General features: G+C 71.4%; 396 protein-coding genes, 1 tRNA gene, 1 other RNA gene, 1 pseudogene and 1 riboswitch (2 of these 400 cut by a window edge). Of the genes and pseudogenes, 162 read left to right on the forward strand and 237 right to left on the reverse strand.

Features of this window, described 5'->3' with window-relative positions; all coding sequences use genetic code 11:
• From ACFFR3_RS03070 to ACFFR3_RS03090, 5 genes are all read right to left on the reverse strand, one after another.
• Positions 1–1,086, reverse strand: partial view of a Gfo/Idh/MocA family protein gene (locus ACFFR3_RS03070; RefSeq protein ID WP_364365760.1) — the 5' portion only. Its footprint begins 195 nt before the window's first position; only the first 1,086 of its 1,281 coding nucleotides appear in the window; its start codon is at positions 1,084–1,086; its stop codon lies off the left edge, out of view.
• 8 nt (positions 1,087–1,094) lie between these two features.
• Complete coding sequence (locus ACFFR3_RS03075; RefSeq protein ID WP_364365757.1) at positions 1,095–2,378, reverse strand: ABC transporter substrate-binding protein; 1,284 nt, start codon at positions 2,376–2,378, stop codon at positions 1,095–1,097.
• 43 nt (positions 2,379–2,421) lie between these two features.
• Positions 2,422–3,288: a carbohydrate ABC transporter permease gene (locus ACFFR3_RS03080; protein WP_345397181.1), complete on the reverse strand. Its 867-nt coding sequence runs from the start codon at positions 3,286–3,288 to the stop codon at positions 2,422–2,424.
• Positions 3,272–4,234, reverse strand: coding sequence for a carbohydrate ABC transporter permease (locus tag ACFFR3_RS03085; RefSeq protein WP_364365753.1), 963 nt, complete (start codon positions 4,232–4,234; stop codon positions 3,272–3,274). Before ACFFR3_RS03085 ends, ACFFR3_RS03080 begins: the two co-directional genes overlap by 17 nt.
• 194 nt (positions 4,235–4,428) lie before the next feature.
• Positions 4,429–5,382 carry a LacI family DNA-binding transcriptional regulator gene (locus tag ACFFR3_RS03090; RefSeq protein ID WP_345397178.1) on the reverse strand — a complete coding sequence of 318 codons (954 nt, stop codon included), beginning with the start codon at positions 5,380–5,382 and terminating at the stop codon, positions 4,429–4,431.
• A 192-nt stretch (positions 5,383–5,574) separates the two neighbouring features.
• Between ACFFR3_RS03090 and ACFFR3_RS03095 the strand changes: the two genes are divergently transcribed.
• Genes ACFFR3_RS03095 through ACFFR3_RS03110 form a run of 4 tightly spaced genes read left to right on the forward strand, consistent with a single transcriptional unit; the run spans position 5,575 to position 10,314 of the window.
• Positions 5,575–6,465 (forward strand): NAD-dependent epimerase/dehydratase family protein, encoded by an 891-nt coding sequence (locus tag ACFFR3_RS03095; RefSeq protein WP_364365750.1) that lies wholly within the window; start codon positions 5,575–5,577, stop codon positions 6,463–6,465.
• The gene (locus tag ACFFR3_RS03100; protein ID WP_345397176.1) at positions 6,465–7,337 is read left to right on the forward strand and encodes a 5-dehydro-4-deoxyglucarate dehydratase; all 873 of its coding nucleotides are present in this window, start codon (positions 6,465–6,467) and stop codon (positions 7,335–7,337) included. The genes ACFFR3_RS03095 and ACFFR3_RS03100 overlap by 1 nt, the downstream gene beginning before the upstream one ends.
• Complete coding sequence (locus ACFFR3_RS03105; protein ID WP_345397174.1) at positions 7,334–8,386, forward strand: mandelate racemase/muconate lactonizing enzyme family protein; 1,053 nt, start codon at positions 7,334–7,336, stop codon at positions 8,384–8,386. Before ACFFR3_RS03100 ends, ACFFR3_RS03105 begins: the two co-directional genes overlap by 4 nt.
• A complete protein-coding gene (locus ACFFR3_RS03110) occupies positions 8,386–10,314 on the forward strand; it encodes a DUF6807 family protein (protein ID WP_364365744.1) in 1,929 nt (642 codons plus the stop codon). The genes ACFFR3_RS03105 and ACFFR3_RS03110 overlap by 1 nt, the downstream gene beginning before the upstream one ends.
• Before the next feature lie 182 nt (positions 10,315–10,496).
• On the opposite strand, the gene ACFFR3_RS03115 is transcribed toward ACFFR3_RS03110, so the two are convergent.
• Complete coding sequence (locus tag ACFFR3_RS03115) at positions 10,497–11,195, reverse strand: TetR family transcriptional regulator (protein WP_345397170.1); 699 nt, start codon at positions 11,193–11,195, stop codon at positions 10,497–10,499.
• Between the two features lie 107 nt (positions 11,196–11,302).
• Between ACFFR3_RS03115 and ACFFR3_RS03120 the strand changes: the two genes are divergently transcribed.
• The 5 genes from ACFFR3_RS03120 to ACFFR3_RS03140 all read left to right on the forward strand — a co-directional run bounded on the left by ACFFR3_RS03120 (position 11,303) and on the right by ACFFR3_RS03140 (position 18,346).
• Positions 11,303–12,928: an ABC transporter substrate-binding protein gene (locus ACFFR3_RS03120; RefSeq protein ID WP_345397167.1), complete on the forward strand. Its 1,626-nt coding sequence runs from the start codon at positions 11,303–11,305 to the stop codon at positions 12,926–12,928.
• Entirely contained in the window at positions 12,925–13,863 is a 939-nt protein-coding gene (locus ACFFR3_RS03125; RefSeq protein ID WP_345397164.1) for an ABC transporter permease, read from the forward strand. Before ACFFR3_RS03120 ends, ACFFR3_RS03125 begins: the two co-directional genes overlap by 4 nt.
• Positions 13,856–15,895: a dipeptide/oligopeptide/nickel ABC transporter permease/ATP-binding protein gene (locus ACFFR3_RS03130; RefSeq protein WP_379482550.1), complete on the forward strand. Its 2,040-nt coding sequence runs from the start codon at positions 13,856–13,858 to the stop codon at positions 15,893–15,895. The genes ACFFR3_RS03125 and ACFFR3_RS03130 overlap by 8 nt, the downstream gene beginning before the upstream one ends.
• A gap of 222 nt (positions 15,896–16,117) precedes the next feature.
• On the forward strand, positions 16,118–17,089 hold the full coding sequence (locus ACFFR3_RS03135; RefSeq protein WP_364555319.1) for an ABC transporter ATP-binding protein: 972 nt from the start codon (positions 16,118–16,120) through the stop codon (positions 17,087–17,089).
• A gap of 33 nt (positions 17,090–17,122) precedes the next feature.
• The gene (locus tag ACFFR3_RS03140; RefSeq protein ID WP_364365730.1) at positions 17,123–18,346 is read left to right on the forward strand and encodes an acyl-CoA dehydrogenase family protein; all 1,224 of its coding nucleotides are present in this window, start codon (positions 17,123–17,125) and stop codon (positions 18,344–18,346) included.
• Between the two features lie 10 nt (positions 18,347–18,356).
• Here ACFFR3_RS03140 and ACFFR3_RS03145 read toward each other — a convergent pair whose 3' ends face one another.
• The 6 genes from ACFFR3_RS03145 to ACFFR3_RS03170 all read right to left on the reverse strand — a co-directional run bounded on the left by ACFFR3_RS03145 (position 18,357) and on the right by ACFFR3_RS03170 (position 24,501).
• Positions 18,357–18,986, reverse strand: a complete 630-nt coding sequence (locus ACFFR3_RS03145) for a DUF6879 family protein (protein ID WP_345397155.1) — start codon at positions 18,984–18,986, stop codon at positions 18,357–18,359.
• A 459-nt stretch (positions 18,987–19,445) separates the two neighbouring features.
• A complete protein-coding gene (locus tag ACFFR3_RS03150; RefSeq protein WP_379482551.1) occupies positions 19,446–20,390 on the reverse strand; it encodes an alpha/beta fold hydrolase in 945 nt (314 codons plus the stop codon).
• Between the two features lie 377 nt (positions 20,391–20,767).
• Positions 20,768–21,739 (reverse strand): polyphosphate polymerase domain-containing protein, encoded by a 972-nt coding sequence (locus tag ACFFR3_RS03155; RefSeq protein ID WP_379482552.1) that lies wholly within the window; start codon positions 21,737–21,739, stop codon positions 20,768–20,770.
• Positions 21,739–22,284 carry a DUF4956 domain-containing protein gene (locus ACFFR3_RS03160; protein WP_345409576.1) on the reverse strand — a complete coding sequence of 182 codons (546 nt, stop codon included), beginning with the start codon at positions 22,282–22,284 and terminating at the stop codon, positions 21,739–21,741. Before ACFFR3_RS03160 ends, ACFFR3_RS03155 begins: the two co-directional genes overlap by 1 nt.
• A 148-nt stretch (positions 22,285–22,432) precedes the next feature.
• The gene (locus ACFFR3_RS03165; RefSeq protein ID WP_364365720.1) at positions 22,433–23,095 is read right to left on the reverse strand and encodes a response regulator transcription factor; all 663 of its coding nucleotides are present in this window, start codon (positions 23,093–23,095) and stop codon (positions 22,433–22,435) included.
• Positions 23,092–24,501: a sensor histidine kinase gene (locus tag ACFFR3_RS03170; protein WP_379482553.1), complete on the reverse strand. Its 1,410-nt coding sequence runs from the start codon at positions 24,499–24,501 to the stop codon at positions 23,092–23,094. The genes ACFFR3_RS03165 and ACFFR3_RS03170 overlap by 4 nt, the downstream gene beginning before the upstream one ends.
• Before the next feature lie 241 nt (positions 24,502–24,742).
• Between ACFFR3_RS03170 and ACFFR3_RS03175 the strand changes: the two genes are divergently transcribed.
• The 6 genes from ACFFR3_RS03175 to ACFFR3_RS03200 all read left to right on the forward strand — a co-directional run bounded on the left by ACFFR3_RS03175 (position 24,743) and on the right by ACFFR3_RS03200 (position 29,615).
• On the forward strand, positions 24,743–24,892 hold the full coding sequence (locus ACFFR3_RS03175) for a hypothetical protein (RefSeq protein WP_345397146.1): 150 nt from the start codon (positions 24,743–24,745) through the stop codon (positions 24,890–24,892).
• 256 nt (positions 24,893–25,148) lie between these two features.
• A complete protein-coding gene (locus tag ACFFR3_RS03180; RefSeq protein WP_364365714.1) occupies positions 25,149–25,814 on the forward strand; it encodes an ABC transporter permease in 666 nt (221 codons plus the stop codon).
• On the forward strand, positions 25,807–26,994 hold the full coding sequence (locus ACFFR3_RS03185; RefSeq protein ID WP_345397140.1) for an ABC transporter ATP-binding protein: 1,188 nt from the start codon (positions 25,807–25,809) through the stop codon (positions 26,992–26,994). Before ACFFR3_RS03180 ends, ACFFR3_RS03185 begins: the two co-directional genes overlap by 8 nt.
• Positions 26,991–27,767, forward strand: a complete 777-nt coding sequence (locus ACFFR3_RS03190) for an ABC transporter permease (protein WP_345397137.1) — start codon at positions 26,991–26,993, stop codon at positions 27,765–27,767. The genes ACFFR3_RS03185 and ACFFR3_RS03190 overlap by 4 nt, the downstream gene beginning before the upstream one ends.
• Positions 27,764–28,723: a glycine betaine ABC transporter substrate-binding protein gene (locus ACFFR3_RS03195; protein WP_345397134.1), complete on the forward strand. Its 960-nt coding sequence runs from the start codon at positions 27,764–27,766 to the stop codon at positions 28,721–28,723. Before ACFFR3_RS03190 ends, ACFFR3_RS03195 begins: the two co-directional genes overlap by 4 nt.
• Positions 28,724–28,763: 40 nt before the next feature.
• Complete coding sequence (locus tag ACFFR3_RS03200) at positions 28,764–29,615, forward strand: SDR family oxidoreductase (RefSeq protein ID WP_345397131.1); 852 nt, start codon at positions 28,764–28,766, stop codon at positions 29,613–29,615.
• A gap of 24 nt (positions 29,616–29,639) precedes the next feature.
• Here ACFFR3_RS03200 and thiC read toward each other — a convergent pair whose 3' ends face one another.
• Positions 29,640–31,184, reverse strand: coding sequence for a phosphomethylpyrimidine synthase ThiC (gene thiC / locus ACFFR3_RS03205; protein WP_379482554.1), 1,545 nt, complete (start codon positions 31,182–31,184; stop codon positions 29,640–29,642).
• A riboswitch (TPP riboswitch) is annotated at positions 31,177–31,289 on the reverse strand. Its footprint overlaps the gene before it by 8 nt.
• Positions 31,290–31,379: 90 nt before the next feature.
• Here thiC and ACFFR3_RS03210 point away from each other — a divergent pair.
• From ACFFR3_RS03210 to ACFFR3_RS03220, 3 genes are all read left to right on the forward strand, one after another.
• Entirely contained in the window at positions 31,380–31,730 is a 351-nt protein-coding gene (locus tag ACFFR3_RS03210; RefSeq protein ID WP_345397128.1) for a hypothetical protein, read from the forward strand.
• Between the two features lie 9 nt (positions 31,731–31,739).
• Positions 31,740–32,579, forward strand: coding sequence for a universal stress protein (locus ACFFR3_RS03215; RefSeq protein WP_345397126.1), 840 nt, complete (start codon positions 31,740–31,742; stop codon positions 32,577–32,579).
• 108 nt (positions 32,580–32,687) lie between these two features.
• Positions 32,688–33,743, forward strand: a complete 1,056-nt coding sequence (locus tag ACFFR3_RS03220) for a cellulose binding domain-containing protein (protein ID WP_345397124.1) — start codon at positions 32,688–32,690, stop codon at positions 33,741–33,743.
• Here ACFFR3_RS03220 and ACFFR3_RS03225 read toward each other — a convergent pair.
• From ACFFR3_RS03225 to ACFFR3_RS03235, 3 genes are read right to left on the reverse strand one after another with little or no spacing between them, the layout of a single operon-like run.
• Entirely contained in the window at positions 33,740–34,405 is a 666-nt protein-coding gene (locus ACFFR3_RS03225; RefSeq protein ID WP_345409575.1) for an AIM24 family protein, read from the reverse strand. The genes ACFFR3_RS03220 and ACFFR3_RS03225 overlap by 4 nt on opposite strands.
• Positions 34,406–34,409: 4 nt before the next feature.
• Complete coding sequence (locus ACFFR3_RS03230) at positions 34,410–35,654, reverse strand: FAD-dependent monooxygenase (protein WP_379482555.1); 1,245 nt, start codon at positions 35,652–35,654, stop codon at positions 34,410–34,412.
• Positions 35,651–37,045, reverse strand: a complete 1,395-nt coding sequence (locus ACFFR3_RS03235; RefSeq protein WP_345397121.1) for an MFS transporter — start codon at positions 37,043–37,045, stop codon at positions 35,651–35,653. The genes ACFFR3_RS03230 and ACFFR3_RS03235 overlap by 4 nt, the downstream gene beginning before the upstream one ends.
• Positions 37,046–37,140: 95 nt before the next feature.
• Between ACFFR3_RS03235 and ACFFR3_RS03240 the strand changes: the two genes are divergently transcribed.
• A complete protein-coding gene (locus ACFFR3_RS03240) occupies positions 37,141–37,773 on the forward strand; it encodes a TetR/AcrR family transcriptional regulator (RefSeq protein ID WP_364365693.1) in 633 nt (210 codons plus the stop codon).
• 90 nt (positions 37,774–37,863) lie between these two features.
• On the opposite strand, the gene ACFFR3_RS03245 is transcribed toward ACFFR3_RS03240, so the two are convergent.
• Complete coding sequence (locus tag ACFFR3_RS03245) at positions 37,864–38,592, reverse strand: phosphotransferase family protein (protein WP_345397115.1); 729 nt, start codon at positions 38,590–38,592, stop codon at positions 37,864–37,866.
• Positions 38,593–38,652: 60 nt separating this feature from the next.
• Here ACFFR3_RS03245 and ACFFR3_RS03250 point away from each other — a divergent pair, with 60 nt between their 5' ends.
• On the forward strand, positions 38,653–39,021 hold the full coding sequence (locus ACFFR3_RS03250; protein WP_379482556.1) for a hypothetical protein: 369 nt from the start codon (positions 38,653–38,655) through the stop codon (positions 39,019–39,021).
• Here ACFFR3_RS03250 and ACFFR3_RS03255 read toward each other — a convergent pair.
• From ACFFR3_RS03255 to ACFFR3_RS03275, 5 genes are all read right to left on the reverse strand, one after another.
• A complete protein-coding gene (locus ACFFR3_RS03255; RefSeq protein ID WP_345397112.1) occupies positions 39,008–39,289 on the reverse strand; it encodes a hypothetical protein in 282 nt (93 codons plus the stop codon). The genes ACFFR3_RS03250 and ACFFR3_RS03255 overlap by 14 nt on opposite strands.
• Positions 39,290–39,424: 135 nt before the next feature.
• On the reverse strand, positions 39,425–39,682 hold the full coding sequence (locus ACFFR3_RS03260; RefSeq protein ID WP_345397109.1) for a hypothetical protein: 258 nt from the start codon (positions 39,680–39,682) through the stop codon (positions 39,425–39,427).
• 176 nt (positions 39,683–39,858) lie between these two features.
• Positions 39,859–41,505, reverse strand: coding sequence for a DNA recombination protein RmuC (locus ACFFR3_RS03265; protein ID WP_345397106.1), 1,647 nt, complete (start codon positions 41,503–41,505; stop codon positions 39,859–39,861).
• 1 nt (position 41,506) lies between these two features.
• A complete protein-coding gene (locus ACFFR3_RS03270) occupies positions 41,507–41,659 on the reverse strand; it encodes a hypothetical protein (RefSeq protein WP_345397103.1) in 153 nt (50 codons plus the stop codon).
• A gap of 199 nt (positions 41,660–41,858) precedes the next feature.
• Positions 41,859–44,207, reverse strand: coding sequence for a family 20 glycosylhydrolase (locus tag ACFFR3_RS03275; RefSeq protein ID WP_379482557.1), 2,349 nt, complete (start codon positions 44,205–44,207; stop codon positions 41,859–41,861).
• A gap of 156 nt (positions 44,208–44,363) precedes the next feature.
• Between ACFFR3_RS03275 and ACFFR3_RS03280 the strand changes: the two genes are divergently transcribed.
• The 5 genes from ACFFR3_RS03280 to ACFFR3_RS03300 are packed head-to-tail and all read left to right on the forward strand — an operon-like array spanning position 44,364 to position 49,729.
• Positions 44,364–45,875: a sulfatase family protein gene (locus tag ACFFR3_RS03280; protein ID WP_379482558.1), complete on the forward strand. Its 1,512-nt coding sequence runs from the start codon at positions 44,364–44,366 to the stop codon at positions 45,873–45,875.
• A gap of 42 nt (positions 45,876–45,917) precedes the next feature.
• The gene (locus tag ACFFR3_RS03285) at positions 45,918–46,916 is read left to right on the forward strand and encodes an aliphatic sulfonate ABC transporter substrate-binding protein (protein WP_364365678.1); all 999 of its coding nucleotides are present in this window, start codon (positions 45,918–45,920) and stop codon (positions 46,914–46,916) included.
• A gap of 27 nt (positions 46,917–46,943) precedes the next feature.
• Positions 46,944–48,131, forward strand: coding sequence for an ROK family protein (locus ACFFR3_RS03290; RefSeq protein ID WP_345397091.1), 1,188 nt, complete (start codon positions 46,944–46,946; stop codon positions 48,129–48,131).
• Positions 48,132–48,185: 54 nt separating this feature from the next.
• Positions 48,186–48,962: an ABC transporter permease gene (locus ACFFR3_RS03295; RefSeq protein ID WP_364365674.1), complete on the forward strand. Its 777-nt coding sequence runs from the start codon at positions 48,186–48,188 to the stop codon at positions 48,960–48,962.
• Entirely contained in the window at positions 48,959–49,729 is a 771-nt protein-coding gene (locus ACFFR3_RS03300; protein WP_379482559.1) for an ABC transporter ATP-binding protein, read from the forward strand. The genes ACFFR3_RS03295 and ACFFR3_RS03300 overlap by 4 nt, the downstream gene beginning before the upstream one ends.
• 4 nt (positions 49,730–49,733) lie before the next feature.
• Here the strand turns inward: ACFFR3_RS03300 and ACFFR3_RS03305 are convergent, their stop codons facing one another.
• Genes ACFFR3_RS03305 through ACFFR3_RS03315 form a run of 3 tightly spaced genes read right to left on the reverse strand, consistent with a single transcriptional unit; the run spans position 49,734 to position 54,138 of the window.
• Positions 49,734–51,818, reverse strand: a complete 2,085-nt coding sequence (locus ACFFR3_RS03305; protein ID WP_379482560.1) for a hypothetical protein — start codon at positions 51,816–51,818, stop codon at positions 49,734–49,736.
• Entirely contained in the window at positions 51,818–52,774 is a 957-nt protein-coding gene (locus ACFFR3_RS03310) for a hypothetical protein (protein WP_379482561.1), read from the reverse strand. The genes ACFFR3_RS03305 and ACFFR3_RS03310 overlap by 1 nt, the downstream gene beginning before the upstream one ends.
• A 14-nt stretch (positions 52,775–52,788) precedes the next feature.
• Entirely contained in the window at positions 52,789–54,138 is a 1,350-nt protein-coding gene (locus ACFFR3_RS03315; protein ID WP_364365662.1) for a hypothetical protein, read from the reverse strand.
• 177 nt (positions 54,139–54,315) lie between these two features.
• Here ACFFR3_RS03315 and ACFFR3_RS03320 point away from each other — a divergent pair, with 177 nt between their 5' ends.
• On the forward strand, positions 54,316–55,605 hold the full coding sequence (locus ACFFR3_RS03320; protein ID WP_345397073.1) for a DUF4407 domain-containing protein: 1,290 nt from the start codon (positions 54,316–54,318) through the stop codon (positions 55,603–55,605).
• On the forward strand, positions 55,595–57,088 hold the full coding sequence (locus ACFFR3_RS03325) for a serine/threonine-protein kinase (protein WP_379482562.1): 1,494 nt from the start codon (positions 55,595–55,597) through the stop codon (positions 57,086–57,088). Before ACFFR3_RS03320 ends, ACFFR3_RS03325 begins: the two co-directional genes overlap by 11 nt.
• On the opposite strand, the gene ACFFR3_RS03330 is transcribed toward ACFFR3_RS03325, so the two are convergent.
• Positions 57,078–58,034, reverse strand: coding sequence for an NADP-dependent oxidoreductase (locus ACFFR3_RS03330; protein WP_379482563.1), 957 nt, complete (start codon positions 58,032–58,034; stop codon positions 57,078–57,080). The genes ACFFR3_RS03325 and ACFFR3_RS03330 overlap by 11 nt on opposite strands.
• Positions 58,035–58,104: 70 nt before the next feature.
• Between ACFFR3_RS03330 and ACFFR3_RS03335 the strand changes: the two genes are divergently transcribed.
• Positions 58,105–59,193, forward strand: coding sequence for a GlxA family transcriptional regulator (locus ACFFR3_RS03335; protein WP_379482564.1), 1,089 nt, complete (start codon positions 58,105–58,107; stop codon positions 59,191–59,193).
• Between the two features lie 9 nt (positions 59,194–59,202).
• On the opposite strand, the gene ACFFR3_RS03340 is transcribed toward ACFFR3_RS03335, so the two are convergent.
• The 5 genes and pseudogenes from ACFFR3_RS03340 to ACFFR3_RS03360 all read right to left on the reverse strand — a co-directional run.
• The gene (locus ACFFR3_RS03340; RefSeq protein ID WP_379482565.1) at positions 59,203–59,430 is read right to left on the reverse strand and encodes a hypothetical protein; all 228 of its coding nucleotides are present in this window, start codon (positions 59,428–59,430) and stop codon (positions 59,203–59,205) included.
• A 465-nt stretch (positions 59,431–59,895) separates the two neighbouring features.
• Positions 59,896–61,128: an NsdA family TPR-like regulatory protein gene (locus ACFFR3_RS03345; protein ID WP_379482566.1), complete on the reverse strand. Its 1,233-nt coding sequence runs from the start codon at positions 61,126–61,128 to the stop codon at positions 59,896–59,898.
• Positions 61,129–61,362: 234 nt separating this feature from the next.
• Complete coding sequence (locus ACFFR3_RS03350; RefSeq protein WP_379482567.1) at positions 61,363–62,601, reverse strand: helix-turn-helix transcriptional regulator; 1,239 nt, start codon at positions 62,599–62,601, stop codon at positions 61,363–61,365.
• A gap of 95 nt (positions 62,602–62,696) precedes the next feature.
• A complete protein-coding gene (locus ACFFR3_RS03355) occupies positions 62,697–63,809 on the reverse strand; it encodes a helix-turn-helix domain-containing protein (protein WP_379482568.1) in 1,113 nt (370 codons plus the stop codon).
• A gap of 55 nt (positions 63,810–63,864) precedes the next feature.
• Positions 63,865–64,149 (reverse strand): annotated as a pseudogene (locus tag ACFFR3_RS03360) (type II toxin-antitoxin system RelE/ParE family toxin); the annotation flags it as partial.
• Between the two features lie 479 nt (positions 64,150–64,628).
• On the opposite strand from ACFFR3_RS03360, the gene ACFFR3_RS03365 reads away from it, so the two are divergent.
• The 5 genes from ACFFR3_RS03365 to ACFFR3_RS03385 all read left to right on the forward strand — a co-directional run bounded on the left by ACFFR3_RS03365 (position 64,629) and on the right by ACFFR3_RS03385 (position 67,738).
• On the forward strand, positions 64,629–64,808 hold the full coding sequence (locus ACFFR3_RS03365) for a hypothetical protein (protein WP_345397055.1): 180 nt from the start codon (positions 64,629–64,631) through the stop codon (positions 64,806–64,808).
• On the forward strand, positions 64,805–65,134 hold the full coding sequence (locus ACFFR3_RS03370) for a hypothetical protein (RefSeq protein ID WP_345397053.1): 330 nt from the start codon (positions 64,805–64,807) through the stop codon (positions 65,132–65,134). The genes ACFFR3_RS03365 and ACFFR3_RS03370 overlap by 4 nt, the downstream gene beginning before the upstream one ends.
• Before the next feature lie 172 nt (positions 65,135–65,306).
• The gene (locus ACFFR3_RS03375) at positions 65,307–66,419 is read left to right on the forward strand and encodes a winged helix DNA-binding domain-containing protein (protein ID WP_379482569.1); all 1,113 of its coding nucleotides are present in this window, start codon (positions 65,307–65,309) and stop codon (positions 66,417–66,419) included.
• A gap of 49 nt (positions 66,420–66,468) precedes the next feature.
• Positions 66,469–66,861: a TraR/DksA family transcriptional regulator gene (locus ACFFR3_RS03380; protein ID WP_345397048.1), complete on the forward strand. Its 393-nt coding sequence runs from the start codon at positions 66,469–66,471 to the stop codon at positions 66,859–66,861.
• 490 nt (positions 66,862–67,351) lie between these two features.
• Positions 67,352–67,738 carry an alpha-amylase inhibitor gene (locus ACFFR3_RS03385; RefSeq protein WP_379482570.1) on the forward strand — a complete coding sequence of 129 codons (387 nt, stop codon included), beginning with the start codon at positions 67,352–67,354 and terminating at the stop codon, positions 67,736–67,738.
• Positions 67,739–67,902: 164 nt separating this feature from the next.
• Here the strand turns inward: ACFFR3_RS03385 and ACFFR3_RS03390 are convergent.
• Positions 67,903–67,977, reverse strand: a tRNA-Arg gene (locus ACFFR3_RS03390).
• Positions 67,978–68,093: 116 nt separating this feature from the next.
• Between ACFFR3_RS03390 and ACFFR3_RS03395 the strand changes: the two genes are divergently transcribed.
• The gene (locus tag ACFFR3_RS03395) at positions 68,094–68,486 is read left to right on the forward strand and encodes a response regulator transcription factor (protein ID WP_364365612.1); all 393 of its coding nucleotides are present in this window, start codon (positions 68,094–68,096) and stop codon (positions 68,484–68,486) included.
• Positions 68,487–68,538: 52 nt separating this feature from the next.
• Here ACFFR3_RS03395 and ACFFR3_RS03400 read toward each other — a convergent pair whose 3' ends face one another.
• Both ACFFR3_RS03400 and ACFFR3_RS03405 read right to left on the reverse strand, forming a co-directional pair.
• Complete coding sequence (locus ACFFR3_RS03400; protein ID WP_379482571.1) at positions 68,539–68,874, reverse strand: VOC family protein; 336 nt, start codon at positions 68,872–68,874, stop codon at positions 68,539–68,541.
• Positions 68,875–68,876: 2 nt separating this feature from the next.
• Positions 68,877–69,647, reverse strand: coding sequence for an oxidoreductase (locus ACFFR3_RS03405; RefSeq protein ID WP_345397039.1), 771 nt, complete (start codon positions 69,645–69,647; stop codon positions 68,877–68,879).
• An 83-nt stretch (positions 69,648–69,730) separates the two neighbouring features.
• On the opposite strand from ACFFR3_RS03405, the gene ACFFR3_RS03410 reads away from it, so the two are divergent.
• Positions 69,731–70,291, forward strand: coding sequence for a TetR/AcrR family transcriptional regulator (locus ACFFR3_RS03410; RefSeq protein WP_379482572.1), 561 nt, complete (start codon positions 69,731–69,733; stop codon positions 70,289–70,291).
• A 4-nt stretch (positions 70,292–70,295) separates the two neighbouring features.
• Here ACFFR3_RS03410 and sigJ read toward each other — a convergent pair whose 3' ends face one another.
• Positions 70,296–71,189 (reverse strand): RNA polymerase sigma factor SigJ, encoded by an 894-nt coding sequence (sigJ, locus tag ACFFR3_RS03415; RefSeq protein ID WP_379482573.1) that lies wholly within the window; start codon positions 71,187–71,189, stop codon positions 70,296–70,298.
• Between the two features lie 135 nt (positions 71,190–71,324).
• On the opposite strand from sigJ, the gene ACFFR3_RS03420 reads away from it, so the two are divergent.
• Genes ACFFR3_RS03420 through ACFFR3_RS03430 form a run of 3 tightly spaced genes read left to right on the forward strand, consistent with a single transcriptional unit; the run spans position 71,325 to position 73,204 of the window.
• The gene (locus ACFFR3_RS03420) at positions 71,325–71,801 is read left to right on the forward strand and encodes a carboxymuconolactone decarboxylase family protein (RefSeq protein WP_379482574.1); all 477 of its coding nucleotides are present in this window, start codon (positions 71,325–71,327) and stop codon (positions 71,799–71,801) included.
• 12 nt (positions 71,802–71,813) lie between these two features.
• The gene (locus tag ACFFR3_RS03425; RefSeq protein ID WP_345397027.1) at positions 71,814–72,275 is read left to right on the forward strand and encodes a hypothetical protein; all 462 of its coding nucleotides are present in this window, start codon (positions 71,814–71,816) and stop codon (positions 72,273–72,275) included.
• On the forward strand, positions 72,272–73,204 hold the full coding sequence (locus ACFFR3_RS03430; RefSeq protein ID WP_364365594.1) for an aminoglycoside phosphotransferase family protein: 933 nt from the start codon (positions 72,272–72,274) through the stop codon (positions 73,202–73,204). Before ACFFR3_RS03425 ends, ACFFR3_RS03430 begins: the two co-directional genes overlap by 4 nt.
• On the opposite strand, the gene ACFFR3_RS03435 is transcribed toward ACFFR3_RS03430, so the two are convergent.
• From ACFFR3_RS03435 to ACFFR3_RS03470, 8 genes are all read right to left on the reverse strand, one after another.
• A complete protein-coding gene (locus ACFFR3_RS03435; RefSeq protein ID WP_379482575.1) occupies positions 73,177–74,292 on the reverse strand; it encodes an inositol-3-phosphate synthase in 1,116 nt (371 codons plus the stop codon). The genes ACFFR3_RS03430 and ACFFR3_RS03435 overlap by 28 nt on opposite strands.
• 130 nt (positions 74,293–74,422) lie before the next feature.
• Positions 74,423–75,199: an AfsR/SARP family transcriptional regulator gene (locus ACFFR3_RS03440; protein WP_345397018.1), complete on the reverse strand. Its 777-nt coding sequence runs from the start codon at positions 75,197–75,199 to the stop codon at positions 74,423–74,425.
• A gap of 374 nt (positions 75,200–75,573) precedes the next feature.
• A complete protein-coding gene (locus ACFFR3_RS03445; protein ID WP_379482576.1) occupies positions 75,574–77,082 on the reverse strand; it encodes a condensation domain-containing protein in 1,509 nt (502 codons plus the stop codon).
• On the reverse strand, positions 77,079–83,654 hold the full coding sequence (locus tag ACFFR3_RS03450) for an SDR family NAD(P)-dependent oxidoreductase (protein ID WP_379482577.1): 6,576 nt from the start codon (positions 83,652–83,654) through the stop codon (positions 77,079–77,081). The genes ACFFR3_RS03445 and ACFFR3_RS03450 overlap by 4 nt, the downstream gene beginning before the upstream one ends.
• Before the next feature lie 65 nt (positions 83,655–83,719).
• Complete coding sequence (locus ACFFR3_RS03455) at positions 83,720–84,148, reverse strand: VOC family protein (RefSeq protein WP_345397003.1); 429 nt, start codon at positions 84,146–84,148, stop codon at positions 83,720–83,722.
• Entirely contained in the window at positions 84,145–84,384 is a 240-nt protein-coding gene (locus tag ACFFR3_RS03460) for an acyl carrier protein (RefSeq protein WP_345397000.1), read from the reverse strand. The genes ACFFR3_RS03455 and ACFFR3_RS03460 overlap by 4 nt, the downstream gene beginning before the upstream one ends.
• Entirely contained in the window at positions 84,377–86,242 is a 1,866-nt protein-coding gene (locus tag ACFFR3_RS03465) for an HAD-IIIC family phosphatase (RefSeq protein WP_345396997.1), read from the reverse strand. Before ACFFR3_RS03465 ends, ACFFR3_RS03460 begins: the two co-directional genes overlap by 8 nt.
• A 26-nt stretch (positions 86,243–86,268) precedes the next feature.
• Positions 86,269–87,282, reverse strand: a complete 1,014-nt coding sequence (locus ACFFR3_RS03470) for a 3-oxoacyl-[acyl-carrier-protein] synthase III C-terminal domain-containing protein (RefSeq protein WP_345396994.1) — start codon at positions 87,280–87,282, stop codon at positions 86,269–86,271.
• Between the two features lie 167 nt (positions 87,283–87,449).
• Here ACFFR3_RS03470 and ACFFR3_RS03475 point away from each other — a divergent pair, with 167 nt between their 5' ends.
• The gene (locus tag ACFFR3_RS03475) at positions 87,450–88,451 is read left to right on the forward strand and encodes a methyltransferase (RefSeq protein WP_345396991.1); all 1,002 of its coding nucleotides are present in this window, start codon (positions 87,450–87,452) and stop codon (positions 88,449–88,451) included.
• 43 nt (positions 88,452–88,494) lie between these two features.
• Here the strand turns inward: ACFFR3_RS03475 and ACFFR3_RS03480 are convergent, their stop codons facing one another.
• The 12 genes from ACFFR3_RS03480 to sbnA all read right to left on the reverse strand — a co-directional run bounded on the left by ACFFR3_RS03480 (position 88,495) and on the right by sbnA (position 113,343).
• A complete protein-coding gene (locus ACFFR3_RS03480) occupies positions 88,495–100,164 on the reverse strand; it encodes a non-ribosomal peptide synthetase (protein WP_379482578.1) in 11,670 nt (3,889 codons plus the stop codon).
• Positions 100,161–103,583: a non-ribosomal peptide synthetase gene (locus ACFFR3_RS03485; RefSeq protein WP_379482579.1), complete on the reverse strand. Its 3,423-nt coding sequence runs from the start codon at positions 103,581–103,583 to the stop codon at positions 100,161–100,163. Before ACFFR3_RS03485 ends, ACFFR3_RS03480 begins: the two co-directional genes overlap by 4 nt.
• A gap of 59 nt (positions 103,584–103,642) precedes the next feature.
• Positions 103,643–103,855 carry an MbtH family protein gene (locus tag ACFFR3_RS03490; protein WP_364365569.1) on the reverse strand — a complete coding sequence of 71 codons (213 nt, stop codon included), beginning with the start codon at positions 103,853–103,855 and terminating at the stop codon, positions 103,643–103,645.
• An 88-nt stretch (positions 103,856–103,943) separates the two neighbouring features.
• Entirely contained in the window at positions 103,944–104,588 is a 645-nt protein-coding gene (locus ACFFR3_RS03495; RefSeq protein WP_345396958.1) for a response regulator, read from the reverse strand.
• Positions 104,573–105,850, reverse strand: coding sequence for a sensor histidine kinase (locus tag ACFFR3_RS03500; protein WP_364365566.1), 1,278 nt, complete (start codon positions 105,848–105,850; stop codon positions 104,573–104,575). The genes ACFFR3_RS03495 and ACFFR3_RS03500 overlap by 16 nt, the downstream gene beginning before the upstream one ends.
• 115 nt (positions 105,851–105,965) lie before the next feature.
• Entirely contained in the window at positions 105,966–106,796 is an 831-nt protein-coding gene (locus ACFFR3_RS03505; RefSeq protein WP_345396949.1) for a hypothetical protein, read from the reverse strand.
• A gap of 45 nt (positions 106,797–106,841) precedes the next feature.
• A complete protein-coding gene (locus tag ACFFR3_RS03510; RefSeq protein WP_345396946.1) occupies positions 106,842–108,167 on the reverse strand; it encodes a hypothetical protein in 1,326 nt (441 codons plus the stop codon).
• On the reverse strand, positions 108,164–108,838 hold the full coding sequence (locus ACFFR3_RS03515) for a hypothetical protein (protein ID WP_364365562.1): 675 nt from the start codon (positions 108,836–108,838) through the stop codon (positions 108,164–108,166). Before ACFFR3_RS03515 ends, ACFFR3_RS03510 begins: the two co-directional genes overlap by 4 nt.
• An 86-nt stretch (positions 108,839–108,924) precedes the next feature.
• Positions 108,925–110,148, reverse strand: coding sequence for an FAD-dependent monooxygenase (locus tag ACFFR3_RS03520; protein ID WP_364365559.1), 1,224 nt, complete (start codon positions 110,146–110,148; stop codon positions 108,925–108,927).
• Complete coding sequence (locus ACFFR3_RS03525; RefSeq protein WP_345396934.1) at positions 110,148–111,377, reverse strand: MFS transporter; 1,230 nt, start codon at positions 111,375–111,377, stop codon at positions 110,148–110,150. The genes ACFFR3_RS03520 and ACFFR3_RS03525 overlap by 1 nt, the downstream gene beginning before the upstream one ends.
• Positions 111,374–112,294, reverse strand: coding sequence for an ornithine carbamoyltransferase (locus ACFFR3_RS03530; protein ID WP_364365553.1), 921 nt, complete (start codon positions 112,292–112,294; stop codon positions 111,374–111,376). The genes ACFFR3_RS03525 and ACFFR3_RS03530 overlap by 4 nt, the downstream gene beginning before the upstream one ends.
• Positions 112,282–113,343 (reverse strand): 2,3-diaminopropionate biosynthesis protein SbnA, encoded by a 1,062-nt coding sequence (gene sbnA, locus ACFFR3_RS03535; protein WP_379482580.1) that lies wholly within the window; start codon positions 113,341–113,343, stop codon positions 112,282–112,284. Before sbnA ends, ACFFR3_RS03530 begins: the two co-directional genes overlap by 13 nt.
• A gap of 416 nt (positions 113,344–113,759) precedes the next feature.
• Here sbnA and ACFFR3_RS03540 point away from each other — a divergent pair, with 416 nt between their 5' ends.
• Both ACFFR3_RS03540 and ACFFR3_RS03545 read left to right on the forward strand, forming a co-directional pair.
• On the forward strand, positions 113,760–114,503 hold the full coding sequence (locus tag ACFFR3_RS03540; protein ID WP_345396928.1) for an AfsR/SARP family transcriptional regulator: 744 nt from the start codon (positions 113,760–113,762) through the stop codon (positions 114,501–114,503).
• 30 nt (positions 114,504–114,533) lie between these two features.
• Entirely contained in the window at positions 114,534–116,120 is a 1,587-nt protein-coding gene (locus ACFFR3_RS03545) for an MBL fold metallo-hydrolase (RefSeq protein WP_345396925.1), read from the forward strand.
• 52 nt (positions 116,121–116,172) lie between these two features.
• Here ACFFR3_RS03545 and ACFFR3_RS03550 read toward each other — a convergent pair whose 3' ends face one another.
• Positions 116,173–118,332: an MMPL family transporter gene (locus ACFFR3_RS03550; protein WP_345396922.1), complete on the reverse strand. Its 2,160-nt coding sequence runs from the start codon at positions 118,330–118,332 to the stop codon at positions 116,173–116,175.
• Positions 118,333–118,444: 112 nt separating this feature from the next.
• On the opposite strand from ACFFR3_RS03550, the gene sbnB reads away from it, so the two are divergent.
• Positions 118,445–119,470 carry a 2,3-diaminopropionate biosynthesis protein SbnB gene (gene sbnB / locus ACFFR3_RS03555; RefSeq protein ID WP_379482581.1) on the forward strand — a complete coding sequence of 342 codons (1,026 nt, stop codon included), beginning with the start codon at positions 118,445–118,447 and terminating at the stop codon, positions 119,468–119,470.
• 115 nt (positions 119,471–119,585) lie between these two features.
• The gene (gene dnaE / locus ACFFR3_RS03560; protein WP_379482582.1) at positions 119,586–123,140 is read left to right on the forward strand and encodes a DNA polymerase III subunit alpha; all 3,555 of its coding nucleotides are present in this window, start codon (positions 119,586–119,588) and stop codon (positions 123,138–123,140) included.
• Between the two features lie 47 nt (positions 123,141–123,187).
• On the opposite strand, the gene ACFFR3_RS03565 is transcribed toward dnaE, so the two are convergent.
• The 4 genes from ACFFR3_RS03565 to ACFFR3_RS03580 form a co-directional block, all read right to left on the reverse strand.
• Positions 123,188–123,766, reverse strand: coding sequence for a hydrolase (locus ACFFR3_RS03565; protein ID WP_345396916.1), 579 nt, complete (start codon positions 123,764–123,766; stop codon positions 123,188–123,190).
• 5 nt (positions 123,767–123,771) lie between these two features.
• Complete coding sequence (locus ACFFR3_RS03570; protein ID WP_379482583.1) at positions 123,772–125,286, reverse strand: MFS transporter; 1,515 nt, start codon at positions 125,284–125,286, stop codon at positions 123,772–123,774.
• On the reverse strand, positions 125,283–125,723 hold the full coding sequence (locus tag ACFFR3_RS03575) for a MarR family winged helix-turn-helix transcriptional regulator (protein WP_345396904.1): 441 nt from the start codon (positions 125,721–125,723) through the stop codon (positions 125,283–125,285). Before ACFFR3_RS03575 ends, ACFFR3_RS03570 begins: the two co-directional genes overlap by 4 nt.
• 291 nt (positions 125,724–126,014) lie before the next feature.
• Positions 126,015–126,572 (reverse strand): NADPH-dependent FMN reductase, encoded by a 558-nt coding sequence (locus tag ACFFR3_RS03580; RefSeq protein WP_345396901.1) that lies wholly within the window; start codon positions 126,570–126,572, stop codon positions 126,015–126,017.
• A 123-nt stretch (positions 126,573–126,695) separates the two neighbouring features.
• On the opposite strand from ACFFR3_RS03580, the gene ACFFR3_RS03585 reads away from it, so the two are divergent.
• Positions 126,696–127,637: an AraC family transcriptional regulator gene (locus tag ACFFR3_RS03585; RefSeq protein ID WP_364365534.1), complete on the forward strand. Its 942-nt coding sequence runs from the start codon at positions 126,696–126,698 to the stop codon at positions 127,635–127,637.
• On the opposite strand, the gene ACFFR3_RS03590 is transcribed toward ACFFR3_RS03585, so the two are convergent.
• Positions 127,611–128,759 carry a DUF418 domain-containing protein gene (locus ACFFR3_RS03590; RefSeq protein ID WP_364365531.1) on the reverse strand — a complete coding sequence of 383 codons (1,149 nt, stop codon included), beginning with the start codon at positions 128,757–128,759 and terminating at the stop codon, positions 127,611–127,613. The two genes, ACFFR3_RS03585 and ACFFR3_RS03590, sit on opposite strands and share 27 nt — an antisense overlap.
• 138 nt (positions 128,760–128,897) lie before the next feature.
• On the opposite strand from ACFFR3_RS03590, the gene ACFFR3_RS03595 reads away from it, so the two are divergent.
• The 3 genes from ACFFR3_RS03595 (at position 128,898) to otnC (ending at position 131,977) form a co-directional block, all read left to right on the forward strand.
• Complete coding sequence (locus ACFFR3_RS03595) at positions 128,898–130,040, forward strand: hypothetical protein (protein ID WP_379482584.1); 1,143 nt, start codon at positions 128,898–128,900, stop codon at positions 130,038–130,040.
• Between the two features lie 87 nt (positions 130,041–130,127).
• Positions 130,128–131,360: a 3-oxo-tetronate kinase gene (gene otnK / locus ACFFR3_RS03600; RefSeq protein ID WP_364365526.1), complete on the forward strand. Its 1,233-nt coding sequence runs from the start codon at positions 130,128–130,130 to the stop codon at positions 131,358–131,360.
• Complete coding sequence (otnC, locus tag ACFFR3_RS03605) at positions 131,357–131,977, forward strand: 3-oxo-tetronate 4-phosphate decarboxylase (protein WP_364365524.1); 621 nt, start codon at positions 131,357–131,359, stop codon at positions 131,975–131,977. The genes otnK and otnC overlap by 4 nt, the downstream gene beginning before the upstream one ends.
• A gap of 4 nt (positions 131,978–131,981) precedes the next feature.
• On the opposite strand, the gene ACFFR3_RS03610 is transcribed toward otnC, so the two are convergent.
• Entirely contained in the window at positions 131,982–134,735 is a 2,754-nt protein-coding gene (locus ACFFR3_RS03610; protein ID WP_345396884.1) for a helix-turn-helix transcriptional regulator, read from the reverse strand.
• A 103-nt stretch (positions 134,736–134,838) separates the two neighbouring features.
• Between ACFFR3_RS03610 and ACFFR3_RS03615 the strand changes: the two genes are divergently transcribed.
• On the forward strand, positions 134,839–135,453 hold the full coding sequence (locus tag ACFFR3_RS03615; RefSeq protein ID WP_364365519.1) for a LysE family translocator: 615 nt from the start codon (positions 134,839–134,841) through the stop codon (positions 135,451–135,453).
• A gap of 5 nt (positions 135,454–135,458) precedes the next feature.
• Positions 135,459–136,010 carry a TetR/AcrR family transcriptional regulator gene (locus tag ACFFR3_RS03620; protein ID WP_379482585.1) on the forward strand — a complete coding sequence of 184 codons (552 nt, stop codon included), beginning with the start codon at positions 135,459–135,461 and terminating at the stop codon, positions 136,008–136,010.
• 98 nt (positions 136,011–136,108) lie between these two features.
• On the opposite strand, the gene ACFFR3_RS03625 is transcribed toward ACFFR3_RS03620, so the two are convergent.
• From ACFFR3_RS03625 to ACFFR3_RS03650, 6 genes are read right to left on the reverse strand one after another with little or no spacing between them, the layout of a single operon-like run.
• Positions 136,109–137,305: a hypothetical protein gene (locus tag ACFFR3_RS03625; RefSeq protein WP_345396872.1), complete on the reverse strand. Its 1,197-nt coding sequence runs from the start codon at positions 137,303–137,305 to the stop codon at positions 136,109–136,111.
• A gap of 9 nt (positions 137,306–137,314) precedes the next feature.
• Positions 137,315–137,695, reverse strand: a complete 381-nt coding sequence (locus ACFFR3_RS03630) for a RidA family protein (protein WP_364365512.1) — start codon at positions 137,693–137,695, stop codon at positions 137,315–137,317.
• 9 nt (positions 137,696–137,704) lie between these two features.
• On the reverse strand, positions 137,705–138,781 hold the full coding sequence (locus ACFFR3_RS03635) for an alanine racemase (RefSeq protein ID WP_379482586.1): 1,077 nt from the start codon (positions 138,779–138,781) through the stop codon (positions 137,705–137,707).
• 56 nt (positions 138,782–138,837) lie between these two features.
• Entirely contained in the window at positions 138,838–140,364 is a 1,527-nt protein-coding gene (locus ACFFR3_RS03640; protein ID WP_379482587.1) for an N-acyl-D-amino-acid deacylase family protein, read from the reverse strand.
• 8 nt (positions 140,365–140,372) lie between these two features.
• The gene (locus ACFFR3_RS03645; RefSeq protein ID WP_379482588.1) at positions 140,373–143,930 is read right to left on the reverse strand and encodes a DUF4153 domain-containing protein; all 3,558 of its coding nucleotides are present in this window, start codon (positions 143,928–143,930) and stop codon (positions 140,373–140,375) included.
• Positions 143,927–144,610: a response regulator transcription factor gene (locus ACFFR3_RS03650; RefSeq protein ID WP_364365500.1), complete on the reverse strand. Its 684-nt coding sequence runs from the start codon at positions 144,608–144,610 to the stop codon at positions 143,927–143,929. Before ACFFR3_RS03650 ends, ACFFR3_RS03645 begins: the two co-directional genes overlap by 4 nt.
• Before the next feature lie 72 nt (positions 144,611–144,682).
• On the opposite strand from ACFFR3_RS03650, the gene ACFFR3_RS03655 reads away from it, so the two are divergent.
• The 3 genes from ACFFR3_RS03655 (at position 144,683) to ACFFR3_RS03665 (ending at position 146,961) form a co-directional block, all read left to right on the forward strand.
• Positions 144,683–145,537, forward strand: coding sequence for an arylamine N-acetyltransferase family protein (locus ACFFR3_RS03655; RefSeq protein WP_379482589.1), 855 nt, complete (start codon positions 144,683–144,685; stop codon positions 145,535–145,537).
• Between the two features lie 39 nt (positions 145,538–145,576).
• A complete protein-coding gene (locus tag ACFFR3_RS03660) occupies positions 145,577–146,644 on the forward strand; it encodes a protein kinase domain-containing protein (protein WP_345396860.1) in 1,068 nt (355 codons plus the stop codon).
• 125 nt (positions 146,645–146,769) lie between these two features.
• Complete coding sequence (locus tag ACFFR3_RS03665; RefSeq protein ID WP_345396857.1) at positions 146,770–146,961, forward strand: tail-anchor membrane protein; 192 nt, start codon at positions 146,770–146,772, stop codon at positions 146,959–146,961.
• 38 nt (positions 146,962–146,999) lie between these two features.
• Here ACFFR3_RS03665 and ACFFR3_RS03670 read toward each other — a convergent pair whose 3' ends face one another.
• The gene (locus ACFFR3_RS03670) at positions 147,000–147,311 is read right to left on the reverse strand and encodes a DUF3817 domain-containing protein (RefSeq protein ID WP_345396855.1); all 312 of its coding nucleotides are present in this window, start codon (positions 147,309–147,311) and stop codon (positions 147,000–147,002) included.
• Between the two features lie 2 nt (positions 147,312–147,313).
• Positions 147,314–148,099, reverse strand: a complete 786-nt coding sequence (locus ACFFR3_RS03675) for an SURF1 family protein (protein ID WP_345396852.1) — start codon at positions 148,097–148,099, stop codon at positions 147,314–147,316.
• 105 nt (positions 148,100–148,204) lie between these two features.
• Between ACFFR3_RS03675 and ACFFR3_RS03680 the strand changes: the two genes are divergently transcribed.
• Both ACFFR3_RS03680 and ACFFR3_RS03685 read left to right on the forward strand, forming a co-directional pair.
• On the forward strand, positions 148,205–148,378 hold the full coding sequence (locus tag ACFFR3_RS03680; protein ID WP_345396849.1) for a hypothetical protein: 174 nt from the start codon (positions 148,205–148,207) through the stop codon (positions 148,376–148,378).
• Between the two features lie 141 nt (positions 148,379–148,519).
• Entirely contained in the window at positions 148,520–149,974 is a 1,455-nt protein-coding gene (locus ACFFR3_RS03685; protein WP_364365492.1) for a flavin-containing monooxygenase, read from the forward strand.
• 1 nt (position 149,975) lies between these two features.
• Here the strand turns inward: ACFFR3_RS03685 and ggt are convergent, their stop codons facing one another.
• A complete protein-coding gene (gene ggt, locus ACFFR3_RS03690; RefSeq protein ID WP_379482590.1) occupies positions 149,976–151,715 on the reverse strand; it encodes a gamma-glutamyltransferase in 1,740 nt (579 codons plus the stop codon).
• Positions 151,716–151,809: 94 nt separating this feature from the next.
• On the opposite strand from ggt, the gene ACFFR3_RS03695 reads away from it, so the two are divergent.
• Together ACFFR3_RS03695 and ACFFR3_RS03700 are read left to right on the forward strand one after the other, a co-directional pair.
• On the forward strand, positions 151,810–152,916 hold the full coding sequence (locus ACFFR3_RS03695; RefSeq protein ID WP_345396843.1) for a sensor histidine kinase: 1,107 nt from the start codon (positions 151,810–151,812) through the stop codon (positions 152,914–152,916).
• Positions 152,913–153,560 carry a response regulator gene (locus tag ACFFR3_RS03700; RefSeq protein ID WP_345396840.1) on the forward strand — a complete coding sequence of 216 codons (648 nt, stop codon included), beginning with the start codon at positions 152,913–152,915 and terminating at the stop codon, positions 153,558–153,560. Before ACFFR3_RS03695 ends, ACFFR3_RS03700 begins: the two co-directional genes overlap by 4 nt.
• On the opposite strand, the gene ACFFR3_RS03705 is transcribed toward ACFFR3_RS03700, so the two are convergent.
• The gene (locus ACFFR3_RS03705; protein ID WP_345396837.1) at positions 153,541–154,983 is read right to left on the reverse strand and encodes an FAD-dependent monooxygenase; all 1,443 of its coding nucleotides are present in this window, start codon (positions 154,981–154,983) and stop codon (positions 153,541–153,543) included. The two genes, ACFFR3_RS03700 and ACFFR3_RS03705, sit on opposite strands and share 20 nt — an antisense overlap.
• Before the next feature lie 51 nt (positions 154,984–155,034).
• On the opposite strand from ACFFR3_RS03705, the gene ACFFR3_RS03710 reads away from it, so the two are divergent.
• The 7 genes from ACFFR3_RS03710 to ACFFR3_RS03740 all read left to right on the forward strand — a co-directional run bounded on the left by ACFFR3_RS03710 (position 155,035) and on the right by ACFFR3_RS03740 (position 159,757).
• On the forward strand, positions 155,035–155,238 hold the full coding sequence (locus ACFFR3_RS03710; protein ID WP_379482591.1) for a hypothetical protein: 204 nt from the start codon (positions 155,035–155,037) through the stop codon (positions 155,236–155,238).
• A gap of 10 nt (positions 155,239–155,248) precedes the next feature.
• Entirely contained in the window at positions 155,249–155,704 is a 456-nt protein-coding gene (locus tag ACFFR3_RS03715) for a Clp protease N-terminal domain-containing protein (RefSeq protein ID WP_345396834.1), read from the forward strand.
• Between the two features lie 100 nt (positions 155,705–155,804).
• Positions 155,805–156,560 carry a class I SAM-dependent methyltransferase gene (locus ACFFR3_RS03720; RefSeq protein ID WP_345396831.1) on the forward strand — a complete coding sequence of 252 codons (756 nt, stop codon included), beginning with the start codon at positions 155,805–155,807 and terminating at the stop codon, positions 156,558–156,560.
• 144 nt (positions 156,561–156,704) lie between these two features.
• Entirely contained in the window at positions 156,705–156,992 is a 288-nt protein-coding gene (locus tag ACFFR3_RS03725; RefSeq protein WP_364555213.1) for an SHOCT domain-containing protein, read from the forward strand.
• Between the two features lie 90 nt (positions 156,993–157,082).
• The gene (locus ACFFR3_RS03730; protein WP_345396828.1) at positions 157,083–157,283 is read left to right on the forward strand and encodes a hypothetical protein; all 201 of its coding nucleotides are present in this window, start codon (positions 157,083–157,085) and stop codon (positions 157,281–157,283) included.
• 44 nt (positions 157,284–157,327) lie between these two features.
• A complete protein-coding gene (locus ACFFR3_RS03735; RefSeq protein ID WP_379482718.1) occupies positions 157,328–158,326 on the forward strand; it encodes a sulfite exporter TauE/SafE family protein in 999 nt (332 codons plus the stop codon).
• Between the two features lie 72 nt (positions 158,327–158,398).
• On the forward strand, positions 158,399–159,757 hold the full coding sequence (locus ACFFR3_RS03740) for a tetratricopeptide repeat protein (RefSeq protein WP_364365477.1): 1,359 nt from the start codon (positions 158,399–158,401) through the stop codon (positions 159,755–159,757).
• Between the two features lies 1 nt (position 159,758).
• Here ACFFR3_RS03740 and ald read toward each other — a convergent pair whose 3' ends face one another.
• Both ald and ACFFR3_RS03750 read right to left on the reverse strand, forming a co-directional pair.
• Positions 159,759–160,868 carry an alanine dehydrogenase gene (gene ald, locus ACFFR3_RS03745; protein WP_364365474.1) on the reverse strand — a complete coding sequence of 370 codons (1,110 nt, stop codon included), beginning with the start codon at positions 160,866–160,868 and terminating at the stop codon, positions 159,759–159,761.
• A gap of 52 nt (positions 160,869–160,920) precedes the next feature.
• Positions 160,921–162,303, reverse strand: coding sequence for an aspartate aminotransferase family protein (locus ACFFR3_RS03750; RefSeq protein ID WP_364365471.1), 1,383 nt, complete (start codon positions 162,301–162,303; stop codon positions 160,921–160,923).
• Positions 162,304–162,578: 275 nt separating this feature from the next.
• Here ACFFR3_RS03750 and ACFFR3_RS03755 point away from each other — a divergent pair, with 275 nt between their 5' ends.
• Positions 162,579–163,934, forward strand: coding sequence for a dipeptidase (locus ACFFR3_RS03755; RefSeq protein WP_345396816.1), 1,356 nt, complete (start codon positions 162,579–162,581; stop codon positions 163,932–163,934).
• Here ACFFR3_RS03755 and ACFFR3_RS03760 read toward each other — a convergent pair.
• Entirely contained in the window at positions 163,931–164,455 is a 525-nt protein-coding gene (locus ACFFR3_RS03760; protein ID WP_364365468.1) for a cysteine dioxygenase family protein, read from the reverse strand. The two genes, ACFFR3_RS03755 and ACFFR3_RS03760, sit on opposite strands and share 4 nt — an antisense overlap.
• A gap of 109 nt (positions 164,456–164,564) precedes the next feature.
• On the opposite strand from ACFFR3_RS03760, the gene ACFFR3_RS03765 reads away from it, so the two are divergent.
• The 3 genes from ACFFR3_RS03765 (at position 164,565) to ACFFR3_RS03775 (ending at position 172,729) form a co-directional block, all read left to right on the forward strand.
• Entirely contained in the window at positions 164,565–165,425 is an 861-nt protein-coding gene (locus ACFFR3_RS03765) for a LysR family transcriptional regulator (RefSeq protein WP_345396813.1), read from the forward strand.
• A 32-nt stretch (positions 165,426–165,457) separates the two neighbouring features.
• Positions 165,458–166,087 carry a LysE family translocator gene (locus ACFFR3_RS03770; protein ID WP_345396810.1) on the forward strand — a complete coding sequence of 210 codons (630 nt, stop codon included), beginning with the start codon at positions 165,458–165,460 and terminating at the stop codon, positions 166,085–166,087.
• A gap of 96 nt (positions 166,088–166,183) precedes the next feature.
• A complete protein-coding gene (locus ACFFR3_RS03775) occupies positions 166,184–172,729 on the forward strand; it encodes a hypothetical protein (RefSeq protein ID WP_379482592.1) in 6,546 nt (2,181 codons plus the stop codon).
• Positions 172,730–172,793: 64 nt separating this feature from the next.
• Here the strand turns inward: ACFFR3_RS03775 and ACFFR3_RS03780 are convergent, their stop codons facing one another.
• The 5 genes from ACFFR3_RS03780 to ACFFR3_RS03800 are packed head-to-tail and all read right to left on the reverse strand — an operon-like array spanning position 172,794 to position 178,977.
• Positions 172,794–174,374: an acyl-CoA synthetase gene (locus ACFFR3_RS03780; RefSeq protein WP_345396787.1), complete on the reverse strand. Its 1,581-nt coding sequence runs from the start codon at positions 174,372–174,374 to the stop codon at positions 172,794–172,796.
• The gene (locus tag ACFFR3_RS03785; RefSeq protein ID WP_345396784.1) at positions 174,374–175,519 is read right to left on the reverse strand and encodes a thiolase family protein; all 1,146 of its coding nucleotides are present in this window, start codon (positions 175,517–175,519) and stop codon (positions 174,374–174,376) included. The genes ACFFR3_RS03780 and ACFFR3_RS03785 overlap by 1 nt, the downstream gene beginning before the upstream one ends.
• On the reverse strand, positions 175,516–176,544 hold the full coding sequence (locus ACFFR3_RS03790) for a thiolase family protein (RefSeq protein ID WP_345409562.1): 1,029 nt from the start codon (positions 176,542–176,544) through the stop codon (positions 175,516–175,518). The genes ACFFR3_RS03785 and ACFFR3_RS03790 overlap by 4 nt, the downstream gene beginning before the upstream one ends.
• The gene (locus ACFFR3_RS03795; protein WP_364365452.1) at positions 176,541–177,440 is read right to left on the reverse strand and encodes a Zn-ribbon domain-containing OB-fold protein; all 900 of its coding nucleotides are present in this window, start codon (positions 177,438–177,440) and stop codon (positions 176,541–176,543) included. Before ACFFR3_RS03795 ends, ACFFR3_RS03790 begins: the two co-directional genes overlap by 4 nt.
• The gene (locus ACFFR3_RS03800; RefSeq protein WP_345396781.1) at positions 177,430–178,977 is read right to left on the reverse strand and encodes an acyl-CoA synthetase; all 1,548 of its coding nucleotides are present in this window, start codon (positions 178,975–178,977) and stop codon (positions 177,430–177,432) included. Before ACFFR3_RS03800 ends, ACFFR3_RS03795 begins: the two co-directional genes overlap by 11 nt.
• Before the next feature lie 116 nt (positions 178,978–179,093).
• Here ACFFR3_RS03800 and ACFFR3_RS03805 point away from each other — a divergent pair, with 116 nt between their 5' ends.
• Genes ACFFR3_RS03805 through ACFFR3_RS03815 form a run of 3 tightly spaced genes read left to right on the forward strand, consistent with a single transcriptional unit; the run spans position 179,094 to position 180,635 of the window.
• Complete coding sequence (locus ACFFR3_RS03805; protein ID WP_379482593.1) at positions 179,094–179,903, forward strand: crotonase/enoyl-CoA hydratase family protein; 810 nt, start codon at positions 179,094–179,096, stop codon at positions 179,901–179,903.
• A gap of 56 nt (positions 179,904–179,959) precedes the next feature.
• On the forward strand, positions 179,960–180,238 hold the full coding sequence (locus ACFFR3_RS03810) for a type II toxin-antitoxin system Phd/YefM family antitoxin (protein WP_345396775.1): 279 nt from the start codon (positions 179,960–179,962) through the stop codon (positions 180,236–180,238).
• A complete protein-coding gene (locus tag ACFFR3_RS03815; protein ID WP_379482594.1) occupies positions 180,231–180,635 on the forward strand; it encodes a type II toxin-antitoxin system VapC family toxin in 405 nt (134 codons plus the stop codon). The genes ACFFR3_RS03810 and ACFFR3_RS03815 overlap by 8 nt, the downstream gene beginning before the upstream one ends.
• 2 nt (positions 180,636–180,637) lie before the next feature.
• Here the strand turns inward: ACFFR3_RS03815 and ACFFR3_RS03820 are convergent, their stop codons facing one another.
• Positions 180,638–181,744 carry an NAD(P)H-dependent flavin oxidoreductase gene (locus tag ACFFR3_RS03820; protein WP_379482595.1) on the reverse strand — a complete coding sequence of 369 codons (1,107 nt, stop codon included), beginning with the start codon at positions 181,742–181,744 and terminating at the stop codon, positions 180,638–180,640.
• Positions 181,745–181,906: 162 nt separating this feature from the next.
• The gene (gene pgfA / locus ACFFR3_RS03825; protein WP_345396769.1) at positions 181,907–182,830 is read right to left on the reverse strand and encodes a cell envelope lipid trafficking protein PgfA; all 924 of its coding nucleotides are present in this window, start codon (positions 182,828–182,830) and stop codon (positions 181,907–181,909) included.
• 166 nt (positions 182,831–182,996) lie between these two features.
• Here pgfA and ACFFR3_RS03830 point away from each other — a divergent pair, with 166 nt between their 5' ends.
• Complete coding sequence (locus ACFFR3_RS03830) at positions 182,997–184,142, forward strand: acyltransferase family protein (protein ID WP_345396766.1); 1,146 nt, start codon at positions 182,997–182,999, stop codon at positions 184,140–184,142.
• On the opposite strand, the gene ACFFR3_RS03835 is transcribed toward ACFFR3_RS03830, so the two are convergent.
• From ACFFR3_RS03835 to ACFFR3_RS03855, 5 genes are all read right to left on the reverse strand, one after another.
• Positions 184,069–188,235 (reverse strand): alpha-(1->3)-arabinofuranosyltransferase domain-containing protein, encoded by a 4,167-nt coding sequence (locus ACFFR3_RS03835; protein ID WP_379482596.1) that lies wholly within the window; start codon positions 188,233–188,235, stop codon positions 184,069–184,071. The two genes, ACFFR3_RS03830 and ACFFR3_RS03835, sit on opposite strands and share 74 nt — an antisense overlap.
• Entirely contained in the window at positions 188,232–189,410 is a 1,179-nt protein-coding gene (locus tag ACFFR3_RS03840; protein WP_379482597.1) for a glycosyltransferase family 4 protein, read from the reverse strand. The genes ACFFR3_RS03835 and ACFFR3_RS03840 overlap by 4 nt, the downstream gene beginning before the upstream one ends.
• Positions 189,407–190,210 (reverse strand): glycosyltransferase, encoded by an 804-nt coding sequence (locus ACFFR3_RS03845; RefSeq protein ID WP_364365431.1) that lies wholly within the window; start codon positions 190,208–190,210, stop codon positions 189,407–189,409. The genes ACFFR3_RS03840 and ACFFR3_RS03845 overlap by 4 nt, the downstream gene beginning before the upstream one ends.
• Positions 190,211–190,221: 11 nt before the next feature.
• Positions 190,222–190,356, reverse strand: a complete 135-nt coding sequence (locus ACFFR3_RS03850; RefSeq protein WP_281394582.1) for a hypothetical protein — start codon at positions 190,354–190,356, stop codon at positions 190,222–190,224.
• A 121-nt stretch (positions 190,357–190,477) separates the two neighbouring features.
• The gene (locus ACFFR3_RS03855; RefSeq protein ID WP_364365428.1) at positions 190,478–192,013 is read right to left on the reverse strand and encodes an MmpA family trehalose lipid delivery protein; all 1,536 of its coding nucleotides are present in this window, start codon (positions 192,011–192,013) and stop codon (positions 190,478–190,480) included.
• A gap of 82 nt (positions 192,014–192,095) precedes the next feature.
• On the opposite strand from ACFFR3_RS03855, the gene ACFFR3_RS03860 reads away from it, so the two are divergent.
• Positions 192,096–193,910, forward strand: coding sequence for a glycosyltransferase family protein (locus ACFFR3_RS03860; protein ID WP_379482598.1), 1,815 nt, complete (start codon positions 192,096–192,098; stop codon positions 193,908–193,910).
• A gap of 16 nt (positions 193,911–193,926) precedes the next feature.
• Here ACFFR3_RS03860 and ACFFR3_RS03865 read toward each other — a convergent pair whose 3' ends face one another.
• Together ACFFR3_RS03865 and ACFFR3_RS03870 are read right to left on the reverse strand one after the other, a co-directional pair.
• Entirely contained in the window at positions 193,927–196,104 is a 2,178-nt protein-coding gene (locus ACFFR3_RS03865; RefSeq protein ID WP_379482599.1) for an acyl-CoA dehydrogenase family protein, read from the reverse strand.
• Between the two features lie 68 nt (positions 196,105–196,172).
• Complete coding sequence (locus ACFFR3_RS03870; protein WP_379482600.1) at positions 196,173–196,946, reverse strand: hypothetical protein; 774 nt, start codon at positions 196,944–196,946, stop codon at positions 196,173–196,175.
• 1,544 nt (positions 196,947–198,490) lie between these two features.
• On the opposite strand from ACFFR3_RS03870, the gene ACFFR3_RS03875 reads away from it, so the two are divergent.
• Together ACFFR3_RS03875 and ACFFR3_RS03880 are read left to right on the forward strand one after the other, a co-directional pair.
• Positions 198,491–199,921, forward strand: a complete 1,431-nt coding sequence (locus tag ACFFR3_RS03875) for an AMP-binding protein (protein ID WP_364365416.1) — start codon at positions 198,491–198,493, stop codon at positions 199,919–199,921.
• Between the two features lie 20 nt (positions 199,922–199,941).
• Entirely contained in the window at positions 199,942–201,015 is a 1,074-nt protein-coding gene (locus tag ACFFR3_RS03880; protein ID WP_364365413.1) for a S1C family serine protease, read from the forward strand.
• A gap of 249 nt (positions 201,016–201,264) precedes the next feature.
• Here ACFFR3_RS03880 and ACFFR3_RS03885 read toward each other — a convergent pair whose 3' ends face one another.
• The 5 genes from ACFFR3_RS03885 to ACFFR3_RS03905 form a co-directional block, all read right to left on the reverse strand.
• Positions 201,265–201,831 carry an OmpA family protein gene (locus ACFFR3_RS03885; protein ID WP_345396721.1) on the reverse strand — a complete coding sequence of 189 codons (567 nt, stop codon included), beginning with the start codon at positions 201,829–201,831 and terminating at the stop codon, positions 201,265–201,267.
• Complete coding sequence (locus ACFFR3_RS03890) at positions 201,815–202,438, reverse strand: hypothetical protein (protein WP_345396718.1); 624 nt, start codon at positions 202,436–202,438, stop codon at positions 201,815–201,817. The genes ACFFR3_RS03885 and ACFFR3_RS03890 overlap by 17 nt, the downstream gene beginning before the upstream one ends.
• Positions 202,439–202,513: 75 nt before the next feature.
• The gene (locus ACFFR3_RS03895; protein WP_379482601.1) at positions 202,514–205,330 is read right to left on the reverse strand and encodes an AfsR/SARP family transcriptional regulator; all 2,817 of its coding nucleotides are present in this window, start codon (positions 205,328–205,330) and stop codon (positions 202,514–202,516) included.
• On the reverse strand, positions 205,327–206,934 hold the full coding sequence (locus ACFFR3_RS03900) for a serine/threonine-protein kinase (RefSeq protein ID WP_379482602.1): 1,608 nt from the start codon (positions 206,932–206,934) through the stop codon (positions 205,327–205,329). The genes ACFFR3_RS03895 and ACFFR3_RS03900 overlap by 4 nt, the downstream gene beginning before the upstream one ends.
• 28 nt (positions 206,935–206,962) lie before the next feature.
• Positions 206,963–207,925, reverse strand: a complete 963-nt coding sequence (locus ACFFR3_RS03905) for a GlxA family transcriptional regulator (protein ID WP_364365400.1) — start codon at positions 207,923–207,925, stop codon at positions 206,963–206,965.
• Positions 207,926–208,023: 98 nt separating this feature from the next.
• On the opposite strand from ACFFR3_RS03905, the gene ACFFR3_RS03910 reads away from it, so the two are divergent.
• Positions 208,024–208,437, forward strand: coding sequence for a hypothetical protein (locus ACFFR3_RS03910; protein ID WP_345396706.1), 414 nt, complete (start codon positions 208,024–208,026; stop codon positions 208,435–208,437).
• Here ACFFR3_RS03910 and ACFFR3_RS03915 read toward each other — a convergent pair.
• The 9 genes from ACFFR3_RS03915 to ftsE form a co-directional block, all read right to left on the reverse strand.
• Positions 208,382–209,545, reverse strand: a complete 1,164-nt coding sequence (locus ACFFR3_RS03915) for an ARPP-2 domain-containing protein (protein WP_379482603.1) — start codon at positions 209,543–209,545, stop codon at positions 208,382–208,384. The genes ACFFR3_RS03910 and ACFFR3_RS03915 overlap by 56 nt on opposite strands.
• Positions 209,542–210,942: a hypothetical protein gene (locus tag ACFFR3_RS03920; RefSeq protein WP_345396701.1), complete on the reverse strand. Its 1,401-nt coding sequence runs from the start codon at positions 210,940–210,942 to the stop codon at positions 209,542–209,544. Before ACFFR3_RS03920 ends, ACFFR3_RS03915 begins: the two co-directional genes overlap by 4 nt.
• A 121-nt stretch (positions 210,943–211,063) precedes the next feature.
• Complete coding sequence (locus ACFFR3_RS03925) at positions 211,064–211,663, reverse strand: hypothetical protein (protein WP_345396698.1); 600 nt, start codon at positions 211,661–211,663, stop codon at positions 211,064–211,066.
• Entirely contained in the window at positions 211,660–212,544 is an 885-nt protein-coding gene (locus ACFFR3_RS03930; RefSeq protein WP_364365391.1) for a hypothetical protein, read from the reverse strand. The genes ACFFR3_RS03925 and ACFFR3_RS03930 overlap by 4 nt, the downstream gene beginning before the upstream one ends.
• Positions 212,545–212,697: 153 nt before the next feature.
• Positions 212,698–213,081, reverse strand: a transfer-messenger RNA (tmRNA) gene (gene ssrA, locus ACFFR3_RS03935).
• A gap of 423 nt (positions 213,082–213,504) precedes the next feature.
• Positions 213,505–215,370, reverse strand: a complete 1,866-nt coding sequence (locus ACFFR3_RS03940) for a penicillin-binding transpeptidase domain-containing protein (RefSeq protein WP_345396692.1) — start codon at positions 215,368–215,370, stop codon at positions 213,505–213,507.
• A gap of 28 nt (positions 215,371–215,398) precedes the next feature.
• Positions 215,399–215,866 (reverse strand): SsrA-binding protein SmpB, encoded by a 468-nt coding sequence (smpB, locus tag ACFFR3_RS03945; RefSeq protein ID WP_345396689.1) that lies wholly within the window; start codon positions 215,864–215,866, stop codon positions 215,399–215,401.
• A gap of 47 nt (positions 215,867–215,913) precedes the next feature.
• Positions 215,914–216,825 carry a permease-like cell division protein FtsX gene (gene ftsX / locus ACFFR3_RS03950; protein WP_345396686.1) on the reverse strand — a complete coding sequence of 304 codons (912 nt, stop codon included), beginning with the start codon at positions 216,823–216,825 and terminating at the stop codon, positions 215,914–215,916.
• A 20-nt stretch (positions 216,826–216,845) separates the two neighbouring features.
• Positions 216,846–217,535 carry a cell division ATP-binding protein FtsE gene (gene ftsE, locus ACFFR3_RS03955; protein WP_020541427.1) on the reverse strand — a complete coding sequence of 230 codons (690 nt, stop codon included), beginning with the start codon at positions 217,533–217,535 and terminating at the stop codon, positions 216,846–216,848.
• 202 nt (positions 217,536–217,737) lie between these two features.
• On the opposite strand from ftsE, the gene ACFFR3_RS03960 reads away from it, so the two are divergent.
• Positions 217,738–217,932, forward strand: a complete 195-nt coding sequence (locus ACFFR3_RS03960; RefSeq protein ID WP_364365386.1) for a hypothetical protein — start codon at positions 217,738–217,740, stop codon at positions 217,930–217,932.
• Here the strand turns inward: ACFFR3_RS03960 and prfB are convergent.
• Positions 217,915–219,033 (reverse strand): peptide chain release factor 2, encoded by a 1,119-nt coding sequence (gene prfB / locus ACFFR3_RS03965; RefSeq protein ID WP_345396680.1) that lies wholly within the window; start codon positions 219,031–219,033, stop codon positions 217,915–217,917. The genes ACFFR3_RS03960 and prfB overlap by 18 nt on opposite strands.
• A gap of 47 nt (positions 219,034–219,080) precedes the next feature.
• Between prfB and ACFFR3_RS03970 the strand changes: the two genes are divergently transcribed.
• Complete coding sequence (locus ACFFR3_RS03970; RefSeq protein WP_364365383.1) at positions 219,081–220,097, forward strand: DUF8094 domain-containing protein; 1,017 nt, start codon at positions 219,081–219,083, stop codon at positions 220,095–220,097.
• A gap of 35 nt (positions 220,098–220,132) precedes the next feature.
• On the opposite strand, the gene ACFFR3_RS03975 is transcribed toward ACFFR3_RS03970, so the two are convergent.
• From ACFFR3_RS03975 to ACFFR3_RS03990, 4 genes are all read right to left on the reverse strand, one after another.
• Complete coding sequence (locus ACFFR3_RS03975) at positions 220,133–225,007, reverse strand: NAD-glutamate dehydrogenase (protein WP_379482604.1); 4,875 nt, start codon at positions 225,005–225,007, stop codon at positions 220,133–220,135.
• 38 nt (positions 225,008–225,045) lie between these two features.
• A complete protein-coding gene (locus ACFFR3_RS03980; RefSeq protein ID WP_345396671.1) occupies positions 225,046–225,849 on the reverse strand; it encodes a tryptophan 2,3-dioxygenase in 804 nt (267 codons plus the stop codon).
• Between the two features lie 84 nt (positions 225,850–225,933).
• Entirely contained in the window at positions 225,934–226,137 is a 204-nt protein-coding gene (locus tag ACFFR3_RS03985) for a zf-HC2 domain-containing protein (RefSeq protein WP_345396668.1), read from the reverse strand.
• Positions 226,137–226,682, reverse strand: coding sequence for a sigma-70 family RNA polymerase sigma factor (locus ACFFR3_RS03990; protein WP_379482605.1), 546 nt, complete (start codon positions 226,680–226,682; stop codon positions 226,137–226,139). The genes ACFFR3_RS03985 and ACFFR3_RS03990 overlap by 1 nt, the downstream gene beginning before the upstream one ends.
• Before the next feature lie 117 nt (positions 226,683–226,799).
• On the opposite strand from ACFFR3_RS03990, the gene ACFFR3_RS03995 reads away from it, so the two are divergent.
• The 4 genes from ACFFR3_RS03995 to ACFFR3_RS04010 all read left to right on the forward strand — a co-directional run bounded on the left by ACFFR3_RS03995 (position 226,800) and on the right by ACFFR3_RS04010 (position 231,482).
• Complete coding sequence (locus ACFFR3_RS03995; protein WP_364365376.1) at positions 226,800–227,426, forward strand: DUF4142 domain-containing protein; 627 nt, start codon at positions 226,800–226,802, stop codon at positions 227,424–227,426.
• A gap of 15 nt (positions 227,427–227,441) precedes the next feature.
• Positions 227,442–228,923, forward strand: coding sequence for a DUF1996 domain-containing protein (locus tag ACFFR3_RS04000; protein WP_379482606.1), 1,482 nt, complete (start codon positions 227,442–227,444; stop codon positions 228,921–228,923).
• Positions 228,924–228,997: 74 nt separating this feature from the next.
• Positions 228,998–229,837, forward strand: a complete 840-nt coding sequence (locus ACFFR3_RS04005) for a ferric reductase-like transmembrane domain-containing protein (protein ID WP_364365370.1) — start codon at positions 228,998–229,000, stop codon at positions 229,835–229,837.
• 28 nt (positions 229,838–229,865) lie between these two features.
• Entirely contained in the window at positions 229,866–231,482 is a 1,617-nt protein-coding gene (locus ACFFR3_RS04010) for an NADH-ubiquinone oxidoreductase-F iron-sulfur binding region domain-containing protein (protein WP_379482607.1), read from the forward strand.
• A 163-nt stretch (positions 231,483–231,645) separates the two neighbouring features.
• Here ACFFR3_RS04010 and ACFFR3_RS04015 read toward each other — a convergent pair whose 3' ends face one another.
• Complete coding sequence (locus ACFFR3_RS04015) at positions 231,646–232,443, reverse strand: L,D-transpeptidase family protein (protein ID WP_345396652.1); 798 nt, start codon at positions 232,441–232,443, stop codon at positions 231,646–231,648.
• 141 nt (positions 232,444–232,584) lie between these two features.
• Between ACFFR3_RS04015 and ACFFR3_RS04020 the strand changes: the two genes are divergently transcribed.
• On the forward strand, positions 232,585–233,223 hold the full coding sequence (locus ACFFR3_RS04020; protein ID WP_345396649.1) for a GNAT family N-acetyltransferase: 639 nt from the start codon (positions 232,585–232,587) through the stop codon (positions 233,221–233,223).
• On the opposite strand, the gene ACFFR3_RS04025 is transcribed toward ACFFR3_RS04020, so the two are convergent.
• Genes ACFFR3_RS04025 through ACFFR3_RS04035 form a run of 3 tightly spaced genes read right to left on the reverse strand, consistent with a single transcriptional unit; the run spans position 233,210 to position 237,000 of the window.
• On the reverse strand, positions 233,210–235,171 hold the full coding sequence (locus ACFFR3_RS04025; protein ID WP_379482608.1) for an acetoacetate--CoA ligase: 1,962 nt from the start codon (positions 235,169–235,171) through the stop codon (positions 233,210–233,212). The genes ACFFR3_RS04020 and ACFFR3_RS04025 overlap by 14 nt on opposite strands.
• 57 nt (positions 235,172–235,228) lie before the next feature.
• Positions 235,229–236,086: a serine hydrolase gene (locus ACFFR3_RS04030; RefSeq protein ID WP_364365361.1), complete on the reverse strand. Its 858-nt coding sequence runs from the start codon at positions 236,084–236,086 to the stop codon at positions 235,229–235,231.
• Complete coding sequence (locus ACFFR3_RS04035; protein ID WP_345396640.1) at positions 236,083–237,000, reverse strand: LysR family transcriptional regulator; 918 nt, start codon at positions 236,998–237,000, stop codon at positions 236,083–236,085. Before ACFFR3_RS04035 ends, ACFFR3_RS04030 begins: the two co-directional genes overlap by 4 nt.
• Positions 237,001–237,147: 147 nt before the next feature.
• Here ACFFR3_RS04035 and ACFFR3_RS04040 point away from each other — a divergent pair, with 147 nt between their 5' ends.
• On the forward strand, positions 237,148–238,659 hold the full coding sequence (locus ACFFR3_RS04040; protein ID WP_379482609.1) for a penicillin-binding transpeptidase domain-containing protein: 1,512 nt from the start codon (positions 237,148–237,150) through the stop codon (positions 238,657–238,659).
• Between the two features lie 64 nt (positions 238,660–238,723).
• Here ACFFR3_RS04040 and ACFFR3_RS04045 read toward each other — a convergent pair whose 3' ends face one another.
• From ACFFR3_RS04045 to ACFFR3_RS04095, 11 genes are all read right to left on the reverse strand, one after another.
• A complete protein-coding gene (locus ACFFR3_RS04045; RefSeq protein ID WP_379482610.1) occupies positions 238,724–239,482 on the reverse strand; it encodes an HAD family hydrolase in 759 nt (252 codons plus the stop codon).
• Positions 239,483–239,625: 143 nt separating this feature from the next.
• Positions 239,626–240,252: an HAD family hydrolase gene (locus ACFFR3_RS04050; protein ID WP_379482611.1), complete on the reverse strand. Its 627-nt coding sequence runs from the start codon at positions 240,250–240,252 to the stop codon at positions 239,626–239,628.
• A gap of 223 nt (positions 240,253–240,475) precedes the next feature.
• On the reverse strand, positions 240,476–240,916 hold the full coding sequence (locus ACFFR3_RS04055; RefSeq protein ID WP_345396635.1) for a DUF2690 domain-containing protein: 441 nt from the start codon (positions 240,914–240,916) through the stop codon (positions 240,476–240,478).
• 103 nt (positions 240,917–241,019) lie between these two features.
• The gene (locus tag ACFFR3_RS04060) at positions 241,020–241,526 is read right to left on the reverse strand and encodes a DUF6912 family protein (protein ID WP_345396633.1); all 507 of its coding nucleotides are present in this window, start codon (positions 241,524–241,526) and stop codon (positions 241,020–241,022) included.
• Positions 241,527–241,615: 89 nt separating this feature from the next.
• Positions 241,616–242,260, reverse strand: coding sequence for an HAD family hydrolase (locus ACFFR3_RS04065; protein WP_345396630.1), 645 nt, complete (start codon positions 242,258–242,260; stop codon positions 241,616–241,618).
• 41 nt (positions 242,261–242,301) lie between these two features.
• The gene (gene nagZ, locus ACFFR3_RS04070; protein WP_379482612.1) at positions 242,302–243,597 is read right to left on the reverse strand and encodes a beta-N-acetylhexosaminidase; all 1,296 of its coding nucleotides are present in this window, start codon (positions 243,595–243,597) and stop codon (positions 242,302–242,304) included.
• Between the two features lie 58 nt (positions 243,598–243,655).
• Positions 243,656–245,323, reverse strand: coding sequence for a phosphoenolpyruvate--protein phosphotransferase (gene ptsP / locus ACFFR3_RS04075; RefSeq protein ID WP_364365344.1), 1,668 nt, complete (start codon positions 245,321–245,323; stop codon positions 243,656–243,658).
• On the reverse strand, positions 245,320–245,580 hold the full coding sequence (locus tag ACFFR3_RS04080; RefSeq protein ID WP_345396628.1) for an HPr family phosphocarrier protein: 261 nt from the start codon (positions 245,578–245,580) through the stop codon (positions 245,320–245,322). Before ACFFR3_RS04080 ends, ptsP begins: the two co-directional genes overlap by 4 nt.
• Before the next feature lie 183 nt (positions 245,581–245,763).
• Complete coding sequence (locus ACFFR3_RS04085; RefSeq protein WP_364365341.1) at positions 245,764–246,210, reverse strand: PTS sugar transporter subunit IIA; 447 nt, start codon at positions 246,208–246,210, stop codon at positions 245,764–245,766.
• 10 nt (positions 246,211–246,220) lie between these two features.
• Entirely contained in the window at positions 246,221–246,457 is a 237-nt protein-coding gene (locus ACFFR3_RS04090; protein WP_345396624.1) for a PTS sugar transporter subunit IIB, read from the reverse strand.
• A 38-nt stretch (positions 246,458–246,495) separates the two neighbouring features.
• Entirely contained in the window at positions 246,496–247,530 is a 1,035-nt protein-coding gene (locus tag ACFFR3_RS04095; protein ID WP_345396621.1) for an SIS domain-containing protein, read from the reverse strand.
• 127 nt (positions 247,531–247,657) lie between these two features.
• Between ACFFR3_RS04095 and ACFFR3_RS04100 the strand changes: the two genes are divergently transcribed.
• The 4 genes from ACFFR3_RS04100 (at position 247,658) to ACFFR3_RS04115 (ending at position 251,887) form a co-directional block, all read left to right on the forward strand.
• A complete protein-coding gene (locus tag ACFFR3_RS04100) occupies positions 247,658–248,398 on the forward strand; it encodes a GntR family transcriptional regulator (protein WP_345396618.1) in 741 nt (246 codons plus the stop codon).
• A gap of 70 nt (positions 248,399–248,468) precedes the next feature.
• Positions 248,469–249,782 carry a PTS transporter subunit EIIC gene (locus ACFFR3_RS04105; protein ID WP_345396615.1) on the forward strand — a complete coding sequence of 438 codons (1,314 nt, stop codon included), beginning with the start codon at positions 248,469–248,471 and terminating at the stop codon, positions 249,780–249,782.
• Positions 249,783–250,022: 240 nt separating this feature from the next.
• Positions 250,023–251,255 carry a PTS transporter subunit EIIC gene (locus tag ACFFR3_RS04110; RefSeq protein ID WP_345409551.1) on the forward strand — a complete coding sequence of 411 codons (1,233 nt, stop codon included), beginning with the start codon at positions 250,023–250,025 and terminating at the stop codon, positions 251,253–251,255.
• Between the two features lie 221 nt (positions 251,256–251,476).
• Positions 251,477–251,887 carry an Rv3235 family protein gene (locus ACFFR3_RS04115; protein ID WP_345396612.1) on the forward strand — a complete coding sequence of 137 codons (411 nt, stop codon included), beginning with the start codon at positions 251,477–251,479 and terminating at the stop codon, positions 251,885–251,887.
• A 152-nt stretch (positions 251,888–252,039) separates the two neighbouring features.
• On the opposite strand, the gene secA is transcribed toward ACFFR3_RS04115, so the two are convergent.
• On the reverse strand, positions 252,040–254,829 hold the full coding sequence (gene secA, locus ACFFR3_RS04120) for a preprotein translocase subunit SecA (protein ID WP_345396609.1): 2,790 nt from the start codon (positions 254,827–254,829) through the stop codon (positions 252,040–252,042).
• Between the two features lie 164 nt (positions 254,830–254,993).
• Between secA and ACFFR3_RS04125 the strand changes: the two genes are divergently transcribed.
• Positions 254,994–255,314 carry an HGxxPAAW family protein gene (locus ACFFR3_RS04125; RefSeq protein ID WP_364555145.1) on the forward strand — a complete coding sequence of 107 codons (321 nt, stop codon included), beginning with the start codon at positions 254,994–254,996 and terminating at the stop codon, positions 255,312–255,314.
• A 326-nt stretch (positions 255,315–255,640) separates the two neighbouring features.
• Positions 255,641–256,825 (forward strand): winged helix-turn-helix domain-containing protein, encoded by a 1,185-nt coding sequence (locus tag ACFFR3_RS04130; RefSeq protein ID WP_364365332.1) that lies wholly within the window; start codon positions 255,641–255,643, stop codon positions 256,823–256,825.
• 313 nt (positions 256,826–257,138) lie between these two features.
• Here ACFFR3_RS04130 and ACFFR3_RS04135 read toward each other — a convergent pair whose 3' ends face one another.
• From ACFFR3_RS04135 to mtrA, 6 genes are all read right to left on the reverse strand, one after another.
• Positions 257,139–257,837 (reverse strand): response regulator, encoded by a 699-nt coding sequence (locus ACFFR3_RS04135; protein WP_364365329.1) that lies wholly within the window; start codon positions 257,835–257,837, stop codon positions 257,139–257,141.
• Between the two features lie 172 nt (positions 257,838–258,009).
• Positions 258,010–258,678: a ribosome hibernation-promoting factor, HPF/YfiA family gene (gene hpf / locus ACFFR3_RS04140; protein WP_364365326.1), complete on the reverse strand. Its 669-nt coding sequence runs from the start codon at positions 258,676–258,678 to the stop codon at positions 258,010–258,012.
• A gap of 626 nt (positions 258,679–259,304) precedes the next feature.
• Positions 259,305–259,973, reverse strand: a complete 669-nt coding sequence (locus ACFFR3_RS04145) for a ComF family protein (RefSeq protein WP_345396601.1) — start codon at positions 259,971–259,973, stop codon at positions 259,305–259,307.
• 52 nt (positions 259,974–260,025) lie between these two features.
• Positions 260,026–261,762: an LpqB family beta-propeller domain-containing protein gene (locus ACFFR3_RS04150; RefSeq protein WP_364365320.1), complete on the reverse strand. Its 1,737-nt coding sequence runs from the start codon at positions 261,760–261,762 to the stop codon at positions 260,026–260,028.
• The gene (gene mtrB / locus ACFFR3_RS04155) at positions 261,749–263,494 is read right to left on the reverse strand and encodes an MtrAB system histidine kinase MtrB (RefSeq protein ID WP_364365317.1); all 1,746 of its coding nucleotides are present in this window, start codon (positions 263,492–263,494) and stop codon (positions 261,749–261,751) included. The genes ACFFR3_RS04150 and mtrB overlap by 14 nt, the downstream gene beginning before the upstream one ends.
• An 18-nt stretch (positions 263,495–263,512) precedes the next feature.
• Complete coding sequence (gene mtrA, locus ACFFR3_RS04160; RefSeq protein WP_043620615.1) at positions 263,513–264,190, reverse strand: MtrAB system response regulator MtrA; 678 nt, start codon at positions 264,188–264,190, stop codon at positions 263,513–263,515.
• A gap of 268 nt (positions 264,191–264,458) precedes the next feature.
• On the opposite strand from mtrA, the gene ACFFR3_RS04165 reads away from it, so the two are divergent.
• The 5 genes from ACFFR3_RS04165 to ACFFR3_RS04185 are packed head-to-tail and all read left to right on the forward strand — an operon-like array spanning position 264,459 to position 270,050.
• Complete coding sequence (locus ACFFR3_RS04165; RefSeq protein ID WP_364365314.1) at positions 264,459–265,751, forward strand: DUF7847 domain-containing protein; 1,293 nt, start codon at positions 264,459–264,461, stop codon at positions 265,749–265,751.
• A complete protein-coding gene (locus tag ACFFR3_RS04170; RefSeq protein WP_364365311.1) occupies positions 265,748–266,503 on the forward strand; it encodes a DUF4129 domain-containing protein in 756 nt (251 codons plus the stop codon). Before ACFFR3_RS04165 ends, ACFFR3_RS04170 begins: the two co-directional genes overlap by 4 nt.
• Positions 266,500–267,669: a DUF4350 domain-containing protein gene (locus ACFFR3_RS04175; protein ID WP_364365308.1), complete on the forward strand. Its 1,170-nt coding sequence runs from the start codon at positions 266,500–266,502 to the stop codon at positions 267,667–267,669. Before ACFFR3_RS04170 ends, ACFFR3_RS04175 begins: the two co-directional genes overlap by 4 nt.
• Positions 267,659–268,642 (forward strand): AAA family ATPase, encoded by a 984-nt coding sequence (locus ACFFR3_RS04180; RefSeq protein ID WP_345396589.1) that lies wholly within the window; start codon positions 267,659–267,661, stop codon positions 268,640–268,642. Before ACFFR3_RS04175 ends, ACFFR3_RS04180 begins: the two co-directional genes overlap by 11 nt.
• Positions 268,643–268,676: 34 nt before the next feature.
• Entirely contained in the window at positions 268,677–270,050 is a 1,374-nt protein-coding gene (locus ACFFR3_RS04185) for a DUF58 domain-containing protein (protein ID WP_364365302.1), read from the forward strand.
• 24 nt (positions 270,051–270,074) lie between these two features.
• On the opposite strand, the gene ACFFR3_RS04190 is transcribed toward ACFFR3_RS04185, so the two are convergent.
• On the reverse strand, positions 270,075–271,067 hold the full coding sequence (locus ACFFR3_RS04190) for a stage II sporulation protein M (RefSeq protein ID WP_379482613.1): 993 nt from the start codon (positions 271,065–271,067) through the stop codon (positions 270,075–270,077).
• Positions 271,068–271,118: 51 nt separating this feature from the next.
• Between ACFFR3_RS04190 and ACFFR3_RS04195 the strand changes: the two genes are divergently transcribed.
• Complete coding sequence (locus ACFFR3_RS04195) at positions 271,119–272,105, forward strand: RDD family protein (protein ID WP_379482614.1); 987 nt, start codon at positions 271,119–271,121, stop codon at positions 272,103–272,105.
• Between the two features lie 33 nt (positions 272,106–272,138).
• Here the strand turns inward: ACFFR3_RS04195 and ACFFR3_RS04200 are convergent, their stop codons facing one another.
• Complete coding sequence (locus ACFFR3_RS04200; RefSeq protein ID WP_345396583.1) at positions 272,139–273,566, reverse strand: LVIVD repeat-containing protein; 1,428 nt, start codon at positions 273,564–273,566, stop codon at positions 272,139–272,141.
• A gap of 94 nt (positions 273,567–273,660) precedes the next feature.
• Complete coding sequence (locus ACFFR3_RS04205) at positions 273,661–275,088, reverse strand: LVIVD repeat-containing protein (RefSeq protein WP_379482615.1); 1,428 nt, start codon at positions 275,086–275,088, stop codon at positions 273,661–273,663.
• Between the two features lie 140 nt (positions 275,089–275,228).
• Between ACFFR3_RS04205 and ACFFR3_RS04210 the strand changes: the two genes are divergently transcribed.
• Complete coding sequence (locus ACFFR3_RS04210; RefSeq protein WP_379482616.1) at positions 275,229–275,867, forward strand: DUF305 domain-containing protein; 639 nt, start codon at positions 275,229–275,231, stop codon at positions 275,865–275,867.
• A gap of 6 nt (positions 275,868–275,873) precedes the next feature.
• On the opposite strand, the gene ACFFR3_RS04215 is transcribed toward ACFFR3_RS04210, so the two are convergent.
• Positions 275,874–277,109: an adenosylhomocysteinase gene (locus ACFFR3_RS04215; protein WP_379482617.1), complete on the reverse strand. Its 1,236-nt coding sequence runs from the start codon at positions 277,107–277,109 to the stop codon at positions 275,874–275,876.
• Positions 277,110–277,186: 77 nt separating this feature from the next.
• A complete protein-coding gene (gene ahcY / locus ACFFR3_RS04220) occupies positions 277,187–278,614 on the reverse strand; it encodes an adenosylhomocysteinase (RefSeq protein ID WP_364365281.1) in 1,428 nt (475 codons plus the stop codon).
• 104 nt (positions 278,615–278,718) lie between these two features.
• Between ahcY and ACFFR3_RS04225 the strand changes: the two genes are divergently transcribed.
• A complete protein-coding gene (locus ACFFR3_RS04225) occupies positions 278,719–279,060 on the forward strand; it encodes a MerR family DNA-binding transcriptional regulator (protein WP_364365278.1) in 342 nt (113 codons plus the stop codon).
• A 7-nt stretch (positions 279,061–279,067) separates the two neighbouring features.
• Here the strand turns inward: ACFFR3_RS04225 and ACFFR3_RS04230 are convergent, their stop codons facing one another.
• From ACFFR3_RS04230 to ACFFR3_RS04250, 5 genes are read right to left on the reverse strand one after another with little or no spacing between them, the layout of a single operon-like run.
• Positions 279,068–280,003 carry a cation diffusion facilitator family transporter gene (locus ACFFR3_RS04230; protein WP_345396574.1) on the reverse strand — a complete coding sequence of 312 codons (936 nt, stop codon included), beginning with the start codon at positions 280,001–280,003 and terminating at the stop codon, positions 279,068–279,070.
• 47 nt (positions 280,004–280,050) lie between these two features.
• The gene (locus tag ACFFR3_RS04235) at positions 280,051–281,157 is read right to left on the reverse strand and encodes an SIS domain-containing protein (protein ID WP_364365275.1); all 1,107 of its coding nucleotides are present in this window, start codon (positions 281,155–281,157) and stop codon (positions 280,051–280,053) included.
• Complete coding sequence (locus ACFFR3_RS04240) at positions 281,154–281,321, reverse strand: Trm112 family protein (RefSeq protein WP_345396568.1); 168 nt, start codon at positions 281,319–281,321, stop codon at positions 281,154–281,156. The genes ACFFR3_RS04235 and ACFFR3_RS04240 overlap by 4 nt, the downstream gene beginning before the upstream one ends.
• Positions 281,318–282,673: a phosphomannomutase/phosphoglucomutase gene (locus ACFFR3_RS04245; RefSeq protein ID WP_364365272.1), complete on the reverse strand. Its 1,356-nt coding sequence runs from the start codon at positions 282,671–282,673 to the stop codon at positions 281,318–281,320. The genes ACFFR3_RS04240 and ACFFR3_RS04245 overlap by 4 nt, the downstream gene beginning before the upstream one ends.
• Before the next feature lie 44 nt (positions 282,674–282,717).
• A complete protein-coding gene (locus ACFFR3_RS04250) occupies positions 282,718–283,086 on the reverse strand; it encodes a DUF3499 domain-containing protein (RefSeq protein ID WP_106236645.1) in 369 nt (122 codons plus the stop codon).
• Between the two features lie 287 nt (positions 283,087–283,373).
• Here ACFFR3_RS04250 and ACFFR3_RS04255 point away from each other — a divergent pair, with 287 nt between their 5' ends.
• The gene (locus ACFFR3_RS04255; protein WP_364365269.1) at positions 283,374–283,814 is read left to right on the forward strand and encodes a metallopeptidase family protein; all 441 of its coding nucleotides are present in this window, start codon (positions 283,374–283,376) and stop codon (positions 283,812–283,814) included.
• A gap of 304 nt (positions 283,815–284,118) precedes the next feature.
• Here ACFFR3_RS04255 and ACFFR3_RS04260 read toward each other — a convergent pair whose 3' ends face one another.
• The 4 genes from ACFFR3_RS04260 to ACFFR3_RS04275 all read right to left on the reverse strand — a co-directional run bounded on the left by ACFFR3_RS04260 (position 284,119) and on the right by ACFFR3_RS04275 (position 290,905).
• Positions 284,119–285,423, reverse strand: coding sequence for a DUF5719 family protein (locus ACFFR3_RS04260; protein WP_379482618.1), 1,305 nt, complete (start codon positions 285,421–285,423; stop codon positions 284,119–284,121).
• Entirely contained in the window at positions 285,423–288,395 is a 2,973-nt protein-coding gene (locus tag ACFFR3_RS04265) for a glycosyltransferase family 2 protein (RefSeq protein ID WP_379482619.1), read from the reverse strand. Before ACFFR3_RS04265 ends, ACFFR3_RS04260 begins: the two co-directional genes overlap by 1 nt.
• A gap of 114 nt (positions 288,396–288,509) precedes the next feature.
• Positions 288,510–288,770 (reverse strand): WhiB family transcriptional regulator, encoded by a 261-nt coding sequence (locus ACFFR3_RS04270; protein ID WP_176903063.1) that lies wholly within the window; start codon positions 288,768–288,770, stop codon positions 288,510–288,512.
• A gap of 317 nt (positions 288,771–289,087) precedes the next feature.
• On the reverse strand, positions 289,088–290,905 hold the full coding sequence (locus ACFFR3_RS04275; protein WP_379482620.1) for a hypothetical protein: 1,818 nt from the start codon (positions 290,903–290,905) through the stop codon (positions 289,088–289,090).
• Positions 290,906–291,086: 181 nt separating this feature from the next.
• Here ACFFR3_RS04275 and cofD point away from each other — a divergent pair, with 181 nt between their 5' ends.
• Positions 291,087–292,025 carry a 2-phospho-L-lactate transferase gene (gene cofD, locus ACFFR3_RS04280; protein ID WP_345396545.1) on the forward strand — a complete coding sequence of 313 codons (939 nt, stop codon included), beginning with the start codon at positions 291,087–291,089 and terminating at the stop codon, positions 292,023–292,025.
• Positions 292,022–293,299, forward strand: coding sequence for a coenzyme F420-0:L-glutamate ligase (locus ACFFR3_RS04285; protein ID WP_379482621.1), 1,278 nt, complete (start codon positions 292,022–292,024; stop codon positions 293,297–293,299). The genes cofD and ACFFR3_RS04285 overlap by 4 nt, the downstream gene beginning before the upstream one ends.
• Before the next feature lie 3 nt (positions 293,300–293,302).
• Here ACFFR3_RS04285 and ACFFR3_RS04290 read toward each other — a convergent pair whose 3' ends face one another.
• The 7 genes from ACFFR3_RS04290 to ACFFR3_RS04320 all read right to left on the reverse strand — a co-directional run bounded on the left by ACFFR3_RS04290 (position 293,303) and on the right by ACFFR3_RS04320 (position 302,699).
• Positions 293,303–295,051, reverse strand: coding sequence for a substrate-binding and VWA domain-containing protein (locus ACFFR3_RS04290; RefSeq protein WP_379482622.1), 1,749 nt, complete (start codon positions 295,049–295,051; stop codon positions 293,303–293,305).
• Between the two features lie 82 nt (positions 295,052–295,133).
• A complete protein-coding gene (locus ACFFR3_RS04295) occupies positions 295,134–297,680 on the reverse strand; it encodes a bifunctional FO biosynthesis protein CofGH (RefSeq protein ID WP_364365248.1) in 2,547 nt (848 codons plus the stop codon).
• A 50-nt stretch (positions 297,681–297,730) separates the two neighbouring features.
• Positions 297,731–298,627: a DNA-3-methyladenine glycosylase family protein gene (locus tag ACFFR3_RS04300; protein WP_364365245.1), complete on the reverse strand. Its 897-nt coding sequence runs from the start codon at positions 298,625–298,627 to the stop codon at positions 297,731–297,733.
• Positions 298,628–298,647: 20 nt separating this feature from the next.
• Positions 298,648–299,727 (reverse strand): mannose-1-phosphate guanylyltransferase, encoded by a 1,080-nt coding sequence (manB, locus tag ACFFR3_RS04305; RefSeq protein WP_425569220.1) that lies wholly within the window; start codon positions 299,725–299,727, stop codon positions 298,648–298,650.
• Positions 299,728–299,759: 32 nt separating this feature from the next.
• Positions 299,760–300,875, reverse strand: coding sequence for a glycosyltransferase family 4 protein (locus ACFFR3_RS04310; RefSeq protein WP_379482623.1), 1,116 nt, complete (start codon positions 300,873–300,875; stop codon positions 299,760–299,762).
• A gap of 94 nt (positions 300,876–300,969) precedes the next feature.
• Complete coding sequence (locus ACFFR3_RS04315) at positions 300,970–301,875, reverse strand: lysylphosphatidylglycerol synthase domain-containing protein (RefSeq protein ID WP_379482624.1); 906 nt, start codon at positions 301,873–301,875, stop codon at positions 300,970–300,972.
• Positions 301,872–302,699 carry a class I SAM-dependent methyltransferase gene (locus ACFFR3_RS04320; protein WP_364365236.1) on the reverse strand — a complete coding sequence of 276 codons (828 nt, stop codon included), beginning with the start codon at positions 302,697–302,699 and terminating at the stop codon, positions 301,872–301,874. The genes ACFFR3_RS04315 and ACFFR3_RS04320 overlap by 4 nt, the downstream gene beginning before the upstream one ends.
• Positions 302,700–302,792: 93 nt before the next feature.
• On the opposite strand from ACFFR3_RS04320, the gene ACFFR3_RS04325 reads away from it, so the two are divergent.
• The 3 genes from ACFFR3_RS04325 to ACFFR3_RS04335 are packed head-to-tail and all read left to right on the forward strand — an operon-like array spanning position 302,793 to position 304,324.
• Entirely contained in the window at positions 302,793–303,005 is a 213-nt protein-coding gene (locus ACFFR3_RS04325) for an SPFH domain-containing protein (protein ID WP_345396524.1), read from the forward strand.
• Positions 302,999–303,355, forward strand: coding sequence for a hypothetical protein (locus tag ACFFR3_RS04330; protein ID WP_364365233.1), 357 nt, complete (start codon positions 302,999–303,001; stop codon positions 303,353–303,355). Before ACFFR3_RS04325 ends, ACFFR3_RS04330 begins: the two co-directional genes overlap by 7 nt.
• A 9-nt stretch (positions 303,356–303,364) precedes the next feature.
• Complete coding sequence (locus ACFFR3_RS04335; protein ID WP_364365231.1) at positions 303,365–304,324, forward strand: lysylphosphatidylglycerol synthase transmembrane domain-containing protein; 960 nt, start codon at positions 303,365–303,367, stop codon at positions 304,322–304,324.
• Here ACFFR3_RS04335 and ACFFR3_RS04340 read toward each other — a convergent pair.
• From ACFFR3_RS04340 to ACFFR3_RS04350, 3 genes are all read right to left on the reverse strand, one after another.
• Complete coding sequence (locus tag ACFFR3_RS04340; protein WP_364365228.1) at positions 304,225–305,286, reverse strand: glycosyltransferase family 4 protein; 1,062 nt, start codon at positions 305,284–305,286, stop codon at positions 304,225–304,227. The two genes, ACFFR3_RS04335 and ACFFR3_RS04340, sit on opposite strands and share 100 nt — an antisense overlap.
• Positions 305,287–305,289: 3 nt before the next feature.
• Entirely contained in the window at positions 305,290–306,219 is a 930-nt protein-coding gene (locus tag ACFFR3_RS04345) for a glycosyltransferase family 2 protein (RefSeq protein ID WP_364365225.1), read from the reverse strand.
• Positions 306,220–306,319: 100 nt separating this feature from the next.
• Positions 306,320–308,338, reverse strand: a complete 2,019-nt coding sequence (locus tag ACFFR3_RS04350) for a hypothetical protein (RefSeq protein ID WP_379482625.1) — start codon at positions 308,336–308,338, stop codon at positions 306,320–306,322.
• A 363-nt stretch (positions 308,339–308,701) separates the two neighbouring features.
• Here ACFFR3_RS04350 and ACFFR3_RS04355 point away from each other — a divergent pair, with 363 nt between their 5' ends.
• The 5 genes from ACFFR3_RS04355 to ACFFR3_RS04375 all read left to right on the forward strand — a co-directional run bounded on the left by ACFFR3_RS04355 (position 308,702) and on the right by ACFFR3_RS04375 (position 315,761).
• Positions 308,702–310,156 carry a glycosyltransferase family protein gene (locus ACFFR3_RS04355; protein ID WP_379482626.1) on the forward strand — a complete coding sequence of 485 codons (1,455 nt, stop codon included), beginning with the start codon at positions 308,702–308,704 and terminating at the stop codon, positions 310,154–310,156.
• 162 nt (positions 310,157–310,318) lie between these two features.
• Positions 310,319–311,977 carry an LCP family protein gene (locus tag ACFFR3_RS04360; RefSeq protein ID WP_345396504.1) on the forward strand — a complete coding sequence of 553 codons (1,659 nt, stop codon included), beginning with the start codon at positions 310,319–310,321 and terminating at the stop codon, positions 311,975–311,977.
• Between the two features lie 173 nt (positions 311,978–312,150).
• Complete coding sequence (locus ACFFR3_RS04365) at positions 312,151–313,938, forward strand: acyltransferase family protein (protein WP_379482627.1); 1,788 nt, start codon at positions 312,151–312,153, stop codon at positions 313,936–313,938.
• Positions 313,939–313,994: 56 nt separating this feature from the next.
• Positions 313,995–315,035 (forward strand): glycosyltransferase, encoded by a 1,041-nt coding sequence (locus ACFFR3_RS04370; protein ID WP_364365213.1) that lies wholly within the window; start codon positions 313,995–313,997, stop codon positions 315,033–315,035.
• Between the two features lie 12 nt (positions 315,036–315,047).
• Positions 315,048–315,761, forward strand: a complete 714-nt coding sequence (locus tag ACFFR3_RS04375) for an acetoacetate decarboxylase family protein (protein WP_364365210.1) — start codon at positions 315,048–315,050, stop codon at positions 315,759–315,761.
• A gap of 45 nt (positions 315,762–315,806) precedes the next feature.
• Here ACFFR3_RS04375 and ACFFR3_RS04380 read toward each other — a convergent pair whose 3' ends face one another.
• From ACFFR3_RS04380 to ACFFR3_RS04405, 6 genes are all read right to left on the reverse strand, one after another.
• Entirely contained in the window at positions 315,807–316,691 is an 885-nt protein-coding gene (locus tag ACFFR3_RS04380; RefSeq protein ID WP_345396489.1) for a glycosyltransferase family 2 protein, read from the reverse strand.
• 208 nt (positions 316,692–316,899) lie between these two features.
• On the reverse strand, positions 316,900–317,667 hold the full coding sequence (locus ACFFR3_RS04385) for a CDP-alcohol phosphatidyltransferase family protein (RefSeq protein ID WP_345396486.1): 768 nt from the start codon (positions 317,665–317,667) through the stop codon (positions 316,900–316,902).
• Positions 317,645–318,685: an iron-containing alcohol dehydrogenase family protein gene (locus tag ACFFR3_RS04390; RefSeq protein WP_345409547.1), complete on the reverse strand. Its 1,041-nt coding sequence runs from the start codon at positions 318,683–318,685 to the stop codon at positions 317,645–317,647. Before ACFFR3_RS04390 ends, ACFFR3_RS04385 begins: the two co-directional genes overlap by 23 nt.
• Positions 318,686–318,713: 28 nt before the next feature.
• Positions 318,714–319,448 (reverse strand): phosphocholine cytidylyltransferase family protein, encoded by a 735-nt coding sequence (locus ACFFR3_RS04395; protein ID WP_364365206.1) that lies wholly within the window; start codon positions 319,446–319,448, stop codon positions 318,714–318,716.
• Between the two features lie 76 nt (positions 319,449–319,524).
• On the reverse strand, positions 319,525–320,133 hold the full coding sequence (locus tag ACFFR3_RS04400) for a DUF5941 domain-containing protein (protein WP_364365203.1): 609 nt from the start codon (positions 320,131–320,133) through the stop codon (positions 319,525–319,527).
• 11 nt (positions 320,134–320,144) lie between these two features.
• Positions 320,145–321,563 carry a CDP-alcohol phosphatidyltransferase family protein gene (locus ACFFR3_RS04405; protein WP_364365200.1) on the reverse strand — a complete coding sequence of 473 codons (1,419 nt, stop codon included), beginning with the start codon at positions 321,561–321,563 and terminating at the stop codon, positions 320,145–320,147.
• A 111-nt stretch (positions 321,564–321,674) separates the two neighbouring features.
• Here ACFFR3_RS04405 and ACFFR3_RS04410 point away from each other — a divergent pair, with 111 nt between their 5' ends.
• Positions 321,675–322,958: an SDR family oxidoreductase gene (locus tag ACFFR3_RS04410; protein WP_345396468.1), complete on the forward strand. Its 1,284-nt coding sequence runs from the start codon at positions 321,675–321,677 to the stop codon at positions 322,956–322,958.
• 26 nt (positions 322,959–322,984) lie between these two features.
• The gene (locus ACFFR3_RS04415) at positions 322,985–324,721 is read left to right on the forward strand and encodes a CDP-glycerol glycerophosphotransferase family protein (RefSeq protein WP_379482628.1); all 1,737 of its coding nucleotides are present in this window, start codon (positions 322,985–322,987) and stop codon (positions 324,719–324,721) included.
• A gap of 326 nt (positions 324,722–325,047) precedes the next feature.
• Here ACFFR3_RS04415 and ACFFR3_RS04420 read toward each other — a convergent pair whose 3' ends face one another.
• On the reverse strand, positions 325,048–326,064 hold the full coding sequence (locus ACFFR3_RS04420; RefSeq protein WP_379482629.1) for a glycosyltransferase family 2 protein: 1,017 nt from the start codon (positions 326,062–326,064) through the stop codon (positions 325,048–325,050).
• A gap of 82 nt (positions 326,065–326,146) precedes the next feature.
• On the opposite strand from ACFFR3_RS04420, the gene ACFFR3_RS04425 reads away from it, so the two are divergent.
• The 5 genes from ACFFR3_RS04425 (at position 326,147) to ACFFR3_RS04445 (ending at position 329,880) form a co-directional block, all read left to right on the forward strand.
• A complete protein-coding gene (locus ACFFR3_RS04425; protein WP_379482630.1) occupies positions 326,147–327,586 on the forward strand; it encodes an LCP family protein in 1,440 nt (479 codons plus the stop codon).
• A gap of 34 nt (positions 327,587–327,620) precedes the next feature.
• Entirely contained in the window at positions 327,621–327,968 is a 348-nt protein-coding gene (locus ACFFR3_RS04430; RefSeq protein ID WP_364365186.1) for an STAS domain-containing protein, read from the forward strand.
• A 14-nt stretch (positions 327,969–327,982) separates the two neighbouring features.
• The gene (locus tag ACFFR3_RS04435) at positions 327,983–328,228 is read left to right on the forward strand and encodes a hypothetical protein (RefSeq protein WP_379482631.1); all 246 of its coding nucleotides are present in this window, start codon (positions 327,983–327,985) and stop codon (positions 328,226–328,228) included.
• Positions 328,225–329,061 carry an LLM class flavin-dependent oxidoreductase gene (locus ACFFR3_RS04440; protein ID WP_345396453.1) on the forward strand — a complete coding sequence of 279 codons (837 nt, stop codon included), beginning with the start codon at positions 328,225–328,227 and terminating at the stop codon, positions 329,059–329,061. Before ACFFR3_RS04435 ends, ACFFR3_RS04440 begins: the two co-directional genes overlap by 4 nt.
• A gap of 90 nt (positions 329,062–329,151) precedes the next feature.
• A complete protein-coding gene (locus ACFFR3_RS04445; protein ID WP_345396450.1) occupies positions 329,152–329,880 on the forward strand; it encodes a DUF4097 family beta strand repeat-containing protein in 729 nt (242 codons plus the stop codon).
• Between the two features lie 169 nt (positions 329,881–330,049).
• Here the strand turns inward: ACFFR3_RS04445 and ACFFR3_RS04450 are convergent, their stop codons facing one another.
• The 3 genes from ACFFR3_RS04450 to ACFFR3_RS04460 form a co-directional block, all read right to left on the reverse strand.
• Positions 330,050–330,871 (reverse strand): hypothetical protein, encoded by an 822-nt coding sequence (locus ACFFR3_RS04450; protein ID WP_364365168.1) that lies wholly within the window; start codon positions 330,869–330,871, stop codon positions 330,050–330,052.
• An 80-nt stretch (positions 330,872–330,951) separates the two neighbouring features.
• Positions 330,952–332,082, reverse strand: a complete 1,131-nt coding sequence (locus ACFFR3_RS04455; RefSeq protein ID WP_364365165.1) for a hypothetical protein — start codon at positions 332,080–332,082, stop codon at positions 330,952–330,954.
• Between the two features lie 251 nt (positions 332,083–332,333).
• A complete protein-coding gene (locus tag ACFFR3_RS04460; protein ID WP_345396441.1) occupies positions 332,334–333,140 on the reverse strand; it encodes a helix-turn-helix domain-containing protein in 807 nt (268 codons plus the stop codon).
• Between the two features lie 109 nt (positions 333,141–333,249).
• On the opposite strand from ACFFR3_RS04460, the gene ACFFR3_RS04465 reads away from it, so the two are divergent.
• Positions 333,250–334,068, forward strand: coding sequence for a hypothetical protein (locus tag ACFFR3_RS04465; RefSeq protein WP_345409545.1), 819 nt, complete (start codon positions 333,250–333,252; stop codon positions 334,066–334,068).
• Between the two features lie 54 nt (positions 334,069–334,122).
• Here the strand turns inward: ACFFR3_RS04465 and ACFFR3_RS04470 are convergent, their stop codons facing one another.
• Positions 334,123–334,614, reverse strand: coding sequence for a VOC family protein (locus tag ACFFR3_RS04470; RefSeq protein ID WP_364365159.1), 492 nt, complete (start codon positions 334,612–334,614; stop codon positions 334,123–334,125).
• A 10-nt stretch (positions 334,615–334,624) separates the two neighbouring features.
• Positions 334,625–335,104, reverse strand: a complete 480-nt coding sequence (locus ACFFR3_RS04475) for a hypothetical protein (protein ID WP_364365156.1) — start codon at positions 335,102–335,104, stop codon at positions 334,625–334,627.
• Positions 335,105–335,335: 231 nt separating this feature from the next.
• Here ACFFR3_RS04475 and ACFFR3_RS04480 point away from each other — a divergent pair, with 231 nt between their 5' ends.
• Positions 335,336–336,754, forward strand: a complete 1,419-nt coding sequence (locus ACFFR3_RS04480) for an ABC transporter permease family protein (RefSeq protein WP_364365153.1) — start codon at positions 335,336–335,338, stop codon at positions 336,752–336,754.
• Between the two features lie 220 nt (positions 336,755–336,974).
• On the opposite strand, the gene ACFFR3_RS04485 is transcribed toward ACFFR3_RS04480, so the two are convergent.
• Positions 336,975–337,430: a hypothetical protein gene (locus tag ACFFR3_RS04485; RefSeq protein WP_379482632.1), complete on the reverse strand. Its 456-nt coding sequence runs from the start codon at positions 337,428–337,430 to the stop codon at positions 336,975–336,977.
• Between the two features lie 316 nt (positions 337,431–337,746).
• Between ACFFR3_RS04485 and ACFFR3_RS04490 the strand changes: the two genes are divergently transcribed.
• The gene (locus tag ACFFR3_RS04490) at positions 337,747–338,940 is read left to right on the forward strand and encodes a M20 metallopeptidase family protein (protein WP_364365147.1); all 1,194 of its coding nucleotides are present in this window, start codon (positions 337,747–337,749) and stop codon (positions 338,938–338,940) included.
• On the opposite strand, the gene ACFFR3_RS04495 is transcribed toward ACFFR3_RS04490, so the two are convergent.
• Positions 338,897–340,816: a class I SAM-dependent methyltransferase gene (locus tag ACFFR3_RS04495; protein WP_364365144.1), complete on the reverse strand. Its 1,920-nt coding sequence runs from the start codon at positions 340,814–340,816 to the stop codon at positions 338,897–338,899. The genes ACFFR3_RS04490 and ACFFR3_RS04495 overlap by 44 nt on opposite strands.
• A 533-nt stretch (positions 340,817–341,349) precedes the next feature.
• Here ACFFR3_RS04495 and ACFFR3_RS04500 point away from each other — a divergent pair.
• Positions 341,350–342,462, forward strand: a complete 1,113-nt coding sequence (locus ACFFR3_RS04500) for a HEAT repeat domain-containing protein (RefSeq protein ID WP_379482633.1) — start codon at positions 341,350–341,352, stop codon at positions 342,460–342,462.
• A gap of 217 nt (positions 342,463–342,679) precedes the next feature.
• Here ACFFR3_RS04500 and ACFFR3_RS04505 read toward each other — a convergent pair whose 3' ends face one another.
• Positions 342,680–343,843, reverse strand: coding sequence for an acyl-CoA dehydrogenase family protein (locus tag ACFFR3_RS04505; RefSeq protein ID WP_345396417.1), 1,164 nt, complete (start codon positions 343,841–343,843; stop codon positions 342,680–342,682).
• 125 nt (positions 343,844–343,968) lie between these two features.
• Between ACFFR3_RS04505 and ACFFR3_RS04510 the strand changes: the two genes are divergently transcribed.
• On the forward strand, positions 343,969–345,282 hold the full coding sequence (locus ACFFR3_RS04510; protein ID WP_379482634.1) for a UDP-glucose dehydrogenase family protein: 1,314 nt from the start codon (positions 343,969–343,971) through the stop codon (positions 345,280–345,282).
• A gap of 21 nt (positions 345,283–345,303) precedes the next feature.
• Here ACFFR3_RS04510 and ACFFR3_RS04515 read toward each other — a convergent pair whose 3' ends face one another.
• From ACFFR3_RS04515 to ACFFR3_RS04525, 3 genes are all read right to left on the reverse strand, one after another.
• Positions 345,304–346,194, reverse strand: a complete 891-nt coding sequence (locus tag ACFFR3_RS04515; protein ID WP_379482635.1) for a GNAT family N-acetyltransferase — start codon at positions 346,192–346,194, stop codon at positions 345,304–345,306.
• 176 nt (positions 346,195–346,370) lie between these two features.
• Positions 346,371–346,847: a 5-(carboxyamino)imidazole ribonucleotide mutase gene (gene purE / locus ACFFR3_RS04520; RefSeq protein ID WP_345409543.1), complete on the reverse strand. Its 477-nt coding sequence runs from the start codon at positions 346,845–346,847 to the stop codon at positions 346,371–346,373.
• 71 nt (positions 346,848–346,918) lie between these two features.
• On the reverse strand, positions 346,919–348,067 hold the full coding sequence (locus ACFFR3_RS04525; protein WP_364365132.1) for a 5-(carboxyamino)imidazole ribonucleotide synthase: 1,149 nt from the start codon (positions 348,065–348,067) through the stop codon (positions 346,919–346,921).
• A gap of 303 nt (positions 348,068–348,370) precedes the next feature.
• Between ACFFR3_RS04525 and ACFFR3_RS04530 the strand changes: the two genes are divergently transcribed.
• A complete protein-coding gene (locus ACFFR3_RS04530; protein ID WP_345396408.1) occupies positions 348,371–348,853 on the forward strand; it encodes a GtrA family protein in 483 nt (160 codons plus the stop codon).
• On the opposite strand, the gene ACFFR3_RS04535 is transcribed toward ACFFR3_RS04530, so the two are convergent.
• The 8 genes from ACFFR3_RS04535 to ACFFR3_RS04570 form a co-directional block, all read right to left on the reverse strand.
• Positions 348,837–350,114, reverse strand: coding sequence for an ATP-binding protein (locus ACFFR3_RS04535; protein WP_379482636.1), 1,278 nt, complete (start codon positions 350,112–350,114; stop codon positions 348,837–348,839). The two genes, ACFFR3_RS04530 and ACFFR3_RS04535, sit on opposite strands and share 17 nt — an antisense overlap.
• 3 nt (positions 350,115–350,117) lie before the next feature.
• Positions 350,118–350,786 carry a response regulator transcription factor gene (locus ACFFR3_RS04540; RefSeq protein WP_012888073.1) on the reverse strand — a complete coding sequence of 223 codons (669 nt, stop codon included), beginning with the start codon at positions 350,784–350,786 and terminating at the stop codon, positions 350,118–350,120.
• A 328-nt stretch (positions 350,787–351,114) separates the two neighbouring features.
• Positions 351,115–351,600, reverse strand: coding sequence for a bacterioferritin (gene bfr, locus ACFFR3_RS04545; RefSeq protein ID WP_345396405.1), 486 nt, complete (start codon positions 351,598–351,600; stop codon positions 351,115–351,117).
• Positions 351,601–351,625: 25 nt separating this feature from the next.
• Positions 351,626–351,802 (reverse strand): (2Fe-2S)-binding protein, encoded by a 177-nt coding sequence (locus tag ACFFR3_RS04550; protein WP_345396402.1) that lies wholly within the window; start codon positions 351,800–351,802, stop codon positions 351,626–351,628.
• Positions 351,803–351,943: 141 nt separating this feature from the next.
• Positions 351,944–352,564 carry an MBL fold metallo-hydrolase gene (locus ACFFR3_RS04555; RefSeq protein ID WP_345396399.1) on the reverse strand — a complete coding sequence of 207 codons (621 nt, stop codon included), beginning with the start codon at positions 352,562–352,564 and terminating at the stop codon, positions 351,944–351,946.
• Positions 352,564–353,649: an S-(hydroxymethyl)mycothiol dehydrogenase gene (locus ACFFR3_RS04560; RefSeq protein WP_345396396.1), complete on the reverse strand. Its 1,086-nt coding sequence runs from the start codon at positions 353,647–353,649 to the stop codon at positions 352,564–352,566. Before ACFFR3_RS04560 ends, ACFFR3_RS04555 begins: the two co-directional genes overlap by 1 nt.
• 91 nt (positions 353,650–353,740) lie before the next feature.
• Positions 353,741–354,253, reverse strand: a complete 513-nt coding sequence (locus ACFFR3_RS04565) for a PH domain-containing protein (RefSeq protein WP_345396393.1) — start codon at positions 354,251–354,253, stop codon at positions 353,741–353,743.
• 59 nt (positions 354,254–354,312) lie between these two features.
• Positions 354,313–355,134 carry a biotin--[acetyl-CoA-carboxylase] ligase gene (locus ACFFR3_RS04570; protein WP_345396390.1) on the reverse strand — a complete coding sequence of 274 codons (822 nt, stop codon included), beginning with the start codon at positions 355,132–355,134 and terminating at the stop codon, positions 354,313–354,315.
• A 38-nt stretch (positions 355,135–355,172) separates the two neighbouring features.
• Here ACFFR3_RS04570 and fdhD point away from each other — a divergent pair, with 38 nt between their 5' ends.
• On the forward strand, positions 355,173–356,024 hold the full coding sequence (gene fdhD, locus ACFFR3_RS04575; protein WP_379482637.1) for a formate dehydrogenase accessory sulfurtransferase FdhD: 852 nt from the start codon (positions 355,173–355,175) through the stop codon (positions 356,022–356,024).
• Positions 356,025–356,076: 52 nt separating this feature from the next.
• Here fdhD and ACFFR3_RS04580 read toward each other — a convergent pair whose 3' ends face one another.
• The 3 genes from ACFFR3_RS04580 to ACFFR3_RS04590 all read right to left on the reverse strand — a co-directional run bounded on the left by ACFFR3_RS04580 (position 356,077) and on the right by ACFFR3_RS04590 (position 361,177).
• The gene (locus tag ACFFR3_RS04580) at positions 356,077–358,698 is read right to left on the reverse strand and encodes a phosphoenolpyruvate carboxylase (RefSeq protein WP_345396384.1); all 2,622 of its coding nucleotides are present in this window, start codon (positions 358,696–358,698) and stop codon (positions 356,077–356,079) included.
• Positions 358,699–358,766: 68 nt separating this feature from the next.
• A complete protein-coding gene (locus tag ACFFR3_RS04585) occupies positions 358,767–360,326 on the reverse strand; it encodes a hypothetical protein (protein WP_364365114.1) in 1,560 nt (519 codons plus the stop codon).
• Positions 360,323–361,177: an ABC transporter ATP-binding protein gene (locus tag ACFFR3_RS04590; protein ID WP_345396378.1), complete on the reverse strand. Its 855-nt coding sequence runs from the start codon at positions 361,175–361,177 to the stop codon at positions 360,323–360,325. Before ACFFR3_RS04590 ends, ACFFR3_RS04585 begins: the two co-directional genes overlap by 4 nt.
• Positions 361,178–361,213: 36 nt before the next feature.
• On the opposite strand from ACFFR3_RS04590, the gene ACFFR3_RS04595 reads away from it, so the two are divergent.
• The 6 genes from ACFFR3_RS04595 to ACFFR3_RS04620 all read left to right on the forward strand — a co-directional run bounded on the left by ACFFR3_RS04595 (position 361,214) and on the right by ACFFR3_RS04620 (position 367,127).
• On the forward strand, positions 361,214–362,800 hold the full coding sequence (locus ACFFR3_RS04595) for an acyl-CoA carboxylase subunit beta (protein ID WP_379482638.1): 1,587 nt from the start codon (positions 361,214–361,216) through the stop codon (positions 362,798–362,800).
• Positions 362,797–363,006 (forward strand): acyl-CoA carboxylase subunit epsilon, encoded by a 210-nt coding sequence (locus tag ACFFR3_RS04600; RefSeq protein ID WP_379482639.1) that lies wholly within the window; start codon positions 362,797–362,799, stop codon positions 363,004–363,006. The genes ACFFR3_RS04595 and ACFFR3_RS04600 overlap by 4 nt, the downstream gene beginning before the upstream one ends.
• A gap of 107 nt (positions 363,007–363,113) precedes the next feature.
• Positions 363,114–364,055: an NYN domain-containing protein gene (locus tag ACFFR3_RS04605; RefSeq protein ID WP_364365102.1), complete on the forward strand. Its 942-nt coding sequence runs from the start codon at positions 363,114–363,116 to the stop codon at positions 364,053–364,055.
• A gap of 147 nt (positions 364,056–364,202) precedes the next feature.
• Positions 364,203–365,660: an AlkA N-terminal domain-containing protein gene (locus tag ACFFR3_RS04610; protein ID WP_364365099.1), complete on the forward strand. Its 1,458-nt coding sequence runs from the start codon at positions 364,203–364,205 to the stop codon at positions 365,658–365,660.
• Complete coding sequence (locus ACFFR3_RS04615) at positions 365,657–366,169, forward strand: methylated-DNA--[protein]-cysteine S-methyltransferase (RefSeq protein WP_364365096.1); 513 nt, start codon at positions 365,657–365,659, stop codon at positions 366,167–366,169. Before ACFFR3_RS04610 ends, ACFFR3_RS04615 begins: the two co-directional genes overlap by 4 nt.
• Positions 366,170–366,200: 31 nt before the next feature.
• Positions 366,201–367,127, forward strand: coding sequence for a hypothetical protein (locus ACFFR3_RS04620; protein WP_379482640.1), 927 nt, complete (start codon positions 366,201–366,203; stop codon positions 367,125–367,127).
• A 418-nt stretch (positions 367,128–367,545) separates the two neighbouring features.
• Here the strand turns inward: ACFFR3_RS04620 and ACFFR3_RS04625 are convergent, their stop codons facing one another.
• From ACFFR3_RS04625 to ACFFR3_RS04680, 12 genes are all read right to left on the reverse strand, one after another.
• The gene (locus ACFFR3_RS04625) at positions 367,546–368,484 is read right to left on the reverse strand and encodes a hypothetical protein (protein WP_345396360.1); all 939 of its coding nucleotides are present in this window, start codon (positions 368,482–368,484) and stop codon (positions 367,546–367,548) included.
• Positions 368,481–369,131: a hypothetical protein gene (locus ACFFR3_RS04630; protein WP_364365087.1), complete on the reverse strand. Its 651-nt coding sequence runs from the start codon at positions 369,129–369,131 to the stop codon at positions 368,481–368,483. Before ACFFR3_RS04630 ends, ACFFR3_RS04625 begins: the two co-directional genes overlap by 4 nt.
• Complete coding sequence (locus ACFFR3_RS04635) at positions 369,128–371,863, reverse strand: BTAD domain-containing putative transcriptional regulator (RefSeq protein WP_379482641.1); 2,736 nt, start codon at positions 371,861–371,863, stop codon at positions 369,128–369,130. The genes ACFFR3_RS04630 and ACFFR3_RS04635 overlap by 4 nt, the downstream gene beginning before the upstream one ends.
• 69 nt (positions 371,864–371,932) lie before the next feature.
• Positions 371,933–372,349 carry a pilus assembly protein TadG-related protein gene (locus tag ACFFR3_RS04640; RefSeq protein ID WP_345396348.1) on the reverse strand — a complete coding sequence of 139 codons (417 nt, stop codon included), beginning with the start codon at positions 372,347–372,349 and terminating at the stop codon, positions 371,933–371,935.
• Positions 372,346–372,747, reverse strand: coding sequence for a TadE family protein (locus ACFFR3_RS04645; protein WP_345396345.1), 402 nt, complete (start codon positions 372,745–372,747; stop codon positions 372,346–372,348). Before ACFFR3_RS04645 ends, ACFFR3_RS04640 begins: the two co-directional genes overlap by 4 nt.
• Entirely contained in the window at positions 372,744–373,142 is a 399-nt protein-coding gene (locus ACFFR3_RS04650) for a TadE/TadG family type IV pilus assembly protein (protein WP_364365078.1), read from the reverse strand. Before ACFFR3_RS04650 ends, ACFFR3_RS04645 begins: the two co-directional genes overlap by 4 nt.
• Positions 373,143–373,171: 29 nt before the next feature.
• Positions 373,172–373,429, reverse strand: a complete 258-nt coding sequence (locus ACFFR3_RS04655) for a hypothetical protein (RefSeq protein WP_345396339.1) — start codon at positions 373,427–373,429, stop codon at positions 373,172–373,174.
• Complete coding sequence (locus ACFFR3_RS04660) at positions 373,429–374,349, reverse strand: type II secretion system F family protein (RefSeq protein ID WP_364365075.1); 921 nt, start codon at positions 374,347–374,349, stop codon at positions 373,429–373,431. Before ACFFR3_RS04660 ends, ACFFR3_RS04655 begins: the two co-directional genes overlap by 1 nt.
• Positions 374,342–375,244, reverse strand: a complete 903-nt coding sequence (locus ACFFR3_RS04665) for a type II secretion system F family protein (protein ID WP_364365856.1) — start codon at positions 375,242–375,244, stop codon at positions 374,342–374,344. The genes ACFFR3_RS04660 and ACFFR3_RS04665 overlap by 8 nt, the downstream gene beginning before the upstream one ends.
• A gap of 2 nt (positions 375,245–375,246) precedes the next feature.
• Complete coding sequence (locus tag ACFFR3_RS04670) at positions 375,247–376,542, reverse strand: TadA family conjugal transfer-associated ATPase (protein WP_364365072.1); 1,296 nt, start codon at positions 376,540–376,542, stop codon at positions 375,247–375,249.
• Positions 376,539–377,255: a hypothetical protein gene (locus ACFFR3_RS04675; protein WP_345396327.1), complete on the reverse strand. Its 717-nt coding sequence runs from the start codon at positions 377,253–377,255 to the stop codon at positions 376,539–376,541. The genes ACFFR3_RS04670 and ACFFR3_RS04675 overlap by 4 nt, the downstream gene beginning before the upstream one ends.
• 1 nt (position 377,256) lies before the next feature.
• Positions 377,257–377,922 carry a CpaB family protein gene (locus ACFFR3_RS04680; protein ID WP_379482642.1) on the reverse strand — a complete coding sequence of 222 codons (666 nt, stop codon included), beginning with the start codon at positions 377,920–377,922 and terminating at the stop codon, positions 377,257–377,259.
• A gap of 322 nt (positions 377,923–378,244) precedes the next feature.
• On the opposite strand from ACFFR3_RS04680, the gene ACFFR3_RS04685 reads away from it, so the two are divergent.
• The 3 genes from ACFFR3_RS04685 (at position 378,245) to eccB (ending at position 385,479) form a co-directional block, all read left to right on the forward strand.
• The gene (locus ACFFR3_RS04685) at positions 378,245–382,918 is read left to right on the forward strand and encodes an FtsK/SpoIIIE domain-containing protein (protein WP_379482643.1); all 4,674 of its coding nucleotides are present in this window, start codon (positions 378,245–378,247) and stop codon (positions 382,916–382,918) included.
• Positions 382,919–383,022: 104 nt separating this feature from the next.
• Positions 383,023–383,946, forward strand: coding sequence for a M23 family metallopeptidase (locus ACFFR3_RS04690; protein WP_364365061.1), 924 nt, complete (start codon positions 383,023–383,025; stop codon positions 383,944–383,946).
• 117 nt (positions 383,947–384,063) lie between these two features.
• Positions 384,064–385,479, forward strand: a complete 1,416-nt coding sequence (eccB, locus tag ACFFR3_RS04695; RefSeq protein ID WP_345396315.1) for a type VII secretion protein EccB — start codon at positions 384,064–384,066, stop codon at positions 385,477–385,479.
• A gap of 12 nt (positions 385,480–385,491) precedes the next feature.
• Here eccB and ACFFR3_RS04700 read toward each other — a convergent pair whose 3' ends face one another.
• On the reverse strand, positions 385,492–386,295 hold the full coding sequence (locus tag ACFFR3_RS04700) for a WXG100 family type VII secretion target (RefSeq protein ID WP_345396313.1): 804 nt from the start codon (positions 386,293–386,295) through the stop codon (positions 385,492–385,494).
• A 6-nt stretch (positions 386,296–386,301) separates the two neighbouring features.
• Positions 386,302–387,417, reverse strand: a complete 1,116-nt coding sequence (locus ACFFR3_RS04705) for a hypothetical protein (protein WP_379482644.1) — start codon at positions 387,415–387,417, stop codon at positions 386,302–386,304.
• A 180-nt stretch (positions 387,418–387,597) separates the two neighbouring features.
• Between ACFFR3_RS04705 and ACFFR3_RS04710 the strand changes: the two genes are divergently transcribed.
• The 6 genes from ACFFR3_RS04710 to ACFFR3_RS04735 are packed head-to-tail and all read left to right on the forward strand — an operon-like array spanning position 387,598 to position 391,999.
• A complete protein-coding gene (locus ACFFR3_RS04710; protein WP_345396307.1) occupies positions 387,598–387,936 on the forward strand; it encodes a WXG100 family type VII secretion target in 339 nt (112 codons plus the stop codon).
• A 19-nt stretch (positions 387,937–387,955) separates the two neighbouring features.
• Positions 387,956–388,267 carry a WXG100 family type VII secretion target gene (locus tag ACFFR3_RS04715; protein WP_345396304.1) on the forward strand — a complete coding sequence of 104 codons (312 nt, stop codon included), beginning with the start codon at positions 387,956–387,958 and terminating at the stop codon, positions 388,265–388,267.
• Positions 388,268–388,307: 40 nt separating this feature from the next.
• Positions 388,308–388,667: a hypothetical protein gene (locus ACFFR3_RS04720; RefSeq protein ID WP_345396301.1), complete on the forward strand. Its 360-nt coding sequence runs from the start codon at positions 388,308–388,310 to the stop codon at positions 388,665–388,667.
• On the forward strand, positions 388,667–390,145 hold the full coding sequence (locus ACFFR3_RS04725) for a WXG100 family type VII secretion target (RefSeq protein WP_379482645.1): 1,479 nt from the start codon (positions 388,667–388,669) through the stop codon (positions 390,143–390,145). The genes ACFFR3_RS04720 and ACFFR3_RS04725 overlap by 1 nt, the downstream gene beginning before the upstream one ends.
• Complete coding sequence (locus ACFFR3_RS04730) at positions 390,142–390,552, forward strand: hypothetical protein (protein ID WP_364365047.1); 411 nt, start codon at positions 390,142–390,144, stop codon at positions 390,550–390,552. Before ACFFR3_RS04725 ends, ACFFR3_RS04730 begins: the two co-directional genes overlap by 4 nt.
• 19 nt (positions 390,553–390,571) lie before the next feature.
• Positions 390,572–391,999, forward strand: a complete 1,428-nt coding sequence (locus tag ACFFR3_RS04735) for a hypothetical protein (protein ID WP_379482646.1) — start codon at positions 390,572–390,574, stop codon at positions 391,997–391,999.
• A gap of 30 nt (positions 392,000–392,029) precedes the next feature.
• Here ACFFR3_RS04735 and ACFFR3_RS04740 read toward each other — a convergent pair whose 3' ends face one another.
• Positions 392,030–392,473, reverse strand: a complete 444-nt coding sequence (locus ACFFR3_RS04740) for a YbaB/EbfC family nucleoid-associated protein (RefSeq protein WP_345396286.1) — start codon at positions 392,471–392,473, stop codon at positions 392,030–392,032.
• Between the two features lie 28 nt (positions 392,474–392,501).
• A complete protein-coding gene (eccD, locus tag ACFFR3_RS04745; protein ID WP_364365038.1) occupies positions 392,502–393,971 on the reverse strand; it encodes a type VII secretion integral membrane protein EccD in 1,470 nt (489 codons plus the stop codon).
• A 102-nt stretch (positions 393,972–394,073) separates the two neighbouring features.
• Between eccD and eccCa the strand changes: the two genes are divergently transcribed.
• From eccCa to ACFFR3_RS04760, 3 genes are read left to right on the forward strand one after another with little or no spacing between them, the layout of a single operon-like run.
• Positions 394,074–398,069, forward strand: a complete 3,996-nt coding sequence (eccCa, locus tag ACFFR3_RS04750) for a type VII secretion protein EccCa (RefSeq protein ID WP_345396280.1) — start codon at positions 394,074–394,076, stop codon at positions 398,067–398,069.
• Positions 398,056–398,388 (forward strand): hypothetical protein, encoded by a 333-nt coding sequence (locus ACFFR3_RS04755; protein ID WP_345396277.1) that lies wholly within the window; start codon positions 398,056–398,058, stop codon positions 398,386–398,388. The genes eccCa and ACFFR3_RS04755 overlap by 14 nt, the downstream gene beginning before the upstream one ends.
• Positions 398,385–399,473: a transglycosylase SLT domain-containing protein gene (locus ACFFR3_RS04760; protein ID WP_345396274.1), complete on the forward strand. Its 1,089-nt coding sequence runs from the start codon at positions 398,385–398,387 to the stop codon at positions 399,471–399,473. The genes ACFFR3_RS04755 and ACFFR3_RS04760 overlap by 4 nt, the downstream gene beginning before the upstream one ends.
• A gap of 57 nt (positions 399,474–399,530) precedes the next feature.
• On the opposite strand, the gene ACFFR3_RS04765 is transcribed toward ACFFR3_RS04760, so the two are convergent.
• From ACFFR3_RS04765 to ACFFR3_RS04775, 3 genes are all read right to left on the reverse strand, one after another.
• On the reverse strand, positions 399,531–402,182 hold the full coding sequence (locus ACFFR3_RS04765) for a serine/threonine protein kinase (protein WP_379482647.1): 2,652 nt from the start codon (positions 402,180–402,182) through the stop codon (positions 399,531–399,533).
• 136 nt (positions 402,183–402,318) lie between these two features.
• Positions 402,319–403,500 (reverse strand): S8 family serine peptidase, encoded by a 1,182-nt coding sequence (locus ACFFR3_RS04770; RefSeq protein WP_364365023.1) that lies wholly within the window; start codon positions 403,498–403,500, stop codon positions 402,319–402,321.
• A gap of 124 nt (positions 403,501–403,624) precedes the next feature.
• Entirely contained in the window at positions 403,625–403,897 is a 273-nt protein-coding gene (locus ACFFR3_RS04775; RefSeq protein WP_345396257.1) for a WXG100 family type VII secretion target, read from the reverse strand.
• A gap of 268 nt (positions 403,898–404,165) precedes the next feature.
• Between ACFFR3_RS04775 and ACFFR3_RS04780 the strand changes: the two genes are divergently transcribed.
• Positions 404,166–405,914, forward strand: coding sequence for an acetyl-CoA carboxylase biotin carboxylase subunit (locus ACFFR3_RS04780; RefSeq protein WP_379482648.1), 1,749 nt, complete (start codon positions 404,166–404,168; stop codon positions 405,912–405,914).
• A 167-nt stretch (positions 405,915–406,081) separates the two neighbouring features.
• The gene (locus tag ACFFR3_RS04785; protein WP_345396255.1) at positions 406,082–407,458 is read left to right on the forward strand and encodes a hypothetical protein; all 1,377 of its coding nucleotides are present in this window, start codon (positions 406,082–406,084) and stop codon (positions 407,456–407,458) included.
• A 161-nt stretch (positions 407,459–407,619) separates the two neighbouring features.
• Here the strand turns inward: ACFFR3_RS04785 and ACFFR3_RS04790 are convergent, their stop codons facing one another.
• Positions 407,620–408,030, reverse strand: a complete 411-nt coding sequence (locus ACFFR3_RS04790) for a VOC family protein (protein WP_345396253.1) — start codon at positions 408,028–408,030, stop codon at positions 407,620–407,622.
• A gap of 81 nt (positions 408,031–408,111) precedes the next feature.
• On the opposite strand from ACFFR3_RS04790, the gene ACFFR3_RS04795 reads away from it, so the two are divergent.
• The 7 genes from ACFFR3_RS04795 (at position 408,112) to ACFFR3_RS04825 (ending at position 412,204) form a co-directional block, all read left to right on the forward strand.
• Positions 408,112–408,633: a P-loop nucleotide/nucleoside kinase family protein gene (locus tag ACFFR3_RS04795; protein ID WP_345396251.1), complete on the forward strand. Its 522-nt coding sequence runs from the start codon at positions 408,112–408,114 to the stop codon at positions 408,631–408,633.
• Positions 408,634–408,712: 79 nt separating this feature from the next.
• Complete coding sequence (locus ACFFR3_RS04800) at positions 408,713–409,213, forward strand: SigE family RNA polymerase sigma factor (RefSeq protein WP_345396249.1); 501 nt, start codon at positions 408,713–408,715, stop codon at positions 409,211–409,213.
• The gene (locus ACFFR3_RS04805; RefSeq protein WP_379482649.1) at positions 409,210–409,965 is read left to right on the forward strand and encodes a hypothetical protein; all 756 of its coding nucleotides are present in this window, start codon (positions 409,210–409,212) and stop codon (positions 409,963–409,965) included. The genes ACFFR3_RS04800 and ACFFR3_RS04805 overlap by 4 nt, the downstream gene beginning before the upstream one ends.
• The gene (locus ACFFR3_RS04810; RefSeq protein WP_364365009.1) at positions 409,962–410,576 is read left to right on the forward strand and encodes a histidine phosphatase family protein; all 615 of its coding nucleotides are present in this window, start codon (positions 409,962–409,964) and stop codon (positions 410,574–410,576) included. The genes ACFFR3_RS04805 and ACFFR3_RS04810 overlap by 4 nt, the downstream gene beginning before the upstream one ends.
• Positions 410,564–411,103: a GNAT family N-acetyltransferase gene (locus ACFFR3_RS04815; protein WP_379482650.1), complete on the forward strand. Its 540-nt coding sequence runs from the start codon at positions 410,564–410,566 to the stop codon at positions 411,101–411,103. The genes ACFFR3_RS04810 and ACFFR3_RS04815 overlap by 13 nt, the downstream gene beginning before the upstream one ends.
• On the forward strand, positions 411,100–411,591 hold the full coding sequence (locus ACFFR3_RS04820; protein WP_345396236.1) for an NUDIX hydrolase: 492 nt from the start codon (positions 411,100–411,102) through the stop codon (positions 411,589–411,591). The genes ACFFR3_RS04815 and ACFFR3_RS04820 overlap by 4 nt, the downstream gene beginning before the upstream one ends.
• Before the next feature lie 43 nt (positions 411,592–411,634).
• Positions 411,635–412,204, forward strand: coding sequence for a putative glycolipid-binding domain-containing protein (locus tag ACFFR3_RS04825; RefSeq protein WP_364365000.1), 570 nt, complete (start codon positions 411,635–411,637; stop codon positions 412,202–412,204).
• 81 nt (positions 412,205–412,285) lie between these two features.
• Here ACFFR3_RS04825 and ACFFR3_RS04830 read toward each other — a convergent pair whose 3' ends face one another.
• The 3 genes from ACFFR3_RS04830 to ACFFR3_RS04840 form a co-directional block, all read right to left on the reverse strand.
• Positions 412,286–412,672: a hypothetical protein gene (locus ACFFR3_RS04830; RefSeq protein ID WP_379482651.1), complete on the reverse strand. Its 387-nt coding sequence runs from the start codon at positions 412,670–412,672 to the stop codon at positions 412,286–412,288.
• The gene (locus tag ACFFR3_RS04835) at positions 412,669–413,259 is read right to left on the reverse strand and encodes an RNA polymerase sigma factor (RefSeq protein WP_364555025.1); all 591 of its coding nucleotides are present in this window, start codon (positions 413,257–413,259) and stop codon (positions 412,669–412,671) included. The genes ACFFR3_RS04830 and ACFFR3_RS04835 overlap by 4 nt, the downstream gene beginning before the upstream one ends.
• Before the next feature lie 183 nt (positions 413,260–413,442).
• On the reverse strand, positions 413,443–413,661 hold the full coding sequence (locus ACFFR3_RS04840) for a hypothetical protein (RefSeq protein WP_379482652.1): 219 nt from the start codon (positions 413,659–413,661) through the stop codon (positions 413,443–413,445).
• 667 nt (positions 413,662–414,328) lie between these two features.
• On the opposite strand from ACFFR3_RS04840, the gene ACFFR3_RS04845 reads away from it, so the two are divergent.
• On the forward strand, positions 414,329–414,700 hold the full coding sequence (locus ACFFR3_RS04845) for a hypothetical protein (RefSeq protein WP_345396218.1): 372 nt from the start codon (positions 414,329–414,331) through the stop codon (positions 414,698–414,700).
• 6 nt (positions 414,701–414,706) lie between these two features.
• Here the strand turns inward: ACFFR3_RS04845 and ACFFR3_RS04850 are convergent, their stop codons facing one another.
• The 11 genes from ACFFR3_RS04850 to ACFFR3_RS04900 form a co-directional block, all read right to left on the reverse strand.
• Positions 414,707–414,997 (reverse strand): gas vesicle protein K, encoded by a 291-nt coding sequence (locus ACFFR3_RS04850; RefSeq protein ID WP_345396215.1) that lies wholly within the window; start codon positions 414,995–414,997, stop codon positions 414,707–414,709.
• Between the two features lies 1 nt (position 414,998).
• Positions 414,999–415,202, reverse strand: coding sequence for a gas vesicle protein (locus tag ACFFR3_RS04855; RefSeq protein WP_345396212.1), 204 nt, complete (start codon positions 415,200–415,202; stop codon positions 414,999–415,001).
• The gene (locus tag ACFFR3_RS04860; protein WP_379482653.1) at positions 415,199–416,059 is read right to left on the reverse strand and encodes a GvpL/GvpF family gas vesicle protein; all 861 of its coding nucleotides are present in this window, start codon (positions 416,057–416,059) and stop codon (positions 415,199–415,201) included. The genes ACFFR3_RS04855 and ACFFR3_RS04860 overlap by 4 nt, the downstream gene beginning before the upstream one ends.
• Complete coding sequence (locus ACFFR3_RS04865; RefSeq protein WP_345396206.1) at positions 416,052–416,378, reverse strand: gas vesicle protein; 327 nt, start codon at positions 416,376–416,378, stop codon at positions 416,052–416,054. Before ACFFR3_RS04865 ends, ACFFR3_RS04860 begins: the two co-directional genes overlap by 8 nt.
• The gene (gene gvpO / locus ACFFR3_RS04870) at positions 416,378–416,698 is read right to left on the reverse strand and encodes a gas vesicle protein GvpO (protein WP_345396203.1); all 321 of its coding nucleotides are present in this window, start codon (positions 416,696–416,698) and stop codon (positions 416,378–416,380) included. The genes ACFFR3_RS04865 and gvpO overlap by 1 nt, the downstream gene beginning before the upstream one ends.
• 7 nt (positions 416,699–416,705) lie before the next feature.
• Entirely contained in the window at positions 416,706–416,930 is a 225-nt protein-coding gene (locus ACFFR3_RS04875; protein WP_345396200.1) for a gas vesicle protein GvpG, read from the reverse strand.
• Between the two features lie 14 nt (positions 416,931–416,944).
• A complete protein-coding gene (locus ACFFR3_RS04880) occupies positions 416,945–417,739 on the reverse strand; it encodes a GvpL/GvpF family gas vesicle protein (protein WP_345409536.1) in 795 nt (264 codons plus the stop codon).
• A 17-nt stretch (positions 417,740–417,756) separates the two neighbouring features.
• The gene (gvpJ, locus tag ACFFR3_RS50220; RefSeq protein WP_446686036.1) at positions 417,757–418,185 is read right to left on the reverse strand and encodes a gas vesicle protein GvpJ; all 429 of its coding nucleotides are present in this window, start codon (positions 418,183–418,185) and stop codon (positions 417,757–417,759) included.
• A 144-nt stretch (positions 418,186–418,329) separates the two neighbouring features.
• Positions 418,330–419,334, reverse strand: coding sequence for a LacI family DNA-binding transcriptional regulator (locus tag ACFFR3_RS04890; protein WP_345396197.1), 1,005 nt, complete (start codon positions 419,332–419,334; stop codon positions 418,330–418,332).
• Positions 419,331–422,120: a glycoside hydrolase family 3 C-terminal domain-containing protein gene (locus ACFFR3_RS04895; protein ID WP_379482654.1), complete on the reverse strand. Its 2,790-nt coding sequence runs from the start codon at positions 422,118–422,120 to the stop codon at positions 419,331–419,333. Before ACFFR3_RS04895 ends, ACFFR3_RS04890 begins: the two co-directional genes overlap by 4 nt.
• 98 nt (positions 422,121–422,218) lie before the next feature.
• Positions 422,219–423,424 (reverse strand): ROK family protein, encoded by a 1,206-nt coding sequence (locus tag ACFFR3_RS04900; RefSeq protein WP_345396194.1) that lies wholly within the window; start codon positions 423,422–423,424, stop codon positions 422,219–422,221.
• A 275-nt stretch (positions 423,425–423,699) separates the two neighbouring features.
• On the opposite strand from ACFFR3_RS04900, the gene ACFFR3_RS04905 reads away from it, so the two are divergent.
• The 3 genes from ACFFR3_RS04905 to ACFFR3_RS04915 are packed head-to-tail and all read left to right on the forward strand — an operon-like array spanning position 423,700 to position 427,423.
• Positions 423,700–425,343 (forward strand): extracellular solute-binding protein, encoded by a 1,644-nt coding sequence (locus ACFFR3_RS04905; protein WP_345396191.1) that lies wholly within the window; start codon positions 423,700–423,702, stop codon positions 425,341–425,343.
• A 41-nt stretch (positions 425,344–425,384) separates the two neighbouring features.
• Positions 425,385–426,503, forward strand: a complete 1,119-nt coding sequence (locus ACFFR3_RS04910) for an ABC transporter permease (protein WP_379482655.1) — start codon at positions 425,385–425,387, stop codon at positions 426,501–426,503.
• Positions 426,500–427,423 (forward strand): carbohydrate ABC transporter permease, encoded by a 924-nt coding sequence (locus tag ACFFR3_RS04915; RefSeq protein WP_364364975.1) that lies wholly within the window; start codon positions 426,500–426,502, stop codon positions 427,421–427,423. Before ACFFR3_RS04910 ends, ACFFR3_RS04915 begins: the two co-directional genes overlap by 4 nt.
• A 9-nt stretch (positions 427,424–427,432) precedes the next feature.
• On the opposite strand, the gene ACFFR3_RS04920 is transcribed toward ACFFR3_RS04915, so the two are convergent.
• On the reverse strand, positions 427,433–427,612 hold the full coding sequence (locus ACFFR3_RS04920) for a hypothetical protein (RefSeq protein WP_345396182.1): 180 nt from the start codon (positions 427,610–427,612) through the stop codon (positions 427,433–427,435).
• A gap of 94 nt (positions 427,613–427,706) precedes the next feature.
• On the opposite strand from ACFFR3_RS04920, the gene ACFFR3_RS04925 reads away from it, so the two are divergent.
• Positions 427,707–428,153, forward strand: a complete 447-nt coding sequence (locus tag ACFFR3_RS04925; RefSeq protein ID WP_364364972.1) for a MarR family winged helix-turn-helix transcriptional regulator — start codon at positions 427,707–427,709, stop codon at positions 428,151–428,153.
• Between the two features lies 1 nt (position 428,154).
• Here the strand turns inward: ACFFR3_RS04925 and ACFFR3_RS04930 are convergent, their stop codons facing one another.
• From ACFFR3_RS04930 to ACFFR3_RS04975, 10 genes are all read right to left on the reverse strand, one after another.
• Positions 428,155–428,604, reverse strand: a complete 450-nt coding sequence (locus ACFFR3_RS04930) for a hypothetical protein (RefSeq protein WP_345396176.1) — start codon at positions 428,602–428,604, stop codon at positions 428,155–428,157.
• Between the two features lie 374 nt (positions 428,605–428,978).
• A complete protein-coding gene (locus ACFFR3_RS04935; RefSeq protein WP_379482656.1) occupies positions 428,979–431,621 on the reverse strand; it encodes a cellulose binding domain-containing protein in 2,643 nt (880 codons plus the stop codon).
• A 172-nt stretch (positions 431,622–431,793) separates the two neighbouring features.
• The gene (locus ACFFR3_RS04940) at positions 431,794–432,282 is read right to left on the reverse strand and encodes a DoxX family protein (RefSeq protein WP_345396174.1); all 489 of its coding nucleotides are present in this window, start codon (positions 432,280–432,282) and stop codon (positions 431,794–431,796) included.
• Positions 432,283–432,352: 70 nt separating this feature from the next.
• Positions 432,353–433,120 carry a hypothetical protein gene (locus tag ACFFR3_RS04945; RefSeq protein WP_345396171.1) on the reverse strand — a complete coding sequence of 256 codons (768 nt, stop codon included), beginning with the start codon at positions 433,118–433,120 and terminating at the stop codon, positions 432,353–432,355.
• Positions 433,121–433,165: 45 nt separating this feature from the next.
• Complete coding sequence (locus ACFFR3_RS04950; protein ID WP_379482657.1) at positions 433,166–436,048, reverse strand: glycoside hydrolase family 3 C-terminal domain-containing protein; 2,883 nt, start codon at positions 436,046–436,048, stop codon at positions 433,166–433,168.
• A gap of 13 nt (positions 436,049–436,061) precedes the next feature.
• The gene (locus ACFFR3_RS04955) at positions 436,062–436,883 is read right to left on the reverse strand and encodes a carbohydrate ABC transporter permease (protein WP_364364961.1); all 822 of its coding nucleotides are present in this window, start codon (positions 436,881–436,883) and stop codon (positions 436,062–436,064) included.
• Entirely contained in the window at positions 436,880–437,752 is an 873-nt protein-coding gene (locus tag ACFFR3_RS04960) for a carbohydrate ABC transporter permease (protein WP_364364958.1), read from the reverse strand. The genes ACFFR3_RS04955 and ACFFR3_RS04960 overlap by 4 nt, the downstream gene beginning before the upstream one ends.
• Positions 437,753–439,066: an ABC transporter substrate-binding protein gene (locus ACFFR3_RS04965; protein ID WP_345396155.1), complete on the reverse strand. Its 1,314-nt coding sequence runs from the start codon at positions 439,064–439,066 to the stop codon at positions 437,753–437,755.
• A 17-nt stretch (positions 439,067–439,083) separates the two neighbouring features.
• Positions 439,084–441,369, reverse strand: a complete 2,286-nt coding sequence (locus tag ACFFR3_RS04970; protein ID WP_379482658.1) for a TIM-barrel domain-containing protein — start codon at positions 441,367–441,369, stop codon at positions 439,084–439,086.
• A 152-nt stretch (positions 441,370–441,521) separates the two neighbouring features.
• A complete protein-coding gene (locus tag ACFFR3_RS04975) occupies positions 441,522–442,910 on the reverse strand; it encodes an NAD(P)H-quinone dehydrogenase (RefSeq protein ID WP_364364951.1) in 1,389 nt (462 codons plus the stop codon).
• 72 nt (positions 442,911–442,982) lie between these two features.
• Between ACFFR3_RS04975 and ACFFR3_RS04980 the strand changes: the two genes are divergently transcribed.
• Positions 442,983–443,435, forward strand: coding sequence for a gamma-glutamylcyclotransferase family protein (locus ACFFR3_RS04980; protein ID WP_345396149.1), 453 nt, complete (start codon positions 442,983–442,985; stop codon positions 443,433–443,435).
• Here ACFFR3_RS04980 and ACFFR3_RS04985 read toward each other — a convergent pair.
• Positions 443,432–444,736 carry an MFS transporter gene (locus tag ACFFR3_RS04985; protein WP_364364948.1) on the reverse strand — a complete coding sequence of 435 codons (1,305 nt, stop codon included), beginning with the start codon at positions 444,734–444,736 and terminating at the stop codon, positions 443,432–443,434. The genes ACFFR3_RS04980 and ACFFR3_RS04985 overlap by 4 nt on opposite strands.
• A 110-nt stretch (positions 444,737–444,846) precedes the next feature.
• On the opposite strand from ACFFR3_RS04985, the gene ACFFR3_RS04990 reads away from it, so the two are divergent.
• From ACFFR3_RS04990 to ACFFR3_RS05010, 5 genes are read left to right on the forward strand one after another with little or no spacing between them, the layout of a single operon-like run.
• Complete coding sequence (locus tag ACFFR3_RS04990) at positions 444,847–445,851, forward strand: Lrp/AsnC family transcriptional regulator (RefSeq protein ID WP_364364945.1); 1,005 nt, start codon at positions 444,847–444,849, stop codon at positions 445,849–445,851.
• Complete coding sequence (locus tag ACFFR3_RS04995) at positions 445,848–447,152, forward strand: M20/M25/M40 family metallo-hydrolase (protein ID WP_345396143.1); 1,305 nt, start codon at positions 445,848–445,850, stop codon at positions 447,150–447,152. The genes ACFFR3_RS04990 and ACFFR3_RS04995 overlap by 4 nt, the downstream gene beginning before the upstream one ends.
• 2 nt (positions 447,153–447,154) lie before the next feature.
• Complete coding sequence (locus tag ACFFR3_RS05000; RefSeq protein WP_345396140.1) at positions 447,155–447,970, forward strand: purine-nucleoside phosphorylase; 816 nt, start codon at positions 447,155–447,157, stop codon at positions 447,968–447,970.
• Positions 447,971–447,978: 8 nt separating this feature from the next.
• A complete protein-coding gene (locus ACFFR3_RS05005; RefSeq protein ID WP_379482719.1) occupies positions 447,979–449,610 on the forward strand; it encodes a phospho-sugar mutase in 1,632 nt (543 codons plus the stop codon).
• Positions 449,607–450,332: a hypothetical protein gene (locus ACFFR3_RS05010; protein ID WP_345396138.1), complete on the forward strand. Its 726-nt coding sequence runs from the start codon at positions 449,607–449,609 to the stop codon at positions 450,330–450,332. Before ACFFR3_RS05005 ends, ACFFR3_RS05010 begins: the two co-directional genes overlap by 4 nt.
• Here ACFFR3_RS05010 and ACFFR3_RS05015 read toward each other — a convergent pair.
• Complete coding sequence (locus ACFFR3_RS05015; protein ID WP_379482659.1) at positions 450,287–451,783, reverse strand: MFS transporter; 1,497 nt, start codon at positions 451,781–451,783, stop codon at positions 450,287–450,289. The two genes, ACFFR3_RS05010 and ACFFR3_RS05015, sit on opposite strands and share 46 nt — an antisense overlap.
• A 322-nt stretch (positions 451,784–452,105) precedes the next feature.
• Here ACFFR3_RS05015 and ACFFR3_RS05020 point away from each other — a divergent pair, with 322 nt between their 5' ends.
• Both ACFFR3_RS05020 and ACFFR3_RS05025 read left to right on the forward strand, forming a co-directional pair.
• On the forward strand, positions 452,106–452,546 hold the full coding sequence (locus ACFFR3_RS05020) for a VOC family protein (protein ID WP_020540396.1): 441 nt from the start codon (positions 452,106–452,108) through the stop codon (positions 452,544–452,546).
• A gap of 110 nt (positions 452,547–452,656) precedes the next feature.
• A complete protein-coding gene (locus tag ACFFR3_RS05025; protein ID WP_379482660.1) occupies positions 452,657–453,646 on the forward strand; it encodes a winged helix DNA-binding domain-containing protein in 990 nt (329 codons plus the stop codon).
• Here ACFFR3_RS05025 and ACFFR3_RS05030 read toward each other — a convergent pair.
• The 7 genes from ACFFR3_RS05030 to ACFFR3_RS05060 form a co-directional block, all read right to left on the reverse strand.
• The gene (locus ACFFR3_RS05030) at positions 453,633–453,833 is read right to left on the reverse strand and encodes a hypothetical protein (protein WP_345396128.1); all 201 of its coding nucleotides are present in this window, start codon (positions 453,831–453,833) and stop codon (positions 453,633–453,635) included. The genes ACFFR3_RS05025 and ACFFR3_RS05030 overlap by 14 nt on opposite strands.
• A 134-nt stretch (positions 453,834–453,967) precedes the next feature.
• Complete coding sequence (locus ACFFR3_RS05035) at positions 453,968–454,453, reverse strand: GyrI-like domain-containing protein (RefSeq protein WP_379482661.1); 486 nt, start codon at positions 454,451–454,453, stop codon at positions 453,968–453,970.
• A 59-nt stretch (positions 454,454–454,512) separates the two neighbouring features.
• Positions 454,513–455,121: a PH domain-containing protein gene (locus tag ACFFR3_RS05040; protein ID WP_345396124.1), complete on the reverse strand. Its 609-nt coding sequence runs from the start codon at positions 455,119–455,121 to the stop codon at positions 454,513–454,515.
• Positions 455,118–456,191 (reverse strand): adenosine deaminase, encoded by a 1,074-nt coding sequence (locus ACFFR3_RS05045; protein ID WP_345409532.1) that lies wholly within the window; start codon positions 456,189–456,191, stop codon positions 455,118–455,120. Before ACFFR3_RS05045 ends, ACFFR3_RS05040 begins: the two co-directional genes overlap by 4 nt.
• Before the next feature lie 72 nt (positions 456,192–456,263).
• The gene (locus ACFFR3_RS05050; RefSeq protein ID WP_364364927.1) at positions 456,264–456,614 is read right to left on the reverse strand and encodes a cupin domain-containing protein; all 351 of its coding nucleotides are present in this window, start codon (positions 456,612–456,614) and stop codon (positions 456,264–456,266) included.
• Positions 456,615–456,619: 5 nt separating this feature from the next.
• Positions 456,620–457,177, reverse strand: coding sequence for an AMIN-like domain-containing (lipo)protein (locus tag ACFFR3_RS05055; RefSeq protein WP_345396122.1), 558 nt, complete (start codon positions 457,175–457,177; stop codon positions 456,620–456,622).
• Positions 457,178–457,213: 36 nt separating this feature from the next.
• On the reverse strand, positions 457,214–460,054 hold the 3' end of the coding sequence (locus ACFFR3_RS05060) for a proline-rich domain-containing protein (RefSeq protein ID WP_379482662.1). 3,147 nt of this gene lie beyond the right edge of the window; 2,841 of the gene's 5,988 nt are visible here — the last part of the coding sequence; its start codon lies beyond the right edge, outside the window; it ends in the stop codon at positions 457,214–457,216.

Below are 460,054 nucleotides of genomic sequence, written 5' to 3' on the forward strand. Positions count from 1 at the left end.
GTTCTCGATCGGGATCTCCTCCGGCGGCCCCCAGTGCGGGCGCAGCAGCAGCCGCTCGGACGAGCCGGTGGCGTGCTCCTTGGAGGCGGCGCTCGGGTCGATGGCAGCGTGCACGGGCGTCCACTCCCGCTCCACCACGTCCAGCTCCAGCCGGCCCGCCGTGCCGTTGAAGGCCACCCGGTAGCCCTCCCACGGCGCGTGGGCGTGCAGCGAGTACGTCATGACGGCCCGGTTGGTGTAGCGGACCATGACCGACATGTTGTCGTCGATCGTGATGCCCTCGCCGAAGACGTCCTGGTCGCGCAGGTAGCCGTCCTCGTGCTCGGCGTCGAGGTAGAGCCGCTTGAGCCGCTCGTCGGCGGAGATGTCGAGCAGGAACGGGTCGCTGCCCAGCCCCGGCGCCCCGTGGGCGCGCTCGGGCCGCTCGCCGAGCCCGCGCTTCCCGGCGTTCTCGGCGCCGTAGAAACGCAGCCCGGTCTGCGCGAAGACCATCTCGGGCGCCGCGCCCAGCCACCAGTTGACCAGGTCGAAGTGGTGGGTGGACTTGTGCACCAGCAGGCCGCCCGAGTTGACCCTGTCGCGGTGCCAGCGGCGGAAGTAGTCGGCGCCGTGGATGGTGTCCAGCGTCCACTCGAAGTGCACCGACGTGACCTCGCCGATCGCGCCCCGCTGCAGCAGGCGGCGCACCGCGGAGTTGCGCGGCGAGTAGCGGTAGTTGAAGGTCACGATCAGCTTGCCGCTGCTGCGCTCGGCGGCCGCGGCGATGGCCGCGCAGCCGTCGGCGTCGATGGTGAGCGGCTTCTCCACGATGACGTCACGTCCCGCGTCGAGCGCCGCGCACACGTACGTCGCGTGCGCGGCGTCGACGGTGGTGACGATGACCGCGTCGGCGAGCTCTAGCACCTTGCCGAACTCATCGGGGGCGAAGCACGGCACCTGCTGACCGATCCGCTCGACGTAGTAGTCCATGCGGGTCCGGTTGGTGTCGCACAGGGCGACGATGGTGCCGGCGTCGCGCCACTCCCCGAGCAGCGCGTCGACGTACATCTGCGCGCGGTGCCCGAGCCCGACGAACGCGTACTTCATGACTCTCCTTAGCCGGCGATGGAGGCGTTGGCCTCCGTGATGAACTTCTGCGCGGCGTCATCGGGGGTCATGCGGCCGAACATGACCTCCTCCGAGTAGCGCGTCAGGATGTCCTCCATGGCGCTCGCGCCCTTCGGCGGAGCGGCGGGCGGGTCGGTCAGCTCGCCCTTGGCCTCGTCGAGGAAGGCCAGCGTCTTCTTGTCGGCGTCGGGCAGCTTGTCCTTGACCGCCGCCAGCACCTTCGAGCTGGCCGGCAGGCCGCGGTCGCTGAGGATGATCGCGCCGGCCTCGGGGTCGTTGACCATGAAGTCGATGAACTTGGCGGCCTCGGCGGCGTGCTCGGACTTGGAGGAGGCGGCGTAGAACATGGCGGGCTGCAGGAACATGCCGCCGGTCGTCGCGCCCTCCATCTTCGGCATCCGCAGCAGCTCCAGCTCCTGGCCGGACGCCTTCGCCGCCGCGCCGAGCTGGTTGCTCCACCACATGCCCATCGCGCCGGTGTTGGTGCCGAGCAGCGACTGGTCGATGCTGGTGGCGCCGATCTCGGAGCTCTTGGCCGCCTCGGGCGCGCCCTTAGTGGAGATCAGGTCCTGCATGATCTTCCACCAGTCCTTGATGGTCTGGGGCGACAGACCGAGCTTGTTGCCCTGGTAGAAGGGCTCACCCTTCTGCGCGGCGTAGATCTGCAGGTACGCGGGGTTCCAACTCAGCTGCGTACCGGTGATCTTGCCGCCGCTGCCCGAGGTGATCTTGGCGGACAGGTCGACGTAGTCCTGCCAGGTCCAGTTGGTGTCGTCGGGCATCTCGGCCTTGGCCTCCTTGACCAGGCCGGGGTTGACCAGGAGGGAGAAGGCGTTCACCCCGGTGGGGATGGCGAACTGCTTGCCGTCGATCGCGCCGGTGGCCAGCACCTTGCCGTCGATGTCGGCGGTGTTGACCTTGCTGGCGAGGTCGGCGAGCGTGCCGCGGTCGGCGTACTCGCGCAGGCCGCGGATCTCCAGGCTGATGACGTCGGGGGCGTCGCTGCCGGCGACCTTGGTGGACAGCGTCTCGTAGTAGGAGGCCCAGTCGGAGAACTCGCCCTCGACGTCAATGTTCGGGTTCTTGGCCTCGAACTTCTTGATCGCCTCTTCTGTCATCTTCTGCCGCGCGTCACTGCCCCAGTAGGAGAAGCGCAGCTTGACCTTGCCATCGGCGGCCTCGTCGCCGCTTCCGCTGCCGCAGGCCGCGGTGACCGCCAGCACAGCTGTGGCGAGCAGCGCCGCCGACCACATCTTCTTGCCAGAGCTCACGGCTCTACCTCCTATGGGTGTTCGCTGTCGGGGGGTGGAGGAACTACTTCAGTCCCGTGGTGGCGACACCACGGATCAGGTATTTCTGGCCTGCCAGGAAGAACCCGAAGATAGGACCGAGGGCGATGATCGACATGGCGAACATCGGGCCCCACGACGAGTCGCTACTGGCGTCCAGGAACGTGCGCAACGCTACCGGTACGGTGAAGTTGTCGGGGTTGTTGAGATACAAGAGTTGACTGAGGAAATCGTTCCATGTCCAGATGAAGGTGAAGATCGCCGTCGTGGCCAGCGCGGGCATGCAGAGCGGCATGACGACCCTGATGAAGATGCGCCAATAGCCGGCTCCGTCGATCTCCGCCGCCTCGTCCAGCTCCCTCGGCAGCGTGCGGATGAACTGCACCATCAGGAAGATGAAGAACGCGTCGGTGGCCAGCACCTTCGGCATGATCAGCGGCCAGATCGTGTTGATCATGTCGAGCTTCGAGAACATGATGTACTGCGGCACGATCGTCACGTGCGCCGGCAGCATGATCGTGCCCAGCATGAGCGCGAACCAGAGCTTCTTCAGCGGGAAGTTCAGCCGGGCGAAGGCGTAGGCGGCCAGCGAGCAGGCCACGAGGTTCGCCACCACCGACAGCACGGTGACCACCGCGGAGTTCCACAGGTAATAGCCGAAGGGGTGCTTGAGCGCGTACCAGCCCTCGGTGTAGTTCTCCAGCGTGACCGTGCTCGGCCACAGGCCGGGCTCCCGGAAGATCAGCTCCTCCGGCTTGAGCGAGCTGGAGATCATCCAGAACAGCGGATAGAGCATGATCAGGCCGAAGCCGATCAGCAGGATGTGCTTGACGACCGGCCCGCCGCGGAAGGGGCGGAACAGGACCGGGGTCGGCCTACTTGGTGTCGCCATAGAAGACCCAATACTTGGAAGCGAGGAAGTTCACCCCGGTCAGCCCGGCGATGATCAGCAGCAGGACCCAGGCCATCGCGGCGGCGTAGCCCATGTCGTAGTTCTTGAAGCCGTTGAGGTAGAGGTAGAGCGTGTAGAACAGGGTGGAGTCGGCGGGGCCGCCCCTGCCGCCGCTGACGATGAACGCCTGCGTGAACGACTGGAACGACTTGATGAGCTCCAGCACCAGGTTGAAGAAGATGATGGGCGTCAGCAGCGGCACCGTGATCGACCTGAACTGGCGCAGCGGCCCGGCGCCGTCCACGGCGGCGGCCTCGTAGTAGCTGCTCGGGATCTGCCGCAGACCGGCCAGGAAGATGATCATCGGGGCGCCGAAGGTCCACACGTGCAGGAGGATCAGCGTCGACAGCGCCGTGTCCGGGTCTCCCACCCAGCCGGGGCCCTCGATGCCGAAGATCGCGAGCACCGCGTTCACCAGGCCGTCGGCGCCGAACACCTTGCGCCACAGGATCGCGATCGCGACGCTGCCGCCGAGCAGCGAGGGCAGGTAGAAGATCGAGCGGTAGATCGACAGGCCGCGCAGGCCGCGGTCGAGCACGAGGGCCAGCGCGAGGGCGAAGGCCAGTTGCAGCGGGACCGAGACGACCACGTAGATGGTGGTCACCTTCAGTGAGTTCAGGAACCTCGGGTCCTGCGTGAACATCTTGGCGTAGTTGTCGAACCCGACCCACTTGGCCTCTTCGAGGAGGTTGTAGTCGGTGAACGACAGATACAGGGAGGCGAGGATCGGGCCGACCGTGATGACGAGCAGGCCGGCGAACCAGGGGGCCAGGAAGAGGTAGGCGGCCCGTGCCTCCCGACGGGACCGTTTCGTGGAGCGGTGTCCACCGCGAGGGGCATCAGGCGCCGCCCGCCGGGGTTTCACCGCCACCGAAACTTCAGTCATCACGGACCTTCCGGCGAGTAGTGAACGGATAGCGCTTTCCTATAGCTGGCAGGAAAGTTACGTCAACCCTTTGCAGGCGTTACATAGCCGTTACCGATATATCTTTTCGGCGTTTCTGCAGGTAGCACGCTTGTCCATCGCAGAAGTCTGACGAATTTCGTTACGGTTTAGTACAACCGTTTGCAGACCCCATGTCACCGGGGAGCCGCGGTGGAGTCCCTGATCACGAGCCGGGTCTCCAGCGAGGTCGTGGCGCTCACCTCCTGGATGAGCAGATCGACCGCGAGCCGCCCGGCCGCGGCCGTCGGCATGGCCACCGTGGTGAGCTTCGGCCGGTTGAGCCGCCCCGGCACGATATCGTCAATCCCCACCACGCTGACGTCCTGCGGCACGGACAGCCCGAGGTCGCCGAGGCCCTCGATGAGCCCGATGGCCACCAGGTCGTTGTAGGCCAGCACGCCGGTCACGCCCGAGTCGCGCACCCGCGCCGCCGCCGCGAACCCGCCGCGCTCGGTGGGCGCGTTGGGCCCGACGACGATCAGCTCGACGTCCGGCACCTGCTCGGCCGCCGTACGGATCTCCGCGCTCGTCCACGAACCCGCGGGGCCCGACACCAGCGCGATCCTGCGGTGCCCGAGCCCGGCGAGATGCTCGACCGCCAGCCTGGCGCCGTGGCCGACGTCCATGAGCACGGTGGCCGCGCCGCGCAGCCGCCGGTTGATCACCACGAACGGCACCCGCTCGGCCAAGCGTTCGAGCGCCTTGTTCGACGAGCGCGGGCTGCACAGCACCACGCCGTCCACCTGCTTGGAGAACGCCTGAACCAGCTCCTCCTCCACGGCCGGCTCCTCGTCGGTGTCGGCCACGAACAGGTGGTAGTCGCGCTGCCTGGCCGCCGCGTGCGCGGCCTTGATCAGCGGAGGGAAGAACGGGTTGGCGATGTCGGCCACGATCAGCCCGAGGTTGTGCGTACGCCCGGTCGTCAGCGCCCTGGCCGCCCGGTTGGGCCGGTAGCCCAGCTCCTCGGCCACCGTCAGCACCCTGGTGCGGGTGGCCGCGTTGACCATGTGCGGCGCGGAGAACGTCCGGGAGACCGTCGACACGTGGACGCCGGACGCCCGGGCCACATCGCGAATCGTCACTGTCACAGTCGCCCACCCTAACGCAACCGCTTGCAGGGCCCGCTAGACCGGTGAAAGCGCTTGCCACGCGGCTAGTACGGGAACGCCCGAAGGAATCCGCAGCTAGACGCCCGGTGACGAAATCCCCTCTTGACGCCTCACCCTTCCTGACACAAAGGTTTAGTGCAACTGTTTGCAGTCTTGAAGGAGCCCCACACGGTGAGCAGAGTCCTCGTCACCGGAAGCGCAGGACGCCTCGGCCGCAGCGTGGTCACCACGCTCGCGGCGGCCGGGCACGAGGTCATCGGGGTCGACAGGATCCCAGGGACACCAGAGGAGGCAGCCGCCACGTTACCGGCCGACCTCACCGACACGGGAGAGGCGTTCGAGGTGATGGCGCGGTTCCGTCCTGAGACGGTGATCCACCTGGCCGCCATCGCCACGCCGTTCAGCCATCCCGAGTCGGTGATCTTCAAGGTCAACACGCAGCTCGCGTTCAACGTGTGCGAGGCGTCGGTGGCCCTCGGCGTGGCCGGCGTGGTGGTGGCCAGCAGCCCCACCGTCATGGGGTACGGCGCCCCTGGCGGCTGGGCGCCCCGCTACCTCCCCATCGACGAGGAGCACCCGGTCCTGCCCTGGAACGCCTACAACCTGTCGAAGGTGACCGCCGAGCAGACGATGAAGGCGTTCGCGGCGGCCGGCACGACCAAGCTGGCCGCCGTGCGCCCGTGCTTTGTGATCCCGCCCGAGGAGTGGGCGGGAGCGCCCACGCAGTCCGGCCACACCGTACGCGAGCGGCTCGACCGGCCCGAGCTGGGCGGGGTGTCGCTGTTCAACTACATCGACTCCCGCGACGCCGCCGAGATGATCACCGTGCTCGCCGAGGCGCTGCCCGAGCTGCCGAACGGCGAGGTGTTCTTCGCCGGCGCCGCCGACGCGCTGGCCAGGAAGCCGCTGGCCGACCTGCTCCCCCAGGTGGTGCCCGGCACCGAGGGCTTCGCCGACGGGCTCACCGGCACCACCCCCGCCTTCTCGACCGCCAAGGCAGAGCGCCTGCTCGGCTGGCAGCCCAAGCGCAGCTGGCGTACCGAACTCAAGGATGAGACCTGATGAAACTCAGCGGTGTGCTGTTCTTCCCCGTGACCCCCTTCGACGCCGGCGGCGCGCTGGCCGAGGACGTGCTGGCCGAGCACGTGCGCAAGGGCATGGAGCACGGCCCCGGCGGCGTGTTCGCGGCCTGCGGCACCGGCGAGTTCTCCGCGCTGTCGGAGGACGAGCACGCCCGGGTGGTGCGGGTGAGCACCGAGGTCGTGGCGGGCCGCGCGCCGGTGTTCGCGGGCGCGGGCGGGCCGATCGGCGCGGCGCTGAACCAGGCGCGGGCCGCTCGTGACGCGGGCGCGGACGGGCTGCTGCTCATGCCGCCCTACCTGGCGCAGGGCCCGGGGCACGGCTTCGAGGCGTACGTGCGGGCCGTGGCCGAGGTGCTGCCGGTGATCATCTACCAGCGCGGCTCGGTCGTGCTCGAACCCGAGACCGTGGTCAGGCTGGCGGAGATCCCCGGCGTGATCGGGCTCAAGGACGGCGTCGGCGACATCGACCGCATGCAGCGCATCGTGCTCGCGGTCCGCGAGAGCCACCCCGGCTTCCTGTTCTTCAACGGGCTGCCGACGGCCGAGCTGACCATGCCCGCCTACCGGGGCATCGGCGTGCACCTGTACTCCAGCGCGGTGTTCGCGTTCGCGCCGGAGATCGCGCTGGCGTACCTGAACGGCGACGAGCGGCTGCTCACCGCGTTCTACGCGCCGCTCGTCCGGCTGCGCGGCAAGGTGCCCGGCTATCCCGTGTCGCTGGTCAAGGCCGGCGTACGGCTGCGCGGCCTCGACGTCGGCCGCGTACGCCCGCCGCTGGTCGACGTGACCGACGAGCACCTCGCCGAGCTGGCCGAGCTGATCAAGATCGGGCTGGACCGGGTGGCGTCATGACGATCGCGGAGCTGCGTACCGAGCTGCGCACGGCTCCCCTGCCCCGCCCCTGGGGCGCGGACGTGCCGTACAACCATGTGATCGTCACCCACGTGACGCTCAAGGACGGGCGCACCGGCACCGGGTTCTCATGGACGCCGCAGATCGGCGCGCACGCCGTCAAGGCGCTGCTCGACCACGACATCCGGGAGGCGCTGATCGGCGCGCCCGCCCACCCCGAGGTGGTGTGGGACCTGCTCTGGCGGCACCTGCGCGAGGCCGGGCCCGGCGGGATCACCACGATCGCGCTGGCCGGCGTGGACCTCGCGCTGTGGGACCTGCGCTGCGGCGACGCGGCGCTGCCCGACGTGCTCGGGCGGCGGCGCGACGAGGTGCCGGTCTACGGCAGCGGCGTCAACCTGCACTACCCGATGGAGGAGCTGGTCGAGCAGGCCAGGCGCTGGGTGGCGGCCGGCTTCCGCGGCGTCAAGATCAAGGTGGGCCGCCCCGACCTGGCCGAGGACGTCGCCAGGGTCGCCGCCGTCCGCGAGGTGATCGGCCCCGACCGGCTGCTGATGATCGACGCCAACCAGCGCTGGGACCTGCACAGGGCCCGGCGCGCGATGGCCGCGCTGCGCGAGTTCGGCCCGCACTGGATCGAGGAGCCGCTGCCCGCCGACGACGTGGCCGCCCACGTGGAGCTGCGCCGCTCGATCGACGTGCCGATCGCCGTCGGTGAGAACGTCTACACCACCTACGGCTTCCGCGACCTGCTGGCCGCCGGGGCGTGCGACGTGGTGCAGCCGAACGTGGTGCGGGTCGGCGGCATCACACCGTTCCTGCGGATCGCCGAGCTGGCGCGCACCTACGACGTGCCGGTCTATCCGCACCTGCTGAGCGAGGTGTCGGGGCAGCTCGCGCTCTCGCTGCCGCTGCCGGTCATGGTGGAGGACGTCGAGGACGCCTCCTTCGCCCGGCTCGGGCTGCTGGCGGAGCCGTACCCGGTGGCGGTGTCGGACGGCGTGCTGCGCGCCGGCGGGCACGCCGGGCTCGGGCTGAGGTGGTCGTGATGGCGCCGGCCAAGGTCGTCCTCGCGGGAGCCAACGGGCACGGCCGCCACCACCTCGGCATCCTGCGCGACCTGACCGCGCGCGGGCTGGTCGAGCTGGCGGGCGTGTGCGACCTGCGGCCCGCCGAGGTGGACTTCTGCACCCCACTCCAGTCGCCCGACCTGGGCGAGCTGATCGCCAAGACCGGCGCGGAGTTCACGATCATCTGCACGCCCATCAACACCCACGCCGACCTCGCGATCACGGCGCTGCGCGGCGGCTCGCACGTGCTGCTGGAGAAGCCGCCCGCGCCGAGCATCGAGGAGCAGCGCAGGATCGCCGAGGTCGTCGCCGAGACCGGGCTGGCCTGCCAGGTCGGCTTCCAGTCGCTCGGCTCGGCCGCCGTGCCCGCCCTGCGGCGGCTGATCGCGGGCGGCTCGCTCGGCCGGGTACGCGGCATCGGCGGGTCCGGCGCGTGGGAGCGGCCTTCCGCGTACTTCACCCGCGCCCCCTGGTCGGGGCGGCGCCGGCTGAACGGCGTGGACGTGATGGACGGCGCGCTGACCAACCCGTTCGCGCACGCCACCGCCACCGCGCTGGCCCTCGTGGACGCCCCCATCGCCGCGATCGAGACCGAGCTCTACCACGCCCACCCCATCGAGTCCGACGACACCTCCTGCGTACGGATCCGGCTGGAGGACGGGCTCGTGATCACCATCGCGGTCACGCTGTGCGCGCCCGAGTCGGTGCCACGGCACGAGCCTTACCTGGTGGTGCACGGTGACCGGGGGCGGGCGACGCTGACGTACACCAACGACCGGCTCAAGGTGGAGCTGGCCGACGGCTCGGTCACCACGACCGTGCACGGCCGCGCGGGGCTGCTGGAGAACCTCATCGACCACGTCCGCACCGGCGCCGAGCTGCTGGCGCCGCTGGCCGTGACCGAGCGGTTCACCCAGGTGGTGGACGCGATCAGGCTCTCGCCCGAGCCGGTGCCGATCCCCGAGCGGCACCAGCTCGTCCTCAGGGACGCCGACGGCGAGGTGGCCGGCCGGGTCCTGCCCGGCGTGGTCGAGCTGACCCGGCGCAGCGCCGACGAGCTGGCGCTCTACTCCGAGCTGGACGCGCCGTGGACGCGGGTGGCGCTGCTGGTGCCGGGCGCCGAGGTGGCCGCCTACGACTGGCGTCCCGACCTGCCCGCCACGGACTCGCCGCGCCCCTACCTGCACGACGTCCGTACGCTCGGCGGCGTGGAGGTCACCCAGGTCAGGCCCGACGACCACGTGCACCACCTGGGGGCCGGAGTCGCGATCTCCGACCTCGGCGGGGCCAACTTCTGGGGCGGGCGCACGTACGTCAGGGACCAGGGGCCGACCTGGCTGGACAATCACGGCACCCAGCGGCACCTGGCCTTCACCCGGCTCGACGACGGCGGCTTCACCGAGCTGCTGGAGTGGGCGGGGCCCGGCGGGCCGCTGGTCCGAGAGGAGCGCACGGTGGCCGCCCGGCCGCTGGGCGAGGCGTGGGCGCTGGACTTCGCGTTCACGCTCACCAACCTCACCGGGGCGCCGTTGACGATCGAGAGCTCGGCCACCAAGGGCCGGGCCGGCGCCGGGTACGGCGGCTTCTTCTGGCGGGCGCCCGGCACCTCCGTCGACCGGGTCACGCTGCCCGGCGACGAGCAGGCCGTGCACGGCAGCCGGCAGCCGTGGGTGGCCATGTCGGGCACCACGCCCGACGGACGCGGCTGGACGCTGGTCTTCGTGCAGGCCGACGGGGACCCGTGGTTCGTCCGGGTGGCGGATTATCCGGGGGTGGGTCAGGCGCTGGCCTGGGACACGCCGCTGACCTTCGAGCACACGCTGTCGCGGCGGGTGGTCACGGTCGTGGCGGACGGCCGGCTGACGGCGGGCGAGGCTGGGGAGCTGGCGTCCGCCGTCACCTTCTGACGACCACCTCAGGGCTCCGGCGGCACCTCGCCGGAGCCCTCCACCCGGCACCCCCGCCTCAGCGGCCGAGGCCGGCCGGCTCGGCTGCTTGGGGAGGTCGTCGGGGGTGATGTCGGGGAGCGGGTGGGCCCGCCTCAGCGGCCGAGGTCGGCCGGCTCGGCTGCCCCGGCTGCCCTGCCGCCTCAGCGAGGGCCGCCGCCTTGGGCGGCCCCCGCCTCATCCGGCTCCCCCGCCCCGCCTGACGGGGTTTTGCCGGAGGTGTGGCGAAGGAGGCGGAGGGCGCCGCGGGACAGGGCCGTCAGGATGTCGGCGGCCTCGTCGAGGTCGGGGTAGCGGCCCTCCAGATGGCCCATGGCCAGGGCGTTGGTGGCCGCGTTGATGCCCTCGGCGATCATCTCAAGCCGCCGCCTGTCGCGTTCGTCGTCGGCGGTGTAGCCGAGCGCGGCCAGGTCGGCGGCGTGATGGTCGCGGTAGGCGGCCGCCGTCTCGCGGGCGAAGTCGCGCAGCGATGACGAGGGGTCGTGGCGGGCCCGTAGCTGGATGCGCAGCAGCTCGGGATGGCGGCAGATGGCCTCGAGCGGGATGCGGAACGTCTCGCGGTGACGTTCGAGATCGCCGGGAGCCTCGCGGGCCCTGCGGCGGGCCTCGCGCATGGAGGCGCGCAACCGCTCGCCACCCTCTTCCGCCAGCACCCTGAGCAACTCCTGCATGTCCTTGAAGTGCACGTAGAAGCTGGACTGCGCGATGCCGGCGGCCTTGGCGACCTTGACCGTGGTCAGGCCCGCCTCGCCCTCCTCGTCGAGGATGGTCAAGGCGGCGCGGATGAGCTTGCGCCTGGTCAGGTCTTTGGCCTCGCTCCTGGTGAGCGGCGTGCTCGTCATCGATCCCCTCCCTCCAGTAACGATTGTCTCGCGGGTCTTGTGCGGAATTTCACCGATAGTACTATCGGTGAAATTGCTCTCGGGGGATCAGCCGGGAGGAGGCGTGGATGAGACGCTGGAGGACGCCGGCCGCACTGCTGCTGGCCGCGACGCTGCTCATGGCCTGCAGCGGGCAACGACCGGTCGCAGAAGGACCACCCGGAGGGGAGCCCGCCGCGACCGGGCCGACCCAGGGCGGACGCCTGGTCTACGCACTCAGCGCCGACGCCAACGGGTTCAACCCGGTCACCGACCAGTTCGCGGCGCAGAGCTACAGCATGGTCGGCACCATCATCGAGCCGCTGGTGAGCGTGGCCGAGGACGGCGACTGGAAGCCGTACCTGGCCGAGTCGGTCACGCCGAACAAGACGTACGACGAGTGGACGATCAAGGTGAGATCGGGCATCTCGTTCTCCGACGGCATGTCGCTGACCGGTGACATCGTCAAGGCCAACCTGGAGGCGCAGAAGGCGTCCCCGCTGACGGCCGCGGTGTTCGTGCCGATCACGTCGTTCGAGCTGGCCGACCCCATGACCGTCAAGGTCGTGCTGAACCAGCCCTGGGTGGCCTTCCCCTACTACCTGTCCACCCAGACCGGCATGATGGTCCCGCCCGCCTCGCTCAGCGACCCCAAGGCGGCCAGCCTCAAACCGGTGGGCACCGGGCCGTTCATCTTCAAGGAGTACGTCCCCGACAACCGCATGGTCGTCACCCGCAACCCCCGCTACTGGCGGCAGGGCCTGCCGTACCTCGACGAGATCGAGTTCCGCGTCCTGCCCGACACGCAGACCCGCGCCCAGACCCTCGAAGCGGGCGGCGTGGACGCCATGGGCACCTCACGCGACGAGGACCTCACCAAGTTCGGCGCCATGAAGGACACCTACACCGTGCACCGGGCGGAGGGCATGGCGGTGGCCGAGTACATGTTCCTGCTCAACACCGCCGTCGCGCCGCTCGACGACGTACGGGTGCGCAGGGCACTGGCCCACGCCACCGACCGCGAGACCGTCATCTCCACCCTGCGCGGCGGCCTGACCCAGCCCGCCGACGGCCCCTGGTCGAAGGACTCCAAGTGGTACACCGAGGGCGGCTACCCCGGCTACGACCCCGTCAAGGCCGCCGCCCTGGTCAAGGAGGTCGAGGCGGAGAAGGGCCCGATCCGCTTCGAGCTGATCTCCACCCCCGACCCCAACACCATGCAGGGCGTCGAGCTGGCCCAGGACATGTGGCGCAAGGCCGGCATCGACGTCACGATCAAGCAGGCCGACCAGGCCGACCTGATCAACCGCGCCATCACCGGCAACTTCGCGGCCACCGTCTGGACCCAGTTCTCCTCGCAGGACCCCGACGGCGAGTACATCTGGATGCACCAGGGCTACGCCAAGCCCGTCGGCGAGGTCTCGCTCAACATGACCAGGCTCAAGGACGACGAGCTGAGCGCCGCCTTCGACCGGGGCAGGGCCGTCGCCGACGAGGCCGTGCGCAAGCAGGCGTACGCCACCGTCCAGGAACGCCTGCGCGAGCTGGTGCCGTACGTGTTCATCGACCACCTCGACACCGGCGCCATCGTGGCGCGGAACAAGGTGCGCGGCATCGGCGAGCACCTGCTGCCCGACGGTGAGAAGGGCCTGCCGCTGACCGGCTCGCCCATCCCGTACCACCCGTTCGGCCAGCTCTGGGTCAGCGAGCGGTGATCGTCCTCCACCGGCTGGTCCGGCTCGCGGTGGTGCTGGTCGTGGTGACCTTCCTGTCGTTCGTGCTGCTCAACCTGCTGCCCGGCGACCCGGTCACGCAGATCCTGGGCCTGTCGGCGACCGAGGAGGCCCGCGCCCAGCTCCGCCAGGAGCTCGGGCTCGACCAGCCGCTGCTGGTGCGCTACGCCGACTGGCTGGGCGGGCTCGCCACCGGCGACTTCGGCACCTCGTACATCACCAGGATGCCCGTCGCCGCCGAGCTGGCCGAGCGGCTGCCCGTCACGCTGGAGCTGCTCGTCGCCGCGCAGCTCATCGCGCTCGGCCTCGCCATCCCCGTCGGCGTGGCCGCCGCCCGCCGCGCCGGCCGCGCCCTCGACCAGGCGCTCACCGCGCTCAGCTTCGCGCTGCTGTCCACGCCCGTGTTCGTGCTCGGGGTGCTGCTGATCCTGCTCTTCGCGGTCACCTGGCAGGTGCTGCCGGCGACCGGGTGGACGCCGATCTCGCTCGACCTCGGGTGGAACCTCACCTCCGTGATCCTGCCCGCGGTGACGCTCGGCTGCGGGCAGCTGGCCGTGTACGCGCGGCTGCTGCGTACGGACCTGATCGCCACCCTCCAGGAGGACTACATCACGCTCGCACGGGCCCGCGGCCTGTCGCCGCGGCGCATCCTGTGGCGGCACGCGCTGCGCCCCTCCGCGATCACCCTCATCACCGCCGTCGGGCTCAACCTGGGCGCGCTCATCGGCGGCACGGTGATCATCGAGACCCTGTTCGGTCTGCCCGGCGTCGGGCGGCTCATCGTCGACTCCATCTTTTCCCGCGACTACCTGACGGTTCAGGGAGGCGTCGTGCTGATCTCGGTCGGCTACGTGGTCGTCAACTTCGCGGTGGACCTGGTGTACGCCGCCGTCGACCCCAGGATCCGGCGTGCGTAGGCGGCTCGGTCGGGGGCTCGGTCGGGGGCTCGGTCGGGGGCTCGGTCGGGGGCTCGGTGGGCGGCTCGGGCCCGCCTTCTGGCTGGCGGCCTGCTGGATCGGGCTCGTGCTGCTCGCCGCCGTGCTCGCCGACCTGCTGCCGCTCGCCCGCTACGACGAGACGCTGGCCGGGCCGCCGCAGTCGGGGCCCAGCGCGGCGCACCCGTTCGGCACCGACGGGCTCGGCCGCGACGTGCTCAGCAGGGTCGTGTACGGCGCCCGCGTCTCGCTCGGCGTGGGCGTCGGCGCCGTTCTGCTCGGCCTCGGCATCGGCGCGCCGCTCGGCATCCTGGCCGGCTACCGCCGCAAGGCCGCCGACGCGGTCATCATGGCCGTCAACGACGTGGCGCAGGCGTTCCCCGCCCTGGTGTTCGCGCTGGCCGTGGTCGCCTTCGCCGGGGCGAGCCTGCGGAACGTGCTCATCGTGCTCGGCGTGCTGGGCATCCCCTCGTGGGTGCGGCTCATCAGGGGGGCCACGCTGACGTTCGCGGAGCGGGAGTTCGTGCTGGCCGCGCGCGTCCTCGGCACCCGCGACCGGCGCATCCTGTGGCGGGAGATCATACCAAACGTGGCCGTGCCCGCCGCCTCGTACGCGTTCATCGGCATGGCCGTGGTCGTCGTCGCCGAAGGCAGCCTCGCCTTCCTCGGCCTGTCCGTCCAGGCGCCCACGCCCACCTGGGGCGGGCTCATCAACGAGGGCCGCACGCTGATGGAGACCGCGCCGCACGTGGTGCTGGCTCCCTCGGTGGTGATGTTCCTGACCGTGCTCTCGTTCAACCTGGTCGGGGACCGGTTGCGGTCGCTGACGGACGTCCGCGAGAGCGGCCTGGAGCCGGTGCGCCAGGCTCCCGAGATCGCCGCCCCCGCCCCCATCGCTCCCGTGGGTGACGCGCTGCTCCAGGTCGAGGGGCTGCGCACCCACCTCGTCACCCCGCGCGGCCTCGTCAAGGCCGTGGACGGCGTCTCCTTCGCCCTCGACCGTGGCAGGACCCTCGCCATCGTCGGCGAATCGGGGTCGGGCAAGTCCATGCTGATCCGGTCCATCCTCGGCCTGCTGCCGGGCACCGCCGTACGCGGCGGCCACGTCCTGCTGTCCGGCGACGACCTCACCGCGTACGGGCCCGCCGAGATGCGCTCCGTGCTCGGGTTGCGGCTCGGCACCGTGTTCCAGGACCCCATGACCGCGCTCAACCCCGTCCGCACGATCGGCACCCAGGTCACCGAGCCGCTCCGGGTGCACCTGCGGATGAGCCGGCGCGAGGCCCGCGACGAGGCCGTCCGCCTGCTCGCCTCCGTCGGCATCCCCGACCCCGCCCGCATGCTGCGCCGCTACCCGCATCAGCTCTCGGGCGGGATGCGGCAGCGGGTCACGATCGCGATGGCGCTGTCGTGCCGGCCCGACGTGCTGTTCGCCGACGAGCCCACCACCGCGCTCGACGTCACCATCCAGGACCAGGTGCTGCGGCTGCTGCACCGGCTGCGCGAGGAGCGGGACATGGCGGTGGTGCTGGTCAGCCACGACCTGTCCGTCGTCGCCCAGTGGGCCGACGAGGTCATCGTCATGTACGCGGGGCGGGTCGTCGAGCGCGGGCCCGCCGCCGAGGTGTTCGCGCGGCCCCGCATGCCGTACACCGAAGCCCTCCTCCAGGCCGCGCCCCGCCTGACGGACCCCGTCCACCACCGCCTCCGCGTCATCCCCGGCCGCCCACCCGATCTGGTCGACCTGCCACAGGGCTGCGCCTTCCGCGCCCGCTGCCCGTACGCAACCCCCCGCTGCGCCGAGGACGCACCCCCACTCCTCACCGACCACCCCCACACCTACGCCTGCTGGCACCCCCGCCCCACCCAGAACCCCGCAACGACCACCGCGACCGGGGAAGGGGCCGCCGCCCCTTCCCCCTCCGAAAACGGTGAGCGGGCCGCAGCCGCCCCTCCCCCTACGAGGGTCGGCTCCCCCTCCTCCGCAGAAAGAGGTGAGCAAAGTGGCCGGTAGCGGAAACGCGCACCTCCGCCCCCGTAACGACGTGTTGCTCCCCCTCCCTCCGAAAAGAGGCGAGCCCCTGATGGCCGGTAGTGGAAGTGCGCATCTTCAGGCCCGTGTGTTGCTCCTCCTTCCTCCCGAAAAGAGGCGAGCCCCCGATGGCCGGTAGTGGAAGTGCGCATCTTCAGGCCCGTGTGTTGCTCCTCCTTCCTCCCGAAAAGAGGCGAGCCCCCGATGGCCGGTAGCGGAAACGCGCACCTCCGAGCCCGTGACGACGTGTTGTTGCGGGTGGAGGATTTGGTGGTGGAGTTTCCCGCCGGCCGAGGTCGCACTGTGCGCGCCGTCTCCGGGGTGAGCTTCGACCTGGCGCGCGGCGAGACCCTGGGCATCGTGGGCGAGTCGGGCTGCGGCAAGTCCAGCGCCGCCCGCGCGCTCGTCCAGCTCCCGCCGCCGCGCTCGGGCTCCGTACGGCTCGACGGGGTGGAGCTGACCGAGCTGCGCGGCGAGGCCCTGCGCAGGACCCGCAGGCGCCTCCAGATGATCTTCCAGGACCCGATCTCCTCGCTCAACCCGCGCCGCCGCGTCCGCGACATCGTCGGCGAGGGCCCCCGCGTCTGGAACCTGCCGGGCGACCGCGTGGACGAGGTGCTGGAAGCCGTCGGCCTGGACCCGGAGACGGCGGCGGTCCGCAGGCCGCACGAGTTCTCCGGCGGGCAGTGCCAGCGCGTCTCGATCGCCAGGGCGCTCGTCCTCGACCCCGAGGTGGTGATCTGCGACGAGCCGGTGTCGGCGCTCGACGTCTCCGTGCAGGCGCAGATCCTGGGACTCCTGGAGGATCTCAAGGAGCGTTTCCGGCTCACGCTCGTCTTCATCGCCCACGACCTGGCCGTGGTGAAGAACGTCAGCGACCGGATCCTGGTGATGTACCTGGGCAAGGTGTGCGAGCTGGCGCCCAGCGCCGACCTGATCGGCCGCCCGGCGCACCCGTACACGAAAGCCCTGATCGCCTCCATCCCGGGCGGCGGCCTCGACCTGCCGCCCGCCGACACGTTGATCAGCGGCGAGCCGCCGTCGCCGGTCAGCCCGCCGACGGGGTGCCGCTTCCGTACCCGCTGCCCGCGCGCGGCGGCGCGGTGCGCGCAGGAGGAGCCCCAGATCCGGCGGATCGGCGAGGACCACTGGCTGGCCTGCCACTTCCCCGACTGATCACCCACCGAGAACACTGAGAGGTACGACCGCATGGCCATCGACTTCACCCTCGCCCCCGAGCACGAGGAGATCCGCAAGCGGGTCCGCGCGTTCATCCAGGGCACGGTCATCCCCGCCATGGACGAGGTGCAGGAGGGGGACCGCGACGCGTACCTGCGCACGATCTTCCACCTGCGCTCGCTCGCCCAGGAGCAGGGGCTGTGGCTGCCGCACATGCCGAAGGAGTGGGGCGGCATGGGGCTCGGGCACGTCGAGCTGGCCATGGTGCAGTCGGAGGCGGCCAAGACCCGCATCGGCCCGTGGGTGCTCAACTGCCAGGCCCCCGACGAGGGCAACATGCACACGCTCCTGCACTGGGCGAACGACGAGCAGAAGGAGAAGTACCTCCGGCCGCTCCTGGAAGGCAGGCAGATGTCCTGCTTCGCCATGACCGAGCCTGAGGTGGCCGGTTCCGACCCGACGCTGATCCGTACGGAGGCCGTGCAGGACGGGGACGAATGGATCATTAACGGCCACAAGTGGTTCATCTCGAACGCGCGGCGGGCCAACTTCGCGATCCTCATCGCCCGTACCGAGAAGGACGTCCCGGAGGGGTCGCGGGGCGCCAACACCGCGTTCCTCATCGACCTGCCCAACCCGGGCTGGAACGACGTCCGCGAGGTGGAGACCATGCACGGCTCCACCGGCCACAGCGAGATCGTCATCAAGGACCTGCGCGTGCCGTCCAGCGCCATCCTCGGCGGGCGGGGCAACGGGCACCGGCTGGGGCAGTACCGGCTCGGGCCGGCCCGGCTGGCCCACTGCATGCGCTGGATCTCGCAGGCCGAGACGGCCCTCGACATGATGGTGGACCGCGCACTCAACCGCTACAGCCACGGCTCGCTGCTGGCCGAGAAGCAGGGCATCCAGTGGATGATCGCCGACTCGGCGATGGAGCTGTATCAGTGCAAGCTCATGGTCCTGCACGCCGCTTCGAAGATCGACAAGGGCGAGGACTTCCGTACGGAGGTCTCCATGGCCAAGCACTTCGTCGCCAACAGCCTCAACCGGATCATCGACCGCGCGATCCAGGTGCACGGCGCGCTCGGCTACTCCACGGACACGCCGCTTGCCCACATGTTCCAGCACGCCCGGTGGGCCCGCTTCGCCGACGGGGCCGACGAGATCCACCAGATGCGCATCGCCGAGCGCACCATCGCCGCCTACCAGGCCACCGGCTCCACCTCGGCCGCCACCGGAGACCTGCCGTTGTAGGGCCGCTCCTTCAGACGCTCACCCGGGGCGCCGGCAACGGCACGATCTCCCGGTCGTAATAGGCCCGGAAGTCCTCACCCGCCGCGAACAGCTTGTCCAGCTCGCCGTGGCAGGCCTCGATCACTTCCCGGTCGTCGATCCGCCGCGCCCCGCTGTGCGTCCCAGCCTCGTCGTACGTCACCTCGTACATCACCACGGTCCCCAGCACCACCAGCTCCGGCAGCCGCCGCCCGCCCTCCAGCTCGGCCACCTCGCCCGCGTCGAGCACCCGCACCTGCTCGACGGTCGCCACCCGCAGCGCCAGCACGTGCATCTCCCACTGCAGGTACGGCGTGACCGGCTGCTCCACGATCCTGATGCGGCGGCGCAGGAAGTTCTCGGCCGGGCGCTCGCACTCCCGCATCAACCCGCCCCGGCTGTCGAACACCCCGATGGGCTTGTCGTCGATGAGCTTGAGCGAACGATCCCAGTCGCCCTCCATCATCGCGACCCAGCTCGGCTCCCCGGCCTCCCTGAAGCTCTGAATGCGCTCCAGCTTCCAGAACACATCATCAATTTTCCGGAAATTAGGCCAGAAGTCGTCGAGATATTCATCCGCACTCAGCAAGACGCCCGGTATCTCATGAATGCGCTCAAGCATGAGAAATATCCCTTGTTACGCAAGCAGCCTGCCCACCGAACAACCAGACATCACGCCAGGACCCGGTCACCACTCTCGCAGGCATTCGCTCATATCCGCAGGTCAAGTCCCTGCCTATCACCACGAAGCCCCCTTGTCGAGCTTCCCCACCCACCCCCGGGCAAGTCCCGCCCCTGCCTCCAGGCGCTCCCCGACAACCCCCGCAGCCCTTCTCCAGGCGCACCCCGGCGATCCCCGCAGCCCTTCTTCTGGCGCACCCCGGCGATCCCGGCGGCCCCTTTCAGGCACACTTCCCAAGCCCAGCCGACCGCCTGCTATTACCACTAATCCACCGGAAAGCCGCATTTCCCCAAAAGTCCGGACCTGGGATTTGGCCGGGCATGGAAACTCGCCGGCCGCTGCCGGGCAGGTGCCCACCCCCGGCAGCGGCCGTGCTTCGATCCCCCCAGGCGCCACACCTCAGGCCAGGTCAGCGGCCGTGGCGGGCGCCTTGGCGGCGACGGTCTGGATGGCCTTGACGGCGACCTCGGGCTGGTCGACGTAGATGTAGTGCTCGCTCTTCTTGGCCACGGTCAGGCGGCTCTGCCGGGACAGGGCCAGCCACTTGCGCTGGCCGGCGGTCCACGCCCGCTCCAGCTTCGGCCCGTACGTCGGGAGCGCCGCGAGGTACGGCTTACCGTGCTTGATCACCTCGACCGGGATGTTCCCGGCGTAGCCCACCTTGCCGTCGGGGACGACCAGCATCTCGGGGTTCTGCCCCTGGAAGACCGCGAGGTTCTGCGCCCGCAGCTCGGCCGCCGGGCCCTTGGCCGACGCCGGGATCGCCTTCTTGACGTCGCGCAGCATGGTGGAGGGGGTGGCGTCCAGCAGCACCAGGCCCTTGACCCGGTCGCGGTGCTCGGGGGCGTAGCGAGCGGCGATGAGCCCGCCCAGCGAGTGTCCGGCCAGCACGACCGGCTGCCGGCCCGCGACCCGGTCGAGCACCCCGGTCAGGATCTTGCCCGTGCCGGCGAAGGTCTGCTTCCCGGACGGCTTGTCGCTCGCGCCCTCGCCGAGCCGGTCGTACGAGCAGACCCGGTTCTTCTTGCTCAGCGTCTTCTGCAGCTTGGCCAGCTTGTCCAGCCCGTCACCCATGCCCGCCAGCAGCACGATGACCGGCTTGCGCCCCTTGGCCGGCCGCCCCGAGCACGACACGTTCACCGACTTGCCCGCGACCTTGATCTTCTTGGTGCCGACGAACGGGTCCGCGACGCGCTTGCCCCCGGAGAACGGATCCCAGCTCGCCACGTTGGCGTTCGCGAACGGGTCCCACTCCTCGGCAGCGGCGGCCGGCCCCGCGGCGACCCCCATGCCGACGGCGGTGCACAGGGTGATCACAGCGGCTGCCTTGAACGTCCGGATCATGTCATCCTCCCAAGCGAGTCTCAGTCCGCCGACCTGACCGGCCGACGGTGCCGGCGGCCGCTTAGTCGGCTCGCCCCCGACACCCCAAACGCTATGGATCAGACCCCCTGCCGGTCGTCACCACACGGTGGACAACTGCGCGTAGCTCGCAAGGGGGACAAACCCCGACCACCCCAAGAAACCCGCCCCACGGACCACCCACCGCCTCCCGGCGGCCATCACCCAGACCCACCGGCGAATAACGCATCACCCGACCGCCTCAACACCGCTCGACACGTGGCTGCCCCCGACCGCCGCATCCCCCTTGGCACGTGGTCCGCCCCCGCCCCCACCGCCATAACCCCTCTGGCGGCTGACGTACCTCCCCGCCGCCACCGTCATGCGGCGGGGAGCAAGTAGCGGTGGAGGATGGGGTGCCAGCGGTTGGCGGGTTGGGCTCGGAGGGCGGCGACGGCCAGGCAGTATTTGCTCACGCTGACCGGGCGCACCCCGAGGCCGCGCAGCACCTTGTCGGCCAGCGCGCGGCCGTCCGCCGACTTCGACTCCAGCAGGACCATGTCGCCGCGAGCGGGGGCGCGGCGGTGGCCGTCACGGCACACCAGACCGGTGTCGCAGGTGAGGCGGGCGCCACCCGCCTGGTCGATGAGGGTGACCCGTCTGTAGTCGGTGGCCAGCACCGGTTGCAGCGGCTCGGGTGCGACGAGGTGCAGCTCTCTGAGTAGCGTGTCGCGGGCGAAGTCGAGCGCCTCCTCGGTGAGCGGCTGCCCGGGAGCGCCGTCGTACGGGATGCGGTGTTTGTCGGTGCTGCCCCTTGCGCCGCTCAGCTTGAGCTCCAGCCACTGGCCGCCACCGTCGAGGTAGGTCCTGGTGCGGAGCTTGAACCGGCGCCGGCGATCCTGCCGGTGGTGGTGATAGGTGAGCAGGTCGGGGGTGTCGTAGTAGGTGGAGGTGTAGCGGAACTGGCGGCGGCCGTCGATGCGCAGCACCTGGAACCGGTCGCCCAGCTCGGCGGCCAGGTGGGACATGGTGGCGGCCGGCACGATGTATTTGCGGTCGACCCGGCTCATGAGCTGGGGGACGTCGTCCAGCTCCATGCCCGGCAACCGGGCCGCGACCCCGGCGAGCAACGCGTCGGCGTAGGGCCGCCCGACGAACCCCTCCCCCCGACGTACGTGGACCTGCGTGTCGTCGGCGGACCGGCCGCGCTCGGACGCGGATGCGAGGCTCGCGAACGGCAGGCCCTGATCTCCGGGCGACAGGCCACGGGCCGCAGGTATGCGGCACCCGGTGGACGGCACGTTGGGGGTGGGACCGCAGACGGTGAGGGGCGCTCGGTGGATGGTCGGCATCAGCGGGCTCCTACGCGGACGGACGGGGCGGAGGTGAAGCGGACGTCGACCACCGTCACGTCGCGTACGTAGTCCACCTGCGTCACCTCCCACTGCAGCACCTTCGCCCGCAGCCGGCTCTCCAGGTCGGCACGGAGCAGGTCGGGGTCGGTGTGGACGACGTCGAGGGTGACGACCTGATGGCGGGTGCGGCCGAGGACCTGGGGGTGGTCGCCGACGTAGATGACGGCGAGGAGGACGGCGTTCAGCAGGAGGGCGGTCAACGGCCATGACGCTCCGGCGATGCCGTTGACCAGGCCCAGCACGATCGCGATGAAGTAGTAGGCGATCTCCTGCTGGGTGATCTCGCTCGACCGCAGGCGGATGATGGACAGCACCCCGAACAGGCCGAACCCGACGGCGATGTCGACCCGCTGGACCAGCAGCAGGGACACGACGGCGAAGATGCCCACATTGAGGGCGATGTAGGCGAACAGCAGGTCGCGGCGGTGGTGTCGGCGGTAGTAGAGCCCATAGGCGAGTACGAGGATCGCCACGAGGTCCATCGCCAGTCCGGCTGCCAAGGCTGCTCCTTTCGTTGGCTTCCTGGTGAACAGCTTGGTAGGCGGGGGTGAGGTGGAAGTGAGGCGATGATGAGGCGACTCTCATCCAGCCGTGCTGCGGTCAGGCGACTCTCATCCAGCTACGCTGCGGTCAGGCGACTCGCATGCGGTAGCCGGTGCCGCGGACCGTTTCGATGCGTTCGGGGCCGATCTTGCGGCGGAGGTAGCGGACGTAGACGTCCACGACATTGGAGCCGGGGTCGAAGTCGAAGCCCCACACGTGGCTCAGCAACTGCTCGCGGGTGAGGACCTGGTCGGGGTGGCGGCAGAAGATCTCGGCCAGCGCGAACTCGCGGGTGGACAGGTCGACCGCCCGATCCCCCACATACACCCGCCGCGTCCGCAGATCGAGCGACAAGTCCGACACCCGCAGCACGGTCACCTCAGGCGTACGGTCGGCGCGCAGCCGCAGCCGCACCCGGGCCAGCAGCTCCTCGAAGGCGAAGGGCTTGGCGATGTAGTCGTCGGCCCCGCCCTCCAGCCCGGCCACGGTGTCGCTGACGCTGTCGCGCGCGGTCAGGATGATCACGGGGATGGTGACCATGGCCTCGCGCAGGCGCCGCAGCACGGTGAACCCGTCGCTGCGCGGCAGCCCGATGTCGAGGATGAGCAGGTCGAACCCGCCGGCAGCGGCCAGATCGTACGCCGCCACCCCGTCGCCCACCACGGCCGTCACGAAGCCGTTGGCCCGCAACCCCTTCTCCACGAAGGCGGCGATCCTGGCTTCGTCCTCGGCGATCAAGATGCGGTTCACCCGAGCCTCCACAACTCCCACATCGGCAGGGACATGACAAAGCAGGCGCCACCGCCCGGGGCGTCGGTCACCCGGACGTGGCCGCCGTGGGCCTGGGCGATGGAGCGCACGATGGCGAGGCCCAGCCCGGCCCCGTCGTGCGCGCCGGTGCGGCCGGCCCCGCGGACGAACCGGCCGAAGATGCGCTCGCGCTCGGCGGTCGGGACGCCGGGCCCGCTGTCGCGTACCCACAGCTCGACGCGGCCGTCGCGGACGGCGGAGCCGACGGCGATGAGGTCGCCGTCGGCGGTGTGGCGCACGGCGTTGGCGACGAGCTGCATGAGCGCCTGGGTGAGCCGCTGCCGGTCGGCGGGCAGCTTGGCCTCGGCCACCTCGTCGACCCGCCACGTGCGGGCGCCGAGCGCGCGGGCCTTGGCGACCACGCTGACCGTGAGGTCGGCCAGCTCGACGTTGTCGAGCGCGAGGAAGCCGGGCTGCTCGGCCTTGGCGAGGGTGAGCAGGTCGTCGACGATGCGGTTCATGCGGTCGAGCTCGTCGGTGACGAGGGCGAGGGTCTCGGCGCGGTCGGCGGGGTCGTCGCCCATCAGCTCGAGGTGGCCGCGGATGACGGTGATGGGGGTGCGCAGCTCGTGGCCGGCGTCGTCCATGAAGTGCCGCTGGACCACGAACGCCTGCTCCAGCCGGTCGAGCATGTGGTTGAACGTCGCCGCGACCGCCGCCACGTCGTCGTCGCCGGGCACGTCGAGCCTGCGGGTCAGGTCGGTGGAGTCGCTGATCTGCTCGGCGGTCTGCCTGACCAGCCGGAGCGGCGCGAGCACCTGCCCGGCCACGAGCCAGCCGGCCGCCCCGGCCAGCGCCATCGCCGCGAGCGCGGACAGCCCGAGCACGCGTACGGCGTCGACGATCTCGTCGCGGTGCATGTCGTAGAAGATGGCCACGACGAAGTGCCCCTGACGGGCGTCGCCCGACACGGTGACCGGGATGACCGCGTATTGGACCGTTCCCCGGCTGGTCTCGACCTCGTCGCGCTCGACGCGCGTGGCCTCGGCCATGTCGGCGACCAGCTCCGCGTCGCCGTCGAGCGGGACCGGCGGCGGCACGGAGGTGGCGCGGTCGGCGCGGCCGTCGACGATGCTGAAGAACGTCTCCCAGCGGTCGGGCGCGTTGACCGCGAGGTAGCCGGTCAGCAGGTCGCCCACGTCGGTGACCTTGCGCCCGGTCTGCTGGTCGAGGGCGGTGGCGGCGTAGCGGCGCAGCTTGTCGACCTCGTTGCCGAGCTCGTGGGTCATGCGGTCGTCGAGCCGGGCGAGCAGGATGGTCCAGGTGGCGAAGATCGCGACGGAGAGTGCGAGGCCGACGACTGCGAGCATCCAGCCCACGATCCGGGCACGGGCGCTCACCCGCATGTGGCCTCCTCGTCAGTCGTCACCGGCATCATCACCGGCGTCGTCACCGTCGTCATCATCGCCCCCGTCGTCATCATCGGCGAAACCGCCGCCTCCGCGCCGCGGTGGAGGCGGCGCGACCGGCTCGGCTCTGGACCTGCGCTCGGCGGCGGCCCGCTCGCTCGCCCGCGGCTCCGCATCGGGCGTGCCGTCTCTCGCGGACGGAGGCTGAGCGGATGGAGGCTGAGCGGACGGAGAGGCGGTGGACGGGGAGGCCGTGGACGGCGAGGAGCCCGACGGCGAGGACGAGGAGGAAGGCGACGGCGACGGTGTCGAGGCCCGCGTCGACGAGGTCAGCGACCCCGAGGGCTCGGGCGTGACGACGATGGGCCCACCCAGGTCGGCCCCCTGATCGGCGGCCCGCACCAGCCCCACCGACATGAACCCCACCGCCGCGGCCCCCAGAACGAGGAGGATCACCGTGCCCCGATGTCTCATGCCCCCGACCCTGCCGCCCTTCGAGGAGACCACGCTGAGGCCCAGATGAGAAACCTCTCATCTAAAGCGGGAAAGCGCCGGGTCAAGACGCAACCCTCCCCGCCCCATTGTTGGGAACAAAGTGACAGATGGGGCGTTTGAGGCAGGACTTCCCGGTTACGGGGTAGGGGATGAGCTTGTGGGAGTACGTCGAAGACCGATGGGATCTCATCGTCTTCGAGACGTTGCAGCACGCCAGCATGGTCGCCCAGTGTGTCCTGGTGGCGGCCGTGCTCGGCGTGCTCATCGGCGTGGCCACCTACCGCCGCGCCAGACCGTCGGCCTTCGCGATAGCGGCGGCGGGGGTGCTGTTCACGGTGCCGTCGCTGGCCATGTTGGGCCTGCTGATCCCGCCGCTCGGCCTGGGCGTGGCCCCCGCCGTGACGGCGATCGTCCTGTACGCGCTGCTGCCCATCGTCCGTAACACCGTCGTCGGCCTGCAGGGCGTGGACCCCCTGCTGGTCGACGCCGCCCGCGGCATCGGGATGAGCCGCCGCAGGTCGCTGGCCAGGGTGGAGCTGCCGCTGGCCTGGCCGGTGATCCTGACCGGCATCCGGGTGGCCACGCAGCTCGCGATGGGCATCGGCGCGGTCGCCGCGTTCGTGTCGGGCCCGGGGCTCGGCGAGCAGATCTTCTCCGGCCTGGCCAGGCTCGGCGGCGCGAACGCGGTCAACGCCACGCTGACGGGCACGATCGGCGTGGCGATCCTGGCGCTGATCTTCGACGGCGTCTTCGTGCTCATCGGCCGGCTGACCACGCCGAGCCGGCGGCCCGCGACCGGAGGTGCCCGTGGCTGACCTGCGGCGGCCCGCGACGACCGGCGGAGTGCCGATCGAGCTGCGCAAGGTGACCAAGTCGTTCCCCGGCGGCGGCGAGCCCGCCGTCCAGGAGCTGGACCTCGACATCCAGGCGGGCGAGATCGTGGTCCTGCTGGGCCCGTCGGGCTGCGGCAAGACGACCACGATGCGCATGATCAACCGGCTGATCGAGCCCACCTCGGGCGACATCATCATCAACGGCCAGAACTCCCGCGAGATCGACCCCGACCGGCTGCGCCGCCACATCGGGTACGTGATCCAGCAGGCCGGCCTGTTCCCCCACATGACGGTGGCGGCGAACATCGCCCAGGTGCCGAAGATGCTCGGCTGGGACCGCGCGCGCATCGCCGAGCGCGTGGACGAGCTGCTCACGCTGGTGGGGCTGGAGCCCGAGACGTTCCGCGACAGCTATCCGCGCCGCCTGTCGGGCGGCCAGCAGCAGCGCGTGGGCGTGGCCAGGGCGCTGGCCGCCGACCCGCCGGTGCTGCTGATGGACGAGCCGTTCGGCGCGCTCGACCCCATCACCCGCGAACGCCTCCAGGACGAGCTGCTCCGCCTCCAGGACGACCTGGCCAAGACCATCGTCTTCGTCACGCACGACGTGGACGAGGCGCTCAAGATCGGCGACCACATCGCGATCATGCAGCGGCCCGGCCACATCGTGCAGTACGCCCGCCCCGCCGAGATCCTCACGAATCCGGCCAGCGACTACGTCGAGCAGTTCCTGGGCGCCGGCTCGTCGATGCGCCTGCTGCGGCTGACGAAGGTGGGCGACATCGAGCTGGACCAGGTGCCGTACTTCTCGGAGGACCGCGACTGCGCGGAGCTGCTGCGCGAGATCGAGCTCGACGGCCGCGGCTACGCGCTGATCACCGACGGGATGCGCCGCCCGCTGCGCTGGGTGAGCCAGGCCGACCTCGAAGGCCGCACCGGCCCGGTCGGTACGGCGGGCGACCCGGTCACCGGCACCATCCACCACCGCATGACCTTGCAGGACGCCCTGGAGGCGCTGCTCAACGCCGACACCGACGTGGTGCCGGTGGAGGGCAGACGGCGCTCGTACGCGGGGGCGCTGTCGCTGAGCACGGTGCAGAGCGCGATCCAGACGATCAAGGCGCGCGAACGCGAGCGCCGCCACCGCAGGAGCGGTGCCCGATGACGGTCGGAAGCGCCGCCGACAGGGAGGCGACCACTCCTGAGCCGCGCATCGGGCGGTCGTGGCACGCGATCCTGCCTCCGCTGTGCTACCTCGCCATAGCCGCCGCGATGATCATTTATACGCAGGTCGCGCCGCTGGACAGCATCGAGCGCGGCTCGCTCAACCTGACGTTCCTGATGCGCCGCACGTGGGAGCACATCCAGCTGGTGTTCTTCTCGACCGTGCTGGTGCTGCTGGTGGCGCTGCCGCTGGGCGTGCTGCTGACCAGGCGCGGGCTGCGCAGGGCCACGCCGGTGGTGCTGTCGCTGGTGAACCTGGGCCAGGCCACCCCGGCGGTGGGCCTGGTGGTGCTGCTCGCGGTGGTGTTCCAGATCGGGTTCTGGACGGCGGTGGCGGCGCTGTTCGCCTACAGCCTGCTGCCGACGCTGCGCAACACGATGGTGGGCCTGGAGCAGGTGGACCCGCGCCTGGTGGACGCGGGGCGCGGCATCGGCATGTCGGCGTCAGGGGTGCTGTTCAAGGTCGAGCTGCCGATGGCGGTGCCGGTGATCCTGTCGGGCATCCGTACGACGCTGGTGCTGAACGTGGGCACGGCGGGCATCGCGGCGTTCATCGGCTCGGGCGGCCTGGGCGACCTGATCACCGCGGGGGTGAGCACGCAGCGCAGCCTGATCCTGGTCACCGGCTGCGTGCTGATCGCGGTGCTGGCGCTGCTCATCGACTGGGCGGCGGGCCTGGCGCAGCGGCTGCTGTCGCCGAAGGGGCTCTCATGAGGGCGTTCCTGGCGGCCGTTGCGGTCATGGTCTGCGTCGTGGCCTGCGGGCTGCGGCCGGCGTCGTCGTTCGTGCCGCCGGTGGAGCCGGGCGGCATCCGCCCGGTGCCCGGGCTCGAAGGGCAGCGCGTACGGGTGACGTCCAAGGAGTTCACCGAGCAGCTCGTGCTCGGCAAGATCGCCGTGCTCGCCCTCACCGCGGCGGGCGCGGACGTGGAGGACAGGACGAACGTCCAGGGCAGCGTGAACGCCCGCGCCTCGCTCATCCGCGGCGGCACCGACCTGATGTGGGAGTACACCGGCACCGGCTGGATCACCTACCTGGGGCAGCAGAAGCCCGTCCAGGGCGCGGAGGCGCAGTACGAGGCCGTACGCGACCTCGACCTGCGCGAGAACGGCATCGTGTGGCTGCCGCCCGCCCCGCTGAACAACAGCTACGCCATCGGCGTCACGCGGGCGTCGGCCGAGAAGTGGGGCCTGTCGAAGATCTCCGACATCCCCGAGGTGCCGGTGGCGCAGCGCACGTTCTGCGTGGACCACGAGACGTTCGGCCGCGACGACGGCTTCCTCGGCATGCTCAAGGGCTACGGCCTGACGTACGGCGAGGAGGTGCCGAGGGCGAACGTGCGCAGGGTGTCGGTCGGCGTGCTCTACAACTCGGTGGCCAGCGGCCAGTGCACGCTCGGCATGATGACCACCACCGACGGCCGGGTCAAGGCGCTGGACCTGGTGCTGCTGGAGGACGACCGGCACTTCTTCCCGCAGTACAACGCGGCGGTGACGATGCGCAGGCAGCTCGCCGACGCGCACCCGGAGATCGCGAAGATCTTCGCGCCGATCAGCGCGAAGCTGACCGACGACGTCATGCGGGACCTGAACGCGCAGGTGGACGTGGACGGCGGCATGCCCGCGCTGGTGGCCCGCGACTGGCTCAGGTCGGAGGGGTTCGTCCGATGACGGGCGTTAGCCCCACCTGACCACGGGCAGCCCGCAAGGCATGTCGCACACACCACCACCGCAGAACCAGCCGTACCCGGGCAGCACCGGCGAGATGGCCCCTGAGCCGCGCGACGAGATGCGCGACTACGTCGGCCGCGACCTGCTCGCCGGCAAGAAGGCCCTGATCACGGGCGGCGACTCGGGCATCGGCCGGGCGGTCGCCGTGGCGTTCGCCAAGGAGGGCGCGGACGTCGCGATCGCGTACCTGAGCGAGCACGAGGACGCCGCGCACACCCGCAAGCTGGTCGAGGAGACCGGGCGGCGCTGCGTGACTCTGCCCGGCGACCTGGCCGACCGGGCGCACTGCGCGTCGGTCGTCGAGCAGGCCGTCTCCGAGCTGGGCGGCCTGGACGTGCTGGTCAACAACGTGGCCTACCAGCAGCCGGTGAGCGGCCTCGAGGAGCTGGACGACGAGCAGTGGGAGCACACGTTCGCCGTCAACATCCACAGCTACTTCCGCGTCATGAAGGCCGCGCTCCCGCACCTGCGCGAGGGCGCGGCCATCATCAACACCTCGTCGATCAACGGCCTGCGCGGCAACAAGTCGCTCATCGACTACGCCGCCACGAAGGGCGCGATCAACGCCTTCACCTACTCCATGGCCCAGAACCTGGTCGAGCGGGGCATCCGGGTCAACGCGGTGGCGCCTGGCCCGGTGTGGACGCCGCTCATCCCGGCCACGATGCCGGAGGAGAAGGTGGAGAAGTTCGGCCAGCAGGTGCCGATGGGGCGACCCGCCCATCCGGACGAGATCGCCCCCTCGTACGTGTTCTTCGCCTCCGACCGGCTGTCCTCGTACTACACGGGCGAGGTGCTGGCCCCGATCGGCGGCGAGACGCTCCCCGGCTAGCCGCGGCCTGGGCACTTGGTGGCGTCACTCCACGTAGATCGTGCCGCCGAGGCGACGGAACTCGGCGGCCTTCTCCTCGAAACCGGCCCGCCTGATGTCGTGGCTGATCCGCATCGAGCAGAACTTGGGGCCGCACATCGAGCAGAAGTGCGCGGTCTTGGCGGGCGCGGCGGGCAGCGTCTCGTCGTGGAAGGCGCGGGCCGTGTCGGGGTCGAGCGAGAGGTCGAACTGGTCCTCCCAGCGGAACTCGAAGCGCGCGTCGGACAGCGCGTCGTCCCACTCCTGCGCCTTCGGGTGCCCCTTGGCCAGGTCGGCGGCGTGCGCGGCGATCTTGTACGTGATCACGCCGGTCTTCACGTCGTCCTTGTCCGGCAGGCCGAGGTGCTCCTTGGGGGTGACGTAGCAGAGCATGGCGGTGCCGAACCAGCCGATCATGGCGGCCCCGATGCCCGAGGTGATGTGGTCGTAGCCGGGCGCGACGTCGGTGACGAGCGGGCCGAGGGTGTAGAAGGGGGCGTCGTCGCACAGCTCGCGCTGCAGGTCGACGTTCTCCTTGATCTTGTGCATGGGCACGTGTCCAGGGCCCTCGATCATGACCTGCACGTCGTGCTCGCGCGCGATCACGGTCAGCTCGCCCAGCGTGCGCAGCTCGGCGAACTGGGCCTCGTCGTTGGCGTCGGCGATCGAACCGGGCCGCAGGCCGTCGCCGAGCGAGAACGACACGTCGTAGCGGGCCAGGATCTCGCACATCTCGGCGAAGTTCTCGTACAGGAAGCTCTCGCGGTGGTGCGCGAGGCACCAGGCGGCCATGATCGAGCCGCCGCGCGAGACGATGCCGGTCTTGCGGCGCACGGTGAGCGGCACGTGCGCGAGCCGCACGCCCGCGTGCACGGTCACGTAGTCCACGCCCTGCTCGCACTGCTCGATCAGGGTGTCGCGGAAGACCTCCCACGACAGCTCATCCGGCCGGCCCTTGACCTTCTCCAGCGCCTGGTAGATCGGCACGGTGCCGACCGGGACCGGGGAGTTGCGCAGGATCCACTCGCGGGTCTCGTGGATGTCGTCGCCGGTGGACAGGTCCATGATCGTGTCGGCGCCCCAGCGGGTGGCCCAGGTCATCTTCTCGACCTCCTCCTCGATGGAGGAGGTGACCGCGGAGTTGCCGATGTTGGCGTTGATCTTCACGAGGAAGTTGCGGCCGATGATCATGGGCTCGGTCTCGGGGTGGTTGACGTTCGCGGGGATGATGGCCCGGCCGGCCGCGACCTCGTCCCGTACGAACTCCGGCGAGACGCCCTCGCGGACCGCGACGAACTCCATCTCCTTGGTCACCAGCCCGCGCCGCGCGCAGCCGACCTGGGTGACCGGGTGCCCGGCGGCCCGCCGCTCCTCGATCCACTCGGCCCGGCGGCGCGGCAGGCCCCGCCGCAGGTCGGGCTCGTAGGAGGGGTCGGTGTACGGGCCCGAGGTGTCGTACAGCGTCACCGCCGTGCCGTTCGACAGGTTCACCTGCCGCATCGGCACCCGCAGCTCGCCGCTGTAGATCTTGGAAAAGCGCGCGTCAGTCATCGCGCAAACTCCCTTCGCCGGCATTACCCGGAGCAGGTTCTGGCGGTCGGCGGCTGGCAGCCGTCCTCTCAGCCCGGTCTCCACCGGGCTCCCGCGTTGGACGGCGGTGATCGTACCCACGCGGGGCTGGATCCCAAACCAGGGCGAAAAGGTTTGGCGGGGCTTCTCAGCGGTACGGACCCCATCAGGGGAAACATGATGAGAATCGCCGCTGTCGCAGGACTACTCGTCGTGATGGCCGCATCCGGCGCCACCGCCGCCGCCGGGGACGGCATGCAACAGCACGAGGTCAGCCAGGAGCAGTTCGACACCCTGCTGGCCCAGTGCCGCTACTCCGATACCGGTAAGGCCAAGTGCCGCAAGAACGTCAGAGAGCTCTATCGCGTCGGCCGTACCGATCCGTCGCTCGACTGCCGTACCTACTCCGGCGTGACCGTCTGCGGCACGCTCAAGCTCAGCAAGGCGGAGCGCGCGTGCGTCCGCGACTCCGAGGCCGTGGGACTGTCGTTCCGCCGCGCCGAGGTGGAGTGCTACACCGCGTCCTGAGGAGCCGAGTTGATCATCGTAGGTGTGGACGGCTCCCGTGCCGGCCTGGAGGCGGCCGGCTGGGCCGCCACCGAGGCCGTGCTGCGCCAGGTTCCGCTGACCGTCGCGCACGTCGTGCCCAAGTGGGTGTGCGAGGAGGACCAGCCCGTCCGTTACGCCGAGGTGGCGCGGTGGATGCGCGAGGAAGCGCGCACCGTGCTCACCTCCGCCAAGGACCGCGCGCTGCGCGAGCGGCCCCAGGTGCGTGTGGAGACCGTCCTGCTCCCCGGCGATCCCCGCGCGGCCCTGCTCAAGGCCGCCGCCGACGCCGAGCTGCTGGTCGTCGGCAGCAGCGGCATCGGCGGCGTGCGCGGGCTGCTGGTCGGCTCGGTCGCGTACGGGGTCGTCGCGCACGCCGAGACGAACGTCGTCCTCGTCCGCGACCGCCCCGCCACGCCCGGCGAGGTGGTGGCGGGCACCGACCTGTCCGAGTGCGCCGAGCAGGCCCTGGAGTTCGCCTTCGCCGAGGCCGAGCTGCGCGGGGCGCGGCTGCGGGTGGTCCAGGCGTGGGCCTGGCCCCAGCCGGGCGGCTTCGGGCCGGCCGACCCCGAGAGCGAGCAGGGCCACCTGCGGGCGCTGCACGAGGCGCTGTCGCCGTACCGCGCCCGGCATCCCCGCGTCGAGGCCGTCGCCGAGATCGTGCACGGACATCCTGTGGACGTGCTGAAGGAGGCGGCGGCCGGGGCCGAGCTGCTGGTGGTGGGCTCGCGCGGGCGCGGACAGCTCGCCGGCATGCTCATCGGATCCATCAGCCAGGCCATGCTGCACCATGCGCCCTGCCCGCTGGCGGTGGTACGCGCCGCCGCCTGAAAGTTACATGCGTCCCCGCAGCTCATGCCCGCGGTCCTGACCTTCAGCTTCCCCGTTCCGCCTGCCGCTCCTTACGATCTGCGCAGGCTGACGACGGGAGATCGGACGATGCGCGCAATCGGCGCCGTGCTGGCGGGGATGGTGACCGTGATCGCGGCCGTGCTGTTCGCGACGACGCCGGCCGAGGCGGCGGCCGTACGCATCATGCCGCTCGGCGACTCGATCACCGGCTCCCCCGGCTGCTGGCGGGCGATGCTGTGGAACCGGCTGCAGAGCACCGGCCACACGAACATCGACTTCGTCGGCACGCTGCCGCCGCAGGGCTGCGGGGTGGCGCACGACGGCGACAACGAAGGCCACGGCGGCTATCTCGCCACCAACATCGCGAACCAGAACATGCTGCCCGGCTGGCTCGCGGCCACCCGGCCCGACGTCGTGCTCATGCACCTGGGCACCAACGACGTGTGGAGCAACATCGCGCCCGCGACGATCCTCGGCGCGTTCACCACGCTGGTGAACCAGATGCGGGCGAGCAACCCGAACATGCGGATCCTGGTCGCTGAGATCATCCCGATGAACCCGGCCACCTGCCCCGACTGCGGCCGGCGCACCGTGGCCCTCAACGACGCCATCCCCGCCTGGGCCGCCGCGACCTCCACCGGCCAGTCGCCGATCACCGTGGTCGACCAGTGGACGGGCTTCAACACCGCCACCGACACCTACGACGGCGTGCACCCGAACGCGGCCGGTGACCAGAAGATGTCCGACAAGTGGTACCCGGCCCTGGTCGAGGCGCTCGCGGGCACCCCGACCCCCACCGTCACGCCCACCGTCACACCCACCGTGACACCCACCGTGCCGGCCGGTGACTGCGCGGCCGCGTACAAGACGACCGGGCAGTGGCAGGGCGGCTTCCAGGGCGAGGTGACCGTCACCAACACCGGCGCCGCGCCGATGAGCGGCTGGACGGTGAGCTGGACGTACGCCGACGGTCAGCGCGTCACCCAGCTCTGGGGCGGCACACTGAGCGCGAACGGCTCGTCCGTGACCGTGCGGAACGCGGCATGGAACGGCTCGCTGGCGCCGGGGGCGTCCACCACGTTCGGCTTCCTCGGCTCGTCCACCGGGGCCGGCACCGCCCCGACGCCCACCTGCGCGATCTAGGACTGCGCCTTGATCACCGGGGCGCCCTCGCTGGCCTGCACCAGCACGAACCCCTGACCCCTGAACGCGAGCTGCATCGCCTCACCGCTCCCCCGGCCGATCAGCGCGCCCACCTTCATCGTCCGGTTGACCCCGACCTGCAGGGAGGTGCTCCAGCACACCGCCGACTGCCCGTCCGCGAACGTCGGCATGCGCGCCGCGTCGAGCAGCACCGGCGTGCCGTGGGTGGTCACCGCCACCCACCCCGTGCCGGTGATCGTCGTGTTGAACAGCCCGCCGGCCGCCATGCCCGCGCCCTGGACCCGCTTGATGTCCCAGGACAGCTGCGGCTGGAAGGCCAGCAGATTACGGCCGTTGACCGTGATGCCCTCGTTCTCCAGGTAGAACAGGTGGATGTCGTCGGCGTTGTCGGCGAGGTAGAGCAGGCCCTGGCCGCGTACGCGCATCAGCGCGGCGCCCTCGCCCGTGACTGCCTTCTTGAACAGCTTCCCGAGCCCGCCGCCCTCGTAGTCGAAGTCCATCTCCCCCTGGAAGGCGACCATCGACCCCTGCTTGGCCAGCACGTCGTCGGGGAGCTGGACGCGCAGCATCTTGCCGTTCTCCAGGGCGAACCCCGGCGGCAGCTGCTGGGAGCCGAGATTGCCGAACACCGAACTGCGCACGTCCTCATGACCTTTCGCCTGCGGGCACCGTATGGAAGGACCAACGCCCGCCGCCGTCCGCCGGTTCCCCCGCGACGCCGGGCAGGGTAAGCGCCGAGTGGGCCGGCCGCTCCATCGGGACGGGGTCGGCGGTGAGGTCGCGCAGCATCGCGTCGCGCCGGTCCATCGCCTCCTGCGTCGCGGGGAACATCACGCTGCCGCCGCCGTCCACGTGCGCCTGGTTGAGGGTGACGAACTCGCGGGTGTCCCGCTCGTACGCGGCGAACGCCTCCTCGTGCCCCGGGTGCACGGCCAGCGAACGGGCCAGCATGTACGCCCCGACCAGCGCGAGGCTGGTGCCCTGCCCGGTCAGGAACGACGGCGCGTACGCCGCGTCGCCCACCAGCGCCACCCGCCCGCTCGACCAGGCCGGCATGCGGATCTGGCTGACCGTGTCGAAGAACAGGTCGTCCGCCTCCCGCATGGCCGCCACCAGGTCGGGCACCCGCCAGCCCGCGTCCGCGAAGGTCGCGGCCACCAGGTCGCGCTGCGCGGCAGGGTCGCGGAAGGCGCCGAACGGCGGGTCCTCACGCGCGAAGTTGAGGAACCCGTGCACCTCGTCGCCGTCGCCCGCCGCGTAGAGCACGGCGGCCCGGCCCGGCGTGCTCCACAGCACCCCCTCGTGGGCGAGCCCGAGGATGTTCGGCATGGTGAAGCCGGCGAAGCAGTGGCCGAGGTAGTGGTGGAAGCGATCCTCGGGGCCGAACACGGACTCCCTGGTGCGCGAGTGCAGCCCGTCCGCGCCGATCACCACCTCGTACGTCCGCCGCCTGCCGCTCGCGAACGTGACGTCCACGCCCTGCCCGGTCTCGGTCATGGTCGCGATGGAGTCGCCGAACACGAACTCCACGTCGTCGCCGACGGCCGCGTGCAGCGCCTCGGCGAGGTCGCCGCGGCGTACCTCCAGGTCCTGGCCCGCCACGCTGCCGTCGATGAGCCGCGGATCGACCACCGCCACCTCGTCGCCCGCGACGTCGAGGAACGTGAACTTGTGCATGTCCACGTGCGCCGCGCGCAGCCGCGGCAGGATCCCCATGCGGCGCACCACCTCAAGCGCGGTGCCGCGCACGTCGATCGGGTAGCCGCCGCCGCGCAGCCCGCCGGCCTTCTCGACGAGGGTGACGGCGAAGCCGTAGCGGCCGAGCCAGTACGCGAGCGCCGGGCCCGCGATGCCGCCGCCGGAGATCAGTACTTCACGCTTCGATGTCATGCCTGGACTTCCTTTCGCCTGAACGTGTGAACGAGGAGGGACGTGGCGGTCACGACGCCGGCCAGGACGAACCCGAGCACGAAGCCCGACTCCCCCGGCACGCCGGAGACCGGGTCGGTGCCCGCGGTGAGCAGCACGGCGCTCGCCTGGATGCCGAGCGCCGATCCGACGACTCTGGCCACCAGGACGAGGCCGGTGGCGATGCCGGTGTCCGCCTGGGCGACGGCGCCGGTCGTACCGGTGAGCATGGCCGTGACGCAGAGGCCCGCGGCCAGCGCGATCACCGCCTTGCCGACGACGAGCTGCCAGAGCTCGGCGTGCGCGGCGGCGAGGACGAGCAGCGTGGCCGCCATGACGGCGATCCCGGCGACGGCCACGGGACGCGAGCCGTACCGCCGCACCGCGAACCCGGCGATCGGGCCGCTCGCCGCCGAGGTGATGAGGCTGGGCAGCAGGAGCAGGCCGGTCGCGGTGGCGCTGATGCCGAAGCCGTAACCGTCGCCCGACACCCCGAAGAGCTGCGGGACGAGGTACGTCGCGGACGCCGACCCCACGCAGACGACCAGCGTCATCACGCAGGAGGTCCACATGCCGGGCGCGGTCAGCATCGCGAGGTCCACCATCGGCGCCGCCGCCCTGCGCTCGACCAGCACGAACGCCGTCCCGAACCCGATCGTGACGATGACCACCGCGACGATGACGACCGGCCGGGCGCCGATCTCGGGCAGGATCGCCAGACCGGCCATCAGGGAGAGCATGGTGCCGCTCAGCAGGGCGAGGCCGGGCCAGTCGACGCCCGCGCCGGGCCGTCCGGCCGGGTCACGCGGCATCACCCTGGCCACGGTCACCGTGGCCGCGACGATCACCAGCGTCGGCAGCCCGAACATCGCATGCCGGGACAACCCCTCCGCCAGCGGCCCTGCGATGAGCGTCCCGACCATGCCGCCGCCGATGAACAGCCCCGTGACCAGCCCGATCGCCACCTGCGCGTCCCCCGGCGGCAGGTATTTGCGGACCAGGATGAACGACAGCGGCAGCACGCCCATCATGGCGCCCTGCAACACCTGCCCCACCAGCAACACCGGCAGGTTGGGCGCCAGCGCGGAGACCAGCCCGCCCGCGGCGACCACCGCCATCAGCCGCATCAGCACCAGCTTCGCGCCGTAGCGGTCGCCCAGCTTGCCGGCGACCGGGGTGACGAGCGCGCCGGCGATGAGCGTGGTGATGGGCAGCAGGGCCGCGACGGCGGGGCTGACGTCCAGCTCGCGCTGGAGGAGCGGGAGCGCCGGCGCCATCACCGACTCCAGCACGCTGGTGGCGACGGCCAGCGTGCCGAGCGCGGCCATCGCGGGTCTTCCGATGCGGATGGGCGGTGCCAAGGTCTGCGTCATGAACGTCCTTCCCCCGTGGATGTGCGGCACTACACTACAACGTGCAGTGTAGTCATTGCTACAACGGCCAGTGTAGTTCGGCTACGATCGGCACCATGCAGACCACGAAGACCCTGCGTGAGGGCTCCCCGCACAAGCGGGCCGCCATCCTCGCGGCGGCCAGGGAGCTGTTCCTCACCGACGGCTTCGACCGTTCCAGCATCGGGGCCATCGCCGCCAAGGCCGGCGTGTCCACGCGCACGGTCTACGACTACTTCGGCGACAAGCAGACCCTGTTGCGGGCCGTCGTCGAGGCCATCGGCCAGTCACTGGTGACCGCCGTCCAGCACACTCTCGACGCCACCCTCACCGGCCTCACCCGGCCGGACGAGCTGGAGGACGCGTTGGTGGCGTTCGCGATGCGGATAGCGACCGACATGCTCGACTCGGCCGAGTACGCCACCCTGCAACGCCTCGTCGTGACCGAGTCCGGCCACCTGCCCGACCGCGCCGACCAGCCCATCTCCTACGCCCCCGACGATGCGCTGGGCGAACGCCTCGCGGCTCTGGGTCGCGCCGGCCTCCTGTCCGTTCCCGACGCCCGGCTCGCCGCCGACCACTTCATCGCGCTGACCTTCGGAGTCGCGCTGAGCCGGCTGGGCTCGGCGAACGCGGCGGAGGACACCCGCGTCCGCCCCCTGATCGAGGAAGGCGTCCGCGCCTTCCTCCGCGCCTACCGCCCCACCTGAGGGCTCACCTGCGGGACCGTCCGCGCCGCAGAGGCACGGGCCCGCCCTCACCTGCGGGAGAGTGCTCGCCGCAGACGCACGGGTTTGCCCTCATTTGCGGGAATGCAGCACCGCGAGCTCTGGGGCGGGGTCGAAGCCGTGCTCGATCAGCCAGTGCACCGCCTGCAGGCTGCGCACCGACCACCACCCGCGGATCGCGTCGACATCGACGTCCACCCCATAACCGGCGATCACGTCGGCGAGCCGGTCCTCATGGTTGAGCGTCAGGATGGCGAGGTCGAACATCGCATCGCCCTGCCCCGCCTCGGACCAGTCGATCACGCCCGTGACCTCGTCACCCTCGACGAACACGTGGGAGAGCTGCAGATCACCGTGGACGAACACGGGCGTCCACGGCCGCAACGCGGCCTCGGCCACGCGGCGGTTCCGCGCGACCACGTCGGCACCGACCACCCCGTTCGCGACCAGCCACGCGCACTCGGCGTCGAGCTCCCGCACGACGTCGTCGAGGCTCCGCCCACCCCACGGCGGCAGCGGCGCCCCGTGCAGCTTCCGCACGGCGGCCCCCGCCGCGACCCAAGCCGCCGACGACGCCGTGGACGGCTCGCTGAGCCGGCCGAGCGCCTTTCCAGGAAGCGCGGCGAGCGCGAGCACCGGCGGCTTTCGCCAGAGAATCTCCGGAGTGGGAACGGGCGCCCAAGCCATCGCCGCGACCTCGGCCTCGGCCCGCTCCTGATCGGCATCGATCTTCAGGAACACGTCCCCGACGCGCAAGGTCGCCCGCTCCCGATGAGCGACGATGACCTCGATCCCGTTCACGCGAGCCATTATCACCACGAGATCGACGACACGTCGCCGGGTTTTCCGTAGGCTGAGCCGGTGTCCTGGACCCTCGAAACCCCCGACGGCACCTCGCTGAGAGTCAACGCGTGGAACTGGCGCCCGACCCTGGAACTGCTGGAAAGCGCCGGTGTGCTCGACGAGGAAACGGCCGGACTCCTGGGATACAACAGCGCCATGGACCTGACCGCCTACCAGGCCCACCAGATCGCCACGTTCCTGGACACGTACCTGGCAAGCCTCCCTGACGAAGCCCGCGTCATGCTGGACGGCTCCACCACCACGGAGCCCGACACGAACGAGTTCCACCGCGACGATCTCAGTCTGAACTACTCCGCCTCGACCGCCTGGCTACGGCGCTTCCGCGACTTCTGCCACACCGCAAAAACCGGCTTCACCGCCTCCTGACCCGAAGCGCGTCCGTCTCGGCGAAGAGATCGTCCATGGTGTCGAAGGAACGAGTCCGGCCCTCCCGGATGTCCGCATCGGCCTCGGCCTCAGCCACCTGCCATCCGGGAGTCCAGTACCAGGCCTCGTCCGCAGGGACGATGGCGGCGACACGGCGACCTTGATCGGTCAGGTACGCGATGGTGTGTCGCTGTGCCGCAGCGTTGATGACGTCGGGCAGATGGCCATCGGCCTCGTCCAGCGGCACCTCGAACGCGTCATCGCTCATGACGCGAGTGTAGGTCGTGGCTTGCACGGGGGTCACATGCCAGAGAGTAACGTATCATCTACGTCTAGTCATCATGCATCCATCCCACCTCGGCACCTTGTTCGAAACACCAAAACGCATGGGGATCCTGGCCGATCAGCCGATGAAGTGCTCGATGCCGATCCCTGCGGCCGCGAGGGCGGCGGAGGCGGAGGTGAGGGCGAGCACGACGAGGGCGCACCCGCTGGAGGATGAATTCGAGTTCATTTTGGCAGCGGTTTCGCGGTAGAGCTTTACCGCGGGGTCATTTTCGTCGTCGTAATCTCCGTCGTGATAGGCGACCATCTTCGCGGCGCACAAGGCGCATAGCCTGCCCTCCGACACCTCACCACCGCAACCGTTGCACTTCGCCATACCCTCAAGCCTCCGCGTGGTCTGCTCGTCGGTTGGTATCGATCCACGCGAACTTTACAGGGCGGACCGCGCCATTTGTCGTGCATTGTCAATTCGCATATAAGACACCCGCCATGTCCCGGCGCCGGCTCACAGGAACGTGGCACAGTTTCGCGAGCGGCGCCACGGCGGGACGCTCAACTTACGAGCCCGTCCGCTGCGTCCGGCGCCGGCGGGATGGCCCGGACGCCCGCCACCGCACCGGCCGATTCCCCGAGCTCGGGGGTGCCGAGCGGGCGCGTGCTCTGTTCGACTGCCTTGAGCTCGACCAGCCGGCCTTCCACGACCTTGAGTGTGTGGAATTTCCGCGCGGTCACCATGACCCTCCTTTCCATGGATCCGACCGTGTCGTTGTACGCCTTGACCGACCGGTCCAGGGATTTGCCCAAGCCGTTGAGGTGATCACCCATGGTCGAGAGCCGCTCGTACAATTCGCGGCCCAGCTCGTAGACCTGCTTGAGATTGTCCTGGAGCGCCGCCTGCGTCCACGCGAACGCCACGGTGCGGAGCAGGGCGATGAGTGAGGTCGGCGTCGCGATCAGGACGTTCTTGGCGCTCGCGTACTCGAGCAGCGTCGGCTCCTTCTCCAGCGCCGGCTGGAGGAAGGCGTCGCTGGGCACGAAGAGCACGACGAACTCCGGCGAAAGGACCTTCCGGAAATACTCCTTGCCTCCGAGCGCATCCACGTGCTGCCGCAACTGCCGGGCGTGATCGGCCCAGTGCTTGTCCGCCTCAGCGTCGTCCACGGCCTCGATCGCCGACATGAACGCGGCCATCGGCACCTTGGAGTCCACGACGACGTGCTTGCCCCCTGACAGGTGGATCAGCATGTCAGGCCGGAGTGCGCCCTCGCTGTCGGCGAAGTGGACCTGGGTGTCGAAGTCGCACCGCTCGACCAGACCCGCCTGTTCCACGGCCCTCTTGAGATGCATCTCGCCCCAGGACCCGCGGACCTGCGGCTTCTTGAGCGCCTCCACGAGCGCCCGGGTTTCCTTCCTGGTCCGCTGTCCTTCCTCGGTCAGGGTGAGCAGTTGCCGGTTGAGCGAGGCTTCGGCGGCGACCCGGCTCGTGGAGAACTCCTTGAGTTGCCGGTCCATCTCGGCCAGCTGTTCATGGACCGGCCTGCTGGCCGCGCTGAGGGTCGCCTCGGCCTTGGTGACCAGCTCGGCCTGAGACTGCTTCAGCATCTCCTTGGTCGCCGCGCGCAGCGTCTCCTCCAGGAGCCGGTTGTTGTCCAGGCGAGTCTGGTCGAGCTCCGCGCGGACCGCCTGCACCGTCGCAGCCTGCTCCAGCAGCGCCTGCTTCTGCATGGCCAACTCGGCGAGCTGCGTCTTCAGGTCGTGGACCTCCGAGCGCAGAACCGCTTCCTTCGCCCGCAGCTCGGTGATCGCGAGTTCGCCGCCGCGGAGCCGAGTGCCCGCTTCCGCTCCTCGCGCCTGCTCCGCCTGGAGTTCCGCTCGCAGACGCTCCGCATCGGCCGCCTTGCGCTGGAGGTTGTTCCGAGTCGCGTCCAGCTCGGCGGCGAGCCGGCCGAGTCGCTCGTCCAGCGTCCTGCGCTCGGTCAGCGCGGCGGTGTACGCCTGGTTGAAGTCGGCCAGTTGTCTCTGGAGCTTGTCCCGTTCGGCGCGCAGCGCGGCCGACTGCTCGGCCGCCTGGGTGCGCCGCTCCTCGGCGAGCCTCAACGCGAGGCGCTCGTCCGCCACGCGGCTACGGGCGATCAGATAGGTGATCGTGGCGGTGACCAGCATGAGCACGATCGCCAGTACGACATGGAACAAGGTCATCTCAGGCCACCCGCTTCCAGTCCTGGCACCCGCTGGTCTCGAAGAACTCGCCCTTCTTGAGCGCGGGCCCGGCAGACTGCCGGCCGGGCTCGCTGAACGGCTGCTGGTGTGTGGGCTGCGGGTGGGGAGCCGCGCCGAGGTGGTGCTTGGTCACATCACGTCCTCTCGTGGTCGGACTTCTGAGCCCAATGGGGTTGACGAGAGAACTGTGATCCGAGCGCCTTGCTGCCCGCTGAATTCAAGCCGATAAGCCCATTTATCGCCTTTTTCGTGGCCAGCATTGCGAGCGGCTTGCCGAACGAAGGGCCGGTGGCCGCCGCCAGTCCGGTGTTCGCCGGCTGGCGTCGCGAGAATCAGTCGCGCACGGTGACCGTCAAGGTGCTGGTCGCTTCGGAGCGGTCAGGGGCGCGGACCGTCAGGGTGCCGGCGTACGTTCCCGGTTCGCTGAACGATCTCGTGGACGTCACCGTGAAAACGCCGTTGAGGCGCATGTCCGGGATGCTGCCCTCCTGGTCCGTGGTCGGGGTCGGGTGCTCCTCGGTGCCGTCGTTCCACGTGATGACCGTGGAGAGGCCGGTTGTGGACTGGCCGGGGGCGGTGACGGTCCAGGTGGCGCCGGCGGGGTGGGCGACGCCCAGGGCCTCCAGGCGCCAGGGCACGTCGGCGGTGGGGAAGAAGTTGGTGCCCTGGACGGTCAGCCGGCCGCCCACCTTCGACAGCCGGTTCTTGAAGTCGTCGTAGTCGCGCTGGTCCTGCGGCGTCCAGCCGACCTCGGCGGTGGCGATGAGCCGGGGGTAGGAGTAGTACTCGGCCTGGCTGACGCGGCGGATGAACTCACCCCACAGCGCCGACTCCACCCCCAGCACGCTGCTCTCCTGGATGCCGGGGACGAAGCGTCCCGGATCCCAGTTGTAGTGGCGGTCGAGGCCGCAGACCCCGCCGCACGCCCAGGTGCCGCCCTCGGGCTGGCGCGGGTCCTGCTTCTGCGGCACGTACGCGTGCGGCGCCGGCGACAGCACGACCTTGGCGCCGCGACCGTTCACGGCGGCGGCCACGGCGGCGGTTGAGCCGTTCCAGAACTGCACCACGGCGTTGTCCTGGGGCAGGGCGGTGCCCGCGTACTCGTTCCAGCCGACGACGGTCTTACCGAGAGCGTTCACGTGAGCGGTGAAGGCGTCCACCATGCGCACGTAGTCGTCGTGGCCGGTGACGTGCGCCTCGTCGCCGCCGATGTGCAGGTACGGCCCCGGCGTCATGGCGGCGAGTTCGGCCAGCACGTGCTCGACGAACTCGTAGGTGACCGCGCTGTCCGCGTCGAAGGAGGAGTAGCCGACGGCGCCGGTGCCGTTGTGCGGGACGGTGGTCCCGCCCGGTGCGGGCTTGGGCTGCGCGCCCGGCGTGTTGAGCTGCGGTACGGAGTGCAGCGCCGAGTTGACGTGGCCGGGCATGTCGATCTCGGGGATCACGGTCATGCCGTTCTCCCCGGCATAGCGGACGATCTCCGCGTAGTCGGCCTTGGTGTAGTAACCGGTGACGCCGGGCTCGGTGCCCCGCTCGGTCATCGCGGTGCCGCCGCCGACCCGGGTGAGCAGGCCGTAGTCGATGCCGGACGGGTTCGTGGCGGGGTCGTCGATGACGATGCGCCAGCCCTGGTCATCGGTCAGGTGGAGGTGCAGCCGGTTGATCTTGAACTGGGCGGCGGCGTCGATGTACCGCTTGACCTCGTCCACCGGGTAGAAGCTGCGGGCGACGTCGAGCATCATGCCGCGATGCGCGAAGCGGGGGTAGTCGGTGATCTGCACGGCCGGTACCGTCCACGCGGCATCGACGACGCCGTCCGACTCGACCCACTGGGGGAAGAGCTGGCGGAGCGTCTGGACACCGTTCAGCGCTCCGTTCGAGGTGGCGGCCTTGAGGCGGATCACGGCGGCCGTCACCGACAGCGTGTAGCCCTCCTCCTCGTGGCCCTGAGGACCCTTGCCAGGACCGACCTCGATGACGATGGGCGCGGGGCCGCGGCCGTGGGCGGCGGTCTTCAGCGGCAGGCCGGTGGAGCGGCGCAGGAGCCCGGCGAGCCGGCCGGCCGGCGCCTGCGCGCCGTCGCCCTCGGCCAGGATGCGGGTGTTCTTGTGCAGGGTGAACGGCGCCGCGCCGGTCTCCGTGACGGACACCGGCCGCGGGATCAGCCCCAGCGTCGGCTCGGGCGCGGCGGGCGGCCCGTCCCAGATCTCGAACTCCGCGATGGAGTAGCCGTACGCGGCCCAGCGCTCGCGGCCCTGCATGCGCACGTACCCGACGGGCTCGTCGGAGCTCAGGGCGATGACGTCGGTACGCGGGCACGTGTCGCGTTGCAGTGAGGCGACGTCGGTCCAGGCGGCGCCGTCGACCGAGGTCTGCAGGACGAAGTCGCGGGCGCAGGCGTTCGGCCAGCGGAGGGTCACGTGGTCGACCTTGGACGGCCGGGCGAGCTGGACCTGCACCCAGTTGTCGTCCTCGTACATGGAGGACCAGCGGGTGGCGGTGTCGCCGTCGTTCACGTGAGCGGCCACGAAGTCGGCGCGGTCCAGTTCGACGCTGGAGGCGGTGGCCGTGCCGGTCAGGGCGAGGTTGACGGGCGGGTCGGCGGCGCCGGCGGCGGGGGCCGGGGCCAGGAACACGGTGGTGAGCGCGGCAGCCACGAAGGCCGTGAGGGGGCGGCGCATCGAACTCCTTTTCTAGGGGCGTCAGGCGCTCAGTTTGATCGAGGCGGCCGATTTAGGTCAATAGATGGGACTAAAAACCCCGCCCACACCCCTTGCCGAGGCAGCGAAGAGCCATTTAACGTAAAGGCTCTGGACTTAATGGCGATCGGAGTATGAGTGACCAGTCCACGCAACGTCCTGTTCCTGATGACCGACCAGCATCGGGTGGACACCCTCGGCTGCTACGGCAACCCGGTGATACGCACCCCAGCGCTGGACGGCCTGGCGGCGGAGGGCGCGCGCTTCGACCGGTTCTACACACCGACGGCCATCTGCACGCCGGCGCGGGCCTCGCTGTTCACCGGCCTCCACCCGTTCAGGCACGGCCTGCTCGTCAACCCCGAGCGCAACGGCGGCGGCCGCGACGAGGTCGCCGAGCACCACCCCGTGCTGTCCGCGCCACTTCAGGCGGCGGGCTACAACATGGGACATGTCGGCAAATGGCACATCGGCAGGGAACGTGGCCCCGAGCACTACGGCATCGACGGCGAGCACCTCCCCGGCGCCCTGAACCCCTTCCACCACCCCTCCTACCAGCAGTGGCTCAAGGAGCAGGGCCATCCGCCGTTCGCGGTGGAGCGCCCCGTCTTCGGCAAGGCCCCCAACGGCACCGGCCGCGGCCACCTCATCGCCGGCCGCCTCAGGCAGCCGCCGGAGGCCACGATCGAGACCTTCCTCGCCGACCGGACACTGGAGCTGCTGGACCGGTACGCCCGCGACTTCCACGACGACGGCCGCCCGTTCATGCTGTCCTGCCACTGGTACGGCCCCCACCTGCCGTACCTGATCCCCGATGAGTACTACGGCTTGTACGCCCCGGAGCAGGTCCCGCTGCCGGAGTCCATGGCCGAGACCTTCGACGGCAAACCGGAGGTGCAGCGCCGCTACTCGGAGTACTGGTCGGCCGACCACTTCGACGCGGACGCCTGGCGCCGGCTGATCGCCGCCTACTGGGGCTACGTGACCATGATCGACGTACAGATCGGGCGGCTGCTGTCCGCGCTGCGCGAGCTTGACCTGTGGGACGACACGGCGGTGATCTTCACGGCCGACCACGGCGAGTTCACCGGCGCCCACCGGCTCAACGACAAGGGCCCGGCGATGTACGAGGACATCTACCGCATCCCCGGCATCGTCCGGGTGCCGGGCGCACCACCGCGTACCGTGGACGCCTTCGCCACCCTCATCGACCTCAACCCCACGATCCTGGAGCTGGCGGGCCTGCCGCCCCAGGAGCCGTGCGACGGCACGAGCCTGCTGCCGCTGCTCTCCGGCGCCCCCTCCGAGGGCCGCGACGAGGGCCGCGACGAGGGCCGCGACGAGGTGGTCACCGAGTTCCACGGCCACCACTTCCCCTACTCCCAGCGCATGATCAGGGACCGCCGCCACAAGCTGGTGTTCAACCCGGAAGGCGTCCACGAGCTGTACGACCTGGACGGCGACCCGCACGAGCTGCGCAACCTCTACGCCGTGCCCGCCTACGCGGAGGTGCGCAGGGACCTGACCGTACGGCTCTACCGCGAGCTGCTGCGCCGCGGCGACCCCGCGTACACCTGGATGAGCTACATGGCCGACATCGGCGAAGGACGCGCTCCCGACGTGGACGGCGTCGCGGACGACGTGACCTGAAGGCCACCCGTCACCCCCTTCAGAACGAGAAAGGATCCGCCGATGAGGCGTCCTCGCATCCTGGCCACCGCCCTCGTGGCGCTGGCCGTCCTCCCGCTCGCCGCCGGGTGCGGCACCTCCGACGGCGACGGCGCCGGGGCGACGAAGGTGCGCTTCGGCTACATCGCCGACTTCGCCGGCGCGGCCGTGCTCGCCGCCGCCGACCAGCAGGACCTGTGGGCCAAGCACGGGCTGGAGCCCGAGCTGAAGGTGTTCACCAACGGCCCGGTGCAGATTCAGGCGCTGGGCGCGGGCGACATCGACTTCGGTTACATCGGCTCAGGCGCCACATGGCTGCCCGCGAGCGGCAAGGCCAAGATCATCGCGCCCAACATGCTGGGCCAGGCCGACCGCGTGATCACCCATCCCGGCACCGGCATCTCCTCCATCACCGACCTCAAGGGCAAGAAGGTGGGGGTGCCCGAGGGGACGTCCGGCGACATGATCCTGGAGCTGGCGCTGAAGGAGGCCGGCCTGTCCGGCAAGGACGTGCAGAAGGTCAACATGGACCCGAGCACGGTCGTCACGGCCTTCAGCGGCAAGCAGATCGACGCGGCGGCCATCTGGTACCCGCTGATCGACACCATCAAGAAGAACGTCCCCGACACGGTCGAGCTGACCAAGAGCGAGGACTACTACCCCAAGCTGAGCTTCCCCAGCTCGTTCGTGGCCCGCAACGAGCTGGTCGCGGAGGACCCCGAGACGGTCACCAAGGTGCTCAAGGTGCTGCAGGAGGGCAACGACTGGGTCGCCGCGCACCTCGGCGAGGCCGAGACGCTGACGGCGACGTTCCTGAAGGTGCCCGCCGAGCAGTTCAAGGGCGCCTCCGCCGTCACGAAGGTGGTGCCGACGAGCGAGCTGAAGCAGCTCGTCGCGGACGGCTCGGTGGCCGGCTGGTACAAGGGCCTGGCCGACCTGTTCGTCACCATGGGCAAGCTGCCCTCGTCCCCCGACCCCGCCACCTATCTGACGGCCGATCTGTACCAGGCGGCGGCCGGATGACCATCTTCGTCCCACCATCATGTAGCCATGTCGAGTCCGACTGACGCCCTGCAGCGGCTGCGCCGCGTGCACGAGGACGCCGTCCTGTCCACGTTGCGCGCCGCGGGCGCACTGAGCCGCGCTCAGCTCACCGAGCGCACCGGCCTGTCCCGTACGACCATGTTCGCGATCGTCTCCGGCCTCCTGGAGCGGAGCGTGCTGATCGAGACCGAGGGCTCGGCGGCCGAGCCGCGCGGGCGCGGCAGGCCGGCGGCCCTGGTCTCGCTCAACCCCGACGCGGGTCTGCTGCTGGGCCTGGACCTGGGACGCAACCGCGTACGCCTCGCCGTGGCCAACGCGGCGCACCAGGTGGTCGCCACCGCCTCCGCCGACCTGCCCGGCGACGCCGGCCCCGAGGAGGAGGCGGAGACCGCGGTCCGCCTGGTCCGCGAAGGCGCCGCCGAGCGCGGCCTGAGCCTGGGCGCCCTGGAGGCGATCGGGCTCGGCCTCGTCGGCGTGGTCGACGACCCGCCGCCGCAGGTGGCGGCCGTTCCCGCGCGCTACGAGCCGCTCGCCCGCAGGCTGGAGGACGAGTTCGGCGTACGGCTCGCGGTCGACAACAACGCTCGCCTCGCGGCGCTCGCCGAGGCGACCTGGGGCGTCGGCAGGTCGGTGCGCGACATGGTGTACGTACGCTGGTCGATCGGCATCGGCGGCGGCTTCATCACCGGCGGACGGCTGCTGCGCGGCGCGCACGGCGCCGGCGGCGAGGTCGGCCACGTCTCGCTCGACCCGGAAGGACCGCCCTGCCACTGCGGCTCGCGCGGCTGCCTGGAAGGGCGCGCCGGCGGGCGGGGCCTGCTGGAGGCGTGCGCCGCGCGCGGCCTCTCCCTGCCCGCCCTGGACGCGCTGGTCGCCGCGGCGCAGGACCGCGTACCCGTCGTGTGCGACGTCGTGGCCTCGGCCGCCGCCGACCTCGGGCGCGTGCTGGCGGGCACCGTCACCCAGCTCGACCCCGCGCTGGTCGTGATCGGAGGCGAGCTGGCCGGGCTGGGCAGCCTCGTCCTCGACCCGATCCGCGACGCCATCGCCCGGCAGGCGCTGCCGCGCTCGCCCCGCGAGATCGCCGTGGTGCCCGCCGACCTCGGGGTGAACGCGTCCGCGATGGGCGCGATCGCCCTCCTCCTGCACGAGGAGCCCTCGATCCCCGCCCACCTCCGCCCCGCCGTCCCCTAGCCGCCGAGAGGCCCGCCCCACCATGAACGGCCCGCGCCCATGACCGCGACGACCATGACCAAGCCCCCCGCATCCCCCAGACAACGCCCCAGCCGCACCGCCGTGCTCAACGTGACGGCCGTGATCGCCGGGCTCGGCATCTGGACCGCGCTGTCCCGCCTCGGCGTCCAGAGCCTGCCCGGCCCGGTCGAGGTGATCGGCCGCGGCGCCGAACTCGTCACCGACGGCACCCTCACCAGCGACGTCCTGGCCAGCCTGCGCCGCGTCTTCATCGGGTTCGCGCTGGGCACGGTCCTGGCGATCCCGATCGGCTTCCTCATGGGCTGGTACGCGACCGCCCGCGCCCTGATCGAGCCGTACGTCCAGTTCTTCAGGACGATCCCGCCCCTGGCGATCATCCCGCTGGCCATCCTGCTGATGGGCATCGGCGAGACGCCCAAGGTGTTCGTGATCTTCCTGGCCGCGTTCCTGTCCAGCGTCGTCTCCACCTTCCAGGGCGTGCTGGACGTGGACAAGACCCTCATCAACGCCGCCCGTGTGCTGGGCGCGTCCGACCGGACGATCTTCGTCAAGGTGGTGGTGCCCGCCTCGACGCCATTCATCATCGTCGGCATGCGCATCGGCCTCGGCGCCGCCTGGGGCACCCTGGTGGCGGCCGAGCTGATCGCCGCCCAGGAGGGGCTGGGCTACCGCATGCAGCAGGCCCAGCTCTACTACGACCTTCCCACGATCTTCGTCGGCCTGATCAGCATCGGAGTGCTCGGCCTGGTCATGGACCGGCTCCTCCTGCTGGCCGAGCGCCGGCTCACCGGATGGCAGGAGCGCCGATGACCCCCAAGATCTCGTTCAGGAACGTCTCGAAGACGTTCGCCCTCGCCAGCGGGGACTTCCTCGCCCTCGATCGCGTGGACCTCGACATCGCCGACCGCGAGTTCGTCACCGTCGTGGGCCCGTCAGGCTGCGGCAAGAGCACGCTGATGAGCATGGCCGCGGGCCTGCTGGAGCCGGGCACGGGCCAGATCCTGCTGGACGGCGCCCCGGTGACCGGCCCTGGCCCCGACCGCGGCGTGATCTTCCAGCAGTACGCGCTGTTCCCGTGGCTGACCGTGCGCAAGAACGTCGAGTTCGGGCTGAAGCTCCAGCCGATCCCCCCGGAGGAGCGCCGCCGGCGCGCCCAGCACGCGATCGACCTGGTCGGATTGACCGACTTCGCCGACGCCCTCCCCAAGACGCTGTCCGGCGGGATGAAACAGCGCTGCGCGATCGCCCGCGCGTACGCGGTCGGCCCGCAGGTCCTGCTCATGGACGAACCGTTCGGCGCACTGGACGCGCTCACCCGCGTGCAGCTGCAGGACCAGCTCCTGGACACGTGGAGCCGGGAACGGCGCACGGTCATGTTCATCACGCATGACGTGGACGAGGCCGTCTACCTGGCGAATCGCGTCGTGGTGATGGCCGCCCGCCCCGGCCGCATCCACCGGGTCGTGGACGTCGACCTGCCGTACCCGCGTACGGAGGAGGTGCGCCTGTCCCCGGAGTTCGGCCGCATCCGCAACGAGGTCTGGCACGCGGTCTACCACCAGCCGGCCGCTGCGTGACGTCTCAGGCCTGGCCTCCAGGGGAGCGCCGGACGAAGGGCAGGGCGCGGCGGGGGCCGGTCATCCGCTCCAGGCCCTGGCCGATGTCGGCGGCCGCCTTGTCGGTGAGGCCCGTGCCGAGCTGGTCGGCCGCACGCTGGGCGAGCCAGTAGAGCAGCTCCCGAGCCGTTCCCGGGCCGCTCTCCGCCATGATCGCGAGCAGTCCCTCCAGCCGGAGGGGGCGGCCGAGCCCGTTGAGCGCCGCATTGACCTCGTGCTCGGTGAGCGGGGTGGGGAAGCGCCGGCGGAGCCCCTCCCGGACCGACTGGATCGTGCCGATCGAGGAGGACGCCGTCTCCGGGAGCCGGCCGCCGAAGAGCCTGCGCGGGCTGCGCAGCGCGCGGACGAGCGCGGGGGCGGTCATCCTGGTGAGGCCGTCCTCGATGTCCCGTTTGATCGGGCCGTCCAGCCGCAGCTCGCGCAGCGCGTGCGCGGCCAGCCCGGACAGCAGGGCCGCACTCGTGCCCCAGCCGCTCTCCGCCATGATCGCGAGCAGGAACGCCTGCGGCGGAGCCCCGTCCAGGGCTTCGAGGATCTCCTTGACGTCACCGGGCAGGAGCAGGCGGCCCCGGCTGAGCCGCAGGATGCGGCGGTGACGCTCCAGGCTGTCGTCCTGGAAACAGTCGGAGATCGGCCTGACCAGGTAGCGGCGGCGGTGGAGCTGCTCGGCGACGTCCTTCCCGCCGCCGCGGCCCTCCAGCTCACGCAGGACACCGTCCAGTACGTGGCGCTCGCGGGAGCGCTCGATCAGGTTCAGCAGCTCCTCGACGGGCAGGCCCGACAGGATCCGCCGAACCATCCCGCCGTCGCCTGTGAGGAAGGCGATCCGCAGTTTGGCCAGGGGCTCGCAGCCGGCGGACACCGCCTTGAGCGCCTTGGCGAGCGGGCCGGGAAGGGCTCCGAGCGGGCTGAAGTCGCCGCGGAGGTCGTCGATGTCCTGAGGGCGGAGGACAGGGCCGTACAGGAGGCTCAGGAGGATGCGGAAGAAGGTCTCCGCGGCGGGAGAGCCGGTCAGCCCGTCGGGCAGCGGGGTCAGGTTCCGCTGGACGATGACGCGGTAGGCCCGGCGGTCGGCGTCGGTGACGCGGTCGAGAGCCTGCGACAGCCGGCCGTTGAGCTCGTGCAGCCGCGCCTCGTCGGCGCGGGCGAGACCGGCCAGCGACTCGGGGAGCAGCTGCCGCACGGAGGAGGCCAGCCTGATCGCGGCGTGCTCGCGTACGCGCATGAGGGCCTCGGCGCGGTCGGCCACGTTGTCGAGGTCGAGCGGGCGGTCGAGACCGGCCAGGCGGCTGATCAGACCGGTGAGACCGTCGGCGTCGTACTGTGCGAGCTCCTGCACGTAGTGGCGGGCCTCGGCGGGGAGATCGTGCGCGACATCTCGCTCCCATGGCAGCTCCCAGGCGCCGTGGGCGGGCGCGACCTCGGCGAAGGAGAGCCTGATGCGATGCCTGGAGGCGCTGTTGGTCCAGGTGGAGACGGCGAGCCGGCTGCGCATGCCGTACGGGAGGAGCGCCGCGACGCAGTCGAGGAAGTCGAGCCGCTGCTCCAGCGGGAGCTCGGCGCGGACCACGCAGACGGGCCGGCCGGTGAGCAGGAGCGCCGCCGCCCGGCGCGCGGTGGCGTTGGCCGCGGCGGCGAGCCTGGGCGGGTCGTAGTCGTGCAGGCTGAGCCGGAACGGGCTCTCGCCGGAGAAGTCCTTGCGCTGCAGCGCCTCGTACAGCGCGCGGTAGGAGAGCGGGATCTTCGCGACCTGTTCCCAGCGCAGGCAGATGTGCCAGGTCATCGTGTACGGCCGGTGGAAGCCGTCCTGGGACTCCGGCTTCGTCTGCAGCGACAGGCCGAGCCAGGACTCGCCGCCCCGGTCGAAGGGGCTGGCCGCCACCCGCGGCAGCGCCTTGGGCTCCACGGTGCCCGAGGCGAACGACTTGAGCCAGTCGGAGAACTCGGCCCTGCTCAGCGCTCCCGTACTGGACCCGATGACGTCGTAGTCGTCCAGGCTCTGTGGCGTCTTGCCGAGGACCGCCCAGTGGGCGGTCGGCCGTACCGCCATCACCCGCTCCTCATCGAACGTGAGCTCAACATGTCGCCGAGCCAGATCACCGGCTCCATGACGTTGATGGGACGGACGGCGCCGCGGATCATGAGGCCCTTCTGGGGATCGTCGATGACGTTGAGGAAGTCGTCGGGGTCGAACCGGCGGCGGCGCTCGTCGATGTACATCCCCACCGACGAGGTCACGAAGAACCGCACGCGGTCCTTGTGGAAGTACGTCTCGATCAGATCGACGATCATCTCCGCGTTGTGGCTGCGCCCGTGCCGGCAGAGCCGGTGGAAGAACTCCCTGGCCCGGTCCTCGTCCACGCGCGGGATGCGCAGATCGTCGTTGACGTCGGGCTCGGCGAGCTTCCACCGGTCGGCCAGCATCAGCACCCGCGGATCGTCATATTTCGTGATGCAGACCGCTATGTAGTGGGGTAGCTTGCCGTCGGCGAACTCGTCGCCCACCAGCATCTGCCCGGCGACCTCGTTCAGGGCCTGGTCGAGGTGCTTGAAGGCGTCGCCGACCCGGCTCTCCCTGTCGGGGTCGAACATGTAGATCAGCCCGCGGCTCCTGACCAGGCTGGCCACCAGGGCCTCCTTGTCGACGCTCGCCTGCTCTTCGGCGTACAGGCCGCCGCGCGGATCCAGGAAGTCGAGCCTGATCCGCGGCGCCCTGCCCGGCAGGGTCCGCCACGGCCGCCACCACTGCCGCCGGCTCTCGGCCGCGCCGATCAGCAGCCAGTTGTAGTACGTCAGGGACTCGGTCGAGTCGGGGAACATGCGATCGTCCAGCAGCCTGTTGCGGAGCCTGATCAGCTCGGCGCCCGACGCCTGGTTCTCGCCGACCAGCCTCCAGCTCGTCCCGGCCCTGTTCAGCGCGATGCTCAGGGCCGCGAGGAAGGCGGTCTTGCCGCTACCCGAGGCGCCCCACATCGCAATGTCGGGCGCGGGTTCTGCATCGGTCACGCGGGGTCCTCATTTCAGCTGACGAAGGGAAGGGTGAGCGAGCCCCCGGCGGACGTCAGGTCGAGGCGGGCGGCGAGCTCCTCGACGTCCACCGCGTCCACCTGGTACAGCGCCGCCGAGCCGAGCCGCTCCCAGGCCGGCGAGGCGGCGTCGCAGATCGCCGCGAACCTGGTGCCGTGGCGCCGCTCCAGCTCCTGCAGCAGCGCCTGCCAGTCGTGCCGGTGCGGGCAGGGCGGCACGCGGTCCCTGCCGACCCTGCGGGGGTGCGGCGGGCGCGCGCCGATCGTGAGCAGCGCGGTACGGGCGCGGTCCTGCGGCAGCAGGCCGCGCAGCTCGGCCAGGACGTCCTCCACCTGGGCGGCGTTCGGGTACGTCGGCGGAGTGGGACGCAGCGAGTCGAGCGCCAGCCTGGCCTGGGCCGCCGAGCCGGCCCAGAGGGCCACGCGGGGCGGGACGTGGGTGGGGTGGCGCTCGCCGAAGACGTGGGTGCCGTAGCTGATGACCGAGAACTGGGTGGGGCTGTCGGCCAGCAGGTCGATGAGGTAGGCGGGCCAGTGGCAGCGGGCCTCCAGCTCGTCTTGGGCGCCGGTGGTCTCGATCGCGCAGATCAGGTGGGCGGGGCGGGAGGAAGGGGGACGCAGCCGCGCGGGCAGCCCGGCGACCACCTCCGCCCAGGAACCGGTGTGCGGCCGCAGGTCCGCGACGCCGGGGAAGCCGACCCGGCCCGGGGCCTCCAGCACCGCCCTGAGGGTGTGCCGGCCAGGGGGCAGCGGCGCGTGGTCGACCGAGACCAGGCCCGAGGGTTCGAGCGGGCCCGACCATGCCGAGACCGCCAGGAGCATGCCGCCGGGGCCGGTGCAGGTCACGGCGACGTGGGCGTCCTGTCCCGGCAGCGTGCCCGCGGCGAAGAGCGGCTGCCCGGCCAGCTCCAGCCGCCCGTCCGCGGCCCGTTCCCTGACCACGACCAGGTCGTACGACTGCCGCAGCGGAGCCTGGGCGGCCAGGTCGCGCAGCAGGTCGGCCGCCTTGACCCCGAGCGGCCGCATGACCTGGGCGGCGGGGCACCACGCGGTGATCGCGCGCAGGCTCGCCTCCTGCTCGGGGCCGTCGGCGGCGGGCAGCACGACGACCGCGTCCCGGCCCTCCGGGGAGATCAGCTCGCGGGCGACGTCGCCCACCGCGTCCGCCACCTCGTCCCCGGTGGCGGTGAGGGTGGACCACTTGGCGGCGGCCCTGCGGACGACGTACGGGGTGCCGACCTCGTCCGCGCGGACCTCGAAGAACCTGATGCCGGCGATGTCGATCTCCACGACGGTGAGCTTCTCCGCGAACGACGCGATGAGGTCGTGAATGGACGCGCTCATAGGGCGGAAATGTGAAGTTTGAGGGAAATTGTCAATATTGCGCCCGTTCCTGGTTATTCGGATGTGGCCGTGCCCGGTCAAAGTGTCAGACGCGGTTGGTTACCCCGTCGTTGCCGATTGTTGATGCTAATAAGTACTCTGCCGAGAGGGTAGCGGCGGGACACGAGGGAGCGGCGTGTGATCGGTAGATGGTTGATCATCCTGTCCGGCGCCCGCCAGGACGTGCTGGAGAGATACGACGGCGAACGCGCCAGGTTCATCGGCCTCGGCGGGGCCATCCTCACGACCGCCTGCTTGGCCGCGCTGGCCATGACGTTCGCGCTGTCCTCGGCGCTCAAGGTCTTCCTGCCGCTCGCCATCGCCATCGGCCTGGTCTGGGGCGTGATCATCCTGGGCCTCGACCGCTGGCTCGCCACCTCGCTGCCGGTCAGGGGCCGGCGGCGGTTCTGGCTCGCGCTGCCCCGCGTCCTCCTGGCGCTCCTCCTCGGCGCGGTCATCTCCACGCCGCTCGTGCTGCAGATCTTCAAGCCGGAGATCGACGCCACCATCCTCGACATCAAGCAGGAGCGCCTCGACGCCTTCACCCGCGCCCAGCAGACCGGCGAGACGGGCAGGCGCGTCGCCACCCTGGAGACGACGGTGACGGAGCTCGAAGCCGTCATCGCTTCCCGCGGGGAGACGGCCCTCGACCCCGCCTCCGACCAGCGGATCCAGGAGCTGGAGAAATCCCGCAAAGAAGCGGTGAAACAGCGCGACACCTTCTACGACGAATGGCAGTGCCAGCTTTACGTGGGCCCGCCGAAATGCGCGAAGAAGGGCCCGGGGCCGCTGGCGCGGGCGGCCGAACGAGCCTACCGGCGCGCCGCCACCCGGGTCGGCGACATCGAGCGGCAGATCGAGCAGCGCCGCGAGCAGCTCGGCACCACCCAGGCCACCGGGCGGGCCAGGCGGTTGCAGGCGGCGGAGGAGGAGCTGCCGAAGGTGCGGGCCGAGCTGGATCGCCTGAACGCCCAGCAGGCCGAGCTCCGCGGCCAGTTCGTCGATGAGAACCTCGACTCCGACGGCCTGCTGCTCCGGCTGGAGGCGCTCGGCCGGGTCTCCCAGGACAACGCCTCGCTCACCATGGCGCGGCTGCTGCTCTTCCTGTTCATCCTGGTCATCGAGTGCCTGCCGGTGCTGGTCAAGCTGATGCAGCGGCCCGGGTCGTACGACAAGATCGAAGAGAAGCTGGACGCGAAGCGGCTGCGCGACGCGCTGGACGACATCCGCGACGAGCCTGCCGAGACCCGGCGTTACTCCTCCGCCACCTCCTCCTACGAGCCGACCGAACGCGACGACTCCGGCTCGTACCCCACGGAGAGCCACGGGACGCGCAGTTTCGAGGACGACGCGCTGCGCACCCTGCGCGACACCCGATCCGGCGGCGGGCGCTACGAGCACGCCGGGCGGCTGAACGATGATTGGTGACCGCGTCGCCGGCCGATTCGTCATCGAGGCGCCCCTGGGCAGGGGCGGCATGGGACGGGTCTGGCGGGCCAGGGACAGCGCGCTCGACCGTACGGTGGCGCTCAAACAGATCCGCCCCGACATGGGGCCGGCGCCCGAACTGGCGGCGCGCGCCAGGCGGGAGGCGCAGGCACTGGCCAGGGTCATCCATCCCGGCATCGTCAGGGTGCACGACATCCTGGACACCCAGGACGGGCCGTGGATCGTGATGGACCACGTACGCGGCGACCCGCTCGGCACGCTGATCGGCCGGGCGCCGCTGCCGGAGCTCGAAACGGCCAGGATCGGGGCCCGGGTGCTCGACGCGCTGACGGCGGCGCACGCCGTCGGGGTCTACCACCGCGATGTGAAGCCGGACAACATCCTCATCACCGCCCCCGGCGAGGTGGTGCTGGTGGACTTCGGCATCGCCGCCATCGAGGGCAGCTCCTCGCTCACCAGGCTCGGGCAGCTCGTCGGAACGCTCGACTTCATGGCGCCCGAGCGGCTGCACGGCGACCCTGCCGGAGAGGCGGCCGATCTGTGGTCGCTCGGCGCCACGCTCTACACGGCGCTGCAGGGTCGGCCGCCGTTCCGCAGGAGCAACGCCGAGGCGGTCAAGTTCGCGATACTCACCGCCGAGCCCGACCCCCTGCGCGAGCCCGGCAGGCTCGGCCCGACGATCAGCCGCCTGCTGGACAAGAAGCCGGGCACCCGGATGAAGGCCGCCGAACTGGCCCACGACCTCAACCGCCTCCTCCAACCGCCCCGCCCGCGGAAACCGCCCCGCTCTCAGGAACCGCCTCAGCCTCAGGAACCGCTCCGTCTTCAGCAACCGCCTCAGCCTCAGAAACCGCCCCGCCTTCAGCAACCGCCTCACCCGCAGAAACCGCCTCACCCTCGGAAACCGCCCGAAGGCGGAGCGATCAGGCGCGATCGAGAGGGTCCCGTCGTGCGGAAGGCCCGGCCGCCGATGGCGCACCAGGGGGAACACCTGCTCGCGCTCCCCGCCGCCGAGGCCGCGGCGATGCTCGGCGAACAGTGGCAGGACCTCACGGCCGACGCCGTGGAGGAGATGTGCCGGCAGGCCGCCAAGGGCGCCAAGATCCTGCAGATGCTGCTCCCCCGCCGCGCGTGCCGGCTCTTGGATCAGGTACGCGACCCCGCCCTGGTCGCGGACGTGGTGCTGGCCATGGACCCCCGCCACCGCGGGCGCATGCTCGGCGGCATGCACGACAGGAACTCCGCCGCCGCCATCGGCGCGATGGCCGCCGCCGATCCCCGCCAGACGGGCCTCGTGGTCGCCGCCATGCCGGAGGATCCGGCCGTACGCGCCCTGAACCGGCTCCTGCCCGCCACCATCGCGGACGCCCTCAGGCACTGTCCCCGCTCCACCCGCGACCACCTGCTCTCCCGCCTCCCCGACACCACCCGCGCCGCCGTCCGGAGCAGACTCACGAACTGACGGTGATCACCAGCTTGCCCGTGGTGCGGCCCGTCTCCCCCAGAGCGTGGGCCCGCGCGCCCTCGGCGAGGGGGAAGGTGGCGGAGACGTGGGCGCGGAGCCTGCCCCGGTCGGCCAGGTCGGCGATGGCGCGCATCCCGGCCTGGTCGTGCTCGACGATCAGCGTGACGGCGCGGACCTGCGCCTTCTCGGCCGCCGCCCGGGTGTCCTCGGCGCCCGGCACCAGGGAGACGAGGACACCGCCGGGGCGGAGCACGCTCACGGAGCGGGTGGCCGTCTCCCCGCCGAGGGTGTCGAGGACGACGTCGTAGCGCTCGCCGGTTTCAGCGAAGTCCTCGGAGCGGTGGTCGATGCAGGCGTCCGCGCCGAGCTCGCGCAGGAAGGCATGCTTGGGGGCGCTCGCCGTACCGGTGACGTGGGCTCCGCGTTCCTTGGCGATCTGTACGGCGAGGTGCCCGACACCGCCGGCCGCGGCGTGGATCAGCACCCGCTGCCCCTTCTCCAGCTTCGCCGTCTCTACCAGGGCCTGCCAGGCGGTGAGCGCGGCCAGCGGCAGAGCGGCCGCCTGGACGTGGTCGATCCCGGCGGGCTTGGGGACGAAGGCGCGGGCGGGGCCGGCCACGTACTCGGCGTGGGAGCCTGCTCCGTACGGGTAGGGCAGCATGCCGAACACCTCGTCACCCGGCTCGAAGAGGGTGACGCCGGGGCCGGTCGCCGTCACGGTGCCGGAGACGTCCCAGCCCAGGGTCAGCGGCGGGGGTGGCAGGAAGATGCTCGTGGCGCGGTGCTTGACGTCGGTGGGGTTGAGCCCGGCCGCGTGCACGGCGACGAGGATCTCCCCGAGTCCGGGCTCGGGGCGCGGCAGCTCGGTCAGTCGCAGCACGTCGGGGCCGCCGAGGGTCGTCTGGTGCAGGGCGAGCATCGTAGGGGTGTCCGTCGAAGTCATGCCCCGATCCTGGCCCCGCGGTCGGGGCCGGGGCGATGGCAAGAACGTCATCCTCCGATACATTCCTGCCATGCCCCTCGACCTTGCCGCCGGCCACGTTCCCCTGGGCCTTGCCGATCGGGCGGCCGAACTCGACCCGCCCCCACGGCCCGGCGCCCACAAGGTCGTCGTCCTCGCCCTCGACGGCGTCTACCCGTTCGAGCTGGGCATCCCGCACCGGGTCCTGGGCTCCGCCGACGGCCGCTACGAGGTGCTGTCCGCAAGCGTGGACGGAGGCCCGGTACGCACCGACGCGGACCTGACCATCACCCCCGGCCACGGCCCCGAAGTGCTGGCCGAGGCGGACACCGTGATCATCCCTCCGTACGGCATCACGCCGGCCTCCGCCGCTGTCCCCGACCCGCCGGCCCTGGCCGCCCTGTCCCGCGTGCGCCCCGGCACCCGCCTGGTCTCCATCTGCACCGGCGCCTTCCTGCTGGCCGCCGCCGGCCTCCTGGACGGACGCCGCGCCACCACCCACTGGGCGCTCACCGACATCTTCCAGGCCCTGTTCCCCCGGGTGGAGCTGGACGCCGGCGTGCTCTTCGTCGACCACGGCGACGTCCTGACCTCGGCGGGAGCGGCGAGCGGCGTCGACATCTGCCTCCACCTGGTACGCAAGGACCACGGCAGCGACGTCGCCAACCAGGTAGCCCGCCGCTGCGTCGTACCCCCGTACCGGGACGGCGGTCAGGCCCAATACATCGAACGCCCACTCCCGCCGGGCGGCGAAACCGGCACAGGCCCAACCCGCGACTGGGCCCTGCAACGCCTGAACCTGCCCCTGTCCTTGGAGGAGCTGGCCACCCACGCCGCCATGAGCCCCCGCACCTTCGCCCGCCGCTTCCAGCAGGAGACCGGCATGAGCCCCGGCCGCTGGCTCACCCAGCAACGCCTGAGACGAGCCCGCCACCTGCTGGAATCCACCGACCTGCCCGTGGAACGAATCGCCCACGAGGTCGGCTTCGCCACCGCCACGTCCCTACGCCGCCACCTGGCCGCAGAAACAGGCGTCGCCCCCTCGACCTACCGCCGCACCTTCCGGGCCTCGGATCCGACCGCGAGCGACGTCAGCGCACCAAGGCGGGTTTGTGAGCCGACACCACAAGCGGCCCTGTGACAGGGGCCGTCATAGCCACTTTTGTACGAAGTCATCGTCATAGTCGAGGTCGCCATTCATCATTTGTATTGCAGCACCCAGGTTCATGTTTGATTCCCTGTCCGGCATGGCGCAGTTAGCGCATATTGCTCCGCCATGTTCTTCGTCATAATCGCTCTCTCCGTCGAACGTCTCGTTGTACTCATCTCGAACGTCTGAGACATCGAATTCCGTTTTGCAGTTCGAACACTTCTGCATGCGCCAAGCCTAGTACGAAACCCACCGCTTGAGAGAGGCAGTAGAAAGTGGTTGGGCCAGAGGCGTCGGAAAGTATCGTGGAGCAACGTCGAGATCTTCCGGGTGGCGAGCGAGAGGGCTTCCGTCCTGAAGAGTCTCGACCCAATCGGGACACCGCCGCGCTCCGGCCCCCTACACTCTCAACTGCGAAGAGCCCGTCATGGTTCGAGTGGTAGCCGCTGCAGCTACAGCGCGTCTGCGATCGCGAACTGACCACGTCAGCGAAGACTGCCCCATGTTCCAGGCGGGTCGGCGCGGCAGCGAAAGCCAGGGTAACCGCCTGCATAATCTCTTGCGAATGCCCGCAGCAGAAGCGCGGGCCGGCGGCTGGACGCCATGCCCCGGATGCGTCGACAGCGGAGATATGTGAACACCCAAGCAGCCAAGCAGTTCGAGGCCCCTTCGCCACCCTGACCATCCAACTCCTCATCGAGCGCGGTCTATTACTTCCCGCACTTGTGGCACGTCCCGGTACGGCACGAGCCGGTCGAGGACGACACGCTGACGACGCGCTGTTCTGTCGCTGGCCACGTCCTTCGAAAGGTCGAACATCCGCCAGGCGGCACGAGCCGCTTCCTCTGGCTCGTTGGCATCTGCGAGCGCGACGACGAGCCACGACAGGTACAGGGCGAGCTCGCGGGCGTGAGTGGCGTCGTAACGGTCCAGTACGTCGGTGAGCAGCGGCACCGTGCGAAGCGGTCGGCGCAGTTCAGTGAAGGCACGTGCCTCCATGATCTGCAGCTCGCTCGCGTCCACCCAGTACAAGTACGCGGGCTCGTACTCGCCGCTGCGTTGTTCAAGGGCGGCCCTGGCCTCCTCCAGCGCTCGCATGGCAGGCTCGGCTTCCTCAACTTTGACATACGCCCAGGCGAGGCGGTCCCAGGCGAGGGCGCGCGCTCGCGCCGGCGCGTGCGGCCCGGCCGCGTCGAGTGCCGCGTGGGCGAGCGTCACCCCCTCTTGAGGATCGCCGAGATTGGCGGTTTGGTAGGCCAGGGAGCCGAGGAGATTCGATTCCAAGGTCTCGTCCCGGGCCTCTCGGGCGGCGCGGATACCGAGTAGGTAAACGTTGGCTGCTTGCTCGTGTCGTCCGGCGTCACTGGCGATCCATCCGCTGATCTGCGCGAGTTCCCCGATCACCGCGAGCAGGGCGCGGCTTGTGTGCTCGGTGCAGGTGGCTTCGCGGTACAGCCGTGTGACGGCGTCGAGTTCGCGGAACGCGGGCTGCAGGAGATCGCCGCCGGCCAGCACATCGTCAGCCAGGCGCAGACGATGGACTCTCGCGGACAGATCAGCGATGGTGCTCATCCCGATGCGCCGCCCAGCGCGAGTAGGGAGCGGGGTGAGGGCATCGCTGCCAGGCAACTTGGCGAAAACATCGTCAAGGGTCGGGCGGCAAGGAGCCTGCGGCATGTCGAACAATTCGCCTTCGCTGGTCCCGAATGCCCGGGTATACAGCAGGCGGTAGGGATCACGCGGCTGGTTGTGTCCGGCTTCGTACGCCTTGATTCGGCGGACGATCGTCTCCCGAGCGGGGAGACACTTGCGCGTCTCCTCGTCAGCGGCGGCGACGAGACGGCGGGCCATCTCTTTTTTGCTCCAGAACCGGTTGCGGCGCTCGGCGCGCAGCCGTACCGCCCATGCGGGGAGTTCGGTGACCATCGTGAGCACCTCGCTGTCAGACGTGGGGGGCGTCGTGGTCGTGCTACCGGGAACGGAGAGGCGCGGTCAGCCAGTCCCGGCTCGTGCCGGTTGTTACTACGTTTCGAGCGGATCCGGGCGTCGGTGCGTCCGTTGCAGGCGTCCAAGTGCACGACGGGATGAGCCTTGATGCCCTCGGCGAGGAGAAGTAGCGCAAGTCATAGGTGTCATAGGGAAGGATGATCTGCGGCTTCGTCATGAAGGCTGGGCGGCAGGCGCGCAGAGCTCGCGGTACGCCTCGCGCAACTCGGCAGTCTCTGGTGCCCGCATTGTTTCCATGCCTCCTACCACCTCGGCTGCCCGCCAGTAGTTGGAGGGAACGAGGAGTCCGCTGGTCATCGCGGTGAGAGCCAGGTGTCCCGCCTCGTCGGGTTGGTCGGCGGCCAGGAGCGCGAGAGCCAGGTCGAGCCGCGCGGCCACGGCCCTGCGTGGCCGGGGCGGGCCGTCGGTCGTCGACTCCAATCGGGCGAGCACTCCTCGGGAGTACGGCTCGGCCGATGGATCACCGAGCCAGCACAAGGTGGTCGCGATGTAGGCGTCGGACTTGGCGGGATCGTAGCGGTAGTGATGTTCGGGCCGGTCGGGGACATGCAGAGGCGCGACGAGCCGCATCACCCGGTTCAGCGTCTCGTGCGTCTCCCGGGCCTCGCCGAGGCGTGCCCAGGCCCGGCCCTCCTGCGCGGTCGCCTGGATATACGCCGAGCTTCCGCCGGGCGCGACTCGTTGCGCTGCCTGGGCAAGGGTGAGGGCCCGCCCGAAGTCGCCTTCGGTGAGGACCTGCCACGCCTCCGTCTCCAGACACCAGGCGGCGATCTCACGATGCTCTGTTTCCTTGGCGAGTTGGGCAGCTGTCCGAAGCCGCGCGGCGGCGGCCGGAAACCAGCGCAGGTCGATGAGACAGGTCGCGGCCAGAAGCGAGAGCCAGCCGCCGGCCACCAGGAGCCGCCGATGCTCGGTGAGCGTCTTCTTGGAGTCCAGCAGTTGGGACACGTAGTAGAGGTGACGGCGCACCCGAGTCAGCAACTCACGGGGCGGCGTTCCGGCGTAGGCCACGGCCAGGTCATCGACCGCCAGCTCCAGCCGTTCGAGTGTCTCCTGCCCGACCTCGGTTGCTGCGGCGCGACGAGCAAGTTCCAGAGCGTCCCACTCGTCGTCACCATCACACCCAAGGTTTCCAGGGCTGTGCTCGAACAGCTCGTCCTCGGTGAGGTCGAAGGCGCGGGCGTACAGGAGGCGGTAGGGGTCGTCGGGCTGGTTGTGTCCGGCTTCGTACGCTTTGATCCGGCGCACGATGCTCTCCCGGGAAGGGAGCCGGGCTCGTACGTCGTCGTCGGCGGCCTCGACCAGGCGTCGGGCCATGTCCTTCTGGCTCCAGAATCGGCTGCGGCGTTCGGCGCGCAGCCGTACGGCCCATGCGGGGAGTTCGGTGACCATTGTGAGCACCTCGCTGTCAGACGTGGGGGCGTCGTGGTCGTGGTATCGGGACCGAAGGGGCGCGGTCAGCCGGTCCCGGCTCGTGCCGGTGGTTACTACGTTTCGAGCAGATCCAGCTTGCGCTTGAGGTCGTTCCCGTTCCTGTAGGGCCATCGCCGGGGGTGTTCTCGTTGCAGGCGTCCAATGACTATCCCCGGAGCGATACCGATCTCCTCGGCGAAGGCTCGCACAGCCGCCTTTGATGTCAGCCCGGCCAGTCGGGAAGCATACTGAGGCGGTATGAGGGTGTCCGCCGAGAACCGGTCCGCTTCCAGCTCTTTCGGGTCTTCGATGTCGGTTCTCCCCGCGATCTCGATACGCATTTCGTCGTCACCGTTCAGAACATGGTGGATCTCGTGGAAGAAGCTGAACCAGAGCTGATCATCGGTGCGGTACCGCTGGCTGAGCTGGATTACGCGCTTGGTTCCGATCTTGCGCGTGACACCGCTCACGCGCGCACCCTTGACTTCCTCGATGAAGACGACGGCGACCCCGCTGGCAGAGCAGATTTTCTGCAGCCGCGGCCGGAACTCCTGGGCGGGCAGCACGGTAAGGGCCCGCAGTTCAGGGAGCGAGGCTCGAAGAGCGGTCGCGTCGAACGAGCCGCACAGCATCGCCTGCGCCTCGATCTCGCCGAGGCGCAGCCACGTGGCCAAGGGGCCGAGCTTCGAGTCCTGGACCTTCGACTTTCTGAACGCGTACGCCGCCGGTTGCTCGTACAGTTCTCGCCACACATCGACCGAGGCGACGGCGAAGAACGCGAGAAGCTGATCGATACGCGAAATCTTGTCGCTCGGCTCTTCGGGGAGGATCTTGCGCTTCACCAGCTCGGACACCGGAAGTTCCTTGAGCCATCCGGCGTGTTGCTCCAGGTTTCTGACGGAGCGCAGCCGTGCCATTGTGGACTGGTAGTCCGCCTCAAGCCGGTTCCAAAGCTTCGCCGGCGTCCCGACTACTCGTTCCAGCGATTCCGCCACCTCGGGGGTGAGGCGTACGAGTCCGTGAATCAACTGGTTGACATGCTTCGGAGACAAACCGACCCGCTCGGCCAGCTCACGCTGAGTCATCCCCTTCTCTTCGAGAAGCTCTCGCAGGGTCTCCCCCGGCGGCACCGCGTAGTCGAGATCTCCAGCCGCGTACAGCGTGCGCGTGGTTTTGGCCCTGGCCATTGCTCTCCCTCCTCACGGTGTTGTACCGCTTGTCGTTCAGCCCGCTGGTGCGGCGTCAGTGGTAGTCCACGATCTCGATGAGCACGACCGAAGTGATGGCCGTCCAATCGAGCGAGCCCTGATCGTCCGCGATCCACTCCTCAGGTTCGAAAATGAGCCGGTAGTTGGCGTCAATCCGGACAGACAGCTGGCCCTTACGGTCTCCTGCCAGCTCCTCACAACGGCCGCCGAGATGACGCACTTCATCGAGCGTCTCGGCTTGCTGAAAGTGCTGAATGCGCCTCGCCAAGGCGATGGCCCGGTTATGGCCGAAGTGTCGGCGCCGCTCCCTGTCGGACTCACACTTCTTCCTGAACTTCGCTCGTAGTACACCTCCAACCTACCCACGCCTCCCACCTGCGAGATTTACCTAGTAGGTAAAGATGGCATCACCGTACCGGAGGCACCATGGGTTTGCACACAGATAGTGTCTGAATGATTACTCTTGGCGAAGAATGAGAAGGAAGTCCTTGGCGGAGGCCGGTAGTGAGTGACTCGGCATTACGTCGCACAGTCGTACGGTCATCCCGGAAGTCCGGTCATCATCGTGAGCCCCTCGCCGTCAGACCTGGGGACGTTCTGACCGCCCTTGATATCCCCCGATCACACCTGTGATCGAAGGATTGCTCATTGTTGTAATCGGAGGTGACGCGATCGAAACCGGGGTCCGCAGGCGCTTGCACCGCCGTACGGACCCCTTGATCAGGATGGTGGTCCTGACCCATGACACACGATAGGGCTGTAACCGCCGCTGGTCCGGTGTTCGCCGGGTGGCGGATCATGCGCAGCGACGCCGGGCTGTTCTGGGCGACCCGCGAGCGACCGTTCCCCCGGGCCGTCGAGGACGCGGGCGCGCACCGCACGGTCGACGCCGACGATCTGGCAGGGTTGTGCCAGGTCATCGCGGAGCAGGAGGGCATCGCCGAGCAGAAGTGCCGGATCGTACGGACGACGCGGTGACCGCATCCGCCGTCGATCTCGCTCCACCTGACGCCTACACGGACGAGGACTGCCCGGGGATCTCGCCGCATCCGGCCGTGCCGCGCCCCGGGTGTACAGCGCTGCGGTGGATCGGGCAGGGCCTCGGGCCCGGCCGGGTCGTCGCGTACACCTGCTCATGCCAGATGACCGCCTATGGGCTGGTCTCCTGCGTCGGCATCTACCAGTTCCACCGCCGGACCCTTCCCCGCCTGGGCGTGCCGCCCGTGTCCTGGACGGCTGAGTGGTGGCGCCGTGGGGAGGCGCATGAGTGGTGGCGCCGCCTGCTCGCCGGCCAGGCCCGATGAGCCGCCCCGCCGACCGGACGTCGAGCCGGGCCGGCGGGGCCGCGGGCGGCCTGACGTACACCCAGGGGTTCAGGCCGCCCGCCTGTAAGACCCGCCCGCACACCGCCTTCCGGCTGAGACGGCAGGCGGTCACATCGGCGGGATTGTCGGTGGCGGAGGATACGGTTGACCGGTGGAACTCTCCCCCCAACAGGTGCTCGGCCTGCGGATGTCCAGCCTGCTGCTCCGAGTGGCGCCCGGCGATGCCAGGCGGGCGACGGGCGTGGCCGAGGTGGTGACCTGGCTCGGGGCGATGCAGGCGCAAGACCTGGCCAGCGGTTTGTGGTCGTTCGGCGTACGCCTGCCCGGACTCACCGCCGCCGATGTCACCGACGCGCTGGAGCGGCGTGAGGCGCTGCGCACCTGGCCGATGCGCGGCACCATCCATTTCGTCCCGTCCCGCGACGCCCGCTGGATGGTCGAACTCATGGGCGTCCGGGTGCTGAACGGCGCGGCGAAGCGACGGGAACAACTCGGCCTCTCGGAGGAGACCGCCGTTCAGGCCATGGAGGTGCTGGGCGCGGCCCTGGCTGGCGGCGGGCGGCTGACCCGGTCGGAGTGCCTGGCCGTGCTGTCCGACAAGGGCATCGACACCGGCGGCCAGCGCGGCTACCACCTGCTGTGGTACGCCAGCCAGCGCGGCCTGCTGTGCATCGCCCCCAACATCGGCAACGAGCAGAGCTTCGTCCTGCTCGACGAGTGGGTTCCCGACCCGCACCGGCCGGAGCGCGACGAGGCGCTGGGCACCATCGCCCTGCGCTACTTCCGCGGCCGTGGACCGACCACAAGGCAAGACTTCGCGGGCTGGACCGGCCTGACCGCGGCCGACGCCAAACGCGGCATCGCCGTAGCCGGCGACGCGCTGGCCCGGGTGACCGTCGGCGGGGTGGAGACCTACCTCGACGCCGCGCTCCTCGACACCACCCCTCTCCCGGCCGGCGACGACGAGCTGCTCGTGCTGCCCGGGTTCGACGAATACCTGCTGGGCTACAAGGACCGCTCGCTCATGGTCGCCGACGAGCACAAGGCGGCCATCATCCCCGGCGGCAACGGGATCTTCCAGTCCACCGTGGTACGCGCCGGCCGGGTCGTGGCCATCTGGAAACGCACTCTCACGAAGAACCAGGTACGGATCGCCGTGCACCCACTCACGCCGCTCCACGGAAGCGACCGGGCAGAGGTCGAGCGGGCGTTCGAGCGGTACGCGCAGTTTCTGGAACGCACCCCGGACGTGCGCTGGCCGTGACCCGCCGGCCGAGCTCCGACTAACCTGATGGGGAAGGTGAGGAGTCGTGATGACCGAACATCATCGGGACGCCGCGCTCTCCCCCTCCGAGCAGGCGACCATACGCGAACTACTCGACGCCGACCGCCGCAGAACCACGGACCGCATCGCCCTGCTGGGCCGCGACCGGGACGAGATCGTCACATCGTCGGCGCTGACGGCCTCCGACGACGAGCATGACCCCGAAGGCACGTCCACAGCGTTCGAGCGGGCCCACGTTCAGGCCCTTCTCGATCAGGCCCTGACACACCTCGCCGAACTGGACCTCGCTTCCGAGCGGCTACGCGACGGCACCTACGGGACCTGCGCGAGGTGCGGGCAACGCATCCCCATCGAGCGTCTGCAGATCCTTCCGGCCATCAAGACCTGCGTGAACTGCGCCTCCCGCCGCCGCTCCCGATGAACCCACAGGAGTCGACTCCGTGCTCGGCGATCTCGCCTACCGCGCTCGTCGAGGCGATCATCTTGAACGATCGCCCGCTCCTGCGCGTCTCCCACCGCGTCAACGGCCGCACCTACCTGCGCCGGATACTGCGCCACCGTCGCCGAGCTCGGCGAGCACGGCGTGGACCTCGCCGAACTCGTGGAACGCACGGAAGACAGGCCGCTTGACCATTTGTGGACCCCTGCCCGCCACTGTCGATCGAGCGGGCGGGGTACCGCATGCACCATGGTCCGGCTCGCCTCGGCAGCGAGACCTTCGACCGGGCCAGATCGGTGACGGGCATGCTCTCCAGCGGCATCGCTGAGCGAGCGCTCCGCCGGCGCGGTGACGACGAAGCAGACTGAGTGCCGGCCTTTCGCCGCCTCAACACATCCTCAACACGCCTTCAACATGGCGCGGCTCAGACTCGGCATGACGTTCGGCCCATACCTCGAATCTGGGAGTGACCATGCACATCGCTCGTGCGATCAAGGCTCCGCTGTCCGGCCTGGCCTGTGCGGCAACGCTCATGCTGGGTGTCGCCTCGTTCTCGACGCCTGCGAGCGCGACTGTTCAGGCGAGCGCCTCCATCACCACCACGCAGCCGACCGTTACCCGAGCGCAGGCTGCTTCGGCGTCCGTGGCCGCCTCCAGAGTCACGGCACCGGCTTGCATCGAGCGGGAAGTGAACAAGAAGCAGAAAATAGCCTGGATCACCAACACCTGCGGCAAGACGAGGAAGGTGAAGGTCGTCATTAACAATGGCCCCGACACCTACTGCCGCACCCTGAAGAACCACGAGAGGATCTACCACCGCTGGCCCTTCGGCAGCTATGACCGCACCGTGAACTGCTAGCCTCGGCCCCGGCCGCACCGAGCGCGTTCGCCGGGTGATCCGGGGGGTCGGCGATGGCCTCGTACGGGCTTCCTTCGACGCTGCGTGTCGCAGGACGGCGGAACCGTATTCCGCTGCCGCCATGAGAAAAGCCAGGTCAGACGGCGTCTGACCTGGCTGTCGATTGGTGCCCCCTGCAGGATTCGAACCTGCGCACCCGGCTCCGGAGGCCGGTGCTCTATCCCCTGAGCTAAGGGGGCTCAACAGGTGACAAGGCTACCAGTACCCGGGGACCACTACGCACCAGATAACACTCCATGAACGCATCCCGCGAAAACCACCCGTGACCGCCCAGCTACGGGTTAGCTTGGCGGCCGTGGGTGAGGCTCTTGGGAAAGTACTGGTCGTAGACGATGACGAGGTCATCAGGCAGCTGATCGCGGTCAACCTCGACCTGGAGGGGTTCGAGGTGGTGACCGCCACCGATGGGCAGGACTGCCTTGATCGGGTGCTGGATGTCATGCCGGATGTCATCACGCTCGATGTGATGATGCCGCGCCTGGACGGTTGGACCGCGGCGCAGCGGCTGCGGACGGATGACGCCACCCGGCATATCAAGGTGGTGCTCATCACGGCTCGGGCTCAGGATGATGACAAGGTGCGGGGTCGGGGGATCGGGGTGGATGCGTACCTGACGAAGCCGTTTGATCCGGCTGAGTTGATCCAGGTGGTGCGGGATCTGGCGGCTGGGGCGGCTAAGACGTTCTGAGCAAGGTGACCCCCAGTCCCCGAAGTCGCTTGGGTCGGGAAGGGGCGGCCTGTCAGCCCTCGCGTAGGCAGAAGGGGTGGCCGGAGGGGCTCTTATAGACGTTGGACGTCACGTGGTGGGCGCCGGCGTCGAGGGCCCGTTGGGTGACCCCAGCGAGGTCGTCCGTCCTGAGGTCCAGGTGCAGTTGCTGGGGGATCTCCGGGGTCGGCCAGGTCGGTGGTACGTGGTCGGGGGCCAGCTGGAGGACGATCACCGGGAAGCCCTCTGCCTGGAGGAAGTGGTGGGTGGGGGTGCGGGTGAGGGTGCCGCCCAGCAGGTGGTGCCAGAACGTGCTCTCCCCCTCCAGGTCCGCCGTGTCGATGAGGATCGAGGCCAGGGTGAAGGGCATGGTCACACCACCGGGATGATGCCGCCGTCGACGCGGAACTGGGCGCCCGTCAGCCATTTCGCGCGGCGGGAGGCGAGGAAGGCGATCAGTTCGGCGGCGTCCTCGGGGTCGCCGGGGTGGCCCATGGGGATGTTGAGGTGGTCGGCTATCTGTTGCTGCACCTGCTTCAAAGTGATGCCTTGCGTGTCGGCGATCTCCTGGTGGTGGGCGATGGCGCCTTCTGTGGCGATGAAGCCGGGCAGGACGCACACCACCCGTACGCCGCTCCGGCCCACCTCGGCGGCGAGGCCGCGGCTGTAGGCGTTGAGTGCGGCCTTCGCGGCCGCGTACGAGATGTCGCCGTTCTGGGGTGTGCGGCTGGCGATGGAGGAGACGTGCACCACCACGCCTGAGCCGCGTTCTGCCATGCCCTGGACGAGGGCGCGGTCGAGGCGGACGGCGCTGAGCAGGTTGATGTCCAGGTCCTTGCGCCAGTACTCGTCGGGGCGCTCCAACGTGGGCGTCAGCGGGGTGGTGGCGCCGGCGTTGTTCACCAGGACGTCCACGCCGCCCACGGTGTCGATGACCTGCCGGGCGAGGGCGGTCACGCCCTGTTCCGTGGCGAGGTCGGCGCGGATGAAGGTGGCGGGGAGGTCCTCGGTGGGTTCGGTGCGGGAGGCGGTGAGGACGGTCGCGCCCGCGGCGGCGAAGCGGCGGGCGGTGGCGGCGCCCAGGCCGCGGCTGCCGCCGGTGATCAGGACGCGCAGGCCGTTCAGGCCCTCGTCGACGGTCATGGGGTTGCTCCTCGGCTAAGGTGAATCCGACTCCGGTAACAGTACACAACAAGCGGAGTCCGATTCACCTTAGGGAGGTGCTGGTGACGTCCTCACGTCCGATGCGCGCGGATGCGCGGCGCAACCGCGAGGCGCTCCTGACCGCGGCGCGCGAGGCGTTCCTCGGCGGGGAGGCCGAGATCCAGGTCGAGGAGATCGCGCGGCGGGCCGGGGTGGCGGTCGGTACGCTCTACCGCCACTTCGAGACCCGCGAGGCCCTGGTGGAGGAGGTCTATCGCGACGAGGTCGCCAAGCTGTGCGGCGCGGCCGACGAGCACCTAGGCCGGTACGCCCCCGAGGAGGCCCTGCGGCGGTTCCTGCTGCTGCTCGTGGAGCACGCGGCGGTGAGCAAGGGCATGGCCGTGGCGCTGGAGAGCATCATGGCGACCGATTCGCCGGTCTTCGACGACGCTCGTACGCAGATGGCGCAGGCTCTCGATCGGCTGCTTGAGGCGGGGGTGGCGGCGGGGACGCTGCGTGAGGGGGTCGGCGGGCGTACGGTGCTGCGCGCGCTCGGCGCAGTCTGCGGGATGCGGGCCACAGCGGGGTGGAAGGACGAGGCCGTACGCATCACGACGATCTTCTTCGACGGCCTGCGCCGCTGACCCATCAGGGCGCGGGGGTCCAGGCGCGGAGTTTGTGGGGGTTGCGTACGGCCCAGATGTTCGTGATGCGGTCCCCCGCCACCTCGAACGCCATCACCGCCACCGTCCGGCCCTCCCGCTCGGTCACCAGCCCGGGCCGGCCGTTGACCATCCGTTCCGCCAGCGACAGCGCGGGGATCATCTCCGTGAGCTCCAGGGCGTAGCGGGCGATCGCGGCGGCGCCGCGGATCGGCTCGAGGACTGCGGGCACCAGGCCGCCGCCGTCGGCGGTGAGCGTGGCGGCGGGGTCGAGGATGCCGATGAGGGCGGCGATGTCCTGGGACTCCCAGGCCCGCTTGAAGGTCCGGACGACGCCGGCGCGCTGCGCGTTCGAGGTCTCGGGCGGCTGGGCGGCGGTGATGCGGCGGCGGGCGGAGGAGGCGAGCTGACGGCAGGCGGCGGGCGTGCGGCCGACGATCTCGGCCACCTCGGCGAAGGGGTAGCGGAAGACGTCGTGCAGGATGAACGCCACGCGCTCGGCCGGGGTCATCGACTCGACCACGACGAGGAAGGCCATGCTGAGCGACTCGTCGAGGGTGACGCGATCAGCCGGGTCGGCGGGGTCGGCGGTGATCCAGTCCGTACGTTCGGGCAGCGGCTCCGGGATCCACTCCCCCACGTAGCGCTCGCGCCTGGCCCTGGCCGAGCCGAGCAGGTCGAGGCAGATGCGGCCGGCGACCTTGGTGAGCCACGCGGCCGGCACCTCGATGGCCTGCCGTTCCTCGTCCGGCATGGCGTACCAGCGGGCGTAGGTCTCCTGGACGACGTCCTCGGCGTCGGCCAGGGAGCCGAGCAGGCGGTAGGCGAGGCTGATGAGCTGGCGTCGTTCGCCGATCAGGCTCGGGTCGGGCGTGGTCATGTCGTGGCCGGTCCCCTCGTGTGCCGCGGGTCTTCACCAAGGATGACGACGTAGGGGGCGGAGATGTGAGGCTCACATTTCGCCCGGCTGCGTCGTCGGAGTCCCGTACGAACATCCGAGGAGAGGAATGCTGTGATGTCCGAATCGCGACTGCCCGATCCCGCCCGGTTCATCCCCGAGGTGGGCGAGATCGCCGGCGCGATGGCGAAGGCCGTCATGAAAGGGACGATTCCCCAGACCACCGTGCACCTGGTGCAGCTGCGCGCCGGGCAACTGGTCGGCAACACGTACCACGCGGTGCGGCAGACCGGCGAGCTGCGGGCGGCCGGGGAGGCGGAGGAGCGGATCACGGCGGTGGCGTCGTGGCGGGACGCCCCCCATTTCACGGACGCGGAACGGGTCGCGCTGGAGCTGGTCGAGGCCGTGCTCACTCCGAACCCGTACGGGGAGCGCGTCCCCGACGAGCTGTTCGCCAGGGCGGCCGTCCACTACGACGAGAAGGCGCTGTGGACGCTGACCATGGCGATCGCCCAGATGTGCTTCTTCATCCCGGTCGCGCTCATCGCCAAGCCGGTGCCCGGCAAGCCACTGGGCCAGAACTACACCGGCTGATATAACCGCGTCATGCACTGCCTCCGGCCGGCCCTGGCGACGGCGCTGCTGCTGGCGACGGTCGCCTGCGCGAGCGAGCCGGCCGGATGCGCGTTCCGGGTGGTCAGGGGCGAGCCGCCGGAGTGGGCGCGGACCGGGTTCACGCCGGGGGCGCAGATCCATTACGCCACCAGCGGGCGGGGCGACATGCTCGCCCTGATCTTCGGCTATCCGCTGTTCAGCCCGCCCGCGCCGGACCGGAGCAACAAGATCCTGTGGCGGTCCCGGGTGCCGGTGGAGCCGGGGCCGCTGCGCATCGAAGCCCGGCTGAACGGCACCGGTGCGCCGGAGCGCGTCACCGTCGGCGAAGGGCCGGGGCCGTCGATCGTCGATCTGCCGCGCCCCGGCTGCTGGCGGCTGGAGCTGGCGTGGGGCTCGCACACGGACTCCATCGACCTGGAGTACGTCCGGCCGCGCGATAGTGTGCCCGGATGATCCGCATTCCAGAGGGGTTGGCGCAGGGCACCGTCGCGCGTGAGGGCGAGGCTGGGGCGGCGTGGATCGCCGAGCTGCCCGCGATCGTGACCGAGCTGACAAACCGGTGGGGGTGTGTGCCGGACGGTGAGGTGCTGCACGGCGGGGTCGGTGTGATCGTGCCTGTGCGGCGTCCCGGCGGCGGGGCCGCGGTGATGAAGGTGTCGTTCCCGCATCCGGGCAACGTGCACGAGCCGGACGCGTTCGCGGCGTGGGGCGGGCGGGGTGCGGTCATGCTGTACGAGCGGGCCGACGACCGCTACGCCATGCTGCTCGAACGTGCCGACACCAGGACCCTGGCGACGGCCGGGGACGTGGAGGAGATGGTGACGGTGGCGGGCGGGCTGAGCCGCCGCCTCGCCGTCCCCGCGCCGGAGCACCTGCCGCGCCTGCACGACCGGGCCGGCGCCTGGGAGGAGGAGCTGCGCAGGGACGCGGCCGAGCTGCCGCACACCATGCCGGCGTACGTGGTGGACGCCGCCGTGGCCACCGTCCGCGAGGTGGGGGTGGCGCAGCCCGGCATCCTCATCCACGGTGACCTGCATCCGGGCAACATCCTGCGGGCCGAGCGGGAGCCGTGGCTGGCCGTCGATCCCAAGGGCTACGCGGGCGACCCCGCCTATGACGTGGGGCCGCTGGTCAAGTCGCTGGTGCTGAAGCTGCTTGAGTCGGGCGACCTGGGCAAGGCGCTGCTGCGTACGCTGGACGTCTTCGCCGAGACGGCCGAGCTGGACCGCGAGCGGGTGCGGCGGTGGGCCCAGTTCCACGCGGTGCAGGGGGCGTTCCACGGGCGCAGGCACGGCTTCAGGGTGTCCAGGGCGGGCGAGGTGGACGACCTGGCGCCGCTCCTCGATCTGGCCGATCAGCTGGCGGCGCTGCTCACGGAGTGAGCCCAGGTCACCAGGGTGTCGTACTGGCGTTCCAGGCCGTGCTCGCGCGTCCCCAGCGGGTCCTTGAAGAAGAACGCCAGCTCCGCGAGCGGCCCGTGCAGACCGGCGCGGTGGGCGGCGGCGGTGAGGCGGGCGAGGTCGAGCACCAGCGGGGCGGCCAGCGCGGAGTCGCAGCCCTGCCAGGTGAACTGCAGGGTCATCCGCGCGCCGAGAAAGCCCTCGAACGTGACGTGGTCCCAGGCCGTCTTCCAGTCGCCGAGGTCGGGCACGTGGTGGATGTGCACGGCGTCGTGGACGTCCTCGCCGAGGGTCTCGGCGAGCATGCGGCGCTTGGAGCGGATCTTGCTGTCGGCGCGGTCGGGCTCGGCCAGGGTGGCGCCGTCGCCGCCGCCGAGCAGGTTGGTGCCCGACCAGGACAGCGGGCGCAGCGCCCGCCTGGCGAACATCGGCGCGAGCACCGACTTGACCAGGGTCTCGCCGGTCTTGCCGTCGTGGCCCGCGTACGGCACCCGCCGCTCCTCGGCGAGCTCGGCCAGGGCGGGCAGCCTGGCTCCCGTGGAGGGCGTGAAGTCGACGTAGGGGCAGCCGGCCGTGAACGCCGCCATGGCGTACAGCGAGCTGGGCGGCAGCTCGGCGGTGTCCGTGCCGAGCGCGTGCCGCAGCGCGTCGAGGGTGGTGTGCTGCGGCAGTTCGTACGGCAGCGGCGCCTCGGTCGAGGAGACGTTGACCACGACGACGGTGTCCAGGCCGTTCCTGTGGCGGAAGCCGGCCAGGTGGGCGGCCACCTGCTCGACGGCGGTGCGCTGGTCGGGCGCGGTGGCGAGCGGGCTGGGCCGGATCTCCTCCTCCGCCGCCCGCAGGTCGCGCTCGACGAGCGCGGGCAGCCCCGGGGGCACCACGCGGGCGTCGACGAGCTGTTCGGCGCGCTTGAGCAGCGGAGTGTCCACCAGCTCGTGCCCGCCGAACACCAGGTCGCCGAATTCCGTGAGGGGCACGGAGGCGAAGTCGGGCCGCGCGGTGACGCACCCCGTGGGCGCCACCAGACCCGCGCGCATGGCGGCGGCTCCCAGCGTCGCCGTCGTGCCCACCGACCCCCGTGCTCCTATGAGCCAGATCCCCGTCCGCACCGTCCGTCTCCCGTCCCCCGTGTGGCTTGGTCAGGGGGAACCTAGGCGGCGCGGCCATACCTCAGCTATATCTCCAGCGGCTCCGCCCCCGTCAGGCGGCGCCTCGCAAATTGAGCACGTCCGGGTGGTCGAGCCCGGAGTCTCCGGTCAGGATCGCCTGGTGCACGCGCCGCAGCTCCTCCCCCGGCGCGACGCCCAGGTGCTCGGCGAGGATCTCCCGTCCCTGCTGGTAGACCTGGAGCGCGTCGGCCGGCCGGCCGCAGCGGTAGAGCGCGATCATGAGCTGGGTCCTGAGCCCCTCCCTGAGCGCGTCCTCGCTCACGAGGCCGGTCAGCTCGGGTACGAGCTCCACGTGCATGCCCAGGGCCAGCCTGGCGTCGATGTGCCGCTCCAGCACCGTCCTGCGGCTCTCCTCCAGGCCGGGGAGCTCCGCAGCCGACAGTTGCCCGGTCACGTCGCAGAGGGCGGGGCCGCGCCACAGCGCGAGCGCCCTCCTGAGCGTGCTCTCCGCCTGGATGAATTCTCCGGCGCCGAGCTGGCGGGCGCCCTGGTCGGCCAGGGTCTGGAATTTTCGGTGGTCCACTTCCCATTGTCCGGTGACCAGCTGATAACCACTCCCTTCACGAGTGATTTCCAGGCTGCCTTTCCGCAGCCGGTGCCGGAGCCGCGACACGTACGTGCAGATCTGCGCGCCCGGTGTCGTGGGCGGCTGCTCACCCCACAACAGGTAGCTCATTCTCTGATCAGAAAGCGGCCTGCCCTCGGCGAACAGCAACGCAGCCAGCACGGTGCGTAGCTTGGCCCCGTCCAGCGGAACGGTACGCCTGCCACTCCAGGCCTCGACCGGCCCCAGGAGCCGGAACTCCATGTGGCACCCCCTTGTTTACCGGAATGCTCCAACACTCCAAGATTGCCATCTTCCGATAAGGAATGCTGTAATCGCGGACAACCTTTTACTTGACAGCTGAAAATCACGAAAAAAGGTCGCCATCACACGGAGCGACGGCTCGTCGGATAAGCGTGACCGGCATTCTTGAAATGTACCGGAATTATATTCCGGCAGGGGTGGTGAAACCGCAGGCCATCGGAGAATATGACGTTGACTCATCTCCGGCGATGGCCCGCGGCTTTCTGACAGGTGAAGTCAGGAGGGCGACGGTGGTGAAACCGCCACCCGAATTCGGGGGCATCGGCCTACGCCGGGGGTAGGTCTAGGCCCCCCTTCCGCGCGCCAGGGCCCGCTCAGCCGGCGCCCCACCCGAGCATGAGCCGCTGCTCCTCCTCGGTCAGCATGGGCAGCCGGGACAGCGGCGCGTCGGGGTCGGCGGCGGCCGCCGCCAGCAGCACCCGCAGGTTGCTCACCAGGCGTTCGACGGTCGCCCGGTCGAACAGGTCGGTGTCGTACGTCAGCGCGCCCGCGATCGTCCCGTCCGTCTCGTGCAGTTGGAGGTCGAGGTCGTAGCGGGAGGTCGGGTGCGACAGCGGATGCGGCGCCAGCACGAGGTCGCCGAGGTCGAGCACGAGCGCGTCCGCCGAGCGCAGCCCGAACAGCGACACCCCTTCCGGCCCGCGCGCCTGCCGGAACCTGACGCGGTGGGACTTCTGCATGCCGAAGCTGACCTCGCACAGCGGCGGGCGGCTCGGGTCACGCTCGGGGTTGAGCAGGTCCACCAGCACCGCGAACGGCAGGTCCTGGTGGTCGAGCGCGTCGAGCACGCCGTCGCGTACGCGCCGCACGAGCACGCGGAACGACGGCGGCCCCGCGAGGTCGGCGCGCAGCACCACCGAGTCCGCGAAGTAGCCGACGACCTGGCTGAAGGCGGCCTGCTCCCGGTGCGCGGTCGGGGTCGCCACCCGCAGGTCGGCCTGCCCGGTGTGCCGGTAGAGCAGGGTGTAGAAGCCGGCCAGCAGCACCACGAACAGCGTCGCCGCCTCGGCGTCGGCCAGACGGCGCAGCGCGGCCGACAACTCGGCGTCGAACGACATCGGGCACCGGTCGCCGCGCCGGCGGCGGACGCGGGGGCGCGGCCGGTCCGTACGCAGCCCCAGGTCGGGCAGCGGCCCGGCGAGCCTGCTACGCCAGTAGGCGGCCAGCCGCGCGCCCTCGGGACCGCCCAGCAGGGCCGCCTGCCGGCGGACGTAGTCGGTGTAGCGGGCCCCCACCTCCGGCAGGTCCGGCGGCTCGCCGCGCAGCCTGGCGGTGTAGAGCACGCCCAGCTCGTCCAGGCACTGGAAGGCCGACCAGGCGTCCAGGGCGATGTGGTGGCCGTTGAGCAGCAGGACCTGCCCGCCGTCGCCGCGCTCGTACAGGTGCCAGCGCAGCACCGGGCCCTCCGCCAGGTCGAACGGGCGCATCGCCTCGCGGGTGAGCAGCGCGGCGAAGGCGTCCTCGTCGAGGTCACGGGCGTCGTACGACTCCAGCCGCACCTGCCCGGCCGGCGGGTGCACGCGCTGGAACGGGATGCCCTCCAGCGCCACGTACGTCGTCCGCAGCATCGGGTGCCGGGCGGCCAGGTCGGCGAGCGCGCCATCGAAGGCCGCCCGGTCCAGCCGGGTCAGCACCCGCCACGCGGACGGGACGTTGTAGGCGGGATTGCCGGGATCGACGTGATGCATGAACCACATGGCCTGCTGGCCGTGCGAGAGCGGGAACAGCTCGTCGCCCTTCGCACGGCGCAGCAGCAGGTCGCGTACGAGCGCGCGTTTCTCCTCCGGCGCGAGCCGCTCGAGCAGGTCGGCGATGCCCGTCACGCGGTGCTCTCCCCACCGGCCAGCAACTGGCCGAGCACGGCGTCGAGGTCGCCGTCCGACAGCTCGTCGACCTGCTCGGGGCGCAGCTCCGGCACGGTCACCGGCTGGGCGGGGGTGCGTGCCTCGGCACGACCGGACTCGGCCGCCTGCGCCGGAGCGTGCGCCTCGGCGAGACCGGACTCGACGTATTTCGCGATCTCCACGATGGTCGCGCCGCCGAGCAACCGGGCCGTCGAGACGACCACGCCCGTGCTGGACTCGATGGCCTGGCGCAGCTCCATCGCCATGAGCGAGTCCACCCCCAGCGACGTGGCCGACGCCTCCGGGTCGAGCAGCGCGGGATCCGTCCTGGTGATCTTGGCGATCTGCCGGGTGACGTGCTCGACGAGCAGGCCGGCGCGGCGGTCCGGCGCGGCGGCGAGCAGCTCGTCCTTGAGCCCCTTGCCGTCGTGGCCGGCCCGGTCCGCGCCGGAGTCGTCGGGGACGGCCAGCAGGTCGCGCAACAGCGAGCCGCGCCCGGCCGAGGGCAGCAGCTCAGCCCAGCGGCCCGGCTCGAACCGGGTGATCGCCACCTGCGCGGGCCCGCCCGCCGCCAGCTCCCGCATGAGCGCGTCGAAGCCCTCGTCGGGGGTGCAGCTCGGCAGGCCGCGGTCCTCCAGCCGGCCGCCGCGGTCGGGGCGGGCCGCGAGCCCGATGTCCGACCAGGGGCCCCAGTTGATCGTGGTGGCGGGCATGCCGTGGGCGCGCCGGTGGTGGGCAAGCGCGTCCATGGCGGTGTTGCCCGCCGCGTAGTTGGCCTGGCCCGGGTTGCCGAGCAGGGCCGCGACGGAGGAGAACAGCACGAAGAAGTCGAGCGGCGCGCCGGCCGCGAGCCGGTGCAGGTTCCAGGAGCCGAGCGCCTTCGGGCCGAGCACGGTCGTGAAGTCCTCCCAGGTGAGCTGGGCCAGCGTGCGATCGGCCAGCACACCCGCCGCGTGCACGACGCCGCGCAGCGGGGGCGCGCCCGCCAGGGCCGAGGTGACGGCGCGGGCCAGGTCCGCGTGCCTGGCGACGTCGGCGCGTACCACGGTGACGGCGGTGCCGGCCGCGCGCAGCACGTCCAGCTCGGCGGCCGTCTCCGGGCTCGGCGCGCGCCTGCCGAGCAGGATCAGGTGTCCCGCGCCCTCGCGGGCCAGGGCGCGCGCGGTGCCGAGGCCGAGCGCGCCCAGGCCGCCGGTGACCAGGTAGCTGCCGTCCGCGCGGACCGGCAGGTCGCCCGACGGCTTCCGCTCCATGGACACCAGCACCTTGCCGACGTGCCTGGCCCTGGCGAGGCGGCGGAAGGCGGCGCCGGCCGCCCGTACGGGGTGCACCTCCCTGGGCAGCGGGCTCAGCCGGCCGTCCGCGAGGCGGCCCATCAGCTCCCGCAGCGCCGCGCCGACCTGCTCGGGCCGGTGCAGGAACAGCGCCTCGACGTCGAGCGAGCAGAACGACAGGCCCCTGCCGAAGTGCGCGAGCCCGACCTGGGTGTTCTCCTCGATGTCGCGCTTGCCCAGCTCCACGAACCGGCCGCCGGGGCGCAGCGCCGCCAGGCCCGCCTCGATGGCGTCGCCGGACAGCGAGTTCAGCACGATGTCCACGCCCTCGCCGCCGGTCAGCTCCCGCACCTGCGCGGCGAAGTCCACGGAACGGGAGTCCATGACGTGCTCGATGCCCAGCTCGTCGCGCAGGTAGGCGCGCTTCTCCTCGCTCCCGGCGGTGGCGAACACCTCGGCGCCGGCCGCGCGGGCGAGCTGCACGGCCGCGAGGCCCACGCCGCCGCTCGCCGAGTGGATCAGCACCCTGTCGCCCGCGCCCATGCCGGCCAGCCGTTCCAGCCCGAAGTACGCGGTCAGGAAGACGATCGGCGCGGTCACGGCGTCCTCGAAGCTCAGCGTGTCGGGCAGCGGCACGACCACGCGGGCGTCGGCGTGCACGTGGGAGGCCACGCAGCCGCGCGAGGAGTCGGTGATGGCGACCACCCGCTGCCCCACCGAGAGCCCTTCGACGCCCTGGCCGAGTGCCGTGACGCGGCCCGCGCACTCGATGCCGAGCGGCAGGGCGGCGGTCGTGGCGGCGGGCAGCACGCCCATGGCGCGCAGCACGTCCTTGAAGTTCAGCGCCGCGACCGCCACCCCGACCTCGACCTCGCCGGGCGCGGGCGGCTCCGCCTCCGCGGGGGTGAGGCGGAGCCGGTCCAGCGGGCCCGGCGCGGGCATCTCCAGCCGGAACCTGCCGCCGCCGCGCAGCAGCTCGGCGCCGCGCACGGTCTCGTCATCCTCCTGTACGGGGTACGGCAGGCGGCGCATCCTGGCCGCGTACCGCTCGCCGTGCCGCCAGGCCACCTGGTCCTCGTCCTCGGCCGCCAGCTCGTCGGCGAGCGCGCCGGGGCTGCCCTGTTCGAGGTCCACGAGGGTGCAGCGCAGCTCGGGGTGCTCGTGGGCGACGGTCCTGCCGAATCCCCACAGGGACGCCGGCACGATGTCGGGCAGCTCGCCCTGCCTGACGGCGGCGGCTCCCGTGGTGACGATCCACAGCCGGGTCGATGTGGCGGCCAGCGCCTGCACCAGGTGCAGCGCGCCGCCACAGGCCAGGGCGAGCGCCCCGGCCAGCACGTCCGCGTCCGACGTCGCCGCGTCCTGGGCGGTGGCCGCTCCCATGGAAGCGGCGCGGTCCTGCTCCCCCGTCCTCCCCGTGTCGCCGGGGAGCAGGGCCCAGGCGTGGATGACGCCGTCCAGGTCGTGGTCGGCGGCGACGTCGGTGAGCAGGCGGGCGAAGTCGGCGGGGGCGGCCGGGTCGATGACGTAGTGGTCGGGAGCCAGACGCTCGTACGTCTGGCCGGGGTGGACCCTGACGCAGGTGTGGCCGCGGGCGGTCAGCGTCTCGTGCAGCGTGCCGCCGGGGGCGTCGAGGAGCAGGAGGCGGCGGGTGGTCTCCTCGCGGGGCGGGGCGGGCAGCGGCTGCCAGGCGATCTCGTAGCGGGCCTCGGTCATCTTCTCCGTGGCGTCGTCCGTGCCGCCCAGGCGGCGCATCGCCAGGCCGTCCACCTCCAGGACGAGCGTGCCGTCCGGGTTCCACACCTTGAGGTCGGCGCGGCCGTCGGCGCCGAGGCTCGCGTGGGCGAGGCAACCGTCGGCGGGCGCGCCGTGCAGGCGCAGGCGCGTGAGGCTGACCGGCAGGTACGTGTCCGTGCCGTCCGGCAGCGTGGCGAGGACGGTCTGCAGGCAGGCGTCGAGGATCGCCGGGTGCACCACGTGCGGGTCTCCGGGGGCGGTCACCGTGCCGAAGCCGGACAGCTCCGCCCACGCCTCGCTGCCCGCGCGGTGCACGCGCTGGATCCGCTGGAACCTCGGCCCGTAGCGCAGGCCGCGCGCGGCGCACTCCCGGTAGAAGTCGTCCGCGCCGATGACCGCACAACCCTCGGGCACCGCCGGCGCCTGCGCGGCTTCTGTGGCCGGTTCCGTGGCTGGGGCTGGGCGGAGGCGGCCCTTCGCGTGCAGGGTCCAGGCGCCGTCGCCCTGGTCGCTGTAGATCTGGAAGGCGCGCTGCTCCCCCGTGCCGGCCAGCGCCAGCTGGACCTGGGTGGTGCGCTGGTCGGGCAGGGTCAGGGCGGCGGCGAAGATCAGGTCGGTCAGCTCCACCGGCTCGCCGCCCGAAGCCGCGAGGGCCATCTCCGCGTAGCCGGCCGCGGGGAAGACGGCCATGTCGTCCACGCGGTGCTCGGCCAGGTACGGCGTGGTGCGGACGTCCTGCCACGACTCCCAGAACTCGGTGCCGGGGTGCGCGGCGAGCTGCATGCGGGCGCCGAGGATCGGGTGGCCGGCCGTGCCGTGCCGGGGACGCCCTGCCGTGGCCGAGTCCTTCCACGGGAAGCTGGTGTGCTGCCACGGGTAGCGCGGCAGGTCCACGTGCGCGCCCCGGCCGGGGAAGAGGGCGGGCCAGTCGGGCTCGTGGCCCGCCACGTACAGGTGGGCGAGCGAGCCGAGCGCCACCTCCACGCCCTCGTCGCGCCGCATCGACGGCAGCAGGAGCAGGTCGGCCTCGATGCCGCGGCCGATCGCGCCGAGCACCACCGGGTGGGGGCTGATCTCCACGAACGTGTCGTGCCCCTCGGCCACCAGCCGCTCGACGGCCGGCCAGAACCGAACCGGCTCGCGCAGGTTCCGCACCCAGTAGGCGGCGTCCAGCCGCTCCGCCTCAGGGTCGGCGGTCGAGTGGAACGCGGTCCCACCCGTGACGGCCCCGCCGCCGACGCCGGTGATCTCCGTGCGCAGCAGGTCGCGCAGGGCGTCCATGTGGGGGCTGTGGGCGGCGACGTCGATGTCGATGCGGCGGCAGAACACCTCGCCGCCCTCCAGCTCGCCCACGATCTTGTCGATCGCGGCCCGGTCACCGGAGACGACCGTGGTGGACGGGCCGTTGAGCGCCGCCACCGAGACCTGCCCCGCGTACGGCTCCACCAGCGCGCGGGCCTCCTCGTGCGCCAAGCCCACCACGGCCATGCCGCCCCGGCCCGCCGTGGTCGCCATCAGCCGGCTTCTGGCGCAGATGACGCGGGCGCCGTCGTCCAGCGAGAGCCGGCCGGCCGCGCAGGCCGCCGCCAGCTCGCCCATGCTGTGCCCGATCACGGTGTCGGGCACGATGCCCCACGACCGCCAGAGCGCGGCCAGCGCCACCTGCACCGAGAACAGCACCGGCTGCACCACGTCGATCGGCAGCGCCGTCATCCGCTCCGGCGGGCCGGACAGCAGCTCCAGCACCGACCAGCCGCTCCACCGGCGCACGGCCGCGTCGCACCGCTCGATCTCGGCGCGGAAGACCGGCTCGGACGCGAGCAGCTCCGCGCCCATGCCGGGCCACTCGGAGCCCTGCCCGGGGAAGACGAACGCCACCTTGCCCGGCCGCGCGGGGACCCGGCCGGTGACCGTGCCCGCCTTGGCCCGGCCCTCCTTGAACGCGGCCAGCGCCTCGCGCAGCTCGGCGGCCGACCCGGCGTGCACGACCAGCCGGTGCGGCTCGTGGCTGCGGCGGGTGGCCGCCGCCCGGCACACGTCCGGCGCGGCGGGGCCGTCCGGCCTGGCCAGCAGCTCCTCGTACGCGCCCGCCGCGTCGGCCAGCGCCTGCTTGGACCGCGTGGACAGGGCGAGCAGCAGCCCGCGCGAGGTGACCGCCGACTCGGACGCGACCGCGGCGGAGGCCGCAGCAGGGGCCGTGGCGGAGGCGGCGGAGGGGGCCATGGCGGAAGCGGCGGGTTCGGGGGCGGGGGCGGCTTCCAGGACGACGTGGGCGTTCGTGCCGGTGATGCCGAACGAGCTGACCCCGACCGCGGCGGGCGCGTCCTCTGGCCACGGCTCCAGCTCCCGCTGCACCCGGACGGCGTGCCGGTCCCAGGCGAAGGCGGGGGTGGGCTCGGCGCAGTGCAGGGACGGCGGCAGCGTCCTGTGGTGCAGGCTGAGCGCGGCCTTGATGACGCCGGCGATGCCCGCGGTGCCCTCGGTGTGCCCGATGTTGGTCTTGACCGAGCCGACCTTCACCGGCCGGTCCGCCGGGCGGCCCGCCGCGAAGACCGCCGCGATGGCGGACAGCTCGACGGGGTCGCCGACGGCCGTGCCGGTGCCGTGCGCCTCCACGTAGTGGACCCGGTCGGGGGTCAGGCCGGCGTCGGCGTACGCGGCGCGCAGCACCTGCTCCTGCCCCGACTGGCTGGGCGTGCCGGCGGAGGCGCCGGTCTGGCCGTCGTTGTTGACCGCGCCGCCGCGTACCACGGCATAGACGCGGTCGCCGTCGGCCAGGGCCGCCGACAGGGGCTTGAGCACGACCACGCCGAACCCGTCGCTGCGCACGAACCCGTTGGCCGAGGCGTCGAACGCCTTGCAGCGCCCGTCGGGCGCCAGCATGTTGCCCCGCGAGAACGACACGCTGATGCCGGGGTCGAGCAGCACGTTCGCGCCGGCGGCCAGCGCCAGGTCGGCCTCGCCGCGCCGGATGCTCTGGCAGGCGAGGTGCAGCGCCACCAGCGAGGAGCAGCAGGCGGCGTCGATGACCATGCTGGGGCCCTGGAGGGCCAGCGCGTGTGACAGGCGGCCGGCGATGACGCTGCGGGCGGTGCCGCGCATCGAGTACAGGTCGTTGTCGTGGGAGTCGGCCGACTCCATGCACTCGTAGTCGCTGAAGTGCACGCCCGCGAAGACGCCCGTACGCGAGCCGGCCAGCAGGTGCGCGGGCAGCCCCGCGTCTTCGAGCGCCTCCCAGGCGACCTCCAGCAGGACGCGCTGCTGCGGGTCGGTACGCGCGGCCTCGCGCGGCGAGTGCCGGAAGAACTCGGCGTCGAACTCGTCCACGCCGTCGATGAAGCCGCCCAGCCGGTTGTTGATCCGGCCCGGCGTGGCGGGCGTCGGGTCGTAGTAGGCGCCGGCGTCCCATCGGTCGGCGGGCACCTCGCCGATGGCGTCGCGGCCGTCGCGGAGCAGCCGCCAGAATTCCTCCGGTCCGCGCCCGCCGGGAAGCCTGCAGCCGATTCCGATGATCGCGACGAATTCTTCGTTGGAACGCACCGGTGCCCCTTTTCCGTCGTTATCGAGGTCCGCTCGGCATTCTGTGCGGGCCCGCAATATGCCGCCTATACGCGCCGTTCCGCGCTTTCCTGGTACGCCACCAGCTCGACGAGGAACGCGGCGGGGCGGGGGACGTACATGAAGGCCACGGTCATTCCGGGGCGGGCGCCTCTGCACGGGGAGGCGTCCACCGGGGACAGCCCGCTCCCGCGCAGCCGGCTCAGCTCGGCCTCGACGTCGTCCACGACGAACGCGACGTGGTAGAGCCCTGGGCCCTGACCGGCGAGCCTGCCCTCGATCGCCGAGTTCGGGCGGGCGGGTGAGACCAGCTCGATGTCGGGTCCCTGGCCGGGCAGGCGCCAGAACTCACAGGTGACGCCGTAGTCGTCGGCGACGCCGCCGTCCACCGGGGACAGCCCGAGCGTCTCCAGGAACGCGCCGGTCCGCAGCGGTTCCGGGGTGGCCAGGCCGATGTGGTCGATGCCGAGGATCATGCGGCCGTCGTCCGGCCGACCAGCTCGGTGAGGTCGCCGACGGTCCGTACGGCGTGGAACTCGCGCAGGTCGAGCGTGACCCGCAGCCGGCTTTCGAGCTGGGCCAGCGCTTCGAGGGAGCTGATGCTGTCCCAGTCGCGCTCGGCCAGGACGTCCTCGTGGCGCAGCCGCCCGGCGTCCTCGCCGAGTATCTCGGCGAGGACCTCGGTCACGACCCTGCTGACCTGCTCACTCATGTCCGCTCCGCTCGCTCGTCGTGATCCAGCCGGGCAGATCCACCGTGCCGGTGGTCAGGTCGAGGACGAACGTGCCGTCCCCGTCGCCATCCCCGTCACCGTCCCCGTCGCCGTCCCCGTCCCTGGTGAAGCCGGCCTGCGTCCAGAAGGCGGCGGCGACCCGGTTGCGCTTCGTGGGGACGTACCGGCCGACCAGGGTCCGCGCGCCGCTCCCGGCGGCCTGCTCGGACAGCCAGGCGGCGATCGCCGTCTCGATGCCGCGTCCCAGCACCCGGCAGCTCAGCACCAGGTTGAGCACCCGCCACGTACGCGTGCCGCGCTCGGCCCACAGCGCGCCCACGATGCCGTCGGAGCCGAACCTGTCGGACACCGTCACGGTCGCCACCAGGTGGTCGGGGCGCGCGGCCAGCTCGGCCGTCTCGGCCTCGCCGAACCTGACGCCGGTGAGGTTGAACTGGTTCGTCCGCGCGGCGAGCTGCGCCGCCCGCGCCACCGTGTACGGCGTGACCGGCGCGATCTCCACCTCGATCTTCAGCGCCCGCAGGTAGTCGGCGGCCGCCTCGAACCCGTCGGAGAACTCGGCCCGCTCCGCCCGCGCCCGGTAGAGGTCGGCGCGCCGCAGGTCGGCGTCGGTGAGCGACAGCGCGTCGAACCAGCCGGTCCGCAGCAGCCTCCTGACCAGGTGGGCGGGGTCGCCGGCGGCCGAGACGACGCCGATCTCGGGAAAGCGGTCGGCCACCTCGGCGCGTTCGACCTCGGTGTCGTCCACGAAGACGAACGCGGACGGCGGCAGGCCGAGCGCGTCGGCCACCCTGCTCAGGTTCTCCGCCTTCGACGACCAGTTGACCGCCCGCGCCGCGAACGCGTCGGCGCGCAGCAGCATCTCGGGGTGCCCGCTCAGCGCCTCCTCGACGGGCTCGGCGTCGTTCTTGCTGGCCAGGACGAGGATGACGCCCTGCTCGCGCAGCCGCAGCACGGCCCGCTGGAACGCGCTGTAGCAGTTGCCCGGGTAGAGGCCGCCCAGCTGCACGCCGCCGGCGCCGGCCTCGCCGAGCACCCCGCCCCACAGCGTGCCGTCCAGGTCGAGGGCGAGCACCTTGCGCGACAGGCCGAGTCCGGCCTGGACGACGCGGCGCACCTCGCGGGCCAGCACCAGCAGCGCGCCGTCGGTGTAGGGCAGGTCGCCGTAGCGGTGCGTGCGGTCGTCGCGGGCCGCGTACGGCTCCTCGGCCAGCAGCCCGGCCAGGTCCACGACCTCGACGGCGGCGTGCTGCTCGGCGAGGGCGAGGAGGGCGGCGTTCAGCTCGTACCAGAGCTTCGTGACCTGGGTGCGGGCCTGCCGGCTCACCAGGCCGTCGCGCAGCTCGGCGGGCATGGGGACGGTGTGCAGGATCAGCGTGGGGCCGCCGGTGGGCAGGTTTCGGGTGAGTGCGGCCAGCCTGGCGCGTACGTGCTCCTCCAGGGCCGAGACGCCGGCGGCGGACCAGTCGCGGGGCAGGAAGAAGGACTCGTCCATGAGCGCGCTGACGAACCGCGGCGACGAGCGGGCGAACGACCCCGTGGCGAGCTCCCTGTCCAGCGAGCCGTGCTCCCCCACGGTCAGCTCGGGCAGCACGCCGGCGGCCACGAGCTGGGCCCGCAGGATCTGCTCGTACGGGCCGATCGTGGCCGTCGCCAGCACGGTCACCGGCACGACGGGCGCGTCCTCCGCGCTCGGCGGTGGCAGTGTCGCCAGCAGGCGTCCCGCGCGGCGGGCCAGCGCGGGGTCGGCCGTCTCCAGCAGCGCCAGGCGGGTGCGCGGCGGCGGCATGCGGCGCTCGGCGACGGCAGTCCGCAGCTCCTGCAGCAGTGCGTCCATGATCACCTTTCCCCCGAAACGTCCGGTCAGACCCTGATGAGGCTGCAGTACCAGCGCATGCCGATCGAGGTGCCGGTCAGCGCGGCGAGGTCGCCCGGCGTCAGCTCGGCCGCGTCCCAGCGCTGCCCCAGCGCGAGGAGCTGGTCGGCGGCGCCCATGTGCCCGTGCGCGGCGGCCAGGCCGGCGTTGGTGCGCTCGGGCGGGATGCCGAACGGGCGGGCGACGTCGGCGATGGCGTCCTCGCTCTCGTTCAGCGCGAAGACATGCGTCAGCTCGCCCGGGTCCACGCCGGCCCGCTCGCAGGCCCGCTCGATCACCTCGGCCGAGCGGGCGGCCAGCGCGTCCACGAAGGCGCGCAGCCGGCGCGGGCTCTTGTCGAAGTGGGCGTGCACCCGCTCGGTGCCGGCCGGGGCCGTGGCGGCCGACCAGCCGGGCGGCGGCACGGGGGCGAGCGCGCCGCCGTAGTCCGTGCGGAACCAGTCGCAGAACTCGGGGTCGGTGAACTGGTGGGTGGCCAGCCACCGGTTGCGGGGATGGCCGCGCCGCAGCACCGCCGCGACCGCCCCGTCGCTGTGCACGGCGGTGTTGACCGTCATCCGGTTGCGATGGAACTCGCTCACCCGGTTCACCGCGACGAACAGCACGGTCTCGATCTCCGGCTGGACGGCCAGCGTGCCCGCCACCGTGCCGAGGCCGGTCACGCCGCACGCGCAGCCCTCGGTGAGCAGCAGCGTCTGGACGCGGTCGATCTTCAGTTCCCTGGCCAGCGCCGCCGAGGAGTCCCAGTGCAGGTATTCGGGCAGCTCCGACACCGCCACCACCAGCAGGTCGAGGTCGGCGGGGGCGAGCCCGACCCGGTCGAGCGCCGCCCGGCCGGCCCGCGCGGCGAGCTCGGTGCCCGTGACGCCGTCCTCGGCCCGGTGGAAGGTGCGGTAACCCATGCGCAGAATGCGTTCGGGGTCGGGCACGTAGTCGGCGGCGACCTCCCGCACGTCCTCGTCCGCTCCGAACGCGTAACCGAAACCGGCGATCCCGAACATCTTCCTCCCGCGCGCTCGTGCCGTCGCCGCCGATTATGGAAAATGCGTCTATACATCTCCGATAAATCGGCGCCATACGCGGTCACCGCACCCTGACGATTTCCGGGAACGAAGTTAGGCTTTCCAGCCGGAATTGTTTTTTTCGACACCGGGAAACGGATGGCATCATGTTGCCGAGCGAGCTCGAACGCGCCGTATACGGGGTCGTCGCGACCCCGGCCCTCCACGTGGCCGACCGGCACGGCGTCTTCACCCACCTGATCCGCCACGGCGGCGCCACGGCCCCTGAGCTGGCCGCCGCCCTGGGCGTCGACGCCGACACCCTCGAACGGGTGCTGCTGGTCCTCGTGGCCTTCGGCGTCCTCGGCAAGACGCCGGACGAGCAGTACGTCGTGCCCGAGCCGATGCGGCCGTACCTCGACAGGGACGACCCGCGCTACCTCGGCGGGTTCGTGGAGCACCTGGCCACCGAGACCGTGGCGCGGATGGGGCGGCTCGACGCCTACCTGCGCGAGGGAAAGGCGGCGGTCGACCGGGACCTGCCGTCACCGTTCGAGACCCTCTACCGCGACGAGGCCGCCACCCGCGACTTCCTGCGGGCCATGTGGGACCTCAGCTACGCGCCCTCGCAGGAGATCGCCGCCCTGGCCGGGCTCGGTGACGTCACGCGGCTGGTGGACGTGGGCGGCGCGACGGGGCCGTTCGCCACGGCGGCGCTGCGGCACGCGCCCGCGCTGCACGCCGTGATCTTCGACCTGCCGCAGGTGGAGCCGTACCTGCGCGAATCGGCTCAGCGGCACGGTCTGATCGGGCGGCTGGCGTTCAAGGGGGGTGACTTCTTCGCCGACGAGCTGCCCCAGGGCGACTGCATCGCCTTCGGGTACGTGCTGTCGGACTGGACGGACGCGACGTGCGCGATGCTGCTGGAGAAGGCGTACCGGGCCTGCACGCCGCCGGGGCGGGTGCTCATCATGGAACGGCTCTTCGACGACGCCCGTACGGGGCCGCTGCCCACGTCCGTCATGAACCTGACCATGCACGTCGAGACCGAGGGCCGGCACCGCACCGCCGCCGAGTACTGCGCGCTGCTGGAGGCGGCCGGCTTCACGAACTGCGAGGTGCACAGGACCGGCGGCGAGAAGCACCTCGTCATCGGCCACCGCAAGTGACAGGAACGGCCGGCCCCTCGGGGCCGGCCGCTCCCGCCGGGGGCTACTCGGCGCCGAAGCGCTGAGTGCCCGACAGCTCGGTGATGAACGCCGCCACCCCGCGACCGCCGTCGCCGTTCGCCAGCAGGACGAAGCCGTCACCGCCGGTGACCCGGCACATCGTCATCGCCCAGTAGCCGGTGAACTCGCCGACCGCGCCGAAGTCCAGCTCCTTCTCCGACCGGTCCACCACCATGGACAGGCCGTAGAGGCTGCCCGGCGTGGCCGTGAGCATCTGCCCGGCCAGCTCCCGCGTGATCAGGGCAGGCTCGCCCAGGTACGCGCGCCGGATCTCCAGCTGCACCCGGGCCAGGTCCGCCGCCGTCGTCCACAGCCCGCCCGCGGCCGTCGCCGGGTGGATCAGGCCGAAGCCGTCGATCGGCGTGCCGAACGTGTCGTGGCCGTGCGCGATCGGGCGTCCTGAGCCGTGCGGGAAGCCGGCCTCGTAGCCGCTGCCCGTCATGCCCAGCGGGTCGAGCACCGTCTCCCGTGCCAGGGCCGGGAAGTCGGCGCCGGTGACGTCCGTCAGGAGCTGCTCCAGCACCAGGTAGTTGACCACGTTCTTCTCGAACGTCCCCACCGGGCGGTCCTGGCGGACCGCCGGGGTGCGCGCCGGCGCCCGGCCCAGCAGCGCGTCCAGCACCGTGGGGACCGGCTCGCCGTCGCGGTACGGCGGATACTCGGGGTCCCTGGCCAGGCCCGAGGTGTTGGCCAGCAGGTGCCGTACGGTGATCGGCGCGCCCTCCGCCCCCGGCACCCGCCAGGAGGTGAGGAGGTCGTTGACGTCGGCGTCCAGGTCCAGCCGGCCGCGCGCGGCCAGCGTGAGCGTGACCAGCGACGTCACCTGCTTGCTCACCGACGCCACCCGGAACACCGTGTCAGGCGTCACGGGGTCGCCGCGCCTGGCGTCGAGGCGGCCGTACGCGCTGATCCCGGCGATCCTGCCGTCCCTGATCACGGCCAGGCTGACACCGGGCACGTGGTGCCGCTCCATGGTCGGCACCGGCGACGGGATCGCCGCCCCGCCGAGCTCCGCGACGACCTGCTCGGCCAGGGAGCGGATCGTCGCCTCGTCGTGGAGCGCGTACGTCCACGTCAGCCGGGGGCCGGTGACGTCGATCTCCAGGACGTACTCGCGGGGGGCGAGCGGGTCGCGGACCGCCGTGATCCGCTCCGGGACGAAGGCGCCCGGTGTGCCCGGCTCGTACCCGAACCTGATCTGGGGTGCGGGCAGTGCGGCGAGCACGTCGGCGACGGGGCCAGCCTGGCGCAGCAGCTCGTACCCCAGGCCCTCGTCCGGGACGGCGGCGAGCTGGCCCGCCACCGAGGCGAGCACCGACGCGCGCTGCGGCGGCACCCACAGGCTCACCGGGAACCGGTGCGCGAACGGCCCGGCCGCGTCCTGCGGCGCGTGCCCCGCCCTGGTCTCCACGTCGAGCAGCACGCGGTCGCCGCCGCTCCAGCGGGCGAGCACGACCGCCAGCGCGGCCAGCACCTCCTCCCGCGACGGCACCGGCTCTGGCAGCGGCACGCTCAGCGACCGCGCGGTCCCCGTGCCGGACGGGTGGTCCAGCGGGATCGGGGGCGCGGGCGTCCTGGTGAGCCAGTGGTGGGCCTGGGCCATCAGGTCGTCAGGCTCCGGCAGCGCGGCGGCCCACCGCCGCAGCGTCCCGCCGTCCCCTTCCGGCAGCGCGCAGCCGCGGCAGGCGCTCTCCAGGTCACGCAGGAGGATGGGCAGGGAGGCGCGGTCGGCGGCGAGCTCGTGGACAGCGAGGATCAGCACCGGCCGGTCCGCTCCCGTCGTGGCGAGCACGGCGCTGAGCAGCGGCCCGTGCTCCGGGTCGAGCCGCTCGTACGCGGCCGCCGCCGCCTGGTCGTCGCCCTCGACCTGGCGGAACGACACCGGGATCGCGTGGTGGGCGGCGACGGCGTGCAGGGCGTCCGCCAGCGTCGCCGTGTCGATCTGCTCGGGGACGGGGACGCGGAGCTGCCAGTGGTCGTAGCGGTGCCCGCCCGGCCTGGACAGGACCCGGCGCTGTGCCGGTGTCAGGGCGGGTCCTGCCCCCGGCTCGCCGGCGCCGTCGAGGGCGGTGGCCAGCTCGGCGATGGAGCCGTGCTGGTAGAGCAGGCGCAGCGTCACCGGCAGGCCGGCCTCCCTGGCCTGGGTCATGGCCTTGAGTATCGTCAGCGAGTCGCCGCCGAGGTCGAAGAACCGGTCGTGCGCCCCCACCGGGTCCACGCCCAGCAGCCGCGACCAGATCCCGGCCAGCGTGCGCTCGGCCGGGGTGCGCGGCGCCACGAAGTCCCGCTCCGACGACCACAGGGCGGCCCGGTCGGGGGCGGGCAGCGCGCGCTGGTCGAGCTTGCCGTTGACGGTCAGCGGGACCGCCTCCAGCGGCACGAACGCGGCCGGCACCATGTAGTCGGGCAGCCGCTCCCCGCAGTACGCGGCCAGGTCGGCGGCCGGCGGCAGCTTCCCGCCGTCGGGCACGCAGTACGCCACCAGCCGCCGCGCGGGCCCGTCGCCGCGCGCCACGACCACGCTCTCCCGCACGGCGGGATGGGCGGCCAGCACGGCCTGGATCTCCCCTGGCTCGATGCGGTGCCCGCGTACCTTGACCTGGTCGTCCACCCGGCCGAGGAAGTGCAGCGCGCCGTCGGCCCTGCGGCGTACCAGGTCGCCGGTGCGGTAGCAGCGCGCGCCGGGCGGCCCGAACGGGTCGGGCACGAAGCGCTCCGCGGTCAGGCCGGGACGGCCGAGGTAGCCGCGGGCCACGCCGGCGCCGCCGACGTACAGCTCGCCAGGCGCCCCTTCCGGGACCTCGTGCCCGTACGGGTCCAGCACATACGTGCGGACGTCGTCGAGCGGCCGGCCGATCGGCACGCCGTCCACCGTGCCCAGGTCGGTGGCGGCGAGGGCCTGGTACGTGACGTGGATGGTGCACTCGGTCGGCCCGTACGCGTGCGCCAGGTCGCACCGGTCGAGCCCCCAGGCGTCGAGGTCGGACGGTTCGAGCCGGTCGCCGCCGAACACCACCTCGCGCAGCGACAGCCGCGCCAGCGTGGCCTCGTCGCCGTCCGCCGCCCCGATCATCGAGCGGAACGCCACCGGCGACAGCGACAGCGTCGTCACCCGCTCGGCGATGAGCAGGTCGAGCAGGTCGCGGGGCGAGCGGGCGGTCTCGGTCGGGACGATCACCAGCCGGCCGCCGTGCAGCAGCGCGCCCCACAGCTCCCACACCGACACGTCGAAGGCGTAGGAGTGCAGCAGCGCCCAGGTCCTGTCGGAGCCGAGGGCGACCTGACCCGACAGGGCCGCGTAGAGGCGCAGCACGTTGGCGTGGGTGACGGCGACGCCCTTGGGGCGGCCGGTCGAGCCCGAGGTGTAGCACACGTACGCCAGGTGGCCAGGCTCGGTCCCGCTCTCCGGGGGTGTCGCGGGGAGCGCGGCGATGCGGGCGGCATCGGTGTCGAGCAGCACCTGCTCGACGCCCTCGGCGGTCACCGACGGCGCGAGGCCGGCGGCGGTGACGGCCACGGCCGCCCCGGAGTCGGCCAGCATGAACCGCAGCCGGTCGGCCGGCGACGTGGGCGGCAGCGGCAGGTACGCGGCGCCGGCCTTGAGCACGGCCAGCAGCGTGACCACGAGGTCGGCGCCGGGTTCGAGACAGACCCCGACCAGCGTCTCCGGGCCCGCGCCCAGCTCACGCAGCCGGTGCGCGAGCCGGTTGGCCCGCACGTCCAGCTCCCCGTAGGTCAGCCGCCCGCCGGGGTCTCCACGGTGCACGACCGCGACGGCGTCCGGGGTCTCGTGGGCGCGCCGCTCGAACACCTCGTGCAGGCTGCGGGGCAGCGGGTGCTCGACCGCCGGGACGCTCTCGCGCGAGGTGCGCTCGGCCGGCGGCAGGCAGGTGGCGCGGGCGTCGCCGTCCGGGTCGGCCACCATGGCCTCCAGCACCGCGCGGTGCATCGCGGCCAGCCGGTCGGCGTTGCGCCGGCTCATGGCGTGCGTGTTGGAGCGCAGGATGAGGTACGTCGGCGTGGCCGGCACCCCGAGCGCGAACTCGGTCGGGTCCTCGCCCTCGGTGGCGGTGACGTCGATCAGGCCGGTGTCCACCTGGTCGAAGTCCTGGTAGCTGAACGCCGTGCCGATGAGCCTGCGCCCGTCGCCCAGCTCCCGCTGGATGACCGGCATGGGGAACCTGCGGTGCGGCCACAGGGCCAGCTCGCCGTCGAAGGTCCGCCGGATGAGGTCCAGCCAGGTCCTGGCACCCCTGTCGTACGCGAACGGCAGCGTGTTGAGGTGCATGCCGTAGACGCGCTCGCCGCCCTGGGCCTCCAGCCGCCCGTTGCACACCAGGCCGGTGACGAACTCGGGCTCCGAGGTGAGCATGCCGAGCACCTTGAGGTGGGCGGCGAGCAGCACGCTCTTCAGCGAGGCGCCGGCCTGGGCCGCCAGGGCGCGCAGGCGTTCCTCGAGGTCTGCGTACATGAGGACGACGTGGTAGTCCTCACGCGGCAGGTGCGGCTCGCCCCAGGCGGCGGGCAGCGCGAAGCCGGGCCTGCCGGTGACGACCTCGCGCCAGTAGGCGCGGTCATCGGCCGATTCGAGCGCGCGCAGCTCGGCGGCGATGAAGTCGGCGTAGCGGACGGACGGCGGCTCGACGCGGGGCGGCCCGGCGCCGTCCCTGAGCGCGCGGTAGTCGTCGAGCAGCTCCATGAGCAGGCCGTGGAAGCTCCAGCCCTCGCTGACGGCGTGCAGCACGGTGAACGACAGCCACCACGACGCGTCGTCCTTGAGCAGCGCGGTGATCCTGATCAGCGGCGCCCGTTCCAGGTCGAAGCGGTGGGCGCGCTCCTGGGCGCGGAAGTTCCGCATGGCCAGCTCGCGACCGCCGTCGTCGAGGCCGCGCAGGTCGAGCACGCGGACCGGGATCTCGGCGCTCTCGTGGACGAGCTGCATGGGCACGGAGTGCCCGGACAGCCGGATGGAGGTCCGCAGCGCCTCGTGGCGGGCGGCGGCGATCCCGGCGGCGGCGCGCAGCGCGTCGAGCGAGAACGGGCGCGGGTCGCGGACGAGGAACGACATGGTGTTGTGGTAGTAGCCGTGCTCCTGCCCGGCCAGCATCTCCACGATCATCCCGCGCTGCACCTCGGACAGCGGGTAGGCGTCGGTGATACCGCCGGGGAGCGTGGCCAGGTCCGCGGCGGGCACCAGCGCGAACGGCTCGACCGCGCGCCGCTCCTCGCCGGCCTTCTCGCGCCCGGCCAGCGTGGCGGCCAGCTCGGCGACCGTGCGGTGCTCGAAGACGTCCTGGACGGAGACGTCCAGGCCCTGCTCCTGCAGCGCGCCCACCACGGTGACGGCCCTGATGGAGTGGCCGCCGCGCTCGAAGAAGTTGTCGTGCACGCCGATGCGCTCGTGCCCGAGCACCGTCCGCCACACCTCGGCGATCAGCGTCTCCAGCTCGTTGCGCGGCTCCACGTGGGCGGAGCCGCTCTGGCCGCGCGGGTCGGGGTCGGGCAGCGCGGCCCTGTCCACCTTGCCGTTGGCGTTGAGCGGGATGCGGTCGAGCGGCACGAACAGCGCGGGCACCATGTAGTCGGGCAGCCGGGTGCCGCAGTGCGCGGCCAGCTCGGCGGCGGACGGCAGGGCGGCGTCGGCGGGCACGCAGTACGCGACCAGCGACCGGTCCCCCGCCTCGCCCGCGCGGACGACGACCACGGCGTCCCTGACGCCAGGATGGTCGAGCAGCACGACGCGGATCTCGCCCGGCTCGACCCGGTAGCCGCGCACCTTGACCTGGTCGTCCACCCGCCCGGCGAAGCAGACCGCGCCGTCGCCGCGCACCCAGGCCCGGTCGCCGGTGCGGTAGAGGCGGCCCCCTGGCGGCCCGAACGGGTCGGGCACGAACCTGTCGGCGGTCAGCCCAGGACGTCCCGCGTAGCCGCGGGCGACGCCGGTGCCGCCGACGTACAGCTCGCCGGTGACGCCGAAGGGCGCCGGCCGCATGTGCTCGTCGAGGACGTACATGGTCATGCCGGGCAGCGGGCGGCCGATGGGGACGATCTCGTCCCGCTCCCGCTTCATGATCGGGTAGGTGCAGGTGCCGACCGTCGCCTCGGTGGGCCCGTACTCGTTGACCAGGCCGCCGGGACCGAGCACGCGCAGCCAGTGCTGGGCGGTGCTGCCCGGCAGCGCCTCGCCCGCCACCACGATCATCTCGGCCAGCCTGGCCGCCTGGGCGCCCTTGAGCTGGCCGGCGAGCACGTCGAGGTGGCCGGGGGTGAGCTTGATGAAGCTGTAGGGGCCGTGCTCGGCCAGCTCGCGGCCGAGCCTGGACAGGTCGAGGTCGGCGGGCAGCAGCCGGACCGGCTGGCCGGTGGCGAGCGGCGCCCAGACGTTCGGGACGACGAGGTCGAAGGCCACCGAGGAGAACAGCGGCGCGCCCGTGGTGCCCTGCGCGGCCAGCTCCTCCGCCGCCCAGCGGACGTGGTTGGCCAGGCCGCGATGGGTGACGAGCACGCCCTTCGGCCGGCCGGTCGAGCCCGAGGTGAAGATGATCTGCGCGACGCCGTCCAGGTCCGTGCGGACGCCGGGCGAGGTGGCGGGCAGCCCGTCGAGGCTCGCGTCGGCGAGGTCCACGACCTCGACCCCGACCCCGACCCCGACCCCGGCCTCGACCTCGATCTCGGTGAACGCGTCGGGCGTGTCGGTGACGACCGCCCGCGCGCCGGCGTCGGCCAGCATCGTCGCCATGCGCCCCGCCGGGAACGACGGGTCGAGCGGCACGAACGCGGCGCCCGACTTCCACACCCCGATGAGGCTCGCGAGCAGGTCGGGGCCGCGGGCGGCGAGCACGCCGACCGCGCTCTCCGGCCCGGCGCCGAGCGCGCGCAGCCGGTGCGCGACGCGGCTGGCCCTGGCGTCCAGCTCGGCGTACGTCCACGAGCCGCCGTCGAAGGCCGCCGCCACCGCGCCCGGGTTGCGGGCCGCCTGCCGCTCGAACAGGTCGAGCACGCTCGCGTCCACGGGGCGGGTGCGGGTGACGTTCAGCTCGGTGACGAGCCGGTCGTACTCGCCGGGCGGCAGCAGCACCGCGTCGGCGTCCCCGTCCGGACCCTCGACGATGGACTCCAGCGCGGCCCGGTACATCGCGCCCAGCCGGTCCACCGCCTCCTCCGAGACGTGCTGCACGTTGGCGGTGACCATGAGATGGCCGGCCAGGATGTGCACGCCCAGGCCGAACTCCGTCGGGCTGTCGTCGATGACCGAGTCGCCGTCGAACAGGTCGGTGTCCACCTGGTGGAAGTCCAGGTAGACGAAGCGGGTGTCGATCAGCCGCTCGGGGCCCGCGTCGCGCTGGATCTCCGGCATGGGGAAGCGCTGGTGCGACCAGAGCTCGGTCTCCTGCTCGAACAGCCGGCGCGCCAGCTCGCCCCAGGTGCGGGCGCCCCGCTCGTACGGGAAGGGCAGCGTGTTGAGGTAGAGGCCGTGCACCCGGTCCGCGCCCGGCGCCTCCAGCCTGGCGTGGAAGACCAGGCCGGTGAAGAACGCGCGCTGGTCGGTGAGCGTGCTCATGACCTTCATGTGCGCGGCGAGCAGCATGCTCTTCAGCGGGACGCCCGCCGCGCTCGCCGCCGCCCGCAGCCCCTCCTCGTAGCCGGCCAGCGGGATGCGGATGCGGTACTCCCGCCTGGGCGCGTCCTGGCCCGCCCCGAGCCCGGCGGGCAGCGCGAACTTGGGGACGGAGGTGACGATCGAGCGCCAGTACGCCCGTTCCGCGTCGTCGGCGAGCACGGCCTGCTCGGCGGCGATGAAGTCGGCGTACCTGATGGCGGGCAGGTCGGCGAGCGTCGCCTCGGTCCCGTCACGCAGCGCGCGGTAGACGGTGAGGATCTCCATGAGCAGCGAGTGGTAGCTCCAGCCCTCCAGGACGGCGTGGCACTCGGTGATGGTGATCCACCAGCCCTCGGCGGCGCAGCGGTGCGCGGAGACCCGGATCAGCGGCGGTTTCGCCAGGTCGAACAGCCGGGTGCGCTCGTTGGTGACGAACGCGCGCACGGCCGCGCGCTGCCCGTCCAGGTCGAGGTCGCCGAGGTCGGCGACCGGCACGTTCACCTCGACGTCCTCCGGGCGGTGCACGAGCTGCATCGGCGCCGAGTAGCCGGTGAGCGCGAGCGACGTGCGCAGCGCCTCGTGCCGGCCGACGACCGTGCGGGTCGCCTCGCGCAGCAGGTCGGGCTCCAGGGGCCGGTCGTCGAGCACGCGGAAGGCGGTGGCGTTGAGGTAGAGGTTCAGGTCGCCGTCCGAGAGCATCTCGACGACCATGCCGGTCTGCAGCCGCGACATCGGGTACGCGTCCAGCACCCCGCCGGGGACCTTGGCCCGGTCCTGCTCCGTGAGCAGCGCGAACGGCCGCACCGGGGTCAGGCCGCCCGAACGGCTCTCCTCCTCACCGCCGCGCTCGTCCAGCCGGGCCGCCAGCGTGGCCACGGTCCGCGTCTCGAACAGATCGGCGACCCTGACGTCCAGGCCCGCGTCGCGCAGGCCGCCCGCCAGCACGACGGCCAGGATGGAGTCGCCGCCGAGCTCGAAGAAGTCGTCATGCACGCCGACGCGGCCGGTGGGCAGCGTCTCCGTCCACACGGTGGCGATGAGCTCCTCGATCGCCGTGCGCGGCGCCACGTACCCGGCTCCGGCGGGCAGCGCCGCGTCGCCCGGCGCGGGCAGGGCGCGGCGGTCCACCTTGCCCTGCGCGGTCAGCGGGATCTCGGCCACCGGCACGAACACGGCGGGCACCATGTAGTCGGGCAGCGACCCGGCCAGCGTCGCGCGCAGCTCACCGGGGTCGAAGGCGGCGGGGTCGGCCGGCACGACGTACGCGATGAGCCTGGCCGCGCCCGGCACGTCCTCGCGGGCCACGACCACGGCGTCGCGCAGCCGGTCGTCGGCCCGCAGCCGGGCCTGGATCTCGCCCGGCTCGACCCGGTAGCCGCGGATCTTCACCTGGTCGTCGATGCGGCCCAGGTATTCGAGGCCGCCGTCCGGCCGCCGCCGCGCGAGGTCGCCGCTGCGGTAGAGCCGCGAGCCCGGCGGGCCGTACGGGTCGGGCACGAACCGCTGCGCGGTCAGCCCGGGCCGGTCGAGGTAGCCGCGGCCGACGCCCGCGCCGCCCACGCAGATCTCGCCGGTCGCGCCGAGCGGCACGACGTTGCCGCGCTCGTCCAGCAGCACCACCCACAGGTCGTCGATGGGCCGCCCGACGGGGGACGCCTCGGCGGGTTCGAGGTCCCGTTCCGTCACCTCGTAGTGGGTGACGTGCACGGTCGTCTCGGTGATGCCGTACATGTTGACCAGGGCGGGCGCGGTGAGGCCGCGCCGGTCGGTCCACGGGCGCAGGTCGGGCATCTCCAGCCGCTCGCCGGCGAAGATCACCAGGCGCAGCGCGAGCCGGTCCACGCGGGGGTCGTCCTGCGCGGCCAGGCGCACCAGCCGGTAGAAGGCGCCAGGCGTCTGGTTCAGCACCGTCACCCGCTGCTCGACCAGCAGGTCCATCAGGTCGTCCGGCGATCTCGCCGTGTCGAACGGCACGATCACCAGCCGGCCGCCGTGCAGCAGCGCGCCCCACAGCTCCCACACCGACACGTCGAAGGCGTAGGAGTGGAACATCGGCCACACGTCGTCAGGGCCGAACCCGAACCGCTCGCGGGTGGCCGTCAGCAGGCGCAGCACGTTGGCGTGCGTCAGGCACATGCCCTTCGGCCGGCCCGTGGACCCCGAGGTGTAGATCACGTAGATGAGGTCGCCCGGGACGGAGGCGGGGCCGAGGTCGGTGTCCGGGTGGCTCTCGATGGCGGCGGCGTCCCGGTCGAGGACGATCACCTCGCCGCCGTGCACCCGCTCGACCAGCTCCAGGTGCTCCGAGCGGGTGACGACGACGGGCGCGCCCGCGTCCGACACCATGAACGCCAGCCGGTCCGCCGGGTACGCCGGATCCAGCGGCAGGTACGCCCCGCCCGCCTTCAGCACTGCCAGCAGCGTCACCACCAGCTCGGCGCTGCGGTCGAGGCAGACGCCCACGAGCGACCCCGCGCCGACGCCGGCGCCGCGCAGCCGGTGCGCCAGCCGGTTGGCCCGCGCGTTCAGCTCGGCGTAGGTCAGGTGACGGCCGCCGTCGGTGACCGCGACCGCGCCCGGCGTGGCCGCGACCTGCTCAAGGAACGCCTCGGGCAGCGTACGCGAGTCGGCGGGCCCAGGCCGCACGGGGCCGGTGGCGACCGCCAGCTCGTCAGGACCGAGCAGGTCCAGGCGGTCGACCGGGGTGTCGGGGGCGGCGGCGATGCCGGCCAGCAGGCGCACCAGGTTCGCGGCCGTGCGCTCGACCGTCTCCCGGTCGAACAGCGCGGTGGAGTACTCGACCTGCCCGATCAGCGACCCGTCGGGCGTCTCCTGGAGCTGGAGCGTGAGGTCGAACTTGGAGATCCGCCAGGGCGCCTCCAGCGACTCGGCCCGCACGCCCGGCAGGTCGAGCGCGGCGGCCTTGGGCTCGTGCATGGTGAACGCCACCCGGAACAGCGGCGTGCGCGAGCGGTCGCGGGCCGGCTCCAGCTCGTCCACCAGCCGGGAGAACGGCATGTCCTGGTGGTCGAGCGCGTCGAGCACCGCCGCCTGCGTGCCGGCCAGCAGGCCCGCGAACGTCTCGCCGGGCCGCCACCGGCCGCGCATGACGAGGCTGTTGATGCCGTAGCCGAACATGCCCTGCAGCTCGGGCCTGTTGCGGTCGGAGACCACGGTGCCGACGGTGACGTCGGTCCTGCCGGTGTAGCGGGCGAGCAGCGCCTGGAAGCCGGCCAGCAGGACGGTGAACAGCGTCGTCTCGCGGCCCCTGGCGATCTCGCGCAGCGCCGCGCCGAGCCTGGCGTCCACCTCGATGGGGACCGCCGCGCCGCGCCAGTCCCGTACGTCGGGGCGCGGCCGGTCGGCGGGCGGCTCGGTCGGGACGAGGTCGGCCAGCTGCTCGCGCCAGTAGCTCAAGGTGCCGTCGAAGGCGCCGTCGGCGGCCCTGGCCCGCTGGTGGGCGGCGTAGTCGGCGTACTGGAGCGGCGGCTGCGGCAGCGAGCCTGGAGCGCGGTAGAGGGCGCTCAGCTCCTCCTCGAACAGGCGCAGCGACCACTCGTCGCACGCGATGTGGTGGAAGACCACCACCAGCAGGCTCAGCTCGTCGCCGACGCGCACCAGGCGGACCCTGACCGGCCACTCCTCGGCCAGGTCCATGCCGCGGGCCACCTCGTCCTCGGCGATCCGCAGGGCACGTTCCTCGTCGCCGCCGCGCAGGTCGTCCACTTTGAAGGGGACCTCGCCCGGCGGGTCAACGAGCTGCACCGGCTCGGCCCCCGCCACCGCGTAGCGGGTGCGCAGGATCTCGTGCCGGGCGGCGATCTCGTCGATCGCGCGGCGCAGCGCCGCCACGTCCACCGGGCCGGTGAGCCGCAGGATCATGGGGACGAGGTATTCGGGGCTGTCCGGTTCGAGGCGGTTGAGGAACCACATCTGCTGCTGCCCGTACGACAGCGGCAGCGGCACCCCGCGGTCGGCCCGCGGGATCCGCGACCGGCCGCCGGCCCGGCGGCGCAGCAGGGCCTCCTCGCGCTCGATGTCGATCTGCGTCATGCCCGCTGCTCCTCTACTACCGTCGGTTGCTGGTCCGGTCCCGCGCCGGCGAGCGCGCGGACGGCCTCGGCCAGCCGCGCGACCGAGGGGCGCTCGAAGATCAGCCGGACCGGCAGGTCGAGATCGAAGTCCTCCTGCACGTGCGCCATCAGCGTGAGCGCCAGCCGGGACGTGCCGCCCAGGTGGAAGAAGTTCTGCATCACGCCGACCTCGCGGCCGAGCAGCTCCGAGCAGCGCTCGGCGAGCAGCCGCTCGATGGGGCCGCGCGGCGCGTCGGCGTGCGCGCCCAGCTCGCGCAGCGTCGCTCCGCCCGGTGCCGCCGCCAGCACGCGCAGGTAGTGCTCGGCCATCCTGGCGATCGTGGGCTCGTCGAACAGGGAGGTGGCGTACTCGATGATGCCCTTCACGCTCCCGTCGGGAGCCGTGTGCAGGAACAGGGTCAGGTCGGTCTTGGCGACCCCCCAGACGTCCCGGAGCGGGTCGAGGTCGCCGCCGCCCGAGACGGTGACGCCCTCCTCCATGAAGTTGAACATCACCTGGTAGAGCGGGGTCCGCGACAGGTCGCGCGCCGGGGCCAGCGCCTCCACGACCCGCTCGAACGGCACGTCGCGGTGAGCCAGCGCGCGCCTGTTGCGCTCCCACACGGCGTCCATCGCGGACGCGAAGCTCATCTCGGGCTCCAGCGCGCACCGCACGACGAGCGTGTTGTGGAACGGGCCCGCGACCCCGGCCAGCTCCGGCCTGGTCCTGCCCGCCGTGGGCACGCCGAGCGGCACGTCCCACTGGCCGCTCCAGCGGGCCAGCAGCGTGCAGAACGCCGTCAGGTACGCCGCCAGCGGGGTCGTGCCCCTGCGGCGGCTCAGCTCCGAGAGGCCGTCCGAGCAGGCGCGCGGCACCTCGAAGGTGAGCGTGGCGCCGCGCGGGTCGCGGACGGCCGGGCGCGGGTGGTCCGCGGGCAGGTCGAGCCTGGGCAGGCCGGCCAGCTCCTCCCGCCAGAAGGCGAGCTGCGGCTCCAGGAACGCCTCTGTCATGCGGTCGCGCTGCCAGACGGCGTAGTCGGCGTACTGGACGGGCAGCGGCGCCAGCCCGGGCTCCCGGCCGGCGGCGAGTGCGGCGCACAGCTCCCTGATCTCGGCGCCGAGCAGCACCGACGACTGTCCGTCCGAGGCGATGTGATGCACGGCCAGCGCCAGCACGTGGCCCCCGCTGCCCTGGTCCCCCAGCGATGCGGCCTCTCCGGCCGGGGCTGCGTCCTGGCCGCGGACCAGGAGGGCGCGCCAGACGGGGCCGCGGACCAGGTCGAAGCCCTCGCGGAAGGTGCCGGCGAGCAGCTCGGCCAGTGCGGCGGGGTCGTCCGGGCGGTCGGCCACGGGGAGGGTGACCGGGGCGGGGTCGTCGACGACCTGCCGGGGCTCGCCGCCCTCCATGCGGTAGCGGGTGCGCAGCACCTCGTGCCGGGCGACGAGCGCCGTCATGGCGCGTTCGACCGTCGCCGTGCCGAGGTCGGCGGGCAGCGGGACCAGCAGCGGCGTCACCCACTCAGGGTTGCCCGGGTCCATCCTGTCGAGGAACCAGAGCTGGTGCTGCTCGACGGAGAGCGGCAGCGGCCGGTCCCTGGGCGCGCGCGGCACCGTGGCGACCGGCTCGGCGGCCTCCTCGACGAGCCGCGCCTGCTCGGCCACCGTGCCGGCGGCGAACAGCCGGTGCACGGCCACCTCGCGGCCCACGGCGGCGCTCAGCCTGGCTGCCAGCCTGGCCAGCAGCAGCGAGGAGCCGCCGCGCTGGAAGAAGTCGTCGTCGGCGCGCACGCCGGTGACGCCGAGCAGGTCCTGCCAGACGCGGGCGACGGTCTGCTCGGCGTTCGTGAGCGGCCTGGCCGGGCCGTCGGACGTCGCGTCGAAGTCAGGCGCGGGCAACGCGGCCCTGTCCACCTTGCCGCTGGTCGTCAGCGGCAGCGCGGCGAGCGGCACGAACAGGGACGGCACCAGCGCGTCGGGCAGCCGGTCACGCAGGTACGCGCGCAGCGCGGCGGCCTGCGGCGGTTCGCCGTCCCGGCCCACGACGTACGCGACCAGCCTGGCCGCGCCGTCGGCCCCTGGACCGGCCGTCACGGCGGCCCCGCGCAGGCCGGGATGCGTCAGCAGGACCGACTCCACCTCGCCCGGCTCGATCCGCACGCCGTTGACCTTGACCTGCGCGTCGATGCGGCCGTCGTAGTCGAGCGTGCCGTCGGGCCGCCACCTGACCAGGTCGCCGGTGCGGTACATGCGGCTGCCGGGCGGGCCGTACGGGTCGGGCAGGAAGCGTTCGGCGGTCAGGGCGGGCCTGCCCAGGTAGCCGCGAGCCAGGCCGACGCCGCCCGCGTGCAGCTCGCCGGGGGCTCCGAGTGGCGCGAGCGCGCCGCCCTCGTCGAGCACGCGCAGCCTGATGCCGTCGATCGGCCGCCCGATCGGCACCCGGCCCGCGTTCTGCTCCGGGTCGGCCAGGTGGGCGGTCACGTCGATGGCGCACTCGGTGGGGCCGTAGGTGTTCCAGATCGTCACGGGGAGCCGCTTGCGTACGAGCTCGCACAGCTCGGCGTCCAGCGGCTCGCCGGCCGAGAAGAGCAGCCGCAGCGCCCCGCACTCCCGCCAGCCCGGCTCGTCCACCAGCAGCCGCAGCAGCGAGGGCACGACCTGGAGCACGGACACGTCGTACGCGGCGACCGCGCGCAGCAGCGCCGCCGGGTCGCGCTCGGCGCCGTGTGGGGCGAGCACCACGGCGCCGCCGCTGACGAGCGGCGCGAAGATCTCCCACCCGGCCGCGTCGAACGTCAGCGTCGTCTTCTGCAACACCCGGTCTGCTGGGCCGAGCCCGTGCTCCCGTACCGTCCACGTGACCCGGTTGGCGATGGCGCCGTGCCCGATCAGCACCCCCTTGGGCCGGCCGGTCGAGCCGGAGGTGTAGATCACGTAGGCGAGCCGGTCGGGGTCGGCGGCGACGTCCGGCGACGTGCCGGGCTCACCGTCGAAGGCGTCCATGGCGACCCGCACCGCACCGTCCGGCAGCACCAGGTCCCAGTCGGGGCCGGTGCCGGAAGCGGTGGTGGGGTCAGGGTCGGGGTCGGTGAGGACGAGCGGGGTGGCGGTGTCGGTCAGGATCCAGTGCGTGCGGTCGGCGGGGTGGCCGGGGTCGAGGGGGACGTACGCCGCCCCCGCCTTCCACACGCCGAGCAGGGCGGCCACCAGGCCGGCGCCGCGCCGCAGGCAGACGCCGACCGGCGTCTCCGGCCGCACGCCCCTGGCGAGCAGCCCGTTGGCGACCTGGTTGGCGCGGCGCTCCAGCGTCGCGTAGTCCAGCTCCCGCCCGCCGTCCACGACGGCCACGGCCCCGGGGGTCCGCGCCGCCTGGGCGGCGAACAGGCCGGGAAGCAGGCCCATAGACAGGCCCATAGACAGGCCCGGAGACAGGCCCGGAGACAGGCGCGGCTCGACGTCGCTCATTTCACCTCGGCCTCGTCCATGCGGGTACGCAGGCTGAGCGGGCGCATGTCGGTCCATACGCGCTCGATGTGGGCCAGGCACTCCTCGCGGGGCCCCCGCGTGCCTTCCTGACGCCACCCGGCGGGCACCTCACGGTCGGCCCACCAGATCGAGTACTGCTCCTCGTCGTTGACGACGACGAGGTAGGTGTCGTTCTGCTCGCCGGACACCGGCTCACCTCTTCCGATCGTGACGGATGTCAGCCCAATGGCGTCACGATCGGGTACGACCCAATATCTGCCCTATACGCGGTGCGGCTCAGGCGTTGAGGTAGGCGAGCACGGCCAGCACCCGGCGGTTGTCGTCCTCCGACACCGGCAGGTCCAGCTTGGCGAAGATGCTGGTGGTGTATTTGCTGATGGCCTTCTCGCTGATGAACAGCCGCTGCGCGATCGCGCTGTTGGAGCGGCCCTCGGCCATCAGGGAGAGGATCTCGCGCTCGCGGGCGGTCAGCCGGGCGACGGGCGTGTCGGCGCCCCTGCCGCCGAGCAGCTTGGCGACCACCTCGGGGTCGAGCGCGGTGCCGCCGGCGGCGACCCTGCGGATGGCCTCGACGAACTGGTCCTCGTCGAACACCTGGTCCTTGAGCAGGTAGCCGACGCCGCCCGCCTGGTCGGCGAGCAGTTCGCGGGCGTAGAGCTGCTCGACGTACTGGGACAGGACGAGCACGGGCAGGCCAGGCACCCGCCGCCTGGCCTCGATGGCGGCGCGCAGCCCTTCGTCGGTGAAGGTCGGCGGCAGCCGCACGTCGACGATGGCGACGTCGGGCCGCAGCTCGGTCAGCGCCCTGAGCGTGCCGGGGCCGTTGTCGACGACCTCGACGACGTCGAAGCCGTGGGCCGTCAGCAACCGGGTCAGGCCGTCGCGTAACAGGAACTGATCCTCGGCTACGACAACACGCACGGAACCTCCAGCACCACGATCGTGGGACCACCCGGGGGGCTGCTCACGACCACGATGCCGTCGAACGCCGACAGCCGTCTCTCCACCCCGCGCAGCCCCGACCCCGCCGAGGCGTCGGCCCCGCCGATGCCGTCATCGGTGATCTCGGCGCGCAACACGCCGCGGTCGTACCGTATCCGAACGGCGACCCGGCTCGCCACGGCATGTTTGATCACGTTGGTGAGCGCCTCGGAGACCGCGAAGTAGACGGCCGACTCGACCGGCGCGGGGGCGCGGCCGGGCAGCTCGACGTCGGTCTCGGCGCGCAGCGGCAGGTCCATGGCGAGCGCGCGCACGGCGTCGGCGAGCCCGCGGTCGGCCAGCACCGGCGGGTGGATGCCGCGGACGAGGTCGCGCAGCTCGGTGAGCGCCTTGCCGGAGCTTTCGCGGGTCTCCATCAGCAGCGCCTCGGCGGCCTCCGGGTCCTCGCGGATGAGCCGCTGGATCGCGGTCAGGTTCATGCCCAGGGCGAGCAGCCTGACCTGGACGCCGTCGTGCAGGTCGCGCTCGATGCGGCGCAGGTCGGCGGCGTTGAAGTCGACGGCCTCGCTGCGCGACTCGGTCACCGCGGCCAGCCGCCGCTCCAGCTGCCCGCGGGTGGGGCCGAGCAGCGCGGCGGTCAGGCGGGCGTGCGCGTCGAGCGTCCAGGGGGCCGCCCAGAGCCCGGCTCCGAGCACGGCCAGGCCGAGCGGGACGGCGAGGAACGCGCTCGGCACGTCGGCCACGGTCAGCAGCAGGAAGTGCGCGGGCCCGGCGCCGACCTGCTGGTCGATCAGGGGGTAGGTGATGGGCAGCAGGACGCCGTACAGGCCGTAGAGGACGAGCAGCGGCGACAGGGCGGCCAGGGGTACGCCGAGCAGCACGTTCAGCGGCAGCCACGCCAGGTCGCGCCACGTCGCCCGGTCGGTGACGATCCAGCCGAACAGCCTGACCTGGCGCAGCGGCCAGAACTCACCTGTCATGCCGGGACGCGGCAGGTACGGGCTCTCCACCGCGGCCCCGAGCCGCTCGCCCGCGGACCTGCGGAAGAACCCGGCGAGCGCGCGTACGGCGATCATGACGAGCGGGACGAGCAGCAGCCCGAGCCCGCCCGCCAGGATGGCGGCGAACGCGCCCACGCACAGGCCGGCCAGGATGAGCCCCGACAGTCCTGCCAGCGCGCGGACCCCGGCCCGCCGCACCTCGATCCACCGGTGACGTAACGCCTCCCGCACGGCGCTCACCCCGTTCCCGTGTGTTCCCGTGTCGCACGACGGCCGTCGCCGCCCTGACACCAGTCTGCGCGGCGAGGCCGCCGCGCACAGGCCGGGCAGACCCCTTTTCCCGGTGGGTCCAGTCCTACCGCACGGTCTTCCCGGTGAAGAGCTGCGCCTGCGTCTCCGCCGGGTTTCCGCCCGGGTTGTCCTCCGGGTACGGCTGCGACAGGAAGGCCCGGTCGAGCTCTCTCGGGCTCCGCCTGAGCCACTTGCGGCTCTGCTCGCGCACGACGTGGCGGGGCAGCGGCGGGTTCCACTCCTTCTGGGACGGCTTCGCGATCGACTGCAGCCCCCAGCCGAGCCCCACCATGGGGTCGATGATCTGCCACTTCCACGCGTCGATGCCGAGGAACGTCTGCGCCCGCAGGATCGCGTGCCAGATGTGGTAGCCGGCCGGCGCGGGCTGGCCGTTCATGGAGTGCACGCCCTCGATGCGCGGGTCGTACAGGACGCCCTGGCCGAAGTCGGCGAACGCGCTCGCCAGCCGGTCGCGGCTGTGCGGGTGGTGCAGCGGGTAGAAGCGGTCGAAGACTTCGAGCTGGATGCGGGAGACGACGCGCAGCGGCTCCTTGATGGGCTTGACGAGGTTGACGTAGCCGGCCGGGTACGACGGGGACTGCATGTCCTCCATCCACGCCAGCACCATGGCCAGCTCGGCGTCACCACCGTCGAAGTACGCCTTCACCGCCGCCCAGGCGTCCTTGAACTCCTGGCTGGCCTCGTGCCAGGTGGCCTGGTCGAAGGCGTACCAGAACTCGTTGGCCACCCGGTCGCCCTTCATGCCGGGGACCGGAGGCAGCCGGTGCCCGGGGGTGGCCGCAGCCTGCCCGGCGGTCGCCGCGCCGACCACGGTGGCCGCCGCCGCGCCCGCCGACACGCCCAGCATGCGCCGCCTGTCCATCATGCCTGCCATGGAGTTTCCTTTCGGTATGTCGGCCCGACGGGCCGTCCTGATCGCTCAGTTGAGCGGGGAGAAGACGGAGCGGGCCCTGACCCGCTCGTCGATCGGCGGCATCGCGAGCGGCACGGGATGCGGGAACAGCCGGCCCTCCGCGTCGAAGATCCGATCGTGGTAGAACCCCGACAGGTACGGCGCCCCCACCGTGCCGCCGGACCCCATCACGTCCTTGGGGAGATAGCGGTGCGCGAGCCCGAGGTGCAGCCGCCGCCACCGGAACAACGCCTCGTCGAGCTCCCGCGCGGCGGCGAACACCGGCCGCGTCTCGTCCGTCTCCTCCAGCCGCTGCAGCAGCGACCTGAGCGGCTGGAAGTGGCGGTTGAGGTAGAGCAGCAGGAAGGCGTTCTCCTCGATGCCGCCGAGCGCCTCGACCTTGCGGGGGTGCACGCCGAGCAGGTGGATCTGCAGCGTCTGTGCGGAGGCCATCTGGATGGCGCTGGCGTTCTCGGTGTCCTTGCGGAAGCCGAGGAAGCTCTCCACCGACATCGTGCGCCGCAGCACCAGCATGATGTCGATCTGCAGCAGGGCCAGCTCCGTCGCGAGCGCCAGGCAGCGCACCGCGGCGCCGTAGCCGCCGGACTCCAGCCAGGCGTTGGCGGCGACCGTACGCGCGAGGATGCCCGACGTGGCCGCCTCCGTGAGGTGGATGACGCGCAGGAAGACGTTCTCCTCGTGCTTGCTGCTCTGCGGCAGGTTGATGAGGTATTCGAGGATCCGCGCCCGGCCCGCCTCGCCCAGGTAGTCCTCCCAGCGCGGCGGCGGCGCGGGCCCGGGGTCGAGCAGCGCGGGCCACGGACGCATGGCCGCGCGCAGCGCCTCCAGCCGGCTCAGCCGCTCCTCCGACTCGCGTGGCGTGGGCAGGTCGAGCTGGCCCCACGTCTCCTCGCCGCGCACCGTGCGGCGCTCGTAGCCGAGCCAGGAGTCCACCAGGTACTTCAGCGCCTGGCGGCAGTGCCGCTCCACCACCGCGTCGCTGGCGTGCCTGCGGGTGCCGAGCGCGTGGTTGAGCAGTCTGACGTTGCTGTACGGCTGGTAGCGGGTGCCTCTGGGGCCCTCGGGCCCGCCGGGCTCGACGCCTTCGCCCGTCCGCGCGGCCAGCTTCCACTCGCTCTGCAGGGCCAGCTCGGCCAGCCTGAGCACGCGCAGCTCCCGGCGGTCCAGCGTGGCCGGCGAGCCGGTCAGCAGGGCGTGCAGGTCGACGTACAGGTCGGCCATCCGTCCGCGCAGCGCGGGGTCCAGGTGGCGGCGTCCCGCGACGCGGGCGGCCGTGACGTATTCGGCCACGTCGAAGTCGAGGACGGTCTTGACGATCGTGGAAGTCTTCACGAAGCCTCCGGAGCAGGAGAAGCGGGATGGGTGTCGCCGAGGTCGTGGAAGGCCTCGATGCGCTGCTCGCATTCGAGCGACACCAGCCGGGCCCCCTCGCGCAGCAGCCGCGCGGCCGTCCCCCCTGCGGGCGGCGGCCCCGCGGGGGCGCCGTTCGCGGGCGGGGCGGGCAGCGGTTTCGGGGTGGGCAGCTCGCCGCGGCCCAGCGCGCCGTTCAGCTGCGTCGCGGTCGCGGCGGCCCGCTCGATGACGTCCCGGCCGAACCCGGCCGTCTCGGTCGCCCCCACCGCGAGCACCTCGGCCACCTCCATCCAGTACGCCTCCGAGGCGGCGCCGTCCGGGCGGGCGGTGCGCCAGGTCGTCTCGGCGAGCCTGGCCAGCTCGGCCAGCTCGGGCACCAGGTGCGGCTGGTAGAAGGTGACCAGCCGCCCGACGCATCCGGCCGCGAGGAACATCTCGACCAGCTCGGCCGGCTCCCCTTTCGCCCCCACCGACACGAACACCGCCCCGATGTACGCCTCCTGCCACCGGGCGCAGTGCCCGGCCAGCGCGCGGGCGCCTGGGTCGGCCCGCACCAGGAAGCGCCGCTGGTGCGCGGCCGGCGGCTGCCCAGGCTCACCGTCACCGTTTCGTGCCGGCTGCGCTGACTGCGCTGGCTGCGGCTCTTCCACGTCTCCCGCCCTCCGACGGCCGATCCGTCAATCTCGCAGGAACGATAGGAAGGACCCCCATACCTGCCCTATACGCCCGGATCTCGTCAGGCTCCGGTCAGCGCGGCCTCGACGTCGTAGCTCTGGATCCAGCCGACGTCCTCGACCATCGAGCCGAGCCCGTCGCCGCGCGGCGCGGCGGGCCTGGGCAGCGGGGTCGAGCAGGGCACCCTGGCCGGCTCCGGCGCGTGCAGCCGCAGGGAGCCGCCGCCGCGCGAGCCGAGCTGCACCCGGGTGGTGTGCGGGCGGCGTACCTGCTCGTAGCGGCGCAGGGCCGCCTCGGGCCAGCCGGGGCCGCGCGGCTCCTGGCCGAGGCAGAGCGCGAGCGCGGCGGCGTCCTCGATGGCCTGGTTGGCGCCCTGGCCGTGGTGCGGCAGCATCGGATGGGCGGCGTCGCCGAGCAGCGTCGTACGCGCCGTGCTCCACCGCTCCAGGGGCGCCCTGTCGCGCAGCACCCACCGGCCCACCGCGTCGATCGCGCTCACGATGCGCCGCACGTCGGGCTCCCAGCCGGTCAGTGCCCGGGCCACGGCCCGCGCGTCGCCGTACGCGCTCCACGACTCGGCCTCGCCGTCGCCGTCCTCGGGCACGATCGAGACGAACGTGAGCAGCCGCCCGCCGGCCACGGGATAGCCGAGCAGCCGCGAGGACGGCCCGAGCCAGACGAACATGGTGTCGCGGGCCAGCCCGGGCAGCGCGTCGAACGGCACGACCCCGCGATAGGCGACGGAGCCCGACGAGACGGGCGTCTCGGGCCCGGCGACGGCGCGCCTGACCACCGAGTGCACGCCGTCCGCGCCGATGAGCACGTCCGCCTCGGCGGCCGGCCCCCGCTCGAAGCTCAGCCGCACGCCGTCCGCGTCCTCGGCGAAGCCGGTGCAGCGCCGCCCGAGGTGCAGGTGCCGCTCGGGGACCAGCCCCGCGAGCAGCCCGAGCAGGTCGGAGCGCTGGACGGTGTAGTAAGGGGCCCCGTGCTCGTCCGCCCACGCCGCCCCCATCGGCTGCCTGGCGAAGACCCGGCCGTCGTCGAAGCCGCGCACCTCCAGCGCGGCGGGCCGCACCGCGACCGCGTCCAGCCCGGCGGCCAGGCCGAGCCTGTGCAGGATGCGGCTGCCGTTGGAGCCCAGGTGCAGGCCCACGCCCGCCTCCCGCAGCGTGGTCGCCTGCTCGTAGACGTCCACGTCGAAGCCCTGCCGCAGGAGGGTCGCGGCGGCGGTGAGCCCGCCGATCCCGGCCCCCAGGACGGCTATGCGTGGTGTTCTTACCGACATCACTTTCCCCTTCTGTTCTGTGCGCGAGCCGTGGGCTCACCGCGTAGCGCAGGGCTCAGCGCGGCCACCGCTGCGAGCAGCGCCATGACCGCGCTCATGCCGAGCACGGTGCGCGTGGTCCCCGCCGCGTCCAGGAGCAGGCCGGCCGCCAGCGAGCCGGCGGCGGCCGGGCCCATCCCGACCAGCAGGGCGACGCTGGTCACCCGCCCGAGCAGCGCGTCGGGGGTGACCTGGACCAGCCGGACGTGAGCGGAGACGTTGATCGCGCCGCCCGCGTACCCGATGAGCGTGTAGAGCAGCGCGAGCACGGGCGGCGACGTGCTGACGGCGAGCGCGGCGATCACCAGGGACCACAGCGCGAAGGCGCCGATCACCAGCGGGCGCAGGCCCGCCCTGCGCGCCCACCAGCTCCCGGTGAGCGCGCCCGCCATGCCGCCGAGCCCGCTCAGCGCGGTGATCACGCCGACGAGCGCGACCGAGCCGTGCCCGCGCACCACGATCTCCATCAGCGCCAGCGTGACGGCCTGGAAGACGACGTTGGACGCCGACAGCAGCAGCACCAGCGTGCGCAGGAACGGCCGGGCGAACAGCCACGCGGCGCCGGCCCGCACCGCGCGCAGCGGCGGCTCGGCCGCCGGGCCGCGGCTCTCCTGAAGGTCCCTTCTGATCGTGAGCAGCAGCAGGAGCGAGGCCAGATGGGCGGCGGCGGCGACTAGGAACGGCAGCGTGCGCCCGGCCGCGAGCAGCACACTGCCGACGGGCTGGCCGAGCAGCGCGGCGCCGCGTGACCTGGCCTCGTTCCTGCCGAGCGCGACGGGCAGCTCGCCCGCGCTGACCACGTGACGCACCGCCGCCTGCTCGGCCAGCGCGTGGACGACGCAGAGCGCGCCGTGCAGGAAACCCGCCACGGCGAGGTGCGCCGTCCAGTACGCGCCCGCCAGCAGCGCCCCGCCGACCGAGCCGGTCACGAGCACGCAGCCCACGTCGCACCAGAGCATCAGCCGGCGCCGGTCGAGCCGGTCGACCAGCACCCCTGCGGGCAGCTGGACGACCAGGTTGGGCAGCAGCACGGCGGCCATCACCAGCCCGGCCACGCCGGGCGAGCCCGAGTGCCAGAGCGCCAGCAGCGGATACGTGATGGCGCCCACCCGCACCGCCAGGTGGTTCAGGCCCGCCCCGGCCCACAGCTTCAGGAAGTCGGGGTTGCGCACGCCGCCGCGGGCGCTCACCCCGCCCGACACCACTCCAGCACCGCCATCGCGCTGTGCAGCTTGCCCGCGGCCTGCTCGAAGGCGATGGAGGCGGGGCCGTCGAGCACCTCGGCGGTGACCTCCTCGCCGCGGTGCGCCGGCAGGTCGTGCATGAAGACCGCCTCCGGGTTGCCCTCCCACAGGCGTTCCGTCACCTGGAACGGCTGGAAGATCCGCCGCCAGTCGGGGTCGGGCTTGCTGGTCCCCGTCGTCTGCCAGCGCGTGGTGTAGACGACGTCGAAGCCCTTGGCGGTGCCCTCGTCCATGTCGTGCCGCTCGGTCACCGACGAGCCGGTGCGCCGCGCCCGCTCCGCCGCGCGGCCGAGCAGCTCCTCGGGCAGGCCGTAGCCGGGCGGGGTGCGGAACTCCAGCTCGACGTCAGAGAAGCGGGCCAGCGCGAGCGCCAGGGCGGTGGCGGTGTTGTTGCCCTCACCGACGTACAGCACGCGCAGGCCGTCCACGGCGCCGAAGCGGCGCTGCAACGTGACCAGGTCGGCCAGCGCCTGCGTGGGGTGCTCGTCGGAGCTCATCGCGTTGATCACCGACATGCGGTCCTGGTCGGCCCAGCCGCGCATCTCGGCCGGGTCGTCCGCCGTGCGCGCCACCAGGGCGTCCAGCATCAGGGCGAACACCTTGCCGGTGTCCTGCGTGGTCTCGCCGGTGTTGGTCTGCAGGTCGTCCGGCCCGTACGCGATGAGGTGCGCGCCGAGGCGCATGGCGCCGCTGGAGAACGCGGTCCTGGTCCTGGTGGAGGTGCGGCGGAAGTACACGCCGACCACCTGGCCCGCCAGCGGCCGGGCGGCGCCGTTGCGGCCGGTCGCGAAGCCGACGCCGCGCTCGACGATGTGCCGCAGCTGGTCGTCGGTGAGGTCGTCGATCGAGATCAGATGCCGCATGCGGCCTCCCCTCCTCCGGGGGCGACCGCGTCGTCCGCGCCGGGGGCCGCCCTGTCTGGGCTCTTCCACAGGTGGGCCACCTCGCCGAAGTGCTCGGTGACCCATGCGTCCGAATAGACGGTGTCCAGGTAGCGGTCGCCGCCGTCCGGGAAGATCAGCACGCAGTTGGCCCCGCGCGGCAGGTGCGGGCCGCGCTTCTCCAGCGCCGCGACCGTCGCCCCCGACGAGCCGCCGGCCAGGATCGCCTCCCGCAGGATCAGCCGCCGGCAGCCGACCACGCATTCGAGGTCGGAGACGTGCACGACCTCGTCGGCGAGCCGCCGGTCCAGCAGCGCGGGCGCGACGGATGCGCCGTGGCCCGAGATCAGCCGGGGCTCAGGCTCGCCGTCGAAGATGGCGCTGCCGACCGCGTCCACGCCGACGACGGTGGTGCCCAGCGCGTTGCCGCGGGCGTACTCGGCGCAGCCGCGCAGCGTGCCGAAGGTGCTGACCGAGCAGAACAGGTAGTCGACCCGCCCGTCCAGCGCGTCGGCGATCTCCCGCATGGTCGTCGCGTGGGCCTGCGGGTTGAGCGGGTTGGCGTACTGGTTGGGCCAGAAGGCGTGCTGCTCGGCGGCCATGATCTCGCGCACCCTGCGCAGCCGCGTGGGCAGGTACTCGCCGGTCTCGCGGTCGCGCTCGGTGACCACCTCGACGCACGCCTCGTACGCCTTGAGTATCTCGATGTTCTGCCGGGTCGTCTTCGGGTCGACCACGCACACGAAACGCAGGCCGAAATAGCGGCAGATCTGCGCCAGCCCGATGCCGAGATTTCCCGAACTGGATTCGACGACCACCGACCGGCCCGGCACGATTTCTCCGCTGTATATCTTCCCGACGACCATGTTGAGTGCGGTGCGGTCCTTGATGCTGCCGCCCGGATTGAACCGTTCGAGTTTGGCGAACAGGTTCACACCCGTGTCCGCGGACAATCGGTCCAGTCTGATCAGCGGCGTGTTCCCGATGGTTCCGAGTATTCCGTTCACCCCGCGGCTCTGCTCTCTCAGCACAATTCCATCGTGCCGGGGCGAGCTATACGCGGCTTATATATCCCGCGCCATCCCCGCGCCGAGCTGCGGTGACGCGTCGCCGGCGGATTCGGAAAGAATCGGATGTGATAAATGGCAGCGACATTATGTGACACGCCGCTATATGGCGTCTATATTTGCGGCGACCCTGGACAGGCCAGAGCCGCACACCTAGTCTCGGAAGCCATGGGCGGCGAACGGGGGCGACTGCCGGTGCCCGGGCGTCGCGCCGGTCAAAACAACCCGCGATCGCGGTCGTGCAGACCGTAACAGAGTCCGCGCGCAAGACCGGCGGCCGCCCGTACATCCACCCACGACAAGGGGGATCCATGTTCACGAATCGACGTGGGTTGCATGACATGGAAAATTCGCGACTGGAGTTCAGGGTTCTCGGTCCCGTGACCGCGTGGCAGGGGGATCGCGAGATCGCGCTGCAGGGGTCGAAGCAGCGCACGATGTTCGCGGCCCTGCTGTTCCAGCGGGGCCAGGTGGTGTCGGATCTGCGGCTCGGTGAGCTGCTGTGGGGTGACCGGCCGCCGGCCACCGCCAGCGCCCAGATCCATACCTACGCGTCGCGGCTGCGCAAGCAACTCGCGCCCGCCGTGACGATCCGGCGGCACCACCCCGGCTATCTGCTGCAGGTTTGTCACGGTCACCTCGATCTGGAGCTGTTCGAGTCCAGGGTCAGGTTCGGGCACAGCGCGCTGCGCCTGGGCGGCTACGAGGAGAGCGTCAACTGGTTCCGCTCGGCGTTACGCCTGTGGCATGGCCCTGCGCTGTCGAACGTCACGGAACACCTCATCCAGATCGAACGCCCGCGCCTCGAAGAGGCCCGCCTGACTGCGCTGTCTTCGCTCATCGACGCGGAGCTGGCGCTCGGCCGGCACGCCCGGCTGATCCCCGAACTCGTCGACCTGGTCATCCAGCACCCCCTGCAGGAACGCTTCCGCGCCCAGCTCATGATGGCCCTCGACCAGGAGGGCTGCCGCGAGGAGGCGCTGTCGGTCTATCAGGAGGGCCGGCGGCTGCTCGCCGAGGAGCTCGGCGTGGACCCGAGCCCCACCCTGCGCTCGGTCTACCAGGCGCTGCTGTCCGGGGAGAGCCCGAAGGTCGCCGTCCCCACCGGCGCGGAAGCCTCCTAACGGATCATCACACGTCACCCAGGAGCCGACATGGATCACGAATTACGCTATCTGCACGCCAACGCCATCATCGAACCGCTGGTGGACCGCTTCTACGCCTGGATGCACACGTTCACGCCGGTCCAGGCGTCGATGAACCTGGCCTTCCTCCAGGTGCCGCTGCTGGAGTCGTACCTGGAGTCGCCTCCCGCGCACGTCGCCGCCTGCGCCAACCCTGAGCTGCGCGGCGGCTACTTCGTCAACGTGCCGGAGAGCCGGGCGGACGAGGTGAAGGCGCTGGTCGCGGCGATCAGGTCGGAGCGCGCGGCGATGCTGGACTTCGCCGAGTCGATCGCGCAGGCCGAGCAGCTGCTGGAGGAGAACGCCACCGGCTTCGACCTCACCCCGCTCTACGCCAAGCTGCCGCCCGCCCTGTCGGGCCTGGTCGAGCTGGTCTACGACACCTACAACCAGCCGTCGCTGCGCTTCCTCGAGCCGCTGATCTACCACAGCCCGGCCTTCATCGAGGCGCGCCAGTCGGTGCAGCTGTCGCTGGAGACCGGGATCGAGCGGCCGTTCATCCTCAGCACGCCGCGCCTGCCGAACCCCGGCGTGGTGGACCTGCCGCTGCCCTTCCGGCACCGGGGCATCGACGCGCTGTTCGACGCCCGGCTGCGGCCCACCACGCTGGCCGCGCTGCGCGAGGCGCTGGAGATCTCCGACGACGAGACCGCCGCGGGCCTCGCCCGGCTGCTCGCGCCCGAGCCTCCCGGACGGCCGGAGCGGCACATCGAGTCGGGCGGGCGGGTCCGCTACTTCGGCCACGCCTGCCTGGTGCTGCAGTCGCCCGAGGCGGCGATCATCACCGACCCGTTCATCAGCGGCGACTCCACGGCGTCCGGCCGCTACACCTACGACGACCTGCCCGACCACATCGACCTCGCGCTGATCACGCACGGCCACCAGGACCACATCGTGCTGGAGTCGCTGCTGCAGCTGCGCGGCCGCATCGGCACGGTCGTGGTGCCGCGCTCCTCCGGCGGCAACCTGTCCGACCCGTCGCTCGCGCTCTACCTGCGGCAGCTCGGCATGGACGTCACCGAGGTCGACACCTTCGACGAGGTGGCCTTCCCCGGCGGCGAGGTGGTGGCCGCGCCGTTCCTCGGTGAGCACGCCAGCCTCGACATCCGCGCCAAGTCCACCTACTGGATCCGCCTGGCCGGCCGGTCCGTCTTCGTCGGGGCCGACTCCTCCGGCGTGGACCCGGCGCTCTACCGGCACGTCCGCTCCCACCTGGGGACGGCCGACATGGCCTTCCTCGGCATGGAGTGCGACGGCGCGCCGCTGACCTGGCTCTACCAGGCGCTGCTGACCCGGCCGGTGCCCAAGCGGATGAGCGACTCGCGCAAGCTCTCCGGCTCCGACGCCGCGCAGGCGGCCGACATCGTGACCGAGCTGGGCACCCGCGAGGCGTACATCTACGCCATGGGCGAGGAGAGCTGGCTGGGGCACGTCATGGCGACCAGCTACAACGAGAGCTCGTACCAGCTGCAGCAGATCGACGAGTTCCTGAGCTGGGCGAAGGCGCACGGCGTCACCGCCGAGCACCTGCTCGACCAGCGCGAATGGCGCTGGTGACCGGTGTGGTCCGCCGGCCGTCCGGCCGGCGGACCCCGCGTGTGCGGCCACCTCAGTCCCCTGTCCGCGCCGACTGACCGACCTCGATGAGCGGGCGCGGCGCGGGCTCCGCCTCCCGCAGCCCGAACCGGGCGTGCAGGCGGCGCAGCGGCGCCGGCGCCCACCAGTTGGCCCGGCCCATCAGCGTCATCACCGACGGCACCAGCAGGCACCTGACGAGGGTGGCGTCCACCAGCACGGCCACGAACAGCCCGATGCCGATCTGCTCGATGTCGCCCATCCTGGCCATGCCGAACGTGCCGAACACCACCAGCATCAGCAGCGCGGCCGAGGTGATGATCCGCCCGGTGTCGCGCACGCCGGCCCGGACCGCCGCGCGGGTGCCGAGACCCTCGTCCACGTGCTCCCTGATCCGGCCCAGCAGGAACACCTCGTAGTCGATCGAGAGACCGAACGCGAAGGCGAAGATGACCGCGAGAGCGAACGGATCCAGCCCTCCGACGGTCAGCGTGTCCAGCGCCCCGGACAGCCAGCCGTCCTGGAAGACCAGCACGAGCACCCCGAACGTGGCGCCTAGCGAGACCACCGCCATGGCGACCGCGGTCAGCGGCACCAGGATCGACCCGCTGAGCAGGAAGAGCAGCACCAGCATCGCGGCGGCGGTGACGCTCAGCGCCACCGGCATGCCGTCGCGCAGCAGCGCGTTGACGTCCACCAGCTCGGCGGCCTGGCCGGCGACCCAGATGCGGAAGTCGCCTGGCCGGTCCGCGCGGACCCGCTCGACCAGCTCGCGGGCCGGCGGCCCCTGGGTGTCGCCGCGCACGGCCAGCGCCACGGACGACAGTCCGGGGCCGTCGGGCCGCGCGGTCTCCACGCGGACGACCGCCGGATCGCCCTTCCAGCGCTCCGCCCACTGCTGCAGCCGCTCCGGCTCGGTCCGCGCCAGCACGAGCACGGCCGGCCGGTCGGTACGCCCGTATTTGGCCGCCAGCACGTTCGACACCTGCACCGACTCCAGGTCGGGCGGCAGGATCTTGGTGCCCGACAGGGCGAGCTTGGCGCTCAGCATCGGCGCCCCGAGCGCCACCAGCACGACCACGATGCCCACCGCGACCAGCACGGGGAAGCGCTGCACCCGGCTGATCAGCCGCTCGAAGAACCCGCCGACGCGGTCCTCGCCGCGCAGCGCCCGCCGCGAGGGGTGGATGCGCCCGCCGAACAGCCGCATCAGCGCGGCCACCATGGTCAGCGCGGTCAGCATGGCGACCAGCGAGACGGCGGCGCCGCCCGCGGCGACCGCGCGCAGGCCGACGGCGTTGAACGCCATGAGCCCGGTCAGCGCCGCCGCGACCGTCAGCGCGCTGAACATCACCGTGCGCCCGGCCGTGGCCCAGGTCCGCTCGACCGCCTTGGCGCGCTCCTCCAGGCTGATCCGCGTGCCCCCGGCCGCCGCGGCCCGCCGGTACGGGCGTACCAGCTCCTCGCGGTACCGGCCGACGAGCAGGAGGCCGTAGTCGATGCACAGGCCGAGCCCGAGCAGGGTGACCACGGTGGTGACGTTGCCGTCCAGCGGAATCACCTGCGAGATGGCCAGCAGCACCGCGAAGGCCGCGCCGACGCTGACGATGGTGGTGATCAGCGGCAGCCCGGCCGCGACCACCCCGCCGAAGACGATCACCAGGGCCACGAACGTCAGCGGCAGCGCCTTGAACTCGGCGTCCCGCATGTCGGTCTGCGCGGCCATCTTGGTCTGGTACCGCAGCCAGGCGTCACCGCCGATGCGCACCCGTGCTCCCGGCAGGCCGTCGCCGGCGCTCCTGAGGGCGTCGGCGACGCGTAGGGCGGTCGCCTCCTCCCCCGTTTTGGAGATCCCGGCGGCCAGCATGACGCCGCTGCCGTCGGAGGCGGTGCGCGGCTCGTCCACGCCGGTGACGCCCTCCAGGCCGCGGACGGCCTCGGCCGTACGGGCCAGCGCGGCCCTGGTCGCCTCCGCCTGCGGGTCCACACCCTCGACCAGCAGCACGACCTGCGAGCCGCCCTCGCCCAGCAGCTGCCTGGCCTGCAACGACTCGGGGACGTTCTGCTGCTGCACCGCGGACATCCCGCCGACGACCGACCCGGCCGCGGCGAAGCCCGCCACCATCAACAGGAGGGAGGCGATGACCACCTTCCAGCGGTGCTGGAAGCAGAACTTCCCTATCGATCTCGTCATGCACCCACGATGCCCGCGCCCGGCAGGGCCGTCAGTGGAGCGATGCCCTGACTTCCGGTGGGCCTAGACCTATTTCCCTCTCATGTCCCTCTCAAGAACAGGAGCCCCGCACATGGATGCGTCACCGTCCTTCGCCGTCATCCCGGGAGCGCAGGTGCACCGCGCGCTGTCGGGCGACGAGACCGTGGTGATCGACGTGGTGCGCCGCGCGTACGAGCTGCACGGCGCCGGCGCCACCGTCAACCCCGACTCCTTCTTCCTGCGCTTCCCCGACCGGCCCTCCTCGCGCATCATCGGCCTGCCCGCGTCGGTGGCGGGCGACGTCGGCGTGCACGGCATCAAGTGGATCTCCAGCTTCCCCGGCAACGTCGCCGCCGGGCTGCCCAGGGCGTCGGCGGTGCTGGTGCTCAACGACGCGGAGACCGGGTATCCGTTCGCCTGCCTGGAGAGCTCGATCATCAGCGCTTCGCGTACGGCGGCGTCGGCGGCCCTGGCGGCGGCCGAGCTGAGCGCGGCGCGGGGGCGGCTCCCTGCCCGGGTGGGGTTCGTGGGCACGGGGCTGATCGCCCGGTACATCCACACCTATCTGGTGGCGGGCGGGTTCTCCTTCGACGAGGTGGGCGTGCACGATCTGGTGGCGGGGCACGCGCGGGGGTTCTGCGACTATCTGGAGCGCGCCGGGGCCGGCAAGGTCCGGGTCTGCGACACGGCCGAGGAGCTGATCCGCTCGTACGACCTGGTCGTCTTCGCCACCGTCGCCGGCGAGCCGCACGTCACCGACCCCGCCTGGCTGGCGCACGACCCGCTGGTGCTGCACGTCTCGCTGCGCGACCTGTCGCCGGAGATCATCCTGTCGGCGTGGAACGTCGTGGACGACGTCGAGCACTGCATGAAGGCCGGCACCTCGCCGCACCTCGCCGAGCAGCTGACCGGGCACCGGGACTTCGTGGCGGGCACGCTGTACGACGTGCTCACCGGCGCGCTGCGGCCGCCCGCCGACCGGCCGGTGATCTTCTCGCCGTTCGGTCTGGGCGTGCTGGACCTGGCCGTCGCCAAGCACGTCTACGACACCGTCCGCGACGCGCGGGAGCTGGCCACCGTCCCCGATTTCTTCCACGAGCTGACGCGCTACGGCTGACCTCAGTCGTTCGGCTCACGGCCGTCGCCGGAGACCCCTCCGGCGCTCCGAGTGAGGGCTGGGACGGAATAGGCTCATGCGGTAAGTCTGGCCGGGGCGAAGGTTAGGGGACCGGGTGAGCAAGTCCTTCGTGCACCTGCACGTACACACCGAATACAGCATGCTCGACGGCGCGGCGAAGCTGAAGCCGCTGTTCAAGGAGGCCGAGCGGCTGGAGATGCCGGCGATCGCGATGAGCGACCACGGCAACATGTTCGGCGCGTACGAGTTCCAGAAGGTCGCCTCGGGCTCCCCGGTCAAGCCGATCATCGGCATCGAGGCGTACGTCGCGCCGGAGAACCGGTTCGTCAAGAAGCCGGTCTTCTGGGGGCAGCGGGCCGAGACCGGCGTGGCCGACGGCGAGGGCGGGAAAGACGTCTCGGGCGGCGGCCGGTTCACGCACATGACGATGTGGGCCAAGGACGCCGACGGGTTGCGCAATCTGTTCCGGTTGTCGTCGCTGGCGAGCTTCGAGGGCTACTACTCCAAGCCCCGCATGGACAAAGACCTCATCTCGCAGTACGCCTCGGGCATCGTCGCCACCACCGGCTGTCCGTCGGGCGCGGTGCAGACCCGCATCCGCCTCGGCCAATACGACGAGGCCGTGCGGGTGGCCGGCGAGTACCAGGAGATCTTCGGCAAGGAGAACTACTTCCTTGAGCTGATGGACCACGGCATCGACATCGAGCGCGAGGTGCGCCAGGACCTGCTGCGGCTGGCCAAGCAGCTCGACATCCCGTTGCTGGTCACCAACGACTCCCACTACGTCACCGAGGACCAGGCCGACGCGCACGACAGCCTCCTGTGCGTCGGCGTGGGCAAGAACAAGGACGACCCCAACCGCTTCCGCTTCAACGGCTCCGGCTACTACCTCAAGCCGGCCGAGGAGATGTACCGCCTGTTCCCCGAGCTGCCCGAGGCGTGCGACAACACGCTGCTGGTCGCGGAGATGATCGGCGACTACGGCGACGTGTTCGCCCACGTCGACCGCATGCCCGACTACCCCGACGTGCCCGAGGGCGAGACGCAGGAGTCGTGGCTGCGCAAGGAGGTCGAGCGCGGCCTGGAGGAGCGCTACGGCACGCCCGTCCCCGCCGAGGTGACGGAGCGCTACGAGACGGAGATGAAGGTCATCGGCCCGATGGGCTTCTCCTCCTACTTCCTCGTGGTGGCCGACATCTGCCGCTACGCGCGCGAGAACGGCATCCCGGTCGGCCCCGGCCGAGGCAGCGCCACCGGCTCGATCGTGGCCTACGCCACCCGCATCACCGAGCTCGACCCGCTGGAGCACGGCCTGCTGTTCGAGCGGTTCCTCAACCCCGAGCGCATCAACCCGCCCGACATCGACCTCGACTTCGACGACCGCCAGCGCGACCGCATGGTGGCCTACGTCACCCAGAAGTACGGCAGCGAGTACACCGCTCAGGTCAACACGTTCGGCACGATCAAGGCGAAGGCCGCCGTGAAGGACGCCAGCCGCATCCTCGGCTACCCCTTCGCCATGGGCGACAAGATCACCAAGGCGATGCCGCCGGACGTCATGGGCAAGGGCGTGCCGCTGGCCGACCTGTTCAACGACGAGCACCCCCGCTACGTCGAGGGCACCGAAATCCGCGCCCTCTACGACTCCGACCCCGACGTCCGCAAGGTGATCGACACCGGGCGCGGCATCGAGGGCCTGATCCGCGGCACCGGCGTGCACGCGGCGGCGGTCATCCTGTCCTCCACGCCGCTGCTCGACCTGATCCCCATGCACATGCGTGACAAGGACGGCGTCGTCATCACCGGGTTCGACTACCCGTCGTGTGAGGACATGGGCCTGGTCAAGATGGACTTCCTGGGTCTGCGGAACCTGGGCATCATCGACCACGCCATCAAGATCATCAAGCAGAACCGCGGCATCGAGCTCGACACGCTCACCATCCCGCTCGACGACGCCACCACCTACCAGCTCATGGCCAGGGGTGACACGCTGGGCGTGTTCCAGCTCGACGGCGGGCCCATGCGCTCGCTGCTCAAGCTCATGGAGCCGACCCGGTTCGAGGACATCGCGGCAGTCCTCGCCCTCTACCGGCCGGGCCCGATGGCGGCCAACGCCCACACCAACTACGCCCACCGCAAGAACGGCCGCCAGGACATCGAGCCGATCCACCCCGAGCTGAAAGAGGCGCTCGAGCCGATCCTCGGCCCCACCTTCCACCTGCTCGTCTACCAGGAGCAGATCATGGCGGTGGCCCGTGAGCTGGCCGGCTACTCGCTCGGCGGCGCCGACCTGCTGCGCCGCGCCATGGGTAAGAAGAAGCCCGAGATCCTGGCCAAGGAGTTCGAGAACTTCCAGGCCGGCATGCGCGGCAACGGCTACTCCGACGCGGCCATCCAGGCGCTCTGGGACGTCATGCTGCCGTTCTCCGGCTACGCCTTCAACAAGTCCCACACCGCCGGCTACGGCCTCGTCGCCTACTGGACGGCCTACCTCAAGGCCAACTACCCCGCCGAGTACATGGCCGCCCTGCTCACCTCCGTCGGCGACGACAAGGACAAGGCGGCCGTCTACCTCGCCGAGTGCCGCAAGATGGGCATCCAGGTGCTCCCGCCCGACGTCAACGACTCCCAGCTCGACTTCGTCGCCGTCGGTGACACGCAGGTCCGCTTCGGCATGGGCGCCGTACGCAACGTCGGCGAGAACGTCGTGGACGGCATCGTCAAGGCCCGCACCGAGAAGGGCCGCTTCACCGACTTCAACGACTTCCTCGCCAAGGTGCCGCTGACCGCCTGCAACAAGAGGGTCATCGAGTCGCTGATCAAGGCGGGCGGATACGACTCGCTCGACCACCCGCGCAAGGGCCTGCTGATGATCCACGAGCAGGCCGTCGAGTCCGTCATCGACATCAAGAAGAACGAGGCCCACGGCCAGGACTCCCTGTTCGGCGGCCTGGCCGACGACGGCGACGACGAGGTGTTCTCCATCGCGGTGCCCGAGGGCGAGTGGGACAAGAAGACCAAGCTCGACTTCGAACGCGAGATGCTCGGCCTCTACGTCTCCGACCATCCGCTGGCCGGCACCGAGCGCCTGCTCGCGCGCAACCGCGACACCACCATCGCCGACCTGCTCGACAGCGGCCGCGAGGACCGCGGCGACGTCCAGGTCGCGGGGCTCGTCACCAAGGTCGACCGGCGGGTCAACAAGGCCGGCAACACCTGGGCGATCATCACCGTCGAGGACATGGACGCCGCCGTCGAGTGCCTGTTCTTCCCGCGTAACTACGAGCTGTACGGGCCCGAGCTGCGGCCCGACATCGTGGTGTCCGTACGCGGCCAGATCAACAACCGCGACGGCGCGATCAGCATCTTCGCCCAGGACATGACGCTCATCGACGTCTCCGGCGTCAACAGCGAGAACGGCGCCCCGATCACCTTGCAGCTGCGCGAGGAACGCATCACGCCGAGCCTCCTCGACGAGCTCCGCCAGGTCCTGAAGACCCACCAGGGCCAGGTGCCGCTCCAGATCAACCTGCGCCGGCCGGCGGGCAAGACGATGGTGATGGCCCTGCCGGAGTGGCCGGTCAACGCCGCACCCAGCTTCGCCGCCGACATCAAGGCCCTCCTGGGCCCTGAGGCCATCTCCCTGTAGCGGGTTCTCGCCGCCGCCGCCCTCACGAAGGGCGGCGGCCCGGCTCTTCAGCCGGTCTTCGCCAGGAGGGCGAGGATGTCGGCCGTGGTGCCCGTCTCGCCCAGGCGGGGGAAGACGCGCTCCACGCTGTTGCGGTGGGCGTCGGCGTTCAGGTCGGTCATCGCGTCCACGGCCAGCGTGACGTGGTAGCCGTGCTCGTACGCCGCCCGCGCCGTCGACTCCACGCCGATGCTCGTGGCCACGCCCGTGAGCACGATCTGCGTCACGCCCCGGCGGCGGAGCTGCAGGTCGAGGTCGGTGCCGTAGAAGGCGCCCCAGTTCCGCTTGGTCACCACCACGTCATCAGGGCGGGTCAGCTCGGGGGCCAGCTCGTCCCAGCCCTCCGGTCGCGGGCCGGTGGCGCCGCCCGCCTCCGTACGGCCCGGGGCGGCGTCGGAGCCGTCGGCCGCGACGGACACGCGTACCAGGACGACCGGCAGCTTGTTCGCACGGAACGCCTCGGCCAGCTCGACCGTGCGCGCCAGCACGTCGGCCCCGCTGTACGGGGTGCCGGGCAGCGCGAGGACGCCCTGCTGCAGATCGATGACGACCAGCGCGGTACGCGGGTCGAGGGTGGTGACGGCCATGATGGTTACCTTTCCGCGGTGCCGACGCGGCGCAACGACCGGTCGGCGAGGGTGAGTGCGAGCAGCAGGACGGCGACCACCGCGAGCAGCACGCTCAGGCCGTGCAGCCCTGCGGTCGTGGCGCCGTCGCGAAAGAAGGTGGCGTTGGCGGCGGCGGCCAGCAGCGCGCCGATGTACATGAAGGTGCGCAGCAGCCCGGCGGACGAGCCCATGCGGTCGGGGTCGGCCTGGGCGTACAGCGCGTTCTGGTTGCCGAGGCCGATCAGGCCCTGGGAGATGCCGAGGACGCCGCCGATGAGCACGAGCAGCCAGACCGGGCTCGTGGCGTGCAGGCTCAGCATGGAGACGCAGCCCACCACCTGGACGGCGGCACCGATCACGAGCTTGCCGCGCACCCTCGCGTTCCTGCTGGCGATGGCGGTGGCGATGATCGCGGTCACCGACAGGGGCAGCAGGAGCAGGCCCGCCTGCGACGGGCTCAGCTCGCGGCTCTCCTCCAGCCACTGGCTGAAGCCGTAGAGGAAGGCGTAGCTGGTGGTGAAGGCCAGCACCTGGCGTCCGTACGTGGCCAGCAGCGCGGCGTTGCCCCGCAGCACCCGCAGGTCGATGAACGGCTCCGGGCGTCGCAGCTCCCACCAGGCGAACGCGGCGCCCAGCACGGCTCCGACCCCGACCAGGTAGAGGTGGCCGACGCCCGGCTCCATCAGGAACAGCATGAACGCGGTGAGCATGCCGGCGAACGTCAGCATCCCCGGCAGGTCCACGCCCCCGCCCGCCTGGGTGCGTACGGTGGAGCGGCGGGGCAGCCGCAGCGCGCCCAGGACCAGGCAGGCGAGGGCCAGCGGCACGTTGACGGCGAAGATGAGGTGCCAGCCGCCCAGCCCGATCAGCAGCCCGCCGAACGTCGGCCCGACGACCGCGATGACCTGGTTGGAGATGGACAGCAGCGCCAGCACGCCGCCGGGGTTGCGCATCCCGGTGCGCTCGGCCTCGCTGCGCAGCAGGAACATCGAGGCCGGGTACGCGGCACACGTGCCGAAGCCGAGCAGCACCCGGGAGACGATCAGCAGGCCGAGGTCGGGCGCGAACAACGCCATCGCCCCCGCGATGCCGACCAGCGCCGTGCCCAGCAGGTAGAGCAGGCGCGGGCCGTACATGTCCACCAGCCGCCCGATCACCGGCTGCCCGACGGCGGTGGCCAGGTAGAGCCCGGACACCAGCCACGCCGTCTCCGACGGCGGCGCCCCGAACGCCGCGCCGATCGGGATCAGCGCGACCGCGAGCATCGAGGAGTTGATCGGATTCAGGATCGACCCGAGGATCATCGGCGCGATGAGCCGCCGATCAAACCCCTGAGCATGGTCTTCGTCATCCCCGCCCGGCACCCCCGGCGACCGACGCCACGGCAGCACCCACCCGGCACCGCCGCCCGGCGACCTGCGCCACCGCACCCACCCGGCGCCCCCGCCCGGCGGCTCCTGGGGTCGGCGGCGGCGTAGCCAGTCGGTGGGGCGGGTCACGAGTGTGCGACCTCGTCCAGGAGGGCCATGGCTGTGATCACCGCGCGGATCTGCTCCTCGCTGCCCCGCTCGCGCAGGGTCGCGGCGAGCCAGGCCTGGCGGGCCTCGCGGTCGCCCTGGCGGCGGGCCGCGCCCTGCTCGGTCAGCGTGATGACCTGGCGGCGGCCGTCCTCGGGGTCGGGGTTGCGTTCGACCAGCCCGGCCTGCTCCAGCGAGACGACGACCTTGGCCATCGACTGCGGCCTGACGCGTTCCGCGGCGGCGAGTTCGCTGGCGGAGGCGGGGCCGTGCTTGCTGAGCCGGGTGAGCACGGACGCCTGCGCCGGGGACAGCCCGCCCTCCGACGGCAGGGACTCCAGCCTGCGGCGCAGCCGGCCCAGCACCACCCAGGTCTCGGTCGCGGCCCGCGTCGCCAGAAGTGCTTCGTCCTCATCCATCACCTTTTCACCCTAAAAAGGACAGCCTGAACTGTGCAACCCAGGGTGAACAGTTCAGGCTGTGCGATGCGTCTCAACCACAAAGACGGCCGCCGCTGAGGTGCGGGAGGTGACGTGTCGTGTGCCCGCCGGGCGAGACGTTGTCCCGCAGCTAGACCGCGCCCGGCCCGGCGGGGGCCACGGTGATCCTGTGGGCGGGCGCGGTCGCCCCGGCTCGTGAGGGCGCGGTCCCGTGCTCAGGATCGTGCTCTCGTAGAGGGGGCAACTGTCCGGAGAAATACCTCTTTTGGGTCATCCTCTCAGCGGCTGCAGCGCGGCTCCCCACTCCAGCAGCTGGTCGAGCATGGTGTTCAGCCGTTCCTCGTGCGCGGCGGCGGGCCTGAAGTCGGAGAAGTTCTCGAAGTCGGTGGCGACCGAGAGCGCGACGTGCATCTGCACGGTCGCCACCCGCACCGTGGACAGGATGTCCCGCAGGTGGCCGACGGACCGCACCCCACCGTCCACCCCATAGCTGACGAACCCGGCCGCCTTGTTCGCCCACTCCTCGTACAGGAAGTCGATCGCGTCCTTCAGCGCGCCGGGGATCGAGTGGTTGTACTCGGGCGTCACGAACACGAACGCGTCCAGCGGCGCCACGGCCGCCGCCCAGCTCTTGGTGTGGTCGTGGTGGTAGACCCCGGCGGCCGCGGGGGTCGGCTCGTCCAGGTGACGCAGGTCGTAGTCCTGCAGATCGAGCACCTGGTAGTCGGCGTCGCCGCGCTTGGCCGCCAGCTCGTGCACCCAGCGCGCCACCGCCTCGCCGTTGCGTCCGGGACGGGTGCTGCCCAAAATGATGCCCACCTTCGGCATGTCAACGATCCTTCCGAAACACGGTTTTCAGTCCGCTGACCACCGTAGGCACTGGGCCTGAGATGGTGAATGCGCTGGTGTCCACGTTTTATACGTCAGCGTCTACGCCCTTAGACTGCATGCATGGATCTCCTGAGCGACGTCGTCGCCCTCATGCGGACCGGCCGCCCGATCTCGGCCCGCATCTCCTGGCGCGCCCCCTGGAGCCACGCGTTCCCTTCGGCCCCCGGCTCGGCCAGCTTCCACATCGTGCTGCGCGGTTCCTGCTGGTTCGTCCCGAGCACGGGCGAGCCCGTCCCGCTCAGCGTCGGCGACGTGCTGTTCCTGCCGCACGGCGACGCGTACGGGCTGGCCGACGACCCGGACGAGCCCCTGCCGCCGCCCGTCGGCTGCAGCCATGACGATCCCGAGCTGTTCGCCTCGGCGGGCGTGGGCGGCTCGGGCGCCGAGACCGTCACCTTGACCTGCGGCTACCGGCTGCATCCCCGCGTGTCGCACCCCATCCTGCGTTCGCTGCCGCCCGTGATCCACCTGCCCGCGACCCTCGGCTGCCACCCCGAGCTGCGCGCGGCCGTCGAGCTGCTGGCCGGCGAGATCGACAACCCGCGCCCAGGCGCCGACACGATCGTGACCTCCCTGCTCGACGCCGTGCAGCTCTACGTCCTGCGCGCCTGGTTCAGCTCCGACGAGCTCTGCACGTGCGGAGGCTGGGCCGCCGCGCTCTCCGACCCGGCCATCGGGCCCGCGCTCGACGCCATGCACCGCGCCCCCGACCGCCGCTGGACCGTCGAGTCGCTCGGCGCCCAGGCGGGCCTGTCGCGGGCCGGCTTCGCCCGCCGCTTCACCGAGCTGGTGGGGACGCCGCCGCTGGCGTACCTGACGTCGTGGCGGCTCGCGACGGCGGCGCGGCTGCTGCTCGAGTCGGACGCGCCGGTCTCCGAGGTGGCCGAGCGGGTCGGTTACGGCTCGGAGTTCGCGTTCGGCAACGCCTTCAAGCGCGAGTACGGCGTCGCGCCAGGCAGGTTCCGCCGCCAGGCGCTAGCTCCAGGTGGTGACGCGGCGTAGGACGTACTCGACGGGGCCGTAGTGGTGGGTGCGCAGCCAGCGGGCGCTCGCCCAGAGCAGCACCGAGTACATCACCAGGGCGATGCCCATCACGGCGATCGGCGGCAGCGTGCCCGCGAGCGACAGGCCGTACCCGGTGAAGATCAGGCAGGCCAGCAGCGACTGGCCGACGTAGTTCGAGGCCGCCACGCGTCCGGCCGGCGCCAGCGCGCGGCCGACGGCGGGGAAGCGCCGCACGGTCCTGAGCAGGGTGGCGACGTACGCGGCGGCCAGCAGGATCGAGGTGAGGAAGTTCGTGGTGGTGCCCACCAGCTCCAGCGGGCCCGGCTCGTTCGCCGTCCAGGCGAGCAGCACGCCGCCAGGCAGGCCCACGCCGAAGCCCACGGCCTGGACGCGTGGCAGCAGGTGCCACCAGCGGTCGGTCTCCTCCAGCAGCCGCGCCTTGCCCGCCGCCAGGCCGAACAGGAACATCGCCATCGCCACCGGTCCCTGGAACGCCCAGATGAGCGCGACCAGCGCCGGATAGGTTTCGAGCTGCAGGGTCAGGAAGTCGAGCGGGCCGCCGGTGGCCAGCGCGAGCGCGCGCTCGGCCACCCCGGGGTCGGCCGCGGACGGCTCGCCGGCCGCGGGATCGACGGTGGACAGCGCCGCCAGCGCACCCATCAGCAGGGTGGGCACGCCTATGACGACCGATCCGATGATCACGGCCGTCCGCGGCTTGATGCCGCGCAGGGCCAGCAGGATCAGGCCGAGTACGGCGTACAGGGTGAGGATGTCGCCCACCCACAGCAGGATCCCGTGCAGCACGCCGATCACCAGCAGTGCTAGGCACCTGCGCACGGTCCGCGCCGTCACGCTCGCGCCCGCCCGCTCGGCCGCGCGCATCTGGAGCGTGAACGAGTACCCGAACAGGAACGAGAAGATGATGTAGAACTTCGTCAGCACCAGCGCGGTGATGGCCGAGGCCACCGGACCGTCGGGGATCGGCATGGTGCCTGACTGGGCGTAGCCGGGATCGGAGAAGTAGCCGATGTTGGCGACCAGGATGCCCGCGAGGGCGAACCCGCGTACGACGTCCACCTCATGGACTCGGCGGGTGGTCGGGGTGCTCACGTCCGTCATACCTGGCGACGCTAGATTTCGGCGTTCGCCCCTGGCATCCGACCTTGGTCGCCTGCCGCGCCGACCAAAGCATGCCGTGGCATCACAATTGGTGGGGTCTTTGGGGCAGAAGGTGAGGGGCTGCCCCACAATGGGGGGATGGCATACCCTCCGCAGCCGCAGCCCCCACAGCCTGGCCCGTGGGGCGGCGCGCCAGGCCAGGGCGCGCCGCAAGGGTACGGCCCCCCACAGCCCTACGGCCCACCCCACCCGAACCAGCCGGGCCAGCCGGGCCAGCCGGAGTACGGCCAGTCGCCCTACGGCCCCCCGCAGGGCCAGGGTCAGGGCCGGCCACCGCAGGACGGCCCCCAGCCGGGCCATGGCCGGCCCCAGCCTGATCACGGCCAGCCCGGCTACGGCCAGCAGGGCTACGGGCAGCAGGGCTACGGCCAGCAGCAGGGTTATGGGCAGCCCGGCCCGGGTGCCACGCAGCCCGGTCACAACCAGGGCGCCTACACCCAGCCCGCCTACCAGCAGCAGGGCTACGGCCAGCCGCCCTACGGCCAGGGCGGGCCTCCCTACGGCCCTCCAGCCGGTTCGAGCAGCGGCAAGGGCGTCCTCATCGCCGTCCTGAGCCTGGTCAGCCTCATCGTGCTGGCTCTGGCCGGCATCGGCACCTACCTCTACCTGAACCGCGACAACCCCGCCGACAAGGTGGCTCTGCCCACGACCTCGTCCACCCCGAAGCCCTCGAAGACCGAGGAGAAGACGCCCGGCCCGTCCCCGTCCCCCACCACGACCTCGTCCAAGAGGCAGGTCCAGCCCGGCTCCCCCATCACCGACGACGAGTTCGACGACTGGAACTTCGCGATGGGCACGGTCAAGTTCAGGGCGAACAAGGTCGCCGGCTGGACCTACGACACGTGCACCCCGGTGGACGGCAAGGGCGGCGTCCTGCGCAAGAACAAGTGCGAGCGCGCGGTCCAGCTCGCGTACTCGGCCTACAGCGGCCACCTCAAGGCGGTCCAGCTGATCATGGAGTTCCCCAGCGACCAGGCCGCGAAGACCACCGCCGACCGCCTGTCGAAGCTCTCGTCGGACGCGGTCACGTGGCGCCAGGACAAGGCGCACTCCGACTACGTGTACGGCAAGATCCTCTCGGGCGCGTCCAGGAAGTACGTGGTGGTGACCATCGTCACCGCCGACAAGACGGCCGGGGAGAAGGCGCCGGGCTTCCACGCGTACCTGCAGACCGACCACACGTCCTACTTCAGGATCCGTGACGCCACGATCACGAGCTGACGACTCCGCCCCGTCGTCATAGATCCACTTTCGCGCCGATAACGTCGGCTTCATGTTCGACCACCTCCCCCGCACCGAGGGGCGTCCATGATCGGCGCCATCGCCGACGACTTCACCGGCGCCACCGACGTGGCCGTGGCGATGCGCCGCCGTGGCCTGCGTACCGTCCTTTACTTCGGGCTGCCGCCCCAGGGCAGCGAGCCGCCCGAGCACGACGCCGTCGTGATCGCGCTGAAGACCCGTACGATCCCCAAGGCCGACGCGGTGGCGCGGTCGCTGCGCGCGCTGCGGTGGCTGCGGGCGCACGGCGCGGCGCGGCAGGTCTACTTCAAGTACTGCTCGACGTTCGACTCCACCCGCGACGGCAACATCGGGCCGGTGCTGGACGCGCTGGCCGACGCCATGGACGTGCCGCTGGTCGCGATGACGCCCAGCTCGCCCGAGCACGGCCGCACGCAGTACAACGGCTACCTGTTCGTCGGTGACGTGCTGCTGGGCGAGTCGCACATGCGCGACCATCCGCTCACGCCGATGACCGACTCGTACCTGCCGCGGCTGCTGGAGGCGCAGAGCGCGTACCGGTCGGGGGTGGTGACGCTCGGCCAGGTACGCGGCCACGCGGTCGAGCAGCGGCTGGCCGAGCTGCGCGAGCACGGCGTGCGCTACGTCTTCGTGGACGCCCTGGAGGACTCCGACCTGGAGGTGTCGGGGCGGGCGCTGGCGGGGGCGCGGCTGGTGGCGGGCGCGGCGGGCCTGGCCGGCGGGCTGGCGGCGGCGCACGCGCGGGCCGAGGGCGGCGAGCCGCCCGCGCCTGATCCTTTCGGGCCGGCCGCGGTGCTCGCCGGCAGTTGCTCGGCCCGTACGCTGGAGCAGGTCGCCGTCATGATCGAGGCGGGCAGGCCGGCGTACCGGCTGGACGCGCTGGCCGACCGCGACCCCGCCTCGCTGGCCCGCGGCGCCCTGGCCTGGTACGACCGGCTGCCGCCCGGCACGGGCGCGCCCCTCATCTACTCCTCGCTGGAGCCGGTGGCGCTGCGCCGCGTGCAGCAGGCGCTCGGCACGGAACGCTCGGCCGGCATCCTGGAGCAGGCGCTCGGCGCCGTCGCCCGCGGCCTGGTGGAGCGGGGTGTCACCCGGGTGATCTCGGCCGGGGGCGAGACCTCGGGCGCCGTGGTGAGCGCGCTCGGCGTGCCGGGCGGCGTGATCGGCGCGGAGGCGGCGCGCGGCGTGCCGTGGATCCACACCCCGAACGGTTTCTCGCTGCTGCTGAAGTCCGGCAACTTCGGCGAGCCCGGCCTGCTGCTGGAGGCGTCCCGATGACCTTCGAGAATGAACGCCTGAGCATCGTGGCCGCCGCCCGCTCGCTGTTCGCGCGCGGCCTGACCCACGGCAGCACCGGCAACCTGTCCGTACGCGTCGGCGACCGCGTCCTCGTCACCCCCACCGGCTCCAGCCTGGGCACGGTCGAGGCCGCCGACCTGTCGCTGATCGACCTGACCGGCGCGCACGTGGGCGGGCCGAAGCCGTCGAAGGAGGCGTTCCTGCACGCCGCGCTGCTGCGGGCCAGGCCGGACGCGCAGGCGGTGGTGCACACGCACTCCACGTACGCGGCCGCCGTGTCCTGCATGGACGGCCTCGACCGGGACGACGCGCTGCCGCCGCTGACCGCGTACTTCGCGATGCGGGTCGGCCGGCTGCCGCTGCTGCCCTACTACGCGCCGGGCGACGCGGCGCTGGGCCCGGCAGCGGAGGAGAAGGCGCGCACGCACCGGGCGCTGCTGCTGAGCAACCACGGCCCGATCGTCGCGGGCGCGAGCCTCGGCGCGGCCCTGGACGCCGTGGAGGAGCTGGAGGAGACCGCCAAGCTCTTCCTCCTCCTGCGCGGTGTGCCGACCCGCCCGCTCACCCCGGAGCAGCGCGCGGCACTGGGCGGGTGACCGTCTAGGGCAGCAGGCCGAGGCGGCGGGCGGTGGCGGCGGCCTGGGTGCGGGTGGAGACGCCGAGCTTGCCGAGGATGTTGGACACGTGGACGCTGACCGTCTTCTGGGCGATGAACAGCCGCTCGGCGATCTCCCTGTTGGTCAGCCCCTCGGCCACCAGCCGCAGCACCTCGGCCTCCCGGGCCGTCAGCTCACCCTGCGGGACGGAGGTCTGCCCGCCGGATGAGCCGAAGCGGGCGCGGCGCCCGAAGTCGAGCAGCGCGCTCTCCAGCGGCACGGCCCGCAGCTTGCCCGCCGCCTCCCTGGCCTGCTCCCACTCCGCCTGGGCCGCGTGGCGCTCGCCCGCCGCGAGCAGCGCCTCGGCCAGCCGCCAGCGGGCCCGCGCGGCCTCGTAGACGAAGCCGTAGCCGAACGCCTCGGTCACCCGCCGGCACAGCTCGACGTCGAGCCGGCCGTGCACGCGGTGCCACTCGGCCTCGACGCGCAGCGCCCACGCGCGACCCTCGGGCCCGAGGTGGCCGCCTGCGCCGGTGGGGCCTGACTCGACGGCCAGCCTGGCCTGGGCGCGCAGCTCGTCGGCGCCCTCGGTGGTGCCGAGCTCGGCCAGGGCCCACAGGCCGATGGCGGCCATGCGGACGTTGCCCGAATCGCCGGGCACCTGCGCCGCGAGAACCGCGCGTACGTGGTCGAGCGCCGTTGCGGGGTCGCCGTGCCACAGCGCGTGCTCGGCCGCGAGCCCCCGCGACATGTAGGAGGCGAGCGGGTCGGACCAGAACGGCCGCAGCCAGCTCAGCCGCGACTCGACCACGGGCAGGCCGCGTGCCACCTCGACGAACAGCGCGAACGACGACAGGATCGCCTCCGGCACCGTGCCCACCCTGGCGCCGAACCCGGCCGCCATCGTCTCCGCCGCGTCCCACTCGCCGGCGACGTAGTGGATGAGGAAGCGCAGGAACCGCAGGTCGGTGCCGTAGGTGCTCCACATGAGCCCGGCGTCGGAGGCCAGGCGGATGCCGTCGTCGGCCACCTCGGCGGCGTGTTCGAGCACGCCCTGCTCGTAGTGGATGCGGGCGTGGTGGAAGCGGGCCCGCAGGTCCATCGCGAGGTCGCCGGTGGGCCCTGCCATGGCCTTCTCGACCAGCTCGTGCGCGCGGTGCATGTCGCCGCGCAGCTCGACGGACGTGGCCAGCGTGAGCAGCGCCCCGACCTCGGCGTCTCTGGCGCCGGCCGTGCGGGCCAGCTCGAGCGCCTTCGTGGCCAGCTCTTCGACCTCCTGGTGGCGCGGGCCCCACAGCAGCGTGCGGGCGTGGGTGGCCATGGCGCGGGAGAGCGCCGCCGGCTCGTCCGCGCTCTCGACCGCGCGCTCGGCCACCTCGGCCGCGGCGGCCTCGTCGTCCGTCTCGTAGAGGTAGTAGGCGAGCCGCTCGCTCACCTCGGACGTCTGCGGCAGCACCCGGAGTTGCGCCACGGCGCGGTGCTTGTCGCCGCTGTCGGCGGCCATGACCGCGCTGCGGAAGGCCAGCTCGGCCCGGCTCGTCCCGGCCAGCCGCGCGGCGTCGTCGACCCGCTCCCACAGGGACAGCGCGCGGTCGTAGTGGCTGTGGGCCTCTGCGGGCGCGCCGACCCGCTCGGCCGCCCTGCCCGCCTCGATCGAGGCGGCGAACGCGCCCGCCAGGTCGTGGCTGGCCAGGTGGTGGTGGGCCAGCTCGGCCGGCGAGGTGAGCAGCCGGGCGAACGCGGCGTGCAGCCGGGTGCGCTCGCCCGGCAGCAGGTCGGTGTAGACGGCCTCCTGGAGCAGGGCGTGGCGGAAGGCGTAGCCGTGGCCGCGCACTTTGAGCAGGCCGCGCGAGACGATCTCCCTGACCGCCTCCTCGAACTCGGCGAGCGGCAGCCCCGACACCTCGCGCAGCAGGTCGTCCTCGACCCGGCGGCCGGCCACGGCGGCGGCCCGCAGCACCTGCTGCCCGGCCTCCGACAGCACCTCGACCCTGGACAGCAGCAGGCTGGCCAGCTCGTCGGGCAGGCTGTCGCCCTCGGCCATGGCGGCGTGGAGCTCCTCGGCGTAGAACGGGTTGCCGTCGGCGCGGGAGACGACGAGCCCGAGGCTCTGTGCGTCGATCTCGCCCAGCGTGGCGACGTAGTCGGCCATCTCGCCCGCGCCCAGCGGCCCCAGCTCCACGCTCGTCACCGTGGGCAGCCGCTTGAGCTCGGCGAGGACGGGCCTGAGCGGGTGGCGGCGGTGCAGGTCGTCGGTGCGGTAGGTGCCGACCACGCAGACCCGCTCGCTCTGCAGCATGCGGCTGAGGAAGACCAGCAGGTCACGGGTGGAGCGGTCGGCCCAGTGGAGGTCCTCGATGACGAACAGCACCGGCTGCACGTCGGCCAGCAGCCCGAGCAGCGAGCCGAACAGCCGCTGCTGGGTGAGCCCGGCGGACGGCGCGCTCTCCGTGCCGGGCAGCAGCTGGCCCAGCATGGGATGGGCGGCGGCGGCCTCGCGCACGGCGGGCTCGGCGCCGCGCAGCGCGTCGGCCAGCGGCAGGTAGGGCAGCGCGTCGCCCAGCTCGGCGCACTGGCCGACCAGGACGTTGAAGCCGCGCGTGCGGGCCTCGGCGGCCAGCTCGGCGGCGAGCCGGGTCTTGCCGATGCCGGCGTCTCCACCGACGAGCGCCACGCCGGCCACGCCATCGGCGGCGGAGCTCAGCGCCCGCAGGAGTCCGGCCAGCTCAGCAGAGCGCCCGACGAGTAGACCATTCACGTCTGCAAACTATGCCACGCTCGCCCGACAACAGATTGGTCCACGGAACCCCCACGGGATTGGCCCTCCTGGACGGACCAAACCCGGCCTAGATTGCTCTTCCGTGATAGCTCCCTCCACGTTCGCCATCTTCGTGACGGCCAGCCTCGCCCTGGTCCTCATCCCCGGCCCCAACCACCTCTACATCACCGCGCGCGGCCTCTCCCAAGGCCGGGCGGCCGGCCTGGCCAGCGCGTTCGGTGTGGAGGCCGGCACGCTCGTGCACATCGCGGCCGCCGCGCTGGGCCTGTCGTACGTCATCGCGCAGTCCGCCACGCTGTTCGCCGTCGTCAAGTGGGCCGGCGTCGCCTACCTCGTCTACCTGGGCATCCGCGCGTTCACCGCCAAGGACCAGCAGGCCGGCCCGCCTGAGCCGCAGCCGCTGCGCAAGGTGTTCCTCGAAGGCGTGCTGGTCAACGTGCTGAACCCGAAGGTGGCGCTGTTCTTCCTGGCGTTCCTGCCGCACTTCGTGGACCCGGACGCGGGCTCGCCCGCACTCCAGGTCGTGGTGTTCGGCCTCACGCTGCTGCTGCTCGGCCTGATCTCCGACCTCCTGTACGCCGTCACCGCCGGCGCCCTCGCCCGCCGCCTCACCCGCGCCGCCAAGACCCTGAAGTACGTCAGCGGCACCGTCTACCTGGGCCTGGGCGTCCTCACCGCGTTCGCGGCGAGAGAATGACCTCCATGGCGCCCAGGAAACAGCGGGAGATCTTCGACGCGACGCTGCGGCTGGTGGCCGAGCGGGGCTATGACGGGCTGACCGTCGAGGGGGTCGCCGAGCGGTCGGGGGTCAACAAGACCACGATCTACCGGTGGTGGCCGTCGAAGGCGGCGCTGCTGGGGGCGGCGCTGGTGGAGTCCGACGTGCTGGGCTTCACCGTGCCCGACACAGGGAGCCTGCGGGGTGACCTGGTCGCGCTGGTCGAGGGGGTGCGGCGGCTGCTGACCGAGCCGCCGGGCAGCGACATCGCGGTGGCCGCGCTGGCCGCCGCCGTACGCCATCCCGAGCTGGACGGGCGGCGGTTCTTCGCCGACCGGTTCGCCAGGGAGCGCGCGGTCTTCGAGCGGGCCGCGCGCAGGGGCGAGCTGCCCGGCTCCGCCGACCCGCTGCTCATCATGGACCTGCTGGCCGGGGCGGTGTGGATGCGGGCCGTCCTGCGCGGCATGAAGGTCGGCGACGACTTCGCCACCCAAGCCGTCGCCCTGGTGCTCGACGGCGTGCACCGGCCAGGCTGACCCCGCAACGCGCGCCGGTCAGGCCGACTCGCGGCGTGCGCCGGCGCGGACGCGCGTGACCCTCATGCCCCTGGGCCGGGCAGGCGACTGAGGCCCGGTCAGGGCGCTTCGGCCAGCGCGGACGGGATGCGGTCGAGCACCGGGTACGGCACCAGCCCGTACGCGTAGAAGTCGACCGCCATCGCCCCCGCCGCCTTGGCCCCGCGCGCCTTGGCCACCAGCCGGTCGGTGGAGTCGCTGTCGGGGTGACCGGGCCGCAGCACCGCACGCACCTCGCGGTCCTTGCCCACGGACCGCAGGTAGGCGCCGACGTCGTCGGCCACCCGCGCCGCGTCCCGCGCGTACGCCAGCACCCCGAACGCCGGCACGAGGTCGCCGAGCGCCACCAGGTCGACGCCGAACTGCCAGGCGTCGTGGGCGGCCAGGCCGGGGGTGGGCAGCCCGTCGGTGTATCCCTTGACCGCCCCCGTCGAGTCGATGAAGACCAGCTTCGAGCCCTCGCCGGCCACCGCCGACGCCACCTCGGAGACCAGCGTGGTGACGGTCTCGGAGCGGGCGCGGGCGTAGGCCACCACGTCGGGCCCCGCGTACGCGGTGAGCGCCGCCCTGGTGACCTCGCCCTGCGCGGGAGGGTCGCCGTCGAAGACGCCGCCCACGATGCGGGCGCACTCCTCCCGCGCCACCTCGGCGTCCACGCCCAGGTCGGTGGCCCGGCGCAGGCAGTAGTCGCAGAAGCAGAGCCCGAACAGGTAGGCGTCCATCGGCCCGAGCGGCACGAACGAGCGCTGCGGCTTGAGCGGCCTGAAGTGCAGCGACTCGGCCACCACGCTGTCGGCCCCGAGCCGCGCCACCGCCCTGGCCAGCGCCGCGGCGTAGTCGCGCACGTCGGGGTGCGCCGGGCACAGGTCGGTGAGCGAGCCGCGGTCGCCGAAGCAGTCGCGTACGGTCACGTCGGGATGGGCGGTGCCGAGGGTGGCGTTGCGCAGGAAGACCGTCCAGGCGTGCAGCTTCATCGACCGCTTCGCGCACGCCTCGGCCAGCCCGTCGAGCGCGTCGGTGTAGCCGGGCACGGGCCGCAGCCGCAGCCCGTCGAACAGCTCGGGCGGCGGCGTGAAGTGGGCGCCGTCGTGGCGCAGGGTCAGCCGGGACAGCCCGTGGGGGGTGACGTCGCGTGAGGCGTGGTGGACGGCGCCGACGGTGACGCCGGACACGCCGTAGCCGCTGAGCCTGTCGAGCACCCGCTCGACGCCCTCGCCGCGCAGGTCCTCGACGAAGACGTACACCGAACTGTCCACGGCCGCACCTCAGGCGCTCTTGTGCGCGACGAAGTCGATCTCGACCAGGATGTCCATCAGCTCGGAGCCCACCGTGGTGCGCACCGGGTAGGGCTGGTTGAAGTAGGACTTGTAGACCTCGTTGTAGGCGGCGAAGTCGCGCTTGACGTGCTGGAGGTGCACGGTGGCCTTGATGACGTCGTCGTAGCCGAGCCCGTGGGCGGCGAGGATGGCGCCGAGGTTGCGCATCACCTGGTGGGTCTGGGTGGCGACGTCGTCGCCGACGAGTTCGCCGGTGTGGGGGTCGAGCGGGCCCATGCCGGAGGTGAAGACGAAGTCGCCGACCACGAGCCCCTGGGAGTAGGCGCCGACCGGGGCAGCGCCCTCTGTGGTCCTGAGCTCCTTTTTCACGAGATCTCCCTAGAAGTTGGTGCGTATCGTGCCAACGACACGGTAATCCCGGTCCACCAGCGGCAGCACGCGCCACTTGTCGAAGGCGGTGCAGGGGTGGGAGATGCCGAAGGCCAGCAGGTCGCCCGGCTTGAGCCCGGCGGCGCGGACCACGGTGTGCTGGTCCTGCATCTTCATGATGGTGACGCCGCCGCGGCGCGGGATCGGCAGGCCCTCGTCGTAGGGGGCGTCGCGCTTGCCCATGCCGACGATGGCCAGGCCGGGCTCGGGAGTGGACAGCACGTGCGCCCACACCTCCAGCGCCGGGCGCAGCTCGCCGTCGATGCGGTTGAACGGGGTGCGCTCGCGGTAGAAGCCGTCGTCGTGGGTGACGTACGCGCCGCTGCGCAGCAGGATCCGCGCCTGGGTGGCGACCAGCTCGCGGCCGATCACGTCGAACCACTGGCTGCCGCCGACGGTCAGGATGGGACGCTTGAGCCGGACGTACTCGACGGCGTCCTGCAGCGCCGCCAGATATTTCCGGACGTCTTCCGCGCTCTTCAGCCCGCCCTCGTAGCCCGCCACCCCGGCCAGCTCCACGCCGGGGGTGCGCTGCGCGTACGCGGCCACCTCAAACAGCCGCTCCAGCGACCGGCAGCCGGCCCGGCCGCCCTCGTGACCCAGCTCGACCAGCACCCGGAAAGGCCGCCTCCCCGCGTGCCCGGCGAGCAGGTCGAGCCCCGCCTCGGAGTCGGCGAAGCTCAGCAGCTCGAACTCGGGGTCGCGGTCCAGCTCGGCCGCCGCCCAGGCGAGCCCCGCGGGATCGACCACCTGGTTGGCCACCATGACGCGGCCCACGCCGAAGCCCCTGACGGTCGCGGCCTGCCGCAGCGTCGCCACCGTGAGCCCCCACGCACCGGCGGACAGCTGCATCGCGGCGATCTCCGCCGACATGTGCGTCTTGGCGTGCGGCGCCAGCTCCAGGCCGTGATCGCGGGCGAAGGCCGCCATCGTGGCGACGTTGTGCTCCAGCGCGTCGCGGTGCACCACCATCGCGGGAAACTCGACGCCGCCGTCGAAGACCGACTGACCGAGGATCGCCGGCACCACACCCCCTTCGTCCGGGTCCGACCCTATCCCAACCAGGCTCTCCGGCCGCGCGCTCACGGGCGCAGCGCCCGGCCGGGGGTGGCCCCGGTCAGCTCGCCGCGCGCCAGCACGGGCACGCCCGAGACCAGCACGTCGTCCACACCCTCGGCGAGCGTGCGCGGCGCCGGGTAGGTGGCGAGGTCGGTCACCGTGGCCGGGTCGAACACCACGACGTCCGCCGCGCAGCCCTGCCGCAGCAAACCCCGGTCGAGCAGGCCGAAGCGGCGCGCCGGGTGGGCCGACAGGTGCGTCACCGCCTGCTCCCACGTCCAGTCGCCCAGCTCCCTGACGTGCCTGCCCAGGAACCTGGCGAACGCGCCGTGGCCGCGCGGATGCGGGTGGCCGCCCACGTAGATGCCGTCGGAGCCGCCGGTCTGCGAGGGGTGGCGGAGCATGCGGCGTACGGACTGCTCGCCCTGCGGCCCCTCGTCGGGGCGGGCCGTGACCACGCCCGCCTCCAGCCGCGTCTCCGTCAGCAGCCGCCGGCAGAACTCCGCGGGCGGGACCTCCGCCCGCTCGGCCGCCGCGACCATCGTCAGACCCTCGGCCCACTCCAGCCCCGGCGCGTGCGAGACGGTCAGGCGCGGCCAGACGGCGTCCAGCGTCGGCCACCAGTCGTCCAGCACGCCCGAGCCGATCATCTCCATCGCCGCTTCCGGCTCCGCGCCCGGCACCGACGGCGGCAGCACGACCATCGCCAGGATCGTGTTGCCGCGCAGGTAGGGGTAGGTGTCGAAGGTGAGGTCGACGCCCTTGCCGAGCGCCTGCTCGACCAGCGGCAGCAGCACGTCGGCGGGACCGTGCAGGTGGGAGACGTGGACCGCGGCCCCCGACAGCTCGGCGATCTCCATCACCTCCGTCATGCCCGTCTCGGCCCGCTGGCCGTAGGCGCGCATGTGGGTGACGTACGGGAGCCCGCCCAGCGGCGCGCACAGCGCGGCCAGCTCCGCCGCGTCGGCGTAGCGGCCCGGCAGGTATTCGAGGCCGCTGGACAGCCCCACCGCGCCCTCCGACAGGCCCTGCTCGACACGGCGCACCATCGCGTCGAGGTCGGCGGGCGCGGCCCTGTCGGGCGACGGGCCCATGACGTCGTAGCGGATCGTGCCGTGCGGCAGCAGGTACGCGGTGTTCAGCGCCACCGCCCCGTCATAGCCGTCGAGCAGCTCGCGCACGCTCAGCGGCCCGTCGGTCAGCGCCCCGTTGACCGCGGCGAAGTAACGCGAGGCGTAGGCCACCGTGGCCGCCGAGCCCGGCGCGAACGACAGCCCGTCCTGGCCCAGCACGAACGTCGTCACCCCCTGCCGCAACGCCGCCCGCTGCACCGCCGGATCGAACACGGCGGCGTCACCGTGGGCGTGGCAGTCGACGAACCCCGGCGCCACGAAGCGCCCGGTCGCGTCGATCACCGCGCCCGCCCCTGCCGGGTCGATCCTGCCGACCGTCGCGATGCGATCACCCGAGATCGCCACGTCCGCGCGGAACGGCGGGGCGCCCGTGCCGTCGAGCACCCGGCCGCCGCTGATCACTACGTCGAAGGTCACTCCAGGATTCAATCAGAGCCGCCGGCCCGCACCGCTCCGCAGTCCGGGTGGTGCAGCACAGGGCGCTCGGCCAGCAGCGCCCGCGCCTGGGAGCGGGCCAGGTTCCAGCCGTTCCACGGCTCGGGGTGATACAGGCCGTTGGCCTGGACGACGTCGTGCAGCACGCAGCTGCGCTGCGGCTCGGGCAGCCGGTCCAGCGCCGGCACCGCCTCCGCGCCCAGGTCGCCCAGGTAGTCGGAGTCGAGGTTGGTGACGCCGCGGATGTCGACCTGCGTACGCGCGACCTGGAGGTCGGGGTTCGCGAGCGAGAACAGGCCCAGGCTCAGGCCCGTGACCAGCACGATCGTCCGGGGCAGCCAGCCCGACCTGCGGCCCGCCAGCCGCGCCGCGCCCGCCACCAGCACCAGCGCGAACAGCGCGCCCAGCCAGTACACCGTCGCCTGCACCGACAGCCGCAGCCGGGACAGGCCGTACGCGTCGGTGTAGAGGTTCATCCGGTGCAGCGCCGAGGCCAGCACCACCATGGTCAGCCCGCACAGCACGCCGAGCAGCGCCGCCAGCAACCAGCGCTCGCGCCGGTCCACCTTCAGCAGGCCCGCCGCCACGGCCACGATGCCCAGCACGAACACGCTGACCACCACGAGCTGGAAGAAGCCCTGCCTGGCGTACTCGGCGTAGGTCAGGCCCGCCGTCCGCAGCACCAGCGTGTCGCCGCCGAACAGGACCCTGATCTGCACCGCCACGAACGCCGCGAACAGCAGGTTCACCGCCGTCAGCGGCACCAGCCAGATGCTCGTGCTGACCCGGAACTTGGTCCCCGGCCCCACCGGGTCCGCCACCGGCCGCAGCGCCACCAGCACGACCGCGGCCAGCAGCACGCCGAACAGCGCGAACAGGAAGATCCGCAGCGGGATCGTCTCCGCCCAGGCCGGGGTGGCGGTCAGGCGGTCCACGTACGAGGCGAACACCGCGTCGGCCGACGCGAACAGCAGCCCGAACACCAGCAGCAGCACCGCCGTGATGCCCAGCGCGGCCAGCATCGGCAGCACCCTGCGCCGCGCCGTGAGCCGTTTCATCGGCACCGCCAGGAACCACGGCACCGGGCCCAGCGCCAGCAGCACCGAGAAGCCGCCCCTGATCACGCCCAGCCAGCCCGCTCCCGCGCCCGACACGGCCAGCGCGCCCAGCCCCGCGCCCGCGATCAGGAGGAGCGCGACCAGCCAGTCCGCGTCGCGCACCGCCGCCATGGAGATCAGCCAGTACGCCGTCACGCCGAACGCCACCGTCCACGGCGTCATACGCCGCAGCACCGCCGGCAGCGCCGCCCCGCCCAGCACGACCGACACCAGCACCAGCCCCAGCCCCACCTGCGCCTCAGGCAGCGCCACCGCCGCGAACACCCCGGCCCCGGCCGCCGCCGGCACCATCCAGCCGGGCGGCTCAGGCAGCTCGGGCCGCGGGAACAGCGGCGGCGGCACGTACGGCGGCACATGAGGCGGCCCCCCGCCCTGCCCCACAAGCACCTGCCCCGCCACAACCTGCCCTTGCCCCAACTCCCGCGCACCCACCTGCCCCGCCACAACCTGCCCTTGCCCCAACTCCCGCCCGCCCACTTGCCCAGCAGCGGCCGCGTGTCCCGCCTCGGCGGACCCCTTGAGGCCCGCCTGCCCCACGCCGCCAGCCGCCCCCGCACCCTGCCCACTCCCCACGCCGGGTTGTGCCGCGTCCTTCTGGCCTCCCGCGCCGGGCTGGGTCGCGTCCTGCTCATCCCCCGCATCGGACCGGCTCGTCGCACCGGCCGTCGCGGCCGGCCGGCTCGCGGAGGCCGAGGGCTGTGGGGTGCTCTGGTGGTAGGCGACGTGACGCCGGTGATACTCCGCCACGGCCGCACGCCGCCCCGACCCAGCGCCCAGGGCCGCACCGACGGCGCCCAGCAGCGCAGTGCAGCCGATGAGCGTGACCAGCGCCGCCATGTCACCAATGGCCACACTGGCCAGCACGGCGGCGAACATCCCCACCATGAACCCGACCAGCACCCCGATGACCCCACCCGCGATCATCCGCACCAGCCCCCCGGCCCCACCCCCGAATCCCGCCGCCAGGGCCCCCGCCCCCGAGTACGGCCCACCGGCATCGCTGCCCGCCGCGACACCGGCCCCCTTCACAGGCACCGCCCCCTCGACATCAGCACGTGCGCCTTCCGCATGCGCTTCCCGCCCGCCCAAGCCCGCCTCAGCGCGAACAGCGGTGTCAGCGCGGTCTCCTGCCGCCGGCAGTCCCGCTCCGGCCGGGACCACGTCCTGCGCGGACTCGCTCACGGCCCCGCCCACATCGGGGGTCTGGGCACCGGTGCCGCCCGCATCGGGGGTCTGAGCACCGGTGCCGACGGCACGCACATCCGCCTCGCCGTCCCCAGCGGCCAGGCCATCGGCATGCGCGGCCGCTGCGTCGGCCGGCTGCGGATCGCTCATCAGCGGGCCTTCTCCGCCCCCGGTGGCCGGGAGCGCGGGGCCGGGCGCGGGTGCGACGCCTCGGGGGAGGTCGGGGGCGTCGGAAGGCAGGGGGGTGTGGGCCATCGTGGTTCTCCCTGGTAAGTCGACGACCATGCGGCAGCCCGCGCAGTCGTCGATGCGGATGGCGCCCCCGTGCAGCTCCACGATCTCCTTGACGATGGCCAGCCCCAGCCCCGCGCCTCCGGAGTCGGCGGCGCGGCCGGTGTCGAGGCGGGAGAAGCGTTCGAAGACGCGTGCACGGGCGGAGGCGGGGATGCCGGGCCCCTGGTCCTCGACGGTGAGCCGGACGCCGGGCCCGACGGCGGCCCCGCGTACGGTGACCGTGCCGCCGGGCGGGCTGTGCCGTACGGCGTTGTCGAGGAGGTTGGCCAGCACCTGCGCCAGCAGGTCGGGGTCGGCCCGCAGGACGAGGTCGTCAGGGACGGACGGCCGGATGGAGACGTCCTCGCGGGGCAGCGCCGCCTCGCGTACGGCCTGCTCGACGAGCGGCGCGAGCGCGACGGCCTCGGCCTCGATGAGGCGCACGCCGGAGTCGAGCCGCGACAGGTCGAGGAGCTGGGCGACGAGGCGGCCGAGCCGCTCGGTCTGGGCGAGCGCGGTGCGCATGGTGACGGGGTCGGCGGCGGAGACGCCGTCCACGACGTTCTCGAGCACGGCCCGCAGCCCGGTGATGGGCGTGCGCAGCTCGTGGCTGACGTTGGCGACCAGCTCGCGCCGCTGCCGGTCGACCTCGCCGAGGTCGGCGGCCATCGCGTTGAACGCGCGGGCCAGCTCGCCGACCTCGTCCCGTGAGGTGGCGCTGACGCGCAGGCTGTAGCCGCCCTTGGCGATGGTCTGGGCGGCGCGGGCCATCTGGCGCAGCGGTTTGGTCATGCCCATGGCGAGGACCTGCACCATGATGAGGGCGAGGACGACGGCGACGGCGATGCGCAGCTCGCGGGAGAGCCCGGAGTTGATGCCGACCTCGTTCACGACGAACGCGGTGCCGACGGCCAGCACGATCACGATGCCGAGCTTGACCTTGATGCGGCCGAGGAAGTCGAGGGGGTTCATCGGCCGACCAGGGCGTAGCCGACGCCGTGCACGGTGCGCACGACGTCGGAGCCGAGTTTGCGGCGCAGCGCGCGGACGTGGCTGTCCACGGTCCTGGTGGCGGCGGCCTCGGAAAAGCCCCAGACGTCCGACAGCAGCCGGTCGCGCTCGAAGACGTGCCCCGGCCGCTCGGCGAGGCGGCGCAGCAGGTCGAACTCGGTCCTGGTGAGCTGGGCCTCGGCGCCGCGCACGAAGACGCGGCGGGCGGCGGTGTCGATCTCGACCTCGCCGACCCTGATCACGGTGTCCTCGGCGGCGAGCTGGGCGGCGCGTTCGACGCGGCGCAGCAGGGCGTGGATGCGGGCGACGAGCTCGCGCATGCTGAACGGCTTGGCCAGGTAGTCGTCGGCGCCGACGCCGAGCCCGACGAGCACGTCGGTCTCCTCGCCGAGCGCGGTGAGCATCAGCACGGGCACGGGCCGCGCGGCCTGCATGCGGCGGCACACCTCCAGCCCGTCGAGGCCGGGCAACAGCCGGTCGAGGATGACCAGGTCGGGTTCCGCCCTGCCGTACTGGATGAGGGCGTCCTGCCCGTCGCCCGCCACCCTGACGTCGAACCCTTCGGCGGCCAGCCTGTTCCGTACGGCCAGCGCGATCGTCACGTCGTCCTCGACCACGAGGATGCGTCGCTGCTCTGCCACGTACGAAAGCCTAGAAGCGGGCTGTGCAGACGACACTGCCGAAGTCGTGCACAATCCGTGCAGAATTGCCGGATGGAAACCACTGCTTACCTCGCCCGTCTCGGCCTGCCCTCGTTGCTCGGCGCTCCCCCCACCCCGGAGGCGCTGCGGGCGTTGCACGCCGCGCACGTCGAGCGGGTGCCTTACGAGGCTTTGGAGATCTGGCTGGGCCGGTCCACGACGGTCGATCCCCTTGATTCGGCCGCGCGCATCATCAGGGGGCGCGGCGGCTACTGCTACCACTTGAACGGCGCGTTCTCGGCGCTGCTCGCGGCACTGGGTTACCGGGTGACGCGGCACGTCGGCGGGGTGCAGATGCGGAACTCCGAGCCGGGGATCACCGCCAACCATCTGGTGCTGACCGTGAGCGGCCTGCCCTCTGTGGACAATCCGGGCGGCGAGTGGCTGGTGGACGTGGGGTTGGGTGACGCTCTGCACGAGCCGCTGCCGCTCATCGAGGGCTCGTACAAGCAGGGGCCTTTCACGTACGGGCTGCGGCGTTCTGAGGTGGCGCCCGGCGGGTGGCGGCTGGACCACGACCCGAGTGGCTCGTTCCAGGGCATGGACTTGGCGCCGGAACCGGCGGAGATGTCGGCGTTCGCTGCGATGCACACGCATTTGACGACGTCACCGACGTCCGGGTTCGTGCGGGTCGCGGTGGTGCAGCGGCGCGACGCGTACGGAGTGGACTGTCTGCGCGGCCTGACCCTGACCCGCTACGGCAACACGTCGCTGTCGGTGACGCTCGACTCGGCGCGCGACTACTACGCGGCGCTGTCCGACATCTTCGGCCTGCCGCTCGACGACGTGAGCGCGCAGGAGAAGGACGCTCTGTGGAGCAAGGTGCACGCCGCGCAGGAGGCCTGGCTGTCGGCCGGCGCCTCGTGATGGCCGAGCCCAGCTCCTGGCGCTATCGTGCAGCTAGACATGCGTGAGACCAGGAAGCTGAACGGTCGCTACCGCCTGCTCAATCCGCTTGGCACGGGCTCCCTGCGCCTGGCCTTCGACGAGGCGGAGCACCGCGACGTCGCGGTCAGGCAGGTGCGGGTGCCGCCGGAGCTGCGTGAGGCCGCCCTGTTCGAGGCGCGCAGGGCGAGCGGGCTGCGGCACCCCTTCGTGGTGCGGGTGCTCGACGTGCTGATCGAGGACGGCGTGCCGTGGCTGGTCATGGAGTTCGTCTCCGGCACGTCGCTGGAGCAGGTCGTACGCTCCCGCCGCCCGCTCCCCGTCGCCCAGGCGGCCAGGGTGGGCGTGTGCCTGCTGTCGGCGCTGACCGCCGCCCACGCGGCCGGCATCGTGCACGGCCGGGTCGATCCCGGCAACGTGCTGCTCACCACGACGGGGCGGGCGGTGCTGAGCGGGTTCGGCTATCCCAGCCTGAGCATGCTGCCGTCGGCGGACCTGTGGTCGCTGGCGGCCACGCTGCACTTCGCGGTGGAGGGCCGCCCGCCCGGCCAGGTGCCGGCGGAGGGCGCCGACCCGTTCAGGTCGCTGCTGCGGGCCATGCTGCACCCGTCGGGGCCGCCGTCCATGGAGGTGGTGCGCGAGACGCTCGACCGGCTGGCGGTGGATCGCCCGCTGGACGTCGTGGTCGCCGCCTCGGGCCCGCTGCCGCCTGTCCAGGTGGCGGCGATCGGGCTCGACGTGCTCGACCGGCTGGCGGCGTGGGGCGAGTTCCACGGCGGGGTGCAGCCGGGCAACGTGCTGATCGACGCGTTCGGCCGGGCCAGGCTGATGCCGTTGCTGCGGGCGGGAACGCTCCCGGCGTACTCGGCTCCCGAGGGCGCGGCGACTCAGGCGGCGGATCTGTGGTCGCTCGGCGCGACGCTCTTCATGGCCGTCGAGGGCGCGCCGCCCGCGCCCGGCGCGGCGCTGACCCGGGCGGGACCGCTGGCTCCCGTGCTGTTCCGGCTGCTCGCCGGCAACCCGTTGGAACGTCCCACTGTGGACGAACTGCGCCGCGACCTGCGCGAGATCACCGGCGCGCGCCCGTGAGGCGCGTTGCGCAACGATTGCGATACATCGCGAACGGAACCATGTCGGCGGGTTCACACGTTGGACAGGCGACGCAGAATGTGGATGAGGCGGGGCGTGCGCTCCGCGTTGGAGGGTTGTGAGGGATGTCGCCATTCAAGAAATACGCGATCGGCGCGGGCGCCGCGATCCTGCTCTCGCTGTTCTTCCTTGACGGATGGCTGATGTGGCTGGTCATCCTCGGCGTGATCGGCCTGCCGGTGGTGGGCTACCTGATGCTCGACCCGTCGCAGCGCGAGCGCCTGAAGAGGTCACGCAGGCGCGGCATCGGCCGCTGAGAGTCACCCGCTGAGTCACCGCCGGGCGGCGGAGGCCGTCATGCCTCCGCCGCGGCCGGCGCGTTCAGCACGCGCTGGGTCACCCTTCGCTCCACGTAGAAGGACAGGAACGGCACCGTGCCGCCGAGCATGACGCCCAGCAGGTACGGCCACGACCAGCGGGCCTTCATGCCCAGGTTCATCGCGGCGATGAGGTAGATCATGTAGAGCCCGCCGTGAATGGGCGCGACGATCTTCGACATCGCCTCCTGGCCGAAGCCGTAGCGCAGGACCATGCCGACGCAGAGCACGAGCAGCATGACGCCGACGATGTAGGCGAGCACCCGGAAGGGTTTGAGAGCCGATTCCACCGTTAACCTTCCAGAACCATCTCAGGGGACGACGTGCCGCGGTCCCTGTCGCGCCGCACCGCGTCGCGCACGAAGTGGAACCACATGAAGACGGCGAATCCAGCGAAGATCCACCAGTTGGCGGCATAAGCCAGATTACGCCAGGTCAGCTCTCCTCCGACCACCGGCGGATCGACCTTGACCTGGGTGAGCGGGCCCGAGGGCGGCTGGGCCACGACGTAGCCGGTGCGGACCTGCTGGCCTGACCACAGGTTGACCAGCTCGCCCGTGGAGACCGTCTGCACCTGGCCCTGCGGCAGCCCTTCGGCCCGCCGCTGCACGCTGTCGGTGCCCTGCTGGGGGCGCAGCCGGCCGGACACCGTGACCCGGCCCTCCGGCACGGACGCGATCGCGGGGTCGCTGTCCTTCGCCACCCAGCCGCGTACGACGGGCATGAGCGTGCCGTCGTCGAGCCTGAGCGGCGTCAGCACCCAGTAGCCGTGGCCGCGCGAGACGTTGCCGCCCGGCGCGTCGACGTCGGCCCGCCGGTCGGCGACCAGGAGCTGCCTGCCGGCCTCGTAGACGCCCTCGGCGGTGACCTTGCGGCCCACCGACTCGCCGCTCATCTGGGCGCCCACCTGGGCGAGCGTGGCGACCGCGACGGGCGCGGGATCGATGGCGGACTGCGGTTCGCCGGAGTCCTGGAACACGCCGAGCTGCCAGCGCCCGAGCAGGATGAACGCGACGAGGACCCCGATGGTGAGCAGGTGCAACCCCAGGAGACGGGGCGACAGCAGGGTCCGCAGCATGCTTCAAAGCTATCTGCCGGGTGGGGCGGTCCCCTAATCAGCCTGGCCCAATGGATCCCACCAAAAGCCGCAAACGACGCAGGGGATCACGCTAGGCTGCTGCCCATGTCTGACCAGCACATCGATCCGGCGGGCAACACCCAGGCCTTCCGCGCGTTCGCGAACGCGCGCGAGCAGGAGGCCGCAGCCAAGCCGAAGAAGTCGCCGCTCGTCCCCATCATCGCGGTCGTCGCCGCCATCGTCGTCGTCGGCGTCGTCGCCTTCCTGCTGCTCCAGTAGTCAGCCGGCCGCATCACCCGCCGCGGAGGCCGTGGCGGGGATTCGTCGTTCCCGGACGTTCGGCCCATAGTCTGGACCCGGCCAGGACATCCTCTCTATGTTGGATGCACAGTCCAATAGGCGGACCCGCCGGGAGGGCCAGTGAGCGGACCAGGCATCGTCATCGTGGGTTCCGGCTTCGCCGGGATCTGCATGGCCATCAAGCTCAAAGAGGCCGGCTACCACGACTTCGTCATCCTGGAGAAGGCCGGCGAACCGGGCGGCACCTGGCGCGACAACACCTACCCCGGCTGCGCGTGCGACGTCCCTTCGCACATGTACTCCTACTCCTTCGCCCTCAATCCGGGCTGGTCGCGGATGTTCTCGCCGCAGGAGGAGATCCGCCGCTACCTGCGCGCCTGCGCCGCCGCGTACGGCGTCACCCCGCACATCCGCTACGGCCGGCGCGTCACCACCCTGGCGTACGACGACGCCACCCGCACCTGGACGGTCACCACGGAGGACGGCGAGACGCTGCGCCCGCACGCGGTCGTCTCCGCCATCGGCGCCCTCCACATCCCGAAATTTCCGGACATCCCCGGGCGCGCGTCCTTCACCGGCCCCGCCTTCCACTCCGCCCAGTGGGACCACTCGATCGACCTGACCGGCAAGCGCGTCGCCGTCATCGGCACCGGCGCCTCAGCCGTCCAGTTCATCCCCAAACTCGCCGGCGCCGCCCGCCACCTCACCGTCTTCCAGCGCACGGCCCCCTGGGTGCACCCCAAGCCGGACTTCGCCTTCCCGCCCACGGCGCGCCGCCTGCTGCGCCTGCCAGGAGCCGCCAGGGCCCTGCGGTACGCCATCTACTGGGCCCTGGAGACCAGGGCGCTCGGCTTCGCCGTGCATCCGCGCCTGATGAAGGCGCAGGAACGGCTCGCGCTGCGCCACCTGCGCGAGCAGGTCCCCGACCCCGGGCTGCGCCGCGCCCTGACCCCCGACTACGTCATCGGCTGCAAGCGCATCCTGCTCGCCGACGACTACTACCCGGCCCTGACCAGGCCGGACGTCTCCCTGGTCACCGACGCCATCACCGAGATCAGGCCGGGTTCGCTGGTGGACGCGGCCGGGGCCGAGCACCCGGCCGACGCGATCGTCTACGGCACCGGCTTCAAGGTCGTGGACGCGCTGACCGAGCAGCACATCACCGGCCGCGACGGGGTGAGCATCCAGGACGCGTGGAAGGACGGCGTCGAGGCGTACCTGGGCGTCGCCACCGCCGGGTTCCCCAACCTGTTCTTCCTGCTCGGCCCCAACACCGGGCTCGGACACAACTCGGTGGTCTTCATGATCGAGGCGCAGGTCCGCTACGTGCTGCAGTGCCTGCGCCTGCTCTCCCGCACCGGCGCCAGGGCCATCGAGGTGCGGCCCGAGGCGCAGCGCGCCTTCAACGAGCGGCTGCGCCGCCGGCTCGACCCCCTGGTCTGGAACGCCGGCGGCTGCCACTCCTGGTACCTGGACGTGCACGGGGTGAACCGGACGATCTGGCCGGGTTTCAGCTTCGAGTACTGGGCGCGTACGAAGCGGATGAAACCCGGCGCTTTCCAGCTCATCCCGTGACTCAGCGGCGCGTGGAGACCACCATCGCGCTGCCGCCGCCGCGCCTGGTCGGCTCGGCCACCGCCTGGACACGGCCCCTGCCGAGGAACTCGAGCGCCGTGGCGGCTCCGATCTCCGGGTTCGGCGCGAACGTGTGCCCCTGAGCCTCCAGCTCGGCCTGGTGCGCGGCCAGGAACGCGGGCTCGGCCTGCGTCTGCGCGGTGTTGCGCTGCGTGGCGCGCGGCGCGGCCAGCGCCTCGGGCAGGTTCATGCCGAAGTCGTAGCGGTTGAGCAGGATCTGCAGCACGGTCGTGATGATCGTGGAGCCGCCGGGCGAGCCGACCGCCAGCACCGGCCTGCCGTCGTCGAACACCAGCGTCGGCGCCATCGACGAGCGCGGCCGCTTGCCGGGGCCGGGCAGGTTGGGGTCGCCGGGTGCGGGGCCGAAGGTGAAGTCGGTCAGCTCGTTGTTGAGCAGCACGCCGCGGCCGGGCACCACGATGCCGTTGCCGCCGGTGGACTCGATGGTCAGGTTGTAGGCGAGCACGTTGCCCCAGCGGTCGGCCACCACGAGGTGGGTGGTCTCGGGGCCCTCCTTGGCGATCGGGGTCGCGGCGCCGGTCGGCTGCTCGCAGGCGCCGTAGCGGCCGTCGGGGTTGCCCGGCGCGGCCGGGTGGGCCATCGCGGTCTGGCCGATCAGGCAGGCACGCTCCTTGGCGAAGCCGTCCGACAGCAGCTCCTTGAGCGGGACGCGGGGGATGTCGCCGACGTACGCGCCGCGGTCGGCGAAGGCCAGCCGCGACGCCTCCAGGTATTCGTGCAGGCCGACCTGCGGCAGCGCCTCCAGGATGTTGAGCGCCTCGCCGACCGTGGAGCCGCCCGAGGACGGGGGCGCCATGCCGTACACGTCCAGGCCCTTGTACGAGACCTTCGTCGGCTCGCGCAGCGGAGCCCGGTAGGCGCGCAGGTCCGACAGCTCCATCAGGCCGGGCCTGACGTTACGGGTGGTGCCCGGCGTGACGGGCGGCTTCTTGACCGTGGCCACGATCTCCTGGCCCAGCCTGCCGCCGTACAGCCAGCCGGGGCCCCGCTTGCCCAGCTCCCGGTAGGTGGCGGCCAGCTCGGGATTCCTGAACACCGAGCCGACCGGCGGCGGGGCGCCGTTCGGCAGGTAGAGGCGGGCGGTGGAGGTGAAGTCCTTGAAGCGGTCGGCGTTGGCCGCCGTCTGGTCGTGGAAGGTCTGGTCGACCACGAAGCCCTTGGACGCCACCTCGATGGCCGGCTGCAGCGCCTGCTTGAGCGAGAGCGTCCCGAACTTCTTGAGTGCGACGTCCCAGTTGGCCACCGTGCCGGGCACGCCCGCCGACAGGCCGCTCGTGACGGCCTCGTCGAACGGGATGCCCTCCAGCGACCTGCTGGTCATGGCGCGCGGCGCGGTCTCCCGGCCGTCGATGGTGAAGACCTTACGTTTTTCGGCGTCGTAGTAGACCATGAAGCCGCCGCCGGCCAGGCCCGCCGAGTACGGCTCCGTGACGCCCAGCACGGCGCCCGCGGCGACCGCGGCGTCCACCGCGTTGCCGCCCTTCCTGAGCACGGAGATGGCGGCCTTGGTGGCGTCGAGGTCGACGGTCGCGACGGCGCCGCCGTACCCCTCGGCGACGGGCGCCTTCTGGGGCTGGTGGGGCTGCTGTTGAGCCGCCGCGGCGGGCGCGGACGCGAGGGAGAGGAGGACTGCTGCTGCGGAGAAGATCGCACGGCGCATGGTTCCCACGATGACCCAGCTACGCCCGTTGTGGTAGGGCCTGGTCACACATCAGGGTGATGCGCTGGTCAGAAGCTTGACTTAGCGTGGTCCCGTGCGTAGGAAGTCCGGCTTCGACCCCTATCTCGCCCTGATCGTGGCCGTGGCCCAGATGGTGATCGCCAGGGGCGCGTCCTGGGGGCAGGCCGGCTGGCGCGAGCCGCTCGACGGCCGCGCGTTCGCGCTGCTCGCGGTCGGTCCCGTCATGGTGCTGCTGCACCGCCGGTTCCCGCTGCTCACCACGATCGGCGCGCTGGCGGCGTGCGACGCGTTCCTCGTCGCCGGTTACGCCTACGGGCCGACCTTCATCAGCCCGTCCGTCCTGCTGTTCCTCCTCGTCGTACGGGGCCGGCGGACGATGGCCTGGAGCATGGCAGGGCTGACGCTGCTGTCCTTCATCGGCTACGCCTGGACGACCGGCACCAGGGACTTCTTCCACAGCGGCGCCATCATCACCGCGGTCATGCTGCTGATGGTCGTGGCCGAGCTGGTCAGGATCGTGAACGAGCGGCGGCTCGAACGCGAGCGCACCGCCGAGGAGGAGGCCAGGCGGCAGGCCAGCGAGGAGCGCCTGACCATGGCGCAGGAGCTGCACGACGTGCTCGCGCACAACATCTCGCTCATCCACGTCCAGGCCAGCACCGCGCTGCACCTCATCGACGCCAACCCCGAGCAGGCGAGGACCGCGCTGGCCACCATCAAGACGGCCTCCAAGGAGGTGCTCGGCGAGATGCGCTCAGTGCTGAACGTGCTGCGTGAGGGCGCGCCCCGCTCGCCCACCGCCGGGCTCGACCGGCTCGACGAGCTGGTCGAGCGCTCGGGGCAGCGGGTGACGCTCGAACGTGACGGCGCCAGGCCGCTGCCTCCGCAGGTGGAGCGGGCGGCGTACCGGATCGTGCAGGAGTCGCTCACCAACGCGGGCCGGCACGCGCCGGGCGCGGACGTGCGGGTGCGGCTCGAATACGGTCAGGACGAGCTGGTCATCCGGGTCACCGACACCGGCGCCACCAGCCCCGCCCCGCTGTCCGACGAGGGCAGCGGCAACGGCATCCCCGGCATGCGCGAGCGGGCCTCCGCGCTCGGCGGCACCCTCGTCGCCGGTCCCAGCGGAGCCGGGTTCCAGGTCGAGGCCCGGCTGCCCCTACCCGAGGAGAGTTCATGATCAAGGTGCTGCTGGCGGACGACCAGGCGCTGGTCCGCGCGGGTTTCAAGGCGCTGCTCGACGCCCAGCCCGACATGACCGTGGTGGCCGAGGCGTCCGACGGCGCGGAGGCCGTCAGCCTGGCCGCCGAGCACCGCCCCGACGTGGTGCTCATGGACATCCGCATGCCGGGCACCGACGGCCTGACCGCCACCCGCCGCATGCCGCAGGGGCCGCGCATCATCATCCTGACCACGTTCGAGCTGGACGAGTACGTCTTCGAGGCGCTGCGCGGCGGCGCGAGCGGCTTCCTGGTCAAGGACACCGAGCCCGCCGAGCTGATCCAGGCCGTGCGGGTGGTGGCGGCCGGCGAGGCGCTGCTGTCGCCCAGCGTGACCCGCCGGCTCATCGCCGAGTACGCCTCCCGCGCCAAGGAGCCGGTCGTCGCCGACGGCCTCGACCAGCTCACCGAGCGCGAACGCGAGGTGCTCGCCCTCGTCGGCACCGGCATGACGAACGACGAGATCGCGGCCAAGCTGTTCATGTCGCCCGCGACGGCCAAGACGCACGTGAGCCGGGCCATGATGAAGCTCCACGCCCGCGACCGGGCCCAGCTCGTCGTGATCGCCTACGAGTCCGGCCTGGTCAAACCCGGCTGGCTCTGACGGCGCCGGCCCCGAACCAGCGCTCGGCCGCCTCCTCGGCCCCGGCGGCGCCCGCCCAGGCCACGTAGCCGTCGGGGCGGATGAGCAGCGTGTCGGCGGGCGGGTCGTCGCAGGTCGCCTTGACGACGCGCACCCAGTCGTCGTCCACCGCAGCGCCGCCGCCCAGGTCGAGCAGCACCGGCCGAGCCTCGCGCATCAGCTCGGCCACCCGCGTGCCGCCGTGCAGCGCCAGGTCCGGCACGAACCGCCCCACCAGCGGATGTGCCTCCGGCGGGCCCGGGTAGCGGACGCCGGCGTCGTGGAGCAGGGTGGCCAGGTGGCGGGCCGGCGCCTCGAAGGCGAAGACCTCGGCGAGCAGCGCCCGCAGCGCCTCGCCCGCCTCGCCCTCCGCCCTGTCGACGGCGGCCTGCGCCCTGGTCTGCAGCAGCGTGCGCGCCCCTACCGCCGTGCGCTCGCTCTCGTACGTGTCCAGCACCTCCTCCATCACCCGCCCGCGCAGCCGGCCCGCCAGCTTCCAGGCGAGGTTCGCCGCGTCGGTCAGGCCGGCGTTGAGCGCCGAGCCGCCGGCGGGGAACAGGTGGGCCGCGTCGCCCGCCAGGAACACCCGGCCCGCCCGGTAGTGCTCGGCCAGCCTGGCCTGCGCGGCCGTGCGCGACAGCCAGATCGGCTCGCCCAGCGGCAGGTCGCGGCCGAGCACCCGGCGTACGGCGGCCTGGAAGTCGGCGAGGCTCACGGGGCCGTACCCGGATGCGCGGCCCTCCCGCACTCCCGCGATGAGCACGCCCTCGCGCAGCGAGGTGAACAGCACGCGGCCGTGCGGGCGGCGGTTCCAGCCCTGTTGCAGGCCCGCGGCCTCCAGCGCGGCGAACACCTCGGGGCCCGCCGTGAAGTGGCCGATCAGCAGGCTCTCGCCATCGGTGGTGCCGGGGAAGGCGATGCCGGCCTGGTCGCGGACGAGGCTGCCCGCGCCGTCGCAGCCGACCGCGTACCTCGCCGTGACCGGCCCTTGCGAGGTGTCGAGCGTCACCCCGTCGGCGTCCTGCGTGAGCGCGCGCACCTCGCAGCCGCGCCTGATCTCGGCGCCGAGCTCGCGCGCCCGCTCAGCGAGCAGCCGTTCGAGGTGCGGCTGCTGGATGAGCAGCAGCCGCAGCGGGATGTCGTCGATGCCGGCGAAGCGCAGCGGCACCTCGCCGAACGGGAATCCCGGCGCGCGCCCGGCGAACGGGCTGCCCGCGCTGAAGCGCTCCAGCAGCCCTCGGTGGTCGAGCAACTCGACGATCTGCCCGCCGAGGCCGTTGGCCTTGGGCAGCTCGCCGGGCTCGGCGCGTTTCTCCAGCACGATCGGGCGGGCGCCGGCCAGCCGCAGCTCGCACGCGAGCATCAGCCCAACAGGGCCCGCTCCTACGATCAGCACATCTTCCATGCTTGTCAGGCTAGGTTGACATATCTCCGGCTGTCAATCTAGCCTGACAGCGTGGACGTAACAGAGCTGTCCGAGCGGATCAGGGCCGATGACCCGGCCATGGGGCTGCGCGCGGTCGGGGCGCTGCACCGGCTGGCCGAGCAGGTCGAGGCGGTGTCCGTGGCCTTGGCCAGGGAGCAGGGCTGGACCTGGGAGCAGATCGGCGACGCGCTCGGCATGTCGCGGCAGTCCGTACACGCCAAATACGGCAAGTGAGGAGCTGACGATGTTCGGCAAGCAGAAAGGCGCGGTGACGGTCATCGTCAAGGCCGCGTTCGAGGAGGCGCGGCTGCGCGGCGACCGGCGGCTCGGCACCGAGCACCTGCTGCTCGGCCTGCTCCACCACGAGCAGTCCGCGCGGGCGCTCGGCGTCGACCTCGCCGCCGCCCGCGCCGCGCTGGACGAGCTCGACCGGGCGGCGCTGCGGATGCTCGGCCTGGAGGTCGGCGATCTGCCGGCGACGCCGCGCAAGCACCCGGCCGTCCCCGCCACGGCGCTCACGTCGAGCGCCCGCGCCGCGCTCAACCAGGCCGTCAAGGCCACGACCGCGAAGGCCAGGAACGCGGAGATGCCCCGCCATCTGGCGCTCACCCTGCTCGGCCGGCGCCACCCCGACCCGGTGGCGCACCTCATCGACCACCTGGCCCTGGACCGCTCCGCCCTCCGCGCCAAGCTCACCTGACGACCCGCCCCTGCGCCCGCGACCGGACCTCCGGCAACGGCGCCCGCACGGAAGGAGATATTGGGTTGAGCGGGGGCCGTGGCGTTGAGAAGGTCGAGGGATGGGGCGCAGCTTTGACGACTTGGTGCAGGAAGCCGGAACCGTCTCCGTGGCCGGGTGGGACTTCTCCTGGCTCGACGGCAGGGCCAGCGAAGAACGGCCGTCCTGGGGCTACTCGCGGCTGCTCGGCGAGCGCATGGCCACGGTCAGGAGCGCGCTCGACGTGCAGACCGGCGGCGGTGAGGTGCTGGCCGGCGTGCCCACCCTGCCGCCGGTGACCGTGGCCACCGAGTCGTGGCCGCCCAACCTCAGGCTGGCCGCCGCCCGGCTGCGACCGCGCGGCGCGTGGGTGGTGCACGACGACGACGAGCCGCGCCTGCCGTTCGCCGACGCCGTCTTCGACCTGGTCGTCAGCCGTCACCCCGTGCAGACGTGGTGGACGGAGATCGCCCGCGTGCTCCGGCCCGGCGGCGCGTACTTCTCCCAGCAGATCGGCCCGCGCACCGTCGGCGAGCTGACCGAGTTCTTCCTCGGCCCGCAGCGCTCCCACACCCGCGACGTCGGCGCGGCCAGGGCGGCGGCCGAGGCGGCCGGGCTGGAGGTCGTCGACCTGCGTTCCGAGCGGCTCCGCATGGAGTTCCGCGACGTCGGGGCGGTGATCTACTTCCTGCGCAAGGTGATCTGGACCGTGCCCGGCTTCTCCGTCGAGCGCTACCACGACCGGCTGCGCGAGCTGCACGAGCTGATCGAGGCGCAGGGGCCGTTCGTGGCCCACTCGGCCCGCTTCCTCATCGACGCCCGCAAACCGATCGGTTGAGGCGCGCCCCCGGCCTACCCCCGGCGTCGTACGCGACCGCGGCCTGACCACTCCCCCGGGCGCAGTCGCGACAGAGCCCGGCGTGCGATTCGCCATGGCCTCCCGCGCAGGACCCTTGAGTCACAGCGTTCGAAGGAGGAGAACATGCACACCATCGCCATGTCGGCGCCCCACTGGGGTCCCGCCGCGGGTTTCTGGCCGATCTTCCCCCTCGCCTGGGGGCTGCTGTGGGTGGCGGTCATCGCGCTCGCCGTCACGGGGTTCCGCAAGGGCTGGTGGGGGCCCAGGCGCGCGGCCGCCGCAACCCCGGGCGCGCCCACCGAGCCGACCGCCACCGCGGAGCGGATCCTCGCCGAGAGGTACGCCCGCGGGGAGATGACGGACGACGAGTACTTCGAGAAGATGTCCGTGCTCCGCGGCGGAGCTGCATAAACCTCACCTGGAGGCAAAGAACTGTCACTGGTCGCGTTCATGGCGTCGCGTTACGTTTCGTATACGCCTTCATCGGAAGTGGGGACAAGCATGCGGTCCATCGCCAAGTTCTGCGGCCAGTGCAGCTGCGGCTGCCCCGAGCTGTTCGTCGATCACACGGCGCCTGAGGAACGCCAGGTGGTCATCGTCGACGACTTCGGGCAGCGCGTGGAGATGAGCCTCGACCAGTTCGAATCGATCGTGGAGGCCGCCAAGAGCGGGTCTCTGGACAGCCTGGCGCTCGTACCCTGAGCGCGCAGGTCCTGACCCTGCTGGCCGGCGGGGCGGCCGCCGGTCTGCTCGCGGGCACCGCGACCTGTACGGCGGCGCAGGGCGGGCTGCTCATCGGGCTCGCCGACGGGCCTCGCGGGCGTGATCCCGCGCTGGTCGGCTGGTTCCTCGCGGGGCGTCTGGCCTCGCACACGGCGGCGGGGGCGCTGCTCGGGCTGCTCGGCTCGGCCGTCACCCTGCCGCCGCAGGCGCGGGCGGTGCTGCTCGTCGCGGCCGGCCTCACGGTCATCGCCCTCGCCGTCCGCCTGATCCGGCGCGACCGGACACCCTGCGCGAACCCGCCGTCAGACGCGGAGCCCGCGGCCGGCACGGAGCCGGCGGCGGGCGCGGAACTCCAAGAGGAGCCGACAGCGGGCGCGGAACTCCAAGAGGAGCCGACGGCCTGCGGCGAATGCGGCCCTGCCACCGCCGAGCCCCGTCCCACCGCCGAGCCCCGTCCCGCCTCCGGGCGGCGGGCGGCGCTGCTGGGGGCGGTCACCGTCCTCGTGCCCTGCGGGGTCACGCTCGGCATGGAGATGGTCGCGATCACCAGCGGCTCGCCGCTCGCGGGTGCGGCGGTCATGGCGGGGTTCGTGGCGGGCACCGCGCCGGCGTTCGCGCTCCTCGGGTACGTCCTGCGGCGCGTCTCCAGGACCCGCCTGGCCCGGCTGGCCGGAGTGGTGGCGATCGCCGCCGGCCTGTGGACGGCGGGGACCGGCGTCAACCTCGGCGGCTGGCTGACCGCCCCCGCCCCCGCCCAGGCCACCTCGCAGGGCAGCAGGCCCACGTCGGTGACCGTGTGGGCGACGCGCGAGGGCTACCGCCCCGCCATGGTCGACGCCCGGGCGAACGCCCCGGTCGAGGTGGTCTTCAAGGTGCTCGACCAGGGCTGCACCGGCACCGTCGTCATCGAGGGGCGCGACGTGGCGCTGCCCGCCACCGTACGCCTGCCGCCCCGGCCCCCGGGCACCCTGCGGTACGTCTGCGGGATGGGCATGTACGCGGGCTTCATCAACTTCTCGTGAAGCCTTAGGGCGATTACGGTTCGCGATCGGCTGATCACGTGCCAGTCTGTCGCCATGGCCTGGCGAGGAGAGGTGGCGGTACCAGCGCCGCGCGCAGGAGACGAGCCCGAGTTGCTGGCCGCCGCGCGGGCGGGTGACGCCCGCGCCGCGCACCGGCTGGGCAAGCTCTACGCCCAGCACGGCGAGCGGGCGGCGGCCAAGCACTGGTGGGAGCGGGCGGCCGCGGGCGGCAACGTCGACAGCGCGTACAACCTGGGCATCTGGCACGAGAAGCACGGCAGCCTGGAGGAGGCCGTCACCTGGTACGAGGCGGCGGCCAGCACCGGCGACGCCGAGGCGGCGACGCACCTCGCGACCCTGCTGCTGGAGCAGCGCGGCGACCCGGGGGCGGCGAGGGTGTGGTTCGAGAGCGCGGCGACGGCCGGGTCCCGGGCGGCGGCCCGGCGGCTGGCGCTGATGTGCGAGGAGACGGGCGAGCTGGGCGCGGCCCGCGAGTGGCATCGCAGGGCGGCGGCCGACGGCGACGTGGCCTCGGCCCACGACCTGGGGTTCCTGGCGTACTGCGGGGGCGACGACGCCGAGACCCTGCACTGGTGGGAGTACGCGGCCAGGGGCGGCCACGCCGAGTCCGCGTACTGCCTGGGTCTCTATCTCGACGCGAGCCGCGACCCCGAGGGCGCGGAGGCGTACTACCGGCTGGCCGCGCGCAGCGAGCATCCCGGCGCGGCGTCGCGCCTGGGCGGGGTGGCGCTGTCGCGGGGCGACCTGCGCACAGCGCGGGGCTGGTTCGAGCAGGCGGCCGCCGCCGGGCGGGCGTGCGACCAGCGGATGGCCGGGTTCGTCTGCGTGGAGCTGGGCGACACGGCGGCGGCCAGCCACTGGTTCGGCCGGGCGGCGGCGGGCGGCGACGCCGAGGCCGCCTACAACTACGGGTTGCTGCTGATAGCCGAGTTCGGCGACCTGGCGGGCGGGCGCCACTGGTTCCGCCAGGCCGCGCAGGCGGGGCACCACGAGGCCGCCGTCGAGCTGGGCGGCCTGCTGTCGGTTGCGGGCGAGCACGGCGAGGCGCAGGCGTGGCTGTCGGACCCGCCGCCGCCCGCGTGGGCGCGACCGGCCGAGCCCGAGCTGACGGCCAGGGCCGAGCTGGCCGCGGCGGCGATCGGGCGCGGCGGCGGTGAGCCGCCGGCCGTGGCCGACCTGGCCGAGGTGCTGAGCACGTGGGACGTCGTCACCCGGCCGCTGCACGACCACTCCGACGTGGTGGCGTGGCTGGTGGCGCGCAGCGGCGTGCATCTCAGCGCGGTGGAGCACCTGGCGTCGGTGCGCGGCACGCTGCTGCGTCCCGGCAGCTCGCCGTGGCCGGGGCAGGGCGAGCTGCAGCACGTCCTGACCACGGCCCGCGACCTGCGCCGCCGCCTCGGGGTCCGCTGACTCAGAGAACCTCGGAGACCGGCGTGTACGGCAGGCCGAGCGCCTGCGCGACCGGCTCGTTCGTGAGCCGCCCGCCGTGCGTGTTGAGCCCGCCCGCGAGCCCCGGGTCGCTCTTGAGCGCGTCGCGCCAGCCCAGGTTGGCCAGCTTGACCGCGTACGGCAGGGTCGCGTTGGTCAGCGCGTACGTCGAGGTGTTGGCCACCGAGCCGGGCATGTTGGCCACGCAGTAGAAGACCGACTCGTGCACCTTGTAGGTGGGCTCGGCGTGCGTGGTGGGCCGCGAGTCCTCGAAGCAGCCGCCCTGGTCGATGGCGATGTCCACGAGCACGGAGCCGGGCTTCATCCGGGAGACGAGGTCGTTGGAGACCAGCGTCGGGGCCTTGGCGCCGGGGATGAGCACCGCGCCGATGACGAGGTCGGCCCGCAGGACCTCCTGCTCGATCGCGTACGAGGTGGACACGACCGTCTTGAGCCGGCCCTGGTAGATGGCGTCGATCTGGCGCAGCCGGTCGATGTTGGTGTCGAGCACGGTGACGTCGGCGCCCATGCCGACGGCGACCTGCGCGGCGTTCAGGCCCGAGACGCCGCCGCCGATGACGACGACCTTCGCGGGTGCGACGCCGGGCACGCCGCCCGGCAGGATGCCCCTGCCGCCGTTGAAGCGCATCAGGTTGTACGCCCCCACCTGCGGCGCCAGCCGCCCGGCGACCTCGGACATCGGGGCGAGCAGCGGCAGGGCGTTGCCCACCTGCACGGTCTCGTACGCGATGCCGGTCGTGCGGGCCTCGAGCAGCGCGTCGGTGCACGGCTTGGAGGCGGCGAGGTGCAGGTACGTGAACAGCACCAGCCCCTCGCGCAGCCGGTGGTACTCCTCGGCGATGGGCTCCTTCACCTTGAGCACCATGTCGGACTCGGCCCACACGGCGTCGGCGGAGTCGATGATCTTGGCGCCCGCGGCCAGATACTCCTCGTCGGTGATCTGCGAACCCAGGCCGGCGCCCCGCTGTACGGAGACGTCGTGCCCGTTGCGCACCAGCTCGTGCACACCCGCCGGAGTTGCGGCGACACGGTATTCGTGGTTTTTGACCTCGGCTGGGACGCCGATCTTCATTGCGGTGGTTCCTTTCGGGAACCGGCACGTCGTCGTACCGGATGGAAGGGTGTCATAGCCGTGCCCACGCCTCCGTGAGCACGCCGCGCAGGATCTCGCCGATCTCGTCGAACTCCTTCTGCCCGGCGATCAGTGGCGGCGCGAGCTGGATGACCGGGTCGCCGCGGTCGTCGGCCCGGCAGTAGAGGCCGGCGTCGAACAGCGCCTTCGACAAGAAGCCGCGCAGCAGCCGCTCAGACTCCTCGGCGTCGAACGTCTCCTTCGTCGCCTTGTCCTTGACCAGCTCGATGCCCCAGAAGTAGCCGGAGCCGCGCACGTCGCCGACGATCGGCAGGTCGCGCAGGTCGTCGAGGGTCTGGCGGAAGCGGGGCTCATTGGCGGTGACGTGGCCGAGCAGGTCTTCGCGCTCGAAGATGTCGAGGTTGGCCAGCGCGACGGCGGCGGAGACGGGGTGGCCGCCGAAGGTGTAGCCGTGGGCGAACATGGTGTCGCCGTCCTTGAACGGCTCGAACAGCCGCTCGTGCGCGATCATGGCGCCGATCGGGGAATAGCCGCTGGTCATGCCCTTGGCGCAGGTGATGATGTCGGGCACGTAGTCGAACTTCTCGCCGCCGAACATGGTGCCGAGGCGGCCGAAGGCGCAGATGACCTCGTCGGAGACGAGCAGCACGTCGTACTCGTCGCAGATCTCGCGCAGCCGCTGGAAGTAGCCGGGAGGGGGCGGGAAGCAGCCGCCGGCGTTCTGGACGGGCTCGGCGAAGACGGCGGCCACCGTGTCGGGGCCCTCCATCTCGATGGCGCGGGCCACCCGGTCGGCGGCCCACCGGCCGTACTGCTCGGGGGTCATGCCGGGGACGCCGGTGATCTCGTCGGCGCGGTAGTGGTTGGTGTTGGGCACCCTGACCGAGCCCGGCACGAGCGGCTCGAACATCTGCTTGAACGCCGGGATGCCGGTGATCGACAGCGCGCCCTGCGGGGTGCCGTGGTAGGCGATCTGCCGGCTGATGACCTTGTGCTTGAGGGGCTTGCCGACGAGCTTGTAGTACTGCTTGGCGAGTTTCCAGGCGGTCTCGACCGCCTCGCCGCCGCCGGTGGTGAAGAAGACGCGGTTCAGCTCGCCCGGGGTGTGAGCGGCCAGCCGCTGGGCCAGCTCGGCCGCCTTGGGGTGGGCGTAGGACCAGAGCGGGAAGAACGCCAGCTCCTGTGCCTGCTTGGCGGCGGCCTCGGCCAGCTCCTGCCGGCCGTGACCCACCTGGACGACGAAGAGCCCCGCCAGACCGTCGAGGTAGCGCTTGCCGTGGATGTCGTAGATGTAGGACCCCTCACCGCGCACGATGGTGGGGATCTCGGACTGCTCGTAGGCGCTGTGTCGGGTGAAGTGCAACCACAGGTTGTCCTGCGCGGCTCTCAGGACGTCGAGTTCCGGCTGCGTCATGGTTATCTTCCCTCGTGTCTGAACTCCCCACAGTCTGCACGTTCACCTGCGGAGTTGCCAAGCGAATCGGTCGCAGCAATATGCAGGAAAATCGGGATCCGCAGAACCCATATGTAACCACGACGAAATCCGCAGGTAGATTAGCCCGCGGGTCAGGACCGCGACCTGTCCTGTTTCCGCAGGACAGGACCGGTTGTGGTCCAATGAGACCGAAACTGCCGTGAGCGCCCGGTGACGGGCGCGACTGTTGAGAACGACCCCCGGGGGACCGTCCCGTGACTCCTGAACAGATCGAGAACGCTGTCTCCGCCGCGATGCCGCAGGCCGTCGAGGAGCTCAAGCGGCTGGCCGCCATTCCCTCCGTGGCCTTCCCCGGGCACCCGCAGGAGCCGGTGTTCGCCGCCGCCAAGATGACGGAGGAGCTGCTGCGCTCCACCGGGTTGCCGCGCGTGCAGCAGGTGCCCGTCGAAGGCAGCTTCCCGGCCGTCTACGGCGAGGCCCCCGCCCCGCCCGGCATGCCGACCGTGCTGCTGTACGCCCACTACGACGTGCAGCCCGCCGGCGACCCCGCCGCGTGGCGCACGCCGCCGTTCGAGCCGACGCTGATCGACGGCCGCCTCTACGGCCGCGGCACCGCCGACGACAAGTCAGGCGTCATCTCCCACGTCACCGCCCTGCGCGCCTTCCAGGGGAACTTCCCCGTCGGCATCAAGGTGATCATCGAGGGCCAGGAGGAATACGCCGGCGACCGCCTCGAGGCGTTCGTCGAGCGCAACCCCGAGCTGCTGCGCGCCGACACCATCGTGGTCGCCGACACCGGCAACCCGCGCGTCGCCGACCCGGCGGTCACCACCTCGCTGCGCGGCATGGCCGCGTTCACCATCGAGGTGCGCACGCTGCGCGAGCCCGTGCACAGCGGGTCCTTCGGCGGCGCCGCGCCCGACGCGCTGGCCGCCCTCATGCGCATGCTGACCGCGCTGCACGACGAGAACGGCGACGTGCGCGTGCCCGGCCTGCCCCGCGGGTCGTTCCTCGGGCAGGGGCCGTCGGAGGAGGAGTTCAGGAGGACGGCCGGAGTGCTCGACGGCGTCTCGCTCGTGGGGTCGGGGTCGCTGGCCGACCGGCTCTGGTCGTCGTACGCGATCACCGTCACCGGCCTCGACGTGCCGACCGTCTCCGGCGCCATCAACGCCGTCCAGCCCGTCGCGCGGGCCAGGGTGACCGTCCGCGTGCCTCCGGCGAGCGACCCCAAGACCGCGATCGACGCCGTGGCCGACTTCCTGCGCCAGGTGGCGCCGTGGGGCGTGCGGGTGTCGTTCGGCGACCACACCGTGGGCGCCGGCTTCCAGGCCGACTCCGGCGGCAAGGCCCGCTCGGCGCTCAACCGCGCCATGGAGCGCGCCTTCGGCCGCCCGCCCAGGGACGTCGGCGCCGGCGGCTCGATCCCGCTGGTCAGCACCCTGCTCAAGCAGTTCCCCGCGGCCGAGATCCTGCTGTTCGGGGCGGAGGACGAGGAGGCCGCCATCCACGCGCCCAACGAGCGGGTCGATCTTGAGGAGCTGCGCCGGGTCGCCACGACGGAGGCGTTGTTCCTGCACGAGCTGAGCCTGCCGTCGGCGCTCGGGGTCTAACGCACGGGTAGGTCGTACACGCGGCGGACGCTGCTGCCCAGCCTGGCCACGTCCGCCCCGTACACGTGCAGCGACACCCCCACCTCGTCGCTGGTGTTGCGCACCCTGTGGATGTCGCCGGGCGGGGCGAACCCGCTGACCTCGCCCGGGTCGTTGGCGGCCCGGCCGATCTCGATCAGGTGGTCGCCCATGTCGCGGTAGAGGATCTCGTACTCGATGCCGCTCAGGATGCCGAACGTGCACCACGACACGTGGTCGTGCACCGGGGTCTCCTGGCCGGGGCGCCAGACGACGCCACAGATCGAGAAGCGGTCCTCGGCGTGCAGGACGTGCGAGACGTAGCCGCCGGGCGAGCCCTCGCGTTCGTCCGGCGTGAGCACGTCGAGACCGGGCAGGTGGTCGCGGAGCAGGTCGGCGACCGCGAAGGCGGTCGGCCTGGCGCCCAGGCCGCGGGCGACGATGCGCGACACGCCCCTCACGAGGACGTCCAGACCTGGTCTGGTGATGGTTGCGGTCTTCATGGTGAACCCCCTGCCGAGGTCCGTCCGCTGCCTTCCCTTCCACGGTCCCTCACCTCGACTGATAGGTCCAACAGATGTCTTGTGGTTGATCGATAGATATGCTTGATGAATGCTGGATGTCGCTCGTCTGCGCGTCCTCCTCGCGGTCGCCCGCAAGGGCTCGCTGACCGAAGCCGCCAAGGAGCTGCACTACTCCCAGCCCTCCGTCAGCCACCACCTGGCCAGGCTGGAGGCCGAGACCGGCGCCAAGCTCATCCAGCGCGCCGGGCGCGGCATCCGGCTCACCGAGGCGGGCCGGCTGCTCGCCGAGCGGGCCGCCGACATCATCGAACGCCTCGACGCCACCGCCGAGGAGCTCGCCGCGCACGTGGGGCTGCGGTCCGGGCGGGTCCGGCTGGCGTCCTTCCCCTCCGCGCTCGGCACGTTCATCCCCAAGGCCGCCACACTGCTCGCCGACGCCCATCCCGGGCTGCGGCTCCAGCTCACCGAGGTGGAGCCGCCCGAGGCGCTGCGGCTGCTGCGGGCCGGGCGGGTCGACGTCGCCGTCATCTTCCGGTACGACGACACCGCTCCGGAGGACAACGGCCTCCACCTCGTCCACCTGCTCGACGACCCCAGCTTCCTGCTGGCCGCCGACGAGCCCGGCGCGCCCGCCGACCACGCCGGGTCCTCCTGGATCGCGGGCTGCGACCGGTGCCGCAGCCACCTGCTCGACGTGTGCGCGAAGGCCGGCTTCGAGCCGCGCATCGGGTTCACCAGCGACGACATCGTGGCCGTACAGGCGCTGGTGGCCGCCGGGCTGGGCGTGACGCTGCTGCCCGGCCTCGCGCTCGCCGCCCACCGCCATCCCGAGGTGCGGGCGCGCGAGGTGCCCGGCTCGGTGCGACACGTGTACGCCGCCGTCTACGGCGAACCACCCCACCCGCCCGCCACGCAGGCCCTCCTCACCGCCCTCACCCAGAGCCTCTGAAAAGTCGTTGACGCCGTTCCTACGATGGCCTCATGCCGGACATCACCACCCTCGCCCTCTTCTGCGCGGCCACCCTCGGGCTGCTGATCGTCCCGGGACCGGCGGTGCTCTACATCGTCACCAGGAGCGTCGCCCAAGGCCGGGGCGCGGGCATCATCTCGGTGCTCGGCGTGCACGCCGGCTCCCTCGTCCACGTGGCCGCCGCCGCGCTCGGCATCAGCGCCCTGCTGGCCGCGTCGGCCACCGCGTTCACCGTGGTCAAGTACGTCGGCGTGGCCTACCTGCTCTGGCTCGGCGTCCGCAAGCTCATGCGCAAGGGCTCCACCGGCGACACGCCGGTGGAGCTGCCGGTGCAGACGCGGCGGCGGCTGTTCTGGGAGGGGTTCGTGGTGAACGTGCTCAACCCCAAGACGGCCATCTTCTTCCTGGCGTTCCTGCCGCAGTTCGTGCACCCGGAGGCCGGGCCGGTGGGGCCGCAGATCCTGCTGCTCGGGCTGCTGTGGGTGGTGCTCGGGGTGGCGTCCGACGGTGCGTACGCGCTGCTGTCCTCCGCCCTCGCCGGCCGGCTGCGCGGGTCGGCCCGTGCCCGGCGGCGGCTGGACGTGGGCAGCGGGCTCGTGTACCTGGGGATGGCGGCGTGGCTCACGACGGAGAAGGCGTGACAAGCCGGGAAATTTCCGGGCCATAGTGCGATAGTGAGTTAGATCAGCCGCTGATCAGGGGGAAGGCACGCCGGGACGTAGCTGATAGGCGGACCCATGCACACGCCACCGCACAGCCTCGGGCTCGAACGGGTCGCCGAGGTCTTCTCCGGTCATGACGACGTCGTCGGCGTGACCGGCTCGGGGTACGCGATCGGTGCCGATCTCGTGCTGACCTCCGGGCAGGTCGTGGACGCGGGCGGGCCGTGCCACGTACGCCCGGCGTGGTCGGACCGCTGGCTGCCGGCCGAGCCGGTGTGGCGGGGCCGGCGCGGCGCGGACGCGGTGCTGCTGCGCGTACCGGAACCGGCCTGGGCGACCCTGGCCGACATCGAGCACACGCGCTGGGGCCGCGTCACGGGGGCGACGGCGCGCTGCGCGGCGTCCGGCTACGGGCAGGCCGGGGAGCGGGGCGGGGCCCGCGCGCCTGAGACGGTGTCCGGGCTGGTGGAGCCGCCCGCGAGCGCCGTGTCCAAGACGTTGACGGCCCGCGTGGTCAGCCCCGGCTTCGAGACCCGCCCGGCGGCGCTCTGGCACGGACTGCCCGGCGCCGCGCTGCTCGCCGAACCGGCCGGGCAGATCGTCGGCGTGGTCATCGGGTACGCGCCGCGCCGCCTCGACGTCGTCCCGGTGACCGCGTTGCTCGCCGACGAACGCTTCCGCGACCTGACCGGCGTCGCCCCCTGGCGCCTCGAAACCATCCCCGGCCCTCCCGCCGTGGCCCTTGCCACCCTGCTGACCCCCGCCGTAGCCCTCCCCGCACCACCGCCCCCTGCCCGCAACCCCTCACCGGCACCGCCTGTCCCGGACGTCCTGGCCGCACCGGTCGTCCCCCCGCCTGCCTCGGTGCGCGGCCACGGCCACTGGGCGGACTTGATGGCTCGGCACGCCGTGGTGCCGTTCCTGGGCCGGGAGGCGCCGCTCGCGGAGTTGCACGCGTGGGCCGCGGAGGCGGCGGCGTTGTCGATCGCCGTACTGACCGGGCGAGGCGGCACGGGAAAGACCCGGCTGGCCGCCGAGCTGTGCGCGGAGCTGGGCTCGGCCGGATGGGACGCGGGCTTCCTCCCACGGGACACCCTCGCAGCCATACTCTCCGCACCACCACCCAGCGACCTGAGAACACCTCCGTCCGGACAGGTGCTCCGCCTGGAGGCTTCGAGACCGACACTCGTCGTCCTGGACGGCCCGGAGCCATCGGCCCCGCTGGTGGGCGAGCTGATCCGCCGCCTGGCCCAACACGGCCGCAACCCCCGCATACGACTCCTGCTGGTGGCCCGCGAACCCGGCGACCCCGACTGGTGGCGCCGCCTCGACACAGCAGCCGGCGGCCGTCTGAGACGCCTCAACACCACGAGAATCCAGCTCAACACCCACCCGCTGACGCTCCCCGAGCGGGAAGACCACGCCCTGGCCGCCATGCGCGCCTTCGCCCCAGGCCAAGCCGCACTCCCCACCCCACCCCGCCTCGACGACCCGGAATACGGCCTCCCCCTCCACGTCCACCTGGCGGCCTTACTACATCTGGACGGCGACTCCCCGGTCAGCGGCGCAACCCTGATCGACCGCTTCCTGACCCGAGAGTCGGCCCGCTGGTCCCAGCTATGGCAGCCCCGCCCCGAGGACGATCAGCCGACCGCTCCCCAACCCCAGCTGGACGAGCACGGTGACGCGATCGCCCCTCCATGGGAGAGGTTCGAGTGGTTCGGCGACCTGGGCGACCAGCGGCCGGGCGGGCCAGAGCGGCTCGGCCACTCGGCAAGACGACAGGCGGTGGCCGTCCTGCTGCTCACCACCCCCCGCCCCGACGAACTCCCCGCCCTGCTGACCACCGTCCCCAGCATCCGCGCCCGCACCCCCTCCACAGCCTCAGCACACCCCAGCGCCGCCGCAGACACGACAAGCCCTGACACCACCACCCACATCGGTGGCGCGGCCACCGCGCACGCCGCCTCTGTGGACCGGCAGGGCGGGGTGGCCGAGGAGGTGGCGCGGTGGTCGGGGCGCGTGGGGGTGCCGGCCCACGGGTTCGATGTGGTGGGTGAGCAGCTGCTGGACGGGACGGAGGATCTTGACGCGCTCGTCCTCGCCGTCCACGATCACGAGGCACGGACGACGGCGCATCTCGTACGGATGCTCGACGTGCTGCGGCTCGCCGCCGGCCGCGAACGGGTCAGGGCGGCGCTGTGGTCGCTGATCGCCAGCCGCATCGGCCGGCTGGTCGCGGCGGCCGTGGGCGATCCCGGCGGCGGGCTGGGCGACGCGGTCAACGCGGCGCTGGTCCTGTTCGGCGGGGACCGGCAGCTCGCCGAGGCGGTGGCCGCCCTCCCCGTGGCGCAACCGGGGAACGCCGGCCCTGGGCTGCGCAACGGCGGGCTCGGCCTGCGGGCGCTGGACGTCACCCTCGCCGAGCTGACCGTGCGGCACCGGCGCGCGACCGGGGAACGGGTCGCGCTGGCCGGTGCCCTGGCGTGGTGGTCGCGGGGGCTGGCGGCCGTCGGCAGGGTGGGCGAGGCGGTCGCGGCGGCGGCGGAGGCCGTGGAGCTGTACGCCGGCGCTCCCCCGTACGAGGACGCGGTGGGGCAGGCGGAGGCGCTGTTCGGGCTGGGGGCGTACCTGCTGCTGGGCGGCGAGGCGGGCGGGGCGATCAAGCCCGCGAAGGAGGCGGCGACCCGCTTCCATCTCCTCGCCGAGGACGACCCCCGCTACGCGGGGCCTGCCGCCCGAGCCCAGTACAACGTGGCCTGCGCGCTGCTGGAGAGCGGCCGCCTGGAGGAGGCGGTGACGGCGTTCGAAGGCGCCGGCGGCCACCCCGGCTTCGCCTCCCACCTGACCACCCTCCTCACCCTCGCCAAAACCGGGACGAGCACAGGCCCTCAGCCCAGCCCCACCTGGAACGCCCACGCCGGCCCAGGCGGCCTCGCCACCCCAGGCACCAGCGGCATGACGCACGCGGACAGCGAGAGGGCTTTCACCGGGTCAGGTGGAAGTGCCCCCGGTGGGGCGGGCGAAAGTCGGGCAGTTCGGGGCGGGCTCATGGGGGCCGATGCGGGCGGGTTTGCCAGGGCAGGTTCGGACGGCCTCGTGGGAGCCGGGCGGGGCGGATTTCTGGGGACCGCCGCGGGTGGGCTTGCCGGGGCAGGGGCGGGTGAGCTGGGTGGGGCCGGGCGGGGCGGGCTCACCGGGACCGGTGCGGGCGGGTCGGGGTGGGGTGCGGGGGCGGGGCATGAGGCAGTGGCGGGGCCGGAGCCGCTGATGCCGTTCGACCAGGTCGGTACGGCTGAGGTGCTGCCTGAGCTGGCCGCCTGCCTGGCGGTGGCGGTCACCTCGGCGGTCAGGGGCGTCGCGCCGACGCATCGGGATGTGGCGCAGCGGCTGCACCTTGTCGCCGCCTGGCTGGAGGGCAACGGCAGGCCGGCCGAAGCGCTCGTTCCGGCGGGTGAGGCGGTGGCGCGGCTGCGGGGGCTGGCGGGTGAGGAGCCGGGGCTGCGGGCGATGCTGGCGTCGGCGGCCGGCCTGGTGGCGAGGTTGCACGCCGGGCTCGACGATCTGGACGCGGCCATCAGGGCGGCGGCGGAGGCCGTACGGAACCTGCGGGCCCTCGTGACGCTCGACCCCGCCGAGCACCGGCCCGCCCTGGCCGACCGGCTGCTCGACCTGGGCGAGCTGCTGCTGACCGACGACCGCCCTGAGGACGCGCTCGGGCCGTTGCAGGAGGCCATGGCCGTGCCGGTGGAGGCGTCCGAGGGGCACATGGCGGCCCAGGCGAGGGGGCGGCGGCTGCTCGGCCTCTGCCTGGACGGTCTGGGCCGGACGGCCGACGGGCCGGCGCAACTGGAGATGGCGGCCGAACTGTACGACGTGCTGAGCGTCGAGGACCCCTCCTACCGCCGGTACGGCCCCGAGATGCGGGCCCGGCTGCGCAGGGGCGGAGAGGCGGACCGGCCCGCCGACGAGCCGTGGCTGCTGCGGATGGTGCTCGACCGGCCAGAGGAGGCGGTGGCCAGGGCGGAGCGGCGGCTCGCCGAGTGCAGGGAGGCGGTGGAACGCGCCGGTACGCCGGAGATCGAGCGCATCCATGCGTACCTGTCGGCGCAGGCGGACCTTGCCCGGGTCTGGGCGGACACGGGGCGAGCCGGGGAGGGGTTCGCGCTGGCCATGCAGGCGGCCGAGCTGCTCGAACGTCATGCCGCGCCCGCCGCCCCGCACGCCATCGCCGTGGGCATGGTGGCGGCGGCGCTGGGCCGTTCGCTGGTGGGTCTTGGACGGTACAAAGAGGCCATCCCGCACCTGCTCACCGCCATCGAGGCGAGCCGCCCGCAGGCGGGCGCCCAGGCCGAGCTGGGCGAACTGCTCATCCTCGAAGCCGTCGCCCTGTCCCGCGCGGACTGCCCCTCGGACGCGGAGGCGGCGGCCGACCGCCTGGTCGACCTGTACACGTCCCTGGTGGCCGAAGGCGCGGCCCGCCCGTCGGCTTTGGCCGGCGCCCTGCGGCTGCAGGCCGGAATCCGCTTCGCCCGCCAGAACGCGGAGGGCGCCCTGGCCTCCGTCGACCGCGCACTCGGCCTCCTTCCCGCGCCTGGCGGCGACGACGAACGACTCCTCTCCGCCGCCTGCCTGGAGCTGGCCGGCCTGTGCCTCGCCGACCTGCACGAACCCGACGCCGCCGAAGCCCGCCTGGCCGAGGGCACCACCGCGATGGCAACCCTCACCGCTCAGACCCCGGACGCGACCTTCAGGGGGAGCCCCGCCGGGCGGGTGCCGGATGAGTTCATGGGTGTGCATGTGCTGGCGCTGGTGCGGTTGGCGCGGTTGCGGGTGGAGGAGGAGGGGCCGGCAGCGGGGGTTGTGTTGTATGCGCGGATTCTCGGTATTCGTCCGCTGCCCGGGGCGGATGCGCTCGATGCGCTCATCGGGGCGCTTTCCGGGTTCGCGGGTGAGGTGCTGGCGGCTGCCGGTCGGTTCGCCGACGGGGACGATCATGACCTTGTGGACGTCGGCGGGCTGGTGGGGCCGCTGACCGCGTTCACCGAGGCGCTTGAACGTGAGGTGCCGCTCAGCGCGGAAGGCGGGACGGACGCCCACGACCGGTACGGCCGGTGCCTGACGGCGTTCGGCGCGGCGGCGGCGCGGGCGGGCGACGTCGCGAGCGCGGTGCAGGTGGCCGAGCTGTGTGTACGCGTCCATCGAGGGCTCGCCGCCGTCTCCCCCGCCCACCGCGAACCTCTCGGCCACGCCCTCGCCACCCTCGCCGCCGCTGGGGTACCGCGTGGCCACGGCCTCGCCGCCGCCGCGCGGCCCGCACTGCCCGTGCTTGAGCAGGCCATTGCGTTGCTCGATGAGCGCGATTCGCGTCCGCTGGCCGAGACGTTGCACCACTACGCCGGTGCGCTTCTCGATCAGGGGCGGGCGGTGGAGGCGTTGGCGCATTGCGAGCGGGCCGCTGATCTGTGCGATGAGCTGGATGATCCGGGTGTCGCGGCGGCGGTGTTCGCGCGGCTCGGGTCCACGTTGGCCGCGCTCGACCGGCCGCAGGCGGCGCTGGAGGCGATCGCGTGGGCACTGGCCGAGGTGGACCGTGCCGAGGAGGCGGGTGGAGAGCTGCCGCTGGTGCGGGCGCGGGCGATCCAGGTGCGCGGGCGGGTGCTGAGGGTGTTCGGGCGGGAGCGGGAGGCTTTGGCGCACCTCGTGGAGGCACTGACGTTGTTCAGGCGGTTGCCGGAGCCGCAGGCCGCCGCCGAGACGGCCGCGCTCATCGCGGACGACCTGCTGGCGGAGGGACGGCCTGAGGAGGCCACCAAGTACGCTCGGATCGCCGCAGATCACCACGAGCCGGGCACCGTCCAGCAGGTGCTCGCCACCCAGCGGCTGATCAGGTGCCACATGATGCTGGGCGCGCTGGCCGAGGCGAACACGCTGGTCGAGGGCCTGATCCCGGCGGCCAGGAAGATGCCTGGCGACCTGACGTACCGGGCGATTCTGGCGGACTCGCTGGCGCAGAGCTCCGAGCTGCTGCCCCTGCTCGGCCTGGACGACGGCGCCGAGGCGGAGGCCAGGGCGCGTGAGGCGATCACCATCTACGACCAGTTGCTGGCCACGGGCACGAACGCGCAGGCCCTGCACACCAGCAGGGCGGGCGCGTGCCTGACGCTGGCCGGGGCGCTCAGGATGCGGGAGCGGTCGGCCGAGGCGGTGCAGCCGCTGCGGGAGGCGGTGGCGGCGCTCGAACGGTTCTCGCCCGGTAACCCCATGCAGGCCGGGCTGCTGTCCAGGGCGATGCTCATGCTGGGCGACGCGCTCATGGAGGCGGGCCGGGCGCTGGAGGCCGGGCTGGTCTTCCATCGGGGTACGCAGGTGACCCGCGACCCGCTGTCACGGGCGGTAGCGCACGCCCGGCTCGGCATGTGCCAGCAGGAGCTGGGCCGGAACGACGCCGCCGACGCCGCGCTGCGCGTCTCCGCCGACCTGCTGCGCGGCCTCCCCGATGACGACGCCCCCGCCGGCCTGCTCCGTGACGTTCTGCGGCGCAGGCTGACCCTCCTGGAGAAAGCCGGCGGGACGGCCGAAGCCCAGGCCCTCCAGGACGAACTACGCCACACGACCTGAGCCGAGCCAGTCGCGCCGCCTGAGCCAGGCCGAGCGCCCCCGGGCCCAGCTCAGGCGAAGGTTTTCAGGCGTTTTCTGCGGTTTCCCGAGCCCACCGATAGTCGGCCTTACCGGCCGGAGAGCGGACCATTTCGTCCACGAACGCGTACGTCCGAGGCACCTTGTACCCCGACAGCAGCGTCCGGCAGTGCGCGTCCAGCTCCTCAGGCGTCACCGGCACCCCGTGCCGCGGCTCGATGACGGCGGCCACGCGGTTGCCCCAGCGCTCGTCCGGCACCCCGGTCACCACCGCGTCGAACACGCCGGGATGCCCCTTGAGCACCGCCTCCACCTCCTCGGGGAACACCTTCTCGCCGCCGGTGTTGATGCACTGGGAGCCGCGCCCGAAGACGTTCACCGTGCCGTCCTTCTCGACGGTGGCGAGGTCGCCGGTGAGCAGCCACCGGGTGCCGTCGTCGGAGGTGACGAACGTGCGCGCGGTCTTGTCGGGGTCGTTGTAGTAGCCGAACGCCACCCAGCCCGACCGCGCGACGGTGCCGAGCTGCCCTGAGCCGGGCTCGACGGGCCGGTTCTCCTCGTCGAGGACGGCCAGCCTGACGACGGAGTTGGGCTGGTAGCGCAGGCCCTTCTCGGGTGAGGAGCCGGCCACGCCGGAGGCGGTGTAGCCGGACTCGGTGGAGCCGAAGTTGTCGAGGATCATGACGTTCGGCAGCAGTTCCTGGAGGCGGTCGCGGACGGCGCCGGACAGGATCGCCCCGGTCGAGCTGATCACGAACAGCGAGGAGACGTCGTACGAGCCGGTCGCCAGCTCATCGGTGAGCGGCCTGGCCATGGCGTCGCCGGTGATGTTCACGGTGGTGACGCGCTCCCGCTCGATCGTCCGCAGGACATCGGCGGCGTCGAACTTGCGGACGTACACCATGGTCGAGCCCATCCAGAACGCGATGAATGTGGCCATCTGCGCGGCCCCGTGCATGAGCGGCGGCGCGGCCATCATCACCATCGGGTTGGCCTTGACCGCCTCGTCGATGACCTCCTGCGGCGTGGCGCGCGGCTCGCCGTACGGGTTGCCGCCGCCGAACCCCATGAACAGGTCCTCGACGTGCCACATCGCGCCCTTCGGGAAGCCGGTGGTGCCGCCGGTGTAGATGATGTAGAGGTCCTGGCCGGAGCGGGCGGGGAAGCCGCGGTCCGGCCGGCCGCGCTCCAGAGCGGCGCCGTACGTCACGGCCCCGCCGATCGAGGGCGGCCCGCCCACGGCGATGAGGTGGTCGAGCAGCGGCGCCTGCCCGGCGACAGCGGCGACCCGGGGCTCGAACTCGACGTCGTAGACCAGCGCCCGCAGGTCGGCGTCGCGGTAGAGGTACAGCAGCTCGGCCTCGACGTAGCGGTAGTTGACGTTGATCGGCACCGCCCGGATCTTGAGCGCGGCGAGCAGCCCGGCGACGTACTCGACGCCGTTGCAGAGGTGCAGGCCGACGTGCTGTCCCGGCTGGATGCCGAGGTCCATGAGGTAGTGGGCGAGCCGGTTGGCCTCGGCCTCGAGCTCGGCGTACGTGCGCCGCTCAGCGCCGCAGACGATGGCCGTGCGTTCCCCGATCGTGTCCGCGAGCCCCTCGAACAGGTCAGCGTGGTTGAACTCCATCAGGGTCTCTCCCGTCCGACGATCCACATCGCGAAGAACTGGGCTCCCCCGCCGTAGGCGTGGCCGAGCGCCGTGCGGGCGCCGTCCACCTGGTGTTCGCCGGCCATGCCGCGCACCTGCAGCACCGCCTCGGCGAACCTGATGAGTCCCGACGCCCCGATGGGGTTGCTGGACAGCACCCCGCCCGAGGCGTTCCACGGGATGTCGCCGTCGAGTGCGGTGGCGCCCGACTCGGTGAGCTTCCAGCCCTCGCCCTCGGCGGCGAAGCCGAGGTTCTCCAGCCACATGGGCTCGTACCAGGAGAACGGCACGTAGACCTCGGCCACGTCGATCTCCCTGCGCGGGTCGGTGATGCCGGCCTGGCGGTAGACGTCGGCGGCGCAGTCCTTGCCGGCCTGCGGGCTGACGGTGTCGCGCCCGGCGCGGAAGATCGGCTCGGAACGCATGGCGGTGCCGTGCACCCAGGCGGGCGTGCCGGTGACGGCCGATTCCGAGGCCAGCACGAGCGCGCAGGCGCCGTCGCTGGAGGGGCAGGTCTCCAGGTAGCGGATGGGCTCCCAGAGCATGGGCGTCGACTCGACCATCTTCTGGTCGATGCCGGGGATCTTGAGGTGCGCGTAGGGGTTCTTCAGCGCGTTCAGCCGGTCCTTGACCGCGACGAGCGTGCCGATGTGCCCGGGTGCGCCGGTTCTGCGCATGTACTCGCGGATGTGCGGCGCGAAGTAGCCGCCCGCGCCGACCACGAGGGACGAGCTGAAGGGCAGGTGGGTGGACAGGGCCCAGGTGGCGTTCGACTCCGACTGCTTCTCGAAGGCGACGACGAGCACCCGGTCGTGCACGCCGCCCTGGACGAGCGAGGCGCCGACGATGGCGGTGGAGCCGCCGACGCTGCCCGCGGTGTGCACCCGCATCAGCGGCTTGCCGGCCGCGCCGAGCGCGTCGGCGAGGTACACCTCCGGCATCATCACGCCCTCGAACAGGTCGGGCGCCTTGCCGACCACCACGGCGTCGATGTCCTTGAACGTCAGCCCGGCGTCGTCGAGCGCCCGCTGCGCCGCCTCGCGGACGAGCCCGGCGAGCGAGACGTCGCGCCGCTTGGTCGTGTAGCGGGTCTGGCCGACGCCGATGACCGCGCACCTGTTCATCGGGCCTCCAGGACGGTCACGAGGTTCTGTTGCAGGCAGGGGCCGGCGGCGGCGTGCGCGACGGTGCGGCGGGCGGCGCCGTCGTGGATGCGGCGCGCGGCCTCGCCGATGCGGATGAGGCCGGTGGCCATGACGGGGTTGGCGGCGAGCGGCCCGCCCGAGGGGTTGATGAGGGTGTCGCCGCCGAGCTCCAGTGCCTCGCGCAGGATGACCTCCTCGTGCGGGAACTGGGCGTGCAGCTCGGCCACCTCGACCGGGCCCTTGGCGACCCCGGCGGCACGGGCGGCGTCGGCCGCCGAGCCGGATCGCGCGAGGTCGCGCAGGCCGAGGTAGTGGGGCTCGATGCGGTGGGCGATGCCCGTGATGTAGGCAGGGCTGGGGCACAGCTGCCTGGCCAGGTCGCCGGCGGCGAGCACGACGGCCGCCGCGCCGTCGGTGACGGGCGGCACGTCGATCTTCCTGAGCGGCCGCACGGCGTGGTCCTCGCCGCCCGGCTCTGGCTCGGGCAGATCCAGCGCGTACGGGTTGCCGCGCCCGTCCGCCCTGCTCCGCCGGACGATCTCGTCCAGCTCCCCGGGGTCGGCACCGACGGCGGCGGCCTGGAGCGCGGCGTAGGAGAGCTGGTCGAGGCCGAGCGGAGCCAGGTAGTAGGGGTCGAGCTGCAGGGTCATGATCGTGCGCAGGTCGCCGAGCGACGACTTGCCGAAGCCGTAGACCAGCGCCGAGTCGACGTCGCCGTGCTGGAGGCGGACCCACGCCTCGTACAGGGCCCAGGCGCCGTCCATCTCGACGTGGCTCTCGGAGATCGGCGGCCAGGCGGCGAGCGCGTCGAGCGCCGACACGAACGAGAACGGCGCTCCCGCGAGGTAGTCGCAGCTGCCCGAGCAGGTGAAGCCGAACCTGGTGAGCCCGGTGCGCTCCTTGACCTCGTTGATGACCGGGGTGATCAGCTCGGGCTCGCTCAGGCCGGTGTCGTGATCGGTGTGCCGCGTCTGGGCGAACGCGACGATGGCCACATCTCTCATGACAGCTCCACATCGGGCTCGCCGGTGGGGGCGAACCAGCGGATGTTCGCCATGGACGCCGTGCGCTCGCTCTCGGGCACCCAGACCGCCCTGACCCGCATGCCCTGGCGTACCTCGTGGGCGGGCACGTCGCCGACCAGCGCGATCATGGGGATGTCGGTGCCGTCGAGCAGGATGTACGCCGACACGAACGGCACCTGCGGGGCCCGGGGGTCGGGCAGGTTGTTGATGGCGAACGTGGTGATCGTCCCGGTGTCGGGCACTTCGAAGGTGTCCGGGAGGGCGCTGCCGCATTCGGGGCACGCCGCCCGGTACGGCACGTACACCTTGGCGCAGCGCTCGCAGCGCCCGCCGAGGAGGACGCCGCGCTCGACCCCTTCGAGGAAGACCCGCAGCGCGCCGCCGGCCTGGAGGCGGTATTCGGCGCGCACGTCGGAGACGATCTGGGTGACCTCGGGGACGAAGTGCGACAGGTCGGTGATGTGGCCCTTGGGCTGCTCGCGCCAGACCGGCCAGACCCGCATGCCCTGCCGCAGCGCCTTGGGGTTGCCGGGGTCGAGGGCGTGCACGAGGTCGGTGTCGGCGCCGTCGAGGCGGATCAGCGCCCAGGCGAAGGGGCGGTCGAGCGGGTGTCCAGGGAGCGGCTCGTCCACCCAGGCCCACGTGGTGACCGTGCCGGCCGGGCCGACCTCGACGTACTCGCCGGTGACGGCTTCGCCGGTGGCGGGGTCGTACTCGAGGGGCGGCACCAGGACGCGGCCCTCCGCCGTACGCACGCCGACCAGGCGGCGGGCGCGTAACTCGCTGAGGAACCGGCCGATCACCGGCCCCGTCGTACGCGTGTAGCCGCCGGGGAACTCCAGGACGTGCTGCGCGACCAGCGGATCAGATGGCACGGTCGTGTCCCTCCCAGTACGGGGCGCGGAGCTTGCGTTTGAGCAGCTTGCCGTTGGGCTCGCGGGGCATCTCGGCGATGAAGTCGATGCTCTTGGGCCACTTCATCCTGGCCAGGCGGCCCTCCAGCGAGGCCAGCAGCTCGGCCGCCAGCTCGGGGCCCGGCTCGGCGTCCTGCGCGGGCTCGACGACGGCCTTGATCTGCTCGCCCCACTCCTCATCGGGGATGCCGAACACGGCCACGTCGGCCACCTTGGGGTGGACCATGAGCTCGTTCTCGATCTCGGCCGGGTAGATGTTGGCCCCGCCTGAGATGATCATGTCGGCTTTGCGGTCGCACAGGTAGAGGAAGCCGTCCTCGTCCAGGTAACCGATGTCGCCGACGGTGAAGTGGTCTTTGAGGCGGTTCGCGGCGGTCTTGTCGGGGTCGCCTTTGTACTCGAACGTGGCGCCCATCATCTTCATGTAGATCGTGCCGGGGGTGCCGGTGGGCACCGGTTCGCCCTGGTCGTCCACGATGAGCAGCTCGCTGATCGGCCAGGCCTTGCCGACCGTGCCGGGGTGGGCCTTCCAGTCCTCGGGCGTGGCGATGGTGCCGCCGCCCTCGGTGGCCGCGTAGTACTCGTACACGCAGTCGCCCCACCAGTCGAGCATCGCCCACTTCACCGGTACGGGACAGGGCGCGGCGGCGTGGATCATCCAGCGCAGCGAGGACAGGTCGTACGCGGTGCGCGTCTTGTCCGGCAGCGCCAGCAGCCGCTTGAAGTGGGTGGGCACCAGGTGCGAGTTGGTGACGCGATGCCGCTCGCACAGCCGCAGCATCTCCTCGGCGTCCCACTTGTCCATGTAGACGAGCGTGTGCCCCATGTGCAGGGCGGAGCCGCCGAACTGGGTCACCGCCGTGTGGTAGCTCGGCGAGGTGACCAGGTGCGCGTTCGGCCGGCCCGGCGTCATGCCGAACAACGTGAGAAGGAACGTCATCAGCTCGGCAGCGTCGTCCGGATCCATCCCGCTGAGCGGCCTTCTGACGCCTTTAGGCTTGCCGGTGGTGCCCGAGGTGTAGTGCATGGTGGCGCCGGCGGTGCGGCCTTCCGGCGCGGTGTCCGGCTGCCCGCCGGTCAGCTCGCTCATCGGACGGAACCCGCCGGCCTCGCCCTCTGTCAGGAACCGCCGCTCGGGCGCGATGGCCTCGGCGCCGCGAATGCCCTCGGCGAGGAAGCGCGGGTGCACGAAGAACGCCTTGGCCTCGCTGTCGGAGACGATGTACGCGATCTCCGGCCCGGTCAGGTGCCAGTTGACCGGCGTGTAGTACCAGCCCGCCTGCAGCGCCGCCAGGTAGAGGACGAGGCCGTCGGCGCCGTTGGGCACCAGGCCGCAGATACCGTCGCCCGGCTGGAGACCGAGCGCGCGCAGCCCGTGCACGAGGCGGTTGGAGCGGGCGAGGAGGTCGCCCGCGCGGTGCTGGGTGCCGTCGGGGTCCACGGCCGCGATCCACTCGGGATCCGCCTGCGCGAGCCTCCAGAAACCGAGCGTGCCCATCTGATCTCCTCAGCTGTGGGCGGGCAAAACAGGAACCTGTTCTCGTTTGCTGGTGGGAGCGTATCCTGGGCCAAAGTTCGTAGCAAGCGCTTGATCTAGCGACTTCGGAGGCACCCGTGGAGCTCCTGCCGATCAGCACGCCGCACTGCCGGATCGAACGCGACGGGCACGTCCTGACCGTCACCATGAACCGGCCGGAGGCCCGCAACGCGCTCTCCTCCGACATGCTGATCGGCCTGGCGTCGGCGTGGGCGTACGCCTCCGAGGAGCCCGGCATCCGGGTGGCGATCCTGACCGGCGCCGAGGGCACGTTCTGCGCCGGCGCCGACCTCAAGGCCATGGGACAACCCTCCACCGACCCGGACGTCCAGGCCAGGGCCGCCCAGATCCCGAACTTCCACTGGAAGGGCCTGCTCCGCGAGGACCTGCCGACCAAGCCCATCATCTGCGCGGTCGAGGGCTACGCCGTCGCCGGAGGCACCGAACTCCTGGTGGGCACCGACCTGCGCGTGGTCGCCGAGTCCGCCACCCTGGGCCTCTTCGAGGCCAAGCGCGCCCTGTTCCCGATGGGCGGCAGCGCCGTCCGCCTCCCCCGACAGATCCCGTACTGCCACGCCATGGACCTCCTGCTGACCGGCCGCGCCGTCACGGCCGCAGAGGCTCTGTCGATGGGCCTGGTGAACCGCGTGGTCCCCGACGGCCAGGCACTGGCGGTGGCCCGCGAACTGGCGGACGACGTGGCAAGCTCGGGCCCCCTGGCCGTCCAAGCCATCCTCCGCACCTACCGCGACACTTCGGGCCTCCCGGAACCGGAGGCCCTGAAGGTCTCGGACGAGCTGGGCTGGCCGGTCATCGGCTCAGAAGACGCCAAGGAAGGCACCCGCGCCTTCCGCGAAAAGCGCCCCGCTTTCTACCAAGGCCACTGATGCTCTTATACTGATGTGAGTAGCACACCGAGCTACGCGGGGCTACAGTGAGGTGCATGTTGAAGATCATCAGTCAGCGTGAGCTCCGCAACAACTCCGCCGCCGTCATGGACGAGGTCGAAGCGGGTGAAGTTTTCCACATCACCCGCAACGGCATCGAGATCGCAGAGCTGCGTCCGCTTCCGCGTAGGCGCCGGCTCAGTGCGGAGGAGCTTGTTGCCAAGCACCGTCTCCTGCCAAAGGTGGACTACGCCGAGATGCGCCGCGAGGCCGACGAGTTCTTCGACGGCGAGGACCGCATGGGCGACGACCCGTGGGAGCGGCACCATGGCTGATCACCGTGCCATGGGCGTCATCGATACGTGCGTGTTCATCGACCTCGCGGAAATTTCACCCGAGGCCCTTCCGAAGCAGCCGGAACTCACGACCGTCACGCTCGCTGAGCTGCACCAGGGCGTGGCCATGGCGAAGAACGAAGCGTCCCGAGCCGCCCGCATGGAGAAGCTCGGCATGGCCGCCGTCGATTTCGAGCCGCTGCCCTTCGACTCCAAGGCCGCGGCGCGTTATGGCAGCCTGGTCGCACTCACCCTCGCAGCCAAGCGAGATCCGAGGCCGCGGCGGATGGACCTCATGATCGCCGCAATCGCCTCCAGCCGGGGACTCCCCCTCTACACCCGCAACACGGACGACTTCGTCGGACTAGAGAGCATGGTCACCGTCGTGCCGGTGTGAGGTCAGTCGGAGGTGAGGTTGTGGAGGCGGTCCAACGCTTCGGTGTACTCCGAGATCAGGTCGTAGACGACGTCCTTGGCCGGTTTGACCTGGTTCATGACGCCGATGATCTGGCCGGCGGGGAAGGTGGCCAGTTCGGCGGCGTCCGAGCGGCCGATGCGGCGCAGAGCGTCTGAGACGAGCATGAACTGCAACGGCATCGGGAGGGTGCCGGGCGACTCCTCCGACTCCCATGCCTCGGTCCACTCGTTCTTGAGCAGGCGGGCGGGCTTGCCGGTCCAGCTGCGGGAGCGGACGGTGTCGCGGGAGGTGGCGGCGAGGATGCGGCGCCGGGCCATCTCCGGGGTGTCGGCCTCCTCGACGGTGAGCCAGATCGAGCCCGTCCAGACGCCCTCGGCCCCGAGCGCCATCCCGGCGGCCATCTGGCGGCCGTTGCCGATGCCGCCCGCCGCCAGCACCGGTACGTCCACCGCGTCCACGACCTGCGGGATGAGCACCATGGTGGAGATCTCACCGGTGTGCCCGCCGGCCTCGGTGCCCTGGGCGACCACCACGTCCACCCCGACCTCGACCTGCTTGAGCGCGTGGCGCGGGGTGGAGGCGAGGGCGGCGACCTTGACGCCGTGGGCGTGGGCGAGCTCGACCACGTCGGCGGGCGGCGGCCCGAGCGCGTTGGCGAGCAGCGCGATGGGGTGACGCAGCGCGACCTCGACCTGGGGGCGGGCCGTGGCGTCGGTCCAGCCGAGCAGCACCCGGCCAGGGTCGGCGTCCGAGGACAGGGGCGGCACGCCGTGCTTGGCCAGGAGGCCCTCGACGAACGCCCGATGCCCGTCGGGGATCATGGTCTGGAGCCGGCCGACCAGCTCCTCCGGCGCGAAGTCGGCCCCCTCGTACGAGGCCGGCATGACGACGTCCACCCCGTACGGCCGGCCGTCCACGTGGTCGTCGATCCACTTGAGCTCCATCTCGAGCTCTTCCGGGGTGAAGTAGAGCGCGCCGAGCACGCCCATGCCGCCGGCCTTGCTGACGGCGGCGACCACATCCCGGCAGTGGCTGAACGCGAAGATCGGGAGCTCGATTCCGAACATGTCCGTGACGCGTGTCCGCATGGCCCGACAATACGTCTGGAAAGCGGCGAACTGCAACGTGTTCTAGACCAGAACCTTTCGTCTGGTACTGGCGAGTAACCTATATATGAAACGCGTTCCAGTCGGGGTGTCGAGTCAATAAAAAGGGGCCCGTTCGCACGGGCCCCGAAAACACCGCGAACGTCACCCGGCGTCGGCCGGGGCGCGGCGTCCCACGATGACGCCGGCCACGACGAGCACGACGCCGATCACGAGCAGCACGAGCGGGATGGTGTTCCGCAGCAGGTTGATCATGTTCTTACCGTCCTGGGCGCCCTTGACCAGGTCGTCGACCGTCTTCTCGGTCATCTTCGCGGTCGCGATGAAGGCCGCCGAGCGCTCGACGCCGTCCTGCGTCTTCAGCACCTCGTGCCGCTGCACCTCCTGCCGGACCGGCGACCCGGTGACCGGCTCGATCCAGAACGTCGTCTTGCCGTCGTACCAGCGGTCGACCTGCACGTCACCGGTGGTGCCCGTGATGCCGAGCACGTTGGCGGGCGCGCTGCGGGTCTCGGTCTTGGTCGGGGGCACGGTCTGCTCGAAGACGTAGACCGGCAGGCCGTTGACCTTGTCCTCGCGGACGAACGTGGCGTCGAACGCCTTCTGCGCGGTGGCGTTGAACACCTTGTACGTCTTCTTCTCCACGTCGAAGGGGAACTTGTAGACCTGCCCCTCCAGCGTGACCGGCGCCTTCTCGACGCTGGACCCGCAGCAGTTGAGCGCCACCCCGGTGTAGCGGTCGAAGGCGCTGCGCCGCTCGGAGATGTCGATCTGGGGCCGCTTGTTGGTCACGTCGTTGACGACCGTGGCCTCGTCCCAGACCACCCGGTCACTGGTGGCCTCCTTCACATCACCGCGGGTGGTGACGATGATGTCGAGGTCACCGGTGAGCACCTTGAGGTCCTGCAGCGAGAAGTACTGGGCGTTCTTGGCCTCCAGCCGCGAGATGCCGAACTGGTCGGCCGGCGCGGAGATGATCTGGTCCGCCGCCCAGAATCTCAGCAGCGGAGCCAGCGCGATGAAGAAAGCCCCGAACCCGATGAGGACGAGCGTTGAGATGCGACCCATCGAGGCCTCCGCATTGTAGAACATGTTGTCGTTCGGTGCGATCGTCGAGCATCAAAGTATGACAGGGGGTGACGCCCGTCAGCGGCGGGCAAACCACCGCAACCAAATCGATAGAAACAGGTTCTATCGTGGTTGCCGCAATCGGCGACGGGACATTGGAGCAGCGATGAAGGGCAGGGACGCGGCACTCGACGGCATCCGCGCGGTGGCCGCGCTCGGCGTCTGGCTGCTGCACGTCGGGAGCAACACCGGCGTGATGTACCGCGACGGCATGCTCCACTGGCTGATGAGCCGCCTGGGCATCGCGGTCCCCATCTTCTTCCTCCTGTCGGGCCTGCTCCTCTACCGCCCGTGGGCGCGCGCGATGATCGAGGATACGCCACGGCCCCGGCCGCTCGGCTACCTGTGGCGCCGGGTGCTGCGCGTCATGCCCGTCTACTGGCTGGTGAGCGCGCTCGCCCTGTGGGCGTGGGCGTCGTACGACTGGACCGGCTGGCTGAAGTGGATGCTGCTCGCGCAGAACTTCTTCCCCGCCGACCCGACGCCCGACGGCCTCTACCAGATGTGGACGCTGCCCATCGAGATGTCCTTCTACGTGCTGCTCCCCGTGCTGGGCTGGGCGCTGCACCGGTGGGCGCGCGGCGGCAACCGTCCGGTGCGCCTGCTCGCCGGCATCGCGGTGCTGCCGCTCATCTCGGTGGTCACCGTGGTCGTCGCCCGGCTGTCCGGGCAGCCCGACCTGGCCCTGCTGCTGCCGTACCACCTGGCGTTCTTCGGCTGCGGCATGGCGATGGCGGTGCTGTCGGTGTGGATCGGGCACAGCCGCGTGATCGACTCGCTGGCCCCGCAGCTGCTGGTGCTGGCCGGCTTGCTGTACGCGCTGCTCAGCACCGACCTGGCCGGCCCGCGCACGCTCGTGCTGCCCACCCTGGGGCAGTCGCTGTGGCGGCTCAGCCTGGAGACGGCGGTCGCGGTGCTGCTGGTGGCGCCGTTCGCGCTGGCCTCCAGGCCCGGCTCGCTGCGCAACCGGGTGCTCGGCAACCCCGTCGCGAGCTACCTGGGCCGCATCTCCTACAGCTTCTTCCTCTGGCACGCGCCGGTGATCACGCTGCAGCTCAAGCTGACCGGCGCGCAGCCGTTCCAGGCCGACTTCACCAGCGTCGCGGTGATCTCGTTCATCGTGACGATGCTGCTCAGCGTCGGCAGCTACCACCTGATCGAGGTGAGCGCGCTCAAGCTCAGCCGACACCGGTCAGCACCTGCCTCGCCGCCGGCAGCTCGCGCGGCGCTGCCGGCCGCGCCGGCTCCGTGACGAGCTGGCCGAACAGCACGCCGACCGCCGCGCATGACGCGAGCTGCGGCACGTGGTCCATAAGCGGGTCCATCAGCACCTCCACGTCGATCCCGTAGTCCCGCAGCGTCATGCCGGCGGCCAGGGACAGCGCCGCCACGCAGAACGCGCCGGCCGCCGCCCAATGCGCGGGCCACCGCCTGGCCCGCAGCAGCAGGGTCACCAGCACCGCGCCGAGCACCGCCAGCATGCCGGGCCAGCTCGCCGTCCAGCCGCCGAACGCCAGCGCCGCCACCACCACGAGCGGCGCACGCGGCCGCGACAGCCGGGCGGCCGAGGCGGGGGCGGTCTCGCGTACGTGCTCGGGCCGCGGCCCCCGCAGCACCAGGGCGGCCAGCGCCAGCAGCGCGATCCCGGCCAGCCCCAGCAGGAGCGCGAGCCGGTAGAGCCGGTCGGGCAGGTAGTCGAGCCGTACGGTGCCCGAGGTGCCGGCGGGCAGCTCCCACGCCTGCTTCCAGCCGTCGATCCTGACCGGTTTGAGCGTCTCGCCACCGATGCTGGCCCGCCAGCCGGCGTTGAAGTTCTCGTTGACGACGAGGAAGGCGTCCTTGGGCGCGCTGACGGCGACCTCGCGCTGCGACGGCGTCCACGTGCTCGGCACGGCCGACCCCTCCACGCCGGCGGGCCGCTCGGGCAGCGCCCCGACCACCAGCGCGTCGATCGCGTACGGGTCCCAGCCCGCCACCCGCACCCGGTTGTCCCCGGCGGCGAGCGGCGCCCTCGTGCAGCCCGTGATCCGCACCGGCCGCTGTTCGAGCAGGTCGGCGTGGGTGCCGGTGACCCGGGTGGGGACGCTGCGGCCGTTCACCTCGATGGTCGGGCCGAACCCGCACGCCAGCCGCAGCGGCACGTCGGCGGGCCGCCCCACCGGGTCCACGCCGGGGATGACCAGCTCGGTCACCTGCAGCCGCTGGGAGAAGGGGGTGAAGCGGAGCTTGAGCCGGCTCGTCTTCATCGCCTTGAACGTCAGGAGGCCGTGCTCGTCCACCCGCCCGCCGCGCACGGCCCCGCCGTCGCCGGTGACGATCACGTCGAGCGGCGCCTGATCGCCGCCTGGGCGGCCGATCTGGACGCGGGAGATCGTCTTCCTGCCCTTCCACGCCACGGTGAGCGTGGGCTCCTTGTCGTCGGCGTCGGGGATCCAGGTCGTGCTGTCGTCGGCGTCGAACGCCGATCTGGGCGCGACCACGGCGTCATCGCTGAGCTGGGACGAGCCGGTCACCGTGGTCAGGTCCGCACGGATGCGGGTGTAGCGGTCGATCAGCTCAGAGTCCCGCAGGACCGCTGTTCCGCGCACGGTCACGCTCGAAGCCGCATCGGCGCGGAAGGTCCGGTCGAAACCGGTCTCCTCGCTCTGCTCGGCCAGCGCGACCTCGTTGCAGACCCAGCGCTGCGGGTTGCGCATGCAGGCGGGCCGCTCGTCGAGGCCGCGGTCCATGACGTACGCGTCGCCGCCCTGGCCGGGCAGCCGGATCGTGCGACCGGCCGTGACGCCGGGGATCGACAGCTCGACCACGCCGATGCGCTGGCCGTACGTCCACGTCTCCGACGCCGTGCCAGCCACCTTGAGCCGCACCCAGCTCGTCGGCCCGTCCGGCACGCGCAGCCGCTGCGGGTCCGTCGTACGGGCGACGTCCTGCACCAGGCTGCCCGACTCGGTCTCCACCGCCACCCGCGAGACCGCCTGGCCGAGCAGCAGGTCGGGCGCGAACATGACGTTCACGTACGGGATGCGCATCCGTCCCCGCAGGTCAACCCGCAGCCACTCGCCCTGCGAGGTTTTGGTGCCATCGCTCTCCCAGCCGGTCTTCGTGTTGCCGTCCATGGCCGCGTACGGGCCGCGTCCCGCGCTGCTGATCCCGGCCGGCGCGTACGGGTCCGCGACCGAGGAGGAGGCGCTGATGCCGGCGATGCCGTCGTACTCGGCGACCGCGGCCTCGTCGAGCCAGCCCTTCTCCAGCAGGTCCAGCGCCTTGACCCCGTCGAAGTCGCGTTTCTTGTCGGCCGTGAGGGTCGGTGACCAGTTCGTCCGCAACTCGCCGAACGAGCGCTCGCGCAGCCGCAGCGCGTCGCTGACCACGGAGGGCGCCTCGCGGGTGCCCGCGTCGCCGTTGACCAGCACCGGCTCGTCGCCCAGCAGGCCGAGGTCGCCCATCGCGAGCAGCGAGTCGGGCCCGCCGCGCACGGCCAGGGCGTCGGCCGCCGGGCGCACGGTGACCAGGCCGGCGGCATCCGACACCTCGTACAGGTCGAGCGCGGGGAAGGCGGGGTCGAGCGCGTTGACCGCGTCGTCGGTCTCCCTGTCGCCGACCGGCTCGCCGAACGAGCGCACCTTCGTGATGCCCGGCGACTCGCGCAGCGCCTCGTAGACGCGCGACGGCCAGGCGCCCTGGAGGTTCTGGCGGATGAGATCGTTCCTGACGAGCAGGTAGCGCACGCCGAGCCGCCGCAGCACGGCGGTCACGCCCGCTGAGCCGTGGCCGGAGGTCAGGCGCTGGTCGATGGCGTCGAGCAGCCGGGTCAGTCCGACCGAGCCGGGCGGCTCGATCTTCCTGGTGGTCCAGCGGGCCGTGGTCAGCGCCTGGAGCGGCTCGTCCATCGGGCGGCCCCAGACGTACTCGCCGAACTTGGCGCCCGGCACGAGCAGCACGCCGTCGTCGCCCGCGTTCGTGTCCAGCCAGGCGGCGGCCTCGCGCCAGTGGGCGGGCACGTCCTCGAAGTCGCCGGGGGCGGCCAGGCCCTGGTTGAAGACGGGCACGACGAGCGCTGCGCAGGCGGCGACGGCCACCGTACGGACCGGCATCCTGACCTTGACCAGCAGGTGCGCCAGGCCGAGGGCGAGCGCGAGCCGGACCAGCGGGTCGAACTTGCGCAGGTTGCGCAGCGGCGCGAGCGGCCCGTCGAGCAGCCAGCGCACCGGCTCGGCGGTGACCGGCTCCAGCGCGCCCGCGTGCCCGGCGACCAGCGCCACCACGCCGACCACGAACACCGCCACCAGGAACCCCCTGGCCGGCAGGTCGCGGCGGGCCAGCCCGGCGAGCCCGAGCGCCGCGATCACGCCCGTGACGACGACCATCGAGGCCGCGGTCGCGATCCTGAACCCCGGCGGCTGCTCCAGGACGCCGTTCAGCGGCAGGTAACGCACCCAGTCGGAGGCGCCGCGCAGCACGTTCGTGAGCGAGGTGACGGCCGTCGTGGTCCCCGCGGTCTCGGTGTACGGCAGGAACGAGAACGCGTACCGGCCGACCAGCAGCAGCGGCAGCGACCAGAACAGGGTGGCCACCGCCACCGCGCCCGACCACCAGCCGAGCAGCCGCCAGCGCGGCACGGGACGCGGCCTGGTGAGGATGTAGAGCACGGGCGCGACCAGCACGGCCAGCACCGCGACCGCGTTGACGCCGCCGCACAGCGCCACCGCCAGCGCCGACCTGATGGCGCCGCGCGCCCGCTGGCCGGTCTCCGACGCGGTGAGCAGCGGCAGCAGGATCCACGGCAGCATCGCGGCGGGCAGCCACTCGACGGAGATCTCGCCGATGATCGACAGCGTGCGCGGAGCCAGCGCGTACGCCAGCGCCCCCGCGATCCTGGTGCCCGGCGAGCCGATGCCGAGCCGCCCCGCCAGCCGTTCGACGCCGAGGAAGGCCACGGACATGAGCAGCGTCAGCCAGAGCCGCTGCGTCACCCACGGCTCGACGCCGGCCAGCTCGCCCAGCGCGAAGAACGGCCCCATCGGGAAGATGTAGCCGGCCACCTGGTTCTGGAGCTGGCCGAAGTGCTGCAGGTCCCACAGGTGGGCGGCGCGCTCCAGCCAGCCGACGGGGTTGAGCGCGAGGTCCATCTTGGTGTCGGAGATGAGGTGGCCCGGCCGGGTGGTGAAGGCGAGCAGGCCGAAGCCGAAGCAGCACAACAGCAGCCACAGGCGGCGCCGCGCGGCCTCCCCGACCGGCCGCCCCGCCCCGGTCCGCCGCCCGGCCACCAGCTTGTCGGTGGGCAGCCGGGTGGGCAGCAGCGTCCTCATCCGCCCGGTCGCGGGCGGCCTGGCGGCCGGGGTCATGGCCGCTCCCAGCCGGAGCCGGGCTCGCCACCGCGCCTCTCGCGCGGGGCGCCACCGCCGGCGCCGGGGCCACCGCTCAGCCCGCCGAAGGCGGGGTCGGCGCCGGGGTCGTCGCCGCGCAGGAGGGCGGTGAGGCGGTCGGCGGTGCGGTCCCAGGAGAAGCGGTCAGCCCATTCCCGACATTTCACGGCATAAGTGTGGTCCAGCTCGTCGAGTGCGGCGGCGATCCCCTTGTCCAGCCCGGTCCCCTCGGGCAGCAGCCACCCGGTCTCACCAGGCCGTACGGCATCACGCAACCCGTCCACGTCGAACGCCACGGTCGGCACGCCCAGCGCGGCGGCCTCCAGCACGCTCAGCCCCCAGCCCTCCCCCTGGGAGGCGCTGACGTGCAGCCACGCCCGCGCGACCAGCCGCGCCTTGTCGTCCTCGGGCAGGTAGCCGTGCAGCGTGACGCCCTCGGGCAGCCGGGCCCGCAGAGCGTCCTCCTCAGGTCCCCTGCCGATGACGTCCACGACCAGACCGGGCCGATGCGAGCGCAACTCGGCGACGGCGTCCAGCAGCAGGGGCACCCGCTTGTGGGCGACCAGCCGCCCGAGGCAGACCACCCGCGGCTCAGGGCTCTTCGCGACCGGCCCGGGTCGAGCGACACTGACCCCGTTCGGGATGACGTGCACCGGCCCGCGCCACCCGAGCCGCTCGCGCATGGCGAGCGCGGTGGACGGCGAGACGGCGACGCTCGCGTGCCGCCGGTAGCTCCACCGCGACACCGGCCCCTCCAGGAACCGCCCGAACGCCGCCAGCCACCCCGGCATGTGCACCCCGAACTGCCGGTCGTGCACGTGGTGCACCACGCACACCACCCGCGTCCGCCGCCGCACCGCCCAGGGGGTGAAGAACGGGATGCCGTTCTGGCAGTCGAGCACCGCGTCGAAGTGCCCCCTGCGCAGCAGCAACCAGGCCAGCACCAGCGGATAGACGGTGAAGACCCCGCCCATCCGCACGAAGGACACGCCTTCCACCCGCTCGCGGCGGCGCTGCCCTGGAGCGCGCGCGGTGACGTACCACACCTGATGGCCGGCCCGCGCGAAACGGCGGGCCGACTCCCAGGCGAAGGTCTCGGCGCCACCCGCCTGGGGATGCCAGGGGTCACGCCAGTTGACGACGGCGATCTTCACGGATATCCGACGGGGTCGAGCGGCGGCTCCCACGCCGGCCGGGCGGCGGAGCCGGGTTTCGTGCGCAGCCGCAGCCAGATCCGGCCCAGCTCCAGCACGATGCCGAAGGTGTGCCGGGCCGGGGAGAAGCGGGACCCCGGCATGTCGCGCCAGCGTACGGGGATCTCCCTGACCCGGCCGCCCGCCTCGACGCAGCGCGCGAGCAGTTCGACGTCGAAGGCGAAGCCGGGCGTGCGCAGCAGGCCGGCGGTCTCGCGGGCGAGCACGCCGTCGAAGAACTTGAACCCGCACTGGGTGTCGCTGACGCCGCGCACGAGCGCGCCGGCCAGTGCGCGGAAGCCGTACGCGCCCAGCTCGCGGATCCGGCTGTGCCGGTTCTCCACGCGCGAGTCGCGGTGCGCCCGCGAGCCGATCACCACGCGCTCGCCGGACAGCAGCAGCCCGAGCGCATGGTCGATGGCGTCGAGGTCGGTGGCCATGTCGGCGTCGCAGAAGCCGACGAAGGGCGCGGTGGTGCCGAGCAGCCCGGCCCGGACGGCGGCGCCCTTACCGGGGGTCGCGCACCGGACGAGCCGGACGGGAACGGGGCCGCGCGGCCAGTCCGAGACGATCTCGGCCGTCCGGTCGGTGCTGGCGTTGTCCACGACGATGACGGAGGTGGGGAACGGCATGCGGGCAAGCTTCGCGCACAGCTGCAGGAGCCCCCCGGGTAGTCGTCCTTCCTCGTTGTACGCGGGAATGACGATCTCGAGCAGTGGTCGCCGGCTCGCCCCCTCGCCCCCAAGCGGAGAGGGTGCCATGGCGCTTGGGGTTACCGGTCGCCGTAGTTGTAGAGCGGCTGGTTGACCGGCGTGGCCGTGGCGCCGGTGAAGGAGACCGTGGTGACCGTGGCCACGAGTGCCGCCACGGCGACGCCGATGATCGCTGCTAAGAGGATCTTGATCACGGGGGTTCCTCCTGAAGCGGGCGGGTGGTGCGGGCGTCCCCAAACTTAGAACCAATTCTTGCTACTGGGAAGTAGCTAGGCGAAACTCTAACAAAGCCATTGACGAGGGTACCGATCGAGGTCAGCGGGCCGCCACCTGGCCGTCGAACCGATACAAGCGCAGGTCACCGGTATCGACCAGGACCTTCGCGCTCCGTAGCCACACGTCGAAACGATGGCGCTCCCCAACTGTCCCCGCGTCGACTATCACGTAGCGAAATCCTGCTGCGCGGAGGTCCGGCGAAGGTCCTACTAGTACGCGTTCTACCTCCTGGGCACGGGGATCCTCGCTGCCGACGACCAGGCCGCCGACCCGTACGGCGTCGTTGGTCACCACCCGCCGCCCCGCCACCGCGAAGAAGCGCTGGGCCGGGTCGAGCACCGCCCGGTGCCCGTTCCACGGGAAGCGCCGGTACGACTCGAACGGCAGCACCAGCACCTCGCCCGGCTCCGGGTCCCGCCTGATCACCTCGCGCGCGGCCGTCCAGCCGTCGGGATAGCGCACGGCGTCCAGCCGCCCGAGCGCGCCCCACGCGAGGGTCGGCAGCACCGCGACCGGCACCAGCACCAGCGCGCCCACCCACGCCTTGCGGCCCGCCACGTGCTCGGTCAGCAGCCCCAGCCCGAGCGCCGCCACGAGGGCCAGCGGCGCCACGTACTGCTGGGCGTCCCTGAACACCCCGAACCCGCCCCACACGCCGATCAGCCACTCGAACGCCGCCCGCCCTGGCCCGCTCACCCCCACCGACGCCACCGCCAGCCCGACGGCGGCGGCCCCGGCCAGCCCCCACTTGTCCGGCAACCGGCTGCGCAGGAACGCGACCACCCCCACCAGCGTGAGCACCAGCCTGGCCACCGCGCCGACGAGGCTCTCGTAGCCGGGCGGCACCGCGTACGCGTTCCAGATCCCGCCCAGCGACAGCAGGCTGCCCACCGCGCCGAACGGCGTGTCCGCCCTGGCCGCGAACGCCGCGACCCCCACCGGGTCACCCTCGATCCCGTACGGCCGCAGCGCCGTCACCACCAGCCACGGCAGGCTGAACAGCGCCAGCACCACGGCCACCTTGGCGACCACTCGCGGGCGCGGCACGGCGGCGGGCAGCGCGGTGATCGCCGTCACCGTCATCGCCGCGAACCCGCCCACGGCGGCGGGCAGCATCGCCAGGGCGAGCCGCCGCCCCGACCACACCGCCCGCACCACCCAGGGCAGCCCGGCGTACCCGAGCAGCAGCGCCCACTGCCCGATGAGCAGCCGCTCGGCGACGTACGGGTTCCACACGTAGAAGGCGCCCGCCACCAGGCGCGGCCCGAGCGAGTCCGACGGCACCAGCAGCGCCGTCCCCGAGCAGCCGAGCACGAAGATCCCGAGCAGGATCGCCTTCTGCACCAGCTCGGCCGGCAGCACCTGCGCCAGCGCGGTCACCACGGCGTCGCTCGGCACCACCCGCGCCGCCCCGCCCGCCAGCCCGAACGTGAAGCGCGAGAACTCCGGCTCAGGCACGAACACCATGTCCTGGACCAGCACGAACCCCCAGCCCAGCGCCGGGCCGAGCGCCACGCAGCCGAGCACCAGCCCGAGCAGGGCGGCGGAAAGCCCGGCACGGGCGGGGTGAGACATCCCGCTATGACATCACAACCGGGACACGATCATTCCTTCGCGGCCGGTCCCGTGCTTACGCTGCGCCCGGGGGAGGACGGGGATGACGACCATGTGGCAGCGGTTGCGCGAGCGCGACGCCGTGCTGACCGCCGGCCTGGTGATGGTCGCCGTGCAGCTCGTGTGGAAGTACGAGCTGGTCAGGCGGACGTTCTTCCGCCAGGACGACTTCCACTACATCATGCGCGGCCAGGAGAGCGGCCTCACCTGGGACTACCTGATGTGGGTGGACGTCGGCCACCTGCTGCCCGGCGGCTTCGGCATCTCGTGGGCGATGGCCAGGCTCGGCGGCTACAACGAGCTGCTCGCCCACGCCACCACGATGACGCTGCAGGCCGGGGCGAGCCTGGCGATGCTGCGGCTCCTCTGGGTGCTGTTCGGTCCGCGGCCGGCGATCCTCGTGCCGCTCGGGCTCTACCTGATCACGCCGATGACCGTACCGTCGCTGTCGTGGTGGGCGGCGGTGCTGGAGACGCTGCCGCTGCAGCTCGCGCTGCCGATGGCGCTGGCCTCCCACGTGCTCTACGTGCGTCATGGGCGTGCCCGGCAGCTGCTGGCGGCGTGCGCGTGGACGGTGTTCGGGCTGCTGTTCTTCGTCAAGGCCGCGTTCATCCCCGTGCTGATGCTGGTGGTGACCGTCTTCTGGCTGGCGCCGCGCGGATGGTGGCGGCTGTGGCGGGCCTGGGTGCCGTACGCGGTGATCCTCTCCGCGTACGCGGCCGTCTTCTTCACCGGCCTCTACGGCTCCGTGCAGCTCAACGACGCCACCCAGACGCCCGAGCTGCCCGATGCGGGGACGGCGGCCGAGTTCGCGTGGGTGCTCGGCGTCCGCGCGCTGGTGCCGTCGGCGCTGGGCGGGCCCTGGCAGTGGCGGCCGATCGGCGACGACTACGCGATGGCGGCCACGCCGGAGCCGCTCGTCTGGGCCGGGTCGGCGGTCGCCGCGATCGTGGTGGCGGTGTCGCTGCGGCATCGGCGGCGGGCCTGGGCCGCCTGGCTGACGCTGCTCTTCTACTTCCTGCTGGCCGACGTGGTGCCGGTGCTGCTCGGCCGGATCGAGGTGCTCGGGCCCAGCGTGCTCGGCCACGAGCTGCGCTACCTCGCCGCGACCGCCACCGTCATGGCGCTCGCCGCCGGGCTCGCCTTCATCCCGCTCGACGGCGAGGAACGTCCCTGGTCACGGCCCCTGCCCCGGTGGCGGCTCGGCTGGGTGCCGCTGGCCGCCGTCGTCGCCGCCGGCTCGGTCTGGTCCGTCGCCGCGTACGCCGACCGGCCGCTCGGCCGGACCGTGCGCGACTACCTGCGGACGGCCGAGCGGGCGCTGTCCCAGGTGCCCTCGGGGACGGTGGTGCTGGACACGTACGTGCCGCCCGAGGTCGCCGCGCCCGTCTTCTTCCACGAGTACGCCCGGCACTCCAAGCTCCTCGGCGTGCCCCGCCCGTGGCCGGTCACCTGGGTCGACGCGCTGAACGGGCCGCTGCGCGAGCCGCTGACCTTCGACGCGCGCGGTCGGCTGCGGCCGGTCACCGTGCGCGGGCTGCGGGTGCCGCAGCGCACGTGCGTACCGGTAGGGGCCGATGAGGTGCGCTTCCGGCTGCCCGCGCCGCTGCCCGGCGGCGTCCACACCGCCCAGATCTCCTACCTGAACGCCGCCCCGACCACCCTCGCGGTCCGGCTCGGCGGCCCGGGCCACGCGCAGGCCGCCGCCGGCAAGGACCTGGGCACGACGTACGCCCAGGTCCACGGCCAGGGAGCCGACCTGTTCCTGCGCGCGCTCGGCCCCGACGCCTGCGTAGGCGAGATCAGGATCGGCCGCCCCGCCCCCGACGAGGACGGCCCGGCCATCCCCCTGGGTTGACCGGGCGTCTCCCCCACTACTTGCCGGGCTCGGGGTCCCTCGGCAGGCCCAGCATGCGCTCGCCGATGATGTTGAGCTGCACCTCCGTGGTGCCGCCGTAGATCGTCATGGCGCGGGTCGCGAGCACCGCCCTGTTCCAGTAGCCGGCGTCGCCCAGCTTCATGTCCGCGGCGACCACGGCGGACGTCCCGAGCAGCTCGACCGCCGTCTCCGACACGTGCTGCGCATGCGAGGTGGACAGCAGCTTCCGTACGGAGGCGTCCGCGCCCGGCTCGCTGCCGGCGAGCTGCTTGAGCGTCACCCGCAGCGACAGCGCGTTGATCGAGTGGCCCTCGCAGACCACCTCGGCCACCCGCTGCTTCTCGGCCGGCGTCAGCTCCCTGCCCAGCCGCCCGGCCAGGCCCAGCAGGTCGGGCACCGACGCGCCCGTGCCGCCCGAGCCGGACGACAGCGACACGCGCTCGTTGGACAGCGTGTTGCGCGCCACCTTCCAGCCCTGGCCCACCTCGCCCACGACCAGGTCGTCCGGCACGAACACGTCGTCGAGGAACACCTCGTTGAACAGGTTCTCGCCGGTCATCTCCGTCAGCGGCCTGACCGTCACGCCCGGCGCCTTCATGTCCACCAGGAAGTACGTGATGCCCTCGTGCTTGGAACCCTCGCTGGAGTTGCGGGCGATGCAGATGCCCCACTCGGCGACGTGCGCGACCGACGTCCAGATCTTCTGGCCGTTGAGCTTCCAGCCGCCCTCGACCTTCTCCGCCTTCATCTGCAGCGAGGCCAGGTCGGAGCCCGCGCCCGGCTCGGAGAACAGCTGGCACCAGATCATCTCGCCGCTGAGCGTCTTGGGCAGGAAGCGCTGCTGCTGCTCAGGCGTCCCGTACGCGACGATGGACGGCACCACCCAGGCACCGATGATCATGTTGGGCAGACGTACCTTGGCGGCCTTGAGCTCCTGCGCGAGCAGCACCTGCTCCAGCGGCTTGGCGCCGCGGCCCCACGGCTTCGGCAGGTGCGACATCACGAAGCCGCGCTCGGCCAGCGCCCGCTTCTGCTCCTTGCCCTCCAGCCCGGCGATCTCCGCGATCTCGGCCCGGATCGACTCGCGCAGCTCCTCCGCGCCCTCCGGCAGGTCGATCTCCGTCTCCCGCGACACGCCCGCCAGCGCCAGCTCCGCCACCGTGCCCGCCCACTCGGCCGACGAGCCGAGCAGGGCGCGCAGGGTGAGCGCGCGGCGGTAGTAGAGGTGCACGTCGTGCTCGAAGGTGTAGCCGATGCCGCCGAACGTCTGGACGGCGTCCTTCGCGCACCGCACGGCCGCGTCGGGGGCCATCACCCCGGCGACGGCGCCGGCGAACTCCAGCTCCTTGCCCTCGGCGCGGGTGGCGTCCCAGACCGTGGCGCGCGCCTGCTCCAGCGCGACCAGCATGCGCGACAGCTTGTGCTTGATGCCCTGGAACTGGCCGATCGGGCGGCCGAACTGGACGCGTACCTTGGCGTACTCGGAGGCGGCCGTCACGCACCACGATGCCAGGCCCGCCGCCTCGGCCCCCAGCAGGATCGCCGCGATGCCGCGCACGTCGGAGCGCTGCACGCCGCCCAGGATGCCCGACGCGGGCACCCTGACGCCGTCCAGCTCGACCTTGGCGGCCGGCCTGGTGAGGTCGAGCGACTTCAGCTCGGTGACGGTGGCCGACGCGGCCTCGACCAGCACCCACTCCTCACCGTCGTCGGTGGTGACGGGCAGCACGAGCGAGTCGGCCAGCGAGCCGCCCAGCACGGGCTCGGCGGTGCCGGAGACGACCAGCGAGCCGTCCTCCGTGCGCGTGCCGGTCAGATTGCCGGTCAGTGCGACGGCGGCGGTCAGGGTGCCGTCGGCGTACTGCTCCAGGTGCTCGGGGCGCTTCGAGGCACCGATGACCGCGCTGGCCAGCACGGTCGGGACGTACGGGCCCGGCGCCATCCGCTCGGCCAGCGCCTCGATCGCGACGGCCGCCTCCAGCAGGCCGTAGCCGGAGCCGCCGTGCTCCTCGGGCACGTGCAGGCCGAGCAGCCCCTGCTCGGCGAGGCCCGCCCAGAACGGCGGACGCCCCTCGCTGCCCGCGCGCAGCAGCTCCGAGGGGATGTTCCGCTCGGCCCAGCCGCTCACCGACTCGCGGAGCGCCTCGTGCTCCTCGCTCAAACCGATCGCCATTACTCATCCTCCAGCCAGGTCCGAGTCATGCCCAGAACCATATTCTAGAGGATGCTTCTGCCTCTCGGTCAGAGTGGACGAACCTGCTCCGCGAGCGTGTTCAGATCGCGCCAGCGGGCCTTGTTCGCCTCCGGGATCGACGCCATCAGCATCGCCGGCTTCGTCTTGCCCACCTCGACCACCGTCACCATCGCCTGCGCCACCTGCTTCTTGCCGCCCGACGTGAACGTCACCTTGTAGCCCAGCGTCCAGCCCTTGCCCACCGGGATCTTCTTCGACGCCGTCCACTCGTCCAGCGTCGCGCCCTTCGGATACTGGGTGCGGATCGTCCAGCGGGCCGCCTGCGTCGCGATCGCCCGGTAGTCGGCGTTCGACGACGGCTTCTTCGCCGGCGCGTCACCCGGGAGCATCGCCGAGGCGACCACCGTGTGCGGCACCGCGACCTTGCCGATGCGCTGGGCGATCGAGAACGGCGAGAACGACTTCGCCGCCCACGGCGCGGCCAGCCTCGGGTAGCTGATGCCCGACTTCTTGTCGGTGATCGTCCCCGTGACCGCGGACGCCGTGCCGGAGAACGCGGCGTACTTCTTGCTCGCCGGGACGGGCGGCAACACGATCGGCGTCTCGGTCGCCGTCGGGCTCGCGGACGCGGACGGCGTCGGCGTCGTAGGCACCGGCGCCACCTGCACGACCTGCTCCTGCTCCCGGTTCGGCACATCCCCGGAGAACACCACGAACACCAGCAGAACAGCCAGAACCGTCGCGAGAATGGCCCCGAACAGGTAGATCACCTTGATCGGAATATCCCCGAGCCCGCGCCGCTTGGGCGGCGGGGGCACCAACGCCCGCACCCCCGGCTGCCCGAACCGCTGCTCCTGCCCACCAACGGCCGCGCCCCCCGGCCCCGCAGGCGGCACGGGATTGGGCCCTGAGCCCGGCATCGGCCCCGCATAAGGACCCGGCGGCGGCACCGGATTTGCTCCCGAATGCGGCCCAGGTCCGATGTGAAGAGCCGCCCCCTGCTGCGGGACGGGATTGCCCCCCGAGTGCGGCTGAGACCCGGAATACGGCCCAGCCCCGGGCGGCGGCACAGGATTCGGCCCCGACACGGGCGGCACAGGATTCGGCCCCGACGCGGGCGGCGGCACGAGATTCGGCCCTGACTGCGGCCCGGGCCCTGCATAGGGCCCCACCCCCGGCGGCGGACCCGCATGAGGCCCTGACTGCGGCCCCGCCCCAGGCAGCGGAACCGGATGGGCCCCTGACTGGGGCCCAGACCCCGGCGGCGGCCCCGGATAGGGCCCCGAGCGCGGCCCAGACCCGACATTCGGCCCAGCACCCGGCGGCACTGGATGAGACCCGACACCCGGCGGCACCGGATTCGGCCCGACACCCGGCGGCACGGGGGTAGGTCCGGCACCGGGCGGCACCGGATTCGGCCCCGAGCCCGGCCTAGGCGGCGCATAAGGCGGCACACCCTGCACCGGCTTGGCATCGGGCTTGGTGATGGGCGCAACCTTCCGCCCAAGATCCTGCGAGGGCACCGAACGCGGCGCCAAACGCCGCCCCAAATCCTCCTCAGCCGCAGCCCCTTGCCCGGCCTCAGCCCCCGCCGCAACACCCTGCGACGCAGCCGAACCACCAGCCCCCTGCCCGGACCCGGTCCCCTTGCCCGCCCCAGCGCTCTGCCCGGAGCCAGCACCCTTGGCGGGGGCCGTGCCTGGCTCGGGACCGCTCGGCCGTCCTCCATCAGAGCCCGCGGCCTTACCCGCCGCAGCACCCTGAGCCGACCCGGCCCCAGAGGCCGCACCCGTGCCCGCCGCAGCACCCTGAGCCGACCCCGCGCCACCGCCCGAGACCGTGCTCTTGCCCGGCATCGCACCCTTAGTGTCCTTAGCGGGCCTGCCACCCTTGCCCGGCCCGCCCTCCTTGCCTGGCGTGGCACCCTTAGCCGGTGCGGCGCCCTTGGCCGCTCCAGCTCCAGCGCTCTGCCCAAAACCAGCGCCCTTGGCCGGGGCGGCAGCCCCACCCGACGCCGTGCCCTTACTCGGTGCCGTGCCCTTACTCGGTGCCGTGCCCTTACTCGGTGCCGCGCCCTTCGCCGAAGCGGCGCTCTTGCCCGGAGTCGCATCCCTCGCCGGCCCGGAGTCCTTGGCGGAGGACTTGGGGTCCTTGGTGGGGGCGGGGGGCTTGGTGTCGGGGGTCGGGAGGGGGATTTTTACCGTTTCCTCGGCGGGCAGGACGATCTTGCGGAACGGGGTGGTGGGTGGGTCATACGTAGGTGTCTGCTCGCCGTCGTCCGCCATGGCCATGAGGTTACGTCACCGACGAGCACGATATTTCCTCTATTCCCCCAGCAGAATCTAATTCTGTAATGTCAGCGAACATGAGGGGTTTCTACGAGATCGCCGCCCACGACCCAGAACGCCCCGCCCTCCTCGGCGACCAGGGCACGACCTACGGCGCGCTGCTGGACCGCGTCAACCGCGCCTCCAACGGCCTGACCTCGCGCGGCGCGGGACCGGGCGACTGCGTGGTGACCGTGCTGAAGAACGGGCTCGACGCCCTGACGATGATGCTGGCGACGTACCAGATCGGCGTCTACCTCGTCCCCGTCAACTGGCACTTCACCACCGAGGAGATCGACTACATCGTGGCCGACTGCCAGGCCAAGGCGGTGATCTCCCCGGACGCGCTCACGGTGCCCGAGCTGATCGAAGGCCGGCCCGCCACGCCACCGCCGCTCCGCAAGGCGGGCTCGATGATGCTCTACACCTCCGGTACGACAGGCCGCCCCAAAGGCGTCCGCCGCCGCCTGCTGGACCTGACGCCGGAGGAGCTCTATCCGATCCTCATGCGCAAGAGCTGGCGCCACTTCGATCTCCCGATGGACGGCGTCCACCTGGTGTGCTCGCAGCTCTACCACTCGGCCCCGTACGGCCAGGCGATGATGGCGCTGCAGTTCGGGCACGCGATCGTGGCGCCGGAGCGGTTCGAGGCCGCCGCCACGCTGGAGCTGATCGAGCGGCACCGGGTGACGAACGCGTTCATGGTGCCCACCATGTTCCACCGCATGCTGGACGTACCGGACAGGGAGAAGTACGACCTGTCGTCCCTCACCCACCTCTACCACGGCGCCGCCCCCTGCCCGCCGGCCACGAAGAAGGCGATGATCGACTGGCTGGGCCCGGTGCTGTGGGAGTACTACGGCTCCACGGAGGCCGCGGTGGCGACCATGGTCTCGTCGGAGGAGTGGCTGGCCAGGCCGGGCACGGTGGGCAGGGCGCTGGACGGGATGACGTTCACGATCATCGGCGAGGACGGCGAGGAGCAGCCGCCGGGCTCCCCCGGCCTGGTCTACATCGGCGGCATCAACCGGTTCGAGTACCACGGCGACCCGGGCAAGACGGCCTCGACGATGCGCGGACGCGCGTACACGCCGGGCGACATCGGCTACCTGGACGAGGACGGCTACCTGTTCCTGCTGGACCGGCGTACCGACCTGATCATCTCCGGCGGGGTCAACATCTACCCGGCGGAGGTCGAGGCGGCGCTGCTCGAACACCCCTCGGTGGCCGACGTCGCGGTGATCGGGGTGCCCGACCCGGAGTGGGGGCACAAAGTGGTGGCCCTGGTACAGCCGGCCGCCGGGGTGAGCGCGGGGGACGAGCTCACGGCCGAGCTGCTGCGCCACTGCGCGCCCCGTCTGGCCAGGCTCAAGCACCCCCGGGTGATCGAGTACCGCGAGTCGCTGCCCCGCACCCCGACCGGCAAGCTCAGCAGGAGAAACGTCAGGGAGGCGTATCTTTCGGGGTGAGCTGGGCAGTTCACCTTGTCATGAGGGAGATCGCCGCAGGACTGGCCGCCGCAGCAGTGCTGCTGACAGGCTGCGGCCCTCCCCCGTCCACGACGGGCGCCACCACCCCCACCGCGACCATGCCCACGTCGCCGTCCCCGACGACGTCCCCTCCCGTCTCGCCGCAGAGCCTGGAGGCGGCGTACGAGAAGGTGATCGCGGACGTCCTGCCGTCCATCGTGCAGATCAACACGAAGGTCGGGCTCGGCTCGGGCATCGTGCTCGACCGCAGCGGACACATCGTCACGAACGCCCACGTCGTCGGCCAGGCCACGCAGATGACCGTCACCATCGCCACGGGCGGGGCGCCGCGGTCGGCCCGGCTGGTCAAGTCGTTCGCCGCGGGCGACCTCGCGGTGATCAAGGTGGACAAGGCGGACGGGCTGCGGCCGGCCAGGTTCGGCGACTCGTCCAAAGTGCGGGTCGGACAGATCGTGCTGGCCATGGGCAACCCGCTCGGGCTGTCCGGCAGCGTGACGGACGGCATCGTCTCCGCACTCGGCCGTACGGTCAGCGAACCCCAGGACCCCGGCTCGCCCGGGGCCACCATCGCCGGCGCCATCCAGACCTCAGCCGCCATCAACCCGGGCAACAGCGGGGGCGCGCTCGTCGACCTGTCGGGCAGCGTGATCGGCATCCCGACCCTCGCCGCCACCGACCCGCAACTGGGCGGCGGCGCCGCGCCCGGCATCGGCTTCGCCATCCCGAGCAACACGGCCACCGACATCGCCCGCCAGATCATCAAGAACGGCAAGGTCACCAACAGCCACCGCGCCGCCCTTGGCATCCGCGGCAGCACGGTCATCGGCTCGGACGGCCAGCCGGCCGGGGTCGGGGTGGCGAGCGTCGAACGCGGCGGCGGCGCCGAGAAGGCCGGCATCCGGCCCGGCGACGTGATCACCTCGATCAACGGCAAGCCCACGAACACCATGGCCGCCCTGGCGGAGATCATCACCACCCTCCGGCCCGGCGCCCGCGCCAAGGTGACCCTGATCCGCGCCGACGGCACCGACCAAACCGTCACCGTCACCCTCGGCGAACTCCAAGCCGACTGAGCCCGGACCACCGGGGGTGCGGCGCAGGAGGGGGTGCGGCGCAGGAGGGGGTGCGGCGCAGCGGAGGGAGTGCGGCGTGGAGAGGGGGTGCGGCGTGGAGAGGGGGTGCGGCGTGGAGAGGGGGTGCGGCGTGGAGAGGGGGTGCGGCGTGGAGAGGGGGTGCGGCGTGGAGAGGGGGTGCGGCGCAGGAGAGGGGTGTGGTGTCCAGCGATCCCGCCATGCGCGAGCCCGCCGAGTGACTCGGGAGAGTCACTGTTCGGCGGTGAAGATGATCTCGACGCGGCGGTTCTTGGCGCGGTTGGCCTCCACCGGCTTGCCGTCCACCACATTCGGCAGCTTGGGGCGGCTCTCGCCGTACCCGTGCGCCTGGAGGGTCACGCCGGCGTCGGTGAGCAGCCCGCGCATGGCCCGCTCGACCGACTGGGCGCGGCGCAGCGACAGCCTACGGTTGTAGGCGTCGGTGCCCTGGTCGTCCGTGTGCCCCTCGATCTTGACGACCCCGCCGGCCCCCTCCGTCCGCACCTTGCGCGCCACCTCGGCGAGCCGGTCGCGCGCCTTGGCGGCGAGCTGCCACTTGTCGAGCGCGAACAGCACGTCGCTGGTCACCGCCACGGTCACCTGGCGCCCTTGGGTGGTCTCGCTCTCGGTGCCGTCCATGGACTCGACCTCGCCGATGATGTCCTCGACGGGCAGCACGAGGTCCTCGACGACGCCTGTGGCGTCGGCGGGCACGCTGGGCGGGGGCGTCGCCGGGTGCGTCGGCGACAGCGCGGGCAGCAGGGTGACGGCGAGCGCGACGCTAAGAGATCGGAACATCGCTGAGCACGCCGATCATCGGCATCTCGACGTTGACCTTGGTGACGTCGGGCGGCGGTGCGGCGAAGACGGCGTACAGCGTGGACGCCTCGCCCGACTCCAGGAACTGCCCCTGCGTGCCCGAGCACACGCACTCGGCGTCCTCGCTGGTGCCGTTGCGCGCCACCCGGTAGCGCTTGGCGTTGACGGGGTCGATCAGGGAGACGTTGGAGACGGTGAAGTCGAGCGCCGATCTGCCCATGCCGTTGTGCAGGTTGACCTTGCCGTCGGTCGCGGTGACGGTCCAGGTGAGGCTGACGGTCTTGCCCTGGCGGCGCAGGGAGGTGATGTCGACCCGGGCGGCGCCGTACATGTCGCCCGCGCCCGTCTTGGCCTCGCGGGTGGCGATCACGGTGGTGTCCTGGGCGGGCGCCTGCTGGGCCGACCCGGTCGACGTCTGGGCCGGCGCCTGGGTGGGCGTCTGGGTCGGCTGGGCCTGCTGGGCGGGCTCCTGGGCGGCGGTCTGCGTCTGCCGCTCCTCGCCGCCACCGGCGCCGGGCGGGCCGGGGATCATGCCGCAGCCCGCCAGCGCGAGAGCCGCGACAGCCGGCGCGAACAACTTTCGCATCGTGTGGTCACCTTCGTCGTCGGGGGTTGTGGGCCTCACCTTAGGGAGGCGGCGTTCAGTATCCGCATAGTCGCGTCATCTGCGTAGTTCACGCCGCTTCTGAAGCTCGTGTGCGAGCCGTTCCGCCTCGGCCCTGCCCTGGCCATCGCCAAGGGCGTCAAACTCTGCCATAGCTCTCATAACGGTCTCAACCGCCGCGTCGAAGTCGCCCGCGGCCGTCAGCACCTCGGCCAGCACCAGCAGCGCCACCGCCTCGGGCAGCCGGTCGCCCAGCCGCCGGTTGACGCGCAACCGCCGCTCCACGCACTCGCGCGCCCGCGCGATCCGCCCCTCCCGCAGGTGCAGCCTGCCCAGGTCGAGCAGCGCCTCCCCCGCACCGCGCGGATCACCCAGCTCCTCGTACGCCGCCAGCCCCGCCCCCAGCATCCCCTCGTCCCCGCGCAGGGCGCCGAGCGCGCGCAACGCGTCCGCCCGTCCCCGCCGGTCGCCGTGCTCCTCGAAGACCTGCAACGCCCGGACGAACGCCCGCTCCGCCTCGCCGCCCCCGCCGGGACGCGCCGCGTGCACCAGGCCGAGCCTGAGCGTGACCCGGGCCAGTTCCAGCCCTTCGACCAGCGGCTGGGCCGCCCGCAACGCCGCCGCGGCCGCCTCCGTACGCCCCTCGGCCCTGTGCAGGTCGGCCAGGCCGCGCAGCAGCAGCGCCTCGCCCTCCCGATGCCCGGCGGCCCTCGCCGCGTCGAGGCCGGTGGCGGTGGTGGCGTGCCAGTCGTCGTGGTGGGCGTTCAGCGCGAACAGCGGCGTCAGGTAGAAGGCCAGGCGCCAGGCGGCCTCGTACAGACCGGACCGGAAGAAGTCGTGCACGGTCGCCACCAGGAAGCGGCGCTCGGCGCTCAGCCACCGCGCCTCCTGCCGCAGCCGGCCCGTCTCCAGGCCGGCGGCGGGCGGGCGCACCTCGGTACGGCCGGTGCCCGGCTCCGCCGGGAGCAGCGCGGCCCTGGCCTGCCTGGTGCGCTCCAGGATCTCGCCCGCCAGCGAGGCCAGCACCGGGCCTGGACCGCCGTCCTCCCCGGCCAGGCGTTCCGCGGCGTACAGGCGGGTGAGGTCGTGCCAGCCGTACCGCTCCTGGCCCGCCTCGTCGAGCCCGCGCGACTGCAGCAGCCCGGCCTCCACCAGCGGTTCCAGGTCGGCGCCCGCCACCCAGGGCGCGAAGTCCCGCGCCGACAGGGCGCCCAGGCGGCGCAGCAGCAGCCGTTCGGGGTCGGGCAGGCCGCGGTAGCCCAGGGCGAGGCTTCCGCGTACGGCGAGGTCGCCCGCGCTCAGCTCGTCGAGCCTGCGCCGCTCGTCGCCGAGCCGCCCGGCCAGGTGGTCGAGCGTCCAGCCCGGCCTCCTCGCCAGCCGCGAGCCGGCGATGCGCAGCGCCAGCGGCAGGTGACCGCAGAGCCTGACGATGCGCAGCGCGGCCTCAGGCTCGGCCTGTACGCGCTCTGCCCCTGCCACGCCGGCGAGCATCGCGACGGCCTCATTCTCGTCGAGCAGGCCCAGCTCGTACGCCCGCGCCGCCTCCAGCCCGGCCAGCGGCGACCGGCTGGTGACCAGGGTGATGCTGCCCGGCCCTGTGGGCAGCAGGGGGCGCACCTGGGCCTCGTCGGCGGCGTCGTCCAGCACGACGAGCAGTCTGCGGCGGGCGGTCGTGCTGCGGTAGAGGCGAACCCGGTCGTCCAGCCCCGGCGGCACCGCGCCGTCGGGGCAGCCGAGCGAGCGCAGCAGATCCTCCAGCACCGCACTGGGCGGGCGGGAGCCGAGCGCGGCGTACAGGCGACCGTGGGGCCGGTCGAGCGCGGAGGCCGCATGCACGGCCACCGCTGACTTCCCACACCCCGGCGGACCGTGCAGCACGAGGTGGACGGGCGCGCCGGCGCTATCGGCGGCCGTCCGCGCAATCCAGTCGAGCACCTGCCGCCGCCCAGCAAAGTCCGAAATATCCGGCGGCAACTCATCCACCCACCCGCCACCCGGACCCACAGGAAAGCCCATATGTCCGACGGGAAACCCGCCCTGACCAGCGGGGAAGCCGCCCTGACCGCCGGGAAACCCGCCCTGACCAGCGGGGAAGCCGCCTTGACCGCCAGGAAACCCGCCCTGACCAGCCGGGAAGCCGCCCTGACCCACCGGATGATCGCCATTGAGGACCCGCCGGTGGGCGGCCACCAGCTCGTCGCCCGGCTCCAGCCCCAGCTCGTCCACCAGCGTCCGCCGCGCCTCCTGGTACGCCCCCAGCGCCTCCGACCTGCGCCCCGCCTGGTGCAACGCGTCGATGAGCCGCACCCACGCCCGCTCCCGCAACGGATGGGCACCCGTCAGCGCCCGCAGCTCCCCCACCACCTCGGCGCCCCTGCCAAGCTGCAGGTCCAGCTCGACTCGCTCCTCCACGGCGGTCAGCCGCAGCTCCTCCAGCGGCACCCCGTACGCCCGGCGCAGCACCGACGACTCCACCCCGGCCAGCGCCTCCCCACGCCAGAGCCCGAGCGCCGTACGGAACACCTCGGCCGCCCCCGCCACCTGCCCCGCCGCCCGCGCCCGCCGCGCCTCGGCGACCAGCCGCTCGAACCGGTGACAGTCCACGTCGTCCGGCTCGACGTCGAGCAGGTAACCACCGGCCACCGTACGGATCCCGGTCACCAGCTTGCGCAAGGCGCTGACGTACACCCTGAGCACCGACTCCGCCGAAGCCGGCGGCCGGTCGTCCCACACCGCCGACAGCAGCCGCTCGACCGGCACCTGCTCGCCCGCCGACAGCAGCAGGGCGGCCAGCAGCGTACGGTGCTTGGCCGGACCCGGCGGCTGCCCACCGTCGATCCGCAGCGGCCCCAGCAGGCCGAAGCGCACGCTCACGTGCCGGCCACCGGCCTGGCGGCGAACGACTCGAAGCTCACGTGGACGGTCTGGCCGGGCGCGGACGCCGCATGCACACCCGCCTCCCCAGGCCCGTACGGGGAGTCGCCGTCGGACACCTGCGCGACCAACTGCTCGTTCACCCAGAGCCGCAGCCCGACCGCGTCCCCACCGCTCCCGCACTCGGCGACGACCCGGTAGGCGGCCGTCTTCGGCACGGCAGCGGGCCCATAGAGGGTGACGCCGTCGGTGCCCGTACGGCGCTTGACGATCGACACCTTGCCCGTGCCGTCGACCCCGAACTCGTACCGATCACCCGACCGAGCCGACCCATGACACCACACGCCATACGCACCGGCCCCACCTCGAAGCCTGGCGGTGGCGCTGACGACCACACCCTCCTGCGGCTCCGCCACGGGCGCCGACTTCCACAACCGCCACCCGGGCTTGACGCTCAACTCATAACCGGACCCGGCCTGCCGAGCACTCCCGCCCTCGGACACCCCGGTGTCCCAAGCCTCGAACCCGGCCTCATACGGCCACCGAGGCGCAGCAAGCACCCCAGGCAGCATCACGCCCGCAACGACCCCGGCAACCACCGCCCCACCAGCCACCACCCAGGGCCACCGCCGCCTCCGCGCTCGCCCAGAGAGCGCGCCGGCCTTGAGGACCGGAGAGCCTCCGGCACCACCATCCCCGGCGCCCAGCGGCTCAGCATCACCCCATCGGCCGGCGGCATCGCCAGCGGCCTCCGTGGCCGGGTGCATGGGGACGGAGCCGGTCCATGTGCGTTCCACGACCTCGGTGGCCGCCGCCAGCCGCGTCCCCCCGACCAGATCAGCCAGCAGCTCCTGAGCGGATGGCCGCACCCGGGGATCCTTGGCGAGGGCCCGCCGCACCACCCCCTGGATCCCCTCGTCCAGCCCGTCCAGCCGGACCTCATCCTGCGTGATCCGGTACAGCGCCTCCGCCGGGGCCCCGCCGCCGAACGGCAGCCGTCCCGTACCGGCGAACACGATCACCCCGCCCCACGCGAACACGTCCGCGGCAGGCGTGAGAGGCTCGCCGCGCACCTGCTCGGGCGACATGAACGCGGGCGTCCCGAGCATCGCCTGGCTGGCCAGGCTGTCGTGCCCGGCGAGCTGCGCGATGCCGAAGTCGATCACTTTGGGCCCGAGCGGCGACAGCAGCACGTTGGCCGGCTTGAGGTCGCGGTGGATGACCCCGGCCCCGTGGATGGCGCTCAGCGCGGTGGCGATGCCGACGGCCAGCGCCTCCAGGTTGCCGCCGGACAGCGGCCCCTGCTCACGCACGGCCCGCGCCAGATCGGGCCCTTTGACGTATTCGGTGACGAGGTAGGCCACGTCGCCGTCGAGGCCGGCGTCCAGCACGGGCGCGGTGCAGAACCGCGCCACCCGCCGCGCCGCCGCCACCTCGCGCTCGAAGCGCCGCCGGAAGGCCGGATCCCTGGCCAGGGCGGGGTCGATGAGCTTGATCGCGGCCAGGCCGCCGGTCGGCGTGGTGGCGAGGTGGACCTCGCCCATGCCGCCCCGGCCGAGCAGGCGCCGCAGCGCGTACCCGCCTATGACCCGGTCGTCGTTCATCGCAGACACATTAGCCAGATCCGGGCACTCACCCGGCGGCTTGGGACAGGCGGTAGCGGGACGGCGAGATGCCGTACCGGTCGATGAAGGCCTGCCGCAGCGTCTCCGCCGAGTTGAACCCGCAGCGCGTGGCGACGGCGGCCATCGGCAGCGACGTGGTGGCGAGCAGGTGGGCGGCGGCCTCGGTGCGAGTCTGGCGGACGTACCGGCCGGGGGTCTGGCCGAGGTGCTTGAGGAAGAGCCGGGTGAGGTGCCGCTCGCTGACCCCGGCCTCGGCCGCGAGGGTCGCGGTGGCGAGGTCGTCGCGCAGGTGGGTGGAGATGTGCTGGACGATCCGCCTGACCAGGCTGTTGGCGGGCGAGGGCGGCTCGACGAACATGCTCATCTGGGCCTGGTTGCCGGGCCGCTGGAGGTAGGTGACCATGTTCCTGGCGACGGTCCTCGCCAGCTCGGGGCCGTTGTCCTCCTCGACGAAGGCGAGGGTGAGGTCGAGCGCGGCGGTGATGCCGGCGGAGGTCGAGACGTTGCCGTCGCGGATGAAGATCGGGTCGGGGTCGACGGTCACCCGGGGGAAGCGGCCGGCCAGCACGTGCGCCTCCTTCCAGTGGGTGGTGGCGCGCCGGCCGTCGAGCAGCCCGGCGGCGGCCAGCACGTACGCCCCGGTGCAGACCGAGGCCACCCGTCTGCTCTCCCTGGCCAGCCGCCTGACGTGGGCGACGACGAGGGGGTTGGCGGCGGCGTCCTCGTGGCCGATGCCGCCGGAGACCAGCAGCGTGTCGAGCGGCCCGGTGACGCGTTCGAGGGCGAGCTGCGCGTCGAGCCGGAGGGCGGTGCCGGTGGTGATGGGATGGCCCCCGGGGGTGGCGACGCGGTATTCGTAGTACGGTAACGCGCCGTGCCAGTTGGCGCTCTCCAGCGTCGAGGTGACGCAGGCGATGTCGAGCAGCTCGGCCGCCTCGTACGCCACCACGACGAACCGTCGTCGATCCATGGCACGACTGTAGGTCCGAAGGACAAGGAACCCAAGTATCCGGACCTGCCGGACGGCTTCCCTTGGGCCCCGCCACCGCTGAGGGCGACAGTCGAGGCATGACGACGACCACCACCACCACGCCCACGGGGCGCCGCTGGGGCAGGTTCGCCCTCCACTACGTCGAGATGATCATCGCCATGTTCGCCGGCATGTTCCTCATCGGCATGCTCCGCTCCGCCGCCGGCCTCGGCGTCTCCCTCGCCGAGCAGCCCGAGCTCTGGTACCTGGCGATGGCGTTCGACATGTCCGTCGGCATGGGCGCCTGGATGCGGGTGCGCGGGCACCGCTGGGCGCCCACACTGGAGATGTGCGCGATCATGTTCGCCCCGGCCGTGCCGCTCTTCCCGCTGCTGTGGACGGGCGTCATCGACGGGGACGTGCTCATGCTCGTCTCGCACGTCGGCATGTTCCCGCTCATGCTGGCGGCGATGCTGCTCCGCCTCGACGAGTACGCCGGGTGCCGTCATTGAGCGCCTTGCGGTAGCCGTCCAGCACGTCCTGCCGCAGCAGGTGCCCGAACCCGGCCCGCCGCAGCCGCATCCCCAGCAATGGCTCGCTGACGCCCAGCGCGGCGGCGGTCTCGCCCATGTGCCAGCCGTGCGCGGCCAGCTCGCTCAGCAGGTGGCCGCGCCTGACCTGCGCCTCCGACAGCCGGAACGTCTTCAGATACGCCGTACGCCCCTCGCCGTCGCTGATCATCTCGCCGATGTGGTTCTCGGCCTTGCGCTCGAACGCGGGCAGGAACCGGCTCAGCGTGAACCGGCCCATCCGGTACACCTCCTGCACCCGCGCGGGGGCGCGGAGCAGCCCGGCCGCCATCACGGAGTCGTGGAAACCGGCCCACTCCCGCTCGACGCGGACGGCCGCGGCCCGCAGATCGGCCAGTGAGGAGATCGCGGCGGCGTCGAGCGTGCCGGTGAAGTCGCGCGCCGGGAAGAACAGGGCGTACTCGTGGATGAGGTCGCCGTACATGTCGCGGACAAGCGTGGGGTGCAGCGCCCGGTAGTCCTCGGGATGCGGCACCACGAACGCCGAGGCCAGCGTGTCACCGGCGTAGAGCAGCAGCCCGCACTGACCGGGATGGATCTCGAACACCTTGAGCGCGTCCTCCAGGCCGCGCACCTCGGCCCCGCTGTAGGCCTCCTCGATCCGCGGCGACAGGCCGTGCCGCAGCGACTCGCGCGACCACTCCTCCCACGCCAGCTCGGGGCCGCCGAAGCAGAGCGCGAGGAAACCCTCCATGGCCAGGTGCAGCGGCAGGAAGCGCAGGCGGTTCCCGTCGGCCCTGCGGGCCATCCTGCGCCTGATCCTGATCGGCACGTGCCGCAGCGGCTGCCCGAGCTGGGTGCCGTACGCCGCCGCGGGGGTGCCGTCGCCGGTCCACGACGCGACGAACGCGTGCGGCACGTACGCGGTGTAGAGCGACCTGTCGGGCAGCGCGACCACGGTGGGCTCGTCACCGTACACCTTGGCGTGCAGCCGCAGGTCCTCGATGGGCGTGCGGCGGACGAGCGGCACCAGCCGCAGGGCACCCCAGGTCTGGGCGGGCCGCGTCTCCAGCCCGGTGAGGTCGATCATCGTGCCTCCAGCGCGGGTGCCGCCCGCTCCGCCAGGTACGCCCGCAGCTCGGCCGCCCCGCTCCGCCCCTCCGCGAACCTGGCCAGCTCCACCAGCGCGGGCAGGTCTTCGGCGTCCCTGATGCCGGCGGTCGGCACGACCCGGGACAGCCGCCGTACCTCGAAGTGCTCGGCGTCGTAGACGGGGTTGAGGTGCACGATGCCGACCTCGCCGGCCGGGTCGAGCTTGCGCCGCCACACCCGCAGCACCTCGGAGGCGAGGCCGGGCGGCGCGTTGTCCCAGCCGTCGGAGACGATGACGAGCAGGTCGGGCCGCTGCTCAAGGGCGTCGATGACGCGCCGCCCGAGCGGGGTGGGCCCGGACGGGCGGACCTTGAGCGGGTCGGCGCGGCCGTACAGCCACAGGGCGCGGTAGTCGCCGGCCAGCGCCTCCAGCAGGTGGTGGCAGGCCAGCGCGACCGCGAGCGGCCGGCGGCGCTTCTCGGGCGAGCCGAAGGAGGAGAAGCTGTCGTCCAGCACCGCGGCCACCTTCCCCCAGGTGCCGGCGCGCGACCCCGCCGCCCCGGCCGCCGACGCCCGCAGCGCCGCGACCAACTCGTCGCGCCGCCGCTCGCGGACGTCCGCCGCCAGCGACAGCACGTAGGAGGCCACCCTGACCAGCGGCAGCGCGGCCAGATCAGCGTCGGTGCCGGTGCCGGCGCGCTCGGCGGCCCCGCTCAGCCGCAACCGCTCCAAGCGGGTCAGCCGGGGCGCGATCGCCTCCAGGAACGCGGCCCTGTCGATGCCGTGGCGGGCGGCGAAGCCCTCGGCCACCGTGTACGGCAGCTCGTACAGGGCGTTCTTGTCGTAGTGGGCCCGCCGCCACGCCTCCAGCACGGGCGTGTCGTAGTGAGCCCGGCGGAACGGCGTGAACAGGAAGTCGCCCAGCTCCCCCGGCAGCTCGAGGTGCGCGTGCCGGACCGCGGCCCTGACACCCGCCCGGTACTTCACCGCGTCGAAGGCCAGGTCGGGCCGGGCGGCCAGCCAGTCGCGGACGAGCGCGCGGGTGCGCCGGTTGTTGACGCCCGCCCGCCGCAGCTCCCTGAAGAGCCGGTAGACGCGGGGCGGGCTCATCCGGCCGAGCCGCCAGGCGATCAGCCGCGCCTCGTGGCCCACGCCGCCCTTGCGCCGCAGCAGCCCCGCGATGATGAGGGCGGCGTTGTGGTCGTTGATGTCGAGGGCGAGGGTGGCGGCGTACAGATCGGGATAGTTGGTGTGGATGTAGTCGTGCAGGAAGCTCAGGGAGAGGCGCTGCCGGCCCGCCTCGCTGTGGAACTCGCGCTGGCCGGTCGCGGTCATCGCGGCGTTGGCGAAGAGCAGCACGTCCTCGCACTCGATCAGGTCGGCGTAGGTCTCCATGGCTCCCCGGGGCGGTCGCGGAGCTGGCCGGGGAATGGGGGCGCGAGCTGCGAAGAGTCGCGGTATAGGCGGTTTCCGGAAGTCGCACCGGAGTCCCGCGGCCAGCCCGTCCGGAACCCTACTACCGATCCGGCGTGTATCTCGCCTTGATTTCTCCGAGCTTGGCCTGCCTGTCGCGGATGTCGGTGATCAGCACGTACGCGACCAGCAGCAGCCCCAGGCAGAGCACGTCGGCCGCCCACCACGGGATCTCGGCGAGCAGCAGGTAGCCCTGCCCGTCACTGAGCTCCCTGATCACCACCGTGACCACCGCCACCACGACGGTCACCAGCGCCCAGGTCCACCAGCGCGGCAGGTTGCCCTTGTTCCACAGCCGCACCCGCCAGTTCATGAACACCGTGAGCACGCCCAGCAGCGCGCAGAACCCGATCAGCCACCACGGCAGCGCGAACGCGGTCTGCTCGGAGATCTGCTCCTTGGTGGCGCGCAGCTCCGCCTCGGCGGCCCGCCGCGCCTGCTCCGACTCCTCAAGCTTGCGTTCGAGCTGCGCGATGGTCTGCTGGCGGCGCGGCGGCTGCGCGGACTCCTCAGTGGGCAGCATCCGCGCGACGACCGTCAGCATGATCGCCACGAAGGACAATGCCAGCACGATCGCCATGAACAGGTCGATGAACCGCAGGTCGAGCGGCGGCGCGAACGACCGGCTGGCCTGCTTCCTCACTGCTCCCTCACCAGCGTGTACTTCTGCGGCTTGCTCTCGGCGGCGCTCTGCCGCTCGACCGCCGTGCGCAGCGCGTCCAGCCCCTTGATCAGCTCCTCGGTCCTGTCCCGCGACTGCGCCAGCTCCTGCGTCAGGCCGCGCAGCTCGGACCCGGCGGGCGCGGCCGGCGCCGCGCCCTTGCCGCCGGGCAGCCGGGCCAGGTAGATGAGGAACACCTCGTCGGCCGCCGCCACGCTGGCCCGCTCCGACCGCTCGATCAGCGTCATCGCGCCGAACGCGAGCACGCTCAGGAACAACGCGATCATGGTGACGCCGAACGCGGAGGCCAGCTCGGGCAGCACGTGCTGCTTGAGCGCGGTGATCAGCACGCCGGGGTCGCCACGGCTGTCGAGGGCGCTGGAGAACGACCCGACCATCGCGGCCATGGTGAGGGCCGTGCCGATGAAGCCGAAGACCGGCAGTGCCCAGATGAGCGCGTGGTCGATGTGGTGCTTGTTGGCCATCTCACCGTCGTCGAGCGCGGAGCGGGCGGTCAGCACCGCCTCGGCGTCGCCACCGGCCTCCGCAGCCTCTCTGAACAGCCGCAGCCGCTTGCCGACCAGCGTGTCATCGCTCGGCCGCACCGACTGCACGCTGGCCTCGGCGCGCGCCGTCGCGGCCGCCTCGCGGCGGATGTCCGGCACGGCCCGCACGATCCGCAGCACGGTGGTGAAGAACACCGCGAAGATCAGCGTCACCACCAGCTCTGCCGCCCCCGGCGCCGTGGTCGCCCCCACGAACTGCAGCAGCTGCCGGACCATCCCCGTCATCAGCAAAACCGCTGACACCAGCAGCCCCACCAGCGGCGCGAACACCGAATGGCGCCAGTCGAACCTTGACACGCTTCAACCCCACTCCAGCACAGGAAAATGTCAGAGCAACACCTTGGCACACGTAGTGCAATGAGTAGTGACGGAGTGGCAGATCTGTGACCAGACCGGTCCTTAAACGCACGAAAGCCCGGCTCCCTACGGGAACCGGGCCTGTCGCGAGACTGGTGGAGGTGGCGGGAATCGAACCCGCGTCCTTCAACCCCAAGTCAGGGCTTCTCCGGGCGCAGCCTGCTGTGCTTTTCTCAGCCCCGGCGATCACGCAGGCGAGTCGCCGACGGGCTCAGCCACTGTTTGATTTCCCGCTCTTCCCCGTGGCCGGGTCGAGCGGTGGAGCCTTCTAGCGATGCCAGACCCCGGGCCGAAGGCGCTCCCGGGCTGACAGTGGTTTCGCTGCTTAGGCAGCGAGCGCCAGGGAGTCCCTGGCAGCCACAGTGCTCTTGGAATTGGCACTTGTTGTTTGCGGTCACAGGATTAACGAGGTTATGTCCGCAGTCCTCGGCCCGCTTCACCTGGCTTGCAAGGCCAAAGTCGAAGCCAGTCACCCCCTGTGCAGTTGTCAACCGTCACCGCCGACCCCGCGAGGGACGGCGCAACAGGAATGTACATCGGACAACACCCTCGGCGCCAACTTAATTCCCACGGCGCCCCCACCCCCATACATGCCGAAACCCCCGGGAGCCCGGCACTGAGGCACGTGCTCCCGGGGGCCGACCGGCAGGGTCGAGCCGGTCCGGACGGCAGGACTTCCCCCGAGATGAAGTCCTGTCTCATCACGGCGACTGGGACCGCAACCCCCCGAGCGGGCCCAGTCACTCAGTAAGACGCGACCGGCCACCCGGATGGTTGCTCACCGTCCGGACATTTTCACACTCAGTCCGCAACACCGCCGACAGCGCCGCTCACAGCACCGCTCGCAGCGCCGTGAGCGGCACTCTTCACAGCGTCATCCGGCGGCGACATCCGGCGGCGTCAGTTCGCGAGGCCCGCGAAGAAGTCGCCCGCCACGGCCCTGGCGTCGTGGTTCTTCGCCAGCACCGCGATCGCCACGTTGCCCTGCCAGCCGACCCACCAGGTCATGCCCTCGGGGGCGGTGGCCGCGATGCCGTAGACCTTGCCCTTGCCCGCCTGCGCGGGCGTGCCGGCCGCACCGGCCCGCATCATCGTCTGCAGGGTCGCGCGGACCTTCGGGTCGAGCTGCTGCGGCGCGGGCTGGGTGACCGGCGGCGCCGTGGCGGTCGCGTCGGGCGTCTTGGGCTCGGTCACCAGCACGGGAGGCCGCCAGGTGCCCGAGGCCACCGCCGCGGCCACCAGAGCCATGCTGAGCGGGCTCACCTGGACGTTCTGGCCCGCGATGGCCTTGGCCTTGTCGGCGTCGCTGGACAGCTTCGGCAGCTTGCCGCTGAACGACTTCAGCGGCAGCCGCCACGGCTGCTCCAGGCCCAGCGTCTGCGCGCTCTTGAGCAGCCCCTCGGCCGAGACGCGGCGGGCCAGCGAGGCCAGCGCGGTCACGCAGCCCTTCGCGAAGTTCTCCTGGAACGTGGCCGACGCCGGCAGCGGCGTGCTGTGGGCGGCGTTGGCGAACTTGGCGCCGCCCACCGTGCGCTCCTGCGGGCAGGCCAGCCGCTGCTTGGGGCTCACCTGCTCCTTCAGCAGCGCGTCGGCGGCCACGATGGAGAACGCCGTGCCGGCCGGGAACTTGCCCGCCAGCGCGTGGCGCTCCTGGTGCAGCCCCTTGGTGCCGACCGCGAGGATCTCGCCGGTGTCGCGCTGCACCGCCACCAGCGCGCTGGTCTGGGTCTCGGCCACGGCCTGCTCGGCCGACGCCTGCGCGGTGCGGTCGATCGTGGTCTTGACCGAGACGTTCTGCCGCCCGGGCCACTCCTCGAGCTGCGCGACCTGCCGGCCGGTCTTGAGGTCGAGGGTGATCACCTTCGTCTCGGTGGACCCCGTCAGATAGTCCTGGTACGCCTGCTGCAGCCCGCTCCTGCCCACCGAGTCGCCGGCCCGCTGCGGCCCGCCGAGCTTCTGCTCGGTCTCGGGCGTGAGCGCGCTGACCGTGCCGACGATCTGGCGGGGCGCGTCGGGGTTGACCGGCTGCTCCTGCGCGTCGATCTCGATGCCGTCGATCGCGCCCAGCTTGGCCTGCATCGACTGGTAGCGCGAGCGTCCGAACGTCACCAGCGGCACGAACTTGTCGGGCGGCGACGACCTGACCCGGCTCAGCAGCCGGTCCTGGGCGTAGCCGGTGACGTCGGACAGCTTGGCGACGACCTCTTCTGCCCGCTCGCCCAGCTTGTCGGGGACGACCCCGGCGACGTAGAGGACGGTGTCGCTCTGCAGCGGGTCGTTGGCCCGGTCGAGGACGGGCTGGCGCGGCTTGGGCTCGGTGTCGACCGCGAAGCGCTGGCCCTCCTTGAGCTGAGGGTGCAGCACCGAGGGCGACCAGCGGACCTTCCACGCGCCGTCGACCAGGTGGAGCGGAAGCTTGCTCTCGTACTCCCAGAGGGGGTTGTTCTCCCCCAGGTCGACCTCGGCGTGGAAGTCGGCCGTGGACTCGTCGCCGGCGACGCTGATGCCCGTGATCTTGAAGCGGAAGGAGGCGGCGTCGAGCTCGAGCTTGGCGTCCTCGAGCGCCTTGCGCACCTTGGCGGGATCGCCGTCGGTGCGGCCGGCGGCCAGCTCGTAGTCCTCCGACTGCCACCCGACGAGGAAGTCGCGCACCGCGTCGTGCGGCGACGACTCCTCGAAGCAGCCGGTCAGGGTGGTGCTCGCGACCGCCAGCGTGGCGGTCGCGGCCAGGATGCGGCGGGCGCGCCGCATCGGTCGGCCTCTCATCGATCGCATCGGTCGCAGTGCCGCCGTCTCATCGGTTGCGGTAGCGCAGCGCGCGGGCCATCTCCCGCTTGGCCTGCTGCTCCGCCAGCGACTGCCGCTTGTCCCAGTCTTTCTTGCCGCGCGCGAGGCCGATCTCGACCTTCGCCCTGCCGTCCTTGAAGTAGAGGGTCAGCGGCACGATCGTCAGCCCGCCCTCCTTGGTCTTGGCGGCGAGCTTGTCGATCTCTTTCCTGTGCAGCAGCAGCTTGCGCTTGCGCCGGGCCGTGTGGTTGGTCCACGTGCCCTGCGAGTATTCGGGAATGTGCACGTTGAGCAGCCACGCTTCGTTGCCGTCGATCATGGCGTAGCCGTCGACGAGCGAGGCGCGGCCCTCGCGTAGCGACTTCACCTCGGTGCCCTGCAGCACGAGACCCGCCTCGAAAGTGTCCTCGACGTGGTAGTCGTGCCGAGCACGTTTGTTCTGGGCGATGACCTTCCGCCCGGTCTCACGTGGCATGCTTCGACTTTACCGGCGACCGGGGCGCCCGGCGCCCATGCGCACCGCTACACCCTCAGATAGCGACGTAGCGTCACGAACGAGGCCAGGATACAGATCACGACACCGATGATCATGGTGATGGTGATCGTCTGGGCCAGGTCGTTCCAGCCGAGCTGAGCCGTCGCGCCACCGAAGAAGCCGACGATCTCCTCGAACAGGAACACCTTCGCGCAGATCAGGATGACCGCCGCGAACACCCCGCCGACGAGGCCGGCGATGACGCCCTCCATGACGAAGGGCAACTGGATGTAGAGGTTGGAGGCGCCGACCAGCCGCATGATGCCCGTCTCACGGCGCCGGTTGAACGCCGACAGCCGCACCGTGTTGCCGATCAGCAGCGCCGCCGCGAGCACCAGGATGATGGCGACCGTCAGCGCCGCGAAGGCGAGCTTGTCGAGCATGGCGAAGAACGGGGCGATGAGCTGTTTCTGGTCCATCACCTGGGCCACGCCCGGCTGGCCCGTCACGGCCTGGATCACCGGCTGGTAGTTGTCGGGGTCCTGGAGCTTGATCCGGAAGGACTGCGGCAGGTCCTCGACCTTGGTCGCGTCGACCAGCGCCTTGTTCGTGGACGAGAACGACTGCTTGAAGTTCTGGTAGGCGTCGGCCTCGTCCTCGAAGAACACCTCCTTGACGCCCTTGGTGCCCTTGATGTGCGTCTCGAGCGCCTTGATCTGCGCGGGCGTGACCGCCTTGCCCTTGCAGTCCGGTATGGCCGTCCCCTTCTTGCACAGGAAGACGGAGATCTCGACCTTGTCGTCCCAGTAGCCCTTCATCAGGCCGATCTGGGTGTTGATCATCAGACCGACGCCCAGCATCGCCATGCCGACCGCCACCGTGATGATCACGGCGATCGTCATGGTCAGGTTGCGACGGAGGCCGATCCAGACCTCGGAGAAGATGAAATTCGCCCGCATGTCTTGTCTGCAGCTCCCTGTCAGTACGCCTGGCCGTACACGCCACGCGACTGGTCACGGACGATCTTGCCGTCCTCCAGCTCCACGACACGCTTACGCATGGAGTCGACGATGGCCGCGTCGTGCGTGGCCATGACGACCGTGGTGCCAGTCCTGTTGATGCGGTCGAGCACCTTCATGATGCCGATGCTCGTCGCGGGGTCGATGTTGCCCGTGGGCTCGTCGGCCAGCAGGATCATCGGCCGATTGACGAAGGCGCGGGCCATGGCGACGCGCTGCTGCTCGCCGCCGGACAGCTCGTCGGGCATGCGGTGCGCCTTGCCTTCGAGGCCGACCAGCTCGATGACCTCGGGCACCACCTTGCGGATGAACCGCCGCGGCTTACCGATGACCTCGAGGGCGAACGCCACGTTCTCGTAGACGTTCTTGTTCGGGAGCAGCCTGAAGTCCTGGAAGACGCAGCCGATGCGGCGGCGCAGGTGCGGCACCTTGAAGTTGGAGAGGCGGGCCAGGTCTTTGCCGGCGACGTGGATCGCGCCGGAGTTGGGCCGCTCCTCCTTCAGGACCAGACGCAGGAACGTGGACTTGCCTGATCCCGAGGGACCGACGAGGAACACGAACTCACCCTTGTCCACGTCAACGGATACGTGGTCGAGGGCGGGCCGGTTCTGGTTCGCGTAGACCTTGGTGACATTATCGAAATGGATCACGAGAGCATCACGGCATGCCAGTCTAGGGGTCAGGACGGAAGCGAGGGTGGCATATGCCCACTTCCCGCCGGGCGACCATCGGTTACGTCTTCTTTACTGATGATCGACGTTCCGATTGGCCAGACGACAGTCTAGGGGGAAGACTGGCATGGAACGTCCATAACGGAAACAAAACGATTGTGCGGCTAGACTTGGGGCTGTCATGAGTTGCGAACACCTCGTATGCGCGCAGTGCGCCCACCCCGTGATCGAGGGACGCTGCCCCCTGTGCCGCGCCAACCGGGAGCGGATGCACAACCACGGCTTCGCCGGGCTGTCACCCGCTCTCATCGGCCTGCTGCTCGTCGCCCTGCTCCTGCTGACGCTGGCGGCCGAGCACCTATTGCTCGGCGCCTGACTCCTGGCGCCGCATCCACCGGATCTCCGACTCGATGAACTCGTCGAGGTCGCCGTCGAGCACCGCTGACGGGTTGCCGGCCTCGGTGCCGGTGCGCAGGTCCTTCACGATCTGGTAAGGGTGCAGCACGTAGTTGCGGATCTGCGTGCCCCACGAGGTGGTGGAGGCGCCGCGCAGCTCCGACATCTTCTCGGCCTCCTCCTGCCGCTTGCGCTCCAGCAGCTTGGCCTGCAGGACGTTCATCGCCGTGGCGCGGTTCTGCAGCTGGGAGCGCTCGTTCTGGCAGGAGACCACGATGCCGGACGGCAGGTGGGTGATGCGCACCGCGGAGTCGGTGGTGTTGACGCCCTGGCCGCCCGGGCCGCTCGACCGGTAGACGTCGACGCGGATCTCGTCCTCGTTGATGTCGATGTGGTCGGTCTGCTCGACGACGGGCACGATGTCGACCCCGGCGAACGAGGTCTGCCGCCGCCCCTGGTTGTCGAAGGGGCTGATGCGGACCAGCCGGTGGGTGCCGTGCTCGCCGCGCAGCGTGCCGTAGGCGTAGGGGGCCTTGATCGTGAACGTGGCCGACTTGATGCCGGCCTCCTCCGCGTAGGAGGTGTCGTAGACCTCGGTCGCGTAGTTCTTGCGCTCGGCCCAGCGGAGGTACATGCGCAGCAGCATCTCCGCCCAGTCGGCCGCGTCGACGCCGCCGGCCTGGGAGTTGATCGTGATGAGCGCCTCGCGGGCGTCGTATTCGCCCGACAGCAGCGTGCGGACCTCAAGGGCGCCGATGTCGGAGCGCAGCGACTCGAGCTCCTTGTCGGCCTCGGCGCGCGTGTCGTCGTCGGCCTCCTCGGCCGCCAGCTCATAGAGGACCGCCAGGTCGTCGAGGCGCCTGGCGACGCCGTCGACCCTGTTGAGCTCACCCTGGAGGTGGGAGAGCCGGCTCGTCACCTTCTGGGCCTGCTCGGGGTCGTCCCACAGGTCGGGGGCGGCAACCTGCTGCTCCAGCTCCTCGATCTGCTTGCGCATCGCGTCGAGGTCGAGCACGTCCTGGATGCTGCGGAGCGTGCCCCGAAGCTCGTTGATCTCTTCTGCCGGATCGATGCCTGCCACGTCTCCCAAGGGTACGCGACCCACGCGGGCCCGAATAACATGGCGAGGTGCGTGCATACGGTCGGCGGAAGGTGCTGGCGCTCGCCGCCGGCCTCCTCGCCGCGGTGACCGCCTGCTCCGGCGATGCCCGCCCGGCCCCTTCCACCCCTGCCGCGGCCACCTCCACGCCGTCGAAGTCGCCCGAGCCGCCGGCCGTCACCCAGGCCGAGGCGGCCGAGGAGTTCGCCGCCTACATCCGCACCGACGACCTGCTGCGCAACGTGCCCGGCGACTTCCAGGGGCGGCTGCTGCAGGTGCAGGACATCACGACGGGCGGTCAGTGGCAGCTCATCCAGGCCGCCTACCTCTCCTCCGGCTACACCCCGCCACGCCACCAGTGGGGCTCGCCCACGTTCTACGTCCCCCGCTTCGACGAGGGCGCGGGCTCGCCCTGGTTCAGCGTGCTGGTGACGCGCGACGACGCGCCGACGCTGCTGACGTTCGTCAAGTTCGACCGCTGGCGGCTCAGCTCGGCGGCCGAGCTGCTGCCCGGCCAGGAGCTGCCGCCGATCGAGCTCGACGACGAGGGCTACGCCACGGCCGTGGCCGCCGACGACAAGAGCGTCACCATCAGCCCGCAGTTCATCGGCCCCGTCCACGCCAGCGTGGCCGAGACGGGCAAGGCGGGCGTCACCGACGGCCTGCTCGCGGCCGGCCCCTACACCACCGAGGTGGCCGAGCAGATCGCCGAGCGCCGCGAGAGCGCCAAGAGCGACGGGTTCAGCTACGACTCGATCTTCAGCGCCGACAACTTCCCGGTCTACGCCCTGCGCACCGAGGACGGCGGCGCGCTGATCCAATACTCGCTGTCGCGCACCACGTCCACCCAGACGAAGACGGCCGAGGACGACTACATCCCGGTGCCCGACTCGGCGCGCTGGGCGATCAGCTCGCCGGTGCTGCGCCGCTCGCTCAAGCTGACCGAGACCCACCAATACGCCACGGCAGTGCCGCCGCTGACGAAGCCGGCGCCCGCGCCCGTGATCGCCCACGACGGGGCGCTCACCCGCGCGTCAGGGCAGTAGGCGGGGGCGGGCCGGCGAGCCCGCCCCCGCGCTTCTCAGGCCTCCGTGTGGGGCAGGTTGCTGGCGGCCACCAGCGTACGGATGGCGCGCAGCGCGACCGACAGCGTGGCGAGGTCGAAGTTGTCGCTCTCCCAGATCTCCGACAGCGTCTGCCTGGCCCTGGCGACCGCCGCCGAGTTGCCCTCGGTCCAGCGGGCCAGCCGCTCCTCGGGAGACAGCCCGGGGCGGCTGTGGGCCAGCACGTCGCGGGTCAGCGAGGCGTGCGCGGCGTACAGGTCGTCGCGCAGCGCCGAGCGGGCCATCGAGTTCCACCGGTTGTCGCGGGGCAGCGCGATGATGCGCTCGCGCAGCCGGGAGAGCTGCAGCCGGTCGGCCAGGTCGAAGTAGACCTCGCCCACCTCGTTGACCGGGCGTCCCGTCAGCGACGAGATCTCCACCAGGTCGAGCGTCGAGTACGCGGGCACCATCGCGGCCACCCGCTCGGCCAGGTCGTCCGGCACCCCGCGGGCCACGAACGCGTCGCGGCGCTCCTCGAAGGCGGCCAGGTCGGGCCCGGTGAGCAGCTTGGGTATGTGCCCGATGATCCCGTTGACGCCCTTGTCGAAGAAGCTGACCGACCCGGCGAGGTCGAGTGGCGGCCGCCGGTTGACCAGCAGCCACCGGGCGCCCCGCTCGGCCAGCTTGCGTGCCTCCAGCAGCATGGCGATCTGGGTGGCGGTGTCGACCTCGTTGTCCAGCGACTCCACCGCCCGGTGGAAGCCGGGCAGGTCGAACACCTCGCGCGCGACCAGGTAGGCCCGCACGATGTCGGGCGTGGACGCGCCGGTCTCCTCGCCGAAGCGGTACATGAACGTGGTGCCCGCCGAGTTGACCAGCTCGTTCACCACGCGGGTGGTGATGATCTCGCGGCGCAGCGGATGCTTGTCCATGTACGGCCTGAACCGCTCGCGCAGCGCGGAGGGGAAGTAGTCGACCAGCCACGACGCCAGGTAGGGGTCGTCGGGGAGGTCGGAGCCGAGCAGCTCGGCGTCGGCCACCAGCTTGGTGTAGGCGAGCAGCACCGAGAACTCGGGCGAGGTCAGCCCCAGCCTGGCCTGGCGCCGCTCGGCGAGCGTCTTGTCCGACGGCAGGAACTCCAGCTCCCGGTTGACCAGCCCGTCGCGTTCGAGCTTGCGCAGGTAGCGGGCGTGGATGTGGAGCATGTCGACGGCCTGCGTACGGGCCGCGTCGAGCACCACGTTCTGGGCCTTGTTGTCGCGCAGCACCAGCTCGGCGACCTCGTCGGTCATCGAGGTGAAGACCTGGTTGCGCTGCTTGTCGGTCAGCTCGCCGTCGCGGACGACCTGGTCGAGCAGGATCTTGATGTTGACCTCGTGGTCGGAGGTGTCGACGCCGGCCGAGTTGTCGATGAAGTCGGTGTTGACCAGCCCGCCGTTGAGCGCGAACTCGATGCGGGCGAGCTGGGTGAAGCCGAGGTTGCCGCCCTCGCCGACGACCTTGCAGCGCAGCTCGGACGCGTTGACCCTGAGCCCGTCGTTGCCCTTGTCGCCGACGTCGGTGTGGGACTCGGAGCTGGCCTTGACGTAGGTGCCGATGCCGCCGTTCCACAGCAGGTCGACGGGGGCCCGCAGGATGGCGCTGATGAGGTCGTTGGGCGCCATGGACGCGATGCCGGCGGGGATGCCGAGCGCCTCGCGCATCTGCGGGGTGATCTGGATGGACTTGGCGGTGCGCGGGAAGACGCCGCCGCCCGGGGAGATCAGCTTGGCGTCGTAGTCCTCCCACGAGCTGCGCGGCAGCTCGAACAGGCGGCGGCGCTCGGCGTAGGAGCGGGCGGCGTCGGGCGAGGGGTCGACGAAGATGTGCCGGTGGTCGAAGGCGGCCACGAGCCGGATGTGCTGCGACAGCAGCATGCCGTTGCCGAACACGTCGCCCGACATGTCGCCGATGCCGGCCACGGTGAAGTCGGTCGTCTGGACGTCCACGCCCATCGTGCGGAAGTGGTATTTGACCGACTCCCACGCGCCGCGGGCGGTGATGCCCATGGCCTTGTGGTCGTAGCCGATGGAGCCGCCGGAGGCGAAGGCGTCGCCGAGCCAGAAGCCGTACTCCTTGGCCACGCCGTTGGCGATGTCGGAGAACGTCGCGGTGCCCTTGTCGGCGGCGACGACGAGGTAGGTGTCGTCACCGTCGTGCCTGACGACGTCGGGCGGCGGCACGACCTTGCCGTCCACGAGGTTGTCGGTGACGTCGAGCAGGCCGGAGATGAACATCCGGTAGCACGCCACGCCTTCGGCGAGCAGGTCCTCCCGCTTGCTCGACTTGGGCGGCCGCTTGACGACGAATCCGCCCTTGGAGCCGGTGGGCACGATGACGGTGTTCTTCACCATCTGCGCCTTCACCAGGCCGAGGATCTCCGTACGGAAGTCCTCCATCCGGTCCGACCAGCGCAGGCCGCCGCGCGCGACCTTGCCGAAGCGCAGGTGCACGCCCTCGACGCGGGGCGAGTAGACGAAGATCTCGTACTTCGGCCTGGGCAGCGGCAGCACGCTGATGGCCTGCGGGTCGAACTTCAGCGAGATGTACGGCTTGCGCACGCCGTCGACGGTCTGGAAGTAGTTGGTGCGCAGCGTGGCCTGGATCATCTCCAGGTACGCCCGCAGGATGCGGTCCTCGTCCAGCGAGGCCACCTCGTCCAGCGCCCCGAGTATCTCCTCGTTGAGCGCCTCCACGAGATCGACCCTGACGTCCTCGCCGCGCCGCGGGTCGTGCTTGGCCTCGAACAGCCGCACCAGCAGCCTGGCCACCCTGACGTTGCCCTTGAGCACGTCCTCCATGTACGGCTGCGAGAACGTGCTGCCGGCCTGCCTCAGGTATTTGGCGTAGGCCCGCAGGATCTCGACCTGCTCCCAGGTCAGCCCGGCGCTGAGGATGAGCGCGTTGAAGTCGTCGGCCTGCACCCGGCCGGTCCACAGGGCGTTGAGGCCGTCCTGGAAGAGCCGCTTGAACTCGTCCCTGCCGACGCCGTCGGCCGGCGTGTAGCGCAGCCCGAAGTCGTAGATCCAGGCGTTCTTGGTGCGCGGGTCGTTGTCGCGGTCGACCTCGTACGGCCGCTCGTCCACGACCTCGACCCCGAGCCGCTGGATCAGCGGCAGGGCGCGGGACAGCGAGATGGGCGAGCCGATCTTGTAGATCTTCAGCCGCCGCTCGCCCTCGACCGCGTCGTACGGCTCATAGAGGTTGATGCCGACCTTGTCGCCGTCGCCCGCCTCGACGAGCTCTTCGAGCCGCCGCAGGTCGACCACGGCCACCTTGGGCGGGAAGTCCGCCTTGTAGCCCTCGGGGAAGGCGGAGGCGTAGCGCTTGATGAGCGTGGGCGCCTCCTCCTCCGAGGTCATCTCGGTCAGCGCGGAGGCGAGGTCGTCCTCCCAGGAGCGGGTGATGGCGGCGAGGCGGGCCTCCAGCTCCTCGACGTCGACGCTGGGCGCGGGCAGCTGCCTGCCGCGCTCGCCGCGAATCACGACGTGCAGCCGGGCCAGCACGGACTCGCCGATCATGGCGCTGTAGTCGAGCGACGTGCCGCCGAGCGCCTTGAGCAGCACCTCCTGCATCTTCAGCCGGACCTTGGTGGTGTAGCGGTCACGCGGCAGGTAGACCAGGCAGGAGATGTAGCGGCCGTAGTCGTCGCGGCGCAGGAACAGCTTGACCTGCTTGCGCTCGCGCAGCCGCAGCACTCCGAGCGCGATCGGCAGCAGCTGGTCGATGGAGGTCTGGAACAGCTCGTCGCGCGGGAAGGTCTCCAGGATCTCGATGAGGTCCTTGCCGTCGTGGCTGTCGGGCGCGAGCCCGGCCTGGTCGAGTACGTCGGCCAGCTTGCGGCGCAGCACCGGGATGCGGGAGATCGACTCGTTGTAGGCCACGTGGGTGAACAGGCCGAGGAAGCGCCGCTCACCGATCACCTCGCCGTCGGGCGAGAACAGCTTCACGCCGATGTAGTCGAGGTAGTTGGCGCGGTGCACGGTGGCCTTGGAGTTGGCCTTCGTGATGATCATGAGCTGCTTCTCGCGCGCCTTGGCCCGCACCTCGGGGGGCAGCGCGGCAAAGCTCTCCGACCCGGCCTTGTCGTCGCGCAGGATGCCGAGCGCCGCTCCGGGCAGCGCCCGGAGCATCTCGCCCTCGTCGGTGTGCTCCAGCCGGTATTCGCGGTAGCCGAGGAAGGTGAAGTGCCCGTCGGCGAGCCAGCGCAGCAGGTCGAGGCTGTCCTCGACCTCGGCGGGCTCCAGCGGCGGCGGGTTCATGCTCAGGTCTTCCGCGGTCTGTACGGCCAGCGCCCGCATCTTCGCGAAGTCCTCGACCGTGTGGCGCACGTCGGCGAGCACCTTCAGCAGGCCGGCCTCGAGCCGCTTGAGCACCTCGGGGTCGGACTGCCGGTCGATCTCCATGTGGATCCAGGACTCGACCAGCATCTGGCCGGTGACGTCCTCCTGGCCGCGGCCGAGCATGCGGCCGGTCATGTCGCGGCGCACCCGCATCTGGGGATGGACGACCAGGTGGGTGCCGAGGTCGTGGCGGTCGAGCTCCATCGCGACGGAGTCGACCAGGAACGGCATGTCGTCGGTCACCACTTCGACCACGGAGTGGCCAGGGTCCCAGCCGTTCTGCTCGATCGTGGGGGTGTAGGCACGGACCACCGCCCTGCCCTGGGGGCGGACCTCCGCGAGCTGCCTCTGGGACATCGCGGGGCCGTAGACGTCAACGGGGTTGCGGTCGAGCAGGTCCTCCGGCGCGACGTGTCGGTAGTAGAGCCGCAGGAAGGACAGCGCCTCCTCGGCGCTCATGTGCCCACTGCTCGCCGCGCATCTTTCCGCGGCTCGCTGGAGCAGCTCATCCTTGGCCTCGTCGAGCGGCATTTCGCTCTCACTCCTTTGTGAGGGTTCGCCATGGCTGTTCATAGCCAGGCCCTGAGTTCCCACAGCAGCGGGAAGTAGTGCAGGCGGGTTCTGCCGCGCAGGTAGGGAGCACCGGTCGAGCCGCCTGTGCCCGATTTGGTGCCGATCTGGCGTTCGACCATCTGGACGTGACGCATCCGCCACAGCGCGGCGGTCTCGTCGTGTGTCAGCAGGTCTTCGGCCAGTTGCCACAGGTCGTCGTAAGACCCGCGGTCCCTCGCCACGGCCAGCAGCGAGTCCATGATCTCGCTGTCGGAGACCGGCAGGCCACGCTGGGAGAGGGCGGTCAGATAAGCATCCCACAGCGTGGGCTCCGTGAGCCTGCGGCGCAGCCGGGCGAGCTCGTCCTCGCTCGCGTGCCTGAAGGAGTTGAGATAGCGCTCGTCCTTCAGCCCCGACAGGAACTCCAGCTCCCTGAACTGGACCGACTGGAACCCGCTCGCGGGCGCCAGGCCGGCCCTGAAGGCCAGGAAGTCCTGCGGGGTCATCGTCTCCAGGACCTCGATCTGCTCGACCATCACCCGCTCGACCGCGTGCACCCGCCTGAACAGGTGCCTGGCCAGCCACAGCTCGCCCGCGAACATGGCGGAGCGCACCGACTCCAGCTCGTGGAGCAGCAGCTTGAACCACAGCTCGTGGACCTGGTGGGTGGTGATGAAGAGCAACTCGTCAGGGGCCGCGGACTGCGGCCGCTGCTGGTCGAGGAGCTCGGGCAGGCGGAGGTAGTCGCCGTAGGAGAGCAGACCGCCCTCCTCGCCGAACCGCCGGCGTGGAGGGCCGGGCGCATCACCGTCGATGCCCACCGAACACCTCCCCTGACCGCCCGGCCACGTGCTGCCGGGCGTGACGCCTTGCCCTACCGATATCACCCGAAAAGGGGATAAACGTCAACGTGACATGGAGGACATCGGCGGGTCGTCGCCGGAGGCCGAAGAGGGGTCGTTCTTGAGCTCGTCGAGTTGCCCTGGCACCTCGGCGAGCTCGACCAGCTCCGCCTGACAGCGCTCGCACGTTTCGAGGTGGCGTTCGAACGCCTCGTGCTCCTCCTCATCGAGGACGCCGAGGACGTAGGCGGCCACCTCTTCGTGCATCAGCCGGCTACCCCCTTGTCCCGCAGCAGCTCACGGAGAGCCCGGATCCCGTAGTAGAGCCGGGACTTCACCGTGCCCGGCGGGATCCCCAGAATCTCCGCCGCCTCACTTATCGTACGGTCTCGGAGGTAGGTCTGCTCAATGACTTCGCGGTGTTCCGGAGACAGGGACCGCAGCGCGTCAGCGACGACCATCGCCGATAACGCTCGCTCCGATCCATCCGGAACCGACATCATGTCGACTTCAGGCGGCTCGACCTCCTGCGGCCGGACGCTCTTCCGCCGACGACCATCAATGACTATGCGACGGGCCACGGTCAGCAGCCACGCCCATATGAGGCTCGGTTCCCATTGCAGTCTTGCCGAGTTTCGCCAGGCCCTGACGATCGTCTCCTGCACGACGTCTTCAGCCCACTGAAGGTCGTTACCTGTTGATTTGCGTACGTGGCGCAGCAGAGGGCCGCCGAACTCCTGGTAAAGCACCGCGATGCGGTGCTCCGCCTCGGCATCCGCACTCTCGAACCTGCCGTCGAGGTGACCTAGCACGGGGCACATCTTTACACCTTCGTTATCCAAGCGGTAGCCACTCCGATAACTCCAGTCATTTCTAACTATCTCCGACCATACGTGAACCTTGGCGGGTACGCCCGCGTATCTCCGACCATGCACAGGCTTTTGCGCGGCGAGTTGTTCATGCTCGGCGGCTTCGTGGTTGCCGCCGCCGCGACGATCGCGCTGGTCATGCCCCCGGCGATCGACCCCGCGTCCGCCCAGTGGACGCAACGGTCGTCGGGCCCGCTCACGGCCGCCGACGTCGATCTGCTCATCAAGGTACGCCAGGCGGGCCTCTGGGAGATGCCCGTCGGCGAGTACGCCCAGACCCGCGCCGAGTCCCAGCGTGTGAAGGAAGTCGGGAAGCTGCTCAAGGACGAGCACAAGGAGCTCGACCTGATGGTCCGCCAGGCCGCCAAGAAGCTCGGCGTGGCCCTGCCCGACGAGCCCAACCCCGACCAGCAGCGCTGGATGGCCCAGCTGGCGGCGGAGAGCGGCCCCGCCTTCGACAAGGACTTCGCCAACCTGTTGCGTGACGCGCACGGAAAGGTGTTCTCCGTCGTGGCGGGCGTGCGGTCCGGGACCCGCAATGCCGAGGTACGCAAGCTGGCCCAGGAAGGCATCAACTACGTGATGCGCCACATGGCGTACCTGGAGTCCACGGGTCTGGTGGATCATCAGCGGCTTCCGGAAGCCCCCACGCCCTCACCCGCTCCACCCGTCGTCAATGGCGGTTGAAAAGAGGAAACGCACATGAGGAGATCCAGACGCATGGCCGCGGCCGTGTCCGCGCTGGCCGTGGCGGCGACCGGCCTGGTGTCCGCGGCCGTCATCGGCGTAGGGCCGGCGGTCGCCGCGCCCTGCGACCCCGCACAGAGTGGCCAGTCACCTCAGGGGCGGCAGTCCCAGCAGCCGGGCAGGAACCAGCAGGGCAGGGACCAGCAGGCGCCGCAGGGCGGCAGCGTCGCGGTGGACCCGCAGTCCCCCGACGACCAGGACAACCCCACCACTTTCTCGCGCCGCCGCCAGCCGACCAGATCGACCAGCCCGACCCCTAGCCCGACCGGAAACCAGGGCAACCCGGACAATGGCGACAATAGCGGAGACAATGGCGACAACGGCAGCGGAAATAACGATGGAGCCGACAATGGGAACAACAACGGCGACAACGGGAATGGCGGTAACAACGGGGACAACGGCGGAAACAACGGCAACGACCCGGGCAACGGGAACGGCAACGACAACGGAACCGGGAACGACAACGGGAATGGCAACGGCGGCGACGACGGCGGTGACGACGGCGGTGGCAACGGCGATGCCGACCCGTCACAGAGCCCCTCTCCCTCCCCGACCGCCGATGACCCCTGCGCCGGCCTAGGCCCGTTCGTGCAGGACTTCGTGGACATCCGCCAGGTCCAGCCGCGCCGCCTCGACGCGGGCATCGGCAGGGGCGGCTCGCGCGGCACGTTCGCCGCGCAGTGCGGCACCAACCGCGACGGCCACAACAACCCCGACAACTTCATCGTCGCCCCAGGCGTGAGCAACGGGGCGCACCACCTGCACGACTACGTGGGCAACCTCTCGACCGACGCGTTCTCGACCGACGAGAGCCTGGCGGCGGCGGGCACCACCTGCCGGCTGAACGACCAGTCCACGTACTTCTGGCCGGTCATCAGGGACCGCAGGTCTGAGGCGAACGCCGATGACCCGGACGGCAACGTCGGCCAGGTACTGCGGGCCCGCTCGGTGCAGCTGCAGTTCCGCGGCAACGCGAACTCCAGGGTCGTGGCCATGCCGAGGTTCCTGCGGATCATCACCGGCGACGCCAAGGCGGCCACCAACGGCACCGCCAACGCCCGCTCGGCCTGGACCTGCACGGGATTCCAAAATCGCATAGCTACCGACAAATATCCGCTTTGCCCGCGCGGCAGCCAGGTCGTTCGTATCCTGGACTTCCCCAGTTGCTGGGACGGTCAGAACACCGACAGCGCCAACCACCGCACGCACATCGTCTTCCCTGACCAGAATGGCGCCTGCCCGCAGGGCACCAGGGCGGTACCCGCACTCCGCATGACCCTCACGTACGCGGTGCCGCAGGGACCCTCGTTCGCCCTGGACGCCTTCCCGGAGCAGAAGCACAACCCGGTCACCGACCACGCTGACTTCGTCAACGTGATGCCCGACAGACTGATGCAGAACGTCGTCAACTGCATCAACCAGGGCCGCCGGTGCTGATCTGACCGTCCGCCCGGATCATCGGGCTCCCAGCCTTCCGAGTCGCACCCTCACCCGACCTTGGAGGGAAATAGATGCTCCACAGACGACACCCCAGGCACGCCCCCACTCTGCTGGACACCAGGAAGGTCCGGCTGGGGGCGAGCGCCTCGATCGCGGCCGTCCTGTTATCGGCGTTCGCGCTGACCAGGACGGAACGCGGCATCGCGCTGCTCGGCCAAGGGGTGGGCTTCCTCGAGTTCTACGCGGGCGTGTTCGCCCTGGTGCTGCTGACCGCGACCGTCGCGCTCGGCCTGCTCACCACCGAACGCGTCTTCCTGTCCCCGGCGAACCGGGTCAGGGCCCAGCTCGCGCACCGCGCCACCGCGCTCATCGGGCTGGCGTACCTGATCACGCACATCTCGCTGATGATCAGCCTGGGACACGTGCCGCCGGGGGCGGCGGTCGTGCCCATCGCCGGGATCTGGGTGGGATTCGGCACCCTGGCCTTCGACCTCATGGTCGTGGCCGTGGCGACGGGGATGCTGAGAGGTCGCTTCGCCGTACGGAGCAGGCCATGGATGTGGCGGATCCTCCATTCCGCCGCGTACCTGGCCTGGCCCATCGGCATCATGCACGGATTGACGGCCGGCCGCCCGCCGGCCGGTTGGGTGGCCTGGTCGTACGTGGCCAGCATGGCGGCGGTCGGCGGTGCGCTGGTCGTGCGCGTGCTCGCCACGGTCCGCAGGCCGCCGGTCGTACCGGAAAGAATCGAGGGGCCCGCCGTGACCTCCGCCGCGCCCATGGGCGTGCCCGCGGAACGGCCCGCCGCCAAGGCCCCCGGCAAGAGCAGGCAGCCCGCCGCGGCGGCGGCCCGCGCCGACGCGCCGGTCAGCCTCGCCGAGGCCAGGCGCAGGTACCGGGAGGCGGGATGACCCTGTTCGCACTCGTCCAGGAGGCTTCGTGATTCCCGCCCGCGTCCCACGGGTGCTGCGCATGGGTCCGGCCCGGCTGACCGCCGGGCTGGACCATTGCCGCCGTCTCGACCTGCCCGCCCACCGCACGCTCCACGGTCTCGTGGAGCCACGCGAACTGGGCGAGCTCATCTCGTACGCCAACGAGGTGGACATGCGGGGCCGGGGCGGCGCGGCCTTCCCCTTCGCCAGGAAACTGCGGGCGGTGGCCGACTCGGCCGGCACCGGCGAGAGCGTCGTCCTGGTCAACGGCGCGGAAGGGGAGCCGGCCAGCTCCAAGGACGCCATGCTGCTGACCCGCAACCCGCACCTCGTGCTGGACGGCGCGGTGCTGGCGGCCGAGGCGCTGGGCGCCCGGGAGGTGGTCGTCGCCACGGCCGGCGGCGAGGTCGCCGAGGCGTCCGTCGCCGCCGCCGTGGCCGAGCGCCGCGCCGCCAACGTCTCGGGAGGCGCCGAGAGCCGGGTCCCGATCAGAGTGGTCGGGATCAAGGAACGGTTCATCTCCGGCGAGGGCGGCGCGCTCGTCCGCGCGGTCAACGGGGAGGAGGGCATCCCGCCGGGCAGGAAGAAGCGGGCCGCGCAGAGCGGCGTGGACGGGCTGCCGACCCTGCTGTCCAACACGGAGACGTACGCGCAGTTCGCGCTGCTGGCCGAGTACGGCCCCCAGAAGTACGCGGAAGTGGGCACCACCAAGGAGCCCGGCACGATCCTGCTCACCGTGAGCGGCGGCGCCGCCAACGGCGCGGTGATCGAGGCGCCCACCGGCACCCTGCTGGCCGACGTGCTCGCCCTGTGCGAGGCGGAGGCCGGCGACGGGGTGCTGATCGGCGGCTATCACGGCGCGTGGCTGTCGGCCGAGGCGGTCGAGACGGCCGTCATCTCCCGCGAGGGCATGAAAGCGGCGGGGGCGACCCTGGGGGCAGGGATCATCGTGCCGCTCGGCGAGTCCACGTGCCCGCTGGGCGAGGCGGCCAGGGTCGCCTCGTACCTGGCGGCCGAGTCGGCCGGCCAGTGCGGCCCCTGCCGGCTCGGGCTGCCCGACGTCGCCAGGGCCATCTGCGCGCTGGCCGAGGGCACCGGCTCCGTGGACGCGGTCCGCCGCGCCGTACGCGTCGTGGAGCGCCGCGGCGCCTGCTTCCACCCCGATGGGACGGCCAAGTTCGTGCTGTCGGCGCTGGACGCGTTCGAGGACGAGATCGCCATCCACCTGGAGCACGGCTCCTGCGGCCGTCCGGTACGCGGCGTGCTGCCGATGCCGGAGCGCGAGCCGGAGCCCGAGTACCGGCTGGAGGTCGACTGGTCACGCTGCCAGGGTCATGGCCTGTGCGCGCATCTGCTGCCCGAGTTCGTGGACCTGGACGACTACGGTTTCCCGTCGTTCAGGAAGATCCCCGGCTTCATGGCCAAGGACGCCAGGCGGGCGGTCGACATGTGCCCGGCGCTGGCGTTGCGCCTGGCGCAGACCACCGGCGACGGCCCCAAGCCGGTCGGTTCGCCGCTGCGGCTGGTCAAGGACGGCGTGCTGAAGAAGGCAGGGGACAGCGTGCCGCGCCTGGGCCGCGTGGGCGGCATCCCGCGCATCTCGCGGGTGGGCGGCACGGCGTGAGCTGACGAGCCCGGCGGGTTTCACGCCTCTCAATCGGGAACGCACCCGAGAAAGGCGCGGCGCCCCGCCGGGCTTCGCCTTGCCCGGACGTCCGCGCCGGGAATGGCGCGATGACTCGGGGAAGAATAGCCCGATATTTCGAGAAATTTCACCGTAAGGCGGGTCACATAATCTTTCCCCGGACGTGCACCGGCTCGCCGATCTTCACCATCTGGTACAGCCGCTTGGACGTCTCCAGCGGCACCCGCACGCACCCGTGCGAGGCCGGCCGCAGCGGCACCTTCGTCGAGCCGTGCATGGCGATGGCCCCGGTGAAGTACAGGGAGTTGTACATCGACCCCAGCGGCCCCGTCGTCCAGCCGGGCGCGCGGCGCAGCACGCGGAAGTCCCCGGTCGGCGTGATGGCGTTGCCGCACCGCCCGTTCTCGCAGTAGCGCACCTCGGCGCCGGTGGAGACGTGCGAGATCAGCGCGGGCCTGCGGTCGCGATAGACGGTCAGCAACTGGTTGCGCAGGTCGATCTCCACCCGGTCGGGCGCGCCGCCCGGCACCAGCACCTTGTGCCTGACGGGCTTGTCCAGCGCCGCCAGCATCTTCGGCCCGACCTCCTTCCTCGGCATCATGCGCTTGTGTTTCTGGAACGCCCAGACGGCGAACTTGGTCTGCTCGTCGTACACGCCGTTGATCCGGCCGAAGTAGTAGCGCCCCCTGTGCAGCTTGCGCTGGAGCGAGCGGACGGCCTCGCCCCTGTGCCCCGGGCGCAGCAGCACCGGCTTGCTCTTGACCTCCTCCACCTTCTCGACCTTCTCCGTCTCCTCGCTCGCCGGCCGCTCGGCGCTCTCCGCGGGTGGCGGGGCGGCGGGACGGACGGTGACGGCGGCGGCGGGCGGCGGGGTCGCGATGAAGGGAAGGACGCCGGCGGACAGAGCGAGAACGGTGAATGTCTGAAGCTTTATCGTCATAAATCGACGCCTACCCAGACAGCAGAGAATTCATGGTTTTGTTGAGGAAAAGACGTGGCTAATATCGAGATTCAGGAAAATACCCTTTTGTCGGAAAAATGAGTCGCGCGGCCGCCAGGGCGTCTGGCACCATCCCGTGCCATGCGCAACTGGCCGCTCTTCGAGCTCTCGATCGCCACGCCCCACCTCACCCTCCGCGTCCCGTCCCTCGATGACCTCGACGAGCTGGGCGACCGCGCCGCAGAGGGCGTCCACGACGAGGGGCAGATGCCGTTCCTCTTCCCGTGGACCGAGGGCGAGCCGGCCGAGCGGGCCAGGCGCACGATCCAGTTCCACTTCGGCACGTGGAACCGCTTCAGCGAGGACGACTGGGCGATCGAGTTCGTCGTCGTCCGCGAGGGCCAGGTCATCGGCACCCAGGGCGTCATGGCCTCCGACTTCCCCGTGCTCGGCGAGGTCAAGACCGGTTCCTGGCTGGGCAGGCGCTTCCAAGGGCAGGGCGTGGGCACCGAGATGCGCAAGGCCGTGCTGCACTTCGCCTTCGCCGGTCTGGGCGCGAGGTCGGCGGTGACGGAGGCGTTCGAGGACAACCCTTCCTCGCTGGCCGTCACGCGCAAGCTCGGCTACCGGGAGGACGGCACGACCCTGCACAACCGCAAGGGCAAGCCGGTCGTCACCCGCCGCTTCCGCATGGGCAGGGAGGACTGGCGGGAGGAGCCCGGTTTCGAGCTCCACAACCTGGAGGCGTGCCTGCCCCTGTTCGGCCTCAAGAGCCGGTGAAGTGGCGCAGCACCTCGGGGTTGGCCATGGCGTCGGGGTTGGCGGCCTGCTCGACGGGCGTGCCGAGGAGGATCTTGCGTACCGGCACCTCCAGCTTCTTGCCCGACAGCGTCCGCGGGATGCCGGGCACCACCCGGATCTCGTCGGGCACGTGGCGCGGCGACAGCTCCCTGCGCAGGGTGGCGCGCAGCTCGCGTTCGAGCGGCTCGGTCAGCTCGGCCCCTTCGGCCAGCGTGACGTAGAGCAGCAGCCGGCCCTCCCGCCCGAGCTGGCCGGTGTCGATGACGAGGCTGTCGACGATCTCCTCGAAGCGCTCGACCACCCGGTAGAACTCGCTGGTGCCCATGCGGACGCCGCCCCGGTTGAGCGTGGAGTCGGAGCGCCCGTAGATGACGCAGCCGCCATCCTCGTTGATCTTGATCCAGTCGCCGTGCCGCCAGACGCCGGGGTAGACGTCGAAGTAGCTCTCGGCGTAGCGCCGCCCCTCGGGGTCGTTCCAGAAGCGGACCGGCATCGACGGCATCGGCTGGGTCAGCACCAGCTCCCCCACCTCGCCGATCACCGGCTCGCCCGCCGGATCGTACGCCTCCACCTTCGCCCCCAGCGACCGGCACGGGATGATGCCGGCCCTGATGGGATGCAGCAGCGTGGCGCCGACGAACCCCGTGCACACGTCGGTGCCGCCGGAGAACGACCCCAGCGGCGTGCCGGGAAGCTGCCCGGCCAGCCAGGCGAAGCCCTCGGGCGGCAGCGGCGAGCCGGTCGAGCCGACCCCGCGCAGCCGCTCAAGCCCCTCCAGCCGCAGCCCCGCCTTCAGTGAGGCCATGATGTACGGCGCCCCCACCCCGAAGTACGTCACCTCCTCCGAGGCGGCGATGCGCCACAGGGCGGCCGGCGACGGATGCGTGGCCGAGCCGTCGTAGAGCACGGGCGTGGCCCCCACCAGCAGCGCGCCGATGAGGTAGTTCCACATCATCCAGCCCGTGGTGGTGTACCAGAAGAACACGTCACCGGGGCCGAGGTCCTGGTGGAAGGTGAGCGCCTTGAGGTGCTCGAGCACCACGCCGCCGTGCCCGTGCACGATCGGCTTGGGCAGCCCGGTCGTGCCGCTGGAGTAGAGGATCCACAGCGGGTGGCCGAACGGCACCTGCTCGAACTCCAGCGGCCCCTCCTCGGCCCGCAGCCCTTCCCAGCCGATCACCTGGCCGTGCGGCACCTCGGCGGCGTGACCGCCGATCGGCTCGGCCTGCTGCGGCGCCCTGCCCTCCTCCGCGGCGGCCAGGTAGGGCATCCACACGGTCGCCCGCAGCGAGGGCAGCGCGGCGGCGATCTCGTTGACCGCGGCCGAGCGGTCGAAGCTCTTGCCGTTGTAGTGGTAGCCGTCGACGGCGATGAGCACCTTCGGCTCGATCTGCTTGAACCGGTCGACGATGGACGGCACGCCGAAGTCGGGCGAGCCCGCCGACCAGACGGCGCCCAGCGAGGCGGTGGCGAGGAACGCGATCAGCGCCTGCGGAATGTTGGGCAGGTAGCCGGCCACCCGGTCGCCGCGGCCGACACCGAGCCTGACCAGCCCGGCCCGCACCCGCGCGACCTCCTCACGCAGCTCGGCCCTGCTCAGCTCCTGCCGGCCGCCGTCCTCGCTGACGAAGATCAGGCCGGGGCCCTCATCGTGGCGCAGGGCGTTCTCGGCGTAGTTGAGCGAGGCGCCCTCGAACCAGGTCACCCCGGGCATCGTGCCCGACAGCACGGGGCCGTCGCCGCGCTCGCCGATCACCTCGAAGTAGTCCCAGATCGACGTCCAGAACGCGCCGGGGTGCTCGACCGACCACCGCCACGCGTCCTCGTAACCGCCTGACCTGCCCAGCCACCTCAGATAGCGGGTCAGCCTGGCCGACGCGACCACCTCGTCGCCCGGCTCCCAGAGAAGCTCGCCCTCAGCAACCATGTCATCATCCTGTCGCCCGTACGGAGGAATGTCATACCCGGCGTTCCCCATAACTTGCTACCTCCGTAGGTGGTCCACCGCCATACGCGCGGCCGTGCCGATCACCGCGTCGGCGCGCGGCTGGATCAGGGCCGTGCTGAACGACCGGGTGAAGACCGACACCGCGTACCGGTGGCCGTCGGGGTACTCCACGACGCCCGACTCGCAGCGCAGCGTCGGGTAGGTGCCGGTCTTGCCGCTGACGGCGACGTCGTCGTACGGGAAGCCGGAGGCCAGCCGGTGCGGCCACACCTGCATGTTGAGCACGCTGCGCATCCACGCGCACGACTCGGCGGAGGCGGCCTCGTCGCGCCAGATCAGCTCGAACAGCCGGACCATCTCGCGCGGCGTGCTGCGGTTGGTGTGCGCCGGGTCGAGCGCGCTGAGCCGGGCGATGTCCTCGGGATCGAGGTACGGCCACCCGTGCCCGGTGTCGTCCCGCATGCGCGCGTTGCCCTCCCCCGCCCCCTGCACGACCCGGGTCCGTGTCAGCCCGAGCCCGTCGAGCATGGCGTTGACGGCGTCGCACCCGATCAGGTCGAGCAGCGTGTCGGCCGAGGTGTTGTCGCTGACCGCGATCATCAGGTACGCGAGGTCGCGCAGCGAGATCGTCACGTCGTCGAGCATCGCGGCGATCCCGGTGGGCCCGGGGATGCGCCCCTCAGCGGGCACCGTGACCTGAGTGGCGGGGTCGAGCAGCCCGGCGTCGGCCTGCCGGCAGAACTCCACCAGCAGCGGCACCTTGAACATGGACGCCGTCGGCAGCAGCTCGTCGGGCCCGTGGCCGAGCTCGTGGCCGGTGTCGACGTCGGCGGCGCACAGCCAGCCGGTCACCCCGGCGCGGGTGAACAGGGCGTCGAAGTCGGGCGGGGTCATGCCAGCATCCCCGGTCTGCGGCTGACCCGCCGCTGGGGCGCGGAGCCCTGCTCGGTCATCCCGGCGCTCTCCTTCAACGTCCGTACGGCCACGGCCGCGAAGTCGGTGGTCGCGGCCGTCGCCGTGCGCCAGGCCGTGGAGACCCGGCTCGCGATCGGCGAGCCTAGCAGCGGCCGCCAGGCCAGCCCCGGGAGCTCCACCTTCGGCCCGAACGCCACCGCCGCCCCGGCCAGCACCAGCCCGAGTCCTGCGCCGTCATGGACCTGGGCGGGCACGTACCCGTGGCGGCGGCACTCGGCCAGCACCTCGCCCCGCCAGCCGGGCTCGCCCTCCTGGGGCGGCAGCAGCAGCTCGCGGCCCGCCAGGTCGGCCAGGTGCACCTCGCCCACGGCGGCCAGCGGGTCGCTGTCGGCCAGCAGCACGCCCTGGGGCTGCACGAGCACTTGCCCGAAGCGCAGACCTGGCGCGGTGATCGGATGGCGGACGAGCCCGACGTCGATCGTGCCGTCGGCCAGGGCCGCCACCTGGTCGGCGGTCCAGATCTCGGCGGGCGCGACGCGTACGTCGGGGCTGGCCGCGCGGAAGGCGGCGATCAGGGCGGCCAGCACGGACGCGGCCAGGTCGGGCGGCACGCCGACCTTCAGCACGGCGCCGCCGCCCTGCCTGGCCAGCTCGTGCAGCCGGTCGACGCGGGTGACGATCGCGCGGGCCTCGCCCAGCAGCAGCCTGCCCTGCTCGGTGAGGCGTACCTGGCGGGCCGAGCGGTCGAACAGCCGTACGCCGAGCTCCTCCTCCAACCGCTTGATGCGCTGGCTGAGCGGCGGCTGGGCCATGCCGAGCCGGATCGCCGCGTTGCCGAAGTGCAGTTCCTCCGCCACCACGATGAAGTAGCGCAGATGCCGGACAAGGTCCATGACCAGCCAATATATCCACTTTTATAACTACGCGTCCCTCATATCAATATTGGACACCGTTACTTCCCATCTGGTGTTCTCTGCGGCATGGCACCACAAACGGGGAGAATTTACGGCAGGCGTCGCCGCAGGCGATGGCCCTGGATCGTGGCCGGGCTGCTGGTCCCGGTCGTCGTGGCGGGCGGCGTCGTCTGGATGATGCGGACCCAGGGCTCGCCCGAGGAGACCGCCGACCACTACCTGGCCGCCTGGAGCGCCCAGGACTACGCCACCATGCGCAACCTGGTCGCCGACCCGCCCGCCGACTTCGAGCGCGCCCACCGCGACTTCCGCACCGGGCTGAAGCTGACCGCCGCGCACTTCGAGCGCCGCGGCCCGAGCGAGGGCAAGGAGGTCATCGCCTTCCGCGCCGCGCTGTCCGGGCCGCGCGACCTCGCCTACACCGGGCGGCTGCGCCTGGTCGAGCGCGACCGTACGTGGAAGGTGGCCTGGACGCCCGCCACCATGCACCCGCAGCTTCGCAAGGGCCTGTCGCTGCGGGCCGTCAAGCGCGACGGCGAGCCGGTACGCGTACTCGCCGCCGACGGCACCCAGGTCAACGACCCGTCGGCGCCCGGCTCCGTGCAGCAGCTCGTCGAGGGCATGAAGCAGACCTTTCCCGACCGGTTCACGGCGCGCGGGAACACTGTCATCGGGCTCTACCGGGGCGATGAGCTGCTGCGGAACGTGGCCGGGGAGACGGGCGGCGAGCAGCCGATCCAGACCACGCTCGACCTCAAGGTGCACCGGGCCGGCGCGCAGGCGCTCAAGGGCGTGGACAAGCCCGTCTCGCTGGTCGCGCTGCGGGCCTCGACCGGGGAGATCCTGGCCGTGGTCAACGCCCCGGGCGGGTTCAACAGGGCGCTCATGGGCAAGTATCCGCCCGGCTCGACGTTCAAGGTGGTCACCGCCTCCGCGCTGGTCGCCGGCGGCATCCAGCCGGGGCAGCGGGTCACCTGCCCGGCCGAGCAGAACATCGGCGGCTTCCCGTTCCACAACGCCGGCTACGAGGACTTCGGGACGCTGACCTTCCAGAACGCGTTCGCGCACTCATGCAACACCACGTTCGGGCAGCTCAGCGTGGACCGGCTGAACGGCGGCCGGCTCGCCGAGGTGGCCAGGAGCTTCGGCTTCGGCACGCCGATCACGCCGGGCGTGCCCGCCGTACGCGCCGAGTTCCCCGACCCCAAGGACGACACCGACCTCGCCTCCGCCGCCATCGGGCAGGGCAGGGTGCTGGCCAGCCCGCTCAACATGGCCTCGGTGGCCGCCGCGATCGCCTCGGGCGCGTGGATCCCGCCCCGGCTGGTCACCGGCGAGCGCATCCCCGGCGAGCAGCCCGACACACCGCGCCCGCTGGAGAAGGGCGTCGTGAACGCGCTGCGCGCCCTCATGCCCGCCGTGGTCACCGACGGCACCGCGCACGGCGTCAGCTTCCCGTCGGGGACGGCCGGCAAGACCGGCACCGCGGAGTACGGCTCGGGCAAGGAGCCGCCCGCGCACTCATGGTTCATCGGCTACAAGGGGGACGTGGCGTTCTCGGTGATCGTGGAGGGCGGCGGCGCCGGATCGGCGGTCGCCGCCCCGATCGCCGCCCGCTTCCTCGAAGCCCTCGATTGACCCCGGCACGCACGGACCCCGCCGGCTCCGGGATCAGCCGGTCTTCCCATGCCGCGTGGGACGCTCAGACCGCGCGGCTGTCCAGGGGCGCGGTCAGGGCCGCGACCGCCGCCACCACCTCGGAGGCGTCGGACAGGTCGGGCAGCACCACGTCGGCCCCGGCCTCGCGCAGCTCGGACGCCATCGACCGGCCCGACGCGACGCCGATCATCGCCGCCCCGCCGATCTTGGCGGCCTGCACGTCACGCGTGGAGTCGCCGATCACGACGGTGTTGGCCGCGGTGAACGGCGTGCCGAGCCGCTGCTTGGCCCGCGACTGGGCGACCTGGAGCAGCGTCGCCTTGGGGTAGACCTCCTCGCCGTAGCCGCCGAGCTCGAAGTCGATGTGCTTGTCGAGCCCGAACGCCTTGAGCTTGAGCACGGCGTTGCTCTTGATCGTGCCGGTGAGCACGGTCTGGGCGACGCCGTCGAGCCTGGAGACGGCCTTGAGCGCGGCCTTGGCCCCGGCCATCATGCGCCCCTCCTTCGCCAGCCGACCACGCCGGTCGGCGAAGGCGGTGGCCAGCGCCGCGAGGAACCTGGGCAGATGGTCGTCCTCGGCCACGATCCCGTTGACGGCGAGCGTCTCGAAGACGATCTCGGAGTCGGGGCGGCCGAGCGGAGGGACGAGCTTGACGAGCGGACGCCCGGTCACGACGCGGAACGCCTCGGCGTAGGCGTCTCTGGTCACGATGGCGACGTCGACCAGCGTCAGGTCGACGTTCCACAGCACAAGGCGATTGATGGCGGCCTCCTGAAGGATCTCTGCAGCAGAGTAGGCCATCACGGCGTCCGGCATCCTCACCACGTGGATTCCGGCATGACCGGCCGCCGAAGACGGCCGGCCAGACGGCCGGCCTTCAGGGACGGCGAGACGGCCCGCCTTCAGGGACGGGCCTTCAGGGACGGGCCATCGGGGAGGGGCCGTCAGATGTGGTCGAGCGCGTCGGCGAGCCGATCGACCACCGGGAACCCGGTGCTCTCCAACTCCTGCCTGGTCGTCATGCCGCCGGTGTAGAGCACGGCCCTGGCGCCGACGTGGCGGGCGGCCAGCCCGTCGTCCACGCTGTCGCCGATCACGAGGACCTGGGCGGGATCGACGTCCAGCGCGCTGATGTGCTCCTCCATGTGCGCGGCCTTCTCGCCGCCGGTGGCGCCGTGCAGGCCGTCGATCCTGGTGAAGTGCCGGGTGATGCCGAACGAGTCCACCTTGGGCACCAGGTGGGCGTGCGGGGCCATCGAGCAGAGCGACTGGCTGCCGGTCCAGGCCGCGAGCATCGTCTCGGCGCCGGTGGCCAGCCGGCACACCTCGGCCAGCCGGAAGTAGTGCTCGTGGAAACCCTGGTCGAGCCGCTCCCACTCGCCCTCGGTGAGCGGGCGGCCGAGCATGCGCTCGTAGGCGACCCAGATGGGGCGGGTGTAGACCGCGCGGAAGCCGTCGGCGGTGAGTGCGGGCAGCGCGTACGGCTTGAAGACCTCGTTGGTGGCCCCTACGACGGCGTCGATGTCGTGGAAAAGGGTGCCGTTCCAGTCCCAGATGATGTGCTGTGTCATGTCGGACCCAAGCCTAAATGCCCGCTATGACATTCCGATGCTGCCCCTCCCCGAAACGACGGCGCCCGCACGGGGCGGGCCGCGCCTCCGAAGGGAAGCACCGGCCCGGCCCGTACGGGCGAAGCAAGCGGGTCATCGACCGGCGAAGCCGATCAGCCCGGTGTCCTGCCGGTCGGCCCGGCGTTTCGCCGGTCGACCGCGCGTCCCGCAGGTCAGCCTCAGATCAGCCGCAGGCCTTGCTGGTCGTGCCCTGGGCGTTCTGGCCGCCCCTGCCGCCGTTCCACTGGACGCTCACGCTGCCCCAGGCGCAGATGCCCCTGGCCTTCAGCATGTTGCCCCAGTGGCGGCCGCCGTTGCCCTTCTTGAAGCGGAAGGAGTCGGTGCGGCCGTCGGCGGTGTAGACCTTGACGGTGCCGGTCATGGACGTGCCGGTCTTGACCTCCGTCCAGTTCGTCTGGCACCTGCTCGACCACATGAGCTTGATCGTGCCCACCTCGCCGTTGACCCGGCTGACGATCTTGGCCGACCGGACGGCGCGTGCCGTGCTGCCGCACCCCGACTTGTACGGGTCCTTGTGGTCGTAGGACGCTGCCTGGACTGCTGCGGGTGAGCTGGCCAGGACGGCCATCGCTCCGATGGCGACCGCCAAGACTCGACGCTTCACGTGGAACCGACTCCTTCAGTGCGACATACCGTGCTGCGTCGTGACCTTAGCGTGATGTGACGACACATAGGCGCGAGCCGCACGAGCCGTGATCTTCCCGTTATCAACCGAGAAGGTCAGGAATCTCCTGGGTCGCGTACCACATGAGCTCGTGGGCCTCGGCGCCGTCCACGGTGAAACGGGCGTCGTCGTCGCCCGCGTCGGAGGCGGGCAGCGCGGCGATGGCCGCCTCGATGTCGGGCTCCGCGTCGTGGTCGTCGATGTGCACGGCGGCCACCTTGGTCATCGGCACCGGCTGCGCGAGACGTACGCGCCCGCGCTCCTCCAGGGCGGCGCCCGCGGAGACGGCGCCCTCGGGCACCTCGGCGGCGATCACCACCCGCCGGGCGGGGGCGTCGACGCCGTCGGCGCGGTCGGCGGCCAGCATCCGCAGCGAGGCGCGGGCGGCCTCGGTGAGCGCGACGTACTCCAGTTCCTCGGTGTCGCCCGATGCGTACCACTCGATCAGCGCGGGGGTCACCGCGTAGCCGGTCAGCGGGGCCGGGCCCACCTCTCCTGCCTTCAGCACCGAGGCCAGCGCCGGGAGAGTAGACGGCAGATAGACGCGCATGACGAACCTTTCCAAACGTGCGGGGCTCGCTCAGGCGGGAGCCCGATCGCCACCTTACTCATGGTCCTGGTCACAACGGTGGTGATGGGCTACTTCCGCAAGGTGAGACGCAGCAGGCCCTCCAGGTGCCCGATGGTGGTGGCGGCGTCGCGGTGGTGGATGCCGTTGATGCCGAGCGCGCGGGCGGCGGTGATGTTGGCCTCGATGTCGTCGATGAACACGCAGTCGGCGCCGGTCAGGCCGACGAGGTCGAGCGCGTGGCGGAAGATGCGCTCCTCCGGCTTGCGCATGCCGACCTCGCCGGAGATGACGACGGCGTCGAAGAGGTCGTCCCAGTCGTCGCGGGGATAGGTGTTGGCCCACGAGTTGGACAGCAGGCAGGTCTTCACGCCGTTGCCGCGGACGTCGCGGAGCATGTCGTACATGGCCTCGACCCGGTCGAAGCCCGCGAACATGCGCTCCAGCAGCCCTTCGGCGACCGGCGGCACGCCGTCGACGGTGAGCAGGCGGGCGGCCAGGTCGCGCTCGAAGGCGGCGCCGTCGATCTCGCCCCTTTCGAGGGCGTGGACGACGTTGTCGCCGTTCCCGCCCCGGTAGGCGTGGTCGATGAGCTCGCGCATCACCGTGTAGTAGCGGTCGGCGTCGATGCGGTCGGCGGCGATCCAGCGCGCGATGGAGTCGGACAGGCTGGTGGTCAGCACCCCACCCCAGTCGATGAGCACACCCGTAACCATCGTTCTAGGGTAGAGCGTCCGGAAAAGCCCGATAACTCCGGTCAGCCGCCTGCCTTGGCGGCCAGCTTGCGGTGCGCGGACGAGCGCAGCACGTCGGACGCCTTCGCCGCCGAGGCCACCGGCGCCTCGGTCAGGAAGCCGCGCTTGTGCCTGAGCGTCAGCAGCCGGGTGACCGACTGGTCGAGTCGCTGCTCGGAGATGCGGCCCGACTTCACCGCCGCCAGCACCGCCTTGTAGGCCTTGGGCAGGTCGTTGGGCATGAGCAGCAGGTCGGCCCCAGCCAGCACGGCCCGCACGGCGACCTCGCCGTCGTCGTACTTCTTGCGCGCCCCCGCCATGTTGAGCGCGTCGGTGGAGATCACGCCCTTGAAGCCGAGCTTCTCGCGCAGCAGGCCGGTCAGGATCGGCTTGGACAGCGTGGCAGGGTCGCCCGACGGGTCGAGCTTGGGGAAGACGATGTGGGCGCTCATCACCGCGTCGACGCCCGCGTCGATCGCGGCCTCGAACGGCGGCGCGTCGAGGCGCTCCCACTGCGCCTTGGTGTGCTTGATGATCGGCAGCCCGGTGTGGCTGTCGACGCTGGTGTCGCCGTGGCCGGGGAAGTGCTTGGCGGTGGCCGCGATCTTCGCCTCGCCGAAGCCCTTGACCGCCGCCGCGACCATCTTGGCCGCCCGCTTGGGGTCGTCGTCATAGGCGCGGCGGCCGATGACGGGGTTGCGCGGGTTGACGTTGACGTCGGCGACGGGCGCGAAGTCGAGGTTGACCCCGAGCGCCCGCAGCTCCTCGCCGGTGGCCTTGGCCACCTGGCGGGCCAGGCCGGTGTCCTTGGTGTCGCCGATGTCGCCCGCGCCGGGGAACTTCGTCATCAGCGCCGACATGCGCGACACCAGACCGTTTTCCTGGTCGGTGCCGATGATCAGCGGCACCTTCGCCGAGGCGCGCTGCAGGCCGTTGGTCAGGCCGACGACCTGGCTCGCGCTCTTGACGTTGTGGGGGAAGAGGATCACGCCGCCCAGATGGTATTTCGCGATCACCTTGGCCGGGGTGCGCGCGGAGTAGCGCGCCTGGTTCTCGCCCGAGGCGGAGCCGGCCGTGGTGCCGTAGAGGACGGGCATGAAGAGCTGGCCGACCTTTTCCTCGGTGGTCAGCCGCGCCAGCACCCGCTGGACCTCGCTCTGAGCGGGCGTCGGGGCCGCCGACGGGACCGCGGACGTGGTGGTGCGCGCGGGCGGGGCGGCCTTGCCTCCGGTCGGCTCGGCCCCCGCCGTTCCGCCGCCACCGCCGCACGCGGTGAGCGCGATCACCAGGAGCCCTGTCGTACCGATCCGTCGAAGCATGACTCCAAAGGTATCCATCGGACGACGCGCCCGAACCCCGCGCTCGCTCTCAGCGCAGCTACAACCCGAGCCTGGCGAGCCCCGGCAGGTGCACGCGGGCCGCCGCTCGGGCGTCGGCCGCCGACGGCTGCGCCCTGGCCGCCTGCGCCGCCGTACGGCACTGCTCCAGCGTGTGCGCGGCCAGCCCGGCGCGTACGCCGGCCAGCGCCGACGGCGCCATGGACAGCGTCGAGGCCCCCAGCCCGGCCAGGACGCAGGCCAGCGCCGCGTCGGCGGCTGCCTCCCCGCACACCCCGCACGGCTTGCCCGCCCGCGAGGCCGCCTCGGCGACCAGCGCGACGAGGTCGAGCAACCCCGGCTGCCAGGGGTCGTGCAGCCCACTGACGGCGCCCAGGCCGCGGTCGGCGGCGAAGGCGTACTGGCTGAGGTCGTTGGTGCCGACGGAGACGAAGTCGACCTGGGAGATCACGTCGGCGGCGCGCAGCGCGGCCGCCGGGATCTCGATCATCACGCCGACGTCGAGCAGGCCCTTGTCGGCGCACTCCCTGGCGAACCAGGTGGCCTCCTCGGCCGTTGCCACCATCGGCGCCATCACCTGCAGCTCGGGGACGGCCACCGTGGCCAGGGCGCGGAGCTGGACGTCCATCACCTCGGGCGCGCGCCTGAACAGGCGCAGGCCCCGCTCACCGAGCGCCGGGTTCTGCTCGGCCGGCGTGGGCAGGAACCGCAGCGGCTTGTCCGCGCCGCCGTCAAGCGTGCGCACCACGACCCTGCCGCCGGGGAAGGCGTCGAGCGCGGCCCGGTAGGCCCGCTCCTGCTCCTCGATCGACGGCGGCTCGGCGCGGTCGAGGAAGAGGAACTCGGTGCGGTAGAGGCCGATGCCCTCGGCCCCCGCGGCCAGCGCGGCGTCGATCTCGGCCGGGCCGCCGATGTTCGCCAGCAGCGGCACGGGGTGGCCGTCGGCGGTGGCGCCTGGACCGGTCCAGGTCGCGAGCGCGGCCTGGCGGGCGGAGGCGGCGCCGACCGCGTCGGCCACGTCCGCCTCTTCCGGCGCCACGCGGACCTCGCCGGAGGTGCCGTCCACCATCACCTCGACGCCCGGCGGGATGCGGGTCGCGCCGGGGCAGGCCACGACCGCGGGCACCCCCATCGACCTGGCCATGATCGCGGTGTGGCTGGTCGGGCCGCCCTCCTCGGTGACGAACGCGACCACGTCGTCCCTGGACAGCAGCGCCGTGTCGGCGGGCGCGAGGTCCCTGGCGACCAGCACGTACGGCTCCTCCGGCGCCACCGGCAACCCGGGCAACGCCTGCCCGTAGAGCAGCGCGATCACGCGGTCCCTGATGTCACTCAGGTCGGCGGCCCGCTCGCCCAGGTATCCGCCGGACCCCGCGAGCACGTCCCGGTATTTCGAGAAGGCCTCGAAGACCGCTCTGGGGGCGGCCAGGCCGCGGTCGATCAGTGAGCGCACCTTCACGACCAGCCCGGGGTCCTCGGCCATCAGCGCCTGGGCCTTGAGTATCTCCTCCGCCTCGCCGCCCGCCTGGTTGCCGCGGGCCTCCAGCTCGCCCGCGACCTGCTGGAGCGCGACCATGGCACGCTCCTTCTCCTGTTCCGCCTCACCGGTGTAGGTGGCGCCCTCGGGGGGTTCGGGCACGGAGACGGTCAGAACGAAAGAGGGTCCGTGCCCGATGCCCGGGCTGACCCCCACCCCCCGCAGGTTCATGGCGTACTGGCGATCGTGGCCAACTCGTCGAGCACCTCTTCCGATCCCTCGCCCTCGGCGGAGATCACCACGGTCTCGCCCTGCCTGACGTCGAGGGCCATGATCGCGAGAATGCTCTTGCCGTTGACCGGCCCGCCACCGTGCGGCTTCTCGACCGTGATGTCCATCGGCGCCTGCTTGGCCCGCTGGACGAACGTCGCCGCGGGCCGGGCGTGCAGCCCTACCTCCGCCGCCACGGTGACCTTGCGTTCACCCATTGTCGTCGTTCCTCCTTCTGTGCCGGTCCAGACCAGCCGGACCTTCGTACGATCGCCACCAAAACGGACGACCGACAATATTGTGACGGGTCCGGCGACCCCGCCGACGACCGTTCATCCCCCCGGACCGCTCTTATTCCCCCATCGGGCACGAAACTGCGCTTAAAGTCGGAAACCGCGCGCTCAGGCCCATTCGAAGAGCTGGTCCCCGGCGTGCACCGCCCCCAGCGTGACCCCGGTGACCGCGCCGGACAGCGCGTCGAGCGCGACGACCGGGCAGACCGGCGACCGGCCGCCCGCCTCGACGACCGCGGGATCCCAGGCCACCACGGGCTGACCGGCCGCGACCCGGTCGCCCTCCGACGCCAGCAGCTCGAAACCCTCGCCCTTGAGCTGCACGGTGTCGATGCCCAGGTGCACCAGCACGCCCTTGCCGTCGTCGCCGACGATGACGTACGCGTGCGGATGCAGTTTCATGATTTTTCCGGCTATGGGGGCCAGGGCCTCGCCCGGCCCCCTGAGCGGGTCGATCGCCGTTCCCGGGCCGACCATGCCCGCCGAGAACACCGGATCGGGCACGGCTGCCAGCCCCACGGCCTCCCCCTCGACCGGGGCGAGAACAGTCGTCATGATCTCGCCCTTAGCCGATGATGTCCTCGATGTCGCTGGCCATGGTGTCCGCCTCCGGCCCGACGACGACCTGGACCACGTTCCCCGTGGCCATCACGCCGTGCGCACCGGCGGCCTTGAGCGCCGCCTGGTCCACCTTCGAGGCGTCGTGCACCTCCGTACGCAGGCGGGTGATACAGGGCTCGATGTCGATGATGTTGCCGGCGCCGCCCAGCGCGGCGATGATCGCGTTCACGTCCGCCGCCATCAGGTCCTCCCTCGGGTCACCTCTCCGACCAGGCTAGATCAGTCGGTCTGGGTGACCTTGTTCAGGCCGCGCGGCGCGTCGGGGTCGACGCCGAGCCGGCGGGCCAGCGCCTCGGTGAGCAGCTGCCCCGGCACGATGAGGCCCATCGGGGCCACCCACTCGGGCAGGTCGGGGCCGTTGAGCGCGGCCGTGCCCGCCTGCGCCAGCGCGCTGCCGCCGCCGATCGTGTACGCCGCCGCGCCCGCGGCCACCACCCGCTCGGCCAGCGCCACGGTGCCCTGGAGGGTCGGGCTGTTCTCGGAGGCGACCAGCAGCGCCGGCGTGTCCTCGTCCACGACCGCGATGGGGCCGTGCAGCAGGTCGGCGTACGACAGGCCCATGGCGTGCAGGTAGCAGGCCTCCTTGAGCTTGAGCGCGGTCTCCAGCGCCGTGGAGAAGGCCAGGCCGCGCCCGGAGACGACCACGCCCGGCTTGTCCAGCAGCCCCTCGACGACGGCGGCCAGGTCGCCGGGCTCCGCGATGAGCTTCTCGACGGCCTCGGGCACCCGCCGCAGGTCGTCCACGTCCACGTCGGCGCCCAGCCCGATGGCGAGCACCGCGAGGGCGGCGAGCTGCGTCGTGTACGTCTTGGTCGCCGGCACCGCCTTCTCCTCGCCGGCCACGGTGCACAGGGCCACGTCGGCGGCCTGCGCGAGCGGGCTCTGGTCACCACCGTTCGTCACGGCGACGGTCCTGGCCCCGCAGTCCTTGGCCCAGCTCAGCGTCTCGACGATCTCCTCGGTGCGTCCCGACTGCGAGATCGCGACGGCCAGCACGCCGTCGAGGTCGAGCCGGCGCTTGTACGTCGTCGCGATCGACGGCGCGGCCAGCGCCGCCAGCCGCCCGGCGTGCGCCTCCACCAGGTAACGCCCATAGACTGCGGCGTTGTCGGAAGTGCCGCGCGCGATGAACAGCAACTGGCGGGTCTGCTCGCCCAGAGCCTTGATCTCGCCGGCCTTGGGGAGCAGGGAGTCCAGAGTGTTCCGCAACGCGGTCGGCTGCTCGGCGATCTCGCTGCGCATCTTGGTGGTCATCTCGCGCTCTTCCCTCAACTCATGCGGTTTCAGACTTGACCGTCTTTTGCGTCTTATGGTGGTCTAGTCCGGACTAGACCAGTACGAACCATAGCTCATAGCCCAGACAGAGACGAGGGGAGGATCCGTGGCGCACATCGATCCGGACAGCCCGGTGCCCAAATACTTTCAGCTTCGCGAGATCCTGCTGGACCTCATCGACAGCGACGAGTTCGGCATCGGCGCGGCCATCCCGTCCGAGCGCGAGCTCTGCCAGCGCTTCGGCCTGTCCAGGATGACCGTACGCCAGGCCGTCGACCACCTCGTCTCCGAGGGCCGGCTGCACCGGGTGCCGGGCAAGGGCACGTTCGTCGCCCGGCCGAAGATCGAGCTGGCCCTGCAGCTCACCTCGTTCACCGACGACATGCGGGCCCGCGGCATGATCCCCGGCTCACGCGACCTCGACCGCCGCGTGGTGCGCGCCAGCGCCCACCTGGCCAAGGAGCTGGGCATCCAGCCGGGCGAGGAGGTGCACTTCATCGAGCGGCTGCGGACGGCCGACGGCGAGCCGCTGTCCATCGAGCGGGCGCACATCCCGGTCAAGCTCGCACCCGACCTGGCAGACTACGATCTGTCGGATAAATCACTGTACGAGCTGCTGGAACGCCGCTACGGGCTCGTCATGGACGCCGGCGAGCTCACCATCGACGGCGGCCTGGCCGACCCCAGCGACGCCGACCTGCTGAAGCTCCCCCGGGGCGGCGCCGTCCTGCTGCTGCAGCGCCGGTCGTTCTCCGGCGGGGTGTGCGCTGAGCTGGGCGTGTCCACTTACCGGGCCGACCGCTACCAGTTGCGCACCCTCCTGGAGGGGCCGGCCCGCCGGGGCTGACGCCGGCCCGGGTTCGCCGCGCCGTACGACCCCCCAGTCCCCGGCAGAGATGCCTCCGGAGGAACGCCCGGTGAACGAGACCACCGCCGCCCGGCCATCGCCGTTCGCCCGCACGATGAGCGTGCTCCAGCGGCTGGGCCGCTCCCTGATGCTGCCCATCGCCGCCCTGCCCGCCTCCGCCCTGCTGCAGCGCTTCGGCCAGCCCGACATGCTCGGCGCCAACGGCGCGGAGCCGGGCGGCCTGGCCGACGTGGCGGGGCTGGCCTGGATGAGCCAGGTCGCCGAGGTGCTGGAGGCCGCCGGGGCGGCCCTGTTCGAGAACCTGCCGCTGCTGTTCGCCGTCGGCGTCGCCATCGGGTTCGCCCGCAAGTCCGACGGCTCCACCGCGCTCGCCGCCGTCGTCGGCTACCTCGTCTTCGACCGGGTGACGAAGGTGATGTTCGCCGGCTCGGACATCAGGGAGACCGTCCTGATCAAGGAGGTCCAGCCCGACGGCATCAAGGAGATGATCAACTACGGCCTCCAGAACCCCACCAGGGTGCTCGGCGGCATCGTCATCGGGCTGCTCGCGGCGCTGCTCTGGCAGCGCTTCCACCGCATCAAGCTGCCGACGTGGCTGGCGTTCTTCGGCGGGCGGCGCTTCGTCCCGATCATCACCTCCATCGCGGCGCTGCTCATCGGCGTGCTCTTCGGCTGGCTGTGGCCGGTGATCGGCGAGTGGATCAGCCACGCCGGCGAGGCGCTCGCCTCCATCGGCCCGATCGGCACCGGCGTCTACGGCCTCATCAACCGGCTGCTCATCCCCCTCGGCCTGCACCACTTCGCCAACTCCGTCGTCTGGTACGTCGTGCCGCAGTGCGAGGTGAACGGCCGCGTCCTCAGCGGCGACTGGAACTGCTACTTCGGCGGCGACCCGCACTCCGGCGAGTTCATGGCCGGGTTCTTCCCCATCATGATGTTCGCCCTCCCGGCCGCCGCGCTCGCCATGTGGCGGGCGGCGCCCAAGCACCGGCGCGCCACCGTGGGCGGCATCATGCTGTCGGCGGCGCTCGCCTCGTTCGTCACCGGCATCACCGAGCCGATCGAGTTCGCGTTCATCTTCGTGGCGCCGCTGCTGCTGGTCGTCCACGCCGTGCTGACCGGACTGGCGATGGCGGTGACCACCCTGATCGGCGGCCAGCTCGGCTTCGGCTTCTCCGCCGGCCTGCTCGACCTGCTCCTGAACGCCAGCAAGTCGAACACCGAGAACTTGGCGGGCATCCTGGCGATCGGCGCGGTCTACGGCGTCCTCTACTACGCCGTCTTCACCTTCCTCATCCGCCGCCTCGACATCCAGACCCCCGGCCGCGAACCCGAGCCCGACGTCGACTCCGGCGAAACCTGACGGCATCCCAGCCCCACCCCGGCGAGACCTGACGGCGTCCCAGCCCCTCCCCGGCACCCCGCGCCCGGGCGGGACCTGCCGGCGTTTCCCCCGTTCTCCCCCAGGGCAGGAAACCGGCGATCCCCCGCGACGCGAGCCGGGCGTGTGAGGCCGGCGCGGGAAGAGGGGTGATCGACGGCCGTGCCGCCCGCCTGGTCGTCCGCGGCGTTCGCGGTGCTGCAGCGCATCGGCCGCTCGCTCATGATGCCCATCGCGGTCCTGCCGGCCGCGGGGCTGCTGTTCCGCTTCGGCCAGCCCGACCTGCTCGGCGCGGACGGGCTCGGCGGCACCCTGCCCTGGCTCCTCCCCGTGGCCGGCGTGCTGGCGGCGGCCGGCGGCGCCCTGTTCGAGAACCTGCCGCTGCTGTTCGCGGTCGGCGTCGCCATCGGGTTCGCCCGCAGGTCGGACGGCTCCACGGCCCTGGCAGCCCTGGTCGGCTACCTGGTGTTCGACCGGGTGACCAAGACCCTGTTCTTCGAGGCCGGCCACGGCGCCGTCTACGCCAAGGTCGCCGTCACCCTGCACGACGGCACCCCCGCGCTCGACCTGGGCGCCCAGAACCCGACCGGCGTCCTCGGCGGCATCGTCATCGGCCTCACCGCCGCCCTGCTCTGGCAGCGCTTCCACCGCGTCAAGCCGCCATCCTGGCTGGCCTTCTTCGGCGGGCGCAGGGCCGTACCCATCATCACCGCCGTCGCCGCACTGCTCATCGGCGTCGCCTTCGGCCTGGTGTGGCGCCCGATCGGCGACGGGCTCTCACACGTCGGCGACTGGTTGTCGGCGAACGGCACCGCCGGCACCGGCATCTACGGCGTCGCCAACCGCCTGCTCATCCCCATCGGCCTGCACCACTTCCTCAACACCATCGTCTGGTTCACCCTCCCCGAGTGCCACGCCGGCGTGCACGGCGCCACCAGGGACGCGGCAGGCGACCTCAACTGCTATTTCGCCGGCGAGCAGGGCGCCGGGATCTTCATGACCGGCTTCTTCCCCGTCATGATGTTCGGCCTGCTGGGCGCGGCCATCGCGATGTGGCGGGCCGCGCCACCCCATCGCCGCAAGGCGGTCGGCGGGATCATGCTGTCGGCCGGGCTGACGGCGTTCGTCACCGGCATCACCGAGCCGCTGGAGTTCGCGTTCATCTTCGTCGCGCCCGTGCTGTTCGTCCTGCACGCGCTGCTGACCGGCCTGTCGATGGCCCTGATGGCCGAGCTGGGCGCGAGGCTCGGCTTCACGTTCTCCGGCGGCGCCATCGACCTGGCCCTGAACGCCACCAAGTCCAACACCCACGGCGTGCCGCTGATCCTGGCGTTCGGCGTGCTCTACTTCGTCCTTTACTACGCCCTCTTCGCGGTCCTCATCCGCCGCCTCGACCTGCCGACTCCCGGCCGCGAACCGGATACCCCGGATAAGGACGCCGCGCAAACTCCCTGATCTGCTGGACCCAAACCTTTGGGGACGCTCTCATATGCCGGGGTCGCTGCCCGCAAATGATCAAGCCCGCCCCAGAACCACTCCAACTTCCTGCCGACTTCCGCCGCATCGGCGGACATACCCCGCCCCCACCCGCCGAAGTTGGTGGCGTTTGTATTCTTCGGCCGGACCGAAAACTCCTTATAACGATTCTTTCTTCGCCGTTGAGTTGGAGGTTTCTCATGGCCCTCAGCCCCATCGCCGCAGCGCCGTACGACGAGGGCCCCAGCACGCACGGCTCCCTGGCCCTCGACCGCCCTCCGATGGTGTGGGGCCCGGCGGGCACGCCGCCCGACGAGCGCCGGTTGCGCCACCTCAGTCAGGCCGTGGCCGAGGTGCTGGCCGGCCGTCGCCCGCCCGAGAGCGTCGCCGACCGGCTCACCGACAGCGCCTACCGCGGCCTGGTGAAGGCGGGCCGCATGTACAACAGCGACCGCCCGCCGTTCGCCGGCCGCGTCCACCTGACCGAACCCCGCGACGGCGCCCTCGAACTGTGCACGGTCATCCACTGCACCACCCGCGACCACGTCCTCGCCCTCCGCCTGGAACGCCGCGGCATGCAGTGGATCTGCACCGACGTCGAAACCGCCTGAAACGCCACGACGTGCAGCGGGCCCGCACCGACGTCGAAACCGCCGGAGAAACGCCGCAGCGAGCAGCGGGCCTGAACCGGCATCGAGACCGCCGGAGAACGCGAGAACCCCCGCTCTCGCAAGAGCGGGGGTTCTTCGGTCGCCTTACCGGCTCAGGCGGCGTTCTTCGGGTCGCCGTGGCAGCGCTTGTACTTCTTGCCCGACCCGCAGGGGCAGGGCGCGTTGCGCTCGACGTTGCCGTACGCCGCCCGCTCCTCGGAGGTCGTGCGCACCTTCACGTGCTCGACGTCGCCCTGCTCACCCGGCGCCGTGTACTCGAGCTCGGCCGGCCGCTGCGGACCGCGCAGCCCGCGCGCGATGATCGAGCGCGTCTCCGCGATGGCGGCGTCCTCCTCCTCGACGATCGGGTTCTCCTGGACCTCGACCTCGAGGTTGAACAGGAAGCCGACGGAGTCCTCCTTGATGCCCTCCAGCATGGCGGAGAACATCTCGAAGCCCTCGCGGGCGTACTCGATCTTGGGGTCCTTCTGCGCGTAGGCCCGCATGCCGATGCCCTCGCGCAGGTAGTCCATCTCGTAGAGGTGCTCGCGCCACTTGCGGTCGAGGACGGACAGGATCACCCGGCGCTCGAGGTCACGCATGGTGTCGGGGCCGAACTCCTCCTCCCGCCGGTCGTAGGCGGCCAGCGCGTCGGCCTTGACCCGCTCGCTGATCAGCTCGGCGGTCAGCTCCTCGCGGTTGCCGGCCTCCTCGACGAGGTCGTCGATGCGGACGCTGACCGGGTAGAGCTCGCCGAACGCCTTCCACAGCTTCTCGAGGTCCCACTCCTCGGCGAAGCCCTCGGCGGTGGCGCCCTGGACGTAGCCCTCGATCACCTCGCCGATGAAGCCCCGCACCTGCTCGTGCAGGTCGGCGCCCTCGAGGACGCGGCGGCGCTCGGCGTAGATGACCTTGCGCTGGCGGTCCATGACCTCGTCGTACTTCAGAACGTCCTTACGGATCTCGAAGTTCTGCTGCTCGACCTGGTGCTGGGCGGAGGCGATGGCCTTGGAGACGATGCCGGACTCGATCGGCTGGTCGTCGGGGATGTTGAGCCGCGTCATGATCATCTCGACCCTGGCCGAGTTGAACAGGCGCATGAGGTCGTCGCCGAGCGACAGGTAGAAGCGCGACTCGCCGGGGTCGCCCTGACGGCCGGAACGACCGCGGAGCTGGTTGTCGATGCGGCGCGACTCGTGGCGCTCGGTGCCGAGGACGTAGAGGCCGCCGAGCTTGGTGACCTCGTCGTGCTCGGCCTTGACCGCCGCCCGCGCCTTCTCCAGCGCCTCGGCATACGCCTTCTCGTACTCCTCCGGCGTCTCGACCGGGTCGAGCCCGCGCTGGCGCAGCTCCAGGTCGGCGCGGAACTCTGAGTTGCCGCCGAGCATGATGTCGGTGCCTCGACCGGCCATGTTGGTGGCGACCGTGACGGCGCCCTTGCGGCCCGCCTCGGCGATGATCGACGCCTCGCGCGCGTGGTTCTTCGCGTTGAGCACCTCGTGCGGCACGCCGCGCCGCTTGAGCGCCTTGGACAGCCGCTCGGACTTCTCGACCGAGGTGGTGCCGACGAGCACCGGCTGGCCGGCCTCGTAGCGCTGCTTGATGTCCTCGACCACCGCGTTGAACTTGGCGTCCTCGGTCTTGTAGACCACGTCGGGCTGGTCCTTGCGGATCATCGGCCGGTTGGTCGGGATCGGGACGACGCCGAGCTTGTACGTCTGGTGGAACTCGTTGGCCTCGGTGGTCGCCGTACCGGTCATGCCGGCCAGCTTCTCGTAGAGGCGGAAGTAGTTCTGGAGGGTGACCGTGGCGAGCGTCTGGTTCTCGTCCTTGATCTTCACGCCCTCTTTGGCCTCGATGGCCTGGTGCATGCCCTCGTTGTAGCGGCGGCCGTGCAGGATGCGGCCGGTGAACTCGTCGACGATGAGCACCTCGCCGTCGGCGACGATGTAGTCCTTGTCCTTCTTGAACAGCTCTTTCGCCTTGAGCGCGTTGTTCAGGAAGCCGACCAGGTGGGTGTGCTCGGGCTTGTAGAGGTTGTCGATGCCGAGCCAGTCTTCGACCTTCTCGACGCCCGACTCCAGGATGCCGACCGTGCGCTTCTTCTCGTCGACGATGTAGTCGCCGGTGCTCTCCTCGCCCGGGTTCTTCGCCTCGACGCCCCTGCGCAGGCGGGGCACGATCTTGGCGAACTCCTGGTACCACTTGCCCGACTGCTCGCCGGGGCCGGAGATGATCAGCGGGGTGCGGGCCTCGTCGATGAGGATCGAGTCGACCTCGTCGACGATGGCGAAGAAGTGGCCGCGCTGCACGCACTCGTCGAGCGTCCAGGCCATGTTGTCGCGCAGGTAGTCGAAGCCGAACTCGTTGTTGGTGCCATAAGTGATGTCGGCTTCGTACTGCTTGCGCCGCTCGTCGGGCTGCTGGCCGGAGACGATGCAGCCGACCTCGAGGCCGAGGAAGCGGTGGACGCGGCCCATGGTCTCGGCGTCACGCTTGGCCAGGTAGTCGTTGACCGTGATGACGTGGACGCCCTTGCCCGCGATCGCGTTGAGGTAGGACGGCAGCGTACAGGTCAGCGTCTTGCCCTCACCGGTCTTCATCTCGGAGATGTTGCCCATGTGAAGGTTGGCGCCGCCCATGATCTGCACGTCGTAGGGCCGCTGGCCGAGCACGCGGCGAGCCGCCTCGCGCACGGTCGCGAACGCCTCGGGCAGGAGGTCGTCGAGACTCTCGCCGTCCGCGTGGCGCTGGCGGAACTCGTCCGTCAGTGCGCGCAACTCCGCGTCGGACAGGCTCGTGAAGTCGTCCTCGATGGAGTTGACCTGGTCTGCGATCCGCTTGAGCTTGCGCAGGATCTTGCCTTCGCCGGCACGTAGGATCTTGTCGAGAATGGCTGCCACTTTATGTAAAGCTCCTCGCAGGTCTACCCCGGCGGCGCCGCCAGGAGGAGAGGCCGAGACAAACTTCCCCGCCTGCCATCGTAGGCGGTTCCGCAACCAGACACAGCCACCGTGCCGACGAGGGCACGGAACGGGTCTGGGAGAATGGGGGGAAGGCAGAGGGTATGCCGGTGGAGAGCCGGCTCGCACCAATTGCGGGATTTCCGGCAAAGGAAGGATTAGTCATGGTTGAGGGGAAGAAGTCGGAGCAAACCGAGCATCTCGGCAGCCACGGCGGGCGCGCGTCCTCGTGGCTCGCGGTGACCGTGATGCTGGTGGGAACGGTCGTCGCCGGCTTCGGTTTGACGGCCGACAACTGGACGGTCGTCTGGATCGGCGCCGGTGTGTTCGTCGTCGGCGGAATCCTCGCCCTCGTCTTCGACATCTTCACCGACGTCGTGATCGACGCGCCCCGGGTGGGGATGCGCGCCGAGGATCACCGCTGACGCAGGCATCGTCCGGCGGGCGCCCGATCACCGGGCCGCCCGCCGTTTCCATATCCTGACCTTTACGTCTACACCCGGGCGTGTCCCCCTAACCCAAACCATCCCATTCCCCCCGACTCCGACGGCCCGCGCGCCACACCGCGCCCGACCGGCTCGCGGGCCTCGGGGCGGCACACCGCGCCGGACCGGCTTACGGGTCCCGATCCCATGGCGATCGCGTGTCGACGCCGACCTCGTTGTCCAGAGGCTCCGCCGTGCAGGGCGGGCGGTTTTGTCGGTGGGCGCCGCTAGATTGCTCGCATGCATCGCCGTACGGACCCGCAGACATGAGCGACGTCATCGACCTCACCCCCGACGAGGCCCGGCGCATCATCCTCCGCGCGCAGGGCCTGATCGGCGCCGACGCGCGCAAGGGCGGGGTGCACACCATGCTCCGCAGGCTGGGCGCCGTGCAGCTCGACACCATCTCGGTGCTCGCCCGCTCCCACGAGCTGGTCGCCTACGCCAGGCTCGGCGCGGTCGGCCGGCCGGCGGTCGAGCGCGCCTACTGGCACGACCCGGCGCTCAGCTTCGAATACTGGTGCCACGCCGCCTGCCTCCTGCCCATCGAGCACTGGCCCCTCTACTCGTTCCGCCGCCGGGCCTACCGGCGGCGGAAGCAGCGCTGGCACGAGGTTCCCGACGGGGTCGAGAAGCTGCTCGACCAGGCCCGCGAGTTCGGCCCGCTGACCACGTCCGACGTGGGCGGGGCAAAGAACGGCGGCCCGTGGTGGGACTGGTCCGACTCCAAGATCGGCCTGGAGTGGCTGCTCGACATCGGCGAGCTGGTCTGCACCCGGCGCGTCGGCTGGCGCCGCGTCTACGACCTTGCCGAACGCGCCGTCCCGCCGGAGCTGCTGGCCGAGGAGCCGTCCGACGAAGAGTGCATCACCCGCCTGACCGCCATCGCGGGCCGCAGCCTCGGCGTCGCCAACCGCACTGACCTCACCGACTTCATCCGCGTCAGGGGCCGCTTCGGCGAGATCCTCGACGAGGCCCTCCACAGCGGCGCGGCCGGGCTCGTGCCGGTGACGGTCGCCGGCTGGCCGGGCAAGCGCGGCCGGCCCAACGCCTGGGCCGACCCGGCCGCCCTGGCCGCCGAGCCCCGCGGCCGCCACCGCACCACGCTGGTGTCGCCGTTCGACTCCCTGATCTGGCATCGGGGCCGCACCGAGCGGGTCTTCGGCTTCAACTACACCCTTGAGCTGTACGTCCCCAAGCACAAGCGCGTCCACGGCTACTTCACCATGCCCGTGCTCGCAGGCGGCCGCCTGATCGGCCGAGTCGACCCGGCACGGGAAGGCTCGACCCTGGTGGCTCGCCAGCTCAGCCTCGAACCGGGCCTCTCGGCAGGAAAGTGGGCCGACGCCATGCGTGAGGCCCTGTGGTCAGCCGCCTCATGGGTCGGCTGCGACAACGTACGCGTCGAACGCGCCGACCCAGAACTCCTCTCACTCCTCAACACCCCCTGACCCCACCCGCCGAGCCCTGTGGCGCGTCACGGGTAGGGCTGCATACCCCAGGGCCACACAGCCGCACCTCAGGGACTGGGCTGCACCACCGGGCATAGCAGGTAAGTGTCGGCTCGTCGGTGTCGCGGACGAGACCAAAGGCGAGGGCGTGCGCAGGCGGGACGCACCAGCCACGCACAACGTGACCTCAGCGGACGCGCACTCGACCGGGTGTGGTGCTCGCCGGGAGGCGGCATGCGGTGCGTACGCTGCTGGAGGGGCAGGCGCCGCTTGCCGGCGGTCTGGTCGCTGAGGGTGGGGGCGGCGGGTGGGGTCAGGTGATTTCCAGCATGCGTTCGCGTACCGCGTAGACCACGGCTTCCATCCGCGAGTGCAGTTGCAGTTTGTCGAGGATGTTGCGGACGTGGTTCTTCACCGTGTTCTCGGAGATGAACAGCTGCTTGGCGATCTCCCGGTTGTTCATGCCCTTGGCGACGAGCCGCAGCACCTCCATCTCCCGGTCGGTGAGCCGGGGGACGGGCAGCTGAGGCGGGCGTTCGGCCTCCTTGCGGCTCATGTTGGCGAACTCGCTGATCAGCTTGGCCGCCATCGCCGGGTTGATTAACGACTGGCCCTCGTGCACGCCCCGCACCGCGGCGGGTACGTCGTTGATCTGGACGTCCTTCAGCAGGTAGCCGGTGGCTCCCGCCTTGATGGCCTCGAAGAGGTCCTCTTCCTCGTCGCTCACCGTGAGCATGATGATCCGGGTGCTCGGGACGGAGGCCTTGATGCCCTTCGTGGCCTCGATGCCGTCCTGCCGGGGCATGCGCACGTCCATGAGCGCGACGTCGGGCATGAGGCGATCGGCCAGTTCGACCGCCTCCTGCCCGTCGCTCGCCTCACCGACCACCTCGATGTCAGGCTCCGCGGCCAGCGCCAGTGCCAGGCTCCGCCTGATCAGCTCGTGATCGTCCACGATCAGCACGCGGATCGGCTCGCTCGCCTGTGTGCGGGACTCGCCAGACTCGGTCACGAGGCCTCCTTGATCCGCCTCGCGCCTGACATTCCCTCGTTTCGCTCGCTCACCTGCGCCTGACTGAGCTCGCTCACGTCTCCTCCTCGTCGGGGGGCCAGAGCCGTTGAACCGCCATGATGGCATGTACCCGGCGGTTCTCGGGTGGTCGAGAAGATCTTTCAGCGCGCGATCAGGGCTCTACGAGCCGCAGCACGCCGTAGTTGTACCCGCGTCTGTTGTAGACGACGCACGGCTGCCCGCTCTCCTTGTCACGGAACAGGTAGAAATCGTGTCCTACCAGCTCCATTTCCAGCAGGGCCTGGTCGATGGTCATGGGTTCGGCTCGGTGGAACTTCTCGCGGACGATGAGCGGCCCGTCGCCGTCCATCTCGATCGGGACGATGTCGTCGTAGAGCTGATCGCTTTTCTCCTGCCGCTCGTCCTGCTCGGCCTCGGCCTGCTGGGGGACGGCGGTCTGGGTGCGCGGCGCCGGCTCGACGGCGCCTGGGAGCGTCCTGGTGATCTCCGCCACGGAGGGCGGGCAGTGGTTGCCGTGATGGACTTTCCGCCGGTCGGCGAGCCTCCTGAGGCGGCCTTCCAGCTTGTCGAGGGCTAGGTCGAGGGCGGCGAAGCGATCGTCGGCCGACGCCTCGGCGCGGATCGCGGGCCCTCGCGAGTGAATGGTGAGCTCGACGCGCTCGCGCTGTCCTGCGAGACGCGGGTTGCGTTCCTTCGACACCTCCACATCGACCCGGATGAGTTTGTTGTCCAGACGTTCGATCCTGGCCAGCTTGGTCGTCACGTGGTCGCGGAACCGTTCACTCACTCCTGTGTGCCGGCCCTTGACGATGATGTCCATGCAACAGCCCCCCTTCGGTCTAACGACTGAGCAAGAGCGCCCGACGACGGGTGCGCCGGACGGGGTGCACTGTTCGCCTTTCTCTCACCGTTCCCCTTTCCGACGTCGCGTCACCGGGATCTCGGGCGGCACCCGCCCGGCCGACCTGGTCTTCGACCCCACATTCGCCTGCTGAGGGTCTCGCAGCGCTGTCGCCACTACTGCCCTTCTCTTCTGACGGGGGACATCTGGACCCCCGGGAAGGCAGGACTTACCCCTAAGCCGCACCGTGATCGGTCGACAAAGAGTCGCCTTACGTGGACCGTTTTGCCTGCGGCTGGCATCGGCTAGCAGAGCCGGGGACCCCGACCCTGCGCAACCACGGACCCGAACGGGTGCCATGTCAGAACGCTATCCGCATCCAGCACGAATGTCAGCCGGAGCCTTGCCCGAAGGATCACTTTCCGTGGTTTTCCCTGGGTGGGTAAGCGACGTGCGATGCATGGGCCAACCGGTCGGGATCCCTTGTGCGGAAGCAGGTCCCGTGTGTCCGGAGTGGGGCACAGGGGTGACAGGACAGAGACATGTGACCTCATGGGCGGTTGGTGAAAACGATCTTTTCTCACGGACGGTGACCGTAATAATCTTCAAGATCTTCGGCGTGTCGCGGCGGCGGTCACGGCCAGCGGCGCTCGCACGCCCGCCGCTCGTAATGCCCGCGCCGCCTCGGCGAGCGTGGCCCCCGTCGTGACGATGTCGTCCACGAGCAGCGCAAAGGCTCCTGGAGGCGTTCTCGCGGCGTGTAGGACCTCAAGGGACCCCGCGAGGTTGGCGGCCCTCTCCGTGCCGCTCAGGGCCGACTGGTCGGTCACGCCGCGCGCCTGCTCCAGGCCCGTCCACACCTCGGCCGCCAGCCCGGACGCCCGCAGGCGGGCCGCCACCAGCACCGCCAGCCGCCCCACGGGGTCGTGCCCCCTTCCTCTTCGCACCCGCCGCGAGCTGGGCACGGGCACCACGGCGAAGCCGCCCCGCACCCGCCCGAGCGCCATCACGGCCGTGAGCGCGATCGCGTCCGCCAGCGCCCCTGCCACCGCGACCGCTCCCCGCTCCTTGTAGGCCAGGATCATCCTGCGGACCACCCCGTCGTACGGCGCCGCCGACCAGCAGTCGGGCAGGCCGGCCGGCGCCGGCACGGGGACCCGCCGCGCGGGCGCGGCGGTGAGCGCGGCCTGGCAGCGGCCGCAGCACGACGCCCCCTTCGCCCCGCACCCCGCGCAGGAGGCGGGCAACACCAGATCGAGTACGTCGCTCAGCACGCGGCCCAGCATGCCCCCCGCCACCGACAATTCCGCTGCGGAGAGCGCGTCGTCAGCCCAGGGGGAACAGGGGTTCGGCGGCGTCGGACTCGATCTTGGCGGTCCAGGTCTGGCGGTCCTGGTTGAGCTCGAGGATCTTGGCGTCGCCGCCGCTGCCGACCGCCGCCAGGATGCGATCGTTGAGGGCGGCGAGCGAGGTGACGCGGTCCTTGAGCGGCACGCCGCTGGTCTGCCCGTCGCCCACGTTGATCTCGTTGAGTATCTGCCCGGCCTTGCTCTCCACCAGCACCAGCAGCCGCAGGTCGTCGGCCCAGGCCACGTCGGTGATCTGGTCGCTGCCCTCGGTGGTGGTCAGGGACTGCAGGTTGCCCAGCTCGACCCCGCCGCCCTCGCCGATGAGCGCCCCGATCTGGACGGTCTCGTCGTCGATGGTGACCACCACGCGCACGCCGTCCCTGGCGATGCGCAGCCCGGTGATGTTCAGGCCGACGAGCTGCTTGGGCGTGGGGACGATGTCAGGGCCCCGGCCGCTCTTGGGGTCGTAACGCAGCAGGTCGGCGTTCTTGCGGTCGTACGTCCATAGGGTGCCGTCCCTGCGCCAGGTCGGCGGCGTGAGGTCGGCGCCCTGGATGACCTGCTGCCAGCGCCCGTCGGGGCTGAGCCCGGCGACCGAGACGCCGGTGGAGGTGCGCGCGGCGACCGAGACGCCGCCGGCGTCCTTGGAGACGGCGAAGTCGGAGTAGCCGTCGCGCTGCTCGCCCGCCGCCCCCGCGACGGCGCCGGCGGCGCCGTCCTGGCCGAGGTAGTGCAGGGCGCCGCGGCTGACGTAGTAGGCCCGCTCGCCGCCGTCGCCGAGCCAGCTGTCCTCGGTGTTGGGGCGGTCGGTGATGTACGGCTCGCCGTCCACCTGGACCTCGAGGATGCGGCCCTTGGCGATCTCGTTGTTGTTGAGGCTGTGCCTGATCTGGGCGCGCAGGGCGTCCTCGGCGCTCAGGTCGAGCACGTCGAAGTCGCCGGAGAGGTTGATCACGACGCGTTCCTCGCCCGAGCGGATCGACTCGATCGCGCTGCCGGGCGGGAAACCGGTGGTGACCGCGCCGCGCAGGGCCTCGGTCGGCGGCTTGAGCAGCCGCTTCAGCACGGTCTGCGCGTAGGTCTCGGTGGTCTTGAGCCGCAGGCGTACGCGGTCGACGACCAGCGGCGGCTGCCCGTCGCGGCCGAGGTAGTAGAGGTTGGTCGGCCGGTACGCGCGGGCGACGTCGGCGGCGGTCAGCAGCAGCCCCTGGGGCAGGCTGTTGACCCGGAAGCCGCCGCCCGGGTCTCTGACCAGCTCGAAGTCCTGCGACCAGGGCCCGGCGGTCGGCTTGTACGAGTCGTCCTCGTTGATCTGCGCCACCCACCGGCCCTTGACGGTGATCTTCATGGTGGGCTCGGTGCCGTCAATCGAGGCGGGCGGCACGACCTCGTACAGGTCCTCGATGACCGTCACAGGCCCGGCGGCGCTCCACTTCTGCCGCGCCTGCGGCGTCAGGTACTGCTGCAGGACGGCAGGGTCCTCGGGGTAGGCGGCCATCGCGCTCTGCAGGCCCCTGAACGTCTCCATGGGCCCCCAGGCCCGCTGCGGCCCGATGGCGATCATGCGCTGGAACGGCTTGGTCAGCGGGTCGCCGGCGCCCTCGTCGTTCACCGTGTACGGCCCGCTCACCGGGATGACCGAGCATCCGGACCCCGCCAGCACGGCGACGACCGCGAGCAGGGCCATCGCGGCCAGCCGTCTAGTCCTCGTCATGACCGGCCCCGTCTGCGGAGGCGGGCAGGAGCACGGGCGTCATGGAGGTCCGCCACGTACGCCGCATCTCGATCTCGGGCGGCACCAGCGACAGCGGCGAGCCCTTGAGGTCGGCCCCGGCCGTGCGCGGCAGCGTGAGCCGGAACTGGGAGCCCTCGCCGGGCTGGCCCCACGCCTGGAGCCAGCCGCCGTGCAGGGTGGCGTCCTCGCGGGAGATGGCCAGGCCGAGCCCGGTGCCGCCGATGGTGCGGGCCCGCGACGGGTCGGCCCGCCAGAACCGGTCGAACACCATCGTCTCCTCGCCGGTCTTGAGGCCGATGCCGTGGTCGCGTACGGCGACGGCGACGGCGTCGCGGTCGGCGCCCACGGTGACCACGATGTCGCGGCCCTCGCCGTGCTCGATGGCGTTGAACAGCAGGTTGCGCAGGATGCGCTCGACCCGCCTGTTGTCGATCTCGGCCATGCAGGGCTCGTTGGGCAGCCGCAGCTCGAAGCGGGTGGAGTGGCGCTCGGCGAGGGCCTCGGAGTCGCCGATGGCGCGCAGCACGACGTCGCGGATGTCGACGGGGTCGAGGTCGAGGGTGGCGGCGCCGGCGTCGTAGCGGCTGATCTCCAGCAGGTCGGCCAGCATCGACTCGAAGCGTTCGAGCTGGGCCTGCATCAGCTCGGCCGAGCGCGAGGCCATGGGGTCGAAGTCCTCGCGGGCGTCGTAGAGCAGGTCGGCGGCCATGCGGACGGTGGTGAGCGGGGTGCGCAGCTCGTGGGAGACGTCGGAGACGAACTGCCGCTGCACCTGGGAGAGCTCTTCGAGCTGGTGGATCTTGAGCGCGAGGTTGGCGGCCATTTCGTTGAACGAGTTCGCGAGCCTGGCCAGGTCGTCCTCGCCACGCACTTTGAGCCGTTCGTCCAGCTTGCCGGCGGCGAGGCGCTCGGCGGCCTGGCGGGCCAGGCGTACGGGGGTGACGACCTGCCTGGCCACCAGGTACGCGATGGCGGCGAGCAGCATCACCAGCCCGAGCCCCACCACGACGATGGCCAGCCGGACGTTGGAGAGCATCTCTTCTTCCTCGGTCATCGGGAAGAAGTGGTAGACCTCGTAGTTGCGGCCGTCCGGCTGGTGCACGGCGCCGACCACCACGAACGTGAGCCTCGGCTGGCTCTCGCCGGAGAACTTGATCGTCTGGATCGACGCGACCGTCTTGTCGAAGCGGTGGTTCTTGATGTTGCGCCGCAGGCTCTGCTTCAGCCCTTCGGGCACGTTGGCGGGCACGACGTTGCCGGACGCCCGCGACTCCCCCGGGGTCGTCAGGTTGAGTATCAGCACGTCGTAGCGCTTGCCAGAGCCGTCCTCGCCGGTGCCTGCGACGGTGTTCATGACCTCGTCGAGCCGGTTGACCACACCCTGCTTGCCGGAGTCGGTGGACTGGGCGGGGTCGTCGGTCTCGGGGGCCAGCGCGTCGGCGATCTGCAATCGGTCGGTGAACGCCTCGTTGGTGGCCGACTGGGTGCTGCTGTCGACGACCGAGCGGTAGATCTGGCCGTACAGGAAGGTGCCGAGCACCACCACGACGATCACCGAGATCACCAGCGTGCTGGTGACCACCTGGAGCTGGAGCGAGCGCCGCCAGACGCTCCGCGTCCTGCCCGCCGCACGCCGAACCCGCCGGCGGACGCCGCCGAGGATCTGGCGAAGCGTCCGTCTGCGGGTTCTAGGTCTCGTCGTCGGGGGCATGGCGGAGCGGAACGAGGGTCAGGCCGGGCCGGCTTTGTAGCCCACGCCACGGACCGTCACGACGATCTCGGGGTGCTCGGGGTCCTTCTCGATCTTGGCCCTGAGCCGCTGCACGTGGACGTTGACCAGCCGGGTGTCGGCGGCGTGGCGGTAGCCCCACACCTGCTCGAGCAGCACTTCGCGGGTGAAGACCTGGCGCGGCTTGCGGGCCAGCGCCACCAGCAGGTCGAACTCCAGCGGCGTGAGGTTGATGGTCTCCTCGCCGCGCTTGACCGAGTGGCCCGCCACGTCGATGGTGATGTCGCCGATCTGCAGGATCTCGGGGGTCGGCTCATCGGTGCGGCGCAGCCGCGCCCGCACCCTGGCGACCAGCTCCTTCGGCTTGAACGGCTTGACGATGTAGTCATCGGCGCCCGACTCGAGGCCGAGCACCACATCGATCGTGTCGCTCTTCGCCGTGAGCATGACGATCGGAACCCCCGACTCCGCCCTGATCCTGCGCGCGACATCGATGCCGTCGGCTCCCGGCAGCATCAGGTCGAGCAGCACCAGGTCCGGGCGTGTATCCCGGAACGCGTCGAGGGCCTTGTCGCCGTCGGAGACAAATGACGGCTCGAAGCCTTCCCCTCGCAGCACGATCCCCAGCATCTCGGCGAGAGCGGCGTCGTCGTCGACGACCAGCACGCGACCTTTCATGGCCCCTCATTCGTTCTACGCATTGTGGGACATACCCGCACGATCGCTGAAGGTTACCCTTGGTCGACCCATGAGTGTGACCTGAGCCCTACAAAAGGCGAATTTTAGGTCCGCCCCCGCGACCGCAATCTCAGTCTGCGGTAACAAGGCGACTTTCGGCCATCCCTGGACGCGAACCTTGCCCCGATTCGTCAGCCAATGCGGTCAAGATGAGGCGGCGATTCCGCTCCGTGACGCAACCCTCGGCCCCGCATGCCAGGATTGGGATATGTCAGACGGTCACGGTCCCACGCCCGAGACGCCATCAGGCTGGTCGGCCGAACAGCCCCCGCCCTACAGCGCCCCGCCGGCCTCCCCCTGGACCGCGCCCGGCTCGCCGCACCAGGGGCCCCATGGCGGTCCGCCGCACCAGCAGGCGCCGCAAGGGCCGCACGCTCCCTATCCGCCGCCCCCGCCGTACCAGCAGCACGGGCAGCAATACGGGCAACAGTACGCGCAGCACTATGGGCAGCAGCCGCCCTACGGCCCTCACATGCCGCACCCGCCGGCGCTGCGGCCCGGCATCATCCCGCTGCGCCCGCTCGGCCTCGGCGACATCCTCGACGGCACGATCAAGCTGATCAGGTCCAACCCCAAGGCGGTGCTCGGCCTGTCGGCCATCGCCGCCCTGATCGCCGCCGTCCCGCTGGCCGTGGGGCAGGCGTTCGTGATCGACGCCACCCGCGTCGCGCTCGACGACCCGACCGGCGCCGCCGAGGCCCAGCTCAACAGCGTCTACGGCGTCATCGGCCAATACGGCGGCACACTCATCTCCTACGCCGTGCAGTTCGTCGTGGTCACGCTGCTGACCGGCGTGCTGACCCGCATACTCGGCCGGGCCGTCTTCGGCGGCAACCTCAGCGCCGGCGAGGCCTGGCGGCTCGTCAAGGGCCGGGTGCCCGCGCTGTTCGGGGTGGTGGGGCTGATGGCCGTCATCATGATCGTGCCGCTGATCGTGTTCACCCTGATCATGGTGGCGCTCGCGCTCAACGCCAGCGCGTCCGACCTCGGGTGGCTGTTCGGGGCGACGATCCTGTTCCTCATCCTGTACGTCGGCTACTACCTGTTCTTCAGGACCCGCTTCGCGTTCGCCTCGCCCGCCGTGGTGCTGGAGGGCCGGGGGCCCATCGACGCCATGCGCCGCTCGTGGCAGCTCGTCACCGGCGACTTCTGGCGGGTGTTCGGCATCCTGCTGCTCACGACCCTGCTGGTCGGGCTCGTGGCGGGCATCCTGACCGTGCCGTTCACGATGGCCGGCACCCTGTTCGGCATGCTCGGCGCCGACTCGATCGCGACCACCGTCCTGGCCGCCGTGCTGCTGGCGCTCGGCACCATGCTCGGCTCGATGCTGACCTACCCGTTCGAAGCCGGCGTGTCCGGCCTGCTGTACGCCGACCGCCGCATGCGCAGTGAGGCGTTCGACCTCGTGCTGCAGACGGCGGCCATCGAGCAGCAGCGCCAGGGCTGGGTGCACGACTCGGCCGACGAGTTGTGGCACCCGAGCAACTCCGCGCGGTCGTGAGCCCGATCGATCGGGAGGAGGCAGCGCGGCGGGCCGCGGAAGAGCTCCTCCACCCCGACTACGCGAGGGAGCCGCTGCTCGACCTGATCTACCGGCGGGTCACGCAGTTCCTCGGCGACATCATCGACGTCGCCACCGGCGGCGGCACGACGGGCGGCGTCATCGCGGCCATCGTGATCACGGCGATCATCCTCGGCGTGATCACGCTGATCGGCTGGCGGCTGCGCAAGTCCTCCCGCCGCAACACCGCGCCTGACGGCGCCCTGTTCGGCGCGCAGGCCATGACGGCGGTCCAGCACCGCCAGGCCGCCGAGCGTCTCGCCGCGGAGGGCCGCTGGACGGAGGCTCTGCAGGAACGGCTCCGCGCCATCGCCCGCGACCTGGAGGAACGCGCGCTGGTCGACGGTCTGCCCGGGCGCACGGCCGACGAGCTCGCCGCCGAAGCCGCCCTGGCGCTGCCCGCCTTCGCCGGGGAACTCGCCGCCGCGGCCCGCTCGTTCGACGACGTGACCTACGGCGGGGTGGCGGGCACCAGGGAGGCGTACGAGACGATGGCGAGCCTGGACGACCGCCTTCGCCAAGCCCGCCCGGTCGCCCTGGTAACGGCCGCCACCGGCCCCACCGGCTCGACCGGCTCGACCGGCTCTCACACTCTCAATGGCCCCTCCGGCCCTGACAGCCCCGCCGGCCCTGGCCCCATGGGCCCCGCCGGCCCTGAGGGTCCCGCTGGACCGACGGGGGCTCGCCCGTGAGCCTCACCACCCCAGGCACGTCCTACTCCACCTCGCCGACCGCGCGCTCCGCCTGGCGGGCCGGGCGATTGTTCGTGCTGCTCGGGATCATCGCGGTGCTCTTCGGGGTGCTGTCCGTGCTGCTGTCCGGCGACTCGGGCCCGTCACGGCCGCTCGACCCCGATGACACCTCGCTGTCCGGCTCCAAGGCGCTGGCCGAGCTGCTGCGCAAGCAGGGGGTGACCGTCGAGCGGGTCGACACCGCGGAGGCCGCGGCGGCCAAGGGGGCGGCGGGCGACCGGCTGCTGCTGGTCACCGACACCACCTTCATCGACCAGTACGCCCTGGCCAGGGTCCCGGGCGACCGGGTGATCGTCGGCGCCGTGCCGGGCCTGAGCGCACTCGCCCCGGGGATCCAGATCGAGCCGGGCCAAGCGGCCCGCACCAGGTCGCGCGAGCCCGAGTGCGGGCTGCCGGCGGCGACCGCGGCGGGCAGCGCCTACCTGGGCGGCCTCCGGCTGCGCGGCCCGTCGGGGGCGACCGCCTGCTACCCGGCCGACGACGGGCACGCGCTGGTGCGCTACCCGTACGGCGGCGGCACGATCACGGTCGTCGGCGACGGCTCGTTCATGACCAACCAGCGCCTGGCCGAGGACGGCAACGCCGCGCTGGCGCTCAACCTCGTCAGCACCGGCAAACCGGTCATCTGGGTCGTCCGCCCGGAGACCCCGCCGCCGTCCGCCCTGCCGGGCGAGCGCGGCGCCTCGATGTACGACCTGATGCCGGGCAGCATCCGCTGGGCCATCTACATGGCGGCCATCGCGGTGCTGGTCACCGCGTTCTGGCGGGGCCGCCGCCTCGGCCCGGTGGTGGCGGAGAAGCTGCCCGTCGTGGTCAGGGCCGCCGAGACCGTGGAGGGCAGGGGCCGGCTCTACCGCGCCAGGCGCGCCAGGGAACGTGCGGCGGACGCGCTGCGCGCGGGCACGATCGACCGGCTGACGCCCCGGCTGGGGCTCGCATCGGGCGCGGGCAGGCACGAGGTGGTGGCCGCGCTCGCGGCCCGTACGGGCGAGGACGCCCACCTGGTCGGCGACGCGCTCTACGGCCCGCCGCCGAAGGACGACGCGGGGCTGGTGGCGCTGGCCCGCTATCTGGACTCCATCGAAAGGACCGTCAGTGAGCTTTGACAGCACATACCGCGCGCCACAGCAGGGCGGCGACTCGGCCAGGGAGGCGCTGAGCGCGCTGCGCGCCGAGGTGTCCAAGGCCGTGGTCGGCCAGGACGCGGTGGTGACGGGCATGGTCATCGCGCTGCTGTGCAGGGGGCACGTGCTGCTGGAAGGCGTGCCTGGCGTGGCGAAGACGCTGATGGTCCGTACGCTGGCCGCCGCCCTGTCGCTCGACTTCAAGCGCGTGCAGTTCACCCCCGACCTGATGCCGGGCGACGTGACCGGGTCGCTGATCTACGACACGAAGACCGCGCAGTTCGAGTTTCGTGAAGGGCCGGTGTTCACGAACCTGCTGCTCGCCGACGAGATCAACCGTACGCCGCCGAAGACGCAGGCGGCGCTGCTGGAGTCGATGGAGGAGCGGCAGGTCAGCGTGGAGGGCGCGGCGCGCGAGCTGCCCGACCCGTTCGTGGTGTGCGCGACGCAGAACCCGGTCGAGTACGAGGGCACGTACCAGCTTCCCGAGGCCCAGCTCGACCGGTTCCTGCTGAAGCTGACCGTGCCGCTGCCGCCGCGCGAGCAGGAGATCACGGTGCTCGAACGCCACGCGCTCGGCTTCGACCCGCGTGACCTGTCGCAGGTCAAGGCCGTCGCGTCGGCCGCCGACCTGGCGGCGGGGCGCGAGGCGGTGGCCGCCGTGCACGTGGCGCCCGAAGTGCTCGGCTACATCGTCGACGTCGCCCGCGCCACCAGGAGCTCCCCTTCGCTGCAGCTCGGCGTCTCGCCCCGAGGCGCGACGGCGCTGCTGGCGGCCTCGCGGGCGTGGGCGTGGCTGTCAGGCCGCGCGTACGTCACGCCCGACGACGTCAAGGCGCTGGCCAGGCCCGCGCTGCGGCACCGCGTGCAGCTGCGCCCCGAGGCGGAGCTGGAGGGCGCGACCGCCGACGGCCTGCTCGACGGCATCCTCGCCTCCGTCCCGGTCCCGCGCTGATGCCGGCCACCGGACTCGCAGGGCGGGTGTGCCGATGGCGTTGACCGGACGTGCCGGGCTGCTGGCGGCGATCGGGATCGTGGTGGTGCTGTTCGCGCCGCAACCGGGGGCCGCGCTGGCCGGGGTGTGCCTGCTGCTGGCCGCCGGCATCGTGATCGACCTGGCCTTCGCCGGCGCCGTACGCCCGCTGCGCTTCCACCGCTCGGGCGACACGCTGCTGCGGCTCGGCCAGCGGGCCACCGTGGAGCTGGTGGTGGAGAACCCGGGCGGCCGGCGGGTGCGCGGCGCGCTCAGGGACGCCTGGCCGCCCTCCGCGGGCGCGGCTCCCAGGGTGGCGCCCCTCGACGTGCCGGCCGGCGAACGCCGCAAGATCACCATCACGCTCTCCCCCTCCAGGCGCGGCGACCGGTCGTCGGTGGCGGTGACCGTGCGCTCGGTCGGCCCGCTGGGGCTGGCCGCCCGCCAGGGCAGTCACCAGTCCCCCTGGACCGTGCGCGTGCTGCCGCCGTTCCTGTCGCGCAAGCACCTGCCCTCCCGCCTGGCCCGGCTGCGCGAGCTCGACGGGCAGCACCCGGCGCTCGTCCGCGGCCAGGGCACCGAGTTCGACTCCTTGCGCGAATACGTGGTGGGCGACGACGTGCGCTCGATCGACTGGCGGGCCACCGCGCGCCGGCACGACGTCGTCGTACGGACGTGGCGGCCCGAACGTGACCGGCGCGTCCTCATCGTGCTCGACACGGGACGCACCTCGGCGGGCCGGGTGGGCGCCGCCCCCGTGCCACTGGCCGGGGCGCAGCCCGGCGGCGGCGGCCTGCTGGCACGCCCCGACGCGCCGCCCGCGCCCGGCTGGCCCCGCCTCGACTGGTCGATGGACGCCGCCCTGCTGCTGGCCGCGCTCGCCGCCCGCGCCGGTGACCAGGTGGACTTCCTGGCCCACGACCGGGCCGTACGCGCCTGGGTGAGCGGCGCGTCCCGCACCGAGCTGCTGTCGTCGCTGGTCAACGTGATGGCGCCGATCGAGGCCGAGCTGGTCGAGGCCGACGCCCAAGGCATGGTCGCGGCCGTGCTCGCGCGGGCCAAGCGGCGCTGCCTGGTCGTGCTGCTGACCGACCTCAACCCGGCGGCGATGGACGAGGGGCTCATGCCGGTGCTGCCGCAGCTCTCCTCGCGGCACCTCGTGCTGGTGGCCGGGGTGTCCGACCCGAGCGTGGCGGCCATGGCCGAGCGCCGCGACACGGCCGAGCAGGTCTACGACGCGGCGGCGGCCGAGCAGGCGAGGCTCGGGCGCAGGCGCATCACGGCCCGGCTGCGCAGGCACGGGGTCGAGGTCGTGGACGCGCCACCGGACGACATCGCGCCCGCGCTCGCGGACGCCTACCTGGCGCTGAAGGCCGCCGGCCGCCTCTAGGAAGGGTCAGGCGGTCAGGAAGGGTCAGGCGGTGGGGGCGACGTCGGGTGCGCGGTCGATGTCGCCCGTCTCGTCGCGGCGGGCGGCGCGCCGGCCGAAGCCGATCACGTACGCGAGAAAAGCGACCTCGGCCAGCACGCCGATGCCGACGCGCGCCCACGTGGGCAGCCCCGACGGCGTCACGAACGCCTCGATCAGCCCCGACACGAACAGCACCACGACCAGGCCCAGCGCCACGCTCATCACGGCCCTGCCCTGCTCGGCCAGCGCGTCGAGCCGCCGGCGCGGGCCCGGATCGATGACGGTCCAGCCGAGCCGCATGCCGACGGCGGCGGCCAGGAAGACGGCGGTCAGCTCCAGCAGGCCGTGCGGCAGGATCAGGCCGAAGAAGATGTCGAGCTTGTCGCGGGAGGCCATGAGCCCGGCGGAGACCGCGACGTTCTCGGCGTTGGCGTAGAGCGCGTACGGGATCGGCAGGCCCAGCACCAGCGCGTACATGATCATCTGAGCCGACACCCAGGCGTTGTTCGTCCACACCCGGCCCGCGAACGAGGCGGCGGGGTGCTCGGAGTAGTAGTCGGCGAAGTCCTCGTTGACCAGCTGGGCGATCTCGTCGGGGCTGCCGATCGTGGCCTGCACGCCGGGGTTGGCCGCCACCCACGCCGCGATCACCCACGAGACCAGCAGGAACGCCAGCGCGCTCGCCAGCCACCACCACCGCGCCCGGTAGGCCACGACGGGGAACGAGACGGTGAAGAAGCGGGTCAGCTCGCGCCAGGCGGGGGTGTGCGCGCCGGTCACCGCGGACCTGGCCCGCGCCACCAGCGCCGAGAGCCGCCCCACGAGCATGGCGTCGGTGGACGACGAGCGCACGATGGACAGATGCGTGGCCACCCGCTGGTAGAGCTCGACCAGCTCGTCGATCTCGGTGCCGGTCAGCGACGAGCGGTGCTTGACCAGATGGTCAAGCCGGTCCCAGACCGGGCGGTGTGCCGTGACGAACGCATCGATGTCCACCCGACCATTCTGGCCGCTCGATCACCGCGGCTGAGCCGTTAGGCTCCACATATGTCCGAGGTCGTAACCGGGGATGCCGTCGTCGTCGAAGTACGCGTGGCGCAGATGCCCACGCGCGCCCTGGCGATCATCATCGACCTGGTGGTGCAGGTCCTCCTGCTGTTCGCCGCCTACTCGCTGCTGGGCATGTTCGCCGCGGTGACCGACTTCGCCATGTTCGGCGCCGCGATGATCACGCTGGTGGTGCTGGTGCTCGTCGGCTTTCCGGTGACCGTCGAGACGCTCACCAGGGGGCGCAGCATCGGCAAGCTGATACTCGGGCTGCGGGTGGTCGGCGACGACGGCAGCCCCGTGCGGTTCCGCCAGGCGCTGTTCAGGGGGCTGGCGGGCGTGCTGGAGTTCTGGCTGTTGTCGGGGGCGCCCGCACTGATCTCGTCGCTGATCTCGCAGCGGGGCAAGCGGCTCGGCGACATCTTCGCGGGCACGATCGTGATCTCCGACCGGCCGCCGCGCGACCGGGCGCAGCAGGTCATGATGCCGCCGCAGCTCGCGGCCTGGGCCGCCACGCTTGAGCTGTCGCAGTTGCCGGACGAGGTGGCGCATGCCGCCCGGCAATACCTGGCGCGATGGCACGACCTGTCGCCGCAGGTCCAGCATGAGATGGGGGTGCGCATCGCCACCCAGACGGCGGCCTACGTCTCGCCGGCCGCCCCCGCCGGGGTGCCGCCGCACGCTTATCTGAGCGCCGTCCTGGCCGAGCGCCGGCGGCGGGAGCAGGCACGCTTCGCGCAACGCATGGGCCTCGCCCAGCAGCCGTACGCTGCCCCGCAGCCGCCCTACGCGGCCCAGCCCGGCCCGCCCTACGCGCAGCCCGGCCCCGTGCGGCCGCAGCCATATGCGCCGCCGCCCGGGGCGCAGCCGGCGCCGCCGTTCCCACAGCCGGGTCCGATGGCGCCGGCCGAGCGGCAGCCTCCTCCGCCGCCACCCGCGCCGGAGCCGCCGCAGGCGGCTCCGGGCGGGTTCGCGCCACCTCAGTGAGCGCGATCAGCGGGCGTCAGAGACGGGGCATCCCTAGTGGCCGTGCCCAGGCCCGTGCCCGTGTCCGGGTCCGGGTCCGTGGCCGTGCCCGTCCTTGTACGACTCCTGCGTCTGCGTGTTCAACCGGTCGAAACGAACGTGCTTGGCGCTGTCGGTGAGCCGGTCGTCGATCTTGATGACGTCCAGCCCCTCGTTGAAGTCGGCGCCGTAGATGTAACCGTTGTAGTAGTAGGCGGACCAGATGCCGCCACCGCCGCCGTCCGAGCGCGGCCCGCGCTCGAAGTAGCCGATCTCCCTGGGCCGCGTGGAGTCGGTGAAGTCCCAGATCGACAGGCCGCCCATGTACCACGCCTGGACCATGATGTCGCGGCCCTTGACGGGGATGAGCGAGCCGTTGTGGGCGACGCAGTTCTCGCTGTCGTCCTGGTAGCGGGCGATCTTGAAGTAGCTCTTGAAGACGAGCTTGCCCCGGACGATCTCGTAGATGGCGTCCGCGCCCCTGTTCGGCCCGGTGGCCTCGTTGCAGGTGGGCGCGCCGCCGCCGCCGAGCTCGTCGGTGAAGACGACCTTCCTGGCGTCGTTGCTGAACGTGGCCGAGTGCCAGAACGCGAAGTTCGGGTCGGTGGTCCTGGCGGTGACCTTCGGGTTCAGCCGGTCCTTGATGTCGAACAGCACGCCGTCACCCATGCAGGCGCCGGCCGCGATGTCCTTCTCGGCGTAGACCGTGATGTCGTGGCAGCCGCTGGTGGGCAGCAGCAGGCCGGGCTGCGTCTCGTTGCCGCCGTCGGGGAAGACGACGGGCGTGGCCGCGACCTCGGCGGCGGCCGGGTCGCGCAGCGGCACCTTGATGATCGAGATCTTGTCGTGCGGCGGCGCGCAGTCGGGGAAGTTCGCGGCCGGCTGGTACGACGAGACGTAGATGTAGACGTTCTTGTTCTTGTCGCGGCCCTTGCCCGGCACCAGGGTCAGCGTGTGCGAGCCGCAGTTCGTCTCGACCGACTTGATGTACTTCGGGTTGGTCTTGTCGGAGACGTCGAAGATGCGGACGCCCTCCCACGACTCCTTGACCGTGGCGCTCTGCCCGGTGCTGTTGCAGGAGTCGTCGTTGCGCGAGGAGTCGACGGCGGTGAACAGCAGGTCGCCGTAGACGCTGACGTCCATCTGGGCGCCGGGGCAGACGACGGAGCTGACCGCCTTCGCCTTCTTCGGGTTCCTGATGTCGTAGATGGAGAAGCCACCGTAGTTGCCGACATAGGCGTAGTCGCCCTGGAAGGCGATGTCGGTGTTGATGGTGCCGGCGATGGGGTCGGGCTTCGGGATGTTCAGCACGTGGGTCACGTTCGGGCTGTGGACCACGGCGTCGGCGGGCGGGATGTCCGCGGCGGCGGCGGCGGGCAGTCCCGCCAGCGCTAACACGGTGGCCGCTGCCGCCACCACGATGGAACGGCGCGAAAGGGACACTCGGGAGCCTCCTTGAACGGGGATATCTGGGTCACCGGAGAGAACGGGGAAGCGGCGGGGCCCCTCGCCGAGGGTCCCCGCCGCCTGGAGGGGGTCAGTAGCCGTGGCCGTGCCCGCGCTCGGGGTACGACGTCTGCGTCTGGGCGTTCAGCCGGTCCGTCTTGACGCCGTTGGCCTTGTTGGTCCGCGGGTCGTTGATCTTGAGGACGTCGAGGCCCAGGTTGAAGTCCGAGCCGTAGATGTAGCCGTTGTAGTAGTACGCCGACCAGAACCCGCCGGACAGCGCGGGAGCGGTGTTGTCGGGCCCGCGCTCGAAGAAGGCGATCTCCTTCGGCCGGCTGGAGTCGGTGAAGTCGATCACCGAGATGCCGCCCTGGTACCACGCCTGGACCATGATGTCGCGGCCCTTGACCGGGATGAGCGAGCCGTTGTGGGCGACGCAGTTCTCGGTGTCGTCCTGGTGACGCGCGATCTTGAAGTAGCCCCTGAAGACGAGCTTGCCGCGGACGATGTCGTAGTACGCGTCGGCGCCCCTGTTCGGGCCGATGGCCTCGTTGCAGGTGGGCGCGCCGCCGCCGCCGAGCTCGTCGGTGAAGATGACCTTCGTGCCCTCGTTGTTGAAGGTGGCGGAGTGCCAGAACGCGAAGTTCGTCTCGTCCCTGGCGGTCGCGGTCACGCGGGGCCGCTCAGGGTCGCGGATGTCGAGCAGGACGCCCTCACCCATGCACGCGCCCGCCGCGATGCCCTTCTCGGGGTAGGCGGTGATGTCGTGGCACCCGGTCGTGGCCGACTTGCTGTCGGGGTACGACCCGGGCACACCCGGGAAGCCGCCGTCGGGGAACAGGTTGGGCGTGGCGATCACCGAGGCGGCCGTCGGGTTGCGCACCGGCACCTTGATGATCGAGATCAGGTCGTGCGGCGGCTTGCAGTCGGGGAACGTCTCGCTCGGGCTGTAGGAGGAGATGTAGAGGTAGACGTTCTGCCGCTTGCGGTCGGGGACCAGCGTGTGCGTGTGGGAGCCGCAGTTGGTCTCGACCGACTTGAGGTACTGCGGGTTGGTCTTGTCGGAGATGTCGAAGATGCGGATGCCCTCCCACGACTCCTTGATCGTGGCGCTCTGCCCGGTGCTGGTACAGGAGTCGTCGTTCCGCGAGGAGTCGACCGATCCGAACAGGAGGTTTCCGTAGACCGAGACGTCCATCTGGCCGCCGGGGCAGACCACGGAGCTGACCAGCGACGTCTTCTTGGGGTTCCTGATGTCGTAGATGGAGAAGCCGGAGTAGTTGCCGACATAGGCGTAGTCGCCCTGGAAGGCCATGTCCGTGTGGATGTCGGCCAGGGCTTCCGGCTTGGGCACGTTCGTGACGTGCTTGATGTTCGGGCTCATGACGATCTCGCCAGGAGCCGGGATGTCCGCAGCCTGGGCCGGCGCTACGACGCCTGCCAGCGCGATCAGCGCCGCACCCAGGATGAGGGGTCTGCGGAGGGAGAACACGGAGGAACCTCCGAATAAAGGGGGCATAAATCTACGCCATCCTCACCCTTTCGGGCCTGACCTGACCAGCGTCCAAGATGTCAAATTTTATTGCGCTTCGACCCCTTCTCATCTCGGGACTTATCGCCTAGAGTGCGCAATCTGGACCAGATCAGTCAGGAGGTCGGGTGCGCGCTGCGCTCGTCGTCATCGTGGGCCTGATCGCGGCCCTCACCGGGTGCACCGCCGGCTCCACCACCCCACCGGCCCCCAGGGCTGACTCGACGGCTCCGGTCCTCGCTCCCGGACGGCCTGGCGAGCAGGCCAGGACGCTCTCACCGGGCGAGGCCGCCACCGCCGTACCGTCCGGCACCCCCAACGCGGCGGACGTCAAGTACGTCCAGGACATGGTCGTCCACCACCGCCAGGCCGTGGACATGGCCCTGCTCGCCCCCAACCGCGCCGAGTCGGCCAAGCTCAAGGCGCTCGCCGACCGCATCAAAGCGGCGCAGGGGCCGGAGATCGCCTTCATGACCACGTGGCTGCACGAGCAGGAGCAGAAGGTCCCCGACCATCACGCGTCCCACGAGAACATGCCGGGGATGGCTTCACCCGAACAGATGGACGCCCTGAAGGCGGCCAAGGGCAAGGACTTCGACCGCCAGTTCCTGCAACTCATGATCAACCACCACCTCGGCGCGATCAAAATGTCCGAGGAAGTCCTGACAAACGGCACCCACATCAGAATCGAAGAACTGGCCGGCGACGTCAGCGTCACCCAGGCCGCGGAGATCCGCCGCATGCGGGAAATGCAAGCCGCCCTGTAGGCGCGGTCAGGAACCGACGCGCCAGGAGTGCAAGTAGTCCTCCTGCTCGGCTGTCAGCAGGTCGATGCCGATGCCGGCCGCCGCCAGCTTGAGTCTGGCCACCTCGTGGTCGATCTCCTCGGGCACGTCGTAGACGCCGGGCGCGAGGCCCGCCCGTTCGGCCGCCAGCCAGCCCACGGCGAGCGCCTGGGCGGAGAACGACATGTCCATGACGGCCGCGGGATGCCCCTCGGCCGCCGTCAGGTTGACCAGACGCCCCTCGGCCAGCAGCAGGAGGCGGCGCCCGTCGGGCATGACGTACTCGTCGGTGTTGGGCCGCACCCCCCGGTGCACCTCGGTGGCCAGCTCGTCCAGCGCCCGCACGTCGATCTCGACGTCGAAGTGCCCCGCGTTGGCCAGGATCGCCCCGTCCTTCATGACCGACAGGTGCTCGGCCCTGATCACGTCGCGGTTGCCGGTGACGGTGACGAACACGTCCCCGATCAGCGCCGCCTGCGCCATGGGCCGCACCTCGTACCCCTGCAAGGTGGCGTCGAGCGCCTTCACGGCGTCGATCTCGGTGACGATCACCCGAGCCCCGAGCCCCTTGGCCCGCTCGGCGACCCCGCGCCCGCAGAACCCGAACCCGGCGACCACGACCGTGCGCCCGGCCAGCATCGTGTTGGTGGCCCGCATGATGCCGTCGAAGGTGGACTGCCCGGTGCCGTACCGGTTGTCGAACATGCGCTTGGTCCGGGTGTCGTTCACCGCGACCACGGGGAAGCGCAGCGCGTCCTCGGCCGCCATCTGGCGCAGCCGGATGATGCCGGTCGTGGTCTCCTCGCAGCCGCCGCTCACCCCGTCGAGCAGGTCGCGCCGCTCGGTGTGCAGGATGTTGACCAGGTCACAGCCGTCGTCGAGCACCAGGTCGGGCCCCACGTCGAGGGCCTCGTGGATGTGCCGGTAGTAGGTCGCCCGATCGACACCGGCTCTGGCGTGCACCCCGATCCCGTACGACCGCAGCGCCGCGGCCACGTCGTCCTGCGTGGACAGCGGGTTGGACGCGGCCAGCGCGATCTCCGCCCCGCCGGCCTGCAGCGCTCCCATGAGCACCGCCGTCTCGGCGGTGACGTGCAGGCAGGCCGCGATCTTCAGCCCGTCGAGCGGCCGTTCGAGCGCGAACCGCTCGCCGATCGCGGTCAGCACCGGCATCGAACGAGCGGCCCAGGAGATCTGCCGCTCGCCGCTTTCACTGAGATCCATGGCCAGCCTCGGAAGCGAAGAAACAGGGAGCTCCGGGAGGCGCGGGGACCTCCCGGAGCTCAGGAAGAAGGGGTCGCTCAGTAGCGGTAGTGGTCGGACTTGTACGGCCCCTCGACGTGGACGCCGATGTAGGCCGCCTGCTCCTTGGTCAGCTCGGTGAGCTTGACGCCGAGCGCGTCGAGGTGCAGCCTGGCCACCTTCTCGTCGAGGTGCTTGGGCAGCGTGTAGACGCCGAGCTGGTAGTCCTCGGTCTTGGTGAACAGCTCGATCTGCGCGATCACCTGGTTGGTGAACGAGTTGGACATGACGAAGCTGGGGTGGCCGGTGGCGCAGCCCAGGTTCATCAGCCGGCCCTCGGCGAGCACGATGATCGAGTGGCCGTCGGCGAACACCCACTCGTCGACCTGCGGCTTGATGTTGCGCTTCTCGATGCCGGGCAGCTTGGCCAGGCCGGCCATGTCGATCTCGTTGTCGAAGTGGCCGATGTTGGACACGATCGCCTGGTGCTTCATCCGCGCCATGTGGTCGGCGGTGATGATGTTGAAGTTGCCCGTGCAGGTGACGAAGATGTCGGCGATGCCGACGACCTCGTCGAGCGTGGTGACCTGGAAGCCGTCCATGGCCGCCTGCAGCGCGCAGATCGGGTCGATCTCGGTGACGATCACGCGGGCGCCCTGGCCGCGCAGCGCGTCGGCGCAGCCCTTGCCGACGTCACCGTAGCCGCAGACCACGGCCACCTTGCCGCCGATGAGCACGTCGGTGGCGCGGTTGAGGCCGTCGATGACGGAGTGGCGGCAGCCGTACTTGTTGTCGAACTTCGACTTGGTGACCGAGTCGTTGACGTTGATGGCCGGGAAGAGGAGCTGGCCGTTCTTGTGCATCTCGTAGAGACGGTGCACGCCGGTCGTGGTCTCCTCGGTGACGCCCTTGATGCTCTCGGCGATCTTCGTCCACTTCTTGTCGGCGCCGACCGTGCGGGTGAGCAGGTCGATGATGACGTGCCACTCCTCCGGGTCGTCGGCGGTCGCCGGGGGCACGGCGCCGGCCTTCTCGTACTCGGCGCCCTTGTGCACCAGCAGCGTGGCGTCGCCGCCGTCGTCGAGGATCATGTTGGGGGCGGTGCCGTCAGGCCAGGTGAGCGCCTGCTCGGTGCACCACCAGTACTCCTCCAGCGTCTCGCCCTTCCACGCGAACACCGGAACGCCCTTGGGGTCCTCGGCGGTGCCGTCGGGGCCGACCACCACGGCGGCGGCGGCGTGGTCCTGCGTGGAGAAGATGTTGCAGCTCACCCAGCGCACCTCGGCGCCGAGCGCGACCAGGGTCTCGATGAGGACGGCCGTCTGGATCGTCATGTGCAGCGAGCCCATGATCTTCGCGCCGCGAAGGGGCTGGGAGGCCGCGTATTCCTTGCGTACCGCCATGAGACCGGGCATCTCGTGCTCGGCGAGCCGGATTTCCTTACGGCCGAAGTCGGCAAGTGAAAGGTCGGCGACCTTGAAGTCCATCGGGTGTCCCCTCGCGTCACAGGATGGTTGACGCCGACGAGTCTAGGCGGCGCTCGTACGCCGATGCACGCCGAGAAGGCCGAATCTGACGTAAGAATGTAAGAATGCGCATCACCGAAGCGGCCAAGCGGCTCGGCATGTCCCCGCGAATGCTCCGATACCGGGAGGCGCTCGGCCTGCTCCCGCCCGTCAGGGAGCAGGGGGCGCACAGACGGTTCGGCCCCGACGAGCTGGCCGCCGTGGCGCAGGGGGTGGAGCTGGAGAAACGGTTCGACGTCTCGCCGGCCGAGCTGGCGTTCGCGCTGCGGGTGCTGAGCGAGCCCGCGGTGGCGGCGGCCGTACGGGACCTGGGGGTGCGGATCGGGCGTATCCAGGCGCCGCGCCGGGCCCTCGACTTCGAGAAGGAGAAGGCCCTGCGCCTGCTCGGCCCCAGGCCCCGGCGCTGACCTGTGGCTAGCTGGCGGAGCCGCTCGTGCTGCGGAGCCGGTCGAGGTCGGGCTCGAGGTAGATGACCCGCGCGATCGGCACCGCATCGCGGATGCGCCGCTCGGCCTCGTCGATGCCGCGCGCCACGTCGGCCGCCGTGTCGTTGTGCTCGACCGCGATCTTGGCGGCCACCAGCAGCTCCTCGGGGCCGAGGTGCAGCGTACGCATGTGGATGACCCGCTCCACCTCGGGCGCGCTCTCCAGCGCGGCCCTGATCCGGGTCTCCATCTCGGGGGACGCGCCCTCACCGACGAGCAGCGACTTGGTCTCGATGGCCAGCACGACCGCGATGATGGCGAGCAGCACGCCGATCATGAGGGTGCCGATGCCGTCCCAGACGCCGTCACCCGTGACCACCGCCATCGTGACGCCGAACAGCGCGAAGATCAGACCGAGCAGCGCGCCCAGGTCTTCGAGCAGGATGACGGGCAGCTCGGGCGACTTGGAGCGCCGGATGAAGCTGATCCAGGACTGCTTGCCGCGCAGCGGGTTGGACTCCTTGACCGCCGTACGGAAGGAGAGCGCCTCGGCGATGATCGCGAAGATCAGCACGGCGAACGCCCAGATCGGCGACTCGACCTGGTGCGGGTCGCCGATCTTGTGGATGCCTTCGTACAGGGAGAACGCCGCGCCGATCGTGAACAGCACCACGGCCACCACGAACGCGTAGAAGTAGCGCTCGCGGCCGTAGCCGAAGGGGTGTTCGCGGGTGCTGGCCCTGGCCGCCCGCTTGCCGCCGACCAGCAGCAGCACCTGGTTGCCCGAGTCGGCGACCGAGTGGATGCCCTCGGCCAGCATCGACGAGGAACCGGTGAAGACCGCGGCCACGAACTTGGCCACGGCGATCGCCAAGTTCGCGGACAATGCCGCGATGATTGCTTTAGTTCCGCCGCTCGCGCTCACCGATCTTCTCCACTCATAAGATCACGTCAAACTCTTGAAAGAGGATCCTATGGGGTAATTCTTGCTTTGACCTCAGTGATTGCGGATACGGCCGCGGGATCGACGTCATATCCCAGCGCCAGATAGGTGCTGGCGTAGTCGCCGAGTGCGATGAGAGAGGCGAGACGTTCGAGCGGATGCACGCCCTCGGCGGCCAGTTCGGTGACCGGCACGTCGCGCTCGCCCGCCAGCCGCAGCGCCGCCTCGCGCAGCCGCGTCACCTGCGGATGCTCCTCGACGTCGCGCAGCACGACGAGCCTCAGCGTGCGGCCCGAGGTGTCGGCGAAGATGTCACGCTCGGCCAGCGGCCCGTCGAACGCCGCCACCTGATGGTGGCCGGCCTCGGGCAGCTCGCCGTGCACGGCGGGATATTTCGCGCTAGCCGCGAGCTGACAGACCATCCGGTACGCCGCCACCCCCGCCACCTGCGACGACCCCCACACCATCGGCACGGTCTCGGCCAGGTCGAGGGCCAGCGACTTGCCGGGGTTGATGAACGACTCGCTGGAGGGCCGGCACCGGTGCGCGATGTCCTCAAGCGAGCGCGCCACCCGCTCGAACAGGTCGGCGTCGGCCTGCACCAGCCCCAGCGCCGCGGCCGCCACGATGGGCGGGACGCTCAGCAGCCACAGGTTGGACCGCGACTGCCCGGTGACCGGCACCGGCACGTAGACGGCCGACGCCTGCAGCGCCACGGCCTCCAGCGGGGAGCCCGCCGGGCCCACGCCGAGCAGCGAGCAGCCCCGGCGGACCGCCTGGGTGGCCAGGGCCAGCGTCTCTTCGGTGTCGCCTGAGCCGGAGACGGCGATGACCAGGTCGGTGGCCCCCACCCAGCCGGGGAGCTGATAGGAGCGCGCGGTCACGATCGGCAGCGGCGCGCCGTTGCCGACGACGGCCGCCAGGATGTCGCCGGCCAGGCCGGCGGCGCCCATGCCCGCGACCACGATGGCCCGCGGACGTCCGTGGCCTGCCAGCCTTTCGACGCCCGCCTCGATCGCGACGCGGTGGCCGGTGCGGATGTGGGCCGCGGAGGCGGCCACCGCCGGAAGCATGCCGCCGGGGTCGGCCTCGGTGAGGTGTCCCTGGTCGTCGAGCCGCTCCGGCTCCCAGGTCACGGCTTCCTGGCCTCGTCGACGAGCAGGACCGGGATGTCGTCCCTGACCGGGTAGATCAGGCCGCAGCCCGTGCAGGCCAGCTCCTCCGCCTCGTGCTCGGCACGCAGCGGAGCCTTGCACGCCGGGCAGGCCAGGATCTCCAGCAGCCAGTCGTCGATCTTCACTCTGACACCTTTCCCACGATGGCGAGGACCTCGTCCCTGATCGCCGTCATCTTGCTCTCGTCGGCCGCCTCGGCGTTCAGCCTGAGCAGCGGCTCGGTGTTGGAGGGACGCAGATTGAACCACCAGTCCGACCCCGTCACGGTCAGCCCGTCGACCTCGTCGAACTCGCCCCGGTCGGCGAACGCCGCACGCACCCGCCGCAGCGCCTCGTCCTGGTCGGACACCGCGCTGTTGACCTCGCCCGAGGCGTGGTAGCGGGAGTAGGCGGCGGCCACCTCCGACAGCGGCCTGTCCTGCTCGCCGAGCGCGGCCAGCACGTGCATCGCCGCCAGCATGCCGGAGTCGGCGAACCAGAAGTCTCTGAAGTAGTAGTGGGCGGAGTGCTCGCCGCCGAACACCGCGCCGGTGCGGGCCATCTCGGCCTTGATGAAGGAGTGGCCTACCCGGGTGCGCACCGGCACGCCGCCGTGCTCGCGGACGATCTCCGGCACGCCCAGCGACGTGATCAGGTTGTGGATGATCGTCGCGCCGGGGTCCTTGGCCAGCTCGCGTACGGCCACCAGCGCCGTGATCGCCGACGGCGAGACTGACACGCCGCGCTCGTCGATCACCCAGCAGCGGTCGGCGTCGCCGTCGAAGGCGAGCCCGATGTCGGCGCCGCTCTCGACGACCGCCCGCTGCAGGTCGAGCAGGTTCTGGGGCTCCAGCGGGTTGGCCTCGTGGTTGGGGAAGCTGCCGTCGAGCTCGAAGTAGAGGGGCACCAGCTCGATCGGCAGGCCGTCGAACACCGCGGGCACCGTGTGACCGCCCATGCCGTTGCCCGCGTCGACGACCACCTTCAGCGGGCGGATGCCGCTCAGGTCGACGAGCGTGCGCAGGTGGTGGGCGTAGCCGGACAGCAGGTCCTTCTCGATCACCGAGCCGGCCTTCGTGTCCTGCGCGGCCGTCGCGAGCAGCTCGGACGCCCTGTCGCGGATCTCCGTCAGGCCGGTGTCGCCGCCGATCGGCACCGCGCCCGCGCGGCACATCTTCATGCCGTTGTAGCGGGCCGGGTTGTGGCTGGCGGTGAACATCACGCCGGGCAGCCCCAGGCTGCCGCTGGCGTAGTAGAGCAGGTCGGTGGAGCCCAGGCCCGCGTGCACGACGTCGGCCCTGCGCGAACGCGCGCCGCGGATGAACGCCTCGGCCAGCACCGGCGACGACTCGCGCATGTCGTGCGCGACCACGATCGAGCCGGCCCCGGTCACCTCGACGAACGCCGCCCCCACGGCCTCGGCGGTCTGCTCGTCAAGCTCGTCGGGCACCACCCCGCGAACGTCATACGCTTTGAAGATCTTGGCGAGGTCGCCCACTCTCCAGCTCCGCCCCTAGGTCGTTTCCGCCTTACAGAAGGAGCCTACCGGTCGCGGTGCTGCTGGGCCGATCTCAGAACGCGCAGGTGCCCGCGCCGGCCGACCTCGACGCCCTGACCGACCGGCTCGCCACCGCCCGACGGCGTCGGTCGCGCGGCCTCCCTGACCGCGTTGGCCAGCGCTTCGAGATCGTCGGAGCTGGGCGAGGCGCCGTCGGTGGGCAGCCGCACCACCTCCCAGCCGCGGGGGGCGGTCAGTCGCTCGGCGTGTTCGGCGCACAGGTCATAACAGTGTGGCTCCGCGTACGTCGCCAGGGGGCCGAGGACAGCGGTCGAGTCGGCGTACACGTACGTGAGCGTGAAGACGGCAGGCTGGCTGCAGGCGGTGCGGGAACAGCGGCGGACGGGGCTCACGGAGGGACCGTATCTGGTAAGAGTGCGAGGCGCCACTACCTGAGCGCTCTTAACGAGCGTGTCGCCACAATTCGGACACCTGTCGCAGCGTTTCCACCCACATGCCCCGAGACCTCCGGCCCTTCGCCCGCGCTTCCATTCCCGCCTTTCCCCACCCCGCCACCAGCCCAATCCTGCCCTTCCGATCTTCACTGAAGATCACGTTCGTCCCGGTTGGCACCCCCACCTTTCGGACACCCCGCGACCGCTCCCGGGCATCGGCTGAACGGGCCCGTACACTGGCACACGTGACTCAGAAGCGCGGTCCCAGACGGCGCGATCGCCACGGTCGCGGCCTCCGCGGCCCGCTCGCCCCCTCCCACGTCCCCCTGGCAAAGTCGCGCAGCGAACGCTTCGACGACCTCGTGCTCGACGCCGTCGACCGGCTGCGTCCCCGGTGGGAGCGGCAGCTGTCGGCGGTGGAGTTCGCGGTGGAGGAGGTGCCGCCGCTGAGCGAGCTGGGCGACGGGCCCGGGCTCGACTCCGACCCCATCCCCTTCGGCCGCGCCGACGCCGCCACCGGCCACTCCCCCGCCTCGGTCGTGGTCTACCGCCGCCCGTTGGAGGCGAGGGCGAGAGACCGCGACACTTTGGGCGCCATGGTCCACGACACGGTCGTCGAACAGGTCGCCACCCTGCTCGGCCTGGCCCCGGAAACCGTGGACCCCGGCTACGACGACCGCCGCTGACCCGGATTCCGTCGCGGCGACCACCTACAGGCGTTGCCCGGTCGGCGCTGGGAGTGCCCTCCTCGCCCGCTCGATCGGCTCCGCGTATCGCGGGCGTGGGTCGTCACCGTGTGCGATGCTGGATGCCTGTTCCGTCACTTGCGGAGGCGAGCCAGGCGCGGCGACCAGCGGTTGCACTTCCAGCCCAGCCCGCGCCGCCGGTGGCGCAAACCCCCGCCGGAAGGCTTCCCTCCCGGGCTGCTCTTCGACCCCGGCGACAGTTCATGTTGAGCGTCAGCACACTTGTGCGATACGCGTGCCGCCGTTACGGCAGGACCACGCGAGGGGTGTCCGTGAGGGCGGGGAGCATGGTCCAGGTGCGAGCTGGGGCGAGGGGCTGGGCGGTGAGGAGGGTGCCGGATTTGTGGCGTTCCTCCTGGAGGCGGGTGCCGTAGACCTCGCCGGCGATGGGGGTGAGCACCACGGCGAAGTCGCCCTTCGCCTTCACGCGGACGTCTCGGGTGCGGTCGGCCGGGATTTCCAGCTCGTACGGCGACTCCGCCTTGCCCTTGGCCCCCACCACCTGCACCCGCACCTTTCCGGCGGCGCCCACGGCGGTCAGGAGGAGACGGGCGCCCGTGGTGTTGCGGGCCACGGCACTGCCCAGCGCGAGTGAGGGGGTGCCGGCCGTGTACGCGACGTCCGGCTTCTCGCCCGTCCCGATGATCGTCACGCCGGCGACTATGGGGGTCGGTGAGGTGAGGACGAGGGCGGCGGCGGAGCCGGCGATGCCGGTCGTGACATCGAGGGCCGCGACGGTGCCCGCCGGGACGTCGAGGGTCTCGCGGCCCTTCATCGCGTACTCGGCGTCCTCGCTGACCGCCCTGATCTGCACGGCGGCGTCCGTCTCGCCGGGGGCGGCGACGAGGAGCCGGCGCAGGCCGCCGCCCTTCGGGATGCCGGGGACGACGACGCGGGTGGCGGGCGTACCGGCCGCGGGCAGCCAGTCCACGCCCCCGCTCTCCAGGACCGTCCTGGCGGCCACGGCCACCCGCCCGAACGTGGTGGTGACGCTCACCGCCATCACGTCGGCCGACGGCGCGAGGGTCTTGAGGTCGATCTCGCGGTGCTCGCCCGGTTTGATCTCCAGGCCGATCCCGGCGGCGCCGGAGACGAGCCCTTCTACGGCGTAGACCTGCACGTCGGCCAGGGCGGGCGCCTTGTCGGCGTTGGTGAGGTGCAGGCGTACGTCGGCGTCGGCCGGGCCGGGTCCGAGCAGCCAGGTGGCGGGCGCGGGCTCGGTGCAGCGGACCCCGGCCAGGCCGCGGGCGGCGCCTGAGGTGGCGCGGGTGAGGTAGCCGGCCTCCAGGCCGCCTGGACCCTTGGTGACGTACGGGCCGCCGCTCTCCATGGTCTCGGTGGTGAGGGAGCCGGGCAGGTAGACGTCCACGCGGCGGTCCTTGGCGCCGGGGCAGACGGTGGTGACGGACTCGACGGCCACCTTGGTGGGGCCGGTCGGCGGGGGCGGGAGGGGCGCGGGCCTGGTGACGTACGCGATGCCGTACATGGCGGCCAGAGCGACCACGACGAGGGCCGGCAGGCCGAACCTGTTCTCCACGAACGCCTTCATCACGCCCCCGTCAGTGCCACGGCGCCCGCCTCAGCGCCTTCCTCCTGGCGCCGGCCGGGAGCCGCGAGGAGGGCCACGGCCAGCACCATCGCGCCCTGGACGTACAGCCACATGGTGTGCAGGACGCCGACCGGCTGGGCGGGCACGCGGGTCACCGGCTCGGCCAGCCGCCACAACCCGCCGCCCGTCTGGGACAGGCTCATGCGTTCGAGCGACGGCTGCGAGTCGAGCGTCGCGGCCAGCGCGGCCGGTACGGGCGGCGCGACGGCGACCATCCCGATGCCCTGCTGGGCGAGCGTGGCCGCATCGCCGCCCCGGCCGCCGACCAGGCCGCGCACGGCGTTGCCCACGCGGGCGCGCTCCTGGGAGCCGGCGGGTAACTCGGACTCGCCGAGCAGCGGGCCGCGTCCGTGCAGCAGGGTGAACGACGAGCCCTTGAGCACGAGGGTGCGCTCGCCGTTCACGGTACGGGCGGCGGCCAGGGCCGGCATGACGTCGGGGGCGTCGCCGACGAGCGGCCCGCGTACGCCGGTGGCGATCCAGAACCCGGCGGCCAGCAGCGGCGTGCTGAACGCCACGGCCGCCACCGCGCCCGCGCCGAGCCGCCGCAGCCCGCCCGAGGCGCGCAGCTCGGGCAGCCGGTGCGCGGTCAGGCCCACGAGCACCACGAGCCCGGTCCCCGCGAACGCCAGCGGCACCCCCGGCCAGACCCGCGCCCCTTCCACGGTGATGCGGCTGACCAGGATGGCGGCCAGCACGCCGTACAGGGCGACGGCCCAGCCGATGGCGACGATCATCCGCTGGCGGCGCATGAGCAGCGCGGCCAGCGCGGTCAGGACGAGCCCGGCCGTCACCCAGTACGGCGGCAGCCCGGGGCCTCCGGGGCTGAGCGCCAGCAGCGACTCGGGGGCGAGCGCCTGGTCCACCAGCGCGGGGTCGTGCAGCCCGGCCTCCAGCAGCAGCCTGCCGGGGTCGGTCACCAGGCTCGCCAGCCAGGGCAGCAGCAGCGCGGGCGGCACGGCGAGCGCGATGACCATCGACACCGCGATCCCACCCCGCGCACCCGGGCCCCGCCCGAAACGCCCACGCCCAGAGCCCTTCCGTCCAGAGCCGTTCCGTCCAGAGCCATTCCGTCCGGGACCGCCGCGCCCGGAGCCACGCCCAGCACCCCCGCGCCCGGCCGCGCGCCCACCGCGAAGCCGCCCGCCCACCTGGCGGCCGGCCGGTGACGTGCCGCCGAAGGCCACGGCGCCGAGCACGCCCAGCACCGCGAACAGCGGATACACCAGCGGCACGAACGCCGTCCCGATCGCCAGCCACAACCCGAGCGCCCACGCGGCCCGCCGCGCCCTGCGCCGGTCGGCGGCGAGCAGGGTGATGCCGAGCAGCCACGCGTACACGGGGACGAGCACGAACACCACCGCCGTCCCCAGCCGTCCAGCCGCGATGGCGCCGGTGGCGACGGGCAGCAGCGCGTACGTGCCCGCCGCCCACGCCCGCGCCGGCACCCCGGGGATGACGTGCCGGGTGGCCAGGTACGCCGTCGCCCCGGCCAGCGGCACCGACCCCAGCAACAGCACGGACACGGCGACCCACGTCTTGCCGAACGCCAGCGTTGACAGGGCGGCGAGCACGGCCACGTAGGGAGGAGCAGGGGCGGTCGAGCCGAGCCCGATGTCGTGGAACCCCTCGGTGTAGAACTCCCAGAGGTCGCGGGCCCCGCCGATCACCGGGACCAGCGCGCCGCCGCCGAGCCGTTCGCCGCCGAGCAGCGAGCGCCCGGCGACCAGCGTCACGAGCGTGAGCGCGACCATGAGGATGACGCCTGGCCGGCCGATGAAGCGCTGGAAGGCCCCGGTGTCGGGCGGCGGCACGACCTCCTGATCGGGGTCGGCGGCGGCGACGTGGTGCCGCCCGGCCGAGTCCACGGGCGCCTGGCCGGCGAGGAAGCTCTGCACCATGTCAGTGAGCCGGCGCCAGGTGGCACCTCGGGGCGTCATCAGCCGTTTGATGCGCCCGTACCCCTTCTTACGCCCGTTTCGGCGGGTTCGCCGCGCGCGCATCAGCCGGAACGGATGCGCCAGCACCGAGCCGAGCGCGACCAGCTCGTCCAGGGCGTTCGCGGGTTGTTTGCTGACGATGAACAGCAGCGTGCGGAAGGCCGAGCCGAGCAGGTTGCGCAGCAGGGCCCAGAGCATGGCGCGGAACGGCAGGTTGGCCATCACCACGAAGATCGCGTTGCGCCGGTCGAGCCGGCGCGGGTGGTCGCCGCTGACCGTGATGCGCCGCCGCCTGCGGGCCGCCGCCTCGGCGTGCCAGGCGACGGCGGAGGTGACGTTGAGCACCTTGTGCCCGGCGTTGCGGACCCGCCAGCACAGGTCGAGGTCGTCGCGGAAGATCTGCAGGAACGGGTCGAGCCCACCGGTACGCTCCCACACGTCCCGCCTGATCAGCATGCCGGCCGTGGAGACCGACAGCACCTCCCGCGTCCCGTCGTGCTGCCCCTGGTCGAACTCCAGCGGTTCGAGCCCGGTGTCCCTGCGCCCGGTGCGGCCCACGGTCACGCCGATCTCCAGCAGCCGCCGCCGGTCGAGCCAGTCACGCAGCTTGGGGCCGAGCACGGCGGCCTTGGGGTCCTGGGCGGCGGCGGTGAGCAGCTGTTCCAGCGCGCGCCTGTCGGGGGCGCAGTCGTCGTGGAGCAGCCAGATCCACTCCTCGCGCCCGGCGGGCGGCAGCTTCGCCACCACCTCGGCGACCGCCTCGCCGAACCCGGTCGAACGGGGCAGGGAGAGCACGTTGCCGGGGCCGAGCGCCTGGGCCAGCAGGTCGGCGGAGCCGTCTCTGCTGCCGTTGTCGACGCCGGCCACGCGGTCCGGCCTGCGGCTCTGGTTGATCAGCGCACGCAGGGTCTCCCCCAGCCAGCGCGCGCCGTCATGAGCGACGACGATCGCGGTGACGTAGGGACGTGACATCGCTGGGGCTCCTGGGGGGATGATCAGGCGCGCCCACCATACAGTGACAAGCCGATCAAGAGATGCGAAAAGGGTCACACGGCGTTCCGCGTGACCCCTTCCCCCCTTGTCGTCCTATACGGCTTGGCGCTTGATCCGTCTGCGCTCCCGCTCGGACAGCCCACCCCAGATGCCGAAGCGCTCATCGTGCTCGAGTGCGTATTCCAGGCACTCGGCACGGACCTCGCACGATCGGCAGACCTTCTTGGCCTCTCGGGTGGAGCCGCCCTTCTCCGGGAAGAACGCCTCCGGATCCGTCTGCGCGCACAAGGCGCGTTCCTGCCAGCCGAGTTCTTCAGCGTCAAGCTGTTCCTGTGCGATGACCGGATCGGTCACTGCACACCTCCCTGCCGCCCGCCCGCAATGGAGCCCCCCATGGACGCCTTCCTTATTACCCACCCACGGGAAGGCGTAACAACATGGTTGTAATTACACGCGTGTGCTGTACGCGGCGTCAAGCGGCATGCAGGTATCCGGGGAAAGACCAGATCTCGCCCCGGTGTGCTCGGCATGTCATGTTCGAAGCCGGACTGACACCGTGCGCGTGGCGTCGTCCTGGCTCGTGCAACACTCTCAGCGGTCGGAACCGTACCAGGGCGGGAAAGACGCCCGCCCGTGGCCCACCTTCTCTCTAGTCGTTCATTGCCGGTCCGTTACCTGCGTGGCTCATTGGGGGTGTATATGGCGGTCGGGTCGATGGGGTCGTCCCCCGGCCCGCGCTGATCGCCGAACGCGCCCTGCTGGAACTGGTCCAGCCGCATCGTGGAGTCCGCAGGCGCGCTCTCCCACTGCCCCTGCTGGGCCGCAGGGGCCTGGTGGGTGGGCTGGTACTGGCCCTGCTGCGGCTCGTACCCGGCGCCCTGGGGGTGGCCGAACGGGTCGTCGTACGGGCGGGGCTGCGGGGCGCCGGCGTTCGACTGGTACGTGTCCGCCTGCTGGTAGGCGTCCATGAGCTGCTGGGAGCGCGGGTCCACGGGCGGGTCGGGCTCCTGGTAGGCGGGCTGGGCGAACTCGTGGCCCGAGTAGCCGGTGAACGGCTGCCCGCCCTGCTGCTGGTCGAAGGCGCTCTGTCCCTGGTACGAGACGTTGGGCGCGGTGTCGCCCGTGGGGTACGCCTGGTCGTTCGCCTGAGGCGCGTACGGGCTCTGCTCGGGCTGCGGAGCGTACGGGCTCTGGTCCCCCTGGGGGGCGTACGGGTTCTGGCCGGCCTGGCCGTAGACGTTCGGCTGGCTGTCGGCCGGGACGTAAGGGGCGGGGGTGTACTCACCGGCCGGCGGGACCGCGGGCGCCGTGTCCGCGGGGGCGTAGGAGCTCTGGGCGGCGAACGGCTGCGGTTCCGGCTGCTCGAAGCTCTGAGGGGCGAACGGCTCGGGCTGCTGCTGGTCCGACGGCGCGGCCGGCAGGGCGCCCCTGATCTGCGGGGCCGCAGGTGGCTCCGGCTGGCCGCCGAAGCTCGGCGGCTGCGGGCTGTAGCCCGGCGTGGAGGGCGGCTGCCGGCCGTAGGCGGGAGCGGGGGGCTGCTCCTGGCTCTGGACGGGCTGCTGGCCGCTCATCGGCTGCTGGGCGTAGCCGGGCGTGGAAGGGGGCTGCTGGGCGTAGCCGGGCGTGGAAGGGGGCTGCTGGCCATAGCCGGGGGCGGAGGGCGGCTGCTGACCGTACGCGGGGTCCTGCTGGCCGTAGCCGGGGCTTGACGGGGGCTCCTGGCCATAGCCGGGGTGCGGGCCGGGAACGGGCTGCTGGGCGGGCTGGGCGGGCTGCTGGCTCTGGGCGGGCTGGCCGGGCTGAGCGGGCTGGCCGGGGGCCGGTTGCTGGCCGCTCATCGGCTGCTGGGCGTAGCCGGGCGCGGAGGGCGGCTGCTGGCCGTACGCGGGCTCCTGCTGGCCGTAACCGGGCCCGCCGGGGGCCTGCTGGTTGTAGCCGGGCTGCTGGAAACCGGGCTGGCCGGGCCCCGCCTGAGGCTGGCCGGGCTGCCCGTACGGCGGCTGCTGGTCGAAGAAGCCGGGCTGCGGCCCGAACTGGCCGTGGTACACCTGCGCCGCCGGCCGCTCGGGCAGCACCTGCGGAAGGAGGTAGACCAGGGCGATGGCGGTCAGGGCGAGGGAGGTCAGCCCGGTCAGCACGAATTCGATCACGCCGCGCCCGCCGAGCCCCGCGGCCAGCCCGGCGAAGAACGCCACGAGGCCGAACAGGGCGGCGAGGCCGAGACCGGCTGCCGCGCCGTACGCGATGGGCTTGGCCTTGGGCGACGGCTCGCCCACCTTGGTCACCAGGAGCACGGACCCGAGCAGCAGCGCCGTCACCACCGGGTTGGTCAGGCTCGACAGGTTGGTGGCCGCGCGTTCCGTGAACGACGACAGGGCCGACGACCCGACCAGAAGGTGGCCGATCGCCAGCAACACCCTGATCAACCCGGTGACGAGCATGATCCAAGCGGCCGGCTCCTTCAGCCGGGCTACGTCAAGTTTGCTCACAAGTACCCCCATCAGACCCATTGGTCCGAAGGGAGTTTGCCACATCACCGACTCAGCCGCCGGGAGTCACAGAAAGCACTTGCCTATCAAATCGGCTAATACCTCGACATATAAGGCGGACCGCTCCTGCAAAACAGATCCCGCGACGGGCTCGCCGCGGGCCGGTGGAAGACTGGTCCGCATGCACATCGTGTCCCTCGCCGGCGGCATCGGCGGCGCCCGGTTCCTGCGCGGCCTGCGCGCCGCCGCCCCCGACGCCTCCATCACCGTCATCGGCAACACGGGCGACGACATCACCCTGTTCGGCCTGCGCGTCTGCCCCGACCTCGACACCGTCATGTACACCCTCGGCGGCGGCATCGACGAGGAGCAGGGCTGGGGCAGGGCGAAGGAGTCCCACGTCGTCAAGGAGGAACTGGCCGCGTACGGCGTCGAGCCGCAGTGGTTCGGGCTCGGCGACCGCGACTTCGCCACCCACATCGTGCGCTCGCAGATGCTGGAGGCCGGCTACCCGCTCTCGCAGATCACCGAGGCGCTCTGCGCGCGCTGGCGGCCGGGCGTGCGGCTGCTGCCGATGACCGACGACCGCTGCGAGACCCACGTCGTGATCGAGGACGAGCACGGCAGGCGCGCGATCCACTTCCAGGAGTGGTGGGTACGCCTGCGCGCCTCGGTCCCCGCGCAGTCGTTCGCGCTGGTCGGCGCCGACACGGCCAAGCCCGCGCCGGGCGTGCTGGAGGCGATCGAGCAGGCCGACGTGGTGGTGCTGCCGCCGTCCAACCCGGTGGTGAGCATCGGCACGATCCTCCAGGTGCCGGGCATCCGCGAGGCGCTGCTGCCCAAGACCGTCGTCGGCGTCTCGCCGATCATCGGCGGCGCGCCGGTGCGCGGCATGGCCGACGCCTGCCTGACCGCCATCGGCGTCGAGACGACCGCGCAGGCCGTGCTCGAGCTGTACGGCGCCGACCTGATCGACGGCTGGCTGGTGGCCGGGGAGGACGCCGGGGTCGCGCTCGACGGCGTCAAGGTGGTCGCCGGGCCGATCCTCATGCACGACGCCGACGCCGCGGCCGGCATCGCCCGTACCGCACTCGACCTCGCCCAGGAGCTCAGCCGATGACCACCACTCCCCAGCACGTCGAAGTGATCGCGGTGACCGGCATCGGCGAGGTGCGGCCGGGCGACGACGTGGCGGCGCTGCTCGCCGGCGCGGACGTGCGTGACGGCGACATCGTGGTGGTCACGTCCAAGATCGTGAGCAAGGCGGAGGGCCGCGTACGCCACGCGCCCGACCGCACGGCGGCGATCGCGGAGGAGACGGCGCGGGTGGTCGCACGGCGCGGCGACACCGTCATCACCCAGACCCGCCACGGCTTCGTGATGGCCGCCGCCGGGGTCGACGCCTCCAACACCGAGGCCGGCACGGTGCTGCTGCTGCCCGAGGACTCCGACGCCTCGGCCCGGCGCATCAGGGCGGGCCTCGGCCGCCGCGCCGGGGTGATCGTCTCCGACACGTTCGGGCGTCCTTGGCGTAACGGCCTCACCGACGTGGCGATCGGCGTGGCCGGGCTGCGCCCGCTCGACGACTACCGCGGCCGCGCCGACTCCTACGGCAACCAGCTGAGCGCCACGGTCACCGCGCTGGCCGACGAGATCGCGAGCGCGGCCGAGCTGGTCAAGGGCAAGCTCGACGGCGTCCCCGTGGCGATCGTGCGCGGGCTCTCCCATCTGGTGACCGACGACGACGGGCCAGGCGCCCGTCCGCTGGTGCGCCCGGCCGACGAGGACCTGTTCCGTCACGGCTCGCGTGACGTGGTGTTCGCCCGCCGGACGATCAGGGAGTTCTCCGGCGAGCCCGTCGATCCGGCGGCGGTGCGCAGGGCGGTCGCGGCGGGCATCGCGGCGCCCGCGCCGCACCACACGACGCCGTGGCGGTTCGTGCTGCTGGAGTCGCCCGAGACCAGGACGAAGCTGCTCGACGCCATGCGTGAGGCGTGGATCGCCGACCTGCGCGGCGACGGCTTCTCCGAGGAGTCGATCGCCAAGCGGGTCAGGCGCGGCGACGTGCTGCGCAACGCCCCTTACCTGGTCGTGCCCTGCCTGGTCATGGAGGGCTCCCACACCTACCGCGACGACCGGCGCAACGCCTCGGAGCGGGAGATGTTCGTGGTGGCGACGGGCGCGGGGGTGGAGAACTTCCTCATCCAGCTCGCCGTCGAGGGGCTGGGCTCGGCGTGGGTGTCGTCCACGATGTTCTGCCGGCCGGTGGTGCGCGAGGTGCTCGATCTGCCCGAGTCGTGGGACCCGATGGGCTGCGTGGCCGTCGGTCACGCCGCCGCGCCGCCGCGCGACCGCGCCCCCCGCGACCCGGCCGACTTCATCGTCGTCCGCTGACGGTCAGGTCGTCGGCTTGCAGGTGGGGTGGCACAGGCGGCGGGCCAGCGCGGCGAGGAACACGTCGATGATCTCGCCGGGCTCCTGCGCCTCGTGCAGCGAGCCGTTGGTGGCGGCGGCGATCTGCGCCAGCCCGTCGCGGTCCACGCCCTTGCCGAAGGCGATGACGATGATCTGCACGGGCCGGTCGGGGTCCCACTCCTCGCGCAGCCGCCGTACGAGGTCGGGCAGCTTGACGCCCTCGCCGTCGTCCTTGCCCGCGGTGATGACCAGGAGCGCGTTGTTCATCTCCTCCCGGTAGTCGCTCGTCACCCTGCGGAAGCCGCTGAGCACCGCGTCGTACAGGGAGCTGTCGCGGCGCGGATGCGCGGTGATCGTGCTGGTCAGCTCGTCGAGGCGGGCCTTGCGGACGACCTGGCCGCGCTCCGGCTCGCTGATCGGGCCGAGGCCGACGAGCTGCCGGTAGCCCTTGATGCCGCCGATGCCGCCGGCGAACTCCCACAGGCCCATGTGCGTGGAGTCGGGGAAGAGCCGCAGGCCGATCTTGGCGGCTTCGAGGGCGACGTCCAGCCGGGGGCGGCCGTTCAGCCGCTCGGCCATGTGCTTGGAGGTGTCGGCCAGCACGAGGATGTTCGTCGCGGGGGCCAGGCGGCTCCAGGCGCGCAGGGCCTCGTCGATGTCATCCGGTGAGACCGACGTCCTGGTCAGGGGCGCGGTGGTGGGGAGCTGCGGGCCTGGCGAGATCGGGCCCTGGCGGCCGTCGCCCGACCTGAACCCGGCCCGCCTGACGATCTCCTGCGCCTGCGGGCCGCGCAGCCACGCCGCGAACGCGCTGGACGCCTCGGCCACCGCCGGGTCGCCGGCGGTCACGACGTACGGGTAGTCGAGGCTGATCGTGCCCTCGCGCGGGTGCAGCGCCACCACCGGGTCGGCCGACGGCCGCAGGCCGTGCTGGAAGACCGACTGCTCCGGAACGATCACGACGGGCCGCTGCCAGAACGTGCGGTCGTCCACGGCGGCCAGCATGCTGCGGTAGTCGGGCGCGGAGCCGGCCTGCGCCCACCGGACGAACGCGGTCAGCGCCTTGTCGGCGTCGGGCCCCGAGCCGACGACGTCCCTCGCGGCGGCCACGGTCGCGATGCCGGCGCCGGCCAGCGAGGGGTCGGGCACGCGGACGACGTCGGGCTCGTCGGCGGTGGGCGCCAGCCGCCCGCGTACGGTCGAGGGGAAGACCATCCGCCAGTTCATCTGCGTGCCGCCCACGGAGAAGCGCCTGGCCAGCGACGACCGCGTGGCGAACACCAGCGGCGAGGTGGCCACCACGCTCTCCTCGGCCGGCAGCGCGCTCGCGCCCTGCTGGCGGGCCAGCCTGATCCAGGCCGAGGAGTCGGCGATCCAGCCGTCGGGCCGCTCGCGCAGTACGCCGGCCCGGTCGCCGATGAGCGTGCGCAGGACCGTGGCCGGCGGCTGCTCGGTCACCTGGACGAGCACGCACCGGCCACCCGCGGCCGTCTTGGTCGCGTTGAACGCGTCGGCCGCCTCCATGACGGCCGGCGCGATGTCCACGGCGGCCGCGACGTCGACCAGAACAGGCTCTCGCGTGCGGCACAGCAGGCCGCCGCCGCCGAAGACGACGACGAGACCGGCCGCGACGATCGCCACGGCCGTCAGCCCCGCCAGCATGCCGCGTCTGAACGCCTTCCTGCGGCGCTGCTCGGGGGACAGCGCGGCGTGGTGCCGACCCAACCGCACGGTGAACCTCTCTCCCGGGGGAGTGACGATTCTCCCAGCGCCTCACCTGGCGCACGCAAGACGTTGTTAGAACATGTTACAACTAGGCCAGTGGCAGGACCTTTCTGACGCTCTGACAGACGCCGTCGCTGGCCGCCGAGGCCGCCAGCCGCTCCGCGCTCGGGACGCCGTACTCGGTGGTGCGCTGCCTGACCGGGCGGCCGCTCACCTCGACCATCGCGCGCAGCTCGCTGATCGTCTTGTACGACCCGTTCTCCGACCCGGCCATCCGGCTGATCGTCTCCTCCATGAGCGTGCCGCCGAGGTCGTTGACCCCGCCCTGGAGCACCTGGCGGCACAAATCGTCCTGGAGCTTGACCCAGGAGCACTGGATGTTGGCGATGGCGCCGTGCAGCAGGATCCTGGCCAGCGCGTGCACGGCCCTGTTCTCCTGCGCGGTGGGGCCCGGCCTGGCCACGCCCGCGAGATAGATGGGCGCGCTGGTGTGCACGAACGGCAGCAGCACGAACTCCGAGAAGCCGCCGGTCTCCTCCTGCAGCCTGCGGATGAGCTTGATGTGCCTGACCCAGTGCAGGTGGTTGTCCACGTGGCCGTACATCATGGTCGAGGTGGTGGGGATGCCCACCCGGTGGGCGGTGGTGATGACCTCGATCCACTCCTTGGCCGGCAGCTTGCCCTTGGTGAGCACCCAGCGCACGTCGTCGTCGAGGATCTCGGCCGCGGTGCCGGGCAGCGAGTCCACGCCGGCCTCCTTGGCGGCCTCCAGCCAGTCGCGGATGGACAGGTTCGTCCGGCTGGCGCCGTTGATGACCTCCATCGGGGAGAAGGCGTGCACGTGCATGTCCGGCGTGCGCTCCTTGACCGCCCGCGCGATGTCGAAGTACGCGGTGCCGGGCAGGTCGGGGTGGATGCCGCCCTGCATGCACACCTCGGTCGCCCCAGCCGCCCACGCCTCCTCGGCGCGGTCGGCGACCTGGTCGAGGCTCAGGGTGTAGGCGTCGGCGTCGGTCCTGCGCTGGGCGAAGGCGCAGAAACGGCACCCGGTGTAGCAGACGTTGGTGAAGTTGATGTTGCGGTTGACGACGTAGGTGACGTCGTCGCCCACCGCCTCTCGGCGCAGCCCGTCGGCGATGGCGGCCAGCTCGTCCAGCGCCTCGCCGTCGGCGCCGAGCAGGGCCACGGCCTCGGCGTCCGTCAGCCCGGCCGGGTCGGACCCGGCGCGCCGCAGCGCCTGCCGCACGTCGCTGGGCGTGGCGGCGGCGACCGTGCCGAGCCGTTCGCGCAGGGCGTCCCAGTCGCCGTAGACGTGGTCGAAGTCGTCGCGGCGGTCGTGGGTGCGGCCGGTCGTGTCCACCTCGACGTGCAGGTCCACCCGGCCGGACGCGGCGAATCCGCCGTCGGGCTCCTGCCACGGGCGGCCTTCGAGCACCGCGTCCTCGCGGGCCAAGCCTGTGTCGGGGTCGGCGAGCGCGGCGACGTGGGCGAACAGGCGAGGGTCGAGCCAGGGCTCGCCGGCGCGGACGTACTCGGGGTAGATGGTCAGGCGTTCCCTGAGCGCGAACCCGGCATCGCGCGTGCGTGCCGCCAGCTCGTCGATCTGCGGCCACGGCCGCTCCGGGTTGACGTGGTCGGGGGTGAGCGGGGACACGCCGCCCCAGTCGTCGATGCCGGCCCTGATCATCAGCTCGTACTCGGCGTCCACCAGGTTGGGCGGCGCCTGGAGGCGTACGCGGGGGCCGAGCACGAGCCTGGCGACCGCGATCGTGGCGGCCAGCTCCTGCAGGTCGGCGTCCGGCAGGCCGCGCATCGCGGTGTCGGGCTTGGCGCGGAAGTTCTGCACGATGACCTCCTGGACACCGCCGTACTCCCTGGCCACCTTCCTGATCGCGAAGATCGACTCGGCGCGGTCCTCGACGGTCTCGCCGATGCCGATGAGGATGCCCGTGGTGAACGGCACGTTGGAGCGCCCGGCGTCCTCCAGCACCCGCAGCCGCACGGCCGGGTCCTTGTCGGGCGAGCCGTAGTGCGGCTGCCCCTTCTCCTCATAGAGCCGGCGCGACGTGGTCTCCAGCATCATGCCCATCGACGGCGCCACCGGCTTCAGCCGCTGCAGGTCGCGCCAGCTCAGCACCCCGGGGTTGAGGTGCGGCAGCAGACCGGTCTCCTCCAGCACCCTGATCGCCATGGCCCGGACGTAGGACAACGTGTCGTCATAGCCATGGGCGTCGAGCCACTCCCTCGCCTGGTGCCAGCGATCCTCCGGCCGGTCGCCCAGCGTGAACAGCGCCTCCTTGCACCCCATCGCCGCCCCCTGCCGGGCGATCTCCAGCACCTCGTCAGGGCTGAGGAACGGCGCGGGCAGCTTGTGGGGCGCCGTCGCGAACGTGCAGTAACCACAGCGGTCCCGGCACAGCCGGGTCAACGGGATGAAGACCTTCTTGCTGTAGGTGATGATCCCCTCGCGGCCGACGGTCCGCAGCCCGGCGTCGCGCACCCGGGAGGCGTGGTCGAGGAGCGTGTCGAGGTGGCCGTCACGGGCGTGCAGCAGGACGGTCGCCTCGGTGACGTCGAGCGTCTTGCCGTCCCTGGCGCGGGCGAGGGCGCGGCGGAGCGCGGAGTCAGAACTCATAAGGTGCACAGTACGTCGGCCTGAGTTCGCCGTACGCACCCAGGGTCGGCTCAGAACGACCGGTAGTCGCGCACCGGCATGCGCGGCCCCCTGGCCGGCGGGCGCAGCCCGGTGAGCCAGACCAGCACGGTCGCCCGGTGCCGATGCCCCGCGTACGGCTCCAGCAGCCGCAGCATCCCCCTGTCGTCGGTCTTCTCCCCCGTCAGGGCGTAGCCGACCAGCTTGGCCAGGTGGAAGTCGCCCACGCTGACCGCGTCGGGGTCGCCGAGCGCCCGCTGCCGCACCTCCGCCGAGGTCCACACCCCGACGCCGGGCAGCGCCCGCAGCAGCCGGTCGAGCTCCTGCGTGGTGGCCGCCGCCTCCAGCTTGCCGGCGTGCCAGGCCGCGGTGGCGATGGTCCGCGCGCGGACGGCCTCCGCGCCCGCCCGGTGCCAGTGCCAGCTCGGGATCTGCCGCCACACCACGGGCTCAGGCACCACCCGCATGCCCTCGGGCGCGGGACCAGGCGCGGGCTCGCCGTAGTGCGTCAGCAGCCAGCGCCAGGCCCGCCACGCCTCCCTGCCGACGACCTTCTGCTCCAGCACGGCGGGCACCAGCGCCTCCATGACGCGGCCGGTCCGCCCGATGCGCACCCCCGGATGCTTGCGTACGGCCTCGGCCAGCACCTCGTGCCGGACACTGAACCCGGACAGGTCGTCGTCCGCGCCGAGCAGCGCGGGCAGCGTCTCCAGCGCCCAGTCGGCGCCCGGCCCCCACGCCCGCCCGAGCACGGTGCCGGCCGCGACGCTCACCCGGAGCGTGCAGGGCCCGTCGGGAGTCCTTGACGTGCGCCACACCGAGCCGTCATTGCCCTTGCGCCAGGTGGGGTCGCCGCCGCCCCTGCGGTGCGGGTGCAGGGCCAGCTCGACGTCGAGCGGCCCGCCGGGCACCCACCTGCGCTCTTTCACACGTCCAGTCTGCCGCGTGCTCAGACGTCGCTGGAATAGCGCAGCGCCCGCTCGGGCAGCTCGACGCCCGGCCAGATGCGTACGCCGTGCTGCAGCTCGTTGCCGGGCCCCACGATCGCGCCGTCGCCGATGACCGCGTCGCGCACCACCGTGCCGGCGCAGACGCGCGCGCCCTGGCCGAGCACCGAGTCGGTGACGGAGGCGCCCGCCTCGACCACGCAGCCGTCGCTCAGCACCGAGCCGGCCACCGTGGCGCCCGCCTCGATCACCGCGCCGGCGCCGACGGCCGTGCCGCCCAGCACCTTCGCCTCGGACGAGACCCGCGCGCCGTCGAGCGCCAGGTATTCGCCGGTCGGGCCGGGCAGCGCGGGCGAGGCCAGCCGGCCCAGCACCAGGTCGCGCGAGCCCTGCACGAACGCGGCCGGCGTGCCGACGTCGAGCCAGTAGGTGCGGGTGGCGTAGCCCAGCACGAGCCGCCCCGACTCGATGAGCCCGGGGAACGTCTCGCGCTCGACCGACACGACCTCGTCGCGCGGGATCGAGTCGATCACCGAGCGGGTGAAGACGTAGCAGCCGGCGTTGATGCGGTTGGTGACGGGGTTGGGCGTCTTCTCCAGGAAGGCCGTCACGCGGCCCTCGTCGTCGGTCGGCACGCAGCCGAACCGGCTCGGGTCGTCCACTTCTGTCAGATGGAGCGTTACAGCGGCCTCGCGCGCGCGATGGAGACGCACCTGCTCGCCGATGTCGTGGCCGGACAGGATGTCGCCGTTGAGGATGAGCACCGGGTCGTCGGGCCCCGACGTGAGCGCCTCCGCGGCGTTGCGGATCGCGCCGCCCGTGCCGAGCGGGGTCTCCTCCGTCATGTACTCGAGCGTGAGCCCGAACCCCGAGCCGTCGCCGAAGGCCGGCTCGAACATGGACGCCTTGTAGGAGGTCGCGAACACGATCCGGCGCACGCCGAACGATCGCGCCCGCGCCAGCTGGTGGGCCAGGAACGGCACCCCGGCGGTCGGCAGCAGCGGCTTCGGCGTGCCCAGTGTCAGCGGACGCAGGCGCGTGCCCTGCCCCCCGACCAGGAGGATCGCCTCGAGGTCTGGCAAAGAGCTCTCCATCACTCCGTGAGGTTACCGAACTATTCGATCGCGCGTTGATAGGAGCTGAGATGCGCCTCGGCCGAGGCGTCCCAGGTGAATTCGCGGGCCCTGGCGAGCCCGGCCTCCCGCAGTTGCCGCCTGCGCTCGGGGGCGGCCAGCAGCTCGCCCAGCGCGGTGGCGATGCTGTCGGCGTCGGGCTCGGTGTAGGCGACGGCGTCGCCGCCGACCTCGGGCAGCGACGAACGGTGAGTCGTCAGCACCGGCGCGCCGCAGGCCATCGCCTCCAGCACCGGCAGCCCGAACCCCTCGCCGCGCGAGGGGAAGGCCACGACGAGCGCGCCGCCCAGGAAGCCGGGCAGGTCGGGCGCGCTGAGGTAGCCGGGCCTGATCACCCTGACCGTGGCCTCGACCTCCCGGCAGGCGGCGTCCACGTCGTCCTCGTGCACGCCGCCGCCGATGACCAGCGCGGGCGGCCGGTCGAGCCGCTTGACGGCGGCGGCGAAGCCGCGGATGAGGTTGGGAACGTTCTTGCGGGGGTCGAGCGCGCCCAGGAACGCGACGTACGGCTGGCCGTGCAGCCCGCACCTCGTGGCCGCCCGCTGGATCTCCTCCTCGGTCGGCGGGTGGAACTGCGCCAGGTCCACGCCGTGGTAGGCGACGTCGATGCGGGTGGGGTCGGCGGCGAGCACGCGGACCAGCTCGTCCCTGGTCGCCTTGGACGGCACGATGATGCGCCGGGCGTGGCGGACGGCGGTGCGGGTGGCCGAGCGAAAGAAGGAGGCGCGCGGGCCGTGCTGGTCGGGCTCGGTGAACCAGGTCGCGTCGTGCACGGTCACCACGGTCGGCACGCCGGAGCCGAGCGGGATGGAGTAGTAGGGGGCGTGGATGACGTCGGCCCCCGCCTTGCGGGCCAGCAGCGGCAGGCCGCTCTGCTCCCACGCGAGCCTGGCGGCCCTGTTGGTGATGGCGACGGGGCCTGGGATGATCTCGGCGGACGGCGCGAGGCGGCGGTAGCGTTCGGCTTCGGAACGCTGGCAGACGACGGACAGCTCGGCGCCGGCGCGGTCGAGCGCGGCCACGAGCCCGTCCACGTATCTGATCAGCGCGCCGCGGTCCGCGGGGACCGCCGCCGCATCGACGAGCACACGAGGCATACGAAGATCTTCTCCCCTCAAGATCAACGTGGGACGGGCGTCTCCCTCTTGAAATTTCAGCTTATGACCAGCCTCCCCTAAATCGTGGGCCAAATCACACTGAGTCGCGACGAGCTGCGATTCCGGCGGTTCCGGCGCAGATCAGGTCACCGGCGATGATCACGATCCGGGAGGCGAGGGCGACCGCGATGGCGGAGCCCCGGTCGAGCTGCGGGGCCAGCACCGCGACCATGGCCAGCTCCCTGACACCCGCCCCCGCGGGGATCACGAAGGTCATGATGCCGAGGCACCACGACAGCGCGAACGCGCCGACCGCGAAGACCAGGCCGCCCTGCGGGACGACGAAGTAGAGGTGGACGCCGTAGGCCACCCAGCCGGCCAGCGCCCAGGCGAGCGCGGTCAGCATGCCTCGCCTGGTCAGCGGGCGTTCGAGCGGCTCGCGCTTCAGCTTGCGCAGGGCGAAGCCGATCACCGCGTTGACGACCTTGGGCTCCAGCAGCACGAGCAGCAGCGGGATGAACAGCAGCAGCCAGCCGTAGCGGTCCCAGCCGAGCGTGACGAGCGTGACCAGCAGGCCGGTGGCGAGCTGGACGGGCATCATCAGGAAGAACGCCGTCGCGCTGCGGGGGCGCGGCACGCCGAGGTCGCGGCCCATCTCCATCTGGGCGAGCATCGGCCATACCGTGCCGGGGATGTATTTGCCGAGCTGGCCGACGAAGAACACCTTCGCGGCCGGGCGCAGGGGCAGCGGCGAGCCGAGGTCGGCCAGCAGGGTGCGCCAGGTCAGCATGGCTCCGAGCAGCGCGGCGACCACCGCGACCAGCGAGCCGGCGAGCGCGGGGACCGACAGCCTGGCGAACCCGGCCACCACGGCGTCCCACTCCCTGATCACCGCCCATGCGCCGAAGCCGAGCGCGACGGCCAGGAAGCCGTATCTCACCAACCGGCGAGCAGGTGAGCGCCGGGGAACGGCCTCGGAAGCGGCCTCGTCGGTGGTCACAGCGGCCGCACCCGCTCGGGCGGCTGCGGCAGGTGCGCGCCCACCGGGCGGCGGGCCCGCTTGGTCGCCACCCACAGGTACGTCGGCACGACCGGCAGCAGCAGCTTGAGCACTCCGCGCGGGGTACGCGACAGGACGGCCTTGACCACCTTGCCGAGCACTCCCGGGAACAGCTCGCCGCCCGCGAACGTGGTCGGCGTGGCGAGCACGGGGAACGTGTAGTCCCAGATGTGGAAGGCCCGCAGCATCTTGCGCAGCCCGCGCCGCGTCCTGAACCGCTCGTAGTAGTGGTCGGCCCGGCCGGACGCGCGGACGTAGCGGTCGGCGAGCGCCGGCGGCAGATAGGACAGGAACGGCAGCTTGTAGTGGGGCTCCATGATGCCGAGCCGGTTGCCGAGCCCCAGGTAGAGCACGCCGTCGTCGGACAGCACCCGGTGCATCTCGGCCACCACCGCGTCGGGGTCGACGACGTGCTCGTAGATGTGGTTGAAGACCAGCACGTCGATCGAGCCGTCGGGGAACGGCAGCGCCGTGCCGTCGCCGCAGACGAACGCCACCCGCTCGCCGAACCGGTCGGCCGCCTTGCGCAGCCCCGGCACGTCGATGTCGATGCCCAGCGTGTGGCGGGCACCGGCCCGCGCCAGCTCGTCGGCGATGAAGCCGGCCGAGCAGCCGACGTCGCCCACCGTGAGCCCGTCGAGCGGCCCGTGGAAGTGCTCGAGGACGGCGATGATCTTCGCCGCCTTCCGCCGCCGCTTCTCCTCGTCGAGCATGGCGGACTGGAACTCCGAGTATTCGAGCTGCGCGACCCGTTCTTTCACCACGACTCCCAACCGTACCGACCTCTGCGCCCATCCGACGTCAAACCGCTTTGGTACGGTGTCCGACCTGGCGGGGGGCTGACGAACGGGGGCATAGTGGCACTTCTCGACAAGATTCGCGGCGAGTTCATCGACATCGTCGAATGGCTGGACGACAGCCGCGACACCCTCGTCTGGCGTTTCCCCCGCCACGACAACGAGATCAAGATGGGCGCCCGGCTCGTCGTGCGCGAGTCACCCGCCGCGAGCGGCGCACCCGCTGGTACCCGGCACAGGGCAGGGTGGCCAGGAATGTCGACGACGTGCTGATCCCGGCCACGCACCGGCTCCCCGCCGACCGCCTCGACGCGCTGCAGCCGTGGCCGCTCGGGCGGGCGGTGCCGTACGCGCCCGCGTACGTGGCCGGGCACCACAGCCTGCGCTACGACGTCGAGCCGCGGGCGGGCATGGACCGGGCGAAGGGCGTCATGGCCGAGGCCATCGAGGGCGACTGCCGGCGCGACATCGGCGGCAGGACGTACCAGGTGCTGATCAACGGGGTGAGCGGGGAGGTCCAGGGCGAGCGGCCGTACAGCGTGGTGAAGATCGTCTCTGCGGTGCTGGCGGCGCTGGCGCTGGTGGCCGTCGTCGTCTGGCTTTACCAGGCGTACCGCGCGTAACCTGAGCCAATGCTCCGCCGCCTGCTGCGCCTCCTCCTCGCCCTGGTCGCGCTCGGTTTCCTGGGCTACGGGCTGGCCGCCAACTGGGAAGAGACCACCGGCGCGCTCGCGCGCATGTCGCCCTGGGCGGTGCTAGGAGCCTTCGGCTCGGTGCTGCTCGGCCAGTTCTTCATGCTGGTGGCCTGGCGGGAGATCCTCGCGGGGCTGGGCACGCGGGTGCCGGTGCGGGTGGCCGGGCGGATCATGTTCGTGGGGCAGCTCGGGAAGTACATCCCGGGTGCGGTGTGGGCGTACGCGGCGATGATGGACCTCGGCCGCGACCACGGCAGCCCGCCGCGGCGCACGTTCGCGACGATCTCGCTGGGCCTGGTGATCAACCTCGGGGTGGCGATCTCGATCGCCGCGGCCACGCTGGGAACGCTGGAGGCGGTGCGGCAGGCGTGGTACCTCGTGCTGCTGGTGCCGGTGATCATCGTTTGCCTGCATCCCAAGGTGCTGACCTGGGGGCTCAACCTGGCCCTGCGCATCGCGCGCAAGGAGCCGCTGGAGAGCGTGCTGCCCGGCCGTACGGTGCTGGTGGCGGTGGGCTGGACGGCGCTCGGCTGGCTCGTCTACGGCCTGCACATCTGGCTGGTCGCCGGGAGCGCCGACCTCTATGTGATCGCGACCGGCGCCTACGCGTTCGCCTGGGCCACCGGCATCCTGACCGTCGTGGTGCCGGCCGGCGTCGGCGTCAGGGAGGGCGCGCTGGTGCTCGTGCTCGGGCCGGTCATCGGCACGCCGCCGGCGCTCGCGGTGGCGATCGTGTCGCGGGTGGCGTTCACGCTGGCCGACGCGGCGCTCGCGGGGCTGTTCGTGCTGCTCGGCCGTCAGGCGGCCAGCAGCGTGCCCGCGTACGCCGACCAGAACGGCTCGGGATCGACCGCCTTGACCCCCGACCGCAACCTCTCGGGCTCGCCCGAGGCGTAGAACCGCTCGATCGCCTCGCGCAGGGCCCCCACGTCGTTCGGCTCGACCAGCAGGCCGTCCACGCCGTCGGTGACGTGCTCGGCCAGCGCGCCCACCCTGGTCGCGATCACCGGCACGCCGTGCTCGTGGCCGAGCCAGACGTTCTGGCTGGCCGTGGCGCTGCGGTAGGGCAGCACGAGCGCGTCGGCGGCGGCGAACAGCCTCGGCACCTCGCCCGCGGCGACGTAGCCCGGCCGCAGCTCGACCCGGTCGCCGATGCCCAGCTCGGCGATCAGCGCCTTGGTCTCGTCGAGCCCGCCCCAGAACTCACCGGCCACGGTCAGCGAAACACCGTCGGGCAGCGCCCGCAGCAGCAGGTCGAGCCCCTTGTACGGCCGCACGATGCCGAAGAACAGCAGCCTGCGGTGCACCTCGGCGGAGCGCTCCGCGGTCGTCGAGGGCAGGTGGGGCGGCAGGCCGGCCACGCTGACCGGCTTGGAGGTGAGCCCGCAGGCCAGCTCCGCCTGCTGCTCGGAGTGGGCCAGCACGCCGTCGACCCGCTTGAGCAGCGCCTTCATCAGCGGCTCGTCGTAGGGCTTGCGCTCGTGCGGCAGCACGTTGTGGCACAGGGCGATCGCCTTGGTGCGGCGCTTGAGCCCGTACAGGATGCCGAGGTAGGCGGGCACCTGCACCGGGCTGAGCACGGCGAGCACGACCAGGTCGGCCGAGCGCAGCCGCCGCCCGGCGGCCACCCAGCCGTCGGGCCGCCGCCAGTCGAGCCGGCGCACGGTCCTGTCGTAGGGGGTGCCCTCAGGCGCGGAGATCGTCTGCTGCCCCGGATAGAGGAACGACGGATATTGGGCGCGCCACGACTCGATCACCACGTCGTGGCCCAGCGCCGCCAGCCGGTGCGCCAGCTCCGTGGTGTGCTGGGCCCCGCCCCCCTTGTACGGATACGTCGGCCCGACGATCGCGATGCGCACCGGTCACTCTCCCCGCGAGCGCACGATCAGGTCGGCGAGCAGCGCGACCGACCCGATCAGCATGCCCGACAGGAAGATCATGACGGTGTTGGCGGGGAAGTAGAACGGGTGCTCGATCATGTCCCAGACGCCCTTGACGAACCCGATGCCCACCAGCCACAGCGCCGGCGGCATGAGCACCTTGAGCGGGTTGAAGTACATGATCATCCGCAGCACCTGCAGGATGTAGCGGTAGGCGTCGGAGACGAAGCTGAACTTCGACTTGCCGGCCCGCTTCGCGTAGTCGGTCGGCAGGTAGTAGATGTCGTGCTGGTTCATCAGGAACGACAGCGTGATCGTCGTGACGCACGAGAACCCGGGAGGCAGCAGCCGCAGGTAGGGCCGCGCCACCGACTTGCGGAAGGCCCGCAGCCCCGAGTTGAGGTCGGGGATCTTCTGGCCGGCCAGCATCTCGGCCACCTTGCGGATCACCCACTTGGCCGGCACGCGCAGCAGCTTGTGCGAGCCCTCCTCGCTGGTGCGGGCGCCGACCACCTGGTCGAACGAGGGATCCTTCTCCAGGATCTGCACCAGCTCGGGGATGCGCTCGTTGGCGTAGGACATGTCGGCGTCGGTCCACACCACGATCTCGCCCCTGGCCTCCTGCGTGCCGATGCGCCGCACGGTGCCGGAGCCGCCGTTGCGGTGGAAGGCGCGGATGCGCAGGTGGGGATAGTCGGGCGCGGCCTCCTTGAGCCTGGCCAGCGTGTCGTCGGTGGAGCAGTCGTCGATGGCGACGAGCTCGTAGGTGTAGCCGCTCGAGTCCATCGCCTTGGTGATGCGCTCCACCTCGTCGATGACGTGGTCCTGCTCGTTGTAACAGGGCAGGACGATCGTGACGTACGGCGCTTCTTCCACGGCGGTTCCACTCTTGGGGGTCTCAGGCGTGCTCACGGGGGTCGAGGTTACTCTGCCCCGCCGAAAGGCGAGTGCACATCACTCCACCGGGTGCCCCCGGTTCCAGGGCTGTTCCTTCCAGTGTGACCCATCCCGGTCAAGCGACGGCCATCCACACGTTGATCCGCAGTGACCATGTGGCATTGGGGGCCTCAATGAGCGAGCGCTCGTCCTGCCGGGTGACCAGCCGCATCACCTGCGTGGGCCGCCCGTACGGCGCGACCTGCGGCTCCTCGGCGCCCAGCAGCACCGGCACCCGGCCGGCCGCGCGCACCCGCTCGATCTGGCGGCGCACCTCGCGCTCCGGCGCGACGTCGGTGCCCGCCCGCTTGACCTTGGCGGCCGGTTTTCCGCACATTCCCCGTACGACCTGGACGAACCGGTCGCCGGTCACCCGCTCCACGAACAGCACCGACGCCCGGTCGGGCAGCCGCGCGCACATCTCCTCGACCGCCGCCGCCTCACCCCGCTCGACCGGCGTGAACGCGGTGCCGATCGACGTCACCACCGGCGGCGCCAGCACCAGCAGCACCGCCATCACCGTGCCCCACTTCAGCACCAGCGGGCCGTGCCGGTCCATGAGCCGGCGCAGCCGGGCCAGCCCGTACGCGGCCAGCAGGATCACCCCGGGGATCACCACCGGCACCAGGCGGCGGGCGGCCCACGGATGGTCGGGGGTGATCTCAGGGCGCAGCAGCGTCGTGACCGTCGTCCAGCCCACCACCGCGAGCGGCAGCAGCCAGGTGAACGACGAGCCGTCGCGCAGCAGCCTGCGCACCAGGAGGGCGGCGGCGATCGTGGCCAGGGCGAGCGTCGCCGGGCCGACGTACCAGGTGAGCCAGTGCAGGGAGTTCTCGAAGTAGAGGCGGGTGCCGTCCTCCGGCAGGCCGTTGGCGCGCTGGATCTGCCGGATCATCTCGTACGTGCGCCAGTCCTCCGGGTTCGCCGGATCCCTGGTCACGGTCTGGTACCACGGGCGGGCGTACAGGGCGGCCATCAGCAGCACGGTCAGCACCGCGCCGGTCCTCGGCAGCCAGCCCGGCAGGCTGATCCGGGCGAGGGCGGGGGCGGCGGCCGTACCTGCGAGGGTGAGCACGAGGACGGCGGCGCAGATGAGCAGCAGCGGCCGCACGGAGCCGCTCAGATAGTCGAGGTACGGCCTGGCCAGCAGATACGCCGCCGCCAGCCCGACGCAGGCCCCGGCGACCAGTCCCGCGAGCAGCGGCGGCCCGAGCCGCCCCACCGGCCTGCCCAGCCTGCGCAGCGCGATCAGCAGCCCGGCGAACGCCAGCACCGGCAGCACGTCGCGCAGCCCGTCGATCCTGACCAGCACCGCCAGCCCGAACACCAGCCCGGCCAGCCCCGCCGTGCCCCGGCCCGGCCGGCCGTCACGGGCTCGCTCCAGCGCGTCGTACGCCAGGGCCAGCCCGCCGAACAGCAGGATCATCGACGGGATCTCGCTGAACGTGGTCCGCGAGGTGTAGAGGACCGGCATGCAGACCGCGAACACCGTCGCCGCCAGCACCGCCCACCGCGCGCCCGCCAGCCGCGCCACCACGCCGCCCAGCGTGAGCACCGCGAGCGCGCCCAGCACGGCCGGCACCACGAACGGCGCCCCCAGCCAGTCACCGATCGCGAACAGCATCGGCGGCCCCGGCATGAACTGCGGCAACACCCCGCCGTCCACCGCGTAGAACCCGACGCTGTCGAACTCCAGCCCCGCGTCGGGCCCGCCGAACGCCTCGGCCTGCGCCGGGATCGGCAGCGAGCCGTGGGCGGCGATCCAGGCGGCGTACTGGGCGTAGGTGGCCGGATCACGCCTGACGGCGAGCTGCTCGCTGTGCAGGAGCACGTTGAACACCCCGGACGCCACCGCCACCCCGACGACCCCGCCGAGCTGCCACCAAGCCGCCCGCAGCGCTCCGGCCCACAGGCCGCGGGTCCCCGCCCAGCACAGCAGCACCGCCATGGGGACCCCGAGCACGGTGACGAGCACCGGCGTGAACCGGCCGAGCAGCAACAGCGGCAGCCCGGCCAGCAACCAGCCCGCCACGGCCAGCGCGGGGAGCACCGACAGCGCGGCGAGCCACCGGCCGGGACGATGATCGTGTTCCATCGGAGACCGAGCGTATCCAACCCCGCACACCCCTCGCGGCCACGGCAGCCGCCAGAGGCCCCGGAGGCACGGGAGAGGCGAAAACGCCGGTAGCGTACGCGACGTGCCGGAGATGGGAAGGACCAGCCGTTGATGGCGGACCCGCATGCCGAAAGGCCCGCGAACCCCGCACCCCCAGAAAAGCCCGCGCGACCCGCGAGCCCGCGTCCGCGCGCGGAAGAACGCGCGGAAGAACGCGCGGAGGAACAGGGGCAACGCACCGAGCCGGCTCAGCGCGCGGAAGAGCATGGGCAACGCACCGAGCCGGCTCAGCGCGCCGAGCCTCCGGAGGAGCGGGCAGGAAGGCGGCGGAGGGGGGCCGGGGTGCGGGAGCGGGTGCGGCGGCATCGGTGGTTCCTCGCCGTGCTGGGGCTCGGGGCCGTGCTGCGGCTGCTCGCCATGCTGGGGTACCGGCCCGCGCTGTGGTTCCCCGACTCCTACACCTACATCGTCACCGTCTTCAGGCCCCGCCCCGACCTGGTGCGCCCGGCCGGCTACTCGATGTTCCTCAAGCTGCTGGAACCGCTGCACGCGTTCGGCGCGGTGACGGTGGCGCAGCACCTGCTGGGCCTGGCGACCGGGGTGCTGATCTACCGGACGGCGCGCAGAGCACCCAGGTGGGCGGCGACGCTGGCGGCGGTTCCTGTGCTGCTGGACGCGTACCAGATCGAGCTGGAGCACCTGCTCGTCTCGGACACGCTCTTCATGTTCCTCGTGGCGACGGCGGTCATGCTGGCCACGACGGCCCGCCCTGCGACGGTGGCGGGCATCGGCCTGCTGCTGGCGGCGGCCACGCTGACCAGGACCGTCGGGCAGCCGCTGATCGTCCTGCTGGCGGCCTGGTTCGTGCTGCGCGGGCGGATCAGACTGGCGGGTGTGCTGGTGGCGGTCGCGCTGGTGCCGCTCCTCGCGTACGGGGCCTGGTTCTACGCCACGTACCAGCGGGTGGGCCTGATCGGCGCGAACGGCGTCTTCCTGTACGCCCGCACGATGTCCTTCGCCGACTGCGCCGAGATGGACCCGCCGCCCGACCTGCGGGAGCTGTGCGACGCGCGCCCGCCCGACCAGCGGCCGCCCTCGCAGGAGTACATCTGGGCCCAGGACTCCCCGCTGGTGCGGCGGCCCGGCATCACGTTCACGAAGGAGACCGACGACCTGGCGGGCAGGTTCGCGATGCTGGCGATCACCAAGCAGCCGCTCGACTACGCCGGGTCGGTGCTGTCGGAGCTGGCCCGCACGTTCCGCTGGGACCGCCCGGTCTATCCGGACGCCGAGATCTACGGCTACTACCAGTTCCCGGACGAGCGCCCCGGGCCACCTGGCCGCTATCCCGCGCAGGTCGGCGCCGAGTATGCCAAGCTCTACGAGCAGGGTGCGATCGGCACGGAGATCGTCGAGCCATATGCCGGCTGGCTACGGGCCTACCAGAGCGTGGCGCGCCTGCCCGGCACGCTGCTGCTGGCAGTCCTGCTCGTGCCACCGGTGGCGGCGATCGCCCGCAGACGCGCGGGCGACCGCCCAGGCAACGGCCTGACGACGCCTCCGCCCTGGCTGGCGCCCTGGTCGGTGGCCGTCGTGCTGCTGATCACGCCGGCCGCGGCCGCTGAGTTCGACTACCGGTACGTCCTGCCGGCCGTGCCGGTGGCCTGTCTGGCGGCGGCCCTCGCCATCGGGCCCGCGGAGCGGAGACGACGCGAACAAGGACGCGAACGAGAGCGAAGCGGCCGGGGGCGTGACGAGCGAGGACGCCCTGGTCGCGGAGAAAGAGTTTGGCGATGATATTCCACCCAATGTCCGGCTCTGAGTATGCTGTGCGGCGGAAACATCACACCCGGGTCACGGCCGTTCCCCACGTTCATGACCCGTGGCACGCCGTACGTGACCTAGTCTCGTGGCGCGGAGCGACCATGCCGGCGGCGCAAGGAGTGAGGTCGGGGGCGTATGACTGACTACAGGAGCGTGCCGGTAGTCGATTCCGTGCACGACCGCCGATCGGCCGCCACCCAGCCGGGCAGCAGGATGGCCCGCAGAGCGGCCGCCGCCGCCCCGCCGCCGCCACCGCCGCCCGACGACCGTCCCCCGCGCAGCCACCGCTCCGGCGGCTCCGGCGGCGGCCAGACCAAGATGCGCGTGCTGGCGTACGTGAGCATCGGCGTCACCACGGTCATGGTGGCGGGTGCGCTGACGGCGTACACCGCCTATCGCGACGCCTTCGGCAACATCAACGAGAAGAGCGTCAAGGAAGACATCATCAACCCGCGCCCGCCCGACACGGGCGCGCTCAACGTGCTGCTCGTCGGCTCCGACACGCGCGCGGGCGCCGGCAACGCGAGATACGGCCAGCAGCTGGCCCGCGAGGCCAACGCGGGCGGCAAGCGCACCGACACGATCATCCTCCTGCACCTGTCGCCCGACCGCGACAAGGCGCGGCTGATCAGCTTCCCGCGCGACTCCATGGTGCAGATCCCCAAGTGCAAGAACGAGGCCACCAAGCAGGAGATGCCGCCGCGCCGCGACATGATCAACTCGGCGTACAACTCGGGCGGCATCGCCTGCACGATCTCCACCATCGAGACCCTCACCGGCATCCGCGTCAACCACTTCGTCGAGGTGGACTTCAGCGGCTTCAAGAACATCGTCGACGCGCTCGGCGGCATCGAGATCTGCCTCAAGTCGGGCGTCAACGACAAGGCGTCCAAGCTGGTGCTGCCGCCCGGCAAGAGCCTGCTCAACGGCGAGAAGGCGCTCGGCTACGTACGCCTGCGCAAATACGGCGACGGCAGCGACATTCAGCGCATCAAGCGCCAGCAGATCTTCCTCAGCAAGGTCGTCGCCAAGGCCACCAGCAGCGAGCTGCTGACCGACGTGGGCAGGCTGCGCGACTTCATCGCCGCGGCGGCCGGCTCGGTCACCATGGACCCCGAGCTGGCCAACGACACCGAGCAGCTCATCCAGATCGCGCTGAGCGCGAAGGAGATGACCGCCAACGGCGTCAAGTTCACCACCGTGCCCTGGGTCCCCGACCCCGAGGACACCAACCGGGTGGTCTGGAAGCAGCCCGACGCCAACGAGCTGTTCACCTCGATCAAGACCGACACCGAGGTGACCAAGACCGCCGAGGCGGGCGCCGACACGCCGGCCAAGCCGAAGGCCAAGATCAAGCCTGAGCAGGTGCGCGTCCAGGTGCTCAACGGCACCAAGACCGTCGGCAAGGCCCGCGAGGTCGCCGACGAGCTGGCCAAGCAGGGCTTCACGGTCGTGGGCCTGGGCAACTACGAGGCCCCGGGCGGTGCGAGCCTGGCCAAGAGCGAGATCCACTACTCCAAGACCGCCGAGACCGCCGCCGACCACGCCCTTACTCTGGGCGGGTCCGTCCTGCCGAAGCCGCAGGCCGCGTCCGGGAAGGTGAAGGCGGTCGGGGCGCAGCCGTACACCGGGGCCGTGGCCACCACGGCCGGTGCCGGGGCGCCCGCGAAGGGCACGCCGGTGATCCAGCTCGTGGTCGGCGAGGACTTCGACTCGGTCAAGGTGACCAAGCTGCCCGACAGCGTCAACAACAGCACCATCACCGCGTCCGAGCAGAAGAACGTGTGCACCTGAGGCTCCAAGTTCCCTGTGTAACGAGCCGTTCTGGCTCGCTACGAGAGACAGGAGTCTGAAGGCGGGATAGTCTGTGGCGGTCGGCGACGCAGCGCTGAACGGGCCCGCAACAGTCCATCACCGCGCTGCCGTCGTGTTCCCCGGCCCCGAGCGAAGCTGAGCGACTTCCTTCTGTGTCTGACACCAGTTCCTCCCGACCGGCCACGACCCCGCGGCGTCCCGAAGAGGAGGGACCTGCCAACACGGGATCCCGCTGGCCGCTGCCGGAAGAGACCTTCTGGAGCGAGTCCACCGACCCGCACGGGGTGGCGCCAGGCGAGCTGACGCAGCCCCAGCCGGCCATCACCCCGGACGCTCCCGCCCCCCGGTCTCGCGGCACGAGCCCCGAGGCCGGACGCTCGCGCGGCCGCAGAGGCGCCGACGCCGGCCACCCCTACTCCAACGGCCACGGCTCCGAGCCGGCCCGGCCGCTCGCCGACGACCGGCGCGCGGACCCGGGCTCACCGCTCGCCAACGGCCGTGGCGCGGAGGCAGGACAACACCGCGGCCGGGCCCCCGAGGCCGGCCCGGCCCGTGGCCGCGGCTTCGAGGCCGGACAGGCTCGCGCCGCCGCCCCCGAGATCGGCGAGGCGCGTGCGCAAGGCCGCGACGCCGCCGCCCCTGGGGGCAGGCGGGCTCGGGCCGTGGCGGGTGACGAGCCCGTGGCGCCGCGCGGGCGGCGGGCCAAGGAGCCGGTCGCGGGACCTGACGGGGTCCTGGTGGCGGGGGGCCCTGAGCCGGGACAGGCGGTGCCCTCCGGACAGCCCGAGGGGCAGCCGGCCGGCCGGCCCGCGGGGCGAACCGCAGGCCGACGTGCCGAGCAGCCCGCCGTTCCGGTGGCAGCGGGCGCCGGGCAGCGGCCGGCGGCGACGCCGGGCGCCGGTGGCCAGGAGCGGCCGGAGCCGCAGCAGCAGCCGGAAAAGCCGAAGCGCAAGCGCGACCCGTTCCTCGACAACGTCAAGTTCGTCCTGATCGCCCTGGTACCGATCGGCCACTCCCTGGTGCCGACGCTGGCCGCCGACTCGGCGCGGGCGGCCTACATCTTCATCTACACGTTCCACATGCCGCTGTTCGTGCTGATCAGCGGCTACCTGTCCAGAAACTTCTGGAACTCCAACGCCAAGACCAACAAACTGGTCGACACGTTCCTCATCCCGTACGTCATCGTCGAGGTCGGCTACGCCGCGCTCCGCTTCGCGCTGGGCCAGAAGTGGAGCCTGACGATCATCGACCCGGCGTGGCTCAACTGGTATCTGCTGGCGCTGCTGTTCTGGCGGCTGTCCACACCGGTGTGGAAGCGGATGAGATACCCCGTGCCGGTGGCGATAGCGATCTACCTGTTCGCCGGGTTCTCCCAGATCTCGGGCGACTTCAGCATGGACCGCTTCTTCGGCCTGCTGCCGTTCTTCGTGATCGGCCTCGTGATGCAGCCCGAGCACTTCGAGATGCTCAACCGCCGCTGGATCAAGATCGTCGCGGTGTTCACCGTGCTGGGCGCGGCGGCGGTGGCCATCTACATCGCGCCCAAGTCGCCGCTCGGCCCGTTCTACTACAAGAACAGCTACCAGGACCTGCACCTGTCCTGGTGGATGGGCCTGGGCGTGCGTACGGGCCTGCTGATCTGCGCCCTGGCGATGTGCTTCGCGGTGCTGGCGCTGGTGCCCAGGAAGGAGACCTGGTACACCGACCTCGGCACCCGCACGCTCTACTGCTACCTGCTGCACGGCATCCCGGTGCTGATCGCCAAGGAGATGGGCTGGCTGTCGGTGCCGTGGCTCTACGGCCCGCTGGGCGTGCTCGCGATCGCGTCGAGCTGTTTCGCGCTGGCCATCATCCTGTGCCTGGCCGAGACCCGCACGCTCTTCAAGTGGGTGCTCGAACCCCGCCTGACCTGGCTCTATCGCCGCCCCTCACGAAGTTAAGCGATCGTTTTCCCCGCATTAACGCCGTTGACCGGGTGGGCGCGGAGCATCGACACATGCGCGCATGTGTCGCCACGACCGTCCATCATCCCGAGGACGCCCGGATCATGCACCGGCAGATCCGGGCGCTGCTCGACGCGGGCCACGAGGTGACCTACGTGGCGCCGTTCACCCATTTCAACGTGACACCCGCCATGGAGCTGACCGCGGTGGACGTGGCGCACCTCGCCTCGCCGGGCCGCGCGCGGGCCGCGCTCAGACGCGGCCTGCGGGGCGCGGACCTGCTGATCGTGCACGAGCACCGGCTGCTGCGCATGCTGCCCCACCGGCGTCCTCACGTCGTCTGGGACGTACGCGAGCAGGTCTCCCCCAGGCGGCTGGCCCGCGCGCACCGGCGCCACGAGGTGATCACCCCCGCCGAGGTGCCCGAGGCGACCCTGGTCTCCCCCGCCCCGCCGGCGCCGGGCGACACGAGGGTCGTGCACCTCGGCCGCCTGTCGGTGGAGCGCGGCGTGATGGAGCTGATCGGCCTGGCCGAGCGGCTGGTGCCGCACGGCATCAGGCTCGACCTGATCGGCGCCGCCGCCCCCGGCGTCCGCCCGCTGCTGCGCGACGCGCAACGGGTGGGGCTGCTCGACTGGTACGGCCACGTCCCGCTCCGCCACGCCCTGCGCATGGCAGAGGGCGCGCTGGCGGGCCTGTCGCTGGCCGACGCCACGGTGGCCACGCCGCCCACCAAGATCCTCGACTACATGGGCCGCGGCCTGCCGGTGATCACCACCCCGCAGGGCGCGGCGACGGTCGAGCCGGCCGGCTGCGGGCTGGTGGTGCCGCTGGACGTGGACGCGGTGCTGAACGCCGTCCTGGACCTCAAGGAGGACCCGGCGCTGCGGCTGAAGCTGGGCGCGCTCGGGCACGTGGAGGCCCGCCTGCACCACCACTGGCCCGACCACGCGGCCGCGTTCGTCCAGCGGGCCGAGACGTGGGCCGCGCGCCCGTCCAGGGCGGGCCACGATGGCGCCGCGGGCTGGTTTCCGTTGCCCCGACACAGCCGGACGCCACCCGGCGCGGGAATGGCCACAGGACGTGGCGGTTGATGTACTGGTGCCATGGCATCGCATCTGATCCAGGGCCGGACACTGGACATGCCCGTGCGGGTGAGGGACGCCGAGGTGTGCAGTGCCTTCTACCCGGTGCGTGCCGACGCCGCGCGGGCGGTGATCGCCTACTCCGGGCTCGACGTGGCCGAGGTGCTGCCCGGCAAGGCCGTGTGCGTGCTGGTGTTCGCCGACTACCGCGACGGTGACCTCGACGCCTACCACGAGTTCGGCATGGCCTTCCTGGTGCGCAGGCCGGGCGTCCCCGCGAGCGTGGGCCCTGGCGAGCTGCGGCACGCGGGGGTGTTCGTGCACTGGCTGCCGGTCGACCAGACGTTCACGCTGGAGGCCGGGCGGTCGTTGTGGGGGTTTCCGAAGGAGCTGGCCGACATCGAGCTGCGGCTGCGGTCGCCGTACAAGCGGTGCATCCTGCGCAAGGACGGGCGGCTGGTGCTCGATCTTCTGGTCAAACCGGGCGTGCCGGTGCCGGGGGCGAGCGTGATGGCGCCGCTCGACGCCTACACGCACCGCGACGGCCTCACCAGGGTCGTGCCGTGGACCGTGCGGGCGCGCGGCGCCCAGGTGCGTCCCAGCGGCGCGCTGATCCGCCTGGGCAACCACCCCATCGCCAAGGAGCTGAGCGAGCTGGGGCTGCCCAAGCGGGCGATGTTCAGCAGCACGGTCGCGCACGCCGCGATGTGCTTCGGCGAGGCCAGACGGCTGTGAACGTCGGGCTGCGAGCGTCGGGCCGTGAGCGTCGGGCCGTGAACGTCAGACGATGGGCGGGCGGCCCAGCTTGACCATGCGCCACGCGGTGCGCCACGCCATCGGCCGCCGCTCGCCGGCCGGGGTGCGCAGGCCCTCGAAGAAGCCGGAGAACCACGCCTTGAGCGCGGCCGAGGAGCCGCGCTCGCGCACCAGCGTGAGCACCACCCAGTTGGTGAGGTAGAGGAAGGCCAGCGGCCACGGCAGGTTGCGGCGGGCCAGCCAGACCCGGTTGCGGGCGTTGAGGCGGTAGAACTCCGTGTGCCTGGTCGGCGGCACCTGCGGGTGGTACATCACCGTCTCGGCGTCGTATTCGATGCGGTAGCCCTCGCCGAGCAGCCGCCAGGCCAGGTCGGTCTCCTCGTGGGCGTAGAAGAACCGCTCGGGCAGCCCGCCGACCTGGAGGAAGGCCGAGCGCCTGATCGCCGACGCGCCGCCGAGGAACGTGGTGACGGGCGACGAGCGCTGCGGGTCGCCGGCCCGCAGGCGCGGCACGTGGCGGCGCTGGCCGATGCCGCCGTCGGGGTCCATCACCCGGAAGGAGATGACCGCGAGGTCGGGCTCGGTGGCGAAGCGGTCGCGCACGTGGGAGACGACCTTCTGGTCGGCGTACCAGCCGTCGTCGTCGAGGAACAGCACGACGTCGCCTGAGCACTCTTCGACGCCCCGGTTACGGCCGGCCGGGATGCCGGTGTTGTGGTCGAGCCGGATCGATTTCACGACCGCGGCCGAACCCTCGGGTGGCGTCGCCGACAACTGGGGCACGTCGGCTCCGTTGCCTACGATCACCACCTCGACGTCGCCGTCGACCTGGTTGAGCGCGGAATCGACCGCCCGGTTCAGCTCCGCAACCCGGTTGCCCATGGTGAGGATGACGCACGAGATCTTCAACGAATCATCGTCCTGACGCGTTGAGAACACGAGCGGAGCATTCTTTCATGATCACCGAGTCTGCTGGTCTGCATGGTCCTGGATGGTGAAGCTAAGCGTATCGGAACCGACAGTGAACCCCCACCGAACCGCGGACGTCCGATCAATACGACGGACAAGACGCCTCGGCGGTTCCGGTGGAGATCAAGCAAGTCGTCTCCGGTGGAGATCAAGCAAGTCGTCTCGATGCCATGATGCTGATCAGATGCAGCACCACTTGCACGGCGGCGGCGATGGCGCAGGCCACCACGAGCACCCGCGTGGCCGTCGGCACGCCGATGACCGCGTCGATGATCGCGGTCACCACGGCCAGCAGCGACAGCTCGATGGGCTGCATGATGCGGTGGAACTGCGTCGCCGCCAGGATCCGGCGGCCCAGCCCGAGCAGCCCCGAGCGGAACTGCACGGCCGCCGCCTCGGTGGCCGCGCCCAGCCCGCCCTTGGCCCTGGCCACCTCCACCAGGTCGCTCTCGGCCTTGATGAGGATGGCGCCGAGCGCGCCCGCGAAGCCGAGCACGGTGTACCAGTCGGGCAGCACCTCGGAGGCCCGCCAGCCGAGCCCGGCCAGCACGGCCGCCTCGGCGAAGTAGGCGCCCACCCGGTCGAGGTAGACCCCGGCGAGCGAGGTCTTGCCCGTCCAGCGGGCCAGCTCGCCGTCGGAGCAGTCGAGCAGCAGGTAGACCTGGATGAGCAGGGCGGCGAGCACGGCCGCCCACAGCCCCGGCAGCGCCAGCACGAACCCGGCCGCCACGCCGGCCACCGTCATCACCCAGGTGAGCTGGTCGGGCGTGACGGGCGTCTTGGTCATCGCCCAGGTGACGTAGATGGACAGCCGGCGCATGTAGAGCACGCCCGCCCAGTGCTCGCCGTTGCGGCGCTCCAGGTGGCCCGCGGGCTGGGCCACCCGCCTCAGCTCAGCTACCGAAGGCCCGGACATAGTCCCCCACCCGATCGCGAATCTCCGAATCCTGCATCCGCAGGTGCTCCAGGATCGTGTAACGGCCGGGGCGAGTGGCCGGGGCCAGTGCGACGACCTCGGCGAACTGCTCGGCACTCAGCCCGATGTCCCCGGGCACGACGGGCAGCTCGTGGCGGCGCAGGCAGCCGACGACCTGCTCGACGCGGGCGGCGTCCTCGCGCAGGAAGAAGCAGAAGGCGGCACCGATGCCGGCGAGCTCGCCGTGGTTGGAGGTGCCGGGGAAGAGCTGATCCACGGCATGAAGGATCTCATGATCTCCACCGCTCGCGGGCCGGGATGAGCCCGCTACGACCATGGAGATGCCCGACAGGATCAGCGACTCGGCGAGCACGGTCAGGAACGCGTCGGACTCGATGGAGTCCTTGCGCCCGATGAGCGCCTCCGCGGCGGTGCGCGACATCGAGCAGGCCAGCCCGTCGATGGGCTCGCCGCGCTCGACGTTGCCGAGCTGCCAGTCCTCGATCGCCGACAGGTTGCTGATGACGTCGCCGACGCCCGCCCGCACCAGCGACTTCGGTGCGCTGTGCACGAAGTCGAGGTCGACGAGGATCGCGAGCGGCATCGGCACCCCGAACGTGCCCTTGCCGCCCTCGTAGACCAGCGAGGCCGTGGGCGAGCAGATGCCGTCGTGGGACAGGTTGGTGGCCACGGCCACCATGGGGATGCCGGCCAGCGACGCGGCGTATTTGGTCGCGTCGATCGTCTTGCCGCCGCCGACGCCCACCACCACCTCGTAGGCGCCCTTGCGCAGGTCGGCACCCAGCGAGACGGCCGCGTCGACCGTGCCGTCGGCCACCCTGAACACCTCGGCCTCGCCCAGCGTGGGCGCGATGAGACTCTCGATGTGGTCGCCCTGGCCGGGGCCGACCGCCACGGCGACCCGGCCGGAGGTGGCCACGCGGCTGTCGGCCAGCAGGGCGCCGAGCTCGGCCACCGCGCCCCGCCTGACGTCCATCGTCAAGGGCGCCGGCAACATCCTCGCGAGAAGCGGCATGCGCGCCCCCTCAGTAGTGGACGGCTATGGTGCGGGCCTTGGCCAGGTCGTCGTGGTTGTCCACCTCGACCCAGTCGACCTCGCCGATGGGCGCGGCGTGGATCAGCTCGCCGCGATCGACCATCTCCTGGTAGCCGTCCTCGTAGTAGAGCTGGGGGTCGCGCTCGTACGTGGTCTTCAGTGCGTCGGCCAGCCGGTCGGCCGCGCCGGGGCGGATGAGGGTGGCGCCGATGTACTCGCCGTAGGCGTCGGCCGGGTCCATCAGCTTGGTGATGCGCCGCAGCGCGCCCTCGGGCGTCAGCGTGACCTTCATCTCCTCGTCGGCCAGCTTCTTCACGTTGTCGACGGCGAGCAGCACGTCGCTCGTCTCGGGGGCCGACAGCAGGGTCTTCTCCACCGAGACGGGGTGCACGGTGTCGCCGTTGACCAGCAGCACGCCCTGGGCGAAGTAGTCGCGCGCGCACCACAGGGAGTAGGCGTTGTTCCACTCCTCGGCCTTGTCGTTGTGCACGAGGGTGAGCCGGACGCCGTGGCGCTCCTCCAGCTCGTCCTTACGCTCCTGCACGGCCTGCGCCGCGTAACCGACGACGACCACGACCTCGCGCAGGCCCACCTCGGCGAGATTGCGCAGCGAGATGTCCATGATCGTGGTTTCGCCGTCGACCGGCACGAGCGCCTTGGGCAGCGTGTCGGTGTACGGCCGCAGGCGTCGTCCGGCCCCAGCGGCCAGAACCATTCCCAGCAACGTGCACTCCTCAGTCGGCATGACTTCCGTGGCCCAAAGAGTATTCGTCTTTGGACCCCGTGCGGGTAATCCGGCGTCAGTCTTGCGTTCCCGCCTCGGCGGCCTCGACCCCGGATCGGGGTGCGGCGAGCCAGCACGTGAGGCTCTCCCAGCAGAACAGGCCCCAGAGATAGACCGCGAGCACGACGTAACCGCTGCTCAGCCACCCTGACAGGGCGATCAGCGAGATCGCCATCATCCTGCCGTCCCAGCCGAGCCCGAGGGTGGCCAGCCACGGCGGCGGATAGACGCGCTGACGCAGCCTGTAGACCAGATCGTAATGATGGAAGGCGAGCGCGCCGAGCAGCACGAAGATCAGCACGGGGTGCACGCCGTTGGCGAAGCCGCAGGCGGCGATGAAGGTGTACTCGATGAGCCGCAGGATCGGCGGCACGAGCCAGTCGAACCTGCCGTCGTGCGGGTGCGTGCTGCCTGGGCCCGCCAGCAGCAGCGTCACGGCGGGCGCGAACACGGCCAGCCCGTCGGCCCCCGCCACGCCGATGACCAGCAGCACGCCCGTCACGAACGTGCCGGCGAGCACCGGCGGCAGCGGCGGCAGCTGGCCGGCCACGAGCAGGCCCATGGCGCGCGAGAGCGGCCCGTCGTCGCGGTAGGCGACGACGGTGCTGTTGGGTACGGGGGTCATCTGCACCGATATCACCTGGCCGACCTCGCGATCCTTCCGGCGAGCTGGTAGAGGGCGGCCACGCCGCCCCAGCTGAGCAGCGCCAGGAACGTCACGCGGGCGTTCCAGAACGCGGCGGTGACGGCGATCAGCGCCATGCGCTCGCCGATCGGCAGCACGATCATCTTCTTCAGCCAGCGGGCGATCGTGTCGCGTTCGAGCCGGTGGGCGAGCTTGAGCACCCCGCCCGGCGCGCGGCGCACGTCCTGGGTCTCCAGCAGGCTGCGGGTGGGCCGGCCCCAGGACGCGCCGACGCGGGCGCCGTCCTCGACCGCCCCCGCGTACGTGGCGTCGATGCCGTGCCTGACCACCTGGAGGACCATGGCGGCCACGGCGAGGTACCAGATGCCGGGGTCGGCGGAGCCGGCCGCCAGGCCGACGTAGACGGCGTACTCCTTGAACCGGTCGGACATGCCGTCGGCCCACGCGCCGAGCGGCGAGAAGCCGCGGGTGTAGCGGGCGAGCTGCCCGTCGAGGCAGTCGAGCGCGAACGACAGGTAGAGCAGCGCCGCGCCCAGCACGAGCGCGCCGCGGGTGCCGCCCGAGAACCACACGGCGGCCAGCACCGCGAGCCCGGCCGAGATGCCGGTGACGGTGTTGGGCGTGAGCTTGAGCCGTACGGCGGGCTTGATGAGGTGGCGGGTCCAGGTGGAGACGAAGAAGGTGGCGAAGAAGCCGTCGTCGGCCTTGACCGAGGTGTCGAGCCTGACCTTGGCCTCGTCGACCTCGGCCAGCCGGCGTACGGCGGCGTCGGCGGCGTTCTGGCCGGTGACCCGGTCGGCGTGCAGCGAGCCGATCGCCGCCGCCCGCACGCCCACCCCCGACCTGACGAGCCCGACGAGCAGCAGGTCGACCGCCTCCACCGGGGTGACGGGGCCGAGCCTGCCCTCCTCCGCCAGCTCCGCCAGCTCCTCGGCGACGTCGGCGAGCGTGCCGAGGTCGGCCTCGCCGGCCTGCAGCACGCCGCGGAAGGTCGCGTTGGACTCGGGCACGAGGTGGAACGAGCTGCCCGCGGCCACGACCTTGCCGCCCTCGACGCGGACGGGCGGGCGCATCGGGGCGGCGGTCGCGTCGTGCGAGATAAGCGCGGCGGTGCAGCGCGCGGGATGTTCGAGGAGCAGCGCGAGCGCCTCGGTGTGGGCCACCAGGTCGGCGGGCAGCACGGCCACCGCGCCCGTGGTGGTGCGGACGATCTTGGCGATGCCGCGCAGGTCGGCCGCGAGGCCGCCGCCCGCGCTCATCACCTGCACCTCGCGGACGGGCAGGGTGGCGAGCTGGTCGTTGAGCCGGTCGAGCAGGGTGCCGTCGCCGCTGAGAAGCCTGCCGGCGGGCGTCGTGGCGAGCAGCACGACCGACGTGGCCGTGCTTTCGCGGGTCAATGAGTCGGGCAAAGCGCAGGTCTCCTCCCGGTCGGGGTGGAGTGCGTGGACTGGGGGGTGCGTAGACACAGCGTAGCGACAGGTCAACGCGATATCACGGACCGGCACCGTTACGCTGCCCGTATGAATTCACGGCTGCGATCGGTCGGAGTGCTCCTCGCGGGCGGTGTCGGACAGCGGGTCGGGGCGGCCACGCCCAAGCAGCTCATCGAGGTGGCGGGGCGGACGATCATCGAGCACTCGCTGGCCGCGTTCGAGCGCGCGCCGGAGATCGACGAGGTCGTGGTGCTGATGACGCCCGGATACGCCGACCGGGTGCGGGAGATCGTGGCGGCCGGCGGCTACCGCAAGGTGAGCAAGGTCGTGGACGGCGGGTCGAGCCGTACGGAGAGCACGTGGCGGGCCCTGCAGGCGATCGGCGCGCAGGAATGCAACGTGTTGCTGCACGACGCCGTACGCCCGCTTCTGGAGCCCCGGATCATCACGGACTGTGTCCGCGCGCTGGAGACCCACGAGGCCGTCAACGTGGCGATCCCGAGCTCCGACACGATCTTCACGGCCGTGCCTGAGGACGGCGGCGAGGTGATCGGCGAGGTGCTCGACCGGTCGCGGCTGCGGCGCAGCCAGACCCCGCAGTGCTTCCGCCTGTCGGTGATCAGGCGGGCCTACGAGCTGGCGATGGCCGATCCCGGCTTCGCCGGCGGCACCGACGACTGCGGCGTGGTGCTGCGCTACCTTCCCGAGGTGCCGATCCACTTGGTGCCGGGCAGCGAGCGCAACATCAAGGTCACCCATCCCGCCGACCTGCACATCGCCGAGCTGCTCTTCGAGCTGCCCGCGCCGGTGCCGCGCGGCGGCGACGACGCCTTGGCCGGGCAGGTCGTGGTCGTGGTGGGCGAGGCGCTGCCGGTGCCGTCGAAGGGGGCCGACGTCCGCGTGCTGAGCAGGGCCGATGGGGTGCGGGTCGAGGACTACGACTCCGTGGCCAAGGCGTTCGGCGACGTGGGCCCCGCCGATCACGTGGTGGTCGCGGCGGGGCCCGGCCATCGGGGCGAGCTGGCGCGGGCGGGCGGCGAGACCGTCGCCGACGCGGTCGCCGCCCTCCACCTGGGCGCGCTCAACGTGGCCCGCGCCGCCCGGCCCCACCTACGGCCCCACCTGCGGCCCCACCTGCGGCGCAGCCTGCTGTTCCAGGTGCCGCCCGGTTCGGGCGCGCTGCACGCCTCCGGCGCTGCGGCGGTGGCCGCGCTGACCCGGGCGCTGGCCCTCGAATGGGCCTCTGACGGCATCCGGGTCAACTGCGTCAATACCGGTGCCTCTCCGCTCCTGGTCGCTCAGACCTCGCTGGACATTCTCATCTCCGACCTATCAGGGCAAGTCATAGACGTGCGCGTTGACGGCGCTTGACCCGCACCTTGTTACCGTGCGTTCGCATGAGGAGACTCATCGTGAGCGCGGCACTGCTCGGCTGCTACCCCGTCCTGCTGGTCGCGGCCCTGTGGCCGGCGCCGATGCTGTTCGGGGCGGCAGCTCTGGCGTCCTACGCCGTCGAGTACGCCGCGCCGCGCGCCGCCCGCCCCCTCACCGAGGCGCTGGCCAAGGTGCACCTCGGCATCACGCTGCGCTTCGCGGTCCGCGAGACCCTGGCGCTGCTGCTGGTCGCGCGGACGACGGGCGCCGACTCGCCGTGGTTCGTGGCGCTGGCGGCCGGGATGCTCGCCGTGCACGGCGTCCGCGCCCTGCACACCGGCCTCGCCCTGCGGCTGCGGCAGATGCTCAGCAGGATGCCGGTTACCACCCGCAACCTCGACGTCTCCGCGCTGCGCATCCCCAAGCTGCCGCCAGGGCCGCTGCGCGACGGCCGCAGCGTGGTCTTCCTCTACCTCGACGCATTGCCCGTGCTCGGCGCCGTCCAGGGGGCCGCGCCCGCCACGCTCGGAGCCGCCCTCGCGCTCGCGGCCGGGCTCGCCGGGGCGCTCGCGCTCATCCCGTACGTCCGCCGCGCCGCGCCCCTCACCGACCGCGCCCGCGTCCTGGAGGTCGTCGGCGAGCAGATCGAGCGGTACGCCCCCGAGGTCATCCTGTACTTCTCCGGCGCCACCGCCGCCGCCTACCAGGCCAGGATGTGGCTGCCCACCCTCGAACGCATCCGCCGCCGCGCCATCGTCGTCCTGCGCGAGCGCGGCATGGCCGCCCACCTGGAGGGCACCAGCCTGCCGATGGTGTGCATCCCGTCGTCGGCCGACCTCATGAGCTTCCGCGCCCTGGCCGGCGCCAAGCTCTGCCTGTACGTCTCCAACGTCGGCAGGAACGTCCACATGCTGCGCATCCCCACCCTGCGCAGCGCCTTCCTCAACCACGGCGACAGCGACAAGGAGGCGTCGTTCAACCCGTTCTCGCGGGTCTACGACGAGGTGTGGGTGGCCGGGCCCGCCGGGCGCGACCGCTACCGGCGGGCCAAGGTGGGCGTCAGGGACGAGAGCATCCACGAGGTCGGCAGGCCGCAGCTGGAGGGCATATCGACGAAGGGGCCAGGGCTGCCGTACCGGACCGTCCTCTACGCGCCCACCTGGGAGGGCTGGAACGACGACCTGTTCCACACCTCGCTCGTCACCATGGGGCCGCGCATCGTGCGGGCGCTGCTCGACCACCAGCCGCCGCTGCGCGTCATCTACAAGCCGCACCCGCTCACCGGGCAGCGCGACAAGGCCGCGACCCGGGCGCACCGCAAGATCGTCGCCATGATCGAGGCCGCGGAGCTGGCCGCGTCGAAGGCCCGCCACCCCTCCCGCGCCGCCGCCGAGGAACCCCGCATCCGCCATCTCATCGTCACCGGCCCCGAGCCGCACCTGTACGACTGCTTCAACGAGTGCGACCTGCTGATCAGCGACATCTCCAGCGTGGTGGCCGACTTCCTGGCCAGCGAGAAGCCCTACGCCGTCACCAACGTCGCCGGCCTCCCGGAGTCCGCCTTCCACGAGCGCTACCCGAGCACGGAGGCGGGCATGCTGATCGACGCCGACCTGTCGGGCCTGACGGAGTTCCTGGACGGCGAGGACACCCTGGCCAGGGCCCGCGTCAAGCTCCGCAGCTACTTGTTCGGCCCGGAGTACCCAGACGCCCTGACCCGCTTCGACGCCGCCATAGAACGCCACTTCACCGACTCTTAACCACCCCCCGCACAAAACAGGTCCTTCGGGCTGTGGGGGTGGGCAACACCATCCTCCGCCGCACCACGCAGCAAGTGTGGGGGTGGCCAAGGCCATCATCCGCCGCGCCACGCAGCAAGTGTGGAGGTGAGCAAGACCATCATCCGCCGTACCACGCAGGAAGTGTGGGGGTGGGCAAGGCGCCATCCTCCGCCGTACCACGTGGGTTCTTTGAGGTGTGGGGCTCTTGTGGACGCGTCGCCGTCCCGTTGCGGGGGCGCGCCGTACCCCTCTTCTCTCTAAAAGGACCCCGCCGGAGTGCGGCGGGGTCCTTGGCGTACGGGGGGTCAGCGAAGGGGGCGGGAGAGTTTCTTCGGGCTGGTCAGGAAGCCCCAGCCCCAGGAGCAGTGCATGGTGGCGTACACCAGCGGCAACCGGAGCCGGGCGCTCATCGGGAGGCCGCCGCCGGTGAGGACGGAGCCGGCGACGATGGCGAGCAGGTAGCCGCCGGGGATGATCAGCCCGAGGGGGAAGATCGGCGAGACGACCAGCCCGAGCAGCATCGCCAGCACGGCGGCCGGCGGCGCGAGGTAGCGCAGGTTGATCGTGCCCTCGTGGGTGCGGGCCACCACCCGGCGCCACCGCCCGTAGTGGAAGTACTGCTTGGCGAGCGCCTTGACGTTGGGCCGCGGCCGGTAGGTGACCCGCATGCGGGGCTGGAACCACACGAGCCCGCCGGTCTGGCGGATGCGGTGGTTCATCTCCCAGTCCTGGGCCCGCTGGAAGTGCTCGTCGTAGCCGCCCACCCGGTCGAGCGCCGAGCGGCGGAAGACGCCGAGGTAGACGGTGTCGGCAGGGCCGGAGGTGCCGCCCACGTGGAAGGCCGCCGCGCCGACCCCGATCTTCGAGGTCATGGCGCAGGCGACGGCCTGTTCGAAGGGTGTGATGCCCTCGGCGGCCATGATGCCGCCCACGTTGTCGGCGCCGGTCTCGGCCAGCGTCTCGACGGCGACGCGCAGGTAGTCGGAGGGCAGCATGGCGTGCCCGTCGACTCTGGCGACGATGCCGTTGCGTGAGGCGCCGATGGCCGCGTTGAGGGCGTTGGGCGTACGTCCTGTCGGATTGGGCACGACCGTCACCCGCCGGTCGGCCGCCGCGATGGCGTCGGCGACCTCTTGGGTGCGGTCTTGTGACGGCCCCACGGCGAGGACGACCTCGATCTCGCCGGGGTAGTCCTGGGCGAGCACCATATCGACGGCCTCGCGGAGGTGCCGCTCCTCGTTGAGGACCGGCATGATGACGGAGATGGGGGGCCAGCCGCGCGTCTCCGCGGGCGCGTGCGGCGAGTCGGGGAACTGCTTCATGGCGGGGCTCACGCTACTGTACGACCGAGGCAGGAGGGCAATCCAACGCCCGATACTCCGGCGTGAGCAAGAGGGGGACGGGATGGGCGACCCGGGCGAGGAGGACGGCGGTGTGCTCGTGGGCGGCGACGCCTACGGCGGCGTCAAGCTCTCACCCGCACGCACCCGAAAGCCGCGCAGGAGCGCCAAGGCCCGCCGCCGCAACGTCATACTCGCTGGTTTCCTGTCCTCCTGCGTGCTGGTGACGACGGGCGTGGTGTGGGCGACGCCGCGCCAGATCGGCACGGTCGACGCCGGGGTGACGGCGCGTTCGTCGAGCGGCGCCGAGAACATCCTGCTGGTCGGCGTCGACAAGCGCGACGACCTCACCCGCCAGCAGCAGAACCGGCTCAAGCTGGGCCGCGAGGCCGGTCAGCGCACCGACACCATGATGGTCATCCACCTGTCGGAGGACCACAAGAAGGTGACGGTGGTGAGCCTGCCGCGCGACACGTGGCTGACGATCCCCGGCAAGGGCGACCACAAGATCAACTCGGCGTACCAGTTCGGCGGGCCGAAGCTGGCCAAGCAGACCGTCGAGGCGGCGACCGGGCTCGAGATCAACCGCTACATCGAGGTCAACATCCTGGGCTTCATCGACGTCGTCGACTCGCTGGGCGGGGTCACGGTGTGCACGCCGGTGCCGATCGACGACACCAAGATCGCTCTCAACCTCCCGGCCGGCACCCACCAGCTCAACGGCGTGCAGGCGCTCGGCTACGCTCGCACCCGCGCCACCGCCCGCTCCGACCTCGACCGCATCGACCGTCAGCAGCAGGTCATCTCGGCGCTGCTCAACCGGGCGCTCAGCGCCGACACGCTGGCCAACCCGGGCAAGCTGGCCTCGTTCGTCAACTCGACGCTCAGCACGGTGAAAGTCGATCCCGACGACGGGTTGCTGGGCCTGGCCACGCAGTTGCGCGACGTGTCGCTGGGCGACGTGAAGTTCGCCGAGGTGCCGCTGGCCGACGTCGACTTCAAGACGCCCACCGGCGAGTCGGCGGTGCTGTGGGACAAGGCGGCGGCCCGCGAGATGTTCAGGAAGATCGGCGCGGACGAGGACCCGGCCAAGCCGACCGCGTCCACGTCCCCGAAGCCGTCGGCCAAGCCGACGGCGCTCGCGCCCGGCGACGTCACGCTCAAGGTCAAGAACGGCACGCTCATCACCGGCCTGGCGGCGCGGACGAAGGAGGCACTCGTCGCGTACGGGTTCAAGGTGCCCGGCAAGCCCGGCAACACCAGCAAGAAGGACTACAAGCAGACCTTCATCAGGTACGGCGCAGGCATGGAGCAATCGGCGAAACTGGTCGCCACCGCCATTCCAGGCGCCGAGCTGCGCGCGGCCGACATCGACGGCATCGAGCTGATTCTGGGCAGCGACCAGCCGAAAGTCCAGCAACGGAAGTCAACGGCCACCCCAAGTGCCAAGCCGAGCGTTACACCAACCACTAAAACGGCAATGGAGAACATATGTAAGAAATAGGTATAACAATCCGGGTGACGGGCAGGTGAGGCCCATGGTGGTCGATTGCTGGCGAGAGGACCCCTGCACGGTTCTGCACGTCGTGGGCGATCTCGACGTGGCCGGAGCGCCCAGGCTCCGCGCGGAGCTGGAGCAGGCGTTGGCCGCCCCCGGCCCGCCCAATCTGGTGGTCGATCTGACCGAGGTGCCCTTCTGCGATTCCGTGGGGCTCGGGGTGCTCGTGGCGGCGTACAACATGATCCAGAACATGAACGGCCGGATGATCCTCGTCGTCGCGCCGGGAATGATCCGCCATCTGCTGACGATCACCCATCTCGACCGCCATTTCGAGACGAGCGATTCGCTCAACGCGGCACGCGCTGCGCTCGGCAGCGCCGCCTGACTCCACCTTTCCTGGTGAAATCCGCTGGACGCCGGTGCCCCGGTGCCGTCCGCGGCGCGCAGGCGTGCGAGAACATGGCCGGGGGGCGCGGCTACGTCGGCGACCTCCTCGCGCACGGCACCCCTACCCTCGCCGCCGAGGGCCCGCGCCGCATCGTGGCCGCCACCGACGTCGCGAACGTCCCCACTGCCGCCGCGTTCCGCCGTGCTGGATACTCGGAGGTCGGCCGGTTGTTCCGCTATCACTGGAGGACATCGTGAGACTTGGCGTCATGTACGACCGGGACCTTCCGCCCGAGCAGCTCGTCCCGTTCGCGCGGGCGCTCGACGAGACGTCCGTCGACGACCTCTGGGTCGTCGAGGACCTCGGCTGGACCGGCGGCGTCTCGGCTGCGGCCACCGCGCTCGCCGTCACCTCCCGGCTGCGCGTCGGCATCGGCATCACGCCCGCGCCGCTGCGCAACCCGGCGCTGCTGGCCATGGAGCTGGGCAACCTCGCACGGCTGCACCCGGGGCGGCTGGCCGCCGGCATCGGCCACGGGGTGGGCGACTGGATGCGCCAGGTGGGCGCCGCCGTCCCGTCGCCGCTCTCCCTCCTGGAGGAGACGATCACGTCCGTACGCGCCCTGCTGCGCGGCGAGACCGTCACCCTCGCCGGCAAGGAGGTACGTCTTGACGGGGTCTCGCTGGTGCACCCGCCCGTCGTCGTGCCGCCCGTGCTCGCCGGGGTGAAGGGGCCGCGCTCACTGGCGCTGTCGGGGCGGGTGGCCGACGGCACGATCCTGCCCGAGGGCATCGCGCCCGCCGACCTGCCCCCTTACGTCTCGCGGATCGGTGCTTCCTCCGCGCATGAGCTGGTCGTGTTCGCTTACCTGCGGCTCGGCGCCACCACCGCGGGCTCCCAGGCCCTTGTCGAGGGGCAGGCCGGGTTCCTCGGGGTCGAGCCGTCGGAGGTGGCGGTCGCCGAGGGCACGCCCGAACAGGCTGCGGCGCACGTCAAGGAGTTGTGGGCGGCCGGCGCCACCACGGTCGCCGTCCGGCCGCTCGGCCCCGACCCCCTGGGACAGGTGAGGACCCTGCTGTCCGCCCTCTGACCCTCTTTGGCCGAATGGTCGATGCCCGCGGCGGTTCGTTCGACCGGACGGCTGATGGCCCCGGCGTCCCGTTCGGCCAGCATCGAGGGCATGAGGCAGATCGCGGCACTTGCGGCAAGTACGACGCTCCTGGCGGCGGCCACCGTCGGTTGCGGGATCGACCTGGACGCCAAGGACGTCCACACGACCAGGGCATTCCCGCACACGGGCACCGCCCTGACCATCAACGTCTCCGTGGGCGGCGTCCGCGTGCTCCAGGGCACCGGCGACACCGTGAAGGTCGACCGGTGGCTGCGCGGCAAGGCGGCCACCGGCGAATCAGCGTGGTCCCTGCGCGACGGCACCCTGCGGCTCAGCGCCGACTGCACCATGGTGTTCGGCGACTGCGGCGCCCGCTACCACGTCCGGGTGCCGCCCGGCGTCCGGCTCTCGGTCGACGCCCCTGACGGCGTCGTCCTCAACGACCTGGCCCAGGACGTGGACGCCGTCAGCCGCGAGCGCATCCAGGTGACCGGCTCATCCGGCCGCCTTCGCTTGCGGGCCGAGGGCTCGGTGCGGGGCGTCAACCTGAAGTCGCCCGACGTCCGCGTCCGCACCTCCGACGGCGCCATCGACCTCACCTTCGCCACCCGGCCCAAGGACCTCGACCTGCGGTCACAGGACGGGCGGGTGACGGCTCGGGTGCCGTCGGGCGCGTACGCGGTCACCACCGTCAGCCAGGACGGCAGCCGGCGAACGGAGGTCGAGCAGGACCGCAAGAGCGACGCCACCATCGTCGCGCGTAGCGACACGGGCGACGTCCGCATCCTAAAGAAGTAACCGCCGAACGGGGGCGCGGCGCGGGGGCGCCGCACGGCGCGCGAGGTGCGGCGCGGTGCCCGGGGTGCGGAGCGGTGCCGCGACGCACGGCGCGGGGGCGCGGGCGACGCGACATGGCGGGTGCGGGGGGCGGGTTCTCGCCGCCGCCCCGCACCCGATTTATCCGGATTTACTGCCAGATAGCGGCGTACACGCCGTTCTCGGCGTTGACCTGCACCGGGTGCAGGCCCTTCGCCTTGAGTGCGGTGGTGCGGGCCTGGTAGTCGGCGGCGGTCATGTCCACGTAATGGGCCCAGGACTTGACGCCGTCCTTGCGCCACACCGCCGTGTACGTCCCGTCAGGCGCCACCGCGACCCTGACCGGCCGGAACCCCTTGGCCTTCCTGGCCTTGAACTCGGCCGCGTGCTGCTGCTTGTTCTTGCCGTAGGAGTAGTACCACTCGCCCCCTGTGTTGGCGCTCCAGACGGCGGCATAGCGCACGTCACCCGGGGTGCCGTACGCGTCCACGCTGGTCAGCGCCAGCCCGTTGGCCTCCGCATGCTTGTTGTAGGCGGCGAAGACGCTGCCCTTGAGGTTCGACTTGGCGAGGAACGCGCCGCGCTTCTTCTCGAAGACGGCCGCGAACACCGCCGAGCCGGCCGGCCCGGTGGCCGAGACGGACACCGGCTGCCCGCCCTGCTTCATCGCGGCGTCGAACCGCTTCTGGTACCCGGAGGCCGACATGCCCTGCCAGATGCCGTACTGGTCCGGCGAGCCGCCCTTCTCCCAGACCGCGGCGTACCGTTCCCCGTCCGAGACGTTCACCGTGATCGGCCGGTATCCCTGCTTCATCAGCCTGGTCGCCCGCTCGACGCTCTGCTTCGTGGTCAGGCCGTGATAGGCCTCCCAGCCGCCGGCGGCGCTCGCCTGCGCGCTCGCCGGCGCCGTCATCGGTACGGCAGCCCCCGCCACCACGGCCGCGACGATCGCGAGCTTTCCGGTGGTCCGCATAGATCCCCCATGAAGATTTCTTGACCGTTTCCTGCCAGACGGATGACCATAACAGTCATTCCAGACAGACCGCAGCGGGTTCAGCGGACCTGCTCGAACGGGGTCGGCGACTGGCCGGTCCAGCGCCAGAGGCGGGCGGTGCCGGTGTTCTTGGAGACGCCGTCCTCGGTGACCTTGCCGGCCTCGGCCGCGTAGAACAGGCCGCGGCCGAGCGAGATCAGGCCGTACTCGCCGTTGAACTGCCAGCCCCTGACCCCAGAGGCCGGGTCCTGCAGGCCGCCCTTGGCCAGCGTGAGCAGCTTGCCGCGCTCCGGCTGCGGCTGGCCGGCGACGTCGCCGGTCCTCGGGCGGGCGCGGCCGTCCACGATGAAGAAGGGGTAGTTGGGGAACTGCGGCTTGGAGCCCTGGTAGACGGCCAGCATCCAGTCGCCGGTGTGCTCGTCGTACTCCAGGTTCTGCACGCCGTACCTGGTGTTGCCGGTGTAGGCGAAGTACTTGCCGGTCACGCGGTCGGGGCCGCTCTTGTGCGGGGCGCTCTCGGTGAGCGGGCGCTCGTACCTCTTCCACTGGCGGATGTCGTACTGAAGCAGGACCTGGTGGTCGTTGTCCTGGCGGCCGGTGTTGGCGTACACGCCGTACGCGACGGTCAGCCTGCGCGGCCCGCCCTTCTTGCCGAACTCGGGGCCGAACGCGACGCCGTCGATGCCGCTGCAGCCGTAGCGGTGGTCGGGCGTGTCGGCCACGTTGCCGTCGAAGACGCCGTCGCCGTTCATGTCGGCGGTGTAGTCGGCCACGACCTCCTTGAGGTAGACCGTGCTGACCACGTCGCTGGTCTGGGCGTCCATGCCGGGGCGCGTGACGCGGTCCACGTCGAAGATCGCGATGTAGAACGACTCCTGCTCCTTGTACTCGAGCGAGCCGTACACGCGGCCGTCCTCCGCGTTGAAGTCGAGATCGCCCAGGTGCCCGGTGAAGCCCTTGACGGAGCCGACGAGGTTGCCCTGGAGGTCGGTCTTGACCAGGACGTTCGTGAAGGAGAAGTACATGTACCCCTTCCGCTCGTCGATCGCCATGCCCTGGACGTGCCCCTCCGTCCAGGCCCCGCCGTAGACCTCCTGCGGGAAGCGCTGCGGGGGTTGGGCGGCCGCGTAGGCGGGGGTGGACACTGCGGTGACGGCGGCGGCGATGGTGAGGGTCAGGACCTTGCGCATGGTGCGGTACTCGCTTCGAGACTCGATGATCAATCCGATTTCCGACGGTATACCGCGTTTGTGAAGTTGTCTGACTGCCACCTGAACGGACGGCGAAGCCCTCGCGAATTGGGCCTGGCACGGCTCGGACCGAGCTCCGTCGTCCAGGCGGGAGGCGGCCCGCCATGCTCTGGCCCCGGTCACCGCCCTGATCGGCCTGCGGGACGCCCCGGGCGTTTCGCGTCGCCCACCCGCGCCCACCTCACCGGCCCCTAGGGCGTGAGGTCGAGCTGCGGGCTCTGCGTTCCCGTCGCGCCGCGGCGCCACTGCGGGGGTTCGCTCCGGCGCGGGCCTGGTTCCACCGCGACCGCCGTGGTGTAGCGCCCGGGCGGCACCTCGTGCGCGAACGGTCCGCACGTACGCGCCTGGTCTCCCCTCAGCGCGCCGAGCTCGCACATACGGAGGGTCTTCGCCAGCGGCGCGCGGGATGCGGCGTTGTGCAACCAGACGTAGGCGACCGCGCCGTCCACCGCGCCGACCGCGCGCAGGTCGAGGGACGCGACGACGTCGCCGTCCGTCAGCGCGACACACGGCTGCATCGAGATCGGCACGCGCGGGGAGGTGTGCGGCGAGCGGCACCGCGTCGGTACGTCCGGCACGGCCTCGCCCGAGCCCCAGAAGAACGCCGCGCCGGCCACGACGAACGCCAGTGCGGTACCGGCGACCTTGTACACGACGCGTGGCCGAGGGGATGCCTCCGCCGCGTCCGGCTCGGTGCGCGCGGGCTCGCCGGTGGGCAGGGCATGCTGCTCGACCTCGTCGTTGATCTCGTGCCAGCGCCGTTCCCACTCGGCGGTGTCCGTCACGCCGCAGGCACGTACGTAATCGAGGGTCGCCGGCAGGCTGGGCAGCCTGAGCCCCTTCGCGGCCTCCGAGAGCCTGCTCGGTGAGCAGCCGGCCCGGGAGCCCATGATCCGGTACGTCGGTTGTCCCGCCGCGACGCGCAACTGGCGTAAGTCGTGCGCGAAGCGTTCGATCAACCCGCCCTCGGGATCGAGTTTCCGTTCTGGCCTGCCCATTCGCCCCGCCTCGTTGATCAGATGACCGATCGGTGGTGATCAATCAAAGCCTGACAAGGATGAGCCGTGCCGAACAAGTCGGCCGTCTGAGGAGGAATGAGTGAAGACGATGTTCGCGGCGGCGGTCGCGGTCGCCCTGGGTTGTTGCGGCGTCGCGGCGCCGGCGCACGCCAGCACGGGGATGGCAGAGGTTGCAGGGGTGGCCTTCCGCGCGTACTCCGGCGCGAGCCCGAGCGCGCACCAGGCCCACTTCGAGAGCCTGCGCAGCCGGGGCTACCGGCCGATCACGGTGAGCGTCTCGGCAGGGCCGAAGTACGCGGCCGTCTGGGTCAAGAGCGGCGGCCCAGCCTGGATCTCCCGGAGCGGCCTGTCGGAAGCGAGCTTCAAGGCGCGGTTCGACGAGTACCTCGCGCAGGGCTATCAGCCGATCTCGGTGTCCGCGACGGGTCCTGCGGGCCGCGCGACGTTCGCCGCGCTGTGGGAGAAGCGCTCAGAACGGTTCTTCTCCCGCATGGGGCTCACCGGCGCCCAGTTCGCCGCCCAGAACCGTAAGGCCCACGCGGACGGGTACGTACCGGTCTCGATTGATATGTACGGCACGCCGTCGGATCCCCGCTACGTCGCGGCCTGGCGGAAGAGCGAAGGAGGCGGCTGGTACTACTCGTACGGAAAGTCGTTCGCCGGCCACAAGAGCTTCTTCACCAAGCGCACCGCCGAGGGCTACCGCCCGACGGCGGTCGCGGTGGGCCCGGGCGGGACCCGGTTCGCCGCGGTCTACCGCAAGGACGGCGTCCGCCCCTGGCACCACTACATCGACACCTCCGCCTCCGCCTACCAGCGCAGGTTCGACAGCCTGGTGGCCCGCGGCCTGCGCCCGGTGCAGGTGAACATCGAGGACGGCGTGTACGCCTCCGTCTGGACCCGCTGACGCCGTGAGCGACCCGGTCGCCGGGGCCCGAACCCTGGCGACCGGCCGCGCGCTCTAGCCCACCAGCTCCACCTCGAACCCGTCCTCGTTCTCCAGGTAGGCCGCATAGTGCTGCTCACCCCCCGCGTACGGATGCCGCTCGGGAAACATCACCACCCACCCATGCGCCACGGCCCCAGCCACCAGCTCATCCACCCGCTCCCGGCTCCCCGCGTGAAACGCCAGGTGATTGAGCCCGGGCCGGAGCCGCTCATGCCGATCGGCCGTCATGGCCGGTGACTGCTCAAGAACCAGGTACGTCTCCCCCAACCGCCAGCTCCGCCCATCAGGCCAGTCCTGGAAGACCGCGTACCCGAGCGCTTCCAGCAACCACCCCCAGCTCCCGACGGCCCGCTTCAGGTCGGGCACCCAGACCTCGATGTGATGCACCATCCCCGCAACCATGCGGGAGACCCTACGCCGCCACACCGACAAGATCGCCGCCCCTGCTTGGGGCGCGATCGGCCCGATCGGCGCGGCGGCGAGGTGCCCGAGGTCCGGAGTCACGCCTTCCCGTTCAGCGCCGCCAGTGCCCGCCCAGACACGTATAGGTGCGCCCGTTCGACGCCACCCCCACCGCTCCAGAACTGCCGCAGAACCCGCCGGGATGCGCTCGGGCGAGCGGCGCCGGCTCACGTACGGGCTGCGGTTTCGGGGTGCGCTTGGGCGGACGGCGTCCCCTGTCGGAATCGCGGTCATCGAGATCACGGCCTTGGGTGACGCCGTCGCCGTCCTTGTCGTCGTCGTACCGGTCGGCGATGCCATCGCGGTCGAGGTCCGGCAGCGGTTTGGGGGTCGGCGTCGACTCGGCCTCCCACATAGGCTCTGAGGGCGTCGGGGAGCTCGTGTACGCGGTGACCGGCGTGGGGCCGAGCACAGCAGCGTGCCTCGGCTCGTCGTCACCCCCGAAGAGAGCGCTGCACCCTGCCATGACGAGGCCCGCGACGATGAGACAACCCCACGTACCTTGCTTACCCGTCTCGGACTTACCGGTCATGGCATCCCCCTCCGCTCCGTGAACACGAACGGTAATTGGGATGCTCCTCTACGCCGTTTGGTTGTCGGTTGGAACGTTCCGTTAGCCCCAGCCCACTCGTCGCATCCTCGATCCCCGGCCAACCCACCCACTGCCTGCGGGATGCGTGGGAGACAGGCCACGGCGAACTTCCGGTGGGGCCTGCCCGCCTGACGCGCCCATTCGTCAAGATCGCCTGCGTAGCATGTGCGCATGGTGGCCCTCTTACTGGTCTTCGGCCTGCCGGTGCTCCTCGCGTTATCCGCGATCAGGTTCGCCGCCCGCTCCGCCCCGGCGCACCGCCCGTACCACCTGTACAAGGAACCCCTGCTCATGGGCGCGATATCCGCGGCGACCGGGCTGGTGATCCTGTCGGGCGCCGCCTGGATGACCCACCACGACGGACACCACGACGACTTCGGCTCAGCGATGACCGAGCTGGTCGGTATGTTCGCCGGCGGCCTGCTGCTGCGAGGCGCGGCTCCCTTCCTCATATGGATCCTCGCGACCCTAGACCGCTGCACCCCCCGCTTCCCACCCGCTCTCCGCCCGGCGACCCGCCAGCTGGGCGGCGGCCTCGCCCGTACGTCGGCGGGCATGGCGGCGGCCATGACTCTCACCGGCATTGCCACAGCCGTGCTGATCGTCGCCCCCGCCGTGGAGTCCCAGGACAGGGCCGACCACCGCCCGCAGGGCCGCCCGGGCGCCACGACCATCAACGTCTCAGCCGGTCAGCAGGCGTCATCCGTACGAGCGGCCATCGAACAGGAGTTACCCGGCGTACCACTCCTGCCCGCCGACACCGACGACCTCTTCTCCTCCGTCATCGATCTCGAGTTCGGGCCCGACACGTACGTCGGCGACGAAACCCTGCTCCACCACCTCACAGGAAACCCGGCCACCCCGTACGACCCCGCCACAGCCGTCCTGGTGTCGTCGGAGGTCAAGGGCGAGATCTCAGCCCTGATCCAGTACGACCTCCCCAGCCCCGGCACCGCTATGGACCTGCGCGTCATCGCCGTACCACCGCCCGAGCCGCGCTGGGAGGTCATGTTCGTACCGGAGGAAGCGGCCCGCGAACGAGGCATCACCCTGACCCCCGACCGCTTCATCATCGACCCCGCCCACCACCGGCTCTCACCCACCGAACAGGAACGCCTTCAAACCCGCCTGGCCGGCCTCGCGACCGTGCACGTCGAGCGCGGCTTCCACCCGACGACCACCTGGACGTACGCCGTCGCCGCCCTCTTCCTGATCGCCACAGCCGCCACGGTATGGGCATCCCGCTCACCCGCCGCGTACCGCATCCTGCGCAGAGGCAGCGCAGGCTCCCCGCGTCTCCTCACGGCCGCCCGCACCCTGACCACATCCCTATGCGCCACCGCACTGGGCGCCGTGACGGGCGCAGTGATCGGCCTGCTCCTGCTCTGGCCCGCAACCACCTCCTCCGCCTGGGACCCACCCCCAAGAGCCCCCTTCAACACCCCCTGGCCGGCCATAACCGCCCTCCTCCTGGCCCTCCCCATACTCACCGCAGCAACCGCGGCCCTGATCCCACCCACCTGGTTCACCAACCCGCGAGACACCCTGCTGAGAAGCCGGCGGCGACGAAGCCCGGCGCCCAGGACGTAACTGGCGGAGGTCCAGGCAGGAGCACACCGCATGTGCCCCGAACCGGCCGCCTCCAGCGCCAGGCCGCCGCCGACGCCCACCTGGACGCCCACGTCGCCGCCCTTCCCCCGGACCCGGCTCACCCCCAGGAAAGCCAGAATCAGGGCCATGACCGTGACTCACGCCCACCGCGCGACTGCTCATGCAGTGGCCGTCTTCCTTCACCCCGACGCCTTGGGCGTCACGGGCACTTCGCGCGCCTCTTGGGGCTGTAGCCGTTGTGGACGACGTACTTGCTTCCCGAGTAGTAGGCGACCTGGCCCTGGAGGCGGTACGTGAAGGTGGTCCCCCGCTTGCAGCCCTTGTACAGCGTCTTCTTGCCGGCCCCGTACCAGGTGGCGCTGGAGATGGTCTGCCAGCCGTACCAGCGCTTGCGCTGAAGCATGATCTTGACCCGCTGGTTGCGGGAGCAGCCGACGGCCCAGCCGGTCGCGGCCACGTGCCCCTTGCGCATCTCGGGACGGTACACCCGCACCTGACGGCAGGCCAGGGCCTCCGAGCCGGTCGCCGCGGCCGTGGTGACGGTGGCGGACGAGGTCTGGGCGCCGGTCTGTACGGAGGCCTGCGCGGGGGCACCCGCGGTCAGAGCCGTGGCGGTCACCGCCGCACCGAGGACCATCGTGTTGAGCGTTCGCATCGCGTTCTCCTTGGTGCTCGTCGTACTGGACACCGCGAAGGTAGCCAGGCCGGTGTTGAGGACCTGTTGAGCGCTTGTTGAGCGAACGACCGCGCGAGAGGCCGGCCAGAAATGTCGGCCCCGCAGTCAATGATCGATGCCGTACGCCCCCACGTTGTACAAGGAGTGCCATGACCGCCACCGATGACTACGGCTGGTGGCTCATCGGCCATGGCGCAGACGGATGGGCGCGTGACCTGGGAGGCCCACCCGACCGGTGCTCAGCGGAGTGGCATCACCCCTGGAAATGGGCCGGGATCCGGCCCATACTCCAGACGTGACGCTGCCGAGGTTGCTCACACTGCTGTCCGATGAAATCCCTTCGGCCATTCTCCTTCGTCATCGTCTCCACAGCACGCCGGAGATCGGCGGTGCCGAATACGAGACCTGCCGGGCGATCAGAGAGCTGCTCCCCGTGCCTTACCGGTCAGCGGCGGGCACCGGCCTGATCGCCAGAGTGGGGCCCTCCGGCATTCCATCCGTCGTGGTCAGGGCCGAACTGGATGCGCTCGAAATAACGGAGGAGACCGACGCCCCTTTCGCCGCCACCAACGGGCACATGCACGCGTGCGGTCACGACGTCCATGCCTCAGCGCTGCTCGCGCTCGTCAGGGCCGCACACCGGATGGGAGACGACCTTCCCGTCCCCCTTGTGGCGGTCTTCCAGCCGTCCGAGGAACGGCAGCCGTCCGGTGCGGTGGCCCTGCTGGAGACCGGCGAACTGACGCCGGAGCAGGCCACGGCCATGGTGGCCGTGCATGTCCATCCTGATTTGCCGTGGGGCTCGATCGGCGCCGAGGCCGGTGCGGTCAATGCCGCGGCCGACGCCGTTCTGATAGAGATCGAGGGCAGGGGCGGCCACGCCGCCTACCCCCACCGGACACGCGACCCAGTGCTGGCGCTGTCCCACCTGGTGGTGGCTGTCCATGGGCTGGTGGGCAGGCACATCGACCCGCTGCATGGAGCGACGATCACGGTCGGCGCGGTGCACGCGGGCTCCGCCGAGAATGTCATCCCGAGCACCGCACAGGCGCGGCTCACCATCCGTGCCATGGACGAAAGTGATCAGGAGGAACTGCGTGCGGCGGTGCGGAAGACCGCGGTCCACGTGGCCGAGGCCTTCGGTTGTACGGCCGAGCTGACGTTCGTCAAATCGGAGCCAGTGCTGGTCAATGATCCGGCGCTGGCTCTTCGAACACAGGAGTTGGCCGCGGGAGCAGGATTCACGGTATCGCCGCCATGGCGCTCCTGCGGCGGGGACGACTTCGCGCATTATGGAGCCCATGCCCCATCGCTCATGGCATTCGTGGGGTTGAACGGCGCACCTGGATTCATCCATGCCGGATTGCATGACAGGCGGTTCCTTCCCCCCGACGCGACCGTCGCAGCCGTGGCCAGAGCCCAGGCACTGTGCTACGTCGCAGCGATCACACCCGCTGCTGGAAGACCAGCAGCCGGAACATCTGTGTAGAGCCCACCTGCTTCTCTCTCGCCTTGTAAAGGTTGTGCGCTTCGGCCGCCGCCTCAAGCCTGGGCACGGAAGCCGCGGTGACCATGTCAGGATTTCCTTCCAAGTAGGCGTCGGCGTATTCCTCCGACAGACCGTTACCGACCATCCAGGACCGCCAAGCCGCCACGGCCGCTTCTCGCCCCTCGTCCGTATCCGGAGCGAAACAGTCGGCGAACACGAGGCTGCCGCCCACGGCCAGTCGGCGGGCACATTCGTGGAAGAAACCGCGGAGTGCCTCGTCGGTAGGGTCGGGGCCGAGCAGGAAGTGCATGACCAACGACCCGAAGATCACATTGTGCTTGACGCCGTCATCGACGTCTTCCCACGCCGTCTTGTTCAGCAGTCGTACGACCCGGCCCAGTTCGTCGCCGACCTTGCGTACGGCCAGTTCGCGCATCTGACTGGCACGGTCGATGGCCCGGTAGCGGTCGACTGGATAGTCCTGTCCGAGTTGATCGAACGGCTCGCACAGCGTGTGGATCCACGGGATGATCGAAGCCGTGAGACTGCCGGTGCCATATCCGATTTCCAGGATCGACACCGGCGTGTCGGATGCCTGGTAGATGCGCAGGATCTCGCTCGCCACCGTGGCCGCGCAATATTGGATGAGCTGGTCATAGGCTGGGATCCAGGCGCGGATGTGCTGGTCGTATCGCTCGAAATAAGCAGGGGAACGCTGCTCGGTGGCCCGGGTCCAGCGTCGGTCCCATCGACCGATCTCCAGTTTTTGCAGCCACTCTCGTTTCAGCATGAAGAAGTCGTGGTCGAGCTCGAACCTGACAGCACGCTGCTTTATCGCGTTGTAGTAGCGTAAGGCGAGGTTGAAGCGATGGCGGTCACGCTCGATATGGAGCATGCGCCGTCCTGTCGGGCCACCGTCACTATGCTGCTTGTAGCCGCCGATGCAGTCGGGGGCGAGCAGCAGCAGGTGCGCGCCGACGGCCAATTCACCGAACGGATGCCGGGCGGTAGGGCCTGCATCGTCGATCGTGGCGACATAGATGTCATAGTCGCTGCTCGTATGACTACTTTTCTGCTGTCGCCACATCGCGATGTGCCGTGACAGCTCTGCTTCGCCGCCGAAGAACAGCTTCCAGTCGATGAGGAAGATCCGCTCGGTCACTCTCGCGCTCATACGTTCGAGATGCTCAAGGTCGTTCAGCCAGAACGTCTCAGTGTTGTCAGTGAGGTCCGCGATCGCCTTGATCGGGCCTTCGTCCCACTGGCGTAGCTCCGCGAAGCAGCGCGAATAGTAGTCGGGGTCGGTCACGATATTCAAAGGACCGAAGTTCCCCACCTCGGAGGCCAGCGCGTCCAGCCAGCCACTACGCAGATAAAGGAGTGGATGATCGGCATCGTGCTGCGTCAGAACCGACTGCATGCGCTCGTGCAACACGCCGAGCCGGCGGCGCAACGCTCGATGTCCGCGACTCAGCCCACCCTGCTCCAGCCGATCGAGCAGCCGCCCGAACTCATCCTCGAACCTGGCGAAGTCCGCTCCTTCGCCGGGGTAGTTGATGTAACGGGGTGCGCCGAAGTCCTCCGGCAGTTCCTTGGTCCCCTCCTGCTTGATGACGACCACAGGGACATCAAGGGCACGGGCGAAGCCCACTTCGAAAGCCAGATTCGGGCGGACAGTGCTTCCCTCAAGAATGAGGATGTCCGATCTTCGAATCTGTTCCTGGACCTCTATCCCGATATTTCGAGGGTGCGGCTGCTCTTTCCAGTCGTAACATTTGTAGCTCCGCGCTTCCAGGGCGGCCTTGACGGCCCTGATCACCTCATCGGTTCCCTTGGTCTCCATCGACCAGGCAAGGAACACCTGCACGGGTTCCATCGAACCTCCACCTTGAACTGCGTCCCCTATGACCCGATTGCCCGGATGGACACCTGGCGAGGATTACGCCCTATCTGCTCCGCACGCCGTTCATAGAACCGGTCGTCGACTCGCTTCTCCTCGGCCCGCACCAGATTAAAAGATCTGCTCGATGGACCGGACAGCGAATGCCATGAAACGGGAGCCTTCCCTCCAACACACTGCAGCTCTTCGTGATGTGCCGCCCACACCGCCACCATATACGTCATCGCCGCCGGTGCCAGCCCGTTGTTCCACAGCGACAGGTTGCCGCACACACCAGGGGCTACTTGAGGAGCTGGCGGGCCATGACCATGCGCTGGATCTGATTGGTGCCCTCGTAGATTTGGATGTTCTCCGATGCTCTCCGTCCAGGGGAACAGCTGGGGCCGATGACGTTCGCGGTGGAGCTAGCCGACGCGCGAAGGAGGGTCTTGGCGGCGATCGTCACGGCCCGAGCCCGAGCATCTTGCAGCGCGACTCCACCCTTTCAGCGTCACCACTATCCTCGCTGCATGATCGACACACGCTCCGTCATTGAGAACACAGACTGGGCTGGACTTCACCATGCGTATGGCGACGCTGCGGACGCACCGGGCGAGCTGCTGGCTCTCTTGAGCGAGGACCCGGCAAGCTGCGGAGCAGCTCTTGCCTTTCTCGATGCGGCTGTGCTGCACCAAGGGACGCTCTACCCTGCCACCGCACCGGCAGCGAGGTTCGTTGCCGGCATCCTCAGTGATCAGCGCACCCTGGTTCTCTGTGAGAGCGACCTGCCTTGGGACGACCGCAACCGGCCGTTACGAGCCGCTCTACTGGAGTGGCTGGGTTCCGTTTTCGAATCAGTCTCCTTCTACGAGGACGACGAGGAAGAGGACGAAGAACTCGAAGAGGATGAGGACCAGGACGCGGACTCTGTCGCCGCGTGCAAGGCGATCCTGCGCGACGTGTACCTTGCCGTTCTCCCCTTGCTCGACTCACCGGACATCGACGTGCGCCAGGCAGCGGTGGGCGCGATGGGGCATCTCATGGTTGCGCCGGAACTCGCCGAGTTCCGACCCGAACAAGCCGAACGAATGGAGCGCCTGACCCATCACTCGTCAGTTTCCGATCGTGCAGCAGCTGCACTGACGTTGGGGAAGTGGGACCTTGCGCCCCGAGCATTTCTGCACGATCCGGACCCGTTCGTACGGGCGGTGGCCGCACTCGCTCCCGCGCTGGACCAAGACCCGGCTGCGCTGGCAGAGATCAGACATGCGCTGACCGATCCCGCCGCTGCCGACGACTGGTTCTCTGAGCACGTTCCGGAGGCGGAGGGAAAGTTCCGATTCGCGCTGATCGCAACGCTCTTGCGCCGTACCAGCGATATCGACGAGATCCTGCCAGAGGCGCTAGCCGTGGCGCGAATAACGAGCGCCTACACGGTCGACAACGACTGGGGTCCGCTGTTGAAGCGCGCCTTCCCCGAGCCGTACGCACCGAGCGCACCACTGACCGCGCCCCAGCAGCAGCTTCTCTCCGCGATCGTGGACAACGACGAGTGCTGGGACAGCATCTCAAACCCGGTCCTCTGGTTCAGAAGAGTCGGCCTCCCCGACAAGCGCGCATCAATACGGGCACTGGTGTCCTAGCCGAAAGGTTGGAGAGCGCTGTTGATTCGTGGCGACAAGCCCCGCCCCTGATCACCTCGTGCGCCGTCGCCCCATCGCGGAGCGGCAGCGGGCCGGTTCCGCTCGGCCCGTGTCTCACGGAACACGCACGGAACAACGACCGTTGGACTTCGGCTCATGACGCGGCGAACCCCAGCTCCACGCCTAGCGATAGCCGGGGTTTCCGCTGCTCAGCGCCCTACTTCAGGAGCTGGCGGGCCATGACCATGCGCTGGATCTGGTTGGTGCCCTCGTAGATCTGGGTGATCTTGGCGTCGCGCATCATGCGTTCCACCGGAAAGTCCTTCGTGTAGCCGTACCCGCCCAGCAGTTGCACAGCGTCCGTGGTGATCTCCATGGCGGCGTCCGAGGCGGCGCACTTCGCCGCGCTCGAGAGGTAGGTGAGGTCCTTCTGGGGCTCGCCGTTCATCGCGCGCTCCGACTTGGCGGCCGCGTGGTACGTGAGCTGCCGGGCCGCCTCGAGCTTCATGCCCATGTCGGCGATCATGAACTGGAGGCCCTGGAAGTCGGCGATCGGCCGGCCGAACTGCTTGCGTTCCTTGACGTAGCCGATCGCGAAGTCCAGTGCGCCCTGGGCGATGCCGAGGGCCTGGGCGGCGATGGTGACGCGGGTGTGGTCGAGGGTGGCGAGGGCGGTTTTGAAGCCGGTGCCGGGCGCGCCGATCATGCGGTCGGCCGGGATGCGGACGTTGTCCAGGATGACCTGGCGGGTGGGCGAGCCCTTGATGCCGAGCTTCTTCTCCTTGGGCCCGAACGAGACACCTTCGTCCGACTTCTCCACGACGAAGGCGGAGATGCCGCGCGCGCCGGCCGACGGGTCGGTGACGGCCATGACGGTGTAGTACTCGGACACGCCGGCGTTGGTGATCCACATCTTGGTGCCGTTGAGCACGTACGCGTCGCCGTCGGCGACGGCCCGCGTCTTCATGGACGCCGCGTCGGAGCCCGCCTCAGGCTCCGACAGCGCGTACGAGAACATCGCCTCCCCGCGCGCCACCGGCGCCAGGTAGCGGGCCTTGAGCTCCTCCGAGGCCGACAGCAGCAGCGGGACGGTGCCGAGCTTGTTGACGGCGGGGATCAGGGACGACGACGCGCAGGCCCTGGCCACCTCCTCGATGACGATCACGGTCGCCAGCGCGTCGGCCCCGGCGCCGCCGTACTGCTCGGGCACGTGCACGGCGTGCAGGTCGGCGGCCACGAGCGCCTTGTAGACGTCCCAGGAGAACTCCTCGGTCTCGTCGATCTCGGCGGCGTGCGGCGCGATCTTCTCGTCGGCCAGGGCCCGCACGGTCTCCCTGAGCATGTCGTGCTCTTCGGCGGGCGCGTAGAGAGGGAAGCTCATGCATCAGATACTAGGACGTCCGACCATCTTGTTACCAGCTAGTACGGTTTGCGGCGAAGTGCAGGTGGCACGTACGAGGTAGCGAGGGCCCGGTAGCATGCCTGCTCAGTCGAAAGGAGCCACTCGTGCCATACCGCCTCACGGTGATCGGGACCGGATACCTCGGAATCACCCATGCGGCGTGCATGGCTGATCTCGGGTTCGACGTCCTGGGCCTCGACGTCGACGCCGACAAGATCCGACGTCTGAACGCCGGCGAGCTCCCCATCCACGAGCCGGGCCTCGAGCCCGTCCTTCGCCGCGGCCTCGAATCCGGGCGGCTGCGCTTCACCACCTCGTACGACGAGGTCGCCGCCTTCGGCGACGTGCACTTCATCTGCGTGGGCACTCCGCAGAAACGCGGCGAGTATGCCGCAGACGTCACCTACATGGACAACGCCATCGAATCCCTCGCCCCGCTCCTCGACCGCGAATGCCTGGTCGTGGGCAAGTCGACGGTCCCCGTCGGCACCGCCGAGCGCGTGGCCGACAAGCTCGCCCGGCTCGCGCCCGCCGGCGGCGAGGCCGAGCTGGCCTGGAACCCCGAGTTCCTGCGCGAGGGCTTCGCCGTCGAGGACACCCTGCACCCCAACCGCATCGTGCTCGGCGTACGCTCCGAACGCGCCGAGAAGATCCTGCGTGAGGTGTACGAGCCGATCGGCGACGTTCCGATCGTGGTGACCGACTTCGCGACGGCCGAGCTGGTCAAGACGGCCGCGAACGCGTTCCTGGCCACCAAGATCTCCTTCATCAACGCCATGGCCGAGGTCTGCGAGGCCGCGCACGCCGACGTCGAGCTGCTGTCCGAGGCGCTGTCGTACGACGACCGCATCGGCGGCCGCTACCTCAACGCCGGGCTCGGCTTCGGCGGCGGCTGCCTGCCCAAGGACATCAGGGCCTTCATGGCGCGGGCCGGCGAGCTGGGGGCCGACCAGGCGCTGACGTTCCTGCGCGAGGTGGACGCGATCAACATGCGCCGCAGGGCCCGCATGGTCGACCTTGCCAGAGAGCTGGCCGGCGGCTCCTTCCACGGCTGCACGGTCGGCGTGCTCGGGGCCGCGTTCAAGCCCAACTCCGACGACATCCGCGACTCCCCCGCGCTCGACGTGGCCGTCACGATCGGCCACCAAGGCGGCGCGGTCACCGTGTACGACCCGATCGCGCTCGACAACGCCCGCAAGGCGCATCCCGAGCTGAACTACGGCGAATCGGCCGTCGAGGCGGTACGCGGGGCACATGTGGTGCTGCTGCTCACGGAGTGGCAGGAGTTCATCCGGCTCGACCCGGAAGAGCTGGGCGCCGTGGTGGCCGCCCGGCGCATCGTGGACGGGCGCAACGCGCTCAACGCCGAGGCGTGGCGCTCGGCCGGCTGGCACTACCGCGCCCTCGGCCGCCCCTGACCCCCACGCCCTCGGCTGCTGTCAGGTCAAGTGGCGGATCCACTGGGTGAGCAGCGGGCGGTAGCCGCGCCGGGCCCAGAACGGGGTCGAGAGCGGGTTGGGCAGCGCGTGGTGCAGCAGCAGCGACGACACTCCCTCCGCCGCCGCGTGCGCGTGCGCGACCTCGGTCAGCGCCGCACCGATGCCACGCCCCCGTAGCTCCGGCTCGACGTACATCACTCCCACGTACGCCACCGGCGCGTCGTGCACCCAGCCCGAGATCCAGCGGGCGCGGGCGGGTGGCTCGACGATGAGGCAGCCCGCGGGGCGGCCGTCCACCTCGGCCAGCCAGCACCACTCCAGCGGCAGCACCTCGCCCGCCACCGACTCCCTGATCCTGACGGAGGTGGTGGCCCGTGGCGTCACCCAGCCGAACTGCGCGTCGTAGGCGGCGAGCCGCTCGTACATGTCCGCGACCACGTCCACGTCGTCCGGACCCGCCGTGCGGACCTTCACCGGTGAGGCGGGCGCGTCGTGCGGGCGCAGGCGGTGGACGGAGACCGCCACGGTGGGGGCGAACCCGCGCCTGGCCAGCGCCCTGACCGGTACGGTGTCGCGGCTCGGCCACACCACGCTCAGCGCCTGCTCGGGCTCGTCGTCGCGGGGCAGGGCCAGCCAGCGGTCGATGAGCGCCCCCAGCGCGGCCTCCGGGTCGGGTCCTGACACCCGGGCGCGCAGCCGGTGCACGACCAGCGGCGACCACGCGGCCTGGAGGCTGCCAGGGTCGAGCCGGTCCACGTTGGTCAGGCCGACGCCCCCGGGCACCTCCAGCGGCACGTCCCGCTCCCTGACGACCAGCGTGCCCTGGTCGGCCACGAGCGGGTCAACAGCGCGTACGCGGGCCTCGTGGCCCTTGATCGGGTCGTCGTCCATGGCAACGCACCCTATCCACGGAAAACCCGAGGATAAAAGCCGCAAGCAACCGCGATCAGCGGCACGCACAGGGGCGGTGTGCGGACGCGACTGGCGGCGTGCGCGGACGCGACTGGCGGCGTGGCCGGGGTCTCGCGTGGGACGGGGCGGTGCGGGCCGGGGGCGTGCTGGAGGGGTCAGAGGTCGGCGGCCTCGGCGCGCAGGCGTTCGCCCTTCGCGTACGCCTGCTCCTTCAACCGCACCTGGAACTCCTCCATCCGCGCCCGCAACCCCTCATCGGAGGCGGCCAGGATCCGGACGGCGAGGAGGCCGGCGTTGCGGGCGCCGCCGACGGCGACGGTGGCGACGGGCACCCCCGCCGGCATCTGGACGATGGACAGCAGGGAGTCCATGCCGTCGAGGTATTTGAGCGGCACCGGCACCCCGATGACCGGCAGCGGCGTGACGGAGGCCAGCATGCCGGGCAGGTGGGCGGCCCCGCCGGCGCCGGCGATGATCACCTTGACGCCCCGGGACGCGGCCTGGCGACCGTAGTCGATCATCTCGACCGGCATGCGGTGCGCCGAGACGACGTCGGCCTCGAACGGCACGCCGAACTCGGCGACCGCCTCGGCAGCGGCCTTCATGACCGGCCAGTCCGAGTCACTGCCCATGACGATGCCGACAGTGCCCGTGGCGGGGCCCGTGGCGGGGCCCGTAGCGGGACCCGTGGTGGAGCCCGTGCTCATGTGTACTCCCCGGTCATGAGGTAGACGGCGGCGTGGCGGGCGCGGGCGCGTACTTCGTCGAGGTTGGAGCCCAGCGCGGTGACGTGGCCGATCTTGCGGCCCGGGCGCACCTCCTTGCCGTAGAAGTGCAGCTTGATGCCGGGATCGTGGGCGAGCACGTGCTCGTAGCGCTTGAACAGGTCGGGGTCGTCGCCGCCGAGCAGGTTGGCCATGACGACGACCTGCGCGGTCATGCGGGGCGAGCCGAGCGGCAGGTCGAGCACGGCCCGCAGGTGCTGCTCGAACTGCGAGGTGGTGGCGCCCTCGATCGTCCAGTGGCCGCTGTTGTGGGGGCGCATGGCCAGCTCGTTGACCACGAAGCCGCGCGCGGTCTGGAACATCTCGACGGCCAGCAGCCCGGTCACGCCCAGCTCGTGGGCGATCTGCAGGCCGATGTGCTGGGCCCGCGCGGCCGCCTCGGGGTCGAGGTCGGGGGCGGGCGCGATGACCTCGACGCAGATGCCGTCCTGCTGCACGGTCTCGACGACGGGGTAGCTGACGCCCTGCCCGTGGGGCGAGCGGGCGACCAGCACGGACACCTCACGCTCGAACGGGACGAACGCCTCGGCCATCAGCTCGACGCCGGTCGCGAACGCCTCGGCGACCTCTTCGGGCGTGCGGCACACCCACACGCCGCGCCCGTCGTAGCCGCCGCGTACGGCCTTGAGCACGACCGGCCAGCCGTGGGAGTCGGCGAAGGCGGTGGCGTCGCCGGCGGACGGGACCCGCCGCCAGGCGGGGCAGGGCACGCCGATCGCGCTGAGCCGCTCGCGCATGACCGCCTTGTCCTGGGCGTGCACGAGGGCTTCGGCGCCGGGCCGCACGGTGTGGCCGTCGGCGACCAGGGCCTTGATGTGCTCGGTGGGGACGTGCTCGTGGTCGAACGTGACGACGTCGCAGCCCTGCGCGAACGCCCGGAGCACCTCAAGATCGCGATAGTCTCCGATGCGCGTGTCGACGATGACCCGGGCCGCGCTCTCCTCAGGAGTGTTGGCCAGCACCCGCAGCTCGACACCGAGCGCGATGGCGGGCGGCTGCGACATCCTGGCGAGCTGGCCCGCGCCGACGATGCCGACGACCGGTCCGATGGGGCTGATGGCACTCACGTCAGGCGAGCTTACCGGGACGCAACTCTTACCCCGCCCGGCCCTGGACCTTCCGGGTCAACGTCCGCACTCGTCAGGGGGCTGGACGGCCGTTCCGGGTTGCCTCGCAGGCACGACCGCCCAGCGATTCGCGTGCCCTCGAACTGCATGGCAGCGTAATGCCTCTTTAACGGGTATGCCGCACATAGGGCGATATTTCTACAGACCTTCTTTGCGGGGTATGTTCGTACGCCTGACGTCCGGCCCTCATCGTGGCCGGTACGCTGAGTGGGTCAGCTCGACAAGGAAGGACCGAGCAGAGACGTGACATTCGCCAAGCGGCTCTACGAGCGGTTCGCGTCCCTCGTGCACGAGCTGGCCAAGTTCGGCAGCATCGGGGCGGTCGCGTTCGTCCTCGACACGAGTCTGCTCAACCTCTTCAACGTCGTGGTCGGCCTGGGCCCGCTGACCTCCAAGGTCGTGGCGACGACGATCTCCACGACCTTCGCTTACCTGGGCAACCGCTTCTGGACCTTCCGCCACCGCGAGCAGAGCGGGCTGGGCCGCGAATACTTCCTGTTCTTCCTGCTCAACGGCATCGCCCTGCTGTTCGGCATGCTGACGATCGGCTTCACCACCTACACGCTCGGGCTGCACGACACGCTCAGCTTCAACATCGCCAACATCGTGGGCGTCGGGCTCGGCACGTTGTTCCGCTACTGGTCGTACAAGAAGTGGGTGTTCCTGGAGGCCACCGAGCCGATCCCGGTGGAGCTGCCTGAGGGTGGCGTCAGGCAGGACCGCTGACCACCCTGTTGCGGCCGTCGTCGTCGGCCGGCCGCAGGAAGATGGCGAACGTCGCGGGCCTGCGCCGCACCAGCTCCAGCCGGCCGCCGTCGGCGGCGGCCAGCGCTCGGGCCAGCGTCAGGCCGAGGCCGGTGCCTCCGCCGCCGCTGACGTTCCTGTCGAAGATCTTGGGGGCGATGTCGTCGGCGATGCCGGGGCCCTCGTCCGCCACCTCGATCACCACGTAGTTGTCGCCGCAGGTGGTGGTGACGGTGACGGCGCCGCCGCCGTGCCGCAGGGAGTTCTCCAGCAGCGAGGCGATGACCTGGCCGAAGCCGCCGGTGGTGGTCATCGCCTTGAGCTCGCGTGTGCCTTCGAGCTGCAGCACGCGGCCCGCGTCCTTGAACACCGGCTCCCACTCGGTCATCTGCTGCACCAGCACCTCGTCCACGGCCACCGGCTCGGCCTGGGCGTGCCGCTGTCGGCGGGCCGCGGCCAGCAGTTCGTCGATGACCGCGGTGAGCCGCTCGGCCTGCACGATCGCCGCCTCGCCCTCCTCGCGGACGACCTCGGGCTCGTCGGATGAGGCCACGATCTCCTCAAGACGCATCGTCAGCCCCGTCAAGGGGGTGCGGAGCTGGTGGGAGGCGTCGGTGGCGAACTCGCGCTCGCGGGTGAGCAGGTCGGAGATGCGGGTGGCGCTGCGGTCGAGCACCTGCGCCACGCGGTCGAGCTCGGGGATGCCGTAGCGGTGCTTGCTCGGCCGCGCGTCTCCTGAGCCCAGCCGGTCGGCGATCTTCGCCAGGTCCTGCAGGGGCAGCGTGAGCCGCCGCGACTGCACGACGGCCAGGCTCACGGCGACCGCCAGCGCGGCGCCGGCGAGGGCCACGATGAGCAGCAGGCGAGCCCGTACGTCCTGCTCGACCTGGTCGCGGTCGCGGCTGATGCGTACGTAGACACCGGTGTTGGTCTGGGCGTCCTCGGTCATGAGGTGACCCGACGGCGGGGGGTCGCCGACGACGGTCACCCTCAGGGGGGTTCCGCGTTCCCAGATCTGAATGAATCTGCCCGGGTATTTCTGTTCCAGTTGCTGGGGGTCGAGCGGCGCCTCCTGGACGCGGGCGTACTCCACCTCTCCCACGAGACGCTTGGCCTCAGCCCCGAGCTCCTGAGCCGCCTCATCGACGATCAGACGGCTGACGACGACGCCCAGGGGGACCCCCAGCAGCAGGACCGCGATGACCGCGACGAGCAGAGTGGAGGAGAGCAGTCGGCGGCGCATCTCCTACTCGCGCTCGAACCTGAAGCCGACCCCCCGGACCGTGGTGATGTAACGCGGCTTGGCGGCGTCGTCGCCCAGCTTGCGACGCAGCCAGGAGATGTGCATGTCGAGCGTCTTGGTGGAGCCCCACCAGTTGGTGTCCCACACCTCGCGCATGATCTGCTCGCGGGTGACGACCTTGCCGGCGTCGCGGACGAGCACCCGCAGGAGGTCGAACTCCTTGGTGGTCAGATGCAGCTCCTTGTCCCCCATCCAGGCGCGGCGCGAGTCGGCGTCGATGCGCACCCCCTGGACGACCGGGGTTTCGGACGTGCCACGCCGCAGCAGCGCCCGCACTCTGGCGAGCAGCTCGGCGAGGCGGAACGGTTTCGTCACGTAGTCGTCGGCGCCGGCGTCGAGGCCGACGACGGTGTCGACCTCGTCGACACGTGCCGTGAGTATCAGGACCGGAGTGCCGTGGCCTTCGGCGCGGATCCGGCGGGCGACCTCGAGGCCGTCCATCTCCGGCAGGCCAAGGTCGAGAACAATGAGGTCGATGCCGCCCGAAAGGGCCCTCTCAAGCGCTTGAGGACCATCGGGACTCACCTCGACCTGATAGCCCTCGCGGCGCAGGGCGCGCGCGAGCGGCTCGGAAATCGAGGTGTCATCCTCGGCGAGAAGAACGCAGGTCATAAAGCGATCGTAGGACCTTAGGCGATCGTTTCCCGGGCACAGCGCGCGGTTTGACTCGTCGTTGACCTATCCATTGACCTGGGCAAACACAGCTAAAATACGGTAGGTGGTGATTAAAACACCGGGGCCCGTGGGGCGGGAGTCATCGGGTGGTCATGCCCGCTCGTGAACGCCGCAACCTCGCGGGGTTCGGCGTTTCTCCACATAACGATCGGATTTTCGATCAAGCGGAAATGCCGCTGATTTCCGGATATCGCGCCCTGAGAGCGCGCCGGACGCCGGGGCGCGCGGCTGAGGGGATGCGGCGCGCCCCGAGGGGCCGGGCGCGTCAGTCGTCGTATGAGCGCGGCTCGGTGTACCTGGCCAGGTAGAGCTGCTCGCCCAGGCTCTGGATGAGCTCCAGCTCGGTCTCCAGGTAGTCGATGTGCTCTTCCTCGTCCTTGAGGATGTCCTCGAAGATGTTGGCCGAGGTGATGTCGCCCTTCTCGCGCATCAGCTGGATCGCCGGCCGCAGGCGCTGCACCACCGCCAGCTCCACCTCCAGGTCGGCCTGGAGCTGCTCGGGGACGGTCTGGCCGATGTGCAGCGTGCCGAGGCGCTGGTAGTTGGGCAGGCCCTCGAGGAAGAGGATGCGGTCGGTGAGTCGCTCGGCGTGGCGCATCTCCTCGAAGGACTCGTCGCGGGTGTGCTTGGCGAGCTTGGTGTAACCCCAGTTCTCCTGCATCTTGGCGTGCAGGAAGTATTGGTTGATCGCGGTCAGCTCCGCGGTCAGCTGTTCGTTGAGCAGCTCGATGATCTGCTTGTCGCCCTGCATAACGGGGCCCCTCATCGCTATCCGGTCATGCGGTCGTCAGTTCTTGAGACCTTTTCAGGATCGCACAGATCTTCCGTACACAACGGGCACAGTCACCACCGGCACCAGTGGTGTCGCGGATCTGCTTGGCGCTGGTCGCCCCTTCAGCGATGCAGTCGTGCACCTCGTTCTCGGTCACGGCACGACAGATGCACACGTACATGCGGGGGCAGGCCTTTCACGCAGGGACAACCGGGGGACAGCCTTAGGTAAGGCACACCTAAGATAGCCCACTGAGGTTAGGCATGCCTACGTTGGGTCGGTCACAGTCGTCTATCCCCGCAGGTGAAGGGCCTGCCGCCGATCAGTGGCCGCGCGCGATCCACTCCTCCAGGTGCGGGGCCTCCGCGCCGATCGAGGTGGAGTCGCCGTGGCCGGTGTGCACGACCGTCTCCGGCGGCAGCGTCAGCAGCCGCTCCTTGATCGAGTCGATGATGGTCTCGAACGAGCTGTAGGACCGGCCGGTCGCCCCCGGGCCGCCCTTGAACAGCGTGTCGCCGCTGAACAAGGCGCCCAGGTCGGGCGCGTACAGGCAGATCGCGCCTGGCGCGTGCCCCGGCGTGTGCAGCACCTGCAGCGCGATGCCGCCCACGGTCAGCTTGTCGCCGTCGCCCAGCGGCTCGTACGCCACCTCGGGCCCGTAGACCTGCTCCCACAACACCTGGTCGGCCGGGTGCAGCCGGATCGGCGCGCCCGTGCGCTCGGCCAGGTCGCGGGCGGCGTTGATGTGGTCGTTGTGCGCGTGGGTGCAGACGATGGCCCGCACCCCGCGGCCGCCCACCCGCTCGGCGATCGCCGCCGCGTCGTGGGCCGCGTCGATGACCACGACCTCGCGGGCGTCGCCGACCAGCCAGACGTTGTTGTCGACGTCCCACGTGCCGCCGTCCAGCGAGAACGTGCCCGACGTGATGACCCGGTCGATCATCAGAAGACCACCACCGAACGCAGCACCTCGCCCCTGTGCATCTTCGCGAACGCCTCCTCGACCTGGTCGATCGCGATCGTCTCGGAGACGAACTTGTCGAGCGGCAGGCGGTTCTGCAGGAACAGGTCGATGAGCATCGGGAAGTCGCGCGAGGGCAGGCAGTCGCCGTACCAGGAGGACTTCAGCGCGCCGCCGCGGCCGAACACGTCGAGCAGCGGCAGGTCGATGCGCATCTCGGGGGTCGGCACGCCGACCAGCACGACCGTGCCGGCCAGGTCGCGGGCGTAGAACGCCTGCTCGTACGTCTCGGGCCTGCCCACCGCCTCGACCACCACGTCGGCGCCGTTGCCCCCGGTCAGCTCGCGGATGGCCGCGACCGGGTCGTTCGCGCGGGAGTTGACCGTGTGGGTGGCGCCGAACTGGCGGGCCCACTCCAGCTTGCGGTCGTCCACGTCGACGGCGATGATCCGGCTCGCGCCGGCCAGCGAGGCGCCGAGGATGGCCGCGTCGCCGACGCCGCCGCAGCCGATGACGGCCACGCTGTCGCCGCGGGTGACGCCGCCGGTGTTGATCGCCGCGCCGAGCCCGGCCATCACGCCGCACCCCAGCAGGCCCGCGACCTGCGCGGGCGCCTCGGACGAGACCTTCGTGCACTGGCCGGCCGCGACGAGCGTCTTCTCCAGGAACGCCCCGATGCCGAGCGCCGGCGACAGCTCCGTGCCGTCCTTGAGCGTCATCTTCTGGGTGGCGTTGTGGGTGTTGAAGCAGTACCACGGACGGCCGCGCAGGCAGGCCCGGCACTGACCGCACACCGCGCGCCAGTTGAGGATGACGAAGTCGCCCGGCTCGACCTCGGTGACGCCGGGGCCGACCGCCTCGACGACGCCCGCCGCCTCATGGCCGAGCAGGAACGGGTAGTCGTCGCTGATCCCGCCCTCCCGATAGTGCAGGTCGGTGTGGCACACGCCGCAGGCCTGCACATTCACCACCGCCTCGCCCGGACCTGGGTCCGGCACGAGCACCGTCTCGAGCGAAACTTCCTGGCCCTTGCCCCGGGCGACGACGCCCTGCACTTCGTACGGCATGCCAGCCATCTTGTGTCAGGAGGATGATCTCCGCAAGACATAGGGCTCGACCACGCCGGGACCACTTCTCACACGGACCGGCGGCGCGCGGTCAGCGGCCGTCGATCTCGCCGTCGGAGGCGTCCTCCACGAGGCGGAACAGGTCGGTGCGGACGTCCTGGATCTTCGGGATGTCGCGCAGCACGATCTCGCCGCGCTCGCCCGCCGACTCGACCGTCAGCGTGCCGCAGCCGAGCAGCCGCTCGGGGAAGGTCTGGTCGGAGCTCACCGTGTTGACCTTGGCGATCGGGATCTCGTCGGTCGACTTGTTGAGCACGCCCGTGCTGATCGTGAAGCGGTGGGTGGTGAGCACGTAGCCGGTGTTCTTCCACTGCAGGTAAGGCACGAACGACCAGATCGTCAGCAGGATGAGCCCGATGACGGCCACCGCGATCCTGGCGTAGGAGGCGTACTCGAAGTCGCCCGGGATGAAGTAGATCGCGGCGCCGGACGCGGCGGCGATGAGGACCAGCGCGATGAAGGGGACGACGAGCCGCTTCCAGTGGGGGTGGAAGGACCGGACGCGCCGCTCACCCTGCGTCAGATGGTGGTCGGGAATGGTCATGGCCCGTATCGTGCCACCAACGCCACCGGCCTGCCATGCCACCGGACGAACCGGGCTGATCACCCCGCCGGTCTGACGTGCACGACGTCGCCGGCGCTCAGCGTGTGGCGCTCGCCGCCCGCCTCCACCAGCAGGTGACCGGCCAGGTCGACGCCGGTCGCGAGGCCGGTGAGCGTGCGGTCGCCGGGCAGCTCGATCCTGACCCTGCGGCCGATGGTGGCGTTGGAGGCCAGGTAGGCCGAGCGCAGCCCGGACGCCTCGGCGTCGCCGCCGGCCTGCGTCCATTCGCGGTAGTGGCTCTCGACCTCGCGCAGCACGGCCCGCAGCAGCGGGTCGCGGTCGGCGCAGGCGGCCTTCTCGACGGCCAGCGACGTGGCGGTCTCGACGGGCAGCTCGTCCTCGCGGAGCGAGACGTTCAGGCCCATGCCGATGATCACGGCGTCGTCGGCCCGCTCGGCCAGCACCCCGGCCAGCTTGCGCTCGCCGATCAGCAGGTCGTTGGGCCACTTCAGCCGGACGTCGACCTCGGCCAGGCGGCGTACGGCGGAGGCGGCGGCGACGCCGTACAGGAGGGACAGCCAGCCCTGGGCCGCCACCGGCACCGTCGGCCTGAGCAGGATCGAGAACGTCAGCCCCGAACGCGGCGGCGCCGACCAGGCGCGGCCCAGCCGGCCGCGGCCCGCCTGCTGCGACTCGGCGACCAGCACCGTGCCCTCCGGCGCGCCGTCGCGGGCCGCCGCGGCCAGGTCGGCGTTGGTGGAGCCGGTGCTGTCGACGACGGTGAGCGCGGTCCACAGCGAGCCGGGGCGGACCAGGGCGCGGTTGAGCGCCGCCTCGGACAGGGGCGGGCGCTCCAGGTCGGAGTAGCGTGAGTCGGGCATCCCCCTATCTTCGCAGGGGGTAGGACGGAGGGATGAGCATGCCTACCGGTGAGGTCACGCGGCCAGGGCCGATCACCCGCGTCCGCGTCAGGGAGCTGTCCGGCGCGTCGGGCCGCGACCGGCGCGACGACCTGGCGACGGAGGAGCCGCTGGAGATCCGGCTCACCGCGCCCGACGGCGCCCGCAGGACGGTCGCCATCACCATGCGCACGCCTGGCCACGACTTCGAGCTGGCGGCCGGGTTCCTGCACGGCGAGGGGCTGGCGGGGCCGGGTGACATCGCGGCGATCGCGTACTGCACGGACGAGGACCTGCCGCCCGAGGCGCGCTACAACACCGTGACGGTGCGCCTGAACGGCCCCATCCCCGAGCTGCCCGCGCTCGACCGGCACTTCCTCACCTCTAGCGCGTGCGGCGTGTGCGGCTCCGCCAGCCTCGACGCGCTGCGCGACCGCTGCCGCCCGGTGCCGCGCGGCCGGCTCGAGCTCTCCCCCGACCTGCTGTACGCGCTGCCCGACGCGCTGCGGCGGGCCCAGGGCGTGTTCGGCAAGACGGGCGGCCTGCACGCGGCGGGGCTGTTCGCGGCCGACGGGACGCCGGTGGCGGTGCGCGAGGACGTCGGCCGGCACAACGCCGTGGACAAGCTGACCGGCTGGGCGGCGCTGACCGGGCGGCTGCCGCTGGCCGAGCACGTGCTCATGGTGAGCGGCCGGGCCAGCTACGAGATCATGCAGAAGGCGCTGGCGGCCGGCGTGCCCGTGGTCTGCGCGGTGTCGGCGCCGTCGTCGCTGGCGGTGGAGCTGGCCAGGGAGTTCGGCCTGACACTGGTGGGCTTCCTGCGCGGCGAGCGCTGCAACGTGTACGCGGGCGCCGAACGCGTCCAGGCGTGAGCCCCGTTCTGGTGTGAGCCCGTGCCGTTCCCGGCACGGGCTCACCTGACGATCAGCCGGTGTTCTGCAGGCCGGCCGCGACCCCGTTGACCGACAGCAGCAGCAGCGTGGACAGCCGATCGCGCTCCTGCTCCGACGGGTTGCCGGTGCGCAGCGCGCGCAGGGCGCGGAGCTGGAGGTGCGACAGCGCGTCCACGTACGGGTCGCGCAGCTGCACGGCCCTGCTGAGCACCTTGCGGTTCTCCAGCAGCCGGGTGTGCCCGGTGACGCGCAGCACCAGCTCGCGGGTGCGGTCGTACTCCTCCAGAACCTGCCTGCTGAAGTCCTCCCGCCCGCCCAGCGCGAGGTAGCGCTTGGCGATCGAGCGGTCGGTCTTGGCCAGCGACATCTCGGCGTTGTCCAGCAGCGCGTTGAACAGCGGCCACTCCTGGTACGCCGCCCGCAGCTCGTCGACGGAGCCGACGGAGGCGAGGCCGGTGCCGAGGCCGTACCAGCCGGGAAGGTTGACCCTGGTCTGCGCCCAGGCGAACACCCACGGGATGGCCCGCAGGTCGTCCAGCGAGCGGGGCGCGCCGAGCCCGCGCCGCGCCGGGCGGGAGCCGAGCCGCAACGTGCCGATCTCCTCCAGCGGGCTGACCAGGCCGAACCACTCGGGGAAGCCGGGTGCCTCGGTCAGCGCCCGATACGCCTGCTCGGAGGCGGTCGCCACCTGCTCGGCCAGCCCGCGGAAGCGCTCGGCGGCGGCGGCCGTGCGCTCGCTCACGGTGGGCGACGAGGCCATGAGCACCGCGTTGGCCACCTGCTCCAGGTGCCGGCGGGCGATGGCGATGTGGCCGTAGCGGGCGAAGATGACCTCGCCCTGCTCGGTGACCTTGAACCGGCCCGCGACCGAGCCGGGCGCCTGGGCCAGCACCGCGCGGTTGGCCGGGCCGCCGCCGCGGCCGAGCGCGCCGCCCCTGCCGTGGAACATGCGCAGCTTGACGTCGTGCTCGGCGGCCCAGGCGGTCAGCGCCTCCTGCGCCTCGTACAGCCGCAGCGTGGCGGCGGCGGGGCCGAGCTCCTTGGCCGAGTCGGAGTAGCCGAGCATGATCTCCATGCGCCGGCCGGTGTCGGCGAGCCGCTGCCGCACCTGCGGGATGTCCAGCATGCCGGTCAGCACGCGGGCCGAGTTGGCGAGGTCCTCGCCCGACTCGAACAGCGGCACCACGTCGAGCACCGGCGCGCGGTCGCCGAGCGCGTGGCGGGCCAGCTCGTGGACTGCGGCGATGTCGTCGGCCGTGCGGGTGAAGGAGACCACGTAGCGGGAGCACGCCTTGACGCCGAAGCGCTCCTGGATCCAGCCGATCACCCGGATCGTGGCGAGCACCTCCTCGGTGCGCTCCGACGGCTCCGCGCCCGCGCGCAGCTCCTCCAGGGCCGCCGCGTGCACCTGGGAGTGCTGGCGCACCTCCAGCTCGGCCAGGTGGAAGCCGAACGTCTCCACCTGCCAGATGAGGTGCTGCAGCTCCCCGTACGCCTGGCGCGGCGCGGAGGCCGCCAGCGACTCCTGGGCCAGCCGGAGGTCGGCGAGCAGCTCGTCGGGTGAGCGGTAGGCGAGGTCGAGGTCGCGGCGGTGGGTGGCGGCGATGCGGGCGGCCACGAACAGCAGCCACTGCCGGTGCGGCTCGCGCGGCGAGCGGGTCGCCAGCTCCGACACCACGTCGGGGTGGGCGTCCACGGACGCGGCGAGCCGGGCGCGCAGCTCGGCCGAGGGCGGCGCGAACTGGGCGGAGGCGGTCAGCGTGCGGGCGATGCGGCTGCAGGCGGTCTCCAGCGCCGTCAGCACGTGCTCGGAGTGGATCTGCACGGTCTCGCGGGTGACCTTGGCGGTGACGTTGGGGTTGCCGTCGCGGTCGCCGCCGATCCAGCTGCCGTACCTGATGAAGGGCCTGGCCTGCGGCGGGCGGGTGCCGGTGCGCTCGTCGAGCGCCGCGTCGAGCGAGCGGTAGACCTGCGGCACCGTACGGAAGAGCGTCTCGTCGAAGGCGGCCATGGCGGTGCGCACCTCGTCGAGCGGGTCGAGCTTGGAGGAGCGGAGCTGGGCCGTACGCCACAGCAGGTCGATCTCCTCCAGCATGCGCCGCTTGTTCTCGGCGCGCTCGGAGGCGCCGCGTCCTGGCGCGTTGTACTCGGTGAGCTGGCCGCTGATGCGCTGGATCGCGGTGACGACGGCACGCCTGCGGGCCTCCGTGGGGTGGGCGGTGAGCACGGGATGCAGCTCAAGGCCCTCCAGCAGCTCGCCGACCCGTTCGTGCCCCAGCTCCTGTACGGCCTGCGCGAGCGACTCGCGCTGCACCCGGCCCTCGGCGTCGCGCTCCCGCAGCGTACGGATGCGGTAGTGCTCCTCGGCCAGGTTGGCCAGGTGGAAGTAGCAGGTGAACGCGCGGGCCACGGCCACGGCCCGCTCAATCTCCCATCCGGCGACCATCTCGGTGATCACGTCGGCCGAGATCTCACCCTTGCGCGCCGAGATGACGGCTTTGCGCAAGCGTTCGACATCGGCCAGCAGGTCTTCGCCGCCCTGCTCGGCGAGCACCTGGCCGAGCAGTTTGCCGAGCATGCGCACATCGTGGCGTAGCTCGTCCGGCATCTCGGTTACGGCGGCACTGCGACGCTCGAGCCCCTGGTCAATCATGTTTCGAAGGGTAGCGAGTCGGATTTCGCGGACGTAGACCGGTCTCAGGTATTGGACTAGACCACTGGTCAGGTGGGTTTCGAGACCGCCGCGAGCAGCTCCGGCGTACGGCGGAAGCCGACCCTGGCGGCCAGCCGCCGCCCGAGCGTCTCCAGCAGCAGCCCGTAGAAGGGCGCGAGCACGGTGATCCAGGTGAGCCCGAACGCGAGCGGCACCACGAACGGCAGCACGAGCACCGCGACGGCGACCATGGCGCCCGCCGCCGAGGCGAACGCCTGCCCGCCCTGGCCGGGGGCGGCGCCGGTGAAGGCGTTCATCCGGTCGGGCACCGTGTACGGCAGCACGACGCTGCTCACCGAGCCCACCCCGAGCCCGACGCCGAGCACGCCCCACCCGGCGAGCGCGGCGGGCAGGATGGCCTCGGGGTGGCCGACGTACAGGGAGGAGCCCACGGCGGTCACGGTCAGCAGCGGCACGGCGATGAGCGCGTTGGCGAGGTGGCGGCCCGCGAGGTCGGCGGCCAGGCCGCGCTCGGTGCCGAACGCGACGGCGTTCATCCACATGGAGCGGCCGTCGATGCCGAACGCGTTGACGGACTGCAGGGCGATCATCCCGGCGCCGAGCGCGGTCAGCCCGATCGGCGTGCCGAAGCCGCCACCGCCCTGGTTGGTCAGCGAGAACGCCAGGATGACGGTGACCACGATGGCGCTGAACCACCCGATGCGGTAGCGGGGCTCGCGCCTGATGTACTTCAGCTCCTTGGTCACCACGGCGGCCAGCGGGCCGTCGGGCAGGAACCGGTCGGCCAGGCCGCTCTCCCTGCGGACGGAGGCCGCCTGGGTGGAGACGTCGGGCGTGACCAGGGCCCGGCTGAGCGCCTTGATCCACAGCACCGCCACCGCCACGGCGACCAGCGCGACCAGCGCCACCTCGCCGAGCCCGAGCAGCCCGCCGTCGGTGATCGCGTGGGCCAGCATGCCGGGCGGCGTCCAGCGCAGCACGCCGGCCAGGCCGTGCAGCAGCGCGACGGGGTCGCCGAAGCCGCGGTTGACGAGCAGGTTGGGCAGCTGCGCGAGCAGGACGACCAGCAGCGCCGCCACGGCCAGCACGTCACGCCCGCGCCGGGTGCGCAGCGCGCTGGACAGTGCCGTCGTGATCAGCCGGGACGCCACCACGCAGAGCGCGAACTGCACCAGCACCGCGAGCAGCCCGATCAGCCAGCCGCCCGGCCCGGAAGCCAGGCCGACGAGCGCGCCGAGCGTGATGACGAGCAGCGCGACCGGCCAGACGCCGGTGACGGACGCGGTGAACATGCCGACCGCCAGCTTGCGCGTGCCGAGCGGCAGGAGCGCCAGCTTGGCCGGGTCGAGCGTGTCGTCCAGGCCGAACGCCAGCAGCGGCACGATCATCCAGCCCAGCAGCAGGGCGGCGAAGGCGAGGGTGACGAGCGAGGCGGCGACGTCGGGCGGTGCCAGCCGCAGCAGGCTCATGAGGAAGAAGCCGAGCACGGCCAGGCCGGCCGCTACGACGAGGGTGAACAGGAAGCCGATCTTGCGTTGCAGGTCGCCGCGCAGGTTGCCGGCCAACAGGCGCAGCTTGAGCTGCGCGAAGAGCGCGACCGTGCTCATGACGCGGGCCCCTGCTCGGGGCCTTGGCCGGGTGCTCGGCCTGGGGCCTGGCCGGGCGTTCGGCCTGGGGCTTGGCCGGGCGTTCGGCCGGACTGGGAGCCGAGCCAGGTGAGGCCCGCCTCGCCCCCGCCGGGAGCGCCGCCGACCAGGTCGAGGAACGCCTCGTTGAGGCTGCGCGCACCGCGTACGTCCGTTAATGGGCCCTGCGCCACGATCTGGCCCGCGCTCATCACCGACACCCAGTCGCACAGCCGCTCGACCAGGTCCATCACGTGGCTGGAGAAGATGACGGTGGAGCCTGAGGCGGTGTAGCGGCGCAGCACCTCGGTGAGCGTGTTGGCGCTGACCGGGTCGACGCCCTCGAACGGCTCGTCGAGGAAGAGCACCGACGGGTTGTGCAGCAGCGCGGCGGCCAGGCCGATCTTCTTGCGCATGCCGGTGGAGTAGTCGACGACCAGCTTGTCGGCGCTGGCGGTGAGGTCCATCACGGCGAGCAGCTCGTTCGCGCGCTCCTCGACGTCGGCTCTGGGGATGCCGCGCAGGCGGCCGTTGTAGATCAGCAGCTCGCGCCCCGACAGCCGCTCGAACAGCCGCAGCCCCTCCGGCAGCACGCCGATGCGGGCCTTGACCGCGACCGGGTCGTGCCAGACGGAGTGGCCGGCGATCTCGGCGACGCCGCCGTCGGGGCGCAGCAGGCCGGTGATCATGCTGAGCGTGGTCGTCTTGCCGGCTCCGTTGGGCCCGACGAGCCCCGCGAAACTGCCCGCTGGGACCGCCAGATCGACGCCGGCGACGGCGATCTGCTGCCCGTAGCGCTTGAACAGGGCGTGCGTGCGTACGGCGTCCGTCATGGAACCACTCTAGGAGGAGGGGTTAGCCTTGCGCGCATGACCACTGCCGAGCCGATGCCGGAAGAGCCGGACATCCACACCACCGCAGGGAAGATCGCCGACTTGGAGCTTCGGCTTGATGAGGCCGTGCACGCGGGGTCCGCGGCGGCGGTGGAGAAACAGCACGCCAAGGGCAAGATGACGGCCAGAGAGCGGGTGCTGGCGCTGCTCGACGAGGGCTCGTTCGTGGAGTTCGACACGTTCGCCAGGCACCGCTCGACCATGTTCGGGCTGGACAAGCGGCGGCCGTACGGCGACGGCGTGATCACCGGCCACGGCACGATCGACGGCCGGCAGGTGTGCGTGTTCTCGCAGGACGTGACGGTGTTCGGCGGCTCGCTCGGCGAGGTGTACGGCGAGAAGATCGTCAAGGTGCTCGACCTGGCGCTCAAGACCGGCTGCCCGATCATCGGCATCAACGAGGGCGGCGGCGCCCGCATCCAGGAGGGCGTGGTCGCGCTCGGCCTGTACGCCGAGATCTTCAAGCGCAACGTGCACGCCTCCGGCGTGATCCCGCAGATCTCGCTCATCATGGGCGCCGCGGCCGGCGGTCACGTCTACTCCCCCGCGCTCACCGACTTCGTGGTCATGGTGGACCAGACCTCGCACATGTTCATCACGGGTCCCGACGTGATCAAGACGGTGACCGGCGAGGAGGTGACGTTCGAGGAGCTGGGCGGCGCGCACGCGCACAACACGAAGTCGGGCGTGGCCCACTACCAGGCCACCGATGAGCAGGACGCCCTCGACTACGTCAGGGCGCTGCTGTCGTTCCTGCCGTCCAACAACCTCGACGAGGCGCCCGTGTACGAGGCGGCCGACGACCTCGACCCCGATCCCGATCTGGACGCGCTGATCCCCGACTCGGCGAACCAGCCGTACGACATGCGCCGGGTGATCGAGCACGTGCTGGACGACGGCGAGTTCCTGGAGGTCCACGCGCAGTTCGCGCCGAACATCGTGGTCGGGTACGGCCGGGTGGACGGGCAGCCGGTGGGCGTGGTGGCCAACCAGCCCATGCATTTCGCCGGATGCCTGGATATCAAGGCATCGGAGAAGGCCGCCCGATTTATTCGAACATGTGATGCCTTCAATATTCCTATCTTGACTTTTGTTGACGTACCGGGTTTCCTGCCCGGCACTGATCAGGAATGGAACGGAATCATCCGCCACGGCGCCAAGCTCCTCTACGCGTACGCCGAGGCCACGGTCCCGCTCATCACGGTGATCACCCGCAAGGCGTACGGCGGCGCGTATGACGTCATGGGGTCCAAGCACCTCGGCGCGGACGTCAACCTGGCCTGGCCCACCGCGCAGATCGCGGTCATGGGGGCACAGGGCGCGGTCAACATCCTCTACCGGCGCGAGCTGGCCGCCTCCGACGACCCCGACGCGCGCCGGGCCGAGCTCGTCACGGAGTATGAGGACACGCTGGCCAACCCGTACATCGCGGCCGAACGGGGCTATGTGGACGCGGTGATCCGGCCGGCCGACACCCGGCCGCAAGTCGTCAGGGCGCTGCGCGCGCTGCGGAACAAGCGGGCCACGCTCCCGCCCAAGAAGCATGGGAACATCCCGCTGTGACGCCACATCTGCGTATTGTCCGGGGCGACGCCACGCCCGAGGAGATCGCCGCGTTGGTCACCGCGCTGGCGGCGCGGCGCCGTCCGGCGGCCCAAACGGAGGGTGCTCCAGTTCCGCGTCGCCAAACCTGGCGAAACCCCGCCAGAGCTATGCGTAAGCCTGTCGTCCCAGGGAAGTCGGCATGGCGGATGAGCGCACTACCCTAGATAGATCCTGCGAATCGGGTGTCAAGTTCCCCGGGAGTTGGGACTATCTAGAGAAAGTAGGCGTATATAGTCAGCCGATCAACTAACACCGCGGCCTGGAGGACGACATGGCCATCCCAGACCTCATGCCGCATCCTGTGGCAGCCAAGTACGCCGTCCTAGTGGATGTCGGTTATCTGTACGCGGCGGCAGGTGAAGTGCTGCTCGCCGCGAAGGAGCGCAAGGAATATCGGGTGGCCGCCGATGAGCTCATCCAGAGTCTACAGAAACATGCAGAAGCACGTATTTCTGGCGAACTTCTGCGGATCTATTGGTATGACGCCGCCCGTGATCGCGTGCCGACCGTCGACCAGCGTGTGATCGCCCAGCTTCCGTGGGTCAAGGTGCGCCTCGGCAACCTGAACGCCCGCGGCCAGCAGAAAGGCGTCGACGCGCAGATCCGGAGCGATCTGGAGGCACTGGCCAGGCATCACGCGGTCACCGACACGATCCTGCTGGCGGGTGATGAGGACATGGTCCCGGCGGTCGAGGCGGCGCAAGCGTACGGCGTGCGCATCCACCTGTGGGGCGTCGAACCGCCTTACGGCACCAACCAGGCGGAACGCCTGGTGTGGGAGTCCGACACCGTCGAAGTGATCAGCGCAGATTTCCTGAGGCCCTTTTTCAGCCGTGCTCCCCAGCCTGTCCCGGTCACCCCACCCGCCGCCGCGCCCTCGCCCGCGCAGGTCTTCGCCGGGCGCGCCCCCGTCAAACCGCACGCCAAACCCGGCCAGGTCGCCAAGCTCGGGCCGAGCCGGCCGCGCGTGGAGGACGTGGGCGAGCACGTCGCCCAGAAATGGATCCTGACCCGGGGCCGCGACAACATCCGCGACCTGCTCCCCGGGCCGATCCTGCCGACCGTGATCGACACCGAGCTGCTGATCGAGGCGGAGAAGGAGCTCGGCCACTCCCTGCGGCCCTACCCGGAGGCGCGGGTGTGGCTGCGTGACGGGTTCTGGGCACGGGTGTACCGCGAGTTCGATCTGGGGGTAGGCGTCTCGTCCAAGTAGCCGGGGTTCCGGGGCCTTCCCTGGGAGGCCCTCATCCCGCTGTACGAGGTTCTCCGGCGAGGAGCCCTGAGGCCGCCACCTGGGGCGTCACGGCATGGTCCGATTTCCGCCAGTCGTCACCCCTGGGGAGCGCATACCGTCGGAGACATGGCCCTACAAGAGCTCGACTTCGACTCCTGCTACCGGGCCGTCTCCGCCAGGGACCCCCGGTTCGACGGCCGTTTCTACACGGCGGTGACGACCACGCGCATCTACTGCCGCCCGATCTGCCCCGCCCGTACGCCGGCGTCGCGGAACGTCCGCTTCTACCGGCACGCGGCCTCGGCCGAGGCGGCCGGGTTCCGGCCGTGCAAGCGCTGCCGGCCCGAGCTGTCGCCCGGCGACCCCGGCTGGGACCTGCGCGGCGACCTCGTCGGCCGGGCCCTGCGGCTCATCGACGACGGCGCCGCCGACGAGCAGGGCGTGGCGGGGCTGGCCAGGCGGCTGCACATCACGGAACGCCACCTGCACCGGCTCTTCGTCGCCGAGCTGGGCGTCGGGCCGCTGGCGGTCGCACGGACCAAGCGGCTCCTGCTCGCCAAGCAGCTCCTGACGGAGACGGCGCTGCCGGTGACGGAGGTGGCGTTCGCGGCCGGGTTCGGCAGCGTGCGGCAGTTCAACGCGACGATGCGCGAGACGTACGGCTTCACGCCGAGCGAGCTGCGCGCCACCGCCGGCCCCCGCACCGCCCTCCTCGCCCACGCGTCCGTTCCGGCCGTGGACGAGGACGCGGCGAGACCCGTGGACAGCACGGCCAGCGGGGCGGTGACGCTTCGGCTGCGGTTGCACCGGCGGGAGCCGTACGACGTGGACGGCGTCTTCGCGTTCCTCGCCTCCCGCGCCATACCGGGGCTGGAGGTGGCGGACCGGACGTCGTACCGCAGATCAGTCCAGGGCGGGACGGTCACCCTCACCCCGCGCCCCGACCACATCGCTCTGGACGTGGCCGTCGAGGACACCAGGCAGCTCGCGAGGATCGTCGCCCGCTGCCGCCGCCTGCTCGACCTCGACGCCGACCCCGAGGCCATCTCGGACGTCCTCGGCCGCACCTCACTCGGCCCGCTCGTCGCGGCCCGGCCGGGGTTGCGGGTGCCGGGCACGTTCGATGGGTTCGAGCTGGCCGTACGGGCGGTCGTGGGACAGCAGATCTCGGTGGCGGGCGCGCGTACGCTGCTCGGCCGGATCGTGGCCAGGGCCGCCGCGCCCGGCGGCCTCTTCCCCACGCCCGCCCAGCTCCTCGACACCGACCTGAGCGGCCTCGGCATGACCAACCGCCGCATCGACACACTCAAAGACCTGGCCGCCCGCCTCGCCGACGGGCAACTCGACCTGGACGGCGGGCAGGACCCCGCCGAGGCGGTGGCGGCGCTGCTGGAGGTGCGCGGCATCGGGCCGTGGACGGCCGGCTACATCGCCCTGCGTGCCCTGCGCGACCCCGACGCCTGGCCCACGGGCGACCTGGTGCTGGTCAAGCGCATGGCCGCCCTGGGCATTCCGAACGACCACATCGAGCGGTGGCGCCCGTGGCGGGCGTACGCCGCCCTGCACCTCTGGAGTTCATCATGATCGCTGCTCAGCTCGTACCGTCGCCGGTGGGCCCGCTGGCGCTGCTCGCCCGCGAGGGTGTGCTGGTCGCGGCCGGTTTCACCGCCGAGCCGAAGGAGATGTTCGCCCGGCTCACGCCCGCCCTGCAGGCGGAGGGCCTGGAGATCGTGGACGACCTGGGCGCCGCCTCCGAGGCGGCCCTGGCATACCTCGCGGGTGATCTGGACGCGCTGGACGCCGTGCCGGTCTCGCAACCCGGCTCCCCCACCCGCCGCCGCCTGCACGCGGCGCTCCGCGAGGTCAAGGCGGGAACGACGGTCTCGTACGCGGAGCTGGCCGAGCGGGCCGGCCTCCCGAAGACGGCCGCGAGAGCCGCCGGCTCGGCCTGCGCCCAAAACCTCATCGCCCCCTTCGTCCCCTGCCATCGGGTATTGCCCAGCGGTGGTGGATATGGCGGCTATTACTACGGCGTACCGGTAAAAGAATGGCTGCTCGCTCACGAACGCGGAGGTATCGTCAACCCTGCGTAAAGGGCGAGTAGCTTTCGGTAATGTGCTCCGCATGGTGACAATCGAACATGAGTACCTCCTCGAATTAGTGACCAACAACCCCGCCATGGTCAGGGATCTCCTGGTTGGGTCAGGACTTCCCATACCTGCATTCGATTCGGCAGAGCTAGGCTCAGGCGACTTCAACGACCGCCGGCCCACGGAATATCGGGCCGACGCGGTCGTCGTCTTCAAAAAGAGGAACAAACCGGTACAAGCGGTCGTCGTGGAGGTGCAGCGAAAGCCCGACAAGGGTAAAACATGGTCCTGGCCCGTATATCTATCGACACTACGGGCATCTCGGAAATGTCCGGTCAAGCTCATCGTCTACTGCGAGAACGACGCAACCGCCAGATACTGCGCCACCCCCATAGACATGGGCCACCCGGGCTGGATCCTCAAGCCCATCGTCGTCGACCCCTCGAAGGTGCCTAAGATCACCGATCTCCGCGAGGCGATCGACAATCCGGAACTCACTGCTCTCTCGGTCATCGTGCATGGGAAGTCCGACACTCCAGAGGGTAAGCAGGTCGTAGAGACCTTCAAACAGGCCGCAGTCGAGCGGCCGAAAGGCCGGCCCGATTATGCTGACCTGGTAGCCGTCCTACGGCGCGACTTCGACTTCACCCGATCATTGGAGGAGGCCAGAATGCCGGTAACCGTCGAACAGCTGGAGGAAGTCCCGTACGTCCGCCGATGGATCGAATTGGGCGAAGTTAAGGGCGAAGCAAGGGGCGAAGCAAGGGGCGAGGCAAGAGGCGAGGCAAGGGGCGAGGCAAGGGGCGGGGCCAAGGCCGTCATCAAGATACTCCACGAGCGGGGCATTTCCATCTCTCCCGAAGATGAGGAACGCATCCGCTCCTGCACCGACCACGAAATGGTCGAGAACTGGATCAGCAAAGCACTCAAGATCCACAACGTGGACGAGCTCTTCGACTGACCTCAACCCTCCGGGCCACGCCGCACCATCATGGTGGGCTCCGGCCCGGAGGTCCAGCCACGGCATGTTGGTAAGCCACATGTCCTGGCAAGAGGCATCAGAAGAGGCATAGCCATGTGCCTCATCTCTGTGCTCAAGGAGCGAGGCATCTTCTTCTCGTCCGAGGCCCATAGACGCATCTACTCCTGCCCCGACCTCGACATCCTTGGCGTTTGGTTCGATAGAGCGCTCAAGGTCAGCAGCGTCGACGCGCTCTTCGAGGAGGAAGAGGGCACGGCGTAGCTTTCAGTCCTACGGCGGCGGCGTCAGAGCGTCCGCGCCGCTCGGGCACCACGTGCTCTGCCCGGCCGCTGATCCCCTCCGGGGAGCGGCCGGGTTTCTCCGGGGAGTGGACGGGCTCGTGGTCAGAAGGTGAACGTCAGTTCGCCGGTGGGGTGACGTTGCTTTGGATCTCGCCCACCGGGACGTCTCGGGTGGCGCTGACCTCTACCGGGGCGAACTGCACCGGCACCGCGTTGTCGGCCACCTCGACCGGCCACACGGTGGAGACCGTCAGCGTGTACTTCTCGCCGGGCTGGTCGATCGACGAGTGCAGGTAGCGGACGCCGCAGGAGAACGTGCCGCTCTTGGTGAACGGCTTGCCCGCGGCCCCGCAGCCCGATTCCGTCACCTCGGCACGGTCCTGCGAGGTGCCGGGGTCGATCTTGATCTCCTTGAGGGTGGCGACCAGGGTGACGCTCATGACGCCGGGGATGGACGCGGTGACCGTGCGGGTCGGCTCGCCGACGCCGTCGAGCCACACCCAGGTGGGCAGGTTGACGTAGCTCTTGGCGTCGGGGTTGAGCTTGATCGTGGGCTTGGGGACTGTCAGCGCGGCCCGCGCGACCTCGGCCAGCTGCTCAAGGGTGATGCCCGACGGCGGGGTGGTGTTGGGCGGGGCGAACACGAACAGCTCAAGGCCGGCCCAGCAGACCGCGCCGTTGGGGTCGGCCTTGTTGTAGGCGGGCACCCACCACAGCCCCTCCTGGCCCAGCTTGTCCTTGAACGGCTGGATGAACTCGCGGAAGCGATCGGTGTCCGCCTGCGTCCTGTTGCCCCGGGGGTCGGAGATCTTCTTGAACATCTCCTCGGCGTTCCCGGCCGGCTCGTACCAGCAGGGCCGCTTGATGCGGTAGCCGTCGCTCTCGCCGCCCTTGGAGCCGCTGATCTTGATGGTGTCCGTGGAGATGTCGAGATGGCGGGTGCGCCCCTCGCCACCGCCCCGGACGTTCACATCAGGCGGTTCCTTCTCGCCAGGGGGCGCCTGGTAGCCGGCCATGAGGCTGCCGGCCATCAGCACGGAGATCAGGGTTCTCATCGGGTGCACCGTTCCTCACCTCTCACGCGGCTCCTGATGCGCCACACCCCGTCGTCACCTCGGTGCGCGAGCACGCTCTGGGGGTACGGGCTGCGCATCCAGCGGGGCTGGTTCGGGATGGGTTTCCCGGTGGCGGCCGAGACCACCTTGACGTCCGTCTCGTCGATGCACGCGTCGATCTGGGCGCCTTTGCCGTACACGGCGCCGACTCGCAGGTTGTAGAGGCGTGCCGTGCCGCGGATCGTCTCGCCCTGGTCGGTGAAGGCGCGGATCCAGTCGGAGATGGCCGCCTCGGCCTCGTACTCCAGGTTGTGCCCGTAGCCGGACGCGCCTTCCGCGATGGCTCTGCGGACGCCGAGGTAGAAGTCGACCATGGTCTTGACCAGCGGGTCGGGGCGCGCCGGCCACTCGACGCGCACCCGCATGTCCTCCCCGACCTCGACCGTCCGCGTACCGGTCGGGACGGCCGCCGGTGACGACGCGGGTGACGACGCGGGTGCGGACTCCGGCGGATCGGTCTCCGGTTCGGCGCTCGCGGCGCTCCTCGCCGGAGCGGGCTGCGCGGCCTCCTGGGGGCGGTACGGGGGATCCGCCGTACCGCACCCGGCCGCAAGCATCAAGGCGATCACCATCGCCGTACGTCTCATGCCGATGACTCCCTCACCACATGTATGCGCCACGTGGGCAGCAGTTCTTCGATCAGCGCCTCGGTTTCGGGAGCCATGCCGCCCCCGTACGGGTGCGAGGCGGCCCGCCTGGTCAGCCCCTCGACGACGGCCCGCAGGCGTACGGTGTCCTCGGTCGCGTGCGTGGCCCTGAGCAGGTCGCGCCAGAGGCCTTCGTCGTCGGGCGCGAGCAGCAGCGCGGCGCGTACGGCGGCCACCGCGGCGTCCGGCTGCCCTTGGGCGAGCCGGATCTCGCAGAGCTGGTGGGCGGCGTCGGCGACGGCGGCCGTCACGTCGTACTCCAGGTCGTCGGCGGCCAGCCAGGCGTAGCCGCCGGGCCGGCGTCCGGTCAGCAGCGGGCCTCTGACCAGGCCGAGCGCCTTCTCCAGCAGGACGGCCCCGGCGGTGGGGTCGCCCTTCGCGCGGCGTACCAGCTCGCGGAAGACCGCCCAGTCGGTACGCACGCCGGGCCCCAGGCTGAGCCGCCCCGCCGCGTCGGTGTGCAGGTGCTGGGGGCCGAGCCACTCGGCGACCCTGGCGATGGTGGCGTCCCTGACGGTGTCCTGGACGCCGCGCGGCCACAGCACGCCTCCGAGCACGACCGGATGCACGCCGCCGACGTGTGTGGCGAGGTAGACCAGCAGCTCGGCGGCCAGCCCCATGCGGCCTTCCTCCAGCGGGGGCAGGCCGGTGAGCTCGATGGGGCCGAGGATCCTGACCTCGACGGCGGGCTGCTGGAGGCCGTCGAGCGGCTCGGGTTCGCGTATGGGCTCGCCGTCGAGCCGGTCGGCGGTGCGGAACAGGTCGACCAGGGCGCGGTAGTGGCGGCGGGGCAGGAGCTGGGCGTCCACCTCGAAGCCGAGCTCGGCGATCCTGGCCCGGCCGTCGTCGCCGATCTCCAGCGTCCAGGTGGCGTGCGGCACCTCGCCGGCCACCACGTAGCCGGCGGTGTCGCGGCGGGCCAGCAGCGCCAGCCTGCGCGCCTCCTCGTGGGTGGGGGCGACGGCGGACAGCAGGTAGTGGGCGCGGCGCGGGCTGCCGGTGATGCGGCCGGTCAGCACCTCCGTACGCGGCGCGGCGCCGGCTTCGAGCTCGGGCAGCACCTCGGCCAGGCCGCCGACCGCCCTGATGCGGCCGGGCGCGATCGCGGTCAGCTCGGCGCCGAAGCCGACGAGCGTGATGCGCATGCGGTCGGACCAGCGGTTGGTGGCCAGCTCGACGGCGAGCGCGGCGAGTGCGGCGGTGGTCTGCGCGCCGCGCACGTTGATCAGGCCCTGCGCGGCCTCCAGGTCGATGAGCACGCGCCCGCCGTCGTCGGTGCCGATGGACACGAGCCCCGGGTACGGGGCGCCCGCGTGACCCCTGTCGGGCGGGTCGGGCAGCAGGCGGCCCTCGTGTGCGGGCAGGCGCCAGACCTGGCCGCCGTCCACGGCGATCCAGGGCGCGGGCGGGTCGGGGTCCGGCGGGTGGATCCACAGGTCGAGGGTGCGGGGCGACAGGTGGGCTCCGTACACGGTGGGCGGGGTGCGGCGGCGCGCGGCCAGCTCGGCGCCCAGCATGCGCAGGCCGACGTCGAGCACGCGGGCGCCCGGCGCGTCGCTGCCGAGCCTGAGCGCGACCTCGGCCTGCGCGGCGTCGTCGTGCGGCCGGGCGATCCTGCGGCCGAACACCCGCCGCCAGAGCTGCTCGCGGCGCTTGCCGGCCAGCACGAACAGCAGGCCGGCCGCGGCCAGGGAGGCGGCGGCGAGGTAGTCGACGAGGTCGCCGTCCCGGCTCTCCTGGATGACCGGCTGCTGCTCCTGGCGCTCCTGCCGCTGCTCCTGCCGATCCTGGCGCTGCTCGGGGCGCTGATCGCGGCGCTGCTCCTGGGCGGCCTCCGGCTTGCTGTGCTTGCCGGTGGCCTTCTTCGGCAGCTCCCGCTCCACCTGGGCGCGGCCGGGATGCTCGCGCAGCGTCTTCTCGCGCGGCTGGTCGGCGGGGACGATGTGGGCGTTACGCGCGTCGTCCGGCATGTCGAGCACCCAGCCGGGCCTGATCAGGTCGGCCATCTTCAGCCGGGTGCCGTCGGGTTGCTCCTTGGCCTGGTTGAGCCGGTAGATCTCGTGGTAGCGGCGGCCGTCGCCCAGGCACTTCTCCGCGATCTCCCACAGGCTCTCGTGGTGGCGGCCGTGCGGGGGCTGCACCACGTACACCTTCTTGGTCTTGGGGGTCTCCAGTGTCTGCTCGACGAGCGGCGCGGAGTACGCGACCGCCGTCACCGGCGGCGCGGCGGGCGTGGGCGCCAGCTTGACCAGCGGCGCGACCATCGCCCCCGCCGTGAACAGCAGCAACGCGGCCGAGACGAGCTTGTTGGCGAGGAACTGGGTGCCGCCGGACAGCGGGACCCTGGCGGGCATGCCGACCCTGCGGACCCCGGCGTAGACCTCGACGAGCACGCACACGAAGAGCTGGAACCAGGCCAGCCACACCAGCAGCACGAGCACCGCGATGATCGTGCTCGGGCCGACGTTGCCGGTCAGCACCTCCAGGTCGAGCAGCTCGGGCCTGATCGGCGGCCCGACGAAGGTGAGCAGCGCGTACGGCACGCCGCCCACGAGCCCGACCAGCACGACCAGCGCGGCGAGGCCGGCCAGCACGTCACCGGCGCTGCGCCTGCCCGAGGCAGGCGCGGGGACATGCCGTCCGTGAGGACGCGCGGGCTGTCGCGTCGGCATCGCCTCTCCTTTCCTGGTCCAGGGTCGTGCCGTGAGAAGTCCCGCTGCCATCGACCGGCGGGATTCGGTCTATCTCGCTTCGGGTGCGGCGGTGGCCTCGCCGGTCATCTCGGCGCCGGAGAAGCCGATCGCGCCGAGGAAGAACGCCTCCCACCGCACCGACACGGTGACCGTCACCTGGGCCCCGCCCTGCCCGACCGTGCACTCCCCCGGGCTGACGTCGTCGCCGCCCTGGGCCGCGACGATCTCGTCGGCCCTGGCGCACACCTCGTCCTCGCCGAGCAGCCGGGTCTCGCCGGTCTCGCGGAGGTGGTCGACGTCGAGCTGGTCGGCGGCGGCCCTGGCGGCCTGCTCGGCCACGTCGGCGGCGCGCAGCCGGGCGTTGATCGCCGAGCCGCCGTCCACCAGCAGCCCGGCCAGCAGGAACACGACCACGGAGAACAGCACGGTGAACACCGACATCGAGCCGCGCTCGCCCCGTCTCACTCGATCCTCCTGAACTGCTCCAACGGCACCACGGCCGTCCCCGTGAGCTGCTTGGTGCCGCCGAAGCCGAGGAAGGCGAGGTCGAGCTCGCAGGTCACCTCGGCCTGGACGTGCCCGCCCTGCTCGTACTCGGAGCCGTCGAGCGAGACGGCCGACGACCGGCAGCGGTCGTCGAGCACGCTGGTGAGGATGGCCTCGGCGGCGGCCTCTGCGTCGTCCCGCGTGCGCTGCACGGACGCGGCCCTGGCGGCGTCACGCGCCGCCCCGTTGACCCGGCCCTGCGCCTCGACCAGCACCCCCGCACCGGCCAGGAACATGAGGAACAGCAGGAAGACCGGGGCCAGCATGACGGTCTCGACCGCCATGGACCCGCGCTCACCGTCCGGGTGGGTGGTCATTGGCAGTCCTCGCCGCCGTTGTCGGGACGGAAGCACTCCACGGGTCCGCCGGAGGTGGCGGTGATCGTGAAGGCCAGCTCGGGCAGCAGCGGGATCACCTGGACGGCGCTGCCGGTCACGGTGACGAACCGCTCGTCCGGCTCCTTCTCGGACGTCGTGGCGGTGGCCTCGCGCAGCAGACTGGGCCCGATCGTACGGACGATCTCGGTGGCCTTGCCGGTGGCGGCGCCCTCCCAGGCCCCGGAGTCGAACGGCGCGGACCTGGCCACGCGGGCGCCCTCCCTGGCCGCCGCCTCCGCCACCTGGCGGGCGTGGAACCAGAGGGCGACCTGCACGATGAGCAGCGCGGTGGCGAGGATGACCGGCATGAGCATGGCCAGCTCGATCACCGTCACGCCGCGCTCATCGCGCCGTGGCCGGGCTCTCACGGGGCCTCGCCACCTCCGCCGTCGCCTCCGCCGTCACCACTGCCGCCACCGCCGCCGAAGCTCTGCTCGATCTGGTTCTGCTGGTTCTCGACCAGCGTCTTGATCAGCGTGGCCAGCCCGAGCGCGACACCGGCGATGATGGCCGTGATGATCACCCATTCGACGGCCGACGCGCCTCGGGTGGGCGCGGTGCGGGCGCGGTGGACGCGCACGCCGAGATAAGCCGTGAGGTAAACGATCCAGGGATGGTGCATCAGACCCCCAACATCTTCATAGCGGCGGGAAAACTGAGAAAGATCACGAAGCCGGCGCAGAGCAGGAGCTGGGCGACGAGCATCGACTGCGAGCGTTCGCCAGCCCTGCCCTCGATCTCGGCCAGCTCGCGGCGGCGCAGCGTGGCGGCCCTGGCGGTGAGCGAGGCGCGCACCTTGGCGCCGTCGTCGGCGACCAGGCCGAGTGCCGCGGACAGGTCGCGCAGCTCGTCGACGTTGATCTCCTCGCCGAGCTGGCCGAGCGCCTGCCACGGCGTGATGCCGACGATGCGGGCGCCGCTGAGGGCGTCGCGGATGCGGCCCATGGCCCAGTTGGGCTGGTCGCCGCTGACCGAGACGGCCATCATCAGCGCCTCGGGGACGCCGCGGCCGCCGGCCAGGTTCATGGAGACGAGGTCGAGGAAGGCGCCGACGACGTGGCGGAAGTCGCGCCGCTTGGCCGCCGCGTCCTTCTTGACCTGCAGGTCGGGCAGGAAGAAGAAGATCGCGGCCACCAGCAGCGCGGCCCAGAACGGGATGGCCAGGGAAGTGCCCCACTCCATGAGCACGAGCCAGGCCAGCAGCAGCGGGAACGCGAGCAGGCCGCCGGCCGCCAGCAGCGCCTTCGTGGCGAGGAACGCCTCGAACGAGCGGCCGAGCAGGGCCAGGTCCGCCTTGACCGACCTGACCTCCCAGCCTCGGGCGCCGTAGATGGCGGCCAGCCGGACGCCGAGTCCGCGCCGGAACGCGCTGACCTCCTCGTCCGGCAGTATGAGCTGGATGCGGGGGGCGCCGGCGTCCTCGCGCACGGCGTCGAGCGCGAGCAGCCGCGCCACCAGTCCTGGACGGGCCGGGAAGAGCGCACGGAACAGGACGAACATGCCGAGCCCGAGCACCGCTCCGGCGATCGCGCCTTCAACCACGGCCACCACCTCCGTTGGGGACGACCGGCCGTTCCGCGGCAGGCGCGGAGACGACCGCCGCACCGCCCATCAGCAGGCGGGTGGGCTTGTCGAACCTGGCCAGCCGGCGCATCCACGCGAACCCCGCGCCGAACAGGCCGGCCACGACCACGAGCACGGCCTGGCCGAGGAGGCCCTCGTACTCGGCCACGTACGACGGGTTGAACACGACGAGCAGCCCGGCGAAGGCGAGCGCGGTGATCACCACGATCTGCACGCTGCGCCGGGTGGCGCGGCGCTCGGCCTCGACGCGGCGGCGCATGTCGAGCTCCTCGCGGGCGGAGACCGCGAGCGCGCCCAGCACGTCGCGCAGGCCGGGGCCGCGCAGCTTGGAGTTGAGGATGAGCGCGGCCACGACGAGGTCGGCCGAGGGGTCGTCGAGGTCGTCGGCGAAGCGGGCGAGCGCCTCGGGCAGGGCCATCCTGGTGTGCAGCCGGTCGATCAGGGCCCGCAGGTGCGGCCTGAGCGTGGGCGCGGCGGCCCTGATGGAGGACGGGATGGCCTGTTCGAGCCCGGCGGCGCCGGCGATGGTGTCGCGCAGCGACTCGGTCCAGGCGGCCAGCCCTTCGAGGCGGCGCATGGCGGCGCGCTCCTCCGCGGCGCCGCCGGCCAGGCCGCGCCAGGCGAAGACGAGCAGCACCGTGCCGACGGCGGCGACCGGCCAGCGGGTGACGACGAGGACGAGCACGGCGGCGACGGCGGCCACGGCGGCGCGGGTGGTCAGCATCTTGACCAGGTGGCGCTTGGGGCGGCCCGGGCGGGGGCGCAGGCCGTACAGGGCGACGACGAAGAGGAACAGGCCGCCGCCTGCCACGGCGCCGGCCAGCAGCGCGAGCGGGTCGAACGTGAACGGCATGCTCACCAGCCCCCCGGGTGGTAGCCGTGCGCGGCCAGCTCCTCCAGGCAGGAGAGCGGCGCGTGCGGGACGGCGGCGCCGTCGGGGCCTGGCGCGAAGACCTCGCTGGACAGCACGCGGCCGTCGCAGCCGTTGACCTCGCGGATGCTGGAGACGTAGCGGCGCAGCTTGCCGCCGAGGTGGTAGTCGTTGCGCTTCTCGATGAAGACGACGAAGTCGATGGCGCCGGCGATGAGCATGTGGGTGGCGTCGATGGGCAGGCGCTCGGAGGCCTGCAGCGCGTACGTGGCGATGCGGTTGAAGACCTCCATGCTGGAATTGGCGTGGATGGTCGACAGGGAGCCGTCGTTGCCCTGGGTCATCGCGTTGAGCATGGTGACGATCTCGTCGCCGAGCACCTCGCCGACGATGACGCGGCTGGGGTTCATCCGCAGGGAGCGGCGGACCAGCTCGGCCATGGAGATCTCGCCCTGGCCCTCGGAGTTGGGCAGGCGCTGCTCGAAGGCGACGACGTTGGGGTGGAGTTCGGGGAACTGGTCGAGGCCGAGCTCAAGGGCGCGTTCGACGGTGATGAGGCGCTCGGTGGCCGGGATCTCGTTGGCCAGGGCGCGCAGCAGGGTGGTCTTGCCCGCGTTGGTGGATCCGGCGATCATGATGTTCTTGCGGGCGGCGACGGCCGCCGCGAGAAACCGCCCCACGTCCGGACTTATCGTGCCGTTGCCTACGAGGTCGGTCATGAAGACCTTGCCGAGCCGGGCGCGGCGGATCGAGATGGCCGGCCTGACCGTGACGTCCATGACCGCGCTGAGCCGGGAGCCGTCGGGCAGCCGCAGGTCGAGCTGGGGGTTGGCGGTGTCGAACGGCCGGCTCGACAGCCCGGAGTAGGCCGCCAGGATCTGGATGAGCTCGATGAGCTCCTCATCGGACTCGGCGACCGGGTCGTGCATCAGCTCCTGGCCGTCGGCGTAGCTGACGAAGACCTTGTCGCAGCCGTTGATGTCGATGTTCTCGACCTGGGGGTCGTCGAGCAGCGGCTGCAGCCTGCCCACCCCGAACAGCGCCGCGTGGATGCCGGCCGCGAGCGCCTCTTCCTCCTCCACGGTGGGCGGGGTGCGGCCGGAGCCGATCTCGTTGCGGGCGTGCTCCTCCAGCACCTGGGAGATCAGCGCCCTGGCGAACTGGCGCTCGTCCTCGCCGGTCATCGGGGGCAGGCCGTTGGCCTGGTCGAGCCGGCGCTGGTGGGCCAGGCGGTCGCCGACCTCCTGGCGGAAGCGCTTGACGAGGGAGTGGTCGATCATCGGTGGCTCACCAGCCTCTGCGCGAGGTCGCGGGCCGTACGGATGAGCAGGGAGCGGTCGAGTCTGCCGCCCCACTGGCCGCGCAGCAGCTCGGCGCCCTTGGGGTCGTGGGCCAGGCCGTGCACGTACTGCACGGTGTTGCCGACGATCCTGCGGACGTCCTCGATCGAGCCGCGGTAGTTGCGCGGGTCGGCGATCACGACGACGCCGTGCGCCTTGGTGATCTGCAGCCGCTCGCGCAGGTGGGCGACGTGGTCGAGGGTGGCCCTGGTGAGCAGCACGACCTGCTCGGCCTCGGCGATGAGGTCGCCGAGCTGCGGGTGGGCGCCCAGCCTGCCGCAGTCGGCGATGACGTCGGCGCCCGGTATGGCGGCCAGCGCCCTGCCGAGCGGGCCCCAGAGCCAGGTGAGGCCGGCCGCCTGCTCGCCGTGGCCGAGCCCGACGAGCACGTCGAGCCCGCCGACGATCTTCTGGGTGTGCTGCTGGATCTGCGCCGCCTCCAGGCCGCGCCGGGCGGTGGCGCCGAGCGTGAGCAGCCCCTTGGCCGGGTTGAGCACGCCGCCGTCGGCGGCGGGCAGCCGGTAGGCGAGGTCGCCGCCGGCGGGGTCGCATTCGGCCAGCAGCACCGGACGCGGCCAGACCGCCGCCAGCGCCGTGGCGGCGGTGGTCACCCCCGGCGCGCCCTTGTCGGCCGCCAGTACGATGAGCCCCACGTCAGCGCGCTCCCGGAAGTTCGGCCACCGCGATCTCGCCGGCGGAGGCGGCGGCCACGATCTCGGGCGCGGCCGGGGCGTCGACGACCACGGTGATCTGGCCGGAGGCCGCGCTTCTCGACCGCTCGCCCACGGAGAAGACGAGCGCGCTCGCTGCGAGCACGCGGCTTTCTCCCTGGCTCTGCCGGCTGGGCACGAGAATCACCTGTACGCGATCGCCTTTGTCCACTCCGGCCGGCATTTGTCCTGGCTTGAGGGACAATCCGACGGTCGCTTTTCCTTCGCCCAGCTCGCTGCTCGTCCGTACGCCCATCTCATTGGTGAGCAGCGTGCCAGGCAGGATGGTGACGGAGGCGAAGCTGTCGAGCACCTGCTGGCGCTGCGACCACGCGACGAAGTCGATGCCGGTGTCGGCGATCTTCACTTCTTCGATCGTCTCCTTGGTGAACTTCTGGCCCGCGCCGACCTGTTGCGTGACGCGAATGGCGGACACCCTGTCGCCGCTGTTGAGCACGAGCATGGTCGTGGCCAGCGCCCCGCCCAGGATGAGCAGGACGGCCAGCGCGGCGAGCGCGGGCTTGCGTTCCCTGGGAGGTACGGGGAGCTTGCGCGAGGCCGGCCCGGACAACCCCGCCGCGTTGGCGGCAGGCTTTTCACTGGTCCTCATGGGTGGGGGGCTCCCGGAGTGAATTGCGGAATTCACGCCATTATGTGGGGATCGCTCCGGCGGAGGTGGCGGAATTCGGTGACCCATGCTTCTTTCGCAGGTGACATGGTGTCAAGCCGAATTCATCGATGCTTATTGTTTCTATCAAGTTGACGAATCTCGAAATTTCCGGCACGTCGCCTCTGGGATAACTCCCGTCACAGCTTTCACAGCGATTGCGGGCCCCCTAATCGCGCTCGCCATGCCATTCCCGTCAACAGGCGCACCCGGCCACGTTCCGGACGCTACTTTGGGCGCCCGAAGTCGACCCAGGAGACGGCACATGCGGATCATGCTCACCGTGATCGGCGGGCCCGGTGATGGGCAGGGAAGCGGACCCCGTCACGGGCAGGCCGGCGAGGCCGGCCGCGAGCGCGACGGCGGACAGGGCGACCGTGACGTCGTGATCGACGCCGACGACGGGCTCACGGTGGCCAGGCTGAGCGCGGCGCTCTGCGACGAGCGCCCGCTGGCCGACGTCCTCCGCCTGCCCCAGGCACGGGCCCAATCACGGGCCCAATCACGGGCCCAATCACGGGCGCCGTACGCCCCCGCCGCCGCGGGCGCGCACGTGCCCAGGCCGCGCCGCCCCGAGCGCTCCGACATGGGGCCGCCCGTGCTGTGGCGCGACGGCCGCCCGCTCGACCCCGCGGCCAAGGTCACCGCCGTGCTGCGCGACGGCGACAAGGTCACGCTGGACGCCGCACTCGCCCGTGCCACCGTCGTCGAGGAGCCGGGCGGCGTCGCCGAGGTCCGCGTGGTCGGCGGCCCCGCCGCGGGAGCCGTGCACCGCCTGGGGCTCGGCGTGCACGTCATCGGGGCAGACCCGATGTGCGCGATCACGGTACGCGACCCGGCGCTCGCGCCCGAGGCCGTCACCGTACGCGTGCGACCGGAGTCGATCACCGTCGAGCCGGCCTGGCGGCCGCCCGGCGAGGCGCCGAAGCTGAAGCTCAAGGGACGCTGGGCCGAGGAGGTCGCCGAGCTCACCGCGCGGACCGCCGAGCGGCGGGCGGCGGAGCTGTCGGCCGGCTACGGCGAGGTGCCCGAGCTGGACGGCGAGCCGGTCACCGACCCCGTCGAGTGGCCCGACCAGGCCGTGCTGACCTGCGGCTCCTCGGTGTTCGTGCTCACCTCGATCGAGCCGAAGGACGCGCACCTGGCGCCGCGCACGGAGGGCGGCGTGGCCTACAACCGGCCGCCCCGGCTGCGCAGGCCGGAGCCGCAGCGCACGTTCGTCAAGCCGAAGGCGCCCACCAGGAGCGAGGGGATGCGGCTGCAGCTGCTCGCCGCGTGCCTGCCCGCCGTGCTCGGGCTGACGCTGGCGATCGCGCTTCAGCAGTGGTACTACCTGCTCGTCGCCTTCATGACGCCGATCATCATGATCGGCCAGTGGTGGAGCGACCGGCGGCACGGCAAGAAGCAGTACAAGAAGGCGGTCAAGGAGCACCAGGAGGAGGTGCGGGCGTACGACGAGGCCGTCGAGCGGGCCCGCGCCGCCGACGAGGCGGCTCGCCGGGCCGACGCGCCCGACCCGGCCCAGGTGCTGCTGACCGCGACGGGGCCGCGCCGGCGGCTGTGGGAGCGCAGGATCCACGACTCCGACGCGCTGCGGCTGCGGGTGGGGCTCGCCGACCTGCCCGCCGACCTGGAGCTGTCGGAGGAGCAGGGCGGGCCCATCGACCCGCCCGTCTGCCGTTCCGTGCCGGTGGCGCTGCCGATGCGCCGGCTGGGCGTGGCGGGCGTGACGGGCCCGCGTACGGCGGCGACCGGGCTGGCCGGCTGGCTGATCGCGCAGGCGGCGACCCTGCACAGCCCGCGCGACCTCGCCATCGTGGTGGTGTCGGCGCACGCGGACGCCGAGCGGCGCTGGGGCTGGCTGCGCTGGCTGCCGCACTGCACGCCGCAGGCAGGACAGGAGTGCGTGGCGCTGGTGGGCACCGACCCCGAGTCGGCCGCGCGCCGGGTCTCGGAGCTGGCCGCGCTCATCGACGAGCGCCAGAACACCACGATCCCCGAGCTGGGCAAGGTCCCGACCGGCTGGGACGACCTAGGCGGGCCGGAGAAGCCCACGTTCTCCTCTTATGACATGCGCCCGTACGACGTGCTGGTGATCCTCGACGGCGCCCAGGTGCTGCGCGGCCTGCCGAACATGCCGCAGGTGCTGCGGCAGGGGCCGCGCGCCGGGGTGTTCACGCTGGCCATCGACGAGGACCAGCGGCTGCTGCCCGAGGAGTGCCAGACGGTGGCCGCGTGCGGTGACGACGGGCTCGTCCACCTGCGCGGCGGCGGCCTCGACGTGATCGGCCCCGTCCTGTCCGACCGGGTCTCGCCCGCCTGGTGCGACCGGCTGGCCAGGGCACTCGCCCCTATCCGCGACGTGAGCAGGGACGACCCCGGCGGCAACCTGCCCGACGCGGCCCGCCTGCTCGACCTGATGGCCATGCCGGCGCCCTCGGCCGCGGAGCTGGCCGCGAGGTGGGGGAAGCGAGGCAGCACGCAGGCGCTGATCGGGGTGGGCCCCGACGGTCCCTTCTCGGTGGACCTCAAGCTCGACGGCCCGCACGGGCTGATCGCCGGCACCACCGGCGCGGGCAAGTCGGAGCTGCTGCAGACGCTGATCTGCTCGCTGGCGGTGGCCAACAGGCCCGACCAGCTCACGTTCGTGCTCATCGACTACAAGGGCGGGGCGGCCTTCAAGGAGTGCGTACGCCTCCCGCACACGGTCGGCATGGTCAGCGACCTGGACGGCCACCTGACCCAGCGGGCCCTCGACTCGCTGGCCGCCGAGATCAGGCGCAGGGAACGCCTGCTGCTGTCGGCGGGGGCCAAGGACATCGACGACTACGAGGGGCCGGGGCTGCCCCGGCTGGTGCTGATCATCGACGAGTTCGCCGCGCTGGTGGCCGAGCTGCCCGACTTCGTGACGGGCCTGGTGGACATCGCCCGCAGGGGCCGCTCGCTGGGCATCCACCTGATCCTGGCCACCCAGCGGCCGGCCGGCGTGGTGACGGCCGACATCCAGGCCAACACCTCGCTGCGGATCGCGCTGCGGGTGACCGAGCCGGCCGAGTCGGCCGACGTCATCGACCAGCCGGACGCGGCGCACATCTCCAAGAACACGCCGGGCCGGTGCTACGTGCGCTCGGGCGCGGGGGCGGCGGTGGCCGTCCAGACCGCCAGGGTGGGCGGGCGCGGCCCGGCGGCGGGCGGCGAGCGTGCCGCGGCCCGCGTACGGGTGCTGGACGTGGGCTGGCGCGCCCTCGGCAAGCCGCTGCCGCCGCCCCCTCAGGGTGACGAGGAGGACGCCGCCACCACGGACCTCACGCTGGTCGCCGACGCGCTCATCGAGGCCGCCGAGCTGGCGGGCGTGCCCGCGCAGCCGAGCCCATGGCTTGAGCCGCTCCCCGACCGTCTCGTCCTGGACCTTCCCGCGGGCCCGCGGGCCCAGGACGACGAGGTGCGGCCGCTGCCGTTCGGGAGCACCGACCGGCCGTGGTCGCAGGACAGGAGCCCGCTGGCGCTCGACGTGGCGCACGGCGGTCACCTGCTCGTCGCGGGCGCGGCGCGCAGCGGGCGTTCGACGGTGCTGCGCACGATCGCGGGCTCGATCGCCGCCCACACCTCCCCCGACGACGTGCACGTGCACGCGGTGGACTGCGGCTCAGGCGCGCTGCTGCCGCTGGTGGCGATGCCGCACTGCGGCGCGGTCATCACCCGCGATCAGCTCGACCGCATGGAACGGCTGCTGAACCGGCTGAAGACCGAGGTGGGGCGGCGCCAGCAGCTGCTGGCCGAGGCCGGGCACGCCTCGCTGGCGGAGTACCGGCAGGCGGGGCACCGGCTGCCGTGGCTGGTGTTCATGCTGGACCGCTGGGAGGGCTTCGTGGCCGCGTTCGAGGGCTACGACTACGGCAGGCTCATCGAGTCACTGCTGCAGCTGCTGCGCGAGGGCCCCGCCGTGGGGCTGCGCGCGGTGGTCACCAGTGACCGGTCGGGGCTGCTCGGCCAGGTGTCCACGGTCTTCGACGACCGGCTGCTGCTGCGGCTGTCCGACGCCGCCGACTACGGCCTCGCGGGGTTCCCGCTCAAGGGCCTGCCGTCGGTGCTGCCGCCGGGCCGGGCGCTGTCGATGGGCGAGCACGGCATCGTCGAGCACCAGATCGCGCTGCTCGCCGCCGACCCGGCGGGTCCCGCGCAGGTGGCGGCGCTGCAGGCGCTGGCCCGCGAGGCGGGCCCGGCCGCTGGACGGCCATGGGGTGCGGGCGGCCCGCCGCTGCGGGTGGACGCGCTGCCGCTGCGGATCACCGCCACGCAGGCGATGGAGCTGGAGCCCGGCTTCAGCCCGCCGTCGCCGCTGTGGGCGCTGATCGGCGCGGGCGGCGACGCGCTCGCGCCGCTTGGTCTCGACCTGCTGGCCCAGGGCCCCGGCGCGGTGGTCGCCGGGCCGTCCCGCTCGGGGCGCTCGTCGGTGCTGGTGACGGCCGCCCGGTCGCTGATCGCCCAGGGCACGCCCGTGGTCGCGGTCGCGCCCAGGCGCAGCCCGCTGCGGGACCTGGAGGGGGCCGTGGCGGTGCTGGACGGCGAGGCGACCGACCTGGCTGAGCTGGTGGCCGACCTGCACGACTACGTGGTGCTGGTGGACGACGCCGAGCTGATCAACCCGGACGGGCCGCTCGGCACGGCGCTTGAGGAGGTGCTGCGTTCCGGGCGGGACGGCGACCACGGGCTGCTGATCGCGGGAACGACAGGGGACCTCGCGGTGGCGTACCGGGGGTTCGTGGCGGAGACGCGCAAGGCGCGTACGGGGGTGCTGCTCGCGGTGCAGGGGCAGACCGACGGGGACCTGTTCACGATCCGGCTGCCGCGCGGCGCGACGGGCGGGCCGCAGGGCCGCGGCTTCCTGGTGACGGCTGGGACGATCACCCCGATCCAGGCGGCCCTGCCGGACGAGTGACCCCGCCGGCGCGACCCCTAAATCAACAAAAATCGACTCATTCCGGTGAACATCCTGCGAAACCGCTAGCCGGGGCGATCATCGAGCTGGCAGGCTTCGGTGCCGTGCGTAAGAAGATCCTCATCGCGAGCGCGTGTGTCACCGCGGCGCTCCCCCTCCTCTGGACGACCCCCGCCTCGGCCGTCTCCACTGCGAGCGCGGCCGCCGCCGGCGTCACCTACCAGCTTCCCTTCCCCTGTGGGGAGAAGTGGGTGGGCAGCAGCAAGAGCTCCGCCCACACCGCCGGCAACGAGATCGACTTCAACGGCAGCGCGGGAGACGGCAACGGCGACCTCGGTCGTACCGTGGTCGCCGCGGCCGCCGGCAAGGTCGTGATGTCGGAGTACCGGACCACCGACGGCTTCGGCAACGTCATCAAGATCCAGCACTCCGACGGCACGGTCACGCTGTACGCCCACCTCAACGCCCGCTCGGTCGCCAAGGGCGCGAGCGTCAAGCAGGGCCAGAAGATCGGCACCGTGGGCAAGACGTCGGCCAAGTACAGCCTGATCTCGCACCTGCACTACGAGGTGCGCACGTCCGGCGGCTCGATCATCCCGGCCACCTTCAACGGCGTCCGGTTCAAGTACCCGAACCAGACCGTGACCTCGAAGAACTGCGGCGGCGGCAGCGCACCGACCACGAGTAACAAGACCGGCGGCGGCGGTAACCCGTACACGGCGCCCCAGGTCTGCGGCTCGGGCTTCAAGCAGATCGACTCGGCCTCGCTGGGCAGCCAGGGCCGGGTGGCGCTGCTCTACAACGCCTCCAACGGCCAGAACTGCGTGGTCGCGCTGCGCAACAGCGGCTCGGGCAAGGCGTCCATGACCGCCTACCTGGAGGTCAAGGGCAAGAAGCGGGCGATCGACAAGGGCAGCTTCCAGTACTACGCGGGCCCGGTCCGTGCCAAGGCGCTGCGCACCTGCGTCAAGTGGGGCGGCTCGATCGGCTCCGCCAAGTACGACAGCCCGTTCGAGCACTGCGCCTGACGTTCACGTTCGTAGGGATGTTCGCGGCAGGGCCCTGCCGTCTCAGCGATACCTGAGGGGCTGCTGAGACGGCAGGGCCTTTATGCTGATGCGCGGGTTTTGTCGCAGGGAGGTGCCGTGCAGACCAAGAAGGACCTCTACCAGGCCCACCGGCTGCAGCAGCAGCGGCTCGGCATGGCCCTGTTGCAGGCCGAGCCCGACGTGGCCGAGCCGCCCACCCGGCGGCAGAACGTCGCCACCTTCGGCGGCATCCTGGTCGCGGTGCTCATCATGGCGGTGTTCGGGATCTGGGGAATGATCAAACCGGGCAACGCCACCAAGCTCACCGACCCGGGGCAGCTGCTGGTCGAGGAGGAGAGCGGCGCCAAGTACATCTACAGCGAGCAGCAGCGGCGGATGCTGCCGGTCGCCAACTACGTCTCCGCGCGGCTGGTGCTCGACTCCGCCGAGATCACGACCAAGACCGTGACCGCGGCCTCCCTGGCCGACTACGCGCGCGGGCCGCTCATCGGCATCTCCGGGGCCCCCGACTCGCTGCCGGTCAAGGAGAAGCTGGTCAAGGCGCCCTGGTCGGTGTGCGTGGTGGAGGGGCCCGACAAGCTCGTCGGGAGCAAGTCGTACACCAGCCTGGTGGGCGGGCAGGACGTCGGCGGGCGGCCGATCGGCGGGGACGCGATGGTGGTCTCCGACGGCCGCCAGAACTGGCTCATCTGGGGCGAGCGCCGCATGCGCGTGCCCGCGCACGGCGTGCGCGCGCTCAACGCGCAGCCCCGGCAGGTGCCGGCGGCCTGGCTCAACGCGCTGCCCGTCGGCCACGACTTCGACGGCCCGCGGGTGCAGCAGCGCGGCAAGAAGATCCGCAGCGGCGGCAAGGTGGCCGCGACGGTCGGCCAGGTGTTCACGGTGCCGGCCGCGCAGGGCACTCCGGCCCGCTACTACGTGCTGCTCGCCGACGGCCTCGCGCCCATCTCCCCCGTGCAGGCCACGCTCCTGCTGGAGAACCCCGAGAGCAAGAAGGCGTACGGCAGCGCCGCCGTCAGGGCCATCCCGATCGACGCCGCCTCCGCCAACGCCTCGCCCTCGAAGACGAACGTCATGGACACCTCGCTGCCGCAGGCCATGCCGAAGGTGATGGGCGTCAACGGCTCGGTGCCGCTGTGCATCGTGTACGGCGCCACGCAGGCCGGCTCGCTGGCCACGAAGGTGACGGCGGGCAGCAAGATCCCTATCCCCACCCCGGCGAGCTCGGCCGTGCAGGGCCAGTACGACCAGATCCTGCTGCCGCCGGGCAGCGCCGTCGTGGCCGGGCTGCTGCCGGGCGAGGGCCAGATCAACGCGGTGACCAACGCGCTGTCCCTGATCACCGACCAGGGCGTGCGTCACCCGCTGCCGTCGGGCGACGTGCTGGGCAAGCTGGGCTACGATGCGGGCGACGTCGCGCCGGTGCCGGCGAGCATCATGCACGCGATCCCGCAGGGCCCCGCCCTGGACCCGGCCGCCGCCTGGACACCGCTGACGGCCGGGAGCAAGTGACGCGGGCCCGGCTCAGACGCCCACGTTTCCGAGCATGCCCAGGTCGGGCTTGTTGGCGCCCGCCTTGGCGAGCGGGGATTCGGTGAAGTCCACCTCTTCCACGTCGTACTGGATGGCTCCGTCGATCAGGTCCGGCGTCTTGGTGGGGACGGCGTTCATGGCCAGCAGATCCTTGCTGGCCTGGTTATAGACCACACCCGCCGCGCCCACCGCCATCGCGACCCTCAAGATGACCTTGCGGTGTTGCGTGAAGATCCTCAAAGCCGTCGCGTGCATCTTCACCACGACCTTCATGACGCTTTGCATGACGGCGATGCGGGCGACCGGATTGAATGTGGAGGCGACCACGAGCGCCGCGAACCCGGCAAGAGCGCGGGCGATCCACTTGAAGAACTGCAGCACCCAGTGGGAGATATGGGCCGATGCCTTGAGCGTCTGGCCGCAACCCTCCCTGTTCCTGTCGAGCGTCTCCAGCTTCCGATCGAGCTCTTCCGCCCTCTTTTGGAACGTCGTGTAGGCCTGGCCCTTCCAGTCCTGCTTGCCGATCTCCGCGACCATCCGCTTCAGCTCCGAGCGCAGGACCGCGAGGTCGCCGGCGCCGGCCGCGGTCGGCGACCCCTTCGAGTCGGCGACGGGTTTCACGCCGACCGGCGTCGCGTCGAGCCACTGGTCCGCGGCCCGGTCCTGCTCGGCCGGGTCCATCGTGACCATGGCCATGAGGGCGACCAGCGGCCGCGCGTACGGCATGACTGTCGACGCCAGTCCAGCCATGCCCAGGGCGACCAGGTACTCGTTGCGATCCGACTCGTAGGCCATGCGCTGCTACACCTCCTCGTTGCGGATGACGGCCGGGCCGTGTTCCTCGTCGAAGCCCCAGGCGCTCTCCTCCTCGCTGAGGTACGGGCCGCCCTCGCCGTTCTTCTCGTCCCGGTTCATGGCACCGGCGCCGCCGCCCATGGGCGGCGGGTAGAACGGCATGCCGGAGTTGAGCGCCTTGGAGATGCTGCCGGGCGGCGGCGTGCCGCCACCCGCGCCGCCGGAGCCGCCGCCGCCTATGCCGCTCTCGGGAACCAGGCTCGTCCGCGGCATGGTGTTCGTGGTGCGCGGGTCGAAGGCGTTGGGGTCGGGGATCCGGGCCTGCGGGATCTGGTTGGCGAGGTTGCGGTCGATCCCGGCGAGGTCCGAGGTCGCGGGCTGGTCGAGGCCCTTGAGATCGGGGTCTTGGATGTTCGGGTCCGGCACGTTCGGATTAGGGATGTCCGGGTTCTGCGCGTTGGGGTCCGGCAGGTTCGGGTCCGGCACGTTCGGATTAGGGATGTCCGGGTTCTGCGCGTTGGGGTCCGGCAGGTTCGGGTCCGGGACGTCCGGGTTGGGTATGTCCGGGTTCTGCGCGTCCGGGCCGCCGGAGCCTGGGATGTCCACACCGGGGGTGCCTGGACCGTTGATGTCCTCCATGCCCGGCACGTCCGGGCCGCCGGGCGACTTCAGGTCCGGGTCGAACGGGCCGATGTTCTTCATGTCGCCGGGCCCCTGGGGCATCTTGACGCCCCCCGGGCCACCGGGGTTCTTGTTCTTGGCCTTGCTGGCCTGCTCCGCGGCGTCGACGTTCTCCGCGATCTGGTTGATCGCGGCCTGCCAGGACTCCAGCACCTGCTGGCCGCTCGCCAGCGCGTCGGCGGCGCCGTCGCGGACGTTGCGGTGCACGACGTTGAGGCCGCCCCCGATCACGCCGAACGTCAACGGGCTCATGTCGATGGCGCGGGTCTTCTCGCTCAGGTCGCCCATGGTGGGGGCGTAGCTCCCGACGTTCTTGCCGAGGCTGCGCACCTTGTCCGGCTTCATGTCGAGCTCGGGATCCTTCTTGAAAGGATCGACGGCGCTCCCGAAGCTGCTCAGAGCTGAGGAGAACGGGTCACTAGCGGCCGATGGATTCGCCATACGCCCCCCTTGTCACATCAAGCACATACGTTATCTGGCAAACCGGCACCATCCACCCCATTGATATGGAAAATTGACGTGATCACGTGCGACCCTAGTGATCGATGTTCACTACTGTGACGACCATGCCGACAGTGCGCGGTCGGCGGTAGTAAGCCGACCAGCAAGGAAGGAGAGCCTGTGGGCGCCGAACCGCAGACTCAAGTAAGCCAAGCCGATCTCGTCGCGGCGGTGCAGCGTATCGAGGACGCGGCCATCCGGCTGCGTACCATCCAGCGCAACCTCGACACCGCGGGCGTGGAGCTCAAGCACAACTGGGTCGGCCAGTCGGAGGCGGCGTTCGACGCCGTGCACAAGATCTGGCACCAGCGCATGGACGTTGTACTCCAGAGCCTGAAGACCCTGGCCGAGAACATCACGACGAGCAACAGGAACTACGTCCAGTTCAACCAGGAGCGCGAGGAGGCGACCAACAGGATCGCCGCCGCGATCAACGCTGGATTCAACGGCCGGACCTGACGCACTCCAGGAGGACAGCATGCCTGCAGACGACATCTTCGACGTCACAAAGGTCAATTTCCAGGGCCTGGGCAAGGGCGAGGAAGCCTTCGCCAAGGCGTTCAACGACATGGTCACCTGCCTCGACGAGCTCGAGCGCGACCTGCTGGCCAAGAGCGCGATCTGGCAGGGCCAGACCAAGACCGTCTTCGACGAGGTCCGCAAGCTCTGGGAGCTCGAGGCCAGGGACATGTCGCAGTTCGTGGAAGCGCTGAAGTCGAACATCAACGTCACGAACATGAACATGCAGCAGGTCGAGATGATCAACAGCCGGATCTTCGACCACAAGTAAGACCCAGGCGATCTCGCCGGGGCCCTGACAAAGGGGGAGCATGGGCACCGATCGTGGAGTGGACCTCAGCAAGGAAGCGATCAAGGCGGCGCGGAGAGACCTGCTCGAGGCCCTCAAGCAGCTGGCCCCGGAGAAGGCCGGCGATGGCGTGTCGCCGGCCTTCGCGCCGCAAGGAGGCGTCAACCAGCTGACCACCGACTCCCAGGCCATGTACGGATTCTGGCCGGCCGCGATGGGTTTCCAGGCGAGCGCCAACAACGGCATCGCCGCGGTCACCGCCTCGTACGAGAACATCGTCAGCCAGCTGAAGAACGCGATCGACCTCCTGGAGGAGGCCGTGGGCGGCTACGACGGTGTGGAGAAGGACAGCTCCGAGCGCTCGAACACGATGCGGGTCTGATGGCCGAGCAACAGCAACCGATCAGGACGCAGATCGACCAGACCGAGTTCGACGGCGCGACCACGCAGATGGTGCGTGAGACGCTCACCGCCAACAAGCCGGAGCTGCTCCGCACGGCGGCGGGTGAGCTGATGACCGCCAAGAAGCGCCTCGACAACCTGGTCGAGGTGCTCGACAAGCACCTGCGGGCGCTGGACGCGCGCTGGACCCAGGGCGATGACGCCAAGATCGTCAAGAAGGCGCTGCGCAAGCTGCGCGACTCCGCCGCCGACGTCTCCACGACGATCAGCGCCCAGCCCGCGGACGCCAAGCAGTGCCCCACGAACCCCTCGGGCGTCGCCCCCGCCCTCCTGCTGCAGGCCCACACGCTGGCCGCCTACAGCGGGAGCAAGCTGCCCGAGACGCCCGACAGAGACGTCTCCTTCCTGGAGGCCGCCTTCCAGGGAGGGACGACGGGAGCAGGCGTCGGTGCGATCGGCGGCGCGTTCTTCGGCGGCGTGGGCGCGGGACCCGGCGCGGTGATCGGCGCCGTCTTCGGCACGGTCGCGGGCGGCATCACGTCCCTCTTCACCGACGGGCCCTTCGCCAACCTCGTCGGCGAGTCCAAGGAGGAGAAGGACAGGAAGCTCGCCAAGGAGCACATCCGGCTGCTCAGTCAGGCCACCGCGGCCAACAACCAGGTCTTCCCCGCCCAGCTGCGGACCGACATCCCGCTGTTCGACCTGGGTCCGGGTGACATGCCCAAGACGCCCTATGGCGGCGGCCCCAACGTGCGCAACGTCGGTTTCAACCCGAATGACACCGGCCTCGGCGAGTTCGCTCCGCCCAACCAGGACGGCCTCTACGACCCGAGCCAGCACCAGATCCCCGGGCTCGGCGGCGTGGGCGGCCTCGGCGACGGCCAGAACGGCACGGGCCAGAACGGAACGGGGCTCGACGGCCTCGACGGCATCGGCGGCACCGGCTCCGACGGCGCAGGGCCTGACGGTACCGGCATCAACGGCACCGGCCAGGACGGCACCGGGCTCGACGCCATCAACGGCGCGAACCTCCCCAACGGCAACGGAGTCGACGGGACCGACCTCAAGGCTCCCGGCACCCCGGACAGCACCTCGCTGGCCGGCCTGCCGGATCCGTCCCAGCTCGGCGGCCTTCCGAACCCCAACACCGGCGTCAACCCGCCCGCCTCCACCGGGATCGGCACCGGCTACGCCGGCGGCCCGGGCGGAGGCGGCTCCGGTGGTCACGGCGCCGTGGGCGGCGCCCTCGGCGGACCGGCCGGTGCGGCCGCCATGCGCGGGCTGGGCGGCGGCGGCCTCCCGATGATGCCGATGGTCCCGCCGAGCGGTCAGAAGCAGGAGGAGAAAAAGAGCGAGATGGGGCGCAGCGCGTACGTGTGGGACGAAGAGGACTACTTCTCCAGCGACGTGCCGACCATCGACGCCAACATCGACAGTGGTACGAAAGGCAGAGCATGAGACCGGCTGAAGACAGCTCTCCGGTGCCCGAACTGGAGCTGGCCAAGGACTTCCCCGGGCTGGAGGACGACGGGCGGGGCCCGTACATCGACCACTCGGAGGTCAGGGCCGTCGTCTCGCGGCTGCGCGAGGAGCTCGGCTCGCTGTACGGGAACCAGCCGGCCAACATGAGCGCCACCTGGAGCGGCCCCGGCACGGTCGGCGAGGTGGCCGGGCTGGGCAATGTCGGGCCGGGCGAGACCGGGTCCTGGGAGGTGGCCAGCAGCTTCGGCTACAACACCGCCCGCGCGTACGAAGTGTTCGGCGACAGCTACAGCGAGCTCATCGGCTACGTCGAGAAGTGGGCGGAGGCGGTCGAGCGGGCCGTCTCGAACTACGAGAAGGGTCACGCCGACAGCAGTGCGTGAGAAGCGGCAGGGATGAGAGATGGCCGATCAGTGGGAGCCCATCAGGATCTACAGCTACCTCGGTGAGAGCAGGCCGGACCTGAGCGTCACCAGGGAGCGGGTGGTCAGCTATCTGAACGGCACCGACCCGGACAGCATCGAGAGGGCGGGCAAGAGCTACGTCGAGGCGGCCAAGCTGATCAAGGGGGAGGGCGGTGTCCAGGGTGCGCTGATGAAGGCGGCCAAGGACCTGTCCGAGGTGTGGCGGGGCGACGGCGCCAAGCAGGCGCTGAAGGCGCTGCGGCTGCTGCACGCCAGCGCGGGCGCGCTGGGCGAGGCCATGCAGAAGACCGGCGAGCCGATGCAGAAGTACGCCGAGCGGGTCCGGCACTACCGCTCGACCGTGCCCGCTCCGGCGGGCAACCCGGAGGAGAACTCCGGCGGCGGCATGACGAACGGCGGGCCCGGCGGCGAGCCCAGTGGCGAGACCGCGCCACCGGTGATCGACAGCAGCGGCGGCGGCAGTGGCGGCGGCAGTGGCGGCGGCTCGGGCCGCATGGGCTACGCCCCGCTGGACGCCGACGCCGACGAGCGGGCCAGGAAGCACCTGGAGAGCCTGAACAACGAGATCGCCGACATCAACGCGCGGATCGCCGACGGGCTCGCGTTCGAGATGCCGACGATCAATCCGCTGACCGTGGACACCCAGCCGGCGAACAAGCTGACCGCGCCCACGGCCACCGACCTGTCCAACGGCAACGGCGACGGCCGCTGGAACGGCGGCACGTCCGACCCCGACGTCACGACGGGCTCCGGCGACAAGACCGGCTCAGGCTCGACCGGCAACGGCTCCGACGGCACCGGCAACGGCTCGGACGGCTCCGACGGCACCGGCAAGGACGACGGCGACGAGGGCGACGGCACGACCCAGCCGCAGGACCCGGGTGGGCAGGGCCAGGACGACCCGTCCACGGGCGACGACCCGGCGACCCAGCAGCCGGGCACGGAGACCCCGCAGCAGGACCAGCCGGGCGACCAGGACCAGGAGCAGGACCAGCAGGACGTGCCCCCGGTCATCACCGCCGAGGACTCGGGGACGGACCTGGCCCAGACCACGACCCAGCCGCCGCCCACGACGACCACTCCGAACCCGTACGCGACGCCGAACCCCTACACCTCGACGCCGCCCGGGGTCCTGCCGACCACCCAGCCGCCCGGCGGCACCCCGTTCACCGCCGGCGGCCCCACGGCCGGCGGCCCCTGGTACGGCGCCGGCGGCCCCGCCGCCACCAGCCCCGCCGTGCTGCGCGGCGGCGGCGCCCCCGGTAACGGCTTCATGGCCTTCCCGCCGGGCGCCATGGGGGCGGGCGCCCAGGACCACTGCGACGAGCACACCAGGGAGTACTACGACTCCGAGCCCGACATCTGGTCGCCTCCGGTGCCGACCAGCCCGGAGAAGCTCTGCTGAGGAGCCGGCCGGGTCCCTCGCGGGACCCGGTCAGCCCTCCATCCGGTTGCGGATGCGGACCAGCTCGCCCATGACGTCCTCGAAGGTGCGGTTGTAGGCGGACTCGGCCCGGTGGATCATCTCCATCGCGCCGTCGGGGTTGCCGGCCCAGCGCATCGGGTTGTCCTCTCCGAACAGGTCCTCCATCGCCTCCGAGGTCTGCCGTTGCAGATCGGCGGCGGCGGCCGTGAACGCCTCCTTGATGCGCGCGGCCAGCTCGCCCGACGACAGGCGCATGGCCTTGGGATGCAGGATCACGTCCTTCAGCCCCGCGGCGACGAACTCCACCGTCACCAAGCCGTCCTCGTCCTGCCCCGTGCCGACGATCTCCTCCAGCGCGGGCCCCAGCTCGGCGATGCGGGCCATCTGGGCCTCGTTCTTCTTCAGCAGCTCGTCGACGTCGACGCCGCTGAAGTCGAAGTCACGATCCATCATGCTCTCTCCAACTCTCTCAGTACGGTGCTCAGCCGGACAGGCCGCGGATCCAGACGTAGACGTCGAGCACGCCCAGCGCGAGCGGGAACAGCGCGACGAGCAGGATGACGTCCACGATCTCGCCCGCCCGGCCCCAGAACGGCGACAGCCGCCCGGAGGGCAGCCACAGCCCCAGCCCGACGACCAGCATCGACAGCCACAGCAGCGCCATCACCACGGCAGCCGCCGCCACGGTGCCCGAGCCCGTGCTGAGCATGACGGCCATCGTGCCGAGCCCGCCGAGCCCCGAGCACAGCAGCCAGAGCCGCTGCCCGAGCCCGCCGAAGACGCGGGCGCGCAGCAGCAGCACCAGGCAGAGCACGGCGGCCATCGAGCCGGACATCCAGCCGGGCTCGGCGACCAGGAAGGCCAGCGCGCCGATCGCGGTCATGGCGATGCCGGCCACCATGCCGGTGGCGTACCTGCTGGCCTGGGCGGTGCGGGCGAGGATGCCGTCGCTGTCGACGCGCTGGTTGTCGGCGCGCAGCTCCTCGGCGTTGGTGGGCAACGGGGGCAGCGGCACTCTGGCGATCTTGAACGACAGCGTCGGGATGAGCGGGCTGAGCGCGATGAGCACGGTCACGGTCATCGCGGCGGTGCCCGCGGCGGGCACGCCGAACACCATCACCATGCCGGCCGCGATCGCGCCCGCCACGGTCGCGATGGCGGTGCCGAGGAAGCCCGCCACGCCGTCGGCGACGACCGTGCCGCCGATCGTGGCCACCAGCGCCGTACAGGTCAGGGCGGCCAGCAGGTGGGGTGCGCCGACCCCGGCCAGTGTGGAGCCGCTCATGAGGCCGTACAGGCCCGCGAGGAAGGCGTACGGGAGCGCCGCGTAACCGATCAGGGCGCCGGCCGAGGAGTCGCCCACGGCCCTGGACAGGGCCGCGCTGACGCCGATCAGCAGCAGCGCGAGCATGCCCGCCACCACGGTCACGCCGAGCGGCTCGCTGCCCGACAGGGCCAGCGCGGGCACGCCGAGCACGAGCAGCACGGAGGCGGCCCCGGCGCCGAGCGTCCTGGTGTGGCGGCCCTCCCACTTGCCGGTGCTCTCCGAGACGCCGGTGGCGACCACGTCGGCCACGTCGTCGTAGAGCGCGGGCGGCAGCTGGGCCTCGCGCGGGCGCAGGTAGAGGATCTCGCCGTCGAGCACCCCCAGCGCGGTCAGCGTCTGCCCGAGGTCGAACGGCGCCCCGCCGAGCCGCTGCAGCACCCATCCCGGCGCGCCCGCCGCGTCGCCGCCCGCCTCGCCGACCGCGCGCAGCAGGCCGGGCAGGACGTGCGGCAGCGGTACGTCGGCCGGCAGCGCCAGGTCCACCCTGCGGCGCGGCGCGACGATCGTGACGTGGCAGAGCGGCGCCAGCGGCATGTGCGGCCGCGGCTGCCCGCCCTGCCCGGCGGGGGGCGCGGGCGGTATGGGCTGCATCGGCTGCATCGGCTGGTGGGCGAGGGAGGTCACGACCACTCCAATGACTGGCTGGCTAAATCCGACATGGCGAACATATAGGGACGGTGTGTCTGGTAAGAAAGTGTCTCAGGTGACAGGAGGGTTGTCCGCCCAGTGAGCATCGTTGTCGTACGGCGGCCGGAACGCCGCCCGAGTCCTCAGCCACCGCGTGGAGAGATCCTGCTGGAGTCGCCGCCCGAGATCCCAGAGGTGCAGCCGGCCGGATTCACCGGAATCCTGATGTACGTGCCCATGCTGGCCGGCGGCGCCGCCATGGGCCTGATGTTCACCGCGGGCGGCAACTCCAACCCCATCATGTACGTGGCCAGCGGCCTGTTCGCGGTCTCCATGCTGGGCATGACGGTCGGCCAGCTCGGCCGCAACTCGGGCGAGCGCAAGAACCGGCTGAACGGCCTGCGCCGCGACTACTTCCGCTACCTGGGCCAGATCCGCAAGCGCGTCCGCAAGGCCGCGATCCAGCAGCGCGAGGCCCTGGAGTGGAGCGGCCCCGCCCCCGACACGCTGTGGTGGGTGGCGATGGGCCCGCGCCTGTGGGAGCGCAGACCGCGCGACGACGACTTCGGCACCGTACGGCTCGGCACCGGCGTGCAGAAGCTGGCCGTGCAGCTCGTCCCGCCCGACACCAAGCCCGTCGAGGACCTCGACGCGCTGACCGCGGGCGCGCTGCGCCGCTTCGTCAGGGCGCACTCCACGGTGGCCGGGCTGCCGGTCGCGGTGGCGCTCAACTCGTTCGCCAGGATCCGGCTCACCGGCGACCAGCGGGCGATGCGCTCGCTGGTCAGGGCCATGATCGCGCAGCTCGTCACCTTCCACTCCCCCGACGACATGCGGGTGCTGGTGTGCGCGAGCGGCGAGTGGATGCCGCACTGGGACTGGGTGAAGTGGCTGCCGCACGCGCTGCACCCCGACGAGGTGGACGCGGCGGGCAAGGTGCGGCTCATGGCCGAGAACATGAGCCACCTCGACCAGCTCGTGGGCGACGAGCTGAAGGAGCGGGCCAGGTTCCGGCCGAACACGGCGGCCGACGCGCTGCCGTACCACGTGGTGATCGTGGACGGCGGGCACGTGCCGCACGACTCGCAGCTCGGCACGGACGCCATCCAGGGCGTCACCGTGATCGACCTGTCGGAGGCGACGGGACCGGTCGAGGAGGCCGCCACGCTGCGGCTGGACATCCAGCCCGACGGCTTCCACATGGTGAAGATCGACCACGCGGGCAAGCGCTCGTCCACCCGGCTGGGCGACCCCGACCGGCTCGACTACGCCAGGGCCGAGGGGCTGGCCAGGCAGCTCGCGCCGCTGCGGGCCTCGGCCGGCTCCGACGGCGACGCCCAGGACGTGCTGGGCACCAGCATGACGCTCACCGACCTGCTCGGCGTGGGCGACCCCGCGCTGCTGCAGGCCGCCGTCACCTGGCAGCCGAGGGCGGGACGCAACCGGCTGCGGGTGCCGATCGGGCTCGGCGCCGACGGCCGCGTGGTCGAGCTGGACATCAAGGAGTCGGCGCAGGGCGGCATGGGCCCGCACGGGCTGGTCATCGGCGCCACCGGCTCCGGCAAGTCGGAGCTGCTGCGCACGCTCGTGCTCGGCCTGGCGATCACGCACTCCTCCGAGATACTCAACTTCGTGCTCGTCGACTTCAAGGGCGGCGCGACGTTCCTCGGCCTGGAGACGCTCTCCCACGTCTCGGCCGTCATCACCAACCTCGAGGACGAGCTGCCGCTGGTCGACCGCATGCACGACGCGCTGCACGGCGAGATGGTGCGGCGCCAGGAGCTGCTGCGCGCGGCCGGCAACTACGCCTCGCTGCGCGACTACGAGCGGGCCCGCGAGCAGGGCGCCGACCTGCGGCCGATGCCGACGCTGTTCATCGTGCTGGACGAGTTCAGCGAGCTGCTGGCGGCCAAGCCGGAGTTCATCGACCTGTTCGTGATGATCGGCCGGCTGGGCCGCTCGCTGGGCGTGCACCTGCTGCTGGCCTCGCAGCGGCTTGAGGAGGGACGGCTGCGCGGCCTGGACACGCACCTGTCGTACCGGATCGGCCTGCGCACGTTCTCGGCCATGGAGAGCCGGGTCGTGCTGGGCGTGGCGGACGCGTACGAGCTGCCGTCCGCGCCGGGCAACGGCTACCTGAAGTTCGACACGACCGGCATGACCAGGTTCAAGGCCGCGTACGTGTCAGGCGTCCACCAGTCCGACCCCGCCACGTCGGGCGCCACCGACGGCCAGGCGCCCATCCGCGAGGTCGTCGAGTACAGCCCCGCCTACCTGCCGCTGCCCGAGATCCCCGAGCCGGAGGAGCCCGAGGAAGAGGAGGAGCCGGAGCCGGCCGCCGCCGGTCAGCGCAGCCTGCTCGACGTCGTCGTCTCCCGCCTGAGCGGGCACGGCCCCGCCGCGCACCGCATCTGGCTGCCGCCGCTGTCCGAGCCGCCCACGCTGGCCCACCTGCTGCCGCCGCTGTCCGTCAGCCCCGAGCACGGCCTGTCCACGACCGGCTGGCAGGGGCGCGGCAAGCTGCACGCCGTCGTCGGCATCGTGGACAAGCCGTTCGAGCAGCGGCGCGACCCGTACTGGCTGGACATCTCCGGCGCAGCGGGACACGTCGGCGTGGCGGGCGGCACGCAGAGCGGCAAGAGCACCGTGGTCCGCACCCTGGTGACCGGCATGGCGCTCATGCACACCCCGCGCGAGGTGCAGTTCTACTGCCTCGACTTCGGTGGTGGCGCACTCGCCTCGCTGGAGGGCCTGCCGCACGTCGGCAGCGTGGCCACCCGGCTCGACGGCGAGCGGGTCCGGCGTACGGTCGCCGAGATCGCCGGCATCCTGGAGCGGCGCGAGCGCGAGTTCGGCGAGCAGGGCATCGAGTCGATGGCCGCCTACCGCCGCATGCTCCAGGAGGGCACGATCGAGGGCGACGGCTGGGGCGACGTGTTCCTGGTCGTGGACGGCTGGCTGACGCTGCGGCAGGAGTTCGACTCGCTGGAGCCGACCATCACCGACATCGCGGGCCGCGGCCTCGGCTACGGCATCCACCTGGTGGCCGCGACCAACAAGTGGTCGGAGTTCCGGCCCAGCATCCGCGACCTGTTCGGCACCAAGATCGAGCTGAAGCTGGGCGACTCCTACGAGTCGGAGGTCAGCAGGAAGCAGGCGATGGCGGTGCCCGAGAGCACGCCGGGCCGCGGCCTGACCAAGGACGGCTTCCACTTCCTGTCGGCGCTGCCCAGGATCGACGGGGTCCAGAACTCCTCCGACCTGGCCGCCGGAGTCAGGGCGCTGGTGCAGGCCGTACGCGAGTCGTGGCAGGGCCCCGTCGCGCCGCCCGTACGGCTGCTGCCCGCCGTCCTGCCGGTCTCCGCGCTGCCCGAGGACCCCGACCGCATCCCGATCGGCATCGACGAGGCGTCGCTGTCGCCGATGGCGCTCGACTTCGACTCCGACCCGCACTTCGTGGTGTTCGGCGAGAACGAGAGCGGCAAGTCCAACCTGCTGCGGCTCATCTCCGAGGGCCTGGTCAGCAGGAAGGAGCCCAGCGAGGCGATGCTGATCGTGATCGACTACCGGCGCTCGCTGCTCGACTCGGCCGTCACCCCGCACCGCATCGGCTACGCCGCCTCCAGCGCCGCCGCCGCCAGCCTCATCAACGACGCCAAGGAGGCGCTGCTCAGCCGCCTGCCCCCGGCCGACCTGACGCCCGAGCAGCTGCGCGACAGGAGCTGGTGGCAGGGCTCCGACCTGTACGTCATCGTGGACGACTACGACCTCGTCGCCACCTCGGCCAACCCGCTGCACCCGCTGGTCGACCTGCTGCCGCAGGCCCGCGACATCGGCCTGCACCTGGTGCTGTCGCGCCAGATGGGCGGCGCGAGCCGGGCCATGTTCGACCCGGTCATCCAGCGGCTGAAGGACATGGCGACGCCCGCGCTGCTCATGTCGGGCAGCAAGGACGAGGGTTACCTGTTCGGCAACGTGCGCCCGCAGCCGCTCCCGCCCGGCCGCGGGCACCTGGTGGACCGCCGCTACGGCTCGCGCCTGATGCAGACGGCGTTCCTGGACGCAGAAAGGGGGACCGACCATGGCCGACCTTGACATCCATCTCTCCGCGCTCGACCGGTGCCGCACCGCCATCAAGAAGGCGGCGGGCCAGTACCAGGAGACGCTGACCGAGCGCAATCCCGGCGAGCTGACGTACGACGCGGACGGGGAGGTGCACAACAACCGCACCCCGGTCAGCGCCGACACCTTCGGCCACCTGCCCGGCTCGGCGGGGCTCGCGTCGGCCGCGAACAGCGTCTGGTCGGCGCTCATCGGCGAGATGGACGAGGCGCGCAAGAAGCTCAAGGGCACCGAGCGCGGCCTGAGCGACGTCGAGGAGAACATCCGCGCGGCCCACCGGGCCACGTCGTGAGCGTCGCGCACCTGCCCGGCGGCGCCGCGCTCGACGAGATGCTGCGCAAGGTGACCGGCAAGCCCGGCGGCATCGACAAGATCGCCGAGCAGTGGACGGCGTCGTCGGGCGACATCGAGGAGTTCGCCGGGGCGCTGTCGTCGGCGGTCAGGAACGTGGACGAGGCTTGGAACGGCCGCTCGGCCAAGAGCTTCGACGACTACATGCGCAAGTACGGCACCGCCGCGGAGAGCCTCAAGACGGCGCTGAACGACTGCGCCGCCGCGCTCAAGTCCGCCGCGTCCGCGCTGCGCGAGTCGCACACCGAGATCTCCTCGATCTGCCGCGACCTCAGCACGAACGCCGCGAGCTACCGCACCCGGTACATGAACGAGCACCCGGACGCCACCGAGGCGGACGTGCGGCCCGGGCTCGCCGCGCTGGTCGAGCAGGCCAAGAAGGACGCCAAGCCGTGGGTGGACGCCGCCGAGACGGCCGTCTCCAAGGCCAAGAAGGACATCGGCGAGCACCTGAAGAACCGCCGGCTGACCTTCCACGCCATACCGGACGTGACCACCCAGACCTTCACCCCCGAGAAGGGCCGCAAGCTCGACTGGGTGCCCGACCCCGACTACCAGACGGAGGGCACCTCCGTGCAGGGCGGGCGCGGCACGGAGCTCGGCGCCGGCACGCCTTCCGGCGGCTTCGGCGGTTACGGCCCCAGCGGCGCGCCACCCTCCGCCGGCGCGGCGACGCCGCCCGAGCGGGTCAAGGCGTGGATCGAGGAGGCCGTACGGATCCTCACCGCCGCCGGCGTGCCCGCCTCCAAGATGAACGTCAACGACATCTGGCGGATCATCCAGCACGAGTCCGGCGGAAACCCGCACGCCATCAACACCTGGGACTCCAACGCGGCCAGGGGCACCCCGTCCAAGGGCCTCATGCAGACGATCGACCCCACGTTCAACGCCTACGCGATGGACGGGCACCGCGACATCTACGACCCGGTGGACAACATCATCGCCGGCGTCCGGTACGCGATCTCCCGCTACGGCTCCGTCTCGAACGTGCCCGGCCTCGTCGGCAAGACCTACGTCGGCTACTGACGCGGACGCCCCCGGGGCCGCAGGGCCTCCGGGGGCGTCGTCGTCAGGCGGGGCGGGTCAGCCGCAGTTGGCCCAGCCGGTGCTCGTGCTGCCCGAGCCGACGTAGCCGGAGATGCGCACGCACTTGCCCTTGGCGCTCACCTTCACCGGGCCGGCGTAGTACTCGAAGCTGCCGTTGTCGGACTGGCTGCCGCCGCCCTGCGCCTCAAGGGTGACACCCATCGAAGTGCTCTTGCCGACGTCCGCCGTCTTGATGGTGACCGCGCAGTTCTGGCCGGTGCTGTTGTTCCACAGCTGGTACGTCACCCCGCCCGAGAACGAGGCGGACCGCTGCACCGAGAACCCGGAGCCGCACACCTGCGCGGCCGTGTACGGGTTCTTGACCGGCGCGGCCGGCTTGGCCGTGGTCTTCGTCGGCTGGGGCTTGGCCGTCGTCTTCGTCGGCTGCGGCTCCGGCTCCTGCGTGGGCGTCGGGTCGGGCCGCTTCGTCGGCGTCTTGACCGGCGCCTTGGGGGTGGTCTTGGTCGGCTTCGGCGTCGGCTGCACCGTCTTGGTGACGGTCGCCTTCGGCTTCGGCGCCTGCGTCTTCTGCTGCTTCTTGGTGGGCTGCGCCCGCTTCGTCACGGTCGCCGGCGGCTGCGTCGGCACCACGACCGGCGTCGTCGGCAGCGCCGACGGGGTGGTGGGCGCCGTGGTCAGCTCCGGCACGTCGGGCGTCGCCGACGACCACTCGGTGGGCAGCACCAGCGGCCCCACGTCGTTGGTGTCGTTGCTGGCCGCCCACGGGACGGTGGCCTCGGCGGTCGCCTGCGGGTTCGCCGGGTCGGTGCCCTGCGGCGCCGGGCCCGTGGCGGTGCCGCTGGGCGTGGGGATGCCGTCGGTGTTCTCCTGCGCCACCGAAGCGGGCTCGACCTGCTGGAGGCGTACGTAGCGGTTGGCGCCCCACAGGCCCACGGCGGCGACGAGCGCGACCGTGGCGACGGCGGCGATCAACGCCAGCGGCAGCCCCCTGCGGGGCGCGGGCGACGACGACCGCTCGATCCTGATCTGCGCGGGCGGCTGCGGCGGGTCCGCCTCAGGCGGCCCCCACATGGTGCTCTCCGGCGTGACGGGCCGCCCCTGCAGCTGCGGCGCCTGCGACTCGGGACCGCCCTGCTGATGCGGTACGGGCACATTCGCCCCAGGCCCCTGCGGCCCCTGCATCCCAGGGCCGTGCATGCCAGGACCCTGCATCCCAGGCCCCGGCACGGGCGTCCCCTGAAGCGGCGGCCCAGGAACGTGCGGCGGCGGCACGTGCGGCCCCGAAGGCGGACCCTGCGGGGGCAGGTTCGGCCCGGAAAGCGGCCCGTGCGGCGGCCCTTGGGGCGGCCCCTGCATCGGCACGCCCCCCTGAGGCATCCCCTGAAGGGGACCCCCCTGAGCGGGCACGGGCGGAGGAGGCCCCTGCGGCGGCACATGAGGACCGAGCGGCCCCTGCGGAGGTCCCTGAAGCGGCCCCTGAAGCGGCCCCTGCATCGGCGGCCCTTGCGGCGGCCCACCCGGCATCGGCAGCCGAGCGATCGTCACACCTTCCAGCGGCGGCCCCTCAGGCGCACGCCGCGGCGCAGGCGCCTCGGGCCCCTCGCCCCCAGCCCCACCGGACTGGGGTCCGGGCGCACCGGCCTTGGACTCAGCCGCCACGGGCGCACCGGCCTTGGGCTCACCTGCCACGGGCTCATTGGGCTTGGACGCGTCCGCGACAGGCCCATCCGGCTTCTGCTCACCCACCTCGGGCTGACCGGACTCCGCCGTCTCCGCTGCCGGCCCGCCGGGCTCCGGCCCGTCCGCGGCCGGCTCGGCCGGCTTCGGCGCTGCTGGGGTGGGGGCGTCCGTCTTCGAGCTGTCCGCGGCCGGGGCGGCCGGGGCCGGGGCGACGGCTGCCGCGGCCGCTGCGGCCGCTTCGGGCTTCGCCGCAGGGGTGTCCGGGGTTTTCGGGGCGTCGCCGAGGACCTGCATCAAGGCGCTGTAGGTCGTCGGGCGGGAGCCGACTTCCCTGGTCAGGGCCGACATCAGGACGCGGCGGAGCGGCTCGGCCGTGATGCCGACGTCGGGGTCGCCGTTCAGGGCGGCTTCACGGTCGGCGAACGGCGGGCGGCCGGTGCCCGCGTACACGATGGTGGCGGCCCAGGCGAAGACGTCGGCGTAGGGGCCGTACGGGCGGCCCTCCAGCTGCTCGGGCGCCTGGTAGGCGGCGTCGCCGACCGGGTCGCCGATGGCGGCGTCGGTGACGCGCGGGCCGTCGGGCCCGAGGATCACGTTGTGCGGGGTGAGCGAGCGGTGGGCCAGCCCGGCGAGGTGCACGGCGGACAGCGCGGTCAGCACGCCGACGGCCACGCGTTCGAGCGCGTCCCCGGTCAGCGGCTCGCCGTCGGCGACGGTTTCGGCCAGGCTCTTGCCTTCGACGTACTCGCGCACGACGTACGGCCGGTCGTCGTGGTAACCGGCGTCGAGGACGCGGGCGACGTACGAGCTGGAGACCCGCTTGGCCCCCAGGTACCGATCGGGCTCACGATCGGACTCCGGCTCGGCGGGGAGCAGCTTGATGGCCACCTTGGGCGCGTCCTCGGACTCGCGCCCGAGGAAGACTGCCCCTCTCGGCCCCTCTCCCAGCAGCCCGACAATGCTGAAAGCGCCGATCCGCTCTGGATCCCCAGGGCGCAAAGGGTGCATGCCCAAACCTTTCACCAGCAAAGCATGAATTGATCACATTCAACCAGATCTGTCACATCAGCATCAGGCGTTTCGGACGGCCGTCAACAAATCGTTGTGCCGTTTCCTTGCACCCGTAGTTACGACGCCGTACAGATCAGGTCGGCCGCCCGGGACGCCAGCCCCTCCTCCGGCCCATGGGGATCACCACGCGCATCGCCACGACCAGCAGCGCCAGCCCGATCGCGCAGGCCGCGACGAGCACGGCCAGGTCGATGGCCCTCTCGTCCACGGGCGGGGCCTTGGTCACGGCGCTGCGCGGCAGCGGGGTCGGCGGGGGCGGCGCGACCACGGGCGCGTTGGCGGGCTCGAACGGCAGGATCGCGCTCACCGCCAGCATCGGGTTCACCATGCCGGCCCCCTTGCCCGCGCCGGTGGCGCCGTCGGCGGTGGCGATGATGCGCCGGCGTACCTGCGCCTGGTCGAGGCTGGGATAACGGGCCCTGACGAGCGCGGCGACGCCCGCCACGTACGGCGCCGCGTAGCTGGTGCCGTCGAGTCCCTTGGCGTAGGCGCCGCCCGGCCAGGTCGAGGTGATGTCCTGGCCAGGCCCGATCACCGACACGGGCGTCTTGGTGTTGGAGAACTCGGCCAGCGTGCCTTCCGGCCCGGCCGCGCCCACCCCGAGCACGCCGTCGTAGCTGGCCGGGTAGGCGGGTGACGGGGTGCCGTCCTGGCGGGAGATGTTCCCGGCGGCGGCGACGATGACCGCGTCCTTGGCGAGCGCGTACCGTACGGCCGTTTCGAGCGCGGGGTGGTCGAGCGTCTTGCTCGACACGTTGATGACCTTGGCGCCCTGGTCGGCGGCGGCCTTGATGGCCTTGATGAGCAGCTGCGTGTCACCGTTCTGCTCGGTGTCGGTGAACTTGTACGACAGCAGCCGCGCCCCCGGCGCAACGCCGTGGAAGAGCACGCCCTTGACGTATTGGGCGCCGATGATGCCCGCGACGGCGGTGCCGTGGCCGACGCAGTCGCGGTAGCCGGAGCCGACGAGGTCGGCCTTGCCAGCCAGGCGGAGCTGCGGATGAGTGAGATCGACGCCGGTGTCGATGACCGCGACGGGAACGCCCGCGCCGGTCGACAGCGACCAGACGCTCTTCGGGTCGAGCCGCTTCTGCGCCCACGGCTCACCGACCTCCAGCTGGCCCCTGGGCGGATTGCAGTCGGGGGCGGCCCCTGCGACGGACCCTGCGACGGACCCTGCGGCGGCCCCTTGGACGGCTGGGGCGAGGGAAGCCTGCAAGGCGAGCACGCTGGCCAGGAGGACGCGACCAATCATGGAGAAAAAGGGTAGCCCGCCCGATTCGCCGCAAAGTTACGTTCGGCCAGAGTCCCTTTCACGGCGGGTCCCACGGGTCAACGGTAAGAAGCCCCGGCCGCTTCGCCAGGGCCTCTTCCGTTGATCACTTCGTGGCGGACTCGATGTTCTGCCGGTAGGTCCCGATGACCCGCGAAGCCTCCTGAAGCTCCTCGGTCATCCGCTGGAATGCCGTGCGGTAGTTCTGCCACGCCTGCTGGAAGCGCTGCGCCCCAGGACCCGTCCACGCCGTGCCGACCTTGGCGGCCTCGCGGTCGAGCGCGGTCATCGTCGTACGGACCGCCTCCGACTGCTGCGTGAACTGGCTGGACATCTGCTGCATTTCCGCGGGGTCGCCGCCGAGCATGCTCTGGCTCATGCATACCTCCTGGAACCTGTGAAAGCGCCCTCACACTAAGGAAGGGGCACCGCCCGTCGCCGGAGATATGCCGAGCGGCTATGGTCTACCCGAGGATTGTTCCAATCGAAACGGAGGCCGCCCGCGCCTCCGACAAGCCGGGACGACCAGCGGCGATAGGGTTCTCTTCCCGGCCGACCGGGAGCCGGGCGCGTCTCGGGGCAGGTGCTCGACGCGAACGACGGCAGGCACGTGGAGCCGCCGAACCTAGCAGGAAGGACGAAGGCCGGTGCGGAAGGTTCTGATCGCCAACCGCGGCGAGATCGCCGTGCGAGTGGCCCGCGCGTGCGAGGACGCCGGCATCACCAGCGTGGCCGTCTACGCCGACCAGGACCTCGACGCCCTGCACGCCAAGGTCGCCGACGAGGCGTACGCGCTGCACGGGCAGACCCCGGCCGAGACCTACCTCGACGTGGACAAGCTCCTCGGCATCGCCCGCCGCAGCGGCGCCGACGCCGTCCACCCCGGCTACGGCTTCCTCTCCGAGAACGCCGCCTTCGCCCAGGCCGTCATCGACGCGGGGCTCGTCTGGATCGGCCCGCCGCCCGCCGCGATCGCCGCGCTCGGCGACAAGGTGCAGGCCAGGCACATCGCGCAGAAGGTCGGCGCGCCGCTGGTCGCGGGCACCAAAGACCCGGTGAGCGGAGCCGCCGAGGTGGTGGCGTTCGCCGAGGAGCACGGGCTGCCGATCGCCATCAAGGCCGCGTACGGCGGCGGCGGGCGCGGCATCAAGGTCGCCCGCCGGCTCGAAGAGGTCGCCGAGCTGTACGAGTCGGCCGTCCGCGAGGCCGTGGCCGCGTTCGGGCGGGGCGAGTGCTTCGTCGAGCGCTACCTCGACCGGCCCCGCCACGTCGAGACGCAGTGCCTGGCCGACGCCCACGGCGACGTCGTCGTGGTCAGCACCCGCGACTGCTCGCTGCAGCGCCGCCACCAGAAGCTGGTGGAGGAGGCGCCCGCGCCGTTCCTCACCGCCGAGCAGGTCGAGGTCCTCTACGCCAGTTCCAAGGCCATCCTGAAGGAGGCCGGCTACGTCGGGGCCGGCACCTGCGAGTTCCTCGTCGGCCAGGACGGCACGATCTCCTTCCTGGAGGTCAACACCAGGCTCCAGGTCGAGCACCCGGTCAGCGAGGAGGTCGCGGGCATCGACCTCGTACGCGAGATGTTCCGCATCGCCGACGGAGAGCCGCTCGGCTACGACGACCCCGCGCTGCGCGGCCACGCGATCGAGTTCCGCATCAACGCCGAGGACGCCGGCCGCAACTTCCTGCCCGCCCCCGGCACGATGACCACGCTGCGCGCGCCGTCGGGGCCGGGAGTGCGGCTCGACTCCGGCTACGAGGCGGGCATGACGGTGCCGGGGACGTTCGACTCGCTGGTGGCCAAGCTGATCGTCACCGGCCGCACCCGTCAGGAGGCGCTCGAGCGCTCCCGGCGGGCGCTGGCGGAGTTCGAGATCACCGGCATGCCGACCGTGCTGCCGTTCCACCGGGCCGTGGTGACGGATCCCGCGTTCGTGTCGGAGCCGTTCTCGGTGCACACGCGGTGGATCGAGACGGAGTGGGACAACCCGGTGGCGCCGTACGACGGGGACGTCGCGGCCGGCGAGGAGCCCGCCAGGGAGACGGTCACGGTCGAGGTCGGCGGCAAGCGGCTGGAGGTCGTGCTGCCCGCCGGGCTGGGCGCCCCGGCGCCTGCGCAGGCCGCTCGCGGCAAGGCGCCGAGGCGCGCGGGCGGCGGCTCGAACAAGCCGGCGGCCGGCGGCGACGCCCTGGTCAGCCCCATGCAGGGCACGATCGTCAAGGTCGTGGCCGGCGACGGCGACACCGTGAACGAGGGCGACACCGTGGTGGTGCTCGAAGCCATGAAGATGGAGCAGCCGCTGACGGCCCACAAGTCGGGCACCGTCACCGGGCTGACGGCGGCGGTCGGGCAGACCGTCACCTCCGGCGCGACGATCTGCGAGATCAAGGACTCCTGACGGTCCCTGATGGGGGCTTGGCCGGAGATCGACCCGACCGGGACCCAACCGGTGCCAGGCTGTTGCGCCACGGAGTGCTCCCGCGCGGCCCTGGACGGGTAGCGTGCCTCTTGAGGAACTTTGCCGACCGCCCATTCGTCCTCAAGGGCGAAGGAGGCTTGCTGCCCATGACCCACTCGCTGCGCCGAGCAGGGGCCGCGTTCGCGGCTCTGATCGCCGGTCTTATCGTCGTTCTTGCGCTGTCCCCTGCCGCCAACGCGGCGGCGCCACCGGATGCCGACACGGTCGTGTCCAACTGGAAGAAGGCGCCGCTCTATGTGGTGGCCGGCTCTGCCTTGTCGTCCGGTCAGGAGAGCGAGATCAACGACGCGCTCAAGGGCGCGGACACCAAGATCTACGCTGTGGCGCTGCCCGACGGCACGATTGACCAGTCCACCATTGCGCCCTACATGAGCCAGCTCAGCTCCGCGCTGAGCAAGGCGGGCCGTCCTAGTGCGACCATCGCCGTCATCGACGGCCAGACCCTTTTCGCCGGATCCAACGCTCTGAGCAAGGGCCTGGCAGGCAACCTGGCCACCCGCGCGGTCAACGCCAACTCGGGCGACATCGTGGCCGGCATGAAGGACTTCACCAACCGCGTCGACATGGCCGCCAAGGGCGACCGTTCCGCGCTCGACTCCGGCAGCCAGGCCAACCCGGGCGCCGGCGGCACCGGGGCGCTGATCGCCCTCGGCGCGCTGGTCCTGGTCGGCGGTGGCGGCTACTTCCTCTACTCCAACAACAAGAAGAAGAAGCGGGCCATCCAGGAGGCCAAGGACCTCGCCGCGGTCAAGCAGACCGTCGAGGAGGACGTCACCAAGCTCGGCGAGGAGATCACCGCCGTCGACACCGACGTCACCCTGGCCGGCGAGGGCGGCAAGCACATCGAGGAGTGGCAGACCGCCCTCGACTCCTACGAGAAGGCCAAGACGCAGCTCGCCGCCGTGCAGCGCGCCGACCAGGTCCGCGAGGTCACCCAGACCCTCGAGGACGGCCGCTACGCGCTCGCCGTGGTCAAGGCCAAGGTCAGCAACGAGCCGGTCCCCGAGCGGCGCGCTCCCTGCTTCTTCAACCCGCAGCACGGCCCGTCCATCCGCGACGTCCGCTGGGCCCCGCCCGGTGGCGCCGTCCGCGACGTGCCCGCCTGCAAGATGGACGCCGAGGCGATCGAGCGCGGCTTCGACCCGCAGATGCGTGAGGTCATGGTCGACGGCCAGCGGCGCCCCTACTACGACGCGGGTCCCGCCTACCAGCCCTACGCCTCCGGCTACTACGGCGGCTTCGGCGACATCATGACCGGCATGTTCATCGGCACCATGATGGGCAGCATGCTCAGCGGCGGCTGGGGCATGGGCGGCTACGGCGCCGGCTACGCCGAGGGCTACTCCGACGCGGGCGGCGGCGGAGACTTCGGCGGCGGAGGCGACGTCGGTGGCGGCGGCTGGGGTGACTTCGGCGGCGGAGGCGACTTCGGCGGCGGAGACTTCGGCGGCGGCGACTGGTGACCACCGGTCCCTGACCACAACCGAGAAGCCCCGGACCAGGTTTGCCTGGCCGGGGCTTCGTGCTTCGTGCTTCGTACTTCGTGCTTCGTGCTTTCCCCCGGGACCGGTGACCCGGCCGCCGGTTCTCGTTCTGGGTGGCCCTCCTCGACGGGGGCCGCGGGTCACCCCTTCAGGGGCTGGTGGAAGCGGACGGTGTTGCCCGCGGGGTCGCGGAAGGCGGCGTCGCGGACGCCGTAGGGCCGGTCGATGGGCTCCTGGAGGACCTCGGCGCCGGTGGCACGGACGCGTTCGAAGTCGGCGTCGATGTCGTCACTGCTGAAGACGATCATCGGCAGCAGGCCCTTGACGAGCAGTTCGCGCAGCGCGTCGCCTTCGGCCTCCGAGCGCCCCGCGTACGCGCTGGAGAGCACGATCTCGGGCCCGCCGTGCACCGGGTCGCCCAGGGTCACCCACCGCTGCCCCCCGTCCCCGACGTCGCTGCGTACCTCGAAGGCGAGCCCGTCGCGGTAGAAGGCGACCGCCTCGTTCATGTCGTCGACCGTGATGTGGCAGTACTGAAGTGCGAAAGTCATGACCGTCACGGTAGGCCGCACCACCCCGGCCGGGCTTCTCGAAACCTGACCGGTTGACGATCACCGAATGGAAGGCACCTCATGAACCCTGCTGACGTGGCGCTCGTCGTCATGGGCGGCCTGCCCGCAACCGGCAAGACCACGCTGTCGCGGCTGCTGGCCGGGCGGCTGCGTGCGGTGCATGTGCGGGTCGACACCATCGAACAGGCGATCGTCCGCTCGGGTCTCGCCGAGCACCCGATCGGGCCCGCCGGGTACGTCGTCGCGTACGCGCTCGCCGAGGACCACCTGCGGCAGGGCCTCACGGTGGTGGCCGAGTCGGTGAACCCGCTGGCCGTCACCAGGGACACGTGGCGCGAGGTGGGCGTACGGGCCGGGGTGCCGGTCACGGAGGTGGAGGTGGTCTGCTCCGACCAGGACGAGCACCGGCGGCGGGCGGAGTCGCGCCGGCTCGACATCCCGGGCCTGCGCCCGCCGAGCTGGCGGGAGATCGTGGAGCGCGCGTACGAACCGTGGGCCCGCGCCCACGTGACGATCGACACCGCGGGCCGCGGCCCCGAGGAGTCGGCGGGCGAGCTGCTGCGGGTGCTCGGGCGCGGCTGAGACATCTCGGAATCGCTGTCAACCGTACGGGCCTCCCGGCCGGTATTCATCAGCGGAGGCGACGAGATGGAGACGCTGCATGGACGACGGGTTCGCGGAGTACGTGGCGCACCGGCACGCACGCCTGTGCCGGATGGCCTACCTCCTGTGCCGGGACTGGGGCGCGGCGGAGGACCTCGTACAGACCGCGCTGGCGCGGGCCTGGCTGGCGTGGCGGCGGATCGAGGGCGACCCCGACCCGTACGTCTACCGCATCATCGTCAACACGCACGCCTCCTGGTGGCGGCGGCGCTGGCGGGGTGAGGTGCCCGCGGAGAGCCTGCCGGAGACGGCGGACCCGCGCGACCGCGCCGCGGAGGCGGACGACCAGGCGGCGTTGTGGGGCGCGATCGGCGCGCTGTCGCCGCGTCAGCGGGCGGTGGTCGTCCTGCACTACTTCGAGGGGCACACGCTGACCCAGATCGCCGGCATCGTCGGCTGCTCGCCGGGGGCGGTGAAGAGCCAGCTCAACCGGGCGCTCAACAAACTCCGGATCGATCCTGACGTACGAAGCGTGCACGTGGAAGGGGCGCGGCGATGAGGCGCACGCAGAACGAGCTGGAGCGGCTGCTGGACGAGCGGAGCCGCAGCGCGCCGCCGTCCCCGGACCTGGTGGCGATCGTGCGGCGCGGCAGGCGGATCCGGCGCGGCAGGCGGGCGGCGTCGGCGGGAGCGGCGCTCGCGGTCGCGGCGGTCGCCCTCATGTACGGCCTCCCGCCGGCCCCTTCGCCGGCTCCTGCCGCGCGCCAGCCCACGGACACGGTCAGTCTCCAGCCGGAGCTCCCGCTGCCGGAGACGTTCCGCGTGAAGCTGGGCGACAAGGACTTCACCCTGCCCCTCCTCCACTCCGAGCGGTACGAGACCATGGGCGTCCCCCGGACGGTGACCTTCTCCCCGACCAGCAAGGACACCGCGCACATGGTCGTCTGCGACGACCCGCGGGCGTGGGTGGTCATCAGGAGCTCGCTCAAGGGCGGGGAGATGGGCGGCGGCGCCGGCAGGTGCGGCAAGGGAACGAGCGGACATCACGACAAGCTGTCGGCCCCCGAAGGCTGGCTCGAACGCCCGCAGAAGATGCAGATCTGGGTCTTCCCCGCGGACGCCCCCATCGAGCGCGTGGCCGCCGAGGTCAAGGCGTGCACGCCGGACATGAACGAGAGCGTCTGCGCGCGGCTGCACAGGAGGCCGCCGCTGCTGTTCGACGAGGTGGTCGAGCGGCTGTCGGCCGAGGTCGGCGAGCGCCCCGGCCGCTGGGCCGTCGGCGTCTACGACCGCGCGAAGGAGGGCGAGTGAGCGTGCGCCTGTGGTGCCTGCGGCACGCCGAGTCGGAGAACGTCGTCACCCGCACGTCCGGCGCCGTGCCGCACGCCGAGCTGACCCCGCGCGGCCGCGACCAGGCGGCCGAGGCGGGCCGCCGGCTGCGCGGCGCGGGGATCACCCACGTGTACGCGAGCAGCGCCGTCCGCGCCGCCACCACCGCCGAGATCGTCGCAGGGACGCTCGGTCTCACCACGACCCTGCTTCCCGAACTGGCGGAAGTGGGCCTCGGGCGCGCGGAGGGCTCGCAGGACGCCGGGGTGCGGGCGCGTACGGCCGAGGTGCTGCGGGCCTGGGTCGTGGACGGCGCCCTGGACGAGGCGGTGGCCGACGGCGAGGACGGCCACGCCGTCACCGGCCGCGTCGCGGCCGCGCTGGCCGGCATCGCGGCCCGGCACGACGGCGGCGTCGTCGCGGTGGTCGGCCACGTCGCCAGCCTGACCGCCGGGCTCGCCGTGCTGTGCGGGCTGGGCGGGCTGGGCGGGCGCGTGTGGGGGGCGCCGCTGCCGCACGCCGAGCCGTTCGCCGTCGAAGGGGACGGAACCGCCTGGCACTGCGGGAGCTGGCCTGCAGAATGTCTGATGTGATCTATCTTGCCGAGGGTGACCGGGTGGCCCTGCGTTACCTGTGCCTCCAGGACTTCGAGGAGCTCACGGCCCTGCACCGGGAGAGCGCCGACCTGCTCGCCCGGTGGATGCCGGGGCCGCCCATCGTCACGTACGCGGCCTTCGAGGCGTACCTGGCCAGGTTCGACGAGCCCGTGCACGAGGGGTTCCTGATCTGCCGGCGCGACACCGGCGCGATCGTCGGCCGGGTCAACGTCAACAACATCGTCCGCGGCACCCACCAGTGCGGCACCATCGGCTACTCGGCGTTCGCCTCGACCACCGGGCGCGGCTACCTGACCGAGGGGCTGCGGCTGCTGGTGGGGCACGCGTTCGGGGAGATGGGGCTGCACCGGCTGGAGGCCAACATCCAGCCGCACAACCAGCCGTCCATCAACCTGATCAAGAGGGTGGGGTTCCAGCGCGAGGGGTTCTCGCCGAACTTCCAGTACATCGACGGCGCCTGGCGCGATCACGAGCGGTGGGCCATCACCGTGGAGATGACGTGAGGGAGACGGCCCGCGTCCTGCTGCTCGACGGGGCGGACAGGATCCTGCTCTACCGGGGGCTGCTGCTGCAGGTGGACGAGCCCTCGTACGCGTGGTTCACGCCCGGCGGCGGCATCGACCCCGGCGAGAGCCCGAGCGAGGCCGCCGCCCGCGAGCTGCGCGAGGAGCTCGGCCACGTGGTGCCGCCGGAGGCGCTGGGGCCGGTGGTGGCGACCAGCGAGGGCGGCTGGACGGTGGGCGGTCGCCGGCACCATGCCCGCGACCACTACTTCCTGCTGCGGGTGGACGGGCTCGAGGTGGACGACTCCGGAATGGACGACGACGAGCGCGCCTCGACCGACCGGTTCCAGTGGTGGACGGCGGCCGAGCTGGCCCGCGCCGACGAACCCGTCGTCCCGTCGCGGCTCGCGCCCCTGGTCGAACGCCTCGCCGCCGGCGACCGCCCGGCCGCGCCGATCGTCCTGCCCTGGCACCTGCTCTCAGGGTGATGGGGGTTGATCACTTGAGGGGGCGGCGTGGCAGGATCGGGGCGTGACCTTCGCGCCGCTGCCAGAGACCGCCGCCTGGCGGCACGTGACCGCCCGTACCGGCTTCGAGGTCGCGTACTTCCGGCCGCATGAGGGCGGGCATCGCATCGAGGGCTGTACGACCGCCGTCGAGGACGGCCGCACGTGGGCGGTCGACTACACGATCGAGGTCGACACCTCGTGGACCACCCGCCTGGCCAGGGTCACCAGCCGCACGGTGACCGGCACCCGCCGCACGTTCCTGGAGTCCGACGGCAGGGGCCGCTGGCAGGTGGACGGCTCCCCCGCCCCCGACCTGGACGGCTGCCTGGACGTCGACCTGGAGTCCTCGGCGGTGACCAACACGCTCCCGGTCCACCGCCTCCGCCTGGCGACGGGCTCAGGCGCCCCGGCCCCGGCCGCGTACGTCCGCGCCCTGGACCTGTCCGCAGAACGCCTCGACCAGCACTACACCCGCGCGGGCGACGACACCTACGACTACGCGGCACCGGTCTTCGAGGTCGCCTGCCGCCTCCACTACGACCCTTCAGCCCTCATCCTCGACTACCCCGGCCTCGCCACCCGCGCGCTCTGACGGCCGGCCCCACAAGGGCGGCAGGTGCCCCCATCGCCCGCCGCCGTTGCAGGAGTCCTGATCAGACTCGGTCAGGATCCATCAGCCGCTCCGCGACGCGTCCGCGTGTTCCGCGGCGGCCCCGGCGCCAAGACGGGGTCGCCGCCAGAGCAGGCTGACGCACATGAGCATGCAGATCAGCGGTGCCACCGCCAGCGCAGGCGGTGTATTCGCCCAGGTATGAGCCGGGCGCGCCTCTTCGCCGCTGCTGTCCTGATCGTGATCGAAGAGACCGCGAGCCCGCGCCTCCGCGCGCAGGCGCTCGAGTCCGGCTTCCACGTCAGGGGCCGGGCAATCGGTCTCCGCCTCGAAGCGTCGCAGGCGGCGGGTCAGGCTCGTCCATCGTCGCCCGCTGGGACGGCCGGTGCCGAGAATGCCGACGAATGATGTCAGCGCGTCCCGCGATTTTTCCCTTAAGGCCGGAATCATGAGCCTCCTTTCTCTAAGACCTCCCGGACGTGTGCGATCTCCGGCGTTCCCGTGAGCTTCCTGAGCGCGTTGCGCCGGTGCACCCGGACCGTCTCCGGAGTGATCCGCAGTTCGCGGGCCGTCTCACGGGTGGACAGACCGATGAGATCGTACGCGATCACCTTTTGCTCGTTGCCCGCTAAAAGCACGGCCACGGCATTCCATACCTCCCTGTAGAGATCTTTCATCTCAATGGCGTTGTCCGCCGGTTCTGGCGCCGACAGGACGGCCGTAAGTTGTTCCCAGGTTCGCTCCGGGAACGTCTTGCAGCGGTCGTTGCTCCGCTTCCTTATCTCCTCCAGCACGACCAGGGCGGTCGTCGTGGAAAGCCACTTGAGCCGCTTTTTCTCCGGCTGGAGGGTGCGGATGGTCGACCACCGATCGATGATCTTGAGGTAGACCGTCGTGGTCACGTCGTCGATGTCCTGGGCATCGCCTCCCAGACGCTTGTAAACCATGCTCCTGGTCCTCGCGACGGTGTCGCGATAGAACTGTTCGACCTCACGCCTATGAGCAGACGGGAGGGGAGCGGGATTTCCACTCGCCATGCGCAGATCCTTAAACGGCCCGGGCGAACAACCGGTCGCCACGGGGAACTCGACAGGAGAAACTCCATGACGCCCGTTCACGCCCCGGACGCGTACCTGCGCATCCAATGGTTGTGAATCGCGGGCAGAAGCGTTTAGACACTTGGCGCCGTCGCGGGAGCTTCCGCGTCGCCATCGCGACCCCTACCGGCCGATGACGCGGTTGAAGAAGAGGACGGCGCCGCCGAAGGCGCCGCCGCCCACCAGAACCGCCTGCGGAGGCGGCGCGGCGGCCAGGAAGGCCAGCACACCGGCGGCGAGGCCGATGAGGGCGGCGAACAGCATGACCACGGCCGAGCGCAGGTCGACCAGTGGCTTGGCCGCGCCGTCGCCCTTGACGGCCGACGGCGGCTCCGAAGACACGTTCTCCTGGTGCGGCATCAGGTCCCTTCCAATACCTTCATGACACTGTGTAGCTATTCAATGGCGCTGCGTACGCCCACCGGGATACGCGTGACCCGCGTCTCGCAGGGCAGTCCTCTGGGAGGTGGCGCGCTCCTCTCGGGGGCACGAGCAGGACACCGCAGCGGATCGCGCGGCACCGGTACCCTCGTGGCCGAAGCGCCATCAGCTTGTAGCCTTCAGACTCCCCGACCGTTCGTACCAGTAAGTTGCGAAATGCGCCGCCAGCGTTTACTCGCCGAGGTCAGGGGGTTATGCCGTCCTGCCGCTGCAAACGAGTGGCAGGAAGAGGCCGCTGATGTCTCCCGTGCCGTAATGGTGCCCCCGCCGCGCACGGGAGGCCAAATCGGAGCAGGCACGCGTTACGGCACACGAGGGCACAGGACGGCGCGATCACGATCAATACCCGTCCGTGATCTGCCGTTTTCGTGAAAGTGGTTGCACGATAAGGCCGCGAAATCACAGCGTTGATGCTGTGATTCATCCCCCAGCTCCGCATTCGCCCACGGCACTGCTGCACGACGCGTTCGGACATTACGCAAAGACCACCGGCTGGCGCTGGAATATCCGCATAACCGATATTTCCACCAAGTCATCCCAGAACGCCCCTGGCGGTGCCTCACCTCCGGTGGCGCGCCTCGACCTCGACCCCGCCGACGCGCTCCATCTGGCGACGCTGCTCTACAACGCCTGCCTCCCCGTACGCCGGGAGCCTTCCGACGCCCGCCCCGAAGCGCTCGCCGTGCTGCCTGACCTCAGGCCCGGCCGGGGTTTCCTGGACACCCAGGGCACCGCCCGCTATCTCGGTACGGCCGCCAGCACCATCAGGTCATGGACCGCGCGCGGCGGTCCCAAGCATCATCCGTTCCCGCACCCGACGCTGCGCCATCAGCGACGCAACTACTGGTGCCTCCCCGTCATCGAGCAGTGGCGCACCGAGGAGAAGGAGCTGGACAGGATCGCCCGCGAGACTCGGCGCCGGGGCCGACCCACCCAGTGACCGTCGTCAGTTCGACGGGAGGAGGGTGCCCAGGGGGCCGAGGTCGAGGTTGAGGTCCTCCGGGGTGAGGTCGAAGCGGTCGCAGAGGTCCTCCATGGCCTCTTCCAGGCGCATCAGGGTGACGCCCAAGGTCTCGATCTGCTCGTCCGTCAGGTTGCCCTCCTCCATGCGGCGGACGCACTGGCGTTCCACGAGCTGGCGGATCAGTTCGATGAGGGTCAGGACGAGGCGGGACAGGTCGCGCTCGACCGTCTCCGAGTCGGCGGCGATGCGCCAGCGGGGCTTGTCCGCGCTCACGTCAGGTCCTCCCTTCGAGCTGGTCGACCGAGGCGATCAGGGCGTTCAGGGAGATGCGGACGATGTCGATGTCCGCGATCGACAGGACCAGGTCGCCGGTCAGCACGACGCCGCCCGCCAGCAGCCGGTCCAGCAGGTCCACCAGGGCGATCCGTTCGGGCGGCAGGTCGTCGGTGGCCACCACGTCCCGCAGGGGCGTGGTCACGTCGTCTCCATGACCGTGAACGAGTAGGGAGCCCACGGGCCGGTCAGGCGGATCTCGACGCCGTCGCCGCCGAGGGTGCCCGCGAGCTCGGCGAACTCCGTGGCGCGGGCCTCGTCCACCAGGTACGCGCCGTTCAGCAGCATCCAGTCGTGGCGGCCGGACAGGCGCGGGTCCTGGGGGCGGTGGCGGCAGCCGTCGGCGGCCAGGGCCGACAGCGTGCGGTGGATGTGGTCGGCGCGGCGCAGCGCCTGCTTGCGGAGCTGCTCCCGGCCGCGCAGGCTCGCCCTTCGACGTTCCAGGTACGCCCGCCCCGGCCGCCCGTACGTCCCGTCGTCGCGGTCATGCCTTGCGCTCGCCGCCCCCGATGGCGAGGGGTGGGCAGGCGACCCTGTGTCCGGGCCGGTCCCTTCGGCCGCGCGCCGGGATGAGCGCGTTCCGGCGGCCTCAGGTGTCTTCTCCTGCCCGGGGTCGGAGAGGGTGGTGTAGACCTTGACGCCCCATTCGTTGCGGCCTGTGACGTGCGACAGGACGCGGTGGAAGGCTGTTCCGCGGCGGGTCAGGAGGTCCTGGACCTGGTCGTCGCCGGCGTAGACCGTGACGAGGCGGACCGGGGCGGTGGTGGTGGCGGCGGCGACCGCGTCCACGACGCGGTGGTGGGCGCGCGCGGTCTCGGCCAGCCAGTCGAGGTCCTCAAGGCTGCGGCGCAGCGGCTCCTCGCCGAAGGTGTCGAGCGGGACCGAGCTCACGTACGCCACCAGACCGTCGTGCTCGATCGTCCGTACGCGCGCGCCCGCCACGCCGGCCGGGGTCGAGAGGGGTTCGCGGGCGACCGCGTACAGGTAGGTACCCTCAGCCACCGACTTCCTCCCGTCCCTCGGCGACGGCCAGGCGGCGGCGCAGGCGCCGGTTCTCCTCGACCAGCTCGCGGTCGCGTCCGGACAGCCAGGGGTCGTGCGCCCACCAGTCGATGCCCAGCTCCCTGGCGGTGTCGACGGAGGCGATCAGCAGCCTGAGCTTGATCGTGAGGAGTTCGATGTCCAGCAGGTTGACCCGGATGTCGCCGGCGATGACGATGCCCCGGTCGAGGACGCGTTCGAGGATGTCGCCGAGGTTGGCGGGTTCGCGGTTGGCGGGGCCCGACCCGTACGTGGGGCGGACGACGGGACCGGAGGTCATCACGCCTCCCCGAAGTCGGCGTTCGACCGCCGGTAGCGCCGGATCCTCCGATATGACAGCAAGGTGCCCTCCATATCCATCTCCACCCGATAGAGGGCGAGCATGTCGCCCGAGGACGGGATGCGGCGGTCCTCGACGAGCTCGACGTCCACCAGCCAGCCGTCGTCCCCCGGGACGACCGAGGTGACGCCCTCCGGTTCCTTCTTGGTCAGGTCGGCGATGTGCTGCATGCCGGCCTCGCCCGCCGATGCGGCGTCCAGCACCTCGACAAGCTCCTCCTCGCCGTCCAGTTCCTCGGTGTCCGACCCCTCGGCGATCACCTCCGGCTCACCTCCCCATCGCCAGTCGCAGGACCTCTTCGATGGCCCGGCGTTCCTCTTCCTCCGAGATCTCGCCGGCCCGTCTGGCCGCCTCGATCGCCTCAAGCCGCCGGCGTACGGCGGCGGGGTTGCGCAGCTCGCGCTCCGCCTGGTCCTGGATCATCTCGGCGAGCCTGACCAGCCCGCGCACCGGCGCGAGCGGCCAGGTGAAGATCAGCGAGATCAGCCCCACGCGCCGTACCCCCTTCAGCCCTGCGCGACGACGAAGTCGTACGGCGCCATCGGCCCGATGAGCCGCAGCTCCACGCGGCCCTCCCAGCGCTCGCCGAACTCCTTCAGCGCCCGCTCCAGGTCCTTGCGCTGGTCGGCCTTGACGAGCAGGGCGACGTGCGCGGCGTCCCATTCGTGGGACGGCTCCCTGAGCGAGGCCTGCAGGTAGTGGCCGGACAGGCCGTCGAGCAGCAGGCGGGTGTCCATGTCCCGCTTGGCCTCGACGGAGGCGGTGATGATCTCGCCGAGCCTGATGCGCTCGTTGCGGGTGGCGTCCTCGGAGGTGCCGCGGATGGCGTCGCGCAGACCGGCGGCCTCCGGGCTCTCGGCGAGGATCTCCGTCAGGACGGGCCCTTCGGCGTAGCGGCCCTTGACGACGTACTGGGCGCTGCCGGCCAGCTCGTCGAGGGCGGCCACGAAGTCGTCGTGGTGCGGCGCGAGCAGCTCGTCCACGACGGCGCCCGTGTCGGACAGCACCGCCCCGAACCGGAACGGCAGCACGGGCCCCTTGGCGGCCACGCTGTCCAGCAGCTCCTCGTGGGCCAGCAGGTCGTCGGGACGGCCGAGCGGCTTGTCCACGTTCACGCCGCTCACGACGGCCGCGATCTCGCCGTGCTTGACGAGCCGCACCTCGCCAGGAGGCTCCCCCAGCCCCTTCTGGTCGCGGCTCACCTCGGTCTCCGCGGGGACGATGCCGTAGACGTACGTGGCGAGGTTCTGGATCTCCTGGGTGGCCTGGCCGGACCCGGAGACGTTGGTCGAGCGTCCCATAGCGCTTGCTCTTCCTCTCACTTGAGCCGCATCTTCCTGGTGGGGGCGCTCCGGGGTTCCTTCTTCTCGTCGGCCTGCCCGGCCTCCTCGTCCGACCCGCTCAGCTCGCGCTGCTCGTCGCCTTCGACCATGCCCTGGATGACCTCCTTGGAGGCGTCCTGGCCGGAGCCGCCGCCCTTGGCCAGGCCGATGGCCTCGGGCAGGCTCTGCTCGCTCTGGGACATGTCCAGCCGGTTAGCGGCCTCGGCGAAGCGCAGGTAGGTGTCGACGCTGGCCACGACGACGCGCGCGTCGATGGTCAGGATCTCGATGCCGACAAGGGACACCCGGACGTAGGCGTCGATCACGAGCCCCCGGTCGAGGATCGTGTCGATGACGTCGGCGAGGCCGGTGGGGCCCCGCCCGCCGCCCTGCCCGGCCGACGCCGGCTGCACTGACGTAGTCATAGTGTGGTTCTCCCTCCGCCTCACCCGGCCTGCCCGGTGAAACCGACACGGAACCACATACGATCGAAAACCGGACAGATTTGGGATACGTCTCGCTCACGGGCGACTACTCACCGCGAAAATTGAGGCGCGAGGGTGTTTACCTCAGCTGCTCGCGCGTACGGCCAGCTGCGGCGTCAGCAGCGTCGAGTCGGGCACCACGCGGCCCTCCAGCTTGTCCATCACCAGCCTGACCGCCTCCCTGCCCACCTCCTCGGCCGGGATCAGCACGGAGGTCAGCGGCGGGCTGGCCCGCTCGGCGACGTCGTCGGGGCAGATCGCCACCACCGCCACGTCGTCGGGCACCCGGCGGCCGAGCTGGCGCAGCGCGGCCAGCACGTGGCCCACCGCCGACTCGTTGTGCACGACCAGCCCGGACAGGCCGGGGTGGTCGAGCAACAGGTCGCGGACGGTCTCGTACACCTCGTCGAACGTCTCCTCGCAGGGCAGCGCGACGCCCTCGATGCCGTGCGTGCCCAATGCCTCGACGAAGCCCTCGCGGGTGCGGGTGGCGAAGCCGGTGCCGCGGTCGTAGACGACCGAGGGGGCGCCGAGCAGCGCGATCTCCTCGTGCCCGCGCTCGGCCAGGTGCTCCACGCAGCGCGCGCCGGCGGCGCGGAAGTCGAGGTCGACGCAGGTCAGCCCGGCGGGCTCGGCCGGGAAGCCGATGAGCACGCTCGGCTCCGGCAGCTCGCGCAACAGCGGCACCCGCAGGTCGTCCAGCTCGACATCCATCAGGACGAGCGCGTCCACGAGCGCGCTGGCGGCCACCCTGCGGATGCCCGCGGTGCCCTCGTCGGCGGTCAGCAGCAGCACGTCGTGGTCGAAGCGGCGGGCCGCCGTCACGACCGCGCTGGCGAAGCGCATCAGGACGGGCACGTGCATACCGGCGCGCAGCGGCAGCACGAGCGCGATCACGTTGGAGCGCTTGCTGGCCAGCGCGCGGGCGCCGGCGTTGGGGTGGTAGCCCAGGACGCGGACGCTGTCGAGCACCCGCCGCCGGGTGTCGGCCGAGATCGTACGCTTGCCGCTCAGCACGTACGACACCGTGCTCACGGCCACGCCGGCGTGCTTGGCCACCTCCGCGATGGTGACCGTGCGCCCGCTCAAGCCCCGGCTCCGAACTCGATCACCGTCAGCGTCACGCCCTCGTTCTCGAACACCACGTACAGATCGTGCACCCCGTCCACGCCTTCGAGGGAGACCGGAATGGCCTGATGGTCGTACCGGCCGGTCCTGGGCACGGGGAAGCCGGCCGGCGCGGGGCCGTGCAGCGGGTCGCCGAGCCGGACGGTGATCATGCCGCCCTCGGTGCTGCCCGCCCTGGCCACGCAAGTGGTGACGCCGGTCAGGTCGACCTCGCGGAACAGGATCCAGGCGCCCTCGGCGTCGGAGCGCACGGCGTCGCCGTCCGATCGGCTTGCGTCCACGAACGTGATCGCGTCGTACGCGTCGTGGCAGGCGGCGCGCAGCGGCCCGCGCTGCGGCGGCACGACCTCGCCCTCGACCTCGAAGCCCGCGCTCAGCCGCAGGTCGGTGGCGCTGCGGCCGACCATGAGCCGGTGCGGCGCGCGCTCGACGACGAACCTGCCCCTGGTGACGTCCCAGAACGCGAGATCGGAGACCGGCAGCCGGAGCTCCACCGTACGGCTCTCGCCCGGCCCCAGCCGCACCTTCTCGAACCCGCGCAGCCGGCGCAGCGGCTGCTTGACCCGGGAGCGCTGCTGGTGGGTGTAGAACTGCACGACCTCGACGCCGGGCCGCGGCCCGGTGTTGGTGACCGTCACCTCGGCGTGCACCACGTCGCCGTCGAGGCGGACGCGCAGCCCCGTGTAGCCGAACGTGGTGTAGCTCAGCCCGTGGCCGAAGGGGTGCAGGGGGACGCCGCGGAAGTACTGGTAGGTGGCGTCGGAGGCGATGATGTCGTAGTCGAGCAGGTCGGGCAGCTCGTGCTCGGAGCGGTACCACGTCTGGGTCAGGCGGCCCTCGGGGTCGGCGTCGCCGAACAGCACCTCGGCCAGCGCGTGGCCGTACTCCTGGCCGCCGTGGGCCGACCAGAGCACGGCGGGCAGGTCACCGGTGGTCCAGGTCAGCGGGTAGCCGCTGGTGAGGACGAGTACGGTGCGCGGGTTGGCCTCGCGCGCGGCGCGTATGACGGCGTCCTGCGCGGGGGCCAGCGCCAGCGTCAGCCTGTCCTCGGTCTCCCTGCCGTTGACCAGCGGATGGTCACCGGCCACCACGATCGCCACGTCGGCCTCCGCGGCCAGCCTGGCGGCCTCGGCGGTGCCGCTCCTGACGACGTCCATGGCCAGCCAGACGGCCTGGTCGGCGTCGTCCACCAGGCACAGCACGCCGTCGTCCGCGGCGCCGACGTAGCAGCCGGTCGAGATGTGGCGCAGGGCCAGCGTGCCGCGCGGCCGCTCCTCCATGCGGAACGTCTGGCGCACCTCCCACCCGTTCGGCCCCGGCTGGTCGTTGACCAGGGTGGTGCCGTCCACCGAGACGAACCGGCCGGTGGTCACGGAGCGCAGCGCGTACGCGCCGCCGCCCCAGTCGAAGACGTCGAACAGCCCCGCCTCCTGCGCTCCCACGCCGAGCGGCCCGCCGGCCGGGTCGGCGGCGACCGGGCCGGACTCGGCGGTCAGCGTCACCCGGTCCACCGCCTCGCAGAACACGGCCTCGCAGCGCTCGGCCAGCCCGGCGCGGGCGGTGACGGCGTACGGCAGCGTGCCGCTGTACCAGTCCTCCATCAGCGTGTCGCCGAGCTGCCCGAGCACCGCGACCTTGCGGACGTCGCGCAGCGGCAGCAGCCCGTCGTTCTCCAGCAGCACGAACGAGCGCCGCGCCGCCTCCCTGGCCAGCGCCCGGTGCTCGGGGCAGTTGACGACGGAGTCGGTGACGTCGTCGTACGGCGTCGCCGGGTCGAACTCCCCCAGCCGGAACCTGATGGCGAGGGCGTGCCCGGCGGCCTGGTCGATGTCCTGCTCGGTGAGCAGCCCCTGGTCGAGCGCGGCACGCAGGTGGCCGAGCGTGGCCTCAGCTCGGTCGTCGTCCTGGGTGAAGCTGTCGAGACCGGCCTTGACCGCGTGCGCGTACGCCTCGGGCAGCGTGTCGTGGTAGCCCTGCAGCCCGGTGAGGTTGCCCGGCGCGTACGCGTCGCTGACCACCAGCAGGTCGCCGGGGGCCCAGGCGCGCAGCACCTGCCCGATGAGCGGGCTGAGGTGCGCGGGCCGCCCGTTGACCAGGTTGTAGGACGGCATGACGGCCACCGCGGCGCCCGACTCGATGGGCTGCTTGAAGGCGGGTAGCTCGTACTCGTGCAGCACCCTGGGCGGCAGGTTGCTGGAGGTGGTGCAGCGGTCGGTCTCGTTGTTGTAGGCGAGGAAGTGCTTGAGCGTGGGCGCGGTCTTGAGCACGGCGGGCGGCCCGTCGTCGTCGGGAGCGCTCCCACCGAGTCCGCGCGCGTACGCCGTGGCGAGGACCGAGGTCAGCCACGGATCCTCGGAGTAGCCCTCCTCGTTACGCCCCCACCGCGGGTCGCGCAGCGGGTTGACCACCGGCGCCCACACGTTGAGCCCCGCCCCCGCCGGGTCCTTGTGGTGGCAGGCCACCACCTCGTCGCCGGCCGCCGCGCCCACCCGGTGCAGCAGGTCAGGGTCCCAGGTCGAGGCGAGCCCGATGGCCTGCGGGAAGACGGTGGCGGGGCCGAGCCAGGCAAGGCCGTGCAGCGCCTCCGTGCCCGTACGGAAGGGGCCGATCCCCAGCCGCTCCACCGGCGCCTGGTACTGGTGCAGCAGGCCCAGCTTCTCCTTGATGGTGAGCCTGCGCAGCACGTCGCCGATCCGGTCGTGAAGGGGGGCCGCTGGGTCGCGGAAGGGGGGTTCTTGCATGATCATCCCTCTGAGAGTGTCGAAGCGCTTCGACGACCGGCCTGGGGAAGTTACGCGGAAATTTCAGTGGATTGACTGAAGGGTGCACGCCCATGTGACCAAGGTCAAGGGATTCGCGCCAATCCTCCCGGCAATCTTCCCGAATCGATCGAGTCGAGCACCCGCGCCGCACCCCCGAGCGCCGCCGCGTCGTGCCCCAGCGTCGAGGCCACGACCTCGGGCGCTCCCGGAGCGACCACCCGCCTGCCCAGCTCGTCGTGGACGGCGGGCAGCACCCACGGCGCCAGCGGGACGTAGTAGCCGCCGAGGATCACCACCGCCGGGTCGAGCAGGTTGGTCAGGATCGCCACGCCCTGGCCGAGGCCCGTGCCGACCGAGGTGAGCCGGGCCAGCGTGCCGGGATCGCCGGAGCGCGCCTGGCGGACGACCTCCTCGATCTCGGCCTGCGTCTCGGCCGGCGACAGGTCTTTGCGCAGCACCGCGCCGATGCCGGCCACCGCCTCCAGGCAGCCGCGCCGGCCGCAGTGGCAGACGGGCCCTTCCGGGTCGAGCTGCACGTGGCCGATCTCGCCGCTGTAGCCGAGCCCGCCCCTGCGCAGCCGGCCGTCGAGGATGATGCCGGCGCCCACGCCGACGCCGCCGCTGAGGTAGACCAGGTCGGCGGCGCCCGCGTGAGGGCCGAAGCGCTGCTCGGCGAGGGCCGCGAGGTTGGCGTCGTTGTCGACCTGGATGGGGAAGCCGGGGTCGCGCAGCGCCTTGGCCAGGTCGCCGCCGAGGTCGGCGTCATGCCAGCCGAGGTTGGGCGCGAGGCGCACGGTGCCCTGCACGTCGACCAGGCCGGGCACGGCCACGGCGAGGCCGAGCACCTGGCGCTCCTCCTTGGCCATGCGGTTGACCACCCGCCGGACGATCGCGCCGACACCCGCCACGCTCTGACTGACCGAGTCGCCACCCGAGAACGCCCGCCGCCAGGTCAGCAGCCGTCCGCCCGCGAGGTCGGTGGCCACGGCCGAGACGGTGTCGACGCCGATCTCGACCCCGATGGCCGCGTACGGCGAGCCGTCGAGGACGAGCATCGTGGCCGGCCGGCCGACGCGGTTCTCGGTCAGCCCGGTCTCGCGCACGAGCCGGCGGTCGATGAGGTCGGCGACCAGGCTGGAGACGGTCGCCTTGTTCAGCCCCGTGGAGGCCGCGATGTCGGCGCGCGAGCACGGCGCGTGCTCGCGGACGAAGCGCAGCACGACCGCGAGGTTGGTGGCCCGTACGTCGGCGAAGTCGGCCGGCTGAGGGCCGGTCGTAGAAGTGATCAATATCAGCCCCGTTCCCGCCAAGAAGTGATCCCAGCATGCCGCATCGCCGGCTTTCTCCACCAACCGGAGACCCGCCGCTGCGGCGGTCCGTTATGCGGGTTGCTCATCGGCACCAACCTGTGACCGTCGCGATCCCTTGTGGCTGCAGTCACACTCTACTAATTTGTTTGGTCGAAATACCAACTAATTGTAGGTGGGGCGCGGTCCGCGGTCCACCGCGGGCGGCGGCGTTCCGCGCCCCAGCGGCCCATCCCATCCCGAGGAGGGACCCCCTCATGCCGACACCCGACCCGACCCGCCGCGCGTTCCTCGGCCTGGTCGGCGCAAGCGTCCTGGTGGCGGGCTGCGCCGAGAAGAGACAGGCGCCCCAGGGCACGGCCGTGGCCGCCGACAAGCTCAAGAGCCTGGTGCCGACGCGGGTGCCGTTCGAGATCCCCGGGCTGAAGCCCGACCTGCCCGCCTCCGAGTTCGTGCAGGCGGGCTTCCTGACCCGGCCGGCCCAGATGGTGCAGGCCGTCACCACCCCGCCGCTGACCAGCGGCAAGGAGGTGACCGCGATGACACCGCTGTGGGGCACGGTGCCGCCGGGGCTCGGCAGCAACTCCTACTACGAGGAGGTCAACAAGCGGCTCGGCGGCGTCGTCCGCTTCAACATCTCCGACGGCAACACCTACGGGCAGAAGCTCAGCACCGTCCTGGCCAGCGGCGACGTGCCGGAGATGGTGATGGTCCCGGAGTGGGAGCTGGTCAAGATCGGCCGCTTCACCGAGGCGGCCAACAAGCTCTTCGCCGACCTGGGCCCCTACCTGGCCGGCGACAAGGCCAAGGAGTTCCCGCTGCTGGCCAACTACGACACCGCGGCCTGGCAGTACGGCGTCTTCGGCGGCGTGCTCCAGGGCATCCCGTGGCAGAACGACCCGTACCCGTTCGCCACCTTCGTCCGCCAGGACATCATGAAGAAGCTCGGCCTCGAACACCCCAAGAGCGCCGACGACCTGCTCACGCTCGGCGCGGCGATCACCGACGCCAAGGGCAAGCGCTGGGCGTTCGGCGGCGGCATGGAGCAGGAGATCCAGCGGGCCTTCGGGGTGCCGCGCGAGTGGCGCAAGAAGAGCGACGGCACGCTGGAGTACAAGTACGAGACAGAGGAGTGGGCCGCCCACATCGAGTTCGTCGCCAAGCTCTTCGAGGCCGGCCACGTGCACCCCGACGTCGTGGCCAACAAGGACGCCGACAACAAGGCCATCTTCGGCAGCGGTGAGATCGTCGTCTACCGCGACGGGCTCGGCGCCTGGCACGAGGCGCTCGGCCGCTTCCAGGCCGACAACCCCGACTTCGACATGCAGATCGTCGACCCGTACCCGGCCAAGCCCGGCGGGCGGCTCACCATGTGGCGCAACGAGCCCGCCAGCATGTTCATCTTCATCAAGAAGGGGCTCGGCGACGCCCGCACCCGCGAGCTGCTCGCGCTGTCGAACTGGGCCTCGGGGCCGTTCGGCACCCAGGAGTACGAGCTGTGCTACAACGGCGTCGAGGGCAGGCACTACACGGTCGAGGACGGCAAGGTCAAGCAGACCGCGCTCGGCCGCAAGGAGGTCGCGCCGACCTACCTGTTCCTGTCCGGCCGGCCCAACGCCAACGCGATGAGCCAGTACGACGGGCTCGTGCAGTCCCTGTGGGACTGGCAGACCAAGGCGGCCGCGATCCTGGAGAACGACCCGTTCGTGGGCATCCGGGTGGAGCGGCCGTCGAAGATGGCCGGGCTGGTCACGCCCACCGAGGACAAGATGCAGGAGATCTTCCGCGGCAAGCGGCCGATCTCCGAGTGGCCGAAGATCCTCAAGGACTGGCAGGAGCAGGGCGGCAACGAGGCACGCGAGTTCTACATGAAGGTCGCGCGCGAGAACGGGCGGCTGTGAGGGCGCCGAAGACGGGCACGGGGACCGGCGAGAGCGCGGGCATGGGCACGGACACGGGCGCAGGCACGGGCGCAGGCACGAGCCCAGGCACGGGCGCAGGCACGGGCCCAGGCACCGGCACGGGCGCAGGCACGGGGAGGAGTGCGGGCGAGTCCGCGGTCGGGAGCGGCGGCACGGCGACGGCAGAGCGGCCGCCACGCCGCCGCGCGCCCGGCCGCCACGCGCCCGCCGCCCACGCCGCGAGCGGGCTGTCGTGGCGGGCCAAGCTGCGCAGGGACTGGCCGTTGCTGGTGATGAACCTGCCGATGCTGCTCGTCGTGGTCGCCTTCTGGTGGATCCCGGCGCTCGGCAACGTCATCGCCTTCCAGGACTACAACCCGTACACCGACGGCATCCTCGGCAGCCCCGTCATCGGCTTCACCAACTTCGCGCTGCTCTTCGAGGACCCGCAGTTCCTGCGCGCGATCACCAACACCCTGTCGATCACGGCGTTCCAGCTCGTCTTCTACTTCCCCGTGCCGATCATGCTGGCGCTGCTGCTCAACAGCATCGTCTCGGCCCGGCTGCGGGCGTTCGTGCAGGGTGTGGTCTACATGCCGTTCTTCTTCTCCTGGGTGCTGGTCGTCGCCATCTTCCAGCAGATGTTCGGCGGCGCGGGCCTGCTCGCGCAGATCCTGCGGGAGAACGGCCGCGAGGCGGTGGACTGGATGACGAACTCCGACACGTTCATCCTGCTCATCACCTCGCAGACGATCTGGAAGGACGCCGGCTGGGGCGCGATCATCTTCCTGGCCGCGCTCAGCACCATCGACCCCAACCTGTACGAGGCCGCCGCCGTGGACGGCGCCCGCCGCTGGCGCCGCATGTGGCACATCACGCTGCCCGGCCTGCGCCCGGTGATCGTGCTGCTGCTGATCCTGCGCCTGGGCGACGCGCTGAACGTCGGCTTCGAGCAGTTCATGCTGCAGCGCAGCGCGGTCGGCAGCGAGGCGTCCGAGGTGTTCGACACGTTCGTGTACTGGTCGGGCCTGCGTACCGGGGACCTCGGGTACGGGGCGGCGGCCGGGCTGTTCAAGGGCCTGGTGGGGCTGCTGCTGATCCTGGCGGCCAACCGGGTCGCGCACGCCATGGGGGAACGAGGGGTGTATTCGCGATCATGACGGCTTCGACGTTCACGCGCGGCAGGGGCCGGCCGGCCCGGCTGGCTCCCTGGGAGGAACGCCCGTCACCGGTCGGGCAGCTCGGCAAGGGCACGCTGGTGACGCTGATCCTGGTGGCCGTGCTCGGCCCGCTCTACACGATCGTGCTCACCAGCCTCAGCTCGTCGGCCACGGTGACCGCGGCCGGAGGGCTGGTGCTGGTGCCGGACGGCATCACGTTCGAGGCGTACCGGCAGATCTTCTCCGACACGGTGGTCAGCCGGGCGATCCTGGTCAGCACCGGCGTCACCGTCGCCGGGACGCTGATCAGCGCCGGGGTGAGCGTGCTGGGGGCGTACTCGCTGTCGCGGCCCGGCTCGTTCCTGCACCGGCCGCTGCTGTTCAGCGTGCTGCTGATGTTCGTCTTCTTCCCGGGCATCATCCCGGTCTATCTGATGGTCAGCGGGCTGGGGTTGAAGGACAGCTACTGGTCGCTGATCCTGCCGACGGCCGTGTCGGCGTTCAACGTGGTGGTGCTGCGCTCGTTCTTCATGAACATCCCGAAGGAGATCCTGGACAGCGCCCGCATCGACGGAGCCGGTGAGTTCCGCATCCTGTTCAGGATCGTGCTGCCCATGTCGAAGGCGGTCACGGCGGTGGTGGCGATGTTCTACGCGGTCGGCTACTGGAACGCGTGGTTCAACGCGATGCTCTACATCGACGACACCCGCAAGTGGCCGCTCGCGCTGATCCTGCGGCAGTACGTGGTCGACTCGAACCCGCTGCCGGCCGCCACCGCGGGGGTGACGGGGGACGCGCCGCCCACCCTGGCCATCAAGATGGCCATCGTGGTCATCGCGGTCATCCCCGCGCTCGTCCTCTATCCTCTGGTGCAGCGCCACTTCACCAAGGGGGTGATCGTGGGCGCGGTCAAGGGCTGAGCCCGCGGGTCAGGAGTAGAAGTGCATGACCAGGGCCAGGCCGCCGAAGTGCACGAGCACCACGATCGTGATCAATGACACGAACACGAACTTCGCCGGGCCGTGCTCGAAGTGTTTGCCCTCCTCCAAGGGGCGCAGCTTGGCCTGGCGCTCGGCGATGCGCTCCTCGATCGGCTTGCGGTGGAACACGGGCGACGTCCCTTCAGGGGCGGAGGGGTATCCTTAGTGGGCTATTAGTTGGTACACAAAGTAATTTATCAGACGCCCCCGGAGGTCCCACCACATGGAGCCTGTGACAGAGCCGACAGATCTCCTCGCGCTGGACCGTCAGGTGTGCTTCGCCCTCAGCATCGCCTCCCGGAGCGTCATCGCCCTCTACCGGCCGCTGCTGCAGCCCATGGGCCTGACCCACCCGCAATATCTCGCCATGCTGGCGCTGTGGCAGCACGAGCCGCTGTCGGTCAAGGAGCTGGGCGAGCTGCTCCAGCTCGACGCCGGGACGCTGTCGCCGCTGCTCAAGCGGCTCCAGTCGCTCGGTTACGTCAACCGTGAGCGCAACGCCATGGACGAGCGCTCCCTCGTCGTCACCCTGACTCCCGAGGGGCGGCGGCTGCGGGCCGAGGCCGAGAAGATCCCGCCCGCGATCGTCGACCGTCTGGGGATGAGCCTGTCCGAGCTCCAGGACCTGCACGCGGTGCTGAGCCGCGTGATAGAAGCCGCCCGCCCCTGATTCACTTCATCAGCTCGTACGCGCTGTACGCCGTCACGCCGTACGCCAGGTGCGGCACGACGTCGGACGCCCAGGAGGACGCCGACCACTCACGCGGATCCGTGATCCCGAGCGCCGTCATGGGCCCGTTCGACCCCACCATGGCCAGCGCCGTCAACGCCAGCACCCCGACCGGCCACGGAACCCGCCGCTTGGACGCGAGCATCCCGTAGCAGACCGCTGCCCCGGCCCCGGTGGCGTACCCCACCAACGCCCCGAGCGCCTCCTTCCTGTTCTCGGCCTGCTCCTTCTCCCCGAGCCCCACCCCGCCCATCTCGGCCAGCTTCCCCACGGTCTCGGCCGGCGTGCTACTGGCCGCCCGCGCCCTGACCGCCATGTCGAGGTAGGTGACGAGATTGAGCGCACAGGTCCCAGCCGCCCCGGCGATGAGCCTCTTGCCAAGTGTCTGCATGCACCTTCGACTACCCACCTGCCACGAAGAAGGCCCTCCTGCCCGAAACACCCCAGCCAGACAGGAGGACCAGCCCCTCCAGGAGGGGCGCTCAAGGGAGCAACCCCACTTCGACCAGCCCAGACCCCTCAGCTGAGGAGGAGATCAGGCTCCGACGACCGGACCCCACCCCCAGCCAGGCAAGAGAGCAAGCTCCACCGAGCGGACCCCCACCCCCTTCCCAAAAGGACCCCAACCAGGCAGGAGAGCAGGCTCCACCGAGCGGACCCCACTCCCTCCCAAAAGGACCTCAGCCAGGCAGGAGGGCAGGGTCCGGCGAGCGGGCCCCACCCCCCTCTCTCCAAAGGACCTCAGCCTGGCAGGAGGGGCGCTTCCTATGACGAGGTGCAGGTCAACGTGGGTTGGGTGCTTTCTCCTGTGGCGTTGAAGCCGAAGGACGTTGTCGCGCCCGGGCCGACGTTGCCGTTGTAGCCGGCGTTGGTCACCGTGACGGACGTGCCTGACTGGGTGGGGGTGCCGCCCCACAGGTTGGTGACCTGCTGGCTGCCCGGCCAGGTCCAGGTGACCTTCCAGCCCGAGATGGCACTGGTGCCGGTGTTCTTGACTGTGACGTTCGCCTGGAAACCGCCGGGCCAGGAGTTGCCGGGCTCGTAGGTGGCGGTGCAGCCGGTTTCGGGGCTGACGGTGGGGGTGACCGAGACCGTCGGGGTGACCGAGACCGTAGGAGTGACGGTGATCGGCGGGCCGGTGCGGTCGCCGTAGATGATGCCGCGGCCGTTCGTGCCCAGGTAGACCCGGCCGTACACGCGCGGGTCGCCGGTCAGCGCCTCGCCCATGTTGCCCCACTGGTGCTCGTCGTCGTTGATGCGCAGCCAGCTCGACCCGCCGTCGTCCGAGCGGTACAGGCCGGTGACGCCGTCGATGGTGGCGACGGCGAAGACCGCCTGATAGGTGGCTCCGGGCGCGGCCTTGCCGAAGCCGACGTTGACCGCGTTCGTGATGCCGGCCAGCTTGGTGAAGGAGGTCCCGCCGTTGGTGGAGTGCCAGATGCCGCCCTCGCCGGCCACCCACAGGTCGCCCTCGACGCCGGGCACGGCCTTGAACTTGCCGGTCGTGGGCAGCCCGGTGGCGGCGGTGGCGGTGAAGGTGGCGCCGCCGTTGGTGCTGCGGTACAGGCGGCCGCCGCTGAGGCCGTAGAACGCCATCGGGTTGACCCGGTCGGACTCCACGACCGCGTCGGTGGGCAGGCCGGACGCGGTCTGCCAGGAGTTGCCGTACCCGACGGAGTAGACGGGCGTGACGCCCTTGGGCGCCCAGACGAAGCGGGAGCCGTCGGCCGCCGCGGCGACCGTGCCGCCCTCGTTGACGCCGCCCGGCTCGGTGCCCTGGAACCAGTTGGCGCCGCCGTCGGTGGAGAAGGCGACGTGGCTGTCGTTCGGGCGGTCGGCGTCGGTGAAGTTCCCGGCCCTGACCATGATCGACGGCGCCTTCTCGGCGTAGTCGAGGCTGGTCGTGGAGGTGAAGGTCGGCTGGGTGAACATCATGGACGGAACGGCGTCCAGGTCGGTGTGCCGGAAGCCGGCGATGTCGCCGAGGCCGCTGATCAGGGGCGCGCCGCTGGGCGGGCTGATGAGATCGAGGACGGCGGTCTCCTCCAGGCCCCTGGCCATGGGCCTGATCGTGAACTTGCCGCCGGAGTCCCACTGGGTGAGGTTCTCGGTGCCGTAGATGGTGGCGCCGGTGCCGTACATCATCCGGTCGGAGTCGAACGGGTCGATCTCCACCGACTCGGTCATCCAGCCGAGCTTGGGCGTGACCTCGGGCGGCTGCGGGTTGGTGCCGAAGGTCAGCCAGGGGTTCTCGGAGATGTTCATGGTGTAGCGGAACGAGCGATCGGGGTAGGAGGTCCAGTCCCAGACCCGGGTCCAGGTGGCGCCGGAGTCGGTGGAGCGGAAGAAGATGACGTCGGGCCACCAGGAGATCTGCGTGGCGACCATGATCGTCTCTGGGTTCTGCCGGTCGATGGTCAGGCCGCTGTAGCCGAAGTAGTCGTCGGAGCTGGACGACGGCACGGGGCTGATCTGGGTCCAGGCGCCGGTGGCGGTGGCGTAGCGCCACACGTCGCCCTTGCCTCCGTCGTACGGTCCGCCGGTGTCGCTGGTGGCGATGTAGAGGTAGCCGTTGACCGTGTCGAGCACGCCCTTGTGGGCGATGTAGCCGGTCGGCTGCCCGGCGAGGCGCGACCAGGTGGCGCCGCCGTCGGTGGTGCGGTAGACGGTGTTCTCCTTGTCGGCGACGCCGACGTAGATGGTCCTGGTGGCGCTGCCCGAGGTGGACGATCGCTTGTCGAAGGTCACCCAGACGACGCCGGGCCGGTGGCTGAGGTAGCCGTTGGGGTCGTTCGGGTCCTGGGCGTAGTCGCCGGCGTTGGGGAAGCTGGTCACCTTCGACCAGGTGGCGCCGTGGTCGGTGCTGCGCCAGAGGCCGTTGCCGTTGGGCGCGCCGAAGTACAGGACGCGGTTGTCGTTGGGGTCGACCGACAGCGCCTCGCCCATGCCGCGGCCCGGCATGTTGCCGCCCAGTTTGAACGGCAGCGGCGTGACCTGCCAGGTGTCGCCCTTGTCGGTGGAGCGCAGGATGGCGCCGTTGCCGGGATCCCAGCTGTTGGTGTACATGCCGACGGCGGCGTACACGCGGTTGGTCTGGACGGGGTCGGTGGCCAGGCTGATCACGCCGTTGTAGCCCCACTTGTCCCAGCCGACCCAGTCGAGCAGCGGGGTCCAGGACTTGGTGGACTGGCTCCACCGGTACGCGCCGCCGATGTCGGTGCGGGCGTAGATGAGGTTGCGTTCCGTCGGGTTGAAGACGATGCCGGGGACGAAGCCGCCGCCGTCGATGCGCACGTTCTTGAACGCGTACGGGTCGGAGGCGACGGCCGAGACCGGTGACATCCGCACCACGGCCGCCACGAGCAGGACGGCGGCGGCGGTGAGCAGGACCAAGAGCCTTTTTGGCATGCGCGGCTCTCCCTTTCCTGGCGCCCGCTGGAGGGCGCACCAAAGGCGTCGATGACCGCCATGCACGAGCAGAATGCGAGACCCTGACCGTCGCCGCGCCTTCGCGCATGAGCTTTTCAAGAAGGCTCACACACCCGCGCACCGACGGTCAATAGTTTGGATGCACGACGAATTAACCAGCGACAGGAACGCTGCTCACAGCCCGTTCAGAACGCGCGCCGAGCGCCGCCCACAACGCGATCGCGATGTAGACGAGCTGTTCGGGGATCCGCTCGACCAGCGGCGAGGCGATCGAGGTGCCGGCGATGGCGGCGTAGATGTTGGCCGGCAGCAGCCCGACGAACAGCAGCGCCAGGCAGATGCCCGCGGGCCGCCTGAAGCGGACGAGCACCAGCCCGGCCGCCCCGGCCAGCTCCAGCACTCCGGTCAGATACACCACGAACCCGGGGAACGGTACGAACGGCGGCACCATGGCCACCATGTCCCCGTAGTTGGGCATGAAGGTCACCCCGGCCGGGACGAAGTGCGCGCTCGCCGTCATGACCAGCATCACGGCCAGCCCGTGCGCCGCGCTCACCCGCCACGTGCCGAACCGGCCCACGCCGAGCGCGCCGAGCCCCCTGAACGCCAGCGTGGCGACCAGCAGAACGATCAATGTCACGAGAGCCCCCATTGGATAGCAGTACTACCTGGAAATTAGATAACACCACTATCCAGCAGAGTGCAACTCCTTAACGGATCCGGTTCTTCGGCGGCGGCGCGACCCTCACCTTCGACCCCCACCCGGTGTAGGTCGTCACCATCTGGAACCGGCCGTCCGTGGGCACGTTGTCGACGGCCTGGCGCGCGGTGACGAGCTTGCGCGGCAGGTTGTCGGGGCCGAGCGTGAGCGCGTACGTCAGCACGGCGTCCCCCGCCCCGCCACCGAAGGGCAGGCTCGCCCGGAACCACGGCGACACCTTCCGCAGCGTGGCGTAACCGATCTTGCCGGAGTACGTGCGGCCCTTCTTCTTGCCCTTGAGCAGGACCTTCAGCGTGGCCGGCTCGGCCGGGTTCACGAGCTGCCCGTAGGTGCCGGTGTAGGAGCCGGTCGAGCCCAGGGGCTCCTTGGCGAACGTGCCGTCCCCGGGGCTGAACACGTCGACCTTGTGCGTGGTCCAGCTCTTCCCGCCGATCCAGATCGTACGGCCGCCGTCCACGGCGTACAGGCGGTCGAAGACGCCGCCCGAGTACTTCTTGACCTGGGCGGTGATGTCGGAGGCCGCGATGCCCTTCTTGCCGAACCGCCACTTACCGGTGCGCCGTAAGAACGTCGTGGTCCCGGAGTCGTTCACCAGGGACGTGGCGTCGCGGAACGTGACGCCCCTGCCCGGCTTGAGCGTCTTCTGGAGCGCCTTGACCGGGTCTGCCAGGGCGGCCAGGGCAGGGGTCGTCAAGGCAGGGGTGGCGGCCATGGACACGCTCATGGCCGCCACGGCGGCTACGGCGATCTTCCGCATGGAGTTTCCTTCCTTCGGGAGATCGCAGAGTCTGCCGAACCTTGATCACGACCTGGTGAACGCGAAGTCCTTGATCCGCAGGTCGCCCTTGAACACCACGTACAGGTCGCCTGAGCCCGCCTTCGCCGTCGCGGTCACGTCCGCGTACCGGTAGATCCCGCCGGTGGCGGGCACCTGCACGGTCGCGAGCAGCGCGCCGGTCGGCGAGCCGCGCCGCACCTCGAACGAGCCGCCGCCGGTCGAGGCCACCGACGCCGTGAGCCGGGAGCCCCACGCCGCGCGGGTGAAGGCCAGCCAGTCGCCGGCCGAGCCCTCGACGACCTCGCCGCTCACCTTGCTCTCGTCGGCGAAGGTGACGTCCGCGTAGTCGTCGAAGTCCATGGCCCTGGTCGGCTTGGTGAGGTCGCGCACGGGCACCGTCTCGCCGGAGACGCGCAGCGTCGTGGACTGGCGGATGCGGTCGGAGGCCGAGCCGACGAGCACGTCGTGGGCGGCCTTCTCGACCGTCCACCTGCCCCGGGTGTGGTCCCAGACGGCCAGGTCCGCCTTCTTCAACGGGAAGCTCACCGTACGGCTCTCCCCCGGCTTCAGCGTCACCCGCTGGAAGCCGCGCAGCTGCTTGACCGGCTGCGCGAAGCGCGAGCCGCGCTGGTGGGTGTAGAGCTGCACGACCTCGTCGCCGGTCACCCTGCCGGTGTTGGTCACCTTCACGCTCACCTTGTCGCCCCGCACGCGCAGGCCCTGGTAGCCGAACGTGGTGTAGCTGAGGCCGTGGCCGAAGGCGTAGAGCGGCTTGTCCCTGTTGTACAGGTACGTCATGCCGGTCTTGACCAGGTCGTAGTCCAGCAGGTCCGGCAGGTCGTCGCCGGCCGGCCAGGTCTGGGGCAGCCGCCCGCCCGGGTTGACGTCGCCGAACAGCACGTCGGCGATGGCGTGCCCGGTCTCGGCGCCCGCGTGCGTGGTCCACAGCAGCGTCGGCGCGTCCACGATGACCGGGTAGCTGGTCTCCAGGACGACCACCGTGCGCGGGTTGGCCTTGCGCACGGCGTCGATCAGCCGCCGCTGGCCGTCGCCCAGCTTCAGCGTGTCGCGGTCGTGGAACTCGCGGCCCGCCACGAACGGGTGGCTGCCCACCACCACGACCGCGACCTGCGCCTTCTTCGCCTGCGCCGCGGCCTCGGCGATGCCGTCGGAGACGACCTCCTTGGCGAACGCGGCGGCCTGCGCCTTGGGCACCAGGCCGAGCGTGCCCTCAGGGGTGACGCCCACGTACGCGTCGGGCAGCGCGAACCAGCTCTCGACCGTCTCGTAGCCGGCGTACCTGATGAGGTAGGCGCCGCCGGGCTGCTTCTCCAGGGCGAACTGCTGGGAGACGTACCAGCCGTCGGGCTCGGCGTCGTCGGTGTCGAGCGAGCGCCAGTCGCCGCCGAGCAGCCGGCCGTTGCCGGCGTTGCGCAGCGTGGAGACGCCGCCTGTCCAGTCGGTCAGGTCCCACTGGGCGGCCGCGGTGGGCGCGGTGCCGGTGAGCACGGCGTTGTCGTCGGGCCCGGTGCCGGTGGCGGTGAGGTACGTGCCGCTCTCCACGTGCTTGAGCGCGATGCGCTCCAGCCCTTCGCCGGTCGTCACGCCGGGCACCCGCTCCTTGATCCCGTCGAGCGGCGTCACCTGGTACGGCAGCTGCCCCGAGTACCAGTCCCGGTAGAGCTTGCCGGCCAGCGGCCCGACCACGGCCGCCGACGTCGGCCTGCCGAGCGGCAGCACGCCGGAGTTCTTCAGCAGCACGGCCGCCTTCGCCGCGGTCTCGCGGTTCAGCTTCTGGTGGGCGGCGCTGTTGATCACCTCGGCGCCGATCTCCTTGTACGGCCCGCCGTCCGGGTCGAAGTGCCCGAGCCTGGTCCTGATCGACAGCACCCGCCCGACGGCCTCGTCCACGTCGTCCTCGGTGATGCGGCCCTGGTCGAGCGCCGCCTTGAGGTTGGTGACCAGCGGCCCGATGTCGCTGCCGTCGATGGTGAAGCTGTCGAGCCCGGCCTTCAGCACGGCCGCGAACGCCTCGGGCTTGCCCTCGTAGTAGTGCTCCAGGTCGGTGAGCGCGTGCGGCCCCCAGGCGTCGCTCACGTTGTAGAGCGTCTTGCCGGTCCAGGACCTGACGACGGTGTCCAGGTCGGGGTTGACGTGGTTGGGCCGCCCGTTGACCAGGTTGTACGACGCCATCACCCCGGTCGCCGCGTCGGCCGAGATGGCCGCCTTGAACGCCGGCTCGTAGTACTCGTGCCTGAGCTTGGGCGTCAGGTTGGAGGAGGTGAGGCTGCGGTCGGTCTCGTTGTTGTAGGCCAGGTAGTGCTTCAGGACGGGCGCGGTCTTGAGGTAGAAGGGGTCGTCGCCCTGGAGGCCCTTGCCGTACGCGGTGGACATGGCCCCGGTGAGCAGCGGGTCCTCGGAGTAGCCCTCCTCGTTGCGGCCGGCCCTGGGGTCGCGCAGCAGGTCGACCACGGGCGCCCACACCTGCAGCCCCCACAGGACGGGGTCGGTGGCGTTGTAGCCGCGCGCCTCGTCGCCCACGGCCGAGCCGACCCGCTTGACCAGCTCCGGGTCCCACGTGCTGGCCAGGCCCACGGCCTGCGGGAACACCGTGCCGCTCGCGAACTTCTGGTTCCAGTTGTCGTCGAGGTGGTTGGACCAGGCGACGCCGTGCAGGGCCTCGGTGCCGTTCTTGTGGTAGCCGATGCCGAGCCGGGGGATCGCGGGCTGCGACTGGTGCAGCAGGCTGAGCTTCTCGTCCAGCGTGAGCCGGCCGAGCAGGTCGGAGACCCGCTGGTCGAGCGGGAGTGCCGGGTTCTGGAAGGGGTGGCTCGGGGCGGCCTGGGCGGGCGCGGCGAGCAGGGACGCGGCCAGGGTCAGGGTGGCTAATAACGGGACTTTTCGCATCTTGGGGTCTCCATCACTTGATGGCGCCGACCGTCACACCTCGGGTCAGCGTGCGCTGGAAGATCAGGAAGAAGGCGACCGCCGGCAGCACGCCGAGCAGCGCCGACGCGCTGGACATGGTGGCGTCCATGTACCGCTCCCCTTGCAGGATCCCGAGCGCCACCGGCACCGTCTGGGTGTCGTTGGAGATCAGGAAGATGAGCGGTAGGAAGAACTCGTTCCAGGTCCAGATGAAGAAGAAGATCAGCAGGACGTTGATCGTCGGCCGGCTGATCGGCACCACGATCCTCAGCAGCGCGCGCAGCCGCCCCGCGCCGTCGATCGCCGCCGCCTCCAGGATCTCCTTCGGGAACTGGCCCAGCACCGCGCTCAGCAGATACGTGCCGAACGCCGCCTGGATCGCGGTCATCACGATGATCACCGCGAGCTGGGTGTCGTACAGACCGGCGGCCTTGGCCAGGTAGTACAGCGGGTAGGCCAGCGACTCCTGCGGCAGCGTGTTGGCCACCAGGAACAGCACGAGGATCCACAGCCGGCCCTTCACCCGGCCGATGCCCAGCGCGTACGCGTTGAGCACCGACAGCACGACCGCGAGCACTGCCACGGACGCGCTGATCAGGAAGCTGTTCCAGAGCTTGGTGCCGAACTCCGCCCGGTTCCAGAAGTCCACGATGCCCTGGAGGTAGAGCCCGTCGGGCAGGCTCAGCGGCCCCTGCGAGCTGTACTCGGCCGGCGACTTGATCGCGTTCATCGCCACGATGAGGAACGGGAAGATCATCACCACGGCCAGCACGACGAGCGCGAACAGCACCGCCCACCGTCCGGGGCTCCTCATGACTCACGCTCCTGCACCCGCAGGAACAGGAACGTCACCACGATGATGATCAGCGCCAGCACGGTGGCGATCGCCGAGCCGTAGCCGACGTTGCTCTTCTGGAAGAAGTTCAGGTACGAGAAGTACGACGGCACCATCGTCGCGTTGCCGGGACCGCCGCGCGTCAGCACGAAGATCGGCCCGAACACCTTCAGCGCCGCGATCGTGCACGTCAGCAGCACCACGAAGATCTCCGGCCGGATCTGCGGGATCGTGATGTGCCAGAACTTCCGCCACCACGAGGCCCCGTCGATCTCGGCCGCCTCGTAGTAGGACGGGTCCACCCGCTGCAGCCCGGCCATGAAGATGACGACGGGATAGCCGAGCTGGAACCACACCATGACCCCCATGACCGTGGCCAGCGCCAGGTCGGGGTCGCCGAGCCAGTCGAGGTCGAGGCCGAGGATCTGGTTGACGGCGCCGTACGAGGGGTGCAGCATCCAGCCCCACACCACGCCCGCCACCGCCACCGGCAGCACCTGCGGCAGGTAGTACATCGCGCGCAGCGCCGAGGCCGTGCGGGCGCCGAACCTCCTGCCGATGTAGTCGAACAGGGCCGCCGCCAGCACCAGCCCGATCGCGGTCGGCACGATCGCCATGGCCACGATCAGCCCCACGTTGTGCTGGAACGACTCCCAGAACCGCTCGTCGGCCAGCAGCCGCGTGTAGTTGTCGAGCCCGATCCAGCGCGGCGTGCCCACCCCCGACCAGCGGGTGAAGCTCGCCCCGACGTTCATCACGAACGGCACGACGATGACGGCGAGGAACAGCAGCAGGCTGGGCACCAGATAGAGCCAGTAACCCCGCCTGCTGCCGGTACGAACGCTCATCTAGTTGCCCAGGTCGGCGAGGTTGTCCTCGTACGGCCCGGCGATCTCGTCCAGCACCTGGGCAGGGGTCTTGCTGCCGTTGATGAGGTTCTGGACGCCGGCCACCAGCACGTCGTAGTAGCCGGGCGCGGGCCAGTCGGGGTAGAAGGCCAGGCCGTCGGCGGCGGTCAGCTTGTTGAAGGTCTCGATGAGCTCCTTGCTCTTCTCGTCGGTGATCGCGCCGGGGTCGGCCGCCACGGGGACGCCGCCGGAGTTGCCGAGCAGGTTCTGGATGTCCTGGCTCATCGTGATGTCGATGAAGTCGTACGCGAGGTCCTTGTTCTCGGAGTTCTCCGGCACGACCCAGAGGTTGCCGCTCGACCCCGGCGACATGGCGGCGCCGGGGAACAGGAAGTGGCCCCACTCGAAGTCCTTGATCTCCGAGGCGAAGCGGCCGTACCACCAGCTGCCGCTGATCACCATGGGGAACTCGCCCTTCATGAACGCCACGCCCATGTCCTCGGCCTTGAGTCCGGCCGAGTTCTTCGCGATGTAGCCCTTCTTCACCCAGTCGGCGAACGTCTCGGCCCCGTAGGTGAACTCGGGCCCGTGGAAGTCGACCTTGCCCTTGTAGAGCTGGTACGACTCCATCCACGGCTTCTGCGCCTTGGTCAGCGCGAGCTGGTAGAGGATCTGCTGCGCCGGGTACTCGGCGCCGGCGTTGGCGAGCGGGGTCACCCCTGCCTTGACGAAGGTGTCCAGCGCGGCGGTGAACTCCTCGTACGTGGCCGGCACCTCGACCTTGTGCTTGGCGAAGAGGTCCTTGTTGTAATAGACCATCACGAACTCGCCGTAGTTGGGCACGCCGTACCACTTGCCGGAGCCCATCACGCCGCGGTCGTCGTACTTGGCGGTGGTCTGCAGGCCGCCGGGCAGCAGCTTGTCCCAGCCGCGCTTGGTGGCCTCCTCGCTGAGGTCGGTCAGCAGGCCCTGCTTCGACAGCAGCCCCGACGTGGCGTTGCCCTTGTTGTACTCCATGAGGTCGGGCGCCTCGTCCGAGTTGAGCACCATGCTCGCCGTCTTCTGGATCTGCTCGAAGCCCTTCTCCTCGAACTCGACCTTCACGTTCGGGTGCGACGCCTCGAACTTCTTGATCGCCTCGGCCCACGCCTTGCCCATCGCGCTCTCGGCGCTCTCGTAGTGCCAGAGCTTGAGCACGCGCGGCTCCGTGCCGCTCGGGGCGGGGCTCTCCGAGCCGCCCGAGCCGCAGGCCGACAGCGCCGACAGGGCGAGCACGGCGGCGGCCAGCACCGCCGTGCCTCGTGATCTGACCATGATCCCTCCAGGGGGTGTTACGAGATGACGGCCCGCGCGGGAGCTCCGGCCACCGGGACGATGTCCACCCCGGTGACGCGCTTAGGGCCGGTGACGGCGACGCGCAGCTCGTCGCCGTCCCTGGTGGCGACCGCGACCGTCAGGCCGTCGGCGTCGTGGATGTGGACCGTGCCGTCGCCGCCCCCGAAGGCGACCAGCGTGATCTCGGGCGGCACGTCCACCGTGTCCCCTTCCTCCTGGACCGGGATGAGCGCGCCGTAGCGGACGAAGAGCGGGATCTGGTCGAGCGGCCTGCCGATCCGGACGTAGCGGGCGCCCTCCAGCACCTCGCCCGTCCAGTAGTCCACCCACCGGCCATGCGGCAGGTAGACCTGCCTGACGCCGTCCGGCGCGGTCATGGGGGCCACGAGCAGGTCGCGGCCGAGCAGGTACTCCAGATCGGCCTGCCAGGCCACCGGGTCGTCAGGGTGGTCGACGCACAGCGCCCGCATCATCGGCGCCCCCGTACGCGCGGCCTCGACGGCCGCCGAGTAGAGGTAGGGCATCAGCCGGTAGCGCAGCCTGAGCGCGGCCACCGCCTCCGCCTCGACGGCGGGGAACTCCCACGGCTCGCGGGTGGTCGTGCCGTGCAGGCGCAGCAGCGGCGACAGTGCGCCGAACTGGGTCCAGCGGACGTACAGGTCGTCGGTGGGGCGGCCGGTGAAGCCGCCGGCGTCGTGGCTCCAGAACGGCACGCCCGACAGCCCGTGCGCGAGGCCGCCCCTGATCGTGCTGCCCATGGCGGCGTAGCTGGTGTAGGTGTCACCGCCCCACTGGGCGCTGTGGCGCTGCCCGCCCAGGTACGACGAGCGCGCCCACACCAGGTCGTGCCCGTTGACCTCGCGGGTGACCTCGGCCACGACGTCGTTGAACAGCAGCGTGTAGACGTTGTGCAGGTCGGTGCCTGACATGCCGTTGAAGGCGACCGCGTCGGCGGGCACGCCCTCGGCGAAGTCGGTCTTGAACGCGGCCACGCCCTGGCGCAGCAGCGGGCGCAGCAGGTCCTTGAACCAGGCGACGGCGGCCGGGTTGGTGAAGTCGACGATGCCGCAGGCGGGGAAGGAGCCGTGCCAGCAGTCGGCGACGTAGACGAGCCCCGCCTGATTTTTCAGGAAATATCCGGCTTCGGCGGCCTCGCGGAAGATCGGGCTGAGATGCGAGACGTACGGGTTCATCCACAGGCAGACCTTGAACCCCATCGTGTCCAGCTCGGCCAGCATGCGCTCGGGGTCGGGGAAGTTCTTCGCGTCCCACCGCAGGTCCGACCAGTGCCCGTCGGTCTGCCAGTACGTGTCCAGGTGCAGCACGTCGCACGGGATGCCGCGCTCCCTGATCGTGCGCGCCCTGGCCAGCACCCGCTCCTGGCTGTCCACGCAGAACCCCGACGAGATCCACGTGCCGAACGCCCACTTCGGCGGCAGCGACGGCCGGCAGGTCAGCCGGTCGTAACGCTCCAGCACCTCGGGCGGCGTCGGCCCGGCGATCACGTAGTAGTCGAGCACGTCGTCGGGAACCACGATCTGCACGACGCTGTGCGTGGACTGGCACACGTCGAACTCCACCGGCGCGCCGCTGTCCACCAGCACGCCGTAGCCGCGGCTCGACAGGTAGAGCGGCACGTTCTTGTACGCCCGCTGCGACTCGGCGCCGAAGGCGTCGAAGTTCCACATCACCGGCCGCTGGCCGCGCTTGTCGAGCCGGGTGAACGACTCGCCGAACCCGCTGAACGCCTCGTCCGGCACGGCGGTGAAGCTCTCGTGGTAGGCCACCGGGGTGCCCGCGGCGCGGGAGCGGCCGAACGGCAGCGTACGCATCCGGCCGCTGATGTCGGTGTGCCCGCGGTCCTGCTCGACCAGCGTGGCGCCGGAGGCGTCGGTGAAGCGCAGGTGCCAGGGCGACAGGCCGATCTCGGCGCGCAGCGGGCCCGCGTCGATCAGGATCGGCTCGCCCGGCTCGGTCACCGCCCGCGCTTCGGCGTACGTGCCGGGCGTCACCAGCGCGATCGCCCTCTCCGAGCGGGGGCGCGCGGTCGCGTCATCCGACAACCTGACCCTGATCACGCCCTCGCCCGCCACGCCCACCTGCACGACCAGCGTCTCCTGAGCCGTGGTCACCGCCTTGAGCAGCACCTCCGCGCCGTCGGCCGCGAGCAGCTCCGCCGAGGCGAGCGCCGACAGGCCGCCCTCACCCCGCTCGCGGACCGGCAACTCGGGCGGGTCCGCGACGAAGTACTCGTGCGCGACCAGGGGAGGGCGATAGGGCATGGAAGCTCCTTCAACGCGGGCGCCAAACTCGTGAATTAGTTTGCTGTCCATACCAACAAACGTCAACGGTGCGAACTTGCGGGAAGGCGCAAGGAAAAAGGCCGAGGCGGTTGCCTCGGCCTGTGCGAGCGCCCCGGTGGAGCGCGGGACGGCTAGATGGACACGCCCGGCTGCATCAGGCGGCGGGCGGCCTCGGTGATCGAGCCCGACAGCGACGGGTAGACGGCGAAGGTGTGGGCGAGGTGGTCGACGGTCAGCCGCTGCTGCACCGCCACCGACACGGCCAGGATCAGCTCGGAGGCCCGCGGCGCCACCACGACGCCGCCCAGCACGATGCCGGTGTGCGGCCGGCAGAACACCTTCACGAACCCGTCGTTGAAGCCCTGCATCTTGGCGCGGGCGTTGGTGGCGAGCGGCAGCTTGACCACGTTCGCCTCGATCTCGCCCGCCTCGATGGCCCGCTGCGCCACGCCGACCGCGGCGATCTCGGGGTCGGTGAAGATGTTGGAGGCCACCGTGGCCAGCCGCAGCGGCTGCACGGCCTCGCCCAGCGCGTGCCACACCGCGATGCGCCCCTGCATGGCGGCGACGGAGGCGAGCATCAGCACGCCGGTGCAGTCACCGGCCGCGTAGACGCCCGGCGCGGACGTGCGCGAGACCTTGTCGACCTTGATGAAGCCGCCCCTGTCGAGCTGCACCCCGGCCTCCTCCAGGCCGATGCCGGAGGTGTTGGGCACCATGCCGACCGTCATCAGCGCGTGGGAGCCCTCGGCGGTGCGGCCGTCCTCCAGCGTCACCACCACGCCGTCGGCGGTGCGCTTGACGGAGGCGGCCCGGGAACGGCCCATGACGTTCATGCCGCGCCGCCGGTAGACCTCTTCGAGCACCTCGGCGCCGTCGGCGTCCTCGTTGGGCATCATGCGGTCGCGGCTGGAGACCAGCGTGACCTCCGACCCCAGCGACCGGTAGGCACCGGCGAACTCGGCGCCGGTCACCCCTGACCCGATGACGATGAGGTGCTCGGGCAGCTCCTCCAGGTCGTAGAGCTGACGCCAGTTGAGTATGCGCTCGCCGTCGGGCTCGGCGCCGGGCAGCACCCGGGGCGTCGCCCCGGTGGCCACCAGCACCACGTCGGCCCTGATCGTCCGGTCGCCCGCCCGCACCACCTGCGGATCGACCAGCCGCCCCCGCGCCCTGATGATCTCGACGCCCTCGGCCTCGACCCGCGTCGCGATGTCGGCCGACTGCGCCTGCGCCAGCTCCTTGACCCGCTTGTTGACCAGCGGCAGATCGACGCCCACCGTGCCGGCGTCGCCGTCGGGCCCGCCGGAGAACGACACGCCCAAGGAGGGGGCGTCGAGCAGCGCCTGCTTACGCACGGAGGTCGCGATCAGGGTCTTGGACGGCACGCAGTCGGTCAGCACGCACGCGCCGCCGGGGCCGTCCTGCTCGACCATCGTGACTTGCGCGCCTAGCTGAGCGGCCACCAGCGCCGCCTCGTAGCCGCCTGGTCCGCCGCCGATGATCACGATCCTCGTCACGTCACCATTGTCCCGCATGCCCCGGCCCGAGGTCGAAACGGGGCGCGGTCTCAGGCGCTACTCTTGTCAGCTGTGCCTGTCTACGCCGCCTACGGCAGCAACATGGACCCTGAGCAGATGGCCATGCGTGCCCCGCACTCCCCCATCAGGGGCGTCGGATGGCTGCCGGGCTGGCGCCTGACGTTCGGCGGCATGGACCTCGCCTGGGAGGGCGCGGTCGCCACCATCGTCGAAGATCCCGACGAGCACGTCTTCGTGGTGCTCTACGACGTGCCCGAGTGGGAGGAGACCTCGCTCGACCAGTGGGAGGGCGCCGTACGCGGGGCCTACCACAAGGTGCGGCTGCGGGTGCAGACGCTCGACGGCGAGGTCGTGGCCTGGTTCTACGTGCTCGACGGCTACGAGGGCGGCCTGCCGTCGGCCCGCTACCTCGGCAGCCTGGCCGAGGCCGCCGAGCGGGCGGGCGCTCCCGACGACTACGTCAAAGAGCTGCGAGAGCGCCCCTGCACCTCCTACGGCGGTTAGCTGAGCGGCTTGTCCTTGGTCTCCCTGAGCACGAAGAGGTAGACCAGGGTCGAGATCAGCGCCAGCGCCGACATGTACCACGGGAAGAGCCCGGGGTTGCCCGCGTCCTTCAGCGCCGTCCCGATCAGCGGCGCGGTGCCACCGAAGATCGCCACGGTGAGCGAATACGGGAACCCGGCGCCCGCCGCCCGCACCCGGGTGGGGAAGAGCTCGGCGTTGACCGCCGCCGAGATCGAGGTGAAGCAGCCGAGGAAGACCATGCCGATGAGCTGGACGACCAGCAGGCTCGCGTAGGCGTCGGTGAGCAGCCCGAGCATCGGCACCGGCAGCACGACGAACCCGATGCCGAACGTGATCAGCATGGGCTTGCGGCCGATCCTGTCGGACAGCATGCCGAGCAGCGGCTGCAGGATCATGAAGAAGACCAGCGAGATCGTGCCGATCTGCAGCGAGTCCGCCACGTCGAAGTCGACGGTGATCTGCGCGTACGTGGGCAGGAACGTGGTCCACGTGTAGTACGCGACGGTGCCGGCGATCGTGATGCCCACGATGGTGGCCGCGGACCTCGGGTAGTTCCTGAGGAACTCGAACATCTTGGGCCGCTCGGCCTTGCCGCTCTGGATCTCGCCGGCGACCGCGGAGGTCTCGTCGGCGCCCCTGCGGATCCACAGGCCCACGAGGCTGAGCAGGGCGCCCACGAAGAACGGGATCCGCCACCCGTAGGAGTCCATGTCGGCCTCGATCAGGAGGGTCGCCAGCAGGGCGGCCAGGCCCGAGGCCAGCAGCTGGCCGATCGTGGTGCTGACGTACTGGAAGCTCGAGTAGAGGCCGCGGCGGCCGTGCGGGGCCGACTCGACGAGGAACGTGGTGGCGGCGGCGAACTCGCCGCCGACCGACAGGCCCTGGATGAGCCTGGCCAGGGTCAGGATGACGGGCGCGAGCAGGCCGACCGACTCGTACGTGGGGGTCAGGCCGACGATCAGCGAGCCGACGCCCATCAGCATGATGGTGAACGTCATCGCGGCCTTACGTCCGTAGCGGTCGGCGAACGCGCCGACCACCAGGCCGCCGAGCGGGCGCATGAAGAAGCCCACGGCGAAGACGGCGAACGAGCTGAGCAGCGGCACCAGGCTGTTGCCCGAGCTCTCGGCGAAGATCTGGGCGGAGAAGATGGGAGCGAGGAAGCTGTAGGCGTACCAGTCGTACCACTCGACGACGTTGCCGATGCTGGCCGCCGTGAGCTGGCGGACACGGCTCTTGGGGATGCCGAGTGGTGATTGCGCCACCGGGGAGGTCGCCACGTGGGCTCCTTTGCTGACAACTGCAGAGATGGCTTACTGTGCATTCGGACGACCGAAACAGTCAAATGTTTCGGCAAACATTTACAAACCAGACATAGAAACGGCCCTAGGTGGATGTTCTCGACCGGCGCCTCGTCGCCGCCCTGCAAGTCAGCCCCCGAGCGTCGTGGGGCGAGCTCGGCCGGGCCGTGGGCGAGCACGAGCGCACGGTCGCGCGGCGGCTGCAGCGGCTGATCGCCGACGGCGTCGTCCGCGTCACCGCCATCTACGACGACCTGCGCACCGGCCACGGCCGTCCCGTGCACCTGCACGTCCAGGTGCGTCCCGGCACCGTGCCCGAGGTGGCGAAGGCGCTGGCCGGCCGGGCCGACACCCGCTCGGTCTACGCGCTCACCGGAGCCGCCGACATCGGCTGCGAGCTGGTCGCCCCCACCAGGGAGGACCTGCATCACATCCTGTCCTCCCAGGTCACCGGCATCGACGGCGTGCTGCAGACGCAGACCCAGGTGGTGCTGCACACGTTCAGGACCGTCGCCGAGTGGCACGCCCCCTACCTCACCGAGCGCGAGGTCGCCGAGCTGCGGCCGGGCCCGCTCCCCGAGTCGGAGCCGGAGCCGCCGCCCGACGAGGAGGGCCTGACGCCGCTGGAGCAGGAGATCGCCGAGCTGCTCGCCGGTGACGGGCGCATCGCGTTCACCGCGGTCGCCGAGCGCCTCGACATCTCCGTGCCGACCGCCCGCAGGCGGGTCACCTCACTCATCGAGCGGCGGCTGCTGCTGCCGCGCGCCGAGGTCGAGCCCGCGCTGCTCGGCCTGGAGGTCGAGGCCATGCTCTGGCTCAAGGCCCGCCCCCACGGCCTCGACCGGGTCGGCCGGCAACTGGCCGCGCACCCCCACGTCCGTTACTGCGCCGCGACCACGGGCACGCACTCCCTCATCGTGCAGGTCGTGGCGGCGCACGAGGCGGCGCTCTACCGTTTCATGACCGGCGTCGTCGGCCGGTACGACGAGATCACCGACGTCGACCTCACCCTGATCACCCGCGCCTACAAGCGCGGTCACCTCCACAAGTCCGGACTGCTCACGCTCGACCACCGTTGGGAGAACACACCATGACCCCTGCTGAGAGGGAAGTCGCCGACCTGTGCGTGGAGCTGATCCGCGCCGACAGCAGCAACTACGGCGACGGCAGCGGCCCCGGTGAACGCGCCGCCGCCGAGGTCGTCATGGCCAGGCTGGCCGAGGTCGGCATCGAGCCGACGTACATCGAGAGCGAGCCCGGCCGCGGCAACGTGATCACCCGCGTCGAGGGCACCGACTCCTCGCTGCCCGCCCTGCTCGTGCACGGCCACCTCGACGTCGTGCCGGCCAACGCCGCCGACTGGTCGGTCGACCCGTTCGCGGGCGAGGTGCGCGACGGCTACATCTGGGGCCGCGGCGCCGTGGACATGAAGGACATGGACGCGATGATGCTGGCCGTGCTGCGCCGCTTCAAGCGCGAGGGCATCAGGCCGCGCCGCGACATCGTCTTCGCCTGGGTCGCCGACGAGGAGGCCGGCGGCGTCTACGGCGCCAAATACCTCACCGCGCACCACCCCGAGCTGTTCGAGGGCGTCACCGAGTCGATCAGTGAGGTCGGCGGCTACTCCCTGGAAGTGGACCCGTCGCTGCGGCTCTACCTCATCGAGACCGCCCAGAAGGGCCTGGCCTGGATGAAGCTGATCGCCGACGGCACCGCCGGCCACGGCTCCATGCTGAACGACGACAACGCCGTCACCGAGGTCGCCAAGGCGGTGGCCAGGATCGGCGCCCACGACTGGCCGCTGACCTACACCGAGACCGTGCGCCGCTTCCTGACCGAGGTGGCCGACGCCTTCGGCATCCCGTTCGACGAGGACGACCCGCAGCCCATCCTCGACAAGATCGGGCCGCTGGTGCGCTTCGTCGGCGCGACGCTGCGCAACACCACCAACCCGACCCAGCTCGGCGCCGGCTACAAGTCGAACGTCATCCCCGGCCAGGCCACGGCCGTGGTGGACGGGCGGTTCCTGCCGGGGCACGAGGAGGAGTTCTTCAAGACCATCGACGGGCTGCTCGGGCCGAAGGTGCGCCGCGAGTTCGTGCACCACGACATCGCGCTGGAGACCTCGTTCGACGGGGCGCTGGTCGAGTCGATGATCGCGGCGCTGAAGGCCGAGGACCCGGCGGCGCGGGCGATCCCGTACTGCATGTCGGGCGGCACCGACAACAAGACGTTCTTCGCCGACCTCGGCGTGCGCGGGTTCGGGTTCGTGCCGCTGCGGCTGCCCGCCGACATGGACTTCGCCTCGATGTTCCACGGCGTGGACGAGCGGGTGCCGGTGGACGCCCTCCAGTTCGGCGTGCGGGTACTGGACAGGCTGCTCCTAAACTACTGAAGGTGACCAAAGACGCATACACCCTGGCCAGTGAGGCCGCCGCGGCGCTGCGCAGCGCCGCGGGCCTCGACGAACTCGACGTGCCGCTCGACGTGGCGCTCGTCATGGGGTCGGGGTGGGTGCCCGCCGCCGACGCGCTCGGCGAGACGGTGAGCGAGATCCCCTTCACCGACCTGCCCGGCTTCCGCGCCCCCGCCGTCGCCGGGCACGGCGGCAAGATCCGCGTCGTGCGCACCCCGTCCGGCCGGCACGCGCTGATCTTCCTCGGCCGCACCCACCTGTACGAGGGGCTCGGGGTCGACGCGGTCGTCCACGGCGTACGCACGGCGGCCGCGGCCGGCGTACGCACGCTGGTGCTCACCAACGCGGCCGGCGGCCTGCGGCCCGAGACGCAGAACGTCGGCGACCCGGTCCTGATCAGCGACCACATCAACCTGACCGGGGCCAACCCGATCACCGGCACCACCTTCATCGACCTCACCGAGGTCTACTCGCGGCGGCTGCGCGCGCTGGTGCGCGAGGTGGACCCGACCCTGGCCGAGGGCGTCTACGTCGCCTTCAGGGGCCCGACGTACGAGACCCCGGCCGAGATCCGCATGCTGCGCACGCTCGGCGGCGACATGGTGGGCATGTCCACCGTCCTGGAGGCCATCGCCGCCCGCGAGGCGAACGTCGAGGTGCTCGGCATCTCCCTGGTCACCAACCCGGGCGCCGGGCTGTCCGGCGAGCCGCTCGACCACGAGGAGGTCCTGCAGGTGGGCCGGGCGACGGCCGCCCGCATGGGCGTGCTGCTCGCCAAGGTGGTGGACCGGCTGTGAGCCCGGCGGTGAGCCTCGTGGACGAGGCCCGAGCCTGGCTGGCGCAGGACCCCGACCCCGACACCAGGGCCGAGCTGGCCGGGCTGATCGAGCGGGACGACCTCGACGCGCTGCGCGAGCGGTTCGGGGCGCGGCTGGAGTTCGGCACCGCGGGCCTGCGCGGCGAGCTGGGCGCGGGTCCCAACAGGATGAACCGGGTCACCGTGATGCGCGCCGCCGCCGGTCTCGCGGCCGTGCTCGGTCCCGGCCGGCACGTCGTCATCGGCTACGACGCGCGGCACAAGTCCGACGTGTTCGCCCGCGACACCGCCGCCGTGCTGACCGGCGCCGGGCTGCACGCCACCCTGCTGCCGCGCCCGTTGCCGACGCCGGTGCTCGCCTTCGCCGTCCGCCACCTGGGCGCCGACGCCGGGGTGACGGTCACGGCCAGCCACAACCCGCCACGCGACAACGGCTACAAGGTCTATTGGGGCGACGGGTCCCAGATCGTGCCGCCCGTCGACGCCGACATCTCGGCCGCCATCGACGCGGTCGGCCGGGTGGACGAGCTGCCGCTCGGGAGTCCTGGCACGCTGACGGAGCTGGGCGAGGACATCGTCGACGACTACATCGAGGCCGTCACCGCGCTGCCCCTCGGTGACGCGCGCGAGCTGCGGGTGGCGTACACGCCGCTGCACGGGGTCGGCGCGGCCACGCTGACCGGCGCGTTCCTCGCCGCCGGGTTCGAGAGCCCGATGGCGGTCGAGGAGCAGCGCAACCCCGACCCCGACTTCCCCACCGTCGCCTTCCCCAACCCGGAGGAACCGGGCGCGATGGACCTCGCCGCCGCGCTGGCCGGCAAGACCGGCGCGGACCTGGTGCTGGCCAATGACCCCGACGCCGACCGGTGCGCGGTGGGGGTGCCGCTACCGGGCGGCGGCGTACGGATGCTGACCGGCGACGAGGTCGGCGGCCTGCTGGCCGAGCACGTCATCACGCACACCACCGGCGACCGCATGGTCGCCACCACCATCGTCTCCTCCACCCTGCTCGCCAAGATCGCCCGAGCCCACGGCGTGCGGTACGGCGAGACGCTGACCGGCTTCAAGTGGATCATCAAGGCCGGGCCGGGGCTGGTGTTCGGCTACGAGGAGGCCATCGGCTACAGCGTCGGGTCCGACGCGGGGCTGCCGGTCCGGGACAAGGACGGCATCGGCGCCGCGCTGACCGTGGCGGGCATCGCCGCCGCCGCCAAGCGCGAGGGGCGTACGTTGCTCGACCTGCTCGACGACCAGGCCCGCCGCTACGGCCTGCACGCCACCACCCAGCTCTCCTTCCGGGTCGCCGACCTGTCGCTGATCACCGACGCCATGTCCCGGCTGCGGGCCGAGCCGCCCTCCGGCCTCGGCGGCCTTGAGGTGACCGCCGCCGACGACCTCGCGCGCGGCGACGGCGGCCTGCCGCCGACCGACGGGCTGCGCTACCGGCTGGCGGACGACGCCCGCGTGGTCGTCCGGCCCTCGGGCACCGAGCCCAAGCTCAAGTGCTACCTGGAGGTGGTCGTGCCGGTCACCACGACGCCCGGCGAGGCCCGCGCGGACGCCGCCCGGCGGCTGGAGGCCGTCAAGTCCGACCTCGCCGCGCGGCTGGGGCTGGGGTGACGGAGTTCGAGCGCTTCCTGGACCAGGTCCTCGCCGACCCGGAGGTGCTCGGGCTGGTGCTGAGCGGCTCGCACGCCCGCGAGGGCACCGCCACCTCGCACTCCGACCACGACCTGTACGCGGTCGTCACGCCCGCGGCCTCCCTCCCGCCCCGGCGGGACGCCCTGCTGGATGTGGTGGTGATGACGCTCGACGCGTTCCGTGCGCACGCGCTGCCCGGGTCGGGCACCGAGTGGAACCGCTACGCCTTCGCCTACTCCCAGGTGCTCAAGGACACACCCGACGGAATCGTCGCCTCGCTGGCCACCGCCAAGGGCAGGCTCGCCGCCGAGGAGGCGGGCGTCGTGGCGCACGAGGCGCTCGGGGCGTTCCTCAACAGCGCCTACCGGTGCCTGAAGAACACCCGCGACGGCAACGTCATGGGGACGCTGCTGGACGGCGCCGAGGCGGTCCCGGCCTACCTCACGTACGTGTTCGCGCTGCACGGGCGGGTGCGGCCGTACAACAAGTACCTGGAGTGGGAGCTGCGGCGGCACCCGCTGGGCCCGCCGCTGTGGGCGGCCGACACGCTGCTGCCCCTGCTGGCCGCGGCTCTCACCCTTGAGGCGGGCGACGCCGTACGGACGCTGCTCAACGACCTCGAACCCCATGCCAGGGCGGCCGGGCACGGCGAGGTCTACGACTCGTGGGGCGCGGACCTCGCGTTCCTGCGGGGCCGCTGACCACCTCGCGTTCCCGCGGGGGCGCTGACCGCCTCGGCCGGCAGCCGCGCCGCCAGCCTGAGCAGCCCGGCGGCCGCGAGCGCCAGCAGCGTGCCGAGCGCCGCCCAGAGCAGCGGCGGCGACAGCACGACCAGCGCAGAGAACCCGGCCGGCGCCACCACCTGCCCGACCGCCCACGTCATCTGGTGAATCGCCAGGTACCGCCCCCGCATCGCGGCAGGCGCGGCCCCGGCCGCCAGGGCCGCGGCGGGCGCGGTGTGCAGCAGTTCGGCCAACGTGAACACCAACGTGGCCGCGACCAGCACCACCACCCTGGCGAGGCCGGCCGGGACCGCCGCCGTCACCGCGTACAGACCGCAGGCGACCACGAAGACCCCGCCCGCGAGCGCCATCGCGTGCGTACGGCGAGCATGCCGCTGCACATGCCGCACCGGCATCTGCCCCGCCGCCACCAGCAGCGTGTTGACCGTGTACAGCACCCCCAGCAGAGCGGGAGGCAGCTCAAGAACGGAGACCGCGTAGAGAGGCAGCCCCACGGACAGGATCAGATGAGCCAGCGTGAACGCCTGCTCCGCCACCACCAACCCCATGAACGGCCCATCCCGAAGCACCCGCCGATACCCACCCTTCGACGCCCCCTCCACCCGCCCCGCACTCGATGCCCCGCCACCCACCGACCCCTCCGCCCGGCCCACATCCGATGCCCCGCCACCCACCGACCCCTCCGCCCGGCCCACATCCGATGCCCCGCCACCCACCGACCCCTCCGGCCGGCCCACATCCGATGCCCCGCCACCCACCGGCCCTTCCAGGCGGCGCGCGTCCGGTGTCTCGCCGGTGGGGTGCTCCTTCGGGCGGGTGGGGTGCGTCTCCTCACCCCTCCGCTTCCCCGTCCTGGGTGAGCTGAGCGGGCGGTTGGCCGGGAGGAGGAGGCAGGTGGCGGCGAGGGCGAAGCTGGCCGCGTTGAGGAGGGCGATGACGGTGAAGCCGGTCTGGCCGGCCAGGGAGACGGCGCTCGCCGACAGCAGGCCGCCCAGGCCGAAGGCGACGTTGCGGGCGGTCGCCTGGGTCGCGTAGAGGCGGTCCCGGCCGCCGCCCTCGCTGATCACCGCCACGTAGCTGCTTGAGGCGGGGTAGTAGGCCCGGTCACCGGCCGCGATGACGGCGGCGATCGCGATGAGCGGGCCGAAGCCGTCCACCAGCGGGTAGACGGCGAAGCCGAGTGCGCGGATCACGTAGGTGCCGACCAGCACCGTACGCGCGTCGAACCGGTCGATGAGCACGCCCGCCACGGGGTTGGCCGCGAGCCCCAGCCCCGCCGCCACCGTCACCCCCAGCCCGACCGTCGCCGGCGGCAGGCCGGTCACCTGCTGGATGAACAGGAGCGTCAGCGGGACGTACAGGCCGTTGCCGAGGGCGTCCACGAACATGCCGACGAGAAAGGGACGCACGGCACGGCTGCCCGATGAGGAGAATCGCACCCGCAGCAGTGTCCAGGCCGGCCACGCCCGCGCGGATCGGCCACCGGCCCTGGACCAACTCGGCCATCCGTCCTAGGACCGGCCCACCCAAGCCACCCCTCCCAGCCGACCACACCGAACCGACGAAAGACGCGCCGGCGGCACGGCCCCTGGCCCCCAGCCCCAACGACGGGCCCGGCGCCTGAGTGACGTCCCGGATCTACTCGTCGCGGACCTCCGGCGGTTCTTCGGCCGGATGCGCTGACGATCGGCGCGGCCGGATCTGGTGGCAAGATCTGGAAGAATGCCACCTATGGCACGGTTTATCGGTTTCGGCAATGTAGTCCTGCCCGTGCGGGATCTGCCCGCCAGCATCGCGGCATGGACCGCGTTGCTGGGCGGACCACCCGCGTTCCAGAGCGACGATTTCGCGGCGTTCTCCGGTGACGGCGTGGAGATCGGGCTCACGGCGGCGCCCTGGGTAGATCATCCGCTGGTCTTTTGGGCGGTCGAGGATATCGAACAGGAGCATCGCGCACTGGTCGCCGCCGGGGCGACGGCGATGACCGAGATCTCCGACGGATCGCTCGCCGAGGTCGGTACCGCCGAGGCCGCCGCGGGGGACAACATCGACCCGGCAACCGGCATCGTGGACATGCCCGGAGCCCGGCTGGCCGTCCTGAAGGCGGCCGACGGCAACCTGATCGCCATCACTCAAGAGGTCCCGATGGACTGGTCGGCCGACCAGTCGTGAGATCGGGCGTACCCGAGCTGTCCCGGAGGGTACTGAACCGGACACTCCTGGAGCGGCAACTGCTGGCCCGGCGCGTTCCTCGTACTCCGCTGGAGGCGATCGAGCACCTCGTGGCGATGCAGGCACAAATGCCCAACGGACCTTATGTGGGGTTGTGGGCGCGGTTGGAGAACTTCCGGCACGATGACCTGACGGCCCTGCTCGAGAGCCGCGACGTGGTGCACGCCACTATGCTGCGCTGTACCCAACACCTTGCCAGCGGCGAGGACTTCCGTTGGCTGTGGCCGACGGTCGCGCCCGCTGTGCGGAAAGCCTTGACCGACGCGTACTACGCCACGCAGATCGAGGGGATGGATCTCGACGAGCTCGCCCGCGTCAGCCGACAGCTACTGACCGGAAAGACGCTCACCCGCCGGGATCTCGGCCAGTTGCTCACCGACCGATTCCCCGGCCGCGCCCCTGGCCGGCTGGCCGAGGCCATCGAGCTGCTGGAGGCGTTGGTGCATCCACCACCCCACTCCATCTGGGGCCGGTGGGGGCATCGGCGTGGGACACCGGTCACCCTGGCTGACGAATGGCTCGGCCGCCCGCTGACCGACGCGCCACAACCGGAGACGATGGTCCTGCGCTACCTCGCCGCGTTCGGTCCAGCCAGTGTCATGGACATCCAGGCCTGGTCGGGATCGACCCGGCTCCGCAAGGTCGTCGAAGGGTTGCGGCCGAAACTGCGCGCCTTCCGGGACGAGCAGGGAGGCGAACTGCTCGACCTGCCCGACGCACCGCTGGGCGAACCGGACCGACCAGCGCCGGTCCGGTTCCTGCCCGCCTTCGACAACGCCGTCCTCGGGTACCGGGACCGGACCCGCGTGATCAGCGAGGAGAATCGCCGGCGGATCGCGCCCAGGGCCTCCGGGGGCGTGCCCTTGTTCCTCGTCGACGGCTTCGCGGAAGGCAGCTGGACGCTCACGAACGGCCACCTGCACATCACACCGTTCCGGCCACTGTCGGGCTCCGAAAAAGCAGCGGTACGAGACGAGGCCGCCCGCCTGCTCGCGTTCGTCGCCCCAGACAACACCGAACCGTCGTTCACATTGGAGTAAGCCCGACCGGGACTCGGGCCAGGGCGAACCGGTCGAGGTTCATCACCTCGCCCCGCGCCGCGACGAAGTCGCGAACGGGCCCGCGAGGAGGATCGGAACGAATTCGGCGGTAGCCCGGCGGCAGCGCCCGCATCTGCCCGTCAGCGTCGGCGTCCGGCGGCGGCACCATCCCGGTCACCGCGGCCACCGCCTCCTTCAGCTCTGGCCCAAGCCCCGGACCGACGCCAAGGGCCGTCGGCGCACCCGCCCGAGCCCATGTCCCGAACCGGCGTCGCGGTGCCGGCGCTCGGCCTCAGGTGCCGCGGACGGCCGGGCGGGTGGTCAGGACAGGCGGAACCGGAGGTCGGTGAGGAAGTTGGCGGGGTCGTTCTCGACGCGGGGGTCGGTGTTGTAGACCTCCAGGCGGCAGCCCCAGTGCTCGGCACCGTCGCCCTCGGTCATGTCCCACTTCAGGCCCTGCTCCTCGCCCCACGCCAGCAGGACACGGGTGGCCTCGACCAGGCCGTCGAAGTGGCCGCGGTGGGTGAGGGTGGCGTAGCGGCCGGCGGGCAGGACGGCGGCGAAGTAGTCGCCCTCGACCTCCACCGGCCCCGCGACCGGCACCCCGGCCTGCATCACCAGCCCGTCGCCTTCGGTGTCGAAGCTCTCGTAACGCAGGAACGGCGCCCCGGCGATGGCGGCACCGCGTCCCAGCAGCCAGCCGGCGATCTCGCCGATCCGGTCCGCGACGACCGGGATGGTGTTCATGGTGATGGCGCCGCGCACCCCGACGTACGGACGGTCGGGGAGTTCCACGATCTCAGGCACAGGTGAAACCTCCTTCTCCCTCAATCAGACCGGCCAGGCCCGCGAAACTCATCGCACGCCTACGCGACGACCGCGGCGACCACCAGAGCGAGCGCGACGACCAGCGCCGCGATCGAGTCGTACGACCACGTCACCCGGGCGGGCCCGGCCTCCTTGGAGCGGCGCTTGGCGGACTCGGCGCGGTCGCGGATCTGGTCGCCCACCCAGTCGGCGTGGGTCTTGCCCGCGAACGCCTCGGCCGCCGCCTGCTCGCCCTTCGACAGGGCCGGCTCGGTGGCGAAGCGCCCCCGCTGCTGGGCGGGGGCGCCGCGGCGCTGCGCCTTGGCCCGTTCGCGCGCGCTGCTCATCGGCGTCCACAGCCGCAGCACCTGGTCGTCGCCGTAGCGGACGTTGATCGAGTGGGAGACGCCGACGTCGTCGATGGAGGCCCACGGCAGGAACGTGGTGCGGAACGGGTTGCGCCCCACCAGCCCCTCCTCGGTGAGCACGGTGGCGGGCCGCAGCGCGACCGCGTAGACCAGCGCGGTCAGCACGGCGAGCACGGCCAGCGCCACCAGCGACGCCTTGCCGCTGAAGCGGACGACCAGGTCGACGACGTTGAGCGCGACGAACACCAGCCAGATCCACGCCAGGACATAGGCGGTCTTGGAGCGGTAGGTCTGCTTCACGGCTGCCACTTGAGCCGTGCGAACCCGGGCTTGATCACGCCGTTGATGAGCGCCAGCCGCTCGTCGAACGGCAGGAACGCCGACTTCATCGCGTTGACCGTGAACCACTGCAGGTCGTCCCAGCCGTAGCCGAACGCCTCGACCAGCTTGCGGAACTCGTCCGACACGGTGGTGGAGCTCATCAGCCGGTTGTCGGTGTTGACCGTGACGCGGAAGTGCAGGCGCCGCAGCAGCCCGATGGGGTGCTCGGCGATCGACGCGGCGGCGCCGGTCTGCAGGTTGGAGGTGGGGCACATCTCCAGCGGGATGCGCTTGTCGCGGACGTACGCCGCGAGCCGCCCCAGCTTGGCCGTGCCGTCCTCGGAGACCGAGATGTCGTCGATGATGCGCACGCCGTGGCCGAGCCGGTCGGCGCCGCACCACTGGATGGCCTGCCAGATCGACGGCAGCCCGAACGCCTCGCCAGCGTGGATGGTGAAGTGGGCGTTCTCCCGCTGCAGGTATTCGAACGCGTCGAGGTGGCGGGTGGGCGGGTAGCCGGCCTCGGCGCCCGCGATGTCGAAGCCCACCACGCCGCCGTCGCGGTAGCGGACCGCGAGCTCGGCGATCTCGCGGGAGCGCGCCTGGTGGCGCATGGCGGTCAGCAGCGTGCCGACGCGGATGCCGCGCCCCTGGGAGCCGCGCTCGAACCCGTCGAGCACGGCCTCCACCACCTGGTCGAGGCTGAGGCCCCGGGTGGTGTGCTGTTCGGGGGCGAAGCGCACCTCGGCGTAGACCACGCCGTCGGCGGCCAGGTCTTCCGCGCACTCCTGGGCGACCCTGGCGAGCGACTCGCGGGTCTGCATGACGGCGACCGTGTGGTCGAAGGTCTCCAGGTAGCGTTCGAGCGAGCCGGAGTCGGCCGCCTCCTCGAACCACTGGCGCAGGTCGTCGGGGTCGTGGGTGGGCAGCCGGCCGTAGTCGGTCTCCCGGGCCAGCTCGACGATCGTCTCGGCGCGGAGCCCGCCGTCGAGGTGATCGTGCAGCAACACCTTGGGAGCCCGCCGGATCTCGTCAAGCGTGGGGCTCATCCGCCCATGATATGAGGACGGCCCGGCTTTCACTCGCCCCCACCGGGCGCGATCCCGGCGCGCGGCCCGCCGTCAGTCGCGTCCTGCGGCCTCGGGGGCGAAGGCGGGCAGGCACACCGCGATGTACTCGGCGCCCTCGGGGCCGACGCTGTAGCGGACCTTCTCGCCCGGCGAGGTCACCACCGACTGGCCGGCGTCGACCCGCGTGGTGCCCTCGGCGTGCTCGACGAGCACGGTGCCGCGCAGGACCACGGTGTACTCGGTGAAGGCCGGCGTCTGCGCGGGCTCCTCCCACCCGGGCGGCGCGGTCATGTGGGCGATGGACACCGCCTCGTCGCCGCTGTTGACGCGGCCCACGTGCTCGTCGATCACTTTGCCACCGGGTACGGGGATGCGCGAGGCCCCCTCGATCTTTCTCACCACGACGGTCAGTGTGCCACGTCGAGCACGAGCCGATCCGGCGACCCCTGCTCGGTGACCCGGAACCCGGCCCGCCGGTCGAGCGCCAGCCCGATCCCGACGCGGCCCTCGAAGTCGCCGGTCCTGACGACCTTGGTGAGGTTGCCGAGCCCGGCGGCGTAGACGGGGCCGCCGCCCCAGGTGGGCTCGCCCTCGTCGTCGTGGGCGTGCGCGGGGAAGAGCGTGAGCTGCAGGTACGCGCCACCGCGTACGTCGATGGGCTTGCCCGAGCCGTCCTGGACGAACCCGTCCACCCATTTCACGTCATATCCGGGTATGCCGCCGCGCAGGTCGACCACGAGCCGGTCATAGGTGTCGTGAGCCGCATACCGTACGTTCGTCACGACCGCCGGCTCCATGCCGCCCCGATCGACCTCCACCTCGGCCGTACGCGTCGGGCCCGGCTGCGCGGCCGGCCCGGAGGACGACGGGCTCTGCGGCAGCGTGGCCTGCTGCGCGGTGCCGCACGCGGTCAGCACGCTGAGCAGGACGAGTGGGAACAGCGGGCGGACACTCGGCGGGCGCATGACCGGTATTTGCCCAGCGTACGAGTCTGCAAGCGCTCATCTCCCGACGACTCCCCGATGCGCCTCCGCCAGCGCGGCGAGCCCCTCCGGCGTGAGCCGCAGATAGAGCCCACGGTCCACGTCGAGCACGAGCGGCGTCCCCTTGCCCCTGACCACGACCTGGATGTCGCACTCCAGGTAGGTGTTGACGTGCTCCTGTTCCAGGTAGTTGCGTTCGAGCACGTCGCCGTTGCGCGACCCGGCCTCCGCCCTGGTCTTGGAGGCGCCGCCGACGCCGCCGTACCCGACGGTCGGCGGCCCTTCGTGCCCGCCGCCGGACTCCGCGCCCCCGTCCGACGGGTTGCGCAGGTTGCCGGAGACACCGGCGCGGGCGGCCAGGCCGCGGCCCTCGCCCTGGCCGTGCCCTGACGTGTCCAGGGTCTGCGCGTAGACGCGCTGCTTGACCCGCGCCTCGGCGACCTCGCGGACGCCGGTGACCTCGATGCCGACCGTGCCGACGCCGGGCAGCTCGTACGCGTGCCCCAGCAGGGACCCGAGGTGCGCCCGCATGGTCCGTTCCTTGGTGGCCTCGGTCAGCGCGATGCCGTCCTGACGGGACAGCTCGAACCCGCCGGGCCGGTCGGCCACCGCCGGCGCCTCGCCGCGCAGCCTGGGCGGCACCGAGGCCAGCGGCGCCCACTCCTCGACCAGCCTGGCGGCGGGGAAGGCGACCTGGCTGACGTCACCCTTGGGCACCGCGTCGCCGAGCATGGCGGTCAGCGGGCCAGGCCCGCCCTGCTCCGCCCAGCGCGGCCGGGTGGCGACGACCTCCGTGTGCGCCGCGACCGGCGTGCCGTGCGGGACCTCCGTGGTCAGGTGGCCCGCCACCAGCAGGCCGACCTCGCCGTGCGCCACCGCGCCGGACGTCGTGGTGACGCCGACGTGCCGGTCGAAGAGCCGTACGGCGCCGTCGTGGCCGGTCAGCTCGCCCGCCTTGAGCAGCATGCCGCGGGCCGCGCCCTGCACCGGCTCCATGACGGGGCTGACCTTGGAGCGTTCGAGCGTGATGTCGTACGTGACAGGATGCCGGAACTCCTGCGGCGCCTCCCGGGTCTGGAAGCGGTTGATGTCCTTGACGTTGGTGCCGCGGGCATCCACGGCGTGACCGTCGCGGGAGGTGGTGACCCCGGCCTCGCCGCCGGCGATGTCGCCGTCCGAGGTCCTGATGTAGCGGGCGAGCACCTCCTTGCCGCGGTCCGACCCCTTCTCCTGGAGGTTCAGGTCGCCGCCGAGCCGCTCGCTGCGCAGCATGAGCCCCGTGTCGGCCCGCTCACCGACGTGCACCCCGTCGCCCAGCCTGGCCGTGACCCTGATCCCCACGCGCTCGGTGACCCGGCCCGCCTCGTCGGTGACGAACAGCCAGGACGTCACGCCGTTCCCGCGCAGCTCGCCCAGCTTCGTCCCGAGCGCCTCCTGTCCGAAGTGGCCGCGCAGCTGCTCGGCCACCGGGTGGGCGGTCAGCTCCTGGCCGGGGAAGAGCAGCCCCTCGCCGCGCAACGTCTCCACGATCGCGGGCAGGACGCCGCGCGCGTCGAGGTGGTGCACGGAAGCGGTGCTCATCGCCGCCTCGGGCGCCACATAGGTACGAGCGACGTCCGCGGGCTGCTCGGGAGCCTGCTCAGGGGCCTGCTCGGGGGCCTGCTCCGGGGCGTGTCCCGGCTCGGGGGCGGGAGGTTCTGGGACGTCCAGGTCGTGGCGGCGGGCCACCTCGTCGGGCAGCACGATGTCCATGATGTCGGACACGCGCAGGTGAACGGGCTCCCCGTGCTCGACGACCGTCCCGGCAGTCCTGCTGGGCGTCACGGTCAGCACCAGGTCGCCCCGGTACCAGTGCGAGACGCCGCCGTCCCCGTACGTGACCCGGCTGATGTCCCCGCCGCCCCGGTACGAGCTCTCCAGCGACATCCGCTTGGCCGCGGCGTGCCCGCCCACCCGGGCCAGCACCTTGTGCTCGGTCCCCGTCACCGGGTGACCGCCCTCGGGGGAGCCGCCGAGCGTGACCCGCACGCCGGCCCGCGCGTGCCCGCCGACGCCGCGCGCGCCCCGCTCCCCCTCGACGACGCGCGAGTTGCTGTTCGCGTACGCCTCGTGCTCGACCCCGGTCTCCGACTTCACGTACGTCATTCCCGCCACGTCGGCCTGCACGTGCAGCTCGTAGCGCCGGCCGCCGTGCTCGGCCACCACGTGCCGCAGCCCGCCGGGATGGGACGTGATCATGGTCTCCAGGGTGATGACGTCCACGACGTTCTCGATCGTCACCGGCACGTCCAGGCGCCCCGCAGGCACCGGTAGGTCCGCCCAGGCGGCGTGCACCTCGGCCACCGCCCGCGCCAGGTCCGGCATCGCGCCCAGGCGGACGATCGCGTGCAGCCGGTCGTCGTGCGCCCACACGTCGCGGGGCGGCCCGTCGAGCCGCTCCACGCGGCCCACGGTCGTGACGTCACCGGCCAGCAGCGGCGTCTCCTGCAGGTGCGGCTCGGGGACGACGATCTCCGCCCGGCTGCCGTCCACCCGCCACGACGTGTCGGCCACCACCGCGCCGTCCTTCGAGACCCGCAGCTGGACGTCGAACGACAGGTCCCTGGTGAAGGTGAAGCCGCCGCCCGCCTCCGTGCGGTCGTATCGCGTGTGCCCCGCGCCGACCGCGACCGTCTCCGCTTTGGAGCCGCTCGCGATGCCCGCGATGTTGGGGGCGTCCACCTTCAGCACGCCCTCGGGCAGGCCGGTCCTGAGCGCCCTGCCCACGTCCACCCGCGCCACGGCGGCCACCTCGCCGCGCACGCCGTGCGAGACCTCGCGCTGGCTGGTGCCGTTCCAGGAGGTGATCCTGCGCTCGTT

Origin of the sequence: Nonomuraea salmonea (assembly GCF_042428605.1) — a bacterium.
GTDB classification, from domain to species: Bacteria; Actinomycetota; Actinomycetes; order Streptosporangiales; family Streptosporangiaceae; genus Nonomuraea; species Nonomuraea salmonea.

Bases quoted from the DNA above. Each gene is read 5' to 3' on its own strand.
- ACFFR3_RS03115 (WP_345397170.1), bottom strand. From the start codon at position 11,195: ATGACGAGCACGCCGCTCACCAGGAGCGAGGCCAAAGACCTGACCAGG.
- ACFFR3_RS04285 (WP_379482621.1), top strand. From the start codon at position 292,022: ATGACCACCACTCCCCAGCACGTCGAAGTGATCGCGGTGACCGGCATC.
- ACFFR3_RS04565 (WP_345396393.1), bottom strand. From the start codon at position 354,253: ATGACCATTCCCGACCACCATCTGACGCAGGGTGAGCGGCGCGTCCGG.
- ACFFR3_RS04630 (WP_364365087.1), bottom strand. From the start codon at position 369,131: ATGAGACGTACGGCGATGGTGATCGCCTTGATGCTTGCGGCCGGGTGC.
- ACFFR3_RS04335 (WP_364365231.1), top strand. From the start codon at position 303,365: ATGCTCCGCCGCCTGCTGCGCCTCCTCCTCGCCCTGGTCGCGCTCGGT.
- ACFFR3_RS04785 (WP_345396255.1), top strand. From the start codon at position 406,082: ATGACCCACTCGCTGCGCCGAGCAGGGGCCGCGTTCGCGGCTCTGATC.
- ACFFR3_RS03960 (WP_364365386.1), top strand. From the start codon at position 217,738: ATGAGTTGCGAACACCTCGTATGCGCGCAGTGCGCCCACCCCGTGATC.
- ACFFR3_RS04430 (WP_364365186.1), top strand. From the start codon at position 327,621: ATGGTGGTCGATTGCTGGCGAGAGGACCCCTGCACGGTTCTGCACGTC.
- ACFFR3_RS03275 (WP_379482557.1), bottom strand. From the start codon at position 44,207: ATGCGCCGCCCCCTCACGGCCTTCGTGGCTGCCGCGCTCACCACCGTG.
- ACFFR3_RS04165 (WP_364365314.1), top strand. From the start codon at position 264,459: ATGTCAGACGGTCACGGTCCCACGCCCGAGACGCCATCAGGCTGGTCG.
- smpB (WP_345396689.1), bottom strand. From the start codon at position 215,866: ATGCCACGTGAGACCGGGCGGAAGGTCATCGCCCAGAACAAACGTGCT.
- fdhD (WP_379482637.1), top strand. From the start codon at position 355,173: ATGCCTACCGGTGAGGTCACGCGGCCAGGGCCGATCACCCGCGTCCGC.
- ACFFR3_RS04205 (WP_379482615.1), bottom strand. From the start codon at position 275,088: ATGCCCCCTTTATTCGGAGGTTCCTCCGTGTTCTCCCTCCGCAGACCC.
- ACFFR3_RS03860 (WP_379482598.1), top strand. From the start codon at position 192,096: ATGACGACCATGTGGCAGCGGTTGCGCGAGCGCGACGCCGTGCTGACC.
- ACFFR3_RS03910 (WP_345396706.1), top strand. From the start codon at position 208,024: ATGACGACGACCACCACCACCACGCCCACGGGGCGCCGCTGGGGCAGG.
- ACFFR3_RS04465 (WP_345409545.1), top strand. From the start codon at position 333,250: ATGTTCGCGGCGGCGGTCGCGGTCGCCCTGGGTTGTTGCGGCGTCGCG.
- ACFFR3_RS03200 (WP_345397131.1), top strand. From the start codon at position 28,764: ATGTCGCACACACCACCACCGCAGAACCAGCCGTACCCGGGCAGCACC.
- nagZ (WP_379482612.1), bottom strand. From the start codon at position 243,597: ATGCTTCGACGGATCGGTACGACAGGGCTCCTGGTGATCGCGCTCACC.
- ACFFR3_RS04665 (WP_364365856.1), bottom strand. From the start codon at position 375,244: ATGCCGTTCACGTTCGACCCGCTCGCGCTGCTGGCCGGCGCCGTGGCA.
- ACFFR3_RS03520 (WP_364365559.1), bottom strand. From the start codon at position 110,148: ATGTCGGTAAGAACACCACGCATAGCCGTCCTGGGGGCCGGGATCGGC.
- ACFFR3_RS04835 (WP_364555025.1), bottom strand. From the start codon at position 413,259: ATGGCGAGTGGAAATCCCGCTCCCCTCCCGTCTGCTCATAGGCGTGAG.
- ACFFR3_RS03210 (WP_345397128.1), top strand. From the start codon at position 31,380: ATGATGAGAATCGCCGCTGTCGCAGGACTACTCGTCGTGATGGCCGCA.
- ACFFR3_RS04425 (WP_379482630.1), top strand. From the start codon at position 326,147: ATGGGCGACCCGGGCGAGGAGGACGGCGGTGTGCTCGTGGGCGGCGAC.
- ACFFR3_RS04700 (WP_345396313.1), bottom strand. From the start codon at position 386,295: ATGGCCTACGAGTCGGATCGCAACGAGTACCTGGTCGCCCTGGGCATG.
- ACFFR3_RS04260 (WP_379482618.1), bottom strand. From the start codon at position 285,423: ATGAAGGCGTTCGTGGAGAACAGGTTCGGCCTGCCGGCCCTCGTCGTG.
- ACFFR3_RS03770 (WP_345396810.1), top strand. From the start codon at position 165,458: ATGCCGGACATCACCACCCTCGCCCTCTTCTGCGCGGCCACCCTCGGG.
- ACFFR3_RS03080 (WP_345397181.1), bottom strand. From the start codon at position 3,288: ATGGCGACACCAAGTAGGCCGACCCCGGTCCTGTTCCGCCCCTTCCGC.
- ACFFR3_RS03305 (WP_379482560.1), bottom strand. From the start codon at position 51,818: ATGGCGGTACGGCCGACCGCCCACTGGGCGGTCCTCGGCAAGACGCCA.
- ACFFR3_RS04795 (WP_345396251.1), top strand. From the start codon at position 408,112: ATGAACCCTGCTGACGTGGCGCTCGTCGTCATGGGCGGCCTGCCCGCA.
- ACFFR3_RS04590 (WP_345396378.1), bottom strand. From the start codon at position 361,177: ATGACGGACGCCGTACGCACGCACGCCCTGTTCAAGCGCTACGGGCAG.
- ACFFR3_RS04045 (WP_379482610.1), bottom strand. From the start codon at position 239,482: ATGGCCTACTCTGCTGCAGAGATCCTTCAGGAGGCCGCCATCAATCGC.
- ACFFR3_RS04420 (WP_379482629.1), bottom strand. From the start codon at position 326,064: ATGAAGCAGTTCCCCGACTCGCCGCACGCGCCCGCGGAGACGCGCGGC.
- mtrB (WP_364365317.1), bottom strand. From the start codon at position 263,494: ATGCCCCCGACGACGAGACCTAGAACCCGCAGACGGACGCTTCGCCAG.
- ACFFR3_RS03365 (WP_345397055.1), top strand. From the start codon at position 64,629: ATGCGCAGCGACGCCGGGCTGTTCTGGGCGACCCGCGAGCGACCGTTC.
- ACFFR3_RS04000 (WP_379482606.1), top strand. From the start codon at position 227,442: ATGAGGAGATCCAGACGCATGGCCGCGGCCGTGTCCGCGCTGGCCGTG.
- ACFFR3_RS04495 (WP_364365144.1), bottom strand. From the start codon at position 340,816: ATGGAACCCGTGCAGGTGTTCCTTGCCTGGTCGATGGAGACCAAGGGA.
- ACFFR3_RS04215 (WP_379482617.1), bottom strand. From the start codon at position 277,109: ATGGATCTCAGTGAAAGCGGCGAGCGGCAGATCTCCTGGGCCGCTCGT.
- ACFFR3_RS03620 (WP_379482585.1), top strand. From the start codon at position 135,459: ATGGCGCCCAGGAAACAGCGGGAGATCTTCGACGCGACGCTGCGGCTG.
- ACFFR3_RS04500 (WP_379482633.1), top strand. From the start codon at position 341,350: ATGATCGACACACGCTCCGTCATTGAGAACACAGACTGGGCTGGACTT.
- ACFFR3_RS03715 (WP_345396834.1), top strand. From the start codon at position 155,249: ATGTTCGGCAAGCAGAAAGGCGCGGTGACGGTCATCGTCAAGGCCGCG.
- ACFFR3_RS03865 (WP_379482599.1), bottom strand. From the start codon at position 196,104: ATGGCGATCGGTTTGAGCGAGGAGCACGAGGCGCTCCGCGAGTCGGTG.
- ACFFR3_RS04775 (WP_345396257.1), bottom strand. From the start codon at position 403,897: ATGAGCCAGAGCATGCTCGGCGGCGACCCCGCGGAAATGCAGCAGATG.
- ACFFR3_RS04265 (WP_379482619.1), bottom strand. From the start codon at position 288,395: ATGTCACGTCCCTACGTCACCGCGATCGTCGTCGCTCATGACGGCGCG.
- ACFFR3_RS04050 (WP_379482611.1), bottom strand. From the start codon at position 240,252: ATGACACAGCACATCATCTGGGACTGGAACGGCACCCTTTTCCACGAC.
- ACFFR3_RS03530 (WP_364365553.1), bottom strand. From the start codon at position 112,294: ATGCGGCATCTGATCTCGATCGACGACCTCACCGACGACCAGCTGCGG.
- ACFFR3_RS03140 (WP_364365730.1), top strand. From the start codon at position 17,123: ATGGCCATCGACTTCACCCTCGCCCCCGAGCACGAGGAGATCCGCAAG.
- ACFFR3_RS03975 (WP_379482604.1), bottom strand. From the start codon at position 225,007: ATGCCGCTCGACGAGGCCAAGGATGAGCTGCTCCAGCGAGCCGCGGAA.
- ACFFR3_RS03680 (WP_345396849.1), top strand. From the start codon at position 148,205: ATGTCTGACCAGCACATCGATCCGGCGGGCAACACCCAGGCCTTCCGC.
- ACFFR3_RS03550 (WP_345396922.1), bottom strand. From the start codon at position 118,332: ATGACGAGATCGATAGGGAAGTTCTGCTTCCAGCACCGCTGGAAGGTG.
- ACFFR3_RS04715 (WP_345396304.1), top strand. From the start codon at position 387,956: ATGCCTGCAGACGACATCTTCGACGTCACAAAGGTCAATTTCCAGGGC.
- ACFFR3_RS03430 (WP_364365594.1), top strand. From the start codon at position 72,272: ATGATCCGCATTCCAGAGGGGTTGGCGCAGGGCACCGTCGCGCGTGAG.
- ACFFR3_RS03285 (WP_364365678.1), top strand. From the start codon at position 45,918: ATGAGGCGTCCTCGCATCCTGGCCACCGCCCTCGTGGCGCTGGCCGTC.
- ACFFR3_RS03800 (WP_345396781.1), bottom strand. From the start codon at position 178,977: ATGGGCACGCTCGGTTTCTGGAGGCTCGCGCAGGCGGATCCCGAGTGG.
- ACFFR3_RS03830 (WP_345396766.1), top strand. From the start codon at position 182,997: ATGAAGGGCAGGGACGCGGCACTCGACGGCATCCGCGCGGTGGCCGCG.
- ACFFR3_RS03875 (WP_364365416.1), top strand. From the start codon at position 198,491: ATGAGGGGTTTCTACGAGATCGCCGCCCACGACCCAGAACGCCCCGCC.
- ACFFR3_RS04580 (WP_345396384.1), bottom strand. From the start codon at position 358,698: ATGATTGACCAGGGGCTCGAGCGTCGCAGTGCCGCCGTAACCGAGATG.
- ACFFR3_RS03590 (WP_364365531.1), bottom strand. From the start codon at position 128,759: ATGACGGACGTGAGCACCCCGACCACCCGCCGAGTCCATGAGGTGGAC.
- ACFFR3_RS03750 (WP_364365471.1), bottom strand. From the start codon at position 162,303: ATGACGCAGCCGGAACTCGACGTCCTGAGAGCCGCGCAGGACAACCTG.
- ACFFR3_RS03180 (WP_364365714.1), top strand. From the start codon at position 25,149: ATGAGCTTGTGGGAGTACGTCGAAGACCGATGGGATCTCATCGTCTTC.
- ACFFR3_RS04805 (WP_379482649.1), top strand. From the start codon at position 409,210: ATGAGGCGCACGCAGAACGAGCTGGAGCGGCTGCTGGACGAGCGGAGC.
- ACFFR3_RS04610 (WP_364365099.1), top strand. From the start codon at position 364,203: ATGGCCCTACAAGAGCTCGACTTCGACTCCTGCTACCGGGCCGTCTCC.
- ACFFR3_RS04800 (WP_345396249.1), top strand. From the start codon at position 408,713: ATGGACGACGGGTTCGCGGAGTACGTGGCGCACCGGCACGCACGCCTG.
- ACFFR3_RS03835 (WP_379482596.1), bottom strand. From the start codon at position 188,235: ATGACCCCGGCCGCCAGGCCGCCCGCGACCGGGCGGATGAGGACGCTG.
- ACFFR3_RS03725 (WP_364555213.1), top strand. From the start codon at position 156,705: ATGCACACCATCGCCATGTCGGCGCCCCACTGGGGTCCCGCCGCGGGT.
- ACFFR3_RS04615 (WP_364365096.1), top strand. From the start codon at position 365,657: ATGATCGCTGCTCAGCTCGTACCGTCGCCGGTGGGCCCGCTGGCGCTG.
- ACFFR3_RS03220 (WP_345397124.1), top strand. From the start codon at position 32,688: ATGCGCGCAATCGGCGCCGTGCTGGCGGGGATGGTGACCGTGATCGCG.
- ACFFR3_RS03585 (WP_364365534.1), top strand. From the start codon at position 126,696: ATGGATCTCCTGAGCGACGTCGTCGCCCTCATGCGGACCGGCCGCCCG.
- ACFFR3_RS04955 (WP_364364961.1), bottom strand. From the start codon at position 436,883: ATGAGGAGCCCCGGACGGTGGGCGGTGCTGTTCGCGCTCGTCGTGCTG.
- ACFFR3_RS03820 (WP_379482595.1), bottom strand. From the start codon at position 181,744: ATGCGGACACGCGTCACGGACATGTTCGGAATCGAGCTCCCGATCTTC.
- ACFFR3_RS03350 (WP_379482567.1), bottom strand. From the start codon at position 62,601: ATGGTCACCGAACTCCCCGCATGGGCCGTACGGCTGCGCGCCGAACGC.
- ACFFR3_RS04065 (WP_345396630.1), bottom strand. From the start codon at position 242,260: ATGGTTACGGGTGTGCTCATCGACTGGGGTGGGGTGCTGACCACCAGC.
- ACFFR3_RS04085 (WP_364365341.1), bottom strand. From the start codon at position 246,210: ATGACGACTGTTCTCGCCCCGGTCGAGGGGGAGGCCGTGGGGCTGGCA.
- ACFFR3_RS03885 (WP_345396721.1), bottom strand. From the start codon at position 201,831: ATGTTCCGATCTCTTAGCGTCGCGCTCGCCGTCACCCTGCTGCCCGCG.
- ACFFR3_RS04625 (WP_345396360.1), bottom strand. From the start codon at position 368,484: ATGAGAACCCTGATCTCCGTGCTGATGGCCGGCAGCCTCATGGCCGGC.
- ACFFR3_RS03405 (WP_345397039.1), bottom strand. From the start codon at position 69,647: ATGACCGTCGACGAGGGCCTGAACGGCCTGCGCGTCCTGATCACCGGC.
- ACFFR3_RS04115 (WP_345396612.1), top strand. From the start codon at position 251,477: ATGGCCCTCAGCCCCATCGCCGCAGCGCCGTACGACGAGGGCCCCAGC.
- ACFFR3_RS04915 (WP_364364975.1), top strand. From the start codon at position 426,500: ATGACGGCTTCGACGTTCACGCGCGGCAGGGGCCGGCCGGCCCGGCTG.
- ACFFR3_RS04410 (WP_345396468.1), top strand. From the start codon at position 321,675: ATGAATTCACGGCTGCGATCGGTCGGAGTGCTCCTCGCGGGCGGTGTC.
- ACFFR3_RS04125 (WP_364555145.1), top strand. From the start codon at position 254,994: ATGCCGGTGGAGAGCCGGCTCGCACCAATTGCGGGATTTCCGGCAAAG.
- otnC (WP_364365524.1), top strand. From the start codon at position 131,357: ATGACCTTCGAGAATGAACGCCTGAGCATCGTGGCCGCCGCCCGCTCG.
- ACFFR3_RS04030 (WP_364365361.1), bottom strand. From the start codon at position 236,086: ATGACCCCGCCCGACTTCGACGCCCTGTTCACCCGCGCCGGGGTGACC.
- ACFFR3_RS03545 (WP_345396925.1), top strand. From the start codon at position 114,534: ATGGATCACGAATTACGCTATCTGCACGCCAACGCCATCATCGAACCG.
- ACFFR3_RS04935 (WP_379482656.1), bottom strand. From the start codon at position 431,621: ATGCCAAAAAGGCTCTTGGTCCTGCTCACCGCCGCCGCCGTCCTGCTC.
- ACFFR3_RS04025 (WP_379482608.1), bottom strand. From the start codon at position 235,171: ATGGTTGCTGAGGGCGAGCTTCTCTGGGAGCCGGGCGACGAGGTGGTC.
- ACFFR3_RS03295 (WP_364365674.1), top strand. From the start codon at position 48,186: ATGACCAAGCCCCCCGCATCCCCCAGACAACGCCCCAGCCGCACCGCC.
- bfr (WP_345396405.1), bottom strand. From the start codon at position 351,600: ATGCAGGGCGACAAGCAGATCATCGAGCTGCTCAACGAACAGCTGACC.
- ACFFR3_RS03465 (WP_345396997.1), bottom strand. From the start codon at position 86,242: ATGGACGCACTGCTGCAGGAGCTGCGGACTGCCGTCGCCGAGCGCCGC.
- hpf (WP_364365326.1), bottom strand. From the start codon at position 258,678: ATGGACATCATCGTCAAGGGCCGGCACACAGGAGTGAGTGAACGGTTC.
- sigJ (WP_379482573.1), bottom strand. From the start codon at position 71,189: ATGACCACGCCCGACCCGAGCCTGATCGGCGAACGACGCCAGCTCATC.
- ACFFR3_RS04905 (WP_345396191.1), top strand. From the start codon at position 423,700: ATGCCGACACCCGACCCGACCCGCCGCGCGTTCCTCGGCCTGGTCGGC.
- ACFFR3_RS03720 (WP_345396831.1), top strand. From the start codon at position 155,805: ATGGGGCGCAGCTTTGACGACTTGGTGCAGGAAGCCGGAACCGTCTCC.
- ACFFR3_RS03810 (WP_345396775.1), top strand. From the start codon at position 179,960: ATGTTGAAGATCATCAGTCAGCGTGAGCTCCGCAACAACTCCGCCGCC.
- ACFFR3_RS04685 (WP_379482643.1), top strand. From the start codon at position 378,245: ATGCGGATCATGCTCACCGTGATCGGCGGGCCCGGTGATGGGCAGGGA.
- ACFFR3_RS04350 (WP_379482625.1), bottom strand. From the start codon at position 308,338: ATGGAACACGATCATCGTCCCGGCCGGTGGCTCGCCGCGCTGTCGGTG.
- ACFFR3_RS04910 (WP_379482655.1), top strand. From the start codon at position 425,385: ATGGGCACGGACACGGGCGCAGGCACGGGCGCAGGCACGAGCCCAGGC.
- ACFFR3_RS04670 (WP_364365072.1), bottom strand. From the start codon at position 376,542: ATGATCGACCACTCCCTCGTCAAGCGCTTCCGCCAGGAGGTCGGCGAC.
- ACFFR3_RS04755 (WP_345396277.1), top strand. From the start codon at position 398,056: ATGGCCGACCTTGACATCCATCTCTCCGCGCTCGACCGGTGCCGCACC.
- ACFFR3_RS03985 (WP_345396668.1), bottom strand. From the start codon at position 226,137: ATGCACGAAGAGGTGGCCGCCTACGTCCTCGGCGTCCTCGATGAGGAG.
- ACFFR3_RS03195 (WP_345397134.1), top strand. From the start codon at position 27,764: ATGAGGGCGTTCCTGGCGGCCGTTGCGGTCATGGTCTGCGTCGTGGCC.
- ACFFR3_RS03905 (WP_364365400.1), bottom strand. From the start codon at position 207,925: ATGGATCGACGACGGTTCGTCGTGGTGGCGTACGAGGCGGCCGAGCTG.
- thiC (WP_379482554.1), bottom strand. From the start codon at position 31,184: ATGACTGACGCGCGCTTTTCCAAGATCTACAGCGGCGAGCTGCGGGTG.
- ACFFR3_RS04945 (WP_345396171.1), bottom strand. From the start codon at position 433,120: ATGCGGAAGATCGCCGTAGCCGCCGTGGCGGCCATGAGCGTGTCCATG.
- ACFFR3_RS04950 (WP_379482657.1), bottom strand. From the start codon at position 436,048: ATGCGAAAAGTCCCGTTATTAGCCACCCTGACCCTGGCCGCGTCCCTG.
- ACFFR3_RS04925 (WP_364364972.1), top strand. From the start codon at position 427,707: ATGGAGCCTGTGACAGAGCCGACAGATCTCCTCGCGCTGGACCGTCAG.
- ACFFR3_RS03505 (WP_345396949.1), bottom strand. From the start codon at position 106,796: ATGGCAGGCATGATGGACAGGCGGCGCATGCTGGGCGTGTCGGCGGGC.
- ACFFR3_RS03780 (WP_345396787.1), bottom strand. From the start codon at position 174,374: ATGGAGTTCAACCACGCTGACCTGTTCGAGGGGCTCGCGGACACGATC.
- ACFFR3_RS04730 (WP_364365047.1), top strand. From the start codon at position 390,142: ATGAGACCGGCTGAAGACAGCTCTCCGGTGCCCGAACTGGAGCTGGCC.
- ACFFR3_RS04595 (WP_379482638.1), top strand. From the start codon at position 361,214: ATGACCACTGCCGAGCCGATGCCGGAAGAGCCGGACATCCACACCACC.
- ACFFR3_RS03475 (WP_345396991.1), top strand. From the start codon at position 87,450: ATGTTGCCGAGCGAGCTCGAACGCGCCGTATACGGGGTCGTCGCGACC.
- ACFFR3_RS04475 (WP_364365156.1), bottom strand. From the start codon at position 335,104: ATGACCGGTAAGTCCGAGACGGGTAAGCAAGGTACGTGGGGTTGTCTC.
- ACFFR3_RS04535 (WP_379482636.1), bottom strand. From the start codon at position 350,114: ATGCGCCGCCGACTGCTCTCCTCCACTCTGCTCGTCGCGGTCATCGCG.
- ACFFR3_RS03400 (WP_379482571.1), bottom strand. From the start codon at position 68,874: ATGCCCTTCACCCTGGCCTCGATCCTCATCGACACGGCGGACCTGGAG.
- mtrA (WP_043620615.1), bottom strand. From the start codon at position 264,190: ATGAAAGGTCGCGTGCTGGTCGTCGACGACGACGCCGCTCTCGCCGAG.
- ACFFR3_RS03170 (WP_379482553.1), bottom strand. From the start codon at position 24,501: ATGCGGGTGAGCGCCCGTGCCCGGATCGTGGGCTGGATGCTCGCAGTC.
- ACFFR3_RS03100 (WP_345397176.1), top strand. From the start codon at position 6,465: ATGAAACTCAGCGGTGTGCTGTTCTTCCCCGTGACCCCCTTCGACGCC.
- ACFFR3_RS03420 (WP_379482574.1), top strand. From the start codon at position 71,325: ATGTCCGAATCGCGACTGCCCGATCCCGCCCGGTTCATCCCCGAGGTG.
- ACFFR3_RS04865 (WP_345396206.1), bottom strand. From the start codon at position 416,378: ATGACCTCCGGTCCCGTCGTCCGCCCCACGTACGGGTCGGGCCCCGCC.
- ACFFR3_RS04705 (WP_379482644.1), bottom strand. From the start codon at position 387,417: ATGGCGAATCCATCGGCCGCTAGTGACCCGTTCTCCTCAGCTCTGAGC.
- ACFFR3_RS03300 (WP_379482559.1), top strand. From the start codon at position 48,959: ATGACCCCCAAGATCTCGTTCAGGAACGTCTCGAAGACGTTCGCCCTC.
- ACFFR3_RS03705 (WP_345396837.1), bottom strand. From the start codon at position 154,983: ATGGAAGATGTGCTGATCGTAGGAGCGGGCCCTGTTGGGCTGATGCTC.
- ACFFR3_RS03150 (WP_379482551.1), bottom strand. From the start codon at position 20,390: ATGATCCGGACGTTCAAGGCAGCCGCTGTGATCACCCTGTGCACCGCC.
- ACFFR3_RS03155 (WP_379482552.1), bottom strand. From the start codon at position 21,739: ATGCCGACCATCCACCGAGCGCCCCTCACCGTCTGCGGTCCCACCCCC.
- ACFFR3_RS03485 (WP_379482579.1), bottom strand. From the start codon at position 103,583: ATGGGCCTGCTTCCCGGCCTGTTCGCCGCCCAGGCGGCGCGGACCCCC.
- ACFFR3_RS04735 (WP_379482646.1), top strand. From the start codon at position 390,572: ATGGCCGATCAGTGGGAGCCCATCAGGATCTACAGCTACCTCGGTGAG.
- ACFFR3_RS03345 (WP_379482566.1), bottom strand. From the start codon at position 61,128: ATGGTCACCGAACTCCCCGCATGGGCGGTACGGCTGCGCGCCGAGCGC.
- ACFFR3_RS03335 (WP_379482564.1), top strand. From the start codon at position 58,105: ATGCCCCTCGACCTTGCCGCCGGCCACGTTCCCCTGGGCCTTGCCGAT.
- ACFFR3_RS04790 (WP_345396253.1), bottom strand. From the start codon at position 408,030: ATGACTTTCGCACTTCAGTACTGCCACATCACGGTCGACGACATGAAC.
- ACFFR3_RS03085 (WP_364365753.1), bottom strand. From the start codon at position 4,234: ATGACTGAAGTTTCGGTGGCGGTGAAACCCCGGCGGGCGGCGCCTGAT.
- ACFFR3_RS04455 (WP_364365165.1), bottom strand. From the start codon at position 332,082: ATGCGCAAGGTCCTGACCCTCACCATCGCCGCCGCCGTCACCGCAGTG.
- ACFFR3_RS04020 (WP_345396649.1), top strand. From the start codon at position 232,585: ATGCGCAACTGGCCGCTCTTCGAGCTCTCGATCGCCACGCCCCACCTC.
- ACFFR3_RS04370 (WP_364365213.1), top strand. From the start codon at position 313,995: ATGCGCGCATGTGTCGCCACGACCGTCCATCATCCCGAGGACGCCCGG.
- ACFFR3_RS03920 (WP_345396701.1), bottom strand. From the start codon at position 210,942: ATGGAGACCTACGCCGACCTGATCGAGTGCGAGGACGTGCTGCTCTTC.
- ACFFR3_RS04415 (WP_379482628.1), top strand. From the start codon at position 322,985: ATGAGGAGACTCATCGTGAGCGCGGCACTGCTCGGCTGCTACCCCGTC.
- ACFFR3_RS03665 (WP_345396857.1), top strand. From the start codon at position 146,770: ATGTCGCCATTCAAGAAATACGCGATCGGCGCGGGCGCCGCGATCCTG.
- purE (WP_345409543.1), bottom strand. From the start codon at position 346,847: ATGGGCAGTGACTCGGACTGGCCGGTCATGAAGGCCGCTGCCGAGGCG.
- ACFFR3_RS04960 (WP_364364958.1), bottom strand. From the start codon at position 437,752: ATGAGCGTTCGTACCGGCAGCAGGCGGGGTTACTGGCTCTATCTGGTG.
- ACFFR3_RS03565 (WP_345396916.1), bottom strand. From the start codon at position 123,766: ATGGCCGTCACCACCCTCGACCCGCGTACCGCGCTGGTCGTCATCGAT.
- ACFFR3_RS04550 (WP_345396402.1), bottom strand. From the start codon at position 351,802: ATGTACGTGTGCATCTGTCGTGCCGTGACCGAGAACGAGGTGCACGAC.
- ACFFR3_RS04035 (WP_345396640.1), bottom strand. From the start codon at position 237,000: ATGGACCTTGTCCGGCATCTGCGCTACTTCATCGTGGTGGCGGAGGAA.
- ACFFR3_RS03255 (WP_345397112.1), bottom strand. From the start codon at position 39,289: ATGAGCGATGACGCGTTCGAGGTGCCGCTGGACGAGGCCGATGGCCAT.
- ACFFR3_RS03160 (WP_345409576.1), bottom strand. From the start codon at position 22,284: ATGGACCTCGTGGCGATCCTCGTACTCGCCTATGGGCTCTACTACCGC.
- ACFFR3_RS04620 (WP_379482640.1), top strand. From the start codon at position 366,201: ATGGTGACAATCGAACATGAGTACCTCCTCGAATTAGTGACCAACAAC.
- ACFFR3_RS03730 (WP_345396828.1), top strand. From the start codon at position 157,083: ATGCGGTCCATCGCCAAGTTCTGCGGCCAGTGCAGCTGCGGCTGCCCC.
- ACFFR3_RS03470 (WP_345396994.1), bottom strand. From the start codon at position 87,282: ATGTTCGGGATCGCCGGTTTCGGTTACGCGTTCGGAGCGGACGAGGAC.
- ACFFR3_RS03330 (WP_379482563.1), bottom strand. From the start codon at position 58,034: ATGACTTCGACGGACACCCCTACGATGCTCGCCCTGCACCAGACGACC.
- ACFFR3_RS04450 (WP_364365168.1), bottom strand. From the start codon at position 330,871: ATGCGGACCACCGGAAAGCTCGCGATCGTCGCGGCCGTGGTGGCGGGG.
- ACFFR3_RS03700 (WP_345396840.1), top strand. From the start codon at position 152,913: ATGATCAAGGTGCTGCTGGCGGACGACCAGGCGCTGGTCCGCGCGGGT.
- ACFFR3_RS03145 (WP_345397155.1), bottom strand. From the start codon at position 18,986: ATGCTTGAGCGCATTCATGAGATACCGGGCGTCTTGCTGAGTGCGGAT.
- ACFFR3_RS04765 (WP_379482647.1), bottom strand. From the start codon at position 402,182: ATGCACCCTTTGCGCCCTGGGGATCCAGAGCGGATCGGCGCTTTCAGC.
- ACFFR3_RS04680 (WP_379482642.1), bottom strand. From the start codon at position 377,922: ATGAGGACCAGTGAAAAGCCTGCCGCCAACGCGGCGGGGTTGTCCGGG.
- ACFFR3_RS03995 (WP_364365376.1), top strand. From the start codon at position 226,800: ATGCACAGGCTTTTGCGCGGCGAGTTGTTCATGCTCGGCGGCTTCGTG.
- ACFFR3_RS04130 (WP_364365332.1), top strand. From the start codon at position 255,641: ATGAGCGACGTCATCGACCTCACCCCCGACGAGGCCCGGCGCATCATC.
- ACFFR3_RS04015 (WP_345396652.1), bottom strand. From the start codon at position 232,443: ATGACGATAAAGCTTCAGACATTCACCGTTCTCGCTCTGTCCGCCGGC.
- ACFFR3_RS04995 (WP_345396143.1), top strand. From the start codon at position 445,848: ATGACCCCTGCTGAGAGGGAAGTCGCCGACCTGTGCGTGGAGCTGATC.
- ACFFR3_RS03425 (WP_345397027.1), top strand. From the start codon at position 71,814: ATGCACTGCCTCCGGCCGGCCCTGGCGACGGCGCTGCTGCTGGCGACG.
- ACFFR3_RS04555 (WP_345396399.1), bottom strand. From the start codon at position 352,564: ATGATCGACCGGGTCATCACGTCGGGCACGTTCTCGCTGGACGGCGGC.
- ACFFR3_RS03190 (WP_345397137.1), top strand. From the start codon at position 26,991: ATGACGGTCGGAAGCGCCGCCGACAGGGAGGCGACCACTCCTGAGCCG.
- ACFFR3_RS03595 (WP_379482584.1), top strand. From the start codon at position 128,898: ATGGCATACCCTCCGCAGCCGCAGCCCCCACAGCCTGGCCCGTGGGGC.
- sbnB (WP_379482581.1), top strand. From the start codon at position 118,445: ATGGATGCGTCACCGTCCTTCGCCGTCATCCCGGGAGCGCAGGTGCAC.
- ACFFR3_RS03455 (WP_345397003.1), bottom strand. From the start codon at position 84,148: ATGATCCTCGGCATCGACCACATCGGCCTGGCCACCCCGGAACCGCTG.
- ACFFR3_RS03580 (WP_345396901.1), bottom strand. From the start codon at position 126,572: ATGCCGAAGGTGGGCATCATTTTGGGCAGCACCCGTCCCGGACGCAAC.
- ACFFR3_RS03815 (WP_379482594.1), top strand. From the start codon at position 180,231: ATGGCTGATCACCGTGCCATGGGCGTCATCGATACGTGCGTGTTCATC.
- ACFFR3_RS04060 (WP_345396633.1), bottom strand. From the start codon at position 241,526: ATGCGCGTCTATCTGCCGTCTACTCTCCCGGCGCTGGCCTCGGTGCTG.
- ACFFR3_RS03775 (WP_379482592.1), top strand. From the start codon at position 166,184: ATGCACACGCCACCGCACAGCCTCGGGCTCGAACGGGTCGCCGAGGTC.
- ACFFR3_RS04570 (WP_345396390.1), bottom strand. From the start codon at position 355,134: ATGCCCGACTCACGCTACTCCGACCTGGAGCGCCCGCCCCTGTCCGAG.
- ACFFR3_RS04080 (WP_345396628.1), bottom strand. From the start codon at position 245,580: ATGGGTGAACGCAAGGTCACCGTGGCGGCGGAGGTAGGGCTGCACGCC.
- ACFFR3_RS03265 (WP_345397106.1), bottom strand. From the start codon at position 41,505: ATGACCTTGTTCCATGTCGTACTGGCGATCGTGCTCATGCTGGTCACC.
- ACFFR3_RS05045 (WP_345409532.1), bottom strand. From the start codon at position 456,191: ATGAGCCCCACGCTTGACGAGATCCGGCGGGCTCCCAAGGTGTTGCTG.
- ACFFR3_RS03480 (WP_379482578.1), bottom strand. From the start codon at position 100,164: ATGACGCAGATCGACATCGAGCGCGAGGAGGCCCTGCTGCGCCGCCGG.
- ACFFR3_RS03440 (WP_345397018.1), bottom strand. From the start codon at position 75,199: ATGGAGTTCCGGCTCCTGGGGCCGGTCGAGGCCTGGAGTGGCAGGCGT.
- ACFFR3_RS04460 (WP_345396441.1), bottom strand. From the start codon at position 333,140: ATGGGCAGGCCAGAACGGAAACTCGATCCCGAGGGCGGGTTGATCGAA.
- ACFFR3_RS03655 (WP_379482589.1), top strand. From the start codon at position 144,683: ATGGAAACCACTGCTTACCTCGCCCGTCTCGGCCTGCCCTCGTTGCTC.
- ACFFR3_RS03890 (WP_345396718.1), bottom strand. From the start codon at position 202,438: ATGCGAAAGTTGTTCGCGCCGGCTGTCGCGGCTCTCGCGCTGGCGGGC.
- ACFFR3_RS04485 (WP_379482632.1), bottom strand. From the start codon at position 337,430: ATGCGAACGCTCAACACGATGGTCCTCGGTGCGGCGGTGACCGCCACG.
- ACFFR3_RS04970 (WP_379482658.1), bottom strand. From the start codon at position 441,369: ATGCCCTATCGCCCTCCCCTGGTCGCGCACGAGTACTTCGTCGCGGAC.
- ACFFR3_RS03880 (WP_364365413.1), top strand. From the start codon at position 199,942: ATGAGGGAGATCGCCGCAGGACTGGCCGCCGCAGCAGTGCTGCTGACA.
- ACFFR3_RS03105 (WP_345397174.1), top strand. From the start codon at position 7,334: ATGACGATCGCGGAGCTGCGTACCGAGCTGCGCACGGCTCCCCTGCCC.
- ACFFR3_RS03575 (WP_345396904.1), bottom strand. From the start codon at position 125,723: ATGGATGAGGACGAAGCACTTCTGGCGACGCGGGCCGCGACCGAGACC.
- ACFFR3_RS04360 (WP_345396504.1), top strand. From the start codon at position 310,319: ATGACTGACTACAGGAGCGTGCCGGTAGTCGATTCCGTGCACGACCGC.
- ACFFR3_RS04090 (WP_345396624.1), bottom strand. From the start codon at position 246,457: ATGGCGGCGGACGTGAACGCGATCATCGCCGCGCTGGGCGGCGCCGGC.
- ACFFR3_RS04770 (WP_364365023.1), bottom strand. From the start codon at position 403,500: ATGATTGGTCGCGTCCTCCTGGCCAGCGTGCTCGCCTTGCAGGCTTCC.
- ACFFR3_RS03915 (WP_379482603.1), bottom strand. From the start codon at position 209,545: ATGATCGACCTCACCGGGCTGGAGACGCGGCCCGCCCAGACCTGGGGT.
- ACFFR3_RS04150 (WP_364365320.1), bottom strand. From the start codon at position 261,762: ATGACGAGGACTAGACGGCTGGCCGCGATGGCCCTGCTCGCGGTCGTC.
- ACFFR3_RS03315 (WP_364365662.1), bottom strand. From the start codon at position 54,138: ATGAGCGCGTCCATTCACGACCTCATCGCGTCGTTCGCGGAGAAGCTC.
- otnK (WP_364365526.1), top strand. From the start codon at position 130,128: ATGATCGGCGCCATCGCCGACGACTTCACCGGCGCCACCGACGTGGCC.
- ACFFR3_RS03765 (WP_345396813.1), top strand. From the start codon at position 164,565: ATGCTGGATGTCGCTCGTCTGCGCGTCCTCCTCGCGGTCGCCCGCAAG.
- ACFFR3_RS04375 (WP_364365210.1), top strand. From the start codon at position 315,048: ATGGCATCGCATCTGATCCAGGGCCGGACACTGGACATGCCCGTGCGG.
- ACFFR3_RS04895 (WP_379482654.1), bottom strand. From the start codon at position 422,120: ATGATCATGCAAGAACCCCCCTTCCGCGACCCAGCGGCCCCCCTTCAC.
- ACFFR3_RS03380 (WP_345397048.1), top strand. From the start codon at position 66,469: ATGACCGAACATCATCGGGACGCCGCGCTCTCCCCCTCCGAGCAGGCG.
- ACFFR3_RS04445 (WP_345396450.1), top strand. From the start codon at position 329,152: ATGAGGCAGATCGCGGCACTTGCGGCAAGTACGACGCTCCTGGCGGCG.
- ACFFR3_RS03230 (WP_379482555.1), bottom strand. From the start codon at position 35,654: ATGACATCGAAGCGTGAAGTACTGATCTCCGGCGGCGGCATCGCGGGC.
- ACFFR3_RS04725 (WP_379482645.1), top strand. From the start codon at position 388,667: ATGGCCGAGCAACAGCAACCGATCAGGACGCAGATCGACCAGACCGAG.
- ACFFR3_RS04295 (WP_364365248.1), bottom strand. From the start codon at position 297,680: ATGAGTTCTGACTCCGCGCTCCGCCGCGCCCTCGCCCGCGCCAGGGAC.
- ACFFR3_RS03340 (WP_379482565.1), bottom strand. From the start codon at position 59,430: ATGCAGAAGTGTTCGAACTGCAAAACGGAATTCGATGTCTCAGACGTT.
- ACFFR3_RS04515 (WP_379482635.1), bottom strand. From the start codon at position 346,194: ATGGACGACGACCCGATCAAGGGCCACGAGGCCCGCGTACGCGCTGTT.
- ptsP (WP_364365344.1), bottom strand. From the start codon at position 245,323: ATGAACCTGCGGGGGGTGGGGGTCAGCCCGGGCATCGGGCACGGACCC.
- ACFFR3_RS03675 (WP_345396852.1), bottom strand. From the start codon at position 148,099: ATGCTGCGGACCCTGCTGTCGCCCCGTCTCCTGGGGTTGCACCTGCTC.
- ald (WP_364365474.1), bottom strand. From the start codon at position 160,868: ATGAAGATCGGCGTCCCAGCCGAGGTCAAAAACCACGAATACCGTGTC.
- ACFFR3_RS04385 (WP_345396486.1), bottom strand. From the start codon at position 317,667: ATGTCCGGGCCTTCGGTAGCTGAGCTGAGGCGGGTGGCCCAGCCCGCG.
- ACFFR3_RS04965 (WP_345396155.1), bottom strand. From the start codon at position 439,066: ATGGTCAGATCACGAGGCACGGCGGTGCTGGCCGCCGCCGTGCTCGCC.
- ACFFR3_RS04110 (WP_345409551.1), top strand. From the start codon at position 250,023: ATGATGCCCATCGCGGTCCTGCCGGCCGCGGGGCTGCTGTTCCGCTTC.
- ACFFR3_RS04655 (WP_345396339.1), bottom strand. From the start codon at position 373,429: ATGCACCATCCCTGGATCGTTTACCTCACGGCTTATCTCGGCGTGCGC.
- gvpJ (WP_446686036.1), bottom strand. From the start codon at position 418,185: ATGACTACGTCAGTGCAGCCGGCGTCGGCCGGGCAGGGCGGCGGGCGG.
- ACFFR3_RS03385 (WP_379482570.1), top strand. From the start codon at position 67,352: ATGCACATCGCTCGTGCGATCAAGGCTCCGCTGTCCGGCCTGGCCTGT.
- ACFFR3_RS03760 (WP_364365468.1), bottom strand. From the start codon at position 164,455: ATGAAGACCGCAACCATCACCAGACCAGGTCTGGACGTCCTCGTGAGG.
- ACFFR3_RS04720 (WP_345396301.1), top strand. From the start codon at position 388,308: ATGGGCACCGATCGTGGAGTGGACCTCAGCAAGGAAGCGATCAAGGCG.
- ACFFR3_RS03325 (WP_379482562.1), top strand. From the start codon at position 55,595: ATGATTGGTGACCGCGTCGCCGGCCGATTCGTCATCGAGGCGCCCCTG.
- ACFFR3_RS03260 (WP_345397109.1), bottom strand. From the start codon at position 39,682: ATGGCGAAGTGCAACGGTTGCGGTGGTGAGGTGTCGGAGGGCAGGCTA.
- cofD (WP_345396545.1), top strand. From the start codon at position 291,087: ATGCACATCGTGTCCCTCGCCGGCGGCATCGGCGGCGCCCGGTTCCTG.
- ACFFR3_RS03110 (WP_364365744.1), top strand. From the start codon at position 8,386: ATGGCGCCGGCCAAGGTCGTCCTCGCGGGAGCCAACGGGCACGGCCGC.
- ACFFR3_RS03135 (WP_364555319.1), top strand. From the start codon at position 16,118: ATGGCCGGTAGCGGAAACGCGCACCTCCGAGCCCGTGACGACGTGTTG.
- ACFFR3_RS05055 (WP_345396122.1), bottom strand. From the start codon at position 457,177: ATGCGCCCGCCGAGTGTCCGCCCGCTGTTCCCACTCGTCCTGCTCAGC.
- ACFFR3_RS04400 (WP_364365203.1), bottom strand. From the start codon at position 320,133: ATGACCCCCGTACCCAACAGCACCGTCGTCGCCTACCGCGACGACGGG.
- ACFFR3_RS04560 (WP_345396396.1), bottom strand. From the start codon at position 353,649: ATGCCGTACGAAGTGCAGGGCGTCGTCGCCCGGGGCAAGGGCCAGGAA.
- ACFFR3_RS04635 (WP_379482641.1), bottom strand. From the start codon at position 371,863: ATGCCGACGCGACAGCCCGCGCGTCCTCACGGACGGCATGTCCCCGCG.
- ACFFR3_RS04310 (WP_379482623.1), bottom strand. From the start codon at position 300,875: ATGCCTCGTGTGCTCGTCGATGCGGCGGCGGTCCCCGCGGACCGCGGC.
- ftsX (WP_345396686.1), bottom strand. From the start codon at position 216,825: ATGCGGGCGAATTTCATCTTCTCCGAGGTCTGGATCGGCCTCCGTCGC.
- ahcY (WP_364365281.1), bottom strand. From the start codon at position 278,614: ATGGACTTCAAGGTCGCCGACCTTTCACTTGCCGACTTCGGCCGTAAG.
- ACFFR3_RS04540 (WP_012888073.1), bottom strand. From the start codon at position 350,786: ATGACCTGCGTTCTTCTCGCCGAGGATGACACCTCGATTTCCGAGCCG.
- ACFFR3_RS04005 (WP_364365370.1), top strand. From the start codon at position 228,998: ATGCTCCACAGACGACACCCCAGGCACGCCCCCACTCTGCTGGACACC.
- ACFFR3_RS04830 (WP_379482651.1), bottom strand. From the start codon at position 412,672: ATGATTCCGGCCTTAAGGGAAAAATCGCGGGACGCGCTGACATCATTC.
- ACFFR3_RS04505 (WP_345396417.1), bottom strand. From the start codon at position 343,843: ATGAGCTTCCCTCTCTACGCGCCCGCCGAAGAGCACGACATGCTCAGG.
- ACFFR3_RS04880 (WP_345409536.1), bottom strand. From the start codon at position 417,739: ATGGGACGCTCGACCAACGTCTCCGGGTCCGGCCAGGCCACCCAGGAG.
- ACFFR3_RS03845 (WP_364365431.1), bottom strand. From the start codon at position 190,210: ATGGCACCCTCTCCGCTTGGGGGCGAGGGGGCGAGCCGGCGACCACTG.
- pgfA (WP_345396769.1), bottom strand. From the start codon at position 182,830: ATGGGTCGCATCTCAACGCTCGTCCTCATCGGGTTCGGGGCTTTCTTC.
- ggt (WP_379482590.1), bottom strand. From the start codon at position 151,715: ATGCGCCGTGCGATCTTCTCCGCAGCAGCAGTCCTCCTCTCCCTCGCG.
- ACFFR3_RS03900 (WP_379482602.1), bottom strand. From the start codon at position 206,934: ATGAACGACGACCGGGTCATAGGCGGGTACGCGCTGCGGCGCCTGCTC.
- ACFFR3_RS04095 (WP_345396621.1), bottom strand. From the start codon at position 247,530: ATGACCACCAAGATGCGCAGCGAGATCGCCGAGCAGCCGACCGCGTTG.
- ACFFR3_RS04185 (WP_364365302.1), top strand. From the start codon at position 268,677: ATGGCGTTGACCGGACGTGCCGGGCTGCTGGCGGCGATCGGGATCGTG.
- ACFFR3_RS03660 (WP_345396860.1), top strand. From the start codon at position 145,577: ATGCGTGAGACCAGGAAGCTGAACGGTCGCTACCGCCTGCTCAATCCG.
- ACFFR3_RS03120 (WP_345397167.1), top strand. From the start codon at position 11,303: ATGAGACGCTGGAGGACGCCGGCCGCACTGCTGCTGGCCGCGACGCTG.
- ACFFR3_RS05020 (WP_020540396.1), top strand. From the start codon at position 452,106: ATGGCACGGTTTATCGGTTTCGGCAATGTAGTCCTGCCCGTGCGGGAT.
- ACFFR3_RS04390 (WP_345409547.1), bottom strand. From the start codon at position 318,685: ATGTTGCCGGCGCCCTTGACGATGGACGTCAGGCGGGGCGCGGTGGCC.
- ACFFR3_RS03785 (WP_345396784.1), bottom strand. From the start codon at position 175,519: ATGAACAGGTGCGCGGTCATCGGCGTCGGCCAGACCCGCTACACGACC.
- ACFFR3_RS03235 (WP_345397121.1), bottom strand. From the start codon at position 37,045: ATGACGCAGACCTTGGCACCGCCCATCCGCATCGGAAGACCCGCGATG.
- ACFFR3_RS04645 (WP_345396345.1), bottom strand. From the start codon at position 372,747: ATGACCACCCACCCGGACGGTGAGCGCGGGTCCATGGCGGTCGAGACC.
- ACFFR3_RS04605 (WP_364365102.1), top strand. From the start codon at position 363,114: ATGGCCATCCCAGACCTCATGCCGCATCCTGTGGCAGCCAAGTACGCC.
- ACFFR3_RS03290 (WP_345397091.1), top strand. From the start codon at position 46,944: ATGTCGAGTCCGACTGACGCCCTGCAGCGGCTGCGCCGCGTGCACGAG.
- ACFFR3_RS04480 (WP_364365153.1), top strand. From the start codon at position 335,336: ATGGTGGCCCTCTTACTGGTCTTCGGCCTGCCGGTGCTCCTCGCGTTA.
- ACFFR3_RS03645 (WP_379482588.1), bottom strand. From the start codon at position 143,930: ATGAACCCCCTCGACTTCCTCGGCCGCATCAAGGTCAAGCTCGGCATC.
- ACFFR3_RS04740 (WP_345396286.1), bottom strand. From the start codon at position 392,473: ATGATGGATCGTGACTTCGACTTCAGCGGCGTCGACGTCGACGAGCTG.
- ACFFR3_RS04195 (WP_379482614.1), top strand. From the start codon at position 271,119: ATGTCCGAGGTCGTAACCGGGGATGCCGTCGTCGTCGAAGTACGCGTG.
- ACFFR3_RS03855 (WP_364365428.1), bottom strand. From the start codon at position 192,013: ATGTCTCACCCCGCCCGTGCCGGGCTTTCCGCCGCCCTGCTCGGGCTG.
- ACFFR3_RS03460 (WP_345397000.1), bottom strand. From the start codon at position 84,384: ATGAGTGAGCAGGTCAGCAGGGTCGTGACCGAGGTCCTCGCCGAGATA.
- ACFFR3_RS03790 (WP_345409562.1), bottom strand. From the start codon at position 176,544: ATGAGAGATGTGGCCATCGTCGCGTTCGCCCAGACGCGGCACACCGAT.
- ACFFR3_RS04930 (WP_345396176.1), bottom strand. From the start codon at position 428,604: ATGCAGACACTTGGCAAGAGGCTCATCGCCGGGGCGGCTGGGACCTGT.
- ACFFR3_RS03240 (WP_364365693.1), top strand. From the start codon at position 37,141: ATGCAGACCACGAAGACCCTGCGTGAGGGCTCCCCGCACAAGCGGGCC.
- ACFFR3_RS04225 (WP_364365278.1), top strand. From the start codon at position 278,719: ATGCGCATCACCGAAGCGGCCAAGCGGCTCGGCATGTCCCCGCGAATG.
- ACFFR3_RS04585 (WP_364365114.1), bottom strand. From the start codon at position 360,326: ATGAGCACGGTCGCGCTCTTCGCGCAGCTCAAGCTGCGCCTGTTGGCC.
- ACFFR3_RS04815 (WP_379482650.1), top strand. From the start codon at position 410,564: ATGTCTGATGTGATCTATCTTGCCGAGGGTGACCGGGTGGCCCTGCGT.
- ACFFR3_RS03355 (WP_379482568.1), bottom strand. From the start codon at position 63,809: ATGGCCAGGGCCAAAACCACGCGCACGCTGTACGCGGCTGGAGATCTC.
- ACFFR3_RS03940 (WP_345396692.1), bottom strand. From the start codon at position 215,370: ATGAGAGGCCGACCGATGCGGCGCGCCCGCCGCATCCTGGCCGCGACC.